The organism is Elizabethkingia sp. YR214 (assembly GCF_003058195.1).
Taxonomy (GTDB): Bacteria; Bacteroidota; Bacteroidia; order Flavobacteriales; family Weeksellaceae; genus Elizabethkingia.
This window is the reverse complement of record NZ_QBUH01000002.1, coordinates 57,672-519,044: the sequence shown is the minus strand read 5'-3', so window position 1 is coordinate 519,044 and position 461,373 is coordinate 57,672. Positions and strand designations below refer to the sequence as shown.

Annotated in this window: 421 protein-coding genes, 3 tRNA genes and 1 riboswitch (2 of these 425 running past the window's edge); of the genes, 177 read left to right on the top strand and 247 right to left on the bottom strand. The window is 35.4% G+C overall.

What is annotated here, in order from left to right; translation table 11 throughout:
- The 6 genes from C8J95_RS05565 to C8J95_RS05540 form a co-directional block, all read right to left on the bottom strand.
- Positions 1–640 carry the 5' portion of a class I SAM-dependent methyltransferase gene (locus tag C8J95_RS05565; protein WP_107809360.1) on the bottom strand. The gene continues 515 nt to the left of window position 1, outside the view, so the window shows 640 of its 1,155 coding nt (coding positions 1–640); the start codon lies at positions 638–640; its stop codon lies beyond the left edge, outside the window.
- Positions 630–1,805, bottom strand: coding sequence for a methylmalonyl-CoA mutase family protein (locus C8J95_RS05560; protein WP_107809359.1), 1,176 nt, complete (start codon positions 1,803–1,805; stop codon positions 630–632). Before C8J95_RS05560 ends, C8J95_RS05565 begins: the two co-directional genes overlap by 11 nt.
- Positions 1,806–1,808: 3 nt before the next feature.
- Positions 1,809–2,159, bottom strand: coding sequence for a septum formation initiator family protein (locus C8J95_RS05555; protein ID WP_107809358.1), 351 nt, complete (start codon positions 2,157–2,159; stop codon positions 1,809–1,811).
- A 2-nt stretch (positions 2,160–2,161) separates the two neighbouring features.
- The gene (gene udk, locus C8J95_RS05550; RefSeq protein WP_009088536.1) at positions 2,162–2,782 is read right to left on the bottom strand and encodes a uridine kinase; all 621 of its coding nucleotides are present in this window, start codon (positions 2,780–2,782) and stop codon (positions 2,162–2,164) included.
- 105 nt (positions 2,783–2,887) lie between these two features.
- Positions 2,888–3,469, bottom strand: coding sequence for a vancomycin high temperature exclusion protein (locus C8J95_RS05545; RefSeq protein WP_034867009.1), 582 nt, complete (start codon positions 3,467–3,469; stop codon positions 2,888–2,890).
- Between the two features lie 62 nt (positions 3,470–3,531).
- The gene (locus C8J95_RS05540) at positions 3,532–4,575 is read right to left on the bottom strand and encodes a 2Fe-2S iron-sulfur cluster-binding protein (protein WP_158267953.1); all 1,044 of its coding nucleotides are present in this window, start codon (positions 4,573–4,575) and stop codon (positions 3,532–3,534) included.
- A gap of 93 nt (positions 4,576–4,668) precedes the next feature.
- Here C8J95_RS05540 and C8J95_RS05535 point away from each other — a divergent pair, with 93 nt between their 5' ends.
- From C8J95_RS05535 to C8J95_RS05475, 13 genes are all read left to right on the top strand, one after another.
- Positions 4,669–5,235, top strand: a complete 567-nt coding sequence (locus C8J95_RS05535; protein WP_107809357.1) for a thioredoxin domain-containing protein — start codon at positions 4,669–4,671, stop codon at positions 5,233–5,235.
- Positions 5,236–5,243: 8 nt separating this feature from the next.
- On the top strand, positions 5,244–6,224 hold the full coding sequence (locus tag C8J95_RS05530) for an iron ABC transporter permease (protein WP_107809356.1): 981 nt from the start codon (positions 5,244–5,246) through the stop codon (positions 6,222–6,224).
- Positions 6,214–7,146, top strand: a complete 933-nt coding sequence (locus C8J95_RS05525; protein WP_107809355.1) for an ABC transporter ATP-binding protein — start codon at positions 6,214–6,216, stop codon at positions 7,144–7,146. The genes C8J95_RS05530 and C8J95_RS05525 overlap by 11 nt, the downstream gene beginning before the upstream one ends.
- A 169-nt stretch (positions 7,147–7,315) precedes the next feature.
- Entirely contained in the window at positions 7,316–7,765 is a 450-nt protein-coding gene (locus tag C8J95_RS05520; protein WP_009093306.1) for a MarR family winged helix-turn-helix transcriptional regulator, read from the top strand.
- Between the two features lie 14 nt (positions 7,766–7,779).
- The gene (locus tag C8J95_RS05515) at positions 7,780–10,182 is read left to right on the top strand and encodes a 3-hydroxyacyl-CoA dehydrogenase/enoyl-CoA hydratase family protein (RefSeq protein ID WP_107809354.1); all 2,403 of its coding nucleotides are present in this window, start codon (positions 7,780–7,782) and stop codon (positions 10,180–10,182) included.
- Between the two features lie 36 nt (positions 10,183–10,218).
- Positions 10,219–11,397 carry an acetyl-CoA C-acyltransferase gene (locus C8J95_RS05510; protein WP_107809353.1) on the top strand — a complete coding sequence of 393 codons (1,179 nt, stop codon included), beginning with the start codon at positions 10,219–10,221 and terminating at the stop codon, positions 11,395–11,397.
- A gap of 34 nt (positions 11,398–11,431) precedes the next feature.
- The gene (locus tag C8J95_RS05505; RefSeq protein WP_107809352.1) at positions 11,432–11,788 is read left to right on the top strand and encodes a four helix bundle protein; all 357 of its coding nucleotides are present in this window, start codon (positions 11,432–11,434) and stop codon (positions 11,786–11,788) included.
- Between the two features lie 51 nt (positions 11,789–11,839).
- Complete coding sequence (locus C8J95_RS05500; RefSeq protein ID WP_107809351.1) at positions 11,840–13,615, top strand: acyl-CoA dehydrogenase family protein; 1,776 nt, start codon at positions 11,840–11,842, stop codon at positions 13,613–13,615.
- A 198-nt stretch (positions 13,616–13,813) separates the two neighbouring features.
- Positions 13,814–15,049, top strand: a complete 1,236-nt coding sequence (locus C8J95_RS05495) for a YdcF family protein (RefSeq protein WP_107809350.1) — start codon at positions 13,814–13,816, stop codon at positions 15,047–15,049.
- Between the two features lie 76 nt (positions 15,050–15,125).
- Positions 15,126–15,419 (top strand): hypothetical protein, encoded by a 294-nt coding sequence (locus tag C8J95_RS05490; protein WP_107809349.1) that lies wholly within the window; start codon positions 15,126–15,128, stop codon positions 15,417–15,419.
- 61 nt (positions 15,420–15,480) lie between these two features.
- Positions 15,481–15,921 carry an HD domain-containing protein gene (locus C8J95_RS05485; protein ID WP_107809348.1) on the top strand — a complete coding sequence of 147 codons (441 nt, stop codon included), beginning with the start codon at positions 15,481–15,483 and terminating at the stop codon, positions 15,919–15,921.
- Between the two features lie 230 nt (positions 15,922–16,151).
- The gene (locus C8J95_RS05480) at positions 16,152–17,111 is read left to right on the top strand and encodes a bifunctional helix-turn-helix transcriptional regulator/GNAT family N-acetyltransferase (RefSeq protein WP_107809347.1); all 960 of its coding nucleotides are present in this window, start codon (positions 16,152–16,154) and stop codon (positions 17,109–17,111) included.
- Positions 17,112–17,346: 235 nt separating this feature from the next.
- Entirely contained in the window at positions 17,347–19,389 is a 2,043-nt protein-coding gene (locus C8J95_RS05475; protein ID WP_107809346.1) for a M48 family metallopeptidase, read from the top strand.
- A gap of 89 nt (positions 19,390–19,478) precedes the next feature.
- Here C8J95_RS05475 and truB read toward each other — a convergent pair whose 3' ends face one another.
- The 4 genes from truB to C8J95_RS05455 form a co-directional block, all read right to left on the bottom strand.
- On the bottom strand, positions 19,479–20,186 hold the full coding sequence (gene truB, locus C8J95_RS05470; RefSeq protein ID WP_107809440.1) for a tRNA pseudouridine(55) synthase TruB: 708 nt from the start codon (positions 20,184–20,186) through the stop codon (positions 19,479–19,481).
- A 73-nt stretch (positions 20,187–20,259) separates the two neighbouring features.
- A complete protein-coding gene (locus C8J95_RS05465; protein ID WP_107809345.1) occupies positions 20,260–21,078 on the bottom strand; it encodes an undecaprenyl-diphosphate phosphatase in 819 nt (272 codons plus the stop codon).
- Positions 21,078–21,365 carry a DUF3098 domain-containing protein gene (locus tag C8J95_RS05460; RefSeq protein ID WP_059154016.1) on the bottom strand — a complete coding sequence of 96 codons (288 nt, stop codon included), beginning with the start codon at positions 21,363–21,365 and terminating at the stop codon, positions 21,078–21,080. Before C8J95_RS05460 ends, C8J95_RS05465 begins: the two co-directional genes overlap by 1 nt.
- A 2-nt stretch (positions 21,366–21,367) precedes the next feature.
- Entirely contained in the window at positions 21,368–22,267 is a 900-nt protein-coding gene (locus C8J95_RS05455; RefSeq protein ID WP_078401926.1) for an ABC transporter permease, read from the bottom strand.
- A 92-nt stretch (positions 22,268–22,359) separates the two neighbouring features.
- On the opposite strand from C8J95_RS05455, the gene rsmA reads away from it, so the two are divergent.
- From rsmA to C8J95_RS05440, 3 genes are all read left to right on the top strand, one after another.
- Complete coding sequence (gene rsmA / locus C8J95_RS05450) at positions 22,360–23,127, top strand: 16S rRNA (adenine(1518)-N(6)/adenine(1519)-N(6))-dimethyltransferase RsmA (protein ID WP_107809344.1); 768 nt, start codon at positions 22,360–22,362, stop codon at positions 23,125–23,127.
- Between the two features lie 143 nt (positions 23,128–23,270).
- Positions 23,271–24,563 (top strand): MFS transporter, encoded by a 1,293-nt coding sequence (locus tag C8J95_RS05445; RefSeq protein ID WP_107809343.1) that lies wholly within the window; start codon positions 23,271–23,273, stop codon positions 24,561–24,563.
- A gap of 15 nt (positions 24,564–24,578) precedes the next feature.
- On the top strand, positions 24,579–25,547 hold the full coding sequence (locus C8J95_RS05440) for a glycoside hydrolase family 130 protein (RefSeq protein WP_107809342.1): 969 nt from the start codon (positions 24,579–24,581) through the stop codon (positions 25,545–25,547).
- 84 nt (positions 25,548–25,631) lie between these two features.
- Here C8J95_RS05440 and C8J95_RS05435 read toward each other — a convergent pair whose 3' ends face one another.
- The gene (locus C8J95_RS05435) at positions 25,632–27,569 is read right to left on the bottom strand and encodes a transglutaminase-like domain-containing protein (RefSeq protein ID WP_107809341.1); all 1,938 of its coding nucleotides are present in this window, start codon (positions 27,567–27,569) and stop codon (positions 25,632–25,634) included.
- 5 nt (positions 27,570–27,574) lie between these two features.
- Positions 27,575–29,467: a DUF3857 domain-containing protein gene (locus C8J95_RS05430; protein ID WP_107809340.1), complete on the bottom strand. Its 1,893-nt coding sequence runs from the start codon at positions 29,465–29,467 to the stop codon at positions 27,575–27,577.
- Between the two features lie 234 nt (positions 29,468–29,701).
- Between C8J95_RS05430 and C8J95_RS05425 the strand changes: the two genes are divergently transcribed.
- A complete protein-coding gene (locus tag C8J95_RS05425; protein ID WP_107809439.1) occupies positions 29,702–30,427 on the top strand; it encodes a Bax inhibitor-1/YccA family protein in 726 nt (241 codons plus the stop codon).
- A gap of 136 nt (positions 30,428–30,563) precedes the next feature.
- Here C8J95_RS05425 and C8J95_RS05420 read toward each other — a convergent pair whose 3' ends face one another.
- From C8J95_RS05420 to C8J95_RS05405, 4 genes are read right to left on the bottom strand one after another with little or no spacing between them, the layout of a single operon-like run.
- Positions 30,564–31,331 (bottom strand): TIGR02757 family protein, encoded by a 768-nt coding sequence (locus C8J95_RS05420; protein ID WP_107809339.1) that lies wholly within the window; start codon positions 31,329–31,331, stop codon positions 30,564–30,566.
- A gap of 1 nt (position 31,332) precedes the next feature.
- Positions 31,333–32,247, bottom strand: a complete 915-nt coding sequence (locus C8J95_RS05415; RefSeq protein WP_107809338.1) for a ribonuclease Z — start codon at positions 32,245–32,247, stop codon at positions 31,333–31,335.
- Between the two features lie 33 nt (positions 32,248–32,280).
- Positions 32,281–32,847, bottom strand: coding sequence for an RdgB/HAM1 family non-canonical purine NTP pyrophosphatase (rdgB, locus tag C8J95_RS05410; protein ID WP_107809337.1), 567 nt, complete (start codon positions 32,845–32,847; stop codon positions 32,281–32,283).
- Between the two features lie 5 nt (positions 32,848–32,852).
- Entirely contained in the window at positions 32,853–33,683 is an 831-nt protein-coding gene (locus tag C8J95_RS05405) for a CPBP family intramembrane glutamic endopeptidase (protein WP_107809336.1), read from the bottom strand.
- Between the two features lie 223 nt (positions 33,684–33,906).
- On the opposite strand from C8J95_RS05405, the gene C8J95_RS05400 reads away from it, so the two are divergent.
- Positions 33,907–35,505 (top strand): peptide chain release factor 3, encoded by a 1,599-nt coding sequence (locus C8J95_RS05400; protein WP_107809335.1) that lies wholly within the window; start codon positions 33,907–33,909, stop codon positions 35,503–35,505.
- A gap of 84 nt (positions 35,506–35,589) precedes the next feature.
- Here the strand turns inward: C8J95_RS05400 and C8J95_RS05395 are convergent, their stop codons facing one another.
- The 6 genes from C8J95_RS05395 to dnaA all read right to left on the bottom strand — a co-directional run bounded on the left by C8J95_RS05395 (position 35,590) and on the right by dnaA (position 40,734).
- Positions 35,590–35,970 carry a GreA/GreB family elongation factor gene (locus C8J95_RS05395; protein ID WP_059325461.1) on the bottom strand — a complete coding sequence of 127 codons (381 nt, stop codon included), beginning with the start codon at positions 35,968–35,970 and terminating at the stop codon, positions 35,590–35,592.
- Positions 35,971–36,296: 326 nt separating this feature from the next.
- Positions 36,297–36,869 (bottom strand): hypothetical protein, encoded by a 573-nt coding sequence (locus tag C8J95_RS05390; RefSeq protein ID WP_107809334.1) that lies wholly within the window; start codon positions 36,867–36,869, stop codon positions 36,297–36,299.
- An 11-nt stretch (positions 36,870–36,880) separates the two neighbouring features.
- Complete coding sequence (locus tag C8J95_RS05385; protein ID WP_107809333.1) at positions 36,881–38,005, bottom strand: AI-2E family transporter; 1,125 nt, start codon at positions 38,003–38,005, stop codon at positions 36,881–36,883.
- A gap of 50 nt (positions 38,006–38,055) precedes the next feature.
- Entirely contained in the window at positions 38,056–38,754 is a 699-nt protein-coding gene (locus C8J95_RS05380) for an SAM-dependent methyltransferase (protein WP_107809332.1), read from the bottom strand.
- An 11-nt stretch (positions 38,755–38,765) separates the two neighbouring features.
- Entirely contained in the window at positions 38,766–39,215 is a 450-nt protein-coding gene (locus tag C8J95_RS05375) for a low molecular weight protein-tyrosine-phosphatase (RefSeq protein WP_107809331.1), read from the bottom strand.
- Positions 39,216–39,279: 64 nt separating this feature from the next.
- Complete coding sequence (dnaA, locus tag C8J95_RS05370; protein WP_034866921.1) at positions 39,280–40,734, bottom strand: chromosomal replication initiator protein DnaA; 1,455 nt, start codon at positions 40,732–40,734, stop codon at positions 39,280–39,282.
- A gap of 128 nt (positions 40,735–40,862) precedes the next feature.
- On the opposite strand from dnaA, the gene C8J95_RS05365 reads away from it, so the two are divergent.
- A complete protein-coding gene (locus tag C8J95_RS05365) occupies positions 40,863–41,267 on the top strand; it encodes a thioesterase family protein (RefSeq protein ID WP_107809330.1) in 405 nt (134 codons plus the stop codon).
- A 48-nt stretch (positions 41,268–41,315) separates the two neighbouring features.
- Here the strand turns inward: C8J95_RS05365 and pepE are convergent, their stop codons facing one another.
- Positions 41,316–42,014 carry a dipeptidase PepE gene (gene pepE, locus C8J95_RS05360; protein ID WP_107809329.1) on the bottom strand — a complete coding sequence of 233 codons (699 nt, stop codon included), beginning with the start codon at positions 42,012–42,014 and terminating at the stop codon, positions 41,316–41,318.
- Positions 42,015–42,142: 128 nt separating this feature from the next.
- Between pepE and fsa the strand changes: the two genes are divergently transcribed.
- Positions 42,143–42,796: a fructose-6-phosphate aldolase gene (gene fsa / locus C8J95_RS05355; RefSeq protein WP_059154038.1), complete on the top strand. Its 654-nt coding sequence runs from the start codon at positions 42,143–42,145 to the stop codon at positions 42,794–42,796.
- A gap of 55 nt (positions 42,797–42,851) precedes the next feature.
- Here fsa and C8J95_RS05350 read toward each other — a convergent pair whose 3' ends face one another.
- Together C8J95_RS05350 and C8J95_RS05345 are read right to left on the bottom strand one after the other, a co-directional pair.
- A complete protein-coding gene (locus tag C8J95_RS05350; RefSeq protein ID WP_107809328.1) occupies positions 42,852–45,023 on the bottom strand; it encodes a DPP IV N-terminal domain-containing protein in 2,172 nt (723 codons plus the stop codon).
- Positions 45,024–45,036: 13 nt separating this feature from the next.
- The gene (locus C8J95_RS05345) at positions 45,037–46,431 is read right to left on the bottom strand and encodes an aminopeptidase P family protein (RefSeq protein ID WP_107809327.1); all 1,395 of its coding nucleotides are present in this window, start codon (positions 46,429–46,431) and stop codon (positions 45,037–45,039) included.
- 175 nt (positions 46,432–46,606) lie between these two features.
- Between C8J95_RS05345 and C8J95_RS05340 the strand changes: the two genes are divergently transcribed.
- The 5 genes from C8J95_RS05340 to C8J95_RS05320 all read left to right on the top strand — a co-directional run bounded on the left by C8J95_RS05340 (position 46,607) and on the right by C8J95_RS05320 (position 52,265).
- The gene (locus C8J95_RS05340) at positions 46,607–47,485 is read left to right on the top strand and encodes an AraC family transcriptional regulator (RefSeq protein ID WP_107809326.1); all 879 of its coding nucleotides are present in this window, start codon (positions 46,607–46,609) and stop codon (positions 47,483–47,485) included.
- Between the two features lie 96 nt (positions 47,486–47,581).
- Positions 47,582–48,487, top strand: a complete 906-nt coding sequence (locus tag C8J95_RS05335) for a dihydrodipicolinate synthase family protein (protein ID WP_107809325.1) — start codon at positions 47,582–47,584, stop codon at positions 48,485–48,487.
- A 16-nt stretch (positions 48,488–48,503) separates the two neighbouring features.
- Positions 48,504–49,985 (top strand): aldehyde dehydrogenase (NADP(+)), encoded by a 1,482-nt coding sequence (locus C8J95_RS05330; protein ID WP_107809324.1) that lies wholly within the window; start codon positions 48,504–48,506, stop codon positions 49,983–49,985.
- 4 nt (positions 49,986–49,989) lie between these two features.
- Positions 49,990–50,988 carry a 4-hydroxyproline epimerase gene (locus tag C8J95_RS05325; protein WP_107809323.1) on the top strand — a complete coding sequence of 333 codons (999 nt, stop codon included), beginning with the start codon at positions 49,990–49,992 and terminating at the stop codon, positions 50,986–50,988.
- An 11-nt stretch (positions 50,989–50,999) separates the two neighbouring features.
- Positions 51,000–52,265: an FAD-binding oxidoreductase gene (locus tag C8J95_RS05320; protein ID WP_107809322.1), complete on the top strand. Its 1,266-nt coding sequence runs from the start codon at positions 51,000–51,002 to the stop codon at positions 52,263–52,265.
- Between the two features lie 49 nt (positions 52,266–52,314).
- On the opposite strand, the gene C8J95_RS05315 is transcribed toward C8J95_RS05320, so the two are convergent.
- Genes C8J95_RS05315 through C8J95_RS05290 form a run of 6 tightly spaced genes read right to left on the bottom strand, consistent with a single transcriptional unit; the run spans position 52,315 to position 58,424 of the window.
- Entirely contained in the window at positions 52,315–53,196 is an 882-nt protein-coding gene (locus tag C8J95_RS05315; RefSeq protein ID WP_107809321.1) for a GLPGLI family protein, read from the bottom strand.
- A 9-nt stretch (positions 53,197–53,205) separates the two neighbouring features.
- Entirely contained in the window at positions 53,206–54,093 is an 888-nt protein-coding gene (locus C8J95_RS05310; RefSeq protein ID WP_107809320.1) for a GLPGLI family protein, read from the bottom strand.
- A 2-nt stretch (positions 54,094–54,095) separates the two neighbouring features.
- Positions 54,096–54,944: a GLPGLI family protein gene (locus C8J95_RS05305; RefSeq protein WP_107809319.1), complete on the bottom strand. Its 849-nt coding sequence runs from the start codon at positions 54,942–54,944 to the stop codon at positions 54,096–54,098.
- 1 nt (position 54,945) lies between these two features.
- On the bottom strand, positions 54,946–55,767 hold the full coding sequence (locus C8J95_RS05300) for a GLPGLI family protein (protein WP_107809318.1): 822 nt from the start codon (positions 55,765–55,767) through the stop codon (positions 54,946–54,948).
- Positions 55,768–55,809: 42 nt separating this feature from the next.
- Positions 55,810–58,059 (bottom strand): M56 family metallopeptidase, encoded by a 2,250-nt coding sequence (locus C8J95_RS05295; RefSeq protein WP_107809317.1) that lies wholly within the window; start codon positions 58,057–58,059, stop codon positions 55,810–55,812.
- Positions 58,059–58,424, bottom strand: coding sequence for a BlaI/MecI/CopY family transcriptional regulator (locus C8J95_RS05290; RefSeq protein ID WP_107809316.1), 366 nt, complete (start codon positions 58,422–58,424; stop codon positions 58,059–58,061). Before C8J95_RS05290 ends, C8J95_RS05295 begins: the two co-directional genes overlap by 1 nt.
- Before the next feature lie 174 nt (positions 58,425–58,598).
- Between C8J95_RS05290 and C8J95_RS18655 the strand changes: the two genes are divergently transcribed.
- Entirely contained in the window at positions 58,599–58,781 is a 183-nt protein-coding gene (locus C8J95_RS18655) for a hypothetical protein (protein WP_158267952.1), read from the top strand.
- Positions 58,782–59,032: 251 nt separating this feature from the next.
- Here C8J95_RS18655 and C8J95_RS05280 read toward each other — a convergent pair whose 3' ends face one another.
- Both C8J95_RS05280 and C8J95_RS05275 read right to left on the bottom strand, forming a co-directional pair.
- Positions 59,033–60,514 (bottom strand): SusD/RagB family nutrient-binding outer membrane lipoprotein, encoded by a 1,482-nt coding sequence (locus tag C8J95_RS05280; protein WP_107809315.1) that lies wholly within the window; start codon positions 60,512–60,514, stop codon positions 59,033–59,035.
- Positions 60,515–60,520: 6 nt separating this feature from the next.
- On the bottom strand, positions 60,521–63,496 hold the full coding sequence (locus tag C8J95_RS05275) for a TonB-dependent receptor plug domain-containing protein (protein ID WP_107809314.1): 2,976 nt from the start codon (positions 63,494–63,496) through the stop codon (positions 60,521–60,523).
- 335 nt (positions 63,497–63,831) lie between these two features.
- Here C8J95_RS05275 and cdd point away from each other — a divergent pair, with 335 nt between their 5' ends.
- On the top strand, positions 63,832–64,317 hold the full coding sequence (gene cdd, locus C8J95_RS05270) for a cytidine deaminase (RefSeq protein ID WP_059325438.1): 486 nt from the start codon (positions 63,832–63,834) through the stop codon (positions 64,315–64,317).
- A gap of 7 nt (positions 64,318–64,324) precedes the next feature.
- Positions 64,325–64,499: riboswitch (cobalamin riboswitch) on the top strand.
- A gap of 101 nt (positions 64,500–64,600) precedes the next feature.
- A complete protein-coding gene (locus tag C8J95_RS05265) occupies positions 64,601–66,511 on the top strand; it encodes a TonB-dependent siderophore receptor (RefSeq protein ID WP_107809313.1) in 1,911 nt (636 codons plus the stop codon).
- A 59-nt stretch (positions 66,512–66,570) separates the two neighbouring features.
- Here the strand turns inward: C8J95_RS05265 and C8J95_RS05260 are convergent, their stop codons facing one another.
- Positions 66,571–67,566: a YihY/virulence factor BrkB family protein gene (locus C8J95_RS05260; protein WP_185124620.1), complete on the bottom strand. Its 996-nt coding sequence runs from the start codon at positions 67,564–67,566 to the stop codon at positions 66,571–66,573.
- Positions 67,567–67,598: 32 nt separating this feature from the next.
- Between C8J95_RS05260 and rlmH the strand changes: the two genes are divergently transcribed.
- A complete protein-coding gene (gene rlmH, locus C8J95_RS05255) occupies positions 67,599–68,072 on the top strand; it encodes a 23S rRNA (pseudouridine(1915)-N(3))-methyltransferase RlmH (RefSeq protein ID WP_107809312.1) in 474 nt (157 codons plus the stop codon).
- A 58-nt stretch (positions 68,073–68,130) separates the two neighbouring features.
- Here the strand turns inward: rlmH and C8J95_RS05250 are convergent, their stop codons facing one another.
- From C8J95_RS05250 to secD, 4 genes are all read right to left on the bottom strand, one after another.
- Positions 68,131–68,685 (bottom strand): phosphatase PAP2 family protein, encoded by a 555-nt coding sequence (locus C8J95_RS05250; protein ID WP_107809311.1) that lies wholly within the window; start codon positions 68,683–68,685, stop codon positions 68,131–68,133.
- Positions 68,686–68,688: 3 nt separating this feature from the next.
- The gene (locus tag C8J95_RS05245; protein ID WP_107809310.1) at positions 68,689–69,117 is read right to left on the bottom strand and encodes a twin-arginine translocase TatA/TatE family subunit; all 429 of its coding nucleotides are present in this window, start codon (positions 69,115–69,117) and stop codon (positions 68,689–68,691) included.
- A gap of 60 nt (positions 69,118–69,177) precedes the next feature.
- Complete coding sequence (locus C8J95_RS05240; protein WP_107809309.1) at positions 69,178–70,389, bottom strand: TCR/Tet family MFS transporter; 1,212 nt, start codon at positions 70,387–70,389, stop codon at positions 69,178–69,180.
- Positions 70,390–70,486: 97 nt separating this feature from the next.
- Positions 70,487–73,381 carry a protein translocase subunit SecD gene (secD, locus tag C8J95_RS05235; protein ID WP_107809308.1) on the bottom strand — a complete coding sequence of 965 codons (2,895 nt, stop codon included), beginning with the start codon at positions 73,379–73,381 and terminating at the stop codon, positions 70,487–70,489.
- A 232-nt stretch (positions 73,382–73,613) separates the two neighbouring features.
- Here secD and C8J95_RS05230 point away from each other — a divergent pair, with 232 nt between their 5' ends.
- A complete protein-coding gene (locus C8J95_RS05230) occupies positions 73,614–74,246 on the top strand; it encodes a murein L,D-transpeptidase catalytic domain-containing protein (RefSeq protein WP_255412726.1) in 633 nt (210 codons plus the stop codon).
- 70 nt (positions 74,247–74,316) lie between these two features.
- Here C8J95_RS05230 and hemN read toward each other — a convergent pair whose 3' ends face one another.
- The 8 genes from hemN to C8J95_RS05190 form a co-directional block, all read right to left on the bottom strand.
- Entirely contained in the window at positions 74,317–75,675 is a 1,359-nt protein-coding gene (hemN, locus tag C8J95_RS05225) for an oxygen-independent coproporphyrinogen III oxidase (RefSeq protein WP_078405258.1), read from the bottom strand.
- Between the two features lie 56 nt (positions 75,676–75,731).
- A complete protein-coding gene (locus C8J95_RS05220) occupies positions 75,732–75,953 on the bottom strand; it encodes a putative signal transducing protein (protein ID WP_107809306.1) in 222 nt (73 codons plus the stop codon).
- Between the two features lie 44 nt (positions 75,954–75,997).
- Positions 75,998–76,330 (bottom strand): hypothetical protein, encoded by a 333-nt coding sequence (locus tag C8J95_RS05215; RefSeq protein WP_255412725.1) that lies wholly within the window; start codon positions 76,328–76,330, stop codon positions 75,998–76,000.
- 55 nt (positions 76,331–76,385) lie between these two features.
- Positions 76,386–77,762 (bottom strand): APC family permease, encoded by a 1,377-nt coding sequence (locus tag C8J95_RS05210; protein WP_107809304.1) that lies wholly within the window; start codon positions 77,760–77,762, stop codon positions 76,386–76,388.
- A 116-nt stretch (positions 77,763–77,878) separates the two neighbouring features.
- Positions 77,879–78,319, bottom strand: coding sequence for a PepSY-like domain-containing protein (locus C8J95_RS05205; protein WP_107809303.1), 441 nt, complete (start codon positions 78,317–78,319; stop codon positions 77,879–77,881).
- A 227-nt stretch (positions 78,320–78,546) separates the two neighbouring features.
- On the bottom strand, positions 78,547–80,352 hold the full coding sequence (gene typA, locus C8J95_RS05200) for a translational GTPase TypA (RefSeq protein WP_107809302.1): 1,806 nt from the start codon (positions 80,350–80,352) through the stop codon (positions 78,547–78,549).
- A gap of 259 nt (positions 80,353–80,611) precedes the next feature.
- The gene (locus C8J95_RS05195; protein ID WP_107809301.1) at positions 80,612–80,863 is read right to left on the bottom strand and encodes a redox-active disulfide protein 2; all 252 of its coding nucleotides are present in this window, start codon (positions 80,861–80,863) and stop codon (positions 80,612–80,614) included.
- 129 nt (positions 80,864–80,992) lie between these two features.
- The gene (locus tag C8J95_RS05190; protein ID WP_107809300.1) at positions 80,993–82,834 is read right to left on the bottom strand and encodes an alpha-L-fucosidase; all 1,842 of its coding nucleotides are present in this window, start codon (positions 82,832–82,834) and stop codon (positions 80,993–80,995) included.
- Positions 82,835–82,988: 154 nt separating this feature from the next.
- Here C8J95_RS05190 and C8J95_RS05185 point away from each other — a divergent pair, with 154 nt between their 5' ends.
- A complete protein-coding gene (locus tag C8J95_RS05185; RefSeq protein ID WP_107809437.1) occupies positions 82,989–84,083 on the top strand; it encodes a hypothetical protein in 1,095 nt (364 codons plus the stop codon).
- Positions 84,084–84,085: 2 nt separating this feature from the next.
- On the opposite strand, the gene C8J95_RS05180 is transcribed toward C8J95_RS05185, so the two are convergent.
- Positions 84,086–84,568 (bottom strand): N-acetyltransferase, encoded by a 483-nt coding sequence (locus C8J95_RS05180; RefSeq protein ID WP_107809299.1) that lies wholly within the window; start codon positions 84,566–84,568, stop codon positions 84,086–84,088.
- A gap of 243 nt (positions 84,569–84,811) precedes the next feature.
- Between C8J95_RS05180 and C8J95_RS05175 the strand changes: the two genes are divergently transcribed.
- The 7 genes from C8J95_RS05175 to C8J95_RS05145 all read left to right on the top strand — a co-directional run bounded on the left by C8J95_RS05175 (position 84,812) and on the right by C8J95_RS05145 (position 91,221).
- Positions 84,812–85,129: a hypothetical protein gene (locus C8J95_RS05175; protein WP_107809298.1), complete on the top strand. Its 318-nt coding sequence runs from the start codon at positions 84,812–84,814 to the stop codon at positions 85,127–85,129.
- Positions 85,130–85,320: 191 nt separating this feature from the next.
- Positions 85,321–85,677 carry a hypothetical protein gene (locus C8J95_RS05170; RefSeq protein WP_107809297.1) on the top strand — a complete coding sequence of 119 codons (357 nt, stop codon included), beginning with the start codon at positions 85,321–85,323 and terminating at the stop codon, positions 85,675–85,677.
- Positions 85,678–85,818: 141 nt separating this feature from the next.
- Complete coding sequence (locus C8J95_RS05165) at positions 85,819–86,505, top strand: type 1 glutamine amidotransferase domain-containing protein (protein ID WP_107809296.1); 687 nt, start codon at positions 85,819–85,821, stop codon at positions 86,503–86,505.
- Positions 86,506–86,593: 88 nt separating this feature from the next.
- Positions 86,594–87,628 (top strand): AraC family transcriptional regulator, encoded by a 1,035-nt coding sequence (locus C8J95_RS05160; protein WP_107809295.1) that lies wholly within the window; start codon positions 86,594–86,596, stop codon positions 87,626–87,628.
- 117 nt (positions 87,629–87,745) lie between these two features.
- Entirely contained in the window at positions 87,746–89,398 is a 1,653-nt protein-coding gene (locus tag C8J95_RS05155; protein WP_107809294.1) for a serine hydrolase, read from the top strand.
- A 90-nt stretch (positions 89,399–89,488) separates the two neighbouring features.
- Entirely contained in the window at positions 89,489–89,977 is a 489-nt protein-coding gene (locus C8J95_RS05150) for a GNAT family N-acetyltransferase (protein ID WP_255412723.1), read from the top strand.
- A 374-nt stretch (positions 89,978–90,351) separates the two neighbouring features.
- A complete protein-coding gene (locus tag C8J95_RS05145; RefSeq protein ID WP_107809293.1) occupies positions 90,352–91,221 on the top strand; it encodes a helix-turn-helix domain-containing protein in 870 nt (289 codons plus the stop codon).
- 40 nt (positions 91,222–91,261) lie between these two features.
- Here the strand turns inward: C8J95_RS05145 and C8J95_RS05140 are convergent, their stop codons facing one another.
- Together C8J95_RS05140 and C8J95_RS05135 are read right to left on the bottom strand one after the other, a co-directional pair.
- Positions 91,262–91,429: a hypothetical protein gene (locus tag C8J95_RS05140; protein ID WP_255412722.1), complete on the bottom strand. Its 168-nt coding sequence runs from the start codon at positions 91,427–91,429 to the stop codon at positions 91,262–91,264.
- Between the two features lie 92 nt (positions 91,430–91,521).
- A complete protein-coding gene (locus C8J95_RS05135; protein ID WP_107809292.1) occupies positions 91,522–92,406 on the bottom strand; it encodes an AraC family transcriptional regulator in 885 nt (294 codons plus the stop codon).
- A 209-nt stretch (positions 92,407–92,615) separates the two neighbouring features.
- Between C8J95_RS05135 and moaA the strand changes: the two genes are divergently transcribed.
- The 5 genes from moaA to C8J95_RS05110 are packed head-to-tail and all read left to right on the top strand — an operon-like array spanning position 92,616 to position 96,959.
- On the top strand, positions 92,616–93,632 hold the full coding sequence (gene moaA / locus C8J95_RS05130) for a GTP 3',8-cyclase MoaA (protein WP_255412721.1): 1,017 nt from the start codon (positions 92,616–92,618) through the stop codon (positions 93,630–93,632).
- A gap of 2 nt (positions 93,633–93,634) precedes the next feature.
- Positions 93,635–94,837 (top strand): molybdopterin molybdotransferase MoeA, encoded by a 1,203-nt coding sequence (locus C8J95_RS05125; protein ID WP_107809290.1) that lies wholly within the window; start codon positions 93,635–93,637, stop codon positions 94,835–94,837.
- 5 nt (positions 94,838–94,842) lie between these two features.
- Complete coding sequence (gene moaC, locus C8J95_RS05120; protein ID WP_107809289.1) at positions 94,843–95,322, top strand: cyclic pyranopterin monophosphate synthase MoaC; 480 nt, start codon at positions 94,843–94,845, stop codon at positions 95,320–95,322.
- Positions 95,300–95,914, top strand: a complete 615-nt coding sequence (locus C8J95_RS05115; RefSeq protein ID WP_107809288.1) for an NTP transferase domain-containing protein — start codon at positions 95,300–95,302, stop codon at positions 95,912–95,914. Before moaC ends, C8J95_RS05115 begins: the two co-directional genes overlap by 23 nt.
- Position 95,915: 1 nt before the next feature.
- The gene (locus C8J95_RS05110) at positions 95,916–96,959 is read left to right on the top strand and encodes a HesA/MoeB/ThiF family protein (protein ID WP_107809287.1); all 1,044 of its coding nucleotides are present in this window, start codon (positions 95,916–95,918) and stop codon (positions 96,957–96,959) included.
- Between the two features lie 28 nt (positions 96,960–96,987).
- On the opposite strand, the gene C8J95_RS05105 is transcribed toward C8J95_RS05110, so the two are convergent.
- The 20 genes from C8J95_RS05105 to C8J95_RS05010 all read right to left on the bottom strand — a co-directional run bounded on the left by C8J95_RS05105 (position 96,988) and on the right by C8J95_RS05010 (position 115,886).
- On the bottom strand, positions 96,988–97,377 hold the full coding sequence (locus C8J95_RS05105; RefSeq protein ID WP_107809286.1) for a VOC family protein: 390 nt from the start codon (positions 97,375–97,377) through the stop codon (positions 96,988–96,990).
- 130 nt (positions 97,378–97,507) lie between these two features.
- Entirely contained in the window at positions 97,508–98,419 is a 912-nt protein-coding gene (locus tag C8J95_RS05100; RefSeq protein ID WP_107809285.1) for a bestrophin family protein, read from the bottom strand.
- 29 nt (positions 98,420–98,448) lie between these two features.
- Positions 98,449–98,934 (bottom strand): molybdopterin-dependent oxidoreductase, encoded by a 486-nt coding sequence (locus C8J95_RS05095; protein ID WP_107809284.1) that lies wholly within the window; start codon positions 98,932–98,934, stop codon positions 98,449–98,451.
- Positions 98,935–98,957: 23 nt separating this feature from the next.
- Positions 98,958–101,351, bottom strand: a complete 2,394-nt coding sequence (locus C8J95_RS05090; protein ID WP_107809283.1) for an FdhF/YdeP family oxidoreductase — start codon at positions 101,349–101,351, stop codon at positions 98,958–98,960.
- 21 nt (positions 101,352–101,372) lie between these two features.
- Positions 101,373–101,723, bottom strand: a complete 351-nt coding sequence (locus C8J95_RS05085; protein WP_107809282.1) for a hypothetical protein — start codon at positions 101,721–101,723, stop codon at positions 101,373–101,375.
- Positions 101,720–102,595, bottom strand: a complete 876-nt coding sequence (fdhD, locus tag C8J95_RS05080) for a formate dehydrogenase accessory sulfurtransferase FdhD (protein WP_107809281.1) — start codon at positions 102,593–102,595, stop codon at positions 101,720–101,722. The genes C8J95_RS05085 and fdhD overlap by 4 nt, the downstream gene beginning before the upstream one ends.
- Before the next feature lie 49 nt (positions 102,596–102,644).
- The gene (locus C8J95_RS05075) at positions 102,645–103,061 is read right to left on the bottom strand and encodes a molybdenum cofactor biosynthesis protein MoaE (RefSeq protein ID WP_107809280.1); all 417 of its coding nucleotides are present in this window, start codon (positions 103,059–103,061) and stop codon (positions 102,645–102,647) included.
- 5 nt (positions 103,062–103,066) lie between these two features.
- A complete protein-coding gene (locus tag C8J95_RS05070) occupies positions 103,067–103,309 on the bottom strand; it encodes a MoaD/ThiS family protein (RefSeq protein WP_107809279.1) in 243 nt (80 codons plus the stop codon).
- Position 103,310: 1 nt separating this feature from the next.
- On the bottom strand, positions 103,311–104,060 hold the full coding sequence (locus C8J95_RS05065) for a sulfite exporter TauE/SafE family protein (protein ID WP_107809278.1): 750 nt from the start codon (positions 104,058–104,060) through the stop codon (positions 103,311–103,313).
- 262 nt (positions 104,061–104,322) lie between these two features.
- Positions 104,323–105,219 carry a hypothetical protein gene (locus C8J95_RS05060; protein WP_107809277.1) on the bottom strand — a complete coding sequence of 299 codons (897 nt, stop codon included), beginning with the start codon at positions 105,217–105,219 and terminating at the stop codon, positions 104,323–104,325.
- A gap of 204 nt (positions 105,220–105,423) precedes the next feature.
- A complete protein-coding gene (locus C8J95_RS05055; protein ID WP_107809276.1) occupies positions 105,424–105,753 on the bottom strand; it encodes a DUF4280 domain-containing protein in 330 nt (109 codons plus the stop codon).
- A 2-nt stretch (positions 105,754–105,755) separates the two neighbouring features.
- Positions 105,756–106,205 carry a hypothetical protein gene (locus C8J95_RS05050; protein ID WP_107809275.1) on the bottom strand — a complete coding sequence of 150 codons (450 nt, stop codon included), beginning with the start codon at positions 106,203–106,205 and terminating at the stop codon, positions 105,756–105,758.
- Positions 106,192–107,604, bottom strand: a complete 1,413-nt coding sequence (locus C8J95_RS05045; protein ID WP_107809274.1) for a hypothetical protein — start codon at positions 107,602–107,604, stop codon at positions 106,192–106,194. The genes C8J95_RS05050 and C8J95_RS05045 overlap by 14 nt, the downstream gene beginning before the upstream one ends.
- 58 nt (positions 107,605–107,662) lie before the next feature.
- Positions 107,663–108,175 (bottom strand): hypothetical protein, encoded by a 513-nt coding sequence (locus C8J95_RS05040; protein WP_107809273.1) that lies wholly within the window; start codon positions 108,173–108,175, stop codon positions 107,663–107,665.
- An 8-nt stretch (positions 108,176–108,183) separates the two neighbouring features.
- The gene (locus C8J95_RS05035; protein ID WP_107809272.1) at positions 108,184–108,927 is read right to left on the bottom strand and encodes a hypothetical protein; all 744 of its coding nucleotides are present in this window, start codon (positions 108,925–108,927) and stop codon (positions 108,184–108,186) included.
- 17 nt (positions 108,928–108,944) lie between these two features.
- Entirely contained in the window at positions 108,945–111,185 is a 2,241-nt protein-coding gene (locus C8J95_RS05030; protein WP_107809271.1) for a type VI secretion system Vgr family protein, read from the bottom strand.
- A gap of 546 nt (positions 111,186–111,731) precedes the next feature.
- Positions 111,732–113,153 carry a S41 family peptidase gene (locus C8J95_RS05025; protein ID WP_107809270.1) on the bottom strand — a complete coding sequence of 474 codons (1,422 nt, stop codon included), beginning with the start codon at positions 113,151–113,153 and terminating at the stop codon, positions 111,732–111,734.
- Positions 113,150–114,238: an alpha/beta fold hydrolase gene (locus C8J95_RS05020; RefSeq protein ID WP_107809269.1), complete on the bottom strand. Its 1,089-nt coding sequence runs from the start codon at positions 114,236–114,238 to the stop codon at positions 113,150–113,152. The genes C8J95_RS05025 and C8J95_RS05020 overlap by 4 nt, the downstream gene beginning before the upstream one ends.
- A 532-nt stretch (positions 114,239–114,770) precedes the next feature.
- Positions 114,771–115,367, bottom strand: a complete 597-nt coding sequence (locus tag C8J95_RS05015; protein WP_107809268.1) for a hypothetical protein — start codon at positions 115,365–115,367, stop codon at positions 114,771–114,773.
- Positions 115,368–115,373: 6 nt separating this feature from the next.
- Positions 115,374–115,886 carry a hypothetical protein gene (locus C8J95_RS05010; protein ID WP_107809267.1) on the bottom strand — a complete coding sequence of 171 codons (513 nt, stop codon included), beginning with the start codon at positions 115,884–115,886 and terminating at the stop codon, positions 115,374–115,376.
- 102 nt (positions 115,887–115,988) lie between these two features.
- On the opposite strand from C8J95_RS05010, the gene C8J95_RS19145 reads away from it, so the two are divergent.
- The 3 genes from C8J95_RS19145 to C8J95_RS04995 all read left to right on the top strand — a co-directional run bounded on the left by C8J95_RS19145 (position 115,989) and on the right by C8J95_RS04995 (position 118,261).
- Positions 115,989–116,228 (top strand): glucosaminidase domain-containing protein, encoded by a 240-nt coding sequence (locus C8J95_RS19145; RefSeq protein WP_107809436.1) that lies wholly within the window; start codon positions 115,989–115,991, stop codon positions 116,226–116,228.
- A gap of 171 nt (positions 116,229–116,399) precedes the next feature.
- Positions 116,400–117,851, top strand: a complete 1,452-nt coding sequence (locus C8J95_RS05000) for a hypothetical protein (RefSeq protein WP_107809266.1) — start codon at positions 116,400–116,402, stop codon at positions 117,849–117,851.
- Entirely contained in the window at positions 117,839–118,261 is a 423-nt protein-coding gene (locus tag C8J95_RS04995) for a hypothetical protein (RefSeq protein ID WP_107809265.1), read from the top strand. The genes C8J95_RS05000 and C8J95_RS04995 overlap by 13 nt, the downstream gene beginning before the upstream one ends.
- Positions 118,262–118,717: 456 nt before the next feature.
- Here the strand turns inward: C8J95_RS04995 and C8J95_RS04990 are convergent, their stop codons facing one another.
- The 10 genes from C8J95_RS04990 to C8J95_RS04945 form a co-directional block, all read right to left on the bottom strand.
- Positions 118,718–119,191, bottom strand: coding sequence for a hypothetical protein (locus tag C8J95_RS04990; RefSeq protein WP_107809264.1), 474 nt, complete (start codon positions 119,189–119,191; stop codon positions 118,718–118,720).
- A 17-nt stretch (positions 119,192–119,208) separates the two neighbouring features.
- Positions 119,209–120,681, bottom strand: a complete 1,473-nt coding sequence (locus tag C8J95_RS18915; protein WP_255412720.1) for a hypothetical protein — start codon at positions 120,679–120,681, stop codon at positions 119,209–119,211.
- 608 nt (positions 120,682–121,289) lie between these two features.
- Entirely contained in the window at positions 121,290–121,997 is a 708-nt protein-coding gene (locus tag C8J95_RS04980; RefSeq protein WP_107809263.1) for an HTH domain-containing protein, read from the bottom strand.
- Positions 121,998–122,959: 962 nt separating this feature from the next.
- Positions 122,960–123,868, bottom strand: coding sequence for a hypothetical protein (locus tag C8J95_RS04975; RefSeq protein WP_146173447.1), 909 nt, complete (start codon positions 123,866–123,868; stop codon positions 122,960–122,962).
- A gap of 253 nt (positions 123,869–124,121) precedes the next feature.
- The gene (locus C8J95_RS04970; protein ID WP_107809008.1) at positions 124,122–124,406 is read right to left on the bottom strand and encodes a helix-turn-helix domain-containing protein; all 285 of its coding nucleotides are present in this window, start codon (positions 124,404–124,406) and stop codon (positions 124,122–124,124) included.
- A 139-nt stretch (positions 124,407–124,545) separates the two neighbouring features.
- Positions 124,546–125,265, bottom strand: a complete 720-nt coding sequence (locus tag C8J95_RS04965) for a hypothetical protein (RefSeq protein WP_146165462.1) — start codon at positions 125,263–125,265, stop codon at positions 124,546–124,548.
- Between the two features lie 114 nt (positions 125,266–125,379).
- Positions 125,380–126,726, bottom strand: a complete 1,347-nt coding sequence (locus tag C8J95_RS04960; protein WP_107809006.1) for an integrase — start codon at positions 126,724–126,726, stop codon at positions 125,380–125,382.
- Positions 126,727–126,946: 220 nt separating this feature from the next.
- Positions 126,947–127,018, bottom strand: a tRNA-Arg gene (locus tag C8J95_RS04955).
- 56 nt (positions 127,019–127,074) lie between these two features.
- Positions 127,075–128,850 (bottom strand): TonB-dependent receptor, encoded by a 1,776-nt coding sequence (locus tag C8J95_RS04950; RefSeq protein ID WP_107809005.1) that lies wholly within the window; start codon positions 128,848–128,850, stop codon positions 127,075–127,077.
- 55 nt (positions 128,851–128,905) lie between these two features.
- Complete coding sequence (locus C8J95_RS04945) at positions 128,906–131,875, bottom strand: lipopolysaccharide assembly protein LapB (protein ID WP_107809004.1); 2,970 nt, start codon at positions 131,873–131,875, stop codon at positions 128,906–128,908.
- Positions 131,876–132,090: 215 nt separating this feature from the next.
- Between C8J95_RS04945 and C8J95_RS04940 the strand changes: the two genes are divergently transcribed.
- From C8J95_RS04940 to C8J95_RS04880, 12 genes are all read left to right on the top strand, one after another.
- A complete protein-coding gene (locus tag C8J95_RS04940; protein ID WP_107809003.1) occupies positions 132,091–132,561 on the top strand; it encodes a DinB family protein in 471 nt (156 codons plus the stop codon).
- A 161-nt stretch (positions 132,562–132,722) separates the two neighbouring features.
- Positions 132,723–134,402, top strand: coding sequence for an amino acid permease (locus C8J95_RS04935; RefSeq protein ID WP_107809002.1), 1,680 nt, complete (start codon positions 132,723–132,725; stop codon positions 134,400–134,402).
- Positions 134,386–134,796, top strand: coding sequence for a DUF695 domain-containing protein (locus tag C8J95_RS04930; protein WP_107809001.1), 411 nt, complete (start codon positions 134,386–134,388; stop codon positions 134,794–134,796). The genes C8J95_RS04935 and C8J95_RS04930 overlap by 17 nt, the downstream gene beginning before the upstream one ends.
- A gap of 253 nt (positions 134,797–135,049) precedes the next feature.
- On the top strand, positions 135,050–136,477 hold the full coding sequence (locus tag C8J95_RS04920) for an anthranilate synthase component I family protein (RefSeq protein ID WP_107808999.1): 1,428 nt from the start codon (positions 135,050–135,052) through the stop codon (positions 136,475–136,477).
- 6 nt (positions 136,478–136,483) lie between these two features.
- The gene (locus tag C8J95_RS04915; RefSeq protein WP_107808998.1) at positions 136,484–136,813 is read left to right on the top strand and encodes a four helix bundle protein; all 330 of its coding nucleotides are present in this window, start codon (positions 136,484–136,486) and stop codon (positions 136,811–136,813) included.
- A 19-nt stretch (positions 136,814–136,832) separates the two neighbouring features.
- Positions 136,833–137,402: an aminodeoxychorismate/anthranilate synthase component II gene (locus C8J95_RS04910; RefSeq protein WP_107808997.1), complete on the top strand. Its 570-nt coding sequence runs from the start codon at positions 136,833–136,835 to the stop codon at positions 137,400–137,402.
- Positions 137,403–137,408: 6 nt separating this feature from the next.
- Positions 137,409–138,398, top strand: a complete 990-nt coding sequence (gene trpD, locus C8J95_RS04905) for an anthranilate phosphoribosyltransferase (RefSeq protein ID WP_107808996.1) — start codon at positions 137,409–137,411, stop codon at positions 138,396–138,398.
- Between the two features lie 56 nt (positions 138,399–138,454).
- Positions 138,455–139,234 carry an indole-3-glycerol phosphate synthase TrpC gene (trpC, locus tag C8J95_RS04900; protein ID WP_107808995.1) on the top strand — a complete coding sequence of 260 codons (780 nt, stop codon included), beginning with the start codon at positions 138,455–138,457 and terminating at the stop codon, positions 139,232–139,234.
- 2 nt (positions 139,235–139,236) lie between these two features.
- A complete protein-coding gene (locus C8J95_RS04895) occupies positions 139,237–139,896 on the top strand; it encodes a phosphoribosylanthranilate isomerase (RefSeq protein ID WP_107808994.1) in 660 nt (219 codons plus the stop codon).
- Positions 139,897–139,905: 9 nt separating this feature from the next.
- The gene (gene trpB, locus C8J95_RS04890; RefSeq protein WP_107808993.1) at positions 139,906–141,087 is read left to right on the top strand and encodes a tryptophan synthase subunit beta; all 1,182 of its coding nucleotides are present in this window, start codon (positions 139,906–139,908) and stop codon (positions 141,085–141,087) included.
- A 17-nt stretch (positions 141,088–141,104) separates the two neighbouring features.
- Positions 141,105–141,833 (top strand): tryptophan synthase subunit alpha, encoded by a 729-nt coding sequence (trpA, locus tag C8J95_RS04885; RefSeq protein ID WP_107808992.1) that lies wholly within the window; start codon positions 141,105–141,107, stop codon positions 141,831–141,833.
- 136 nt (positions 141,834–141,969) lie between these two features.
- Positions 141,970–142,287, top strand: a complete 318-nt coding sequence (locus C8J95_RS04880) for a DUF962 domain-containing protein (RefSeq protein WP_107808991.1) — start codon at positions 141,970–141,972, stop codon at positions 142,285–142,287.
- A 13-nt stretch (positions 142,288–142,300) separates the two neighbouring features.
- Here the strand turns inward: C8J95_RS04880 and C8J95_RS04875 are convergent, their stop codons facing one another.
- From C8J95_RS04875 to C8J95_RS04845, 7 genes are read right to left on the bottom strand one after another with little or no spacing between them, the layout of a single operon-like run.
- On the bottom strand, positions 142,301–143,242 hold the full coding sequence (locus C8J95_RS04875; RefSeq protein WP_107808990.1) for a proline dehydrogenase family protein: 942 nt from the start codon (positions 143,240–143,242) through the stop codon (positions 142,301–142,303).
- A gap of 26 nt (positions 143,243–143,268) precedes the next feature.
- Positions 143,269–144,372: a glycosyltransferase family 1 protein gene (locus tag C8J95_RS04870; protein WP_107808989.1), complete on the bottom strand. Its 1,104-nt coding sequence runs from the start codon at positions 144,370–144,372 to the stop codon at positions 143,269–143,271.
- A complete protein-coding gene (locus tag C8J95_RS04865; RefSeq protein ID WP_107808988.1) occupies positions 144,369–145,142 on the bottom strand; it encodes a polysaccharide deacetylase family protein in 774 nt (257 codons plus the stop codon). The genes C8J95_RS04870 and C8J95_RS04865 overlap by 4 nt, the downstream gene beginning before the upstream one ends.
- A complete protein-coding gene (locus tag C8J95_RS04860; RefSeq protein WP_107808987.1) occupies positions 145,143–146,069 on the bottom strand; it encodes a glycosyltransferase family 2 protein in 927 nt (308 codons plus the stop codon).
- 1 nt (position 146,070) lies between these two features.
- Positions 146,071–147,264 (bottom strand): glycosyltransferase family 87 protein, encoded by a 1,194-nt coding sequence (locus C8J95_RS04855; RefSeq protein ID WP_107808986.1) that lies wholly within the window; start codon positions 147,262–147,264, stop codon positions 146,071–146,073.
- Positions 147,265–147,274: 10 nt separating this feature from the next.
- Positions 147,275–148,087, bottom strand: a complete 813-nt coding sequence (locus C8J95_RS04850) for a 2,3,4,5-tetrahydropyridine-2,6-dicarboxylate N-succinyltransferase (RefSeq protein WP_059325083.1) — start codon at positions 148,085–148,087, stop codon at positions 147,275–147,277.
- A 48-nt stretch (positions 148,088–148,135) separates the two neighbouring features.
- Positions 148,136–148,672 carry a C40 family peptidase gene (locus tag C8J95_RS04845; protein ID WP_078721696.1) on the bottom strand — a complete coding sequence of 179 codons (537 nt, stop codon included), beginning with the start codon at positions 148,670–148,672 and terminating at the stop codon, positions 148,136–148,138.
- A 104-nt stretch (positions 148,673–148,776) separates the two neighbouring features.
- Here C8J95_RS04845 and C8J95_RS04840 point away from each other — a divergent pair.
- Positions 148,777–148,850, top strand: a tRNA-Ala gene (locus tag C8J95_RS04840).
- Between the two features lie 97 nt (positions 148,851–148,947).
- Positions 148,948–150,093 (top strand): site-specific integrase, encoded by a 1,146-nt coding sequence (locus C8J95_RS04835; RefSeq protein ID WP_107808985.1) that lies wholly within the window; start codon positions 148,948–148,950, stop codon positions 150,091–150,093.
- 98 nt (positions 150,094–150,191) lie between these two features.
- Here C8J95_RS04835 and C8J95_RS04830 read toward each other — a convergent pair whose 3' ends face one another.
- The 9 genes from C8J95_RS04830 to C8J95_RS04780 form a co-directional block, all read right to left on the bottom strand.
- On the bottom strand, positions 150,192–150,602 hold the full coding sequence (locus tag C8J95_RS04830; protein WP_107808984.1) for a hypothetical protein: 411 nt from the start codon (positions 150,600–150,602) through the stop codon (positions 150,192–150,194).
- A gap of 10 nt (positions 150,603–150,612) precedes the next feature.
- Positions 150,613–152,079 (bottom strand): hypothetical protein, encoded by a 1,467-nt coding sequence (locus C8J95_RS04825; RefSeq protein ID WP_107808983.1) that lies wholly within the window; start codon positions 152,077–152,079, stop codon positions 150,613–150,615.
- 548 nt (positions 152,080–152,627) lie between these two features.
- Positions 152,628–153,221, bottom strand: coding sequence for a hypothetical protein (locus tag C8J95_RS04815; protein ID WP_107808981.1), 594 nt, complete (start codon positions 153,219–153,221; stop codon positions 152,628–152,630).
- A gap of 91 nt (positions 153,222–153,312) precedes the next feature.
- Positions 153,313–153,993 (bottom strand): hypothetical protein, encoded by a 681-nt coding sequence (locus C8J95_RS04810; protein ID WP_107808980.1) that lies wholly within the window; start codon positions 153,991–153,993, stop codon positions 153,313–153,315.
- Complete coding sequence (locus C8J95_RS04805; protein WP_107808979.1) at positions 153,974–154,267, bottom strand: hypothetical protein; 294 nt, start codon at positions 154,265–154,267, stop codon at positions 153,974–153,976. The genes C8J95_RS04810 and C8J95_RS04805 overlap by 20 nt, the downstream gene beginning before the upstream one ends.
- 50 nt (positions 154,268–154,317) lie before the next feature.
- Positions 154,318–154,932, bottom strand: coding sequence for a glycoside hydrolase family 19 protein (locus C8J95_RS04800; protein WP_107808978.1), 615 nt, complete (start codon positions 154,930–154,932; stop codon positions 154,318–154,320).
- 6 nt (positions 154,933–154,938) lie between these two features.
- Positions 154,939–155,769: a hypothetical protein gene (locus C8J95_RS04795; protein WP_107808977.1), complete on the bottom strand. Its 831-nt coding sequence runs from the start codon at positions 155,767–155,769 to the stop codon at positions 154,939–154,941.
- Positions 155,770–155,773: 4 nt separating this feature from the next.
- A complete protein-coding gene (locus tag C8J95_RS04790) occupies positions 155,774–156,130 on the bottom strand; it encodes a hypothetical protein (protein WP_146165461.1) in 357 nt (118 codons plus the stop codon).
- Between the two features lie 167 nt (positions 156,131–156,297).
- Positions 156,298–156,750, bottom strand: coding sequence for a hypothetical protein (locus tag C8J95_RS04780; RefSeq protein WP_107808974.1), 453 nt, complete (start codon positions 156,748–156,750; stop codon positions 156,298–156,300).
- Between the two features lie 360 nt (positions 156,751–157,110).
- Between C8J95_RS04780 and C8J95_RS04775 the strand changes: the two genes are divergently transcribed.
- Positions 157,111–157,818, top strand: a complete 708-nt coding sequence (locus C8J95_RS04775) for a hypothetical protein (protein ID WP_107808973.1) — start codon at positions 157,111–157,113, stop codon at positions 157,816–157,818.
- A gap of 225 nt (positions 157,819–158,043) precedes the next feature.
- A complete protein-coding gene (locus tag C8J95_RS04770; protein WP_107808972.1) occupies positions 158,044–158,286 on the top strand; it encodes a hypothetical protein in 243 nt (80 codons plus the stop codon).
- Positions 158,287–158,694: 408 nt separating this feature from the next.
- Here the strand turns inward: C8J95_RS04770 and C8J95_RS04765 are convergent, their stop codons facing one another.
- Both C8J95_RS04765 and C8J95_RS04760 read right to left on the bottom strand, forming a co-directional pair.
- Positions 158,695–160,179 carry a carboxylesterase/lipase family protein gene (locus C8J95_RS04765; protein ID WP_255412719.1) on the bottom strand — a complete coding sequence of 495 codons (1,485 nt, stop codon included), beginning with the start codon at positions 160,177–160,179 and terminating at the stop codon, positions 158,695–158,697.
- 247 nt (positions 160,180–160,426) lie between these two features.
- On the bottom strand, positions 160,427–161,032 hold the full coding sequence (locus C8J95_RS04760; protein WP_107808971.1) for a DUF4375 domain-containing protein: 606 nt from the start codon (positions 161,030–161,032) through the stop codon (positions 160,427–160,429).
- 874 nt (positions 161,033–161,906) lie between these two features.
- On the opposite strand from C8J95_RS04760, the gene C8J95_RS04755 reads away from it, so the two are divergent.
- The 3 genes from C8J95_RS04755 to C8J95_RS18650 all read left to right on the top strand — a co-directional run bounded on the left by C8J95_RS04755 (position 161,907) and on the right by C8J95_RS18650 (position 163,413).
- Positions 161,907–162,095 (top strand): hypothetical protein, encoded by a 189-nt coding sequence (locus tag C8J95_RS04755; RefSeq protein ID WP_107808970.1) that lies wholly within the window; start codon positions 161,907–161,909, stop codon positions 162,093–162,095.
- Between the two features lie 280 nt (positions 162,096–162,375).
- A complete protein-coding gene (locus C8J95_RS04750) occupies positions 162,376–163,188 on the top strand; it encodes a helix-turn-helix domain-containing protein (RefSeq protein ID WP_107808969.1) in 813 nt (270 codons plus the stop codon).
- Between the two features lie 78 nt (positions 163,189–163,266).
- On the top strand, positions 163,267–163,413 hold the full coding sequence (locus tag C8J95_RS18650; protein WP_158267943.1) for a hypothetical protein: 147 nt from the start codon (positions 163,267–163,269) through the stop codon (positions 163,411–163,413).
- Between the two features lie 364 nt (positions 163,414–163,777).
- On the opposite strand, the gene C8J95_RS04745 is transcribed toward C8J95_RS18650, so the two are convergent.
- The 4 genes from C8J95_RS04745 to C8J95_RS04730 form a co-directional block, all read right to left on the bottom strand.
- Positions 163,778–164,008, bottom strand: coding sequence for a hypothetical protein (locus C8J95_RS04745; RefSeq protein ID WP_107808968.1), 231 nt, complete (start codon positions 164,006–164,008; stop codon positions 163,778–163,780).
- A gap of 170 nt (positions 164,009–164,178) precedes the next feature.
- Positions 164,179–165,492 carry an outer membrane beta-barrel protein gene (locus C8J95_RS04740; RefSeq protein WP_107808967.1) on the bottom strand — a complete coding sequence of 438 codons (1,314 nt, stop codon included), beginning with the start codon at positions 165,490–165,492 and terminating at the stop codon, positions 164,179–164,181.
- Positions 165,489–166,025, bottom strand: a complete 537-nt coding sequence (locus tag C8J95_RS04735; RefSeq protein WP_255412718.1) for an RNA polymerase sigma factor — start codon at positions 166,023–166,025, stop codon at positions 165,489–165,491. Before C8J95_RS04735 ends, C8J95_RS04740 begins: the two co-directional genes overlap by 4 nt.
- 113 nt (positions 166,026–166,138) lie before the next feature.
- Positions 166,139–166,732: a DUF4840 domain-containing protein gene (locus tag C8J95_RS04730; protein ID WP_107808965.1), complete on the bottom strand. Its 594-nt coding sequence runs from the start codon at positions 166,730–166,732 to the stop codon at positions 166,139–166,141.
- Positions 166,733–166,962: 230 nt separating this feature from the next.
- Between C8J95_RS04730 and C8J95_RS18645 the strand changes: the two genes are divergently transcribed.
- Positions 166,963–167,124: a hypothetical protein gene (locus C8J95_RS18645; protein ID WP_158267942.1), complete on the top strand. Its 162-nt coding sequence runs from the start codon at positions 166,963–166,965 to the stop codon at positions 167,122–167,124.
- Between the two features lie 896 nt (positions 167,125–168,020).
- Here C8J95_RS18645 and C8J95_RS18640 read toward each other — a convergent pair.
- The 5 genes from C8J95_RS18640 to C8J95_RS04710 all read right to left on the bottom strand — a co-directional run bounded on the left by C8J95_RS18640 (position 168,021) and on the right by C8J95_RS04710 (position 172,031).
- Positions 168,021–168,194: a hypothetical protein gene (locus C8J95_RS18640; protein WP_158267941.1), complete on the bottom strand. Its 174-nt coding sequence runs from the start codon at positions 168,192–168,194 to the stop codon at positions 168,021–168,023.
- A gap of 204 nt (positions 168,195–168,398) precedes the next feature.
- Complete coding sequence (locus C8J95_RS04725; RefSeq protein WP_146165460.1) at positions 168,399–168,605, bottom strand: hypothetical protein; 207 nt, start codon at positions 168,603–168,605, stop codon at positions 168,399–168,401.
- Positions 168,606–168,772: 167 nt separating this feature from the next.
- Complete coding sequence (locus tag C8J95_RS04720; RefSeq protein WP_107809034.1) at positions 168,773–169,003, bottom strand: DUF2007 domain-containing protein; 231 nt, start codon at positions 169,001–169,003, stop codon at positions 168,773–168,775.
- A gap of 77 nt (positions 169,004–169,080) precedes the next feature.
- A complete protein-coding gene (gene lat, locus C8J95_RS04715; RefSeq protein ID WP_107808963.1) occupies positions 169,081–170,403 on the bottom strand; it encodes an L-lysine 6-transaminase in 1,323 nt (440 codons plus the stop codon).
- Between the two features lie 77 nt (positions 170,404–170,480).
- Complete coding sequence (locus C8J95_RS04710; RefSeq protein WP_107808962.1) at positions 170,481–172,031, bottom strand: aldehyde dehydrogenase family protein; 1,551 nt, start codon at positions 172,029–172,031, stop codon at positions 170,481–170,483.
- Positions 172,032–172,362: 331 nt separating this feature from the next.
- Here C8J95_RS04710 and C8J95_RS04705 point away from each other — a divergent pair, with 331 nt between their 5' ends.
- Together C8J95_RS04705 and C8J95_RS04700 are read left to right on the top strand one after the other, a co-directional pair.
- Positions 172,363–173,424 carry a resolvase gene (locus tag C8J95_RS04705; RefSeq protein ID WP_107808961.1) on the top strand — a complete coding sequence of 354 codons (1,062 nt, stop codon included), beginning with the start codon at positions 172,363–172,365 and terminating at the stop codon, positions 173,422–173,424.
- Between the two features lie 204 nt (positions 173,425–173,628).
- Complete coding sequence (locus tag C8J95_RS04700) at positions 173,629–174,195, top strand: hypothetical protein (protein ID WP_107808960.1); 567 nt, start codon at positions 173,629–173,631, stop codon at positions 174,193–174,195.
- 70 nt (positions 174,196–174,265) lie between these two features.
- On the opposite strand, the gene C8J95_RS04695 is transcribed toward C8J95_RS04700, so the two are convergent.
- The 10 genes from C8J95_RS04695 to C8J95_RS04645 form a co-directional block, all read right to left on the bottom strand.
- Entirely contained in the window at positions 174,266–174,895 is a 630-nt protein-coding gene (locus tag C8J95_RS04695) for a response regulator transcription factor (protein WP_059155790.1), read from the bottom strand.
- A 3-nt stretch (positions 174,896–174,898) separates the two neighbouring features.
- Positions 174,899–177,106, bottom strand: coding sequence for an ATP-binding protein (locus C8J95_RS04690; protein WP_107808959.1), 2,208 nt, complete (start codon positions 177,104–177,106; stop codon positions 174,899–174,901).
- A 62-nt stretch (positions 177,107–177,168) separates the two neighbouring features.
- Positions 177,169–179,634 carry a tetratricopeptide repeat protein gene (locus tag C8J95_RS04685; RefSeq protein ID WP_107808958.1) on the bottom strand — a complete coding sequence of 822 codons (2,466 nt, stop codon included), beginning with the start codon at positions 179,632–179,634 and terminating at the stop codon, positions 177,169–177,171.
- A gap of 224 nt (positions 179,635–179,858) precedes the next feature.
- Positions 179,859–181,076, bottom strand: coding sequence for a hypothetical protein (locus C8J95_RS04680; protein ID WP_107808957.1), 1,218 nt, complete (start codon positions 181,074–181,076; stop codon positions 179,859–179,861).
- Between the two features lie 60 nt (positions 181,077–181,136).
- Positions 181,137–181,595 (bottom strand): hypothetical protein, encoded by a 459-nt coding sequence (locus C8J95_RS04675; protein ID WP_255412717.1) that lies wholly within the window; start codon positions 181,593–181,595, stop codon positions 181,137–181,139.
- 35 nt (positions 181,596–181,630) lie between these two features.
- Complete coding sequence (locus C8J95_RS04670) at positions 181,631–182,335, bottom strand: SMI1/KNR4 family protein (protein ID WP_107809033.1); 705 nt, start codon at positions 182,333–182,335, stop codon at positions 181,631–181,633.
- 107 nt (positions 182,336–182,442) lie between these two features.
- Complete coding sequence (locus C8J95_RS04665; RefSeq protein ID WP_107808955.1) at positions 182,443–182,700, bottom strand: hypothetical protein; 258 nt, start codon at positions 182,698–182,700, stop codon at positions 182,443–182,445.
- 241 nt (positions 182,701–182,941) lie between these two features.
- The gene (locus C8J95_RS04660; RefSeq protein ID WP_255412716.1) at positions 182,942–183,469 is read right to left on the bottom strand and encodes a hypothetical protein; all 528 of its coding nucleotides are present in this window, start codon (positions 183,467–183,469) and stop codon (positions 182,942–182,944) included.
- 107 nt (positions 183,470–183,576) lie between these two features.
- Positions 183,577–184,209, bottom strand: coding sequence for a hypothetical protein (locus C8J95_RS04655; protein WP_107808954.1), 633 nt, complete (start codon positions 184,207–184,209; stop codon positions 183,577–183,579).
- Between the two features lie 459 nt (positions 184,210–184,668).
- Positions 184,669–186,150 (bottom strand): hypothetical protein, encoded by a 1,482-nt coding sequence (locus tag C8J95_RS04645; RefSeq protein ID WP_107808952.1) that lies wholly within the window; start codon positions 186,148–186,150, stop codon positions 184,669–184,671.
- A gap of 318 nt (positions 186,151–186,468) precedes the next feature.
- Between C8J95_RS04645 and C8J95_RS18775 the strand changes: the two genes are divergently transcribed.
- The gene (locus tag C8J95_RS18775) at positions 186,469–186,621 is read left to right on the top strand and encodes a hypothetical protein (protein ID WP_009084707.1); all 153 of its coding nucleotides are present in this window, start codon (positions 186,469–186,471) and stop codon (positions 186,619–186,621) included.
- Positions 186,622–186,635: 14 nt separating this feature from the next.
- On the opposite strand, the gene C8J95_RS04640 is transcribed toward C8J95_RS18775, so the two are convergent.
- The 4 genes from C8J95_RS04640 to C8J95_RS04625 form a co-directional block, all read right to left on the bottom strand.
- On the bottom strand, positions 186,636–187,568 hold the full coding sequence (locus tag C8J95_RS04640; RefSeq protein WP_107809031.1) for a YeiH family protein: 933 nt from the start codon (positions 187,566–187,568) through the stop codon (positions 186,636–186,638).
- A gap of 68 nt (positions 187,569–187,636) precedes the next feature.
- A complete protein-coding gene (locus C8J95_RS04635; protein WP_107808951.1) occupies positions 187,637–188,530 on the bottom strand; it encodes a LysR family transcriptional regulator in 894 nt (297 codons plus the stop codon).
- A 35-nt stretch (positions 188,531–188,565) separates the two neighbouring features.
- Positions 188,566–189,111 (bottom strand): GNAT family N-acetyltransferase, encoded by a 546-nt coding sequence (locus C8J95_RS04630; protein ID WP_185124609.1) that lies wholly within the window; start codon positions 189,109–189,111, stop codon positions 188,566–188,568.
- Positions 189,112–189,153: 42 nt separating this feature from the next.
- Entirely contained in the window at positions 189,154–189,762 is a 609-nt protein-coding gene (locus C8J95_RS04625; protein ID WP_107808950.1) for a DUF2911 domain-containing protein, read from the bottom strand.
- Between the two features lie 174 nt (positions 189,763–189,936).
- On the opposite strand from C8J95_RS04625, the gene C8J95_RS04620 reads away from it, so the two are divergent.
- Positions 189,937–190,473 carry a GNAT family N-acetyltransferase gene (locus C8J95_RS04620; RefSeq protein WP_107808949.1) on the top strand — a complete coding sequence of 179 codons (537 nt, stop codon included), beginning with the start codon at positions 189,937–189,939 and terminating at the stop codon, positions 190,471–190,473.
- A 109-nt stretch (positions 190,474–190,582) separates the two neighbouring features.
- Here C8J95_RS04620 and carB read toward each other — a convergent pair whose 3' ends face one another.
- The 3 genes from carB to C8J95_RS04605 form a co-directional block, all read right to left on the bottom strand.
- Positions 190,583–193,768, bottom strand: a complete 3,186-nt coding sequence (carB, locus tag C8J95_RS04615) for a carbamoyl-phosphate synthase large subunit (RefSeq protein WP_107809029.1) — start codon at positions 193,766–193,768, stop codon at positions 190,583–190,585.
- A 1-nt stretch (position 193,769) separates the two neighbouring features.
- Entirely contained in the window at positions 193,770–194,858 is a 1,089-nt protein-coding gene (locus C8J95_RS04610) for a carbamoyl phosphate synthase small subunit (RefSeq protein ID WP_107809028.1), read from the bottom strand.
- A gap of 83 nt (positions 194,859–194,941) precedes the next feature.
- On the bottom strand, positions 194,942–195,838 hold the full coding sequence (locus C8J95_RS04605) for an aspartate carbamoyltransferase catalytic subunit (RefSeq protein WP_107808948.1): 897 nt from the start codon (positions 195,836–195,838) through the stop codon (positions 194,942–194,944).
- 337 nt (positions 195,839–196,175) lie between these two features.
- Here C8J95_RS04605 and C8J95_RS04600 point away from each other — a divergent pair, with 337 nt between their 5' ends.
- The 12 genes from C8J95_RS04600 to pheA all read left to right on the top strand — a co-directional run bounded on the left by C8J95_RS04600 (position 196,176) and on the right by pheA (position 209,787).
- Positions 196,176–196,592, top strand: coding sequence for a helix-turn-helix domain-containing protein (locus tag C8J95_RS04600; RefSeq protein WP_107808947.1), 417 nt, complete (start codon positions 196,176–196,178; stop codon positions 196,590–196,592).
- Positions 196,593–196,713: 121 nt separating this feature from the next.
- Positions 196,714–198,093, top strand: a complete 1,380-nt coding sequence (locus C8J95_RS04595) for a porin (RefSeq protein ID WP_107808946.1) — start codon at positions 196,714–196,716, stop codon at positions 198,091–198,093.
- A gap of 83 nt (positions 198,094–198,176) precedes the next feature.
- The gene (locus C8J95_RS04590) at positions 198,177–199,757 is read left to right on the top strand and encodes an MFS transporter (RefSeq protein ID WP_107808945.1); all 1,581 of its coding nucleotides are present in this window, start codon (positions 198,177–198,179) and stop codon (positions 199,755–199,757) included.
- A gap of 42 nt (positions 199,758–199,799) precedes the next feature.
- On the top strand, positions 199,800–200,027 hold the full coding sequence (locus tag C8J95_RS04585) for a DUF6814 family protein (protein ID WP_107808944.1): 228 nt from the start codon (positions 199,800–199,802) through the stop codon (positions 200,025–200,027).
- Between the two features lie 68 nt (positions 200,028–200,095).
- Positions 200,096–200,290, top strand: a complete 195-nt coding sequence (locus C8J95_RS04580) for a hypothetical protein (RefSeq protein ID WP_107809027.1) — start codon at positions 200,096–200,098, stop codon at positions 200,288–200,290.
- Positions 200,283–202,970: an ATP-binding protein gene (locus C8J95_RS04575; RefSeq protein ID WP_107808943.1), complete on the top strand. Its 2,688-nt coding sequence runs from the start codon at positions 200,283–200,285 to the stop codon at positions 202,968–202,970. The genes C8J95_RS04580 and C8J95_RS04575 overlap by 8 nt, the downstream gene beginning before the upstream one ends.
- Before the next feature lie 23 nt (positions 202,971–202,993).
- Positions 202,994–203,356 (top strand): response regulator transcription factor, encoded by a 363-nt coding sequence (locus C8J95_RS04570; protein WP_107808942.1) that lies wholly within the window; start codon positions 202,994–202,996, stop codon positions 203,354–203,356.
- Between the two features lie 206 nt (positions 203,357–203,562).
- Positions 203,563–205,476: an acetate--CoA ligase gene (gene acs / locus C8J95_RS04565; RefSeq protein WP_107808941.1), complete on the top strand. Its 1,914-nt coding sequence runs from the start codon at positions 203,563–203,565 to the stop codon at positions 205,474–205,476.
- A 63-nt stretch (positions 205,477–205,539) separates the two neighbouring features.
- A complete protein-coding gene (locus tag C8J95_RS04560) occupies positions 205,540–205,905 on the top strand; it encodes a hypothetical protein (RefSeq protein WP_107808940.1) in 366 nt (121 codons plus the stop codon).
- Between the two features lie 109 nt (positions 205,906–206,014).
- Complete coding sequence (locus tag C8J95_RS04555) at positions 206,015–207,772, top strand: discoidin domain-containing protein (RefSeq protein ID WP_107808939.1); 1,758 nt, start codon at positions 206,015–206,017, stop codon at positions 207,770–207,772.
- 3 nt (positions 207,773–207,775) lie between these two features.
- Complete coding sequence (locus C8J95_RS04550; RefSeq protein WP_107808938.1) at positions 207,776–208,846, top strand: endonuclease/exonuclease/phosphatase family protein; 1,071 nt, start codon at positions 207,776–207,778, stop codon at positions 208,844–208,846.
- A gap of 92 nt (positions 208,847–208,938) precedes the next feature.
- Entirely contained in the window at positions 208,939–209,787 is an 849-nt protein-coding gene (pheA, locus tag C8J95_RS04545; protein WP_107808937.1) for a prephenate dehydratase, read from the top strand.
- 55 nt (positions 209,788–209,842) lie between these two features.
- Here pheA and C8J95_RS04540 read toward each other — a convergent pair whose 3' ends face one another.
- Positions 209,843–211,123, bottom strand: a complete 1,281-nt coding sequence (locus C8J95_RS04540) for a replication-associated recombination protein A (protein WP_107808936.1) — start codon at positions 211,121–211,123, stop codon at positions 209,843–209,845.
- Positions 211,124–211,212: 89 nt separating this feature from the next.
- Here C8J95_RS04540 and yidD point away from each other — a divergent pair, with 89 nt between their 5' ends.
- From yidD to mscL, 3 genes are all read left to right on the top strand, one after another.
- Positions 211,213–211,452 carry a membrane protein insertion efficiency factor YidD gene (gene yidD, locus C8J95_RS04535; RefSeq protein WP_034868211.1) on the top strand — a complete coding sequence of 80 codons (240 nt, stop codon included), beginning with the start codon at positions 211,213–211,215 and terminating at the stop codon, positions 211,450–211,452.
- Between the two features lie 407 nt (positions 211,453–211,859).
- Positions 211,860–212,705: a prolipoprotein diacylglyceryl transferase gene (lgt, locus tag C8J95_RS04530; RefSeq protein ID WP_370446823.1), complete on the top strand. Its 846-nt coding sequence runs from the start codon at positions 211,860–211,862 to the stop codon at positions 212,703–212,705.
- 41 nt (positions 212,706–212,746) lie between these two features.
- Positions 212,747–213,184 carry a large conductance mechanosensitive channel protein MscL gene (gene mscL, locus C8J95_RS04525; RefSeq protein WP_107808934.1) on the top strand — a complete coding sequence of 146 codons (438 nt, stop codon included), beginning with the start codon at positions 212,747–212,749 and terminating at the stop codon, positions 213,182–213,184.
- 136 nt (positions 213,185–213,320) lie between these two features.
- Here the strand turns inward: mscL and C8J95_RS04520 are convergent, their stop codons facing one another.
- The 6 genes from C8J95_RS04520 to C8J95_RS04495 form a co-directional block, all read right to left on the bottom strand.
- Entirely contained in the window at positions 213,321–214,544 is a 1,224-nt protein-coding gene (locus tag C8J95_RS04520; RefSeq protein ID WP_158267940.1) for an alpha/beta hydrolase-fold protein, read from the bottom strand.
- Between the two features lie 220 nt (positions 214,545–214,764).
- Entirely contained in the window at positions 214,765–215,718 is a 954-nt protein-coding gene (locus C8J95_RS04515) for a D-2-hydroxyacid dehydrogenase (protein ID WP_059324308.1), read from the bottom strand.
- 1 nt (position 215,719) lies between these two features.
- Positions 215,720–216,121 (bottom strand): phosphoheptose isomerase, encoded by a 402-nt coding sequence (locus tag C8J95_RS04510; protein ID WP_009084664.1) that lies wholly within the window; start codon positions 216,119–216,121, stop codon positions 215,720–215,722.
- A gap of 27 nt (positions 216,122–216,148) precedes the next feature.
- Positions 216,149–217,558 carry a TolC family protein gene (locus tag C8J95_RS04505; RefSeq protein ID WP_107808932.1) on the bottom strand — a complete coding sequence of 470 codons (1,410 nt, stop codon included), beginning with the start codon at positions 217,556–217,558 and terminating at the stop codon, positions 216,149–216,151.
- A 3-nt stretch (positions 217,559–217,561) separates the two neighbouring features.
- Positions 217,562–220,714: an efflux RND transporter permease subunit gene (locus C8J95_RS04500; RefSeq protein ID WP_107808931.1), complete on the bottom strand. Its 3,153-nt coding sequence runs from the start codon at positions 220,712–220,714 to the stop codon at positions 217,562–217,564.
- A 42-nt stretch (positions 220,715–220,756) separates the two neighbouring features.
- The gene (locus tag C8J95_RS04495) at positions 220,757–221,929 is read right to left on the bottom strand and encodes an efflux RND transporter periplasmic adaptor subunit (RefSeq protein ID WP_107808930.1); all 1,173 of its coding nucleotides are present in this window, start codon (positions 221,927–221,929) and stop codon (positions 220,757–220,759) included.
- Positions 221,930–222,043: 114 nt separating this feature from the next.
- Here C8J95_RS04495 and idi point away from each other — a divergent pair, with 114 nt between their 5' ends.
- Both idi and gcvT read left to right on the top strand, forming a co-directional pair.
- A complete protein-coding gene (gene idi, locus C8J95_RS04490) occupies positions 222,044–222,553 on the top strand; it encodes an isopentenyl-diphosphate Delta-isomerase (protein WP_107808929.1) in 510 nt (169 codons plus the stop codon).
- 42 nt (positions 222,554–222,595) lie between these two features.
- Complete coding sequence (gcvT, locus tag C8J95_RS04485; RefSeq protein ID WP_107808928.1) at positions 222,596–223,672, top strand: glycine cleavage system aminomethyltransferase GcvT; 1,077 nt, start codon at positions 222,596–222,598, stop codon at positions 223,670–223,672.
- Between the two features lie 330 nt (positions 223,673–224,002).
- Here gcvT and C8J95_RS04480 read toward each other — a convergent pair whose 3' ends face one another.
- Both C8J95_RS04480 and C8J95_RS04475 read right to left on the bottom strand, forming a co-directional pair.
- Positions 224,003–224,353, bottom strand: a complete 351-nt coding sequence (locus C8J95_RS04480; protein ID WP_107808927.1) for an arsenate reductase family protein — start codon at positions 224,351–224,353, stop codon at positions 224,003–224,005.
- A 71-nt stretch (positions 224,354–224,424) separates the two neighbouring features.
- Complete coding sequence (locus C8J95_RS04475) at positions 224,425–225,432, bottom strand: S41 family peptidase (protein WP_107808926.1); 1,008 nt, start codon at positions 225,430–225,432, stop codon at positions 224,425–224,427.
- A 136-nt stretch (positions 225,433–225,568) separates the two neighbouring features.
- On the opposite strand from C8J95_RS04475, the gene C8J95_RS04470 reads away from it, so the two are divergent.
- Both C8J95_RS04470 and C8J95_RS04465 read left to right on the top strand, forming a co-directional pair.
- A complete protein-coding gene (locus tag C8J95_RS04470; protein WP_021346919.1) occupies positions 225,569–226,036 on the top strand; it encodes an acyl-CoA thioesterase in 468 nt (155 codons plus the stop codon).
- Between the two features lie 57 nt (positions 226,037–226,093).
- Positions 226,094–226,166 (top strand) — tRNA-Met (locus C8J95_RS04465).
- A gap of 137 nt (positions 226,167–226,303) precedes the next feature.
- On the opposite strand, the gene C8J95_RS04460 is transcribed toward C8J95_RS04465, so the two are convergent.
- The 3 genes from C8J95_RS04460 to C8J95_RS04450 all read right to left on the bottom strand — a co-directional run bounded on the left by C8J95_RS04460 (position 226,304) and on the right by C8J95_RS04450 (position 230,461).
- Positions 226,304–227,125 carry a GLPGLI family protein gene (locus tag C8J95_RS04460; protein ID WP_107808925.1) on the bottom strand — a complete coding sequence of 274 codons (822 nt, stop codon included), beginning with the start codon at positions 227,123–227,125 and terminating at the stop codon, positions 226,304–226,306.
- Positions 227,126–227,218: 93 nt separating this feature from the next.
- Complete coding sequence (locus tag C8J95_RS04455; RefSeq protein ID WP_107808924.1) at positions 227,219–227,440, bottom strand: hypothetical protein; 222 nt, start codon at positions 227,438–227,440, stop codon at positions 227,219–227,221.
- A 147-nt stretch (positions 227,441–227,587) separates the two neighbouring features.
- Positions 227,588–230,461, bottom strand: coding sequence for a S9 family peptidase (locus C8J95_RS04450; protein WP_107808923.1), 2,874 nt, complete (start codon positions 230,459–230,461; stop codon positions 227,588–227,590).
- A gap of 149 nt (positions 230,462–230,610) precedes the next feature.
- Between C8J95_RS04450 and C8J95_RS04445 the strand changes: the two genes are divergently transcribed.
- The 3 genes from C8J95_RS04445 to prmC are packed head-to-tail and all read left to right on the top strand — an operon-like array spanning position 230,611 to position 232,838.
- Entirely contained in the window at positions 230,611–231,228 is a 618-nt protein-coding gene (locus C8J95_RS04445; protein ID WP_059324320.1) for an L-threonylcarbamoyladenylate synthase, read from the top strand.
- 8 nt (positions 231,229–231,236) lie between these two features.
- The gene (gene yaaA / locus C8J95_RS04440) at positions 231,237–231,995 is read left to right on the top strand and encodes a peroxide stress protein YaaA (protein WP_107808922.1); all 759 of its coding nucleotides are present in this window, start codon (positions 231,237–231,239) and stop codon (positions 231,993–231,995) included.
- A 3-nt stretch (positions 231,996–231,998) separates the two neighbouring features.
- A complete protein-coding gene (gene prmC / locus C8J95_RS04435) occupies positions 231,999–232,838 on the top strand; it encodes a peptide chain release factor N(5)-glutamine methyltransferase (protein ID WP_107808921.1) in 840 nt (279 codons plus the stop codon).
- Between the two features lie 59 nt (positions 232,839–232,897).
- Here prmC and C8J95_RS04430 read toward each other — a convergent pair whose 3' ends face one another.
- Complete coding sequence (locus C8J95_RS04430; protein ID WP_107808920.1) at positions 232,898–233,512, bottom strand: hypothetical protein; 615 nt, start codon at positions 233,510–233,512, stop codon at positions 232,898–232,900.
- Between the two features lie 190 nt (positions 233,513–233,702).
- Here C8J95_RS04430 and C8J95_RS04425 point away from each other — a divergent pair, with 190 nt between their 5' ends.
- The gene (locus tag C8J95_RS04425) at positions 233,703–234,125 is read left to right on the top strand and encodes a DoxX family membrane protein (protein ID WP_107808919.1); all 423 of its coding nucleotides are present in this window, start codon (positions 233,703–233,705) and stop codon (positions 234,123–234,125) included.
- A 69-nt stretch (positions 234,126–234,194) separates the two neighbouring features.
- On the opposite strand, the gene C8J95_RS04420 is transcribed toward C8J95_RS04425, so the two are convergent.
- Positions 234,195–235,268: a branched-chain amino acid aminotransferase gene (locus C8J95_RS04420; RefSeq protein WP_059324325.1), complete on the bottom strand. Its 1,074-nt coding sequence runs from the start codon at positions 235,266–235,268 to the stop codon at positions 234,195–234,197.
- A gap of 84 nt (positions 235,269–235,352) precedes the next feature.
- On the opposite strand from C8J95_RS04420, the gene mnmD reads away from it, so the two are divergent.
- Together mnmD and C8J95_RS04410 are read left to right on the top strand one after the other, a co-directional pair.
- On the top strand, positions 235,353–236,027 hold the full coding sequence (gene mnmD / locus C8J95_RS04415; RefSeq protein WP_107808918.1) for a tRNA (5-methylaminomethyl-2-thiouridine)(34)-methyltransferase MnmD: 675 nt from the start codon (positions 235,353–235,355) through the stop codon (positions 236,025–236,027).
- Positions 236,015–236,437: an NUDIX domain-containing protein gene (locus C8J95_RS04410; protein ID WP_107808917.1), complete on the top strand. Its 423-nt coding sequence runs from the start codon at positions 236,015–236,017 to the stop codon at positions 236,435–236,437. The genes mnmD and C8J95_RS04410 overlap by 13 nt, the downstream gene beginning before the upstream one ends.
- Here C8J95_RS04410 and C8J95_RS04405 read toward each other — a convergent pair.
- Together C8J95_RS04405 and C8J95_RS04400 are read right to left on the bottom strand one after the other, a co-directional pair.
- Entirely contained in the window at positions 236,429–237,220 is a 792-nt protein-coding gene (locus tag C8J95_RS04405; protein ID WP_107808916.1) for a S1/P1 nuclease, read from the bottom strand. The genes C8J95_RS04410 and C8J95_RS04405 overlap by 9 nt on opposite strands.
- Before the next feature lie 75 nt (positions 237,221–237,295).
- A complete protein-coding gene (locus tag C8J95_RS04400; protein WP_034867279.1) occupies positions 237,296–238,018 on the bottom strand; it encodes a DUF4294 domain-containing protein in 723 nt (240 codons plus the stop codon).
- 44 nt (positions 238,019–238,062) lie between these two features.
- Between C8J95_RS04400 and C8J95_RS04395 the strand changes: the two genes are divergently transcribed.
- The 3 genes from C8J95_RS04395 to C8J95_RS04385 are packed head-to-tail and all read left to right on the top strand — an operon-like array spanning position 238,063 to position 240,527.
- On the top strand, positions 238,063–239,136 hold the full coding sequence (locus tag C8J95_RS04395) for a M28 family peptidase (protein WP_107808915.1): 1,074 nt from the start codon (positions 238,063–238,065) through the stop codon (positions 239,134–239,136).
- Positions 239,137–239,161: 25 nt separating this feature from the next.
- The gene (locus C8J95_RS04390) at positions 239,162–239,863 is read left to right on the top strand and encodes a CoA transferase subunit A (RefSeq protein WP_107808914.1); all 702 of its coding nucleotides are present in this window, start codon (positions 239,162–239,164) and stop codon (positions 239,861–239,863) included.
- A gap of 4 nt (positions 239,864–239,867) precedes the next feature.
- Positions 239,868–240,527 carry a 3-oxoacid CoA-transferase subunit B gene (locus tag C8J95_RS04385; RefSeq protein ID WP_107808913.1) on the top strand — a complete coding sequence of 220 codons (660 nt, stop codon included), beginning with the start codon at positions 239,868–239,870 and terminating at the stop codon, positions 240,525–240,527.
- A 13-nt stretch (positions 240,528–240,540) separates the two neighbouring features.
- On the opposite strand, the gene C8J95_RS04380 is transcribed toward C8J95_RS04385, so the two are convergent.
- From C8J95_RS04380 to C8J95_RS04355, 6 genes are read right to left on the bottom strand one after another with little or no spacing between them, the layout of a single operon-like run.
- On the bottom strand, positions 240,541–241,404 hold the full coding sequence (locus C8J95_RS04380; RefSeq protein ID WP_107808912.1) for a hypothetical protein: 864 nt from the start codon (positions 241,402–241,404) through the stop codon (positions 240,541–240,543).
- Between the two features lie 5 nt (positions 241,405–241,409).
- Positions 241,410–241,691: a GNAT family N-acetyltransferase gene (locus C8J95_RS04375; RefSeq protein WP_034867291.1), complete on the bottom strand. Its 282-nt coding sequence runs from the start codon at positions 241,689–241,691 to the stop codon at positions 241,410–241,412.
- A 32-nt stretch (positions 241,692–241,723) separates the two neighbouring features.
- Positions 241,724–242,326, bottom strand: coding sequence for a peptide deformylase (locus C8J95_RS04370; protein WP_255412715.1), 603 nt, complete (start codon positions 242,324–242,326; stop codon positions 241,724–241,726).
- Positions 242,327–242,361: 35 nt separating this feature from the next.
- The gene (locus C8J95_RS04365) at positions 242,362–242,958 is read right to left on the bottom strand and encodes a Crp/Fnr family transcriptional regulator (protein ID WP_078770909.1); all 597 of its coding nucleotides are present in this window, start codon (positions 242,956–242,958) and stop codon (positions 242,362–242,364) included.
- A 4-nt stretch (positions 242,959–242,962) separates the two neighbouring features.
- A complete protein-coding gene (gene ytxJ / locus C8J95_RS04360; RefSeq protein WP_107808911.1) occupies positions 242,963–243,334 on the bottom strand; it encodes a bacillithiol system redox-active protein YtxJ in 372 nt (123 codons plus the stop codon).
- A gap of 1 nt (position 243,335) precedes the next feature.
- Positions 243,336–243,860 carry a YfiT family bacillithiol transferase gene (locus C8J95_RS04355; protein WP_107808910.1) on the bottom strand — a complete coding sequence of 175 codons (525 nt, stop codon included), beginning with the start codon at positions 243,858–243,860 and terminating at the stop codon, positions 243,336–243,338.
- Between the two features lie 53 nt (positions 243,861–243,913).
- On the opposite strand from C8J95_RS04355, the gene pncA reads away from it, so the two are divergent.
- Both pncA and C8J95_RS04345 read left to right on the top strand, forming a co-directional pair.
- Entirely contained in the window at positions 243,914–244,519 is a 606-nt protein-coding gene (pncA, locus tag C8J95_RS04350) for a bifunctional nicotinamidase/pyrazinamidase (protein ID WP_107808909.1), read from the top strand.
- Between the two features lie 107 nt (positions 244,520–244,626).
- The gene (locus tag C8J95_RS04345; RefSeq protein WP_107808908.1) at positions 244,627–245,184 is read left to right on the top strand and encodes a hypothetical protein; all 558 of its coding nucleotides are present in this window, start codon (positions 244,627–244,629) and stop codon (positions 245,182–245,184) included.
- Positions 245,185–245,280: 96 nt separating this feature from the next.
- Here the strand turns inward: C8J95_RS04345 and C8J95_RS04340 are convergent, their stop codons facing one another.
- The 4 genes from C8J95_RS04340 to C8J95_RS04325 all read right to left on the bottom strand — a co-directional run bounded on the left by C8J95_RS04340 (position 245,281) and on the right by C8J95_RS04325 (position 249,526).
- Positions 245,281–246,522, bottom strand: a complete 1,242-nt coding sequence (locus C8J95_RS04340; RefSeq protein WP_107808907.1) for a DUF3472 domain-containing protein — start codon at positions 246,520–246,522, stop codon at positions 245,281–245,283.
- Positions 246,523–246,640: 118 nt separating this feature from the next.
- Positions 246,641–247,627 (bottom strand): pseudouridine synthase, encoded by a 987-nt coding sequence (locus tag C8J95_RS04335; protein ID WP_034867303.1) that lies wholly within the window; start codon positions 247,625–247,627, stop codon positions 246,641–246,643.
- Positions 247,628–247,669: 42 nt separating this feature from the next.
- On the bottom strand, positions 247,670–248,566 hold the full coding sequence (locus C8J95_RS04330; protein WP_107808906.1) for a UbiA family prenyltransferase: 897 nt from the start codon (positions 248,564–248,566) through the stop codon (positions 247,670–247,672).
- A gap of 27 nt (positions 248,567–248,593) precedes the next feature.
- The gene (locus tag C8J95_RS04325) at positions 248,594–249,526 is read right to left on the bottom strand and encodes a mevalonate kinase (RefSeq protein WP_107808905.1); all 933 of its coding nucleotides are present in this window, start codon (positions 249,524–249,526) and stop codon (positions 248,594–248,596) included.
- Positions 249,527–250,016: 490 nt separating this feature from the next.
- On the opposite strand from C8J95_RS04325, the gene C8J95_RS04320 reads away from it, so the two are divergent.
- Positions 250,017–250,763, top strand: a complete 747-nt coding sequence (locus tag C8J95_RS04320; RefSeq protein WP_255412714.1) for a hypothetical protein — start codon at positions 250,017–250,019, stop codon at positions 250,761–250,763.
- On the top strand, positions 250,750–251,385 hold the full coding sequence (locus C8J95_RS04315) for an ATP-binding cassette domain-containing protein (RefSeq protein WP_107808903.1): 636 nt from the start codon (positions 250,750–250,752) through the stop codon (positions 251,383–251,385). The genes C8J95_RS04320 and C8J95_RS04315 overlap by 14 nt, the downstream gene beginning before the upstream one ends.
- Positions 251,386–251,393: 8 nt before the next feature.
- Here C8J95_RS04315 and rsgA read toward each other — a convergent pair whose 3' ends face one another.
- From rsgA to C8J95_RS04235, 15 genes are all read right to left on the bottom strand, one after another.
- Positions 251,394–252,317 carry a ribosome small subunit-dependent GTPase A gene (gene rsgA / locus C8J95_RS04310; RefSeq protein ID WP_107808902.1) on the bottom strand — a complete coding sequence of 308 codons (924 nt, stop codon included), beginning with the start codon at positions 252,315–252,317 and terminating at the stop codon, positions 251,394–251,396.
- A gap of 9 nt (positions 252,318–252,326) precedes the next feature.
- Positions 252,327–253,406 carry a chorismate mutase gene (locus C8J95_RS04305; protein ID WP_034867312.1) on the bottom strand — a complete coding sequence of 360 codons (1,080 nt, stop codon included), beginning with the start codon at positions 253,404–253,406 and terminating at the stop codon, positions 252,327–252,329.
- A gap of 15 nt (positions 253,407–253,421) precedes the next feature.
- Positions 253,422–253,877 (bottom strand): hypothetical protein, encoded by a 456-nt coding sequence (locus tag C8J95_RS04300; RefSeq protein ID WP_255412713.1) that lies wholly within the window; start codon positions 253,875–253,877, stop codon positions 253,422–253,424.
- A gap of 137 nt (positions 253,878–254,014) precedes the next feature.
- Entirely contained in the window at positions 254,015–255,103 is a 1,089-nt protein-coding gene (gene dnaX, locus C8J95_RS04295) for a DNA polymerase III subunit gamma/tau (protein ID WP_009094735.1), read from the bottom strand.
- A gap of 153 nt (positions 255,104–255,256) precedes the next feature.
- On the bottom strand, positions 255,257–255,868 hold the full coding sequence (locus C8J95_RS04290) for an inorganic pyrophosphatase (RefSeq protein ID WP_107808901.1): 612 nt from the start codon (positions 255,866–255,868) through the stop codon (positions 255,257–255,259).
- A 156-nt stretch (positions 255,869–256,024) separates the two neighbouring features.
- Complete coding sequence (locus tag C8J95_RS04285; RefSeq protein WP_107808900.1) at positions 256,025–257,767, bottom strand: amidohydrolase family protein; 1,743 nt, start codon at positions 257,765–257,767, stop codon at positions 256,025–256,027.
- 90 nt (positions 257,768–257,857) lie between these two features.
- Entirely contained in the window at positions 257,858–258,535 is a 678-nt protein-coding gene (radC, locus tag C8J95_RS04280; RefSeq protein WP_107808899.1) for a DNA repair protein RadC, read from the bottom strand.
- A 128-nt stretch (positions 258,536–258,663) separates the two neighbouring features.
- Complete coding sequence (locus tag C8J95_RS04275) at positions 258,664–259,191, bottom strand: hypothetical protein (protein WP_107808898.1); 528 nt, start codon at positions 259,189–259,191, stop codon at positions 258,664–258,666.
- A gap of 4 nt (positions 259,192–259,195) precedes the next feature.
- Positions 259,196–259,786 (bottom strand): murein L,D-transpeptidase catalytic domain-containing protein, encoded by a 591-nt coding sequence (locus C8J95_RS04270; RefSeq protein ID WP_107808897.1) that lies wholly within the window; start codon positions 259,784–259,786, stop codon positions 259,196–259,198.
- Positions 259,787–259,788: 2 nt separating this feature from the next.
- Complete coding sequence (locus C8J95_RS04265) at positions 259,789–260,463, bottom strand: ABC transporter ATP-binding protein (RefSeq protein ID WP_107809026.1); 675 nt, start codon at positions 260,461–260,463, stop codon at positions 259,789–259,791.
- 235 nt (positions 260,464–260,698) lie between these two features.
- Entirely contained in the window at positions 260,699–264,562 is a 3,864-nt protein-coding gene (locus C8J95_RS04255) for a TIM-barrel domain-containing protein (RefSeq protein WP_107808895.1), read from the bottom strand.
- A 153-nt stretch (positions 264,563–264,715) separates the two neighbouring features.
- Complete coding sequence (locus C8J95_RS04250; protein ID WP_107808894.1) at positions 264,716–266,299, bottom strand: 2-oxo acid dehydrogenase subunit E2; 1,584 nt, start codon at positions 266,297–266,299, stop codon at positions 264,716–264,718.
- Positions 266,300–266,379: 80 nt separating this feature from the next.
- A complete protein-coding gene (gene pdhA / locus C8J95_RS04245) occupies positions 266,380–267,381 on the bottom strand; it encodes a pyruvate dehydrogenase (acetyl-transferring) E1 component subunit alpha (protein ID WP_059324350.1) in 1,002 nt (333 codons plus the stop codon).
- A gap of 160 nt (positions 267,382–267,541) precedes the next feature.
- Positions 267,542–268,558, bottom strand: a complete 1,017-nt coding sequence (gene galE, locus C8J95_RS04240; protein WP_107808893.1) for a UDP-glucose 4-epimerase GalE — start codon at positions 268,556–268,558, stop codon at positions 267,542–267,544.
- A 17-nt stretch (positions 268,559–268,575) separates the two neighbouring features.
- Entirely contained in the window at positions 268,576–269,700 is a 1,125-nt protein-coding gene (locus C8J95_RS04235) for a DegT/DnrJ/EryC1/StrS aminotransferase family protein (RefSeq protein ID WP_107808892.1), read from the bottom strand.
- 374 nt (positions 269,701–270,074) lie between these two features.
- On the opposite strand from C8J95_RS04235, the gene C8J95_RS04230 reads away from it, so the two are divergent.
- Positions 270,075–272,159: an outer membrane beta-barrel protein gene (locus C8J95_RS04230; RefSeq protein WP_107808891.1), complete on the top strand. Its 2,085-nt coding sequence runs from the start codon at positions 270,075–270,077 to the stop codon at positions 272,157–272,159.
- 23 nt (positions 272,160–272,182) lie between these two features.
- On the top strand, positions 272,183–272,875 hold the full coding sequence (locus C8J95_RS04225) for a hypothetical protein (RefSeq protein ID WP_107808890.1): 693 nt from the start codon (positions 272,183–272,185) through the stop codon (positions 272,873–272,875).
- A 137-nt stretch (positions 272,876–273,012) separates the two neighbouring features.
- On the opposite strand, the gene C8J95_RS04220 is transcribed toward C8J95_RS04225, so the two are convergent.
- Entirely contained in the window at positions 273,013–275,550 is a 2,538-nt protein-coding gene (locus C8J95_RS04220) for a phosphoenolpyruvate carboxylase (protein WP_107808889.1), read from the bottom strand.
- Between the two features lie 366 nt (positions 275,551–275,916).
- Here C8J95_RS04220 and C8J95_RS04215 point away from each other — a divergent pair, with 366 nt between their 5' ends.
- From C8J95_RS04215 to C8J95_RS04175, 9 genes are all read left to right on the top strand, one after another.
- Positions 275,917–276,450, top strand: a complete 534-nt coding sequence (locus C8J95_RS04215; RefSeq protein WP_107808888.1) for a GNAT family N-acetyltransferase — start codon at positions 275,917–275,919, stop codon at positions 276,448–276,450.
- Between the two features lie 103 nt (positions 276,451–276,553).
- Positions 276,554–276,991 (top strand): DUF6326 family protein, encoded by a 438-nt coding sequence (locus C8J95_RS04210; RefSeq protein WP_107808887.1) that lies wholly within the window; start codon positions 276,554–276,556, stop codon positions 276,989–276,991.
- Positions 276,992–277,052: 61 nt separating this feature from the next.
- Positions 277,053–277,769, top strand: a complete 717-nt coding sequence (locus tag C8J95_RS04205) for a phytanoyl-CoA dioxygenase family protein (RefSeq protein WP_107808886.1) — start codon at positions 277,053–277,055, stop codon at positions 277,767–277,769.
- Between the two features lie 38 nt (positions 277,770–277,807).
- On the top strand, positions 277,808–278,299 hold the full coding sequence (locus C8J95_RS04200) for a hypothetical protein (RefSeq protein WP_107808885.1): 492 nt from the start codon (positions 277,808–277,810) through the stop codon (positions 278,297–278,299).
- Positions 278,300–278,431: 132 nt separating this feature from the next.
- Complete coding sequence (locus C8J95_RS04195) at positions 278,432–279,595, top strand: iron-containing alcohol dehydrogenase (RefSeq protein WP_107808884.1); 1,164 nt, start codon at positions 278,432–278,434, stop codon at positions 279,593–279,595.
- Positions 279,596–279,600: 5 nt separating this feature from the next.
- Positions 279,601–280,260 (top strand): GDSL-type esterase/lipase family protein, encoded by a 660-nt coding sequence (locus C8J95_RS04190; RefSeq protein ID WP_107808883.1) that lies wholly within the window; start codon positions 279,601–279,603, stop codon positions 280,258–280,260.
- A 55-nt stretch (positions 280,261–280,315) separates the two neighbouring features.
- Positions 280,316–281,158: a hypothetical protein gene (locus tag C8J95_RS04185; protein WP_107808882.1), complete on the top strand. Its 843-nt coding sequence runs from the start codon at positions 280,316–280,318 to the stop codon at positions 281,156–281,158.
- A gap of 57 nt (positions 281,159–281,215) precedes the next feature.
- Positions 281,216–282,064, top strand: coding sequence for a hypothetical protein (locus C8J95_RS04180; protein WP_107808881.1), 849 nt, complete (start codon positions 281,216–281,218; stop codon positions 282,062–282,064).
- A 41-nt stretch (positions 282,065–282,105) separates the two neighbouring features.
- Positions 282,106–282,912, top strand: coding sequence for a patatin-like phospholipase family protein (locus C8J95_RS04175; RefSeq protein ID WP_107808880.1), 807 nt, complete (start codon positions 282,106–282,108; stop codon positions 282,910–282,912).
- A 92-nt stretch (positions 282,913–283,004) separates the two neighbouring features.
- Here the strand turns inward: C8J95_RS04175 and C8J95_RS04170 are convergent, their stop codons facing one another.
- The 10 genes from C8J95_RS04170 to C8J95_RS04125 form a co-directional block, all read right to left on the bottom strand.
- The gene (locus C8J95_RS04170) at positions 283,005–284,351 is read right to left on the bottom strand and encodes a DEAD/DEAH box helicase (RefSeq protein ID WP_107808879.1); all 1,347 of its coding nucleotides are present in this window, start codon (positions 284,349–284,351) and stop codon (positions 283,005–283,007) included.
- Positions 284,352–284,462: 111 nt separating this feature from the next.
- Positions 284,463–286,604, bottom strand: a complete 2,142-nt coding sequence (locus C8J95_RS04165) for a TonB-dependent receptor (protein ID WP_107808878.1) — start codon at positions 286,602–286,604, stop codon at positions 284,463–284,465.
- 159 nt (positions 286,605–286,763) lie between these two features.
- Positions 286,764–288,410 carry an AarF/ABC1/UbiB kinase family protein gene (locus C8J95_RS04160; RefSeq protein ID WP_107808877.1) on the bottom strand — a complete coding sequence of 549 codons (1,647 nt, stop codon included), beginning with the start codon at positions 288,408–288,410 and terminating at the stop codon, positions 286,764–286,766.
- A 123-nt stretch (positions 288,411–288,533) separates the two neighbouring features.
- A complete protein-coding gene (gene guaA, locus C8J95_RS04155; protein WP_107808876.1) occupies positions 288,534–290,063 on the bottom strand; it encodes a glutamine-hydrolyzing GMP synthase in 1,530 nt (509 codons plus the stop codon).
- Between the two features lie 135 nt (positions 290,064–290,198).
- Positions 290,199–291,446 (bottom strand): phosphoribosylamine--glycine ligase, encoded by a 1,248-nt coding sequence (gene purD, locus C8J95_RS04150; protein WP_107808875.1) that lies wholly within the window; start codon positions 291,444–291,446, stop codon positions 290,199–290,201.
- A 124-nt stretch (positions 291,447–291,570) separates the two neighbouring features.
- On the bottom strand, positions 291,571–293,085 hold the full coding sequence (gene purH / locus C8J95_RS04145) for a bifunctional phosphoribosylaminoimidazolecarboxamide formyltransferase/IMP cyclohydrolase (protein WP_078405120.1): 1,515 nt from the start codon (positions 293,083–293,085) through the stop codon (positions 291,571–291,573).
- A gap of 174 nt (positions 293,086–293,259) precedes the next feature.
- Positions 293,260–293,823 (bottom strand): phosphoribosylglycinamide formyltransferase, encoded by a 564-nt coding sequence (gene purN, locus C8J95_RS04140; RefSeq protein WP_107808874.1) that lies wholly within the window; start codon positions 293,821–293,823, stop codon positions 293,260–293,262.
- Positions 293,824–293,910: 87 nt separating this feature from the next.
- A complete protein-coding gene (gene purM / locus C8J95_RS04135) occupies positions 293,911–294,897 on the bottom strand; it encodes a phosphoribosylformylglycinamidine cyclo-ligase (RefSeq protein WP_078405118.1) in 987 nt (328 codons plus the stop codon).
- A gap of 275 nt (positions 294,898–295,172) precedes the next feature.
- Positions 295,173–295,724, bottom strand: coding sequence for an NADPH-dependent FMN reductase (locus C8J95_RS04130; protein ID WP_107808873.1), 552 nt, complete (start codon positions 295,722–295,724; stop codon positions 295,173–295,175).
- A 108-nt stretch (positions 295,725–295,832) separates the two neighbouring features.
- The gene (locus C8J95_RS04125) at positions 295,833–296,561 is read right to left on the bottom strand and encodes a pirin family protein (RefSeq protein WP_107809025.1); all 729 of its coding nucleotides are present in this window, start codon (positions 296,559–296,561) and stop codon (positions 295,833–295,835) included.
- 251 nt (positions 296,562–296,812) lie between these two features.
- Between C8J95_RS04125 and C8J95_RS04120 the strand changes: the two genes are divergently transcribed.
- Positions 296,813–297,616, top strand: coding sequence for a DUF3667 domain-containing protein (locus C8J95_RS04120; protein ID WP_107808872.1), 804 nt, complete (start codon positions 296,813–296,815; stop codon positions 297,614–297,616).
- Between the two features lie 117 nt (positions 297,617–297,733).
- On the opposite strand, the gene C8J95_RS04115 is transcribed toward C8J95_RS04120, so the two are convergent.
- From C8J95_RS04115 to C8J95_RS04055, 13 genes are all read right to left on the bottom strand, one after another.
- The gene (locus C8J95_RS04115) at positions 297,734–299,896 is read right to left on the bottom strand and encodes a glycoside hydrolase family 97 protein (RefSeq protein ID WP_185124608.1); all 2,163 of its coding nucleotides are present in this window, start codon (positions 299,894–299,896) and stop codon (positions 297,734–297,736) included.
- Positions 299,897–299,955: 59 nt separating this feature from the next.
- Positions 299,956–301,899 carry a trehalase family glycosidase gene (locus C8J95_RS04110; RefSeq protein WP_107808871.1) on the bottom strand — a complete coding sequence of 648 codons (1,944 nt, stop codon included), beginning with the start codon at positions 301,897–301,899 and terminating at the stop codon, positions 299,956–299,958.
- Between the two features lie 89 nt (positions 301,900–301,988).
- Complete coding sequence (locus C8J95_RS04105) at positions 301,989–303,086, bottom strand: SusE domain-containing protein (RefSeq protein WP_107808870.1); 1,098 nt, start codon at positions 303,084–303,086, stop codon at positions 301,989–301,991.
- A gap of 16 nt (positions 303,087–303,102) precedes the next feature.
- Positions 303,103–304,704 (bottom strand): RagB/SusD family nutrient uptake outer membrane protein, encoded by a 1,602-nt coding sequence (locus C8J95_RS04100; RefSeq protein ID WP_107808869.1) that lies wholly within the window; start codon positions 304,702–304,704, stop codon positions 303,103–303,105.
- 10 nt (positions 304,705–304,714) lie between these two features.
- Complete coding sequence (locus C8J95_RS04095) at positions 304,715–307,459, bottom strand: SusC/RagA family TonB-linked outer membrane protein (protein ID WP_185124610.1); 2,745 nt, start codon at positions 307,457–307,459, stop codon at positions 304,715–304,717.
- Positions 307,460–307,779: 320 nt separating this feature from the next.
- The gene (gene purF / locus C8J95_RS04090; RefSeq protein WP_059325385.1) at positions 307,780–309,276 is read right to left on the bottom strand and encodes an amidophosphoribosyltransferase; all 1,497 of its coding nucleotides are present in this window, start codon (positions 309,274–309,276) and stop codon (positions 307,780–307,782) included.
- Positions 309,277–309,316: 40 nt separating this feature from the next.
- Complete coding sequence (purC, locus tag C8J95_RS04085; protein WP_021346863.1) at positions 309,317–310,039, bottom strand: phosphoribosylaminoimidazolesuccinocarboxamide synthase; 723 nt, start codon at positions 310,037–310,039, stop codon at positions 309,317–309,319.
- A 70-nt stretch (positions 310,040–310,109) separates the two neighbouring features.
- Positions 310,110–311,084, bottom strand: a complete 975-nt coding sequence (locus C8J95_RS04080; protein ID WP_255412712.1) for a phosphatase PAP2 family protein — start codon at positions 311,082–311,084, stop codon at positions 310,110–310,112.
- Positions 311,085–311,169: 85 nt separating this feature from the next.
- The gene (locus tag C8J95_RS04075) at positions 311,170–314,862 is read right to left on the bottom strand and encodes a phosphoribosylformylglycinamidine synthase (RefSeq protein WP_107808866.1); all 3,693 of its coding nucleotides are present in this window, start codon (positions 314,860–314,862) and stop codon (positions 311,170–311,172) included.
- A 116-nt stretch (positions 314,863–314,978) separates the two neighbouring features.
- Positions 314,979–316,406, bottom strand: coding sequence for an adenylosuccinate lyase (gene purB, locus C8J95_RS04070; protein WP_059155689.1), 1,428 nt, complete (start codon positions 316,404–316,406; stop codon positions 314,979–314,981).
- Between the two features lie 67 nt (positions 316,407–316,473).
- Positions 316,474–317,679, bottom strand: coding sequence for a PQQ-dependent sugar dehydrogenase (locus C8J95_RS04065; RefSeq protein ID WP_107808865.1), 1,206 nt, complete (start codon positions 317,677–317,679; stop codon positions 316,474–316,476).
- Between the two features lie 188 nt (positions 317,680–317,867).
- Entirely contained in the window at positions 317,868–318,272 is a 405-nt protein-coding gene (locus C8J95_RS04060; protein WP_107808864.1) for a hypothetical protein, read from the bottom strand.
- A 94-nt stretch (positions 318,273–318,366) separates the two neighbouring features.
- The gene (locus tag C8J95_RS04055; protein ID WP_107808863.1) at positions 318,367–318,951 is read right to left on the bottom strand and encodes a thioredoxin family protein; all 585 of its coding nucleotides are present in this window, start codon (positions 318,949–318,951) and stop codon (positions 318,367–318,369) included.
- A 90-nt stretch (positions 318,952–319,041) separates the two neighbouring features.
- Between C8J95_RS04055 and C8J95_RS04050 the strand changes: the two genes are divergently transcribed.
- From C8J95_RS04050 to C8J95_RS04030, 5 genes are all read left to right on the top strand, one after another.
- On the top strand, positions 319,042–319,926 hold the full coding sequence (locus C8J95_RS04050; protein WP_107809023.1) for a lysophospholipid acyltransferase family protein: 885 nt from the start codon (positions 319,042–319,044) through the stop codon (positions 319,924–319,926).
- The gene (locus C8J95_RS04045; RefSeq protein ID WP_107809022.1) at positions 319,923–320,891 is read left to right on the top strand and encodes a glycosyltransferase family 2 protein; all 969 of its coding nucleotides are present in this window, start codon (positions 319,923–319,925) and stop codon (positions 320,889–320,891) included. The genes C8J95_RS04050 and C8J95_RS04045 overlap by 4 nt, the downstream gene beginning before the upstream one ends.
- A gap of 108 nt (positions 320,892–320,999) precedes the next feature.
- A complete protein-coding gene (locus tag C8J95_RS04040) occupies positions 321,000–321,554 on the top strand; it encodes a 3'-5' exonuclease (protein ID WP_107808862.1) in 555 nt (184 codons plus the stop codon).
- Between the two features lie 124 nt (positions 321,555–321,678).
- Positions 321,679–322,140 carry an Lrp/AsnC family transcriptional regulator gene (locus C8J95_RS04035; RefSeq protein ID WP_016198798.1) on the top strand — a complete coding sequence of 154 codons (462 nt, stop codon included), beginning with the start codon at positions 321,679–321,681 and terminating at the stop codon, positions 322,138–322,140.
- Positions 322,141–322,155: 15 nt separating this feature from the next.
- The gene (locus tag C8J95_RS04030) at positions 322,156–323,157 is read left to right on the top strand and encodes an EamA family transporter (protein WP_107808861.1); all 1,002 of its coding nucleotides are present in this window, start codon (positions 322,156–322,158) and stop codon (positions 323,155–323,157) included.
- Between the two features lie 59 nt (positions 323,158–323,216).
- Here the strand turns inward: C8J95_RS04030 and apaG are convergent, their stop codons facing one another.
- The 7 genes from apaG to glgB form a co-directional block, all read right to left on the bottom strand.
- Entirely contained in the window at positions 323,217–323,603 is a 387-nt protein-coding gene (gene apaG, locus C8J95_RS04025; protein ID WP_107808860.1) for a Co2+/Mg2+ efflux protein ApaG, read from the bottom strand.
- An 86-nt stretch (positions 323,604–323,689) separates the two neighbouring features.
- Positions 323,690–324,928 carry a 2-oxoglutarate dehydrogenase complex dihydrolipoyllysine-residue succinyltransferase gene (gene odhB / locus C8J95_RS04020; protein WP_107808859.1) on the bottom strand — a complete coding sequence of 413 codons (1,239 nt, stop codon included), beginning with the start codon at positions 324,926–324,928 and terminating at the stop codon, positions 323,690–323,692.
- Positions 324,929–324,986: 58 nt separating this feature from the next.
- Entirely contained in the window at positions 324,987–327,794 is a 2,808-nt protein-coding gene (locus tag C8J95_RS04015) for a 2-oxoglutarate dehydrogenase E1 component (protein ID WP_107808858.1), read from the bottom strand.
- A 112-nt stretch (positions 327,795–327,906) separates the two neighbouring features.
- A complete protein-coding gene (locus C8J95_RS04010) occupies positions 327,907–328,947 on the bottom strand; it encodes a polyketide cyclase (protein WP_107808857.1) in 1,041 nt (346 codons plus the stop codon).
- 45 nt (positions 328,948–328,992) lie between these two features.
- Entirely contained in the window at positions 328,993–330,246 is a 1,254-nt protein-coding gene (locus tag C8J95_RS04005; RefSeq protein ID WP_107808856.1) for a glucose-1-phosphate adenylyltransferase, read from the bottom strand.
- Between the two features lie 48 nt (positions 330,247–330,294).
- Entirely contained in the window at positions 330,295–331,755 is a 1,461-nt protein-coding gene (locus C8J95_RS04000; RefSeq protein WP_107808855.1) for a glycogen synthase, read from the bottom strand.
- Positions 331,722–333,629 carry a 1,4-alpha-glucan branching protein GlgB gene (glgB, locus tag C8J95_RS03995; protein WP_107808854.1) on the bottom strand — a complete coding sequence of 636 codons (1,908 nt, stop codon included), beginning with the start codon at positions 333,627–333,629 and terminating at the stop codon, positions 331,722–331,724. Before glgB ends, C8J95_RS04000 begins: the two co-directional genes overlap by 34 nt.
- A gap of 263 nt (positions 333,630–333,892) precedes the next feature.
- On the opposite strand from glgB, the gene C8J95_RS03990 reads away from it, so the two are divergent.
- From C8J95_RS03990 to C8J95_RS03970, 5 genes are all read left to right on the top strand, one after another.
- Positions 333,893–335,314 carry a glycoside hydrolase family 125 protein gene (locus C8J95_RS03990; RefSeq protein ID WP_107808853.1) on the top strand — a complete coding sequence of 474 codons (1,422 nt, stop codon included), beginning with the start codon at positions 333,893–333,895 and terminating at the stop codon, positions 335,312–335,314.
- A gap of 124 nt (positions 335,315–335,438) precedes the next feature.
- Entirely contained in the window at positions 335,439–336,245 is an 807-nt protein-coding gene (locus C8J95_RS03985) for a helix-turn-helix transcriptional regulator (protein WP_107808852.1), read from the top strand.
- A 67-nt stretch (positions 336,246–336,312) separates the two neighbouring features.
- Positions 336,313–337,269 (top strand): nitrilase family protein, encoded by a 957-nt coding sequence (locus tag C8J95_RS03980; RefSeq protein ID WP_107808851.1) that lies wholly within the window; start codon positions 336,313–336,315, stop codon positions 337,267–337,269.
- A gap of 48 nt (positions 337,270–337,317) precedes the next feature.
- Complete coding sequence (locus tag C8J95_RS03975; protein WP_065081603.1) at positions 337,318–337,863, top strand: hypothetical protein; 546 nt, start codon at positions 337,318–337,320, stop codon at positions 337,861–337,863.
- Complete coding sequence (locus tag C8J95_RS03970; RefSeq protein ID WP_107808849.1) at positions 337,863–338,330, top strand: hypothetical protein; 468 nt, start codon at positions 337,863–337,865, stop codon at positions 338,328–338,330. Before C8J95_RS03975 ends, C8J95_RS03970 begins: the two co-directional genes overlap by 1 nt.
- Positions 338,331–338,413: 83 nt before the next feature.
- On the opposite strand, the gene C8J95_RS03965 is transcribed toward C8J95_RS03970, so the two are convergent.
- On the bottom strand, positions 338,414–339,589 hold the full coding sequence (locus C8J95_RS03965) for an MFS transporter (RefSeq protein WP_107808848.1): 1,176 nt from the start codon (positions 339,587–339,589) through the stop codon (positions 338,414–338,416).
- Between the two features lie 97 nt (positions 339,590–339,686).
- On the opposite strand from C8J95_RS03965, the gene C8J95_RS03960 reads away from it, so the two are divergent.
- Complete coding sequence (locus C8J95_RS03960; protein WP_107808847.1) at positions 339,687–340,604, top strand: LysR family transcriptional regulator; 918 nt, start codon at positions 339,687–339,689, stop codon at positions 340,602–340,604.
- Between the two features lie 76 nt (positions 340,605–340,680).
- On the opposite strand, the gene C8J95_RS03955 is transcribed toward C8J95_RS03960, so the two are convergent.
- Together C8J95_RS03955 and C8J95_RS03950 are read right to left on the bottom strand one after the other, a co-directional pair.
- The gene (locus C8J95_RS03955; protein WP_107809021.1) at positions 340,681–342,918 is read right to left on the bottom strand and encodes a GH92 family glycosyl hydrolase; all 2,238 of its coding nucleotides are present in this window, start codon (positions 342,916–342,918) and stop codon (positions 340,681–340,683) included.
- 101 nt (positions 342,919–343,019) lie between these two features.
- The gene (locus C8J95_RS03950; RefSeq protein WP_107808846.1) at positions 343,020–344,042 is read right to left on the bottom strand and encodes a 3-oxoacyl-ACP synthase III family protein; all 1,023 of its coding nucleotides are present in this window, start codon (positions 344,040–344,042) and stop codon (positions 343,020–343,022) included.
- 220 nt (positions 344,043–344,262) lie between these two features.
- Between C8J95_RS03950 and C8J95_RS03945 the strand changes: the two genes are divergently transcribed.
- Positions 344,263–345,168 (top strand): CorA family divalent cation transporter, encoded by a 906-nt coding sequence (locus C8J95_RS03945; protein ID WP_107808845.1) that lies wholly within the window; start codon positions 344,263–344,265, stop codon positions 345,166–345,168.
- Between the two features lie 105 nt (positions 345,169–345,273).
- On the opposite strand, the gene C8J95_RS03940 is transcribed toward C8J95_RS03945, so the two are convergent.
- The gene (locus C8J95_RS03940; protein WP_107808844.1) at positions 345,274–346,395 is read right to left on the bottom strand and encodes a DNA polymerase III subunit delta'; all 1,122 of its coding nucleotides are present in this window, start codon (positions 346,393–346,395) and stop codon (positions 345,274–345,276) included.
- A gap of 217 nt (positions 346,396–346,612) precedes the next feature.
- Between C8J95_RS03940 and C8J95_RS03935 the strand changes: the two genes are divergently transcribed.
- From C8J95_RS03935 to C8J95_RS03925, 3 genes are read left to right on the top strand one after another with little or no spacing between them, the layout of a single operon-like run.
- A complete protein-coding gene (locus C8J95_RS03935) occupies positions 346,613–347,884 on the top strand; it encodes a hypothetical protein (protein WP_107808843.1) in 1,272 nt (423 codons plus the stop codon).
- Position 347,885: 1 nt separating this feature from the next.
- Positions 347,886–348,476 (top strand): LPS export ABC transporter periplasmic protein LptC, encoded by a 591-nt coding sequence (gene lptC, locus C8J95_RS03930; protein WP_107809020.1) that lies wholly within the window; start codon positions 347,886–347,888, stop codon positions 348,474–348,476.
- Positions 348,477–349,523, top strand: coding sequence for an anhydro-N-acetylmuramic acid kinase (locus C8J95_RS03925; protein WP_107808842.1), 1,047 nt, complete (start codon positions 348,477–348,479; stop codon positions 349,521–349,523).
- Between the two features lie 150 nt (positions 349,524–349,673).
- Here C8J95_RS03925 and C8J95_RS03920 read toward each other — a convergent pair whose 3' ends face one another.
- Complete coding sequence (locus tag C8J95_RS03920; RefSeq protein WP_059155829.1) at positions 349,674–350,060, bottom strand: hypothetical protein; 387 nt, start codon at positions 350,058–350,060, stop codon at positions 349,674–349,676.
- Positions 350,061–350,099: 39 nt separating this feature from the next.
- On the opposite strand from C8J95_RS03920, the gene C8J95_RS03915 reads away from it, so the two are divergent.
- Together C8J95_RS03915 and C8J95_RS03910 are read left to right on the top strand one after the other, a co-directional pair.
- Positions 350,100–350,705: an NUDIX hydrolase gene (locus C8J95_RS03915; RefSeq protein ID WP_107808841.1), complete on the top strand. Its 606-nt coding sequence runs from the start codon at positions 350,100–350,102 to the stop codon at positions 350,703–350,705.
- Positions 350,706–350,728: 23 nt separating this feature from the next.
- Positions 350,729–351,094 carry a hypothetical protein gene (locus tag C8J95_RS03910; RefSeq protein ID WP_107808840.1) on the top strand — a complete coding sequence of 122 codons (366 nt, stop codon included), beginning with the start codon at positions 350,729–350,731 and terminating at the stop codon, positions 351,092–351,094.
- Positions 351,095–351,101: 7 nt separating this feature from the next.
- Here C8J95_RS03910 and murF read toward each other — a convergent pair whose 3' ends face one another.
- Together murF and C8J95_RS03900 are read right to left on the bottom strand one after the other, a co-directional pair.
- A complete protein-coding gene (murF, locus tag C8J95_RS03905; RefSeq protein ID WP_107808839.1) occupies positions 351,102–352,373 on the bottom strand; it encodes a UDP-N-acetylmuramoyl-tripeptide--D-alanyl-D-alanine ligase in 1,272 nt (423 codons plus the stop codon).
- Positions 352,374–352,440: 67 nt separating this feature from the next.
- Positions 352,441–352,983: an NAD(P)H-dependent oxidoreductase gene (locus tag C8J95_RS03900; protein WP_107808838.1), complete on the bottom strand. Its 543-nt coding sequence runs from the start codon at positions 352,981–352,983 to the stop codon at positions 352,441–352,443.
- A gap of 96 nt (positions 352,984–353,079) precedes the next feature.
- On the opposite strand from C8J95_RS03900, the gene C8J95_RS03895 reads away from it, so the two are divergent.
- Together C8J95_RS03895 and C8J95_RS03890 are read left to right on the top strand one after the other, a co-directional pair.
- Positions 353,080–353,445, top strand: a complete 366-nt coding sequence (locus C8J95_RS03895) for a helix-turn-helix domain-containing protein (RefSeq protein WP_107808837.1) — start codon at positions 353,080–353,082, stop codon at positions 353,443–353,445.
- An 87-nt stretch (positions 353,446–353,532) separates the two neighbouring features.
- On the top strand, positions 353,533–355,842 hold the full coding sequence (locus C8J95_RS03890) for an FUSC family membrane protein (protein WP_185124606.1): 2,310 nt from the start codon (positions 353,533–353,535) through the stop codon (positions 355,840–355,842).
- Here the strand turns inward: C8J95_RS03890 and C8J95_RS03885 are convergent.
- Positions 355,779–356,396, bottom strand: coding sequence for a 4'-phosphopantetheinyl transferase superfamily protein (locus tag C8J95_RS03885; RefSeq protein WP_107808835.1), 618 nt, complete (start codon positions 356,394–356,396; stop codon positions 355,779–355,781). The two genes, C8J95_RS03890 and C8J95_RS03885, sit on opposite strands and share 64 nt — an antisense overlap.
- Before the next feature lie 56 nt (positions 356,397–356,452).
- Between C8J95_RS03885 and ahcY the strand changes: the two genes are divergently transcribed.
- The 4 genes from ahcY (at position 356,453) to C8J95_RS03865 (ending at position 360,395) form a co-directional block, all read left to right on the top strand.
- The gene (gene ahcY, locus C8J95_RS03880) at positions 356,453–357,766 is read left to right on the top strand and encodes an adenosylhomocysteinase (protein WP_078405081.1); all 1,314 of its coding nucleotides are present in this window, start codon (positions 356,453–356,455) and stop codon (positions 357,764–357,766) included.
- Positions 357,767–357,878: 112 nt separating this feature from the next.
- Positions 357,879–358,463 (top strand): TMEM175 family protein, encoded by a 585-nt coding sequence (locus C8J95_RS03875; protein ID WP_107808834.1) that lies wholly within the window; start codon positions 357,879–357,881, stop codon positions 358,461–358,463.
- Between the two features lie 56 nt (positions 358,464–358,519).
- Positions 358,520–359,854: a retropepsin-like aspartic protease gene (locus C8J95_RS03870; protein ID WP_107808833.1), complete on the top strand. Its 1,335-nt coding sequence runs from the start codon at positions 358,520–358,522 to the stop codon at positions 359,852–359,854.
- Positions 359,855–359,858: 4 nt separating this feature from the next.
- Positions 359,859–360,395, top strand: coding sequence for a hypothetical protein (locus C8J95_RS03865; protein WP_107808832.1), 537 nt, complete (start codon positions 359,859–359,861; stop codon positions 360,393–360,395).
- Between the two features lie 173 nt (positions 360,396–360,568).
- On the opposite strand, the gene C8J95_RS03860 is transcribed toward C8J95_RS03865, so the two are convergent.
- Positions 360,569–361,600 carry a L,D-transpeptidase gene (locus tag C8J95_RS03860; protein ID WP_107808831.1) on the bottom strand — a complete coding sequence of 344 codons (1,032 nt, stop codon included), beginning with the start codon at positions 361,598–361,600 and terminating at the stop codon, positions 360,569–360,571.
- 214 nt (positions 361,601–361,814) lie between these two features.
- Here C8J95_RS03860 and C8J95_RS03855 point away from each other — a divergent pair, with 214 nt between their 5' ends.
- Both C8J95_RS03855 and C8J95_RS03850 read left to right on the top strand, forming a co-directional pair.
- On the top strand, positions 361,815–362,390 hold the full coding sequence (locus C8J95_RS03855; protein ID WP_107808830.1) for a Crp/Fnr family transcriptional regulator: 576 nt from the start codon (positions 361,815–361,817) through the stop codon (positions 362,388–362,390).
- A 69-nt stretch (positions 362,391–362,459) separates the two neighbouring features.
- Positions 362,460–362,903, top strand: coding sequence for a carboxymuconolactone decarboxylase family protein (locus tag C8J95_RS03850; RefSeq protein WP_078773301.1), 444 nt, complete (start codon positions 362,460–362,462; stop codon positions 362,901–362,903).
- 92 nt (positions 362,904–362,995) lie between these two features.
- On the opposite strand, the gene C8J95_RS03845 is transcribed toward C8J95_RS03850, so the two are convergent.
- The 5 genes from C8J95_RS03845 to C8J95_RS03825 all read right to left on the bottom strand — a co-directional run bounded on the left by C8J95_RS03845 (position 362,996) and on the right by C8J95_RS03825 (position 368,478).
- On the bottom strand, positions 362,996–364,042 hold the full coding sequence (locus tag C8J95_RS03845; RefSeq protein WP_107808829.1) for an MBL fold metallo-hydrolase: 1,047 nt from the start codon (positions 364,040–364,042) through the stop codon (positions 362,996–362,998).
- Positions 364,043–364,153: 111 nt separating this feature from the next.
- Positions 364,154–365,737, bottom strand: coding sequence for a Na+/H+ antiporter (locus C8J95_RS03840; protein ID WP_107808828.1), 1,584 nt, complete (start codon positions 365,735–365,737; stop codon positions 364,154–364,156).
- 30 nt (positions 365,738–365,767) lie between these two features.
- Positions 365,768–366,775 (bottom strand): bestrophin family protein, encoded by a 1,008-nt coding sequence (locus C8J95_RS03835; protein ID WP_107808827.1) that lies wholly within the window; start codon positions 366,773–366,775, stop codon positions 365,768–365,770.
- 62 nt (positions 366,776–366,837) lie between these two features.
- On the bottom strand, positions 366,838–367,788 hold the full coding sequence (locus tag C8J95_RS03830; protein WP_107808826.1) for a hypothetical protein: 951 nt from the start codon (positions 367,786–367,788) through the stop codon (positions 366,838–366,840).
- A 27-nt stretch (positions 367,789–367,815) separates the two neighbouring features.
- Complete coding sequence (locus C8J95_RS03825; protein WP_107808825.1) at positions 367,816–368,478, bottom strand: NAD-dependent epimerase/dehydratase family protein; 663 nt, start codon at positions 368,476–368,478, stop codon at positions 367,816–367,818.
- A 287-nt stretch (positions 368,479–368,765) separates the two neighbouring features.
- Here C8J95_RS03825 and C8J95_RS03820 point away from each other — a divergent pair, with 287 nt between their 5' ends.
- The 3 genes from C8J95_RS03820 to C8J95_RS03810 are packed head-to-tail and all read left to right on the top strand — an operon-like array spanning position 368,766 to position 370,006.
- Entirely contained in the window at positions 368,766–369,200 is a 435-nt protein-coding gene (locus C8J95_RS03820) for a MarR family winged helix-turn-helix transcriptional regulator (protein WP_107808824.1), read from the top strand.
- A gap of 4 nt (positions 369,201–369,204) precedes the next feature.
- Positions 369,205–369,627 (top strand): organic hydroperoxide resistance protein, encoded by a 423-nt coding sequence (locus C8J95_RS03815; RefSeq protein WP_107808823.1) that lies wholly within the window; start codon positions 369,205–369,207, stop codon positions 369,625–369,627.
- A 10-nt stretch (positions 369,628–369,637) separates the two neighbouring features.
- Positions 369,638–370,006: a DUF1304 domain-containing protein gene (locus C8J95_RS03810; protein ID WP_107808822.1), complete on the top strand. Its 369-nt coding sequence runs from the start codon at positions 369,638–369,640 to the stop codon at positions 370,004–370,006.
- Between the two features lie 143 nt (positions 370,007–370,149).
- Here the strand turns inward: C8J95_RS03810 and C8J95_RS03805 are convergent, their stop codons facing one another.
- The 3 genes from C8J95_RS03805 to C8J95_RS03795 form a co-directional block, all read right to left on the bottom strand.
- Positions 370,150–370,674, bottom strand: a complete 525-nt coding sequence (locus C8J95_RS03805) for a GNAT family N-acetyltransferase (protein WP_107809019.1) — start codon at positions 370,672–370,674, stop codon at positions 370,150–370,152.
- On the bottom strand, positions 370,659–370,772 hold the full coding sequence (locus C8J95_RS03800) for a ClbS/DfsB family four-helix bundle protein (protein ID WP_255412711.1): 114 nt from the start codon (positions 370,770–370,772) through the stop codon (positions 370,659–370,661). Before C8J95_RS03800 ends, C8J95_RS03805 begins: the two co-directional genes overlap by 16 nt.
- 113 nt (positions 370,773–370,885) lie before the next feature.
- A complete protein-coding gene (locus tag C8J95_RS03795) occupies positions 370,886–372,568 on the bottom strand; it encodes an ATP-dependent endonuclease (RefSeq protein WP_107808821.1) in 1,683 nt (560 codons plus the stop codon).
- 180 nt (positions 372,569–372,748) lie between these two features.
- On the opposite strand from C8J95_RS03795, the gene C8J95_RS03790 reads away from it, so the two are divergent.
- On the top strand, positions 372,749–373,723 hold the full coding sequence (locus C8J95_RS03790; RefSeq protein ID WP_107808820.1) for a DUF6624 domain-containing protein: 975 nt from the start codon (positions 372,749–372,751) through the stop codon (positions 373,721–373,723).
- 1 nt (position 373,724) lies between these two features.
- Here the strand turns inward: C8J95_RS03790 and C8J95_RS03785 are convergent, their stop codons facing one another.
- Positions 373,725–374,300, bottom strand: coding sequence for a Crp/Fnr family transcriptional regulator (locus C8J95_RS03785; protein WP_107808819.1), 576 nt, complete (start codon positions 374,298–374,300; stop codon positions 373,725–373,727).
- Positions 374,301–374,375: 75 nt separating this feature from the next.
- On the opposite strand from C8J95_RS03785, the gene C8J95_RS03780 reads away from it, so the two are divergent.
- The gene (locus C8J95_RS03780; RefSeq protein ID WP_107808818.1) at positions 374,376–375,068 is read left to right on the top strand and encodes an HAD family hydrolase; all 693 of its coding nucleotides are present in this window, start codon (positions 374,376–374,378) and stop codon (positions 375,066–375,068) included.
- A gap of 165 nt (positions 375,069–375,233) precedes the next feature.
- Here C8J95_RS03780 and C8J95_RS03775 read toward each other — a convergent pair whose 3' ends face one another.
- A complete protein-coding gene (locus C8J95_RS03775) occupies positions 375,234–376,796 on the bottom strand; it encodes a hypothetical protein (RefSeq protein ID WP_255412710.1) in 1,563 nt (520 codons plus the stop codon).
- Between the two features lie 169 nt (positions 376,797–376,965).
- On the opposite strand from C8J95_RS03775, the gene C8J95_RS03770 reads away from it, so the two are divergent.
- Positions 376,966–377,541, top strand: a complete 576-nt coding sequence (locus C8J95_RS03770; protein WP_107808817.1) for a Crp/Fnr family transcriptional regulator — start codon at positions 376,966–376,968, stop codon at positions 377,539–377,541.
- Positions 377,542–377,606: 65 nt separating this feature from the next.
- Positions 377,607–378,617: an NAD-dependent epimerase/dehydratase family protein gene (locus tag C8J95_RS03765; protein WP_107808816.1), complete on the top strand. Its 1,011-nt coding sequence runs from the start codon at positions 377,607–377,609 to the stop codon at positions 378,615–378,617.
- A gap of 55 nt (positions 378,618–378,672) precedes the next feature.
- Here C8J95_RS03765 and C8J95_RS03760 read toward each other — a convergent pair whose 3' ends face one another.
- The 11 genes from C8J95_RS03760 to C8J95_RS03710 all read right to left on the bottom strand — a co-directional run bounded on the left by C8J95_RS03760 (position 378,673) and on the right by C8J95_RS03710 (position 389,391).
- Complete coding sequence (locus C8J95_RS03760; protein WP_107808815.1) at positions 378,673–379,458, bottom strand: alpha/beta fold hydrolase; 786 nt, start codon at positions 379,456–379,458, stop codon at positions 378,673–378,675.
- 142 nt (positions 379,459–379,600) lie between these two features.
- The gene (locus C8J95_RS03755) at positions 379,601–380,335 is read right to left on the bottom strand and encodes a YggS family pyridoxal phosphate-dependent enzyme (protein WP_107808814.1); all 735 of its coding nucleotides are present in this window, start codon (positions 380,333–380,335) and stop codon (positions 379,601–379,603) included.
- A gap of 63 nt (positions 380,336–380,398) precedes the next feature.
- Positions 380,399–380,845 carry a GNAT family N-acetyltransferase gene (locus tag C8J95_RS03750; RefSeq protein WP_107808813.1) on the bottom strand — a complete coding sequence of 149 codons (447 nt, stop codon included), beginning with the start codon at positions 380,843–380,845 and terminating at the stop codon, positions 380,399–380,401.
- Between the two features lie 113 nt (positions 380,846–380,958).
- Positions 380,959–381,525 (bottom strand): DUF4256 domain-containing protein, encoded by a 567-nt coding sequence (locus C8J95_RS03745; protein ID WP_107808812.1) that lies wholly within the window; start codon positions 381,523–381,525, stop codon positions 380,959–380,961.
- A 366-nt stretch (positions 381,526–381,891) separates the two neighbouring features.
- A complete protein-coding gene (locus C8J95_RS03740; protein WP_107808811.1) occupies positions 381,892–382,371 on the bottom strand; it encodes a MarR family winged helix-turn-helix transcriptional regulator in 480 nt (159 codons plus the stop codon).
- Positions 382,372–382,374: 3 nt separating this feature from the next.
- On the bottom strand, positions 382,375–382,863 hold the full coding sequence (locus C8J95_RS03735) for a GNAT family N-acetyltransferase (protein WP_107808810.1): 489 nt from the start codon (positions 382,861–382,863) through the stop codon (positions 382,375–382,377).
- Positions 382,864–383,015: 152 nt separating this feature from the next.
- Positions 383,016–383,600: a TIGR00730 family Rossman fold protein gene (locus C8J95_RS03730; protein ID WP_107808809.1), complete on the bottom strand. Its 585-nt coding sequence runs from the start codon at positions 383,598–383,600 to the stop codon at positions 383,016–383,018.
- Positions 383,601–383,789: 189 nt separating this feature from the next.
- Positions 383,790–384,980 carry a PepSY domain-containing protein gene (locus C8J95_RS03725; protein ID WP_107808808.1) on the bottom strand — a complete coding sequence of 397 codons (1,191 nt, stop codon included), beginning with the start codon at positions 384,978–384,980 and terminating at the stop codon, positions 383,790–383,792.
- A 54-nt stretch (positions 384,981–385,034) separates the two neighbouring features.
- Positions 385,035–387,155, bottom strand: coding sequence for a TonB-dependent siderophore receptor (locus C8J95_RS03720; RefSeq protein WP_107808807.1), 2,121 nt, complete (start codon positions 387,153–387,155; stop codon positions 385,035–385,037).
- 55 nt (positions 387,156–387,210) lie between these two features.
- The gene (locus tag C8J95_RS03715; protein ID WP_107808806.1) at positions 387,211–388,563 is read right to left on the bottom strand and encodes an MATE family efflux transporter; all 1,353 of its coding nucleotides are present in this window, start codon (positions 388,561–388,563) and stop codon (positions 387,211–387,213) included.
- 6 nt (positions 388,564–388,569) lie between these two features.
- On the bottom strand, positions 388,570–389,391 hold the full coding sequence (locus C8J95_RS03710) for a siderophore-interacting protein (RefSeq protein ID WP_107808805.1): 822 nt from the start codon (positions 389,389–389,391) through the stop codon (positions 388,570–388,572).
- 248 nt (positions 389,392–389,639) lie between these two features.
- Between C8J95_RS03710 and C8J95_RS03705 the strand changes: the two genes are divergently transcribed.
- Positions 389,640–390,617, top strand: coding sequence for a helix-turn-helix transcriptional regulator (locus C8J95_RS03705; RefSeq protein WP_107808804.1), 978 nt, complete (start codon positions 389,640–389,642; stop codon positions 390,615–390,617).
- Positions 390,618–390,635: 18 nt separating this feature from the next.
- Here C8J95_RS03705 and C8J95_RS03700 read toward each other — a convergent pair whose 3' ends face one another.
- The gene (locus C8J95_RS03700; RefSeq protein ID WP_107808803.1) at positions 390,636–391,622 is read right to left on the bottom strand and encodes an AraC family transcriptional regulator; all 987 of its coding nucleotides are present in this window, start codon (positions 391,620–391,622) and stop codon (positions 390,636–390,638) included.
- A gap of 97 nt (positions 391,623–391,719) precedes the next feature.
- Between C8J95_RS03700 and C8J95_RS03695 the strand changes: the two genes are divergently transcribed.
- Positions 391,720–394,104, top strand: coding sequence for a TonB-dependent receptor (locus C8J95_RS03695; RefSeq protein ID WP_107808802.1), 2,385 nt, complete (start codon positions 391,720–391,722; stop codon positions 394,102–394,104).
- Positions 394,105–394,109: 5 nt separating this feature from the next.
- On the top strand, positions 394,110–395,279 hold the full coding sequence (locus tag C8J95_RS03690; RefSeq protein WP_107808801.1) for a PepSY domain-containing protein: 1,170 nt from the start codon (positions 394,110–394,112) through the stop codon (positions 395,277–395,279).
- A 554-nt stretch (positions 395,280–395,833) separates the two neighbouring features.
- On the opposite strand, the gene katG is transcribed toward C8J95_RS03690, so the two are convergent.
- Positions 395,834–398,044, bottom strand: coding sequence for a catalase/peroxidase HPI (gene katG, locus C8J95_RS03685; protein WP_107808800.1), 2,211 nt, complete (start codon positions 398,042–398,044; stop codon positions 395,834–395,836).
- A 388-nt stretch (positions 398,045–398,432) separates the two neighbouring features.
- Between katG and C8J95_RS03680 the strand changes: the two genes are divergently transcribed.
- Together C8J95_RS03680 and C8J95_RS03675 are read left to right on the top strand one after the other, a co-directional pair.
- Positions 398,433–398,861 carry a hypothetical protein gene (locus C8J95_RS03680; RefSeq protein ID WP_107808799.1) on the top strand — a complete coding sequence of 143 codons (429 nt, stop codon included), beginning with the start codon at positions 398,433–398,435 and terminating at the stop codon, positions 398,859–398,861.
- 170 nt (positions 398,862–399,031) lie between these two features.
- A complete protein-coding gene (locus tag C8J95_RS03675; RefSeq protein WP_107808798.1) occupies positions 399,032–400,240 on the top strand; it encodes a GTP-binding protein in 1,209 nt (402 codons plus the stop codon).
- 4 nt (positions 400,241–400,244) lie between these two features.
- Here C8J95_RS03675 and C8J95_RS03670 read toward each other — a convergent pair whose 3' ends face one another.
- Positions 400,245–400,985, bottom strand: a complete 741-nt coding sequence (locus C8J95_RS03670) for an SDR family NAD(P)-dependent oxidoreductase (RefSeq protein ID WP_107808797.1) — start codon at positions 400,983–400,985, stop codon at positions 400,245–400,247.
- Positions 400,986–401,108: 123 nt separating this feature from the next.
- On the opposite strand from C8J95_RS03670, the gene C8J95_RS03665 reads away from it, so the two are divergent.
- Positions 401,109–402,023, top strand: a complete 915-nt coding sequence (locus tag C8J95_RS03665) for an AraC family transcriptional regulator (protein ID WP_107808796.1) — start codon at positions 401,109–401,111, stop codon at positions 402,021–402,023.
- Positions 402,024–402,098: 75 nt separating this feature from the next.
- On the top strand, positions 402,099–402,656 hold the full coding sequence (locus C8J95_RS03660) for a hypothetical protein (RefSeq protein WP_107808795.1): 558 nt from the start codon (positions 402,099–402,101) through the stop codon (positions 402,654–402,656).
- A gap of 101 nt (positions 402,657–402,757) precedes the next feature.
- On the opposite strand, the gene C8J95_RS03655 is transcribed toward C8J95_RS03660, so the two are convergent.
- On the bottom strand, positions 402,758–404,089 hold the full coding sequence (locus tag C8J95_RS03655; protein WP_107808794.1) for a M12 family metallopeptidase: 1,332 nt from the start codon (positions 404,087–404,089) through the stop codon (positions 402,758–402,760).
- A 748-nt stretch (positions 404,090–404,837) separates the two neighbouring features.
- Between C8J95_RS03655 and C8J95_RS03650 the strand changes: the two genes are divergently transcribed.
- Complete coding sequence (locus C8J95_RS03650) at positions 404,838–405,125, top strand: hypothetical protein (RefSeq protein ID WP_107809017.1); 288 nt, start codon at positions 404,838–404,840, stop codon at positions 405,123–405,125.
- Between the two features lie 90 nt (positions 405,126–405,215).
- Here the strand turns inward: C8J95_RS03650 and C8J95_RS03645 are convergent, their stop codons facing one another.
- Positions 405,216–405,638, bottom strand: coding sequence for a hypothetical protein (locus C8J95_RS03645; protein ID WP_107808793.1), 423 nt, complete (start codon positions 405,636–405,638; stop codon positions 405,216–405,218).
- Positions 405,639–405,823: 185 nt separating this feature from the next.
- Between C8J95_RS03645 and C8J95_RS03640 the strand changes: the two genes are divergently transcribed.
- Both C8J95_RS03640 and C8J95_RS03635 read left to right on the top strand, forming a co-directional pair.
- Positions 405,824–406,249 carry a GNAT family N-acetyltransferase gene (locus C8J95_RS03640; RefSeq protein ID WP_107808792.1) on the top strand — a complete coding sequence of 142 codons (426 nt, stop codon included), beginning with the start codon at positions 405,824–405,826 and terminating at the stop codon, positions 406,247–406,249.
- 51 nt (positions 406,250–406,300) lie between these two features.
- Positions 406,301–406,567, top strand: a complete 267-nt coding sequence (locus C8J95_RS03635; RefSeq protein ID WP_255412709.1) for a hypothetical protein — start codon at positions 406,301–406,303, stop codon at positions 406,565–406,567.
- Positions 406,568–406,661: 94 nt separating this feature from the next.
- Here C8J95_RS03635 and C8J95_RS03630 read toward each other — a convergent pair whose 3' ends face one another.
- Complete coding sequence (locus C8J95_RS03630) at positions 406,662–407,783, bottom strand: agmatine/peptidylarginine deiminase (RefSeq protein WP_107808790.1); 1,122 nt, start codon at positions 407,781–407,783, stop codon at positions 406,662–406,664.
- Between the two features lie 137 nt (positions 407,784–407,920).
- On the bottom strand, positions 407,921–408,718 hold the full coding sequence (locus C8J95_RS03625) for a GyrI-like domain-containing protein (RefSeq protein ID WP_107808789.1): 798 nt from the start codon (positions 408,716–408,718) through the stop codon (positions 407,921–407,923).
- Positions 408,719–409,314: 596 nt separating this feature from the next.
- On the opposite strand from C8J95_RS03625, the gene C8J95_RS03620 reads away from it, so the two are divergent.
- The 6 genes from C8J95_RS03620 to C8J95_RS03595 all read left to right on the top strand — a co-directional run bounded on the left by C8J95_RS03620 (position 409,315) and on the right by C8J95_RS03595 (position 416,025).
- Positions 409,315–409,509 (top strand): hypothetical protein, encoded by a 195-nt coding sequence (locus tag C8J95_RS03620; RefSeq protein ID WP_107808788.1) that lies wholly within the window; start codon positions 409,315–409,317, stop codon positions 409,507–409,509.
- 32 nt (positions 409,510–409,541) lie between these two features.
- Entirely contained in the window at positions 409,542–411,047 is a 1,506-nt protein-coding gene (locus C8J95_RS03615) for a hypothetical protein (protein WP_107808787.1), read from the top strand.
- Positions 411,048–411,487: 440 nt separating this feature from the next.
- Positions 411,488–412,966: a hypothetical protein gene (locus C8J95_RS03610; RefSeq protein ID WP_107808786.1), complete on the top strand. Its 1,479-nt coding sequence runs from the start codon at positions 411,488–411,490 to the stop codon at positions 412,964–412,966.
- 405 nt (positions 412,967–413,371) lie between these two features.
- Positions 413,372–413,854: a hypothetical protein gene (locus tag C8J95_RS03605; protein ID WP_107808785.1), complete on the top strand. Its 483-nt coding sequence runs from the start codon at positions 413,372–413,374 to the stop codon at positions 413,852–413,854.
- 230 nt (positions 413,855–414,084) lie between these two features.
- Entirely contained in the window at positions 414,085–414,279 is a 195-nt protein-coding gene (locus C8J95_RS03600; protein WP_107808784.1) for a hypothetical protein, read from the top strand.
- Positions 414,280–414,303: 24 nt separating this feature from the next.
- Positions 414,304–416,025, top strand: coding sequence for a hypothetical protein (locus tag C8J95_RS03595; protein WP_108454149.1), 1,722 nt, complete (start codon positions 414,304–414,306; stop codon positions 416,023–416,025).
- 123 nt (positions 416,026–416,148) lie between these two features.
- Here the strand turns inward: C8J95_RS03595 and C8J95_RS03590 are convergent, their stop codons facing one another.
- Positions 416,149–417,609 carry an AraC family transcriptional regulator gene (locus C8J95_RS03590; RefSeq protein ID WP_107809016.1) on the bottom strand — a complete coding sequence of 487 codons (1,461 nt, stop codon included), beginning with the start codon at positions 417,607–417,609 and terminating at the stop codon, positions 416,149–416,151.
- A 608-nt stretch (positions 417,610–418,217) separates the two neighbouring features.
- Positions 418,218–418,388: a hypothetical protein gene (locus C8J95_RS18635; protein ID WP_158267939.1), complete on the bottom strand. Its 171-nt coding sequence runs from the start codon at positions 418,386–418,388 to the stop codon at positions 418,218–418,220.
- A 739-nt stretch (positions 418,389–419,127) separates the two neighbouring features.
- Between C8J95_RS18635 and C8J95_RS03585 the strand changes: the two genes are divergently transcribed.
- A complete protein-coding gene (locus tag C8J95_RS03585) occupies positions 419,128–419,493 on the top strand; it encodes a glycoside hydrolase (protein WP_107808782.1) in 366 nt (121 codons plus the stop codon).
- Between the two features lie 140 nt (positions 419,494–419,633).
- Here C8J95_RS03585 and C8J95_RS03580 read toward each other — a convergent pair whose 3' ends face one another.
- The 9 genes from C8J95_RS03580 to C8J95_RS03540 all read right to left on the bottom strand — a co-directional run bounded on the left by C8J95_RS03580 (position 419,634) and on the right by C8J95_RS03540 (position 435,209).
- On the bottom strand, positions 419,634–420,773 hold the full coding sequence (locus C8J95_RS03580; RefSeq protein WP_107808781.1) for a cytochrome-c peroxidase: 1,140 nt from the start codon (positions 420,771–420,773) through the stop codon (positions 419,634–419,636).
- Between the two features lie 10 nt (positions 420,774–420,783).
- Positions 420,784–422,298 carry a DUF6850 family outer membrane beta-barrel protein gene (locus C8J95_RS03575; RefSeq protein ID WP_107808780.1) on the bottom strand — a complete coding sequence of 505 codons (1,515 nt, stop codon included), beginning with the start codon at positions 422,296–422,298 and terminating at the stop codon, positions 420,784–420,786.
- Between the two features lies 1 nt (position 422,299).
- The gene (locus C8J95_RS03570; RefSeq protein ID WP_107808779.1) at positions 422,300–423,541 is read right to left on the bottom strand and encodes a DUF4876 domain-containing protein; all 1,242 of its coding nucleotides are present in this window, start codon (positions 423,539–423,541) and stop codon (positions 422,300–422,302) included.
- A 24-nt stretch (positions 423,542–423,565) separates the two neighbouring features.
- Positions 423,566–426,361 carry a TonB-dependent siderophore receptor gene (locus tag C8J95_RS03565; RefSeq protein ID WP_107808778.1) on the bottom strand — a complete coding sequence of 932 codons (2,796 nt, stop codon included), beginning with the start codon at positions 426,359–426,361 and terminating at the stop codon, positions 423,566–423,568.
- Positions 426,362–426,578: 217 nt separating this feature from the next.
- Complete coding sequence (locus C8J95_RS03560; protein ID WP_107808777.1) at positions 426,579–427,733, bottom strand: PepSY domain-containing protein; 1,155 nt, start codon at positions 427,731–427,733, stop codon at positions 426,579–426,581.
- 8 nt (positions 427,734–427,741) lie between these two features.
- Positions 427,742–428,785: an alpha/beta hydrolase gene (locus C8J95_RS03555; protein ID WP_107809015.1), complete on the bottom strand. Its 1,044-nt coding sequence runs from the start codon at positions 428,783–428,785 to the stop codon at positions 427,742–427,744.
- A gap of 59 nt (positions 428,786–428,844) precedes the next feature.
- Positions 428,845–431,004 carry a TonB-dependent siderophore receptor gene (locus C8J95_RS03550; RefSeq protein WP_107808776.1) on the bottom strand — a complete coding sequence of 720 codons (2,160 nt, stop codon included), beginning with the start codon at positions 431,002–431,004 and terminating at the stop codon, positions 428,845–428,847.
- Between the two features lie 461 nt (positions 431,005–431,465).
- A complete protein-coding gene (locus C8J95_RS03545; RefSeq protein WP_107808775.1) occupies positions 431,466–432,290 on the bottom strand; it encodes a tyrosine-protein phosphatase in 825 nt (274 codons plus the stop codon).
- A gap of 9 nt (positions 432,291–432,299) precedes the next feature.
- Positions 432,300–435,209: a TonB-dependent receptor gene (locus tag C8J95_RS03540; protein ID WP_107809014.1), complete on the bottom strand. Its 2,910-nt coding sequence runs from the start codon at positions 435,207–435,209 to the stop codon at positions 432,300–432,302.
- Positions 435,210–435,463: 254 nt separating this feature from the next.
- Between C8J95_RS03540 and C8J95_RS03535 the strand changes: the two genes are divergently transcribed.
- A complete protein-coding gene (locus C8J95_RS03535) occupies positions 435,464–436,612 on the top strand; it encodes an AraC family transcriptional regulator (protein ID WP_107808774.1) in 1,149 nt (382 codons plus the stop codon).
- Positions 436,613–436,615: 3 nt separating this feature from the next.
- On the opposite strand, the gene C8J95_RS03530 is transcribed toward C8J95_RS03535, so the two are convergent.
- Positions 436,616–437,590 carry a dipeptidase gene (locus C8J95_RS03530; RefSeq protein ID WP_107808773.1) on the bottom strand — a complete coding sequence of 325 codons (975 nt, stop codon included), beginning with the start codon at positions 437,588–437,590 and terminating at the stop codon, positions 436,616–436,618.
- 361 nt (positions 437,591–437,951) lie between these two features.
- Here C8J95_RS03530 and C8J95_RS03525 point away from each other — a divergent pair, with 361 nt between their 5' ends.
- The 7 genes from C8J95_RS03525 (at position 437,952) to C8J95_RS03495 (ending at position 448,683) form a co-directional block, all read left to right on the top strand.
- The gene (locus C8J95_RS03525; protein WP_107808772.1) at positions 437,952–439,328 is read left to right on the top strand and encodes a serine hydrolase domain-containing protein; all 1,377 of its coding nucleotides are present in this window, start codon (positions 437,952–437,954) and stop codon (positions 439,326–439,328) included.
- 72 nt (positions 439,329–439,400) lie between these two features.
- A complete protein-coding gene (locus C8J95_RS03520; protein WP_107808771.1) occupies positions 439,401–439,715 on the top strand; it encodes a DUF6660 family protein in 315 nt (104 codons plus the stop codon).
- Positions 439,716–439,887: 172 nt separating this feature from the next.
- Complete coding sequence (locus tag C8J95_RS03515; RefSeq protein ID WP_107808770.1) at positions 439,888–444,261, top strand: CusA/CzcA family heavy metal efflux RND transporter; 4,374 nt, start codon at positions 439,888–439,890, stop codon at positions 444,259–444,261.
- Position 444,262: 1 nt separating this feature from the next.
- On the top strand, positions 444,263–445,519 hold the full coding sequence (locus C8J95_RS03510) for an efflux RND transporter periplasmic adaptor subunit (protein WP_107808769.1): 1,257 nt from the start codon (positions 444,263–444,265) through the stop codon (positions 445,517–445,519).
- 252 nt (positions 445,520–445,771) lie between these two features.
- The gene (locus tag C8J95_RS03505; protein ID WP_107808768.1) at positions 445,772–446,662 is read left to right on the top strand and encodes a bestrophin family protein; all 891 of its coding nucleotides are present in this window, start codon (positions 445,772–445,774) and stop codon (positions 446,660–446,662) included.
- 11 nt (positions 446,663–446,673) lie between these two features.
- The gene (locus tag C8J95_RS03500) at positions 446,674–447,570 is read left to right on the top strand and encodes a cation diffusion facilitator family transporter (protein ID WP_107808767.1); all 897 of its coding nucleotides are present in this window, start codon (positions 446,674–446,676) and stop codon (positions 447,568–447,570) included.
- A gap of 162 nt (positions 447,571–447,732) precedes the next feature.
- On the top strand, positions 447,733–448,683 hold the full coding sequence (locus C8J95_RS03495; protein ID WP_107808766.1) for an HNH endonuclease: 951 nt from the start codon (positions 447,733–447,735) through the stop codon (positions 448,681–448,683).
- A 127-nt stretch (positions 448,684–448,810) separates the two neighbouring features.
- Here C8J95_RS03495 and C8J95_RS03490 read toward each other — a convergent pair whose 3' ends face one another.
- The 3 genes from C8J95_RS03490 to C8J95_RS03480 all read right to left on the bottom strand — a co-directional run bounded on the left by C8J95_RS03490 (position 448,811) and on the right by C8J95_RS03480 (position 450,963).
- Positions 448,811–449,356, bottom strand: a complete 546-nt coding sequence (locus C8J95_RS03490; RefSeq protein ID WP_107808765.1) for a YcxB family protein — start codon at positions 449,354–449,356, stop codon at positions 448,811–448,813.
- A 229-nt stretch (positions 449,357–449,585) separates the two neighbouring features.
- Positions 449,586–450,287 carry a DAPG hydrolase family protein gene (locus tag C8J95_RS03485; protein WP_221407233.1) on the bottom strand — a complete coding sequence of 234 codons (702 nt, stop codon included), beginning with the start codon at positions 450,285–450,287 and terminating at the stop codon, positions 449,586–449,588.
- A gap of 70 nt (positions 450,288–450,357) precedes the next feature.
- Complete coding sequence (locus C8J95_RS03480) at positions 450,358–450,963, bottom strand: Crp/Fnr family transcriptional regulator (protein ID WP_158267938.1); 606 nt, start codon at positions 450,961–450,963, stop codon at positions 450,358–450,360.
- A gap of 486 nt (positions 450,964–451,449) precedes the next feature.
- Here C8J95_RS03480 and C8J95_RS03475 point away from each other — a divergent pair, with 486 nt between their 5' ends.
- The 6 genes from C8J95_RS03475 to C8J95_RS03450 form a co-directional block, all read left to right on the top strand.
- Positions 451,450–452,550 (top strand): metallophosphoesterase, encoded by a 1,101-nt coding sequence (locus C8J95_RS03475; RefSeq protein ID WP_107808763.1) that lies wholly within the window; start codon positions 451,450–451,452, stop codon positions 452,548–452,550.
- A gap of 70 nt (positions 452,551–452,620) precedes the next feature.
- Positions 452,621–455,956, top strand: a complete 3,336-nt coding sequence (locus C8J95_RS03470; RefSeq protein ID WP_107808762.1) for a DEAD/DEAH box helicase — start codon at positions 452,621–452,623, stop codon at positions 455,954–455,956.
- A gap of 263 nt (positions 455,957–456,219) precedes the next feature.
- Complete coding sequence (bla, locus tag C8J95_RS03465; protein WP_107808761.1) at positions 456,220–457,113, top strand: class A beta-lactamase; 894 nt, start codon at positions 456,220–456,222, stop codon at positions 457,111–457,113.
- Between the two features lie 128 nt (positions 457,114–457,241).
- Entirely contained in the window at positions 457,242–457,748 is a 507-nt protein-coding gene (locus C8J95_RS03460; protein WP_107808760.1) for a hypothetical protein, read from the top strand.
- Positions 457,749–458,051: 303 nt separating this feature from the next.
- Entirely contained in the window at positions 458,052–460,826 is a 2,775-nt protein-coding gene (gene acnA / locus C8J95_RS03455) for an aconitate hydratase AcnA (RefSeq protein ID WP_107808759.1), read from the top strand.
- A 27-nt stretch (positions 460,827–460,853) separates the two neighbouring features.
- Positions 460,854–461,373, top strand: partial view of an aldo/keto reductase gene (locus tag C8J95_RS03450; RefSeq protein ID WP_107808758.1) — the 5' portion only. The gene runs 320 nt beyond the window's last position; only the first 520 of its 840 coding nucleotides appear in the window; it begins with the start codon at positions 460,854–460,856; its stop codon lies beyond the right edge, outside the window.

Genomic DNA, 461,373 nt, shown 5'->3' with positions numbered 1-461,373 from the left:
CCTGAGATACAAGCATAGAAATATCCATAAGTGGCGATAGTTTTACCACTACTTTATTTGTAAACTCAAATAATTTATTTCTGATTTCAGTAATATCGGGAGACAAATCTTCCAATAGAAATTTCTTTCGATTGTGTGTATCTCTTCTCGCAGGATCTAAATAGATCAGAGAAAATTTTTGACCATTTTTTTCTAAAAAATCATCTAAATCGGAGTTTACATAATCAGTGTTAATTTTATTTAAAACCAGCCAGTTATGATGTACTATTTCAAGTAAATTTTTATTTTGTTCTACAAGAGTTGTTTTACTGAAATTTGCTGAAAGATAATAGGCATCTATTCCATAACCACTGGTAAGGTCCAGTAAGCTTTCACCAGAAAATAAATTTGCTTTAAAGGCTGCGGTTGTCTCGGAAGAGGCTTGCTCCAGATTTAATTGAGGTGGGAAAACAATTCCGTCCTGTAATAAGAACGGAAATTTCTTTTCTGCAGTTTGTCTGCCCTTTATCTGTTGGGCTATTTCCTGAATACTGACATCACTGAAAGGTGAACCGGACAGTAATAATTTTGTAATATCCTGTCGGCTATTGTCTTTTATGAACTTCTGTACTTCAGGACGAAGGATATGGCTAAACTCCATAACGTTCGGCTAACCGGACAGGTTTTATCGCAGATTCATTATATAGCTCTTCCGATGCTATTTTAGCTTCTAATGCCGGATAAAGATTTACGCCTAAAAGCTTTATCTTGCCCTCATCTAGCCAGCTTTGCTCTTTAATTGCCTGATTGTATACTAATTTCTGAATATTTCCGGATTCCAGATTGCTAATATAGCCTCCTGATTTTTCAAGTTCAAGGAAAAGCTCCCATGCTCTTTCAGCTATATCTTTTGTTGCGTCTTCTACAAAGAAACTGCCGGAGGTTGCATCTTCAAAAACATTGATAATACTTTCATAAGCCAATACAATCTGTTGTTTGAAAGATATTTCCTCAGAGACTGAGTTAGTTTCCGAAAGTTTGTAATCGTTTGCATAAACTGCATCTGCTCCGCCAATCATTGCCGAAGCTAATTCTAATGTACTTCGGATAAGATTATTCTCAGGATCATTAAGACTTTTATTTCTTAAAGATGTTTCTGCAAAAATATAAGGAATAGACTCTTTATTATATTCTTTGGATAGCTGACTGATTAAAATTTTCAGAGCACGAATCTTTGCGATTTCCAGAAAATACTGACTGCTAACTGCTACTCTGAATACAGACTGCTTAAATACATCTTCTCCATATAACTCTGCAAGTTCTTTAATCTTCAGAAGTGCAACAGCAAGCTGCTGAACTATAGAGGCACCTGCATTCTGATAGATTGAAATGTCTACTCCTATTTTTCTTTTTGCCTCAGTATTTAAAAGTACTTTCCCTGTTTCCGGGCTAAAAGTCTCTCCTTGCTCTATTCCTTTGAAAATATCCTGAAGACAAAAATAATTATTGTTTTTATCTTTTGCAGCGGCTGCATTTAAAGCAGAATCTTCATAAAAAAATACCTTATCCTGTAATCGTAAAGGTTCTTCTTTGATAAGAAAGGCATAAGCATCTTCCAATAAATAATCATTGTAAGGTGCTACCAAATGCATATTTTCTTCCAGACGGGGAAGTTTTACAGGTGCGATATTCTCTAAAGTATAAAAAGGCTTGATTTCCAAGCCTTCAATATTTTCTTTTTCCAGTACTTTATAGATATCTTCTGTTTTCAACTGTTTAGCAACCAGTTTTTCCCAATCCTGAAGATTCGTTTTTGCAAAAGACATATTTTATTTTTTTACACTGTTAGCGCTGTCAACTACCAAAATAAAGATTTCTTCATTCTTTTTCTTCATAAAGTAGTTTTCGCGGGCAAATTTTTCACGTTCAGATTTATTGAACATTAACTTCTTATAAAAATTATCATTTTTCTGATATTCTTTTTTATAATAGTCCAATTGTTCTTCATACTTCTTGATCTCTCCATTTAGTTCGTTAATAACTAAAAAAGATGTACTGTCGAAAAATGTCATCCATACCAGAAATACGGTTATAGTAATGACATATTTGTTCAGAATATATTTCCGGAGAAATCTGAATCCTGAAGATGGTTTCTTGATATCTTTAATAAGATTATCCATTTTTATACACTTTGTTTCTTTAACGAGTTATTGATAACAGTTGTTAAAAAATCAATTGCAACAGTATTGTGTCGCATATTAGGTACGATAAGGTCGGCTTCGTTTTTAGACGGCTCTATAAACTCATTGTGCATAGGTTTCAGAGTTGTCTGATAACGATGTAGAACCTCTTCCAGATCACGGCCTCTCTCTTGGGTATCACGCTTAATTCTTCTGATTAATCTCTCATCTGAATCTGCATGAACAAATACCTTAAGGTCGAATTCTTTTAATAATTCCTTGTTCGTAAGAACCAAAATGCCTTCTACAATAAGAACATTTTTAGGCTCTATAAGAATATGATCTCCTGTTCTGGAATGGGTTACAAAAGAATAAACCGGCTGATCGATCTCTTCATGATTTTTTAACTTCTTTACATGATCTAAAAGTAAGTCAAAATCTATAGACTTTGGATGATCATAGTTAAGTTTTTCTCTTTCCGCTAAATTAAGATGTTGATTATCTAAATAATAATTGTCCTGAGAAAGGACGTTTACACCTTCAATATTAAGTTGCTGAAGGATTTTGTTGACTACAGTTGTTTTTCCTGAGCCTGTACCACCTGCGATACCTATTACGAGCATTTACTTTTGATTTTGGCAAAGATAGAAAAAATGTCAATTACGATGAAAGTAATATGTGTGAAATCATTTTAGTAAATCCGGCTCGATAATGTTGTTGTCCTTTTTTTAGTCTATTTTCACCTTTTCCCCCGAAATTTCCGGAGAGATATTAAATACATAAAGGACCACAGCTTTTACCCGTGCTAAAAACTCACGAGCATGGTTTCTATAGAAGCTCTCATTGCTATTTACGTCCTGAGCATCAAAAGCATAAGCATTCATTCCCTCATTTCGTGCCATAAATAAGGCTCTCAAATTATGGAATCCCTGAGATACAATGATAACATTGTTTTCCTGATAGATATATTTACATCTGAAAATACTGGCCTGGGTATTAAAGCCTTTAGGATCTTCAATAATTGCTGACTGTGGTATCCCGCCATTGAAGATAAGATAGTTTCTCATGGCTTTAGGTTCATCATAATTCTTACTTTTTTCTCCACTTACAATAATGCGTTTTACTTTCCCGATATTGTATAAAGCCGTTACAGCATCCATACGGGTTATGAAATATGGATTTGCCCTTCCGCCTACCGTTTTTGGAGAAGTGCCGAGTACTAAAGCGCATTTCTGTGCCGGAATTTTACTCAGTTTTGTAAAGGTACGCCCATCAGTAAGGGCAACAACCCATATATTGGCTAAAAACATTAGCAAAATAAGGATTTCTGAACTGCGGATAAACGCCTTTATTAATATGTAAATCTTTCTTCTCAGATATTATCGAAGTTTAAATTAATTTTCCTGGATAAAGCTACACCAACGCAGGGTAAAATCAAACCAGATTGTGTTTCTTTTTCTGTTAAATATTCATTCTCTACCATGTACACCTCTCCTTCTTCCAAATGACATCTGCATGATCCACATAATCCGGACTTACATGAATAAGGGATATTGAATCCTGCTTCTAGCAGAGAACTTAATACCCTGGTTTCATTAGAAGGAATATGATGTTCATATTCTTTACCAAAAAGAGTGAATTTCACCTCAATATCTTTTACCAAAGGTAATTCCTCTTCTATTTCATATATATCTTCATTAAACTCATCAAAAAGTTCAAAATGAATATTTTGTTTTCTTATACCATGCTGGTAGCAAGCATTAGCAATAGATTTAATCATTTCGCCAGGACCACAGATAAGAACTTCATCGGTAGCATCCCATATAGTAGATTCTTCATCTTCCTCATCCTGATCAAGAATCTGGTTGATAATAAGGCTTACCTTTTTTGCATCCAATCTTCCTTGAAACATAAGGTTTTTAGCTTTCTCTCTGGAGAAAAAGAAGAATGAATGAAATCTGTCTGCATATTGTGCTTGCAAGTCGGACAGTTCGTCTATAAATGCAATATTTTCTTTATCTCTGTTTCCGTAAAACAGGAATAATCTTGTATTGACTTCATTATGAAGAATATTCTTCATATGACTAAGAATAGGTGTAATTCCTATTCCTGAAGCAAAACAAAGAATAGTTCTTTTCTCATTTGGTCTGGATCTGATTGTAAAACGTCCTTGTGGTTCCGAAATTTCTACAATATCTCCAGGTTCCAGGCCCCGATAAAGGTGATATGCAAAGCTCTCTTCACTACTATATTTAATTCCAAAGCTTAACTCTTTTTCATAAGGTGCCGAGGTATAAGAATAATCATTTTGCCTGTTTCCTAGTTTTATAGCAGAATATTGTCCGGATTCATATTGAAATTTCTCCTTTAAATGTTCCGGGATTTCGAAGGTCAGGGAAAAGCTTGTTTTTGTCAATCGCTTTTTTTTGACTATTTTTAGCCAATGAAATTGAACTGTGTTTCTTATGGTAACGTTTTCTAACATTAACACAAAAATATATAAAAAAAGATGAAAAAGCTATTCTTTGGGATTACAATACTGTCAGCAATTGTTGCTTGTAAAAAAACAGATTCCCCTGTAACAGGAAATAAGAACAACGACAGAACTGAAATGGTTCCGAATCCGGAAGGAGAAGTTAAAGATTTCGAAAAAGCATTGCAGATCCTTGGAGAGGATAAGGTAGCTGAGCTTTTAAAGACTAAAGATAATGATACACTGTATGTTACTAATTTCTTTGCAACATGGTGTGGACCTTGTATGATCGAAATTCCGTATTTTAAAACTGAAATGGAAAAACTAAAAGGTGAAAAAGTTAAATTCACTTTTGTAAGTGTAGATCAGCCGGAAGATTGGAATACTAAGGTTAAAGAATTTGGAAATATTCAGGGACTAAGTAGTAATATAGTATTATTTGATATGATGAAGGCTGCTCCTGAATTTGCCAAAAGCAATACAAATACTTGGGATGGTGGTGCTATACCATTTACCAGAATGTCTAAAGGAAATAAAGTATTCGAGAAAGTTGGTACTCTTTCCGAAGAAGAAATGCAGAGTAAACTTAACGAGTTTAAATAACCGACTGAATGTCTGTGAAATTTAGAAATATGAGTATAGGGCTTCTCGCCCTATTCTTTATCTTAGCCTTTATCAATCTGAATATAGGTTTTACCCATCTGAATTTCACTGATTTTTTTTCTTCTGATGAAAGCACCTCATTAATAGCTCAGTTACGCATTAACAGAGTTGTTATAATATTTCTGGCAGGAATATCCATTCCTACAAGTGGCTTTCTTATGCAGGAGTATTTTCAGAATCCATTGGCGGGGCCTGAAGTTTTAGGAATAACCTCTGTGGCTTCTCTGGCCGTTGCTAGCTATATTTTTCTTACCAAAGATTTTACATTACCCGAATTTTTGCAAAGTGGTCTTATCAGTATGGCTGCATTTGCCGGCAGTCTTTTGTTGATGTTGATATTATTGGCATATTCCAAAGCCTTTACAGATAAGACCTATCTTATTATTTTTGGTTTTCTTATATCTGCTTTAGCCAGTGCTATTGTAAGTCTTATGCAGGTATATGCACAAAGTGAATCTTTAAAGAGCTATGTTTTATGGTCATTTGGTGCCAATAATCAGGTAACACTTTCCCAGATCGCTATTGTAGGTGCTTTGGTCGTAATCGGAATGTTTTTGTGTTTCAGATCGATAAAACCATTAATGGGAAATGCATTGGGCGAGAGTTATGCCAAGTCTTTTGGGGTAAATCTGGAAAGACTAAAATACCTTGTTATTATTTGTTCTTCTCTGTTATCAGCGAGTATTACTGCATTTTTAGGACCTGTTTTATTCATCGGGATTGTAGTTCCTCATTTTTGCAGAATGTTATGGAATCCTGCCCAGCTATGGCAGCAATGGATTCTCAATATATTATTTGGAGCCTGTTTGTTAGAGCTGTTTTCCATTATTTCGGAACTGGCTCATTGGCCTATTAATATTATATCTTCTTTGTTTGGAGTTCCTGTCATTCTGACTATGCTTGTTAAAATGAACCGCCGTGCAGTCTGAAATTATTTTAAAATTAGAGCATCTTGATATTGGCTACCAGAAAGTTTTGGTAAAAGATATCTGTGCGGAGCTAAAGCTGGGAGAAGTTTGTCTATTGATGGGAAACAATGGACAGGGCAAAACAACTCTTATTAAAAGTATCCTTGGTGAAAACAAATTGCTAAACGGCGATATCCTACTGGCTGAAAATTCAATAAACATATTGTCTGCACTCCAAATTGCTAAAAAGATTTCAGTAGTATTTTCTAAAGCAACTATTCCAAACGGATTTACAGTGAAAGACCTGGTAAGTTTAGGAAAGTACATACATTACCCATATTATTTTTCTCTTAATAAAAAGGACGAAGAAGAAGTTGTCGATATTATTAATAAGATTGGATTGCAGGAATATACAGATATGCCTCTTCAGCAGCTATCGGACGGAAATCTTCAAAAAGCTTTTATTGGCCGCGCATTAGTACAAAATACCTCAGTTATTATTCTTGATGAGCCTACAACGCACTTAGATGAGAAGAATAAAACTATTGTACTTACAACACTTCGTATGCTGGCAAAAGAATATCATAAAACAATTCTGTTCTCCTCTCACGATTGGAGACTGGCAAAAGAATTTTCAGATAAGATCTGGTATATTAAAGAAGGAGGACTATATTCTGGTGTTGCGGAGGATATACTGTCCACCCATCCGGAGCTGACAGCTCCTGCCCTTTTTCATTTCAATGAAGCATTTATAACTCCTCATATTGAAGCACCTCAGTTACAGAAAGAAATGCTCTTCTCTGTGCTTCAAAAAAACTTCAAAAAAGACCTTTCTCAGTTCAATTTTATCTTTCAGAATGGTATTTGGGATATTTCTTCAGATACATTTCAAAAAAAAGCTGAAAGTTTTGAAGAAATTATTCAATTAATCAGAAACCTTTAATAATCTGATAGTTCGAAAGCTCTAAATTAATATTATGCATGCATAGTATTATGCTTTTCATAGTTTTTAAAGTGTTGGTTTCGAATATTTTAACAAAAATTAACTTACCTATGATGTTATGCATGCATAATAATTATTAAATTTGAGAAGACCAGAATTTAATATTGATATGGATAATAACAAAGGAAGAGTTGATAACATTGATCTTATTCTGAAGCAGACCTGGCTGGCCGTTTCCAAAATGTATTCGGAGCGTGCTCAGGAATATGATTCAACAGCTGTTCAGGCTTTAACACTTTTAAAGATCGATCCTAAAGAAGGAACAAGGAGCACTAACCTTGGACCAAAGATGGCCATCGAGCCAACATCACTTACAAGAATCATAAAGCTTCTTGAAGACAACGGTTATATCTACAAAGAAAAAACAACTACAGATAAGCGGGAGGTTATAATAAAGCTTACTGATAAAGGACTTAATTCCAGAAACCTTTCCAAAGAAGTTGTGGTTAATTTCAACAAAAGAGTAATCGAAACCATTAATCCTGAAAAATTGGAAACTTTCAAGGAAGTAATGCGTGATATTTTGAATATAGCAAACGATTTAAATAATAAGAAATAAAATTCCAAATCTTTATGAAAAGAAGAATAAAACATGTTACCGTTCTTGGTTCTGGGATTATGGGATCCGGTATTGCTGCACATTTCGCCAACATTGGTGTAGAAGTGTTGCTTCTGGATATTGTACCTAACCAGCTTACTGATGCGGAAACAGCTAAAGGTCTTACATTAGAAGACAAAGCGGTTCGTAACAGAATTGCTTCCGAAAGTTTACAAAAACTTCCTAAAGCAAGTCCTGCACTACTCTATTCTCCAAAGTTTGTAAGCAGAATTACTGCAGGAAATTTTGATGATGATTTAGAGAAAATAAAAAATACTGACTGGATTATAGAGGTTGTTGTAGAGCGCCTTGACATCAAGAAGTCTGTATACGAAAAGATTGAAAAATACAGAAAACCAGGAAGCTTAGTATCTTCTAATACTTCTGGTATTCCTATTCATTTCCTTATTGAAGGAAGAAGCGATGATTTTAAAAAATACTTCGCAGGAACACACTTCTTTAACCCGGTAAGATATTTACCACTTTTAGAGATTATTCCTACTCCGGAAACCGATCCTGAGATTGTGAATTTCTATATGGAATATGGTGCTAAATTCTTGGGTAAAACTACAGTTTTAGCAAAAGATACTCCAGCATTTATTGCTAACAGAATTGGTACTTTTGGTATTATGAATTTGTTCCATTCTGTGAAAAAGCTTGGCTTAACAGTTGGTGAAATTGATAAATTAACAGGGCCGGTTATCGGGCGTCCAAAATCTGCAACATTCCGTACTGCGGATGTAGTAGGTCTGGATACATTAGTACACGTAGCTAATGGAATCTATGGTAGCGGTGCAGAATCAGATACTTTCAAAGATCAATTTGTTCTACCTGATTTTGTACAATACATGATTGACAACAAGCTATTGGGATCTAAAACTGATGCTGGTTTCTTTAAAAAAGTAAAAAATGCTGATGGTAAGTCAGAAATCTTAGGACTAAATCTTGAGACTCTGCAATACGAACCACAAGGAAAAGCGAGCTTCCCTACTCTGGAATTAACAAAAACTATTGACCGTCCTATCGATCGTTTCAAAGTACTAATTGGCGGAAAAGATAAGGCTGGAGAATTCTACAGACAAATGCTGGGAGCTCTATTTGCTTATGCTTCTAATAAGGTTCCTGAAATTTCTGATGAAATCTATAAAATTGATGATGCTCTACGCGCAGGATTTGGATGGGAAAATGGTCCTTTCGAAATCTGGGATGCAGTAGGCGTTCAGAAAGGTATAGAGCTGGCTAAAGAAGCTGGATATGAAGTATCTGACTGGGTGAAAAATATGGCTGAAGGTACAAGCTTCTATAAAATCAATGAAGAAGGACAAAAGACTTTCTTCAATGAGAAAGCCAACCAATATGCTAATATTCCTGGACAAGATGCCTTCATTATCTTAGATAATATCAGAAAGAACAAGACTCTTTGGAGTAATTCCGGTTCTGCAATCGAGGACCTGGGAGATGGTATTATCAACTTCGAGATTCGTTCTAAAATGAACTCTCTTGGAGGTGAAGTATTAGACGGATTAAACAGAGCAATTGATTTAGCTGAAAAAGATTACAATGGATTAGTAATCGGTAATCAGGCTGCTAACTTCTCGGTTGGAGCTAACCTTGCTATGATCCTTATGATGGCTGTAGACCAGGATTGGGATGATCTGAATATGGCTATTAACTATTTCCAACAATCTATGATGAGAGTACGTTACTCCTCTATTCCTGTTGTTGTGGCACCTCATGGTATGACTTTGGGTGGTGGTTGCGAAATGACCATGCATGCAGACAGAGTTGTGGCAGCAGCAGAAACTTATATCGGACTTGTTGAGTTTGGTGTTGGTGTAATCCCTGGAGGTGGCGGTTCTAAAGAATTTACTGTAAGAACAATGAAAGAAGTAATTGCGGACGATGTTAAAACAAACAGATTACGTGATGCCTTTATGAATATTGCCATGGCTAAAGTTGCGACTTCTGCATACGAAGCTTATGATATGGGTATTTTACAGAAACATAAAGATATCGTTGTTGTAAATAAAAACCGTCAGATTGCTGAAGCTAAACAAGTTGCTTTACAATTAGCTGAACAAGGATACACACAACCTATCAAAGAGAAAGTAAAAGTACTGGGACAGGATGCTTTGGGTATGTTCTATGTAGGAACTGACCAGATGTTGGCTGGAAGATATATTTCTGAGCACGATAAAAAAATAGCTGATAAGCTAGGTTTTGTAATGGCAGGAGGTAATCTTTCCGAAGCTACAGATGTATCTGAACAATACTTACTGAACCTTGAAAGAGAAGCTTTCTTATCGCTTTGTGGTGAAAGAAAAACTCTGGAAAGAATCCAGTATATGTTACAAAACGGAAAACCTCTTCGTAATTAGAAGTTAGAAATTAATTTGTACACAATACCAAAAAATATGAAACAAGCATATATAGTTGCAGGATACAGATCAGCGGTTGGTAAAGCTCCGAAAGGTTCACTTCGCTTTACAAGACCAGATGTAATGGCTGCGACAGTTATTGAAAAATTAGTGGGTGATTTCCCACAACTAGATAAAGACAGAATAGATGACCTTATCGTTGGTAATGCAATGCCAGAAGCAGAGCAAGGACTTAACGTAGCACGTCTTATTTCCCTTATGGGACTTAATACCGATAAAGTACCAGGTGTTACTGTAAACAGATATTGTGCATCAGGATCAGAAGCTATTGCACTAGCATCTGCAAAAATCCAGACTGGTATGGCAGATTGTATTATTGCAGGAGGTACTGAATCTATGAGCTATATTCCTATGGGGGGATATAAGCCGGTTCCGGAGTCTCATATGGCAAAAGACCATCCTGATTACTATTGGGGAATGGGTTATACTGCCGAAGCTGTTGCAAAAGAATACAATGTTTCCAGAGAAGAGCAAGATCAGTTTGCATTCGAATCTCACCAGAAAGCTTTAAAAGCAATTGCTGAAGGCAGATTTGCAAACCAAATAGCTTCTATTCCTGTAGAGTATACTTTCCTGGATGAAAACCAAAAAACTCAGACTAAAAAATTTGATTTCTCTGTGGATGAGGGGCCAAGAAAAGATACCTCACTCGAAGGTCTCGCAAAACTAAGACCTGTTTTTGCTAATGGAGGATCTGTTACTGCAGGTAACTCCTCACAGATGTCAGATGGTGCCGCTTTTGTTTTGGTAGTATCAGAAGAATTCCTGAAAGAATTCAACCTTACTCCAATCGCGAGATTAGCATCTTATGCAGCTGCAGGTGTGCCACCTAGAATTATGGGAATAGGACCTATTTATGCTATTCCTAAAGCTTTAAAACAGGCTGGACTTTCTCTTAATGATATCGATTTAATTGAGCTTAATGAAGCTTTTGCTTCTCAATCTGTTGCTATTAAGAAAGAATTAGGGTTGAATCCTGATATTCTTAATGTAAACGGAGGTGCTATTGCACTAGGACATCCACTAGGTTGTACAGGAACAAAACTGACGGTACAGCTTTTGGATGAAATGAGAAAAAGAGGTAATAAATATGGTCTAGTTTCTATGTGTGTAGGTACAGGACAAGGAGCTGCCTCAGTTTTTGAATTATTGTAAAATTTTAGATTTTAAATTCTAAATTTTAGTTGAAATGAGTTTCAAAGAAGATAATTTGATTCAGAATAAGACATTTGAATTTGCATTAGAGATTATTAAGTTTTATCAAGTTTGTAAATCTCAAAATGAATTTATTCTGGCAAAACAAATCCTTCGCTGTGGAACTTCAATTGGTGCTAATGTAGAAGAAGCAATAGCGGCTCAGAGCAAAAAAGATTTTATTGCCAAACTTTCTATTGCAAATAAAGAAGCTAGAGAAACAAGATATTGGTTAAGGCTTTATGAGTCTTCAGATCTGGTTCAGTTTAACTTAGATTTTTACTTAAAGGAAATTGAAAGCATAATTAATATTTTAACTAAGATTATTAAAACGTCATCTGAAAATTTATAAACAAAATCTCACTTAAAATATAAAATCTATAATTTAAAATTAATAATACAAATGGCAAATACTAAAGGAGGAGAATTCCTAATAAAAGATATTGAAGCAAAAGACATTTTCAGTATCGAAGAATTAAATGAGGATCAAAAGATGATGCGTGATTCCGCTAAGGAATTTATCGATCGTGAAGTAGTTCCGAACAGAGAACGTTTCGAGAAAAAAGATTATGCATATACTGAAGAAGTAATGCGTAAGATTGGTGAGATGGGCTTTTTAGGAATTGCTGTTCCTGAAGCTTATGGAGGTATCGGAATGGGCTTTGTAACAACTGTAATGGCTTGTGACTACCTTTCAGGAGCTACAGGTTCGTTGGCTACAGCTTATGGTGCACACACGGGTATTGGTACATTGCCGGTAGTTCTTTACGGAACTGAAGCGCAAAAACAAAAATACCTTCCGGATTTGGCAACTGGTAATCACTTTGGTGCTTACTGCCTTACCGAACCAGATGCTGGTTCAGATGCTAATTCAGGGAAAACTAAAGCAAAACTTTCTGAAGATGGCAAGCATTACATCATCAACGGACAGAAAATGTGGATCTCTAATGCAGGATTTGCTGAAACTTTCACACTATTTGCAAAAATAGACGATGACAAAAATATTACAGGTTTCGTTATTAACAAATCTGAATTAGAAAATCCAGATAGCTTAACTTTTGGTGAAGAAGAGCATAAATTAGGTATTCGCGCCTCTTCTACTCGTCAGGTATTCTTCAATGATATGAAAGTTCCTGTAGAGAATCTTTTAGGAGAAAGAAATAACGGATTCAAAATTGCCTTAAATGCATTGAACGTTGGACGTATTAAGCTTGCTGCTGCATGTCTGGATGCTCAAAGACGTATAATGAATCATTCTGTAAACTATGCTAACGAAAGAAAACAGTTCGGTGTTTCGATCTCTACTTTTGGAGCAATCAGAAAGAAAATTGCTGAAATGGCTACTGGTACTTTCGTGAGTGAAGCTGGTACTTACCGTGCAGCTAAAGATATCGAAGATAAAGTTGAAGAATTAGTAGCAGGCGGATTGGATCATCAACAAGCAGAATTAAAAGGTGTAGAAGAATTTGCTGTAGAATGCTCAATCCTTAAAACTTATGTATCCGATCTTGCTCAACATACTGCAGATGAAGGTATTCAGGTTTATGGTGGTATGGGCTTCTCTGAAGATACACCAATGGAAGCAGCATGGAGAGATTCCAGAATTTCCAGAATCTATGAAGGAACTAACGAAATCAACCGTCTTCTTTCTGTAGGAATGCTTATTAAGCGTGCAATGAAAGGTGAACTAGATTTGCTTTCTCCAGCAATGGCTGTAGGAAAAGAGTTAATGGGCATTCCTTCATTCGAAACGCCAGACTATTCAGCTTATATGTCTGAAGAAAAAGCAATTATCCATAACCTTAAAAAGGTATTCTTAATGGTTTCAGGATCTGCGCTTCAGAAATATATGACTGAGATCGAGAAGCAACAACATTTATTACTAAATGCTTCTGAAATCCTGAACCAGATTTATATGGCAGAATCAGCAATCTTAAGAGCTGAAAAACATTTTGCTGAAGGTAGCGTAGAAGCTGCAATGGCGAGACTAAACCTATATAAAGCTGTAGAAAAGATCAACGTTGCTGCTAAAGAAGGTATTATTTCTTTCGCAGAAGGTGATGAACAGCGTATGATGCTTTCAGGTCTGAGAAGATTTACAAAGTATACAAACCAGCCAAATGTAGTGAAGTTAACTGAAGAAGTTGCAGCACACTTCGTTAATAAAGGATCATACTAGGATTTAATAATCATAAATAGTTTTTTTAGCGCCTCACATTAGTGAGGCGTTTTTTGTCTGTTAAAATATATATTAATGTGTCCCTATCGAGATGAGTTATTTCCAATATTAATTTAACAATACATCTTTTCAAAACCTATATTTTGATTTATAAAATCCTGATCAAATAACTATCTTTGGATACAAATTCTAGTTTTTATGATTTCAAAAATCCGGACTGTTGCAGCTTTGAGTATAGCCATTACCTTGCAGACATTTTCTGCTCAGGAAAAACAACCTCAATCCCCGCAAGAATGGGAAATTTTTAGAAAATATTATTTGATTTATTCCTTACGGAATAATACACCTTTACTTCAGGAACTACATAAAGATCCTGTTGTACAAACAATGCTAAATGATAGAAATAAGAGGTTTGAAGCTGGGAAAGACTGCCCTACTACGGATTGTCTTATTGATGCTTTAAAATGGAAAGAATCCGAAATTACTATTCTGAATAATAAATTTCAGGATCTTTTTGTCAAAAACAAAAGCTTTCAGAATTTTATAGAAAATACGCTATACCCATCCCAAAAATATTCAAAGCCTGAATCTATAAACCCTAAAGAATATCTCCAAAAGGCTTTACTACAAGACTTAACAGCAATGAATAATGTTATTGATATTTACGGTGCCGGTAAGAAACCTAATTACCCTGATATAGATTCTATTTCTTTTAATGTAAAAGATAAAAACTATATTGAACTATTAAGAAATGTGCGGTTTGATGTAGCTGCTGATACGGAAAAGAATGCTTTCGATCAGACATTATTATCTGCTATCCGTTTGCTGGAAGTGAATGAACGTTGGGATGCCTCTCAGTTAGAGCCCTTGACTAAGACCGAAAATAAGGAAGCTTACGACAAAGTAAAGAAAACTGATTTTTCTAAATACCCTTATGCATCTCTACTTATTTTGGGAGCAGGCCCGCAAGTCTATGGACAGAAAATAAGTCCGATGGGAATGCTGAGATCCAGACAGGCATTAAGGGCATATCAGAAAGGATTAGCACCATTTATTATAGTTTCAGGAGGACGTGTTCATCCTTTTAAAACCCAATATACAGAAGCTGTGGAAATGAAACGCTATATGGTCGATGTTCTGGGAATTCCTGCATCTGCAATTATTATCGACCCTTTTGCCAGACATACAACAACCAATGTAAGGAATGCTGGACGTATGATCATGGATTATGGTTTTCCAAAAGATAAATGGTCTTTAGTATCCAGTAGTAAAACCCACATTGATTACGTTGAAAAAACAATGGACAAACGCAGCATAAAAGAGCTGGGTACTGTTCCTTATATTATTGGCAAACGCATTAATGATCTGCTGTTGGAATATAAGCCTACTGCGGACGCGTTTATAATTAATCCGGCAGAACCTCTGGATCCGTAATGATGGAAAAGGTTAATCTTAGTTAAAGTGCAGATATCCAGTGTTGTTTTTTATAATTTTGATCAAAACAAAAATTATGAAAAGGGTACTTATTACAACTGCCATCTTATTAACAGGTTTAGTTTTTTCACAAACAAAGAAGAATGATTCTCTTCTATCAAAAAATAAAACATCTTCCACAAAAGAATCGAAAGGTTTTTATAAGAATGTAGATTCTGCATCTGCCAGTAAATATAAAATTCTGAACTCAAAACCTAAAGAAAAGAATAAATATTATATTCTGAAAAAAGATGATAAGCCTGCTTACAAGGTAATACCTACACCACAAAAGAGATTATTGCCTCAGCCTGAAAAAAAAGAAAATAAATAAAAATTCATTTTCAAAAAAAAGGCCGATTTATTAAATTTGCCCTCTACTTTCTAAATAATTTATGACAAAAGAGGAACAGTTGCATCGTGCCATTAAAATTGCTGTAAAAGCGCATAAAGGGCAAAAAGATAAGTATGATGCTCCATATATAGATCATGTTTTAAGAGTTTCTAATCTTGGTAAAACATTAGATGAAAAAATTGTTGGAGCTCTACATGATGTAGTAGAAGATTCGGAGATTACATTGGCGGATTTGGCATACGAAGGTTTTCCTCCTCATATTGTGGAGGCTGTGAGATGTATTACCAAAGCATATGATGAAGAAGATTATGATATTTTGATTCAGCGTATAGAAACAAGTCCCCTTGCAATAGCAGTAAAGATTAATGATCTAACAGATAATATGGATCTAAAAAGAATGCCGAGACTACTTACAGAGAGGGACCTGAAAAGATTCAATAAATACATTAAATATTACCGCTATTTAACTGATAAGTATTGATCACTATTAAAAAATAAAATTTTCAAACAAATAATGAAGAGGTCATTAACAGGCCTCTCTTGTTGTTTATAAATCTGGGATGATTAAAATGTTGTACGTTTTTCTTTTATAGTACTCTCCTATTATTAGATAATTAACACAATTTTTAATAAGACATACTTTTTGGTATTTAAATATTTTTTATATTTGCATAACTGGTTATATAATTAGTTATTTTTAATACATTGATAATGAAAATATTTGAAAAAACGGGAAAAATGGCATTAGGTAGCAGATTACGTCTGTTAACAGCAAGAATGGCAGATGATGCTGATAAAATCTATGAAATTTATAAAAATGACTTTTCAGCAAAGTGGCTGCCTGCATTTTATACACTGGTTGAAGAAGGTCCTTTGACTATTACAGAAATTGCAGAATATATAGGACACTCCCAGCCTTCCGCAACAAAAACAATAAAGGAAATGATAAAAGCGGGATTGTGCGAAAACTTGAAAACCGAAGACAAGCGCAGAAACTTAGTTGGACTTACAAGCAAGGGCAAAGCTATATCTACACAGCTTCAGGATCAGTATGCAGATATAGATGGTGCAGTAGAAAATATGATTAATGAAGCCAATTACAATCTTTGGGAAGCTGTAAAAGAATGGGAATACCTGTTGGAAAAAAGAACTTTGTTACAAAGAGTACTGGATCAAAAGAAAGCCAGGGAAGCTAAAGATGTACAAGTTGTCCCCTATGAAAAGAAATATAAAACGGTTTTTAAGGCTTTGAATGAAGAATGGATTTCCAATTATTTTGTGATGGAAGAAGCAGATTATAAAGCTTTGGATAATCCTGAAGAATATATTCTGGATAAAGGCGGACAAATATTTGTTGCATTATACAAAGGTGAGCCTGTTGGTGTTTGTGCACTTATCAAAATGCTTGATGATGAATATGATTACGAGATGGCAAAAATGGCTGTGTCACCTAAAGCCCAGGGAAAACACATTGGTTTATTATTGGGCAAAGCTATTATAAATGCAGCAATAGATGCTGGGGCAAAAAGCCTATACCTTGAAAGTAATACAATTCTGAAACCAGCAATTACTCTATATGAAAAGTTAGGTTTTAAAAGAATTGTCGGACGTCCAAGTCCTTATGAACGTGCAAATATTCAGATGGCACTTGATCTGGTAAATAATGGTTAAAATGTAATACCCTACCCTTTTGTAGTTTAATTTAACTAAATAAAAAGCTGACTCAAAATTTTTTTGAGTCAGCTTTTTTATAAGTCATAATTCTATTCTTTCCTCTTATTCTTTTGTGATTTAAAATATTAGTGAATCTGAAATCTGTATATAATATCCCTATAATCGGCTATTTTTGAGCTTGTTACTTTCTGTTTTTTGAAATTATTATTATCTTAACAGCAAAGTTAAATGTATGATGCAGTCTTTACCACAGATTTCGGACACCTACAAAAAGGAAGTCCGGAAATCAGTATTTTCTATTATTCTATTTTTTACGGTTTACTTTATTCTGATTTTAGTATCTCTTGCAATCTTACTGGGTGTTATTTCTCTTGCAATTTCGTTTCTGAAGAATTTTAAAATTGGCTTTTGGACTATTCTTATTGCTGGGGCAATGATTGGTATGGGCGGGATTGTTTTTGTATTCCTGATCAAGTTTTTATTCTCTGTCTCCAAAGATAACTATGAAAAGATTAGAGTTACAAAGGAAAAAGAGCCTGCTTTATTCCAACTGATAGAAGAAACTTACCAGCAAGTTGGCGCACCAGCACCTAAGCATGTCTTTCTTACCACAGATGTGAATGCTTTTGTAAGTTACGATTCCAGTTTCTGGAGTATGTTTTTGCCTGTAAAGAAGAATCTTACAATAGGTCTGGGTCTTATAAATTCAACAACGGTAAGTGAACTTAAGTCTATTCTTGCACATGAATTCGGTCATTTCTCTCAAAGAAGTATGAAGGTTGGAAGTTATACCAATCAGGCACAGAAAATGTTATACGATATGCTTTATAACAACGAGAAGTTTTTCAAAAATATAAGCGGGTTTGCTGGAGTCCACGCTATTTTCTACTTATTTGTTATGATAGCTGTTTACTTTATCCGTGGTATACAATGGTTACTGGCCAGACTATTTGATTTATTGTTCTCCAAACATTTATCACTTAGCCGCCAAATGGAATTCAATGCAGATGCCATTGCTGCCCATGTTGTTGGATCCAGAGTTTCGGCTGAATCATTGCTCAGACTTAGCTTATCGGAAATGGCATTCTCAAAACCTCTCAACTTTTTTTATGCTCATAATAAGACTTATTACACCGATAATTTGTATGCGGATCAAACATTATTGATGAACTTTTATGCTGAGGAATACAGTCACAGAGTTGTGAATCAGCTCCCGTTGGTTACATTAGAAGAATCCGAAAAATACAACCTGTCTAAACTGGAAATAGAAGATAAATGGTCGTCGCATCCCTCTATAAAAGATCGTGTACAGGCTATAGAAAAAGAGAACATTCCTTCAGTAAATATCAACAATAATCTTGCTAAAACATTGCTCAATAACTTTGATAGTTATGCTGAAGCTCTTACGAATAAGCTTTACAGTATTAACGGAATGGATAAAAAAGCTAAAAAAATAAATGCTGAAGGCTTTCTGGAATTATTCCGCAAAGAACATCAGAATTACAGTTTTCCTAAAATATTCAACGGTTATTACACCAACCATAATCCAATAGATGTTAATATCAATGATACTGTTGAAAATATTACTTCGGTTGAAGAATTATATAGTGATAAAAATGTAGCGTTAGTGTATGAGAAAATAGCTTTAGAGAAGGATACTAATACTCTGAAATCTATAGTTGATAAAAGTATTAAAGTTAAACTCTTTGATTACGATGGAAAAAAATATGAAAGAAGGGAGGCCAAAAACTTTATTCCGCGTCTAGAAAACAGACTAAAAGAAATTGATGACGCTATTAAAGAAAATGATCAAGCCATATATCAGTATTTTTACAATAAAGCTATCAGAAAAAATAAGCAGGAAGAATATCTTCTTTCTTATAAAAACCTCCTGATTGCAGAACAAGAGTTTGGGCAATATGTAAAAAGTATCAACGAGTTCCTTCCATTTATACATTTCATGTCTCAGACATTGGAAGTAGATATTATTAAAGTACATTGTTCAAAATTATTGGAAGTTCAGAAAACCTTTAAAGAAGAAATACGCAAACTAAAAGATGAATCCGTATTTAGTAAGCATTTGGAAGATAAAGATTTGGAAGCATTAACTAAATTTAATGATAATAACCAGACTTATTTTGAGTTTAATACTTATCAATCGGATCATATTACCCAACTGAATACAGCAATAGATGCTTATTACAACAGTATATACGACGGTTATTTCAAAATCAAAAAAATATTACTGGATTTACAGGGAGAAATTGAAGCTTAGCTTTCGTTATCATCTCCAATCAAAAACACCTCACAGATTTTAAAGTCTGTGAGGTGTTTTATTTATAAAGAGATATATAAGGAGAATAGTTATTCCTCAGTATCTCCAAACCTGTATTCATTTTCTAAGTAATCAGCGGTAGAATTTTCTATCGTATACTCGCCTATTTTAGTTCTGCGGAGTTGCGTTAAATATGCACCAACACCAAGCTTCTGTCCTATATCATGAGCAAGGGATCGAATATAAGTACCTTTTGAACATCCTACATAAAACGAAATATGTGGCAGATTAATTTCTATTCGGTCAATATAATGAATCGTTGTTTTTCTGACCTTTATATCCACTTCCTGACCTGCACGGGCAAGATCATAGGCTCTTTTGCCATCAACTTTCAAAGCTGAAAAAATAGGTGGTTTTTGATCGATTTCGCCAAGGAACTTTTTTAAGGCATCCTGAATATTTGCTTCTGTGATTCCTGAGATATCCTGAGGCAGAATTTCCGGTTTCTCAGTGTCATAAGATTCCGTTTGTACACCAATCTTTATTTCAGCCCAGTATTCTTTGGGGGCATCCTGAATTTGCGGAATTTGTTTTGTTGCTTTCCCGGTGCAAACGACCAATAGTCCGGTCGCTCTTGGATCCAAAGTTCCGGCATGTCCTACCTTTACCTTTTTCAGCTTAAACTCACGCTTTAGCTTCCATTTTATTTTATTTACAGCATTAAAGGACGTCCAGTCCAATGGTTTGTCTACTAATAATATTTGTCCTGCCTGTATGTCTTCTGCTGTAAATTTCATTTGTCGGAATAATATAAAAAATAAAAGGAAAATTGACATTTTCCTTTTAATATGATGTTTGCAAAAATAGTAATTATTTTACGGAGTAAAAATAGATTAATAAAGCTATACCGATTACAATACGGTAAATACCCCAGAATCTGAATCCATATTTATTCAATAATGCTATAAAAGATTTGATAGCAATAAGTGCTGTAACAAAAGCGATAACATTTCCGATAAGGAAAAGGATAAGATTATCATGTGAGCTAAGCAGCATTTCGTATCCTTTAGTTGCCTGTGCAGTTCCTTCTCCCCATGTTTTTACAAAAATAGAGTAAACTGTTACAGCAAGCATTGTAGGTACAGCTAAGAAAAACGAAAACTCAGCGGCTGCTTTTCTGGAAAGCCCCTGTGTCATCCCTCCGATAATAGAAGCAGCACTACGGCTGGTTCCCGGCATCATTGCCAGACACTGCCAGAAGCCAATAGTTAAAGCTTTTTTTATAGTCACTTCTTTCTCATCCAATACTGTAGGATTTTTGAACCAGTTATCTACAAAAAGCAATACTACCCCGCCCAATACCAACACAGTTGATATAGCGATTTGATTGCCTAAAACAGCTTCAATTTTATCATCGAATAATTTGCCAAGGATTAAAGCCGGAATAACGGCAATGGCCAATTTGATATAGAAATTAAGATTTTTGAAATCAAAAAATTTTTTCCAGTAAGCTACAACAACTGCTAAAATAGCACCGAACTGAATTGAAACCTGAAACATTTTAAGGAATTCAGTTTCCTCCATTCCCATAAGGTTTGCAGCAAACCCCATATGTGCTGTGGATGAAATCGGTAAAAATTCGGTAAGTCCTTCTACAATAGCTAAAATAATCGCCTGAATAATATCCATTAGTCTTTTTTACGAATTAAGATGGCATAAATTTCAATAACAAAACCAGCAATAACAAGGAATGGTGCAATTCTGATTCTGCGAATTGAATTGATCCCCTCGTTCCAATAGTTAGGGTCATATTTACCATCAGGTGTTGTATTAGCATCCGGTCCCATCATCAAAAAGAAACCTACAATAATACAAGCCAACCCGATAAGCATAAATTTGAAATTTTTCTTACCAAAGTAAAAAGTGTTCTCCTGTGTTGAGTCAGTTGATACGATATTTTGATTTTTTTTGCTCATTATTAAGAATAATATAAAGTGTCGATTCTACTTCTTAGGAATCTCCAGGTTGCAAAAATAGTGCTTAAAACAGTAATTAATACTCCCACTCCCAAAACTAAGATGATAAGATAAACGAATTTGGTCTGATCAGTAATAAATACAGATCCAATCTCAGTAGTGAAATAATACCATCCTGCGAAAAGAACAGTTAAACCAATTACAGCTCCTATAAGCCCGAGAATAATAGCTTCCTTAATAAAAGGCATTAGGATAAAGCGGCGCTGTGCACCTACCAGCTGCATGGTTTTAATGGTAAATCTCTTAGAAAATATTTTCAGACGGATAGAGTTATTAATAAGTACAATTGCAACAACTAGGAAGATAATAGAGAATGCAAGAATCCATGTTAAGATCCTGTTCAGATTATTGTAAACATCAATTGTAAGACTGCTGTCATTTTTTACTTCTTTAATGCCTTGTACCTGAGATAGCTGCTTGACAACACCGTTAATCTTAGCAGGATCTACAAATTCAGGCTTTAAAGCAACTTCTATAGAGGCAGGGAAAATGTTCTCTTCAAAAAGAGCATCACTGTCGATTCCTAAACTTTTCTTAGCTTCTTTTGCAGCCTGATCCTGAGTAATAAATGTAGCTTTCTTTACAAATGGCAACTTCTGAACAGCTTCAAAAGTTTCCTGATTTAATTTTGCAATTTTAGTACTGTCTTTAACATCCAGATGCTCATCGAAATAAGCATTTACTACCAATTGCTCTTTAATATAGTCAGAGTATTTCTGGGCATTAATTAAGATTAAACCAAAAAGACCAATTAAAAATAAAACCAGCGCAATACTAATTACAACAGTTATGTTGCTGGATCTGAGTCTTTTCTTATTAAAATCGTCTACACTTTTTGCCATTCAAGATTAATTTTCTGCTAAAATAGAAAAAAACTTCCGAAATTTGCACCTGACAGAGGAAAAATGAATGTTAATTAAATCCTAAAACTCAATTGAAAGTAACCGCTAAAAAACACCTTGGACAGCATTTCTTAACCGATGAAAACATCGCATCCAAAATTGCAAATGGTTTATCCGGAGACGGATACGATGCAGTTCTGGAAGTTGGCCCAGGTATGGGAGTACTGACCAAATATTTACTAGATAAAGAACAGGAAACTTTTGTTGCCGAAATTGATCAGGAATCGGTCGCCTATCTGAAGCTCCATTATCCAAAACTTGAAAATCATATCCTGAATGACTTTCTGAAACTTGATATACCACAGAATTTTGAAGGTCAGGTAGCTGTAATCGGAAATTTCCCGTACAATATCTCATCACAGATTCTGTTCAAGATTATTGACAACTACGAGCGTATTCCGGAAATGACCGGAATGTTTCAGAAAGAAGTTGCAGAACGTACTGCTGCTGTACCCAGAACAAAGGATTACGGAATATTATCAGTAATGGTTCAGGCATACTATGATGTGAAATATCTTTTCACAGTTCATGAAAATGTCTTTAACCCTCCACCAAAGGTGAAATCCGGAGTTATAAGTCTTATCAGAAATCCTAAAGAAGGACTGGAAGGAAACGAAGTATTGTTTAAGCAGATCGTAAAAGCAGGATTCAATCAGCGCCGAAAAACACTTCGTAATTCCTGGAAAGTCTTGGGAATTCCTGAAGCTTTAGCAGATCATGAATTCATGAGTAAACGTGCTGAAGAGCTTAGCGTACAGGATTTTATCTATATTACAAAGCTTTGGAAAGAGAATAAGTAATTTTGAAGCAGGTATTTTATCTGTATTTATCATTTAATAAAATAGAACTCTGGTAAAATTTTAAATTTACCAGAGTTTTTTATTACAGGCATAGGTTAATAATTGAAATAAAACTTTTATCTTTAATCTTTGTTAATTCTTTAATGGATGTAATGATAAATAAGGAGAAACGTAGTAATCCAGCTTTTTGGATAACAAGTTTATATTTCGCTATGGGGTTGCCCTTTGTTGCTATTTCAGTAGCATCATCTATAATGTACAAGAGTATGGGGATCCCTGATAAAAGCATAGCTTTCTGGACTTCTCTTATTATGCTTCCCTGGACTATAAAACCACTCTGGAGCCCTGTACTGGAAATGTTTAAAACCAAAAAGTATTTTGTAGTCTTTACAGAAATATTTACAGCTGTTTGTTTTGGTTTGGTCTGCATTTCTTTATCACTACCCCATTATTTTGCTTATTCTATAGCTATATTTTCATTAATGGCTTTTAGCGGTGCTACACACGATATCGCAGGTGATGGACTTTATATGGATACACTGGATTCAGCAAAACAATCACGCTATATTGGCTGGCAGGGAGCAGCCTATAATGTGGCAAAGGTTTTTACCAGCGGACTTATTATTTATTTAGCCGGAATCCTGGAAAAAACAATGGGTGTAACTCCGGGATGGACCGTTATTATGCTTATCTATGGCGGAATTATGCTGCTTATTGGTCTGTTCAATATAAGACAGCTACCTTCCGGAAAGGTTCGCGAGTTTACAGATGTTACGCTGAAAGATCGTTTTAAGGAGCTCTTATTTATCTTTAAAAACTTCTTTACAAAGAAGCATATATTCTACTATATCTGTTTTATTATTTTGTACCGCTTTGCAGAAGGCTTTGCTGTGAAAATTGTACCGCTTTTTCTAAAAGCAAATCGTAGTGAAGGCGGACTAGGACTTTCTACAGAAGAAATAGGTCTTGTATATGGGACTGCAGGAGCTATAGCATTTATTGCCGGATCTCTTATTTCCGGTTTGTATGTGTCTAAAAGAGGACTAAAAAAGTCTTTATTTACCTTATGTTGTGTATTCAATTTTCCCTATATTGTTTATGTATTCCTAGCCTGCTGGCAGCCTGAAAATGTTTACCTGATTACATTGGGTATTGTAGTTGAATATTTTGGTTATGGATTCGGATTTGTAGGAATTATGCTATTTATGATGCAGCAAATTGCCCCGGAAAAATATAAAATGGCCAATTATGCTTTTGGCACAGGAATTATGAATCTTGGAGTAATGCTGCCAGGAATGCTGAGTGGCTATATCAGTGACATGGTTGGATACAAACATTTCTTTATTTTTGTACTGATTGCTACAATACCGGCACTGCTGATTACTTATTTCGTGCCTTTTACTTATGATGAAACTTCTAAAAATATAACAAATTAAAATATAGATAATTATATGTCGACAAAAATAGAAATTCCGTGGCAGGAAAGACCTGAAAACTGTACAGATGTAATGTGGAGATATAGTAATAATCCCATTATAGGACGCTATCATATTCCCAGCTCAAACAGTATTTTCAACAGTGCAGTTGTACCTTTTGAAGATGGTTTTGCCGGAGTATTTAGATGTGATAATAAAGCTGTGCAGATGAATATATTTGCAGGCTTTAGCAAGGATGGTATTAATTGGGATATTAATCACGACCCAATTGTAATGCAGGCTGGCAATACGCAAATGATAGAGTCTGACTACAAATATGATCCAAGAGTTACTTTTATTGAAGACCGCTATTGGATTACCTGGTGTAATGGCTATCATGGACCAACAATTGGAATTGCATATACTTTTGACTTTAAAGAATTTTTCCAGTGTGAAAATGCCTTTCTTCCATTCAACAGAAATGGTGTACTTTTTCCGGAAAAAATTAACGGCAGATATGCTATGCTCAGCAGACCTAGTGATAATGGGCATACGCCATTCGGAGATATTTATATAAGTTTCAGCCCGGATATGAAGTACTGGGGAGAACACCGTAGTGTAATGAAAGTAGCTCCTTTTCAGGATAGTGCATGGCAGTGTACAAAAATTGGGGCTGGTACAGTACCTTTCCTTACCAAAGAAGGATGGTTAATGTTTTATCACGGTGTAATTAATACCTGTAATGGTTTCCGTTATTCCATGGGAGCGGCTATTTTAGACAAGGACAATCCGGATAAAGTTCTGTATCGCAGTAAAGATTACCTCCTAGCTCCTGCTGCTGGTTATGAACTGGCAGGCGACGTCCCGAATGTAGTTTTTCCATGTGCTGCATTACAGGATGGCGAAAAAGTATGTGTTTATTATGGTGCAGCAGATACTGTAGTATCTGTAGCTTTTGGATATATTGATGAGATTATTGAATCTCTTAAGAAAAATAGCTTATAGTATTTGTAAGATATAAGTTTATAATACTATTAATAAAAAAGAGAGGCTTCTAGCCTCTCTTTCATTTTTCGAAAGGTTGTTTCTTTATTTTTTCACGACGGTAATCAGCTCACCTTCTTTTTTTAGCATGGTATCCCAAACTTGCTTGAAAGCAACATAATACTCTTTAGGATAATTGCTGCTTACTACAATCGTTGAAGTTTTTATATTAATCTTATTTTTATCCTGAGAAACCTCATAGGTATAAGAGATTTCTTTATCTTCTGTAACTATTCTTTTAGATTTTGGAAGGTTTTCTACAACATAGCCATCTGGAATAGTAAGAGAAACATTTTTTATCTTTTCGTAACCTGTTAAAAGCTCAATAGGCATTGTTCTTTCTCCTTTCTGATCAAACGGATTCTTTTCAGTATTTAAGAATAATAAAGGGTTGATGATAAACTTATTCCCTACTGCATCCACCATGTTATCGGCTGTGAAATTGAATGTTGTTTCTAAATCATTATTGGGTAAAAGTTCTGTTTTAATATCGGTAAACGGAAACTTGTAACGATCTTTATAATATGATTTTTGGTAATCCTCTTTGTCATCTTCATAGCGTTCATTATTGACCATAGAATACAAAGAGGTGTCTTTGTCAGAAAAATTACCTTTAATTGTACCATCAGGATTAAGTGTGGCATTTACCGTTAAAAATGTTTTACTACTGTTTTCATTTTCCAGATTTACTTCTTTTACCTCTTTATCTTTCATAATAAATCCTCTGTAATTATATATTTTAGGAGGCAATATATTGATAAGAGATTGTTTATTAGAAGCATCCAAAATGTAAAGTTTTCCATCGATTTCGGAACATGCAATAACATAATTAAGGCTGTTGATAGAAGGATTATAGCTGATAAAACCATTGTTGATTGTAGACAATACTAATGGATTAGTTGGGATGCCTGCTTCGCGAAGCATCTTTACAAGAGTCAGATTAATATCTCCTACATTTCCGATTTTTGTTTTAATAAGATTATTGCTACCATTGTCTGATGTAAAGTCATGTGTGCGGTCCCACTTAAAGCTTTTTTGAGCAAGAGTAAGTATTTTTTTTGCTTTCTCCATTTGGTCTTTTTCAGCCAGGATGTCAGCCGGAATAAAGCCAGAAGGAAGCTTCTTTTTCAGTTCCCTGCCGAAGTCATCACGCTCATATAGTTGCTTTCGTATATCTTCCCAGCTCATTGCATAGTTTTTGACCTCCCCACTTCTATATGCTACAGAGTTTAGCTCAGCAGAAACTTTGGTTTTGTAGTTTTCACTATTCAGTACATATTCTTCTTCCTCAAATGGTTTAAGATTTTCAAATCCGAAACGATAAGTTCTGCCTTCTACCCCAAATAAAAATTCCTCAGCAATATGCCTATTTTTTGGAGCTAAGCTACCCGTATAATTGATATTATAACCAAAGTACTTTGGCATATCGAATACATATTCTGTATAGACTACAGGAATATCCTTTTCAATCGTTGTTGTTGGAACATACCAGAAAAATGGTGATATTCTTTTGTATTTAAATTCCAATACAGAACCATCTTTCACATTAGGAAATGTAAACTTGGAAACCTCGTAGTTTTTACTCTCTTTAGATTTAAACTTATCTTCTTTTTCTACTTTGTCGACCTCTACTTTTCCGTTGACAAAATTATAAGTTGTTCCTTTTAAAGCAGTAAGAATTTCTGCGTCGGAAGATTTTGTAGATTTATATAGATTCAGTTCTACTGTAAGATAATCTTTTGCTTTATTTTTATCATAGATTTTTACCTGGCTGTAGACTTCCTGATTCAGCATATTGCTACTCGGGTCTATGAAGTAATGCACTGAGCGATACAAAATTTCAGCACCGGCACTTGGATCGATGGCCGATTTTTCTTTTTTCATATCATTCTCAGATACTTTAGGATAGTTCAGAAACTTATCTTTTTGAGCATAACTCATTGTGAAAATTCCTGAACAAGCAAGTAAAATTAGTTTATTCATTAATATTAGTTTTTAATAATTAGCATTTTAGAGTTGTCGGCACTGACAATTTTTTTACGAAATGCGAGATAATCTGCAAACTGTTCTTTTGGATAACTTCCTCTGTTAATTGTAATTTGTCGTTTAATGATAATCTGGTTTTTATCATTAGTAATTGCCTTCAAGGAATAGTTGCCATAAGCAGAGCTTATGGATTGTGGTTGTGGAATTTCCGATATTTTATATCCAGTAGGAATATTATATATAATTTCATAATCATCGGTATAGGCAAAAGCATTTTCAAAGGGTAATTTTCGCTCTTCAGTATTATTGATGGATGTTAATTCATTGAACGGAATTGCCCGGAAAAGTAAATCCTGACCAATTTTTTTTGAATAATTTTTTACCTGATAATCAAAATCGAATGACATAACGGCATCATTACGGTTGTTCTTGAAATTGTTAATACTTGCTGTTTCATAATTCAACTCACTAAATCTGCTCTTTAAAGCATCAGAAGCTTCTTTATTACTCTGACCGTCTAATGACAAGTACATATCATATTGCCACCCTGTAAGACTAAAATTAGATTTACCACTAACGCCCCCTTCATTGTTTATTGTTATTTCAGCTTTCATGATGCTCCTGTTTTTTCCGGCATCATATACAGGCGTTTTTATAATTTTTATTCCACTCTCATCTACCGCTAAAACATTTCTTGCAGTAGTTGAATAGCTTAAATGGTTAAAAGCCATTTTCTGTGAAGTATTTTCCAACCAGATATTGTCTTTTTCTGTAGGTATCATTAGAATAGCATGATTGCCTCCCATTTTTGGAAAATCTTCATCAAAATTTATAACACTGTCATCGCTGTTTATAATTGCATAATAAGATTTTATTCCGGCGGCATCCAGAAGCGTTTTCATATAATTAGATAATGCCTTACAGTCGCCATAGCTTTTTTTACGGACATCATCTGCCGGCATAGGCTGCCAACCACCAATTCCAATAGCAACAGCTATATAACGGGTCTTATTCTGCATATACTGATAGAGACTTCTTACTTTTTCTTCAGTACTCCCCTGAAGATTGAGTGCTGCAATTTCTTTTTTCAATTCATCTGTAAGAACAGACGATGGTTGGAGAAGATTGGTGTAGTACCATTTTCCAAAGCTGTTCCAGTCTTTAAAATCTCCTTTTTTACCTTCGAGACTAAACTGATCGAGTGAAAATTGTACTTTGGGAAGCATCTGATCTATATCCGGAGACTTTACTTCATTTTCGACAGCCGGAACATTTGTAAAGGTATAGCTAATGATGTCATTAGTTTTTTGTTCCGAAGGGGTTGCTATAAAGCTAGGATTAACCTTGGTTCTTAAATTAATGCCAGAGATGTTTTTGATATTAATACTGGCTTTCTCTAAAGATGTTTTATAGGTATGAAATGGTATGAAGCTCGGAAAAAAAATTGTATTACTGGTATTCACAGTATATTCTGCAACTACAGTATACGGAAACGTAGAAGCTTCAGGGGTTAGAAATAACACCCTGTCATCAGTATATAAAACAAAATTTTGACCGTGGCTATAATCTTTAAAATCAGACTTTGAATAAGTTTTAATCTGTTTGCCATTTTCATCCAGTATGCTGACCTTTATTTGGCTGGGTCTGGATAATTTGTCATAAGGAATACTTATATAAGCAAGTTCTGCTCCGCTTTGGTTAAGAACAGTTGTGGCTTTTGAATATTTTATTTCCATCTGATCGATGGATTTTATTGTAATATCTTGCTGATTCTTTCTTATAACAGCATTTGCTTTCTTTTTCAATTCGTCTTTTATATTGCCTACGGCATACTCTTGTCCATATAAGGCAGAAATACAGAGAATTGTGAAAGGTAGAAAATAATTTTTCGGCATAAAAAAATTTTGGTAAAAATAAACAAATAAGAGACTGGAATAATTAAAATTTATCAATATTATGTGAGATAAATTCACTCCGGATGTAATGTATTTATTTACAGAACTATTTTATAAAATTTCTCTATTTTATAATTTAAATTTTAGTGTCATATTGTCTTAGCCTAATCCGTGGTATAGAAGTTGATTTAATCAATGGAAATAATTATATTTGTATTTAATCAAAATAACGAAATGGAACAAAACACTTACGAACCAAGGACAATTCAGGTAGTTCCTGAAGAGCTGAAAGCAAGTCAGGCGAAGTACATGTCGAAAGTTTATGGATGGATGTCACTGGCTTTAGTGGTAACTGGTTTAATTGCTTATTTGGTTGCAGGGAGCGAAACTCTTATTACTGCAATTATGGCCAATAAACTTCTTTTTTATGGATTAATCATTGCTGAGTTTGGATTGGTAATCTGGTTATCCGCCAGAATTGCTAAAATGTCTACGACTACTGCAATTGCTGCATTTATGGGTTATGCAGTATTAAATGGTTTAACATTATCATTAATATTCTTAATCTATACTTTCTCTTCTATTGCATTAACATTCTTTGTTACAGCTGGTACATTTGCTGTAATGAGTGTTTACGGATATGTTACCAAAACAGATTTGACAAAGATTGGTAAAATCATGATGATGTTGTTGGTAGGTATAATCATTGCTTCTTTAGTAAACTTATTCTTAAAGAGTCCAATGATCTACTGGATTACAACTTACGTAGGTGTTGCAGTGTTTGTAGGACTTATCGCTTATGATACTCAGAAAATTAAAAATTATTTCCTTGAACTAAACGGAGATGAATCTTTAATGGGAAGAATGGCTATTATGGGAGCTTTAACTCTTTACTTAGACTTTATCAACTTGTTCTTATTCCTTCTAAGATTATTCGGAGGCGGAAGAAGCAACGATTAAGACATTGTCAAAATATAAAAACTATAGGCCGGAAGAGAATCTTCCGGCTCTTTTATGTCTCTATCAATATACAAGCGCCATAGATTCAAAATCTATGGCGCTTGTATATTCAGAAGAGAAGTCTTAGTATACTACTCTATCCCAATTCTTTTGTTACTCCTAATCCGAAAAGTGCAAAATCATAAAGTGCAGGATCTTCGGAATTATAAGCTCTAAGTTTTATATCTAATTCTTCAACAGCTTTCCAGTCGTTCTGTTTTCTGTTCAGTATTCCCAATTGTCTGGCAATATTTCCGGAATGGACATCTAAAGGACATGATAACTTGCTCTGATCTAGTTCAGACCATATTCCCAGGTCTACTCCTCTTTTATCCTTTCTTACCATCCATCTCAGATACATAATCAGGCGCTTTGCTGCAGAGTTTTTATATGTACTGCTTACGTGCTTGTAACAACGGTGATTATTTTCATTCAAAAATGCTGTTCGGAAACGTTCCAAGGCATGATAGAAATTTTGTTCACCATCTTTTGGCTGGAAAAAATAAGCAAGGGATTTCTGCTCCTGATAGAGTCTTTGCAGATTGAAAACAAACTGCTTCAGGTCTTCCCCATTGAATGTTCTGTGTACAGCTTTATCTTTTATACTTTCAAAATCAGACTCTTTGGCATTCATTACAAAATCATGGGGAGAATTTCCCATGAAGTCCATAATCTTTGTAGCATTAGTAATAATGCTTTTTCTGTTTCCCCAAGCTAATGTAGCTGCAAAGAATCCGGAAATTTCGATATCCTGTTTCACAGAATAACGATGTGGAATCTGGAGTGGGTCGCTGTTTATATATTCCGGCTGATTGAAAGCATCTGCTTTCTCATCCAGAAATGCAAAAATTTCTTTTTCGGTCATTTTATACTTTTACAGGCTCTAAAGCTATTGGCAAAAATGTATTTGGAAAATATTCACGGGCTTCATCTGTAAAGACAGTCAGGTCTGCATACCGGTTAGAAAAATGTCCTAAAATAAGTTTCTTAACACCAGACCTTTGTGCAATTATTGCAGCTTCTTTCGCTGTAGTATGTCCTGTATAGTCAGCCATTTCTTTTAGATCGTGCAGAAAAGTAGATTCATGATATAACAAATCTACATTTTCAATTATCGGAATGATATCCTCTTTGAATCTGGTATCAGAACAAAAAGCATAAGATACAGGCGGTTCCGGATCTGTAGTTAATACTTCATTTTTCAGTACATATCCATCAGACAAAACAAAGTCTTTACCACGTTTCAGATTATGATAATCACATATTTCAATTTCAGAATATTTAGAAATCTCTACCATATTCAGCCGTCTGTCTTTTGGTTTCTCTCTGAAAAGATACCCGTTACAGTAAATTCGGTGATCTAAAGGTATAGTCCATACTTCCAATTTATCGTCTTCATAAACTTTCTGAGACAGATATCCTTCCAGTTCATGATAAATAATTGGAAAACCACGATGGGTTTCAGTAATTTCAAATATCGTTTCCAACATCTTCTTGATTCCTTTCGGTCCATAAACGTGTAATTCCTGGTCTCTTCCTAAAAGCCGGAACGACGCAATAAGTCCAGGCAACCCGAAACAATGATCTCCATGAAGATGAGAGATGAAAATATGATTGATCTTAGAAAACTTTGCTTTAGCTTTTCTCAGTTGTACCTGTGTTCCTTCACCACAGTCGATAAGAAAGCAGCGTTCATCCATTTCCAGGAATTGTGCTGTAGGTGAAGATTTAACGGTTGGTATTGCTGAATTATAACCTAAAATAGTGAGATATGCCCCCAAAATTTATACTTAATTTTATAACAAATATACGCTTTATGCTTTTAAATAGTCTAAAAACTTCTTTAAAGCATTGGCTCTGTGGCTGATTTTATTTTTTTCTTCTGCAGGCATTTCAGCAAATGTAATGCTGTGATCCTTAGGAATAAAAATAGGATCATATCCAAAGCCTTTTTCCCCGCTTGGTTTGTATGTTAAAGTGCCATATACTCTGCCTTCAAAGTATTCTTCTTTTCCCTCAGAAATAAGACAAAGAACAGTGATAAAGTAGGCTTCACGATCAGTTCTGTCCTCCATTTCGCCTAGGACTTTTACAATATTTGCCTTGAAATCATGATCTCCTGCATATCTTGCAGAGTAGATTCCTGGTCTTCCGTCTAGTGCAGGGACTACCAATCCGCTATCGTCTCCAAGACTCGGTTTTCCTGTCTTCTCAAAACAATATTTAGCTTTTAGTTTAGCATTTGCTTCAAAACTATCGCCATCTTCAATGATCTCTTCAAACAGATCATAATCAGTAAGACTTGTGATATTGTAATCCGGTAAAATTTGCTGAATTTCTTCTTTCTTGTGTTGGTTGTGTGTTGCAACTAGAATTTCCATCTTCGTTAATCGTTATAATGAATTTTATTTTTATAAATAAATAAGTAGCCAAAAATAGCTGTCAGAACTATACCAATTAATAATAAATAGGATTCAGAAACTCCGAAAAATTCGGAATAGGATTCCTGTTTGGTATAAATGACAAGCAGTGACGATATCAGATTGTTAAAGGCATGTAAAAGAATTGGGAGTAATAATGTTTTGGTTTTATAATAAACCAGTCCCATTACACTACCCAAAATTGCTGCTCCCATAAACTGCCAAGGGTTTCCGTGAACAACTCCAAAAACTATAGCTGAGATAATAATGGCTTTAGTCGGGGAAACACCTTTATTAATTAGTCCTTTCTGTATAATACCTCTGAAAAGTATTTCTTCGAGTATCGGAGCGAAAAAACTGGTCATTAAAATCATTGTAAACGGATCCAGAGACATTCTTGCAAAAAGACTGGTTACTTGTTCATACCAAGGTCCAAAAAAATCTCCTGTTGTAGGAAGTAATCCGGAAGTATATTCGGCAATAAATATTCCGCCTATCATTAATGGAAATACAAGCAGATAGGTGGAAAAAGGCGAAGTACGCATATTAAAACTAAGCCTGCTGCCTGTAGGTTTTACAATAAACTGATCGAATGCAAATATACATCCTGTAAAAGTTAGGACATAAGAAATGATAATAAAGTAATCTTTATAAGCCAGATCATTATGAAGTATAAACATTTCGAAGGCCGACCAGCCTGCCAGTAAAAACTGTATAAAGAGAAATGTAACTGCTAAAAGTATAGCTTCTTTCCAGCCAAATAGATAATTTCTTCCGGGATGTAAATCTTTATCCATTAAAATGATTTGAACAACAAAGATAATGTTTGCACTTCTTTTTTGCTAATGTACCTGCCTTTATTTATCAGAGAAGTGCAGAGTTATTGTGATTATCTTATATCTGATTTTATTATAAATAGGATTATAGCACTACTATTTATAATAGTAAGTTTTATAATATAACAAGATCATTTGATTTGCTCGTAAAAATTCCCGATTTTTGCACTCATTAAAATTCAATATGTCGAACTTACTACAAGAAATACAAAAACGTAAAACCTTCGGGATTATCTCCCACCCCGATGCGGGGAAAACAACATTGACTGAAAAACTCTTACTTTTTGGTGGTGCTATCCAGGAAGCAGGAGCTGTAAAAAGCAATAAAATTAAAAAAGGGGCTACTTCTGACTTTATGGAAATTGAACGTCAGAGAGGTATTTCCGTTGCGACTTCTGTTCTGGCATTTGAATATAAAGATCACAAGATTAATATTCTTGATACACCCGGGCACAAGGATTTTGCTGAAGATACGTATCGTACACTTACTGCAGTAGATAGTGTAATTGTAGTAATAGACGTTGCTAAAGGGGTTGAGGAACAAACTGAGAAACTAGTTAAGGTTTGTCGTATGCGTAATATCCCGATGCTGGTTTTTATTAATAAATTGGACCGTGAAGGTAAAGATGCTTTCGATTTGCTGGATGAAGTGGAACAAAAATTAGGACTTCACGTAACACCACTTTCATGGCCAATTGGTATGGGTGCTGAATTCCAGGGAATTTACAATATCTGGGAGAATAATATCCAGTTATTCTTAGAGGATAAAAAACAAAAAGTAGGTGAAGCCATTAAGATTGAAGATGTTAATGATCCGACAGTAGATGAATTAGTTGGTGAGAAAGCTGCTAGTGCACTTCGTGAAGAAATTGAATTAACTACTTCTGTATATCCTGAATTCGATCGTGAAGCATATATGAAAGGAGATCTTCAGCCAGTATTCTTTGGTTCTGCATTGAATAACTTTGGAGTAAGAGAACTTTTGGATGCGTTTATCGAAATTGCTCCAATGCCGCAACCTAAAGAAAGTGATAAAAGACTTGTAGAACCTGAAGAAGCAAAATTCAGTGGTTTCGTATTCAAAATTCACGCTAATATGGATCCTAAGCACCGTGACAGGCTTGCTTTCGTAAAGATTGTATCGGGAACTTTCAAAAGAAACGAAAATTACCTGCTGGTAAGAGAAAATAAAAAAATGAAATTTGCATCTCCGAATGCATTTTTTGCAGATAAAAAAGAGATTGTAGACGAGAGTTTCCCTGGAGATATTGTTGGTCTGCACGATACCGGAAACTTCCGTATCGGAGATACACTGACAGCCGGAGAAGTAATGAGCTTCCGTGGTATTCCTTCTTTCTCGCCGGAACATTTCCGTTTCATTAACAATGATGATCCGTTGAAAGCAAAGCAGCTAGCAAAAGGTATAGACCAGCTAATGGATGAAGGTGTTGCACAGTTATTTACAATGGAAATGAACGGGCGTAAGATTATTGGTACCGTAGGTGCATTACAGTATGAAGTTATTCAGTACCGTTTGGAGCATGAATATGGAGCAAAATGTTCTTATGAGCCCATTAACATTCACAAAGCTTGTTGGGTAGAAGCTGATGAGAAGTCTGAAGAGTTTAAAGAATTCGCAAGACTAAGACAACGTTTCTTAGCCAGAGACAAATATGATCAGTTGGTATTCTTAGCCGATTCTTCATTTACTATTACAATGAATCAGGAAAAATTCCCAAATATCAAACTTCACTTTATCAGTGAATTTAGAAATGAGGATTAATTATAAAGGCTGGCAATTTGCCAGCCTTATTTATTTAAAATTGACTTGGATTAAGCAATTTATTTATCTTAAAATCAGACTATTTTAGTTCTCGAAAGGTTCTACTTTCAATATTTCTATTTTTCGTTCACCATCTACAAATGGCCATTCTATAACATCTCCTACCTTGTAGCCTACTGTTGCCAATGCTATATCCGAAAGTATGGAATATTTATTCTTCTGTGGCTTTGCTTTTGTAGAGGGCACAAAAATGTATTCTTTTTCTGTATCAGCAGTATGATCCTTTATAACAACTCTTCTGTTAACGGTTACAACTTCTTTTGGAAGATCTCTTCTAAGCACCTGTTTAGCAGTTTTAAGCTCATTTGCTAATCTTATCTCCTGTTCTGGTGTTACTCTTTTTCTTCTTAGCTGATCTTTGATTACATCATAAATTCCGGTTGTTACAATAATATGTTCTGACATTTTTCTTAAAATTAATAGGTTTGATTGGTGGTGCATACTTTTTATAGCCCGGAATCCGGATAAATTATATGCTGTAATTTATCCGATGTAGAAATACACCAAAATAGAATTGAATTATAAAAATAAAGAGATAGCCCTGCTCCGAACTTCGGCAGGGATTAATGAATAAACTCCTTAGAGTTTTGTAAGAATTTATCGTCGTGAAGGTATGTAAGAATTACAATACCAAAACAACTCTGAAGTTGATTAGAAAAGTTCATTTCAATATTCTTCAATATCAGAGACTAAGTTATAGCTTTTAAATATGATATCCAAATATGAGGATACTAATAAAAGTATTTGCTTCTGTAAGGCTCAAAATTTCTAAGATTAGGGAGAGGTCTTATTTTAACAATTTTATCCTCTTTACTTTCTGTTTCTCCGGTTTCGTAATTAGATAATTTACTAATATATCTGCCGGTAGAAAGATTGAACTCTACATCTGTAAGATGTCCTTGTCCGTCGGATATACCATAACTAAAACCAATTAATTCGAATCCGTTATTCTGATACCTGAAAATATGCTTGGATTGACCTCTAAGGAAGCTATAATTAATATGAACAGTTCCCTTTACAATCTCAACATTTTCAAGATTATCTCCGGTTCCGTGCTGCGAAGCTTCAATGGCTTTTTCTGCATTTACGATCAGCTTTTTGTTACCTTCTTTATCCAGAAAGTAAATCTCGAGAATGTAATTGGTTATATCTCCATTCTTTCCAGCCTTTACAATAGCCAAATCAGTAATTCCATCCTTATTAAGATCACCTTTTGCAATTTGATGAATTACTGTTTTCTGCTGGCTATGGACAAACCCGCCCAAAAGCATAAAGAATAGGTATATAACAGATTTGTTATACATAGAGGTTTTATTTATTTTTCTATTTCCATTTCAGTTTCGTCATCTTCAATTGGCAAGAGTTCTCCTTTTCCGTATCCTTTTTCATCGTCGTCATCCCCCATCAGATAACCCCATGGTTTAAGGTCTTCCACCCTGTCGAAAATAATTTTTGCAATGGCCATAATTGGAATTGTAAGGAACATTCCCATAACGCCCCATATACTTTCCCCTACTATAAGTCCAATAATTACAATCAGTGAATTTAGTTTAACCTGTGATCCTACAATTTTAGGCATGATAATATTGCCATCCACAGCATGTACAGCAACCATACCTATTAAAACCCATAATACATTGGCTGCTGAGGAAGTTGCGAAGGTTACAAAAACACCTAATACAGTAGCTATTAAAATTCCCAGATATGGTAATACATTGAATATTCCCGTGATAATAGCCAAAAGGAAATTATACTTTATTCCAATAATAGTATAAGCTATAAAAGACAATATGGTTACCAGAACCATTTGTATAATAAGGCCTATCAGGTATTTTTTTACCATATACTGAATACTGTTTACAACATCCATCACTACAGCTTTGTGCTTATCTGCAAAACACATAATGATAAAGCGAACCAGTTGTCTCCGATATATCAGAATAAATAATGTAAACAGAAATGTAAGACCAATCAGCATCAGAATATAAGTGATTGACTTCAGCATTTTTTCGACAATAACTGTTCCCGTACTTAATGATTTTTGTGCAAGGTCATTGATATAAGTAAGTTGTTTATGCTTTTGCACTCCGAATTTGTGGGCAACCCAATCCTGAATACTATCAAAAGCTGCAGTAATCTGTTTTTGAAAAGCTGGCCAGTCTTCTGAAAAACTAGTAGTTTGTATCCCTATAAGATATAGTATAAGTCCTATTAGGGCCAATCCTAATACACTTACTACAATTGCAGATATAGAACGGTTAAATCGTAATTTTTTTTCCAGAAAGTTGCATACAGGTACAAGTAATATTGCAAATAATAATCCCATAATCATCGGAATGATTAAATCTTGTCCCTGAATAGCCAGGTAGCCCAAGATCATTATGCTAATAAGTACTGAAGCCAGTTTTAGATAAAACGGCCATGATAAAAATGCCTTCATACACAGAAAATTCAATGCATTAAAGGTAAAAAAAGTTTAGCTGAAACGGCCTATTTTCCTAAAACAAAAATAGCAGGAATCTTGTGCAGATCGGTTTTATAGTTTTTCCAATCATTAATAGACTGGGTTTTAATAAATTCTCCTTCCGGGTCATTGATATTAGCAGCTACGGAAAGTAGTGTTTTACCATTTAGTGTTTTGGTAAGTTCCTCCAGCAACTGATTGTTACGATACGGAGTTTCCATGAAAATCTGAGTATAACCCGTCTTCTGAACAAGTGACTCCAAATGAAGAATCTGTTTTCTTTTCTCTCCTCTATCTATAGGCAAATAACCATGGAAAGTAAATTGCTGTCCGTTGAATCCACTGGAAATTAGGGCCAATATAATAGAACTTGGTCCGTTAACCGGAACTACTTTTATGTTATTACGGTGCGCCCATGCTACCATTATATTTCCGGGATCTGCAATGCAAGGCAATCCAGCTTCAGACAGCAGACAAAAGTCCTGTCCTTTTTTCATAAGTTCCTGGGCTTCCTTTAGGTCTGCAGTTTCAGAATATTTATCGAGTAAAAACAATTTTAAGTCAGACTGTTTTTTTTCAGGAGTAAAGAATTTAATGACCTTACGGGCTGTCTTTTCATTTTCTACAAAGAAATAATCTGTCTGCAAGATATATTCTTTGATTGCTGAGCCAAAATGTTCTACGGGTGTATTTTCTGAAAGATATGCAGGTAATAAGAAAAGCATTGGTTCTGTTTTTATTCTGAGAGTTGAGATTTTATAATATCACAGGCTTTGTTCAGTAATTGGAATATATCTTCAAAATCCTGTTGATTTCCCCAATATGGATCGGGAACTTCTGTGGTGTTCTTATCATTAAGAACACCGAGTATCAAAGATATTTTTTGCTTTTGCTCTCCATTTTTAGCTATGGAAGATACGTCTTTCAGGTTATTACGATCCATACAGTATATTCTGTCAAAAGACTCTAAATCTTTGGGCTGAATGGGACGGGAGCGTTGTTTGGAAATATCTATATTGTGTAGTGCTGCAGCTTTAATAGAGCGTTTATCAGGATGACTGCCTTCATGCATAGATATTGTCCCGGCGCTGTCTACTATATAATGATCCGGAAGTTTAGATTTCAGAATTCCTTCAGCTAAAGGAGACCGGCAAATATTTCCCAAGCAGACCATTAAAATTTTCATGCTAGTATAATTTACAGAAGAAATATACAGTTTACCATAAAAGCAAACTGTCAGTTAATAGCTATTATTCAAATATCTTGTCCTTAATTTCTTTAATGAATTTCTTCATTTCCTTGTCCACTTTTGCAACGTCACGGATTGTATCACATGCATACATTACTGTTGAATGGTCTTTACCACCCATCTCTTCACCGATTTTTGTAAAAGTAGCATTGGTGTATTCTTTAGCAAAATACATAGCCAGCTGACGAGGTAATGCTACCTCACGTTTTCTGGTTTTGGATAGTAGTCTGTCTTTTTGAAGACCAAAGTATTTACAAACTACATCCTGAATATAAGCGATATTTATTGTCTTTTTCTGATTAGCAGCAATCTTACTAATTGTATCTTTCAACAATCCGATTGTAAGTTCAGACTTAACAATCATAGAGTGTGCTATAACTGAATTGATAATACCAATAAGTTCTCTCACATTAGAGTTAACTTCTGTTGCAAGGTAATCTATAAGCTCATTGTCCAGTACAATACCATCACGGTGTAATTTGTTTACAACGATTTTCTTTCTGGTATCATAATCCGGTGATTTTATTTCTGCAGATAATCCCCACTTGAATCGGGAAACAATTCTTTCCTGAATATCCTGAATGTCAGCAGGTGCCTTATCCGAAGTCAGGATAATCTGCTTACCATTTTGGTGAAGATGATCGAAAATATGGAAGAACATATCCTGTGTTGCAACTTTGCTAGATAAGAACTGAACATCGTCGATAATCCATACATCTATCATCTGATAGAAGTTGGCAAAGTCTGTTTTGTTCTGAGCTTTCGCTGCAGATACGAACTGCTGAATAAACTTTTCGGAAGATACATATAGTACCACTTTTTCCGGATAAAGATTTTTAACCTCCAATCCGATTGCATGTGCAATGTGGGTTTTTCCTACCCCAACACCTCCGTGAAGGAATAATGGGTTAAAGGACGTTGCTCCTGGTCTCTTAGCAATAGTTCTTGCTACTGTAGAAGCGAATTTATTGCTTTCTCCTTCTATAAAGTTATCAAAAGATAATGAAGGATTCAGCTGGCTGTCTATATTAACTTTTTTAATTCCCGGAACCACAAATGGATTTACTACATTCTGAGCGTAAGCAGGATTTCTTACTTCCTGAGGTCTTGGTGTCTGTATAGACTGACCTTTCATCTGTATAGTTACTGGTGGAACTTTCCCTACCGGTTTGTTCTCCATTACAGAATACCAAAGCTTTACACCTTTACCGATGTTTTTCTTTAAAGCTGCTGAAAGAAGAGATAGGTAATTATCTTCAATATATTCACGATAGAAATCACTTGGAACCTGTAAAGTAAGGTTCTTTTCTAATAAAGAAACAGGCTTTACTTTTGAAAAGAGTAAATCGAAGGAGTCGTCTAATTTATTAACACCTTCTTTTTCCTCAATAGAATTGAGATTATCCCTCATAAAGCTGAGGCAATTGTCCCAAATCAAAGTAATGTTCTGCTCCATAGAAAGATAGTAGTTTTTGCGTCTTGAAAATAACAGGATGACAAATATGAAAATTAAAATTAGTAAAAAAAAATATTTGACTCTTGCTTATTAAAAAATATATTTGTAAGTATAGATAAAGACTTAAAATGATTAGTACAACTTGCACATTAAGAGTTAGATACGCTGAAACTGACCCCATGAAATATGTATACTATGGTAACTACGCAACCTATTTTGAGGTGGCTCGTGTAGAACTTTTTCGGGGTATTGGAATGTCATATGATGAGATTGAAAAACGTGGAATTTGGCTTCCGGTTTCGGAGTATAATATTAAATATCTGAAGCCAGCTCTTTATGATCAGGAACTTAGGATTGAAGTGAAGGTAAAAGAGCGTCCGAGAGTTCGGATCATTTTCGATTATGAAATATATAATGAAGAGGGTGAAAAACTAACAGAAGCATCCACTACCCTTTTCTTTTTGGATGCCGAAAAAAATAAAGTTGTCAAGTGTCCAGACTGGTTAATGGAACTTATGGATAAACATTTTTAGTTATAGAATAAAAAAGAGACTGATTAATTCAGTCTCTTTTTTTTTATTTTAAAATCTCAGTTCGCTCCCTGCTTCTATTTCATAAGGTTCTTTACCTTTTTCAAAAATTCTGGTTAATTCGGAACCTTCGGTTGTTATTTTATCACCAATTCTTCGGATCCAGTTTCCTTCACGCAATCCCACAACCGGAGTATCATTCTGTGTTAAGAATTCAAGAATACGGGTTTCTCTGGTTTCTCCATTATGATGTAATTCCGGATTAGGATCAAGATAATGCGGATTCAGGTTAAAAGGCACCAATCCCATACATTCAAAACTTGGTGGATATACAATAGGCATATCATTGGTCGTTCTCATATTAAGACCTCCGATATTAGATCCGGCACTGGCGCCCATATAAGGTTTGCCACTTTCTACGTTTTGTTTCAGTACAGAAAGTAATCCCTGTTCGTGCAAGGTCTTTACCAAAAGGAATGTGTTACCTCCGCCCGTAAAGTAGCCTTTAGCTTGGTTTAATGCTTCTACAGGATTATCGAATTCATGCAATCCTTTTACCTTTATATTAATTGTAGAAAAAAAACTTCTTGCTTTATCTGTATATTCATCATGAGAAATACCTCCCGGACGTGCGAATGGTACAAAGATAATTTCGTCTGCTCCGTTGAATAGTGTTATAATTTCTTCTCGAATGTATTCTAAATATTGTCCGCCAAATAATGTAGATGTGGACGCTAAGAGTATGTTCATATATATGTGTTGTATAGACAAACAAAAATAAAGCTTTTATAGGATAGTAAAAGGAAGAACTAAGATTATTTTTTCGGAATGCCAAAGCAAATCGTATCTTTGTGAAAGTTTATAAATCTAAAAGAGAAATGAAATTTTTTATCGACACAGCCAATTTAGAGCAGATTAAAGAAGCACAAGATTTAGGAATTCTTGATGGTGTAACGACTAACCCGTCTTTGATGGCGAAGGAAGGTATTAGCGGAGCTGAGGCTATTAAGCAGCATTATAAAACAATCTGCGAGATTGTAGATGGTGATATTTCTGCCGAAGTTCTTTCTACTACTTACGAGGAAATGATTAAAGAAGGAGAAGAATTAGCTGCTATCCACCCAAATATCGTAGTAAAAATCCCTATGATTAAAGATGGTGTAAAGGCGTTGAAATATTTTTCTGATAAAGGAATTAAAACGAACTGTACATTGATTTTCTCAGCAGGTCAGGCGCTTTTAGCTGCTAAAGCCGGAGCTACTTATGTTTCTCCTTTCTTAGGACGTCTTGATGATATTTCTACTGACGGTCTTAACCTAATCGAGGAAATCAGAACAATCTATAACAACTATATGTACGATACTGAGATTTTAGCAGCATCTATCCGTAGTCCTATGCACATTATTAACTGTGCTAAGATTGGTGCAGATGTTATTACATCTCCGTTACCTTCAATCCTTGGCTTATTAAAGCACCCATTAACAGATCTTGGTCTTGCTCAGTTTGTAGCTGATGCTAAGAAACTTGGATAGTTAATCAAATAGCATAAAATAAAAAATCCCACAGAAATGTGGGATTTTTTATTTATTACCTTCCTCCCGGAGGACAGTGTTCTTTTAAATATTTCGTAAACATCGTAGCCAGGTGAAGTGATGTTCCTTCCCCTTCGCTAATAGAATGCGTTCTGTTAGGATAAGACATCAACTGGAATTGTTTGTTGTATTTCACCAACTCATTAATATACACTTCAGTATTTTGATAGTGTACATTGTCGTCTCCAGTCCCATGTACCAATAAAAGATTTCCTTTCAGGTTTTTAGCATAAGCCAATGGAGAACCTTTTACAAAATCTTCTCTGTTTTCTTGTGGAAGGCCCATATATCTTTCCTGATAAATGTTATCGTAGAATAGCTGATTGGCTACAGGTGCAATGGCGATTCCTGTTTGGTAAATTTCCGGATATTGACCTAAAAGATTTAATGTGGAAGATCCACCACCACTCCAGCCCCATACAGCAACTCTGGAAGTATCTATATATGGCCATTTTGCAAATAAAACCTTAGCTCCCATTGCCTGATCACGAATATTAAGCTGTCCAATTTTGCGGTAAACAGATTTTCTCCATTCACGTCCTTTTGGAGCTGGTGTACCACGATTTTCAAGAGAAACATATAAATAGCCATCCTGAGCCATATCGCCGATGTATAAACTGTTCCAGCCCGTATAGAAGTTATCAGTTACTGTTTGGGATCCAGGCTCACCATATACTGTGAAGACAATTGGATATTTTTTTGTCGGATCAAAGTTCTTAGGCTTTACTACCCATCCATCTAAAGTAACACCATCCTGAGTTGTTATTTGGAAGAATTCTGCTTTGGATTTTGCAGGATCTGCTTTAGCAGATCTTTTTGCAGCTACCAATTCTTTATGATCAGGAAGAGAAATCACAGTACCAGCAGAGACTCCATCTACGCTACTGTTATTGAATATAGCAAGCTTTCCGTTTGGTGATATTGTATATTTGTTAGATCCGGGATAGGCTTCCGGTGTAATTCTTTCTGCTTTCCCACCATCCAGACTTACTTTATATAAATACTCCTGAGCAGCATTTTTAGGTGAGGCTGAGAAATAAATTAATTTATTCGGAACATCAAAAAACTCTGGCTTTATAACATCAAAAGCATCCTTTGTAATTAATGTTTCTTTTCCGTTCAAGTCTATTTTATAGATATGTCTCCAGCCATCCTTTTCGGATAACCAAAGGAATTCCTTCCCGTTATTGATCCAATCCCATCCGCTTGGATCACCATCATTCCACATTGTTTTTACATCAATCCATGCCGGATCAGATTCCGACTGGATTGCTTTACTAACTCCTGTAGAAGCGTTTGTCAGAATAATTTTACTTTGGTTTTGTTTTCTGTTCAGCTGTTGTAGAATTATTGATTTAGAGTCCAGTACCCATTCCATTCTCGGAATATAATGTTGTACTTCATCGCCTTCTATATTGGCTTTTTTTGTGGTGTTTGTAGAAAGATCATAAAACCAAATGCTGCAACCTGAAGGGTTCTCTCCTACTTTTGGATATTCTACCGGAATCGTAAATGAATACAGGCTATCGGTATTATTAATCATCAAAAAGTTCTTAGTACCATTGGCATCCAACTTCCAATAAGCAATTTTGTTACCATCCGGAGACCATCTGAAACCGTCTTTGGCCCCAAATTCTTCTTCATATGCCCAGTCGAATGTTCCGTTAATCATTCTGTCGGTACCATCGTTGGTTATTTTATTTAGTTTATTATTTGCAAGATCCTCGATATAAATATTGTGCTTAGAAACATAGGCCACTTTCTTGCCGTTTGGTGAAAACTTAGCAAACATAAGAGAGGCTTCAGGTAAACCTTTGCCCAGCTGCGTAAGTTTTTTTGTGTTTTTATTAAAAACCCAATAATCCCCTTTTGTATTCACCCGCCATACACGTTTCGTATTAGCAAATAATAACAGGTTATTTCCATCCGGAGATACCTGAAAACTTTGCACATTCAGCGGTGTTGAGCTTCCCGCAGGAATAAGTGCTTCTTTTGGTAGAAAAGGTTGATTTTTTCCGGAATTAACAAGATCTACAACCTCGATTCCGTTTTTGGTAAACGAATAATACGCATTACCATCTGGCGTCCATTGTTTGTTCTGTGCTATCAAAGGAGACATGCACAAATAACAAAACGCCAGATTAACTAGTTTTTTTATGTTCTTCATATCTGCTATTTAATTAAGCTAAATGTTGGGTTCTGTAGTCTTCAATTTCGTCAACCGTTTTAATTAGTCCGTTTCCTAAAAGTCTGTATCCTTCATTTGTAATCAGGAAATCGTCTTCAACACGTACACCTCCGAAATTCCGGTACTCATTTACTTTATCGTAATTAATAAATTCAGCATTTTTATTTTCTGCCTGCCATATATTGATTAGTTCCGGGATCATATAGATGCCTGGTTCAACGGTTAATACAAATCCGGTTTCCAGTGTTTTACCTAAACGTAGAGATTTAAGTCCAAAAGTTTTGGTGTCTTTCGGTTCTTCTTCGGTATAGCCGATATATTGTTCACCCAAATCCTCCATGTCGTGTACATCCAATCCCATCATATGTCCTAATCCGCATTGGAAGAATAAAGTATGGGCATGATTTTTTACAGCTTCTTCAGGATTTCCTTTCATTAATCCTAAATCAATAAGGCCTTCTACCAGATATTGAGAAGCTTTCAGGTGAATATCTTTAAACTTAACTCCGGGCTTTAATAGTTGTTGTGCATTGTTAAAAGCATTCAAAACTATTTCATACATCTCTTTTTGCTTAGCTGTAAAGTTGTTGTCTACCGGAAATGTTCTGGTAAGGTCGCCAGCGTACCCCATTGAAGTTTCTGCACCGGAATCATTGAGGAAAAGATCACCACTCTTTAGAGTATTCAGACGATAATGGTTATGAAGTATACCTCCGTTTATTGTCACAATTGGCGGGTAGGACATTTGGCATTCCTTATTTGCAGCAAGATGCTGAATTGCATTGGCAATTTCATATTCTTTGACACCTGGTCTGGCAATACGCATTGCCAACAAATGCATTTCATTGGATACATTTATGGCCTCTTCTATTTGTGCAATTTCTTGCTGTTCTTTTATAGAACGTTGTTTTACAATTGCCTTAATCAGATCAACAGATGGTTGTAATTCTACAATTTTAATTCCAAGAAGATCACCTAGCAAAATTTTATTAGAAGACTGATATGGCGGAAGGTAATGTACTTTTCTTCCTAAAGCCTGAGCCTTTTGTACATATTTATAAAGCTCTGCATATGGAAGAGTTTCTTGTACATCAGATTTCAAACTCTTTTCTTTCAGCGTTTCTTGCCTGCCCATCCATACGATATCGTCTATGCTAAGTTCATCTCCGAAGATAATAGTTTTATTTTCGTCTATATCAATAATAGCTGCAATCCTGGGTTCCTGAATGCCAAAGTAATATAAGAATGTACTATCCTGGCGGAAGTAATAAGGATTGTGTTCAAAATTTACAGGGTTTTCTATGTTCCCTAAAAATAGTAAGATTCCGTTAGCAACATTGTCTTTCAATACGGTTCTTCTATTCTGGTAAGTTTGTGGTGAAAACATATTATGAATATTGGTTGTTTAAAGGTTTAAAGTTACGATTTTATAATGTTTACAAGGTATTGTTTATGAAAAATAAACCGCTTGTAAAGATTGGATTTTAATATGACATTCAATGTTTATATTTTGCTTAAATTCGGCAGTATTTTAACACCTTATCTAAAGTTTAGTTTTTTGTATGAAAAGTCTTCAGTTCTCTGTACCTGCCAATACCAATAAAAGTATTAGTATTCAGGAAGATATAATGACTCATTTTTATCCTTATTTTCATCGTCACGATGAAACACAGATTATGTGGATTGTAAAAGGACACGGGACATTAGCCATTGAACAAAATCTACTCAGCTTTAAAGAAGGAGATATCTTTTATCTGGGAGCTAATCAGGCTCATGTTTTTAAAGCCGATTTTAAGAAAAATGAAAAACACAAAGTACATGCGGTATCTATTTTTTTTGATCCCTATAAAAAGATTTCCGGAATTTTTAATTTACCCGAATTTGAAGAATTAAAGGATTTTATATCCGGTTCCGAAGTGGGCTTCCAGGTAGCACAAGAACTAAAAGCCAATATAAGTGACAAAATAAAAGAATTGCAAAAGATGCAGGGTGTTGAACAGATTATGTGCTTTATAAAAATTCTGAATGATCTTATGCTGAACAAAGCGCTTCATATTCCGTTGTCTGCTGGTAAGAATTTTTCAGGTCATATTTCCGATAACGATAAGAGAATCATAGATGCTCAGAGTTATATCAGGAAAAACTTTGCCCAGCAAAAGCTTACTTTGGATGATATTGCAGAACAGGCCTGCCTTACACCACAGGCATTTTGCAGATCTTTTAAAAAACGGACAGGTATTACTTATATCCAATATCTTAATGAGCTGCGTGTACAACGTGCCTGTAAATTACTTACATCTTCAGGAATGAATAGTATTTATTCTATTGCATTCAATAGTGGATTTAATAGTTTAACCAATTTTAATCGTGTATTCCGTACAATTATGAAATATTCACCTAAAGAATATTTAAAGAGGTATAAAGAGACTATAACTGATTGAAAATTATACAGGTGTTAAAATATGGTTAGAATCTATTAAAATATTAACATTTAGGGATTTTAAATTCTATTAGTTTTGGAAAAATAAATATTTGATATGAGTACAAAACTTAACTGGGAAGGAATTTACCCAGCTGTGTTAACTCCTTTTACAAAGGAAGGTGAAATAGATTTTGAGATGTTTGCTAAAAATACTGAGGCTCAGATTAAAGCCGGTGTACACGGTATTATCCTTGCCGGTACATTAGGAGAAGCCAGTGTACTGGAAACGGAAGAAAAATTTGAGCTTCTGAAATATGCTAAAAAAATCACGGCCGGAAGAATTCCGGTTATTCTTAACCTTGCAGAAAATACAACAAAAAGCGCGATTAGCTATGCAAAAAAAGCTAAAGAATTAGGTGCTGACGGATTGATGCTGCTTCCGCCTATGCGTTATAAAGCAGATAATTATGAAGTAACAGAGTATTTTAAATCCGTAGCATCTGCCACAGATCTTCCAATCCTTATTTATAATAATCCTGTAGATTACGGTATTTATGTTACCCTGGAAATGTTTGAAGAGCTAGTAGCCTGCCCTACTATTCAGGCTGTTAAAGAATCGACAAGAGATTTGGCAAATGTTACCAGAATGATTAACCGATTTGATAATAGAATTAAAATACTGGGAGGTGTGGATACAATCTGTCTGGAAACTTTAATGCTGGGCGCAGATGGTTTGGTAGCAGGACTTGTAGATGCTTTTCCAAATGAAACTATGGCAATGTATAATCATGTTAAATCCGGAAATTATGATAAAGCTGTCGCTATTTATCGTTGGTTTATGCCTTTACTGGAACTGGATATACACCCTAAACTTATTCAGTATATCAAACTTGCAGCCGCTGCCGAAGGAATTAGTAATCCTTATGTAAGAGCTCCGAGACTTGAACTACAAGGAGAAGAAGCTGGCAGAATTAATAAAATAATTACTGATGGTATAATAAATCGCCCTGTATTAGATTAATCTCAAACATAAATCTATGATTAAAGAAACGTCCTCCCAGAGTATTGATGAGAGAATTTTACTGGCCACAGAAGCTTATCAGTTTCTGAAGGATACAACTATAAAAGATCGGGAAATCTTTATGAATGCTGTAGCCGATAAAATAGAAGCTTTAAATGAAGTTTTGCTAGCGACAGCGCATGCCGAAACATCTTTACCATTTGCCAGACTAACCGGAGAGAAAGCCAGAACTATTGGACAATGGAGAAGTTATGCTAAAGCTGTAGCAAAAGGTATTTATACGGAGGCCAGAATAGATTTACCACAACCGAACCAGGTAAAAGCCGATTTACGTAAATATAATATAGGTCTTGGTCCTGTTGTAGTTTTTGGAGCCAGTAATTTCCCTTTTGCTTTTTCAACAGCCGGAGGTGATACAGCCAGTGCTATTGGAGCTGGTTGTCCAGTGATTGTTAAAGCACATCCTGCACACTCTGAAACCTCACAAATAATGGCAGATGCAATAACTGAAGTTGTAAAAGAATTCGGCTGGCCGGAAGGAGTATTCAGTCACGTCACCGGAAAATCTAATGATACAGGTATTTATTTAGTTCAGCATAAAGAAGTAAAAGCTGTGGCATTTACAGGCTCATTTGTTGGTGGAAAAGCATTACTTGATCTTGCCAATCAGCGCGAAGAACCTATTCCTGTATTTGCTGAAATGGGCAGTATCAATCCTGTTTTTGCATTTCAGAATCAATTAGACTCTAAAGCAGAAGAATTGGCAAAGGAATATGCTATTTCTTTAACTTTAGGTGTTGGACAATTTTGTACCAATCCGGGAGTTTTTATTGTACAAAATGGATCAGGGTTAGAACGCTTTAAAGCAACATTACAAAATGAAATTCCAAATATAGTTCCTGTCAATATGCTGCATAAAGGGATTTTTGAAAGTTTTGAAAGCAATAAAAAAAGAGTTTGTTCCCAGTCCGATATTGCTATTGTTTCGGAAGTTAATAATGATATTAATCAATGGGAAGGACGTTCTATAGTTATTGAAACAACTGCAGCAAGCTTTATTAAAAATAAAATTCTGAGCGAAGAAGTATTTGGGCCGTTTGGGATTATTGTCAAGTGTGAAAACAGAGAAGAAATACTTCAGATTGCAAAACAGTTAAAAGGCCAGCTAACGGCTACTATTGCTGCAACAAATGAAGATATACGTGAGAATATTGATATAATAAATGTTGTAAAAGACAAATGTGGAAGGCTTTTGTTCAATGGGATGCCAACCGGTGTAGAAGTCGTTTATGCAATGCAGCATGGCGGCCCATACCCCTCTACTACTGATGCCCGTTTTACATCTGTAGGACCCGATGCTGTAAAACGATTTCTTAGACCAATAGCCTTCCAAAACTGGCCGGATGAATTTTTACCGGAGGAGCTGAAAAATGAAAATCCTTTGCAGATTAATAGAATTGTGGATGGTGAGACAAATTTAGGATCATTAAAAATTTAAAACGATGAACAGAACATTTTTTTGTATAGATTCCCATACCTGTGGCTGTCCTGTGCGGCTTGTTGCAGGCGGTGGTCCTGTTTTAAAAGGAAATTCCATGATGGAACGCAGGCTTCATTTTATGAAAGAATATGATTGGATCCGAAAGGGACTTATGTTTGAACCTCGCGGGCATGATATGATGAGTGGCAGTATACTCTACCCGCCTATAGATGATGCTAATGATACCGGGGTATTGTATATCGAGACCAGTGGCTGTCTGCCTATGTGTGGACATGGAACCATTGGTACTGTAACTATTGCTATAGAAGAAGGTTTGGTAATTCCGAAAATGCCGGGTAAACTGCGGTTAGAAACACCAGCAGGCTTGGTTCTTATCGACTATATACAGGAAGGAAAGAAAGTGAAGTCTGTAAAGCTGACAAATGTAAAATCTTTTCTATACGCAGAAGATCTGGTAGTTGAATGTCCGGATTTGGGATCGATAAAAGTTGATGTCGCCTATGGTGGTAATTTTTACGGAATTATTGATCCACAGGAAAATTTTAAAGACATCTCGGATTTCACTGCGAGCCAGTTAATCCATTATGGAAAGCTGATTAGAAAATTGTTAAATGAGAAATACAGTTTTATACATCCTGAGGATGAAAATATAAATGGCTTGAGTCATATTCAGTGGACAGGAAATCCTACAGATCCTAAAGCCAGTGGCAGAAATGCTGTTTTGGTCGGTGAAAATGCATTAGACCGCTCCCCTTGTGGTACCGGGACGTCTGCAAGAATGGCTCAGTGGTATGCTAAAGGCAAATTGAAAGAAGGTGAAGAGTTTATCCATGAAAGCTATATTGGTTCTCAATTTGTTGGAAGAATTGAAGGAACAACAACTATAAATGGGAAACCTGCTATTATCCCTTCAGTTGAAGGATGGGCAAGAATTACAGGTTATAATCATATCATTATCGACGATGAAGATCCTTACTGGCTAGGATTCCAGGTTATGTAATTATAACGTATATGACAGAAAATAAAGGAAAGGCACTTGTTATAGGTGCAGGAATCGCAGGACTAAGTTCCGCTTATTATTTGTTACAGAAAGGCTGGCAGGTAGAGATATTGGAACAAAATGATTTGTCTAATAATTGTTCATATGGGAATGCAGGGATGCTTGTTCCTAGTCATTTTACACCATTGGCTGCTCCTGGCGTTATTGCACAGGGAATCCGCTGGATGTTCAATAGCAAGAGTCCATTTTATGTAAAACCTACAATAAGCAGCAAGCTTATTTCCTGGGGGTTACAATTCTTAAAACATTCTAATCAGAAACATGTAGATGCTTCTGCAGCTGCAATCAGAGATCTTAATCTGGCCAGTAGTGCATTGTATAATGAATTGGCAAAGACAGATGGTTTTAATTTTGAACTGAATCAGAATGGTATTCTGATGCTCTATAAAACTGAAAAAGTTGCTGAGGAAGAAGCCGAGTTGGCTCATGCTGCCAGAGAGTTGGGTTTAGAAATAGAAATTCTGGATCAAAAAGAAATTCAGGAATTGGAGCCCAACATTAATTTGGATGTTATAGGTGGGGTAAATTACAAATGCGACGGACATTTAAATCCAATGAAGCTAATGTCACAGTTGATTTCTTATCTTAAGAATAAAGATGTTGTTTTTCATACCCAACATCGTGTTTCAGGGTTTGAAATATCCGGAAATAAGATAAATGCTGTCATTGCTAATGGAATAAAGTTTACAGGAGATCAGATTATCATGACAGGTGGCTCATTTCTTCCTGAGTTAGCTCAAAAAGCCGGGATCAAAATTCAGTTAATGCCTGGAAAAGGCTATTCTTTCATTCATACTCCAGATGATCCGAAAAGCAAACTAGAGCATGCTGCATTATTACTGGAAGCAAGAGTTGCCGTAACACCTATGGGTGGAAAGATACGTTTCGGTGGTACAATGGAACTTGCACAACATCAGCATAAAATTAATATGAACCGGGTTGAGGGTATTGTGGCATCTATTCCAAAGTATATGCCCGATTTCAATGTGGCTCTTCCAAAAGAATCAGATATCTGGTATGGCTACAGACCATGTGCTCCGGATGGACTACCCTATTTGGGAGCTTCTTCTAAATTGAAAAATCTTATAATTGCAGGCGGTGGCGGAATGATGGGATTAAGTTTGGGACCTGTATTCGGAAGAACCATTTCTGAAATTGCTAATGGAGATAAGCTATCTGTTGATATTGATATTTTTAGGCCTGAAAGATTCAGTTGAATGTAAGAATATTATAAATAAAAATCCGGCCTGTAAGCCGGATTATTTTCTAATTGAGTTTTAGTTCAATCGGATTATTTTCTCTCTTTAGTTTTTCTTTTGCTGTTTTTTCAATCTGTCGGATCATATCATTTGGATCTGTAACGTCTTTACCATTTACATTAAATTTCATCTTTACACCAGGTCTGTTAAGGATTTCCCGCATGCTCTGTCCTGGATCTTTTTTATACTGATCCATAAGCTTAACATACTGTGATTGGGAAATATCCAGAGGCTTATTTCTCAATATAGATAATTCGGGTGAACTACTGGCAGTGAGCTGTTCGTCCGTCATTTTTTTTACTCCCTTCAATTCCATATTGTGGGTTTTATCCGCGCTTTCAATTTTCACAATCAAACCAGGAAGTCCACGGAATTTGTATGGCCCATCCTGAAAAGGGATATCGGTGGTAAACCATACAATCCATTTCCTCCCGGCAAAGTTTGTTTCCGCTTTTTGAGCATTGAATTCACCTATTTTCTGCTGGTCTTTTAATATTTTCCACTCTATTTTACGGTCGTCCAGAACTTTATATCTTGACATTCCTCCAACTGCTCCGACATTGGTTAGAAGATAAGTCTTGTAATCCGGATAGCTCTTTTCTACAGAGAAATTAACACTTCCCTTGTAACCTGATTTCATCTGAATATTGGAAGCGCCTGTTTTCATTTGTTTTTCGACTTCGGCTTTTATAATGCTGTCATTTTCATACTTGGCCTTACTATAAAATTTAGAACCTGATTTACTTATATCAAGAATCATATGTTCAGTTGTTAATGAATCTTTTCGGGTAGAATCAATTGCATATTTATATTCATAGGTAAACCTTTGGGCTACTATATTTGTATAGAATGCTATAGAAAAGATGAAAAGAAATAATAATTTTTTCATACAGAATATTTATAATTGTTGTTCTATAAGGTTGTTTTCATTTTTTATTTGTTCTTTGGCTGTTTTTTCCATCTGCTTTAGAATTTCGGCATTGTCACTAATAATACGTCCATCTATATTAATGCTTACTTTCATGTTCGGTTTGTTCATCATTTCGCGATAGCCTTGCACAGGGTCGTTTTTGTACTGTTCTATGAGTCTTTTATACTGACTTTGATTCACAGGTAATCTCTTGCCCATTTTTTCTTTATAAGCAATTGCGTCTGTTTCTTCTTTTGTCAACTCTCGTTCAGGAATTTTCTTTACCGCCTTTAGCTCCATTATATGGGTGTGCTTTGAATCCTCAATTTTTACAATAAGTCCAGGAAGTCCATGAAATTTATAAGGGCCGTCCTGAAACGGAATTTCAGTAGTGAACCATGCTGTCCATTTTCTTCCGGCAAAAGTTGTCTCAGCTTTCTGAGTATCGAACTCTCCTATTTTTTGCTTATCCGATAATATTTTCCAGCTAAGTTTACGATCGTCTAAAACTTTATAATCTGTATTTCCAATACCCATTCCTACAGAGGTGTTGAATCCAATTTTAAAATCCGGGTAGCTTTTTTCTATAATATAATCTATACCACCTTCACCAAAGCTTTTGCTCACAGAAATACTACCAGGGTTCATTTTCATTTGCTTAATGATTGCAATAGTCTGAATAGAATCAGAATCAAATTGTTTCTTGCTATAATACTTTGAGCCAGTTTTCAAAACATCCAGAAACATATATTCAGATTTCAAAGAATCTTTTTTCAAAGAGTCATTGGTAAATTTATATTCATAAATAAACCGCTGAACCTGCCCTTGTACAGTTAATACAATAAGCAAGCAAAAAATTGATATTGCATTTTTCATAATTACTTTAATAAATCCAATTCTAGAATATTATTGTCCTTTTTCAGCCTTTCCAAATCTTGTTGCTCACGCTCTTTCATTATTTTATTCATGTCTATAGGATTACCACTGGAATCTCTTATAACTTGATTCGAAATAGTAGCCATTCTTTGCTTAAACTCTGCTGTAGGATCTTTTCGATACATTTTGTAGATTTTCACATACTGGGGATAAGGTACATCTACAGCTTTCTGGAATAAAGTCAATTCTTCATTGAAAGGAGTTACCAATTTACTTACCTCTTTCAGTTCAAATACATGAGACTTGCTTGTATCTTCAATTTTCACAATAAAACCAGGAAGCCCATGGAATTTATATGGACCATCCTGAAACGGAATTTCAGTGGTAAACCATGCTGTCCACTTTCTTCCGGCAAAGGTAGTCTCAGTCTTTTGTGTCTCATAGTTTCCTATTTTTTGTTTGTCCGGCAATATTTTCCAATCGAGTTTACGATCATCGATAATCTTTAAAGCTTTTCCTGTTGTAGAACTTTCCTGTGTGATCTTAAAATCAGGATAGGTTTTAAATATTCTATCTCTGAATTTCCCTTTTCGCATATTAGTTTTAACATTGATGCTACCTGTTGCTTTAAGCTGTCTTTCCAGATCTGCTTTCGCCAAAGAATCGCTTTTGTAAACTTCATAACTATAAAACAGTGAACCTTTTGGAGTAACTTCCAGATGGGTGATTTCGGATTTAATATCTCTTACATTAGTAGAATCTGATATAAACTTGTATTCATATACAAATTTCTGATTCTGCGCATATAGTATACCATATCCGGCAAGGAATAAGTAGAGAATTTTCTTCATATTATTTTAATATTACTGCGTTATTCTTTTCAATTGGATTGTAGCTGTCACGCATTGTTTTTTGTGAATTTTCGGTTGCTTCTTTTAGATCGGCTTTTGTCTTATACTCTTTATCTCCTATTTTTATACTCCATCTGCCCTCAGGTGCCGACCTGGCCCATGCAAAAGGATCATTGTAATAGTCTAGAAATAATTTTTTATACATGACCATAGATATTTTTGTGGGTGTTTGGCCATAATAGGTTTCTAAAAAATTCTCGGTAGACTGAGTTTTGCTGAAATTTTTATTTTTCACTAATTTATAATGAAAATGCTCTTCATTGTCTGATATTTCGAAAATTAATCCGGGTAAACCTCTGAACTTGTAAGGACCTTCATTAATCTGAATATCCGGAGCAAACCAAGCTGTCCATTTCCTTCCACCAAAATCAGTTGTTGCTTTTTGGACTTTATATTGATCTATTTGTTTAGTCTCATTTTTTAAAGTCCATTGTATAGGATCTTCTGAAGGAAAAACAAAATAGTCACTGACTCTATAAAAATTAGTGTTATTAAAAGAATTTGTATCTCTCTTTAATAATTGTTTGGTTTCGCTGCCTCTATAATGTCTTATTGCATCCGGAAGCTGATTTAAAGAATCCGTTTCCAGAAACCCATATTCATAGAATTTAACATCCTTAGGATTAATATCCAGTACCATATTGATATTTCGCTTACTATTCTTAGTAACATTATCTGTATAGGTAAGCTGGTAGATATATCGTCGGGTCTGAGAGTGCATAAAAATGCTAATGCACAATAAAAAAGTAATTGTGAATTTCATGGCTTTGGTGTTTGAAAAAAGGCTGCTTATGCAGCCTTTCTACTATGATTTTTTCTGAATTTTTATAATGCTTTTTTTGCCGGTACTTTTTGTAATGCTTACGCTTTGTATATCTTTTGGATTGATATCTTTCATAGCATCATAATCCACTTTTACTCCATCTACATAAACTTCGGTATCTTTTCCAAAGGAAGATATTTTCAAAGATGGCTTACCAACATCGTCTCCTGTTGTGGAATATGTTGAAGTAAAGCTATAACTTTTAGGTTCATTACCAGCTACTGCCATAACAAAAGGTGAGTCTGTTTTTGCAGAGATATTTATGGCAGTACCAAACTTCGAAGAATTGCTAAAGTTTTTCTTTACATTTTCAAGAATCTTCTGAATATCTTCATCCTTCATGTTTTTATCTTTCAAACTATTCTTTAACTCTTCTAAAACTTTATTTTGTTTTTCTTTCGTCATAAATGTTCCGGAAAAGTCTACATTTTTAAAGCTGTCCTTAAACTTACTACTCCAGTTTTGGGCAGCCAATCTGCTTTCTTCCATCATTTTTTTATATTCCGGAGAGTTAAGGTATTCACGAGCTTTTTCTGCCTGCTTTCTTCCGTCTTCAGCTGCCTTTCTAGCGTTCTCCATTATCTGCTTATATTCGGCAGAGTTCATGTAATTCCTAGCTTTTTCTGATTCTCTCCTGGCATTTTCCATTATTTGCTTATATTCGGCAGAGTTAAGATAGGCTCTTGCTTTTTCAGCTTCTTGTCTTCCTATATCAGCAGCTTTACGGGAATCTTCAATTATCTTTTTGTACTCATCAGAATTAAGATAAGCTCTTGCTTTCTCTGCGGCTTTTCTGCCTTCTTCACCGGCTTTTTTAGCATCAGCTATTATTTTCTTATAATCGGCAGAATTAATATAATCTTTTGCTTTCTGAGCTTCTTTCATAGCTTTATTAAAATCCCTTTTCTGTTCAGCTGTCATATCTTCATAACGAACATAGTTACCATTATAAATAATACTTCGTTGATTATTTTGGAATCTTTTATTATTTTTCTCAAAACGTTTTGAAGACTCTGCAAAACGTCTGTCGCTTTCAGCAATTTTTCTCTTATCATCTGCAGACAGATCTTTTGAATTTAGATCATAAGCATCAAAAATTGTAGTACTTGAACCAGAATTTCCAGAATGATTGTAAGCATAGCGGGCATTTTTGTTTTGGTGATAGAATTCGGTAAACTCGGATTTGGTAACTGCTTTACCATTGATTTTGAAAATTGAATTATCAGAAGCCTGCTCTATTTTTGTTAAAAGAGAACCTCTGTTATTATTTTCTTTAATCTGGATGTGAACATTCTTATTATTCCCTGATCCGATAGTGTCTTGTTGAAGTGCATTAATAGCTACAGCGATCTCACGGTTGGTTTTGGCAATTTCTTTATTTTTAGCCGTAACTAAATAGGTGAATGAAATTCCGAATAAAACCGGAAGTGCCATTACCCTGCGCGCATAACTAAATTTGGTGTAATGAGGTTTAGTGATCATTTGTAATCTTTTTTTGAGGTTAGAGGATAAGAATGGACTTGTTGCAGGTAAAGGTGTTCCGGAAAATTTACTTGCTAAAAGCATCTGCGCAAATGCCTTTGTGTCATTCTGTTTTACTGCCTTTTTATCGGCAAGATATTCGTGGATTAAGAATAGCTCTTTCTTAAGCCAGTAAAAAATTGGATTGAACCAGAATACGGCCTGTACAAATTCTATAAATAACTTGTCCCAGCTGTGTTTCTGTTCTATATGTACCATTTCATGTTTCAGTATTTGTTTTCCAAGGTCCGAATCTATTTCAATAGATTTTTTCCAAAAAAGGTTTTTGAAAAATGAAAACGGAGCATCATGCAGGTCTGTAATATAGAAGCGAACGCCTTTTAGTTCTTTTCCGTGATACTGATTTTTCATTCGATTGATCTTATAAATGCCAATCAGTAATCTTATAAAGAGAACTATAGATACTACTAATAAGATGAAAAGTGCGATGCTTTTCCAATCAAAACCAGCAGTTGCCTGGTTTCCTGTTTGTAAACTGAAACTTTGGAGAAGAAGAAATATCCTGTTGTCAGTTTCTATAGTGAAGTATTCTACCTTTAATAATGGTAAAAATAAACTTATCACTATTGTTGCTAAAAGGTAAAACCTGTTATAGTGATGGAAGGTTTTATCTTTTAAGAAAAGCAGATAATAACTCCACATAATAGCAGAGCATAACAGCATTTTTCCAAGGTATAGTAGTATTTCCATTATTCTTTATCTTTAAGTTCCTGTAAAAGCATTTCCAGATCTTCTACGCTCATTTCATTTTTTTCTACCAAAAATGAAACTACATTACGGTAAGATCCGTCAAAATAATTTTTCATCAATCCCTTTAATGACTTTCCGCTATAGGCTTCTTTAGAAACTAATGGAAAGTATTCGTGCTGACGACCATGTAAGGTATAGTCTACAAATCCTTTTTCTATAAGAATTTTGATAAGTGTGGAAACAGTATTGGTGTGCGGCTTAGGCTCAGGAAACAAATCCAGAATATCCTTCAGGAATGCTTTTTTTTGTTGCCACATATACTGCATAATCTGTTCTTCTGCTTTTGTAAGACTTTTATTTTTCATAGGGATTACTTTATAACTAAAAACTTAGTATAACAAATGTAAATAAATTTTTGATTCGATCAACTAAAATTTTAGTAGTATTTAAAATTTATGATTTTTTAACATAAAATAGTTAATATATCTATAAAGAATATCTAATATTTTGTTAATTTCGTTAACTCAAATCCAAATCAATTGAAGAATACTTTATTTATCTCTGGACTGCTAATGATTTTACTTACATCAGGTTTAGCTTTGGGATTTTCTACAACCATCAGAATGAATATGATCGTAGGCGGGATTATTCCTGTTGTGCTTATGCTTAATGTTTTATATTCTGTAATAAAAGCTATTAAAGTAAAAGCTAAAGCGAAATAGTAATACTTTAATTTTAGCATTAAAATAGTACAGGCTTCTTAATTCACTATGGAGCTCTGTAATTCTTTCTATTTTTAACTTTCAATTTAATCTGCTTTAATTCACTTATTCTATACAGATAACAGTTAATAGTTTCATCTATACTGATTTATAGCTTTTCCATAGTATCACTTTTGTCGATATATAATTAAAAAGTCAGGATCTAAAACCCTGACTTTTGTTAAAAATAAAGTGTAATTATGAAGAAAAAATTATTGTAACCACCATGGTGTCTGGAAAATATCATCTTTCCCGCCATACTGAGAGCTGATCGCTGCATTCAGATTTTGTGAATTAGTATTGTATTCATCCTGAGGATATCTGAATCTTTTGGGGAATACACCACCGCTAACGATTGGTAATTTTGGATATCCTGTACGAAGTGCATCATAATAACCAGTCCACTGACTCTGATGGAACATCGTCATATATTTCTGGGTAAGAATTCTTTCCATTTGTTTATCAGTACTTTCACCTGTATTATAGGCAACAGGTGTACTGTTTAAATAATTGGTAATATCAAAACCTGCAAATAGCTTATCCGAATCTTTTACATTGGCTTTATAAAAGTCGAAGCTGGCCTTAACTGCGTTTTCATAGTATTGCTTTGCTCCACTTTGATTAATCCATCCTCTTACTGCAGCTTCTGCCAAAATAAAGTTTAGCTCCGAATAGCTCAGAATGTTACTTGGCTCATTTATCGGATCCAGATAGAAACGTGTTTTTACTTTCGAGATAATCTTCTGGTCTATTAGTTTTGCATTATCTGAATAAGGTGAAATAGGATTTCCGCCCTGATATGCATTATAATCCGTCAGCGCGAGATTTTTTTCTTTTGCAGAAGTAGTTTGCTCTGCAAATGTGAAGATTCTTGGATCCTTTCTGTCCTTGAAATACTGAATAAATGTATCGGACATATATAAGCTGGAACCATAAGAACTGCTGTTGAAAGTTGGATAACGGCTGTTTGCTAAATCAAAGAAAGTCAATTGTCCATTATCACTATTTGATTCCATTAATCTTTCAGAATTTACAATACTTGCAAATTCACTTTTAATATCAATATTTCCTGCTTTAGCTTTTTTAGAAAGTGTAATAAGGATTTTTAAACGAAATGAGTTGATTAACTTTTTCCACCTTTCGATGTTTCCGTTATAAACAATGTCTCCACCAATTTTATCATTGGTATTGATTAATGAATTAGCTTCCTTCAACTCAGCAAGGATTCCAGCGAAGACATCTTCCTGTTTGTCGTACTTCGGTAATCTTATATTGTCAGTCTCTCCTTTTAAAGCCTCAGAATATGGAATATCTCCTACCCTCATACTAAGGTTATAGAAATGAAGGGCGCGGAAAAATTTACCAATAGCCTGATAGTTTTTATTATTGCTTTTTGCAGCTTCCTCCATCATTTTTACATCATTCAGCAAAATGTTTTTGTAGGCATCAAAAGAAGCATTATTCCATTTTAGATATTGATAGTCATTCTCTTCTCCAGTATTCACAAGCATTCTCAAAGCTGAGTTAGAGCTATTGTCAACCGGGAAAGATTGCCTCGTTACATTCGTAAGCAATACACTAGGATCTACATTCGCAGGATCCTTAGGGTTCTCATTAATTTTTGTTAAGTCAGATTCACAAGAACTCAGCATTAAAAAAGGTACTGCAAGAACTGATATAATATATTTTTTCATTGTTTTTTAGAATTTTAAGTTAAAACCAACACCAAACCATCTGCTTGCAGGATCCTGAATATCATTAGATGAATTAGAATTTCTGCCTGAACCAATACCAGTTCCTCCAATCTTATAATCAGGATCGGAATAAAGGTTTTTAGATTTCTTCCACATCGCCAGATTGTATCCGGATAAGTTTACAGTAAGTCCTTTCACAAAGCCTTTAGGATTTAGTATTGATGTAAAATCATATTCTAACACTACAGAACGAAGTTTGATGAATGATCTGTCGAAAACATTTGCATATTCTTTGCTCTCGCTTTCTGTTACCATTGCACGGTATGGGTAGTTCTGCGCCCAATCCTGGAAGCTTATTGCTTTTGTATGTGGTGTATAAGTATTAGTTGTCGGATTGTAATTAACTCCGTTTGGTACAAATGTATATTTACCCTGATCGTATTCTGCATCCCTATATTGTACAGAATTTGGATGCTTACCTCCCCACCACATTTTCTCTACAACTACAGATTCCATCACACCACCAAAGCTACCATCAATACCTACAGTTAAGCTAAGGTTTTTGTATTTGAAAGTGTTGGTAAAACCAAATGTCCAGTCCGGATTAAAATGTCCAAGATAAGAAGGAGCATCGGCTCTTGTTGGAAGGCCTGTATTAGCATCTAAAATAAGCGCTCCGTTAGCATTCTTTTTCCAGGTATAACCGTAGAAACTGTCAGTACGTTCGTTAAGCTTAATGTTATTATAGTTATCTCTTCCCTGATAGATTTCGGTAATTTTCTGAACCGATTTGCTCCAGTTAAGCAAAGATTTCCATTGGAAATTACTATTCTTAATAGGTATAAGGCTTAAAGAGATATCTACCCCATTTGTAGTATACTTATTTCCGTTTACCACTTCTGTAGCAAAACCAGATGTCTGTGAACCCGGGAATCTTAGAATATTGTTATAGTCCAGTGTATTGTAATATGCTACATCCAGGCTAATTCTGTTATTCAGCATACCAATATTCAAACCGGCTTCATAAGATCTTGTTTTTTCAGGGCCTATATTTCCTTCTTTGTTTAGTACCGATGAATAAGTATAGTAAGGGTTTCCATTAAAGGTATTTCCGCCATTGTTCAGATAATAATTTCTGATCGCATAAGGGTCGAAGTCATATGCAATCTGTGCCCAGGAACCATAAAGTTTTACAATATCAAAAGCCTTTGGCATTGGGATTATATTATTAAGTAATAAGCTGAAGGAAGCAGACGGATAGAAATAAGATCTGTTACTTTTTGGTAATGTGGATGACCAGTCATTTCTTCCTGAAACATTCACAAATAAAGTCTTATAGAACTCTAAATCGACAGTACCGTAAGCACTATAAATTAATTTTTCGTTGATATTATAGTCACGCGTTAAAGGCTTTATCGAGTTATCAAAAGAATATACTCCAGGAACTTTTAGCCCGTCAACTGATGTTATATCATCTTTATATTTATAATAGAATCCTGATCCTCCGGCATTAACTGTTAAGTTGATATTGTCAGTGATAGCCTTATTATATGTAGCAAGGACATCGTAGTTCAGGTTTATAGTTTTAGAGTTTGTTACTCTGTAACGGCCATTTCTTGGAGCATCGTAATTGAAATAAGAATATGGACTCTTTAATTCATTTTTAGTATCGTTCTCTACATAGGATATTTTACCTTTCACTGTAAAATCATCGGATGCTTCATAAGTTAATCCTGTCTGGGCACTATAGACATCTGTAGCAACACTGTTTTTAAAATTTTTAGCACCAAACCATGGATTGTTGTACCATGCGTAGTTCCAGTTTGCCTGTTGATAGCCTTCTCTACCCTTTACCCAAAGATTATTTTTAAGGTCTCTTCCGTCTACATCACCACCCATCCAGATAAGTATGGTATACATATGTCCGCTTGGATCATAATTGTAGTTAGGCATACTTGGTGTAGTCGTCCTGTTGTAAGCTAATTTTGTATTAAAACTTAACTTGTCCGTGATGTATGTATTACTGGAAAAGTTGGCTCCATATTTTCTAAGATAAGACTCAGGAATTCTGTCATCAAAATTCATGAAGTTTCCGGAAAGTCTGTAGGTATCTTTATTATGCTTATAATTGACTGCGAAGTTCGTATTATTGATAAACGAAGGTGTCATAAACGTATTCAGATTATCATGGTAGGTCCAGTCTGTAGGTACTCTTTCGTATCTTGATTTATCATTATACGGAGTGTTGGCAACATTACCATACCACGGAATTACCTGGCCAGTTTGCTTGTCTAGTATTGGGCTGTTCCACTGTGCAAGCTTTCTTCCGGGAACAAATTTTGGACCCCAGATCATATCTCCGTCATTGATACCACCATCGGCACCATCCCAGAATTCATACTTACCGTGAGAACCGTTTCCGTACTCTGTTTGTGTTTTAGGAAGGTTGGTAAAGCCAGCTGTAAACATCGTATTCTGACCAAATTCAACTGTAAAACCACTTTTCTTAGCACTTTTGGTGGTTACCAAAATAGCTCCATATCTTCCTCTGGAACCATATAATGCAGAAGCTGTGGCTCCTTTTAGTACGTTAATATTCTCGATGTTAGAAGGATCCAGTGCCTGGAACGTTTTATCGTCTACAATAACGCCATCTATTACAATAATAACGTTAGAGTTTCCACGCAATGTAAAAGTTGGTTTTTGCTGCATTCCCGGAGGGTTGGAAACATTAAGCCCGGCAACCTGCCCTGCAAAAAGATTTCCTACACTGGGTGTAGTTACAGTTTCGAACTGTTTGGTATTGATCTCCTGAGTGGAATAACCAATTTTCTTAGCTTTCTTACCAATTCCCAAGGCGGTAATTACAACTCCTTCGATGTTCTTCTCTTTCTGTTTCAGTGTATCTTTTTTACTAACTTCCTGTGCGTAAGGTAAAAATGGTAGTAATACAACTGAAGCAGATAATAATACTCGTTTCATTCAGTTTTTTTGCAAAAGTATCCCTCGTATTTTAAGTTAACATTAACACCTGTTTAGCATTTCATTAACTTTATGTTTGATAAATAATGTAAAAACGAAGCTTTAGAAAATATAAAATTTCCTACGCTCTCTATATTAAATTTCATTAAAACAGTATCGGTTGATAAAGTTTTTGGGAGAAGTTGAATCATAATATAATGTAGGATTATCAGCTTTCTTCAGGTATTACAAATGACTGATTTTCTTTCTGTATACGGATTAAGAATACAGACTTTATTATAATAGTTTGTATTTCGATATTTATGATTAATTTTACCTCCCTTTATTTGTAACGAATGAAACAAGATTTAAACATTCAATTTGAAGTTTATAAAAACATATCGGAATTAGACGATACTGAAAAGAAGCTATTCGAAACAGCTTCTGAAATCCGTAAAACAGCTTATGCTCCATACTCGGAGTTTTTTGTAGGATGTGCAATCCTTCTTGAAAATGGCGAAATTATTGTCGGTAACAATCAGGAAAATGCAGCATATCCTTCAGGATTATGTGCTGAAAGAACTGCCATATACTGGCTGGCAGCAAACCATCCCGGACAGGAAATTAAAAAGATATTTGTAGTTGGTGGCCCCAAAAATGAAGTAGCCGATAATAATATTCCGATTCCACCATGTGGTTCATGCAGACAATCTATATTAGAGTATGAGAGCAAGCAAAGCTCCCCTATTGAAATTTATTTTGCGTCTACACAAGGAAAAACAGTTAAATGCTACAGTGTAAAAGATTTGCTGCCTTTTTCTTTCGACAAAAATTATTTATAACTTTCTTATATTTGCAAAAATTTCAGGTTCGGCATTGTCCGATGAAAAGGGAATCTGGTGCAACACCAGAGCTGTCCCCGCAACTGTAGATCACTAAAGTATTTCTGTACAAAGCCACTGTAATTACGGGAAGGCACAGAAATGTGAAAGCCAGGAGACCTGCCTGAAACAATAATTATTAATTAACAACTTTCGGAGGAAAAGCTTGAATTATAATCTGCCCTAGATACTCAGGGTTGTTTATTCTTATTTCTCCGAATACAGTATTAGCTAAATTTTATTAATGAATAAAAAACTATTTGTAATCGGAGCACTCCTTCTTGTTGGTTCCGGATTATACGCTCAGGAAGAAAAAAGTGGTCAGATTGAAGAGGTAACTATTGCTTCTAAAACACCACAAAAACTTTATAAAACGGGCAAAAATGTAACCCTTATTTCAGCTAAAGATCTGGAAAAGTATAAAGGACAAAACCTTAGTGATGTATTGGATCAGGTTGCGGGATTCCAGATTACAGGTAATTTCAACAATGCAACCGAACCTAAACTAATGAAGATTAGAGGCGGAAAAAGTGCTAATGTAGTTATATTATTGGACGGTGTTCCGTTAAGAGATGTAACAGGTAATGACTATACTGCAGCAGACCTTCGTTTACTGGCTTTGGAAAGTATTGAAAGTATTGAAGTATTGAATGGTGCTTCTTCTGTATTATATGGATCCAACGCTACTGTTTCGGTAATCAATGTAAAAACAAAAAAAGCATCACAAAAAGCTATTGAAGGAGCTCTTACTGCAAGAGCAGGTTCTTATGATACATACGCACAGGATGCAGCATTAAGAGGAAAGATTAATAAATTTAATTATCAGGTCAATGCCTTCAATGAAAAATCTCAAGGATTATCTTCAGCTAAAGGGGACAAAAATTTTGATAAAGATGGCTGGGAAAGACAAAATCTTTCTGCTGGTGTAGGTTACTCAGGGAACAATTTTGATGTTAACATCAATAGTGGCTGGAATCATAATCTTTATTTATATGATACAGGAGCTTTCACTGATGGCCAGAACCGTGGAAATGACAAACAATTCTATGTAGGAGGTAATGCTAACTATAGATATAATAATGGTAAAATTGTATTCAATACCCGTTATACAGATATAGACAGACTTGGGCAAAGTATGAAAGGTGCTTCTTATCAGGATCAGTTCTCTTACAATGGTAAAAACTTTATTGCAGAACTTTATAATAATTATAAAGTGAATGATTATTTCAACTTTACAGTTGGAGTACAGTATGAAGACCAGAAGATGAGTTCAAAATCTCTTCCATTTGGTAAAGATAACATGGAGGAAGTGCTTAAAAGTGGTGATACAAAGCTTCATAGTTTTGATGCCTACGCTAATTTTAATGCAAACTATAAAGGTTTTAACTTGGATGCAGGTGCCAGAATGACTGATAACTCTAAATTTGGAAATCACTGGGTTTATAGTGTAAATCCTTATTACATAAAAGAATTCAGCGATACTTATTTTAAGATTGGCTATTCCTTTGCTACAGCATTTATTGCACCTACTCTATACCAAAACTACGGATCACTTCCTTGGACTTTACCAAACCCTGATCTAAAGCCAGAAAGAAATCAGTCCCATGAAATCGATTTAAGTTTCGGAAAAAAAGACAGAAGCCTAAACTTTAATGTAAGCTTATTCCAGAGAAAAGAAAAAGATGCATTCGCTTATATATCTAATCCTGATTACACAGGGAGCTTCCAGAATATAGACGAGAATAAAGTAAAAGGATTTGAAGTTGGGTTCGACTATCAGATCATTGATATGGTTAAATTTGGAGGGAACTATAGCTTTGTAGAAAAGGACAAAGAGGCAACAATGCTGCGCCAGCCTAAACAAAGAGTTAATTCTTATGTAGAAGTGAAGCCTTTTGCATCAACAAGAATTACAGTTTCTCACCAGTTTGTAGGCAAGAGAAATGATGCATATTATGACTCTGCTTCATTTAGTACCAAAAATGTTAAAGTAGCAGATTTCAATTTGTTCAACCTGAATATCAACCAGAAGATCGTACATAATATTGATGCTTATCTTAATATCGGTAATCTTTTCAATAAAGATTATATAGATGTAATCGGTTATACAACCAAGAACAGAAATTATACATTAGGAGTCTCTTACAGATTCTAATAAAAGATACCAAATCATCTATCCTCGGCCGTGTATAAGTTCGCTTATCACGGCCCTTTTTATAACTGGATATTGTGATCGTTATTATTGGGGCCTGTTGAAGTTTGCAGAAACTGTTGCTGTTCTATTTGTGCTGCCAGCTCATCTCCTATCTTTTTGTCCATTTTCACCTTTTTTATTGCCAGATTAAGCTCGTTACCAAACAAAATAAGAATAATATTAAGATTTACCCAGATCATAACCAGGATTATGGATCCAATAGAACCATATAAGAAGTTATAACGGGCGATATCCCGTACATAAAAGGCAAAAACATAAGTAATAAAGCCAAATAGCAAAGTGCTGAAAATAGCCCCGGGAATAGCCTCTCTGAATCTTTTGATTTTTAGACAGCCTACCCAATAAAATAAAGCCAGCAAAATAAAATAGAATAAAGGGAATGAAATGAAACTGATTATTTTAGTTAGGTTGTTGACCAACCAGGAAATGCTGTTTACCGGATTAAACAACTTCATTACAACTTCTGCATAATAAATTCCCAAAAGAGACAAAACCGTAATACTTACAAAAGCAATAGTGATAAGCAGTGCAATACCATAATTTCGGAAGAAAGTACGTTTTACATCTGTATTCAGATTAAACCCCATAATCAGGGCGTGTGTTCCATTTGTGCCAAATATTAATGCCAGTATGATGGTTACAAAGTTACTGATGCCTTTAAGATTCGGAATCAGGGTATCCTGCAAATATTCGGTAACATATACTTTAATATCTGCTGGTAGTATATTGGCCAGCATAACATCGAATATGTAAAACTGGAGCTTGTCATAATGCGGTAGATACGGAAGAATTGAAAGCAGAAATAATAAAAATGGAAACAAGCTTAGGAAAAAAGCCCACGAAATTGCTGCTGCCTGTCTGATAACAGGGTTTTTAAAAATACCTTCTCCGTAGATTTCAAACATCTTCAGCAATGAAATTCCCAGCATAGGAAGGTGTATGCTGTCCAGAAAATCACGAAATCTAATGATAAGTTGAGGCATTTTTAAAGGCATTCATCTATATTTGCAAAAGCAAAGATACTAAAATGCGTATAAGTCTGATATGTATTGGCAAAACCGATGATGCTGAAATTAAGAAACTCATTGCTTATTACATTCCGCGTCTTCCGAAACATTTCAATTTTGAATTTATTGAGATACCGGACGTTAAAAATGCCAAAAACCTTACTGATATTCAGTTAAAAAAAGAAGAAGCTAAGCTATTTCTTAATTATCTAGATAATACAGATACTGTTGTGTTATTAGATGAGAAGGGAAAACAGTTTACATCCCGTGAATTTGCATCCAAAATAGATAATTGGATGAATATGTCTACCCGACATCTTGCATTTCTTGTAGGAGGAGCTTATGGGTTTTCTGAAGACATCTATAGCAGAGCTCAGGAAAAAATTTCATTGTCAAAAATGACATTCACCCATCAGATGATTCGGTTGTTTTTTGTAGAACAAATTTATCGTGCTTCTACCATTCTTCAGGGGAAACCCTATCATAACGATTAATAATCTTTAAGAGATAAAACTAAAAAAGGTTCTTCGTTTTGAAGAACCTTTTTATATATTATTTTTTACTAACGTATCTCAGTGCCAGTGTGGAAAATAACCCACCTAATAAAAATCCCATTACAGCTCCGGTAATAACATCTCCCGGAAAATGAACACCTAAATAGATTCTGCTGTAAGAAACTATCACTGCCCATAAAAAGAGCAAGTAAGGCAGGAACTTATAATTTCGTCCGATAAGAAAACTTAGAAATGTAGCCAGAAAAAATGTAGTACTCGCATGCGCAGAGTAGAATCCATATTTTCCACCACAGGTAACTAACCGCATATGATTAATAAGTTCCGGATCGTGACAAGGTCTTAGTCTCAGGAAGCCATATTTAAAAATATTTGCGATCTGATCGCTTGCTGTAATTCCGACAGCTATAAAAAGCAGTATAAATAAAAAATTCTTTACAGAGTATTTCTTATAAACCAGAAACATTAATAAAAGATACAGAGGTATCCAAACCAATGGTTTAGTCATATACATCCAAAAAGAATCGAAACCTGGTGATCCAAGACCGTTTAGGTATAATAACAGTTCTTTATCCGAATGAACGATTTCTTCCATATTCTATCGGCTTACCGGACCAACATGTTCATCGCTTAAAGGATCAACTTTTTTCTCGGTCGTTGCTACTATTTGTTCAGTTTCTGTATGAGCTATTGTATTTGTAGTTTTTTCCGGAGCAGGAGAAGAAGTATCAGCTACGTTCTGATCCATTGGGTTTACAGAGTTTTTCATATCCTCTATCTGCTTTTGTACATCATTAAGTGGATTAATATCAGTAACAGTCTGCTTTACTTTATCAATCTCTTTTTTAATGTCTGAAATCGGATTATCAGCCTCCTTCATAATCTCCGTTTTAATATCCTCCATTGCACCTTTCATTTTACGGACACCTTGTCCTAATTCGCGTGCGATGCTCGGTATTTTATCCGGTCCAAATAATACTACGATGACTAATGCCACCACTAACATTTCTCCTATGCTAAGTTCCATGAATCAAAATTACAAAAGATATTCTTAACCTTGCTGCTTTTAAGTTTAATTTCAGCAATTTTATTTCTTTTTAAAGTTAAAGTAAGCAATCAGTGCCCCCATTCCCAACATTATAAACGCTAAGAAAAACGGAGCTCCCGGAAACTGAAAAGGCGCCTGATCATGTGTAAAGTAGAAAAACAGGTTTGTCATTAATGGAGGTCCTACAATAGCAGTAGCACTCATAAGACTGGTTAATGCTCCCTGTAACTCACCTTGTTCCTGTTTGGATACATTTCCGGTAATTACAGATTGTAATGCAGGTCCACATATACCACCTAAACAGTAAGGTACCAAAAAGGCAAACATCATCCAGCTTTCAGTAGCAAAAGCAAATAGTAACATTCCTACTGCATATAATCCAAGTCCGTAATAGATACTTCTTTCATTTCCTATTTTAGGATTTATCCAGCGTATAAGCAGTCCTTGTACAAGCCCTACTAATAACCCTATAAGTCCAAGGGATAATCCTACTTCTTTTTCTTTCCATCCAAACATGTACATGGTGAAATAAGACCAGTTGCTTTGTACCGCATGTGCTCCAATATAGATTAGAATAAGTACTAATATTAGCCCCGACATTTTAGGGTGCTTTTTCAACATAAACAATGATCCTATAGGGTTAGCTCTCTTCCACTCAAATTCTCTTCTGTGGTCTTTATCCAAAGATTCCGGAAGAATAAAGTAACCGTAGATGAAATTGATTAAACAAAGGACAGCTGCAGCGTAAAAAGGAACTCTGGAACCGAACTGTCCCAAAAGTCCTCCTAGTACAGGACCTATAATAAATCCCATTCCAAAAGCAGCACCTATAAGTCCAAAATTTTTCGCACGGTTTTCTTCCGTACTAATATCGGCGATATAAGCACTCGCGGTTGTTATACTCGCTCCTGTCATACCTGCTATTACACGTCCTATAAACAACCAGATAATATTAGGTGATAATGCCAGAAATACATAGTCTATAGCAAAGCCTAATAAAGATATCAGGATAATGGGGCGTCTTCCATATTTATCACTAAGGTTTCCGACAAGAGGTGCAAAGATAAACTGAGTAAATGCATAAGCAAAGCTTAGCCAGCCTCCATACTTTGCAGCTTCACTAATATCACCATGAATAAGTTCTTCTATTAGCTTGGGTATAACCGGGATAATAATACCCCATCCTGTTATATCGATAAGCATAGTGATGAATATAAAGCCTATCGCGGTGTTCGTCTTTTTATTTTCCATAATTTAAAAAAGCGCAACAAAAATAATGAATTGTTACTATAATATTGTTTATTTTAAAATTAATAATAAAAAAAGCCCCGAATCTCGGGGCTTTTTGTTATTTATTTATCTCATGTACTGGCGGGGCGTCTTTTCTTCGTCCTTTCAAACAGTCATAAGCAATTGCTGATGCGATGAAGATGGATGAATAAGTACCGAAACCAATACCGATTAATAATGCAAACATGAAGCCCTTCATATTATCACCTCCGAAAAGGAAGATCGCAAGGATAACCAATATCGTAGTGAATGAAGTGTTGAATGTTCTACCTAACGTGCTGCTGATGGAATCATCAAACAGACCTGCAAGGCTGATAGATTTTCTTTCTCTAAGGTATTCACGGATACGGTCAAATACAATTACCGTATCGTTAATGGAATATCCTAATACCGTTAGTACGGCTGCAATGAAATCCTGGTTGATCTCCATATTGAATGGCGCTACTGTGTAGAATAAGGAGAATACTCCTAAAATTACTACCGCATCGTGGAACAATGCCACAACAGCACCAAGAGAGAATTGCCATTTTCTAAATCTTAATAAGATGTAGATGAAGATTCCCGCTAAAGCAGCAAGAACTGCTAATGTACCGTGAACCTGAATGTCATCTGCTACTGTAGGTCCTACTTTCGTAGAAGAAACGATTCCTGCATGTCCAACATCAGAACTTTTGAAAGCTTCGAATGTTTCGTTAGCCGGAAGGTGTTTCTTTAATCCATCATATAATTTATGTTCAATCTCAGAATCAACAGTTGTGTTAACGTCATCAATTTTGTAGTCAGTTGTTATTCTAAGCTGATTAGAGTTACCAAATGTTTTAACATCCACAGCTTCATTTTTACCGTCATTAGTTTTAAATATCGGAGCCAACTCTTCCTGAATATCGGAAGCGACAACCGGCTTATCAAATCTTACAACATAACTTCTTCCTCCTTTGAAGTCAACCCCAAATTTGAAGCCTTTTGTAACAATAGATGCAATACAGATAACCATCAATACAGTAGAGAAGATGTAAGACCATTTTCTTTTTCCAATAAAGTCTATCCAGATATTTCTGAAAAGATTTTTTGAGAAAGATGTCCAAACTGAAATCTCTTTACCTTTTCCAAGTCTACTGAAGATCATTACTCTCGATAATAATACCGAAGTAAAGAACGTCATCAGAATACCGATAATTAAAGTTACAGCAAATCCTTGGATAGGTCCTGTACCGAAAATATATAATACAACAGCTGTTAGTAATGTTGTTGCGTGTCCGTCAATAATCGCAGATAAAGCGTGCTTGAAACCATCGTTGTATGCTTCACGGATTCCTTTTCCTGCAAATAATTCTTCTTTCGTTCTCTCGTAGATGATTACGTTCGTATCTACTGCCATGGCCATGGATAATACGATACCTGCGATACCTGGTAAGGTAAGTGTAGCATCGATAGAGTCCATAATACCGAACACATAGAATAAGTTAATGATCATCGCAATTACTGCATAAACACCAGCCATACCATAGTAGAAAATGATATATACCATGATAAGGGCAAACGCAATAATGAATGACATTACACCAGCATTGATAGATTCAGCACCTAATGAAGGTCCAACAACATCTGCCTGAACAATTTTTGCAGTAGCAGGAAGTTTACCTGAGTTTAGTACATCTACTAAGTCTTTAGCTTCATCCTGACTGAAGTTACCTGTAATTACAGATTGTCCGTTAGGAATTGCTGTATTTACATTAGGAGCAGTATATACATTGTCATCCAAAGTTACAGCGATTGGTCTTCCAATGTTTTTCTCAGTAAGTGTTTTCCATACTTTAGTACCATCAGAATCCATCTGCATTCCGATCTCAATTCTTCCGATTTGGTCATAGTTAACACGTGCATCTTTTACAGCGCCATCAAGCGGAGCTTTGTTGTTTGCTGTTCCACGGATTGCATATAATGTCAAATTATCCGGAGTATTAGATTCAGGTTTTGCAGCCCACATAAACTTAGTGAATCTAAGGTTAGCAGGACGAGCTTTAATAGCCTGAGCACTATTTAATAATTTATTTACAGTAGCTGTATCCGAAAGCTTAACGTTACCTACTCCATTCTGTCTTGCACCATTCTGCATATCCAGAGTATTGATAAGATTCATGTTCTTATTAATACCAATAGAATCTCCTTTTGTCATTACAACAGAAGTAAGTTGTTGGAAGTACGGAGCAATTTCACCAGCAGTCTGTACCTCCCAGAACTGTAGTCTTGCAGAAGTCTGTAGCAATTTCTTTACTCTGTCAATATCTTTGATACCAGGCATTTCAACCAAAATACGACCTGTTCCAGGTACTCTTTGTACGTTCGGTTGTGTTACACCTAGTTTATCGATACGTGTACGGATTACTTCGAAAGCTGAACCTACAGAGGCATCAATTTTTTTAGAAATAATCTTTTTTACTTCGTCATCAGGTGTATTGAATTTAATCTGATCACTTAATTTCTGAGTACCAAAAACTTCTGGATTAGAAAGTTTTACATTTGTTCCTTTCTCCTTGTTTACAGCATCAAACTGAACAAAAAAGTTATCGATGTATGTCTTAGTAGAGAATTTTTGAGCAGCATCTGTTCTGTTCAGAGCTTCTACTAAAACAGGGTTTGTGGAATAATTCGTTAAATCATTAACCAGGTCTCTTTGATTAATTTCCAACAAAACGTTGATCCCTCCTTTCAAATCCAGACCAAGTTTCATTTCTTTTTCCTTGGCCGAACGATAATCTAGTTTTGTGAACCCCAGATTAAGCGTGTCTTTGGACAACTTTTCTAATTCCTTTTTGTATTTAACTTCATTGCCTCCGGAAAGAGCTTGTGCCTCTTTCTCAATTCTATTCGCATAGAAACTCGGCAGGAGTTCATTAATGCATATCAATCCGAGGATGATTGCAATAGTGGTAATGAGTCCTTTTCCTTGCATTTTTTTATGATTTAACGACTATTTTTCATTGATTATAAGGCGCAAATATAATGATTTTTAGTAAATTTTAACAATTTTCTTTTTAACTGCTCCTAAGTGCGGTAAGAATATAAATTTGACAGTAATGTATACCTGAAATTATAAGAGTAATAATAATTCTGTCTTAATTATCTTTATTTTTGCCATTAATACAAAACCAATGATGTCTAAAAAAATATTTTTATTTTTTTTTATGGCTTTTTTAGCCACCAATTGCCAAGAAAAAGAAGAGAAAAAGACTCCACATACACCAATTGTTATAAAGAATGATGAAAAGCCAATTGTAAAGCAGGAAATAGATATTAAAAAGCTAAAACAAAAAGCGGAAGAAGCATTATTATATAATAAACAAAATAAATTTAATACCGATTTCTGTGTCCTGATAGACATGAGTATACATTCCGGTGTTAATCGTTTTTTTATCTGGGATTTCAGGGAAAATAAAATTGCTGAAGAATATCTTGTAGGACATGGTTGTGGTACCAATAGCTGGTCTTCTGATAAATCTGCAGGAAAAGCTGAGTTCAGTAATGAAGATGGAAGTCATCTATCCTCCCTGGGTAAATATAAAATTGGGGCCCGTGGATATAGCAATTGGGGAATTAATGTAAAATATATAATGCATGGATTGGAGGAAACAAATAGTAACGCTGTAAAACGCGTTATTGTATTTCACTCGTGGGATAAAATGAGTGATGAAGAAGTTTTCCCTAAAGGCAGTCCGGAAGGTTGGGGATGCCCTACAGTATCTAATAATGCAATGAAAATTATTGATTTTAAATTAAAAAATTCTGCAAAACCAGTATTAATGTGGATTTATAACTAGTTCTGCAGAATTAACATATTAGTTTCTTGTATTCGCGATACCATTATCGCCAAGAAGCTTTTTGAATATTTTAGATGGTCATGGAGAATATCCTTGTTCCCGGTTGTTTCCGTAACATTCTCAAATCAAATGTCATGGTGACATTTCGGGTAAAGGCTCTTCCCTCTTCAGTTATTTTTATACCATTTTCAGACAGTTCAACTAAACCATCTTTCTGCATTTCCTGTAATTTTTCCATTGCATTTTCAAACTCAGGAAAAGCTGTTTCTGCATCCCAAGATGTCTCCAGTCTGCACATCAGGTTCAGAATATGTTTACGAATAATAAGATCTTCTTCATTCAGAATATGGCCTTTTACTACCGGAAACTCACCGTTGTTGACCATTTGTTCGTATCCCTCTACTGTTTTTTCATTTTGCGCAAATGCATACCAGCTGTCAGATATTCCGGACATTCCTAAACCTACCATTAGCTGAGTTTTAGAAGAGGTATACCCCATAAAGTTACGATGAAGCTTTCCTTTCTTCATAGACTGATAAAGATCATCATGTGGTAATGCGAAATGGTCCATTCCTATTTCGAAATAGCCTAATTCTTCCAGTAAACTTTTACCATCTTCATACAATCTACGTTTCTCATCACCGGAAGGTAGATCGTTTTCATCAAAACCTCTTTGCCCTACTCCTTTTATCCATGGAACGTGTGCGTATGAATAGAATGCCAATCTGTCTGGCTTTAGTTCCAACGTTTTACGAATAGTATTTTCCATACACTCCCAATTTTGGAAAGGCAAACCAAATACAAGATCGTGACTGATTCCTGTATAGCCAATTTCACGAGCCCATTCCGTTACGTTTTTCACATTTTCGAAAGGCTGTATTCTGTTGATGGCTTTTTGTACCTTTTCATTATAATCCTGTACACCAAAGCTTACTCTTCTGAAGCCCAAATCGTAAAGTGTTTTAAGGTGATCATATGTTGTATTATTCGGATGTCCTTCAAAACTAAATTCCGGATGCTCCGCAATTTCTACAGTTTCAAAAATTCCGCTAAGAAGTTTCTTAAGATTTTCCGGAGAAAAGAATGTAGGAGTTCCGCCTCCTAAGTGAAGTTCTTTTAACTTCGGTTTTTCGTCGAAAAGATTCAGGTAAAGTTGCCATTCTTTCAGAACAGTTTCCAAATATGGTTCTTCTACAGAGTGTTGTTTTGTGATTCTTTTATGGCATGCACAAAAAGTACATAAGGCTTCACAAAAAGGAAGATGAATATAAATACTGATCCCTTCTCCTGCATTCGATTCTTTAAAAGAACGTATCACCGACTTCTTCCAACCCTCTACAGAAAAGCTTTCAAGATCCCAGTAAGGAACGGTTGGATAAGATGTATAGCGAGGGCCAGGTATATTGTATTTATCTACTAATGAATTCATACTGCAAAATTACAAAATATAACAGGCTTTTGCATGGAATTTTAACCAAATTAAAATCAGCTTTCTGCATCATCGGTTTCACTAATAATTCTTTCGGCTTCGGCAGCATTCTCTTCAGCAACATAAAGTATGTAATCCTGATTAACCGGCATTACAGAAAGATTATTTACAAATTCGTTTTTCACATAGCTTTCAATACCATTAGCCGCAAGCTTTCCTTTCATAATTTCTACCTGAAATAATATGTTTGACTGATATATTCTAATAAACTCTTCCATAAATAATTATATAAAGTTATCTAAACTAAATTTAAGAATAAAAATCAGAACTTGATTATCCAAAATAAAACAGTAATTGATATTATTAATGTCAGAATAATTGCCAAGTATGTAGTCTTTTTCCTTTTATCAGAATTTCTTACTGTTGTCAGATAATGTGTAAGATTTTCTTCTTTAAGCAAAAATCCTCTCCAATATAGTTCTGCTGCAGAGTAAGCCCATTTCTGATTACAACTTCTGCATTTATAAATCTCATAACTATTGAAAATCTCTTTTTCAGATTTTACTTCTCTCTCAAAATTTATCGTTTTAGTAGAGAGAAGTAACGAAATTCTTAAATCGATATCATTGCTTAGTTCCTCATTTTTAAAACTCATCAATTCATTTTCAAAGCAATATTTACACATATTTTTAAACTTTAATCTACATAAACTACACCTTCTTTCTGATCAGGAAATATACCGGTAATCCCAAAAGAAGGAGGATAAATCCCGGCCATGTATAGTTAGGTTTGTAAATAATAAGAAGTACACAGAACATAATTCCTATAACGAGATAAAGCAAAGGCGTTATAGGATATAAAAAAGTTTTGTAAGATCTAGGAATAAAAGGTTTTTTGAATCTCAGCCATATTACCGCAAAAACAGTAAGCATATAAAACAATACAATAACAAAGGAAATCATATCCAGAATGTCTCCGTACTGGCCGCTAAGGCATAGTAATGAAGCCCATATTCCCTGCAGCCATAGAGACTTCTCCGGAACATTGTTTTTATTATTTTTAATAGCTGAACTAAAAAATAGCCCATCCTTCGCCATTGTCTGAAAAACACGGGCTCCGGATAAAACAAGTCCGTTGATACAACCAAATGTAGAGATCATGACAAGAACGGCCATGATAATGGTCCCTGCATTTCCCATAATTTTTTCTGCGGCAGCTACCGCAACGCGATCATTAGCAGCAAAAGCGATTTCATCACGGGATAACGCGCTTAGATAAACTACATTACATAAAAAATAAAGTATAATAACAGACGCAGTACCAATAACCATGGCACGAACTACATTTCGTTTAGGATTTTCGATTTCGCCAGAAACAAAAGTTACACTCTCCCATGCAACACTACTAAAGACAGAACCTACCATCGCTGCGGCAATTCCACCCAAAATAGCTTTGCCACTAATAGGCATCCACCCTTCTCCTTTCAGATTCTGGAAAGCTTTAGAGCCAATATTTAAATTTTCGCTCAGGTGCGAATCTTTAATAAATATAAGTCCCAAAACTATCAGTCCTAAAAGTGCTATAATTTTAGAAGCCGTAAAGACGGATTGTATCAGTTTGCCACTTTTGATACCCCTGGTATTAATATAGGTAAGCAACAAAATAATACCAATACCTAAAATCTGGAGCCAGGTAATTTTAAAACTGCCTTGCTGAAACAAAGGTGCAGCATCGTTGAGCTGTGGAATAAGATAGGCTGTAAACTTACTGAATGCGACAGCTACCGCAGCAATAGTCCCGGTTTGTATAACTGTAAATAGCCCCCATCCGTATAAAAAGCCCGTAAGCTTTCCAAAAACTTCCGTCAGATAAGTATATTGCCCTCCTGCTTTTGGAAAAATAGCGGATAATTCGCCATAGCATAATGCTGCTGATACTGTGATAACTCCTGTGATAAGCCAGACAACTAATAGCCACCATCCGGATCCGAGTTGCCTCATAATATCAGATGAAACAATAAAAATTCCGCTACCGATCATAGATCCCATAACGATCATAGTGGCATCCCATAGTTTGAGTCTTTGCATAGTTTATAATTTGATCCCAAATATATAAATAATGCAAATTGAAAAATGAAAAAGCTGCAAAATCTTGCAGCTTTGTATAATAAATTTAAAAATATCGATTAATAAATGCAGTAGCCTTAATTAATTTTGGAAAACGTTCCATTCAATTCAAATTCTAAATTAAGTCCGCTTTTTAGTTTTACTTCATACTTTCCTTTTTCACGGCTTACCCATACAATAGGGTCTCCTTTGTAATTAGAGTTCGTATAATTGGTTAAAGATCCCGGAAGAAAACCTGTAGAAATTGTATTTCCTTTACCATCTACTTCTTCCCATTCACCATCATTGTGAAACTCTACTTCTACTCCGTTACTATATTTTACAGTGAAATCTACATCATTAGGATTTTCTGCATTTTTAATATAAATAAATGGCTTACCACTGATGTATTTATTCAGGAAATCCTGAGCATTGGACGGTAATTGTGCTTTGGTAATGGTTTGTTTTTGCGCAGCTACCATACCCACAACAACTATACCTGCTACTACCATTAACCTTTTCAGATAAATCATTTTCATAATACTATTATGTTTTAATCTTAAAAATAAAGATAGCCTTTTTTTTCTAAATACTAAGGCTGTCTAAACTCAAATTATATAATAGGTAACAAATTTTAAACCATAAAGGAAATAATAGAAAAAATGAATGACTTATCAGTTGTATTGATAGATGTGACATCACAGTTTATACTAAATAAAAAAGCCCCTCGAAAGGGGGCTTTATATATGAAGCTTTAAGATTAAAATTAATCTTTAGCCATTCTTTCTGCACGTTTTCTTTCTTCTTCGCTAAGAATTTTCTTTCTCATACGAATGAAGTTAGGCGTTACCTCGATACACTCATCGTGTTGGATATATTCCATACATTCTTCCAGTGAGAACAATATTTTTGGAGCAATACCACCATCTTTATCTTTTCCGGAAGCACGCATATTGTTTAGCTGCTTAGCTTCAACAATATTTACAACAAGATCTCCTGGCTTATTTTGTTCTCCTACGATCATACCTGCATAGATTTCCTCACCCGGATCTACGAAGAACTTACCTCTATCTTGTAGTTTTTCAATAGAATATGCTGTTGCAGGCCCTTGTGTCTTACTTACTAATACACCATTGTTTCTTCCCGGAATAGCACCTTTGAAAGGCTTGTACTCAGTGAAACGGTGTGCCATAATAGCTTCACCTGCAGTTGCTGTAAGCATCTGAGAACGTAATCCGATAAGACCTCTTGAAGGAATTTCGAACTCCATATGCTGCATTTCACCTTTAGTTTCCATAATGTGAAGGTCACCTTTTCTTTGTGTAGCAAGGTCGATAACTCTTGAAGCAAATTCTTCAGGTACATCTACTACTAAAGATTCATAAGGTTCGCATTGTACACCATCAATTTCTCTAAGGATAACCTGAGGCTGACCAATTGTCATTTCGTAACCTTCTCTTCTCATCGTTTCAATTAGAACAGATAAGTGAAGAATACCTCTACCGAATACAAGGAATGTATTAGCATCGCCAGTCTGCTGAACTCTTAGTGCTAAGTTTTTCTCTAATTCTTTTTCTAATCTTTCTCTAAGGTGGTTAGAGGTAACATATTTACCGTCTTTACCAAAGAAAGGAGAATTGTTAATAGAGAATGTCATGTTTAACGTAGGCTCATCGATAGATGTTCTTGGTAATGGTTCAGGGTTTTCAAGATCTACGAAAGAATCACCAATCTGGAAAGCATCGAAACCAACTACAGCACAGATATCACCTGCTTGTACTTCAGTAACCTTTTTCTTACCTAATCCTTCGAATACGTATAATTCTTTAACTTTTCCTTTTACAATTTTGTCGCCTTCTTGTGCAAGACCAATCCATTGACCTTCTTTAAGACTTCCTCTTATAACTTTACCAATTGCAATTCTACCTAAGAATGAAGAGTAATCTAAAGATACAATCTGCATTTGCAGGTTACCTTCTTCTACTTTAGGTTCCGGAACATATTCCAGAATACCATCTAATAATGGTAAAATGCTGTCAGTTTGCTCTAAAGAGCTATTGAACCAACCTTGTTTAGATGATCCGTAGAATGTAGGGAAATCTAATTGCTCTTCAGTAGCATCAAGGTTGAAGAATAAATCGAATACCTGGTCATGAACTTCTTCAGGACGACAGTTTGGTTTGTCTACTTTATTGATAACCACCATTGGCTTCAATCCAAGCTCAAGAGCTTTTTGAAGTACGAAACGTGTTTGTGGCATCGCTCCTTCGAAAGCATCAACCAATAGTACAACACCATCCGCCATTTTCAATACACGCTCTACTTCACCACCAAAATCGGCGTGACCAGGAGTATCGATAACGTTTATCTTTACATCTTTGTAAGTAACAGAGATGTTTTTTGATAAGATGGTAATACCACGTTCTCTTTCCAGATCATTGTTGTCCATGATAAGCTCTCCGCTTTCCTGGTTTTCTCTGAAAATGTGGGTTGCGTGGATAATTTTATCAACCAGGGTTGTTTTACCGTGGTCAACGTGCGCAATAATTGCAATATTTCTAATTTGCTGCATAAAGGATTTTTACGGACGCAAAGTTACGATTTTTCTATTTTTTATTTTTAGTATGAATGAAATTTATTTTTCAGAGATGAAATAAAATATTAAATATTTTATTATCAACTGGTTGAATAGTCGTTCAAATGCTTTTTTCCTGTACGCTATAAGCTATTTTAAGAAGAAATTCTTCTCCTGTTTATCAATCATTCTACGAGATATCCTTTGGTAAAATCTATTAAGTCATACTATTTAGATCCACAATTATGTTTAATGGCTAGTTTTGGTTCTTTCTCGAATTAATTTCTTTCTGGATGTTTTTAAGATTATTCAGATTCAGAATGACAATAGGTGACAATGCGATAGGCACTACCAATAAAGCCGTAAACCCCTTTTTAAAGGTAATGAATAAGGATAACACAAATAATAATATTAATGTTCCGATAAGCGTTATTGTTAAAGGCTTTATTGTTTTTTGTTTTTTCAGTAACTCTTCTGTGCTCAGATCACTAAAGTTTTCATTTTTCATGGTTTTATTTTTTAATCTTTTATCTATGCATAAACTTAACTATAATAAATAATAAGTGCTATTATTTTTTTTACATAAAAAAGCACTCTGCGTAATTCAGAGTGCTTAGTAAATTTTATATCAGTAATATTATAAATTGCTTTCTACAGCACCTATCTTCTCACGGTACAAGTCAACAGGTTTATCCAGAAGAACAGCAATTACTGTAAGGTTTTTATCCAGTCTTTCTTTCGGTACATCTACATAAACAATACCCGGAACAGCACTCCAGTATAATTTATTATAAATACGATGCGGGATTATGGATCCTTCTCCGGCGATTCTTATTCTGGAAATGTTATTTTTCAGCCCCTTCAATGCTATTGGCCCTGTAGGAGTTCCTTCTACAAATAAATAAAGTGTTTGTTTATCTTTCGACAATGCACTCATTCCGGAATAATGTCCATCCGGAAGTCCTGCTCCGGTTTCGTATAAAGCTTCAGCATTTTTACTAATCCAGTTCAATACTTCAGGGTTTGTTTTGGAAGTTTTCTTTATTTTCATATCCATGCCATCCTGGGTAATTCCGACATTATCCAGCAGATTGGTACCTTTATGTAATTGGTTGGCTATTTCGTAAGCCGCTTTCTTTTCATCAGAATATTCCAGTACACTCTGAAGAGCTGGTGCAGGATCAGTTATTTTACCGGTTACTTTCACTGGCTCGTTAAAGTTAAGCTGTACAACAGTTACATCTTTATCAAACTGTGTGTTTGCAAATAAAAGTGTAAGATTACCGTTCTGATCCAGGTTATAATTTACTTTAGCATTGGTATCTCCGATAACCTGTGCAGAAACAGGAGTTGAAGTAAGTCCATAAATTTTCGCAAAATCTTTTGCTTCTTCCAGATACAGGAATAGTTTTTTTCCATCAACAGACAAAGAAGATTTTCCTCTGTAATTAGTGAATGCCAATCCCTGACGGGTTGTGTAAATAGCATCTGAATTTTTCTTCGTCCATCTTCCAAGATTTTCAAGGATTTTAACCTGTTCTGCAGGAATGCTACCATCGGCCTTAGGTCCTATATCGATAAGAAGATTTCCGCCCATACTGATTACATCAGCAAGAGTTCTTACAATCATATTTGGTGATTTGTAATTTCTGTCGAATGGCTGATATCCCCAGGAATCATTCATTGTATAACACAATTCCCAATATTTACTCTGGGGAGCTACTACAGGTATCCCCTGCTCCGGAGTTTCATAATCTCCATGATTGTTCAGTCGAGAATTAATAATAATATTAGGATTGTATTTTCTGAGATTAGCCAATGTTTGTGGTGCCTGCCATTCTGCCGATGTATGCTCCCAGTCCCCATCAAACCATATTAAATCAGGTTTGAATTGTGTTGACAATTCGCTTAGTTGTCCCTGATAATATTTGATAAAGTTCTGCCAGCGTACTGGATCTTTTGCAATGTCATAACGCTTTTTTGTACGTGTATTCACGTCATAATATGGATGGCTCCAATCCGGGAGCGAATAATAAAGTCCGGTTTTCAATCCAGCTTTTTTTAAATCGGCAACGAAAGGACCTATTAAATCTTCTTTAGCAGCAGCGTCTTTAAAGCTCGTGATCGCTTTATCTGATTTCGAATCCCATAGAGAAATTCCGTCATGGTGTCTTGTAGTAATTACTGAATATCTTGCCCCAGATTCTTTAATCAGTCTTGTCCATTCATCAGGATTATAGCGGGAAGCATTGAATCCTCCCAATTGCTTCATGTAATTATCATGATTAATGTAATTATTAAAAAAGGACCAGGATTCCGATATTCCGTTTACAGAATAGATTCCCCAATGGATGAATACCCCTAGTTTGGCATCCCGGAACCATTGCATTTTTGCTTCATCGTTATTTTTCTTTTCCTGTGCTGTTATACTCCCTATACTAAGGCCTAATAACAGTAAACTGGTAATTCTGTTCTTCATGGTTTTACTTTTTCTGCCTAAAATTACGCAAAATAAGGGGTTTATAAAACATTTTTACCTGATGGACTTTTATAAACTACTTTGCAGATAGAATTTCCAATTTCTCTTTAACGTGATATAGAGTATATTTGTCATAATCCAAATGAATAAACAGATGAAATATCAGATCACATTAATACTTTCTTTATTATTTGCTCTAAATATTTTTGCACAGGAGAATAAAAAAGATCCGAGATATATTCAATATGCAGGTGGATATGGCAGTAATGATGGTGTATACCTTTTTGATGATGGTACTTTTATTTTATACGGATATTCCACAGCTGTATTTGGTGAATATCGTTTTGATAAAGATGTATTGCTTTTCTTTCCGGAAAAACGAGAGTTGTTTGAGGTATATGCTACACAGAATAAATCCTTAGGTTCTGATATCAGAATTGACTACGCAGGGTTTGAAAGAGGAAGTAAAACACTAATCCGTTTTAACAATGCTAATACTGTACAAAATATTTTTAATGACAATCCTAACTGCTTCTCCGGACCTTTTGTATCCGAAATACAGAAAAATATAAAAAAATTTACACTTTACAGTCTTGCTGATAAGGAATTTAGCAATATGATAAGACCATATAACGCCTGGAAGTATAAGAATGATAAAGGCTATAATGACTTCATATTTGTTTATAACCAGCCAAGACCCGAATATGAAAACTTCAGTGGCATAATGGAAACTAATGAAAAAGGAACAGTATTAAAGTTATCTAACTTCGGTGGAGAAAATGGCTATCAAAAATATGAGGAAAAGCAAAGCCAATGGAAAGAACTTCTGGATATGAAAAACAGCTATTCCAAATACAAGGAGAAAAAAGAAGACTTTATAATTGCCAACAAACATTATAGTGTAATTCCAAATCCGGATATGTCAGTTTATAATTATGATTCAGGTTCTAACCAATACATTGGTAAGAATATAGAAGAAAACGCGGAATATTATAATGACAACCCGTTTCGTGATGCCCGTTATGTCCGAAAATTCTCAAAAATACAACCGGAATCGAGATCCTACAGCAGAATATTGGATAAAGAAATTTCACTCTCTACAGTATTTTTCAGCAAATGTAATGATGCTTCTGGTAAAAGCTATCGTTACAATGGTCTGCCAAAATCCGGATTGGAGGCCCAGTATGAAAAAATACCTACTACAACAATTCTTTCTCCTCCAATGCCGCCTGCTCCAGCAAAAAAATGATATTAAATTATATTTCCAGAATATCTCATGATAATAATATCTGATGTCTCATTATTAGTAATCTCTTGGAATCCTGCTTTTTTATAAAGATTAAAAGCTTTGGCATTGTCGGACCTTACTTCCAGTTCTATTGCTATATTAATAAATCTGCTCTTTGCTTCCTGGATAGCAGTCTGTACAAGCCCCATTCCTATATTACTACCCTGAAATTCTTTTTTAACGTACATCTGTAGAATGTTTCCTGTGTTATTTCCAATATTTACAAAAGCACATATTCCCGATAGCTCATTATCAATAAAAGCTCCTGTTACGAATCTTTTCGGTATCTGATTTTCTATATCTTCTTCCAGACGGAGTTTTTCCATTTTTACAGATTCCTCATAGCTGGCACTAAATGCATCCGGAAATTCTCTAAGGCTTTCCAGGCGGATCATTCTGTAAATTTTACTTTCATGTGGCAAAAGATTTCGATATTCAGTTTTCATATAAGCCGATTCATTGCTTGTTTATATACATTAGGGAATGCTAAATATACTGATTTCCTGTTTTAAAACGGTTCTTTTTGCTATCCGAAACTGATTGTACAGATATATTATTCCTAAAGCAGAACAAAATCTATAAATTGTTAACAATAGATTTAAATAAAAATTTTTAATTTTACACAAGCATTAATAAATGCATTATATGAAAAAAAACTATCGTTTCTGTGAACTGTCAAACTTTATAATATGCCGGAATTGAAAATGCAGGATGCCCAAATGCTTTTAAAGAAGATCTATGCCAGTCCTAAAAATTATGATCTGAAAAGTATTGATGGTGTGGTTTCTGGCGGAGATGATCAGGTAAGCTTTCGACTATACAAAACAAAGGAAAAAGTTGTTTTTGAAGTTATTGTAGACGAACTGGTTTTTAAGAACAGTACCGGAGACTGGACAAATTCTTTAATTATGTTGGAAAATGCAATCCGAAAAATAGAGAGAGAAGAAGAGAACTCCAAAATAGAACAAGCTATAGACAAACTCAGGAAATACCTGGCCGAAGAATAAATCAACTTTTAAAGCAGACACACAAGTCTGCTTTTTTTATAATTAATAATTGAATACTAAAAAATAACTGTGTATTAGACAGCTCCGAAACTTATTGATATTATCTCCTTATCTTTACAGCACCAAAAGGTGTTACAGAAAAATATTACACTAACCTTCTGTAACAAATACTATATAATTTAGAATTAAATATGAGCAGTTTTAAAGATCAATACTACAAAATAGAAGATTTTCTCACATTGGTAAGAAACAAACAAGAACGTTCTGAGGATTATGATCCTGATTTCGTTTATGCTATCTATTCAGAGCAAGATATCTTCGAACCCGGAATAACTGTTTATATTGGTGCGCCAGCAGATATAGATGGTGATTACGACGATATATTTCCGGATGTTGTATACGAAAATGGTTTGCTGTATATGTGCTCGGATGAAGATGTTCAGGATGTCGTAGATCTCGCTTTACGCCAACAGCCAGCAGTAACAGACGAACAGTTAATTACCGCACTGAACCACTATCTGGAGAATGATGATTTTTTTGATTTCTGATAAACATATGAAAGCATTTTTAATCAAAAATGCTTTTTTTATTTTTTAGCGGAGATATTGTTACAACAATCCTTTATTGGGCTACTCAAAAATTAAATTCTACAACGAATTTTGTCATAGTAAAACAAAGCATAATAAAATATGAAAGAGCTTTTATTAATAGTAACCAATATTGACATGTACGAAAGTGGCAGGCTTAAAACCGGATTGTGGTTAAGCGAGCTTACGCACCTCTATCATAGTGCAAAAGAACAAAACTGGAATATTACTATTGCAAGTCCAAAAGGAGGCCGTACACCAATTGATCCGGAAAGTCTAAAACCTCTGGTAATGGATAAAATAACAAAACAGTATTATGAAAGTTCATCCTTTATGGCTGAGCTAGAAAGCACAAAAAGTCTGTCGGAAGTATCTGAACAATCATTTGATTGTGTATACCTGGCCGGAGGACATGCAACAATGTATGATTTTCCTGATGATGTTACCTTGCAAGCTATTATCCGAAAACAATATGAACAAAACAGAATAGTTGCAGCGATATGTCATGGCGTTGGCGGTTTGCTCAATGTAAAACTTTCCAATGGTGAATATCTGATTAAAGGAAAGGCTCTTACGGGATTTGGCTGGTTTGAAGAAACTCTTGCCAGAAGAAAAAGAGAAGTCCCTTTTAATCTGGAAGCAGCACTGAAAGAAAGAGGTGCCGATATGAGAAAAGCCTGTATCCCGATGACTTCTAATGTTATAGTCACAGGAAATCTTATTACGGGTCAAAATCCTTTTAGCTCTAAAGAAATGGCTAAGGTTGTCATAAAGCAATTGAATAAATAACAGGAATACCTATGTAGAATTTGGGCATTTTAATTTTTAATGCAGAAAACGTTTTAATTTGTATTTTTATATGGTATAAAACGATAATATGGCATTAATAGCTGATCTGGGCAAAATCATTGTTTTTCTTTATTTGCTGTTGATTGTTTTTCTGGTTACATCCAAGAACAAAAGAAAACTACCGAATTATTTATTTGCCTCTTTTCTGTTAGTTTCTATTGTTGATTTATCTGGTTTTTTTCTCGCCCCACCTAATAGGTTTTATCAGGCTTTTAAATTGGCTACTGTTCTATTGCAGATGCCTCTTTATTACCTGTATGTTAAATCTGCCTGTTATTACAATTTTCGTTTAAACTCAAAAGATCTTTTACATACACTACCCTTTCTATGCTTTTTTATATTGTTTGCTATTAGCGGAATCTCAAAACAGAATCATAAGATTTTCGATACTGTTTCTATAGTACAGTATTACAGCTATATTATTGCAGTACTCCTTGCACTCATCAGGTTTAGAAAACTCTATCGGGACAACTATTCGGGGAATCATCATATTACCTACAAATGGCTGCTGCAGATTACAATAATCTTCCTTATTGGTAATTTCTTTGTATTACTAAGGGATTTTGTAAAAAAAGATGCTATCCTGATGTATTTATACACCTTTACAAGTTTCTTTGTACTCTTTGCTATTAGCTGGTTTGTCCTAAACTGCTTGTACAGACCTAATTTATTTGCCGGAATAGATCAGGATCTGATTGCTATAGATGTGACAGATAAACCAAAGGAAGAACCAGAACAGCTAAAATCTCTTATGCATCTGATGGAAACCGAAAAACCATATTTAAATGATGCACTTACGCTTCAAAAACTGGCAGAAAAAATAAACATACCGGAAAAGCAACTATCCGTTCTTATTAATCAGTCTGCCGGAAAACACTTTTTTGATTTCATTAACGAATTCAGAATCAATTATGCAAAAACTCTTTTGAAAGAACAACCCCAATTAACAGTTTTGGAAGTATTATATGAGGCCGGCTTCAATTCTAAATCTTCGTTTTATACAGCCTTCAAAAAAGAAACAGGTATTACTCCCACAGATTACAGAAAATCAGCTGTTAAATAGTTGTCCGACTTTTAATCAGACTCTTTTTTATCAAGAAAATAGTCCGACTTCCGGTATCCGGACATATTCACGCATATAAAGTTTCAGATTTGCTTCATTATTTAAAAATTGAAACAAATGAAACTACATCTCAAACCAGTATTGCCTATTTTTTTAATAGCAACTTTCGGATTATTTTTCGGTCAGTCTGATTTGAAAAATAAAATCATGAAAACAGATTCTTTAGTAGATGCTTACTATAAACCAGATGCCCCGGGTATGGCTCTTGGTATTATAAAAGATGGAAAGATTATTTACCATAAAATGGCAGGACTTTCCAATATTGAATATAAAACTCCGGTAACAGATTCAACAGTATTCAACATTGCCTCCGGCTCTAAGCAGTTTACTGCATTTATGGCACTAAGAGCTGAACAAGAAGGCAAGTTATCATTGGATAATGATATTCGAATTTATCTTCCGGAGCTAGGGCACTTGCCTTATAAAATTACAGTACGACAGCTGGCTAATCATACCCATGGTCTGCCTAATTTTACAGACATTCTGAAATTACAGGGTATCGGAGATGAAGTCTGGGTTACCAATAATGAGGCAATTCGTACAGTATTGGGTATTAAAAACATTGTTTTCCCGCCGGGACAACAATACCAATATAACAATACTGGCTTTATGCTATTAGCAGAAATCTTACATCGGATTTACAAAAAAGACTTTGCCCAATTGGTGAAAGAATATATTTTTACTCCACTGAAGATGGATAATAGCATTGTATTTGGTGATCCCGAAAAAAACATTCCAAACAGATCTGAATCTTATACACCGAAAGATGGTTATTTTCTAAAGTATCCTGTTGGGCAGGCAGAATATGGCTCTTCCAATATATACACAAGTCTAAATGATTATTGTAAATGGGTTGTTAATTTTCAGAATCCTAAAGTCGGCAGCAGAGAAATCTACGATCAGATGCAGAAAAACACACTTCAGAATATTAGCGAGGAAGTACAGTATGGACTGGGCCTGCAAAGTGAGAAATATAAAGGTTTGGATGTTGTATTTCATGGTGGTGGTACATCTGGGTACAGATCTTATATCTTACATGTTCCATCACAAAAATTCTCAGTCGTATTTCTAAGTAACAGAAGTGGATTTGAAGGATTATTAATGGCTTATCAACTTGTTGATTTGTATTTAGGTGACAAAGAAACAGCATCTACTTCGCCTCGGAAAATAACATATACATCTGCAGAACTCAAGAAATTTGAAGGTACATACGAACTTAGTCCCGGATATTATATCGAAGTATCGGAGAAAGGCAAACAGCTATATTGGGGAGTCTATAATGAAAAAGGAAGAGAAGAACTTAAAATAGCAGGTGATGATAAATTCAGAGTTACAAGTATTCCTACGGCATATTTTACATTTAAGCCAGAACAGATTAATTTTAGAATCGCCGATTTCACTTATATATGCAAAAGAGTGAAAGTTAATCCGCCAAAAGCAGGGAGCGTAAACCTTAATAAGTTTACAGGTTTTTACAGAAACGAAGAGTTCAATACTATTTATCAGCTAGTTATAGAAAACAATCACCTGGTAGCAAAGCATGCTATGAATGAAGATATTATTCTATCCCCTATCAGTCAGACAAGTTTCTCTTCTGGAAAACAGTATTTCGGAAAGATTGATTTTAAAGCTGATGAAAAAGGAAATATTGAAGAATTCAGACTATCTGGTGCTGGTTTAGGAAATATAGAATTCAAGAAGATAAAATAATAACATTATGTATTCTCACTAAATCTAAAAAATAAGAACGGAATCGGGAGTACTAAAAATAATATCTTTGTAATAAACAATATTAAGACAATGGCTTTAATTACGATGAGCAAATATAATCCGGAAGATTTTTTGATATTTCGGTCTCTGGTTGATGATGATGATGTGATGAAATATGTTTCCGGCGAAGCATTATCTGAAGAAAAGGCTAAAGCTAAATTTACTTCAATTCTTCATGTAAACAGCACACAAGATTCTCTGGGATATTTTAAAATTTATAATGATCAGAATGTATTTATCGGTGATTGCAAATTGGAAAAATACAGACACGATAATACCCTTCTGGAGATTGGTTATATTCTGAAGAAAGAATTCTGGGGAAAAGGTTATGGTTCCTCAATCTGTAAAGAATTGCTTGTATTGGCAGAAAAAATAAATCCCGGTATGAATATAATCGGGAATATTGATCCTGAGAATATAGCTTCAAAAAGATTATTAGAAAAATTCGGTTTCAGTAGTTATAAGACAGCTACAATAGACGGAATGATCACAGAAAGTCTTATGCTGACAAAAAAATAAGATAATAATGCTGATACAGAAGAAATTTGTTTGAACATGCTGTTTCGCATTTTTACCATTCTTTTACGCATTTTTATCAAAACGAATACTCAATTGGAATGTACCTTTGTACCGATCAATTAAATTGCAATAGCATATCAGGCTTTTCTAAAAGCAAATAATGCTATAAATTTTTTTTCATCATTTGTGTTTTTGGGACCGCTTCAGCAGACGCGGTTCTTTCTTTTATAAATACTTCTCCATTATCTTTTTATTTATTCTTCAAATAATATTTGTATTCTGTATAATAAATATTGCAAAAAACTGTTTAGTATATTCAGCATATTTTTATATTTATCCAATTATTGGTTAATATAAATAATCATAAATAGATTATGGAGAATTTTTTGATAGAGTCTTTTTTACATGCCAATAACAGCAATCAGTATATCAATACCAAGAATATTGATGACCTTTTGCAGCTAAGACCTACAGAACTCTTTCAGCCACATAAGACTATGTTCAATATTGTCCACCTTTTTACAGAAGGAAAAGGCAAAGTAACTGTTGACTTTAATACATTCGATATTGAGGAAAAACACATTTTGTTTATTTCTCAGAATCAGATTAGCCAGCTTCATAATCCTGTTAATTATAAAAGTAAGATCCTGATCTTTACTGAAGATTTTTTTGGAAAGAACGTATTCCAAACACAGTTCTTTGGTCAGACACATTTATTCAATGATCCTTTACTGCTACCCTATTTTGATCTGGGTGAAAGATATGAAGAAGTTATGTCCTTGTTCAATTTTATCAGTGCTGAATTAGATAGGCCATATAACGAAGTCCAGACAACAATTCTCAATAACTATTTATTCAATATACTTTTAATTGTAGAAAGTCTTTGTGAAAGAAAAGATATCAAGCTGGTGGTAAATGATGAAAAACTCTTGGTATCGAAGTTTAAATCTATTGTCAATGCTAATCTGAACTGGCAGTATAATCTGGATTATTATACCGAAAAATTGAGTGTGAGTCTCAGAACGCTTCAAAATGCTTTTCAGCTGACTGAGAAGCAAACTCCAAAGCAATGGCTTATTGACAGAATGATTTTAGAAATTAAGCGAAATCTGATCTATAAAGAAGTTGGAATAAGTTCTATAGCTTATAATTTAGGATTTAATGAAGTGACCAATTTTACTAAATTTTTCAAATCCAAAACCGGGCTTACACCAACACAATTCAGAGAACTTTCTTTCTGGTAGAAAGGATATAAAAAAGGAATGCCTTAGCATCCCTTTTATCTTATTCACATATTGCACAATCCATTTGTCCATCTACAGTCCCTATTGTATAGCCTCTGCAGCTCTTCCCTCCTAGGCAAAAATTCTCTTCTTTACTACAATCATTTGGACAGTATCCAATTCCAAAGTCTGGCTTTTTTGGACCTCCACTTCCTATTGTACCTTTCATTTATTTTCTGGTTAGCTTTTTCATAATGTAATATTTGTTTAAATACAATAAATATTCACCATAAAGTAATTTAACATAATAAAAATACTTTCCTATGAAATTACATTTGTCTTACTCATTGTCTGGCGATAGCTTTTTGGCGTTGTTCTTGTCTCTGTTCTGAAGAAATAGGAAAAGTGAGAAAAATTCCGGAAGCCCAACTCAAAAGCAATCTCTTTAATTGATTTATCCGAGCTGTGTAATAATTGTTTTGCTTCCAGAAGAATTCTTTCTTTAATAAAAGCTGAAGGTGATTTTTTGTACTGCTTCCTGCACAATACCCCAAGATAATTGGAGGTAATACATAATTCGTCAGCATAAAAAGAAACATTTTTCTGGCTTTTATAATATTTATCTACCAGCATATGAAACCTAAAAGCAAGGTTATTGGTATTCACCAAAGCTGCAGTTCCATAGATATGCTCCATCCAGAGATTAACCATGAGTGTCAGAAGTCTCACTCTGGCATCTATAAGCTCCGGAAAAGCAGGTTCAGAATCTATTTCCTTACGTATGGCATTAAATTCAGCACTAAGTTTTTGATAGATTTCATCATCCGGATGAATCATTTCATACCTGTTTAGTGGAGAAAAGGTATGTTTCAGTGTTGGCGAAAATGTTTCAAGAATAATATCACTTACAATTAACCTCCTACCCATTGTATTGGGAGATAATTTCCAATTGTAGACCTTCCCGGGAAGATGGATAAACAATTGTTTAGACTTCAGAGCATAATTATTAAGCTCCGTAATGCATTCGCCTTCCTCACATTCATCAATAATAATGATGGTAAAAGAATGATCCGGAAAATTATTGAGCTCAGCAGACGTAACGCTATTTTGGTATATTACGTTTATTCCACTTGTATTCTGTTGCTTTGCCTCATCTGAATTAACTGTTGATTTATTTTTCCCATAAGATGTCTTGTCTCCTTTCATTCTGAATTATTACTAATACTAAATTACAATCAAATAGGATTACCGGAAAATAATATTTCTATTTAACAAAATATTACACTGTAATCACTGATCTATTTAATCCGGCAATAATAACCATTATTACCTTTACATCTAATAATTATAAATATCATGCATTGTGATAATAGTATCATAATTTAAGCACAGATGTACACCTCAGGCAAAACAATATGTATATTTGTTTATATGCTTTTTATCTGATGCTGAGAGATAAGTTTGGAAGAGAAATCAATTATTTAAGACTGGCTGTTGTGGATCGGTGTAATCTTCGTTGTACCTATTGTATGCCGGAAAATGGTCTTACATGGATCAAGCAGCAGGAACTGATGACGGATGAAGAAATGATTAGGATATGTTCTGTTTTTACAGTATTGGGTATTGATAAGATCCGAATTACAGGTGGTGAACCTTTTGTAAGAAAAAACTGTATAGAATTTATTGAAAAAATAGCACAGCTCGATGGTCTTAACGATCTTAGTATAACAACAAACGGTCTCCTTACAGATCAGTATATACCACGACTTAAAGCTTCCGGAATAAAATCAGTTAACCTGAGTCTTGACACCCTCAATCCAGAACGTTTCTATACAATAACAAGACGCAAGAGTTTTGATAAAGTAATGAAGACTCTGGACAGTTTATTAGAACATCAGATCAGAGTAAAAATTAATGCTGTGGTAATGGAAGATCAGAATATTGAAGATATTATTTCTCTGGTAACACTTACTAAGGAACTTCCTGTTGATGTACGGTTTATAGAGGAAATGCCTTTTAATGGAACCAATACCTCAGTATCTCTGAAATGGGACTATAAGCAGATTTACGAACACATTAAAACTTACTTTCCTGACATAATAAAAACTGAGGATCCTAAAAGCTCTACATCATATAATTACAAAATTCCCGGATTTGTCGGAAGCATCGGAATTATTGCAGCATATACCCGTTCCTTCTGTGGTGATTGCAACAGAATACGGATCACCCCCACAGGTGAACTCCGCACCTGTCTGTATGAAGAGAAAGGAATTAATCTTAAAGAAGCTTTACGGGCAGGCAAAACCGATCAGGAACTAAAAGATATTATTATCAACAGCATACAACACAAGCCAAAAGACGGATGGGAAGCTGAAAAGCTGAATCATTCCTCTTCACAAGTACATCAGTCTATGGCTACAATAGGTGGATAAATATGGAAATGATTAGTGTACAGCAGGCAGAAGATATTATTCTTTCTCAATATCAGGATTATGGGAAAGAAAATATTTCTTATGATTTGGCTATAGGCAGGGTTTTAGCTGAAGATATTTTGGCTGACCGCGACTTACCTCCGTTTGACAGACCTACAGTTGATGGTATTGCTATCAACTTTATTTCTTATGAAAAAGGAATACGTTCTTTTAGAATTAAAACTGTTCAGTCGGCAGGTGAAGATTCTGTTGCTATTGATTCAGAAGATCAATGTATTGAAATAATGACCGGAGCGGCTCTAAACAATACGTTGGATACTGTTATCCGGTATGAAGATATATCTATTGATAACGGCATAGCAACAATCAATATTGAAATTAATAAAAGACAAAATCTACACCTGCAGGGAAAAGATAAAAAAGCAGGAGAGATACTGGTTAAGGCTAATCAGGTTATAACTCCTGCAATAATTGGCATAGCAGCATCAGTTGGAAAAACAAATTTGTTGGTAAAAAAGTTGCCAAAGGTTGTCATTATTTCGACAGGAGATGAAATGATAAATCCAGAACTTGTTCCGAGAGCATTCCAACTAAGACAATCTAACGGAATCACCATACACTCTGTTTTGGAGAAATACAAAATCCAGGCAGACCTTCTTCACCTGAATGATGATTATGAAGTGATAAAAAAAAAACTTATCCGTTGTGTAACTCAATACGATGTTCTTCTTATTAGTGGTGGTGTTTCCATGGGTAAATTCGATTATCTTCCACAGGTATGTGAGGAACTGGGAATAAAAAAACTATTCCATAAAATAAAACAAAGACCCGGAAAGCCGTTTTGGTTTGGTCAATATGAAAATAAAAAGCTTGTTTTTGCCTTCCCTGGTAATCCGGTTTCAGTCTTTATGTGTCTGCACAGGTATTTTATTCCGTGGTTGGAAAAATCTCTGGGAATCTTACCAACTTCTCCCCTATATGCTGCGTTACAGAATGACATTGATTTCACCGTTGCCTTGCAATATTTTGTACAGGTAAAACTTCTGATTAATCAGACAGGTCAGTTAACTGCAACCTTTATAGATACTAATGGCTCTGGTGATTTCTCTCATCTTGCAGAAACCAATGCCTTTCTGGAATTACCTCTGGAACAGAACTCATTCAGAAAAGGTGAAGTATATAAAGTATGGAAATATAATTTTTGAAGACAATGACAGATTTTTCACATCTCAATAAAAAACTGGAACCAACAATTGTTAATGTAATCAGCAAGCCTGTTACCCAACGAAAAGCCATTGCAAGAGCAACTGTAGAGCTTCCTGAAAATGTATTGGACAAGTTAAAAGAAGGTGACTTTAAAACACCTAAAGGTTCAGTATTTCAGACTGCAATAATAGCCGGAATTATGGCCGCAAAAAAAACGGGTGAACTTATTCCGCTTTGTCATCCGATAGGACTGGAAAATTGTGAAGTAAGCATTGAACTTTCCAATAACAACGAGATTGAAATTTATTGCACTACAGAAGTTGAGGCTAAAACAGGAATCGAAATGGAAGCCCTTACTGGTGCTTCTGTAGCGGCCTTAACGATATATGATATGTGCAAGGCTCTAAGCCATGATATCAGTATCAAAGAGATTAAATTAATGGAAAAATCCGGTGGAAAAAATGACTTCAAACGATCAGAATAATATCCCATTACTCAACGGACTGGTTTTGGCCGGCGGAAAAAGTGTGAGAATGGGAACAGCTAAAGACCAGCTCACCTGGCATGGAAAAGAACAGCGTTACTTCGCTGCTGATTTACTGGCACCGTTTTGCGAAGAAGTTTTTATTTCTTGCCGTCAGGATCAATTAGATCATTTTGATACAGGTTATAATGCCCTTACCGATACCTTTCTGAACATGGGACCTTTTGGAGGCATTCTCTCTGCTCTTCGTTCTCAAAGAGATAAAGCCTGGTTGGTTGTTGCCTGCGATTTGCCTTTGCTGGATAAGGAGTCATTAAAATTTCTGATAGAATCCAGAGATCCGGAGAAAGTTGCAACAACCTATGAAAGCCCATTCGACGGATTACCGGAACCTTTAATTAGCATTTGGGAACCCAAAAGCTATCCACTTTTACTTCATTTTCTAGGAATCGGAAATACATGTCCCAGAAAAGTTTTAATAAACAGTGACACACTCATTTTAAAACCTCAGAATCCGGATGCTTTGATGAATGTAAATACTCCTGAAGACGCAGCAAAAGCGCAACAGATTTTAAACGGACCAAAAGATTAATATGAAAGATCATTTTGAACGTTATCAATGTCAGATTGCTTTACCAGGATTTGGGATTAGTTCTCAGGAATCATTGAAAAATGCCAAAATTCTGATTGTAGGAATGGGCGGCCTTGGATGCCCTTCTTCACAATACCTTGTCTCTTCTGGTGTAGGTACAATTGGTATTGTGGATAATGATACTGTTTCGTTAAGTAATCTGCACCGCCAGATCTTATACACACCCGATGATATAGGACTTCCTAAAGTAGAAGTCGCTGCCAGAAGATTGCAGCAACAGAATCTTTTTGTAAATATTATCCCGCTAAATTTCAGAGTAACTTCTGAAAATGTAATAGACCTTATACGGGAATATGATTTGGTAATTGAAGGCACAGATAATTTTGAAACCAAATATTTACTGAATGATGCTTGCGTATTAACCGGAAAACCCTTGATATACGGAGCTATTTATCAACATGAGGGCCAGGTTAGCCTATGGAATGTCTTACAAAATGATGGTACTTATAGCCCTAATTACCGCGATGTTTTTCCTGATGTGGAAGAGTCACAAGTTCCTAACTGCAGAGAAGGTGGTGTAATTCCTACTCTGGCTGGTATTATTGGCTGCATACAGGCCAATGAAGCTATAAAATATTTAACAGGATCAGAAGATCTTCTAGCCGGAAAATTATGGATGATAAGTGTAATGACCGGAAAAACTCAGGTAATTAAACTGAAGAAATCAACTGCTGTTCAGATTACAAATTTGGTACAGACAATTCCACTAATCCCTTTTGAGCAATTTGAACAGGGAAAAGCTCATTTTGAAATTATAGATGTACGAACTGAGAAAGAGCATCAGGCATTTAATATTGGGGGCAAGAATATTCCAATAGAAAAACTACAGGACCAGTTGAATGATATTTCTTCTGTCCTGCAGCCTGTTCTGGTATATTGTCAGTCGGGAAAACGCAGTTTAGAAGCCGCGAGAAAGATTAAAAAAGCTTTCCCCAACAAAGAAGTCTTCTCCTTAAAAGATGGTCTTAATAATATGCCACGATAATATCCCTATATTATACAGAACCCAACTTCTAAACGGATTCTCTGATAACTGATGTAAAAAAGTTGATCAGGTTGCCATCGGGATCTCTGAATAATAATGATTTATTTCCCCATGGCATTATTGTAGGTTCCTGTACAACGCAGGAAGCCAGAAATTCCTTTAAACGTATATATTCCATGTCAACATCCTCCGTGAAGAATTCTATGATTACTGTTTGATTCTTTGCTGGCTGAGCAATAGTTTCGCCGCCAAAAAACTGTAAGGTTTTGGTACTTCCAATAGCCAATGTTGCTGTTGCTGTCCGTATTTCAGCAAAATCAGGAGTGTATCTTACAGCCTCAATTCCTGTTACATTTTCATAGAAGTGAATTAAATTTTCAATATTTGCAGTAATAATACGTACTGATACTAAGTTCATTTTTTAGAGTTTTTAAATTACTCTACAAAAATAAACCGGTGCTATGACAGCAGTTTGTCAGTAGTTTCTGATGAAATTATTTAATCAGATAAAATGTACTTAATGGTTTTAATCTGATATTTATAAAATATTAGTCAATGATTGTTTGCTTTGATTTTTGTGATGTCGGAATATGATCTCCCGCAAGTTCATGAATTGTTTCATCAATCATTTTACACATACTATTCAGTGCTAAATCGTTGGCTTCGGTGCCAAAAGGTTCTTCAATCTCATCTGCAATAGCTTCAAAAGCAACAAAGGTATAAGCTATAAATACAACAATAAAAGGCATAAACCATCCTAAAGAATCGACTAAAGCAAAAGGCAGTAAAAAACAATAGATATAAACGGTACGGTGTAATAAAACCTGATAACTATACGGAATTGGCGTTGATACAATTCTTTCGCAGCCACCGACAACATCCGAAAGTCTGTCAAAATTCTCATCAAAACGGGACTGTTGTATAGAGTCTATTCTGTTTTCCAATCTGGCCCGATTCACCCAATCGGCCATTAATTTCATGAGTATAACAGGTTTATACCTTGATTCTTCGGCAATACTAAATTGCTCGACAGTAAGTCGTATCTGTAAATCTTCTCTTGGATCTGTACTTCTTAGCTGATGCTTTAGTGCATAGACAAAGGCACTGACTAACTGAACAAATTCCGATACGGAATCTTTATTGGCATCGCCTAAAGTAAGAGCCTGTCGGATTAATGAACGTGAAATATTGAGCAAAGAACCCCATAGCTTTCTTCCTTCCCAAAAACGGTCATAACTAACGTTGTTTCGAAATCCTAAAAAGAGAGCCAGTACAAAACCAAATAATGTGAGCGGCGCTGTGTTGAGTGGTATTTTGAATGAAAATATAGTTCCGTGAAAATAAACTATTAATAATGATAAAGTAAACAAGATTAATAACCGTGGCAATAATGCCGGCAGTACAGAACCTCGCCAGATGAAGAGCATTCTGAACCAATTTTCTTTCTTTCGTATAATCATACTGCTTCAATAATGCTTTTAAATATATTCTATTTACTAATTTTCCCGATGACCAGGGCAGCTACCTGATAAGAACTTCTAGCCGGCTTCTTCTCCCCTTCAGCAATAATCCGGAGCGGACCTTTTGCGACCGGCAGAGGTTTTCCATCCACAGTATCGGCTATAATTATGTTTTTATCAGCTATCGAAGAATCTAATTCAGCAAGAGAAAATAATACCTGATATCCGTCTGTACATTTTACCAGAAGGTATTTGGAAAGATTTTCACCATGCAGCTCTTTACCGGAAGTCACGCCTGCTTTTGCAAGGATATCCTGTAAAGCAACTCCGGAATAGATATGATTATTACCGTCTTTATCCTTTAAAGAAGCATTTTTATGTGGCATTTTTGATAAATCTGACATTGTAAGCTCCAGTGGTTGTAAAACATCCCCATTTACTTTAAGCTTAAAATCGGACTGGCTAAATGCAAAGCCAAAAACAAATAGAAATGCTAAAAGCTGTATTTTTTTCATAAATGATAGATTGTAAAAAGAATTTATGGTCTCTGAATAGCTCCCTGGTATAGCATTTCATCTACTTTTTTGTAAACTTCTGGATCGTGTTTTTTTATTTTTATTTTCACGTATTTGGATGCCGGCATATTGCTTTCCTTTACCACATTGTTAACAGACACCAATACATTGGTTTCCGGGAAGTAGGTTACTGTATTCTTTTCCGGAATTTTATAAGAAACAATAATAAATAAAGGTGCAACCCTCTCGATACCATCGTCGTAGTTGTACAAATCTACCCGATCTCCGGCTTTAAATCCGGCTTTATCAATATCTTTCTGATTCATAAAAATTACGCGGCGTTCATTCTTTATACCTCGGTATCTGTCATCCAGTCCATAGATTGTTGTATTAAACTGATCATGGGTTCTGGTTGTTGCCATCATGTATTCGTCGGAAGCAAGTGTGTTATCAGGAATCTCTGTCAAAGTAAACGGTGCACGCCCGCCTAATTCTTTTGAGAAGTATTGTTCATCTCGTGCTGCATTGGGTAGGTAAAAGCCTCCTTTTTGGCGAACACGAATATTATAATCATCAAAACCAGGAATACACTGTTCTATATCATCACGGACAGCATCATAACTGTCGTGATATCGTTGCCAATTGACAACAGCCCGATCTCTTAAAGTAGCCATTGCCATACGGCAAACAATCTGAGTTTCGTTTACCAGATTATCAGAAACAGCGTCCAGCATACCTTTGGAATCCTGAACTACTCCCATGGAATTCTCGGTGGATACAATCTGTATTTCACCATTTACAATATCTTTGTCACTCCGCCCGTATGTTGGCAGAATTATAGCTTCCTTACCATGTACCAAATGTCCTCTGTTCAGTTTTGTTGAAACACATACCAGCAAATTAAGTTTTCTTAACGCGTTTGCTGTATAAGTGGTATCTGGTGTTGCGGAAAGAAAATTACCGCCCATACAAAACATTACTTTTACTTTTTCCTCATGAATTGCCTTTATAGCGCGAACAACATCATAACCATGTTTCCTTGGAACCTTGAATCCAAAGAAATTTTCAAGACGGTCAAGCTGCTCATCAGTTGGTTTTTCATCAATCATCATGGTTCTGTTTCCCTGTACATTGCTGTGACCACGAACAGGGCAAAGTCCACCACCTTGTATACCTATACTACCTTTAAGCAGTATAATATTCAGAATTTCGCGTAACATATCTACACCATTAGGCTGTTGGGTAAGCCCCATTCCCCAGCTGATGATAATTCGTTTTTTGAAAGCAATTATTTCTGCAGCCTGGCGTAATGCTTCCGTAGAAACTCCTGAAAGTTCTGCCAGCACTTCAAGTTTATAATAGTCAAATTGTTTCAGGAATTCTTCATAACCAGTAGTTTTATCCTCTATAAATTGATTATCGAAAACCTTACCCGGGTTATTTTTCTCAAATTCTATTAATAAAAGTTCAAGAGCCTTCAGAAGTGCCATATCTCCATTTATCTTTACAGGTAAATAAAGATCTGCCAGCTGAACGCCTCCGGTAATAATATCTTTAACACTTTGCGGATTTATAAATCCCATTAGCCCAGCCTCAGGCAATGGATTAACCGCTATAATTTTAGCACCATTCTTCTTTGCTTTTGCCAGTGCACTCATCATTCTAGGTGCATTGGTTCCGGGATTTTGTCCTATAATTATAATAACTTCGGAATCATGAAAATCCTCTAAAGTTACCGTTCCTTTACCAATACCTATAGTAGGGCGCAATGCCGATCCTGATGTTTCATGGCACATATTGGAACAATCGGGCATATTGTTGGTTCCAAACTCTTTAGCAAATAACTGATAGACGAAAGAAGCCTCGTTGCTTGTTCTTCCCGAAGTGTAAAAAGCAGCTTCGTTCGGAGATTCTAATGCATTGAGATGCTCAGCTATTTTTTTGAAAGCATTGTCCCAGCTGATCGGTTCGTAATGCGTACCACCTTTTGGTAAATACATAGGATCTGTAAGTCTTCCCATTTTACCGATCTGATAGTCATCTAATTTGGCAAGATCATATAAAGAATTTTGTTTAAAAAATTCAGGTGTTACAGTTTTAGTCGTAGCCTCTTCTGCTAACGCTTTAGCACCATTTTCACAATATTCACCAAGAGCAGAACGCTCGTCATCCGGATCTGGCCATGCACAGCTTGGGCAGTCAAAACCTCCCATCTGGTTCATTTTGAATAATGCCCTCATTCCGCGGACTGGTGTTTTTTCTTCAAATAAATCACTAAATGCAGCCAGTACAGCAGGAATTCCTGCAGCTTTACTCTCAACATGAGTAAGTTTAAGGTCTAATAAAGTAAAGGGATTCTCGGCATTGGGTTCTCTGCCGATCTCTTTTTCGATTTTATTTTTATCAATTCCTTCCATAACCTTTTTATTTAAGGATGATTAACATTTAATATTAGGATTGGGATAGTTGTCGCTCTGATCTTCCACGGTATTATCTATACAAACAAAGTCCTTTTCTATCAGAAGCTTTACAATCCCCGATTCGCCATCAAAGCCAACTCTGTCCGTCATTACAAGCTCCTCCACCATAGTTTCCGGCATTTTCATTACGATTCTGTTTTCAACAAAATCTGCAGAAAGTTCTGTATCATTCGTTCTTTTAACCATATAAATAAAAGGACGGTCTGCAAACTGAGTTAAACTGGATACAATTCCATTCTCTCCTAGTTCATGAACTTCTGACTGAGTAAGACGAAATCTTACTGAATTATCTTTAATTCTTATTTTCATAATAAGTTGTCAATTTTAAAATTGCTGCCTGAATGGTAAATATTGAATCGGTTATCCCTAAGGAAACCTAATAAGGTGATGTCGAATTCTTTTGCAAGATCAACAGCAAGACTTGAAGGTGCTCCTATCGCAACAACAACAGAAATCCCAGCCATTGCTGCTTTCTGAATAAGCTCGAAACTTGCCCGCCCACTTAATACCAATATTTTGTCTTTAAGGGGTAACTGTTGTGTAAACAAAGCATGGCCAATAAGTTTATCCAAAGCATTATGCCGGCCTACATCTTCCCGTAAAGCCAGTAAGTTTCCACTTAGATCAAACATTCCTGAAGCATGTATACCACCAGTGGTACTGAAATTACTCTGGAACGAGCGAAGTTTATCGGATAGCTGATACAGGGTTTCCAAAGAAAGTATGCAATTTTCCTTATAAGTACTATTAAAAGGGCTTACTGTTCGGATAGATTCTATAGAGCCTTTTCCGCAGACCCCGCAACTGGAAGTTGTATAAAAATTACGGTCTGTTTTCATCAGCTGCGGAATAAAATCGTCAATCAATTCTGCGATTATAATATTCTCCTGATTTCGGGAACATTCGGCCTGATGATGTGCTACTTTACTAATTTGCTGCTCTCCGGAAATAATTCCTTCAGTAAACAGAAAACCGGCAGCAAGCTCTTCATCATGTCCGGGAGTCCGCATCGTTACGGATATATTTTTGCTCTGTTTTTGCTCCTTAGTACCGTAAGTAATTCTTATTTCCAAAGGTTCCTCTACAGCAATATCATCTGAATAAGAAAAACTCTGGTTATCCTTAACTTTGATAATCTCTGCCTTTTTTACGGAATTGCTTTCCAGGACATTAGCTTTCATATCTAAAGAGACTTATATAGTAAATATACAAATTTTTATTCCTCAAAAATTACGGATGTGCAGAAACCCACTCTTCACCATCTTCAAAAATTTCTTTCTTCCAGATAGGTACCGTTTGTTTTATAGTGTCTATAATATAGCGACAGGCATCGAAAACAGCATCTCTGTGGCCATCACTCACAACTATAATTACAGCTTCTTCTCCGGGAAGTAAAACTCCTGTCCGGTGATGAACTACTACATTCCGTACTGAAAATTGCAATATTGCTTTATCTATTATTTTCCGGATTTCTTTAATAGCCATGGACTGATAACATTCATATTCCAGCCGAACAACTGGTTTGTCTTTAGTTTTGTTGCGTACAGTTCCTATAAAAGTTGCAATACCACCACTGCCTAAATCTTTGGCTAAATTGAGGCATTCTGTAATATCCAGTTTGCTGTCTGTTATTTTTATATCAATCATATGATTTATCCTCCACTTACAGGAGGTATTATTGCTACTTCGTTTGTACTTTTTATAATCTGATTATCTTCTGCATATTCATCGTCAATAGCAATAAAATAAGATCTTAGACGCTTTAATTCAGCAAATTCACTCTCAAGCTTAGTCTTTAAATCCTTTACTGTTATTTCATCTGTCAATTCTATTTCTTTTTCTGCACTGCCAAGAATATCTTTTGCAATTCCGAATGCTAATATTTTAAGTTTCATTTTACCAGTATTTAATTAATACATTGATACCTGCTATTAATACAAGAATAGCCGTCATTCTCTTTATAATCAAAGGATTCCATTTCAGTGACATTCTGGAACCTATTTGCCCACCTATAAATACAGCCAGGCATAGGCTAAGAATCCTTATAAAATCTATTTCGGCTGATAGTTTAGTTAATTGTCCTACAATACCGGAGATCGAATTGACCAGTATAAAAACACTGGATGTAGCTGCAATTTTCCGCGGTGTATCCCACTTCATCAGGTTTAGTAGTGGAGAAAGGAAAATTCCACCACCAATGCCTACCAGCCCGGATAAAAAGCCTATACCACCTCCTAAAAAGCTATTTCTGGCTACTGAGGACTTTGATTCTTCCAAAATAGTTTCTTCATTCTTTGTCTCAGTTTTTATCCATAATAATACCGCAGCGATAATTAAAGTAACTCCCAGAATCAGAAAAAATGTTTCCTGACTAATCTTTAATACAGCACCTATATAGGCCATGGGCACGCTGACAAGAGTAATGGGTAGGATCTTGCGCCAATTGATCTGATTGTTTTTGATATAAATATACACTCCGCCAGTAACGACAATTATATTACAAATTAAAGCTGTTAAACGCATTTCCTGATATGGCAGACTATACATTGCCAGGACCGCAAGATAACTGGATCCGCCACCAAAGCCAACAGATGAATAAACAAATGCAATTACCAAGAAAAATAACAGAAGTTCCCAATGTCCCATAGGCTTTCCACCGGTATTAATTTTACTATTACAATAATACTGATTTTTGGTACTAAACTGATTAACTGAATATAAAAGAATGTATTATAGATTGTGAAAAGAATATCATGCATTGTTTATCATACCAAAATCTATAAATTGAAGTGTTCCTAAGCCGAGGATAGGCTCTATAGGTATTTAAATAAAACAGATGAGTTATATATGGCTTTGCAAAAAAACACTCTCTTATGAAAGAGCTCTATGTTTCTTCAAAAATGTATTTTCAAATTATTTTTTCTTCTGAGATATGTCCGGTTATCAGGTCTATCGTTTTGAAGGTATGAAGTAAAACCTTATTTTCGAAATAGTCCGTTGCAAATCTTCCACGGTACTGATATCCTTCAATTTGATTTACAATTTCTCCACTATTACATTCAATTACAAAATCAGTTCCCCAATCATTTGTTTTTACATCCGCTGCTTCCACTGCAATATAATTATTATCATCAGTTATAAATATATCTGAGGAATCAATTCTACCTATATCATTAAAATCTTTACTCCATTTAATTTTATAATATTCGTCAAAACAATACAAAATATTAGCTTCTGAAATAGCGTAAATTTGAGATGAATCAATAGAATACTTAATCCTGCGAATTTTCTCTCTTATCCCAAATCTTTGAATTCCTATTTCATTTGTTGTAAAGTCGAACGTATGACAAGTATCTTTTGCCTTTTCATATGGCATTATGAAACTATTATGTTCCAAATCCAAATCTCCATTGTAGAGTCTGAGTTCTTTAGGAAGTTCAGCAATTATTTCATTTTTTAATATGTCAAGACAGAAAGTTTTTATTTTATGTGCAGTAACTAATAGTTTGCTTCCTGTCGCATCAAATGCTGTATCAAGAACAAAATATTTATGAGTGTCAAATAATACGTTTTGACTACTGCAGTCCATTACTATCAAGTCTGTTTTAGAATACTTTGTTTTTGTTGACGGATAATTTGTGATTACAATTTTATTTCCATCAGGTGAAATACTTTCAGGCTTCCACTCCGCATATGCTTTTAGATATTTTCTTTCTTGGGTATTAAAATCAAAAAGAAAGAGACCTTCTTCATTATGGTTATTTTTTTCAAAAAGTCCAATTCCGGCATTTCTATTTAATATCATTTTTTTATTTATGTAGAAGAAAGTTATAAGAATTATTCAAATATAAGTATATCCATAGATTCTTAAAACATTATAAATAATATTGATACCAAATCTATTTTAAGTCGTACTAGTCAATTATATATGTGATATATTATTAAAAGCAAATAGTCTTAATAATTTTATACAGTGTCTTTAAATTTTACTGTAAAAAAGTAATTATAATTATTCTTTAACAAAATTCTGATTTGACCTTACAACTATAATTTTACCACCTATTGAACACTTACAAGTTGAGCAATCCAAAAGTTCTTTTTTATCATCAATTTCAAACACAGAGGTATTATCCCATTTAATTGGAGCTGGATTACATAATGATTTTGTAATGCTGCACACTCCAAAAGGTTTTATATTGACATTAGGTTGTTTATCCTCTTCTGTAGCTTGTAATTTTCCTTCGATACAAATGAAAGATTGACTTGTTACTATGATAGGGGTTGGAATGCTTCCTTTATCACACCTAAGCTGGGTTGTATCTGTTACGTACTGAGACATTACTAATTATGTTCTATTATTTTATACTTCTTTTTGAAAATAAGCCAGTTAATTAATATTGTTATCAATAAAGAGGGAACAATAATGTAAATAAGATTAATATCCATTGTAGAAAATAAGATTCTATTGTTTTTTCCTTCTAAAAGCAGCCATAAATAATCTAATAAATAAGCAATAATAACTGTTGCTATATATGCTGTATACCATTTCTTCACAAAAATTGTATTTACCAGAATAGCCATAATTATAATTGGAATTATTATAAAAAAAGGTATCTGTTCAAACCAACCCATTATCCCTCCTATAAAACCTCCTAAAACCGTATAAAATTCTTGATAATTGTTTTCAATAATTCTTAGAAGAATTACATAGATTGTATAATAAACAAAAATATGTAACACCCAAATTAATGAGAAAAATTTGATTTTATTAATTGACCTATTTGATTTCATAAACTCTGATAATTTTTTTATATTTTTCTTTTAGATAGCCATTTTCATCTACTTTTCCTTTAAAAGGAGCTGAAGTTGGTTTATGTCTGTCCAGCCAAAGCATTAGTAAAGGCAAATCTATACGAAACCCGGCATCTTTTACCGATGCATTCCATGGATCGTCGAACTCTGGGATTACTTTATCTCTAACAATCTTATCCATAAACCAGCTTCCGGTTCCATGCTGTCCCTTGGCATCTTGATCTGCCATATCTTGATATCTTTGGATGGTTTTTTCTGATGTTTTATTATAGATAGGTACTGCTACCGTACCTTGTTCATAATTTATAAATTTTTTATCAAATTCATAAGCTTTCTCCAGCGTATCTAGTGGTTTTGTCGCATATTTCCCATTAAATAATTCGTAAAATTGCGTTATAGCATAGTCACAAATACCCAAATTAAGTTCTGAAAGAATTGTTTCAACATCATTATAAATAAAGGAGCTTCCTCCTTCCAACATTGTTAAAGCCTTTACAAGCTTCTTAGCGCCTTTTGTCCATCTGCATTTATGTTTAAATTTAGGTAAAGCTTGGTCTACAAATTCATAAAAAGAATAAATTTGTTCGAAAGGTGCTATAACTCCTTGAAGTTTTTTTTCTATTATATAATTACAGGCAAACTGATAAGTAAGATTTCCATATTTACCATCTTTTCTGTCTTTTGTTAGCCAACAACCATTTTGCAATCTTTTCTTATCAGTTGCCAGTTCGTACAATTCCATATTTGGAAATTCACCATGTGTGGCAGCGATCATTGTTTGGTCACCGTTAGTAAGAAAGTCATATAACAAACCTGTATAATCAATTCCCATTTCAGTAATCTTAGGCAACATTATAGAAATTTTATCATTATCAATACTAATATATCTGTTGTCAAATTCATTATAACGTGCACTTCCTGATATGAATTTTCCAACTGATGTATTGAGACTTATCTTCTTTATAGATATTTTTCCAGCATCTGCAGATTTACGAACCACTCCAACAAACTCAGTGCTATAGATTAGCATCATTACAGGAAATACTTTCCCTCCAATAAAGACTCTTTCAATAATACCAAGTTGTCCTGGAGGTCGGTTCGAAAAAAGATTAGGATGAATCCATTTTTCTTCTTTATTATTTTTTTTACTTTCCCTGTTTGCCTTTCTAATTCTATGAAAAAATTCTACATAATTAGGTTCAACACCATTAAAACCACTACTCTCATTATCTATCCTTACAAAGTAATACTCGGCTGACATAAAAGGGAATAGTGCTACTCCATCGTTCATGTAGATTTTTTCCGCAAGAACATCCAGAACAACATGTTGAAAGTTGCCTTTTCCATTTACTTTTTTTACTGTTAAAGTTCCAGCCATTGTATTACTATATTTAATAGCTATTTCATTGATAATTTTATATTGATTATTTAAAGATTTATTCTATGCAGCTTTTAATCTGTTTTTGCACTTTAAATCGTTGCTTTTCAATATAATTAAGTAGATTAACAGGATATTTACAATTTTTATTTATTACATCAAATTGTAATTTCAAACATGAAAATAAATAAATCTTTTGATTTTCAAGCAAATATAAAAAAGCGACATCTCCTTTTTTTAAATTAGCCTCTTCCTTACTACAAACTTTTACTTTCAGGTCTTCATTGTTAGAGATACTGTTTGAAATAATTTCTATTTTCTTCTTATTTTTTAATATTTCATAATATGAGGTATCCTTAACAAGCATATTATGAGCAGCATCCCATTTTAAAGTTATTTTATTATCAAAATTGACAATAATAATATTTGAGGAATTATATTTTTCTTTTTTTGTTTCTCTTATCTGTCGCTTTTCTATTTGGGATATTTTACTTTCATTCTTCTGAGAGCAACCAAAAAATATTAAGGGTGCAAAGAATAGACAAATAGTGAAGAGTTTAATTATATTCATAATCGTTATTATTTTTGAAAATGCGTAGGAATTTGATTTGCGGATATCTTATTTAACAAGACCTGGGTTCCGTGCCATGATCCATTTCTATAAAAATTATGATACCCTCTGGCCCTCCAGTATAGATTACTCATTCTTACAGCATCTTCATGCCCATAAGTTGCAGAATTTTCAACTCTTCCATAACCATGCCCTAACAGTTCATGGGCCAATAGTTCAGCTGGTGTCGAATGTCTTGGATATTGAGTTCCATTGGGTGCATAAGTGAAATCTCCAATATCTGCTTTGGAATCCATAACTACTACTGTTAATGTTCCTGTTGAATAACCTGTATTAACACCACCACCATAATTTTTATCTGCTTGTAAACCCTTTGTTCTTGCAGGTAAGCTTAATGCACTAATTGAACGGCTATTTAATGTTTCATATGAAAATGTCATATCAACATAATGAGATTTATTTGAATTTATTGCAAGATAATATGCGTAAGCTAATGATCTAATATCTGTATTTTGGCCTATAATAGCTGCCTCTAAATCATTTCTGGCTATTGTATGCATTTTCAACCCATTATCTTCTAATTTAAAAATCTTTTTAATGCTTTCATGGTTATAGAATGAATTTTGAATTTCATCCAGTATTCTAAGACCCGATACTTTACTAACCCCAATTATCCCTCCGGTTATAACTTGAATATTTGGCTGAAATTTCGTATTTCCATTTACATTTTTTACAGTGAGAGTACTTGTCATAATAATGTATTTAAATATTAAACATTATTTTTTTGTGTTTTTATCTCTACTTTTTCCTTTAATTCAGCAAACCCCTCCTTATTTACTGTTCCGGAATATGTTACATCTTTTATTTCATCACCAATTTTATGTTCTACTTCAACATCTATCACCTCTCCTTCCTCATAATTTCTTGTATATACCAAAAGACTGACTTTATCCCCGAAAAAGGCAGTGTCTATATTTTCCTCCATTACATTATCCATCCATTGTACACTTACAATTTGCTTTTCTCTGGTATAATCAAATTCTCCATTTTCCGGAAGTTTATTCATTTGTGGAGCTTTATACTCAATCTTATTTTTAGCTGTAAGTAGTGAATTAGCTCCGTAAACATGCATCCTATCTTTAGCTCCGAGTTCAGCATGCCCATCCGTATAACCAATAAATTTCTCTTTTCCATATAAATCTAAGTAAGCTTTAGCTGATATTTCAGTATTTGCTCCTGATGAAATAATAGTTTTCTTGCCACTATCTTGGCTTATCTCATCTCGGGCAATAATCTTAATATTCTGCCCAATATTGGTTTCCATATTTTTTCCAGCTTTGGTTTCGATATTTTCCTCAATATCAAATTTTAGATTCTTGGACTTTATAGTAATAGTTTCCGGAGCTATAATATTAATATTACTACCTTTGGTATCGAAACGGAGCTCATTTCCACTTTTATCAGTTAATAAAATACTTTCATCCTCTGTAAAAATTAAGCGATGACCACTTCTTGTCTGAATAGATTTTACCTTGTTATCAATACTTCCTCCTAATCCTATTCCACCATGAAACATTCCTCCCATTACAAAAGGAAAATCAGGATGATGATATTCAAACCCTACCATAATCTGGTCTCCAATTTCTGGAATAGCCACAAAACCTCTATTTTGAGTAATTGTTCCTGTACCACCGGCATCAGGACTCATCACTCTAATAAAATGCGTTGTATTATTTTGTTGCCAGTCGAATTGGACCTTAACCCGCCCTTGATTTAATGGATCTACATTAGAGATTACGTTGGCAATTTGAGGCTCAGCTTTTGGTATAATAAAAATAGGCTTAGGCAGGAAACCTGTTCCTTCAGCAATAGCTTGAAAACTACCTTTATAATAACCTCTTGCATCTACTTCGTGCAGTGCTTCAACTATCATCAAGCGTGTAAAATAAGATGTTTCGCTGGTATTGGATTTTCTCATCTCCAAATCTATAACACAGCTAGGGAAAAGAAATGGTATTGTTGTATCTCCTGTAACCTTTAAAACCTCCACCACTTTGCTACCTATTGCGCTTTTCTGAGTGTCAGTAACATCCATAAACATACCAGCATTAATAGGTGCAGGTATCAGTGATTTAGTTTTAAAAATATTCTGATTAAGTTGATAGCTTTTTTGTGCTAAATCCCCCATATGACGGATATTAATATCCGAAGCTGCCAACTTTTCGTTACTACTGCTATTGTAACCAAAAAAAATAGGTTTAGTATGTATAGCATTCATCTCTATAGAGATATTACTAATGCTACTTCCATATGCAAGCTTTATGGGTGGATTAGATGGAGGTAAACTCCCAAAATGCAATATTTCACCATCATAAAAGAATTGTTCTCCATAAGCTTCAGCCAAACGGCACAGGTAATTATAATGTGTCTCGTTATATTGTGTGGAATAGCTGATTGAACCTCTGTAGTTGTTTTCAATACGTGTCTTATATTTTATATCCAGTCCTTGTTTAATTATTTGATCTGCTATAATCCCAGTATTCACAGAGAGTTCTCCACCAAAACTTTGAGTATGTGGTGCTGCATCTAATAAAATAGTTGGACTGTATCCTTTCAATATGACATCACCCAGGTTACCTTGCTCTTGGTTAAATACTACTTTAGTAATCACTCCTACAAATACTCTTTCAGGACTATCACCTAAAGTATCTTTATAGCGTATAAATATTGTTACTTTTCTTCCTAAAAATTTTTGAACATCTTCAAGGTAATGATTCTGGACATTTTTTAAAATATCATGAGCAAGTATTAACTCAAACTCGTGATGTTTTATGGTGCTTTGATTGAGTTTAAAATATTTAAAATGAGTAATAGTCTCTTCTCCTTCTATAATAATTTTTAACTGAACTATTCTTTGTAGTCCAGCAATATAATTTTTTGCTATTTTTTCAGCATTATCTGGGTGACGGAACTTAGATGGTTGAACATGTCCATCATTTACTCTTTCCATATTATTCGTGTTTTTTGATACCCAAAATATTATTGGACAATGGGTTTTAGTAAAAGTACACGATTATTATATACTGTATGATATTAATCATATGTATTTTACAAATTGTAGTATTTCTACGACTGTTGAATTATTATATCTGTTAAAATATTGGTATTATAAAACCTTCTCAATATCTTTTTCAAATAGCTCTGCTTGGACATTTATAATTTGTGTTACTTGTTGCTAATAGCATTTTAAGAGAGAAATAATAAATGTAAAATAAAAGACTGTTTTTGTAATAAGATGGTTTGTAACTCAATGAAAACTTTGCTTATACACCAATATAGTTCAATAAACACTATTAAAAAGATCCATGATCCGGTCCATAATTTTATGTCTGGGGACTAAAATATAATTGTAAAACCTCTTGTTACTTATTTAGCAGGATATGACCAAAACACGCCTCCATTGCCCAGGAATAAATCTTGCACAGTGCAAAGTTGGAAGAAATGTTTTTATTAAGGTTCAATAAGCATTATTTATCTTAGGTTTGTACCTACCTACTCAATTGCTCTCTATCTGCTTTACTACAAAATCCATTTGTCTGTCAAACCCTGTCTTCAAATCGCTTGGTTCAATTTGTATTTCTAGATCCGGTTTTATTCCTTTTGGGTCGTATTGGAAATTCGGAGTTCTCATTTTATACTGAAAAGTAGGTATCCAAACCAATATTTTAGAATAAGGTAACACAAATGCTTGTCCGCCAGCATTGCTGTAGTTACTCCCTTGGGAGTATTCTCCATAAAATTTTCCAACCTTATACTCCCGCATCAATGCCAACAAATGTCCCGTAGTTGAAAAACTGCCACCATTAATCAGAACTTTGATTTTCCCTTTATAGTAATTGGGTTTATTATGCTGCTTTTCAAACCACCAATAATCTGTAGCGTCAGTTTCTGTATAGCAATTCAATCCATTTTTGCGCTTGGTTTCGGTTATAATTATATCTTCAATATTATTAGGATATTGGGCATAATGTTTCCATTGCTTTGTCGTATTATACTTTGCTCCAAAATAATCAAGGTAGTAATAAGATTTATTGGTTAAATATGAAAATAAATAGTTTGCAATATCAGCAGAACCACCTGCGTTATCTCGTAAATCGATGATGAGGTTTTTGGTTTTCAGACTATCAAGCCGGCTAAAGAAAACGTCCAATTTCTTTTCTGCAATTTTTCTGTCGGCTTCGTTATAGCCATTCTCAAAGGAATGAAATTTCAGAATAGCCAAATTATCTGTCTTGAATTCGGTGGTTAATGGCTCTGTATTGTATTTGATTTCTTTTGAATAAGTCTCATATACTACTCCTTTTAAAACGAGCTTTTGCTTCTGCTCTTTTTGATCCAAATATTCGATTTCAAACTTGCCTGTCGGATTATAAATGAAATAATAAAAAGGGAAATTTCTGAATCGCACATTCAATCCAGTTTCATTCTTGCCTTCGAGATGAATGTATTTCTGAATATCATTAACGATTGAGCTGAGTTCTTTTCCATTTATCTTTAAAATTCTCAGCCCCACATAGTCTTTATTTTCCGGGATAGATTTATCTAAATAATACTTGTCTTTAATTTTATAAATGCTGAAAGGAAAAACTGCCCGGTCTTTCAGTAAATTGCTGATTTTTGTTCTGTCAACTGTTGTGTGTCCATCTTTTATTTTCGCCATTAGAGTAGCTGTTAATCTGTAATAATCAACAATTGACAAATCTGTTTTGATTGAGTTTTTTAGATCTAAATATGTTTTATCAAAATTAGCTTTCGAGCAAAACATAAACTGTCCGGGATGGATGGTATTGGTCAAATTATAGAGCTTTGCAAACTCAGCTTCTATGCTATCTTTCTTTAAAGTTTTATCTAATAATAAATCTTTTTTTTGTGCAGTGCAGAAATTACAAACCAAAAAAGTAATTAGTAGCAATCTCATTTGATAAGTTTATTTTGAATTAAAAATGTCTTGATATCCTTTATTACTTCCGTTGGCCTTTCATCTTTCACACCGTGCCATGTATCTTTATAGATCTTATGAGTAATGTACTGTTGGTGAGCATTTGTGAGCGCAGTATTTTCATCCTTAAAATCGAACCAGTCATTTTTACTGACAGGGTCAAAAATAAGCATTGGCTTGTTGAGATTACGGTAAATAATTTTGGGATTGAGCTGATGCGTAGAAGCTCCAAAAGCTTTTTTTGCTGTAAATGGTGTATAGATAATAGCAATATTTTCTTCTGCAGAATTTTCTCCAGTCAGCTCTTCCGCGCCGGGATTTATTTCATATTTTCCGGCTTCATTTTTCTTAATCCTTGCATATGATGTAAATATTTCTTTCTTAAGTTTTTCATCCTGCTTTCCTTTTATTCCCCAATTATTGTACATATACCAGTAGGCTTCAAATTCGGTATCAAATACCAATGTTTTTTTATTTTTATAATATTGTTTTGTTTCTACAATATCTTTCTCAATATCTGAAGCTTTCACGCCAGAATCCCAGGCTACTGAACCGCCATCTTCCAGAATAAGCGCCTGGACCATATCTGGATAGGCATCATAAAAAGCGGTACTTATGCTTCCTCCTCTTGACCAACCACCAACAATTGCTTTTTTTATATTCAATTTATCTAGCAAAAACTTGATATCATCCGCTACATCGTATATGGAAACATCCTTTTTAGGAATTGAAGTAAAGCCGTGTCCATAATAATCTACAGCTATAACATGTAAATTAAGCTGAACAAGCTGTTCTATGATTTCGTAAAGCTCATAGCCATTACTATATGTTCCAGGAATCCAAATAAGAGTAGGATTTTTAGTACTTCCCCATTCCAAATAATGCATTTTTGTATTGTTGGTTTGGATATACTTTCCATACTGCTTTTCATATTGCTCAAACTCCGATTTGTATTGTTTATAAAGACTAGACTGGCTTATAGAATCCTTTTTGACAGGAGTTTGAGCTTGTATCAATCCAATAAATGAGTTGATGAGAAAAAAAAGAGTAAGTACTTTTTTCATTTATATTAATATTTAAAATGGCTGGACGCAAATATATTTATAATTCCCAATAAAGAGATATAGAAATATTGAATATTTAAAACAAAAAAGATAAAGTTGTCATATAATATGGCGTAATCAATTTTGGCCATTAAAATTTATTTTAATTTTAAGATTTACTTTTTTGAATATAAAACAACCAAGTCATAGTAAAAAAATATAATTTTATTTTTTGAATTAATAGTGTATTACATTTTGGAAAAGCCTGGCAAAAAATAATTTTAGCCGGAATTTTAATTTATTTAACCGAAGGGATGTTACTTCCTGTTTTCCATTTTACACCTTATCTCAAACTCAATTTTATTGCGGCTATAGCTAATGAAATACAATTTACTTTAGAATTTTTGGCAGTAGGAATATTGACTTCTTTTTTTTGGGCATGGTCCAGAAAAAAATAGATGATGTCTTACATTATCTGCAGGAATTATGCGAGATATTCAAATTCCGGATCGGTTCTATGGAATATATCTAAAACAGAAGATTTCATATTAATTTAACCCGGTATTCTCCAGAAACCTTCTTCATCAAGGATCTTCAAATAGCTTTTATATGGTTCGTTGAGGTAATGTAGCTGATACAAATGATCGGCTAGCACTGTGATAAAATTGAAGAAAATAGAAAAGTCTTCTTTCGAATTATAAAGCCCACCCCATTCATTCAATATAAAAGTTAACATTTTCCCATCTTTGGTGACAATCGAAAATTTCAGGTTAGGTGGATCAGCATCTGTTTTTTTGTAATAAGCCCACTGTAGCCCACCAAGTAAACTTATTTCTCTTACTGGTACTTGAATGGATTGTATTTCCGAAAACAGAACTTCACCGAAGCAGGAGCTAATAAAGCCTTCTTGACTAAGCGAAATAATGTCACTCGCCCCTCTTTTGGTGGCTACTTTAAATAACCTGTAAATAGCCATTAACATCAATGGAAAAGATATTAGCAATATCCAGGCAGGAAAAAACGGACGCGGATTTGGTAATACAACAATCATAGCACCTGTTAGTGAAACAGTAAGCAAAGTAGCAAAAAACCAAAACAAAATAGTCGCAGTTTTCTTGCCATTGTTAAAACGGAAGTGATAGGTATTCATAAACAGCTATTTTGTAAATATTGGATTTATTTTCAGCGCTTCTTTGCTAAACTTTAAATATATAACGGATAACCTGTCACCTATCGCATAGCGGGAATAATCTTCCTGTGCTACTTTTATTCTTATCTTTTCATTTTTATTTGCTCCGGCAAAAGTAAAATACTCTCCGTACTCTGTTTTATCACGATTGATAATGATGCCCACCAATTCATTTTTCCCTGCAGCCTTGTCTTTTTTCCAGTTCGCAGTATCGTACCACAAAACTAACTGTCCCATCAGATAACCAAGCCCAAATAAAGCAAACCCCGCCATTGCAAACAACATATAATCGTAGTATTTGAAAGTTTTAAAATTATCTTTTATGAGAAAAGAAACAAATACCATAACCAAAACCGTAGCAAAGCTCAAAATGATTGTTATCTTGGCTTTGAAACTATTCAATCTTGATTCCATGTCTCCTATTTCTTCGTTAGTTAGCGGAATGTTTTCGAGCAGCTTAGTTTTAAAATCTTCAATCATAACAAGTATCCTAAATTATTGACGCCAGACTAATTGTGTTTACAAATATACATGTATTGGTTTGTAAATAAAGATGGGGCTATTCTAGTTTCCAAAAAATAAATAGGAAATAAAAAATGGTGCAAAATTTTTAAACATATCAGAAAAGACTATTTCCGAAAATATAAGACACCTGAAAAAAGCTTCACAGATCATGCTAATTCCTTTTTCCGGAACAAAAGGTATGCAGCTGCATTAACTGTTAAATCAGATCCTAATAAATTTATTGATGTAATTGCTACTGCTCCAGATTATGCAAAAGTCTTAAAAGATGTAGTTAGAAGTATTGTAAAATTCGTATAACTAAAAAAATGAGATGTTCAATTGCCCAGCACAAGTTGCTGGGATTTTTCTTTATACTATAAACTTTTTAACAGCATTACGGTTTCCTGTAAAAGAAAATAAATTATGTTAAACAAATATATGAAAAATTATTTTTAAGTTTAACACACCGAAAACAAAACTTTAACATATATGACAAAAAATTTATTAAAAGCTTTGTTATGGGGCATTCTAATATTATCCGTCTTGCAGTCTTGCCGTACTGAAGATGGTGTGATCACTCAAAAACAAGTAGAAGATAAACGGTTTGCTGTTTTTATTCCAAAGTCTAAAGGCGAAAAAATTAATTATGTTCAAGGCTTTGCTTATCTCTATCAGAACTACTTTAAGGAAAACAGTATTAAAGAAAAAGATCAAAAATTAGTAGCCAAAGATTTTGGAGTTATAGATTTCAGAATTCACTCTCAACTATTTACACTAGAGGATGGTACTAAAGCAATGGTTTTTCCGTTAAGAAAAGATAATAGTATTAATGGATTGATTATGGCAATTTTAGAAAACAATGATACTTCTTTAAGGTATACTGTTTTAGAGGAGAACCAGAAAGGCTATTCTGAAACTATGCAACGCTTTCTCGCTGTAGACAGAGAAAATGATAGACCGATTCATATTCCTGCGTCCGGTAAATTCCCTCCCGGAAGTTCTCCGGTAGCATTAGCCCCACCAATTAAAACTCATGGAATAAGTATTAATGGAAACGGAGAGAATGACACCAATAAAGAGGGAGACGGTGGAAGCAGTGGACCTGAAAAAGAAATTCCGGGTGTTACTATTACAGTACCTAAAGTACCGCCACCACCAGTAATACCTCCTCCATTACCACAGGATATAAAACTCCCCCCTGTTGGTCCGGGTGGAGGTTGTGAAATGTATGAAAACTGTCCTCCCTATAAAGGTGGCGGTGGAGGTAGTGGAGCTTTAGGTCAATCTGGTGATGAATGGGCAAAAGATCATATAGATGATAGAAATTTGAGAGATAATAAATGTGCAAATGATGTTTATCAGAATCTAAAAAGTAAGGTAGGACTGTTTAATAATTTATTAGGCAATTTTAAAGGAAGTAGTTCTATACTTAATTTAAGTTTTATAATAAAACCTATTTCGTCCCCACCCGGAACTATTACAACTGGACAAACTAATCCTGAAAATATAAAGAATGGCTATATCACTATTACCATGAATCCAGATGCATTGGGTTCAACAGATTTAGGTATTGCTACAACTTATATTCATGAAATGATTCATGCTAAAATGTTTCATGATTTAGTAAACGTAGGATGGAATGGCGACAATATAAAAGAAATAAATTCTGAAAGTCTCCCTGCTTTATTGGAAGCTTATAGCAAGGAGTTATACAAAGATGAAAACTCTCAGCATAGATTTATGACTGAATACTATATACCTAAAATGGTAGCTGCCTTAGGGCAATTTGATGGGTATAATCATAGTAAGGCTGATTATGAAAATTTGGCTTGGACAGGACTTCAAAGAACCAAAGCTTATGATGCTCTTTCTCAGGCAAAAAAAGATAAAATTACTGAAGCGAATAATACATTTAATAGAAAAGCACCATGTGGAAAATAAAATTAATAGGATTTTGCCTATTTCTGGGGGTAAATACTTTTTATTATAGCCAGAGCCGCCTTAAATATATAAAGATTGGGACAGTAGAAGGCGTTTCAGAAACAACTGAATTTAAAAGAGTCGGAGGTAAAGCTAAATACGTACAGTTGCTAAAAGAATTTGAAGAATCCTTTAGTAAAATTAACAATGGTTATCCAGAGTATTATAGAGATTACAGTATTATTGATTTTACCTCCCCTAAATTACTAGAAGTAAAGCTTTACCCTAAACGATTTGTTTCAAATGAAGATAAAAAAAATCTTTACTTCTGGAGTGTTCCTATGAAAACTAAAATATATAAAGTTTATTATGATATAAATGCAAAGAAGCTGCATAAACCTATAGAAACCTCTCAAGGAATTGTCGAATAAATATAACCCCGACTAACTTCGGGGTTTTTCTTTTCCTTACGGTAATCCATAAAACTTCAAAAATGTTTCTATTTACATTTGAAGAGTATTACAAACCCCCAAAGGTTATTGTATGGGAATGTGATTTGGTTGGTCCTGAGAAATCGGGACCTTTTTTATTTAAAAATTGATTGTAAATAATATTTTCGGGGGTAAAAGTGGGGGTAAAAATAAAAAGCCGCCCTGTTTATCGAGCGGCTTGTAGCCCCATGAGGAATATATGAATCACAGGTTTTAAGGCATTTTTAAGCTATCTTATTTAATTTGTTACCACTATTGTTCCGCTAAAGTTGTTTTTGCTATTATTTTTATAATTACTTTTTAGGTAATGTATCGCCAAGCATATGATTGAAAATATTTTGATTCAGGGTTCGGTTCAATTAGTCAGGGGGTATATAGATAACATTGTCCATAAATTTATTTAGGCTTACTACCTAATGCATTAATACCCGATACATTTTCAAAAGCAATTTCTTTTATGATCATATCTTTAAAAAAGTTCACCATATTTTCATTCCATTTCGCTCTGTTTTCTTTGACAATACTACTTGCTTTATCCTTCTCAAAAGGTTTGTCAAATGTGATTAAAATTGATGAAGCAATTTCTCCATCTTTCAAAGTATTCCTGGAATCCCAATCTATAAAATATAATCTTAATTTATCATTATCCCATTCATCGGCATTATAACCTTCCCGTATAGTTATATTTTTATCATTTAAATCTTGTAAAAACGTATAAAGAGGCTTCCCATAAAAACTTACCTTATTTGGAATTACCTTTTTTAATTTAGTTACATTTTCACTATAACTCTTCGAATAGTTATTATTTTGTTGTGCTTTACAAGAAAATATTGTAAGCATCGCTGTTATTATTAGAATATTTGCTTTCATATTTATTATATTAATTGTTAATTACATAGATTTGAAGAATAACCATCTTTATATTCCTTATTAACAGGATCGTATACTTTTTCGGCCTTAGCCGTTATTCCTTTAAAGTTACCATTTTTATCTGCTTTCAGAATGCTAACTCCCATATTATATTTTTGTATAACATAAGATAATGCCGCTTCCATTCCTGCTGTTTGTTCTGCTAGACCATTACTAGGGCTTCTACCTGAACTAAAACTATCTCTTATTGCGTTATAGTCCTTACCTATATCATTTGAAGTATTAAACTCTTTTGACCCTAAATTACCTTCTTTTGGATATTTTTTTAAAAACTCTATGACAGCGTTCCTATCATTTACAAAAATTCCATAAGTTGTCCCTGAGCTATTAATAACGAGAGTTCCTTCGAATGATGACGATTTAGCAATATTTTCTAATGCATTATATAAATCCGGTCCAGAATGTGGAGTATCAGTTCCAGAAGGATGTGTATGAGCATTAAATACATAATCGCCATCAGGTGCCTGAACCGTAGTTTGATCAGCCACTCCTGTGGAAATTGGAGATACAGTTATATTTCTATTAGAATTTCTACCAACTCCTATACCATGCTCAACTTTATCGGTTCTTATTTTGTTAAGTGGATCAAGCGCTTTTTCTTTAACTTGTAAGTCTTGCGTGATATTATTAGCTGTTACGCTTGCTATTTTCGCCTTACTACAAGCATCTTGTTGTGGAGTACCAGTACCGGTGCCTCCACCCCCTCCACCTCCAAAGCAGTCTCCAAATGTTCCGCAATCACTTCCCGGAATACTATTATCAGTTTGGTCTCCTGTTGGTAAAGTTATGTCTTTATTAGGTGTTTTAATTGGTCTGGGATTAGTAATAATTACTTCTTCAATTTCACTACATCTTTCATCCGGTCTATTATCACAATCATTATTTGCCATGAATTGTATACTTGCACTAGCACTCAATGCTAAGCGCACATTTCTTTTCTTATACCTATTATAGGCTTCTTGAAATAACGGAACATTAGTTTTATAAAACTCATCATTCTTATCTATAGTATAATAGGATAGCTTGGTTTCTTTTTCAGATAATAATGAAACAATTAAACTGGTTACAGTTCCATTTTCAACTTTAGGAAAAACAACCCATATATTGCCATCTGTATTCTTTATAACCTGAGAACGTACATTGAACTCTATATAAGAGCCTGTAGTAGATGTATTTTGATCAGATGAGGCTTTTAATATTGGTTTATTAGCAATTCCTGATAAATTGGATTTGTTTAGTTCATCATACTTTATCATCAGGGATGCAAAGCCATTGGCATAGTTAATTGTTTTCCCCGATTGAGAAGTGAATGTTGCAAAACGTTTGTCTTCCTGATTTTGTTTGGAAATATTATCTTCTGTTCGACAAGAAGATAACAAGGATAAAGTCAGAACTCCCCATAAACAGGGATAGAATAGAAATTTCTTCATAAAATGTGCTTTTTTATAATTTATTGTGTTAAATATAGGATAATATTTTAAAAACAAAATACGGTTTCCCGTAAATGAATGAAAATTTAACATTACAAGTACCAAATAAGAAAGCACCCCATCTTCCCAAGGGTGCTTCGAATCACATAAAACACAAAATTTTATATGAAAAAAAATTTATTCTGGTGCTAATATATAAATTATTCTTGTTCCTTGTACAGGTTATTTATATTTCTGATAATTAAAACCTAAATAATTAGAGAATGCATCGTTTACCACTATTTTTTACGAGTAAAAAAACCGTTGTATTTGGTAGCCATTGACCGTGGAAAAACCTTTTTTATATTCTGCTTTTATTCCCCGTAAAATGACCGTGAAATAATCTTTATTTCTAATATGTTATGTGCGTGCATAATGACTTCGGAAAAACCTTTTCTTGTTTGCGGGTAATAAAGCATAAAAACTCAATAGAGGGTTGTTTTTAAAGTTTTTCTCCACTTTATTATATCTTAATTGCTTTTTCAAATTAAATCGATTTTTAACGCCTTAAAATAAGTAATGCAGAATTATTAGTCTCTACGAAATGTATAAATATGTTGTCATACGTTTTATTCCTCGATTGTATTTTGGTCTTTTAAAGTAACTGTTTTCAAGATTCCTTCAATACTGCTTAATTGATCCGGGGAGAGTTTATTTAGTATCTGTTCATTGAATACCATTCCGTTAATCTGGATAAAATTATTCTGGTTTTTTATTTGATGAGGTTTTCTGCTTTCATTCTTTCCGGTTTTACCTGCTATATCCAAAAATAACCTTGCAGCTTTTACATCACCTCTGTCAGCAAGCGAGTACATTTGCCAAATAATCTTATCTGCCATGAGTTCTATACTTTGCTGTTGCTCTTTGTATAGAGCAGATTCTTTGAAGGTTTTTAGATGTTTATATATTGTTGTTCTGCTTAAATTAAGCTTTTCTGCAATAAAATTCACAGGTGGGAAGTTTGCGTATTCCTTGGTAAGGGTCGATATTGCCCACATGATATTATAATGGTTAACCTCCCAACGCTGATTTTTAATATCCGGATGCAAAACATCTTCTAGCTTTGTATATAGCTTTTCTTGCTCTTCTCCCTGAAGCTTATTAATACGCCTGTTAACCTCATCAGAGAAGTAATCTTGTTCCTCTTTATTGAAGTTTGTAATATCATTAATGGTAACTTTCTTTAGCTCAAAAACAGTATTTATTTTTTTCTCTATTTCTGTAAACTTTTGTACACCCTTATTTTTGGAGGGGCTTTTTGCTTTCTTATTATTCATATCATTTTTACTTTTTGTTTTACTTTACTTGTTCTATGTTTTAAAACCCAGAAAAACCCACCGCTTTATTTGGGTTTATATTTTATGGTGGCACTGCTTAAGCGAGCCTTATCTTAATTTTCCTTTTTTTTGAGTGTTATTTTACTTCTGCTGGGCTATTCATATCGTACGGAAATATTTCTATTTTCTTAGATACACTTCTACACCCATCTACACCTTTTCTCTAAAATAGAATGTCTTTGTTTACTGACTTTTGCAAAAATATTTTTGTTTTTCTTGCGACATATCCGACACGTGCGACACCGTCGTAATTATGACCGAAATATAAAACACTATATCACAGTTATTTGGAAAACATCCGTGTCGGAAGTGTCGAATGTGTCGCTGAAATAAAACCTTTTTTATTCATCATAAAAATATTATAGGGTGTATCTGGTGTAGCCAATAAAAGAACTTTATTTTTATTTGAAAACTTTATAATTTAAAATACCAGTCTTTTTTACAGGTAAGAAAAACCGTACACTTTTTGTTTTAATCTTCTCTGCACGTGAACAGATAGTAATGAAGTTTTTGTTTTCACGTGTACAGATACGGATATATTCTAATATACTGTTTTAAATATCTCTTCTTTTTTATGGGTAAATAAACTCGGATCATCTTAAATTTTATTATTCCGCTACAGTAAATTATTTGTAATAAAACCTCATCACTTTTCAAGTAAAAATCAGGTTCAATTCTTCAATTCTTTTTTCTCTCATTTTCCTTTACTTTTCTCTTGCTTATTTTAAGAAAAAATGTGCAAATTCCACGTTTATCTTATTTTGGGGTATTTTTTAAAAATGTACTTTTCCCCTGTTCATGGTACTTCTCTGTGTGGAATTTGCACATTTTTTTGAAAAGTATTTTCATGTCATTTTTTGTGCATTTCTTTCCTGCTTTTTTAGTGTATTTTTTGAGCATTTTCAAGTACTGTTTTGCAGTGAAATTACTTTGTCTATAATCTTACATTTTAGATGAGTATGAAGGTTATTTTCAACTCCTAAAGTCTTATAGTATTTTCTCTTGTTTAAGTTAAAAGTATTGCGGTGTTTCTCTTTTATAAGTTCCTGCCAGAATTCGCCATTTTTTGCTTTTGTAATGAATTGCATATTTTTAGAATTAATGTTATCAGTAACAGGATTAATGTTTACAATAAGCATACTTCCCCATTCATTTACCAGCTCCCCGCATAAGGTATTATATACATCAGAATTAAGTAAATCATTTACGGTATAAATGCCATACCTGTGTATATTCTTTGTCTGTTTGGCTCTTACTTCATACCGGAACATATCTTTATCAATATTATATTCAGGGTTATCTATAAACTGTATACCCTTAGCATATGCTTTGATTTGCTTGAATTCTGTAGCATCTGATTTTTTAAAGTAAGGAAAGCCTTTAATTCTAAAGGGCGTTTTCCGGTGGTATAGAATACCCTCAATAATGTTTTCAATACCCATATCAGGAATAATATTAACGCCAAATTCGATATTGACAACTTTAAAATCAGGGTATTCTGATTTGGTTATTCCAATGCTGTTAAGAATTGTGATAATAGAGTTCATACAGTCTTCAGGTGTTAAGTCGTTTCCGTTGTGTTGATAATTATTAAAGTGATAGTGAGGACTGATATTGACAGCTACGGAACCAAATCCGATGAGGTTTCCGTACTGCATGACTTTTCTAAAGTCTAACCTTAACTTATTCCCGTATACTCCGAAACTTAAGTAGTTATTATTCGGAGGTCTTACTCGTGGAAACTTATTTTCCAAAGATAGCCGACGAATAATATCAGGATTGGTAGTTATTAATTTGAGATTGTCCAACATAATAATCTTTAACACTATTATTTTTCACTACCTTTGGAAGGTTGTAATGGTTGCCACTATTACACAAATATTTTGAACACAGGGAGTAATTATTTTACTCCCTTTTCTTTTTCGTAGTGATGTGTAATTGTACTATAGAGAAGTTTTGAATATTGTATGGTAATGGAATACTGAATGCTGAATATGAAATACCAGTAACATAAGTAAACAGGCGAAGAGTAAGAACCATCTGTAAAGAAAGCTATACGAAAACTTAGGAAAGCTTGTTTTGGTTTATGATCTGTTCTACCTCATCACGTTTAAAATATACACGGTTACCGAAGCCATAAGAGGGAATCTGCCCTTCTTTTCGCCAGCGGTGTAAAGTGGATAGATCTATTTTCAAAAGCTCACAAACTTCGCTACGGGTTAGGTACTGGGTTGGTTCTTTTGGTTGAAAATCTTTTGAGAGTTGTTCTTTAAGTTCCGGAATTAAAGCATCTTTTAATTCTTTGATAAGGTCGGTTGGAGTTGTACCGATGAATTGTATTGTTGACATATGCAATGGTTTTTTATTTACATTGCAAAGATTGGGTATTGTATAGCGCAGGTGTTATCCTGAAACCTATCCGGTATATCCTAAAAACAAAATAACCGCCTATATTTTAGACGGTTATGACAATATTTTTTTCCTTTTACTATTGCTTTTGATTGAGTTGCTTCAGTGTAGGAAGTTTAAAATGTTTTGTTTTATCTCCTGAAAGACTGTTATCTGCAAATAGTGTCTTTTTTAAATATTCAACACTTGGTTGTTCTTCTAAGTCTTCAAAATGAAAATGATCTAATATCATTCTGGCTGTATTGGTCGGACTTAAATTTCCTCCTTTATTAATGGGTTCTATTAGCCCCTTATTTATTAACTCCGTAAATAAATATCCGATTGCCTGAATGTTTGTAATTTTGGAATTGATTTTATTGGTTTTATCAGATACTCGTCTATATTGGTTATCCTTACTGGAAAACTTTAATTTAACCATTTCACTTATTATGTAGGTGTGTATACTATTAATCTCAAGTACTGCACCAATACCAATATTAGAAATATTTAAGTCTATAAATTCAGGTAGTAAATCTACATCATCAGGAGGATTTCTTTCTTCCAGAAAGTCTTTATAGCCTTCATAATTAGTCAAGACAAAGTCAATAAATCCTTCATGATCAGAATATTTACTAAGGTATTTCCTTAAAGAATCTTCATCTAAAAGAATTTGATTTGTTTCGGAAAATACATTTAGATACTTTTCCGAAAGTATGTCGTAGTAAGACATTAAACTTAAATTCCTATCCCTCACATGCATAAAATCAAACATGTAGTTTTGTTCAAATTTCTTGAGAGAAAAATATAAAGGGATTTCCATAGCTTGTAATTTTGAGGGCTAAAATAAATGAGTAAAGCGACAAAATATGTCGCTCTGAAATTTTATTTGAGAATAATGTAGTTCTGAATTTCAAATTTAATCAGTATTCTTTTTTTAAGATATTTTTAGTTCTACTTCTTTGTGTGCCTGTGCTACTACTCTGGCACGCTGTAATAAGACTTCATTTAGATCCGTTTTATTGTAATGTTCTACCATTTCCTTGCTATGGTGGTTTGTCTGCATTTGGATTATTTCACTTGGTAAATACTGACTAAATAAAGTAACGTACGTTGCACGACCTGAATGTGATGTTACCAACTTCCAAAACTCATCTTTAACTTTTACCTTTCTTTTGATATTGTTTCTAACTTCAGTAATTCCGCCCTCTGTTATCTCGGTCAAACCTGCAATCTGGCAAACTTTTTTAATATATCCATTATACCGCTGTTCTGATATTTTCCTTGGAAATTTACCATTTCTTTTCTCCATTATGTCCAATACTTCAGGTAATAGATAAATATATTTCTGTCCACCTTCTTTGGAGTTACGGTTTTTCTTTTCAATAACTTTTAAAAATTTATTGTTATTGTCTTCAACAATATTGTCCTCATCAAATGTAAATAGTTCAGATACTCTAACAGAGGTATAGCAAGAAATTAGTAACCAATCCCTCGCATTATCCAGATAGTCATTTGGTAGAATGGTATTCTTTATCTTTTTTAGTTGCTCAAAACTAAAAGTAACATATTCTGCTACATTTTCGATATTAGAATTTATTTTCCAGTTTAGAACCTCTTTGCTTATTGGATAATCTGTATCAGCAAATTTGCAAAGCATTTTAATGTCCTTAATATATTTTACCTGTGTATTGGTAGAGTAATTAAGTTTATTTAGATGATTAACAAAGTTATTTCTAAACAGATCATTTATTTCAGTAACCTTTAAATTGCGATCAAAATCGGATACTACTTTTTGAAGTGTTTTATATTTTTTAATGGTATTTTCTGCCAGTGGTGCAGTGCCTTTGGTTTTGTCTTCTACACTTCGAAAGTTAATATAGAAATCCAACAGTTCTGAAAACCGTTCAGGTTTTGAATTTCTCACCTGTGTATTTATCCGATGTCCGAAATAATTACGTTTGACATAATCCCGAATATGTTCTTTTAATTCAGGAGCTGTTAAACTTAAATTATCATCTATTGAATTGGATATTTCAATTCGAAATGAATTGAGATTATTATTTAATCTCTCAATTTCGGCATTAAGCATCTTTTTCTCTGTGGTTTTTGCTCCTTTAGTATACTGGCTTAAATTCCATTGTTGGTTCTCATTGTCCCAGTTGTCTATATTTATGTCATAGGGAGTAGCGAGAACTAAGTCAAATTGCTTGTTTGGACGGTAGCGGAAATAGATTTTTTGAATTTGTTCCTTTCCTCTTAAAAAGAATCTAATGGTTGCCATTGGTTTGGATTTTATATTTTGAACAATTCAAATATAATACTTTGATGGTAACAATACAAAATTTGTTACCACTGTTGTTCCGCCAATTTACAATATGTTACAATCTGATGAATTTTAATACAATCTTTGAATATCAATATTAAATGCTATGAATACTGCATTAATAAAGAATGAGAGCATAAAAAAAGGACTTTCGAAAAAGTCCTAATTGTACTGATTGTAGCCCCATGAGGAATCGAACCTCAACCTAAAGAACCGGAATCTTTAATTCTATCCATTAAACTATGGGGCCTCCCTTATTCGGATTGCAAAATAAGTACTTATTACGGGAATTTGCAATTATTTTCCTTAAAATTCCAGCTTGATTCCGCCAAGTACCTGAGCTCCCATTACTTTGTAGCCTAAATAGTTCTGATAAGATGTTCCGGTTAGGTTATTCCCCATTACAAAAACACTGATATTCTTGTGTAATTTGTATTCTGCGGAAAGGTTAAGATCTACATATCCGGAAACCTTTCTATCGTTTGCTTCAGTAGTTGTATATTGGCTATTAGTGCCTAATGGCTGCACATCGAAAGCATTCGCTTTTCTGTCAGTTACAAAAATACCTTTAAAACCAAGATTTAACTTTTTATTCAGCATAGAATACTTCGCTCCCAATGTTGTTTGTACAACAGGCTTGTAGAATGCATTACTGAAGTTTTTCAGTGAGTAACTCATATATTTTAACTCCCCTGTAAAGTTTAAGTTTTCCAATGGGAAATACTGAGCATTGATAGTGACTTCACTTAGATTTCCGTTATCATATACAGTGTTAAAAGTATTCAGATAATCGTATGCATTTCTTTGAGCCACAGGATCTGCAGAGAACAGGTTATTCGACTTATAGAATAACATATCATTCAGCTTGCTGTAACCTGCGTTAATGTCATATTTAAAGTTCTGCTCGATATCACCCTTAATACCGAAATAAATATGGTATTTGGTCTCTGTCGGGCGAAGCTGAAGATCTGATACTAAGAACGGATTGTCATGTAACAAATCTGTATAAGTGTTTAATTTAATACCACCATCTACCCCAGCGTAAAATTTAACTTCATCTTTTGGTGCAATTAAGATCTCAGCAGTCGGGAACCAGTAGAACTTATTATTTTTGGTTCTGTCTGTTGTTGCTGTTTGGTATTTGGATGTAAGCGATGTAAAACGCGATCCGATTTTCAGATAATGGTTTCCTTTAAAGAAAGTAACTTCAGGCGTGAAGTTAGCCACAAAATGAGTTGACTCATTTTTATTCAGAATATCAAATTGTGTATTTACACCTTGTATTCCTACACCTAGATCGGCATTCATTGTAATACCATCAGAAGAACTGATTGTAAGATCGTGTTTTGCAAAGTTTACCAATGCGTCATAGAAGTTTTCTTTCGCATTGAAATGGTCTTTGGTAAATGCTGTTTTTACACGGATATCATTCAGATAATTATTAGCATAAAAATCATAATAAGCATTTACACCAAATTTGGTATAACTTTGCTTTAGATCTGCATTGTTAGCAGGCTGTATTACATTCTGATAATTCCCGTAGTAATTATAGTTGTTTAGTTCGATACCTGCATCTACATTCAGCTTCCCTACTTCACCATATGAGTTTAAGAATACATTTGCTTCAGTATTCTGTTGTTTAGAATCCCAGTTATAGTACTTCTTTAATCCACTGGTAGAGATGTGGTGTACATCTGCACCAACCTCCAGATTAGGCTGTATTTCTCCCGAAACATTTCCATCTACCAGAAATTTACCATAGTTACCATATCCCAGCTGGAAATAGTTACGGTTATAACCTGTATTGAATTTCGGAGAAATATCTTCCCCTTTGATAGTAGAAGTTTTGAAATCCGAAATCAAAGGAATATTAGTTACCTGATATTTCAGAGAGTCCTTCCCTTTTGGCGGGAAGTTTTTTTCTGTAGGAACAGAAGTTTTCTTTTTCTCAATTTTCTTTACTTCAGGCTCACGCTTACGATTAAGAACCAATTTTTCTTCTTTAATCTGTGCATGGGCAGTTTGTACTCCTGCCACTCCTAAAACACCGATAACTGCTATATATTGAATATGTTTTTTCATTCGTATATTTTTATTTTCCGCATTTAGCGGATCATCGCTGCATTAATTTAAAAACTTACTTTTTGATTTGAGATTTCACCTGTTTAGCTTCTGTTAGCACATCCGGGAAATCTTTATAATTAGCAATAATCTGATCTACTGTATAGGATGCCTGATACTTATCTCCTAACGCAAGATAATTTTTAGCCATTAATACCAGGGATTTAGCTCCCCAATATTCTTCAGAAGCATAGTTGTTGGAAAGCTTAAAGATGGTCTCGTTAGAAGACTTAAATGCTTTTCCTTTGTTCTGATAATAAGCTTTTGCATATAGTGCTTCAGCGGCAACCTCCGGGTTAGCAGATTTTTCTAGAGCTGTATAAGCTTTTTTAGCTTCAGAATCATTACCGCGCTTCATAGAACTTCTGGCTTTGATAATCTGAGCCTGCTCTTTTACTGAAGGAGAATTTTTAGTATTGGCTAAAACCTGATCTGCATATTTTTCTGCCTGGCTAAAGTCTTCTGCATCTACAGCAATCTTCATCATTTCTGTAACAGCATAGTTCTTGATACCAGCATTGGATGAATTAACAAGATTTTGAAGGTATTTCTTCGCTTCCACAGGATTGTTTTGTGCAATGTACAATTGAGCCAATCTTACCTGTGCATCTTCCTGATATTCGTTTTGAGTATTTGCTACTTCATTAAGAACAACAACTGCTTTTGTGTTATTCTTAGTCTGGTAATAGCTTTCTCCTAATTCGTACTGAGCCTGATATAGCTTTTCACCTGTCGGACGCTGTGTCAGATATTTTTCATAATAAGTAATAGCTCCTTTGTAGTCTTTATTGGCATAAAGCTTCTGTGCTGTAGAAAGGTTAATCTCATCCAGTTCGCCACTGCTTATTTTAACACCAAGAGATGAAGCAAAACTTTGGTAGCCTGCTGTATCTCCATTTTTAAGATATACAGTCTTAGCTGCAGCTACTATCTTGTCCGCGTAGGCTGTCCCTTTGTAAGTATTTCCTAAGCTCTTAAATTCTGCAATAGCTTTGTCTGCCTGTCCCAGATCTGCATAGTTCTGTGCTCTGTAGATAGAAGCATTTGCAACTAGGTCCTTATCCGGAGAAGTTTTAATAACCTGATTGAAGTAATCGTTGGCTTCAGCATATCTTTCGTCGGATGCATAAGCTACACCGATTTCATACTGAGCATCGTCTGTATACTCACTATTCTTATAAGTGGAGATAAGTTTCTTCAGAGCAGCAATTTTAGCTTCAGAATCCCCTTTAAATCCTAAAGACATTGCTTTCTGGAACTGAGTATAATCTGTACCATCTGAATTTTGATCATAGATAGCAATAGCATCATTCAGCTCATTATTTGCATAATGCGTATCGGCTAAACGAAGTTCTGCATCGTTTTTAAACTCAGTTTTAGGATTTTGCAGGTATAACTTAAAGTATTTCTGAGCATCCTCGAACTTTTTGTTCTTAAAGTATGCATAAGCCAAATCGTATGACAACTGTTGTTTTTCTTCAAAGTTTACACCAGAGTTATATAGTTTCTGCAAGGTTTCTGTTGCCGAACCATAATCCCCCATTTGATATTGACTCTGTCCCATCCAGTATTGTGCACGGGCGTTGAAGTCTTTGTTGTAATTGTACTTTAGTGAATATTCAAAAAGCGTTTCAGCTTCTGTGAAGTTTCCTTTATTAAATTCTTCAGTACCTAACAGGAAAGCAGCTTCCTGCTCAATTTTACCAGTTTCTGCAGATTGGCTTCCCAATTTTTTAATTGCAGAAAGTGTCTCTTTATAGTTACCGGAATACAGATAAGATTTTACCAAAAGACTTTTCATCTCCTGAGAATTTCCTGCATTCGGATATTTAGCTAAATAATTCTGAATAACCTGAGAATTGGACTCAAAAGGGTTACCAATATCATAACCTAATTTAGCATATTGCTCATAGGCCAATTGTTGAACTCTGGAATCATAATTCATTTGTGATGCCGAACGGAATGCCGATAATGCCTCACGTTTCTTTCCTACTTCCAGATATGCATTTCCTAATTGGTAGTATGCATTTTGTGCTAAAGCAGACTGAGAACTGATTAGCTGATTGTAATAGCTAACCGCTTCATCATAACGCTTCATCTGTGCCGCTACGAATCCCATTTCGTAAAGATCACTTTCTGAAGGAACACTTTTACTGTTCAGGTAAGTTTTCAGATAAGGATATGCAGCAGCATAGTCCTTTTTCATAAAGTAAGACTCTCCTATGATTTTGTTTACTTCTGCAGTATAATCTTTGGAAATATTCTCATTCAGTAATGATTTTCCCTCCTCTATTGCCTTGTCATAATTCTTCTGATTGAAATATAACTGTACATAGTAAGGTCGGATAGTTTGTGCATATTTAGGATTATCCTTTATAGTATCGAAATACTGGAATGCTTTTTCAGTATTGCCTTCTGCATATTGTAAATGCCCAAGCATATAAGCTACATCCTTTTTCCCATCTTCATTAGCATTGGCATAAGCTTCATCCAATGCTTCAATAGCTCCTTTGGTATCACCTGTCATAAATTTGGCATAACCCAGCTTCAGGATATACTGTGTATTTTCCTCTTTGCTCAGGTTATACTGATTTACTTTCTTCAGGCTTTCCAAAGCTTTTGGAAAATCCTTTTTTGCCAGATAATAATCTGCTAAAGGACCATTCGCCAATGCAAAATAAGCACTCTTCGGATACTTTTTTGTAAAAGCTTCCAACCCTTCTTCAGAATGATTCTGATTCAGGATTACTCCTATAATATTATCATAGAAAAGGGATGCCTCTTTCTTGGCTCCCTCTGGGTTCTGATAAAAATATTGGCGTGCAAATTCATATTGTGCTGCTTTATAAATTTTATTCTGGTAAAGCTTCTCTGCTAAGGATGTTCTGTACTCTTCTCTATTCTTAAAGAAGGCCGATTGTTGGGCAAATGCAGGAGTTACTGCACCAAAAAGCCCGGCGTAAATGAGAATGTTTTTAGGACTCATTAATAAAAAGTAGGTGTTAAACGTCTTTTTCTACAACGATAAACCAATAAGATTTATTGTAGTAATGGTATATTTCGGGTAAAAGTACTAAAAACTTAGTGATTGCCATAAACCGTAGTTGTTAAAAAAAGCATAAATTAACTTTACAGAATTGAGCCTGAATAATTTGTAATTTTAGCTACATATAGAAATTAAGTGTAATAAAATACAGCATCATGAAACAAAGTACCGCCATTGCCAATCGATTACGTGAAGTACTACTCAACGGACATTGGATAGCCAATACCAATTATAAAGAACAACTACAACTGGTTACCTGGCAGCAGGCTATCTATAAGATTGGCAATCTAAATACCATTGCAGCACTTACCTTTCATCTTAACTACTATATTTCAGGAGTTTTGCACACTTTTAATACAGGAAAACTTGAAATAAAAGATCAGTATAGTTTTGATCTGTCACCTATAGAAAATGAAACAGACTGGCAGACGCTTACAGATGATTTTCTGAGAAATGCAGAAATGTTTACGGCTAAAGTAGAAGAAATTTCTGATGAACAATTACAGGAAACTTTTATAGATGAAAAGTATGGTACTAACCTTAGAAATATTGAAGGAATGATTGAACATTGTTATTACCATTTAGGCCAAATTTCTCTTATCAGAAAGCTTATTGCAAGCATCTAATTCGGCTTTTCCGGACTTAATTTATATTTAAAATAATGCGTTCTCTTCTACCCCTGATTTCCAGATATTTTCTTTCCGGGAATTAACATTATGTTAATTTTTATTAAAGCTTTATTATATTTTATTTTACTTTTGTGCTTCTCAACTATAAAGTCCAACATATGAAGCAACTTTTCAGAAGGAAAAATATAATCGACTTAGCATCGAAAAAAGATAATGAAGATTCATCTGGTTTAAAAAGAATCCTTAGTGTAAGGGACTTAACGTTTTTCGGGATTGCAGCCATTATTGGTGCCGGAATATTCAGTACCATAGGTAGGGCTTCTTATGACGGTGGTCCCGCAGTAAGCTTACTATTTCTAATGGTTGCTGTAGCTTGTATTTTTACAGCGCTGTGTTATGCACAATTCTCATCTATGATTCCTGTAAGTGGAAGTGCTTACACTTATGCTTATGCTTCTCTGGGCGAAATTTTTGCCTGGATTATTGGTTGGGCACTTATTCTGGAATATGCTGTATCGAACATGGTAGTAGCTATTTCCTGGTCCGAATATTTCACCTCCATGCTTCAGGGCTTTGGTATAAAGTGGCCCGATTGGCTGGCAATAGATGCAGGTTCCGCATCACGTGCATACGAACAGGTTTTGCATGCTAAAGTCGGAGAACACCTGCCAAGTAATATTATTGCAGCAGCTAAAACATACGAAACAGCTCCTGTTATAGGAAATCTTCATATTCTTTTCGATCTACCTGCAGGTTTAATTACTGTACTGATTACTGCATTGGTATTTGTAGGGATCAAAGAATCTAAAAATGTAAGTAATGGCCTTGTAATCCTTAAATTAGGTATTATTGCCCTAGTTATAGTTGCGGGGGCCTTCTTTGTAAAGCCTGAAAACTGGTCGCCTTTTGCTCCAAATGGTGTAGGCGGAATTCTAAAAGGTGTAGCCGCTGTTTTCTTTGCCTTTATTGGTTTTGACTCCATATCCACCACTGCCGAAGAATGTAAAAATCCGCAACGGGATATGCCAAGAGCGATGATCTATTCATTGGTAGTTTGTACTGTTTTATATATTATTATCTCTCTTGTGCTTACAGGAATGGTAAACTATAAAGAATTACGTGTAGATGATCCATTAGCCTTTGTCTTCGGAAAAGTAGGGATGAATTTTATTGCAGGTGTAATCTCTGTAAGTGCCGTTATCGCAATTACCAGTGCTTTGCTTGTATATCAAATCGGACAGCCGAGAATCTGGATGACAATGAGCCGTGATGGCCTTTTAGGAAAGAAATTCGGGAAAATTCACCCTAAATACAAAACACCAAGCTACTCTACTATTATTACCGGTATTCTGGTTGGACTTCCGGCTATGTTCCTGGATATGCAGTTTGTGGTAGACTTAACCAGTGTAGGTACGTTCTTTGCTTTTATTATGGTATGTTCCGGAATCCTATATCTGGATTACAAAGGTTACAGCAAAACAGCTAAATTCAAGATCCCATACATTAATGGTAAATATCTGATAGGAATTTTATTGATCGCAACAGGTATTATCGTGTATAATAAATTTGGTATTGCCCAAATTAAAGAATCTATTACAGAGAAGCCATTGCTTGTTGTTTTCATAGCTGTATGGACAGGTCTTGCTATAGCTGCTCTTAAATACAAATTTTCATTAATCCCTATACTTGGTATTTTATTCAATCTGTATCTAATGACAGAACTAGGTTTGTCCAACTGGACGATGTTCCTTATCTGGTTAGCAATAGGATTGGTAATCTACTTTACTTACGGATACAAAAACAGTAAACTGAATAAAAAATATGAGCAGTTGGTTTAACTACAGGTTTCACGATGAAGAAGGAAATGTTGTATTCCTTCGAGGTAAAGAAAACATCGATGAACATATTGCTTCGGGAAAATATTCTCAACGTTTAGAAATTGCTTATCGCTTCAAAGGAAATGAAACAACACATTTACCGGACGAAACTATGCTGGGCAAACTTGATAATCTTGAGCATAAATTTGAAAAAGAATTTGCAAAAGATGGTAAAGCTATTTTAGCCCTATCTTTTACTGGTAAAAACAGAAGAGTGTGGTACGTATACACTTCTGATGTACATAGTGCAATTGTTGCTATCAATATGGCCGCTAATGTAGAAACAGAGCTGGATATCATACATGATACAGATGAGAATTGGGAGTTTTATAAAAATTTTTATTCAAAAAAATAACAGAAAGTATTTTTTATATCAAAAAAATATTTACATTTGCTCCGATAAAATATTAACTGCTTCAAAGCAGATAGATAATACATATGAAATTTAATACTAATAATACTAACTGGTGGTGGCTTTCCAAATCTATGTCGGATCTGGGCGCTTCCTCTATGTATTATAATTAGGATAAATAATATTAGAAAAGAGTTTAAGACTTCGGCATATTGTGTCGAAGTCTTTTTTTTAACCATACTTACAATATTAAACCATGAATTTTAACCAGAACATTAACATTACAACCAAACATAAAAATTACCTGAGTGACCTGTATACGCCTATAGGAATCTATCTTCGTCTTCGCGACCGTTACCGCGACACTATTCTATTAGAGAGTGCCGGAAACCAAAATACAAACAACAACTACTCTTTTATCTGTGTAAATGCAATTTCCGGTATTGAGATTAAAAGCCTTACAGAAATAGAAGTTAAATTTCCTAATCAGGCACCCGAAAAACACCAGCTGGGAAGTGAAAAACTCACACAGGTTTTACAGGAATTCTCGAATTGTTTTGTTCCGGAAAAATCTGAACATCCTTTGGCAAATCTGGCACAGGGATTATACGGATACACCAGCTACGATGCTGTTCAGTTTTTCGATACGGTAAAATTCAAACCAGCTTCTCCGGAAACCGATATTCCGTTAATGCGTTACAGATTATATCAATACGTAGTTGCCATCAATCATTTCAATGACGAAATGACAATTTTCGAGAATAAAATCAAAGGTCTGGAATCTGATTTTTCCACTCTGGAAACTTTTATCAATCAGAAAAATGCACCTGTATTCCCTTTTGAAACAAAAGATGAGGAAAAGTCCAACCTTACTGATGAAGAAATGGCTGAATTAGTAGAAATGGCCAAAAAGCATGCGATGAGAGGCGATACTTTTCAGATGGTACTTAGCCGCAGATTCGAGCAACAATTTTCAGGAGATGAATTCAATGTCTACAGAGCATTGCGAAATATCAACCCTTCCCCTTATCTTTTTTATTTTGATTACGGAAGTTATAAAATCTTTGGTTCCAGTCCGGAAAGCCAGTTGATTATCAAGGATCAGAAGGCAATTATCCATCCTATCGCCGGAACATTTAAACGTACAGGAAACGTAGAAACTGATCTTGCTTCTGCAGAAGCGCTAAGAAAAGATCCAAAAGAAAATGCTGAACACACTATGCTTGTAGACCTCGCAAGAAATGACCTTAGCATAATGGGTAAAAATACAACAGTATCCAAGCTCAAAGAAATCCACTTCTTCTCTCATGTTATTCATATGGTAAGTGAAGTTACTGCAGATGTTGCTGTAGGAACAAATCCTTTTGAAATGATTGCTACAACTTTCCCGCAGGGAACACTAAGCGGTGCTCCAAAATATATGGCTATGGAACTTATTGATAAATATGAAAAAACTTCCAGAGGCTACTATGGTGGCTGTATAGGATTTGTAGGATTCGACGGGAGTTGTAATCAGGCTATTATGATCCGTACATTCCTTAGTAAGAATAATACACTTTATTATCAGGCCGGAGCCGGGGTTGTTGCCAAATCCGATACTCAAAGTGAAGTGCAGGAAGTAAAAAACAAATTAAATGCATTAAAATCTGCATTAAAGAAAGCCAATAAAATGGTTAATTATTAATCGTTAATGGTTATGAAAGAAGACAATATTGTTAAACAGAAAAGTTTTGATTTTGCGGTTCGGATCATAAAGCTTTACCAGTATTTATCTAGTGATAAGAAGGAGTTTGTTTTAAGCAAACAAATATTACGAAGCGGAACCAGCGTAGGTGCAATGATAAGAGAAAGTGAACATGCACAAAAAGAAATTAACGAAACTATTTATTGGTTGGAGTTATTTCAGGCTACTGATTACCTTTCAGTGCAAGAATTTGAAAGTATGAATGAGGATGCTGTTGAGATTATAAAGTTGATAACAAGCATTATTAAAACCACTAAAAATAACATTAACAATTAACCATTGAGAATTAACAATTATGAAGATATTAGTTTTTGACAATTACGATAGTTTTACATATAACCTTGTACAGATCATTGAAAAAATAGTCGGACATTCTGTAGACGTGATCAGAAATAATCAAATCACACTTGCTGAAGTAGATCAGTATGACAAAATCATTCTTTCACCGGGACCTGGAATTCCTTCGGAAGCAGGAATTCTTCTGGATTTGATCAGAGAATATGCTCCAAAAAAAGAGATTTTTGGTGTATGTCTTGGCCAGCAAGCTATTGCAGAAGCATTTGGTGGAAGCCTTATTAACCTTTCCGAAATATACCATGGGGTGGCTACTGATGTACAGATTATAAAAGACAATACATTACTCTTTAAAGATTTACCTGAAAACTTTGAAGCAGGAAGATACCACAGCTGGGCTGTGGCTAATGAGAATTTCCCTGAAGAGTTGGAAATAACGGCTGTGGACGACAAAGGAATGATCATGGCTCTGCAGCACAAAAATTACAATGTCCATGCTGTACAGTTTCATCCCGAAAGTATCCTTACACCACAAGGTGAAACTATTCTTAAAAACTTTTTAAATGCTTAATAATCCATGAAACAGATATTACAATACCTTTTCGATCATCATACACTTTCACGGGCTGAAGCCAAAGCTATACTTAGTGAAATCGCACAAAACAGATACAATGAAAACGAAGTCACAGCTTTTGTATCAGTATTTCTCATGCGTAACATTACACTTGCTGAATTAGAAGGTTTTCAGGAAGCATTATTACAATTAGCTGTTCCTGCAGATTTAGGCACTAATGATCTCGTTGATATCGTAGGTACAGGCGGAGACGGAAAAAACACTTTCAACATATCAACATTGGCCAGCTTCATTGTAGCCGGAACAGGACAACAAGTAGCCAAACATGGTAACTATGGAGTTTCTTCTACAAGTGGAGCCTCGAATGTATTGGAAGAATTAGGTTATCAGTTTAAAGATAATGCAGAAGATCTGAAAAAAGATCTGGAAAAGGCAAACATCTGCTTTATCCATGCTCCACTCTTCCATCCGGCACTGAAAGCTGTAGGACCACTTCGTAAAAATCTTGGACTTCGTACATTCTTTAATATTCTTGGTCCATTGGTAAATCCTGCGAAACCGAAATACTCCATGATTGGTGTTTATAATCCGGAAATTGCACGCATATACCAATATTTACTGCAAAAACAAAAAGAGAAGTTTATGCTGGTACATGCTTTAGACGGGTACGATGAGATTAGCCTTACACAGGATACCAAAATTTATTCTGAAAAAGGAGAAGAAATTTATTCTGCAGAAGACTTACATTTTAAAACTATCACAGCAGATAGTATATTTGGTGGTACAAGTAAGCAGGAAGCTGCAGAAATTTTCCTGAATATATTAAAAGGTAATGCTACCTACGAGCAAAACGCAGTTGTACTAGCTAATGCTGCTATGGCTTTAAAGAATACAGGTAAATATGGAGATTACGATTCTTGTCTGGCATTAAGCAGAGAAAGCTTGGAAAGCGGAAAAGCCTTTAGAAGTTTACAATTGTTGGTTCACAATTAGATGTTTTTATCTAAATAAATCCATCAATTAATAACCAATAACTAAGAACTAAAAAAATGAATATACTAGATAAAATTGTTGCACAAAAACAGCTGGAGCTAACGGCTGCTAAGAAGCTTATCTCAACAGAAGAATTAAAAGACCATGCTTTCTTTTCACGTAAGACTTTTTCATTAAAAGAAAGTGTAAAAAACAAAAGTGGTATTATTGCTGAATTCAAAAGAAAATCTCCTTCTAAAGGTATTATTAACGATATCCAAAATCCCCTCTCTGTTGTTTCTTCTTATGAAAAATATGGAGCAAGCGGTATTTCTATACTTACAGATACGGAATTCTTCGGAGGATCAAAAGAAGATATTCTAAATGTAAGAGAACATATCAACATCCCTATTCTCCGTAAAGACTTCATGATCGATGCTTATCAGTTCTATGAAGCCAAAGCTATGGGAGCAGATGTGGTTCTCCTTATTGCAGCTTGTTTGTCACCGGAGCAGGTTTCCGAGTTTACAGTATTGGCACATTCTCTGGATCTGGAAGTTCTTTTGGAAATTCATACAGAAGAAGAATTAAAACATTTCAATACCAATATTGATTTGGTTGGTATTAACAATCGTAATCTGAAAGACTTTAAAGTAGATTTACAACACTCTGTTAATCTTAAAAACCTCCTTCCGACTGGAACCTTATCCGTGGCAGAAAGTGGGATTTACAATACCGAAGACTTTTTATTCCTAAAAGAGAAGGGATTTGATGCTTTCCTGATGGGTGAATACTTTATGAAAGGAGAAAATCCGGGACACACATTCTCTGAATTCGTGTCCAATATAACAGTCTAACAATGGAAAATCAAAATCATCACCCGAAACTTAAAGTATGTGGATTAGCACACCTCGATCAGATTCAGGAACTACAGAAGTCTGAAGTTGATTTTCTTGGATTTATATTCTATCCTAAATCGCCACGTTATGTTCTGAACCATTTGAATTTAGAACAAATATCAGAAATAAATCATTTGGGAAAAGTTGGCATTTTTGTAAATGAAGATGTTGCTATAGTTTCTGATATTGCCAAAAAAGCACATTTGAATTACATACAGCTTCATGGCGACGAAACTATAGAATATATACTCAATCTGAAAAAACTTCTTCCGGATATACAGATTATTAAAGTATTCCGAATTGGTCAGGAGGTAAATACCGAAGCTCTTAAATCCAAAATTTCAGAATTTGAGGTTTATTCAGATTTACTTCTGTTTGACACGGACTCTAAAGCTTATGGCGGAACCGGGGAAACATTTAACTGGTCGGTTTTGGATCAATTAGATTTACAAAAACCATACTTGCTAAGCGGAGGAATTTCTTCTGAAAATATAGCTACAATGGAAGGCTTAAAAACAAAACCTTTTGCTTTGGACATCAACTCCAAATTTGAAAATAGTCCGGGAGACAAGAACTTAGAAAAGATAAAAGAATTTATACAACATATCCAACAATTATAAAAACTAAAAATGAAATACAAAAATCCTGATCAATACGGATATTATGGAGATTTCGGAGGTGCATTCGTCCCTGAAATGCTTTATCCTAATGTAAAAGAGTTAGAAGACAATTATCTGGATATTATCAATAGTGATGATTTTAGAAAGGAATACAATGCTCTACTTAAAGACTATGTAGGCAGAGCTACTCCACTTTATTTTGCTAAAAATCTCAGTGACAAATACCAGACAAATATATATCTGAAAAGAGAAGATCTGAACCATACAGGTGCCCATAAGATTAATAATGCACTAGGACAGGCTCTGCTAGCAAAACGACTGGGCAAAAACAGAATTATTGCAGAAACCGGAGCTGGCCAACATGGTGTAGCTACAGCAACAGCTTGTGCCCTATTGGGACTGGAATGTATTGTTTATATGGGTGAAATTGATATTGCGCGCCAGGCTCCAAATGTTGCCCGGATGAAAATGCTTGGAGCAACTGTAGTCCCTGCAACTTCCGGAAGCAAAACACTTAAAGATGCCGTAAACGAGGCTTTAAGAGATTGGATTAACAATGCCTCTACTACTCATTACATCATTGGCAGCGTTGTAGGTCCTCACCCTTTTCCAGATATGGTGGCAAGATTCCAGAGTATAATAAGTGAAGAAATAAAATTCCAACTGAAGGAACATATCGGACGTGAGAATCCTGACTATGTTATTGCTTGTGTAGGCGGCGGAAGCAATGCTGCAGGAACCTTTTATCATTTTGTAGATGAACCTGGTGTTGGTATTATTGCTGCAGAAGCCGGCGGTCTGGGTAAAGATTCCGGTGAGAGCGCTGCAACTACTTTTTTAGGAACATTAGGGATTTTACATGGTAGCCAGAGCCTTGTAATGCAAACAGAAGACGGGCAAGTTATAGAACCTTACAGTATCTCTGCAGGGCTTGATTATCCGGGTATCGGTCCATTCCATGCGCATTTATTCCAGGAAAAAAGAGCAGAGTTTTTCAGTATAAATGATAATGAAGCATTGAAATCCGCTTTTGAACTTACCAAACTTGAAGGAATTATTCCTGCATTGGAATCTGCACATGCTTTAGCAGTATTGGATCATAAAAAATTCGGTAAAGAGGATGTTGTTGTAATATGCCTTAGCGGACGTGGTGATAAGGATATGGAAACTTATTTGAAGCATTTAGCTTAACTTTTAATCTCTAAACAATGAAAAAACTCAATATATATTTTACTGCCGGAGTTCCTCAGCTGAATGATACAGCACAAATAATGAGAACCATTCAGTCTGCCGGTGCCGATATGATAGAAGTGGGAATCCCATATAGTGATCCTGTTGCAGATGGTCCTGTTATTCAGAAATCTGATGAATTGGCTTTACAAAACGGGATGACCATTGCTAAGCTTTTTGGACAATTGAAAACAGTAAAAGATGAAATCAATATTCCGGTAATTCTTATGGGATACCTGAATCCTGTTTTGAAATTCGGTTTCGAAAAATTCTGCCAGGAATGTCAGGCCTCCGGTGTTTCCGGATTAATACTTCCCGATTTACCTCCTATAGAATTTGAAAAGAAATATCAAAAGATTCTAGAGCAATATGGTATCAATTTTACTTTTCTTGTGACTCCGGAAACTTCGGATGAGAGAATCCTGTATTTGGATAGTCTAAGTTCTGGCTTCCTGTATGCAGTGAGTAGTTCTTCTACAACCGGTACCAATCAGGAAATTGATAACGATGCTTATTTTAAACGTCTAAGTTCACTGAATCTGAAAAACCCAATACTAATTGGATTTAGTATCAAAAATAAAACTGATTTTGACAAAGTAGCACAACATGCAGATGGTGCAATTATAGGTTCAGCTTTTGTGAAAATTCTTTTAGAAAATCAGGAATGGGAAACCAAAGCTGCAGAATTTATAAAATCAATTAAATAAGATTATCCTCCATTAAATGGGTATAATATCTTGAGCTGTACTTCTCCTGATTTAATAAAACCTGGTTGAATACAGCTCAATTTTCATTAATAACAATATACTGATTTTAATTAACTTAGTAGTAAATTCTATTATTATGGAACAGAAAATAGATAACTACAAAGATTTTTATAGCTTCTATCTTACAGAGCATAAGGATTATACCTGCAGAGTATTGCACTTTACAGGTACAGCATTAGTATTTATCCTGCTATTCTATGCACTCTTTTCAGAGAGATATTATCTTCTTTGGTTTGTTCCGGTTGTTGGATATGGCTTTGCATGGGTTGGTCATGCATTTTTTGAAAAGAATAAACCCGCTACATTTACCTATCCTCTATGGAGTCTTATCTCAGACTTTAAACTTTTCTTTGAATTATTAACAGGTAAACAAAAGTTCAGACAACAGAAATGACAGTGATTTATTATTAAGCGTTTTCTTCCATAACATCCTGTAATGCCCGAAACAAATTAAGTGGATATTCGGCTAAACGATTACAAACATAAAGATACCATTCCTTTCCATATACAAAATACAATTTGGTAGGATAACCTTCTTCTTTTAATTTGGTTAACTGTTCAGTCTGTATACCATATAAGCTTTCAAATTCATAGGTCTCTTTTTCAGGCTGGTATTTATTGATAAGAGCTTTGGCCTCTTGCTGAATTTCATGGTGATGTGTAGCGATAGAACACAGATGTTGCTGAGATAGCAATTGTTCAACATAATACAGATATTGATCATCCAAAGCATTACCACGTGGAAGAGATAAGCCTTTTTCTGTTTCAAATGCTCCTTTTACCATGCGTATTCTGCCTTTCTCTTTAATTATATCAACAAAATCATCTTTTGTTCTATAGAGATATGCCTGTAATGTTATTGATAAGTTAGAGAAGTCTTTGGAAGCTTTTTTATACAATTGTAATATTGCATCTGTTCTTTCAGTGCCTTCTGCACTTATAATTACTTCCTTATCTCCAGCCGCTGTACAAATAGCTGAAATATTTTCAAAACATAAATCTTCTGAAATGGCCAATCCTATATGAGACAAATCCAGAGACACTGTAGAATTCAAATTTTGGTTATGAATTGCCTGACAAATATTTACAAATTTATCTTTAGCTTCCAATGCTTCTTTTACAGTACGTGTACTCTCTCCCATAAACTCTATAGAACATTTAAACTCTCTAGAATTTTCTTTGATAACTTTATTAACTGTTTCAGACAGATTTTCACCACCAATATATCGGTTTGCAGCTTTTTTCAATACTTTGAATAATGCTTCGTTTTGTATTATATAAGCTTTTGCATCTTCATTTAATGCTGCTTTTCGAAGTGCCTGAGATCCTATTGCCAGTAACTGTTCCATATAATTTAACTATAATACTACTATTTTTAAAATGTAATAACTTCCGTATAAACATTCATAACCTCTTCAGCAATTTGTTTCTCATTGAACTTCTGAACAAATTGAAAAGAATTCTCTGCTCTCCTTTTTCCTTCATCCGGATTTTCCCATAAGTGTAATACTTTGGATTTAATATCCTCTGTATTCGTTGGGTTTACATAGAGACTATCCGGCCCTCCTGCTTCCGGAAGGCAGCTTATATTACTCGTTATAACAGGTGTCTTAGAGAAAAGAGCTTCTATAACAGGAATACCAAATCCTTCATACAAACTAGGATAAATAAAGATATCGGCCAGCTGATAGATCTGTGCAAGTTCAGTCATACTGACATTGGTAAGAAAATGGACCTGCCCTTCCATATTATTCTGAGCTATGAATTTTCTTATTCTCTGGCTATATTTAGTTTCTTTGCCAACAATAACCAAAGGGATATCAGTTCCTTTTATGGCTTTTACAACAGAAAACAAATTTTTGCGCTCTTCTACTGTTCCCACATTTAGGATAAAGCATTCGGGAAGATTAAATTTAGCCTTTACAACAGTAAATTCATCTTCCGAAAAGTTCTGTTTAAAAGCTTCGTGACAAGTCTGATAGATCACCCTTATCTTGGATTCAGGAGTTTTGAAATACTCTATGATATCCTTTTTAGTCTGTTCACTAATTGCGATGACAAGATCCGAGTCTTTTATTGCCCTTTTAAACTTCCATGTATGAATTTTACGATCGAAAAATGAATAAAACTGAGGATACTTCAGAAATATAAGATCATGAATCGTTACAACTTTTTTTATCTTTTTATCATTCCATTTTAATGGTAGTTCACCAGACAAACCATGAAAAATATTACACCCTTCATTCTGGGCATCCTTCCCCATTTTCATTTGACGGGCAAGATTTCCTTTGCTTATTTTTCTGAAGATAATGTTGCTACGTTCCAAAAGGTTTTTCGTCCTTTCGGATGTATTTTTAGCAAACATTAAATATTGATTTTCCGGAAAGTATTCTGATAAAGTACGCACCAGGTCACGTGAATAATTTCCGAGTCCCGATGTATTATGAAAAAAACGTTTCGCGTCGTAACCTATCTTCATTTTTTTATAGTTTCTAAGAAGTCCTTAAAGGTACCAAATGTATATTGGTTATGCTTCAGCCAGTGTACAAATTCATCGAATCTTTGCACCATTTTATCACCTGTATTTACAGATGTATAAGAAGGCAGCGAATACGCTTTTTTAGTAATATCCATAAATTCCCAAGGGTGGAAATAAATATTAAGATATCCGTCTTTTTGTATAGCACGCTTCGCTAAGTATCTGTAAATATTTACAGGAAAATTATGAAATGACAACCAAAATAAAGGCACTCTCCATGGCGAAACCGAAGCTGGAATCTGAAGTACATTACCCTGCGGAAAGTATCTTCTGCTAACTTTCAGGTTATTATATCTTCCCGGAAGCCATGTAGGATTAATTGACGAATTATAAGTATAACCAGCTTTTTCTACTTCTACAGCATCTACTTCCATCATCCTTGGCATTCGGAGTCCGATAATATCAGTACCAAAAACTTCCTGAAGTCTCTCTCTGGATTTCTTCAGATCTTCAATTGAAAATTCTGAATGATACCAGGTATGCGATGCCAGCTCATGACCATCTGCAAGCAATTGCTCTATCAGGTCTTTATTATTTTCTGCAAAAACAACAGTCGAAAAAAAAGTTGCTTTTGCATTATATTTTTTTAGAATGGCTAATATATTTTGCAATCCATTTCTGGAGACTTGTAATTGCTCTTCAAACGGAATTGTTCCTTCATATTCCAGAGGCATGTCAAATTCTTCTATATCAAAACTTAATAGAATCATTTAGAAATTTTTTGATCTTATAATAAATAGAGGTCTGTCTTTAACCTGTTTGAATACCTTACCAAGATAAATACCTATAATCCCAAGCATTACCAATTGTAGTCCCCCGAAGAAAACTACTGTCATGATCAGAGATGCCCATCCGGATATTTCACTTCCATTCATAAATGAATAGATAACATAAGGCACATATAGTAGTGATAAAGCAGAAAAGAAAAAACCTAGATAAGCTGCAAAATACAATGGCTTTACACTAAAAGATGTTACACCCGTTAATGCCAGCTTAAACATCTTGTTTATTGTATACTGACTAATTCCGTTTTCACGATCCGCAGCGACAAACTTTATTCCTTTTTGCTTATATCCTACCCATCTGACTAGTCCACGTATGAAAAGGTCCGATTCATGGTTTTGCTTTATTTCTTCAACAACTTTGGCATCTAATAATCTAAAATCTGCACCAGCTCCTTTTTCAATTGTAAAATCGGACATTGAAGAGATTATTCTATAATAGATATCTGAAGTCAATTTTTTGCTTAAAGAAATATTCTCGTTATATCTTCTGATAGTATATACGATATCGTTCCCGTTTTCCCATTCTTTAATAAGTTGTGGAATCAACTCCGGTGGATGTTGCAAATCTCCATCCATAGAAATCACAGCATTTCCATCAGCATTATCCAAACCAGCCTTTAATGCAGCCTGATGTCCAAAATTACGGGAAAGCTCTATATACCTAACCTCTGGGTGTTTATCAGCAAGATCTTCAAGAACCTGCTGCGTAGTATCGCGACTGCCATCATTTACAAAAATAATTTCATAGGTATAATCACTTAATGAAGAAAATACAGCAGCGATACGCTCCCTCATTATAGGAACATTTTTTTCCTCATTATGAGCTGGTATTACAATATTAATTTTCTTCATTTTATTGTAATTGATAGTTTTTATTAAAATCTTTTGTTAGCAGTTCATATGTAATTCTAAACCATACAATACAACAAGGGAGTGCCTTTAATGAGTATTTTATGATGTAGTTTTGTTTCACATATTTAGGGAATAAATCCGACATACCGAAACAAGTCAGAATTAGTACAAACAACATAAGGCCATTAACAAGCTTGTTTTTATCTTTCTGAATAAGATACCAGATCATAACTCCGGCAACTGCAATAATATAAGTCGGAGATTCGGATCCTGAGCTAAATAAAACTGTAAAAAGCAAAGTAGAAGCTAATATCATCAGCTGAAAAGCCAAATTTTTATACTGCTTGATTCTAAGATATGGTAGTCCAAACAATGGTAATCCGATTGCCAGAAACCATAAATTGGAAATACCTGCATCTCCCAAAACTCTTCTTACAATTCCCATTAAAGATATATCCTGCATATTCCCCAGAACCTGATTGTCGTTGTTTTTCTTTACCAACTCTACATACCAGTCTGTATAGGACTGCAGTCCGAAATGTACGGATGAATAAAGCATAGGGATAGCTAAGAATGCGACTGCACCGATAATTAACGTTGCAATAAATTTCTTTTTATTCTGAACAAAGAAGAATGAGCTAAGCCCTACTATACCATAGATTTTGACAAAAGTTCCTAAAAGAATGGCAATAGCTGACTGGCTTTCTTTCCTTTGGTAAATAAAACAGGCAGACAATATAATAAGTCCTGTTAGTGCAACATTGAACTGGAAACTTACCATAGCTGTAATAAGCTCCTGAAAACATAGCCATGCAAAAAAAGATTTCATTTTTTCGGAAAATGGTAATTGCTTTACTGCGTAGATAAATAAACCTACATTGGCAATATTCCATAAAATCATTCCTAACCAGTCCGGTAAAATAGTAAACGGAGCAATAAGTGCACTGAATATTATTCCGTAATGATTTTTATCAAAATGCAGAAGTGGATATTCTACATAAAGATTTTGTTGAAGGAGAGTATTTCTGAAAACATTTTTAAAGATCAGATAGTTGTTGTATTTAGACGGACCTCCCCTGTATTTGGCAATAGCAGAAAATACAGCAACCAAAATATAAATACTAAAAATATATTTCGGTTGCTCTATGAATTTTCCGTATTTAGACCAAAGTCTAAAAACAGTATTTCGTATCATGTAAAGAAATCTATACCGCTACATTATGCTCTCTTAAAGCGTCGTTCAATGACGTTTTAAGATCTGTAGATTCTTTTCTTTTACCTATGATAAGGGCACAAGGAACCTGGAATTCCCCAGCCGGAAATTTCTTTGTATAACTTCCCGGAATAACCACACTTCTTGCAGGAACTCTGCCTTTTATTTCTACAGGCTCGTCACCAGTTACATCAATAATCTTTGTAGACGCTGTTAGTACAACATTAGCACCTAATACAGCTTCTTTTTCTACATGAACACCTTCTACAACAATACAACGGGAACCAACGAAACAATCATCTTCAATAATAACAGGAGCAGCTTGTAATGGTTCTAGTACACCACCGATACCAACACCACCACTAAGGTGAACATTCTTACCAATTTGTGCGCAGCTTCCTACTGTCGCCCATGTATCTACCATTGTACCACTATCTACGTAAGCACCGATATTTACATAAGAAGGCATCATAATAACACCCGGAGCTACAAAACTTCCGTGTCTTGCAATTGCATGAGGTACAACTCTTACTCCTTTTTCTGCGTAGTTTTTCTTTAACGGGATTTTATCATGAAATTCAAAAGGACCAACCTCAATAGTCGACATCTTCTGAATAGGGAAATACATTACTACCGCTTTCTTTACCCATTCGTTCACTTGCCATCCGTTTTCAGTAGGTTCAGCTACACGTAGCTCACCTAAATCCAACTTCATAATTACATCACGAATGATTTCCTGATTATCTTTATCTTGTAGCAAATCTCTATTATCCCAGATTTTCTCAATTGTCTCTTGCAAACTCATAATGCTTAGTATAGTTTTAGTGAATTTAAAGTGACAAATTTAATAAAATTATAAGACTCTTCTGGCACTTAAATAGGCTTTATTCCAATATTTTTCATTAAGTGAAGAGATCATCACTCCTTTACTGGTAGAAGCATGAATGAAATTAACTTCTCCGTCACGAATGGTATGAACAATTCCGACGTGAGAAACCCTTGAACCTCCTGATGTTGCAAAGAATAATAGGTCGCCCGGTATCACATTTTTTATGGAAATTTCTCTGCCTTCACGAGACTGGTCTTCGGATCTGCGAGGAAGCGCTACATCCTGACTATCGTATACTGTAGTGATAAATCCGGAACAATCCATACCAGATCTGGTTACACCACCAAATTTATATGGTGTTCCCATATAATCTTCTGCAGTACGCAAAAGCTTATCTACTTTGCGGGAGTTGCTTCCGCTGAAATTTGAATTAAGACTTCTTAGGGTATAGTTCTTACCGTAATTCTTTCCTCCAGTAGGTCTTTTGGTAACTACTTTGGAAGAAGAACACGAAATAATGAATAATGAAAAAATACTGAGTAAGAATATCTTTTTAAACATAGACCTAAAATTAAGAAAAATATAGATTACATAGGATTATAACGTATTTTTTAATAAAAAATTTTGTCCACGTCCAAAAAAATATTTACTATTGCATCTGCATCGGGGGATTGGCGCAGTTGGCTAGCGCGTTTGACTGGCAGTCAAAAGGTCACGGGTTCGAATCCCGTATTCTCCACTAATTGTAAACCTACTTCCACAAATGGTTTGCAGTGATTTAATTTAAATTTTCTCTTGTGCGATTTTTATAAACGTGTAAAAAAACGTGTAAAACTATGTCGCACTATTCAGAATTAAAAGTTTACCCAGTTACTTGGGAAAAGAAAATCAAATCCAATTTGAAGAAAGATTGGGAAATTCGTTATACCTATTTTCATAAGTCTTGTCCTGCAGGTAAAATTATTAGGTTCAAAGGAATGAATCATGCTTCTACCCTTGAAGAAAAGCAATTTATAACCAATAGCTTAATAAAACAAGAAATTGAAAATCTATCACGCGGGTATAATCCTATTACTAAAGAATTTGAAATATCAAGTAACGTAGTAATTGAGACTACAATGTTTATTAATGCCTTAGAAATTGCACTAAAAAAGATACAGGTCTCTAAACCGATGAAATCATTAATTGGAGATACGATTAGATTAGTGAAAGCAGCATCATTAAAATTTGATATAAACCTAAAACAGATATCTCATATCAGAAAAAGAGATATAAAAATAATTCTCGACGAGGTTTCAGAAACAAAAACCAATGATAGAGTAAATAAGGTAAGAGCTTGTTTAATCATTCTTTTCAACTATTTTGTAGATATGGATATCTTTGAATTTAATTTCATTAAGTCAATAAAAAAGCTTGTCCATACTCCGGAAAAAAGAAAAATTTTACGAAAAGAGGACAAAGAAAAGTTTGCAGAACTCCGATTTACTAATTATAAATTATGGAGATTCTGCACGTTGTTTTATTATTCGGGATCAAGGTTAGAAGAGTTCATTAAGATTGAAATAGAGCATATTAACATTGCTTCGCAAAAATTCAGGATATACGAAATGAAAGGCAAGCGCTATCACTGGGTGTGGAAACCTATAAATATAAACGCTTACAATTTATGGATTGAAATAATGCAAGAAAATAAAGGCACATTCGTTTTTGGCAATGACCTATCCCCTTCTGACAAACCTACTGAAAGAGATTACGTTACAAGAAAATGGAAAAGATGGGCTAAAGATCGCCTTGGTATTGATGCAGATTTATATGCTCTAAAACACACTTATCTTAATGATGTAACCTCAAAATACGGAATTGCAGAGGCTAAAAATCTTGCAGGACATACAAATGAAGCAACTACAAGAATATACGCAGTAGATTATGAGGATTTATTACTTGAAAAGCAGAAGACAATTGATGTTTCTCTTGCAATTTGATAAAAATTAAGGAGTACCTAAGTACTCCTTTTTTGGTTTAATACTGTAAGGAAAAGAAAAACCCCGAGGTTAGTCGGGGTTTATTAAAAGAGTTTTCTTTAACGATAAACTTTTATATCTTTTATAATTTTATTTCCGTAAAAAGACCTTTCGTCCGGAGTGAACAAACTCTTGTTTCTATCTCTATACTGATTTGCCTCTCCTGTTTGAATCGGGGCTTGCCAATATACCAACAGTGATATAGAATTAATACTATAAGCATTTTTTGTGTCAAATTTAAAATCTGAAAAAATTCTATAATGCTTATTGGTAAAAGCACTGTGACTAAAAACCAGCTTTGGTTGTATAGCAGTCATATCACCCAGTAATATTGAAAGTGGTTTGCCAACATATTTTGCTTTATTTACTTCAAATTGTTTTAAATAGCTGAGAGTATCCATTTGAGCTTTAACATAAGTAGATAGAAAGGATATTAAGATTATTATCAGTGAATTTTTTAAATATTTCATATTATTAATTTTAAAGATTACAGTCAGGAGTTATTGCATAAGTTGTTTTTGATGGATCATTAGGGTCCTTTATTTCCTTTGCATAAATGCCATTAAAATTACCATTACTATCAGCTTTACTAAGAGCTATTCCCATATTGTATTTCCGAATCATCGCTGCCATTACCAAATCCATGATGTCATCATCAGGCATATTTGAATTTTGAAAGCTATTAATAATATTTCGATAATCCTTACCTATTTTAGAGCTTTGATTCCAAGTTTGTGTTGTCATATCAAAATTTGTACCTTCTGGATAATTTTTAATAAAGTTATCAAATGCAGTTTGGTTAACTATTGTATAAACGTAATTATTATTGCCTTGAGAAAAAGTATAATAATAATTAAAATTATTATTTGCTGAATGCGCTTTATAAAATTGGTAAATATCACCAGAAGAAGCTACATTATAGACATCTGCTGTGTGTGTATGAGCTCCCCCTTCTATAGTCAGATTTGGGTCAGTAACTGACATTTGAGCTGAACCTCCATTTCCCTCTTTAATGCTTGTTGTTTTATAGTTTCCATCCTTATCTTTACCAAATGAGAAAGTTTTTTCATTTTTGTCAGATGTTATAGTTGCTGTAACGGCGGTTTTACTTCTTGAAATTTCACCTTTAGTTAATAAATTTTTAGCTATAGAATTATTAGTTAAAGCTTGACTACAAGCATCTTGTTGTTGAGTACCAGTACCGGTTCCTCCACCACCGCCTCCTCCAAAGCAGTCTCCAAATGTACCGCAATCACTTCCTGGAATGCTATTATCAGTTTGGTCTCCTGTTGGTAAAGTTATATCTTTATTAGGTGTTTTAATAGGTCTGGGGTTAGTAATAATCACCTCTTCAATTTCACTACATCTTTCATCCGGTCTATTTTCACAGTCATTATTTGCCATGAATTGTATACTTGTACTTGCACTCAAAGCCAAACGCATATTTTTTTTCTTATATCTATTGTAGGCTTCTTGAAATAACGGAGTATTTGTTTTATAAAACTCATCACTCTTATCTACTGAATAATAAGATAAATAGGTTTCTTTTTCAGACAATAATGAAACAATTAAACTGATTACAGTACCATTTTCAACTTTAGGAAAAACAACCCATATATTACCATCAGAATTCTTGATAACCTGAGAACGTACATTAAACTCTATATAAGAGCCTGTAGCAGTAGAGCCGTTTTTGTCAGACGAAGCACTTAGTAATGGTTTATTTGCAATTCCTGATAAATTAGATTTGTTTAATTCATCATACTTTATCATCAGGGATGCAAAGCCATTGGCATAGTTAATTGTTTTCCCCGATTGAGAAGTAAATGTTGCAAAACGTTTGTCTTCCTGATTTTGTTTGGAAATATTATCTTCTGTTCGACAAGAAGATAATACAGAAAATGAAAGAATTCCCCATAAAAAGGGTCGTAATAAATTTTTTGTCATATATGTTAAAGTTTTGTTTTCGGTGTGTTAAACTTAAAAATAATTTTTCACATATTTATTTAACATAATTTATTTTCTTTTACGGGAAACCGTAATGCTATTAAAAAGTTTTGTTTTGGGAAGTTTGGGCAAAGAAAAAGCCCAGAGAATATCCCTCTTCCCCGGGCAATCTATGAATAATAAACATTCTAATAAACTAGCAAAACCTATTGAAACTACATGGAAAATAATGATATATAAATTACTGCAGACTAGTTACATAGAGTCATATTATCATATGGAATTAATTAAATTAGCCTTAATTCTATATCAAACATAGCGATAAATAACTAGAATGAAAGCTGACAAAATTATAATATTCAGTAATTTATAAAAACAAGATAGAGATTGCAGACCTTCTAGGAAGATTATTCATTTATTCTAAATTAAAAAGCCCCGGTTTCCCGAGGCTCTAAAAAACTTTTAATTTATGGAATGATGTTTCCGGTGCAAATTTACAAATTCTGGAAAAAAAAAGCCTCTGTGGGGAGGCGTTTATTAATATGTAGTTATGTTGCAGATATTGACGACTGCAGCCATTGCATATTTTCTAAGTCTAGCTTTTGAATGATTTGTGTAGTGTATATATCATTAGAATCAATTGGAGAATATTCAATATTAAAACGATGTAAAACATCTAAATTCTGATTTCTACCTCTTGAAGCATAATTATTAAGAAGATCTAAATGGAAAGCTAATCTATTTAGTACCTTATCATCAGGGAAGTAAATTAATAAACCAGTCATAGGAATCTCACCTAAATCTGACATTGAGTTATCTACAATGTTTCTTAATACCAATTCAAATTTCAAAGAAACAATTTTGGCGGGTGCATTTTTAACTCTTACAATAAAAACATTAGGAATTGGGACTATCTCTCCATTTTTTATTTCAGAACCGTTTTCTAAAGTAAAAAAAGGTCTAATGTTTCTTTTGTTTGAATTTCTTAATTCATCTAATGATTTATTAGATGTTCTAGCTGTAATAACATTAAAAACAAGAGAAGATACTAGGGCTATAATACTAATTATAAGCGGATAATCGTATACATCTTGTTTATTTTGAATAATGGTACTACATAGAATAGTGTAGATGTGTTGCATATTTTTTTTAAAACAAATCTATAATATTTTACATTAAAAACCCTGGCAACTCGTGCTAGGGTTTTTAAACATCTCATTTTTTGATTAGAAATTATTTTCTTCGAACTGTATCATGTTTCAATATTTCTTTTACCAGTGGTCTAGCTTTATTATAAAATGATTCATTCTCCTCTATATATTTTGTTAGTTTTTTAGATTTTGCAGAATATATTATACTATTACCCTCGTTCCTTTTGCTCAATATTATTCCGTAATTTTCATATAATACTTTCTTGAATATTTTAAAGTCACCAACAGAATCTTGAAGTTTAACGATTTCTTTTTCTTTATCATATAGAATGTTTATAACACTATCTCTTTTTCGAACCATTGCACCATAAGTTATAGGCCTTCCTTTATCGTCAACATAATATGAAAACTCAGATAATGAATCATTCTTACTAATATTTAATAACTTATCTTTTAAGGAGTCTTGAGTATATTTTACTCTTTTAAAAAGAGTATCATTTCTTTCTTTTAACAAGTTAGTATATTGGGCACTTATTATAACGGAAAAAATAACAGCTATAACAGCTATAGATGTTACAAAGGCTAAGAATGTATTTAATCCTCTTACTGCCTTTCTCCCTTCTTTTAAATCCACAGATAGGTTCTCAGCAGATTTCTTAACTGAATCATCGGGATAATCTTTCAGTATATCAATATTAGATTCTATTTCCTTTAGAATTTGCGACAAAGATTTATCTTTATTTTTATTTTTTTCTTTTCTCATTATAATATGAAATTGAATCAATTTTTAATTTATACCTCAATTCTTTATTCTCTATCTTTAATTCTGAAATTTCCCTACTTTTATCAATTACCTGAAGAGAGTTGTTAGTATTAATTTCCAAAATTTCACGATCCTTAATTAATTTGGTTAAAAAAGTACCTGCTCCAACACACATTGACATTAATGTAGCAATAGTAATAATAGCTCCTGTACTTGAACCTATTATTTTGAAAAATTCAAAAGTATTATTATTCTTATTACTCTTTCTTGCCATTATTATCGAATGGCGTCAAAAATACGTTAATTTTTGTTAAACAAAAAAAATTATACTTTCAGCTTATTATACCACCTGAGCACCTCACTAAACCCGAAGGGATTATTAGTGTAATTTCCAGCAATAACTTGTCGTGTAGTCAACAATGAAGGCTTTGCTGATAAGTTGTGTTTTTTCCAGTAGTACAATGCAGAAATAAAATTGTACGGCGGTTTTTCCAGCCATTCCGGATGCGAAACGAAGTCAATTCCGGTATCTTTTGATAGCTGAGTATAATTATTGCGCCCAGTTGTCTGGATTGCTCCACGGCCGATGAATTTAGATCCGTCTCCGTCGTAGATATTACCTAATCCTTTCGGGAATTTCCGGTCGTCATATACCAGGTTAGCAAGTTTTACAGAATTCCGTAGATATTCATTTGGATTATACTTTGAACGGAAGGCTGACGGAAATATCGCAACCAATCTTGAAGGTGTAGTATAAAATAGATTCTCTTTGAATACTTTAAAGCCTCCTGTTTCATTTAAACAGTTTGCCAGGAACCGGAATTTATCTTCGTCTGTTTTAAGACCGTATTTCTCCATTTGCTCAAATAGATCCTCAGGCACATTAGACATATTAGCTCCTATCTTCTGCAGCTTATTTCTTAATTCTAGTTTAGTCATGGTTTCTTACTTTTTAATTCTCATGATGTTTATGTCAGCTCCTACCTTGAAATATTTCATCATTTGACCGTTATTGAATTGCCAAATAAAACCAGTCCCTACATTTGGACTAACAAAGCCATCTGGATTAAGTCTAAGCGATACCCCAGAAGAAAAACTATTCATATTCGGATTTTTTATACCGAATTGAATTTGGTTTTCCAGTACTAATTGAAGTCTATCCCGCTGCGGTTCTACAAACTTTTTAAAATGTTCAATATCAGTAGGAGTAAAGTTGGGATCTGGGCTACTGAAATCTAGTACTGTTTCAGGCTTTTGCCAGAAGAATATTTTGTTTTTCTTCTCAACTTTAGTATAATTGAACTCTGCCTTATACTGATAATCCGCCTCAGATTTCCCGTCAGGGTTTTGTCTTGAGACTATTTTTAAATATTTATTCTGATATGTAATAGTGACTATCTTATTGTCAATCTTTACATCTGCAGAAGGAAGAGTACCGGAGATTACAGCTTTAACTTTGGTAAATTCTTGTAAATCTTCGGATTTTGCATTTAACGCTTTCAAAGTTTTTTCCTGAATTTCCTGCTTTGTAGAAGATTTAACGGTGTTTTCATAGTTCAAAGACGGCTTCTCTGGCATCTGTATATGATTTACACTATCCTTATCTTTAAATTTAGTTTTAGGCAGTGTTTCCGATAAAGGCATATCTTTATGTTTAAGATACTCTGAATACTCTTTCTCTTTACTTGTTGGATTGAACCATCCGTAAAAGGTATTTGCTATTAGTATAATACATGCAAGTACCAATATTCCGATAATTGTATTTTTAGTTTTCATTGCATTAATGTTTTAGAATTTTATTGATAAGCGGTTGTGCTTTCTTTATGTAATCACTGTCAAGGCTATCATTGATTTTGGCAGAATCCTTTTGTTCCCTCAAGGCCTGATCTTTTTTCTCAATGATATTATTCTTTTCAAGAAGACTGTAGACGAGATATTTATTCTCATCTACACAGTCTTTTTTTTCAGTGGTAACTTCCTTTATCCTTGCCTCATAGGTTCCCTTGATTACATAATAGCAAACGATATCAATTGATAATAATCTATGTTCTACCTGATTTAATATATCTTTTTCAAATTCATTCATAAAGGCATGGGTGTTCTGATATATAAAACCATTCAAGCATGTTGTTTTCATTGAAAAACTTTCGCTCAATGGCTATTTGGTTAGGCGTTTTATCTTCTGGCACATATGCCACTTCTAAACCTCGTTTATCATCGAAAATATGATAGATGAACATTCTGCCGTCTTCCTTGAATTCCTTCAATATTTGGCAGTCTGAAACAGATACGGTCTTACTGCAATTACACGCCATTTATTTTCTTTAATAGTTTCTCTTTAATTATTGGGATGTTCTTCATTTGAACCTCTTTCAATTGCCATTCCGGCACCCCTAAAGGCTTCAATCCCATAGCTGTTGTCTTAGATTCAATCCAAAGCGTTTTTTCATTCTTGATGGATTGTTCAAAATGTACAGTCCCAGATTTAATGGTTACGCGAATACCTCTGTAGTAATCCCCCATTACTTTTAAATCCCAAAACCCACGATTTCGGGGGTTTATTGATACTTTAAAGTTGGCATAATCCGGATCTTTGTAAGGAGGCATATTAGCCCCCTCACTATCAAGACCCTGTTGTAAATTTTCAGTATTAAGCTTTACTAATTGGCTTTCTGCCAGAGCTTCCGTTATCAGCTTTGGTGCGTCCAGTATCGCCTGGTCTATCCTCCTTAGAAATGTCTCCGGATTGATTAGCATCTGACTTAATAAATGGTTTCACTTTACTTTTCACCAAATCGACTTCTAAATTAGGATGCCGATAACTACATTAGTTCTGTATGTAATATCTCGTAACGTTGAGGTGCCGACTCCAGTAGAAACACTTGCTTCAGCTCTATCCACTCTATCAGTGAAGTCAATTAGCAATTGTGATACTTCGCTGTCAATTAATTCACCTATTCTTATACTCATATCATTTCGGTTTTAATCACTTTACGGAATTCCGTAACTAACAATTACCATCTTTTTCATACATTTGTATCGTAATTGTTTTACAAATATACAACTTATTTACAACTATCCAAATATTATTACAACTTTATTACAATAAAAACACACATGACTGATTTTAAGCAAGATAGAAACACTGAAATATTTCAAAAAGCAGTGCAGTATTTGAGTTTAAGGTTTCCAAACAAGGAAATATCTGAAAAAACGAACTATGACAAAAGCAATGTTTCGAATTTTTTAAAAGGAAAAAAACCTGTTCCAGATGATTTTTTAGACAACTTTTTTACAACTTTTGGATTAAATAAGAGTGATTTTATTATAGATTCTATTAAAGAATCACACAACAGCGTTATTTCAAGTGAGTTATTTCCTCCATCAGAAAGTAAAGTCAAAGTACCTTATTATGATGTTGATTTTTCCGGAGGATGGCGTTCCGATGAGGTATTTTCGATGTCTCCTCCTTCTTTTTATATAACAAGTCCAAACTTTGAAAGAGCTGAATTTGCGTGCAATTTATCTGGAAATTCTATTTCGCAAATCATACCTAGTGGCTCTGTTGTCGGATTTAAGGAGATATTTAATTGGCAAACTTACTTTCTAACTAATGAGTTGTATGGAATAGTAACTAAAAACGATTTACGAACCGTAAAATTAGTTAAGAGAAGTAAAGAAAATAAAAATAACCTAGTATTAATACCATGTCCTTTAATTGAATACGACAAGGCTGGATATGAAAGTGAAGAAATACCTATGGATTTTGTGGCTAGATTCTACCAGGTTATAGCTTGGGCAAAGTTTGAAAGATTAGTAATGTAAAATAAATTAAATCAAGTAAATATGGAAACTGTATATATTAGTTTGATACTTTTTGGAATCATATCTCAGTACTTTATTATAAAATTTGCAATAAGAAGTGCTTTACAAAAGAACTTAGAACAGCAAGAAGAATATCTAAAGTTAATTGCTGGATTACAAAGTATATTAAACAAACACCTTTTAAATAAGTAAATAGTATAATATTTCTATCTAATAATTAAACTCATGTCAATAACAGATAAAAGAATGTTAGATTTCCGTGACATATTAAAACAAACAAGGCGAATCAGGTTCTATACCGAATTTGATGAAAAGCTTGGAATATTAAAATCTAATTTATCTAAAATAAGAAGCGGAAAAGAAAGCTTTCACTTCACAGTACATCATATTAAAATCGCAGTTAATGATTTTGGAGCAAATGCAAACTATTTGTTTGGCGTATCTGATGAGGTTTTCCGTAAAAAATAATCGGTAACAAAATCGGTAACATCCGGCAACATAAATATTGTTTCATATAACAATCAACATACTTAAACACTTAATAATAAACGGTTTACATTCTTGTTAAAGTAAGACATATTGACTGGCAGTCAAAAGGTCACGGGTTCGAATCCCGTATTCTCCACCAGGAATATAAACAGCTATAACTAAATCAGTTATAGCTGTTTTTTTATTATAATTTCTTATTCTACAATAAAACTATTATTTTTCACATAAGTACCTAATTACCAATATACAAAACTCTTTAATGAATAGACTCAAAGAATCTTTAGTGCAACTTTTATAAAATTCAAAATATTGAACTATCTCATAGTAAAGTTATAAACTCTTTCATTTCTTAAAAGCTCAAAAAAAAATTCGTTCAGCATTTAAGCATTACCTGATCCCATCCCATGCAGAACGTTCATCAGCCCTATCGTCAATAGTAATCTGTGAAACAAAATCAAAACGCATAGATATGCGGTTGTCGATATCATAAGTATCCCAGCCAGGATTACCATGAGTGGCAAAATCTACCCATGCTTTATGAACAGTTGTTGCCAATTGTTGTGGAGGTTGGTTGCCTATCATTTCTGCAAAACCGACATTGGTAAGATTGTCAAATACAAAGGCCAGCTCGACCCCATGACAGGCACCAAGTAAATTATTATAGGCGGGAGAACCCCATGAAAATTCATACACATGTGTATTGCCGTGTTTTTCTGCAACCCTTAATGCTGGAATGCGGTAAAACCAATCTGTAATAATATCGCATAATACATCACCGGGAGAATTATCTAGACGGTTTTTCCGGTAGGTTTGAATAGCCTCAGTGGACAGTCCATAACCAGAAGCTAAAGTATCCAAAGCGGAATCTGTAATTTTTGAAAGAATACCCTCAGGAACAAGGAATAACCTAAATTCCTGACTATTGGTGCCAATAAGTATCTCTACATCTCTCCCAGAACCGTTGGCAATACACTCCAAAGGGGTTGCTGTTAATAAATCACCATCAATTACTGGCTCAAAGGGCATTAAATTGAACGCAGCTTCACCCCACAATTCCTTTAAAGGTTTTGCCATTATTTCGGATCCCAATTGATCCTGCGCAGCAAAAAGCTTTTCAATACTAACCTTTCCGATTGCCTCGCGTGTTGGCTCAACACCAAGTATTTCGGCAAGCCTGGTACCAATGAGCTTTGCAGATGAAGCGCTAATTACCGATTGCCCTGCTCCCGATTCGGCAATTGCACGCCGAAACAAACCCTGTGCTTCTTTCATAGCAAGTAATGTGCAGACGCTCATTCCACCAGCAGATTCACCAAAAATGGTAACATTATCCGGGTCACCACCAAAATTGGCAATATTATCCCGAACCCATTTTAGTGCAGCAATCTGATCAAGTATACCAAGATTAGGTACTCCATCACCAAACCATAAAAAACCATCAATACCAAGCCTATAGTTTATGGTAACCAAAACAACCCCATCCCGTGCAAAATTACTGCCATCATAACCTGAAACAGCACCTGATCCAAGAAGAAAGGCTCCCCCATAAATAAAAACCATAACAGGCTTTTTTTCCGTGGTATTTGAAGTCCAAATATTAAGGTTCAGATAGTCGTCTCCTGGAATCACAACATTGGGTAATAACCCTGCAAAAGGCCCGGATTTTGGAGTTATTTGCGGCGGAGTTGGCCCATATTCTGTTGCATTCTTTACACCGGTCCAGGGTGTAGGGGGAAGAGGTGGCTGAAATCGATTTGCACCAATTGGTGGAGCGGCATAAGGAATCCCTTTGAATGTTAGAATGCCATTCTTTGTTTTAATACCACTAACATCACCATATTGGGTACTAACTGTGTGTAATTTTTCCATCATAATATAAAAACTTGAACTGTAAGTTAGTAATTGTTGTGTAATGCACAAAATTAATGGCAAGTCCTGTGTTAAATTAATGCAGACTAAAAAAATAAGGTCAGCTTTTTCTATTTCTTTAATTTAAAGCGTTTTTTGACCAAAGGATTCTATACTGATTATCTCTTGAGTAAAAGAATATGCATCAGCGGATATAGCTTTTAATAAAAAAACTGATTTAGTATTATTCACAGAAGTTTGGGGATAAGAATTAGTCTATAAACTCCTTCTTGTTTTTTCTGATGTAGTTAACCTGAATCTGCTGCAGGTTTTTATTCTTGTTAAGTTTGTAGAATTCTTTGTCAAATTTATATAACGGGAGGTTCTCTAAGTATTTATTAAAACCTTCTGTTATACCATCCGGATCTTCATCTATTTTTGATTTTTCTTTTTCAAAAGTATCGTTAGCACGCTCAGTTAAATCAGCATATTTGGTTGCACCAATTAATCTCAAAGCCCCTGGTAGGTCTTTATAAAATAGTCCGCTATTATTGAAATAAAATTGATCATAACCACCATTATTTACTTCTGCTTCTAATTGGCATGTCATATAAATAGCTTGTCTTGATTTGTTCCAAGATGTGACCGTTTCATATAGCTTATTGTAAGCTCCTGATTGTAGCTTATCAGATAGATTTGCAAAAATGATTTCTAATAAAATGTCATCTGAAGTCGTGTCAATAATTTGTTCGGTTAATGGCGTGTAGATTGACTGATTGCTATTATTTTGTTTTGTCCCTTCAGAACAACCAAACAAACTTAAAATTATTGTTAAAATTCCATTGGTAATAATTCCTCGTCTCATTGATTTTATCATCTGTAAAACTTTTTAGTAAGCAAATATATACAATAATCCTATCCGTATAGAGGTCAGCTAACGAAACATGCTTTAAAGTCCGTTACGTTAGTTGACCTCTAATAAAACTTATAATTATCTTTTTATTCCGAAATAATTTTTTTGAGTGAGATCTTATTTCTGTTTCGCCTCAGGCTTTGTTGAAACTTTATTATAACTACTTTCTTTTGAAGAAAAGGTAGATGTACTTATGTTTGCTGCTGGAAAGGAAGCCGGGGTACACAATGTGTCAATTTTTGTAAAAAATGAAAAGGGGCAATCACTTACTGAAACTTTTCGTTTAGAATATCTGCCATCTGACTTTTCAATGTTGGGTAGTGTTCAAGGAAACTCAATATAAAATCTTTAGCAAATATTTAATAAACACAAACGAAAATCAATTTATGATATCAAAACAAAAAAATCTAATGTTAGTTTTACTTACTAAATAAATAGATATTATTATGAAAAACTAGCTAGAAAAGAACTAAAAAACATGATTGGAGGACTAATTAAACTCACTGATGCAGGAACTGGCGAAGGCGGAGGTCAAGGCTACATGTGTTGTAACAGTCATGGCTGCAGCGCCTGTGTTACACCAGCTCAACCTCGATGTGTTGCTGGTGCATGGGCTGTTCCATGTTAATTTAAAATTTAGGAGATAGGGTTTCTATCTCCTTTTTATTTCCAATCGCTATATATTTAACTATTTTATTTTGGCTGCATAAATAGCTTATATGAAAGCTTTTTGTATTTATACAGTAGATATATTATCTAATTTTAATTATTTTTTTATGTTAAATCACAGCATTGTGAAATTACCTATATTTACAACTTAACCAACAAATTTCAAATAATGAAAAAGTTCAAGAAATTAAATGCTAATAGCGCACTAAACAGAAGTCAGTTGAAAGCCATTAATGGAGGGTATCAAATTCCAAGAGATACTTATGTTGCTTGTAATTGTGGAACTGGACCTTTCGGATTCGTAAAATTTGTTACAGCAGATGAAGCTGGGGCTAGAGAGTGTTTAGCTTCTTGTTAGTCATTTATTTAATTAATTAAGGAGATAGGATTTCTATCTCCTTTTTTATTTCCCTCTCATTGTAAATTTCAACAGCCTTTTAATTGCTGCTTCGGTGGCTTCTAGAATCCTGCAAAATTGACCATCTTGAACCTATGAAAATTATCCTATTCCAAAATAACTTTGCATTAAGCTATTTCAAGACAGGACAAGTAAAAATCAATGTCCATGATATTGCATTTTTTGTATTTTTAACTATTGATAGAATATAACCTATTTTAGAAAATATTGCCAATAAAAGATGAAGGAAATATTTGAAACATTCAAGCCGGTAAATCCCATTGTCAAAAAGTATGTTGACTATTATTACCTGGATGTCAAACCTAACAATGAAGTCAATGAATTTCAATGTTTTCCTCATTTTAACAATACTATATCGCTTTATAAATCCCATATCCGATTAAGGGATGGAGAAATGGTTTTTGATCAAGCAGCGGTACCATTTCAGATTTTCACACCAATTCGAACGACAGTTCTGAATGTAAAACAACTAGGAAAAATTGAGAGAATCGTCATTATCTTTCACCCTCTTGGAGTCCAGCAATTTTATAAGAATTTAGATTTTTCAGGGTTTATCACAGATTATGAATTTTTCACCCAAACTGAACTTAGAAAAATTTTCTCACTATGTGCAACGGATACACTTACCAATTCATTGGACAGCTTTTTAGAGAACAGATTTGAGAAATTTGAAAACATAATTATTGAAAAATCCATAGAATATATATTCCGCTATTATGAAGAATTTTCAGTTGCAGAATTATCAAATGAGCTCCAAATCAGCAGACAACATTTAAATAGGCTTTTTCAGCAACATTTAGGTATTTCCGTAAAAAAGCTTCACGAAATAGTACTTTTCAGGCAAACCATAAATAAAAAACTTTTTGAAAAGTCTAAAGAAAGTTTCACCCAATTGGCCTATGAATTTAATTTCAATGATCAATCTCATTTCAACAAAACATATAAAAATCTAACTGCAAATTCTCCAAAATCTTTTTTTGCAAGAGGAACTATTTTGGGGGAAGAAGATACATTCTGGCATTTGAAGCCTTAATTTCTGATGTTCCATTTTTACAATTTTTTAATTATTGCCATGTTTATTTTTGAACCTGTATAATCAAATATTAAAAACATGAAAAAGTTAAAAAAACTAAAAAGAGAAGATTTAAAAAAAGTTAATGGTGGTGAAACTGAAATAGTGTGCCCACCTAGATATGTTTATGTTTCTTGTTTAGGTGTTTGCATGAACGGAAGGAAATGGGTTAATTGCCCCGGTTAAATCCCCCCCTCTTTATTGAGGGGTTTTTTATTTTCTATCATTATATGTTTCCACAGATCTTTTAATTTTTAATCATTTTTTATCATAAATGGTATATCTAAATTATATACACAAACTTAAATCACTTTATGGAGATTTTCATATATTTACAATCTAACCAAATAAATATTATCATGAAAAAAATTCTGAAATCTGATTTAAGAAAAATCACTGGCGGTCAAGCTTGTTATATGGCATTTTGCCCACAATGTAATAATAACGATGGACCCTATTATGCATGCATTCCAATAGGAGCTAATTCCTACGACGTATGTTGCCCATTTGGATAATAAAAAGTAAGCCCTAGGAATAGGGCTTATATTTTTTATTTCGGTCTGTCAGATTTTGTTGGGTCTATTGTTTCAGCAGGCTCTGCTAGAGTTATTTTTTTCTCCGCTGTTTTATTAGATTGTGTCTTTTTTATCTTAATCTTATTAGAAAGATTTTTAATTGAAGCAGAAGCATCAGCATTTAGTGAATCCTGATCTCTATCTGTTGTACAAGCAACATTAGCGCTTAATACAAAAATTGAAAAAATTAGTAGTTTAATATTCATATTTATAAATTTTGATCGGACATAAAAATACTAATTCATATTATATGATTTATATTTAATAACAATTATTATTGTTGCTATTCAAAATAATCCTTTCAAAATTTTTTTTTACTCCATTAAACACAATTTATGATAGATATTCCATATATCATTTACTTGTTTAAATTTAGTTATCGAATAAAATATCTCACGCCAAATTCCAGATTCATATTTAGCGGTCTATCTTTATACAGAGTCTTAGCATCACTACCATCATTAAAATAATAACGCAAACCAGGTTCTAAGTAAAGACCGAAGTTTTTATAAACTTTGTACTGCATGCCTACCCCAATATTCAATGAGGTTTGCAGCGAATTTATTCTAATTTTTGATGATGTACTTTCTTTTGTCTGATGATGAACAATATAATTGGTATTCATGAGCCCGGAAATTGATTTCTCTATTTGTACACCAGCACCCGCATAAGCAGCTAAGTTTCCTTTCTGCCAAATATTATAATTAACCTGTACGGGAACTCCGATGTATTTTATAATCTGCTCACTTTTAATCAGATTAGCATCAGTTCCGGATAGAAGATCTGAAGTAAGTTTTGTATATGTAAGCCCGGTTGTAACAGACCATTTGTCATTTAGCTGATAAGAAACTGACAATCCAATTCTTATTGGAAGCCTGTGCTTTATATTAGTATTAACATCCTGATTCATGTTCTCAGATAGTATCTCGGATACCGGACTTCCGGAAGCCTCTACTCCATCATTTGGTAAAGTCTCAAGCGGCCCATTCATCAGAGTATATCCTTTTTGAGTTGAAGAATTAGATGCAGTTTGCCGGGAAGTAAAATTTAATGTCCATTTACTATCGAGAATAGGTCTGCTTTTTAGATCATCATTCTCAATCCGAACAAAATCTCCTCCCGAAAGCTGCCCGGATACTGATGAAGTAATCTCGTTCTTATTTTTCATGATAGAAGTCAGAACTAATTCTTCTGATTTATTTATACCATCTTTCTTAACTTCATTAAACTGATGATCGTTATTGTAAGTTGATTTTATACCTTCACTTTGTTTTTTTAAACTTATTATAACCTGATTATTTATTACTTTATTGTCAATAATGTGTGGAGTATCTTTATTATCTACTTTATAATTAATATCCTGCATATTTTTCTTTATTCCTTCATTTACAGGTTGTACTAATAAATCGGGCTCTACAGATTTATTACTTATATGCTTTTCAAAAGTTTTATTATCCGTGGTCTCTTTTTCCTCATAAAAAAATATTAGCGAAATCACTAGTGCAATGGTTGCTGCAATACCTATTGTATTTATTATATAGCTTAACTTTAATCTTACCTTATGCTTATGATAATCATTTGTATTATCCGGAAAGAGCTCTTTTTCAATACTCTCCCATAATCCTTCTGGCGGATTGCCTTCATGACCTTCAATTTTATTCTTCAGGTCTATTAACCATTTGTCTTTCATAGCCCTTTATCTTTTAATTGTTTGCATGCATTAATTTGATGTACAAGCTTTCTTTTTGCTTTATGTAACTGAGAAGCCGATGATCCTTCACTTATTGAAAGTAATTCTGCAATTTCCTTGTGTGATTTACTTTCAAATACATACAGATTAAAAACAATTCTGTAGCCATCAGGTAATGACCTTATCATTGTGAGCAAATCTTCCATAGAAAAATCAGTTAGCTCTGGTTCTTCATCATTCTCTAAGATTGTAAGCTCTTCGTCAGCTGTTGAAAATTCCATCTTTGAAAATTTTCTTATGTATTGTAAAACCTCATTAATAATTATGCGCATTATCCAGGCTTTCAGAGAGCCTGGTCCCATATACTTAAAAGAATCTATATTGTGAAACATTTTTATAAAGCCATTTTGCAATACATCGTGTATATCATCCTGCCCTTTCAGGTATCTCCTGCATACAGATGTAAGCTCCCTTGAATAAGAATTATACAATTCCTTCCATGCTATTTGCTCTTTTATAACTAATCGTTTCACCAGCCTTATTTCTGGGTTATCTTCTTGGGGCATCTATAGTATTCTCAAATTTAAATGAGTAAAAAGGGTGTACATACACTAGTATAAGTACACCCGAACAAGTCTTTTTTATTTTATTTCTTCAACATTGCAAAATTATATACGATCTGATTAAAAGGAATAACTGCAGTTCCTTCAACAGTTATTTTAGTGGCACCTAATTCCAGATTAAGATTTTGTGTTTTAGTCTTAATAAATATTCCTTGTTTGATCTGGGCAAATGTAACTGTTACTTTTTTATTTACCCCATCAATTGGAACCTGGAAAGTAAGATCTTTAGGTGAGAAGGTAAGCTCTACTTCCTTTTTTGATTTACTCAAAACTGCCGTATAACTAACTTCATATTTAACTTTACCAATTGAAGCTAAGGCCTGATTGGCTTTAGTAGGATCAGAAATTATTGAGCTAATAATCTCTTTCATCGGAAATTCGGTAAAAGAAACAATATTTTTTTGAGCTGTAAAGGACACATTAATTTCACTCTTAGTAGTACCTTGTGATATTCCTAGTTTTCCGGCATAATTACCATTAACATCTTCAACCTTTGGATCTCCGGGAATAGGGATTGCCCTTTTATCATTATCGCTTCTGCAATTTGAAAGAATAAAAGGAATACTTAATAAAATGACAAGCTGTAAAAAAGCTTTCAGATTTATGAACTTTTTCATTTGAATTAATTGTTGGTTAAAAAATTTCTACTTTGAGTACTCATTTATATAAATACAACAATTTTAAATCCTTGCCTGACATTTAATAAAAATATTTCCAAACCATTAATAAATGTTTACGCAATAAAGATAAGTACCTGAAAACGTTAGAATTTAATTTTTATTAAAAATATATCACAATTAATAGAATTATGATTATCTTTATATCTAACCAAATAAATATTAGTATTATGAGAAAAATTACAAAGACTGAACTGAAACAAATCAACGGTGGTAGTGGCACCGGATGTATCAGAATGTTCTGCCCAGTATGCAATGATGGTAATGGCCCTACCAGCATATGCCTACCAAGAGGAACGGATCCATATCCAATATGTTGTCCAAACGGATAAAATAATTGAGCCCTCTTGATTGAGGGCTTTTATTTTTGAAACACTATTTAATGGAGACACTCTTCTACTACTTAAATCATTAATAATATCGTTTTTGGGAAAACTAATTTCACATTTATGTGATTTATTTATATATTTGCAAAATAATCTGAATCAATATTCAGGCAAATACAGCTTCCGGCAGAAGTATTTAAAATTAATATTTCCTATTTATATCTTATTCCGGATTTGCTTTATTAACATACACAGAATTAAAACACCAACCTTTGAAGTGCTTTGTATTTATTATAAAGCACTTTTCTATTCAATAGGTTACTATTTTATTTTTTTGAAAACTATTCCCTGCTGGATATTCATTTCTAATTCAGAAATCTCTCCTTTGTTATTTAATCTAAAGCTAAAATTAAGATCAGGATTTATTTGCTCTGGGAATTCTTCTGTAAACTTTAATCTGAAATAATCATATTATGCATGCTCTAAAGCAAATAGGAATGCTGGAAAAATAGTGTATAGCTTATCACCTTCTTTAACTATCTTAATTATTCCGTAGCCTTATTATATACACCACAATATGAATCCATAGTATGAGTTGGCTAATTACTTTCATTAACAGAAACTTAAATTTAATCTGTAATTATAGATATTTACAGTGAAAATAATTTAATAAAATATTATTATGTGTAAATAAATATCGTAACTTTAGTACAGAGTTATATTTTTCATAATATAATAAATGTGATTTGGTGGGTCCCGAGCAATCGGGACTTTTCGTTAAAATCACTTAATATTTAAATCCTTATACACCACGGTAGTAATAAAAAAAGCAACTTACTTGCTTGAAGTAGTTGCTGCTTTCTATAACAAATTATAACTAAAATAAACTTTTATGTACCCAACTAATACATTGGAGCATAACATAAATATGTTTTAGGTCCTGCTCCGGCTATACTTCTACAGCCCCCTGGTGCACAGCAAAAGCCATCTCCGCAGTTACCATCTTCAGGGCACATTCTATACCCGCCATTAATTGTTCTTAAATTCTCTCTTGAAACTTTTTTTAAATTTTTCATATTCTTAATATTTATTTGGTTAGGATAAAGTTAAATAATAGAAATTGAATAAAAAATAAATATTTCACTTTTTTGTGATTCTATATAATGGCTTTTAAATGCTTATATGAAAATATTTATAACATAAATGAAACAGCAACTCACTTTCCTGTAGTAGTTGCTGTTTCTTTATAACAAATTATAACTGTATTTCACTCTAGAGTACTACCATTCAATTGGAAAAGGCTCTATTTTTGGGCCACTTGTTGGAGGGCTACATAAATAGGTGTCAGGTCCCGCTCCGGCGATACTTCTGCAGCCTCCTGGTCCACAACAAAATCCATCACCACAATTTCCATCTTCGGGACACATTCTATATCCACCACTAATTTCTTTTAGGCTTTCTCTTGAAAGCTTTTTTAAATTTTTCATATACATATATATTTATTTGGTTAGGATAAATTTAAGTAATTCAATTCTAATAAAAAACAATTATTTCACTTTTACGTGATAAAATTAAATATATACAATAAAAAAACCTCTGGAAAAAATTCCAGAGGCCTCAAAAAAGTAAAATTTAAAATTATGAATAAGGGGTTTTAATTGTTATTATATTCTTTTAAATAGCCATCTATAACATCGAAGGCCTTTTTCTCGTCTTTCAGATACACTTTTACTTTTAGGTTTGTTGCAGTTGGTGTAGAGAGAAATGACATATATGAATTATCAATTTCTGCTTCTATACCTGCTTCTTCCAGTTTAGATTTTATTAACTGTACTTCTTGTGGTTTGTCTCCTTCAAAAACCGACACCTTTGTATTCATATCCATATCAATTTCATTATTAAATCGGTTTAAAATTAGTGAAATCATTTCAAAAATGCAAATGATTTACAAAAAAAATAATATTAAATTTTTGAAATAATAGAATTTATAGCAGATAATACTTTATTCAAATCTGCTTGTTGAACATTAAGATGTGGACGGAAACGTATTGACTTTTCTCCACATGGCAAAATCAGAATATCTTCTTCTGCAAATAACTGTTGTTGAACTTTATTTCTTAGTTCTTTTGAAGGAAAATCTATTGCACACATAATCCCTACTCCTCTTGCATTCGAAAGGTAATCCGGATAACGGTTTTGCAACTGAATAAGACCCTCTATAAGAAAAAGTCCCTGCTGTTGTACATTCTCTAATAAATTTTCATTTTCAATGATTTCCAGCATTAGCTTCAGGCGAAGCATATCGACAAAGTTCCCACCAAATGTGGAATTGATTCTTGAAGATTCTTTGAATACATGATGCTCTACTTCATCCAACTTTTCTTTACTAGCCAGAATACCACAAACCTGAGTCTTCTTACCAAAACTAACAATATCCGGAACAACACCTATATGCTGGAACATAAACATCTTTCCTGTAATTCCGATTCCGGTTTGCACCTCGTCAAAAATTAACAAAATTTCATTTTCATCACAGATACGTCTTAATTCCTGGAAAAATTCCGGACGGAAATGATTATCCCCCCCTTCAGCCTGAATAGGTTCTATAATAATGCAGGCAACCTTATAAGGATTGGCCAGAATAGCTTCCTGTATATGTAATAAAGCTTTTCCTTCCTGTTCAATCGTATAAGCCAAATTTTCTTCTGTGACCGGAAAAGTTAATTTCGGATTGATGATTCTTGGCCAGTCAAATTTCGGAAAATATTGATGCTTTCTAGGGTCAGCTGTATTGGTTAAAGACAATGTATATCCGGAACGTCCATGAAATGCCTGTTGAAAATGAATGACCATTGAAGCTTCGGTTTTACTTCCCTGCAGCCAGTTCTTTCTTGTCTTCCAGTCAAAAGCTGTTTTAAGTGCATTTTCTACTGCTAATGCACCACCTTCTACAAAGAAACAATATTGTAATTCTTCTGGTATAACGACTCTTTCAAATACTTCCAAAAAATCAGCATATTCCTGAAGGTATACGTCACTAAGTGTAGGCTTATAAGTAGCATGCTTCCCCAGCCAGTCCTGATGCTTTAAAATATATGGATGGTTGTAGCCTACAGCTGCCGAAGCAAACATAGAAAACATATCCAGATATTCTTTACCTGAAAGATTATCTACAATTACAGAACCGTGTGACTTTTCGAAATCCATTACCATATCCAGTCCGTCTGCAAGAATGTGTCTGCCTAAAGTTTCTTTTACCTGATTATTATCTACAATATTGTTCATTTGATTTGGGTTATTTTTTCGTTAATTAATTACATATTTAGTTTTATCTGTAATGTTGTGATTGTAATACTTTAGGGTTAAATATTAAATTTAATTCCCTGGGCTAATGGTAAATCTTTACCATAATTAATCGTATTGGTTTGTCTTCTCATGTAATACTTCCATGCGTCCGATCCGGATTCTCTTCCGCCACCGGTTTCTTTTTCTCCACCGAATGCTCCACCAATCTCAGCTCCGGATGTCCCGATATTCACATTTGCAATTCCGCAATCAGATCCTGCGTGAGAAAGGAATAGCTCTGCTTCTCTCAGGTTTTGAGTCATAATTGCTGAAGAAAGTCCCTGCGGAACATCATTTTGCATAGCAATAGCTTCTTCAAGCGTCTTATATTTCATAATATAAAGAATAGGTGCAAAAGTTTCATGCTGTACAATTTCGTATGCGTTCTTTACTTCTGCAATACATGGCTTTACATAACAACCTGAAGCATATTCTTTCCCTTTTAGAAGACCGCCTTCAACAATAAATTTCCCACCTTCTTTTTTGCACTTAGCAATGGAATTTTCGTATTGTTTTACTGCATGATCATCGATTAACGGACCTACATGATTTTCTACATCTAATGGATTTCCTATTTTCAGTTGGCCATAAGCTTTTACCAGCTTGGTCTTAACTTTATCATATACGCTTTCGTGGATAATCAATCGTCTTGTAGAAGTACATCTTTGTCCGGCTGTTCCTACAGCTCCAAATACAGCACCGATAATGGACATTTCCAAATCTGCATTTTCAGTGATGATAATGGCGTTGTTACCGCCTAATTCCAATATAGATTTACCAAAACGTCCGGCAACTTTAGAAGCAACCTCTCTTCCTACTGCAGTAGAACCAGTAAATGATATCAGCTGAACATCTTTACTTTCCACCATCTTCTGCCCTATTACATGATCGCTGATTACAAGATTAGAAATGCCTTCCGGCAGCTTATTCTCTTTCAGAACCTCGGCCATAATATTCTGACAAGCGACAGCGCAAAGTGGTGTTTTTTCTGAAGGCTTCCATATAATAGCATTACCACATATAAGAGCCAATGCTGCATTCCAGCTCCATACTGCTACCGGAAAATTAAAAGCTGATATAATCCCTACTATTCCAAGCGGATGGTATTGTTCGTACATTCTGTGTTGTGAACGTTCAGAATGCATGGTGAATCCATGTAATTGGCGGGATAATCCGACTGCAAAATCGCAGATGTCAATCATTTCCTGTACCTCGCCCCAGCCTTCCTGAAGAGATTTTCCCATTTCATAAGAAACAAGCTTCCCAAGATCTTCTTTATATTCTCTCAGTTTTAATCCGAATTGTCTGATGATTTCTCCTCTTTTGGGTGCAGGCATTAACCTGAACTCAGAAGAAGCCTGCTGTGCAAGTTTGATAATCTTCTCATAGTCTTTTCCAGAAGCTGTTTTTACGCTAGCGATTAGTTTACCATCTACTGGCGAATAAGAGTCAATAGATTTTCCGGTTGCAAAAAATTTGGTCCCGGAAGAAGCACCTTTATTGTCTTTAGAGATTCCAAGATGCTGAAGAGATTTTTCGATTTTAAAGCTTTGATTGGTTTTTGCCATTTTAATTATAATTCAGTGTTCGTTCACTAATATAACTATTTTTGGCGATTCCTAACAGTCGTTTACCGATTATTATACTAAATTTAACATCTTTGCCAGAAGAATTACAACATAAAATGGTTGATATTATAATTTTGTTCTTTGTCCCTAATATATTACAACAAAGGTTTTACAGTTTAATTTCAGAAATTAAATTTTTTTAGACTTTGATTCATTTATTCTCTAAAATCTCTTTCCTAAAACATCCCTGATTTCAGCCATTTATCCCCCATATAAAGCCATTTTGTTGGTTGCCAATACGAAGACTGATACATTTGTTCAAAAATATAAAATGAAAATCTTCAATCAACTTTTCATATCCTCTACGCTGGTTGTTCTTGTCGGATGCAATTCTAAAAATGAAACTTCTGAAACTCAAATCACACAAAAAGCCATAACATTTGCCGATTTTAAAAAGATAAAAGGAGTAGATAATATACAGGATGTACCATTTCAGCTATTTACCAAACTAGATTCTGTACAGTTTTTTGTATATCCTGATAAAAATGCTGCTTATCTTAAAAAAGCTAATAATAAACTCGATAATTATTATGGGTTTGAAGAATTTGATGACTTCTACTCTATTCACTTCAGTATTGATAATAATATTTCGAACAGCATTGAAGCTTTTGTCTTAAAATCGGAATTTAAAGCAGCATTTGAACTAACTTTAAAAGGTGTAAATCTTTATGAAATAAGAAGCAGTACGTTTAAAGAATCTGACGACTTTAAGAATAAATCTTTTAATAAATATGGTACAATTGATGAAGTGTCAGAACAGGAATTTAAAACAGCATCAAAAAAGCGAATTGATGAAGTATTGGTGAAAAATCCACACATAACGCTGAAAGACAACAACTGGATATATACTGAAAATGGCAAACAAGAAATCATTACACAGCATAAAGATATATCTACAGAGACAGGACCTCTTGCTAATGAATATATAGGACGATCTTCAGCCTTAAACATGGAAGTTTTTAAAGGAAATTCTAACGAAGTTACAGATCCTTACTATTCTTTTTTCAATGTAAAAGATGCAGTGATGTTTGATTTAGCTACAAGTGGCTATCCACAAATTCTCCCTGTTAAGAACCGGATTTCCTTTGTCTCATCCAATAATGATGTAGGAAGCAATTTTGTGATTGGTGAATACTTTCCACAAACAAAAAAACAAGACAATCTTTTATATGTGAATTTTACCAACTTCAAAATAGCAGATGAAAAAAAAGCATTTTGGGCAGAAAATGATACTTTCTATGCTGAAGTCTATCCACTAAATTCAGCATCAGCTAAAGGTAAAAAGCAGAAAGCAGCATTTATAAAAATCCAGTTAAAACCTAATTTGCTTTAGTAAAGAGAATGTTTTAAGTTTTATAGTTAATACTCTTCAATAGTTCGACAGACTAACATCATTTTAAATTAAAATTTTAACAGTATCAAAAAATGCTTTTCATTATTAAATAACTGATAAGAACAAGCTAAAAACCCCTGAAACCAGCCAGTGTATATGGAAACAAAGTCCAATATCTTTGCTACAGTTATTTAAAGATATACAATGAAAAAAATAAGTTTAACAATTCTTTTTTCTTTACTAAGCCTTATCACTTTTGCACAGTCTTTAAAAGTAGTTATTAAACAAGACGGAAAAGTAGTTCAGCCTGTAAATGATGTTTATGAACTTAAAAAATCTCCTTTCTTGTTTGAAATCAATTCTACAAATCTGGAAGGTTTTCTAATTGGAGCAACTACAGACGAGAATATTTACACAGTGGCTGCAGACACTTACAATCCGGAGGTTGCATGGTTTCAGAATACAGGTATGGCAGAAGAGCTGTGCAACAAAGACAAAGAATTGTTTTTAATGGATACTGCACCATCATATTGGTACTATACAGATGCTAAAGATCACCGATTCGACAAAAATCCTAAAGGAAATTTAAAGCAGTGGACTGCTACACGTACCATTACAAGGTTTTATGATATCATGGTAGACCAGCCCATCAGTTTAAAGGATTTTAACGGAAATGCTTACGTATTAATGTATGAGCCGGTATATAATAACGAATATGATTTAATAGGTAAGAAAAATCTATTTCGTGCTACGTTAAAATTCAAAGACTAAATTATCACGCACCGAATTAACTTGATTATATAAAAGGCCTGCTTACAATATGTGAGCAGGCTTTTTTATTTTATTCAATAATCAAACCGTATTCTATCGCAAGTTTAATCGCTGAACTAAGATTGGAAGTTTGAAATTTTTCGATAAGATTCTTTCGGTGACTTTCTACTGTATGCGGACTGATGAAAAGCTTTTCTGCCATTTGGTTGGTAGTAAGTCCTTTCGCCGCTTCGGCTAAAATTTCCTTTTCTCTTCGTGTTAGTTTTGGAACCTGATTTAGCCCATCCAGCGATTTCTTTTCAAGGACAGAATTGGTTTGTGAACACAAAAATTGTTTACCCGCATATACCGTATTAATTCCTTCCAGGATTTCGGAAACCGAAGCGTTTTTCTGGATGTATCCTAATGCCCCTTCAGCCAAAGTACTGTTAATTACAGGCAGCTCATTGTGAACACTGAGTATTATAATCTGGAGATTTCCATACTTCTTCTTTAGAGGTTTTATGAGTTCGATACTGTTGGTATCTACCAGATTGATGTCCAGTAATAATATATCGATAGCTTGTTTTGCAAGACCTGCATTCATTTCCGAAACGTTTCGGAAACAGTCTACAACATCTATTGTGTCGCTATTTCCCAAAATATTCTTCAGTCCTTCTAGTAGAAGTGGATGATCGTCTGTTATAGCTACTTTTATCATGTTTTAATGAATAGGTATTTGAAGTTCTATACTGGTGCCAATATTCAATTCGGATATGATATTCATCGTTCCTTTTAAAAATTGGACTCTTGATTCTATATTGTGAAAACCAGCTGTTTTTTTTACGTTTAGTCCTTTGTGGTCAAAACCTTTACCATTGTCCTCTACTGTAAGATTGAGCATGTTTTCTTCCTGACTTATCTGAATAATAATTTCGGAGGCATCAGCATGTTTTATGGCGTTATTCACCAATTCCTGAATGATTCTGTAGATTATCAATTGCTTTTCCTCGGACAAGGAATTACCATAGTTGATAAATTCGGTATGGATATCTAAAGCATTATTGGATATACGGGAAGCAAACTCCTGGATTGCTACTTCCAAACCATATTTCACCAATAAATCCGGCATTAAATTGTGTGCTACACGTCTTAGTTCTTCTACAGCACCATCAATTTGCTTAATCGATTTTGAAATGCCTTCTTCTATATTTTCGGATTGATGAGGATCTAGATAAGAAAGCTGATGTTTAGTACCCGATAACAGGCCTCCTAAACCATCATGAAGATCACGAGCCAAACGACCACGCTCCTGCTCCTGGCCTTCCAGCAATGCTGTAAGTGTTGATATTTTTGAATTTTGCTTCTCTTTTTCCATAGCCAGAGCATGCAGTTCGTCTCTTTGTTTCATAGACTTGGCACGTTGCTTATAGGCGTAAAGTAATAAGAGAATTAAAACAATAAAAATGACAATAAAAATAGTATAATAGGTATTGATTTTCTCTTTGAAAGCCAATAGTTTCTTATAGTTATTGATGTCATTATTCTTCTGTCTGGTTTCTAACTTTGCCAGACGAAGTTGTTGTTCTTTTTTCTCTGATTCTAGTTCTGAAAACTTTAATCGTTCCCGCTGATTTTCCTCTACCAGTTTTAGGTTGTTATAGACCTGTTCACGTTGTGTCCTAAGTATATTTATCAACTTGATTTCCTGTGCTTTTTTATCGCTTTCCAGTTGTAGCTTTATATATTTCTGCTCTTGCCTTTCTTTTTCAAACTGAGATTCCAATCTTTTGGTAATATCCAGTTTTTCCTGATCATAGACACTTTTGTATTTATCAACATAACTTTTATAATAAACAAGTGCTTCTTTATAATTACCCTGCTCTTCGCTAATTCGGGATAGAGACTCCAGAATAGATAGTTCTATATTATGGTTTCTGACAGGGCTTTTTCCGATTTCCATAGAGGCTTTCAGAAAATAAGACTTAGCTAAATCGTAGTGCTTATTCTGTATGGCCAACTCTGCCAAAATTCCAAACGAAGAAGCGATATGAATAGCATCACCCGTTTCAAGGCTTACTTTATTGGCTAATTGAGCATATTCCATGGCTTTTTCCGGATTAAACTCAGTATATAAATTGGCTAGATTAATGGCTGCATAAGAAAGATTGCTCTTATTAAGCATAGACCCTTTATTTTTGTTAAAGGTCGTAATTGCCTGCACATAATATTGTTCTGCTTTATTCCTAAACTGCTTATCAGAAGGGTTTTGAACATGTTTTTGTTCAAACATATAACCCATTCTCATATAGGCATCGAAGATCAGGTTGGGATCATTTTGTTTGGATGCTAATAATAAAAACTGTTTGCTGTATTTTTCTTCCAGCTGATATTCGTTCAGGTCAGCATAAATTGCGGATAGTTCTTTGGCTGTATTTCCGTATCTTCCATAAAGTGTAGAAGTTGTTAGTGAATTTTCGTAATAATTAATGGCTTTCAGGTAAGCAGCCACGGCATCAGTAATTTTGTTATTACGGGTGAGAATCCAACCTCTTGCATATTCCAGATATCCTTTTGCCTCGTTACTATTTGTTTTTAAACTATAAACCTTTCCCATTTCCAGACTTTTTGAAGATTCTGCTTCTTTATTATCAAGTCTGTAATTCATTGCCTGAACGGCATATAAAATAGTAGCATACTTCCCATCAGTCAGCTTTGTTGCTATGGAAATATTATTTGCTAAAATCTGGTAAGATTTCGGTTTGAGGTTATGGAAAAATAAGGCAGTAGCATATTTAGGAGCTATGTTTAACTGCTCCGTTGTCTTGTCTGAAGCATTATTATATTCCTTTTCTAATTTGCTCAAAGCATCTTGTGCCTGAACAAAAAACGGACAAATAAATAAAGTGAATATAAGTAATAACCTGTACATCAAACCCTTCTCTCTATTAAGATTTATTATATTGAGGAACGTAAATATAGATAAAATACTTTCTAATAAATTTCGAAATCATTTTGTTCAGCGAAAGACTTCCATTTCTGGTATTTCTTTTCATTTTTAAATTCCAAACTTTCGCCATAGTAGTATACCAAACGTTGTGTAGCATATTCGTAAGCACTGTAAGCATTAGCTTGTTCGTAGTACTTAATAGCCTTCTTCAAATCTGTTTTTACGCCCAAACCTTGTTCATAGAGAATACCATAATAAATACCGGAATAAGTCTGCTCATAATCTTTCTTAAGGTAATCCAGAAGGTTTTTATAATCACTTAACTGATAATATATTTCTGATATTTTATCGTAGTTATAATAGTACTTTTTCTCTGCCTTTTGGTAAAAGTCCAAAGCTTTATTATAATCCTGCTTTACATGTTCATCAAAATAATATAGATCACCTAAATTGGTAAGCGCCATTCCGTCGCCAAGTTCTGCCCCTTTTTCGTAAGCCTTAATTGCTTTCTTGATATTAAATGAATACCCGGTGCCGTTGTGGTACAAAGCGCCAATATTATTCCAGGCTACAGGATGATTTTGTTGTGCTGCTTTTTCATAATAGGCTATTCCATTCTTGGGATCAAATAATTCTTCAATTTCAGGATCAGTGAGCAACAGACCAATTTCTACCCAACTATCCAGATCATTCTTTTGAGCAGACAATCCAAACAGGCGAAGTGCTTCTTTATAATCTTCATTTTCTTTTGCATCAAAAGCCATCTTTTTGATGGTTTCTACATCCATGAATTGTTCGGAATTATGACCTGCTATGTCTTTCCATCGATTATAAAATAAAATAAAGTACTCCAGATCTTTTCCCCGGAATGAATAGCGATCCAGGTAAACAGAACCATACTCGGATATATCTACCGGCTGAATGCTTTTATCTTCATTCATCCTGAACATCTTATCACCCAAATACAGAAACAGCAGCCCTTCTTCTGTTCTATAATTTAAAGGATTAGAAATATAGTCGTACGACTTTTCGGACAAACCATTCTCGAAATCAAATACTTGATATCCATCCTTTTTTTGAATCACTAGAAATCCATTTTCCAAATAATGAATTTGTTTAATTTCAGAATGGGGAGCAATTAACCAGATATCATTGTCGGCATCAAAAAGACCTAATCCGTTTTGGGTTTCCAGTGTAAAAACATTGTGTTTATATTCGATATTCGGTTTCCCGTTTACTTTTGTAATCTGCTCATTTCCTAATAGAAACTGATGTTTCAGGGTGTTATAAATCTTCCAGTTTTTATCTTTATAAACCGCCAAACAATCAAAACGTTCCAATAGCATCAACTGATCCGCCTCCTCTATTACAGGATTACCTTTTTCATCTATCAGCCTGCCTTTTTTATCAAACTTATTTGGTTTAACCCAGAAACAGGCACCCGCTTTTACAATGCTTTCTTCTACAAAATCACCCAGATAATTTCCTTCTTTTGTATAATATCTGCGTTTGCTGGTTCCTTTTTGTTTGGTAAAAAACAGTTCCGGAAAATAATCATATTCGTATGGGTTCTCACTTTCAAGAGGAATAATCATTTCAGCAAAATTAGAAACTCCATATTTCCCATCTATTTCCACACATAAATAGCCATAAGTGATTACTTCGGTTGAGTCATAATCAGGAGGAAGTACCCAAGTATTCGAATAAACTTTTAGAATTCCTGTTTTCCCATTCTTTTTTATTTCGCCCAAAGGTTCCGATTCAAAATCGAATACATCAAAGGCATCTTCATAAACCGGAGGGACTAATTCTTTACCGTTACTTTGAAGGTAACCGAACAAACCATCTTTTTGAACTACTGATATACCGTAATAATAATCTGCTTCAAAAATATCATCATAAATAGCCGGCGCTAAAATATTACCCTTTGAATTCTTCAAACCAAATTTTCCATTCTCTTCAAATATTGAAGATGCTATTTTCTTGTAAGCAAGCTCTTCAAAATATCCCAATCCGTAATTGATCCAGTCGGTTTGTAAAATATCGAGAAATGAGGAATAACCGTATTGTGAAAACAAAGAATCTAATGAGGAAAGATTCTGGGTTTCTACCGCTTTTTTATACTGCTTGCTTTTTTGCTGAATCTCCACAAGCCATTCCTTTGCCTGTACTTTGTGCTTTTCTTCACTCATATTGAAGACATCTGTCGCATTCAGTACGAAGCAATCATAAGGCAATGCTTCCAAAAACTCAAACATTTTGTTGACAGGTTCGTAGTAAGCTTTTTTGTAATGCAGCTGATAGGTATCAGCCAGTAGATTGAAGAAGTAACGCAGCTGTACAATTCCCTGCTCTTTGTCAGAGAAAAACTCAACACCTTCTACTCTTATATCTTCTGCAATGAGAGGGTATAATAATAAAGGAATTTCATAGTTCCATTCGCCCAAATAGGTATCGAATGATTGATTTGTTTTCTGATCGTAGTTGTATAAATAAATACGGTGTGCCATTCGCTAAAATTACCAAATCCGGTAATCTTAAAACATCCCTGTTTACAGTGATTTTGCAGGTTTGTATTATTGGCTTAGAGTGACATTCTTCATACTTAACACCTCAATTTTAACGTTGTCATGCTGAGCATGTCGAAGGACTTTAAATAATTATATAATTCTCCGATTTATATTACAACAAAATGACCTGGCCATTCCTTCACTATACTTCAATATACATAATTTTAACAGTTATAATATGCTTCAGGAATTTCAACCACTTTTTTAGTCATTTGCTCCAATTGCTGTGCAAATTGATCGAAGAAATAAGTATCTTCTATAAAAACGTATAGATAATTTCCGGTACTAAGATGAACAATAAGATCAGCATACCCTGCTCCTTTTGCCGGAAGAACATTTTGAAAAGTAAAATATTTAATTTTTTCAAGGTCTAGAATCAATGCAGTGTCTATTCCCGCAAATCCGATTTTATGATTTGTATTGTCTATCCATATACCACTTTTCTCTCCCAATACCTCTTTTACCTTTAGCGGAATGTGCTTAACACTATCATTATCTATATAATTGACTTTAAGTTCCAATCTGTTATGGAATGGTATTAATCCGGATATTTCCATCACTTCTTCGTATTCTTTATTTTCTAAAAAATATTTGTATTCCCTTTTGTTATAGAAATGAAGTGATGTGCTGCCATCGTCATAAGAATAACCTTTATCATAAGTATAGCAAATAGAGGCATTTATACCGTTTGTCAAAACAAATTGCAAATAACATTGGTCTTCCCTTTCATAACCGTATTGATTAATATCAATATCGTCATCAATCCAAAGTCCCTGCAATTGTTTATAGCTTTTATCAGTATTGGTTTCCTCGTACAGGCTTACGAAGAAATCTTGTACAGGACGACTGGTACTAACATTGTCTGCATATATTTCTAATTGATCTATAAGAATACCCTCTATTCGAACCGGATACTTAAATCTTAAATATTTAGCTCCGAAATCGGTAAAATAAGCTTCTACACAACCCGATGCTTCCAGTTGTTCGTAAGTAGTATCCCAAGACATCATCTGTCGGGGCTGTGCATATACTTCGTAGCCAAAATCGACATCATCCGGATATTCGTCAAGAACCTGATAATTCCGAGGCATTTTTTTTGCCCAAATTTTTACTTTATCATCTTCATTTCCGGCTTTACATACTGCAAAAAAGGTTTCATTATCAAAATGAAACCGATCTGACAATTCCTGATAGACATTTACAAAACCATTGAGTTCAGTAGATATATAGTGTTGGTGATCTGCAAAAACAAACAGAAAGGGTACGTCTCCTAAAATCTGTACATATGCATATTTTAGTGAGTGAATATTTGCATTTTCAATATTGCCATGATCTTTATAAAAAAGCGTATCTCCTTCTATCCAGGTTTCTTTATTCTCCATTTACTGTTGTCTTTGCTTTATAATCCATTTTTAGAAGTTCAACATTAATTTAACAATCTTCTACTTATCTTTTCTTATTAGTTTTAACTGCTTTCCTTCTTTTACAAGGTCGAAAACCATTTCTTTCGATGGTTTGAAAATTTGTGTTGCCGCGTCACAGAAATCGGACTTGCTAATACTGTCAACTTCCATTTTTATCTGGTTAGCTTCTGTAAAATAATACCTTCCGTGTATTTTTGTGAAACAATCATTTCCACATTCCCAACTATCATAACTGCTGAACTTTTCTTCATCTAAAAAGTTAACAGCATGAAAGTTGAAAATAACTGCAGTGTCAATTCTTGGAGACATATAATAAGTTTTCCCGCCATCCGGAGCTATAAGTCCTCCTTCATTAACAATCCAGTTGGTATTTTTCAGATAATTCGGAAAAATTGTTTTTTTTCTTTCCGATTCTTTGCAATTGTAGAACACAACCAGCAGCGCACTCAAAATCAGGAAAGCAATATTCTTTTTCATCATTGTGTTTTTTTATAATTATTGAGTCAATTACTCTATTTCCAATAATCAAATTTTATATTCAATTTTTCAAATGCCATTTCCTGATTAATAAGCTTTTCAAGCTCGTCAAAAGTCAGCAGACCTTTTGCCTCAAATTCACCGCCATTGGGTGTTTTGTAAGTATATTCAAAAATATCACGCTGGTAAAAATCCTCCAGAATTTCAACTTGTTCAGCTTTTAAATACTTACGGTGTGTCTTCAGCTGATTATGCAGGTTCTGTTTGATTTTCTCTTCAGAATCCTCATAGAACATCGAGTATTCATCTATTTCGGTTAGAGATTCCAAAAGCTGTCTGAAGATAAAATCCTGCAGATTTTTGGCTAAAATTTCAGCATCTGAATCATGACCGAAAAAAGTAATGGGAACTTCACCATTATTCTCCATATCCAATTGGAAGACATACAAATCTCCGGCACCATTTTTTGCAAAGGGAACCATCCTGTATTTTGGATTTATATCGTAGATTTCGTGGTTAATCATTTCCCCGATTCCATCGCGATAAACAATCGGATCCCAAATTTCGATATCACTTCCAAACAGAAGCAAAGGCGGATTTTCTTTTAACGTTGGAAAAACATTAGTGTACCAGCCGTTTCCATCAGAACCCCAATCGAGCATTTTATCGGCATATAATTGCTTATAAAGCTCCGGATAAGTAAAGTTAAATTCTTTTTCTAAGTCTTCTAAAGTATTCATAGGCATGTTTAAACAGTTTCTCTAAATATTTCTGGTATTTCCCAGACTATAACGGTGGATTTTTGATCAAAAATATTAGAACACAGCTTATTAGCATGGTGACATCTTTACTCGTAAACCTTCGCACCTTTAAAAATATCTGCAAAGGTTGACCAGTCTGGCTTGTCAGCATTTATATCGAGTTTCATATTGTTGTAATACCCCTGAACGTCCTCGGTGAATACACTTAACGCTTCCAGAAAGTCAGGCAATGTCTTGTTTTCCCAATTTTCAGGATTGTCTAAAAGGTCCTTACATAATAAGTCAAGAAACCTAATGAAGCTTTGCCTGTCTGTAACTTTAAAGTTGTTAAGTGTGTCATTCATATAATTGGCTATAATGTTTTCGGGTTTTACGGTCGGTCAGCATTTTTACCCCTAAATTGTCCGCGAAGTGCGAAACCCTGCTCATTGCAAATGTCTGTTAACATCAAAATGACGTTATTTCGTTCTAAGTATAGAAAGTATCCAATAGTTCTTTTACTTTCGTATTGCCTTCGTTGTTGATGGCTAATGCGCTATTATTTTCTACAATTGGCTCTCCCGGTATGTTTATGTACTTAGCTATTTATATTCTTACAAAGAAATTAAAAGTTTTTTCTGTAATAAACTTTGTAGATCTACCTGATGTATCCTTGATTCGCTCTTCGTACAATTCAATTTTTATTATTTTAACGTCGCTCGGAATTTTATAAGTTTCATCTTTTGTATAATTATAACCCACTACATCAGAGCCTTCTTTACCGGGAATCTTTTTGATTTCTACATAGTATCTCAGCGTCATACTATTACCATTCTGCTCTCCCTTTTCAAAACGAATTTTCCTAACCTGATTAATGTTGAGTCCGCCGGAACTTATATTTCCCTGTATCTGAAATTTCAGTATTTCAGCATTTTTGGAAATCATAACAATCATGGGGTTAAAACGCTCAGTAACTTCTTTACGCGTTGTATAGTTATGTACAGTTCCCGTTTCCGGAACTTCTCTTGTACTCCGTTTTGGTTCAGAGTAAATCGTCGTAGTATTCAGTTTCTGAGCATTTGTTTCACAGCCAAACAAAGTCAAAAATGAAGTTAAAATTATGAGTTGCTTCACTACTACATTATTTTTGATAAATCTTTGATTTAAAGATAAAAAAAGGCATTGGATGAAAATATCCCTGATAATAGTGGTTTTTATAAAATTTCACCAATGATCATATTCTATTGTATCCCCTTCTTGGCATCTTTCAATATTTTTTCAGCTTTCAGTCTTATTGCTTTTGGTAATAACTTGAAACTTGCATCACTTTCTTCGCGATACTTATCTTCTTCCTGATATGGAATCCATCCTGTAATTTTTGATTTTGAAAGTGTCTTTTGACCTCTCTTTGTATAAACAATAACTTTCAATGGCTTGGCATCTAATCCATCCGATTCTCCAAAATAAGTAAGGTAAAACTCCGGAAAACCATCTTTGTCTGCATCGCCAACTTCGCAATAGTTAATTAGGTACATAGGTTGTCCCAGATCTTTTGCAAAATCTTTAAAGGTTATTTGCGGAATTAATCCACCGTGGTCTTCCAGAAAAATCCCTGAATATAAATCTTTGGGAATACCTTCGAAATAAGTCCCTTTTTCAATTTTTTTTTCATTAAGATACCAAACATAACTTCCATGGTTAGGAACAAAGGATTTTACGATCATCACCGGATTTCCTTCTAATGGATTTCCGAGTTCCTCAATAATCTCTTTGTATTTTTTATCTGAAGAAAAATATACTCCTGTTCTTATCTGTGCAAAAGATGACATGCTTATCATAAAGGTAACAACAGGTAATAGTTTTCTGAAAATCATAGTGTATATTGTTTTGAGTGTATTGTTTAATTATGTTTTTATCCTTGTTCTGAATTGGTTTTATATATTCTGGTTTATCTCACTTTTAGTAACCGCTTCAGGATCCAGGATGTTCAATTAAAATGTTGTAGAAATATAATGCTGCTAAAACTACTACAATAATTCCGAAAATGAGAAACGAAAGGACATAGTAAAGCACCTTTTTATGTTTTTTTCGTATAGAATTAATGATAAAAATAATAAGTGTAAAAGAAGTTCCTGCTCCCAAAAACAAAACCAAAGCAGTAAGAATCAAAGCTTTTTCCAGGTGTAAATCTGCGGATGATAACATGTTTAAATTAAATATTGAGGTTAGAATGAATTTCTGAAAGTTTATATAAAGCGAATAACCTATTTAGAAACCTATAAGGCCTAAATGATCTTTTATCCAATAATGCCATTATAATAACATTTACGATATTATTCTTTATATTCTTTTCCGGAATAAATATCGATGTAGTAATAAATGGTCTCTTCTGAATTGAGCTTAACACTCACCGATCCATCCGAACTAATGGATTTATATGCCTTCGATCCAATACTTTTTTTATTCTTATTATCATAAAGTGTATACAAACCATTCTTCTCTTTTTGAAGAGCGTAGATTTCTTTTTCTGTGTCCAAAACCGAGATGTATATGTATTCAGGACTTATCTCCCAGGTTTTTGTCTTGCTGTTCCACAAGCCTATGCTTTTTTGTTCTTTTCCGTCTTCAATACGGATAAGGTATAAATCATTCATACCCTGATAGTAACTTATTTTTCCAAACTTCCAGTTTTTGTCATTGAACTTATTGGGTAATATCATTTTCCTATCTGGCCAAACCAAATATCCGACCTGATCCAAAACCTTAAAGTTGTAAGTATCGATGCTATCTGTAACATTTCCTTTGGTATCGATATAAAGCCAGTCGTATGCCCAAACATCGTGATCGTAATTAAAAACACCTAACAAAAAGTAAGGTGAATTGGTAATAGAATACACCAAAGATGTTTTTTTAATAAAATCAATCTGCGAAGCTGTCGCCTTTGTTATTTCTTTCGGAAACATCTTATCATATTGCGGAAAGGCATAGATATCGCTGGTTTTGCTATCTGATAAAAGTTTGGGAACATCCGGCTTATATCGTTCCTTATTAATTTCATTTAGTATTATATCTTCCTTACCAAACCGGATTGACAGTGTTTCGGTACCTTTCAGGCTATTATGAATTGCTTTTTTCTGATTCAATCCATATACCGAAAAAGTTGAATTTGAAGCTTTGATAAAGCGTTTATCTTCTAATAAACCAGCGATATTGTCCTCAACTATATGTAAGCGGTTTTTTTTGATTTCATAAAGACTCCCATTCCAAAAAACATGATTTTCATCTACAGAAACAAAATTCAGAGAATAGCTATCTTCCAGATACGGGATGTCCACACTAAGTAAAACTTGCCTGGTCTCCAAAACGCCAATTTCAAATTTATGGTAGGTCTGTTCTTTATTGATGCCGCTCCCCATGATATTCCAATCCCATTTCCATACAGGCATTTTCTTTTTGTATTCAATATCTTTTTTATAAAATGTAAGCCCGTTTACAACATCCAGCTCAATACTTTCAGGGGAGTAACCCAAAACAATTTTCCCTAGTTCATCTATTGTAGCATATTCATCTTTTTCATTTCTGACAACTCCAAAACCTGTGGGTGTAAATGTAGATGCCCCGCTAAATTTTTGATTAATAACAGGTTTCAAACTCGTTCTATCTACATAGATAAAATTATTCTGCTTCGTTAAGAACGGAACACTATTTATGGTTTTCATTTTTGAAGAAATTACCGAAACGTTATCTTTTTTCTCCTGTGCACAGGCTATGAAAGAAGTCAACATAAAAAAGCTTCTCAATACTACTGTCCTCATACTTCGAGATTTTATTCATCATATGGTGTCAATATTAAAGAGAAATAGAAAATGATACAATCCCAATTATCGGCTATATTTTGCAGTCATAAAAAAGCAATCTTATTTTCTTTATAAATTTCAATTTTCTAAAAAGATTTTCAGTTTAAAACTTTAATTATCCTTTCATATTTAGTTACTAAAACAACTATTATATGCGATTTCCAATAGTCTTTTTCATTTATTAGACTAAACCTATTATCTTAATTAGAATTAATACAAATAAGATAAGCAAATATTATAATATTTGCTTATTTTTGTTCTCAATGTATTATTAACATGGAGAATTTACCACAAGAGAATCAATCGAAGTTTAAAAAATGGTTTAAGAGAGTTGGCTGGGCAGGTTTAATCTTCTTTACAGTGAAGGGGCTGGTATGGCTGGTGGTTTTCTATTTTGGAGCTGATGCCTTGAAAGGATGCTTTAAATAGGTATACAAAATAACTTATGCCACTTCCATTATTACCAACAAAGAACCTACTGAGATAAATATCCAGAGAAGTACACCCTGTACCAAAGGTTTTACACCTACTTTTTTTATTGAGCTAATGCTTAGTCCGGATGCGATTAGGAATAATGTTATATTCAATGCTTTTTTAGCCGTAAAAACCATTACTTCACCAAAAGGTTTGATCTGTGGAAAATAATATGCCAGTAATATTGCTCCGATAAATCCAAGAATAAAATAAGGTATTTTAATTTTTTTCACGGAACCATTATTCAATACTGATAGCAAAATAGAAACCGGGATAATCCATAAAGCACGTTCCAGTTTTACAGTAGTAGCTATTTTCAAAGCCTCCTCTCCATATTTCTGAGCAGATCCAATAACAGAGCTTGTATCATGTATCGCAATAGCAGACCATAATCCAAACTGATCCTGGCTCATATTAAGCTGATGGCCAATAACCGGAAAAATAAGTAATGCCAGTGCATTTAGAATAAAAATACAAGCCATAGCAACCGAAATATCCTCATCTTTGGCATTGATAACGGGCGCCAATGCTGCAATAGCACTACCACCACAAATGGCTGTACCTCCGGAGATCAATGTACTTGTAGATTTATTAATTTCCAGATATCTTCCTATGATAAGGCCTACTATAAGGGTGAAAAATATTGAAGCTACGGTGAATATCAATCCCTCCTTCCCTACTTTTATGGCTTCTGTAAGGTTCATTCCGAAACCAAGACCCACAACCGAAAATTGCAACAGATATTTAGCAGCAACGGAATTGTGCTTTATATAAGGATGACCGATAAAAAAACTTACCACGAATCCTAATATTAAAGCCAATGGTGGTTCCACAAATGGTGTAACACAAAAGATAAGCAATACAAAGAATAATATTTTCTGAAGTAGAGTTGCTTGTTTCATAATTTTAAATTTCATGAAGCAAAGCTCGGAATTAAACATTCCAAAAACTAATCAAAAAATATTATATACTATAACTTTTGCTTATAGTTATGAAAGAAATTTAAAAACAATTTTGGAATACCATCGAAGTTCCCATGCGAATAGACAGCATTAAATTGACGTTTAATACTGAAATTCTCTATATCCAATACTTTAAATTTACCCGATAACAATTCATTTCGGAGAGCATGAATTGATAAAAAGCCTATACAATTGCTATATTCTAGAAAGGTTTTAATACTCTCTGTACTTCCCAACTGAGCCTCAACTTTCAGATCTTTTAGCCGTATATGATTCTTAATAAAAATATCAGCTATTACATCGAGGCTTCCGGAGCCATTCTCACGAAGAACAAAATTTTGTTCTTTCAGTTCACTGATATTAATTTCTTCCTGAACAAATAAAGGATGATTCTGATGTACAACAGCGACAATCTCATCATCCATTACGGGCTCATATTTTAAGCTGGACTTTCCGGAATGCCCTTCAATAAAACCTAAATCTATTGTATTTTCCTGCAATTCTTTTTCAATTTCTTCTGTATTTGCATTCAGCATCTGTATAGTAATATAAGGATGCTCTTGCTTGAAAACAGCCAGAACCTTGGGAAGTATATATTGTCCTATTGTGGTACTCGCTCCGATATTCAGTCTTCCGTTGAAGCTGCCTCTCAGTTCATCTACTTTAAACTGAGCTTCTTCATATACTTTCAGCAGCTGCTGTGCATATTCATAGTATACCTTTCCGGCTTCGGTAAGTTCTACTCTTGCATTTTTACGCTCGAAAAGGCTTACACCCAGTTCGCTCTCCAGTTCTTTTATGTTTTTGGTAACGGCAGGCTGTGTGATAAAATTGAGTTGTGCTGCTTTAGTAAAGCTGTTGTACTGTGCAGCTGAACAAAATATCTTTAAACGAAAATCCACTTTTAGAATTATAAATTACAGGGAATAAAATGTGTTTAGTTATTGTCTGCAGGTTTGTCTATTACATACCATGCATTAATACGGTCCGGTTCTCCAAAATAGGCAACTCTGACAATTTCTTTCAGCTTGGCTCCTAATCTTTCCATAGCAATACGCGAACGCTTATTGTCTTCGCCTACATGGAAGTTGATCTTGTCGACATACTGGAAGATATAATCCATCATCAGATGTTTTACTTTTGGGTTAATACCTGTTCCCCAGAATTTGGTAGCATAAAAAGTATAACCTATAAAAATACTGTTATCGCCTTCATTATAATCATAAAAGCGAGTACTTCCCGCCAGTTCTCCTGATTTTTTATCATAGATAAGATAGGCTGCATGGCTTTCTAAAGCTCCCTGAAAAAAGGTTCTGAATATCTCTTTTTGGTAACGTGTAGGATTTGGATGCTGTTCCCATACTTTAGGATCAGAACCAACTTCATAAATTTTCTCAAAGTCTGATTCTTTAACCAGAACCAGCTTTACATCATCATTTTCCAAAACTTCAGGAATAGGTACAGTTGTCATTTGGTTTGTCATTATTTTTAAAGTTAAAAGCGGGCTTTCGCCCGCTTGCATGTTTTATTTTTTCTCTGCAGTTTTTCTTGCATCACTGTCAATTTTCTTAATGCTCTTCAACTGTTCAGCAATCAGATTAACAGCCGATTCATTAGCTACTTTTACAGGCAGCTTTACCTGTACATCGTCCCATAAAATTTCAATATCAGTCTGTGTAGCATTAACTGGTGTAAGGTTAATTGTAAAAACTTCAGTTTTAGTTGTCTGTGTTTTTACAGGAACCGTTACTCTTGCAACATCATCACCTTCTTTATAGTCATAAGCCCCCCAGTTACCTACTCCTTTATTCAGAATAAGAACCCATTCTTTAGCTTTGGGAATTGCATAAAAAGCATAAGTACCTGCTTTTATGTATTTATCACCAAATAAGATATCCTGCCCAAATGAAATTAAGGTTGCAGAATTAGCTCCCAAACGCCATACTTTGTCAAAAGGTTCTAAGCCACCGAAAATTTTTCTTCCATTAAGAAAAGGTCTTCCATAATCAACTTTGATTTTAGAAACCGAGAATTGTTGCTCTGTAGCCGCTCTGGGGCTGGCAACAGGTAAAGTGTACTGTGAATAAGCAAGAACACTTGCAAATAAGGCTAAACTAAAGGCGAATTTTTTCATTAGGAAAATTTTATTTAAAAGTAAAAAACATTTTGCAAATGCCCGAATAAAAACAGGTTTTCTTTTGTTTAAATATGATAAGTTTAGACAGAATACTACCATAATGAAGCCTGCTATTTTTCTTAAAATGAAATTAGTAGATTTGGGCGGGCTTATAAAGCTTATTGATAATTTATGAAAGCAGGAAAATTACAAATTGAAAATCTGACAACGGAAAGGTTAATTCTGATACCTTTTACTATAAAAATCTGTGAAAATATTCTGGACAATAATTATAGTGATCTGGAACAACTGAATATAGAAAGAGGAATAAACTGGCCTGATGAGGATTTTGCAGAAACATTACCAAGAATCATCAATAACCTGTCCCTAGCTGATGGGCCTACTGGTTTTGAATCCTGGATGATTATAAGAAAAGATACCAGAGAAGTGATTGGTGATGCAGGTTTCAAGGGCTATAATGCTTCCGAACAAAATGCAGATATTGGCTATGGAATAAAAAAAGAAGAAAGAAGACAAGGTTACGCAGAAGAAGCTATTAATAAGCTTATACAGTGGGCCTTTTCAACAGAGATTATAAAAGAAATAACAGCACGGAGTTATACGGACAATCATGCTTCTGCCAAGCTATTAATAAAGGTAGGATTTACACAGGTAAAACAGGATGAAGAGATGTATTACTGGTCTTTAGATAATATAAATTCGATGTAAGAAAAAATATATTTCGACACGGTACTTTTTAAAGTTAACCCCGAAATATCATAAACAAAAAGGCCACTAATTTCTTAGCGGCCTTTTTTATTTATCAATTATTTGTTGATTACATTTCCTGCATTTGGAAAGTCATAGATTCTATTACTTTTACCAAAGCTTCTACAGTATCCATAGATGTTAGACATGGTACACCATTTTCAACACTTGCTCTACGGATTCGGAAACCATCTCTTTCGATCTCTTTTCCTTTAGTCATCGTATTTACTACAAACTGAATTCCGCCTTTCTGGATCAAGTCGATTAAATCTTCTTCAGCAGAATCATCTACTTTATTTACTACTTCAGCACGTACACCATTTTCTTCGAAGTATTTAGCTGTTCCGTTCGTTGCATAAATCTTATAACCAATGTTTGAAAATCTGGAAGCTAAGTCTAATGCTTCAGGCTTATGTTTGTCAGCTACAGTGAACAATACAGCTCCGTGTAATGGCACTTTTCTTCCTGCTGCGATCAAACCTTTGTATAATGCTTTTTCCAGTGTAATATCTTTCCCCATTACCTCTCCTGTAGACTTCATCTCAGGTCCTAAAGTAATATCTACTTTGTGTAGTTTGCTGAAAGAGAACACTGGTACTTTTACGAAGATTCCTTCTTTATTTGGTACCAAACCATTTTCATAGCCTTGTTCTTTAAGACTCTTACCCAAGATTGCTTTTGTAGCAATGTTTGCCATCGGCACTTCGGTAATTTTACTTAAGAAAGGCACTGTACGACTGGATCTTGGGTTAACCTCGATTACATATACATTTCCTTCGCTTAGTACGTACTGGATGTTCATTAATCCAATTACTTTAAGTCCTTTTGCAAGGCGGATGGTATAATCTACAAGATCATTAAGATTCTCCTGACAGATATTTTGTGGCGGGTAAACTGCGATAGAGTCTCCAGAGTGTACTCCGGCTCTTTCGATATGTTCCATAATCCCTGGAATCACTACTGTTTCACCATCACAGATAGCATCTACTTCAACCTCTTTACCTGTCAAGTAACGGTCGATTAGCACTGGCTGCTCCGGGCTTGCTTCTACAGCAAATTCCATGTAATGTTCCAGTTCGCTTTGCTTGTATACGATTTCCATTGCCCGTCCTCCTAATACGTAGCTTGGACGTACTAAAACCGGATATCCGATTTCGTTAGCAATCTTAACTGCATCTTCTTTAGAGAAGCATGTTTTCCCTAGTGGCTGTGGAATTCCAAGTTCCTGAAGTGCCTGCTCGAATTTATCTCTGTTTTCAGCTCTGTCAAGATCTTCTAATGAAGTCCCCAGAATCTGAACACCATGTTTAGCTAATTTATCAGCAAGGTTAATCGCTGTCTGACCTCCAAACTGTACTACAACTCCTTTAGGCTTCTCAAGGTCGATAATGCTCATTACATCTTCCTCCGTTAATGGTTCGAAGTATAATTTATCCGAGATAGAGAAGTCTGTAGAAACTGTTTCCGGGTTGTTATTGATGATAATGGCTTCGTACCCCATCTCTTTAATTGCCCATACAGAGTGTACTGTTGCATAGTCAAATTCAACCCCTTGTCCGATACGGATAGGTCCTGAACCTAGTACGATGATCTTTTCCTTGTCTGTTACAACACTTTCATTTTCCTCTTCATAAGTTCCGTAGAAGTATGGTGTTTCGGATTCAAACTCTGCTGCACAAGTATCAACCATTTTGTATACCGGGATAATTCCGTTTTCCTTACGGAATTTGTAAACTTCATCCTGAGTTACATTCCAAAGGTGAGCGATGTTCACATCAGAGAATCCAAGCTTCTTAGCCTCTTTTAGAACTTCAGCATTTTTAACATTCTCAGCGATAGTTTTTTCAAAGTCTACAAGCTTTTTGAATTTCCATACAAAGAACTTGTCAATCTTACTCCACTCTACGATTTGCTCCCAAGAGTAACCTCTTCTTAAAGCATCTCCTATAATGAACATTCTCTCGTCATCAGCTACACGGATTCTTCTTTCGATATCAGCCGGAGTTAAAGCATCTGCTGCCTTAGTTTTCAGACCCAAGTGCTGTATTCCTGTTTCCAGTGAGCGGATAGCCTTCATAATAGACTCTTCGAAGTTTCTTCCGATAGCCATTACCTCTCCTGTTGCCTTCATCTGTGTCGAAAGCTTTCTGTCTGCTGTTTCGAATTTATCGAACGGGAAGCGAGGAATCTTTGTTACCACGTAGTCTAATGCTGGCTCGAAGCAAGCATAAGTTTTACCTGTAACAGGGTTCATCATTTCATCTAGTGTAAGACCAACTGCGATTTTTGCAGCAAGTTTAGCGATAGGATATCCTGTTGCTTTTGAAGCTAAGGCAGATGAACGACTAACTCTTGGGTTAACCTCGATAATATAGTAGTCGAATGAATGCGGGTCTAAGGCTAACTGTACATTACATCCACCCTCAATTCCCAGGGCGCGGATAATTTTCAGAGAAGCATTTCTAAGAAGCTGATATTCTCTGTCAGATAATGTCTGAGATGGTGCAACTACGATAGAGTCTCCGGTATGGATACCTACCGGGTCTACATTCTCCATGTTACAAACTACGATGGCATTGTCATTTGCATCACGCATTACCTCATATTCTATTTCCTTGAATCCGGCAATAGATTTTTCGATAAGACACTGTGTAACCGGGCTGTATTTAAGACCATTAGCTGTAATTTCTTTTAGCTCTGTAGCGTTAGATGCAATACCACCACCTGTTCCACCAAGTGTAAAGGCAGGTCTTACAATTACCGGGTAGCCAATATTCTGAGCAAATTCTAATGCACCTTGTATTGTTGTTACAATTTCAGATTCAGGAACTGGTTCTTTCAGTTCTCTCATTAGTTCGCGAAACAAGTCACGGTCTTCAGCCTGATTAATTGCTGAAAGTTTAGTTCCTAAAACTTCTACTTTGCATTCTTCTAATATTCCTGAATTTTCAAGTTCTACCGCCATGTTAAGACCTGTCTGACCTCCTAAAGTAGGAAGTAAAGCGTCTGGTCTTTCTTTACGGATAATTCTGCTTACAAATTCCAGAGAGATAGGCTCAATATATACTTTATCTGCAATCTCTACATCTGTCATAATTGTTGCAGGGTTAGAGTTCACCAATATTACTCGGTATCCCTCTTCTTTTAGTGCCAAACAAGCCTGCGTTCCTGCATAGTCAAATTCTGCTGCCTGTCCGATGATAATAGGTCCGGAACCAATTACCAAAATAGTTTTTATATCTGTACGTTTTGCCATCTTAGTGAACTTCTTTTTTAGATTTAAACTCATTCATCATATCAATAAACTCATCAAATAGATAGTTTGCATCTTCAGGACCAGGACTAGCTTCCGGGTGATACTGAACTGAGAAGCAAGGGTGTATTTTGTGTTTTACACCTTCATTGGTTCTGTCATTTAGTGCTATGTGAGTTTCTTCAAGATCAGTATTCTTTAAAGATTCCTGATCTACAGCATAACCATGGTTTTGAGAGGTAATGCTTACTTTATTTGTTTTAAGGTCTAATACAGGGTGGTTTCCTCCTCTGTGACCAAATTTTAATTTGAATGTCTTCGCTCCACAAGCTAAGCTTATCAGCTGATGTCCCATACAAATTCCGAAGATTGGAACTTTTCCTAAAAGACCTCTGATCATTTCAAGAGCATGTGGTACATCTTCCGGGTCACCAGGACCGTTGGATAACATAATCCCGTCCGGGTTAATCATTATGATTTCTTCAGCTGTGATATCCTGAGATACTACTGTTACATCACAATCTCTCTGAGTTAGTTCTCTAAGAATTCCCAGTTTTGCTCCAAAGTCTACTAAAACTACTTTTAATCCGCGTCCCGGGCTTGCATAATTGGTTTTGGTAGATACAGCTTCAATCTGGTTAGTTGGGAATGTTGTTGCTTTTAGCTTTTCAACAACAACTTGTTCATCCGCATTCTCGTCTACGATTTTTCCTTTCACAACTCCTTTGCTACGGATAAGTCTCGTTAGCTTTCTGGTATCGATTCCGGAGATCCCACTTAGGTTTTTGTGCTTGAAGAATTCATCCAGATCCATTTGGCTACGGAAATTAGAAGGAAAATCACAAACTTCTTTCACAATTAATCCTTTCATAGCAGGTTCGATAGACTCATAATCGTCTCTGTTGATACCGTAATTCCCAATTAACGGATATGTCATACACACGATCTGTCCACAATATGAAGGATCTGAAATAAGTTCCTGATAGCCGGACATACCAGTATTAAAAACCACTTCTCCTTCTGTGTCTACATTGGCACCGAATCCCACCCCGTGGAAAACTTCGCCGCTTTCTAATATTAGCTTTTTCTTCATTTTATTTTCCTGTACAATGTACAATCAATGCTGCACATTATATTTTTATATTAAATTATTTGCTTTCTTCTTTTGTTTGTTACTTATATAGTTTTGAATGTATAGCCTTTTGCTTCAAGCTCATCTTTTAGAATAGCCATTCTTGCAAAAACGCCGTTCTTCATCTGAGTGAAGATTCTTGAGCGCTTACATTCTACCAGAGTATCATCTATTTCAACACCTCTGTTTATTGGAGCCGGATGCATAATAATAGCATTAGATTTCATTGTTTTCTCGCGCTCTAATGTCAATCCGTATCTCTTGTGATATTCTGCATCTGTGTAGCTCATCTTATCATCATGCCTTTCATGCTGGATCCTCAGAAGCATTAGTACATCTACATCTTTTATAAGCTCGTCCAGGGGTTGATAAGTACCATTGATAATAGCGCCTTCATCAAACCATTTGGATGGACCTGAAAAACTAACCTTTGCACCTAGTTTTCTTAAAGCCTGAGCATTTGAGTTGGCAACACGGCTATGCTTCACATCGCCTACGATACCAACCTTTAGTCCTTCAAAGCTTCCAAACTCTTGTTTGATTGTCAGCAAATCCAACATTGACTGGCTTGGATGGTTTCCTTTACCGTCACCTCCATTGATAATCGGAATATTAATGTTTTCCAGCTGATCAAAGTAGTGGTCTTCTTTATGACGAATAACAACAATGTTCACACCTATAGATTCTATTGTTTTTACAGTATCATATAAGCTTTCTCCTTTGTTAACCGAACTGGTCATTGCTTCAAAAGGCACTACTTGTAGTCCGAGTTTTCTTTCAGCCATATCAAAACTTGTTTTGGTACGGGTACTGTCTTCGAAGAACATGTTTGCGCAAAAGCAATCACCTACAATTTTAGCTTGTTTACCATTAGCAAATTCAGCAGCTTCTTCGAGAATTTTTTCAATCTTTTCTGTACTTAGTTCGGTTATTGTTAGCATATTATCTATAGTTTAAGCATAAAAAAAACGAAGACCAAAAAGCCTTCGTTTTAAAAAATAAATATCTTTATGGCTGGTAAGCCATCAAATTTCACGTCTTGTACTTGTATAGTAGGGTGCAATGTTTCCATTGGGTGCAAATATACAACATTTAATGATACAACAAAATAAGAATTTCAAATTAAATTAAAAATAGCAAAGAATTCTGTGGTAATATAATATTAGTGTTTAATGTTTACGAATACTCCATATAAATCTGTTAATAATTTATTTTAAACAATATAGATATAAATATAAAATTGCTAATTTATTATATATTTGCTAAAATGATATAGCCATGGAAAACACATGTCCTAAATGCAAGAGCAACAAGGTGGTAAAAAGTGGTATCGTGAACGAAAAACAACGCTTTCATTGCAAGAACTGCAACTATTATTTCACAGTCAAGAAACTTGGGAAGCAGATTGATGATTATTATGTAACGAAGGCACTCCAGTTATATTTGGAAGGCTTAAGCTATCGTGAAATAGAGAGAATCATAGGGGTTTCCCACGTTACGATAAGCTCATGGATCAAAAAATACAATATCACGAGACCACCTCATTCAGAATTCCATCCTGTATATAAGATACTAAAACAAAATGAGTTGATTGAGTATATCACTCAGGAAGAAAACATCAAGAACTCAGGAATCATCATCACCCAATTTGCAGACAAGTATATGCTGATTAAATGGGAGCGTTTTAAACAGTAATAATTTTAAACAAGTAGATAAATAACTATACTATTACCACTAATATATATTAAATTTTCATAAACAAATTATTAATTACAATTTGGCTTTCACAAAAAACAATGCCAAAAATTAATAATTTATGAAGAAATTACTTACATTTATTGGATTAACCTTAATCGTCAGCTCTATGTATTCGCAAGGCTCTCCTGATTACGGCAGTGGATTAAAAATCAACCTCAATCCGGACGGAGATAAATTCGTAAGATTTATTTTGTGGGACCAACTTTGGTTGAGAAACACCTCAATGAACCCTGGAAGCATGGTGGGAAATGAACCTACCAACAATTCCTGGAGCATAGGAAACAGAAGGTTACGCGCCTTAGCATACGCACAAATATCCAAAAGATATATGATTCTCCTGCATTTTGGAATCAACAACCAGACCTTCATCAATGGTGGAGCATCAGGTACTTCAGGAACAGGAGGATATGGAAACGGAAAGAAAACACAGCTATTCTTTCATGATGCCTGGAATGAATTTGCAGTTATTATGCCGGGAGAAGCAGGAAAATTTAGTTTGTCATTGGGAGCGGGATTACATTATTACATGGGGCTATCCCGTATGACCATGGCATCTACACTAAATTTTCTCACTATTGATTCTCCAGTTTTTACATGGCCATTAATTGATAATTCGGATCAGTTTGCAAGACAGCTTGGAATATTCGCCAAAGGTAAATATGGAAAACTGGAATATCGTTTTAGCCTGAACAAACCCTTTGCTACCGACCTTACCCCCATCAACGCAACAGATCCATCAAAAGCCGTAGCAATAGACAACAACGGAAACCCAAGCTTCTCAAAAGCCGGATACATAGAATACCAATTCCTTGATGAGGAATCCAATACGTTACCTTTCAAGGTAGGTTCTTATCTGGGAACCAAGAAAGTATTCAATCTAGGAGCAGGATTCTACCATCAGGCAGACGGAACAAAAACTTCTGTCAATTCGGATATTAAAAAGCATGACATTACCCTTTTTGCAGTGGATGCTTTTGCAGATATTCCTTTGGGAGGAGCAAAGAATAAAATGGCTATTTCCGCTTACGCCGGATATTATAATTATAACTTTGGACCCAACTATGTAAGAAATTTGGGAATCATGAATATCGCAACCACGGATCCTAATTTTATCGGAAACAAAGCGATTGCAGGCCCTGGAAATCTACAACCCACCATCGGAACAGGCAATATCATCTATGCACAGGCAGGCTTACTGTTGCCAAGCCAAGCAGAAAAGCCAAAAATCAGAATACAACCCTTCGCAGCCTACACTCACAAAAGCTTTGAAGCATTCGATAAATCTTCCTCACAATTCGATATTGGTGCCAACTGGTTCATAGATGGACATCATGCGAAGATCACCACCCAATATTCAACAAGACCTGTATACACAACCCCATCAGACAGCCCTTCCTCAAAAGGAGAATTCATTGTACAGTTTCAGATCTACTTATAAGCGTAATAACTTACATATCCAACCCAATAAAAACTTTGGATGAATTAACATCATTTCCCCCATTAACATCAAAACCAATCGATATGAGTGAAAATCACCATGAAAGCTACGAGAATATGACTGATAAGCAAAAGAACCGCACTATCTGGAGCGTCATCACCGCCTCATCCCTCGGAACATTAATTGAATGGTATGACTTCTACATCTTTGGAAGTTTGGCCATCGTTTTAGCCACAAAATTCTTCCCTGCAGACAATCCAACCGCAGCATTTTTATCTACCTTAGCCACTTTTGCAGCTGGATTTGTAGTAAGGCCATTTGGAGCCTTATTCTTTGGAAGACTGGGAGACCTTATTGGAAGAAAATATACATTCCTCGTCACTTTACTGATCATGGGGTTCTCTACCTTCCTCATCGGATGTATCCCGAGTTATAAAACCATCGGATTCATCGCTCCTGTCTTAGTTCTGATTCTAAGATTACTACAAGGTTTGGCTCTTGGAGGTGAATACGGAGGTGCTGCCACCTATGTTGCGGAATATGCCCAACCTCATCGAAGAGGCTACTGGACTTCATGGATCCAAACCACAGCAACAGCAGGACTTTTCATTTCACTGATTGTCATCCTGATTACCAAAAGCACTCTTTCAGCAGAAGAATTCGACAACTGGGGATGGAGGATTCCTTTCTGGATTTCCATTCTAATGGTAGCAGTATCTTATATCATTAGAAAGAACATGAAGGAATCTCCTCTTTTTGCCAAGGCTAAAAGTGAAGGGAAAACATCAAAAAACCCACTGAAGGAAAGCTTTGGAAACAAATACAATTTCAAATTCGTGCTATTGGCTCTTTTTGGAGCTGCCATGGGACAAGGGGTAATCTGGTATACGGGACAGTTCTATGCCATGAGCTTCATGCAAAAGGTAATGAATATAGAATCCACACAAGTAGACTACCTAATGGCAACCGCTTTATTTCTAGGAACTCCATTCTTTGTGCTCTTCGGATGGCTTTCTGACAAAATTGGACGAAAGGCAGTGATGATGACCGGAATGCTGATAGCCATCCTAGCCTATAGACCCATTTATGACAGCATGTTCAAAAGCGTGAGCATTGAAAATAAAACCATAGCCGTCAATGGGATCACAGAGAAAAGAATTGCAAAAATCCACAATGACATCACTACAGACAGCCTTGTTACCTTTCACAAGGAAACTCTTTTTACCGACGGAACATTAATCAAAAAAGACAGCATTGTTCACTGGTCTCCAAGTGGCCCCGTCATGAAGGACGGAAAGATTGAGGAACCAAAGGTTTCCCAATCCGTAAATGTAAGTGACAACACAAAATTATATCTGGTATTCTTGGTATTCATTCAGGTTATATTCGTAACCATGGTATATGGACCTATTGCAGCCTTTCTTGTAGAAATGTTCCCAGTGAGGATTCGCTACACATCAATGTCCCTGCCTTATCATATTGGGAACGGGGTCTTTGGAGGACTTCTTCCGGCAGTGGCTACCTATCTGGTTACAACAGGAAAAGAAGCTAATCACACTGCGTGGTATCTTGAAGGACTTTGGTATCCGATTGGAGTGGCTGCAGTCTGCTTGGTCATTGGATTGATTTATCTTAAAAATAAAAACAATAATCTTCACGATTAACCACCGAATCACTCAAATTTCATTAATTTTAAAACTATTAAAATGAACGGACTAAAAAAAATATTAGGCATTCTTTGGATTGCAATAGCATTAATCGTAGGGTATTTCGGAATCACCGTCATGGGGATACCAAAAATTACCTCAGGGAAGCAGGAAGATTTGGTTTTCGGAATCATCATCTTATTCGTGCTGACGCCGATTGTATCAGGCGGAATGGCCATCTTCGGTTACTATGCATTAACAGGAGAATATTCTGACGATAAGATATAATTATAAAAGACACATGATACTTGATGGGTGTTCAATCTACCCATCAAGTACCTTTTCAGAAAGCATTTATGAAAAGAAGACACGAGCAAAAACTGGTTATCCTGAGCATTGGATTGATGATTGCCTTCAGCATACCCATCTCACTACTCTTCAATAGTGAGCGGGAAGTTTTGGGTTATCCCCTGATTTTGATCTACCTGTTCGTCGTTTGGTTGATTTCCATCATTATTTCTTTTGTAATCGTTAAAAAATACAATGAATAGCTTTGCATTGTTCTTCGTAGTTCTGTTTTACCTGGCTCTTCTGTTCTTGGTCGCCCATCTGGCAGAGAAGAAAAGAAGCAAACTATGGATCAACAATCCTTATATCTATGCGTTGTCTTTGGCTGTGTATTGTTCGGCGTGGACCTACTATGGAAGTATTGGTGTGGCAGCTACAAGTGGGCTGGACTACCTACCTATCTACATTGGTCCCGCCATGATTATTCCGGCATGGATTTATATCAACACAAGAATCGTAAGGATTTCAAGGGTAAACAAAATAAGCAGCCTTGCCGATTTCATTGCCCTGAGGTACGGAAACAGCAGAAGCTTAGGCGCCATCATCACCATTGTCTGTCTTTTGGCCATCGTCCCTTACATTGGATTGCAAATCAAAGCAATCTCCGAGACCTTTCATTTGGTGACGGAAACCTCTATATCAAAAAATCTCTTGAGTGATAACGCCACATTCGTCGTTATATTGATTGCTTTATTTTCCTCTTATTACGGAACGAGATATGTGGATGCTTCGGAAAAACGTTTGGGAATCATTTCCGCCATAGCATTGGAAAGTTTCCTGAAGCTTTTCTTCATCATCATCCTTGGTCTTTTCGTGATATACTATGTCTTTGACGGATTCGCGGATATTTATCAGAAAGCCAGTCATTTTGAGGACTTCAAGGAGAAAAATACCTTCAATGGAATTGAAGGCGCCATGAACTGGATGGTTCTGTGTATGATTTCAGCAACGGCTATCTGCATATTACCAAGACAGTTCCATGTTGCTGTTGTGGAAAACAGACAGGAAAAACATATCAGAACCGCTATTTGGTTCTTTCCCCTTTATCTGCTGATCTTCACAATATTCATTTTTCCGATTGCCTGGGGAGGAAGACTGATTTTTGATGGACAAAAAGTAAACCCAGAGTTCTACTCCATCCTGATTCCACAGTATTTTGATAATACCTTGATTACCGTTTTGGTCTTTCTTGGAGGATTGAGCTCGTGCATCTCCATGATCATTATTTCCGCCATTACTTTATCCATTATGCTTTCCAATAACCTCATCATTCCTTATGGATTACTTGGAAAGTTCAAATCCGAAAGCGAGGAGCAGAATACACGAAACATTACCAACATCAGAAAATTCAGCATCTTCGCCCTCATCATCATGGCATTTGTTTTCTATAAATATTTCATCTTGCAGACATCATTGGATTCCGTAGGGTTGATTTCATTTGTGGTAATTGCACAATTAGCACCTGCATTCTTTGGAGCTATATTCTGGAGAAGAGGAAGCTATAAAGGCACCATAATTGGTCTTACTGCCGGATTGGCAATATGTTATTTCGGATTGATCATTCCACAGTATTATTTTTCATACAATCAAGAATTCAAAGGAGTTTTAAGAGATATGTACAATTCCTTCGACTTCTTTACAATTCCCTATTTATCCAAAATTTCTGAGATTTTCTTTTGGTCTCTTTTAGTAAACACAGGCTTATTCACCATCATTTCAGCCAGTACCAAAGGGAATTACCGCGAAAGGAACTTTGCAGAGCTTTATATTGATATAGATAAATATATCCTGAATCACGAAAATGCATTTATTTGGCGGGGAACTGCTTATGTTTCAGATATTAAAAATATATTAGAACGTTTTTTAGGTAAAAAGAAAACCGAACAGGCGATAAGAATTTTCAATTTAAAATATAATATAGACTCGCAGACAGAAACCACTGATTCCAGGTTTATAAAATTTTCGGAAAACCTTTTAGCAGGCAGAATAGGTACTGCATCTGCAAAAATTTTAATTGAAGGTGTAACCAAAGAAGATAAAATTTCTTTGAAAGAAGTTTTAAAAATATTAGAAGAATCCAAAGAGAACATCAGCCTCAATAAAAAACTTACAGAACAATCGGAAGAACTTAAACAACTCTCCCACAACCTTACAACAGCCAATGAAAATCTGATAATGAAAGACCAGCAAAAAAATGATTTTCTGGATACCGTAGCCCATGAGCTGAGAACACCTATTACAGCGATTCGTTCAGCAGGGGAAATACTAGCAGATGATCATGATATTCCATTAGAAATTAAAAAAGAATTTCTGAATAATATTATTACGGAATCCGACAGATTGAGTGAAATAATTAATGATATTCTTTACCTGGATAAACTGGAACATAATGAAGTGCCTTTGAATATACAGAAGTATAATATTGTTGAAACTTATAGAAAGGCACTCAAACCGCTGCTTCATATGATACAACAAAAAAATGTTTATTCAACTGAAATTGATCTTCTGAAACGGCATTTATATGAATATGATGAAGCAAAATTTATTCAGCTATTCCAAAATATTATTGGCAATGCTTTAAAATTCACTAATGAGCAAGGTAATATACAAGGTAAATTATATGAAAAAGAACATCTGCTAATTGTTGAAATATCTAATACAGGTAAAAATATTCCGGAAGAGGATCTGGAAAATATTTTTGATAGATTCTACCAATCCAAAAATCAGAACAGGATAAAGCCTGTGGGCAGCGGATTAGGACTGGCAATATCAAAAAAAATTATTGAGGCACATCGCGGATTAATAAAAGCTGAAAATAACAAATTTGGAGTTACCTTTACCATTATACTTCCGGAAAATAATAGAAAGCAACAAACTATATAACGAACAATAAATGAAAATAAAATATGAAAAAGATTATCATTGCAGATGATGAACACAAAATACTGATGTCTCTGGAATATAGCTTTAGAAAAAGCGGTTACGAGGTGTTTATTGCAAGAGATGGAACCGAGGTCCTAAATTTTCTGAAAACCATTACTCCTGATGTTATTATACTGGATATTATGATGCCAAATCTGGATGGGTATAGTACCCTGGAAATTATAAAACAACAAAAAGCTCTGAGTGATATTAAAATTATTTTATTAAGTGCCAAAAATACACCGAAAGATATTGAAAAAGGAATGATTCTGGGTGCAGATGCTTATGTAGGGAAACCTTATTCTATTAAAAAATTAATCCAGCAAATGGAAGACTTGTTTCAATAGAAGATTATCAAATCTCTGGGGTACTAATAATATGTTGGCATATCATTATAAATCAGTCAATATTTATCACCTCAATTTTTTATTTCAGAATGACAAAACATAGCCATTAGACGTAAAAGTAATACCTGTGACAAGTAGAAAGTAGGGACTAACAAATAAAAAACATTAACTTTATAAAAACTTAAACTTTCAAAAATGAAATTGATATGAGAAATTACCAGATTGAAAACTTAATGGATTATTTTAAGCAATACAAAAAATCCATTAAAAACCCTAAAAAATTCTGGGACAAAATTGCAGACGAAAACTTCGTATGGTACCAAAGATGGAGCAAGGTTCTGGAATACGATATGGAAGAGGCCGACATCAAATGGTTTAAAAATGCAAAACTAAATATTACCAAAAACTGTCTGGACAGGCACCTTAATGAAAGAGGAGACAAAACAGCTATAATCTGGGAACCCAACGATCCTAAAGAAGAAGCTCAACATATCACTTATAAAGATCTGCATGAGAGAGTATGCAAAATGGCCAATATACTAACTGAACTGGGAGTAAAAAAAGGCGATCGTGTATGTATATATTTACCTATGATTCCGGAACTGGCAGTAACAATGCTTGCTTGCGCAAAGATGGGCGCTGTACACTCCGTTATTTTTGCTGGTTTCTCTTCTTCTGCAATTGCTTCCAGAGCACAGGATTGTGGTGCTAAAGTAATTGTATGTTCAGACGGTAGCTATAGAGGAAACAAAGCTCTTGATCTTAAAGGTATTGTGGATGAGGCTTTGGATAATCATGACACAGGTATTGATAAAGTATTGGTGGTAAAACGTACCAATACTGAAGTTAAAATGAAAGAAGGAAGAGACTTCTGGCTGGATGATTATTATGAAAAAGCATCTTCTGACTTTGTTACCAAAGTAATGGATGCAGAGGATCCGTTATTTATACTTTATACATCCGGTTCTACTGGTAAGCCAAAAGGCATGTTACATACATGTGCCGGTTACATGGTATATACGGCTTATACTTTTAAAAATGTATTCGATTATCAGGAGAATGATATTTACTGGTGTACAGCAGATATAGGCTGGATTACAGGACATTCTTATATATTATATGGTCCTTTGTGTAATGGTGCCACCACTATTATTTTCGAAGGGGTACCAAGTTATCCGGAAGCAGACCGTTTTTGGCAGGTAGTAGAGAAACATAAAGTGACTCAGTTTTATACTGCACCTACAGCTATCCGTTCTTTGGCTAAAGAAAATTCTGAATGGGTGGACAAGCATGACCTTAGCAGCTTAAGAGTTATCGGTTCCGTTGGTGAACCAATCAACGATGAAGCATGGCACTGGTATAATGACCACGTAGGAAATAAAAAATGTCCTATAGTAGATACCTGGTGGCAAACTGAGACAGGTGGTATTCTTATATCCCCTATCCCATTTGTTACACCTACTAAGCCTACCTACGCAACTTTACCACTTCCGGGAGTTCAGCCAGTACTAATGGATGATAAGCGTAACGAGATTACCGGGAATCAGGTTACCGGAAACCTTTGTATCCGTTTCCCTTGGCCCGGAATCGCACGTACAATCTGGGGAGACCACCAACGTTATAAAGAAACTTATTTCTCAGCTTTCCCCGGTAAGTATTTCACAGGTGATGGCGCATTAAGAGATGAGGTTGGCTATTATCGTATTACAGGACGTGTAGACGATGTTATTATCGTATCAGGCCACAATCTGGGTACCGCTCCAATTGAAGACAGTATCAACCTTCATCCTGCGGTTGCAGAATCTGCAATTGTGGGTTACCCTCATGATATTAAAGGCAATGCTCTGTACGGCTATGTAATCCTTAAGGAAACGGGTGAGAATCGTGATAAGGATAACCTGAAAAAAGAAATCAACCTATTGATTTCCGATAGCATAGGCCCAATTGCCAAACTGGACAAAATTCAATTTGTATCTGCACTTCCAAAAACCCGTTCGGGAAAAATTATGAGAAGGATCTTAAGAAAGATTGCTGAAGGAGATTTCAGTAATTTCGGAGATATCTCAACACTATTAAATCCTGAAATTGTAGAAGAAATAAAGAATGAACGTATTGAATAATATTTTATTACTATTATATAATATTTTTTAATAACTTTATAGAGGATTAAAAAAATCTTTGCCATGTCTAATATCATAACCGGATTATTTAATAATCAACGCGACTACAAAAAACTGGAAACCGACTTGGAAAATTCCGGATTTAGTAATTCAGATTATATTGTATATCTGAACGAAGATGTGAATGCTAATTATATGGCCAGCGTTGTGATCAAAACCGATAGTGAGGCTGAAAAAGCTAAGCTGGTCTTTGATCAGAATAATGTGCTAAAAGTTTATTGGTTTGAAAATATGACCATTGACGAGGCTAAAAGTTATGAAAATCTGAAAAAAGAAATCGATGTAAGGAATAAATATCAGATTCATAGCTTTCCAGATCTTAAGTTTAAGTCTTCAAGCGAAGGAATGGGATCTGAAGTTAAATCTTAATTTTTTTACTACTCTTAATGAACTACTCCGCAGGATTTTTCCTGCGGTTTTTATTTTAACTCCTTTTATTTAGTTGATTTCCTTTATCTTTGATTGTATATACCAGTTTATGAAGAAGATTCTTTTCGGAGCAGCAATACTTTCAGTATTTATAGCCAGGGCACAGCAAAAAACCTATGCCAATCCCGTAAATGTAGATTATGGCTATACGCCTATTCCAAATTTTGCAACACAGGGAAAACACAGGGCTACTGCCGATCCGGTAATTGTAACTTTCAAAGGAAAATATTTCATGTTTTCTACAAACCAATGGGGTTACTGGTGGAGCGATGATATGCTGAACTGGAAATTTGTCTCCCGTAAATTTCTTCTTCCACAACATAAAGTATTTGACGAATTGTGTGCACCAGCCGTCTTTGTAATGAAAGATGCTATGTATGTTATTGGCTCGACTCACAATCCTGATTTCCCCATTTGGAAAAGTACAGATCCCACCAAAGATAATTGGGAAATTGCTGTAAAAGAATTTAAAGTAGGTGCATGGGATCCTGCTTTCCATTACGATGAAGATACAGATAAACTTTATCTATACTGGGGCTCCAGTAATGCCTATCCTATTCTGGGAACGGAGATTAACACCAAAACCTTACAATCTGAAGGTTATGTAAAACCTCTTTTAGGATTAGAGCCTTCGGAGCATGGCTGGGAAAGATTTGGAGAATATAATGACAATACCTTTTTACCGCCTTTTATTGAAGGTGCATGGATGACCAAGCATAATGGAAAGTATTACCTGCAATATGGCGCTCCGGGGACAGAATTCAGTGGTTACGGAGATGGCGTTTATGTAAGTGACAAACCATTAGAAGGCTTTACCTACCAGAGCCATAACCCTTTTTCTTACAAACCTGGCGGATTTGCCAGAGGGGCCGGGCACGGAGCTACATTTGAAGATAATTACAAAAACTGGTGGCATATTTCTACCATAGTTATATCAACCAAAAATAACTTTGAAAGGAGAATGGGGATCTGGCCTGCCGGATTCGACAAAGATGATGTAATGTACACCAATACAGCTTATGGCGACTACCCTACTTACCTTCCACAATATGCACAGGGAAAAGACTTCAGCAAAGGACTTTTTGCCGGATGGATGCTGCTAAATTATCAGAAACCCGTTCAGGTTTCCTCAACTTTAGGTGGATTTCAGCCAAATCTCGCAGTAGATGAAGATATTAAAACCTATTGGAGTGCAAAAACCGGAAATGCAGGAGAATGGTACCAGACAGATTTAGGTGATATTTCTACAGTCAACGCCATACAAATCAATTATGCCGATCAGAATGCAGAGTTTTTAGGTAAAACGCTGAATAAGATGCACCAGTATAAGATCTACGCTTCTAATGACGGAAAATCATGGAAAACAATTATAGACAAAAGCAAAAACCAAAAAGATGTACCGCACGATTATGTTGAGTTGGAAACTCCGGTGAAAGCACGTTTTCTGAAAATGGAAAATCTGAAAATGCCTACCGGAAAGTTTGCATTAAGCGGATTCAGAGTATTTGGTAAAGGTTCCGGAGAAAGACCACCAGCAGTAGAAAACTTTGTTGCACTGCGTGCTGAACCAAGAAAAAATGCCGACAGAAGAAGTGTATGGTTCAAATGGAAGCAAAATGATCTGGCGGATGGTTATGTTATCTATTTTGGTAAATCTCCCGACAAATTATACGGAAGCATTATGGTATATGGTAAGAATGAATATTACTTTACCGGAGCAGATAAGAGTGATGCTTATTACTTCCAGATTGAAGCTTTTAATGCTAATGGCATTTCGGAACGAACACCGGTAATGAAATCGGAATAGACAATGGCTATATTACAGATAATTTTGGAAATTTTATCGGTATTGGCTGTTGTAAGCGTGCTGATTCCGTTTATTAAAAATGATTACTGGACATTTCGAATTTTTGATTACCCAAGGTTTCAAAAATTCGTTATTCTTATTATCCTTACAATAGCCTGGTTTTTCATATTTCCGGAACCTAATAATTTTCAGAAAATCCTTTTATGGCTTCAGATTTTATGTATTCTCTATCTTGCTTATCTCATTCTTCCCTATACCTTTTTAGGCAAGAAAATGATAAACAGAACAATTCCGAAGCCTGAAGAGAAACCATTAAATTTATTAGTTTGTAATGTCTATCAGGACAATACGAATCACACAAAACTTTGTCAACTAATAGAGTCCAAAGATCCGGATATTGTATTTCTTCTGGAAACAGATAATCACTGGAAGACTGGCCTAAAAAAAGCTACAGATAAATATACCTATAAAATTGAAGTACCGCTAGATAATACTTATGGTCTATTGTTTTACTCGAAGTTAAAATTATTACATTCAGAAGTCAAATATCTGGTCAGTAAAGAGATTCCTTCGATCATTGCAGATGTAGAATATAGTGGCGATGTTGTACGACTTTATGGCATACATCCCACGCCCCCGGTTCCGCAGGAAAATGAAGAAAGTACTGAAAGAGATGCCGAGATTCTTCTGGTAGGTAAACAGGCAAAAGAGTATGCAAAACCAGCCATTGTTTTTGGTGATCTGAATGACGTTGCCTGGTCGCATACTACAAAACTATTCCTCAAAATAAGCGGATTATTAGATGCCCGCAGAGGACGTGGAATGTACAATACTTTTCATGCAAAATACTGGTTTTTGAGATGGCCTCTTGACCATTTTTTTATAAGTTCGCATTTCCGTTTGGTCAATATGAAAGTCGAAAAATCTGTTGACTCCGATCACTTTCCTATTAGTCTTTCTTTGGTCATAAGATCACAGGATAAGAGTGAAAAATTTGATGCTAATGCTGAAGATCATGCAGAAGCACAGGAAAAAATTGAAGAAGGACTGGAAAAAGGAGATGCAAATAATTAAAAAACAAACATTTTGATTTACATAAAAGTAAATAGATAAATAAATTATCCTAAAACTTTCCGAAAAAACAGATAAATCCATACATTTGTCTTATGAAAATAGCATTCCTCGGGCCCCAAGCCTCATTTACTCAGTTAACCGCTACCCAAATTTTTCCAAATGAAGAACTAATTCCACAATCCAGTATTCTGGACTGTTTTCTGGCGGTTAAAAATGATTTGGTAGACAAGGCTGTAGTTCCTTTAGAAAACTCTATTGAAGGGACTGTTTCTATGACTCTGGACTATCTGTATGATACCAGTAATATTGTTATAGAAGCTGAAGCTGTAATGCCTATTTCGCACCAGCTTATGATTCATCCTTCCCATGATAACAGTGAAGAAATTGAGAAGATTTACTCGCACCCACAGGCACTTGCGCAGTCTTATCACTTTCTGAACAAGAATTATCCTGAAGTGGTAAAACAGGAATTTGCATCAACAGCTGCTGCAGCTAAAAAAGTTTCTGAAACTCCTGAACGCAAAATTGCGGCGGTAGCAAATTCGTTTGCAGCAAAATTATATGGTTTAAAAATCATCAATAGTAATATTCAGGATTTTGAACAAAATCATACCCGTTTTATCGTTATCTCTAAGAAAAAAGCTGATTGGACAACCGAACTGCCAAAGGTAACAGAGAAGACAAGTCTTTTAATAACACTTCCTGAAGATCATGCCGGAGGTTTGCATCAGGTATTGTCTGTTTTTGCATGGAGAAAACTAAACCTTAGCAAGATAGAATCCAGAACCCTTAAAACTGGTTTAGGAAATTACTTCTTCTTCATCAATATCGATGGTCCCTGGAAAGAAGTATTGATTAAAAATTCATATGAAGAACTGGAAAGTATTGGTGCTAATATAAAACCGTTAGGCCATTATTCAGAATATATGCTGGAAAGCTAGTTTAAGTACGAAGTTAGAAATAGTGGTATTTAGTTTCGTAATTCTAACTTCGTACTTATTTATATTTTCCTTTCCATTTTTTTTCCTGCTCTGCATCTATTTTCTTCTCGGTTGAGTTATTCCCCGGATTATAGAATTTCGTTCCGGAAATCTCTTCAGGTAAAAACTCCTGATCTACAAAACTCCCCTCATAGCTATGAGCATATTTGTATTCTTTTCCGTAATCCATTTCTTTCATCAATTTGGTAGGTGCATTTCTCAGATGTAGTGGCACCGGAAGATTTCCAGTTTGCCTTACCAAACTCATGGCATCATTAATAGCCATATAAGCCGAATTACTCTTTGGTGACACCGCTAAATATACCGCACATTCGCTTAGGAGAATCCTTGCTTCGGGATTACCAATTACATTGATGGCCTGAAAACAATTGTTGGCCATAATAAGAGCATTGGGATTTGCCAATCCAATGTCTTCTGAAGCAGAAATAAGCATCCTGCGGGCAATGAATTTGATATCTTCTCCTCCTACCAACATTCTGGCCAGCCAATAGACAGCCCCGTTAGGATCAGAGCCTCTTATAGATTTTATAAAGGCAGAAATAATATCATAATGCTGCTCTCCATTTTTATCATAGAGCGCCATATTTTCCTGAAGGACACTTAGTACATCTTCATTCTCAATTTCTGTTTTCTTACTATGAAGAAACTGATTCAGTACAATCTCAACAGAATTAATAAGCTTTCTGGCATCACCACCGGAATACTGGATGAATGCAGCTTTATCTTTTAAACTGAATTTTGTTCCGGAATCTTTATTATATCTTTCAACAGCAACATCTGCAAGGCCTTCAAGCTTTTCATAGTCTAAAGCTTTTAAAACATAAACCTGGCTTCTTGACAGCAATGCTGATACTACTTCAAAACTAGGATTTTCAGTTGTAGCTCCGATCAGAACAATCCAACCCTTTTCTACGGCATGTAGCAAACTATCCTGCTGACTCTTATTGAACCTATGGATCTCATCAATAAACAGAATCGGGCTTTTGCCTGAGAAAAGATTCTGCTGCTTGGCCTGTTCTATAACTTCACGTACGTCTTTAACACCGGAGGACACAGCACTAAGTTTGAAAAATTTCCTTCCGGAATTTTCTGAAATAATCTCCGAAAGCGTTGTTTTCCCTGTTCCCGGAGGTCCCCAGAATATAATAGAGTTCAGTGTATCATGCTCTACCATCTTACGTATAGGACCGTTTGGACCGGTTAAATGTTCCTGCCCGATAACTTCATCTAAATTCTTTGGTCGCAGTTTCTCTGCTAAAGGGATATTTGTACTCATGAAATCAGAATAGAAAGCATAATATTTAATGCTTTAAGTTTCCAAATTTACAGAAATTTCGCCTATTTTTGTGAGTATTAAAGTCGAGAATGTTAAATAAAATACTGATTTTCCCTTTCGTTATGCTGATAAGATTTTATCAGTATGCTATATCACCATGGCTGGGAAAAAACTGCAGATATACCCCTACATGCTCGCAATATACACTTGAAGCGTTAAAGATACACGGTCTGTTTAAAGGAGGTTATCTGGGTGCCAAAAGAATACTAAGTTGCCATCCATGGGGCGGCAGTGGCTACGACCCTGTTCCCAGAAAACATAAATGTTAATAATAAACTATCTATAAATGAACAATATTCTTCTAAGAATCTACTTATTCGTTTTTGCGTTGTTCGCTCAGGGTCTATTCTCTCAGAATCATACTGACGGATTATCCGATGGAACACTGATTGTAAATAAAGAGAAAAAAATCCCTGTGAAAATCTTTGCCACTACATCGGGCAGAGATTTTGGAAGCTTCGTCCAGAAACCCCAGAACAGTAACATTCTGATTATTCTGAACAGCTCTGTAAACGAGTATGCTTCTACTCCGGTTTTCGAGGAATACAAAATTCATGGCTACAAACTTCTGAATAAAAAATTCCAACCGGCAGATATCAGTAATCCAAAAGATTACAAATATTTCTACAAACCTCTAAATCCACAAAATGATATAGAAGAAGGTGCGAAAGCTGAATTGGAAACTCCATATAAAATATGGGATCCTTCTGTAGGATTTAAATTAGGACCCATTACATTACACTTCTATAGCTTAATGTTCGTTTTTGCATTTGGATTTGGTTATATCCTGATGAAGAGAATATTCAAGATAGATGGTGTAGATCAGAAATACCTGGATCCCCTTTTCACCTGGACTTTAATTGGTACTATACTAGGTGCTCGTTTAGGACACGTTATTTTCTATCAGCCAGAATTATTTAAACAAGACTTCTGGTCAGTATTTTTACCTATCCAGACAAAACCAGAATTCAAATTTACCGGATTCTCAGGTCTTGCAAGTCACGGTGCTACAATAGCCCTAATCCTTACAACACTATATTATTCGTATAAAATTATCAAAAAGAATCCTTTCTGGGTTTATGACAGACTTGGTATTGTAGTCGCTTTAGGTGGTGCTTTTGTAAGAATGGGTAACTTCTTCAACTCAGAAATCATCGGAAAACAGGTAGATCCAAATTCTCCTTTCGCTATATTATTCCCACAGCAGAGCAGTGAGTATGGTATTACAGTACCACGCTACCCTAGCCAGTTATTTGAAGCAATAGGTTATGTTCTTTTATTTATCCTTCTTTGGTATCTTTACCGTAAGACAGACAAGAAATATCAACAAGGATGGTTATTTGGCTTATTCTTTATTATCCTTTGGGCAATCAGATTTTTTGTAGAGTTCCTTAAAGAGCCTCAGGGAGATGAATTTATCCAGTTTGCAGGTCTTAATACCGGACAGATTTTAAGTATTCCGTTTATGCTTGCAGGTTTTGCTATTATGCTTTATTCTAAAAAAAATAAACTGGAAAAATAATTTTTCATTACTTTTGTTGTTCAAATAATAAACAAAGCACTATGGGATTTATAAAAGAATTTAAAGAATTTGCAGTTAAAGGCAATGCCTTTGATCTGGCAGTAGGGGTAATCATTGGTGGAGCATTTGGTAAAATTGTTACAAGTGTAATCGATGACCTTGTAATGCCAATTGTTGCTGCTATCGCAGGAAAACCTGATTTCAGCAGTATTTATTTTGCAATGGGAAAAGGCTCCGAGCTTATCCCGGCAGGCGCTACTTTGGCTAAAGCTAAAGAACTGGCTCCGGATGCAGCAATTTTTGCTTATGGTAATTTTATTACTGTTGCTATCAACTTCATACTATTAGCTTTTGTAGTATTCTTAATGGTTAAGAGTATCAACAAAATGAAAAAGAAACAAGCAGACGAACCTGCAGCAGAACCATCTTCTACTGACAAGTTATTGATGGAAATTCGCGATCAATTGAAGAAGAACTAATTATTCTTCCTATCAGATAAAGTAAAGAAAGGCCGGAATATATTCCGGCCCTTTTTATGTAGTTTTTATTGTACATTCGTGTATTAAAACTTTATATTTTAACTCAGCTGATTGTGAGTCCCTATAAGTATAAGTTTTAATATTTATTTAGTTTTTCCAGTTTACTTTTAGCATTATTATTATCTGGGGAAAGAGCCAAAATTTTCCTGTAACACGTTTTTGCTTTTTCAATGTACCCCTTGGCAATATAAGCATCGGCAAGGCTATCCCACACATTTAATGATTGAGGATAATTCTTAGCATTGATTTCGAAAACAGAAACTGCAATATCAGGTATTTGCCTGTCATGGAGAGCTATATATCCAATGGTATTTACAAAATTCTCATCTGGTTTCATGTCCAAAAACAGTTCTTTATGGATTTTTTTATTATAATTAGCCAATACTTTTGGATCCTTAGTTACTTCATTAATATCTATTTCATAAGGCTGAAAGAGATAGCGAAGACCATAATAAGTAGCAGGTATAGTCACTGTAAGATGTTTTTCATCTTCAAAGTATTTTACTTCTGCACGGAGATCAGGAGATTTATTTTTTTTCAGAAGTTCATAAAATTCCATACCCCACTGATAATGCCTTTTATCCTCATGAAAGTTATTAGCTAATGCAATATACACTCGTGCCTTCAAATCAATTTGTTTCTCCAGTATTTCTTTTCCTCTTTTTCCTATATAATTATGGTCCCAAAACCAGGAAGGGTCAATAAGCAAATAATAACTAAACATTTTCGGATTTTCAAGCAGGCAATGCAAAGCAAACAATCCGCCCATTGAATGTCCTATAATCATATTTTGTGGAACAGTTCTGAAAGAATTATTAATCTCAGGCATTAATTCTTTTTCTATAAAGTTCATAAAATCATTTGCCTTTCCACTACTCTTAAATGCTACAATATCTTCCTTATCCAAATAATTCAAAGAATTTGTAGGGGTAAAATCCCTGGTCCGGTCGGTATTTTCGATAGATACAATTATTAATTCAGGAATTTGAAGTTTTAAATTGAATGAAGAGTGCATAGATTGTGATATACCTGATACTTCAAGAAATTTACTTCTTTCACCATCTAGAACATAAGCGACAATATATCTTTTATTTGGATTGCTTTTATAAGAGGCTGGCAAATAAACAGAATAAGTTCTATTCTCTTTAAGAACTTTAGAATGTATTGTATACTTCTGCCCTAAAACAATCATATCATTTGTTGATTGTGCAAAGGAAAAACCTGTATTTAAAATGAAGGAGGAAAGTACAATGAAGGCATTTATAGAATTCTTAAGTATATTTTTAAAACCGTTTATCATTAAAATCATTTTTTAAAGTCTTGAAAAGTTATACAAATGTCCAAATTTACATATTGCACTAATATTTAAATAGAAATAAGTGCACTAATATAGTCTCATTATCATCTATTTACACATTAAAAGTCTACATATTACACGGAATGCACTATAAACGCCTTATAATAAAAAAACAAGGCCGAAATATATTCCGGCCTTGTTTTATATTTTATATTTAATGTATTTACGATAGAATTTCGTTGATCTGATCTGCTAATTCTTCTCCAATACGATCCTGAGCTTCTAATGTTGCTGCCCCAATATGCGGAGACAAAGAAATCTTAGAATGTGCTAATATTTTATCTGAAGGAGCTGGCTCATTTTCGAATACATCCAGACCAGCAAAACGTACTTTTCCTGAATCCAGAGCTTCTATTAAAGCTCCCTCGTCTATAACACCCCCTCTGGCGCAATTAATAAGCATTACACCATCTTTCATCATATCAAGCTGCTCTTTCCCGATTACAAAACCTTTTTGTGCAGGAACGTGCAATGTGATAATATCTGCTTCTTTTAAAATCTCTTCAATCGGTTCGGTAATAATATCTACATTAATGGATTGGCCATTATAGAAATCTACTTCAATATTTGCTTTTCCTACGAATGTATCAGCAGCAATTACCTTCATACGAAGCCCAAGTGCTATTCTTGCTACTTCGATACCAATTCTGCCCATACCAATAATACCTATTGTCTTACCACGCAGCTCTATGCCACCAGCATAAGCTTTTTTAAGCTTTTCAAACTCAGTATTTCCTGATGAAGGCATTTGTCTGTTGGAATCATAAAGAAAGCGGATACCAGAATATAAATGTGCAAATACAAGCTCGGCAACAGATTCTGAAGATGCAGCCGGTGTATTAATTACTTTTATTCCTTTTTCTCTGGCATATTCCACATCTATGTTATCCATCCCAACTCCTCCTCTTCCGATAATCTTTAAAGAAGGACAATTGTCAATAATATCCTTGCGTACTTTTGTTGCACTACGCACTAATAAAACATCGATTTGGTTGGTATTAATGTAGGAGATTAGTTCTTCCTGCGGAACTTTATCTGTGATGACCTGAAAGCCATAATTAATTAGTTTTTTTATTCCACTCCCTGAAAGCCCGTCGTTGGCTAAAATCTTTTTCATATTAATCTTTAAAAACTTTTATTTTTACTTTCTTTTCTATCATATCTGTAAACTTTCCTTTGTAGCGCGTAGCCTTTACCAGGTGATTATCTATCCAATGGTAATTTCCACCTCTTGGCTTTCCTAAAAGAACACTATGAAACTTAAATCCATTATCTCTCAGCCATGTCTCGGTAATTTCCCGTAAGTCCTCGGTTCTGGATGTAAAAAAGCAAATCTGGTGCCCTTCGTCGTACCATCTGTTGATGGTTGCAAGTGCATCCGGAAATGGTTTACATGTTTTCATCCTCTCCGGTTCCTCATTAGGGACATCATCCGTAATTGTTCCGTCAATATCAATAAGATAATTGATTACTCCATCTTTTAGCATCGGGCTAAGATGGTCTTTGAATTCTAGTTCCATAGTTTTAGTTTAACGTTCATATCTCGCTTAAAATTGTCCTCCACCTACAGCTCTGTAAAAATTAGCAGAAGCTACCAACTGTTGCAGTTTATCATTTACTCCGGCAAGTTGTGCCGCCAGTAGATTCTGCTCAGACGTTAATACATCGGTATAATTAGTTTTAGAAGTATATTTTAGCAACTCCATATTGAAATCTACTGCCTTGGCAAGTGTTTCAATCTGTTGCTTTCTGGTGTTTTCTTTAGCTACAGCCATCTGGTACGAATACAGTGCATTCGATACTTCAGTTCCGGCTGTAATCACACTTTTCTCATAAGTAAGATACGCCTGTTCCTTCTGAGTTTCAGAAACCTTAACCTGAGTTCTCTTGGTTCCTTTACCCAAAATAACCTGACTAAGAGCTCCACTGGCTGAATACATAAATGAATCTCTGAATAAATCCTTTATTTTCAAAGAAGACAATCCAAATGCTGCAGTAATATTAAGCGCAGGGAAAACATCTGCTTTAGCTACATTTAAAGCTTCAAATGCCTGTTGATAGTTATACTCTGCCATTTGCACATCCGGTCTGTTTCTTACCATCTGTAAAGGAACTCCAGTTTTCAGATCTGAGTAAACAGCTTGTCCGTCTATACTGCTTCTTTCAATTTCTAAAGGAGGCTCTCCCATCAATAGAGAAAGAGCATTTTCGGTAGTTTTAATATTCAGTTCAATATCCGGAACCGAAACCTGTGCTGCATATAAATTGGCCTCACTTTGAGCAACATCTGCCCCAGTTAGGATGGCACCTTCTTTTAATGCTTTAATGGTTTCAAGTTGCTTCTTTCTGATATCAATAGTCTGATTGGTTATTTCAAGCTGCTTGTCAAAAGCTAACAACTGATAATAAAGTGTCGCTGCCTGTGCTACCAATTGGGTCTGAACAGCTCTTTTGGAAGCATCACTGGATAAAAGCGTTGCGTAGGCAGCTCTTTTAGCAGAAGCCAGTTTACCCCAAACATCGATTTCCCAGCCGGTATTGATACCTAATTGGAAGTTTTCAATATGATGTGTTGGGAAAAGTGGATTAACCTGTGCTGCCGGACTATTTTTAGAAATCGTAGCTGTTGGACCTCCATTTATAGTTGGCAAAAAGGCCATCTGACTTTGTTTGAAATAAGCATCTGATTGCTGAATTCTGGAAATGGCAATTTTCAGATCCAGATTATTCTGCACTGTTTTTCTGATAATATTTTGCAGATTGGTATCTGTGAAAATCTTATCCCAGGATACGTTTGCAGTAGACAAACTATCCTGAGTATTGATTTCTTTACCATATAATCGGTTTAGCTTTTCATTTGAAATTTCAGGTTTATGGTACGGATCGGTTACTTTACATGAAACAACCAGCATCGACGCAGCACCTGCAAAAAGCCATATATTATTTATTCTTTTCATGTTTTAATCTGTTAGTTTTGGTACGTCCGCACTTTCCTCATTCTTAATAGAAATTTTCTCGTGTAAGAACTGGAATACGACAAATAATACTGGTATAAAGAATACCCCGAAGATTGTTCCGAAAAGCATCCCTCCGATCGCCGCAATACCAATAGCATTGTTACCAACTGCTCCAGCTCCAGCCGCAATAGCCAATGGTATAAGACCAAATACAAAGGCGAAAGATGTCATAAGGATTGGACGTAACCTTTGTTGTGCTCCTCTCAATGCAGCTTTACCAATTGATAATCCTTTTAATCTGGCTGCATGGGCAAATTCTACAATAAGAATCGCATTCTTTGCCAGTAACCCAATAAGCATGATAAGGGAGATCTGAGTATAAATGTTATTTGATGTTCCGGTAATCCAGGTAAAGAATAATGCTCCAGCCAGACCAAATGGTAATGACAGCATTACAGCAAACGGAAGCATATAACTTTCGTACTGTGCACAAAGAAGGAAGTATACAAAGATACAACATAGTGCAAAGATGATAACCGTTTGGCTACCCGCACTCATCTCCTCTCTTGTTAAACCAGAGAACTCATATCCGTAACCAGAAGGCATTACCTGTGCAGCAACTTCCTGAACAGCCTGGATCGCATCACCAGAACTATACCCTGGGTTTGGTGTACCATTTACAGTAACAGCCGTAAACAAGTTGAAACGGCTTATACTCTGTGGACCATATACTCTTTTCAGTGTAACGAATCTGCTAACAGGAGCCATAGCGCCAGTACTGCTTCTCACTTTAATAACGTCAAAGCTTTCTACGTTTGCTCTTTGATTAGGTGGTGCCTGGTAAATTACACGGTATTGTTTTCCGAATAGGTTAATATTAGAAGCATATACCCCACCAAAGTATCCCTGAATAACACTTAGTACATCTGATACCGAATAACCTGCATTCTTAATAGATGCTACATCCACATCGATAAGGTATTGCGGGAAGTTCGGGTTAAATGAGGTATAAGCATTTTGTATTTCTGGTCTTTTCTTTAGAGCATCGATAAAATCATTGGTTACTTTATTCAGATCATCAATTGTACCTCCTTTCTGGTCCTGAAGCTGCATTTCGAAACCTGCAGCATTACCAAACCCTTGAAGCGTAGGTCTTCCGAAGAAAATAATACGTGCATCTTTTATTCCTGCAGTCTGTTGGTATAATTTACCAAGAACAGCATCCTGAGATTCACCTTTACCAGTTCTTTGTGCCCATGGTTTCAGCTTTACAATTACCATCCCGTAGTTACTACCTGTACCACTGATCATTCCCCTTCCGGAAATTTTCATAATGTGATCTACTTCAGGCATTTTAGATACCACTTTCTCAATCTGTGATAACACTTCTTCAGTTCTCTCCTGTGAGGCACCTAGTGGCAATGCTATATCCGAGAATATACCACCCATATCTTCACTCGGTACAAAGGCTTTGGGTGTAGAGACCATAAGCCAGCCAAATAATCCTGCAAAGCCCAATAAAGCTATCAGTGTAAGCCATTTCCTTCTCAAAAGGAAGCTAACACCATGGGTATACTTCATTGTCGTTGCTGTAAATGCAGTATTGAAATTGGCGAAGAAACGCTGCATAATATTCTTTTTATGCCCTTCACCATGTTCTGCATGAGGCTTTAGGAATATTGCACAAAGTGCCGGACTCAGCGTTAATGCATTTACTGCTGATAATACAATAGAAATTGCCAGTGTTAAACCAAACTGCTTATAGAATACCCCGGCAGAACCACTAATAAAACTTACCGGTACGAATACGGCTGACATTACAAGTGTAATACTGATAATAGCTCCGGAGATATCATTCATGGCAGAAATAGCTGCACGCCTAGGCGATTTTTCACCTTGTTCTAATTTGGAATGGACAGCCTCAACGACGACAATTGCATCATCCACAACAATACCTACTGCAAGGATTAATGCAAATAGGGTAAGTAGGTTAATTGTAAATCCGAAAAGATTCAGGAAGAAGAATGTACCGATAATAGCTACTGGTACAGCAATCGCTGGAATCAACGTAGATCTCCAGTCCTGAAGGAATATAAATACAACGATGAATACAAGGATGAAAGCTTCAAATAAAGTATGAAGTACTTTATCAATTGAAGCATCCAGGAATTCATTGGCATTTACCATTGTTGTATAGGTAATCCCTTTAGGGAAAGAAGTTGAGGCATTGTCTAATACGGCCACACAACCATTGATAACTTCCTGAGCATTGGAACCTGCCGTCTGTGCAACAGCAACCCCAATCGCCGCCTGTCCGTCTGTAAAAGTATTTCCTGAATAATCCTGAGCTCCTAATTCTATTTTGGCAACATCTTTAAGTCTTAAGACTTGTCCGCCAATATTTCCTTTTAATACTATATCTTCAAACTCAGCTGTACTGGTAAGACGACCTTTATATTTTAGTGTGTATTCAAAACTTTGTTTCCCCTGTTCTCCCATCTTACCTGGGGCAGCTTCAATGTTTTGTTCATTAAGGACTGCACCAATGTCACTTGGAACCAAACCATAAGCAGCCATTTTATCAGGATCCAACCAGATTCTGATTGAGTAATCTTTTGTTCCGAATACGGTTACATCCCCAACCCCATTTACCCTTTTCATTCTTGGGATAATGTTGATGTTGATGTAGTTCTGTAAGAATACCTGATCGTATTGAGGATTATCACTCTTCAGTGTATAAATTAATACGTTGGAACTCTGTCTTTTTACAACCGTCACCCCGGCTTGTGTTACTTCACGCGGAAGTAAGCTGTTAGCACGAGAAACCCTGTTTTGTACATTTACTGCAGCAATATCAGGATTTACCCCCTGCTTGAAGAATACAGAAACAGAAGCTGATCCTTCGTTGGTTGCTGAGGAAGACATGTAGGTCATACCTTCCACACCATTAATCTGCTCTTCCAGCGGAATGATAACACTCTTTAGTACCACATCCGCATTGGCCCCCATATAGTTGGCATTTACCACTACAGTAGGCGGAGCAATGTCAGGATATTGAGATACCGGCAGACTCACAATACCTAAAATACCTAATATCACAATGATAATAGATATTACGGTAGAGAGTACCGGTCTTTCTATATATTTTCTAAACATAATTTTAAATGAGATTATAAGGATTTCTCCTTATGATTAATATTAGTTAGCTTTTGGAGTAACAGCAGTAAGACTGGTTTGTTTAGGAACAATTTCAGTTCCGTCTTTCAATATACCAACTCCTTCCACAACAACTTTATCACCAGCTTTCAGTCCGGATTCTACGGCATAGCTTACACCATCCGGAAGACGAACTACTTTAACTTCTGTTGATTTTACTTTGTTGTCTGCTCCTACTATATAAGCAAAGGTTTTACCCTGCATTTCGTAAGTAGCTTTCTGTGGAATAATAATTACTTTTTCCAGATAGGTAGGAAGCTTTAGCGTAGCACTGTATCCGCTTCGGATAAGCCCGTTTTCATTAGGGAAAGTCGCACGCATCATAAATGATCCTGTCTGAGGGTCTACCTGACCGCTCATAGATTCGATTCTTCCTTTTTCTTTGTATTCACTACCATCTGATAAAACTAAACTAACATTAGGTGCATTCTTCAGCTTTTCTGTAATACTTCCGCCTGTTGAATGTTTTAGGAATTCTAATACTTCTTTTTCATTAGCTGAAAAGTAAGCATAGATACTTCCGATATTAGATACCGTAGTTAATGGCTCCTGTGTAGCACTGTTTACATAACTACCATGACGATATGGCAACGTCCCGACATAACCTGTTACCGGACTGGAAATCATTGTATAACCTTCATTAACTCTTGCATTTGTCAAGTTAGCCTGTGCCTGTGCAAGGTTGGCCTGTTTTGCCTGTAATGCCAGCTGGGCTGCCTGAAGCTCGTATTTGGAAATGATATCCTTATCTACCAATGGTTTGGTCTTCGTTACCTGCATCTGAGCTGTAGCAACATCTGCCTGCGCACTTCTTATAGCGGCTTCTGCAACCCTTACCTGTTGCTCATACTGTGGATTTCGGATTCTGAAGAGGGCCTGTCCCTGCTTCACATATGCACCCTCATCTATGTAAATATCTTCTATAAATCCATCAATTTTCGGACGTATCTCGATATTTTGTTTCCCCTGCAAACGTGCAGGAAACTCTTCATAGACTGTAGCTGGCCCTTGTTCTACTGTTATGAACTGGTATGGTTGAGGTTTTTGTTGCTGCTGTGCCGCAGCCGCTTTTGGGTCTCCTTTACCGCAAGAAACATTCAGGGTTAACAAAAACAAACCTGATGCTGCGATAAGTGTATTTTTCTTTATCGTCATAATAAATATTAGTTTTCAAGCAAACAAATTTATTAAAAAAACATCCAAAAATTATAAGTTTAACGAATATTTTGATTAGGAAAATCAATTGATTATAGCTATTTTTGCTCCTAAATGGAAGAGAAAGTTGTACTTGTAAACCCAAACGATGATGTACTGGGTGTAATAGAAAAGATGCAAGCCCATCATAACGGGCTATTACACAGAGCCTTTTCAGTATTTTTGTTTAACCAGGAAGGCAAAATGCTTTTACAGCAAAGAAGTGCAACCAAGTATCACTCTCCAGACAAATGGACCAATGCGTGTTGTTCGCATCCGCGTGAAAATGAGACTTATTTAGACGGTGCTAAAAGAAGGATTCATGAAGAATTGGGTATCAACTGCGAACTGGAAGAAAAATTCCATTTTATTTATAAAGCAGATGTAGGCCAAGGTTTGTGGGAACACGAACTGGATCACGTTTTTATCGGAACCTATAATGGTGAATACCAGTTAAACCCCGATGAAGTATCTGCTATACGTTTCGTTACCATGGAAGAGCTGGATGGAGAGATTGCTAATAAACCGGAACTTTTTACAGAATGGTTTAAAATTATCTGGGACGAATACAGACACCACCTATAACAGACAATCAACAAAATTATAAATCGAAATAATATTTTAAAAATGAAAAGAACAGCACTTTTTGACAAGCATGTTTCTCTTGGTGCCAAGATTGTTCCTTTTGCTGGCTTCGAAATGCCTGTACAGTATTCCGGAGTTACTGAAGAACATTTTGCGGTACGTGAAAAAGCCGGAATGTTTGATGTAAGCCACATGGGACAATTTTTTATTGAAGGACCGGGAAGTAAGGAACTTCTTCAAAAAGTTACCACCAATAATGTAGATACATTAGAGGATGGTAAAGCACAATATTCTTGTCTTCCGAATGAAAATGGCGGAATTGTAGATGATCTTATTGTATACAAGATTGCTGATGAGAAATACTTTGTTGTAGTAAATGCTTCCAATATTGATAAAGACTGGAATCATATTTCTAAATACAACACTTTTGGTGCTAAAATGACGAATGCATCGGATGACATGTCTCTTATTGCTATTCAGGGACCTAAAGCGACTGAAATTTTACAGAAATTAACGGATACTCAGTTAGCTGATATTCCTTACTACAACTTCACTATCGGTACTGTAGCAGGTGTTCAGGATGTAATTATTTCCAATACAGGTTATACAGGATCTGGAGGTTTTGAAATTTATTTCAAAAACGAAAATGCTGTGAAATTATGGGATGCATTAACTGAATCCGGAGAAGAATTCGGAATGATTTCTTGCGGACTAGCTTCCAGAGACACACTAAGATTAGAAAAAGGATTCTGTCTGTATGGTAATGATATCGATGATACAACCTCTCCTATCGAAGCTGGCCTTGGCTGGATTACTAAATTTGATAAAGATTTTGTTTCTAAAGAAGTTTTTGCAAAACAAAAAGAAGAAGGTATTACCAGAAAACTTGTAGGCTTTGAAATGCAGGAAAAGGCTATTCCAAGACATGATTATGAAGTAGTAGATGCTGAAGGTAATGTTATTGGTAAAGTAACTTCCGGAACAATGTCCCCAATGAAAAAAGTTGGCGTTGGATTAGCTTATGTTGCAAAACCTCACTTCAAATTAGGATCTGACATTTTTATCAGAATCCGTAATAAAGACATTCCTGCAAAAGTTGTAAAACTTCCTTTTATATAATGGAATACAAATAACCTGAAAAGGTCATAAATAAGAATACCCGGAAATATCCGGGTATTTTTTTTATCAGAAAATCAAAGATTAAACTTATGCCCTTGGAGGCAATTTATGATGTAATACAAAGGGATTCTGATCCTTCATAATATCGTTTAGCAAAGCATCCTTAGCCACGGCAAAAAGGTTTGAATTTTATTCTTGGCATTTATAATAGCTTCTTTCAATACTAACGTCCTAACATTAATAAATTTAAAATTTATAATAACTAAAAACCTCACAGACAATAAAATCTGTGAGGTCCAATATTTTCTGAGGACTAATTGTAGCTATACTCTAAGAACCAAAGAACTGGTGTAACTTCTCCAAATTAGACTTATCACTACCTGCAAAAATTTCTTTACCGGTAATAAATACTGGTCTTTTCAGAAAGCTGTAATGATCCAGAATTAATGCTTTAAAGTCTTCTTCTTTCAGCGTTTTAACATCTATTTCTCTAGCCTTAATTTGGGTAGATTTCTTACTGAATAATGCTTCGTATGAATTAGTCAGTTTGTACATTTCAGCCAATTCTGATTCCGTAACAGGAGCCGATTTTATCTCTATAAGTTCCCAACCATCCAGATTGAATTCAGCCATAATTTTCTTACACGTACCACATGTTTTCAGGTAGAAGACTTTTTTCATTTGTATATTTCTTATATAATATCCAAAAATACCATCTTTAAAAGAGAAATGAAAGCCAAGTCTACAAATAATTATTTATAAAATCCCAGAACCCATTTACTGGCAGCTTCTATGTCTGCATCTTTATTTGTTGATTGCTCTACTAATACATCTGGATTAATAGCACCAATATGATCTTTTTTATTACGATCAGCAGCATTACTAGTGGATAGCATCAAAGATGAGCCATTTGACAATACATAAGTTCTGTTTCCTGTAGTATATCCTGCTGTAGGCTGACCAAATAATCTGGCATTGTCCTGACCTATAAAAGATACAACGGTAAACTCTCCACTACTTGCAGTTCTTCCTCCTACAAGTAAAGCAATTCTCTCAGGTCTTTTCTTTAGTTTGTATGCATTAGGAACATAAGCATTACTACTCCACATCTTCTCTCCTTTTTCCATAAGCTTCCATGGATTCTTTTTATTATTGCTAACAAAATAACCAAGTGTTCCTTTATCTAAAAGCGGCCCCAATCCTGTAATCATAGGATACATATTACCTCCCGTATTTTTTCTTAAGTCAATAATCCAGCCTTTTATATCATTTTTAGTATCCAGATCTTTGATCAGATTCTGAATATTCTTTGCATAAACAGTCATTGCAGAATCATTTACAGAACCAAATTGCGGAACATTAATATATCCAATATCACCTGGCAATAATTTGCTGGTTGCTCCTTCTAATTTTTTTGTCGGGCTGGAATAATTCGTTGTGGAAGCTACGGACATAAAAAAAGAATGTTTATCTCCTACTTTTCTAAGCTCAGATATTATATAATCTATTACTGGTTTTGTATCGTTTGCTGCTTTCATTCCAACCGAAAGTCTTTTGATATTTTCATCAATCGCTTTCCAGTTTAGCTTATCTCTAAAAAGAGAATTTTGTTTAACAATATCTCTTATCTCTTTTATAAAAGGTTCTGCAGGTTTGTCAGCAACTATTTCAGTTTTATTAACCGGTTCATTATTTTTACTCTGAGAGAAAACTATGCCAGCATAAAGGATTACAATCAATGTAAAGAATATACGTTTCATATGTTATTTAGTTTTTATTTGGTGTATTTGGATTTGTTTTAATATTAATTAAGCGCATTTGAACTTTCTATCATTCATTATGTCCAAATGAGTGTAAATATACCTATTTTTATTACTTTATAAATCTTATTAAATCATGCATAATACACCAACAACGTTTCAGTTTATCTCAGAACCCACAGATGTCAATTTCGGCGGCAAAGTACATGGCGGTAGTGTAATGAAATGGATAGACCAGGTTGGCTATGCTTGTGCCAGTAATTGGTGCGGAAGTTATGCCGTAACAGTATATGTTGGGGGAATACGCTTTCTGAAACCTATAAAGATTGGTGAGCTTATCAAGATTAATGCTAAGGTTATTTATACTGGTTCTTCTAGTATGCATATCATGATCGATGTTTTTTCCAAAGCTGTTACCTCCAAAAAGTATGAAAAGAAGACACATTGTATCATTGTTTTTGTTGCTGTAGACGAAAATGGCAACAAAATAAAGGTGCCACAATGGAAACCAGAAACAGAACATGAGCTTCAATTGGAAGATTATGCAAAAAAATTGATGGCGTTACGTACTGGTATTGAGGATGAAATGAAAGCTTTTCTATAAAACATCGATTAATACTTGCCAGTTCGAAAAAAACGTTATATATTTGCAGTACAATATCGCGGGGTGGAGCAGTAGGTAGCTCGTCGGGCTCATAACCCGAAGGTCGCACGTTCGAGTCGTGTCCCCGCTACTAAATGAAAAGAGAACTCAATTGAGTTCTCTTTTTTACTTTCAACCAAACTCAAAGATGAACTAGTTAGATCTTAATAAAAAAGCCTCAATACTTTGGAGCTTTATATAATTATTAATTTTTCTGATCTGTATTCTTTACAGTTCATCCAACTCTATAGGATTATTATTATTTTCTTTCCAAATTTTTAAATTTCTTTCACTTCTTTTTATGTATTCATCCCTTTCTTTCATGCTTCCAAAAAGTATTCTTCCTTGAAATATCTCAGTTCGAATCTTTTTCATAGGGTCTTTTCTATTCTCAACAACCATTTTTTTATAATCACTTAAAAGAAATTGTTTTGAATTTGCATACGAAGCATCAGTTAATATTTTATAAGAATCAGGTTCTATTTTTTTAATACTTATTAGTTCATAATCATGATTATTAGATGAATCTTTTATTTTAAGAATTAGCCCAGGTAGTCCATAGAATTTATATGGACCATCAGAGAATGGAAGAGAAGTTGAAAACCAAGCTGTCCATTCTCTGCCACCAAATTCAGTTGTTGCCTTTTGTACAGGATATGATAGTATCTTATTCTTTTCATTTGTAATATGCCAAATAAAAGGTCTATCATCTTTTATTTTTAAAACAGGGTCTCCTGCATAATTTGGAGTATAAAAAAATACTTCTTTATTAACTAAATTTTTATTGACAACATATCTTGTCCTTAAAGATGGATCTGGAAAATTCTGAATTCCACTTGCCATACTAGAATCAGATTTTATCTTAGTGTAGTTTGAAAAAAGTGACTGTTTTTGTATTGGATCGATTTCCAAAACCATTGTTTCATCTACAATACTATCTTTTTTTAAACTATTAGGTATTGATTTATAGTTATAAATGAATCGAATACTTTGCGCAGAAACATTATAATTAAATACTATACATGTTAGAAATATGAAAATTTTGTTCATAGTTATTCATCTAATTTATAATTCTTAGAGGTTATTTTACTTCATAAAAAATAACCTCTAAAAATTAAATTTAAAGAAAAGAATAATTTAGAATTACCCTACTTTTGTCACAGAAGTTCCCGAATCTACACATTCCAATTCATCATAAAAGCGAATATAGACAACCGTACTACACTCTCTCACACCTGTTTTAGAATCTGGTGCTGAACAACAAGCGTAGGAACCCGTAAGAACGGGAACTGCTTCTGCTACAATTCCTCCAAATACATTTTTCAATTCACTTCTGTTTAATTGTTTTAGATAGTTTTTTTTCATTTTTAAAATTTTAATGATTAGTCTCTTAAAATTAAATATTACACATAAACAAATTGTTTAACATAATATTTTTTTCATCATAAAGTTTGTTAAAAATAAAAAAACTCCGATTATACCGGAGCTTTTCTTATATTATTTAATCCTTGATTAAGGCTTTTCATCTGTCAGATCAAATCCCCAGTCTTTACCTTTCATTGTTGCAGGAATACCTTTCGTCATCCATGCCGGAGCTTTTGCCCCTTTCAGGTAATAATCGAAGAACTGCTGTTCTCTAATCTGAATATCTTTTCTGTTCTGACGCTTGATCAGGTTATGATCGTCACCATTATAATTAAGCATCCATACCGGCTTACCTAATCTTCTTAACGCTGTAAACATTTCGATTCCCTGATACCATGGCACTGCACCATCTTTATCATTAGCCATTACCACTACAGGGGTATTTACTTTATCGAAATGGAATAAAGGAGAGTTTTCAATATATAAATCTCTTGCTTCCCATAGAGACTTCCCTATTCTACTTTGAGATTTTTCATACTGGAACTGTCTGTTCATTCCCGATCCCCAACGAATTCCCCCATAAGCCGAAGTCATATTTGCCACAGGAGCACCAGCCCACGCAGCAGCATACATATCAGTTTGCGTAATAAGGTGAGTTACCTGATAACCACCCCAGCTTTGCCCTTGTATACCGATGTGTTGTCCGTCTACCCAAGGATTCTTCTTCAGGTACTCTACTCCGGAATTGATATATTCCACAGCAAATCTTCCCGGATGTCCATCCTCATTATAGGAAATATCCGGTGTAAAGACCAAATACCCGTTGCTTACAAAATAAGAAATATTCAGGCGCGACGGTGTTGGAGCCGGAGCTACATATCTGTTTAAATTCTCAGATAATTTCTCGTAGAAGTAAACAATCATAGGATACTTCTTGTTTGGATCAAAGTTTTCCGGCTTGAATAAAACACCTGTAGACTGATATCCTTTTGGTGTTGTCCAGTTTACAAGCTCATCTGTCCCCCAGTTATACTGAGCCTGTTGAGGGTTTGTATTGGAAAGCTGAGTTTGTTCTTTAAAATCTGAAGAAGCAAAAAGATTTGGAGACTTTGCATAAGATTCTTTAGTAAAGATATACTCTTCTGCATTTTTAGCCTTCATTAATGTTTTAAAGCCCCAGATATCACCCATATATACTTCTTTAGGATCTTTACCGGATAATATTGAAGTTTCGTAAATACCATCTGCTTTCGTAACATTGTTAAAAGCTGAAATATACATTTGCTTCTTTCTGTTCAGGCTTTTTATATCCTTATCAAGATTATAAGTATCGAAAGTAATCTTATGTGTTCTTCCATAAGAATTAGTAATGTTTCTTGGTGCTTTCTTACCGTTTAAGAAGAATTCCCAAAGGTCATAACGATCTTTGATGATAACAGATTCATCATTATCCGTCCATGAAGCGATCCCGTAAGCGTATGGCTTATCCGGCATATCAAATTCTTCATCTGTAAAAGAAACACTCAGGTTCTTATTCAGCTGAGTTGTAGTTTTTGTTGCCACACTATAGCTGTACCAGTTCCCTTTCTCTCTGTCAAAATAAACAATATATTTACCCAGAGGAGATGCTACAGCATTACCATTCAGTTCTTTTACAACCTCTGTAGTATTTCCGTTGATGTTATCAATAAGGTAATATGTTTTTCTATCCGCTCCCTCCCATTGTGACTGGATTCTGGATCCTTTATTCGTAGAACCTAAAACATAAGAAGCATTACCTTCATTAACCAATCTTATCGTATCTGTGCTATCATCACCCAGACTGCGGAATACCTCTGGCTTGTCCGTTTGGAATACTGCTCCGAAAGATTTTTTCAGATCTTTACCCATATTTTTCAATTGAGTTGTCTGTATGTAATCATCTTTATAATTCCATACATCGACTATTGCATGATCATTCGCTATTAATGTAGTATCCTTTGCAATTGGCTTTGGCGCTATCCCGAAATAAAGCTGTTTCCCGTTTTTACTAAATATCGGTGCTCTGTTTTCAGAAACAACCCAGCCTTTTGGCAAATTAGTATGCTGATTATTTACAACTGCTTTCTTTGCATTCTGAGAAAAATAATACAGCTGATAATCTTTTACCAGATCATTTTTGGCAGATAAAGTTCCGATGAAAGCCAGCTTATTCCCTAATTCATCAAATGTAAGTTGAGAGAAATTACCTTCGCCTTCTGTCAGCTTGTTTACTGTTCCTTTCTCAACATCTACCCAGTTTACTGTTTGCAAAGCATATTTAACCGGAGCAGACTTATCTTTCTTCTCAGGCTTCTTATTGTCTTTTTTATCCTTGTCCTTATCTTCGGGTTTCTGAGTTACAAACATCAACTGCTTCCCGTTTTCACTAAACTGATAGCGGACTACATTTTCATAAGTTACTTTCTTTCCCGTCAAAAGATTTACAAGGATAAGATCCGATGGCTTTGCATTCGCATCATCATCTTTCTTATCATCTGCATCATCGTCTTTAGTATCAGGTGTAGCCGTCTTATCTTTTATGTTCTCCATCAGGTAAGCCATCCACGCTCCTCCCTTTTCCGGAGATTTAAAGGATTGCACATTCGGTATTTTCTCAATTTTCTGAGTGAATAGATTTACAATACCCAATGTATCTTTTGCCAGTTTATCTTTCTTCAGTTTTTTGTCCTTTACTGCCTTAATATCTTTAAAGAAAGGTTTGATGGAGAATAAAGCAAATTTAGAATCATTGGTGAAAGCTAGTTTACTTCCTCTTGGAAATTCAAGTGAGCTTTTAGATTTTGGGGAAGATAGATACAATTTCGAGTTTCCTTCCTGTGGATCAATATTGTATCCGACCCATTTTCCGTCATTAGAAATTTTCCGGCTTCCCACCGACTGCCAGCCATCGTATACCGAATGGTCTAATGGTTTCTTCTGTGCAAATGCACAAACCGACCCCGCCACCAATACAGATGAGAGAATGAATTTTAATTTCATATTATAACACTATTAGTTTTAACAAAGTGCTAAAATTAGGAAATTCCCCATAAAAACAGGTACTATGATTGATGAAAACACAAGAAATAATACATATTCTTAATAAAAGAGCTATCTTTTTCAGAAATAAAAATGCTTAACTTTGTTACATGGCAAAAATTTTAAGAATTTATCCGGAAAATCCACAGGAAAATCTTATTCAGGAAGTTGTAAAAACACTGGATAATGGTGGCCTTATTATTTATCCTTCGGACACTGTTTATGCTTTGGGCTGTAATATCTTTGACATAAAAGCTATGGAAAAGCTGGCACAGATAAAAGGAGTTAAATTAGAGAAGGCTCATTTTTCCATTATCTGTAATGACCTTAGCCATTTGTCTGAATTTACCAGACCTATAGATACGGCTACATTCAGATTATTAAAGCATTATTTACCTGGTCCTTTCACATTTATTATGGAAGCCAACAAAACTTTACCCCTAGCATATAAAGGGCAAAAAACCATAGGAATCCGGGTTCCGGATCATTCCATTCCACAACTTATTGTTTCCAAATTGGGACACCCTATCGCCTCTACTTCTATTAAAGATGACGATGATGTTATAGAATACACCACCGATCCGGAGCTGATAGCTGAAAAATATGATCATCTTGTAGATATTGTTATAGACTCAGGATATGGTGACAACAAAGCATCTACAATAGTAGACCTTACACAAGGTATCCCTGAAGTCGTAAGAGAAGGAAAAGGAAATTTTGAAGATTAAAGACAAACATGAAGATACTTATTTCTCCGGCTAAGCTTATGAATATCGAGAATAAAACCGATATGCTCAAGGCTAGCACACCAAAATTTATAGAAGAAGCAGCACATATCCAGAAATATTTAAAAGAGAAAGATCCTAAATTTATTAAGGATCTTATGCATATTTCAGATAAGCTGGCTAACGAAAACTGGGAAAGAAACCAAAACTGGACAACAAAGCCAACAACTAAAAACTCTACATCTGCTCTTTTTGCTTTTGCAGGTGAAGTATACCGCGGATTAAATGTGAAGACTCTGGATAAAAATGCTGTAGACTTCCTACAAAAGAATTTAAGAATGCTATCCGGGCTTTACGGTTTATTGAAGCCTTCTGATAAAATAATGCTGTACAGACTGGAGATGGGTTGTGGCTTCAGCTTTGAGAACTACAAAAACCTTTATGGCTTTTGGGCAGATAAAGTGACAGATGAAATAAACCATCAGCTAAAAGCCAAAGATTTTGTTCTTAATCTGGCCAGTAATGAGTATTCTAAAGTTGTAAACAAAAAGAAACTAAAAGCTCCGGTTATCGAATTCGATTTCTATGAAGAAAGAGAGGGCAAGAATAAAAACATAGTTGTTTATACAAAACATGCCCGTGGACTTGTTTCCAGATTTTGCGCCCAAAATAATATTGAGAAACTCGATGACGTGAAAGCTTTCAATCTGGAAGGTTATCTCTTCAATGACAAGCTTTCTACTGAACATCATTTTATTTTTACCCGATAAGCATTGAAAATTCAGGAACTACAACAGCTATATTCAAAAGAGCTGACATTACTATATTCGGAAAGTGAAATCCAGAAACTGTTCACTTATTTAGCTGAAGAATACCTTCAGTACAATAGTATTCAGTTAAAAATGTATACTGATCAGAATATAGATAATCCACAGGAATTACAATTTACACAGGCATTAGAGCAACTAAAATCTGGTAAACCTTATCAGCAGATATTAGGAAAAGCATATTTCTATGGAGAAGAATTTCTTGTTAATGAAAACGTTCTGATTCCGCGTCCGGAAACAGAAGAGCTTATCAAAGTTATTTTAGATAAACTTCCTACTGATAAAAAACTAAAAATTCTGGATATTGGCACCGGATCAGGCTGCATTGCTATTACCGTAGCCAAACATCTTAAACAAGCAAATGTTTATGCACTGGATTATTCCGAAAAAGCACTGGAAATAGCAAAGAAAAATGCAACACTCCACAACATCAATATTCATTTTATCCAACAAGATTATCTGAATACAGATATATCAGAAGTTTTTGATGTTATCATCAGCAATCCGCCTTATATTGGCGCCGAAGAGGAAGTTGATATAGAAAATAGTGTAAAAGATTTTGAGCCTATGATGGCGTTGTTTGCGCCACAAAATGATGTATTAGCTTTTTATCGTAAGATTGCTAACGACACAGAGAACAAGCTTACAGACAACGGTTATGTTTTTCTGGAAATCAATCAGAAACTAGGCCCCGAAACATTGGAGCTATACAAAAATAAATTGTCTGAAGTTTATCTTCTAAAAGATATTTCGGATAATGACCGAATGATCTGGGGGAGAAAATAAATAATAATACCTTATAGATTTCAAAAATCTATAAGGTATGTATTAGGTATAAGTACCACCTATTTATTTCTTTTTTGTATTTTCTTTTTGATACTCTCAGCAATTAATAATGCTTTACCAGCAATTAGCATAAAGACATGTATTACTATCGATATAAATAAATACCCTGAGAATTCAACCTGTCTCAGAAACTTATATTTAATATTTTGTTTTATTTCAAGATGCCCGGATTTTATATCAGTAAAATCTATAGCATCGATTTCAGCCTCAGATACTGACTCTGCCATATAATAAAGGTTTCTACTTCTACATCCTCTATAAAAGGCACTAGTAACTTTAGCTGGACTCAAAATAAAGCCCGTTGATAGTGCGAAAAGATTCATTACAGAAACAATAGGCTTCCGGCAGCTTCTCGATCCCAATTCCCATGCACTAACTTCGCTTTCTCCGATTCTATCTATACCATATTCTGTTATAATATGATGTATATCGTGGAATTTTAAATACTTCCGTCTTGCATTTATATTTGGAACAGGCGCCAAAATACAACCTATATAAACTCTCACACAATGGGATGAAAAGTCTTTAGACAGATTTAGCCGGTTGAACTTATAAAACCCGATAAGGGCTTCCTTAACGGATAAAGGAAAAATATCATCTGGTGGATTATTCATTATTGTATTTATGTTTATATCTGATGATGATTAAGTTTAGGTATTATTTTTTCAATAAACCTAAAATTAATAAAAATAAACATCCAAAGTAATTTGAAAATCTAATTAAATTTATTCTTAAACCAGTTTAAGAATTTTATAGTACACAAAACTGAACTTTGCTATATCGTAAAAACAAGAAAAGAAAACTATGAAAAATCAGTTTCAGCAATTATTTCTAAGAATAGCTATATCCATAACAATGCTTTCTGCAGTAGCAGATAGATTCGGTTTTTGGGGAGAAAACTCTTCATGGGGAAACTGGAAAAATTTTGAAATTTACACCAGAAAACTCACGTTCTTCCTTCCGGAGATATTAAGTATTTTCTCAGCCTATGTAGCCACATCTTTTGAAATATTACTTCCCATTATGCTTATTCTAGGATACAAAACAAAGATCGCCGCTTTCGGATCCGGAATATTGTTATTTATTTTTGCTGCATCTATGACAGTCGCATTAGGAGCAAAAGCACCGCTAGATTATTCGGTATGGGCAGGAAGTGCCGGAGCATTTCTATTGGCAGTACAACAAGAATATCAGTATAGCATAGACTATATGATTAGAAAAAAATAATCCTAATTAGATTAACAAAAAAAGTCTTCCGAAATCGGAAGACTTTTTATTATTTATAAGAAAGTATTATTATGCTTTTTCAGCTACACCTTCTCCAACTAATACTCTCCATCCGAAAGGATCTTCAAGTAAGTTAGACTGAATTCCTACTAATTCATTTTTAAGGCTTGCAGCATAGCTTTCCTCTTCAGAAAGCACAGGCAACATTAACTTTTCACCATGGTAACCAATAGCTTCAAACTGGCTGGTTACTACAGCAGTACCTACACCCCATATTTCTTTTAAAGTACCCTCTTTGTGAGCATTGATTACAAAGTCTACAGGTACTTTATCTACAACTACTTCAATTCCTCTTTTCTTGGCCAATTGAATAAAACTGTCACGTGTTACACCATCCAGAATTCTTTCTGATGTAGGTGGTGTATAGATTGTATCTCCTACACGTACAAAAACATTCATAGTACCACTTTCTTCAAAATAACTGTGTGTAGCATCATCTGTCCAGATAATCTGTTCATATCCTTGCTCATTAGCCAGATCTGTAGGATAAAAAGCACCTGCATAGTTACCTGCAGCCTTAGCAGATCCTACTCCACCATTAGCAGCTCTTGAATAGAAATCTGAAATCAATACAGAAACCGGAGCTGTATAATAAGCTTTAGCTGGTGTTGCTATAATTGCGAACATATATTTTTCAGACTTACGTGCCTTTAACGCCTCTTCTGTAGCGAAAATAAGCGGTCTGATGTATAATGAAAATCCATCTCCCTGAGGAATCCACTCTCTGTCAATATCCATAAGAGCTTCAAGCCCTTTAAGGAACATCTCCTCAGTTACTTCTGGCATTGCTAAACGCTTAGCAGATTTGTTAATTCTTTCAAAGTTCTTCTCCGGGCGGAAAAGGAAAACATCTCCGTCTTTGTCCTTGTAGGCTTTCATTCCTTCAAAGCAAGCCTGTCCATAGTTTACCCCCATCATAGCTGGAGTAAAAGGAAACGGACCATAAGGCATAACTCTTACATCTCCCCATTTTCCATCCTCGTATTCACATACAACCATATGGTCTGTGAAAGTTGTTCCGAATGAAAAATTGTCTTTATCGAAAGTATCGATTCTTGATGCTGAAGTTTTCTGAATTATCATTTTTAATTTTTTAAAGATTATTATTACAAATATAACAATTTTTTCAAATAGCCAAAATTTAATTATCTTTGGTAAAAAATATTCATGCTCAGAAGTCTAAAAACCACGCAGGACGGAAGTAAAACACTACATGTAAGCAGCTTAGACGAAACTTACCACTCTCATCACGGCGCATTACAGGAAGCCAAACATGTGTTTATTAAAAACGGAATAAACAGATTAAAAAAATATGAAATTAATATTCTAGAGCTTGGTTTTGGAACAGGACTTAACGTTTTGGTAACATTAGATGAATATTTAAAAACTGACATTTGTCATAAAATTAATTACTATTCTTTAGAAAAATATCCCCTGAAATTAGAAGAAGCTACCAGTCTGGAGTATGATAAATTCTTTGAAAATGAATTTGTAAAGAATGCTTTTACTAAAATTCACAGCACAGATTGGGGGAAATCAGAAAATATTGAAAAAGATTTCTTTCTTCAGAAAATCGAAGAAGACTTCTATAATATCAAGGATATTGAAATGCCATCAATAGACTTAGTATACTTCGATTGCTTCGGTGCACGTGTACAACCTGATCTTTGGGAAGAACCTTTGGTAAAAATGGTTGCTGAAAAAATGGCACCGGGGAGCTTATTCACTACCTATTCTTCCAAAGGAAGTCTACAACGTATCCTAAAAGGGCTTAACTTTGAAGTTGAAAAATTAGAAGGACCAAAGGGTAAACGAGAAATGATTAACGCATGGAAAAAATAGATAAATTCAACATTCGGGTATATGCTTTATGTATAGAAGATCAGAAAATATTAACGCTTTTCGAAAGTTATGCCGGTGAGAAACTGGTAAAGCTACCCGGAGGAGGATTGGAATTCGGGGAAGGAGTTACCGATTGTCTTCACCGTGAATTTATGGAGGAGCTCAATGTAAAAATAGAGATTCTGGAGCATTTTTATACCCAGGAAGGCTTTATGCAATCCAGATTCAGAAGCAATGAGCAACTTCTCACTGTGTACTACCTTGTAAAAATTACGGATCCGCAAAATTTCAGAATTATAGATACCGAAATAGAAAAAGCCGAATGGTTACCCATTTCGGCTTCTAATCCTTTTCCGCTTCCCATAGACCATTTGGTTTTTGAAAAGCTTCAGACAAAATTTTTAAAATAAGTCATTCAGTAATTTCGCAAGTCTAAGACCTCCGTTTACCAGCTGCTGTTCTAAAAGTCCATTATATTTATAACCATATCCGTAGCTAAGATTAGATCCGGATGGTGTATTTGCGTAGATATTATTGGCCAATTTATGTGTTTCATAAATCCAATCTGCTACAGTTCCGCTTTGTACTTTCTTTACTTCATCTTTAGTTTTAATATCTATAAGTTTAGCAAATTCAGTATAGCTGTATTTCTGTGAATCGATCAAATCACTATCCCATACACTGTGAAGATTGGTCTTTTTACCAAAGTATGTAACATCAATCTTGTTACCTCCAAGATCTCCCGCTCTACCAGTGTGCATTGGTTGTGCCATATCACCAACAATATGGATAAGGAACATTAAGGCAATCTTTCTGTCTTTATCAGATGTATTTTTATTTTTAATCTGCTCAGAAAGTGTTTTAATCTGAGTATACATTGTAGGTCCCGCCTGTGCTTCAAGGTTCTCCTTAAAGGCTTTAAAGTCTGGCTGAGGATCGATATTTACATAATGCCATGTAGATGTAGATTTCCACACTCCTGTTGTATCAGATTTGATAAAATCCGGCCAGTTTGCCCAATAAGCTAATCTTTCTTTTCCAAAGATATGCTTAAGGTGTCTTCTAGCTTTACCATTAAGATGATTCTCCGCAATCTCTGCAATAATACGGTGCCCTGTAAGCCCCCATGCAAATGCCTGCATTGAGCTTAGTGCAAATGCACAAAAAAGCAACCTTGTTAAAATTCGTTTCATACAATTATCTATAATTATTTATGCTGGCAAAGATATAAAAGAAAAGCCTTTCAAAAATGAAAGGCTTTTATAAGTTTAGTCAACCGACTTCTTTACTTTAAAATCTTTATAACCGGGATAAGGAGTCAGATATCCGTAATTCCAGTTGGATTGTAACAGAGATTCAATAAATTCATCATCCCTGTTCAAATAAGGATTGTATTCTTTTTTTAACTCAATATCTGCAGCTTTACCTTTTAGATTCCACCAGAAAGCACTCCATCCACCTCTTAAATCCCTGATAATTGTAAATACCGTTTTACCTGTTGCTCTGTTCATCAACTTGGCAAAAACCTGACCTTCAGTTGTGGTAAGGTCTCTTAACTTTGCTTCATAACGGTCTGCTAATTCATTTTGTCTTTTTCTGGCATAAGACCTTCTGTCATCTTCATTTACTTTTTCTAGATCTGTTTGGAGACTTCTATATTGCTCCAAAGCATTTACAAATAAAGGGTAAACTCTGAAAAGCTTTTTATTTAGAAAATCGAAATAATTTCTATCTAACTGATTATTGAAATGAGGCTTGTTAAGTAGCTTTATCTCATCCATTTCGATGAGCTTATCTCCATTATCTTCTGTATATATTTTTGCTTGTAATTTATCGTCCCAATAGTATTTGCGGCCGTCTTTATCAACCTGCATCTTGACGTTTTTCTCATCTTTCAATTCACCTATAGTTGCTATAGTGTCAACTTTCTGACTATATGCCAAAATTGCCATAAAGAAACAAATCAGACTAAAAATTCTATATTTTTTCATAATTTTACGAGTAATGACGTATAACAAAAATCATACCTTAATACATGAAATTCAATAAGACCTCTATTAAATTTTTAGAAAATTACCTAAACACTTCATCTCCAACAGGTTTTGAACACAATGGACAAAAAGCCTGGACCGAATATATTAAACCCTATGTAGACAAAATTGAAGTTGATAACTACGGAACTGCATACGGAATTATAAATCCTGAAGCAGAATTCAAAGTAGTTATAGAAGCCCATGCCGATGAAATTTCCTGGTATGTTAACTACATTACCGATGATGGCTTTATCTATGTTATCCGTAACGGAGGCTCTGATCAGGTAATTGCGCCGTCCAAGGTAGTAGATATTCACGGAGAGAAAGGTGTGGTAAAAGGTGTATTCGGATGGCCGGCTATTCATACCCGTGCGAATCAGAATGAACCAACACCAAAACTGGACAATATCTTTATCGACTGTGGAGCTACTTCTAAGCAGGAAGTAGAAGACCTTGGAATCTTTGTAGGCTGTATGATTACCTATCCGGATACTTTCTTTGAGCTTAATGACAGATATTTTGTCTGCAGAGCACTGGACAACCGTATCGGTGGATTTATGATTGCAGAAGTAGCAAGACTTCTGCAGGAAAACAAAAAGAAATTGCCATTCGGATTGTACATTACCAACTCTGTACAGGAAGAAGTGGGCCTATATGGTGCAGAAATGATTGCGGATACCATAAAACCGAACATTGCTATTGTTACAGACGTAACCCATGACACGACTACTCCGATGATTGAAAAGAAAAAAGAAGGTGACCAAAAGTGTGGTAACGGACCTGTCGTTTTCTTTGCTCCAAGTGTACATCACACTATCCGGGAATTAATTATCGATACGGCTAAAAAGAAAAAAATACCTTTCCAGAGAGCTGCGGCCAGCCGTGCAACAGGTACAGATACAGATGCTTTTGCTCATTCTAATGGTGGTGTTCCTTCTGCATTAATTTCATTACCTTTACGATACATGCATACCACTGTAGAAATGGTAAGTAAAGAAGATGTTGGGAATGTGATTCAGATTATTTATGAAACATTACTGAAGATAAAACCTGACATGAACCTTAAGTATTACTAAATCAACCCTAAAAATAAATCTAATAATGATTAATAAAACTGTTAAAAATGTACAGGAGGCCTGCGACGGGATCCAGGATGGCATGACGATTATGCTTGGAGGTTTCGGTCTTTGCGGAATTCCTGAAAATTGTATTGCAGAATTGGTAAAAAAGGAAGTGAAAGACCTTACCTGTATTTCTAACAATGCTGGTGTCGATGATTTTGGACTTGGCTTACTTCTTCATAAAAGACAAATCAAGAAGATGATATCTTCTTATGTAGGTGAAAATGCAGAATTTGAACGTCAGCTTCTTAGTGGTGAACTTGAAGTAGAACTGATCCCACAGGGTACATTAGCTACACGTTGTATGGCTGCAGGCTACGGAATGCCAGCCGTCTATACCCCTGCAGGTGTAGGTACTGAGGTTGCTGAAGGTAAAGAAGTGCGTAACTTTGATGGTAAAGATTATTTACTGGAATATGCTTTCGATGCGGATTTTGCAATTGTAAAAGCTTGGAAAGGCGATACTGCCGGAAATCTTATTTTCCGTTCTACTTCCAGAAACTTTAATCCGGTAATGGCTATGGCAGGTAAGATAACTATTGCTGAAGTTGAAGAATTGGTTGAAGTGGGAGAACTTAACCCCGATGAAATTCATACTCCCGGAATTTATGTTCACAGAATATTCCAGGGGGATCATTATGAAAAAAGAATTGAACAGAGAACGGTAAGATCTAAAAACTAAAGCAATGGCACTGAATAAAGAACAAATTGCACAACGTATTGCAAAAGAAATAAAAAATAACAGTTATGTTAATCTGGGTATTGGTATTCCTACATTGGTTGCCAATTATATTCCAGAAGGTGTAAATGTTGTATTACAATCTGAGAATGGTTTATTAGGTATGGGGCCTTTCCCTTTTGAAGGAGAAGAAGATCCGGATCTTATTAACGCTGGTAAGCAAACCATCACTACCCTTCCCGGGTCTGCTGTTTTTGACTCGGCATTGAGTTTCGGAATGATCAGAGCACAAAAAGTAGATCTGACAATTCTTGGTGCTATGGAGGTATCAGAGAACGGAGATATCGCCAACTGGAAAATTCCAGGTAAGATGGTAAAAGGTATGGGTGGCGCTATGGACCTTGTAGCCTCTGCAAAAAATATTATTGTAGCAATGCAACAGGTAAACAAAAATGGTGAAAGCAAATTATTACCAGAATGTACTTTACCATTAACCGGAGTAAAATGTATTAAGAAGATTGTTACTGAGCTTGGTGTTTACGAAGTACTGCCTGAGGGTGGATTCAAAATTTTGGAAAGAGCTCCGGGAGTAAGTATGGAAGAAATAAAGGCAGCCACTGCCGGAAAACTTTATGCGGATGAGAATGTCCCGGAAATGGTTTTCTAAATAAAAATTAAAGTCAGCTTTTAGCTGGCTTTTTTCTTTTGCTTTGCTTTCCTTTTCCTAACAAATCAGCCGGAGTTGATTTAAAAATAAATATAAAGTAACCATAAATACTAAATACCAGTATAATAACAAAAAACAGGCAAATAAAGAAACCGCCCCAGCTAAGGTCTGATTCACCTGTCAGTTTCCCCAGCATGGCTTTTGTCATCAGTAATGCCATAAAAATCATCATCCCAGGAATAACAAGGTATCCAAAGATTACTGTTGCAAATAATACTGCTTTATCTTTCAGGTACTGATTTCGCAGACCATATCCAAGAATAAAGAGCAAACCGGAATAAAAGACTGCCATGAATACTAATTCTCCAAAATAGATGATATATCGCTTTGGATTGAAGGCATAAGCATAATTCATTCCTTCTTTATAACCAACTTTCACAGAGACTCCTTCAGAAAACCGTTCTTCAGAAGCCATATTTAGCGGAATATTGATAATATGGTTATCCTTATTTGCAAAACCTACTAAAGGTCTGTATTCGGAAACACCCATATCTTTCTTACGGACTCCTACTCTGTATGAAGGATTGACAACCGTTGCGGTGTATTTTGGAAGACTAAACTCATAACTTATCTGCTTTACAACTGCTCCTGTCAGAATAACAGTAAATAAAATTACAATGTAGCTGACTGCAGATGCATAAGACAACGAAAAAAAATAATTAAGTCTGGTTACCTCTTTCTGAGATTGCCTTAAAAAATTATGGGCCAGTCCAATAGAAACCAACCCTGTAATAAGGTAGAACCACCAGGAAAGTTCAATAGTTTCCAGCTGCATGCTAAAACCCTTAACGGCCTTTTCCTGATAGTAAAAATCCATTTAGTCTATGCTAAAATATCTTTGTATTCATCGGAACTATGCAGAACTCTGTTTGCATATGGACACAATGGTATTATTTTAATATTATTCTCACGTGCATAATCTACACCCGCATTCACCAACTGCTTTCCTATTCCCCTTCCTCCGAAGGCTTCGTCAACTTCAGTATGATCAATAATAATTTTATCTTCTCCAGCTACCGAGTATGTCATTAACCCAACAACTCTATCGTATTCAATAGCTTCGAATACTCCTTTTGAACCTTCTCTTTTGTGTTTTATTTCCATTTTATAATCAATTTAAATGTTATTGCTTTATTTTAATGAAAGCATCTACTCTCTCGTAAATATCGTTCTTTTTCTTTTTTATCAGATATCAAAATACCTGAAAGATGGTCTATTTCATGCTGAAAAATAACTGCAGTAAAGCCTTCCACTATTTCGGTATGCTTTTTACCTTTCAGATCTAAGTATTCTAACTGTATAACTTTACTTCTGTAGAATTGATTTCTAAAATCGGTAATTGACAAATCCCCTTCAGGTCCAAGGTTTTGCAATTGTGATTTCCACAGAATTACTGGGTTCAGAAAATATTCCAGCGGCTTCCCTTCTTTATCGAAACGCTGAACCCAAATTATTCTTCGGTTAATTCCTACCTGAGGAGCAGCAATACCAACTCCGCTGCCGGTTGAAAGCAGAGACAGCTTCATTCGTTCAACCAGAATAGCTGTATTGGGATCTTTTGGATCAATATCTACGGACATACCAAGCAGTGTTTTACTCTGTTCAGGTTCACTTACATTATAAACAGGTAATGCAGAATGAATATCTCCCTGTTTTATGATAGAGATTTCATTTGAAGTTAGTTTCTGAGCACTAAGCAAACCTGCACATACAACTAACAGAAGTGTTATTTTTTTCATTTTTGTGATACTAAATATTAATTGTAAGCTCCTAATTATCCGGGAAGAAAGTTCTTTTTGGCCAGTTCTCTGCGGACACGACTAAGGCTTTCCGGGGTTATTCCCAGATATGAAGCGATCATCCACTGAGGGACCCTCATCATAAGATTCGGATACGTAGTAATAAAGTCCAGATATCGCTCTTCTGCAGTAGCACCTAATAACTGTGATACTCTTTTCTGAAGCTGACGGATATGACGGTGCAGTAAAAATTCAGATTTTTCAATAGCATCTTTGTACTCCTTGCTCAGATTAATAAAAAATTCCGGCTCCAGGATTACAACAACAGTATCTTCCACAGCCTCTATTGTAAAGTCTGTAGCAAGACCGAAATAAGAGCTATTTCTGTCCCCTAACAGCCAGTTTTCCGGTGCAAAGTACAATACATGCTCTTTTCCGTTTTTATCTGTGAAAAACTGACGGAGAAGTCCCTGCTCTACAAAATAAAGTTCTTTATTAATTTCACCTGCTCTTACAAGTACTCTTCCTTTTGGAACTGTTTTTAGCTTTATGAGATTCTCGCAAACCGAAACCTGCTGATCCTGAATACCAAAAAGCTGTTGAATATATTTTGAGAAATTTTCTGTTATCATTCTTCTAAGGTAGTAATTCCAGGTTTATATTTTCGTGTGAAGCCTTGTAAATGGCAACTCCATTTTCTAACACAATAATCTGTGGACTTTCATGTCTTATCATAAATTGTTCGGCAATCTGATTGGAAATAGGTCTGAAACGCAACAAATCCAGATAATAGAATTTGTATCCTTCCGGAGCATGTTTATTAAGATCTGTTTCAAAATTTCTCAGAACCATTTTACTGATAAAGCAGCTCGTAGAGTGTTTAAAAATAGCCACTTTAGTATGCTTAGATTCCTCAATAACCTTATCAAAATCCTCAGCTGACTCTATAGTAAGCCACGGACTGTTCTTCAACTCCTCTTTGCTCTTAAATAAATCAAATATTCCCATTTTACTTTTGTAGTGTTAATTGTATATGTCCTAAATGATGGTTACAGTGCCAATCATAAGTAGCCAGTGCTGTATAGAGCGAAATTTCATTATTATGCTCAGGGTGCACAAATATTCTGTGATAATCCTCGGAAGTCATACTTTCCAACAAAACCGTCCAACGATGATGCAAACCTTCCAGTATAGATAATGATGAATCTATAGCCAGGTGCTTTGTATCATCTAATTCTGCCCACAAATTTTCCATATAGGGTTTTATAACCGGTTTATCTTCGGTAAGCGCCAGCTTGAACCTTGTAAAGGAATTTATATGAGAATCTGCACAATGGTGTACTACTTGTCGTACAGTCCAGCCATTTTCTCTATATGGAGTATCCAATTCTTCATCGGACATATTTTGTGTTAGTTCTTTTACTTTCTTAGGAAATTCCTTTATAACTGTAATCCAGTCCTTTATTTTACCTTCATCAAATTCCACAGGTTTCTGAAATCTTCCGATGGGATATTTTTTCTGCTCTAAATCCATGCAATTCGTTTATCTATCAAATTTACCATAAATTTGTTAATTAAATCATCAAAATGAAAAAAGCATTAATTATAGTAGATGTACAAAATGATTTCTGTGAAGGGGGCTCTTTAGCTGTACCTGGAGCGAGCGAAATTATTCCGTACATCAACGGCCTTATGGACAGCGATCAGTACGACCAAATTGTATTAACACAAGACTTTCATCCAGCCAATCATAAAAGCTTTGCTTCTAACAACAGCAGAAATGTAGGCGAAACAATTATATTGAACGGTATTCCTCAGTTTATGTGGCCTGACCATTGTGTACAGGGAACTCCTGGTGTGGAATTTCACCCTGCATTAAATCGTGACAAAGCAACACATATTATCCAGAAGGGTAAGAACCCTGAAATTGATAGTTATAGCGCATTTCAGGACAACAATCACTTTATGAAAACAGGGCTTTCTGATTTTCTAAAATACCATGATATTGAATTGGTTGAGATAGCAGGGCTTGCATTAGATTATTGTGTAAGAGCTACTTGTCTGGATGCTGTAAAAGAAGGTTTCATTACCTGTCTTCATTTCAATGGTACCCGTGCAGTAAATGTAAAACCAGACAGCGGAAAAGATACTATTTACGAACTAATCGAAAATAAAGTAAGTGTTTTGGCATAACTAAAACCATTTAAAGATTAGAAAAATCTAATGATAAAGGCAGTTTCTTTTAAAATAGAAGCTGCCTTTTTTATATACCTTTGCCAAGTTTAATCAATATAAAAACTATGAAGAAACTTTTACTATTTATTCCTCTGATTTCTGTATCCTTATTACAAGCACAAAAAATTGAAATTTCAGCAGCATACGGGACGCCTTCTATCTTTGGAGTTAGCAGCTCGCTTTACGATTTTGTAGGAAATGCCATTACGGGGAATTTAGAAGAAACATCTAATAGCAATGGTGTTCTAAGCCTTAATGTTATGATGTACAATCGTGATATGAAATGGCGCTATGGCCTGGAATTCAACCTGGAATCTTTCGACGAAAAAGGAACTGGCTTTACAAGTCAATCACTTGTTTCGGTTCAGCCAAGAGTTGATTATTTTTGGTCAGGGGCAGATAGAAAATTAAGGCTCTATTCCGGAGTGTCTGCAGGAGTTTTATTTAAAAATGCAAAATATATTGACAAAACTTCTAAAGCTGAAGAGAAAGATAATCTTACAACTTTTGGTTTCAACATCATGCCTATAGGCCTTAGGTACGGAAAAGATTTTGGTGTTTTCATAGAACCTAATATTGGAACAAGAGGTTTTGTGAATGCAGGTGTCTCCTATATTTTCTAAAAAGTATTGGTATCTTATCTTTTTTAAAATACAAACATCACAGGTTTCTGAAACCTGTGATGTTTTTTATTGGGTTTTACACATCATTTTGATAATCTAATTTACCGTTATAGGAATTTCCACAGGTGTAACATTATTATTAAAAATATCTGTCAGCGTAAGCTTTACAGTATAATTACCTTTTGCTAAAGTTGTAGTGATAGACTCTGTACGTTGTTCAGGTTTTATTTTCTGAATAGTTTGTACAACCCCTCCGCTACTGTTTATCACTTGTATATTATAAGATAATTGCGGTGCTTTGGTATCATTAATAGCCCATGAAACTGTAACTTTATTGCTTCCATACTGTGCCGTTGCAGAAGTTCTTTCCAGATTCTGAATTACCGGAGCTGCTCCCTGATTAGTCTGAGTCGGCAATTGTAAGGTTCTGCCCGTTCCAAATGCAGCATCAGGGACTGTAGTACCACCGTGAACCATAAAGTAAGCATCTTCACCTGCATCATATCCCGAATTGAATGCGCGATCAAAATATCCATTTCTACCCTGATCTCCACTATTAGCACTAAAATTTCTGCTTGTTGATTTTTGCCATGCGTTGCCAGCATCTAAACTCCAGGCATCTTTAAGGTAAGCCTTACGCACAAATCTACCATCATATTTTGGATTATCTCCTACCCAGTTTTCAAGAAATGTATCGATATAAGTTCCAAGATTTCCTGTTGATTCATCTCTGTAGATGGTTGAAGTCAGGAACCATTTTCCAGTTGCCAGATCCTGTATAAAATTGGCAATATAGATTTTCCCGTTTTCTTTCCAGGAGCGCAATACTATATTATACCAGTTGTTTAGCTTCCATTGATATGGATTAATTGTTTTCTGCCCATCTCCTTCTCCTCCAAATCTGCTGGCTACGGTTTTTGACCCAAGATAACTATAACCGGCAAAACTACCACCGGCAGTATTTTTATCCCATAAAGAAGCGATCAGGATATTAGGTGTTCCAAAGCTTTTATCGGGAGTCTGCTGCAATCCTGCATAACCACCACTATAATTAATCACAGAGAAATATTCTGTCAATGCAGATCTCGTAATCTTAACCTTATTCATTTGCAAAACAGCATCCGCGGGAAAGTAATAAGTTAAATGTTGGGAAGGAGCTGCATTGCTCCCTGTAAGTTTAATGTTCGGCAAATCTTGCTCCGTGAGATTTGTAATAATACCTTTTACCGAATTTTCTGCGGTGGTGTTTTGAGCTGAATTTTCTGATAGTGAATCTCTGTTACACGAAGACAGAAGCATAATCACCGCTAAGGATGATAATGAAATTGATTTTTTCATAATAAATTAGTTTTTAAAATTATACGATTTGGTAATCAGATAAAGTTAAAAATAAAATATCAGAAAATTGATAATGCAAAAAAAAAAGAGTTTCATAAAGAAACTCTTATATTATTGATTAAAGCATTTTTAGATTATTAACCTCCTGTTCTGTCAGGATTCTCCAATGCCCTCTTTTTACATTCTTCTTAGTAAGACCTGCAAACATTACTCTGTCTAAGCTTTCAACTTCGTAGCCCAATCTTTGGAAGATACGACGTACAACTCTGTTCCATCCGATGTGGATTTCGATACCAACTTCAGTTTTAGGTTTTCCTTCGATAAAAGAAATATTATCTACCTCTGCAACACCTTCCTCAAGACGAATACCTTCACGAATTGCCTGAAGATCCTCGATAGAGAGTTTTCTGTCCAATACAACATGATATATCTTTTTCATCCCGAATGATGGGTGTGTAAGTTTTTTAGTCATGTGTCCATCATTGGTTAACAAGATAACACCAGTCGTTTGTCTGTCTAAACGCCCCACAGGGAAAAGCCTGTATGGAGATGCATTTGCAACCAGATCCATTACTGTTTTACGCGCTTTCTCATCTTTCGTTGTAGAAAGATAACCTTTTGGCTTATTTAGTAATACGTATACTGGTTTTTCCGGAGTAATACCTTGTCCATCGAAAACAACTCTGTCTGTTTTCTGAACCTGGTAACCCATTTCAGTAACTACTTTACCATTTACTTCTACCAAACCTTGTGTAATAAGATCATCTGCTTCACGACGGCTGCAAATTCCTGAATTTGCAATATATTTATTAAGACGTATGGTTTCTTTTTCAGGCTTATTGGCTAGCTTATCAAACTTTCTCTTCAGGATATAACCTTTGATTTTCTCATCATGTTCAGCTTTTCTGTCAAAAGGTCTTTTGAATGATTTAGGCCCGCCAAATTTGCGATCACCTTTTTCGTATTTATCTCTGGAATCGAAAGTTTTACCACCACCTCTCTTTGAGTCGGATGCAGAGCGGGAAGTTTTGTCAAAAGAAGTTTTTCTCTCTCCTGGTTTTCCGTTTTTCTGTCTGTCTGAAAAATTTTTACGTTCTCTGCTCATTTCTATATTCTATATTTTCGGCAAAGTTACGAAAAATAAAAGCTAGTAATGAAGATAGGTAAGAATTCCGTCAGATAACATGCATAAAATCCCAATAAACACCCACAGACGTAACAGATTTAGGGCCGAAAAACTATGAAATTTGGTTCTGTTGAGTAACAAATACACCACAATTACCTGAATAAACATACCTACACAGAAATAATAGGACATCAGATAGTGTACGGCATTTCCTCTGATAATAAGTGCTGACACAATAATATTGAGTATAAGCAATACAATTGCAACAATTTTGGCTGTCTTTATACCAAACTTGTTGGCAATTGTGTCGTATCCAAAAATACGATCGGCATTACTGGTTAGAAGGTCTTTAACAATATCTATAGTAAGCAGTATCAGGAACAGGAATACCGACATCATCATCAGGTGGGGTGAATAAGTCTGATAATAAATAAGCATTCCAAAGAAAGGGTAAAGACTGAGTCCAACAAACGTAAGATTATTTACAATAAGAATTTTACTTAGTTTATGGCTATAAAACCACATCAGAAACTGATAAATAAGAAAGAAAATAAATACTCTTTCGGAAATAAGTGCTGCAACCCCTAAGGAGAGTACATTTAGTGTAAGATAAACATACAAATAATACTTCTGCCCAAGGAAGCTTTGTAGTTTGCTACGGAAAGGTTTGGTTATTTTATCTTTTTCGCGGTCATAAAACTGGTTAATAATACCTCCAGCCATTATACTGAGGAAACTACAAAATATAATTCCGTGTACTTTATAATCAAAAACAAAACTCTTCAGGCTTTCTTCCTGATTAAATAAAAAGAATGTTGAAACGTATAATGCGAAAATCAGCAGAAATGTGACAAAAGCTCTTGCCCCCAGCAAAAATCCTATAAATACAGATAATCTGGAGAGCAAACGATTCTTCACACTTGTTGAAATTTTAAAATTTAATTATTAGAAACGATAGATAACTTCCTTCTGGAAACCTTCTAACATTTTGTCGGCTTTTTCATAATCCTTGGTAAAACCAAGAATATAACCTCCTCCTCCGCTACCGCAAAGTTTCAGGTAGTATGCATTGGTATCCAGACCTCTTTTCCATGCATTGAAAATATTTTCCGGAATCATTGGTCTGAAATGCTCATATGCCCAGTGTGATAGTTTTTTTAGGTTTCTGAAGAAAGGATTCATATCTTTTTTCAAAAACGCATCAATACAGGCATTATTGTATCGGATAAATTCGTCTTTTAATGTTTTGCGGAAACCTTCATTCTTCAGTTTCTCGAAAAAAATCTGAATCATTGGTCCGGTTTCTCCTATCTGTCCGGAATCTATTAAGAAAACAGCTCCTTTGCCATGCTCACCCTCAGGTAACGCAACTCTGTCCAGGTTCTCTTTGTTTTCAATAAGGATAGGCAGATTCATATAGCAAATTAACGGATCCATACCAGAACTTTTACCATGGAAATAACTTTCCATTTCTCCGAAAACAGCTTTAAGGTGTTTTAGATTATCTTTTGATATATTTTCCGGATTATGTTTGTTAACTGAATAACGTTCAAAAATAGCAGCTACTAAAGCTCCTGAACTTCCTACTCCATAGCCTTGCGGAATATTAGAGTCGAAGAAAAGACCATTAGAAATATCCTTTTTAAAGCTTTCAATATCTAGTCTGAAATCATCAGAAAGGTTTAGATCTGAAAGAAAGTCTGAATATTTTTGCAAATGTTCGTTAGAATTGATCTCGAATTCAGAATCTGAGTCAGTTTCTGAAAACTTTAAAGTTCCTTTATAGAAACTATAAGGCACAACGAGTCCCTGAGAATCTTCAATCATTCCGTATTCTCCGAACAAAATTATTTTTGCATAAAATAAAGGATTCGCCATGTGTATTTTATATGCTACAAAATTACAAAATTTCTATTTTCCGAATGTTATTTTTATTAAAAATATATTCAATAACATTATTAAGGATCTATAAATTCGGGTAGCATTAAGCAAATTTCCGGCCAGAAAATCTTATTTAGCTTCCCAATATAGGATTCTTTTCTAATTTCAATTCAGATTAAAGCCTTTATATTCTTATTATAAAGGGAACAATGGGCTATAAATTATAAAGTTTATTAAAATTATTCAATAGAAAGTGATTTTTCATAAATTTGGGATGTAGTAATATTATTAATACAGCCTATCCATCCAATAACCATAGAATTTGAAAGCAATTTTCCATCATTTTATTTTCAGAATTAGTCAGTGCTTTCGAATTTTCAGCTTTCAGGGTAAGATTGCTTTACCATTTTTAATTATTGCAGGAGTTTTAATCATGCTTAAACTTCCTGACAATCGAATATATCCCCTACTCATTTTTTTAATAACTTTGTCATTTCATTACAGAAGAAAAGATATTCCTTTTCTAAAAAATGCTTTTATACAAAACTGGCGTTTTATCATCTTCATAGAATCGGCATTCATTTATCTGTTTTTACTTCTTGGGAATATACACTATAAATCCGATATATTGGGCTTAGCTGGATTATTTCTGATTACAAGCTTTTCATTTTTTTATCAAAAGACAAAAATTAATGTTACTTCTAATTGGGATTTTATTCCCAATGAGCTTTTTGAATGGAAATGTTTACTGAGAAAAAATACAGTTACAGCTATTCTCGCCTATCTTGTTATTATAGCATCCTCTTATCATATTTCAACATTAATTTTCTGTGGATTGTTTGCGTTGGATTTATTCCCGAGGTTATATTCTGATAATGAAAATAAAGAAATGCTGGAAATGTATTTCAGAAAATATACTCTGAAAGATAAGATCCGTAAGAATATGAAATTATTCAATCTCTTATTTCTGCCTGTTTATATAGGCTTTTTAATTCTGAATAGAGAAAACAGTTTATTGTTACTGTGTTATATTCTTTTTATGAATTTATTTCTTGTATTGGCATTAACCAGAAAGTATAAAGTTTATCATTATAAGGAGAAAACTAATTATTTTGATATGGGAATACATTTATCCTACTTTATATATACTATAACTATTATCCCTGCCATTGTAATTATTATCGATAACATTAAATCTGCAAAAGAAAATATCAGCAAATATGTTGGAAATTAAAAATCTGAATGTAAGTTTTAAAGCTCAGAATGTTCTTAACAACCTTAGCCTGAATATAGAGGAAGGCATTGTTATCGGTATTCTCGGAAAGAACGGAGCCGGAAAAACGACCTTGTTCGAATCCCTGTATCAAAATGTGAAATACAGTGGAACTATCAACTGGCACAACGAATCTTTAAAAAGGGAAAATATATCTTATCTGGAAACCGAGAACTATTTCTATCCGTACATTACCGGAAAAGAATACCTTGGCTATTTTTCTAAAGACAAAGAATCAAAATACAATATGTTGACCGACAAATTTGGACTTCCATTAGAAAAATTTGCACAGGACTATTCCAGCGGAATGAAAAAGAAATTAGCCCTTATAGGGATGCTATTATTGGACAAGCCTGTTAATATACTGGATGAACCATTTAATGGTGTTGACTTTGAAGGTGTACATGTTTTGTACGACATTATCCAGGATCTAAAATCTGAAAACAAAGCTGTTCTTGTAAGTTCTCATATCATAGAAACCTTATTTCATACCTGTGACAAAATCGCCATACTACAAAATGGGAGTATTAACAGAGTTATTGACAAAGCTGATTATCATCAGCTACACAATTTCAAGTTTTAAGAAAAGGATTATTGGTTTTGCTCTTCTGCTTCTTCCATTAATTTAATGTAAGTAGCATAACGGGATTCCAGGATTTCTTCATGCTCTAATGCATCTAAAACGGCACATTTTGGTTCGTTTATATGTAAACAGTTATTAAATTTGCAATTTTCGGAAATGCTAAATATTTCCGGGAAATAATGTTGGATTTCTTCTTTCTCAACATCAATCATTGCAAATTCGCGAACTCCGGGAGTATCAATTACCTGACCGCCAAAAGGCCAGAAATGCATCTGGGCAAATGTAGTCGTGTGTTTTCCTTTTAGGTGAATATCAGATATATCTCCCGTCTTTAGATTTACTTCAGGGTTTAAAGCATTTACTAAAGTAGATTTACCACTTCCTGAGTGTCCGAAGAATACTGACGTTTTATCTTTTAGAATATCTCTGAGACCTACCATATTCAGTTCGGATACAGAAGAAACAAAAAGAGAATCATAGCCTATAGACTGGTATACAGTAGCTATATCTTCAGCATATTCCAGTTCTTCCTGGTCTAGCAAATCAGCTTTATTGAAAAGAATTAAAGGCTTTATATCATAAGCCTCACAACATACCAGAAAACGGTCTAAAAAACCTAAAGAAGTTTCCGGCATTTTCAGCGTGAAAAGGATGCAGCCAATATCAATATTGGAAGCTATAATGTGAGCTTCTTTAGACAGGTTTACAGCTTTACGGATCAGATAGTTCTTTCGTGGTTCTATCTTTGTAATCCATGCAATGTCATCCTGTTCCAGCGAGAACTCAACAAAATCCCCGACTGCCAAAGGATTGGTCAGTCGGGTTTTTATTAATTTAAATTTGCCTCTGATACGGGCTTCATAAATTTTTCCGGATTCTTGATCTAAAACCTGATACCAGCTTCCGGTAGATTTTATGATAATACCCCTCATAAGCAATAATTATTTATTAATCATAATGTTATTCTGAACATCAATAGATTCTTCGTGAATAGCGTTGAATACTTTCTCGATAAATTCTCTTGACATTCCCGTTTCATCAGCTTTTTGCGCTGCATATTCAGCAATAACTTTCCATCTGTCCGGTTGGAAGATCGCAATGTTATTTTCTTTTTTCAATGTACCGATTTTCTCAGATACCTTCATTCTTTGATTAAGAAGGCTGATTAACTGGAAGTCGATATCGCTGATTAATGTTCTGTGTTTCCCCATTTCATCTTCGTATCCGGAGATATCCTGATTTCTTGTTTTCAGGTTAGACAGTAATTCAGCTAAAACTTCCGGAGTAATTTGCTGTGCAGCATCACTCCATGCTTCATCCGGATTCGGGTGAGTTTCGATCATAAGACCTTCATAGCCACAGTTTAGAGCTTCCTGAGAGATAGCAGCTAAACCTGTTCTGTTTCCACAGATGTGAGAAGGGTCTACAATCATTGGAATATTTGGGAATTGCTTTTTGAAGTCAAGTGCAATTGTCCAGTTTGGAACGTTACGGTATTTAGTTTTCTGGTAATTAGAGAAACCTCTGTGGATTACACCAAGGTTTTTAACATCTTGTCCTAATAATCTCTCCATTGCCCCGATCCATAAAGCAAGATCCGGGTTAACTGGGTTTTTAACAAGTACAGGTTTGTTTGTACCTCTTAGTGCCTGAGCAATTTCCTGAACTGTAAAAGGGTTTACAGTAGAACGTGCTCCGATCCATAAGATATCTACATCAGCTTCTAATGCTGCAAATACGTGATTTGCATTAGCTACCTCAGTTGCTGTTTTAAAACCGTACTCTTCTTTAACTTTTTTCAGCCAGTTAAGACCAATAACCCCTACTCCTTCAAAACCATTTGGCTTTGTACGAGGTTTCCAGATTCCTGCACGAAATACAGAAACATTGGCGTTGCTCTCTTTAATTCTTCTGGCTGCTTCCAGCATTTGTGACTCGCTTTCCGCGCTACATGGTCCCGCAACTACTAGCGGTGATCCTAGTTCTGATATCCAATCAGACTTTACTTCGTTTAGATTCATATTTAATTTGAGAATTTAGGAAAAATCAAACTTCATTAAATCGTCCAGCTCCTTAAGAAATGGATTCTTTTCTGCAAATTTATCAAATAATTTTCGTTTGGTAATGATTTCTTTTTGCAAAGTTTCATCCTCCACGTATTTACTTTTAATATGAAAATTATTGACTTTCCGCTGAAATACAGATAAAAAATCTTTTCTTACGGTCTCAAACTCGGATTTAGCAGCTTCAGAAGGTACTTTTATAAGAATTTTATTTTCATCCTTCTTCTGTAATTTACAGACTTTTATGGCTGAAAACTTCACCGGATCATCATCTTGTAGATTATCTAGGAACTGCTTCCATTCATGCAATAAATCTACTTCAGAAAAATGATTTGCAGGTAAATTATCTTTTACTTCTACCTTTTCCGTCTTTACTTCCTCTTTTTTATTCAACCATCCGGTAATGCTAAAAGAAGAAATATCTTCCAATGGTTTTACTTCTTTGGGTTTGTTTGGATTATCTAATAAAGATGGAATAGCCGTTGTTTCCGTAGAAACCGGTTTCTGATTCTGAGTAACCTGAGTTTGTTCCTGATTCGCTTTAGCTACAGCTTTTAAAAGCGGTGCTAAGATTCTAAACTTTTTTTTTTAGTGGCATCACTTACGGAAAGTGAAGCTAATTGCATAAGAGCGATTTCAACAGTGAGACGTTGATTTTTAGAATTCTTATAGTTAATATCTGCCTGATTGCAGATTTCCAAAGCATCGATAAGTTCCTGTGCTGTCCATTTCTGACTTTGCTCTACATATTTAGCTTTTGTTTTCTCTCCTACTTCTATAAGATTAATTGTATTAGGGTTCTGAGCCATCATCAGATCACGGAAGTGGCTTCCCAGTCCTCCGATAAAAATATGTGGATCAAATCCTTTATTTACAATCTCATTCAGTTTGGATAGAATTCCTGGAATATCATTAGATTTTGCAAAATCTGCAATTTGCAGATAGTAATCGTAATCTAATATATTCAGTGTTTCTGCCGCCTTGGCAAGCGTTATATTTCTTTGCGTAAAGGTTGTAAGGCGGTCGAAAATGGAAAGAGCATCACGTAAAGCACCATCTGCCTTTTGGGCTACCAGAAACAGAGCATCGTCTTCATACTGAATACCTTCTTTGTCTGCTATCTTGCGTAGATGATTCTGGATATCTTCTATCTGAATTCTTTTAAAATCATAAATCTGACATCTTGATAAAATCGTCGGTATTATCTTATGCTTTTCGGTAGTTGCCAAGATAAAAATAGCATGTGCAGGCGGTTCTTCCAATGTTTTAAGAAAAGCATTAAATGCTGCAGTAGACAGCATGTGCACCTCGTCGATAATATATACTTTATATTTTCCAACCTGAGGGGCAAAACGAACCTGATCAATCAGTTCCCGGATATCGTCTACAGAATTATTTGATGCTGCATCTAATTCATAAATATTAAATGCAAATCCTGTATCATCCGAAGCTCCTGATTTTTCATTAATTTTTCTGGCAAGGATACGTGCACATGTAGTTTTACCTACACCACGCGGCCCGCAGAAAAGAAGTGCCTGTGCTAACTGATTGTTATCTATAGCATGCTCCAGAGTATCTGTAATGTGGGATTGCCCAACAACGGTATCAAATTCTAATGGGCGATATTTACGTGCAGATACTATAAAGTTTTCCATACCTCAAAAATAAAAAAAAGCTAGACGAAATCAAAAGTTTTTCAGAATTCTTTGATTCTAATTTTTCCTTTGTTAATATTATTTTATACTGTTAAACAAAAAAAGCGCCTCTAAGTAAATAGAAGCGCTTTTATCTTTTTTATTATCTTAAGATTATTCTCCGTAATGTTGGTTATAATCTTTTATAGATGCTTCTATAACTTTTTTTGCGTGCTCAGCCCCATATACGTCATCAATTCTTACTACGGCTGGTTCAGTCGGTAAGTTTTTATACGAAAGGAAATAATGCTTCAAACGGTTAACTTCAGCTATCGGAAGGTCGGAGATATCTCTCATATGACCATAAACCTGGTCATCTACTAATACAGCGATGATTTTATCATCAGCTTCTCCTTTATCAATCATTTTAAAGCCACCGATTGGAATAGCTTCTAAAATCATACCTCCACCATTGATGTTGTGGCTACTTAGAACACAAATATCCAATGGATCGTGATCTCCTTCTTTAACGTCTACAGAACCATTAGCAACAGCCAAATCCTTTACAGCATCCTCACAGTAAGTCTGTGGAACGAAACCATATAAAGCAGGGATGATATTAGAAAACTTCTGTGGTCTGTCTACTTTCAGGTAACCAGTTTCTTTATCTACTTCATATTTAATAGTATCAGAAGGTACGATCTCTACGAAAACATTTACAATTTCCGGAGCTTTCTCTCCAACACTGATACCATGCCAAGGATGGGCTTTGAATTTAGGGTTCATATAATTGTTTATATTTTAAGTTTTACAATTGCTCCGTAATATGAAATTAACAATTTCGAATACGAAAACAGGGTGCAAAATTACAAATTATTTGAAATAAATGGTTTTAAATTTTCAATTTTTAAATTAATTTTATCTGCAGCCACCTTTAGAAGCCTACCTGATGAAGTATACCTTTATAATTTTGTGATTTTTTATTTCATAAACTGCAGTAGCCTCAACATTCGTATTACTCCTTATTCCGGATACACTTTCTCTGTCTATTACTATATGTCCCTGGACAATTCTTCCCTTAAGTTCGCAATGCAAGTTTGGCAATTTTGTAAACATCTCGGTATAAGATTTTCTCATCACATCTTTTCCCTTACTTATCAAAGTATTTGGAAAAGTATAAATCTCAACATCATCAGAATATGGTTCAAGAAAAGCTTCAATATTTCTGGCATTATACGCATTGAGCTGTTGCTGTACCAACAATTCAGGGGTTATAGAAACCAAGTTTTCAGGATCTAGTACATTACCATTTTTGAAAACCTTATTTATAGCAGTAAGATTTTCAATAGATTTTGTCGGATCTTCATTCAACAGAATCATATCTGCAATTTTACCTTTTGTAATGCTTCCGGACACCATTTCTTTATCCAATATTCTAGTAGGACTAATGGTTGCAGATTGCAATACCTGCCATATTGATAGTCCACTCTCCTGCATTGATTTTAACTCATTTTGAAAAGATGAAGCATGTTGTGTTCCGATATTTCCAGCATCAGTTCCAGCAGCAATGACAACGCCTCCATCAATTAATTTTTTCAGATTGACCTTACGGATCGAATCTGTACGAGATATACGGGTCTTCATCTGCGGCTGATCAAATCTTTGTTTAAGCGTAGGAATTACTGCATTAGATAAATGCTTTATGTCATATATTGAGCCGATTGCCTCTGGATCTGAATTCTTTAAGTCATATGTATTATAATTAATCTTCTGTCCAAACGTATTATAATAATTATCCATAACTGTGAGAGTAGGTGATAAAATAACTTTTCCTGACTTCAGTAACTGAACAAAACTATCGGAAACAATTTCATCCTCTATATTGTGTACCAGAAAATCACAACCATTTTGTACAGCTATTTGCGCCGCAATCCTTTCCGTAGCATGTACAGCAACCTTTAATTTGTTCTTATGAGCTTCCTGAATAATTTCTTTAATCAACGGTTCATATTTTCTGGCTTCTGCTTCAACTCCTTCTTTTCCTAAAGAAACAATGTACCATATTTTTATAAAATCTGGACGATATGGTAACTGCTCGTTGATTGCTTTTTTAGCATCTTCAATTGTTGATACCAACCTGAAAGGTTCATCATTCTTAAGCCCTATAAATACCTGAGGCTCGTATGTAGTAAGCAAAGGCCCTGTCATATAAACTGATGGCAATAGTTTATTTCCAGAAAGTGAATCTCTTAATTTTAAAAAATTATAAGTTGATCCCACATCTATAACATTTGTTATACCAGCCATTAAATACCTCTTCAATAGAGCTTCCATATTTTGATGCCCCATCTCTATCTCCCTATTGTAAGGAACATATTTTCTAAGATCTAAGGCATCTGGTCTTGTATAAAGCCCTCCACTTTGAAAAAAATGTACGTGAGCATCCGTCATACCGGGCATTAGGTATTTCCCTGTGCCATCTATAATTATAGCATTAGAAGGAAATGTTTTTTTTCTGGCTGATTGTACATCAGCAATAACGTCTTTGTTAATAACAACTGTTTGTGCCGGCACTAATTTTTTATTGACAACATCAACAATTGTCACATTCTTGATAAATGTCTGAGAATATATGCTGACAGAACATAATCCTACAGCAAAAAATATAGACTGAAGTTTTTTCATAATTCCTGATTTGGTGTAAAACAAAGTTAATTGAAGTAATTCAATTTTTCAGGAAACTTTTTCCATGAAAAAAAAATTATTAATTAATGTTTAAAGAATACCCTCATCGCTGAAACTAAAAAAAGAATCCTGAGAAATAATAAGATGATCTAAAAGTTTTATATTCAAAAGTTCTCCGCCATTTTTAAGACTTTCTGTAATCTGTATATCCTGTCGGCTTGGTTTTAAATTTCCGGACGGATGATTGTGTGCAACGACAATGGCTGTTGCAAGATGATCTAAGGCAATACTAAATAATATTCTGGCGTCTACAATAGATTGGTCGATACCACCATGGGTAAGTTTCTCTTTATGAATAATCGTATTACTCTGATTAAGAAACAGACACCAGAATTCTTCATGATGCAGATCTCCTAAATACGGATGTAATATATTGAAAGCATCTTTACTATTGCTTATTACAGGATTTTTAGAAACTTCCTGCAAGGCTTTTCTTCTCCCTATTTCCAGAGCAGCTACAATGGTTATTGCTTTCACCTCTCCTATTCCTTTATACTTCATCAGATCTTTAACCGTAAGCAAACTCAACTGATGCCAATTGTTGTTTACCGATCGTAATATTCTTCTTCCTAGTTCTATTACGCTTTCCCCTATATTACCAGATCCTATAATAATAGCTAGCAAATCTGCATCCGAAAGAGCCTCTTTGCCTTTCAGTAAAAATTTTTCACGGGGCCGATCATCTTCAGCAAGGGATTTCACTTTCATATTTAATATCCTGTTGCTGTTAAATATAAGAAATAAAATTAATATATTAAACTATAATATTAAAATAATACACTAAAATACGCAAGTTAATTTAAATAGTAAACACCCAAGAAACAATCGACTTACTTTTATATATGAAGTAAGCTTTTCATCAGAACAAGCATAGCAACCATAATAGCAATGGCGATTAACATAAGTATTTTATCTTTATTGGAATATGTCACTCCAGTTTGTATTCCGGAGAACATGTTTTTAATCAGAGCAAATACGCGCTGTTTATTTATATAAAGAATAATAAAAATACTGAGCTGAAAAAATATAGCGCTACCCAATGCTAATATCTCGTAGAAGTAATCCTGAAGGATGATATTGAAAAGAAGAATTGATAAAAGAATTCCCCCAAAGATTCTTGTTCTGTAAAACAGTAAACAAACTGCCCCTAATATTTCGAAAAAACCAATGATTAAAGGATAGGCCACAGTATAACCATAGAATGCCCACATAATTTGATGTCCGGACATTTCGGAAACTTTTCCATTATAATTTTTTACAGTATCAAACTGAATATATTTCGCAGCACCATATGTTGCCATATAAAACGAAACAAATATTACAAGACCCCATTCTGTAGCTTTAATCAGTATTTTTTTATCCATAGGCCTAATCGTATATATACAAAACGATATTCTTTTCTGAAGAATCTATATACCTTTCTAAGATACTAAAAAAAGAAGGTGAAACCATCGGACAACCTAAACTAAGTACAATAGGATTTGTAGTTTCATTATCTGGAACTTTTGAATACTTATGCAGCACAATAGCACGGCTAAAAGCATTACTATTTGTATTATCCAGGCCAATGAGCCTGTATGCTTTGCCAAAGTCTCCGCTATAGCTATTCTTTATCATATATTTACCAACTGAGGAACAATAGGAACCATCGGTATTGCTAAACTTAAGCTTTCCATTCGCTTTACCACTCTCAGACCCTGAACCATGGGCAACCAAACCTTTCTCAAGAATTTTTCCTGATTTTAAATCAATGACAAAAAATCTGTATTTATTGGAAGTAATGGAGAAATCTACAAAAAAGGCAATTTTTTCATTGTAGCCATTTTCTGAAGCAAATTTTCTTACCTCTTCTACTCTATTGTTCGGCGAACTGCTGAATGCGGATTTATTAAAGCCAATATTTGATGCCAGTGCGATGGCTATAACTCCAAAAAGACAAAGAAATAAATATTTCTTCATTTCTAGAATCCATCCACAATCTGGCCATCCTTCATCACCAATTTACGGTCAGTACTTTCAGCAAGTCCCTGGTTATGGGTTACAATAACGAATGTCTGGTTGTATTTATCTCTAAGATCAAAGAATAGCTGATGAAGGCTGTCTGCATTTTTAGAATCCAGGTTTCCTGTAGGCTCATCTGCAAAGATGATTTTCGGATCATTAATTAGTGCTCTTGCCACGGCAACACGCTGCGCTTCTCCTCCGGAAAGTTCTTTTGGCTTATGATGGATTCTGTGTGCGATTTTAAGTTCATCAAAAAGTTCGTGTGCTTTTTCCAAGGCATTTGGATTTGGCTTGTCCGAAATTCTTACCGGCAATAGTACATTTTCCAATGCTGTAAATTCAGGCAGAAGTTGATGAAACTGGAATACGAAACCTATATTTCTGTTACGGAATCTTGATAGTTCTTTATCTGACATTTCCAGAAAAGATTTACCATTCAGTAATATTTCAGTATCATTAGCAGAGGTATTAGATGGTGAATCTAATGTACCCAAAATTTGTAATAAAGTAGATTTACCTGCACCAGATTCTCCCACAATAGAGACAATTTCTGCATCCGGAATTTCGATATTCACTCCTTTTAATACATCTAATGAACCGTAAGATTTATATATATTTTTCGCTTTAATCATCATTCGTCAAAAATACTAATTAGTTGTGAGTTATAAAGTATGAATTTGTATAGTTATATATAAATTTTCAAATGAAGTTAAAGGGAGTAAAAAGTTTTTCATCCACCCTTTTTCCAGGTTTCTGATTTGCTCGGTGACAGCAATGTTTACAGTTACTATATTTATTATAAACTGAATAATATAAAAATGGCCGGAAGAAATTTCGGCCATTTATTTAGATATTTATCTGTTATCTTTAAAAGTTTACTGAATTCAGATCCTTATCTACAAGGATTCCTTGTTGTGATTTTAGATTAAATTTCAGGTTCTTTTTCGCTTTGAATTTAATGATAAACAGATTATTGCTGCCATTAAGGGCTTCCTGCTTTCCTAGATTAACAAAGGTAGGATACAATACTTTCTCTCTGTTGGAATGCAACCTGTCATTTGTAAGGTTCTCCATTTTCTTGGTATCTAGCGTCTGGATTCCTACGAATTCATAATCCTGAGCATTATAAGGCAATGCAAAACTTAGTGCATTTACAGATTTCAGATTAGTTCCTTTTACAGTCACTTCAATGATTTCGTCTTTGTTATAATTCTGCTTAGGTGTTGTTATTTCCAATTTCCCGGCTACCTTTTCAATCTTTGCTTCATCTACACCACCATCTAATTGTGTTGCAACAACAGATATATCGTAGGCATCAATAAGGCTATTCTTATTAACATCACCATTACTTACATAACCTTCGAAATCTGCATCTCCTTTTCTTAATCCGGTATAGTTGGTATAAGAAGTAAGGTCATTTCGGTCAATTAGCTTATCATTGTTAATATCCCCCGGTAAATAGCTTTCTGTTCCCGGTACTTTGAATACATATAACTCACGGCCTGTTCCATAATCCCCTACAGCCTGCTCCACAGAAATCTTCACATATCTTGCAGTCGGATGAGATGCAAAGCTAAATTCTTTAGGATCGAAATCATCTTTCCATTCAAAAGTTCCTGCATCAGTCCAGGTTTGTTTATCCATACTGTAAGAAACTTTGCCTTTCTTAATCAGTCCGTTTCGACCATCATTACGTGGCAATAACTGGAATTTATCTAACTGATTAATCGATTTAAGATCTACAACAAGATCGAAAGGAACGGCTTTTACTCTATATTTTGTATGCCACATATTTCCTTCTTCCTCATCGAATAATTTATAAACTTCAAAGCCTTCCTGTGCATCTACAGATGTTGTTCCGGATATTCCTTTAATAGCAAATTCTAAAGGATTAGATTTTGTTTTGGCAGCAAGCGAAGTCCAGTCAGAAGCTCCATCTTTATTTACTGCTCTTACTTTGAATGTATAATCAGTTTCGGCAGTCAGACCTTCAAACAGAAGTTCGGTATCTTTTATTGTAGAATATTTCAGTCCGTTGAAGTCTATTTCGTAGTAATCTGCATTCGGAACTTTATCCCAAGTAGGTTTTACAGTATAAGCCTCCAGATTTTTGTCTGTAATCTGTACATTCTTTGGAGCTGTAAGTGCACCTGATGTTATTTTCAGATGATTTTTAGGCTCAAATTTATAACCTTCAAGTTCTAAAGATACTTTTTGAGTTGTGATATTTGCTTTAGCTGTTTTTACCCAAACCTGTGGATTTTTTATAATCTGAACTTTCTCAAATTCAGTTCCTTTGGTTGAGAATCTGTTGAAGTTAGGTTTTTCGTTGTAATAGTATACATTTTCCTGCGCCTCAAACTCTGTTAATGAAGCAACCTCCTTAAGTTTAACCTTTTTATTCCCAACTTTAGCTATAATGTTTCCTGGCTTTGCAGTAACACTGATTCTAAATTCAGTAGCTTTATCTTTTGTCTGTCCATCAAAATTTCCTTTTGCAGGAAGTACAGTTACAACAGCTTTATCTTTAATCAGATTAGATTCAATAATTGTTGATGCTCCTTTGCCAGCTTTGTACTGCTCGGATATTCCATCGTCATCATATTCTGTAAATGAAATTTTACCGAAAGGATATACTTCATAAATACGAAGATTTTTATTGATTTCTGATACATTATTATTCGGATTAGCCAACGGAATGATTGCTCCACGTTTTACAAACACAGGAAGCTTCCAGATTGGGCTATCAATGTTATTAATAATCTGCCCGCCATCATATTGCTCTCCGGTAAGGTAATCTACCCATTGTCCTTTTGGCAGGTAAATTCCGTTACGTATATCATTTCCTTTATCGTCGGTTTTGGTTTCCTGATAAATAGGAGCAACGAGGAATGCTGGTCCATACATAAACTGGTACTGAGTCAGTTTCCCCTGAGTATATGCATTTTGCTCTTCCAGGAACATTGCTCTGATCATTGGTAAGCCGTTTACTGCTTCTTTCGCAATACTATAAGAATATGGAAGAAGCTCTGACTTTAATTTCAGATAATTACGGTTAATGGAAGTTGCTGTTTCTCCTAAAGCATGCGGATACTTCTCATTAGAACCCCAGCCATCCATATTCAGCTGCATTGGTGTGAATGCTTTCCATTGGAAATCTCTGGTATTAATAATAGGCTTCTTGCCTCCGAAAATACCATCCATATCAGATGTAATATTTGGTTGTCCGGATAATCCAGATCCTATATAAGTCGGAATATGGAAACGGATATATTCCCAAACACCACCAGTCTGATCTCCTGACCAGATTCCTGCATAGCGCTGGGTTCCTGCCCAACCATCTAATGATATAATAAATGGTCTGGCATCATTACCATATTTAGGCATAATATTACCCACGTCTGAAACACCATTTAGTCCAAACGAGTAACCATCTCCTACCCAAGCTACATCGGTCTTCAGAACACGTACTCCGGCATCTCTTACTTCTTTAATAATATCCCTTTGTAACAATGCACTTATTCCTTCTTTCGGATGAAGATCGGATTGCGTCCACAGACCTATTTCAACACCATTTTTACGGGCATAATCTCCAAAATCTTTCAGGTTCTTAATGTTACCATCCAGAGTTTCTGTTTGCCCGTAGCCTGCACCATAACCATCATTAGGCAATACCCATCCTAATGGCATATCGTTATTTTTGTAGCGGTCTACAACAGCGCGTGCAGAGAACTGATAATTGTTTTTTTCACCGTTCAAAGATTCTTTGGTACCACCATTTTCTTTCTGGCTTTCTTTATAACGTTTTCCGTCTTCGAAAAGAATTCCTTTCTCATCCTCCTTCCAGTAATCTCTGTTATAAGCATTAAGGTGTCCTTCATAGAAACCAAACTTTGGTAATAAAACCGGATTACCTGTAAGCTGATAGAAATCGTTAAGCAAAGCAACCGGACCATCGTTTACCATAAGGAATAAGTCCAGATAATTATCTTCATGAGACAGAGAAACTTTACCTTTCTCTTTTGCTCCGAAATCGTATTTTCCTTTCTTGAAGGTATACCACATCATTCCATAGCCTTTAGATGACCAATAGAAAGGCGTTGGAGAAGCTACTCCACCATCTGTCCAGCTGTTCTGATTTTCAATAGCAATAGCTTTTCCTTTATGAGAAAAACGTCCGTTCTGAACACCACCACCATAGAAATATTCCTGTGGATTTTCCTTTAGTGTAAAACTTGTTTTGTTTTTCTCAAAGCTTAATGGTTCTGCCTCTTCAACAACAACAGCTTTTGTCTGCAGATTGATAAGCTTAAAAAGAGAAGTGTTCTTATCGAAAACGACCTGTACTTTGTCTGTTGTAATACTCAGCTGATTATTATCCTGAGCAATATTAAGCTTGGTTACAGCTTTTCTTGGATTGTTGACTAATATTTTAGCCTCAGGCTTTGCCTCTGGATCATGCATTCCTTTTCCACTGTTGTCCTGGAATAATCGGAAGATATTGTCCCCATAGAAATCCAGTAAAGCTTTTTGTTGGTTCGAGAATGTAATCTCGATGGTTGTAGCATTAATTTTTTTAGCATCTACTATTTTCAGTTGTTGCTGAGCAACATTCTCTACTTTAGCAGCAACAGTTTGTTGTGCCTGTACATAGTTTGTTAGAAATGTTGAGGAAGCAAATGCGAATAATACTCCGGCAGTAGGTTTAATACCCCAGAATTTTCTCTTCATAATATTTAAATTTTCCTGGTTAATAAGAATCTTACAAATTTAACAAGCATAATTGTATTTAAGGCATTATATGTATAAAAATATTACCAATGTATACGAAAAAAGCCCTCCTCAATGAAGAAGAAGGCTTTTTTCTATTATTTTGTTGAACTTTTATACCAATAAGCTTAATGGATTCTCAAGGTAAGTTCTTAAAGTTTGTAAGAACTGAGCCCCTGTAGCACCATCAACCACCCTGTGGTCACAAGCTAATGAAAGCTTCATCGTATTACCAACTACAATCTGACCATCTTTAACAACAGGCTTCTCGACGATAGCACCTACTGAAAGAATAGCAGCATTTGGTTGGTTGATAATACTTGTGAATGTTTCGATACCGAACATTCCAAGGTTAGAAATAGAGAAAGTACTTCCCTCCATTTCGTTTGCTTTAAGACCTTTGTTTTTAGCTCTTGCAGCCATATCTTTTACTGAAGCAGAAATCTCAGAGTAAGTCATATGGTCTGTATTTTTCAATACGGGAACAACTAATCCGTCTGGAATCGCTACAGCAACACCGATATTGATGTTTCCACGGTGGATGATCTTGTCACCTGCCCATGAGCTGTTTACTTGTGGATGTTTTCTTAAAGCAAAAGCAGTAGCTTTAATGATCATATCGTTGAAAGATACCTTAGTATCTGGCAAGCTGTTGATCTCTTTTCTTGCTGCAATAGCTTTATCCATAGTAATTTCCACCATCAGGTAGTAGTGAGGTGCCGTGAATTTACTTTCAGAAAGTCTTTTCGCGATTACGTTACGAACCTGAGAGTTTGGAGTTTCAGTATCTTCACCAGCTACAAAGTTAACTACGGCTTTAGCCGGAGCTGCTGTTGCAGTTGTAGCAGCCTGTGCAGAAGGTTGATAGTTCTCAACGTCTTTCTTTACGATTCTACCACCATCACCTGAACCTTTTACAGCTGAAATGTCGATTCCTTTATCTGAAGCAATTTTACGTGCTAATGGAGAAATTGCTACTCTGTCACCTGTAGATGAAGCTACAACAGCTTCTTCTTTTGGCTGAGTTGCAACTGGCTTTTCAGATACTGCCGGAGCTGCATCAGATTTAGCTGCCGGTTTTCCTGAAGTTAATCCGGAAACATCTGTTCCTGCAGGGCCAATAATTGCTAAAACAGTGTCAACTAATGCTGCACCAGATTCAGCTACTCCTTGATATAGTAATGTTCCGTTGAATTCAGATTCGAAATCCTGTACCGCTTTATCAGTTTCAATTTCTGCTAGAATATCTCCTTCTTTTACTGCATCACCTACATTCTTGTGCCATTTAGCAACTTTCCCTTCTGTCATTGTATCAGAAAGACGAGGCATTGTGATAACTTCCACACCAGCAGGTACTTCTGCTGAAGCAGTAGGCTCAGCTGCTGCAGGTTCTGCCACAGCCTGTGCAGGTGCTTCTTCTTTTGCAGGTGTACCACCGATTAATGCTGAAATATCTTCACCTTCTTTACCAATAATACATAAAACAGTATCTACAGGAGCTTGACCACCTTCAGCAACACCCTGATAAAGTAATGTTCCGTTGATTTCAGATTCAAAGTCCTGTACCGCTTTATCAGTTTCGATTTCAGCAAGAAGATCTCCTTCTTTAACCGTATCACCTACATTTTTATGCCATTTTGAAACCTTACCTTCCGTCATAGTATCCGAAAGACGCGGCATTGTGATTACTTCTGCCATAATTTTCTTTATTTAAAATTTGAAATTTGAGAATTGAGATTAAAAATACTTTATACTCAAATTCTAAATTAATATCGTTATTAGTTTTCTAGTTTATCAATGAATGGATAGTCTGGCTCTGAGTATACAAAGTCATAAACCTGAGATAAATCTGGATATGCAGAGTTTTCCATAAATTCTACACACTCTTCAACAAATTCTTTAGACTTTTCGTCGATAGCTTCTAATTCAGTCTCAGTGGCCCAGTTGTTTTCAAGAATTCTGCTCTTCACTAACTCGATAGGGTCTTCATTCTTCATCATCCCTACTTCTTCTTTAGTTCTGTATGGCTCAGCATCAGACATAGAGTGACCTCTGTAACGGTAAGTTCTAGCTTCTAAGAATGTTGGTCCTTCTCCTCTTCTTGCTCTTTCAATAGCTTCGAAAGCAGCTTCTGCAACTTTTTCAGGATCCATTGCATCTACAGGCATACAAGGCATTTCGTATCCTAAACCTAATTTGTAGATATCCTCGTGGTTTGAAGTTCTTTTTACAGAAGTACCCATTGCATATTGGTTGTTCTCCACAACAAATACTACCGGAAGTTTCCAGTTCATTGCCATGTTGAAAGTCTCATGAAGAGATCCCTGACGTGCAGCACCATCTCCGAAGAAACAGATGTTTACCCCTCCAGTTTTGAAATATTTATCTCCAAAAGCGATACCTGCTCCTAATGGAATCTGGCCACCTACAATACCGTGACCTCCGTAAAAACGGTGCTCTTTGCTGAAAATGTGCATAGAACCACCCATACCATGTGAAGTACCGGTAACTTTACCACATAATTCCGCCATAATTCTTTTAGGATCAACCCCCATTGCCATTGGATGGATATGACATCTGTAAGCAGTAATCATACTGTCTTTGGTTAAATCCATTGCATGTGTAAAACCTGCAGGGATTGCCTCCTGACCATTGTAAAGGTGTAAGAAACCTCTGATTTTCTGTTTCAAATAAAGAGAACGACACTTATCTTCGAAGCGTCTCCACATCGTCATATCCTCGTACCATTTCAGGTAGACTTCTTTAGAAAATTCTTTCATGTGTAACTATTGTTATTTATTTAATAATCACAAATAACCATTAAGGTTTTATGATTATTGAATCGAGAGCACAAAAATACTAAAAAACTTCTTTATTTTCTGCATAAGATTATGAAGTCTGATTATATTTCTGTGAACAGATTCTAAAATTGTTTTATTATTAATCTCTGCTTTCTAAATGTTTTTGCCACTGCCATGTTGTTCTCAGTGCTTCTGTAAGACTGGTATCAGCCTTCCAGCCTAGCTCTTCCTCTGCTTTTGAAGCATTTGCATAAGCTATTGTAATATCACCGTCACGACGTGGTTTAAACTCATATTTTACTTCTACATCATTAGCTGTTTCAAAACTTTTGACAACTTCTAATACGGATGATCCTTTACCTGTTCCAAGATTATAAACATCTACAACGGTATCGGTATCTGCAGCGATTAGCTTTTTAAGAGAAGCAACGTGTGCTTTTGCCAAGTCCACTACATAGATATAATCACGAACAGCTGTTCCGTCTGGTGTCGGATAATCGTTTCCGAAAATACTTAAATACTCACGTACACCTGCTGCTGTCTGGCTAACATAAGGGATAAGATTGTTTGGAATACCAAGAGGCAACTCCCCAATCAAGGCACTTGGATGAGCTCCAATAGGATTGAAATATCTTAGTAAACTTACCTTCTTATGATGGGCAATAGCGAAATCTTTGATAATCTCCTCTCCCATCTGCTTGGTTTTCCCATAAGAAGATTCAGGTAATTTCAGTTCTGTTTCTTCATTAATTGGCATTTCATCTGCTTGCCCATATACGGTACATGATGAGCTGAAAATAAAGTTAGAAATATTTTTTTCTTTAAATTCCTGAAGAATATTAATCAGAGAAAAAAGATTATTTTCGTAGTAATCAACTGGTTTTTCCTGACTTTCTCCTACCGCTTTATAGGCTGCAAAATGAATGCATCCTTCAATTTTATGAGCTTCTAAAACCTGAGTTAATAGCTCTCTTCTTTTTAAATCGAAAGGATAGAATGTTGGTCTTACTCCTGTAATCTTCTCAATACCATCCAGAACTCTTTTCTCGGTATTGGAAAGATCATCGATAATCACAACATCAAAGTTGTTCTGAATAAGTTCTACTACTGTATGTGAACCTATATACCCCAGTCCTCCTGTTACTAATATTGCCATAGTTATAGTTTTGGTTTTTATTTCATGAATTCTAAAACAGCATCGGTAATATACTTCAACTGTTCTTCATCTAATTCGGTATGCATTGGTAAAGAAATGACCTGATCTAATAACTTATCAGTATTTACAAAATCTGCATCATCACTTTCCTGGAAGTAAGCTTTTTGCTTTCTTAAAGCTACCGGATAATAGATCATAGCAGGGATTTCTTTAGAAGTTAAAAACTCCTGAAGTTCATTTCTCTTACCATTTAGGATTCTTAATGTATACTGGTGGAAAACGTGTGTAGAATCTGTTGCTCTCTCCGGAACTAAGATGTCCGGGTGATTTGCGAATGCATTATCATAATAAGCCGCAGCTTCATTTCTTGCCTTTGCATATTCATCAAGAAGTCTTAGCTTTATTCTAAGAACTGCAGCTTGTACACTGTCTAAACGGGAATTAACTCCTACCTCATCATGATAATATCTGCGGTACATTCCATGGTTTACAATACCGCGGATTTTATACTCCAATTCATCATCATTAGTAAATATAGCACCACCGTCTCCGTAACATCCTAGATTTTTTGACGGGAAGAAAGATGTAGTTCCTAAGGTACCCATCGTTCCTGATTTCCTTTTAGTTCCGTCCGAGAATGTATAATCCGCACCAATAGCTTGTGCATTGTCTTCTATTACATAAAGATTGTGCTCTTTAGCTATTTTTAGTATTTCTTCCATATTGGAACATTGTCCAAATATGTGAACAGGAATAATAGCTTTAGTTTTTGGTGTGATCGCAGCTTTTAGCTTCTCAATATCTATTGTAAACGTATTATAATCTACATCTACTAAAACTGACTTTAGCTTTAATAAATGAATCACCTCTACCGTAGCGGCAAAGGTGAAATCTGCTGTTATTACTTCGTCTCCTTCCTGAAGGTCTAATGCCATTAAAGCGATTTGCAAAGCATCGGTACCGTTGGCACAAGGAATAACGTGTTTTACGTCAAGGTAGTTTTGTAGTTCTGTCGTGAATTCTTTTACTTCTGGTCCGTTGATAAAGGCTGCTGATTCCATTACCTTTAACACTGCTGCATCTGCTTCGTTTTTTATTTTTTGATATTGACCTTGCAGGTCAACCATCTGTATTTTTTTCATGTAAGACTATTATCGTACAAATTTATTATTTTATTTTCAGAACCTGTTATAAAAATGAGTTATATCATTCATTCACCACAACTATTACCAGAAAAGCTTTACAGACTTTTATCTCTTTAGTAAATCTGTTCAGAAATGGACAATCAGTGTACGAAAATGAACACTCTTATATTCAAATAAAAACCGCAATAAACTGATTATCAGCAAATAATAAAATCATTTATTTTTTGGTATTCTTTTAACATTAGTATTGGTAAGAAAAACTAATCACTAAACATTGAATTTTATATTTATAGGAATTTAATTAAAAAACTTTTATAACTAATATTTTAGTTATAATATTGTATACCTAAAACATTAGGTAAATAACTGATATGAAAAAACTAATTACACTAGCTGCAGCATTAACCGGATTACTGATTACAGCACAGGAAACGAAAACTGCAAAAGATACTTTACAACAAAGTAAAGAGATACAGGAGGTAATCCTTAAATCACAACGCAAAAAACAATTTGTAGACAAAGCTGTATATACATTTAGTGAAGAAGCTTTAAAAAGAGCCCGTTACGCAAATGATCTTTTAAAAACATTGCCCGAACTTCAATTCGATCCTATTTCCAATTCTGTTGCAAGCATAAAAGGGGGCAAAATATTATTATTAATTAATGGCGTCGAGGCCACCGATATGCAGGTACGTACGGTAAAGCCTGAAGATGTAATAAAAGTAGAATATTATGACAATCCACCAACCCGATGGGCTTTGCGTGCTGATACAGTTGTCAATATCCTTACAAGAAATCCGGAAACAGGTTATGTGTTTGGATTAGAAGCAAGCTCAGCTCTTAACACGGGATTTGTGAACGGATCGGCTTATGCCAACTATACCAAAGGACGAAATAATCTGGGAATGGATTATACCTTTAACCTAAGAGATTATGACAACCGACAATTTAGAAACACATATGATTATATGCTAAACGGCAGCCATTATAGCTCAGAAGAAAACAGAAAGGACCACTTTGGATACACAACCCAAGGAATTACCCTACGTTATAACAATATTCTAACCGGGAATTACGCTTTCCAGGCAAAACTAAATCTTGACATTTTAACAAGCTTCTCAAAAGCTAACGGATTTAATACCTTTACAAAAGACTCGTCAACCGAAGAACACGGAACTTTAAGAAATACCTCTTCGGATTATAACAAACCTACTATAGATTTATATTTCTCTAAGAACCTGGGCAAAAAAGATGAGTTAAGCATTAATTTCGTTGGATCTAAATACACCACTAATTCTGCTGAATTATCAAAAGAATGGATTCTGACTAACAATCAGAGTGTATTTGACAATGATATGAACCTTAAAGCAAAGCAAACCAGCCTTGTTGGAGAAGTAGCGCATTCACATGATTTCAGCTTCGGAAAGTTAAGTTCTGGTTATAGAATTTCCAACAATGCAATATCCAATGATTTGCAAAACCTACAAGGCTCCTCTTATTATGAAGTAAATTATCTGGAACAATATTTTTATACAGAATTTTCAGGGAAGAAAAATAAACTGATGTACCGGATTGGCTTAGGCTTAACGAATATCCACAATCAGAGTGCAGAAATAACAAATGATGAATGGACTATTACTCCGAAATTAATTCTGGGTTATCAGTTAACCAAAAATCAGAGTTTAAGATTTACAAGTAGCTACGTTCCTAAGAGCCCATCAAGTTCTGCTTTAAGTAGCAATGTAGTACAGGTGGTTCCAAATATTATAAGAAGCGGAAATCCTTATCTGAAAACTCAACGTTCATGGGGTAACAATCTTGTTTATTCTGTAAATAATAAGTATTTCGATATCAATGCAAATTTATTTTTCTGGCACAGAGATCGTGCCATTAACCAGATGTATGTTGCAGATCCAACCTCTGGAGGCTATAATCTGACCTATGAAAACGCGCAATACTCTCAGCAATACGGAATGCAATTAACCGGTTCGGTAAAGCCTTTTGGAAATAATCTACTCGTAGTGAAAGTTGTTTTCTCACCGGCATCAGAACGATTCAAGACCAGTTCCGGAGCTGTAATTAAAAATGATTATATAGGAAACTATTTTGTAATTTCTTCAGAATATAAGTCTTTCAATATCCAGTACCAATATACAATTCCATATTATACACTGAGCGGTGCGTTTTTGAATACCAATGAGAATGCCAACCATATTTTTGTTAATTATAAACATAAAAACTGGAGCTTCAGTACCGGAATGTACTGGTGGGGAATGCCTTCGGAATACAAATCTAAAACTTTACCAGAGAGCCTTGTAAGTTATACTGGGCACACACAAATTTTCAATAACAAATCCATGTTTATTCTAGGTATTGGTTATGACTTTGCAAAAGGAAGAAAAAATGAAATCCAGAAAAAACTAAATAACGATACAGCACCGCCTGCAACATTCTAAAACTAACATAAATATATTCTGCTATGAACAAATTAATCTATATTCTCATCAGTATTTTGGCAACATTATTTGCTTTTAAAATTTATGCTGCCGAAAGAACTGCTCAGTACAGAGATGTGGAGCTTGCCGGAATTGTTGTTGATTCTCAAAGTCTATCGCCGCTGGAAAAAGTCACAATTCTGGATAACAACAATAACAAAATTGGAGAAACCGATACCAATGGATACTTCAAAGTAAAATTTGCAGTAAATAAAACCGGAGAAGTTGTTTTTAAAATAAAACTTGAAAAAAGCGGATACCAAAGCTTTACACAAAATGACCATTGGGGAAATTTAGCCAATCCTTCAGGGAACTTCTGCTTTGGAATGAAAAAAAACAATACAAAAGGTGAAGCTTTCTCTAAAATACTAGGCAGAAATTTGACATATGCCTACGCAAAAGACAGCGTAGAGAAGATAAAAGAAAACAGAAAAGCAGATGATATTGTTAACTCTGCTAAAAAAGGGAATGATAATCTTATTTTAACTATTGGTGGTGAGAAATACCTGGTAACCAATTTCAATTATTTTAAACTGGAATCTAAGGACAAGTACATTATGGTTAATGATGTTATCCAACCTATCGAAGGTCTGAATAATACGCTTAAACGAAGTAATATTAAAAACCTTAGCCGTCTTGGTGGCAAGGAAGCACAATTCGACCTTACTACATTTTAAACTTACATTCAATTCATACTAATTCTTTAGTAGGATACCCCTCGTAATGAGGGGTATCTCCATTTAATAACCTAAAATATAATTTATAAAAAAATAAGCTCACCGAAGTAAGCTTATTTTTTGCTATTTATCAAGATCTATGCTGAATTACGACTTGCATTAATGTTTCCGAATAATGCCCTTGTTACAATCTTTTCATAGGTTTCTTTATGCGGATTCTCTTCTTTAATCTTTTGTAAAGCATATTGCTGAATGGTTAACAATGGCAGTACAATATTTTCTCTCATTTTGATTGAGCTCTTAGACAAGGGTTCTTCTTCCATCAGAGCTTTGTAATCTGCAATTTCCAACAGCATTTCATGAGTCAGCAAATATTCATTGTGCAGAATCTGCCAAAATTCACCAAACACTTTGTCATTACGTAAGTAATAGGTCAGCGGAAAATAGGTCTTGCTCATAGACATCATACTATTCTGAATAAGCGTCTTGAAGAACATAGATTCTCGATATAGCTTTTTCAGATCTTCCAGTCTGCCCTCTTCTTTTAATCTTTGTAAAGCCGTGCCCACTCCGAAGTATCCGGGTACATTTTGCTTCAATAAGCTCCATGATCCTACAAACGGGATTGCTCTTAGATCTTCGAATACCAGCTGTCCATCATTTCGCTTACTCGGACGACTTCCGATATTAGTACGTCCATAATATTTCAGTGTACTAACCTCTTCCAGATAAGGCACAAAAAGAGGATGATCCTTCAGTGCTTTATATTTCTGATAGCTAATTCCGGCAAGCTCATTTAGTAATGCTCTTTCCCAATCTTTCAGATTTATTTTGTCCTGAGGGAAAATTTCGTTTTCTAATCCTGCTGTAAGCAACTGCTCAAAGTTAAAAGTTGCCTGATCTTTCGTTCCAAAAACACTGGTGATTGTTTGACCCTGAATCGTTAATTCTATCTGGTGATTGGCAATACTTTTGCCCTGCGCCGCATAAAACTGGTGTGTTTTCCCACCACCACGTGCAGGAGGCCCACCTCTACCATCAAAGAATATTACTTTGATATCATTTTCATCTGAAACCCTTGACAATACTTCTTTAGTTGTATAAATATCCCAGTTGGCTTTTATATATCCGGCGTCTTTTGTTCCGTCTGAAAATCCAAGCATAATAAATTGTCTGCCACTACGGCGATTCAGATGTTCTTTATACTGAGTAAGGTTATAAAGCTTGTTCATTGTTGCCTCTGCATTTTCAAAGCCTTCGATCGTTTCAAACAACGGAACAATATCTATTTTTAGATCCTTATCGGCATAGCCACAATATTTAAATAGGGCATAAACATTCAGAACATCATAAATAGAGGAACTATCCGAAATAATATAACGGTGAATACTTTGCTCTCCATTTAGTTTCTGAATATCTTTTACCTGGTAGATGTTTTTCAACGTATCCTTTACTATATCATCACTATAATTTTCAGGATCAACCTGTAAAGAAGTGTTGAGAAGCAGATTCAATTTTTCGTCCTCATTCAATGTGTGATAATCTTTCCCAAATTCTTTTTCAAAAATCTGTTCCAGCGCTTTGTAATGGATTTTACTGTTCTGGCGAATGTCCAGCGATGCGAAATAGATTCCGAACAAATCTATACGGCCTATCAGATCGTCGATTTTATCAATAAACAATCCGTTATTTTTCTCTTTAACTTCGTAGCGGATATCCTCTAAAGCTTTTTTAAACTCCCCGGCAGTAAGATCGTATTTATTCTCAAAAATATTCTGATATACTCTTTCACTAATTTGTCTCAGCATTTCGGTGACTTTAGGGAAAGTAATTCTTTTGCGAAGCTTTTTAAGATGCTCATAATAACATTTAAGGATAGCCAGTCTCAACTCGGAAGATACTCTCTGAGTAATTTCTGCAGTTACAAAAGGATTTCCGTCTCTGTCTCCTCCTGGCCAAAAGCCTAATTGGAATAAATGCGGATTTATATTAGCATCATCAAAAATACGTTTGGTATCCCGGTACAGCTCACCTAAAGTATCATAATAAACATAGCGCAGGTAATAGATAATACTCTGAGCCTCGTCATAAGGTGTTGGCTTTTCCTGATTGATAAATGACGTCATCCCCAGCTGCTGCAGGAGCATATCTATATTGGTAACTGAATCGGACTTTATAGCCTGATTCAGGTCATGGAGAATAGATTGTACGGAATTGGAATAAAACTGTGTCGGGTGTGCTGTAAACACAACTTTAACACCAAATTGTTCCATTTTCTCTTTAATAATTTGCAGCTTTCCCTGTTGGGATGCAACTTCATACAAATTACGGACAGTTCCGGGATCTGTATTGGCATTTAGTGTAGAAAATGCTGAATCTTCAATACTGTCGAATAGCACTACCTGTCTTTCTACATATTGAATAATACGGAACAAAAGATCTATTCGCTCCTCTTCTGTTTTCAGGTCTGTATGACTGTCGAAGAAATGTTTCATCACCTCCATCGGAGATTTTCCATTTTCATAGCCTTCTTTACTCTCTTCATGGAGAAAAGGCAAGAGCATTCCGATATTGGTCATTTTATCGTATGGAAGGCTCATGAAAAGGCTATTATAGATCTGAAATTTGTTTTTTACAATTTGTCTGAATTTTTCTACTTGTTCATTGGTCTTCATTAACACTATTAATTTTGGTGAAAAGTTAAGGCTTTTATTGGATTTTATAGTTTAAATATTTACTAAATCTTCTTATTATAAATTTATTTATTCGAAAAATACACTTATATAAATTCTGACAAAATATTTAAACCTATCAAATTTAGGCAACATTTAATTCTTCACAAAGAAAATAATTACCTTTGTAGCATGTCTAGCGCTAAGAAGATATCCGCATAATACATAACTTCTGACATTTCTGCCGGGGTTATGGCAATTTCTGTTTATTCAGGCTTTCCAGCCTGAAGATTTCTAGTTATTATATACTAACAAGCATTTAGCCGTTAATTTTAATTGAACGGCAAATGAAAATTTAAAAAAATCAAAATGAATATCCTTTTTAGACAAGAAAATAAAGACGATTATACAGCTGTATTTAACCTAATTCAAAGAGCATTTGAAAAAGAAGAAATGAGTGATCACAGCGAGCAATACTTAGTTGAAAGACTCAGAAACTCCGAAGCCTTTATTCCGGAACTTTCTATTGTTGCGGAGATAAATCAAAATATTGCAGGACATATTTTACTCACCAGAATTAAAGTTGTAAATAACGAAAACGAAGAATTTGAGTCTCTGGCATTAGCTCCGGTCTCGGTACTTCCAGAATATCAGGGTAAAGGTATTGGCGGAAAACTAATAGAAACCGCTCATAAAAAAGCTAAGGAATTAGGTTTTGGCTCTGTTATTTTATTAGGCCATGAAAATTACTATCCCCGATTCGGTTATGAAATAGCCAAAAAATATGGAATTAAATTACCGTTTGAGGTTCCCGATGAAAACTGTATGGCTATAGAACTTATTAAAGGCGCTTTAGAAGGAGTTGAAGGAACAGTTTCTTATCCTAAAGCCTTTTCCGAATAATATAACATCTTATTTATGATACTGCCAGTGCTTTTGTACTGGCTTTTTTATGGTATAACTGTAACTAAATGTATCAGTAGCTGTCTTATTAAAAAAACTTAGTATGAATATTCAAACACCTCACAAAACCAATTTAGAAGATTCAAAAATTGATGTAAAGATTAAACTGGCTGCATTATGGGTTTCTGTTACATTATGTTATTTATATGGAGATTACTTTGAACTCTACGTTCCCGGAAAAGTTAAAGGGCTTATTGATGGGCACAACCTTCTCAATGATCCTCAAAAATTATTCGGAGCCAGTCTATTATTAGCTATTCCGGCTGTTATGGTTGGGTTATCTGTTATTCTGAAGCCAAAACTCAACAGATTGCTCAATCTTATTTTCGGAATATTTTTTACTTTGGTTATGCTGCTCATTGCTGTTACTTCTTTAGATGCGTGGAGAGCATTTTATGTATTCCTGGCATTAACGGAAAGCGCTATTACAATTCTGATTGTTTTATATGCATGGAAATGGCCTAAGCAGAAATTAAGTTAAGCAAGGAGAGGCATTTTTCCTTATTTTAGCTCATAATAGTATTTATAAGTCTATAAAGAAAATGGAACAATACGATACTCATAAAAATAAAGTTCAGGAATCAGGTTTTACGACCATTGATCAAGTTTATACAGACGAAGAAGTACAGGCTATTCTTGAAAAAATTGAACAGGCTGACAATTCTAAAGATACTTTTAGAAAATCAAAAGATTTATTTGCAATCAGGCAATTCCTGAAGGAAGTTCCAGAGACCCATGATTTAATTTTCAATGAAAGATTAAATTATATAATCCATACAATATTTGGTTCAGACTATTTTGTTGTAAAAAGTATCTATTTTGACAAACCTGAATCTTCAAACTGGTATGTAGCCTATCATCAGGATCTGACTATTTCTGTTGATAAGAAAGCAGAAATGGAAAATTTCGGTCCATGGACGACAAAACAAAATCAGTATGCTGTACAGCCTCCACTCGAAATTTTACAGAATCTTTTTACAATACGAATTCATCTTGACAATACAAATTCTGAAAACGGTGCATTAAAAGTTATTGAAAAATCTCACTCAAAAGGCATATACAGACCGGAAACCATTGACTGGAAAACGGAAAAGGAATCTACCTGCAGTGTGAGCAAAGGTGGAATTATGATTATGAAACCTCTTTTATTACACAGCTCAGGCAGAACGATCAATAATAGAAAAAGAAGAGTTATTCATATCGAATTCTCGAATGTAGGTCTTCCTGCTCCTTTAAGATGGTCTGAAAAATTAAACTAATTGCTCACATATTTTACACTTATAAAAAACGAATAATAATGCATGCAGAGAAGAATCTAAAAAAAATTTTCCAATATGAATATTTAGTAAATGCAAAATACTTAAAAGATATTCTACAGGAAAATAAGATATCTGCTATAATTGATTACGAAAATAAATCTCTTTTTGTAGAAGATAATGACTTCAATAAAGCAATACTAATCGTTAATGAGGAGAATATTAATGAGAGCAAAACAATAGATCAAGAAAATTTTATGGAAGAATATGATGAATGGAATAGAAACAGCTTAAATCCGGGACATTATTTAGGTGGTCATATTCCGTTCTTTTACAAAACAAGATCAAACCATCTAAAATTTGCTATTATAACACTAATCAGTTTGATTATACAAATAGTACTATTCTTTATAGCAACAAATATAGACCTGTGGAATATTCTATTTTTAATAATTACTATAATTATTGGAATCAATTTTACAGTTTCATGGATTAATTATAAGTCTGAAAAAAGAAAAGCACAAGAATTTTAGCTACCCCCTTTTCGTATTATTTATATAGTTTCATAATATAGATTTTATAAGTCTGAATATTCGCAAAATTCAACATAATCTGATTTAAAGCCTTAAAATAAAGCCCTACATTTGTTTGGTAAAATCAATCCTATGCTAAATTTTAAATATAAAAATCCAACCAAAATTATTTTTGGAAAGGGTGAAATCGCTTCACTTGGAAAAGAGATTCCTTCAGATGCTAAAATTCTTCTGTTATATGGAGGTGGCAGCATTAAAAAGAACGGTGTATATCAACAGGTAAAAGACACCTTAGCGAATCATCAGGTAGAAGAATTCGGTGGCATTCCTGCTAATCCGGAATATGAAGTACTAATGGAAGCTTTACAGTTTATCAAAGAAAAGGATATTACTTATCTTCTTGCCGTTGGTGGAGGTTCGGTTATTGACGGAACCAAATATCTTGCTGCTGCTGCAAAATACAATGGAGAGCCTTGGGATATCCTTAGAAATTCGGTAAGAACCATGGAAGGGCAAGCTTTACCTTTCGCTACAGTACTTACTTTACCAGCTACAGGTTCGGAAATGAATTCCGGATATGTTATTTCAAGAAGAGCTACTCAGGAGAAATTATCTTCTGGCGGACCAGGATTATTTCCACAAGTTTCTGTTCTTGATCCTGAGGTTATTCGCTCTATTCCGAAAAATCAGATTGCCAATGGTATCACCGATGCATACACTCACGTAATGGAACAATACATGACCTATCCTATTGGTGCTACATTACAGGACAGATTTGCAGAAAGTATTTTGCAATCGTTACAGGAAATTGCACCTAAGGTTATGCAGGAAGAATTTGATTATACAGCCGCTGGTGACTTTATGTGGAGCTGTACTATGGCTCTTAACGGATTAATCCAACAAGGCGTTCCTTCAGACTGGGCCGTACATGCTATGGGACACGAACTTACGGCATACTACGGTATAGACCATGCACGTACATTAGCGATTATTGCACCTAGCCATTACCGTTATAACCTGGAGTCTAAAAAAGAAAAATTGGCTCAATATGGAGAAAGAGTATGGAATATCACGGAGGGAACAACGGAAGAGAAAGCATTAAAAGCCATTGAAAAAATGGAGGAATTCTTCCACTCTTTGGGAATACTAACTAAACTTTCAGAATATACAGAGGCATATAACGGAACTGCAGAAAAAGTTGAAAGTGCCTTTATCAGTAGAAATATGGCAGGTATTGGGGAGCATAAAAAACTAACGCCTTCCGATGCTAAAAAAATTGTTGAAATGAGCTATTAGGAAATATGAAGAGATTAAAAATGATATTTGCGTTTGTAATATTACTCTCAGTAACATTGCAAGCGCAAGAAAAGAGAATGTTTTGGCACGACATTCAGGAATTTAAAAAGAGGGACAGCTTAAACGGAATTCCTCAAAATGCAATATTATTTATCGGCAGTTCTACTTTTACCAAATGGTTGGACATTGCTAAATATTTTCCTCAGAAAAAAATTATTAACAGAGGTTTCGGGGGGTCAAGGTTATCTGACCTGAATTACTTTGCAGATGATCTTCTGAAGCCTTATAACCCTAAACAAATTGTCGTTTATTGTGGTGACAATGATTTTGTATCAGAGGACAAGCCATCTGCAGATACTGTGGTTGCACGGTTTAAAACATTCTACGGTAAAATAAGACAGTATTATCCTAAAATTAACGTGTCTTACATTTCCATTAAGCACTCTCCTTCCAGAGAAGACTACTGGCCGCAAATGCAGCAGGCTAATAAGGAAATAAAAACTTTTTTGAAAAGTCAGAAAAATACGTCATACATTGATATTACTAAAGCAATGAATGATAAAAATGGTGTTATAAGAAAGGATATATTTCTGGATGATATGCTCCATATGAAGCCATCGGGTTATGCTGTATGGGAAAAAGCTATAGCGCCTTACTTAAAATAATTACGAAATGCTCCTGATAGGAGCATTTTTCTTTATATTTTTGCGAAAAAATCATATGACTAAAAATCTATTTTATCTTCTTCCTATTTTTATCTTATTATTTTCCTGTCGTAGCGATGATAATAAATCTGATATTAAGACTGAGCCGGAAATTCTTGTCAAAAAAATCAGTCCATTATTCTCTCCTGAGGGACATATGATGTTACCTCCTAATTCTGAAACAAAAAAGAACTTTGAACTTGAATATGATTCAAAAAATAGATTAACAAAAAGAATTGGGCTTATTATTTCTTCAGCAGGACCTTTTTATGGTTTTACAGACAAAATAGCTACAATTATCGAATATAACAATTCATCCGCATCTATAAAAAACATTGCTATAATTCCTGATTATCCTATAATCGATATTAAGGAGGATTTTAAATTCAATAATGAAAACCAAATTATTGAAAAATATATTCCAGCAAAATACAGTAACAGAATGGATAAAAAAATTAAATACTTATATGATGGAAAAGTATTAATAAAAAGGGAAACTACATACCCTAATAGGTCATACGATCCTTCTTTATCTTGGGATTATATTGAAACTATTGTTGAAGATTATATATATAATTCTAATAATAACCTTCAGAAAATAGTAACAACCAGTCATAAAACCGGGAACGTAAACTCCAGTACCAAGACTAAAGAAATAACTTTCGGTGATTATGATACCAGTAAAAATCCGTTTGTAAAACTGGGCATTCTCAATGATTATTTTGAAAGAAGTTTGTCTAAAAATAATTTTAGATCCAGATCAGAAATCAGTTATAATATAGATGGTACTCCTAGAGATAAATCGGAAAATACCTGGGTTTTCATGTATAACACTAAAGGTAATTTAATTATAGAATAACACTTTAATATATTACAAGATTAATCATCAGACATATATACAATAATAAAAAATCATATGAATAAAAATCTATTTTATCTTCTTTCAATTTTCATCTTATTATTTTCCTGTCGTAACAGTGATAATGAATCTGATATTAAGACTGAACAGGAATTCCTTGTTAAGAGACTTAATCCGGTATTTTCTCCTGAGGGATATAATATATCAGCCTCCGGTCCGGAAGTAAACAGTTATTTTGAATTTGAATATGACTCAAAGAACAGAATAACAAAAAGAATTGGGTCAGTTTTACAGCCATCTACATACAGTTATATATTTACCGATAGGGTAGCTATAATCATAAAATACAATAACTCATCTGCCTCTACAAAAAAAATTGATATAAAAGATCCTAATTCTACTATAATTGATATTGAAGAAAATATTCTATTTAACAATAATAACCAGATTATAGAAAAAAATATTCCCAGTCTGAATCATAATCCCAAATATGATAAAAGAATAAAGTATTTTTATAATAATAAAACTTTAGTAAAAAGAGAAACAACATACCCTAACAAATTATTTAATACTTTGGAGCCTTGGGAATACATTGAAACTATTGTTGAAGATTATATATATGATTCAAACAGTAATCTTCAGAAAATAGTAACAACCAGTCACAAAACCGGAAGCATAAATTCAGTAGATAAGATTAAAGAAGTAACTTTTGGTGATTATGATACCAGTAAAAACCCATTTACAAAGCTGGGTATTCTCAATGATTATTTTGAAAGAAGCTTATCTAAAAACAATTTCAGATCCAGAATAGAAATGAGTTATGGTATGAACGGAATTCCATATAAGGAATCAGAAGACAAATGGCCTTTCCCTTATGATTCTAGTGGTAATTTAATTCTGGAATAATATTTTAATGCAATAAACAAAAGCATTATAAAATCAAAGTTATGGAAGTCAACAAAAATATATCCTTAGTCCTTTCCGGTGGTGGTGCAAGAGGCTTAGCCCATATAGGTGTTATCGAAGAACTGGAGAGGCAAAACTTTAAAATAAACAGTATTGTTGGTACTTCCATGGGTGCATTAGTTGGAGGAATATATGCCATGGGCAAACTTCAGGAGTTTAAAGAATGGATAGTAAAGCTTAACCGTTACAGCTTTTTAAGGCTTATAGATTTTTCATTCAAAAACGGTGGTTTCATTAAAGGTGAAAAAATCCTGAATATCCTAAGTCTGGCTGTTCCCGGAAAAAATATTGAGGACCTTAAAATTCCATTTGCATGTCTAGCGACAGACATACAGGCACATCAGCCTGTCTATATTAATTCAGGTAATATCTATGATGCTATAAGAGCATCTATAGCTATTCCCTCTGTTTTTACGCCGGTTATAAAAGACAATATGGTTTTGGTAGACGGTGGTGTTCTGAATAACATTCCGATTGATTATGCAATAAAAACTAATCCGGAAGATAAAATACTCGCAGTAAACGTTAATGCCAGAATTCCTTTTGAAGGAAAAGCTCTTCCTACGCCTTCATCTAAGCTGGGAATGCTTAGACTGACTAACCGGACTATATCTTTGATGATTGAAACTATTGGTAATTTTAATCTTAGAGAACATGCTCCTGATTTTATGATTAATATTTCCCGTTATTCCTGTGAATTGTATGAGTTCTATAAAGCTCAGAGTCAAATTGAATATGGTAGAAAATGTGCCCGGGAGCAGCTAAAAAATTATTTTACACAACACTAAAGAAACATCAGAGATTTTTCAGTTAAAATATTCTATAATCTCCAATATAAAAAACCGTGTAAATTCTTACACGGTTTTTATTTGAGCTGTTATTATCTCTTATTTCTTTTGGCTTTTTGTTTCTGCTGATTTCTGTTAGCAGGCTTTGTTTTAGGTGGTTTTCTTTTAGTAGGTCCACCAAGATTAATCTTTTTATTCTTATCCTTCTTTTCATGAAATGCTCCACCACCCTGCGTAATATCCGGAGCTTTGGTAGGATTCTTCATTTTAACCTCTTCTTTCTCAGATTCGATTTTTTTAGGATTAATAGTTACTTCCTCAGGGAAATCGAGAAACTGAAGCTCTTTATTCATTAAAACTTCAATCTCCAATAGCAAAGCTTCTTCTTTTTTAGTAATGAAAGAAATTGCTGTACCATCTTTATCAGCACGACCCGTACGACCGATACGGTGAATATATTGTTCTGGAACCTCTGGAACTTCAAAATTGAATACATGGGTAATATCTGAAATATCTAGACCACGTGCCATTACATCTGTTGTAATAAGGCCACGCACTTCGGCATCTTCAAATTTACGCATGGCTCTTAGCCTGTAGTTCTGAGATTTATTGGAGTGGATTACATCAAACTGATCCGGATACAACTCGTCTAACGTATTGAAAAGATAATCTGCATGTTTCTTATTATTAGCAAAAACCAATACTTTAGACATGCTTTCATCACTTTCCAAAAGATGTTTTAACAAGTTGATTTTAGTATTGAAGTTCTCGACCTTATATCCCTGCTGAGTAATTTTTTCTAGTGGAGTTCCCGATTTTGCTAAGCTTATTTCTTCAGGACCGTTAAAATATTCATCCAGCATCGTATCAACAGCTTCCGTCATCGTTGCAGAGAATAATATATTCTGTCTCTTCTGACGCATTACTTCAAAGATGTGAGTTAACTGTGGGCGGAATCCTAAGTTTAGCATTTCATCAAACTCATCAATAACAAGATGACGTACATCTTTTAGGCTTATTGCATTATCTATTGCTAAATCTAGTACTCGACCAGGTGTTCCTACCAAAATATCACAACCATTGTCAAACAACAATTTCTGTGTATTAATATTTTTACCACCATAAATACCTATAACACGAGCTGTCATGTTTTCAGTTAGATTTTCAAGTATTTCCGTAACCTGTACAACAAGTTCACGAGTAGGTACTAAAACCAGTACTGTAGGGTTGTCGGCTTTGGAATATTTCCACATTTTGAGAACTGGCAATAAATAAGCCAGGGTTTTACCTGTACCCGTTTGTGCAATACCCATAACATCGCGTCCGGACAAAATAGGTTTAAAGCTCTTCAGCTGAATAGGGGTTGGTACAGTTATTCCGTTTTGCTCTAATGCCGAAAAAAGATTTTTCGGTAATTCGAAATCCTCAAATGTTATCATTTTGCAAAGATATGAATCAGTATATGAAAACCGAAATTTTAGCACTAAGTTTCTCTTTTCACTATTTCTATATCCATATACTGATTGTAATACCTGCTTTTGTTAATCAAATTAATATCTGAAACTCAGTGTCAATGTATAATATCTCCCATTACCTCTCACATATTCAGCATCCCTTGCAGTGTACATGGATGTAGGGGTAAAATAGGTCTTATTAAACAGGTTTTCTACTCCCAGCCCTAACATTATAAATTGATTAAATTTGTAACTTCCCTGAAAATTGAACAGATTGAAAGATTCTACAGGTCCTTCACCTTCTTCATACTTTCCTGATTTATCCGGAGAAAAACGATCTCTTTTGAATGAGTACATATGGTATACACCGATATTCAGTTTTTTGTCATCAGACATCCATTTGACATAAGAATTTAATCTTGGCGGTGCAATCCTCAGCCCACTCAGATACTTTTGATAGGTATTGTCATTATTTACATCTACTTTCCCTTCCTGATAAGTATAATTTACTCCTATATTCAATCCTCTTGTCGGATAAATATTCATTACAAGATCCACTCCACTAATATATTGTGGCGCTCGCAATGGTGTCCAAAAACCATTCACAGAAACTAAATCTGCTCCAAGCTTAGAGTAATTATAAAAATAACTCGCAGAAAAGTCTATAATCTTTCCTATTTTACTATTGAAACCTATTTCATAGCTGTCTACTTCAACGGGTTCTGTATTAATTTCGTTTAGCACATTACTTTTAGCATCTCTCAGTACACGTCCAAGATCATAAATATTGAATCCTCTGGAATAGGATGTAAATGGCTGGAAATAGCTAAAAGCAGTATAACTAAGTCCAGCATTGTATGAAAAATTCTTATACTTCAGACTTCCTCCTTGTACATTAAAAGCACTGTCTTTTCCGGAAGGAAGCGTTGTGTAATCCGGAACTTTTATATTCATTAAATCCCAGCGGCTCCCCATTTTTACTGTTAAATCTTCTGTAAGATATAGTTTGCTTTGTATAAAAGGCGCAAATGCCAGCATATTCAACTCAGGAACCCATACTCTGCCATCTACTAATGGCTGCGTAGTATGTTCATTCAGTAGATCAATACCATAAGTAAGAGAAGCTTTTAATATACCGTCTTTTCTGAATTCTGTATTAAAGTCGGTCCGGAAACCATATTTCTTTTCCAGAATTGCAGATTGTCCGCCTGTTTTCCAACGGGGAGCTTCTCTGTAGTCGTAAATCGTATAAAAGTCCTGAAAATAAACAGACGCATTGAATGATGTATTTCTGAATATGGAAGCATTAGTGTATTTCAGATATGCGTTATGATTGTATTTAGTTCCTTCTTTTACACCAAGACCTTCTCCTATTTTACCTGTTGATGGTGTTACACCATATTTTCCTTTATCCAGAATATATTTAGAATCTTGTAAACTAGAATAATAGTTGTACATCAATTCTATTCTACTTTTATCATTAAATGAATAACCCAATTTTGCAAAGGCGTTATTCACTTTTGTTTCCCCAAGTCCATATCTGGGATTTTGAACCAAACCCTCTCCATCAATCTTAACACCATTTTCTGTGAAAGTTCCGTTTACCAGATAATCAAATTTGCCCAATTTTCCATAAAAGCTCTGTGATACTCTATATCCGGCCCCTCCTTCGGATTTAAACATCTTGTTATTGAATAATTCGTGTCCTGTGAATCCTAAGACAGTTTTTCCGGATATTGTTTTTTTCGAATTATCTTTTTGAGTTATATAATTAATAATTCCTCCTTCTGCACCGTTTCCATAAATAGATGTTGCACCTTTAACGACTTCAATTCTTTCAAGTACAGAAGGATCTATACTTCTAATCTCTCTGTCGTTATTCCGGAGTGGGCTGGATTGTGGAATCCCGTCTATCATTATCAATACATTTCTCCCCCGTAATGTTTGTCCTCTGTTTCCAACGAGGTTATTTCCAAATGCTAATCCAGGAACCTGATAAGCAAGGATATTACTAAGATCCGGAGAAATTGCAGCTTGCTCTTCAATTTCTTTTCGGTTGATAATATGTACTGTTGAGGCTGTTTTTTTTATTATCTCTGGTGTCCTCGTTGCTGTTATAATGACTTCATCAAGTCTACCTTGTTTAACAGAATCATTTACTTTAATAACATTTTTCTGAGCATTTGCAATTCCCGATACAAGGAATACACTCCCTAAGCATAGTAGTGTTTTTTTCATTTAGTAGTAGTGTGTAATTGTTCTTATTTAGAATAAACAAATTTAACACTTTTTAAATAAAACCTTGCTTTATAAGCTTCAGTAGGAGGTTTGTTATAATAAAGAGTATTGAAAAAATTCGGAATAAAATAAAATATAAAAGAAATTAACCGTCTGTAATTATCTTTTTCTTAATATTCTTAGTACCAGAATAAAAATAATAATGACATTAATCACAATACCAATAATACCCAGTACAGATATATTACCAACCAATGGCTCAGCCTTCCCAACCCATAAAATTGCCGTACCAATCATATTAGCACAAAGGATAAGAGCCAGAATAAGGTCATGAAACCCTCTTTGTATAATATTATTAGTTTTGGAGAGATTTTTAACTTCTGTATTCAGGGTAAGTGTTCCTTCATTCGCTTTCAATAAAACACTACTAATTTCACGTGGTAAAACATCAATATGTTCTGCAATTTCTTCTGCTCTCTTCACCCCTTTATTAAATAGATATCTCGGACTTATACGCTTCATCATAATCTTCTTCACATATGGCTCTGCACTTTTCACAAGATCCATGTTAGGATTTATTTTTCGGCCTACACTTTCAATAAGACTTATTCCACGTACCAGAAGATAAAAATATTCCGGCATGTTGACTTTATTTTCCATCAGAATAGCACGCAGCTTATTCAGAATAAAGCCGGCATCTATGTTTTCCAGAGATGCACTATGTACAAAATCTAAAACTTCCTGAAGATCATTTTCCAGTTTACGTTCATCTTTAATATCTATTTCAACAGCCATTTTTTTAATGACTTCAATAAGCTTTCTGGGTCTTTTCGAAATGAAATTAATGATAAAGTTTTCTAATAATTCCTTGTCCTGAGGGAAAATAGTTCCCGTAGCTCCAAGGTCAATAAATACAACTCTACCGTCTGGTTTTACTAGAATATTTCCTGCATGTGGATCTGCATGAAAGAAGCCATAATCCAGGATTTGCGCCAGAAATAGCTGAAGCCCTCTATCCGCAATTATTTCAGGATCCAATCCGTATCTTTTTAATCCTTCGATATCTGTTGCTTTTACACCATCTATAAACTCCATACACAATACTTCGTTATTGCTCAGTTCTTCATATACTTTAGGAACATAAGTACTTTTGTTATTCCTGAAGTTAAAAGCAAATTTTTGTATGTTTTCTTTTTCCTGTACCAAAGAGAGTTCCGTAAGCAATGATTTTTCAAACGTAGCAATCGCTTTATTCAGGTCCAGATGCTGTGCAAATTCAAAATAAGTATTGAGAATCTTTGCCAGATCTTTCATGAGTAATAAATCATCTTCAATAACCTCCTGAATTCCCTGTCTTTTTATTTTTAGTACTACAGGGCTGCCATCTTTTAGTATACCTTTATATACCTGTGCAATAGAAGCAGAAGCAATAGGTTTTCTATCCAAAGACTGGAATACATCTGAAATACTAATACTCAGTTGCTCTTCCAATATAGAATCAAGATCAAGATCCTGTACTTCTACTCTATCTTGTAGATTTTGTAGTTCGGCAATCATTTCTTTAGGAAGCATATCTTCCCGGTTACTAAAAGCCTGACCTATTTTAACAAAGGAGGGTCCCAATTCTTCTAATGCCATACGGATACGTTCGTATACTGTATTCTGGGTATCCGGCTCATCAGAGAAATTTGTTTTTTGATCATTCTGCCCTCCAATTCTGGACACAATATCTTTAAAACCATATTTAGCAAGAACCGAAATAAGACGGCTTGTGCGCTTTAGCTTTCTCTGTTGTTTATTTAGCATTACAATAATTTTGTTCTAGTTAATCAAAAACTGTTCCTCCAAATATATTCAATATAATTTAGGAAGCCTACTACAAAAAAAGCAGCCAAAAGGCTGCTTTAATATATTAATCGATATAGGAAATTATTCCCACTCGATTGTTGCAGGTGGTTTACTTGAAATATCGTAAGCAACACGGTTAATACCTCTTACCTCATTGATAATTCTGTTGGAAACAGTTTCCAGAAATTCATAAGGAAGTTTGCTCCATGTAGCCGTCATAAAGTCTATAGTATTAGCAGAACGTACAACAGCTGTATATTCATAAGTTCTCTCATCTCCCATTACTCCAACAGATTTCACCGGAAGTAATACTACGAAAGCCTGAGATACTTTTTCATACAGATCATTTTTGTACAATTCTTCGATGAAGATATCATCTGCTTCCTGTAAGATTCTTACTTTTTCTACATCTACTGCTCCAAGAACACGAATACCTAATCCGGGACCTGGGAACGGGTGTCTGTATACCAAGTGGTGAGGAATACCTAGTTCTTCTCCAACTTTTCTTACTTCGTCTTTGAAAAGCTCTCTTAGTGGTTCTAAAAGTTCGAAATCCATTTCCTCAGGAAGACCACCAACATTGTGGTGAGACTTGATTACTGCAGAAGGTCCTTTTACAGACTGGGATTCGATAACATCCGGATAGATTGTTCCTTGGGCTAAGAATTTAGCGCCTTCAATTTTATGAGATTCCTCATCAAAAACAGCGATAAACTCGTTTCCGATAATTTTTCTTTTCTGTTCAGGATCATCAACACCAGCCAGCTTAGACAAGAATCTGTCAGCAGCATCTACCAGTTTAATGTTCATATGGAAATGCTGTCCGTAGTTCTCCATTACTTTTTTCGCTTCATCTTTTCTCAGAAGTCCTGTATCTACAAAAATACAAGTCAGCTGATCTCCGATAGCTTTATGGATTAACACGGCTGCTACAGAAGAATCTACACCTCCGGAAAGTCCAAGAATAACTTTCTGGCCGCCTACTCTTTCTTTAATATCAGCAACTGTTCTTTCAATATAGTTAGTCAGCTTCCAACTTTTTTCGGACTGACAGATGTTCAGAACAAAGTTCTCCAACATCCTACTTCCTTCCTCTGTATGAGAAACTTCAGGGTGAAACTGAACAGTAAAGATTTTTTTATCTTCATTTGCCATTCCGGCAATAACACCAGATTTAGCAACGATATCAAATCCCTGAGGAGCTGTTTCAACTTCGTCAAAATGGCTCATCCATGCAATAGATCTTTCTTTTACTCCGTCGAATAAAGAACAAGCCTTTACAATTTCCAGTTCAGCTTTACCATATTCTCCTTTTACACCTTTAGCAACTTTACCTCCTAGAAGGTGTGCTGTTAGCTGCATTCCATAGCAAATTCCTAAAACAGGAATTCCTAATTCGAAAATTTCTTTTGAAACCAAATGTGCATCTTCTGCATTTACCGAAGAAGGACCACCAGAAAGAATAATACCGAAAGGATTTCTTTCTTTAATTTCTTCCAATGGTGTGTAGTAAGGGATAATTTCGGAGTACACTCCCATCTCTCTTACTCTTCTTCCGATTAACTGGTTATATTGTGAACCGAAATCTAAAATAATAATTCCTCTTTCCATAAAAATTAAGGTAACAATTTAGCAATACAATAATGTAACAATCAGTTATTAGTAAACCGGTACATTGATATATTGGTAAATTCGTTGATATTTATTAAAATCCCCTAAACTTTCGCTCAGGGGTTATGTTTATTTTTATTTCTTTTGCTCGAACAAGCCTATATCGTGTCTGTAGAAGCCGTAGTCGAAAGAAATCTTTTTGATGTTGTCATAAGCCTGCTTTCTGGCATCATCATAAGTCTCTCCAAATCCTACAACGTTTACGACTCTGCCGCCTGTTGTATAATAGCTGTTTCCACCTTTTCTGGCGCCTGCAAGAAGACAAAGTGTATCTACTTTATCTGTTCCTTTTATTTCAAGACCAGTTTCGATGTTTCTTGGATATCCTCCGGAAACCATTACAACACATACCGCTTTTTTATCTGCGAATTTCAGTTCTACCGGTTTACCTTCCATACAGTCATTGATAACATCTACAAGGCTGTTTTCTAATAATGGTAATATAACCTGAGTTTCAGGATCTCCTAAACGCATATTGTATTCCAATAGGTAGCTACCTTCTGCAGTAACCATTAGTCCGAAGAAAATAAATCCTTTGAAGCTAAGGTTTTCTTGCTTAAGACCTTTTAGAGTTGGCAACATTATGTTTCTTTCGAAATCAGCATAGTGCATTCCATTGAACTCTGGGCTTGGAGCAACAGTACCCATACCTCCGGTATTCATACCTTCGTCACCTTCACCTACTTTCTTGTAGTCTTTTACCGGGATACAGGGAAACAGTTCTTCGCCGTTAGAGAAACAGATAATAGAAGCTTCAAATCCTTGTAAAAATTCTTCAATAACCAGTTTAATACCTGCATCACCATGGATTCTTCTGATCATGAAATCATGAATAACAGCATCTGCTTCTTCAAGAGTTTCACAGATAACTACTCCTTTGCCACCTGCAAGACCGCTGGCTTTGATAACTAACGGGAATTTGTGATCCTTAACATAGTCCAAAGCTTCCTGGTATACTTCGAAAACCTGAGCTTTAGCCGTTTTAATGCCATGATCCTGCATAAATCTCTTAGAGAATGCTTTAGAACCTTCTAATGAAGCTGCCTTAGCATTTGGTCCAAAAATTTTAAGACCTGCTGCTTTAAACTCATCTACGATGCCATCTACTAAAGGCGCTTCAGGACCAACTATTGTTAAATCAACTTTTTCTCTTGTTGCAAATTCTACCAATTCAGGAATAGAATCTTCATATATATTCTCACCATATTCTTCGGTTGAAGCATTTCCTCTTGCAAAGAATATTTTTTTAACTTTAGGATCTTGTTTAAGTTTCCATCCAATTGCAGCCTCACGACCTCCGGTACCAACGACTAATACTCGCATATTTTAGCTATATGTTTTTTTATTTAAATCTTAAAAATTTGTGCTTTACTTTGTAGCAAGTGTCAAAGATAGCATAAAAACTATTTTTTTCAAAAAAATAGAAAGTTAATTCCTGTTAATGAAATTAATGGAAAAAGTGACGCATACCTGTAAACATCATTGGAATTTCATGCTCATTTGCGGCCTGAATACTTTCTTCATCGCGCATAGAACCTCCTGGCTGAATGATAGCTTTAATTCCTTCTGCAGCACAAAAATCTACAACATCTCTGAACGGGAAGAAAGCATCTGATGCCAGTACCAATTCTCCTCCGAATTTAGCTTTTGCTCTTTCTACTGCATGTTGTGTAGCCCAAATACGGTTAACCTGACCTCCACCAATTCCTAAAGCCTGCTGACCATTGGAAACAACGATTGCATTAGACTTTACATATTTCACAACTCTTTGTGAGAAAATCAATGCTTTTCTCTGCTCATCTGTTGGCTGCTTTTCTGTTACAACACTGATATCTGTAGAGAATTCATCATCAGCATTCTGTACAAGCATACCGCCATCAATTTTAACCCAAACCTGTTTATCAGAAACCGGATGTTTAATTTTAATCACACGAAGGTTTTTCTTCTTGTTAAGGATCTCTAAAGCATCAGCATCAAAATCAGGTGCCATAACAATCTCTAAGAAAGTTTCGTTAAGAGCAGTTGCTGTAGCAGCATCTACTTTAAAGTTCATTCCTACGATTCCTCCAAAAATTGAAACAGGATCGCACTCAAATGTTTTTCTGTATGTTTCTTCCGGTGTTGTACCAACAGCTACTCCACAAGGTGTAGAATGCTTCACAGCGCAACAAGCCATTTCTTCTTTGAATTCATTTACCACTTTCCAGCAAAGATCCATATCTCTCAGGTTATTGAAAGAAAGTTCTTTTCCGCCTAACTGTTCGAAATCCTTCATCGCTCCTTTTTCTACTGTAGAGACATAGTAAGCAGCAGACTGATGTGGATTTTCACCATAACGAAGATTAGCTACTTTCTTAAATGAAGCATTAAGATAGTTAGGATATTCTTCTTCTAAAAGCATTTTGGAAATAGCAGCATCATAAGCTGCTGTAAGGTTGAATACTTTCCCTGCCAACATCTTACGTGTTTCCAGCTGAGTATTTCCGGAAGTTTCAATTTCTTCCTGAATTTTTGTATAATCACCTGCATCGGTAATTACAGTAACATCAAAGAAACCTTTAGCTGCAGAACGCAACATAGAAGGTCCACCTATATCGATAAATTCTACTTTTTCTTCTAAAGAAATTTCTTTATCAGCATTTTCAAAGAACGGGTAAAGGTTAACGATTACCATATCGATCAACCCAATTCCGTGCTCCTGAACAGTTTTCATGTGCTCTTCGTTTGAACGAACTGCTAGAATACCTCCGTGGACTTTTGGGTGTAATGTTTTTACTCTTCCATCCAGCATCTCCGGAAAGTTAGTTACTTCATCAATCTGAATAGGGCTAAGTCCTGCATCTTTAAGATGCTTAAAAGTTCCCCCTGTTGAGATTAGTTCATAATTGTTTTTTTCCAAAAACCTGGCAAAATCGATTAGACCGCTTTTGTCAGAAACACTAATTAATGCTCTTTTTTTCATTTCTTTCTTTACTTTTTGTACTAATCTTACTTAAGGATTAGTCTTTGGAAAATCTGCAACAATTATTTCCTTTCCCAAATAATTGTTGCAAACATTCCCGTTTTCACTTTTTACTTTTTACTTTTGGCTGCTTTCTCAGCCCGATTTTATTTCAAACTTTATTAGTCTAATGGATTAGCTATTCAACACTTTTTCAATAGCTAAAGGAAAAATATCATATTCTATCTGGTGAACTTTACCAGCGATATCTTCCGGAGTGTCATTTTCTTCAACAGTAATTTTTCCTTGCAGGATAATCTCTCCTTCATCTACTCCTGTCGTTACAAAATGTACTGTAGCACCAGATTCTGTTTCTCCAGACTCTTTAACAGCGTTGTGTACATGCATTCCCCACATTCCTTTTCCTCCGAATTTTGGAAGTAAAGAAGGGTGAATATTGATCATCTTGCCTTCCCACTTTTCGCAGAACTCCTGAGTAAGAACGGATAAAAATCCAGCCAGCACAATAAGTGATGTGTCTTCAGGAATTACCATATCCAGTTTCTGGCAAAAATCTTTTCCTCTTTTAACTAACTGAAAAGGGATTCCGGCATCTTCGGCTCTTTTTAGTCCATAACAGTCACGGTCAGCTACCACAAGGCTTATTTCAGCATTCTGAATTTCCTTTTCAGCAATAGCGTTTATAATCCGCTGCAGATTGGTCCCTGAACCTGATACCAGTATTACTATTTTCTTCATTTTTCAAATGCAACAACCTAGCAATGTAGTAATATAACAATATCTTTTATTGGTGAATTGTTACATTATTATATTGATAAATTATTTTTAGATTAATTGGATTTTCTCAGCGTTCTCTGTAATCTCCCCTACCAGGTAGGCATCTGGTAAAAGCTCTAAAGCTTTCTGAGCATCTGCTTCGTTCAGGACAACTACCATACCTACTCCCATATTGAAAGTTCCATACATTTCTTCACGTGCAATATTTCCTCTTTTTTCAAGCTCTAGCATGATAGAAGGAATCCTGATTTCTTTTGTTTCAACACTTGCGCAAAGACCTTCAGGAATAATTCTAGGAATATTCTCATATAATCCGCCACCTGTAATGTGTGCAATACCGTGAATTTCCATTTCATTCATCAATTTCTGAATGCTTTGGTAGTATAATCTTGTAGGTACTAATAATGTTTCGTGGATTGGTTTTCCTTCGAAATCTTCATTGAAATCAGGAAAAACTTTTCTTACCAAAGAGAAGCCATTAGAATGGAATCCAGAACTTGGTAAAGCAATAATTTTGTCTCCGGTTTTGATTTTTGAACCATCAATAACCTGATCCTTTTCTACAATACCTACACAGAAACCTGCTACATCATAATCCCCGGGATTATACATTCCCGGCATTTCAGCAGTTTCACCACCAATAAGGGCGCATTGATTGTCTTTACAAGCTTCCACCATTCCTAAAACGATTTCAGCAGCTACATCGGCATCTAATTTTCCACATGCTAAGTAGTCTAAGAAGAATAAAGGTTTTGCACCATGACATACTATATCATTAGCACACATCGCAAAACAGTCAATTCCTATAGAACCGTATTGTTTTGTATCCAATGCTATTTTTAGTTTGGTACCAACACCATCTGTACCACTTACCAATACTGGGTTTTTGTAACCACCAATCTCATAAAAAGCACCAAAGCTTCCAAGATTGTTCAGTACGTTCGGGTTGTGTGTTTCGCTAACGGCCTTCTTTATCTTGTCCACCGTCTTGTACCCTTCTTCTTTGTCAACTCCTGCGGATTTGTAGGTATTCATTTTTAGTTTTTATTATTTAGTGAATAAAATTACAATTTAAAATTGATCTGAAGTTTTGATTCTCAATTTGTTTTATCAAAAAACGTAAATAAAAAAGCCGACAAACTTTTGGAGTCTGTCGGCCATTATTTTATCTCAAATTTAAAGGGCACACCGATTTGTCTTTTCCTATTGTCCGGGATGACTGATGCTTTTCTTTAAATTGCTTTATGATCTTCACTTCTGAATTTTGATGTGCAAATTTAATAAAATTTACTTTAAAATCCTATAAGAATTTACGCATTTACTTTTGCAGCGAATTCTTCTTTTATTTTGGCAATTTTATGCTCCAATTCTTTAGCTTTTTCAGCATCTACAATTCCTTTTTCAGCATCAAAGTTATCTTTGAATTTAGGCAATGAAAAAGTTTCTACAATATTTCCACCACTGTGAGGGAAACGAGCAGTTGCAGCAGCTAATACATTTGCTCCACCTTTTGGTCCTGGTGCTGTAGCCATCAGGAAGATATCTTTATCTCCCCAGTGTGGTCTTCCCGGAATACGGGATACCCAGTCGAAAACATTTTTAAATGCTACAGAATAACTGCTATTATGCTCAGCAAGAGACATCAATACTAAATCTGCACTGTCAATTTTTTCTGCGAAATTCTTCGCCTCCTGAGGAACTCCGGATTGTTGTTCTCTGTGAACTCCATAAATAGGCATTTCATAATCATTAAGATCCAAAAGCTCTACTTCATTGCTGTCAAATTGCTTTGCAACATATTCTACCAATAACTTATTAATTGATGCCGGAGAGTTAGTTCCTGCAAAAGCTACTATTTTCATCTGTATATATAATATTTCTAATTGTTAGTATAAAATGAGCCGCTATCATTACTTATTACGAAGTATTGATTTCGGCTCATTTATTATTTTAAATTTTCTGAATTCAAATTAATTTGCAAAATTAGGCAAATTCATAGGAACATCAATAATCAAAACTTCAGAATTTTCTGTTGCTTCAATGTTGAACTTATCAATATCCCAAATTCCTAGTGCATCACGGGTATTTAGTACCTGATCTCCGATCTTCACCTGACCATTTAATACAAAAACGTAAGCGCCATTTCCTTCTTTATGAATAGGATAATCTTTGTTGAATCCTTTATCAAAATTAGCCACGTTGAACCATGCATCCTGATGGATCCATACTCCTGCATCATCTGCATTAGGTGACAATATCTGTTGGAAATCGTTTTTCTTATAATCTCCGGAAACATCTACCTGATCATATCTAGGCGTAACATTTTCTTTATTAGGGAAAATCCATATCTGTAGGAATTTTACCGCTTTATCTGCATTAGCATTCATCTCACTATGCATTACTCCTGTACCGGCAGACATTACCTGAACATCTCCTTTTTTTATGATTCCTGCACTTCCCATATTATCACCATGCTTCAGATCTCCTTCTAATGGGATAGAAATAATTTCCATATTGTTATGAGGGTGTTTGCCAAAGCCCATACCACCTTCTACATAGTCATCATTTAAAACTCTTAATGTTCCAAAGTTTACTCTTTCAGGGTTAAAGTAGCCTGCAAAGCTAAAACTGTGTGCACTTTTTAACCAGCCATGATCTGCAAATCCTCTGCTGTCTGCACTGTGAAATACTGTTTTCATATGTTTATGTTTATTTTTTATTTTCTTATGCAAATTTAAGCCAGCACAGTAGTGAATGAATTGATGTAAGATAAGTAAGATAAGTAAGATAAATATGAAAATATATTTCATATATTCGTAAAAAAACCAGGAATAAACATCAAACATCAGATTAATATGGCAAAACCTTTACCAATTGTATCTTTTACTGCGAAATTAAAAATACGCAACAATTATAGTCTGCAAATTCATTTAATAAATTGCAATAAGAGATGGAACATGTATTAGAAAATTGCAATAGTTGCGGTACAGCTATTAACGGGAATTTTTGCAGTGAGTGCGGACAGAAAAAATTCAAAAGAATTGACCACACTTATATAATCGATGAAGCTAAAAGCTTTGCTTACTATACAGAAAAAGGGTTTTTCTATTCTGTTAAAAACATCATTCTAAATCCCGGAAAGACGGCCAGAAAATTTTTGGAGGGTGACAGAATACACCACTACAAGCCTTTTGCCCTTACTATGGTTCTCAGTGGAATTTCGATATTATTATCCAGTTTCCTAAATATAAAGGACATCATGGAGAAGGCAATAAAGGCATCTAATCAAAATGTATCCGACAAATTTGTTGATGCCTATACTACAGGCTTCCTCTCCTATTTCACTTTTATTATGCTGGCTTTGATACCGTTTTTTTCACTTCTTACCAAGATAGCGTTTAGAAAATGGGGACAAAATTATTACGAGCATCTGGTAATGAATGCCTATTTCCAGTGTTTTTATACCATTGCGCTTATTATTATTTTTTATCCTTTTTATTACTTTCTTCAGAATGATCCGATAACAATTGGAAAAATATCTTCTTTATCATATTTTATTGTTCCAATATTACTTTTTTGGTTCTACAAAGGTTTTTATTCAGAGAAAAGTACAAAAAGCATTATTGGACGTCTGATAATCTTTTACTTATTGCAGATTGCTGCCGCGATTATAATTTTTATCGGCCTTTTTATAGTAGGCGTATTAATCGCTAAACTTAATCCTGAATTACTAAAAGGTATGATCAATAAATAGGATATTATTATTTTCTAAGTACTCAATAAAAATAAAAGGCTGTAAAGTTTAAAACTTTACAGCCTTTTTATAATTTATAGCCATGCTATAGAACAGTTAATTTCTAAATCAAGAAATTTATTTTACAGCTTTAATAGAAATAGCATACCCACCACTTCTCGCCATTTTCACAGGGATTTTTGTAGTACTTGTTACTACTTTTTTATAGATGTGATAGCTCTGTGGATTGGTGTCGTAATCTGCATCTTTACCATCTTCATAGATTACAGCTTCATACTTCTTCCCCTTATCCAGGAAAGATAAATCTATTGTAAAGTCACGCTTATTCTCATCAGTAATACCACCTACATACCATTCATCTTTACCTTTTGCTTTTCTGGCAATATGCAGATAGTCTCCAGGCTCAGCATCAAGTATTTTAGTATCATCCCAATCTACAGCTACATCTTTTATAAACTGGAATGCATCCATGTGTTTCGCATAGTTCTCCGGCAAGTCCGCAGCCATTTGTAATGGTGAATACATGGTTACATATAAAGCCAATTGTTTTGCCAGTGTTGTTTTTACCATACGCTTGTCTCCAGGGAAGTAGTAATCTAACTTCGTCTGGAAAATACCTGGTGTATAATCCATTGGCCCACCCATTTGTCTGGTAAACGGAAGGATCGTTGTATGATCTGCGTTGTTTCCGCCAAAAGCATCGTACTCGGTACCACGTGCAGCTTCTGCAGCTATCCAGTTTGGATAAGTACGATTAAGTCCTGTAGGACGTACAGATTCGTGAGAGTTAACCATAATCTTATAGTCCGCTGCTTTTTTAGCAACATGCAGGTAATGGTTATTAGTCCATTGGCTATAATGGTGTTCACCACGAGGAATAATATTTCCTACATAACCAGTTTTTACAGCATCATAACCATATTTGTTCATCAGCTTGAAAGCCGGATCCAGCCATCTTTCATAATTAACTGTTGAACCAGATGTTTCGTGGTGCATAATCAATTTAATGCCTTTACCATGAGCATACTCATTAAGCGCGGCAATATCGAAATCCGGATATGGCGTTACAAAATCGAAAACATCTTCTTTAGAATGTCCAAACCAGTCTTCCCAACCAATATTCCAGCCTTCAATAAGAAGTCCGTCGAAACCATTTTTCGCAGCAAAATCTATATACTCTCTTACTTTGGTATTATTAGCTGCATGCTTTCCGTTCGGGGTAAGTTTGGTAAAGTCTGTTTTTCCTAAATGTACATTATCTTCTGTAGAATATGCCCACTGGGATTTTCCGATAATCATTTCCCACCATACTCCCATATATTTGGTTGGCTTTATCCAGGAAGTATCTTTGTATTCTGTAGGTTCATTTAGATTAAAAATCATTTTAGAATCCAAAATTCCGGTAGCTGTAGGCGATACAATAATTGTTCTCCAAGGTGTATTAAAAGGTGTTTGTATATAACCTTTAGCTCCCTGTGCATCTGGGGTAAGATGTGTTTTGAATTTATAATTCTGGCTGTCTACTTCCAAATGTGATGCCGGATAATTAATCAATGCTGCCTCTCCTAAATCAACATACAATGGCTCTTTACCTTCTTTTTTAAGAATTAAAGGTGTTTGTACCGTATTTTTTACCGGGAACTGCGATGCATTTTGTTCTACAGCGCCAGCCCATTTTGCAGCAATCTCGGAAACTTTGGAAGTTTGATACTGATATTCCTGAGTATCATAATCTCCAACAATCCACCATGCTTTCATATCGGAAGGAAGATCTATTTCTGAATCTTCTTCTTTTATCACGAAATAATTAAGGTTCTTCTGTTGCGGAAATTCATAACGGAAGCCTAGACCATCATTGAACAATCTGAATTTAATTGCGATTGTACGATCCTGTTTGTCCTGATGAAGGTTTACGGTAAGCTCATTATAGTTATTGGTATAGCTTTTCTTTTCCCCCATTACTGGCTGCCAGGTTTCATTTTTAGTATCTCTTTTTTCAGATACTTTGGAGAATCCCTGATTCAGATCATTTTCATTTCCTTCTGTCTTATTAATCTCAGAAGCAAACTGTATATTGTTATCTTTAAATAAACGAAGTCCCAGTTTAGATTCCTCCACCACAACTTTTCCATTGTATTTCAGCTGATAATATGGTGTTCCGTTTTTCAGACTGAAATCCATCTGAAACTTTCCATCAGGAGATTTCAAAGTTTGTCCATACAAACCTCCTAATGTCAAACCAAAAAATGCAACTGCCAAACTTACTTTCTTCAAGTTCATAATTGTTATTTTATATTGTAATATCTAAAGTTATAAAAGTGAGACGATCTCACAATCATTTATTTTGCTAAAAGCATTAAAATATGTGCAGAAGACCAGCTAAAATTAATCGCATTCAGACCTTTTCCTGTTATAGGATGATAGGTTTCGTGAATGGGTTTATCTTCTAAAAGACCTTCGGCATTATTCATAAATTTATTAATCAATTCGTCAGCCTGCTGCTGATAGCCATATTTTCTCAATCCTGTAATTCCGAAATAAAACTGATCTATCCATACAGGGCCACGCCAGTAGCCTTTTAGTGGATCAAATTTCGGATGATCGGCTGTAAGAGTTGGTAATGGCACTTTTGTATTGAATTTGTGCTGATTCATCATAACCTTTGAAACAGCATTTGCCTGCTCTTTTGTAGCAATACCAGCCCATAAAGGAATCCATCCTTCAGGTCCTTCTACTGAGATAGGTTCTTGTTTTCCCAAAAGTTTATCATAATAGTAACCTTTGGTAGTATCATAAAATCTCTGATTGATTTTATCTGCCAGTCCGATGACGGAATTATTCCAATCTTGAGTCTCTTTCTTATTGCCTATAACTGCAGCCAGCTGAGACAAGTATTTTTTTTCGGCGAACAGATAAGCATTCAGATCTATACTCTCCTGGTTTAGAGACCAGGCTTTATCATTATTTTTCATCAATACAGCCTCATCAAAGCGCACTGCATTATCCATTCCACTTTCCCAGGCTGCAGCAATTCGCGTTCCGTCTGTAGAACCATATTCACACAACATGTTCTTATCATGGTCTCTGTTTTCATACCACCACTTATGGTATTTTATCAGTTTAGGATATATTTCTTTTACAAATGCTGCATCTTTAGTTTGTTCATAGACTTTCCATACAGCCCATGCGGCTAAAGGAGGTTTGGTATCCCGCCAGTTATTCTCTTTTTTATCTGTGTATACACAGTCTGCCACCATTCCGTATTCGTCCATATAGTCGAACATACTACGAATATTGTCTTTGGCCAGAGAGGTATTAAAATAACTCAACCCTACAGCCTGTTTCCAACTATCCCAACTCCAAAAACCATAAAATCCCTGGTAAGAAGCTGAAGGAAATACACCATCATGTAGCAGGTCTTTAGCAGCTGTTCTCCAGTTAGTCATTAACGTAACAATTGCTTTTACAGCAAGTCTCTGTTTCTTTTCATCTAATTGAGAGGTGTGCAAGAAATATTGCTGAAGATAACCATTCCAGCGCTTATCATTTTGCTTTAACTGAATACCAAAATCTACTTCTTTATTTTTAGTATTTGCCTCTTTAGTCTGAAGAAAATAATATTGAGACTGAATAAAATCGGTCTTACCACCTGCTGGTATATTTACTTTTCCTGCAGATGCCGTATACGAATCTGTAGTAATATCAATATTTACGGGCTGATCGAAAACTAACTTAAATGTATTTTCTTTAGCCTTTAGCTGAGCGGTAATCCCGTTACTATCTTTTACAAGAAGGGTTTCGGGTAGAAGTTTTCCTTCAAAGGACACAGTGAGTTCACGCTGAATTTTTGATCGGTTGTAAATACTTGTTTTTATTTTTGCTTCACGTCCTGATACAAAAATTAACTGCTGCTCTATATCCAGATTATCAATTATGAAATTCTGCTTTAATAATCCCGGATAATAATGCTGGGTAGTTTTTGATTTTTGCAAATCTATGTCTGTTCCGTTTTCTTTAATTCTGATCTTAGAAATAGTATTCGCCAGCCATTGTCCATCGAGATCCATAATAACAGGGCCTATAAAAGATCCGTAATCTTCTGCCTTTTCTGGCAAAGCATAGGCGTGCCACGCTCCCATATCGCTAAAAAGATTAGTTGTAATGTTTTTAGGATTCGAAACAACTGTTTTCAGGTTAAGAACATCAGCATACTTCTCACGTTGCTGTTGTGCATTTGATACAGAAAATAGAATTAAGAATAATACAGAAACTGTTTTTTTCATGGTTATAGTTCAATTTATCTTTTATTCTTAAATAAAAAAGTGTTGCTGTAAAACAACACTTTCTTATTATACTTGATTATATAACTATATTATTTTTCAATAGTATAAATACCTTTTTTAATATCTACAGTGATTTTGTAAACAGCACCTCCACCATCGAATTTAATATTTCCATTACTTCCTTTTGGAGCTAAATATCCTGAGTTACCATCTTTTGGAAGATTTCCCCAGTCTAAATCTCCCCAAGATTTCTGACCTATGAATTTAAACTGAGCATCGTTAGGTAAAGCAATGGTATATTCAAATACTCCTTCAGATACATTTTTCATTACAATCGGATCTTTTTCATTCCAGTTATTCACAGACCCTACAATATAAACATTTGCAGGATTCCATATTGCAACCGGAGATGCAGAAACATTCAAAGATTTTTCTTTGCTGTCTATTTCTACTTTATATACCCCTGTAGCTCCTGTAAACTTCATATTTTCATTATCACCCAAAGTTACATTAGACGACACTGTTTTAAAATATCTATTTTCAGTTTTTGTTCCAGGAAGATCAATACTATAATTAATAGGATTCCAAGATTTTTGTCCTAAGAATCTGAAGTTTTCACCACTCTTAAGGTAAGTATAAATAACTGAAGTATTATCCTGATTGCTTAGCAAAAGAGACTGACTGTCGCTCCATCCGGCCGCTGTAGCAGCACCTACCAAATAAAAATCTAATGAGGTAAGGTATGGTGTAACTGTAAATTTTATTGTCTTAGAGTAAATAGTTGACTGTGTAGGAACATTAGAAGCTAATCTAACTTCAACATCCGAGGCAATAGCTGCTGGTAAGCCAAGTTCTAAAGCTGCTGCATTCAACTGCTGAACAGTATAATCCATCGCTTTTGCTCCGGACGTTAACGCAACTTCTTTAATTTTAGCAAAATTAGTCCCGGCTTTTGCAAGCTGTAAACTGCTTTTAACCTCTACATTTAATCCATAAGAAGGATTGATCCATGAAAAAGTTGTTGCTTTCTGAGAAGCATTATCTGCATTTAGTACAAAACTAGTTCCTGTCATGCTAAGATCAGATGTCCCCGGAGTACCAATTACGGCTCTGTCTTCATCCTTCTCACAGGAAATCAATAAGAAACCAATAATAGCTGTAAATGCTATTTTAAATATATTTTTCATAATACAAATTCAAAAATTAGTAACCCGTATTTTGTTTAAGGTTTGGATTAGCAATTAAATCGCTGGAAGGAATTGGATAAAGTGTTCTGAAATCCTCTACTCCTCTTCCATCCTTAACGCCACCTTTCCATGGCCACAAATAACTACTTCCAGTAAATTTACCAAAGCGGATAAGATCTGTTCTTCTTGTTGCTTCCCAGGATAACTCTCGTGCTCTTTCATCAAGAATAAAGTCTAAATTCAGAGAATTTACATTTCCGGAGTTATCACCATAAGCTCTTGTCCTCAGCTGATTCACATAGGTAAGAGCCTGAGCATTGCTGCCACCTCCGCCTCTTAGTACTGCTTCCGCATACATCAGATAAGCATCTGCCAGACGGAACATCGGGAAATCGGTATCTACAAAATCTCCGGAAGCATCCGATCCTTGTTTACCTGTCGATGTAATATTCTTGAATTTAACCAATGGATAACCATCTGTAAATGTAGTTACATTATCAATCTCCAGCTTTTGGCCATTGGTATAGAACACTCCTCTTTTATCTCGGGAACCGTTTGCATCCGGGAATAACTGAACCAAACTTTTGGTTGTTCTAAGGCCACCCCAGCCACTGTTGATTCCAAAATCAGAAGGTTTCATACTTCCACCTACTGCTGCGTGGATCAAATAAGTAGTACCACCGTAAGTTTTGGTATTAAGTCCATCGTAATTGATAGAGAAAATAACTTCGTTATTGGCAACATTATTATCAGCAAGGAAAAGGTCACCATATTTAGGTTTAAGGCTATAACCTCCATTAATTACTTTCTCTGCATATGTTCTGGCCTCAGTATATTTTTTAGCTCCGGTATACACTTCTGCATTCAGGTATAACTTTGCCATTACCATCCATACAGCTGCTTTATCTGCGCGTCCGTATTCATTGGTACGTGGATCTTTTAGTAATCCTTCGAGATCTTTCAGCTCACTTTCTACATAAGCAAAAAGCTCTTCACGTGTGATTCTCTTTGGAGGTTTTACACCTACTTCATCTTTTTCGGTAACAAATGGAACATTACCAAACATATCAATAGCATGATAGTAGCTTAGTGCTCTAAGGAAACGTGCTTCGTTTCTGTATAATCTTGCTTCTTCTGCCTGTGCTCCTGTTATATTTCTGGATGCTAGTTTCTCATCCGTTGTTTCACGAATAAACTCATTACATAGTGCTACCTGATAGAAAATACGATAGTATAATGCAGTAATAAAACTATTTGTAGATCCCCAGTTCATGTTATGAAGATCCGGAAGAAAAGCATCATTCCATGCTACTACAGCTTCATCTGTCGGAAGCTCTTGTAACTGGAAATATTGCCTAAGGTAGCTTGAAGTTCCGGTATCTATACCACCGATATCGGCACCTCCGGTATCATCTCCACTTTTTTGACCAGTAAGGGCAAGCCCAGCATAACATTTTGCCAACACTCCTTTATAATTGGAAAAATTTGCATAAACCGATGCTGAACTAATATCTGTTATAGGTAATCTGTCAAGATCTTTTTCACAAGAAGTTACACCGAGTAACATTACTACTCCGGCAACTAATAATTTACGATTTATAGAATTAAAAAATTTCATTGCTGTGTTTTTAGAATTGGAAGTTAAAACCTAAAGAATAAATTCTTGGTCGTTGGTACGCATTGTTATCAATTCCTGATTTTGTTGTTCCGTTTAGTTCCGTCGTCAATAATTCAGGATCCAGTCCGCTGTATTTTGTAATTAAAAATACATTCTGAGCCGATAAAGAAACTCTTAACTTATACTTGTCATTGATAAAATGTGGGAAGTTATACCCAATATTAAGATTATCCATTCTAAGGAATGAACCATTCTCTACATAATAGTCGGAAAGATATTGTGCTCTCTTAAAACCTGTATCCAAATAGCTTGTAGAGATATTGGATAAATAGTCATTATTAGAAATATTCTGCAATGATCCGGCCTTAGAAGCCATATTGTTATACACATAGTTTCCGATACTTGCTCTTAAAGAGAAGCCCAGATCCCAATTTTTATAAGTAAATCTCGAAGAGAAACCTAATAAAACATCAGGAATTGGTGATTTGTATTGGTATAAATCCTGTTCGTTAATCACACCATCACCATTACGGTCTACATAAACTCCTTCAAGAGGTTTTCCGTCTTGTCCATATACCTGTTGGTATACATAGAATGAGAATGGTGTATAACCAACCTGATGAACCTGAACTGTTGTTCCAGTCCCTCCTTCTATACCACCTATTAATACTTTCTGATCGGGATTATTCTGAGCGGAAAGGTTGGTAACTTTAGAAGTATAGTGTGTTGCATTAACACTAAATTCCCAACTGAAATTTTCTTTCTGAATTGCTTTTACATTAACATTAGCTTCTATACCCTTATTCTTCATGTCTCCTACATTGATCAGTAAGAGGTTGGTAAGATTAGCACCCGCAGGTACTGGCACAATGCTTAATAAATCTTTAGATTTCTTCTCGTATACTTCTACAGATCCGGTAATTCTTTCATTCAGGAATCCGAAATCTAAACCTATATTTTTGGTAATAGTGGTTTCCCATTTCAGATTTTTATCATACCCTTGTGCCCGAAGTGTATTATAGAATTGGTCACCTATCTGATATTTTGTTCCGTTATCACTAACCACATATCTCGCAAGGAATGGATAGTCATTATTAATAACTCCCTGTTGACCAGTTTCTCCCCAACCAGCTCTTAGCTTTAAAGAAGATACTACATTTTGGTTTTTCATGAAGTTTTCTTTATCTATTCTCCATGCCAGACCTATCGCTGGAAAAACACCACTTCTGTTCTCTTTGCTGAAACGTGATGAGCGGTCGTTACGCACTGTAGCCGTTAAGAAATATTTCTCACCAAAATTATAGTTGAAACGTCCGAAGTAAGAAAGAATAGTAGACTGTGTTTCAAAGGCATTAACTATATCAGGTTGTAATGCAGGATCTCCTTTAATAGTCATAGCTAAAGGTTCGCTTCTGTAAAAATCCTGATAAGAATAACCCGCTGTAACATCGAATGTAGAGTTTAGTGATTCTACTTTTTTGTTATAGTTTAAATAAGCATCAAACAACTTATTTTTTCTGCTCTGGGTATACCTTTTATAAGTTCCACTATTATAAAATGCAGATGCTGAAGTAGGCAATACTCTGGTATTCCCTTTGGAATCTGTATAATCTATACCAGCATTAACATTTACGCGTAGTTCCGGAAGGAAATGGAATTTATAATCTAACTGAATATTTCCCAGACTTCTGGTTACATATGATACATCTATTTTCTGGTTTAGCATAGAAAGCGGATTCTTCGTACCATTGGTATTAGGCAATCCTGTTGAAGCATTCAACCATTCCCAGTAGCCGCCTAAAGCTGTATTTGCAGGATCATAAACAGATTGTGTAGGATCAAAAGCTGCAGCAGCTCCTATAGCTCCTACATCTGCAAATCTGTTTTCGGTATAAATACCTTTGTAGTTAATATCTACCGATAAATGCTTATCAAAAAATTTAGGACTTAGATTAATCCCCACATTGGAACGTTCGAAATTACTGGTTTTGATAATACCATCCTGCTTAAGATATCCTAGTGATAAACGGTAAGGCAGCCCTTTAATTCCTCCAGAGATAGCCACGCTATTATCAAACCCTAAAGCGGTTTGATAAATTTGCTTCTGCCAATCCGTATTACTATTTCCTAATAATTTTTTATACTCATCTGTTGCATACTGATTTACTACAGAACGGAACTGATCGCCATTCAATACTCCGATAGTTCCCATTTTGGTGTATATAGAAGTATTACTGTTGTAGCTTACTTTTAGTTTACCGGAAGTTCCTTTTTTAGTAGTAATAATTATTACACCATTGGAAGCTCTGGAACCGTAAATAGCCGTAGCAGATGCGTCTTTCAGAATACTGAAACTTTCAATATCATTAGGGTCAATCAGCGCTAGCCCGTTAGATGCTCCATTGATGGTACTATTATCCACAGGAACCCCATCTATAACCAATAACGGGTCATTACTTGCGTTAAGGGAAGCTCCCCCACGAATTCTGATCGTAGATCCTGATCCTGGTGCTCCACCAGCGGTTACAATTTGTACACCAGCGGCTTTTCCCTGAATCAATTGTTCGGGTGAGCCTATTGCTCCCTGATTGAAATCCTTAGCAGTAAGCGCTGTTACAGATCCTGTAAGATCTGATTTTTTTTGCTTTCCGTAACCGATCAATACGACCTGTTCTATTTCCTTTGTCTTTGTTGAATCTTTCTGTTGTGCATTCAACATTACACCTGCTAATAAGAATGCCGGTGCAACCTTCATAAATACAAGATTACTTTTCACAAATTATATTTTTATATTTCAACTTTACTCTTGCTTCAAAATAAGCCTTTTAAAGTATCATTATTTTTTAATATAAATTTAACATTTACTTAACATAAATTAATGAAATAATATAACAACATGGTTATCAATGTTATAATTTACGAAAATTGTGTAGTTTTTCACATTAATTCACTACACTGTTCCATATTTTATTAATTATTATGCTCCCGAAAACGTTTGCGAAAAACAGATTTCATAATTTTCCATAAAAAAAGCACCTCTTTTGGAGGTGCTTTAAATTATCTTGATTAAGATTTTTATTGGTCTACATAATCCTGAAGACCATCTGTATTTTCCACCGGATATGTCTCAGTAAAACATCCGAAACAATGGTCTGAACTTCCCAGAATATCTTTCAGGTTATCCATACTAAGGAATTCCAGGGAATCAACTCCCAAATAATCTCTTAATTCGTCTCTGGACATATTAGCAGAAATAAGATCGTCTTTTACAGGTGTATCAATACCAAGGAAGCACGGTGCTACAATTGGTGGAGAAACACTTCTGAAGTGGATCTCTTTCACTCCTGCATCCTTAAGGATTTTTACCAGACGTTTAGAGGTTGTTCCTCTTACAATAGAGTCATCTATAATCACAACTCTCTTCCCTTTAATCTCAGAAATAATAGGATTAAGCTTCAGGTTTACAATCCTTTCACGCATTTCCTGCGTTGGGATAATAAAAGATCTTCCGATGTAGCGGTTTTTAATAAGAACCGGTCTGAACGGAATACCTGATGCTTTAGAAAATCCAATTGCTGCAGGAACTCCAGAATCCGGAACTCCGATTACAAGATCGGCTTCCACAGGTGCCTGTTCCCAAATTTTCTCTCCAGATTTTTCACGGATTTCGTGAACATTAATATTTTCAAGAGTCGTATCAGGACGTGCAAAGTAAATATATTCGAATGCACAGATTTTGTTTACACAGTCATCTTTCACCATGTAAGACTGCAATCCGTCATTTTCAGTAGTGAAAACTACTTCACCCGGCAGGATATCTCTTACATACTGAGCTCCCATAGCATCCAATGCACAGGTTTCTGATGCAGCAACATAAGTTTGCTCGTCTATAGCACCCAATACCAAAGGTCTGATTCCGTTGAAATCTCTGAAAGCAAAGAATTTATTACGGGTCATCCCTACTACAGAATATGCTCCTTCAATGCGCTCCATAGTTGCTTTTATTGCGCCACGAAGTCCCAGATCTAAATTCTTCTGAATAAGACGAAGAATAACTTCGGAATCGGAAGTTGCTTTGAAAACAACACCTTCTTCCTCCAGTTCTTTTTTCAGAATTCTGGCATTGGTAAGGTTTCCGTTATGTGCAATCGACAGAATAATCTGATCGTATTCATTCTTTGCAAAGAATGGCTGATAATTATACTTTTTCTTATCTCCGGCAGTTGTATAACGGGTGTGGCCTATAACGGAATTCCCCATATAAGTTTCCGGATTCTCAATACTCTTAAAAACGTCCAGCACCAGGCCTTCGTCTTTATAAGAATGTATTTTACCATCCTTTAGCACTGAAATACCGCAAGCCTCCTGGCCCCTGTGCTGCAGTGCAAATAAGCCAAATTGAGAAAGGGAGAAAGTATCGATATCATGGTAAGAATACATTCCCATAATACCACATTCTTCTGTAGGCTCATCTAGCATAGAATCTCCGGTTTTTTTCCAGATATTTCTCTGATAAGCTCTCTCTTTAAACTGGCTTAAATAATTTTGTTTTTGAATTGCTAAATCTTTCATTTTTAACAGATCATCGCTGATCAATCTGAGATATATTTAATTATTTATTCAAAGCTGTTTTCAGACGGTTGTAAATTTCTTCGTAAGCTTCTGTAACTTCACCAAGATCTCTTCTGAAACGGTCTTTATCAAGCTTTTTCATAGTGTCTTTATCCCATAATCTGCAAGTATCCGGGCTAATCTCGTCTGCTAAAACAATTTTACCATCCATTGTTTTACCTAATTCAATTTTAAAGTCAACAAGGATAATATTCATTTTATCAAACAACTCACCTAAAAGCTCATTAATTTGTCCTGTAAGGGCATACATTTCTTTCAACTCATCATAAGTAGCAGCACCTAAACAAACTGCATGGTGATCATTGATTAATGGATCACCTAATTCGTCTTTCTTATAGCAGATATCAAAGATTGTTACCGGAGATTTCATTCCTTCTTCTAATCCTAAACGCTGTGCCATACTACCAGCTACATAGTTTCTTACGATTACTTCTAACGGAATAATATCTACTTTCTTAACTAACTGCTCACGATCGTTAAGTTTGCTTATAAAATGGGTTGGAATGCCTTTATCGTTCAGGTATTCGAAAATAAGAGTTGAAATCTCATTATTCAGCTCTCCTTTCTTATCTACCTGACCTTTTTTCTGGTTATTAAAGGCTGTTGCATCGTCTTTGTAACGTACTACAACTTCTGCAGGATTTTCAGTTGCAAAAACCTGCTTTGCTTTTCCTTCATAGAGCATTTCTTTCTTCTGACTCATAGTTTTTTTCTTTTTTAAGGAATCCCGATAATGCGGCTCCCATTTTTAACTTCTTATTAAACTTTATTTTTTAAAAACTCATTTTAACACCAATAGTGTTAATTCCATATGCATTCCCTCCGACAACATCAAGAGAATACTGAGGCTTGCCGTCTTCACCATTTTTTACTTTCTTAAAATGGCTTCGGGCAATTGATCTTCCGGAGAAGTATCCGATTAAAAGTGCCAGTGGGTAATCTGAAGCCCAATGTACTTCGCTCTGCATCATCTGAAAACAAAGACCTCCTATTAAAGTATACCCTACTGGTTTTAACCATTTAACATCCGGATAGTTGGTTGTAATAACTGTAAAACCTGCCATAATCGTAGCCAAATGCCCTGAAGGCATTGCATCATAATGAGGGGTATTCTTTCCGTAAGCACTAAAACTAGGGAAAGGATTCCACGCACCACCGGAATTTCCATTTTCTCTTGCGATAAACGGACTTTCTCTACCTGTAGATCTCTTAAGCACCTGAACATAAAATCCACTTAATGCTAAACTTTCCAATAAACCACTGGCAGTAGCATAAGCACGATAATCATTCTTCATCAATCCATAAGTAAGGAAACCAGCTCCCAGTAACAATACTGTTGTTCCGTTTCCGATCATGTAAAGTCCTGCTCCAACGCTTTTCGGAATAGGCCCGAACTTAGCGTATTTATTCTCGGCACTCATCCCCAGATTATCTGCCAGCTTACGGCTGCCATCTACAATCTGCTGATCAAATGGAACCAGTAATGCTGTGGCTGCAACTGCTCCGCCTAGATACCATGCATTCCCGTTCTGAACAAAACTACGATTGGTCGTCATAAAATCTTTTGGAAGATTCGTAATCGGTTCATGCCACTTTGGTCTTGGATATTCTCTTACCTCTCCATTTTTAAGGATTACCTGTTGTACTTTAACAGCCGGTTCCTCTCTCCTTATACTATCCTGTTCTTGTCCATAACAATAAACCCCAAAAGACATCAACGTACAAACTCCCAATAATTTTACTCTCATATAGTTTCTACAGCAACAATAACTTTTATAGTTATACAAAGCTCCCTGAAATAAAGTTACCACTATTTCAGGGGACTTTTAATATTTAATTTTTAAAATAGTCAACTCCGTTTTTAAATACATTGTGGTAATTCGCATCCGGGATGTTCTTCATAAGACCGTTTGCAAAACGTTCTGTATGTCCCATTCTACCATATATTTTTCCGGATTTACTCGTAATACCTTCTATACCGAAAAGCGATGCATTCGGGTTATGTGGCATTCCATGCGCCACATTTCCATCCAAATCTACATACTGCGTTGCAATCTGACCGTTTTTATAAAGATTTTCTAATTCTGCCTCAGATGCATAGAATCTTCCTTCACCATGTGAAATTGGAACAGTAAAAGTTTGACCTTTCATTCCTTTTAACCAAGGACTATCATCATTTAGTACCTTTACATTAACCATCTGGGAGATATGTCTTCCGATAGCATTGAAAGTTAGTGTTGGTGATGTTTCATCCAAATCTCTGATCTCACCGTAAGGTAAAAGTCCTGATTTTACTAAAGCCTGGAATCCGTTACAGATCCCTAATACAAGACCATCTCTTTCCAGCAATCTATGTACTGCAGATTTTATTTTTTCATTCTTAAGAACGTTTACAATAAATTTAGCAGAACCATCCGGCTCATCACCTGCACTGAAACCACCTGCAAAAGTTAAGATTTGGGCAGAATCAATTTCTCTTACCCATGCATCAAGACTTTCGTTTAGTTTATCATTGTTCAGATTGATTAGCGGAATACTGTTTACATCTGCTCCTTCTTTTCTGAAAGCATTCAATGTTTCGTATTCACAATTCGTTCCAGGGAATAGAGGAATAAACACTTTTGGTGTTGCAATCTTATGAGAAATAATTTCTATTGAAGATTTATTAATTCCATTCATACTTTCATCGAAAGCAACAACTTCAGCTTTCCTTTCCTCAGTAGGGAAAAGCTTTTTGAATGTCCCAGTCCACACTTCAAGTAGATTACCGATAGAATACTCTAAATTATTTATTTTTAATAAATTAGAAGTATTTACCGATCCAATTTCTTTAATCAGTATATTTTCTATATTTCCTGTAGATTCTATTACAAAGCTTGCCAGATTTTTCTCTAAAAGTACTTTATCATCTGCAGAAATTTCAGCTCCAAGATGGTTACCAAAACTCATTTTTGCTAAAGCAACTGCAAGACCTCCGTCTTTAATTGTCTTAACAGAAACGATGTTTCCTTTCTTAATTTCCGCATAAATGAAGTCGTAAATATTCTTTAATTCTTCATAGTTTGGAAGACCATTTTCTAATGGCTTATGCTCGTAGAAATAAAGTTTATTTCCGGCTTTCTTAAATTCAGGAGAAATAATGTCTTTCTTATTTCCGTTTGCACAAGCAAAAGAAATAAGGGTTGGTGGAACATTTAGATCCAGATAAGTTCCGGACATACTGTCCTTACCTCCAATCGCAGCTAAACCTAAATTGATCTGAGCATTGTAAGCTCCTAAAAGGGAAGCAAATGGTTTCCCCCATTTATCTGCTTTGTCTCCTAGTTTTTCAAAGTACTCCTGGAAGCTTAGTCTGATATTTTTATAATCACCTCCCATTGCTACTATCTTCCCAACAGATTCCACAACTGCATAAGCTGCACCTATCAGAGAGTTTTGTACAGAAGTCTCGGCATCAAATCCCCATGAAGCTAAAGAAACTGTTTCCACATCTTTTGCTTCTTCAATTGGCAATGTCTGCACACTTCCTTCCATTGGAGTTAACTGGTGCTTCCCTCCTAATGGCATTGCTACAGTAGTACCTCCTACTGAAGAGTCAAACATCTCCAATAAGCCCTTCTGTGATGCTACATTTTTATCTTTTAATGCTGCTAAGAAGTTTTCTTCATTAAATGCCTGTGTTTTATTTTCAACTTTTCTCAGGTGATTAACAACAATAGTCTGAGATTTAGCACAGCCATTGGTATCTAAAAAGTCTCTGCTAAGATCTACAATCTTATCTCCTTTCCAGAAAATCTGCATTCTACCACTATCTGTTACAGTAGCAACATGTACTGCTTTTATGTTTTCGGCTTCACAAAGCCCGATAAATTTATCTTTATCTTCAGGCGAAATAACAACGGCCATTCTTTCCTGAGATTCGGAAATTGCAAGCTCTGTTCCGTTTAGGCCATCATATTTCAATGGTAAAACATCCAGATTAACCTCTAAAGAATCTGCAATCTCTCCAATTGCTACAGAAACACCACCTGCTCCAAAGTCATTTGACTTCTTAATCAGTTTTGTAACCTCTGGTTTTCTGAATAATCTCTGGATTTTACGTTCTTCAACAGCATTACCTTTCTGTACTTCTGTACTCAGGGTATGGATACTGGTTTCGTCCTGCTCTTTGGAAGAACCTGTTGCTCCACCTACACCATCTCGACCAGTTGCTCCTCCCAGAATAATAACAAAATCTCCGTTCTCTGGTTTCTCACGACGTACCCAGTCTGTAGGTACAGCACCTACCACAAAGCCAACTTCCATTCTTTTGGCCTTGTAGCCTTCATCATATATTTCGTTAACCATAGTAGTTGCAAGTCCGATCTGGTTACCATAAGAAGAATAACCATTTGCCGCTTGCTTAGAAATAGTCTTCTGAGGAAGTTTGCCCGGAAGTGTCTTTTCTACCAGCTCTAAAACATCTGCGGCACCGGATAAACGCATTGCCTGATAAACAAATGAACGTCCGGATAATGGGTCACGTATAGCACCACCTAAACAAGTAGATGCACCACCAAATGGTTCAATCTCTGTAGGGTGATTATGTGTTTCGTTTTTGAAGAGAAGATACCATGGTTCTTTTTTACCATCGAACTCAGCTTCAATTTCTATTGTACAGGCATTGATCTCGTCTGAGATCACCAGATTTTCAAGCTTTCCTGTTTTCTTGAAGTACTTAGCACAAACTGTTCCTAAATCCATTAGAGAGATAGGCTTATGCTCACGGTTTAGTTCTTTTCTTTTCTCTAAATAGTCATTAAAGATGTTCTCTAATGTTTCTTTAAACTCGTCTTCGAATTTAATATCTGTAAGTGCTGTTTCGAAAGTTGTGTGACGACAGTGGTCGCTCCAGTAAGTATCCAGAACTTTAAGTTCCGTTTCTGTCGGATCTCTTTGCTCTGTTTTGAAGTAGTTCTTAATAAATTCCAGATCATCTAAACCAAAAGCAAATCCATGTTCTTTATAGAAAACAGCCAGCTGCTCAGCATCAAAATTGATAAACCCGTTATAAACAGGAACTGCTTTTGGCGCTGCCTGTGCAGGGATCTCCAGCTTAGACAAGTCTTTCTCTCTGGATTCTACTTTATTAATTAAAAGGTCTTTAATTTTAGGCAAATCTGCTTCAGTCACACCTTCCATTTCAATAATCTTACCACTTCTTACAGTTGCATTTTCAGCATCTGTAAGGATAGAGATACACTGCTCTGCTGAGTCAGCTCTCTGATCATACTGGCCAGGTAAAAATTCGGTTGCCAGAAAAATATTCTGTACCGGGTTTTCTAAATGCAGAATATCGGTTACCGGATCTACAAATGTACTGTTGGCAACTTTATTCAGGTCTTTTTCTTCCAGTCCGAAGATGTCATAAACATTGTAGACTTTTACAGATGTTATCTGTGGAAGTATCTCTTTTATTTCGTCAAAGATTTTAGGACTTTCAACATCAAAGATTCCTTTTTTCTCAACAAAAATTCTGTAATTCATAGTTGTTCATTTTTCACGGGTCTTACTCCGTGTTATAATTAAATTGCTCTTTTAGGAGCTTGTCACTTTTTAATATTATATAAACAAAAAATTGCAGCACAGTGCCGCAATTTTATTTAAACTTTAAGTTCAGCTTCTAAACCGATAAGGTCGGAGTATTTATCCAGGATAGGCTGTGCTTCGTTCTGGATGAATTCAGAAGTCTGGATCGGAGCAAATCCGATGAAATTCTTCGGATCTAACACTTCCGCCAGTTTTGACTTATCAAGCCTTAACCTGTCGTCGTTCATTATCCTTTCTATCAGGTCATTTTCCTTACCTTCCATCTTAACTTTCTTGGAGGCTTCCATAGAATGCTGACGGATAATCTCGTGGATCTCCTGTCTGTCACCGCCGGCTTTTACTTCTTCCATAATAATGTATTCTGTAGCCATGAAAGGAAGTTCTTCCATAATATGTTTGTTGATACGGTTTTCATATACCACCATACCATTCAGGATATTATTCCAAATAAGCAGGATTGCATCAACTGCTAAAAACGCCTGTGGAATTGTTAATCTTTTGTTTGCTGAGTCATCCAGTGTTCTTTCGAACCACTGAGTTGCTGCAACCATTGCAGAACTACTGCTTAGTGACATTACATATTTAGCTAATGCACCGATTCTTTCAGAACGCATTGGATTTCTTTTGTAAGCCATAGCGGAAGAACCGATCTGATCTTTTTCAAATGGCTCCTCTACCTCTTTAAGATTCTGTAATAATCTAAGGTCGTTTGTAAATTTATGTGCTGACTGAGCAATGTTAGATAATAAAGAAACTACTTTAGCATCTATTTTTCTGTCGTATGTTTGTCCGGAAACTCCGAAAACTTTATCAAAACCAAAACGCTTGGATAGTTCTTTATCCAGTGTTTTTACTTTTTCATAATCTCCGTTGAAAAGTTCCAGGAAGCTTGCCGCTGTACCTGTTGTTCCTTTTACACCACGGAAACGAAGTGTCTCTAAAAAGAATTCTAATTCTTCAAAATCAAGGATTAAACTCTGAAGCCAAAGTGTAGCTCTTTTCCCTACAGTAGTTAACTGTGCTGGTTGGAAATGTGTAAATCCTAGAGTTGGTACGTCTTTGTATTTGATAGCAAAGTCCGAAAGTCCTTTTACTACATTTACCAATTTCTGGCGAAGGATAATTAAACCATCGCGCATCTGGATAAGATCAGTATTATCTCCTACAAATGCTGAAGTAGCTCCTAAATGAATAATACCTTTTGCAGAAGGTGCCACATCTCCATATGCATGGACGTGAGCCATTACATCATGACGAAATTTCTTTTCGTACTCTGCTGCTTTGGTGTAATCAATATTAGTTTCATTAGCTTTTAGCTCTGCGATTTGCTCATCTGTAATTTCCAGACCAAGATTTTTTTCAATTTCGGCAAGAGCTATCCAAAGCTTTCTCCAGTTCTGAAATTTGTTATCGTGGGAAAAATTAAAAAGCATTTCCGCACTAGAATAACGTTCTTCCAGCGGGTTTTTGTAGGTATTCATTTTTTACTTTTAAATTAGAGCAACAAAAATACGAATATCTTTCGCAATGTAAAAGAGCTGCATGCGTTTATTTTTTTGAAACCCGGAAAACCTTGCCAGAGTCCGTTACAGCATAAATTTCACCGTTTAATCCTTGTGCTAAATCCCTGAAACGTTCATTTTTATCTACCAAAAGTCGCTCCTCCCCAACTACTTTATTATTTTTTATGTCTAATCTTACAATATGCTGCCCACTAAGACAACCAATTAATAGGTTATTTTTCCATTCAGATATAACATTTCCGGAATAAAAAATCATTCCACTTGGTGACACCACAGGATCCCAATAATACACCGGCTGTTCCATACCTGCTTTCTGAGTAATTCCTTCTCCTATTGTTTTCCCATCATACTCTATTCCATAAGTAATAATCGGCCAACCATAGTTTTTAGCGGGTTTTATCAAATTAATCTCATCTCCTCCACGTGGACCAAACTCGCCTTCCCACAGATCTCCGGTCTCCGGATGCAAGGCCAATCCTTGTACGTTTCTGTGCCCGTACGAATAAATTTCAGGATGTGTATCCTGCTGACCAATGTATGGATTCCCCGGAGCGGGCTTTCCTTCTTTGGTGATCTTTAGTACTTTTCCCAGCGCTGAATTCAGTTGCTGGGCCTGCGGACGTGTTACCAAATCTGAACGCTCACCTGTGCTTACAAACAAGTTTCCATCTTTATCAAATATAATTCGGCCTCCATAATGCAATATACCATCATAAGCCGGTTCGGCCCGATAAATTACCTGAGCATTTTCAACTACTTTTTCATCATTAGCCAGTCTTCCTTTAGCTACAACCGTTGCATTCTTACCATCTTTTCTCTCAGAAAACACCCAGTAAAGCATTCTGTTCTGATCAAACTCAGGATCAGCAACAATATCAAGTAAACCTCCCTGACCATTAGAGTTAACTTCCGGGAGTCCGGTAATGGGTTGGCTCAGTTTATTATTACGGTCAATAATCCGCAATGTTCCCGTTTTTTCAGTAATTAGTAATCTGCCATCTTTTAGCACAATTATTCCCCAAGGCTTGGATAAGCCTTTTGCAATTTCTTCAACATTAAGAGGTGTAGAGGTGGTTATTCCCTGAATTCTTGTTTGTCCTTCAAAGGCGGGTTTATAATTCGTGTTTGGCGATTCTGTTTCTACACCTTTACCAGGAGCTGCTGTATCGTGCAGCTTCTCCTGACATCCTGCTGTAACAGATAATACTGATGCTAGAATTATTGCTCTCATAATAATATTTTAGGTTTGGGTTTATAAAGATACAAAATAAAAGCCGCTGTAATTTATAGTAAAACCACATAGACCTTTATATCAATACTATAAAAGCTACTTAACTGAAATATTTGAGATGTCGAAGCATAAAAAATGGTCGGAAAAATTTCCGACCATTTTTATTTTTTTAGTATTTCAGTTTCTGATTATTGTTTGTAAGCTACAACATTTCCTTTTTTCAAACTGTATACTTTTTGGTTTTGAGTCAATTCATAATCTCCTCTTTTCCATACAGATTTTTTTCCTACTTTGTTCAGAATAATACCTGATGGGCTTTCCGCAACAAAAACTTCCGCTTTCTTCATATCCTTACTGAAGATTACAGCTGCATTCGTCGTATAAGAAGCTTTAGGATTCTGCTCTTTTAACTGTATTTTCTGTTCGAATGTTCTTACACAGTCATTCATTATGTAAGAAAAGGTATAACCTGCAGATGGTTTACAACCATGAGCATCTTTATCACCTCCCAAAACAGGAGCTCCATCAGTTTTTTGACCAAACGCCAAACCTCCCATTAACAGGGCGCTACAGAATAAAATTGTTTTTTTCATTTTTTAAAAGTTTTAGTATTTCTTGTATAATAATTATTGTGCCAAAATTATATTCAATAAAATATTATTCTTAAACTTTTTCAAAATATCTAAATTACATTGCTTTAGGCTTCCAGTCTTCAAAAAATTTCTTCACCTTGTCCAGACTGTAGCCCTTCCCTTCTTCCAAAACCGAACTGTCCTGAGTATGAATTTGTTTTCCGTCTTTATCTAAAACAATAAATACTGGATATCCATATTTATCACCAGGATTACCATATTTAGCAAAGATCTTTTCATTTTTATTATCTGGAGAATAGTTCAGGTGATAATAGATATAGTTATCATCTACTAGTTTTTTCAATTCAGGTGTTGTCTGCACATAATTATTAAAACGCAGACACCATATACACCAATTACCACCGGCTTGGATCATTATATTTTTATTCTCTTTCTTGGCCTTTGCAGTCAGCTCTGCAATTTTAGCTTCTGCATTTTCTTCCGGATGATATGGTTTTGGCAAAGCATTCTTTTCAGCTATTGCTGCTTTTTTAGCTTCTTCCTTTATCTTCACACTATCTGCCACTGCTGTTTGTGTATTTTTTACTTCAGTAATCTTCGTTTCTTTGCTCTTTTGGCCACAAGCTATAATCGAAACCAGTACCAAAGAAACCCCGAATGTTCTTATCATTTTATTCATATTCCTAATTTGTTACTATACAAAATTATACTTTTCCGAAGATTCCTAAAAGGAAAAATCGTTCCATAACGGAGGTAATGCTTAAATTTGCTGTTTAATTTTATTTTTTTGAACAAATTTCTATTTCAGATCATCTTATTATTCTCGCGATTACCATTGTGGTTTTTGTATGGTCTGTCAGATATATTATATTATGCCAACCGTTATGTTGTAGGCTACAGAAGAAATGTCGTTACTGAAAACCTGAAAAACTCTTTTCCTGAGAAAAGCGATGAAGAAATTGCAAAAATCCGGAGACAGTTTTTCCGTAATTTCTTCGATTATATATTCGAAATGTTGAAAGCTTTTACCATTAGTGAGACAGAATTGAGGGTAAGAATGCAGCATCTCAATCTGGATGTATTTCAGGAAGCTTACGACGAAAAGAAAGATATTATATTTCTTGCCGGACATGTATTCAACTGGGAATGGATCAATGCACTCGCTAAGGCTATTCCTCAGAAATCATGTCACCCTGTATATAGAAAGGTACAGAGTTCATTTTGGGAAGAAAAGATAAAATTTGTAAGAAACCGTTTTGGAAACAAAGCACTGGAAACCAAAGAAGTTATACGCAGCATTTTACAAGATAAGGATAACGGCAGTTCAGCTTACATGTTTGTTGCCGACCAAACTCCACATGTTAAGGAAATACATTACGGGCTTGAATTTCTGAACCAGAAAACACCTGCTTTCATAGGATATGACAAGTTATCTACCAAAAAAGATCTTGCCTTTATTTACTGTGACATGAAAAAGGTGAAAAGAGGGTTCTATCAGGTTAACTACTACAGAATATATCCGGATGGTGAAAAATTTGTACAATATGAGGTTGTAAACAAGTTTCATAAACTGCTGGAAAATACAATAAGAAAAAGACCTGATAACTGGCTTTGGTCACATAGAAGATGGAAATACAAAGATGTGCTGAAATGAAGATTGCTATAGCTATACTAAACTGGAACGGAAAATCTTGGTTAGAAAAATTCTTACCCAATGTTCTTGTAAACTCACAATCTGCAGAGGTATATGTAATAGACAATGCTTCAACAGATGATTCTGTTGCTTATATTTCTAATCATTTTCCGTCTGTGAAAATTGTTATCAATCAACAGAATCATGGATTTGCAGGAGGTTATAATGAAGGTCTAAAACAGATACATGCCGATATATACTGTTTACTAAATTCTGATGTAGAAGTTACCTCAGGATGGTTAGATCCTGTCTCGGCCCTTTTTGAAAAGATTCCGGATATAGCAGCTATTCAGCCTAAAGTATTGGACTATAATAGAAAGAATTTCTTTGAATTTGCTGGTGCCGGCGGCGGAGTGATTGATAACCTAGGTTATCCTTATTGTCGTGGTCGTATCTTCGAGAATATTGAAGAAGACAAAGGGCAATATAATGACGAAACTGAAATTTTCTGGGCTTCCGGATGTTGTCTGTTTATTCGTTCTGAAGATTTTTGGGCACATAATGGCTTCGACTCTCGTTTTTTTGCTCATCAGGAAGAAATAGATCTTTGCTGGAGGTTAAAAAACTCCGGAAGAAAAATTTATTATACCGGAAAATCTACTGTATACCACGTAGGTGGTGGAACTTTACAAAAACAAAATCCCCGTAAAACCTATCTGAATATAAGAAACAACCTGAGCATGATGCTAAAAAACCTGCCTTCAGGTAAGCTATACCTTATATTTATAAGATTATGTCTGGATGGTGTGGCCGGAATTTATTTTATGTTCAAGCATGGTTTTTCTCATACATGGGCTGTTATAAGAGCACACTTTGGTTTTTACGCCCAACTTCCGGGAACTTTAAAACTAAGACAACAAAATCAAATAAAAGACTATTATCAGTCTAAATGGCTAATTTTTAAACATTTTCTGAAAAGAGAATAACTAATTAATTGTTAGTTGTTAATTGTTAATGGCTAGTGGTTAATGTTAACTGATAACCAGCTAACAATACTCTATTTATTTCTAACTTCGTATTTCATATTTTAAAAGATGGACTTTATAGCACTGGACTTTGAAACGGCTACTCATGAACGAAATTCAGCCTGTGAGTTGGGTATATGTATTGTAGAAAACAGTAAAATTCAGTCTACTAAAACATGGCTTATCAAACCGCCAAGCTTTCCGTATTTTAATCAACATAACATTGCTGTCCATGGTATACATCCCGGAGATGTTGCAGATGCACCAACTTTTGAAGAAATTTGGCACGAAGTAGAAGAATTATTATACCATAATCTGATTATTGCACACAATGCTTCTTTTGATGCTGGTGTGCTTCGCGGCTGTCTCGATTATTATGGAATATTCAAACCTAAAGCCAATTATCTGTGCAGTATACAACTCTCTAAAAAAGCATGGCCGGGTCTAAAAAGCTATGGATTAAAAAATCTCGGAAACCAGCATCAACTTGAATTCAATCACCACCGTGCCGGTGATGACGCCGCTGTTTGCGCACAATTATCCCTTCTTGCATTCGAAAGATTGTTCCTCACAGAGAACAAAGAACTGGAACAACTCTTTGCAAAAAATATAAAAATTCTGTAAAATAAAAATTTCACCGACTAAAATTCTGATCATTTTAAAAATTCAGAATTAACAACATTTAATATTAGACTTACTTGAATTATATTCTGACTATTCGTATATTTGCACGCCGAAAAAATAGTTCATGGAATATAAACTAGATGAAATAGATTTAAAAATTGTTAGACTCATGCAGGAAAATGCAAGAATCAACAATGCCGAGTTAGCGCGTATACTGGGTATGGCACCTTCTGCCGTATTGGAGAGAGTGAAAAAATTAGAACAAAAAGAGGTTCTAATTTCTTACCACGCTAAAGTAAACCCAAGTGCTGTTAATCAGAATCTTTTATCATTTGTCTTCATCAAAGCCAATGAGATTATAGGTGATGAGGAAACAGGTAAATTACTGGCTCAGATTCCTGAAGTATTGGAAGTACATGATATTGCCGGAGACGATGGCTATATTATAAAAGTAAGAACTTCTGATACTATAGCTTTGATGAATCTTATGAAAAGATCTTTATCATCTATTCCCGGGATCATTTCCACACGAACTATCATTGTATTACAAACGGTTAAAGAAGACAATCAACTTATTATAACATAAAAAGAGGGAAAAATTATGAAGCAGTCAAAAGCAACGGTTATTGCAGCCTATATTATTGTATACTTTGTATGGGGCTCTACATTCTTTTTTATACATAAAGCATTAAGTGATTTCAGTCCATTTGTACTTGGATCGCTCAGGTTCCTTACGGCCAGCCTTTTACTACTTACCTATTGTAAGATCAAGGGCTATAAATTGTTCAATTTTCAGGTTGTAAAGCAGGCAGCTGTTGTAGGTTTCCTGTTATTATTTCTGGACATGGGAGCTCTGATATGGGCCGAACAGCATGTATCCAGTGGAATTGCAGCGATTATGGCAGCGGCAGCAGCCCTATGGTTTATTATTCTGGATAAAAAACAATGGAAGAGTAATTTCTCCAACAAAAATATTATCTTGGGACTAATCGCTGGTTTCATTGGTGTTGTCATGCTGTTTGCTGAACAAATTAATATTGCAGGAGACGCATCTCAGCGACTTTTAAACCTTGTTTGTATGATTCTTTTGATCCTGGGAGCTATTGCATGGACAGCAGGTTCATTATATTCTAAATACGCTAACAGCAAAAATATAGAGAAAGAAGGCGGCGAAGATCTTCATGTAATGGTAAAAACCTCATGGCAGATGATTACTGCAGGCGTAATGTTTACGCTGGTTGCGATATTCAATGGAGAATACAACGCTTTCCGTCCTCAGGAAATCTCTACATCGGGTTGGATCTCTATTGGCTACCTGATTTTCTTCGGATCAATCATGGCATTTGGAGCTTATATATGGCTTATCCAGTCACGTCCAACAACGGAGGTAAGTACTTATGCTTATGTGAATCCGGTTGTAGCTGTAGCTCTAAGCTACTTCTTTACAGATGATATTATTACAAGCTTACAAATAGGAGGTTTAGTTGTTATTCTGGTAAGCGTCCTGTTAATGAACTGGGATCTTTATAAGAATGCTAAATTCTTCAGAGTAGCACAGATTAGGTGGTATTATATGTGGCGCAGAAGACAAATTGCGGCTTAACCAAAATAACAAATGATGAGAAAAAGAAAACGGAGGCTAAATTTAGTCTCCGTTTTTATTTAGTTATATACGACTTCTGTAATGAGAGAAAACTTGGGTATTTCTACTTCAAAAGTGTCTTTCGAATCGAGGTTCATCAGCAAGTAGTTCCCCTGCATCGCACCGACCCCGGCACGAAGAGACACATTGGAAAAGTAGTTAAACTCTTCTCCCGGATAGATTTCCGGTGTCATACCGATTACACCATCTCCGGAAACTTCTCTAACCCCAAAGCCAACATCATAAATCTGCCACTTCCTTTTCAGGAGTTTTATTGGGACGCTTCCGTTGTTCTTAATAGTGATATGGTACGTGAAGATATAACGTTCCTGTATTGGTGAACTGTTTTTAACATCATAAAATGGTTCAACAATAATCTGAATACTGTGGGTAATTGCTGAGTACATCACTTTTGGTTTTTCTTGTAGTTAATATAACAAAAATCCCGCCTAAAATGATTAAGCGGGAATATTTTTAATAATAATTTAATATTTTAAAGCTCTAAAGCTCTTCTTTCGTCTCCACCCATTAGGAATTCTACAGGGTTGTCAATTGCTTCTTTTACCGCTACCAGGAAGCCTACAGACTCTTTACCATCAATAATTCTGTGGTCATAAGACATTGCCACATACATCATTGGTCTGATCTCTACTTGTTTGTTAACTGCCACAGGGCGCTCGATGATATTATGCATACCTAAGATTGCACTTTGTGGTGGGTTAATAATTGGTGTAGAAAGCATAGAACCAAAAGTACCACCATTAGTAATAGTAAATGTACCTCCAGTCATTTCATCAACAGTAATTTTACCATCTCTTACTTTAATAGCTAAATCCTTAATTCCAGCTTCAACATTTCTGAAAGACATGTTTTCTGCGTTACGAAGAACTGGTACCATTAGACCTTTTGGTCCTGATACAGCGATAGAAATATCACAGAAATCGTAGCTAATCTTCTGATCACCATCGATAGATGCGTTAACATCCGGATACATCTGAAGTGCTCTTACAACTGCTTTAGTGAAGAAAGACATAAATCCTAAACCTATTCCGTGTTTAGCTGCAAATTCTTCTTTGTATTGCTTACGGATTCTGAAGATCTCTGACATATCTACCTCATTGAAAGTAGTAAGCATTGCTGTTTCGTTCTTTACAGAAACTAATCTTGCAGCAATCTTTCTACGAAGCATACTCAATTTAGTAATCTTCATAGCTCTAGATCCGCTTTCGTTAGAACCACCTAATGCAGGTGCTCCTTTAGCCTGAACAGCATCTTCTTTTGTAATTCTTCCTCCAACTCCTGTACCGCTTACCTGAGCAGGCTCAATACCTTTCTCATCAAGGATTTTTTTAGCAGCAGGTGAAGGTGTATTTGTAGCATAAGTAACAGGTGCAGCTTTTGGAGCTTCAGCAACTACTTCTTTTTTAGGTTCTTCTTTTGGAGCCTCAGCTTTAACTTCTTCTTTAGCAGGTGCAGCACCTTCCGGTTTTGCAGCAGCAGTATCGATTAATACAACTACCTGTCCTACTTGTACAGTATCTCCTTCTTCAGCTTTTAATGTGATGATACCACTTGCTTCTGCCGGTAATTCAAGAGTTGCTTTATCTGAATCAACTTCGGCAATAGCCTGATCTTTTTCTACGTAGTCACCATCCTTTACCAACCACGTTGCGATTTCTACTTCGGTTATAGATTCCCCTGGCGAAGGGACTTTCATTTCTAATATTGACATAGGAATAATTTTTTTTGTTGTGCAGTTCTTCTATACTGCTTTTGTAGTTAGTTTATTATTAAGCTGTTACTGGTCTTTTTGCAGGAGTTCCTTCACACTGGAATACCTGATTGATAATTGCATTCTGGTTGATCTCGAATTTCTTATGAGATCCTGGCGCAGGTGCTCCACTTGCTACCGGAGAAATTACCTGAGGATTTCTGTCTCTTAGGTTTCTTAGTATATAGCTCCATGCTCCCATGTTTTCAGGCTCTTCCTGTGCCCAGATGAATTCTTTAGCATTAGAATACTTTTCGAATATAGTATCCAGCTGATCCATTTGAAGAGGATATAACTGCTCTAGTCTTACCAAAGCTACTTTCTCATCATTTAGTTCTTCTTTTTTAGCTAATAGTTCATAATACAATTTACCTGAACATAATACTAATCTTTCTACTTTATCAGCCTTAGCAGTAGCATCATCTATTATCGGCTGGAATGCTCCGTTTGCCAATTCTTCAACTTTAGAAACAGCTCTTGGATGACGCAATAATGATTTTGGAGTCATTACTACTAATGGCTTTCTGAAATCAGCTTTCATTTGTCTTCTCAACAAGTGGAAGTAGTTAGCTGGTGTTGTAGCGTTAGCTACAATAATATTTTGGTTTGCACAAAGTGTAAGGAAACGCTCTAATCTTGCAGAAGAGTGTTCAGCACCCTGTCCTTCAGAACCATGAGGCAATAACATTACCAATCCGTTTTGCAGTTTCCATTTTTCCTCAGCAGCTACAAGATACTGGTCGATAATAATCTGTGCTCCGTTAGCAAAATCACCAAACTGAGCTTCCCAGATTGTAAGGGTATCCGGAGACACCATTGCATATCCATAATCGAATCCTAAAACTGCATACTCAGAAAGCAATGAGTTATAGATTTGGAACTGGTTATCTTTAGTAGTAACAGATTTTAATGGTACATATTCTTCTTCTGTATCTTCAGTTTTTACAACTGCATGACGGTGAGAAAAAGTACCTCTTTCTACATCTTCGCCTGATATTCTGATACCAAATTCTTCACTTAGTAATGTAGCATAAGCTAAAAGCTCTCCCATTGCCCAGTCAAGGTTATCGTTCTCAACCATATTAAGTCTTTGATCGAATAATCTTGTGATTTTTTTGATAAATTTCTTATCTGTAGGCAGTGTAGAAATCTGTCTTGCTAAATCTTTAAGTTTATCTAAAGGGAATTTAGTATCTACAGGATTAAGAACTGATCCTCTGGATCCAAACGGGAATTTCTGCCAATCGTCTGCCATGAAGATATCCATGGTATTCTTCTTAATTTCTTTAGATTCGTCGAAGTTTTCATCCAATAGTTTTTTGAATTCAACTTCCATTTGCTTCATCACTTCGTCAGAAACAATACCTTCCTTAATCAGTTTATCTTTATAAATCTCTCTAGGGTTAGGATGCTTCGCAATAATGTTGTATAATTTAGGCTGTGTAAACTTAGGTTCATCACCTTCGTTGTGGCCATATTTTCTGTATCCTAAAAGGTCAATATAAACATCTTTACCAAATCTGTTACGGAAGTCCGCAGCAAAATGCATTGCGTGAACAACTGCTTCTACATCGTCTGCATTAATATGCATTACCGGAGAATCAGTTACTTTCGCTACATCTGTACAGTAAGTAGATGAACGTGCATCTAAATAGTTGGTTGTAAATCCTACCTGGTTATTTGTAACGATGTGGATTGTACCACCTGTTTTATATCCGTCCAACGTCATCATCTGTGCGATTTCATATACAATTCCCTGTCCGGCAATTGCAGCGTCACCATGGATAACGATTGGTAAAATCTTATTATAATCTCCGTTGTAGCTGTTGTCTACTTTAGCACGGCTGATACCTTCTACTAATGAAGCAACTGTTTCCAGGTGAGACGGGTTCGGTGTAAGATTAATTTTTACAGTTTCTCCGGCAGTTGTCTGAATAACTTTAGATGCTCCTAAGTGATATTTAACATCACCAGAGAATACATCTTCTTCAAATTCTTTACCTTCGAATTCACTGAAAATTTGCTTGTAAGGCTTTTGGAAAATGTTTGTCAGTACATTTAGTCTTCCTCTGTGCGCCATACCCAATACTACTTCATCAACACCTAATTGTGAAGACTTAGTAATAACCTGATCCAACGCAGGGATTAAAGATTCCAAACCTTCTAATGAAAAACGCTTCTGTCCTACGAATTTTGTATGCAGGTAGTTTTCAAAAGCTACTGCCTGATTAAGTCTCTGTAAAACATGTTTTTTCTCTTCAGGAGAAAGTTTTGCGTGGTTTTCGTTTGCCTGAAGCCACTGACGAATGAAATCTCTTTCTTCAACATTTTTAATATACATATATTCTACTCCGATAGAATCGCAGTAGATATTCTGAAGATGTCTTATGATTTCACTAAGCGTTGCAGGTCCCGGCATTCCAGTTTCTGTAGCGCTGTTGAATTTTCTATTTAAATCAGCAGAAATAAGTCCAAAATTTTCAATATCCAAGGTTGGCTCGAAGTGTCTTCTCTCTCTAACCGGATTGGTTTTAGTGAAAAGGTGACCACGAACACGGTATGCCTCGATAAGATTAATTACTTTGAATTCTCTGCGAATGTCTTCGGAAATTTCTGAAATATTGACATTGCTGTTCTCTGCCTGTGATGCAAAAGATTTAATTTCTTGTACTGCTTCTTCATCACTGTAGTTTTCCAAAGCGAAATCAAACCCCTGAAAAAAAGCTTTCCATGATGGTTCGAGACTGTCAGGATATTTCAAATACTGCTGGTACATATCCTCTATGAACTGAGAATGTACCGCATTTAAGAATGAAAATCTGTCCATTATTACCTTCTATCTATTAAAATTTTATATAATTCAACAAAACTACAAATAATAGCCAATCTGCCCAAGGATTTGATAAAATATAACCGATTGATTTTGTATATCCGTCAATTTAATAAATCTGAAGAGCTATTTTCAGGATTACGTCCTGATTTTCTATAGGGGGCTCCACAAATACCTCAGTGAGCTCACCTACAGACATTTCTCTTCTCTTGGCTTCTGCAACTAAATTGGCTATTGTCTTCTTCCTACCCTCATAACTCCCCTTATAATAGGCAACGAGGGTCTTCGAAGCTTTAACGTCACGGAAGTTAAAATTATTATCGGTGACATCAAATTTCTTACTAACCGTAGCTCCATAGAAATACGAAATCTCTTTATCATTGACATTATTGGAGCGCATTACCAGCTGTGGTTCTCCAAACTCATCGTTTTTCTTCCCAAGATCTTTCGTCATAAAACTATAGAGTTTATTATAATTCATCACTACAGAATTAAAGAAATCTCCCTTTTTACGGTTAGATGCACTTACATTTAACCCTAAAAGAATGGCCTCTTCATGATTTTCCTCTACAATAGTATCATACTTTATTGTATTAAGCTTGGCTTCACGATCTACTTTATTACCTAAATGATTAGCCAATGCTACAATACTCTTATCTATACCTGAAACGAAATTCTCTTCGTAAATTAAATTAAGGGAACGCTTTAAAAATGGTCTGGCCGGTGTCCGCACATACCAGGTAACCTCGGTTTTTTCTGCACCAAGCTTTCTGAAACTAACATCTATAAGATAAGGATTGCTATCGCTATTTTTGAACAACTGATATTTAATTCCTCTATTCGGTATTACATAACGGATAAACACATCACCATTCTCAGCAGAATCTTTTTTATTTACAAAATGCATGGAGCTTCCAACTCCATCATATGGTGTATAATAAGAAAATCCTAAATGATCATTTTCCTGTACAAATTCATTCCATTGCGAGAAATTATACAGATTATTAAACTGAGTGAAAACTTTTTCCAATGGAAAATTGATTTCCTTTTTTACAGAAAAACTTTTTGTTTTCTCCACGAATATCATGGAAACCACATATATACCAAATATTAGCACCAGAAAAGTAATAATTAACTTAACCCACTTCATTCACTAAAATTAAGCAACAAAGATAATACTCTTCCTCATATTGGCCTATTGTATTATGGTTCCGTTAGGAATTATAGCTTCTTTTTTTATCACAATAATACCATCACGTACAGAATAAGATTCATAATCGGCATCCGGCATATGTTTTCCGCCAATAATCCGGACATTATTCCCGATCATACAGTTTTTATCTATAATGGCATTTTCAATATAACAATTCTCTCCGACACCAAAAAGAGGAACCAAATCATTGATCTCATCGTTTTGATAGAAGTCGGCTCCCATCATATAAGTATTTTTAATAACACTTCCTCTGCCTATTCTTGCACGGTTACCAATAACACATTTTTCCAGACGATCTCCCATAATAATTGCTCCGTCTCCTACTACTACTTTTTCCATATAGCTTCCATTGATCTTGGTCGGCGGCAGCATTCTGGATCTCGTAAAGATTGGTGAAGAACTGAACATGTTGAACTGAGGCAAATCCTGTGTAAGATCCATATTGGCTTCGAAGAAAGATTCTATAGTACCAATGTCCGTCCAGTATCCGTTATACTGATAACTTAGCGTATTATAATTGCCAATTGATGCAGGTATAACTTCTTTACCAAAGTCATCCCCTTTATTTTCATCAAATATTTTGGTTAAAATGCTTTTTGTAAAAATATATATCCCCATAGAAGCAAGATAATTCTTCCCCTGTGCTTTACTAACCTCATCAACATCCGAACTCCATTGTGGCAGTATATCTTTACCCGGTTTTTCGATAAAAGCGGTAATATTATTTTGTTCATCGGATTTCAGAATCCCAAATCCGGGAGCATCTTTCTCATTAACAGGGATTGTTGCTATCGTTATATCACCATTATTTTCAATATGGAAATTCAGCATTTCTCTGAAATCCATTTGGTATAGCTGATCTCCGGAAAGGATAAGTATATAATCGTAATCATACTTGCGTAAATGCGGCATAGACTGCCTTACTGCATCCGCAGTTCCCTGAAACCATTTATCATTATCCACACTCTGCTCTGCAGCAATAATATCCACAAAACCACGGCTAAAAACATCAAAGTTATATGTGTTTTTAATATGCTGATTGAGAGATGCTGAGTTAAACTGGGTTAAAACCATGATCTGATTGAATCCGGAGTTAACACAGTTGGAGATCGGAATATCAACCAGTCTGTATTTTCCTGCAATCGGCACAGCCGGTTTAGACCTTTGATCTGTTAAAGGAAATAATCTGGAGCCCCTTCCTCCGCCTAAAACAATTGAGATTACTTTTTTTCCCATGGTTAATATTTTATTTATTTAGTGTGTTTAAAATAGGTATATTTTTTATTATGTTGTATATAAATTTAAATATTTTTCTGCTGATTTTTCCCACGAAAAATCAATCTTCATCATTTTCTTCTGATAGTCTTTCATATCTGAAGGAAGGTTATAGTATAAATATAGCGATCTGTTAATTGCATGAAGCATATCTTCCATATTGAAATTGCGGAAAGTTATACCATATCCATTATCACCAATATCCTTTACCGTATCTTTTAATCCACCCGTCAGCCTTACAATAGGCATTGTTCCATAGCGCATGGAATACATCTGATTAAGCCCGCAAGGCTCTACTCTGGAAGGCATTAGCAAGAAATCTGCAGAAGAATAAATCTGATGGGATAATTGTTCTTTATATCCTAAATCTACAGCCAAATTCACATAAAATACATTTTTCAGGTACCTGAATTTCTCTTCCAGTCCTTTATCTCCGGAACCTAAAACAATAAAATTAAGCTTCCCTTCATTCTCCCATATACATCTGCTGATTAAATCCGGAAGTACATCTGCACCTTTCTCTTTTGCAAATCTCCCGATGAATGCATAGAGTGGAAGTTCTGGATTCAGCTCATAGGTTTCGCAAAGCTTTCTTTTATTCTGCTCTCTTTTCTTTGCAAAAGTTTTTAATGTATAATTATTATCCATCATAGGATCAGATTTCGGATCCCATACTTCTGTATCAATACCATTTATAATTCCATATGCTTTGGCTCTTTCCTGTCGGATCAGCTCCTCCAACCCAGCAGCCTCTTCAAGCAGTTCTTCCAGATAACCTTCGGAAACAGCATTAAAAGCATCCGCATTTTTAATCATTACAGCAAGGGGATTGATGCATTTATTCCAGTCCAACAGCCCCCATTTCCATTGATCAAACTCCGGAAAGAAACGAGCCATTTCCCAAGACATTTGCCCCTGATATTGTCCGTTATGTATTGTACCGATAGTTTTCACTCCTTTAAGAAAAGAATATTCGTGACAATATTCCGTAAAAAATGGGATCAGCCCGGCATGGTAATCATGACAATGTAAGATATCCGGTCTGCGTTGCTGCCAACATAACCATTGTAATACAGCCCTTTGAAAAGCAATAAACTGCATACTTTCATCTTTGTAGCCATATACCTCATCCCGATCTGTTAACCCGTGTATTTTTACCAGATAAAGTTCAAATCCTAAAGTATCACTTTCTTCTTGTAGTATTTCAAAGTAAAAAGGATGTCCGTCCAGATATACTGTATTTTCAAAAATAATTTCAAATTTATTCTGGTGTACAAATGGTTTGTTATACCACGGCATCACAACTTTAGCCTTTGCACCCATTATATTCTGATATTTGGGTAAAGCGCCGACAACATCTGCCAGTCCACCAACTTTGGCTACCGGATAACACTCCATACTAATGTGATAAATATCTAACTGATCGTACATAATGGTTATTGTATTTTTCTTCTGAATATTAATCCGCATAATGGTGGCAAATCTATATCTGCCGAATAGTCTTTACCATAATGCGGTATATTTTTAGTTTTAAAATTCTTTATGGTATTCCCACTACCCCAGTATTCTCTATCATCAGAATTAACGAGAGACTCCCAATATGACATTTCCGGCAAAGCTATCCTGAAATTTTTATAAGGAACTGAGGACAGATTTAGAATAACCAATATCTGATTTTCTTTGCTTTTGCCTTTTCTAAGATATACATATACGGAGTTTTTACTATCATCTGCATGCAGCCACTCCATGCCTGCGCTTTCATAACTCTGTTCGTATAACGCTTTTTCTTCTCTGTATACTTTATTGAGCTTGGTCACAAAATCTTTCATCTTGCGGTGAGCTTCGTACTCCAGCAGATGCCAGTCCAGAGATGCATTGAAATCCCATTCTGAGGTCTGAGCAAATTCATCACCCATAAAAAGTAATTTTGCTCCGGGATGGGTATACATCCATAGATATAAAGCTCTCAGATTGGCATACTTCTGCCATTCATCACCAAACATCTTATACAGCATCGGAGATTTACCATGTACAACTTCATCATGTGAAAGCGGAAGTACATATTTTTCGTCGAATGCATAAGATATACTAAAGGTTATATCATGATGTGATTTATGCCTTACCAGAAAATCCTGTTTAAAGTACCTTAAGGTATCGTGCATCCATCCCATCATCCATTTCATTCCAAAACCTACTCCACCATCTTTTACAGCATGTGTGAGCTTTGGAAAAGAAGTAGATTCCTCCGCAATGGTTTTAGTATTTGGATAATGCTTATTTACAGCGGTATTAAATTCTCTAAGAAACTCCAAAGCTTCCAGATTGATATTGCCTCCATCTTTATTGGCTACCCATTCACCATCTTTTCTGGCATAGTCCAGATACAGCATGGATGTTACTGCATCTACACGCAAAGCATCAATATGGAACCGTTCCAGCCAGAAAAATGCGTTACTTATCAGGAAGGATTTTACTTCGTTTCTGCCGTAATTAAAAATTCGGGTGTTCCATTCCGGATGGTATCCTTGTCTTTCATCTTCATGTTCATATAAAAAGCTACCATCAAAGCGGTATAAGCCATGTGCATCTGAAGGGAAATGAGCCGGAACCCAATCCATAATAACACCTATATTATTGCTATGAAGCTCCTCAATAAGGAACATTAGATCCTGTGGGCTTCCTAACCGACTATCTACAGCATAGTATCCGGTAACCTGGTATCCCCATGATGGTTCATAAGGATATGATGTAACCGGCATAAACTCTACATGGGTAAAACCTGTTTCTTTTATATACGCTACCAAGTCTAGTGCTATGCTTCTGAAATTTACGTTTCCGTTCCGGTCTTTTCTCCAGGAAGGAAGATGCACTTCATAAATTGACATTGGAGCCTGAAAGGAGTTTTTGTGATGCTGTTCACCCATCCAAATTTTATCTTTCCATTCGTACCAGGTTGTAGCAATTACAGAAGCTGTTTGTGGTGGTATTTCGGCAATATTGCCAAATGGGTCTGCTTTCAGAAAAACATCGCCATTATGGGTTTCTATTTCATATTTATAAATATTGCCTAAGCCTACATTAGGAATGAAACCTTCCCATATTCCGGAATTATCCCATCTGTATTTCAGTTCATGAATTACTCCCTTCCAGCTATTGAAATCACCAACAACCGAAACCTTTTTTGCATTTGGCGCCCATACAGCAAAATAAACACCTTTATAACCATTAGTTTCCACCAAATGTGCCCCCATCTTTTCGTAAAGACGGTAGTGTTTCCCTTTTCTAAACAGATCAATATCATAATCTGTAAATAAAGAAAACGACAATGTAGGCGGAGTAGACATCATACGGTGTATTATCCTTCCAATTTACAATCTTTCTTTGATATGAAGTACAATTTTAATAAATAATAACGAAGGATTTTCTTTACTTAACATAGTCAACAAAATGTAGACCTAATAAATCTATAATCTTTATACACCACCTTTTTTAAGGGAGTTTTCCTTTTGTCCCACTATTAGTACAACTGCATTATATTAAAAGAGAATTATTCTTAATAAAATCAGTATATTTGGAGTTATTCAGAATAAAAAAAACTAAATACTAAATGGATAGAAGAGATTTTATTAAAAATGCATCATTGGCTGGTATCGGTTTATTAACACCTAGAACAGTGCTTGCAGCTGACTTTTTTTATGATTTTCCTGTAGTGAGAACTCCACAAGCTAGCAGAAAGTTTACAAGCCCTACAATAGAAAAAGCTATTGATACTTTTGGTAAAAAGGTGAAAAATAAAGAGCTCGCATGGATGTTCAACAATTGTTTCCCTAATACATTAGATACAACAGTATTCCCTTATCAGGAAAACGGACAAAACCTTACTTACGTTATTACCGGAGATATCGATGCAATGTGGCTTCGTGATAGCAGTGCGCAGGTATGGCCATATCTGAAGCTGATGAAAGGTGATAAAAAACTTCAGGAACTTATACAGGGACTTATCCGTAAACAAAGTAAGTGCATTAATATAGATCCATATGCTAATGCCTTTTATAATGATCCAACTAAAAAAGGAGAATGGTTTAGCGATCATACCGATATGAAGCCCGGTATCCACGAGCGTAAGTGGGAAATAGATTCTCTTTGTTATCCGATAAGGCTATCTTACCATTACTGGAAAATATCCGGCGATACTACTCCATTTAATGATGAATGGGTACAGGCACAAAAAAATATTTATAAAACATTTACAGAGCAACAACGTAAAAACGATCTTGGTCCATATAAATTCATGAGAACTACACCAAGAGGATCCGATACTTTGCAGGTTGACGGCTATGGATATCCTGTAAAGCCGGTAGGACTTATCTGCTCCAGCTTCCGTCCGTCTGATGACTCTACGATTTTCTCATTCCTTATTCCTGCAAACCTTTTTGCTGTAGTAAGTCTTAGACATTCTGCTGAAATTCTGAGAGAAGTAAAGAAAGAGAATGATCTGGCTCAGAAATTTTTAGCTTTAGCGGATGAAGTGGAACAGGCTGTTAAAGAGCACGGAATCGTAAGTCACCCTAAATTCGGCAAAGTCTACGCTTATGAAGTAGATGGCTTCGGAAGTTATTTGATGATGGATGATGCCAATGTACCAAGTTTACTGGCTCTTCCATATCTTGAAGCTGTAGATGTAAACGATGAAGTCTACCAAAGAACCAGAAAGTATATTCTTTCCGCTGACAACCCATTCTTCTTTAAAGGTAAAGCCGGAGAAGGCATTGGCGGACCACACATTGGACGTGATTATATATGGCCAATTGCTATTACAATGAGAGGATTGACTTCCAATAATGATGCAGAGATCAGAGAATGTGTTCAGATGCTTGTAAAAACGCATGGCGGAACAGGATTTATGCATGAATCTTTCCATAAAGATGATCCGACAAACTTCACCCGTAAATGGTTTGCCTGGGCAAATACATTGTTTGGCGAATTCATCTGGAAAACCTATAATGAAAAGCCTCATTTATTAGGTTAATTGTATCTCTATAAACTATTCAATATACAAACATCATAGGTTTCTGAAGTCTATGATGTTTTTTTATAATTATAGCTCTATCAATATTTCTCTAATTAAAAGTTTCCTTTTTTAAATTTGCATTATGCAATTCCTTCCGGATCAATATCTACGACCTTTTATCCGACACTATCTCTTTCTGGAGAGTAAAGAACAATTAACAGGAATACTGCGTTTGTTTACCGACGGCAGTACAGGAATTGTATTTTCACTTCAGGGAAGTTTAGCTACTGATCTCAATAGTAAATCTCAGCTTCCATCTTCTTTTTTATACGGTCAGATTAGTGACTTCCGGGATTTGTATACCAACTCCGGATTTTCTTTTATTATTGTTGTATTTAGTCCTTTAGGCATGAAACAGCTTACAGGTATTCCGGCGTATGAAATGAAAAACCAAATTACAGATGCAAGTCATATTTTTCCAGACATAGACTTTCTTACAGAAACACTATCCGAATGTAAAAGTCATGAAAAACAAATACAACTTCTGAATTTATTTTTCCTGAAAACTTATACAACCGGCATAACAAAGGATATTAGTATACCCATAAGTCTTATGGATATTCTGTATAAAGAAAAAGGTTCTGGAACGATTAGTAATCTTGTAAAACGCTCCGGTTATTCGGAACGGCATATTGAAAGAATATTCAAAGAGTATATAGGTATATCTCCCAAAGCTTTTTCTAATATTATACGATTACACCGCTTTCTGAAACTCCTAAGCCATCCCGACGCTTCTTCATCTCTGACTTCATTAGGTTATAGTGCTCATTATTCCGATCAATCGCATTTGATTCGAGAATTTAAAAAGCATACCGGGATAACTCCCAAACAATATGCAGATAAAACTCAAAAGCTCGCCACCAATTTTCTGAACATCATGAAGCCATAATGTCGGTTTTGTACAATTTCTGAACTTTAGAGGCTCATAATTTTGTTATCGTTAAATCAAAGACAAAATGGACAAAATAAAAGTATCTACAGCTCAGTTTGAGCATAAAAGTGGTGATAAAGAGTACAACCTCTCAGTTATTGAAAAACTCGCTCAGAAGGCTGCTAAAGAAGGATCGGATATTATTGCGTTTCACGAATGCTCTATTACGGGTTATACCTTTGCCCGAAAGCTCACGAAAGAACAAATGCTGGAACTTGCAGAAAGAATTCCTCAGGGCGAAAGCATATATAGATTACAACAGATAGCTACGGAAAATAATATCGTTGTTCTTGCAGGACTTTTTGAAAAAGATGAGCATAACAATCTTTACAAAGCCTATGTATGCGTAGATAAAAATGGTCTCGTTGCCAAATATAGAAAGTTGCACCCTTTTATTAATCCACACCTGAATCCGGGAACTGCATACTGTATATTCGAAATAAAAGGATGGAAATGTGGTATACTTATCTGTTATGACAACAATATTATTGAAAATGTTAGAGCAACCACCCTATTGGGTGCTGAAATAATCTTTATGCCACATGTAACCATGTGTACTCCATCTTCACGCCCCGGAGCAGGCTTCGTAGATCCTGAGCTTTGGAAAAACAGAGAGAATGACCCGACATCACTCCGATTAGAGTTTAACGGAATGAAAGGAAGAGACTGGTTAATGAAATGGCTTCCAGCTCGTGCTTATGATAACGGAATTTATGTTATTTTCTCTAATCCTATCGGTATGGACGATGACCAGCTTAAAAATGGCTGCTCCATGATTATTGATCCTTTTGGTGATATTTTGAATGAATGTCAAGCCTTTGAAGACAGCTTTGTATCTTCCATACTCACAAAAGAAAAGTTGGAAATGGCAGGTGGCTACCGTTACCGGAAGGCAAGAAGACCGGATCTGTACCGTGATATTATTGGACAGGAACACCAATCTGAACAGAAAGTTATCTGGCTTCATAAAGATTCTGAGTAACAAATTTTTATTTTTGTTTTTTGAGTGGTATTTTTGCAAAAAAAAGATTTGTACAAACTTATACCCCGTATTTTATTATTCCTTTTCATCCTGGCACAGCTATATTTTGTTATTGCAATTGTAAAAGAAAAGAATATTAATACTTGGTTTGTAGTGGTATTTATTCTGATGGCTGTTATTCTGTTTTTTGCATACCGAAAGCCACAGAGATTACATATAGAACATGAGAAAGAGCTCCATTATGAGCTTTTTCTTTTCTTTTTAGCCGGTAGTTTTACCACTTACTTTCTGCAACACAATATCGGATTCAACACCGTCTTTTCTGCCGGACTTGTAGGTTTTACCGGAAGTCTGCTGCCAAAAATAAAGAAATTCAGATCCTCCAAAAACTGGCCTATCGCAATTTATTGTGGTGCCTTTGTAGGAATGAGCAAACTGGAATTTGGTTATTACTATTTGTTTACAGCTACGTTCTTCACGGCTGTCTTTTATGCATTCACACAGCACCTCTTCCACGGAATTGGCGGAAAACTGGGCACACTGGCTTTTATGGGTGTTATGTACTCTTATATTATTTTTAAATTTTTCATGTAATGCTGCTTATTCTTCATATCCTTATTGTTATAACAGGTAGCTGGCTCACTTTTTATCTGAACCGCTATCTAAAGCTGGGGGCTGTAAAATCATCCAGCCTTTTAGCTCTTATTATCGGTGGAATATACCAGATTAATGAAAGCTTTTTGCACTACGATTTACCACGGGACATTCCCTTTTTGGTGATAGGTTCTACCTTCATCGGAATGATTACTTCCAGAAAGCATTATAAAAATTTCAACCTGTTCATTGCACCAATTGTCTTCACTATTATCTATTACAACATCAGTAAGGAGTTCAACGGCTTTGGCGGAGCACTGGGTACAGCAGCATGTATTTCATTATTAATAAGCATATACCTGCGTTCATTAAAAGCAACAAAGAAAGTAATCAAACCTTTCCGGCATGTAAAGGTAGAAACGATGAAAAGAAACAGACATAGAAAATTAAAAGAGGCTTTCAAATAACAACTGTTACTTATAAGCCTCTATAGTATAAAAATCTCACTTTTCAGTGGATAATCATGCTTTATGAATTAATAATCTTCTAATTAACACGCTTCAACAGCATATTTTTGTTTTTTATTTCTTCTTAGATATAGTAGAGATATTACAATCCCGGCCGCTGCCATTGTTGCTCCTACTAATACCGGAGAAGTGTAACCATAACCTTTTTCAATAGGAACGCCGCCAAGAAAAGCACCTAAAGCATTTGCTATATTGAAACAGGCGGGGCCTAAAGACGCTACCAACATTTCTGCATCGCTTTTTACCGAGTTCAGCAATAGTAATGTAAGTGATGGTACAAGTGCAAAGGTGGTAACTCCGGTAAGGAAAGTCATTACAAGTGATGCCCAGGCATTAGCTGCTGTATAATAAATAGTCATCATACATACAATCTGAAACACAAGCACTGCAATAACAATAACTGAAGGAGAAAAAGCATCTGTCAACTTTCCGCCTATAAGATTACCTACAAACATTCCGAGTCCGGCCAAAACCATAATATAAGGCAGATGTTGTTCTGCAATTCCGGATACATCACTCATTAACGGAGCAATATAACTGATCCAGGCAAAAAGTGCCCCAGGAGCTACGGAAAAGATAAGTACCATAAACCATACATTGCTGCTGCGGAAAATAGAGAAGTCTTTCCAGGGGTTTTGTTTGCTTTTTATCGCCTCCGTTTTTGGCATCCATAATTTTAGAGCCAATATTGTGAGCAATCCTATAATAGCAATAAGCAGGAAAGTATAGCGCCATGAAAAATGATGTCCTATATAAGTTCCCAGCGGAACTCCCAAAAGATTGGCTACTGTTAGTCCGGAAAACATTGTCGCTACAGCCTGAGCTTCTTTTCCTTTGTCCGCCAAGCGACTGGCTACAACAGAACCTACTCCGAAAAAGGCGCCGTGTGGTAATCCGGAAATAAATCTGGAAAGCATTAAAAGCTCGTAACCCGGTGCTATGATAGACAATCCATTAAACACTGTAAATAAAACCATTAACAGTATTAAAGTTTTGGTAGGTGAAAATTTATTCATTCCCACAACCAAAAGCGGAGCCCCCACTACTACTCCAAGTGCATAGGCAGTTATAAGATAACCCGCCTGTGGTATAGAAATACTAAGGTCTCTTGCCACGTCTGGCAACATTCCCATAATGGTAAATTCGGTAATTCCGATTCCTAGTCCTCCTAATGCAAGAGACAGCAGACTCTTTTTCATTTATATAATTTTAATAATTGATAGTGCAAATTTCTATCAGAAACTTTCATAATACAAATAATTTAAATTGTACATTTGTATTATAAAAATTATAGTTATGCGCTGGAATTTAGAATGGCTTCGTACTTTCAAAGCTATATACGAAACAGGAACCCTGTCTGCAGCCGCTCAGGAGCTATTTATATCACAACCTGGAGTTAGTCTGCATCTGAACTCTCTGGAAGCATTTACCGGAAATAAGTTATTTGATCGTCTTGCACGAAAGATGGTTCCTACCGAAAAAGGGAAAATTCTCTATAATTATATTTTGGATTCCATGAAAAAACTGGAAGAAGGAGAACAACATTTCCATAAGCGCACGCAAAATGAGCGGGTTACTATTAGTGTAGGAATGTGTTTTGAAACCTTTCAGTATACATTAGAGGAGCATATTTCCGAGCTTCCTTTTAATCTGATTATTAAATTTGGAGAATACCCTCAAATGCAGCATGATCTGGACAACGGTATGCTGGATCTGATTATTACTCCGCAGAAAGGCTCTCAGCAAAACCTCCATTATCAACCATTTTCTAAGGAAAGAATTGTTCTGATTGCCGGAAACGAAACAGACACAAATGATCTGGAAGAATTATTGCACGAGAGAAAAATAAAAGATGCTGCAAATTTGCTGAAACAACAATTATGGTACAGTACTGCAGCAGATATGGAACACCTGAAAAACTTCTGGTTAAAGCATTTTGGAGAGCATCCAGACTTTAGCCCCAATTATATCGTCCCGAATATAAGCTCAATTATCCGATGTCTTAGCGATAGTAAAGGATTTTCTGTAGTACCGGATTTTCTATGTGCTGATGTTCTTAATTCCGGAAAAATTAAAATGGTATGGGAAGGAACACATCCTGTAGAGAATACTTTATATTTTGGTACCAGAAAAAAAACAATGTATCAGGAGGAAATTAATCAGCTTGAAAAGTTATTGAAAGAAAAATGGGAAATGATAGAGGAAATCCTGTAAAATGGATTTCCAGCTATTACAAATAAAGAATGCAGCCTTCAAGAGGCTGCATTCTTTATTATTGAGTTATCATCTTTTAGTTTTCCATAGACTTTGGCCAGCTCTTAGGATCTTTCCCAAAATTTTTATTAGGTGTAGCTCCCATGTTAAAGGTTAAAGTACCCCCCTTCAGCATTTCGTCATGCGTAATGTATACTTTATCGTACGGTTTACCATTTAAAGTTACCGATTGAATATAAATATTAGTCTGGGAATTATTTTTAGCTTCAATTGTAAAGTTTTTACCATTAGGCATTTTAATTTCTGCTTTGTCTAATGAAGGACTTCCGAAAACATATTCTCCTGTTACCGGATTTGCAGGGTATAATCCCATAATGGACCATACTGCCCAGGCACTCATTTGTCCGGCGTCCTCATTACCAGCATATCCATCCGGTTTATCACTGTACATTGTATCTATAATCTGTCTGATACGCTCCTGCGTTTTCCAGGCTTCACCAATATAACTGTACATATAAGCAATATGGTGGCTTGGTTCATTACCATGAGCATACTGCCCGATAAATCCGCTGGCATCCGGAGAAGTAAAATCTCCATGCATTACAGAAGGTGCTACAAAAAGAGCATCCAGCATTTTGCTCAGTCCATTTTTAGCCGGGAATAATTTTGCAAGCCCTCTTACATCATGAGGTACAAAGAAGGAATGCTGCCATGCAGTACCTTCAATATATTGACTCTTATCGAATTCATGCTCAGAATAAAAAGGATCAAAAGGCTCTACAAACTTACCATCTTTGTATCTGGCTCTCATAAATCCGGTCTTAGGATCGAAAAGCTTCTGGTAATTTTTAGCTCTTTTACTAAAAGTTTCAAAGTCTTTTGTTTTACCTAGTTTCTTAGCTACTAAAGAAATTGAATAATCATCAAAAGTATATTCCAATGTTTTGGTCACACTACCACCACCTATATCTTGAGGAACATAACCATATTCGTTGTACGCAGGCACTTCTCTTATTTTCTGGAACGCACTGGCCAACATTGCTTTGTAAGCTTTTTCTTTATCAATTCCCGGAATGTCTTTCAGTATTGCATCTGCCAGCACCGGAATAGCATGATACCCCGTCATAGTGTTGGTTTCGTTTGTACTTAGATCCCATACTGGTAGTAGGCCATATTCATCATAGAAAGCCAGCATACTGTTGATAAGAGAAGTATATTTTTCCGGTTGTGTAATCGTTAACAAAGGATGTTCAGCACGGAAAGTATCCCATAAAGAATATAGTGTATAACGCTGTTCACCGTTTGGCATTTTCTTAATTTCATTCTTATAATTGCCATATTCTCCGTCTTTATCTGAGTATAAAGTCGGCGTAAGAGCTGTATGGTATAAAGCTGAATAGAAAATACGCTTCAAAGATTTACTTTTAGCTTCAATTTTAATTTTGGAAACTTCATTTTCCCAAACTTTATCTGCATTAGCAGCTACCTGATCAAAATTCCATCCCGGAATTTCATTTAGTGCTACCAAAGCTTTATCAGCGCTCGTAGTAGAAAGAGCTACTTTTATTTCTACAGCATCTGAAGGATTAAAAACCAATTGTGCATTTACACCAGTTTCCTTAGAAGAAATTTCTTTGTCCTTGGTCTTTTTACCGTTTAGCAAAATTTCTTTGATTGGCTTAGAAGTTTTCAGCGCGAAAAACACTCTTTGATTTTGTGCCCAACCTTTAGAGAATCGTTGTCCAATAATGGTATTATTGTCTACTATAGTTAACTTTGTATCTGTTGGTTTGTCCCAATTAAAAGCATGATGAAGATCCAAACGAATAGTTGGTTCTGCAGTTCCTGCCGGAAAGGTATACTGATGATAGCCTACTCTTTCTGTGGACGTTAGTTTCGCCCCTATTCCGTTATCCAACTTTACCTGATATAATCCGGCTGCAGCTTTTTCATTTTTATGAGAATAAAACGTACGTGTGTCTACTACCGATTGTTCCACTGGTTTTAGTAAAGGCATTACTGCGATATCCAACCAGTCACCAATTCCGGTTCCGGAAAGATGCATATGGCTGAATCCTGCAATATAATCGGATGTATAGTGATATCCACTTACCCAGTCCCAGTCACCACGGCCGTTATCAGGACTTAGCTGTATCATAGAAAAAGGAAGCGATGCTCCCGGATACGTATGACCATGCCCACCGGTACCTATAAGAGGATCAATATACTGGGTCAATTTTTCCTGTGCGGAAAAATTAGCAATAGCCAGAGAAGTTAATAAAATGAGTATTGGTTTTTTAGTTTTACTTTTCATTCTCATATTTTAAACGACTAAAATACTGGATTTTTAGATGAAAAAAAACTCTGACATTAAAAATGACAGAGCTTTTTATATATTTTATATTTTTCGTAGGTCTAGTATTCAAATAAAACACTACCCCATGTAAATCCACTACCAAAAGCAGAAAGACATACAAGATCACCTCTTTTCATTCTTCCTTCCTCAATGGCTTCACTTAGTGCAATAGGAATAGAAGCTGCAGTTGTGTTTCCATATTTCTCAATATTCACCATTACTTTTTCATCCGGAAGGCCAAGCTGCTGTTGTACATATTGTGCAATACGCTTATTCGCCTGATGCGGGATAAGAAGATCAAGGTCTTCTACTTTTTTACCAGCCTTCTCTAGTGCTTCATGAATAGTTTCCGGGAAACGTGTAACAGCATGCTTAAATACAAAGTTACCATTCATATGTGGGTAAATTTCTTCATCCGGAATAGCTTCTGGTTCATTTTTCAGACGTACACTCCAACCGTATTTTGTTCCCGGGAATTTTGTGCAAAGTTCATCTGCATATTTTCCTTCGGAGTGCATATTCGTTGCAAGGATTCCTTGTACATTATCATCTTCAGATGCAGATAGTACAATAGCACCTGCCCCATCACCAAAGATTACAGATACACCTCTTCCGCGATCGGTGAAATCCAATCCAAATGAATGAATCTCTGCACCCACCACTAAAATATTTTTATACTGTCCCACTTTAATAAAAGCGTCAGCAACACTCATTGCATAAACAAAACCGGAACATTGATTTCTTACATCTAATGCACCAATAGTATCACATCCCAGCATTTCCTGTAACAATACTCCGCATCCTGGGAAATAATAATCCGGAGAAAGCGTTGCAAATACAATGTAATCAATATCTTTGGCAGTAAGCCCTGCGCTTTCGATGGCTTTTTTTGAAGCCTGCAAACCTAAATAAGCAGTCGTCTCTTCAGCGTCGTTTATATTTTTACGGTAATGACGTTGTTTGATACCTGTTCTTTCGGTAATCCACTCGTCGTTTGTGCTCATTAATTTAGCCAGATCGTCGTTTGTCACAACTTTTTCCGGCACATAATAACCAAAGCCTTTTATGACACTTTTCTTCATGTTTCTTTTTTTATTTATAGGGTCTTATGCAATTTTGGAACAAACATTATTGCCCTAAAAATTGCGTTCATTTAAAAAGTTCGGCAAAAATAGCACTTTATTCTTTACATAGTAATATTTAGTTTTAAATATCTGTAGACATGTTTGTTATGAAGGTAAATTTCATCACAAAATAGCTGATAGTAATACATCGAAAGAAATTTTATATTACATTTGCCTTATGCCTATCAAAACTTTATTTCACAATCATAACTGCGAATGGATAGATGTTGAAGCTCCTACTGAGGAAGACCTGAACTTCCTGCAAAACAGGTATGAAATTAATAAGCTTTTACTTCAGGATACTGTAGATCCTAATCACCTTCCAAAATATGAGGAAGCTGACCATGTTAAATTCTTTCTGACAAGAGAGAATACTGAACTGGAACGGATAAATCTAAACTCCATTAGTGATGTGAGTACCAAGTTGGGAATATTTATTATAGGCCAGACAATAATCACGGTCCACAGACTTAGTACCAGCAGTGTAACGAAAACTAAAAATGAGCTGGATAACAGCAAAACTCCGGACATGATTACAGTAGAAAGAATTGCACTGAGACTGGCACATAAGGTTATTAAAACGTTTGATGCAGAAAGTGAAAATCTTTTGGAGCTTCTTGACAAAATTGAATCTGAAATATTTTTAAAGAAAACATCTCATACCAATCAGATAAAACGTTTGTATAAACTAAAGCGTAAAACAGGGCTGAATCTTCGTATTCTGAATATCTCGTCCGACTGGGTTCAGAATTTCAATAAACTTCCGCTGGAACATGTTGAGGTAATGGACCTCGTAGATAAACAGAAAGATGCTATTGCTGACTTTGAGCACTTGAATCAACAGGTTACCAACCTTATCGGTATGTTTCTGGCGATTAGTGATCAGAAAAACAATGAAGCCATGAAGATCTTGTCCATGTACTCTATTTACTTCTTACCCATTACTTTTATTGCAGGTGTATATGGAATGAATTTCGATGTTATGCCAGAACTTCACCATAAAAGTGGTTATTATGTAACTTTAGGCGTTATGGCACTGGTCGTTATTATTACCTTTATTTATATGAGAAGAAAGAGGATGTAATTATCCTGATTTCTTTACAGATAAAATTACAAATAATACAAAGAGACGATTAATTGTAAGATCTTAACATCTGTGGCTTTGTGATAATCTAGCTTAATATATCAATTAATTTACCGACCTGTGGATATAACGGGTCAATTTGATCCCCATATCGGTCCATATAATCTTAGCATTTCCGTTTCGGTACAAATGAAGATTTGCCTCGGATAATTCTTCTAAAATAGATTCGATATTAGCACCATGGATAAAGCGGGAAAAGCCTTCCCATTTAAATCCATTTTTATTTAATGATTTATATACCAAATCATCGGCAGCATAATTGTGTAATAATGCTAAACGGAAAATCTCCGCACAATAATCTAAGAACTTCTTCTGTTTTTCTCTGCTCCATGAAGAAATTTCACGAGCCCATAAAATAAGGTCTTTTATAACACCTGGTTTTGTCTTAGCCTGAAAGGCATTTCGAACCCATTGGATAAAAAGTGCCTCAAACTCATCATTTGCAGCATTGTCAGACATTAATTTCATAGCCAGATTCCAGTCTCCCTGCGCCTGAAAAGCCAAAGCTCTGGCATTATCTTCAGAAATATTAAACTGCTCTGTCAAAGCATTTTCTAAATCACCAGGTGACAGTTTAGAAACATTTACCAGCTGACAACGCGATAAGATTGTAGGAAGAACGAAATCTATACTTTCTGCCAGAAGCAGAATAATTGTCTTCTCGGGTGGTTCTTCTAAAAACTTCAGAAACTTATTGGCAGCCTGATCATTCATCTTTTCAATCTTGGTCATGACTAAGACTTTATAGCCGCCTTCAAAACTTTTAAGCTTAAACTTGTCTATAATTTCTTCCACTTCATGAACAGAGATGATCATTTGCTTTTTTTCAGAATCCAAACGCATGATCCAGTCATCGTCACTGGAATAGGGATTTTCCAAAATCATGCTTCTCCATTCCTGCAGAAAATTCTTACTTAGAGCTTTTCCTCCTTCTGTATAACTTGGAAAACTAAAATGAAGATCAATATGGTTAAGGTTTTCTACCTTGTGTCCGGCAGATGAATTTTCTTTGGCAAGAATCTCTTTAACATAAGCTAAAACCAGTGGTAATCCTCCGTATCCTTCTTTCCCTACAAATAATTGGGCGTGACTGATACGGCCTTCTGTTACCGAATCCTGAAGCATTTTCTTTATGGCATTCTGCCCGACAATTTCATTCCAGTGCATAGTACAAAGATAAGCACCGTAATAACAAAACACAAACCTAAATGAAAAGCAAAAGCAACAAATGAAGTATCAAATTATACTGCGAAAGCAATAACTTGGAGTGGAAACTGGCATAAGTCTTTAGCTTTTTCACATTATTTAACTTATTTTAAGGGGTAAATAATTTTTAGCTTTCATTATTTATTATGATATTTGCGCTTTGTTAAGCAAATCGTACATGAACAAAATCTTTGTTTTCGCTTTAGTCGCATTAGGAACAACTCTTAGTGCTCAGTCTATCGGAAATTCTCCGTATGCAGTATTTGGGCTTGGAGATGTTAAATATAATAATGACCTCAATATATCTGCTATGGGTGGTATTTCTGCAGCATATATCTCAGATTTCACCAACTCATTTAACTTCGGCAACCCGGCAGCCAACTTCAATTTAGAACTTACTTCTTTAAGAGGTCAGGTTACTAATGAGAACAGCTTCTATAAATCCGATTATAATAATTATAGTAAGACTAAACACTCTAACTATCTTTCTAATATATCGATAGCAGTTCCATTATCTTCTAAAGTTAAATTTGGTCTGGGCTACCAGCCATACAGCTCCAAAACCTACAATATCTTAACAACTAAAAATATAGGAGATGAAGGTAATCAGCAGGCTAATTTCTTTAAAGGCGAAGGAACAATCAGTACAGTAGAGGCAGCTTTATCTTATCAGGTAATACCTGGTTTAGGTTTAGGTTTAAGAACTAATTTCTATTTCGGTAAAGTCTCCGACATCGAAGAGGTTACTTTTAAAAATGCCGAACTTATTAATGGTTACCAGACCAGCAATAAAGTAAAAAGTTTCAACTTTACTGTAGGTGCCGCTTATCAGCACAAAACAAGTACAGACCATAAAATTACTGCCGGAGCAACTTACCAGTTTGGTAATGGAGGTACAATGGAATCTACATATACCAATAGTACATATTTCTATACTGGCGAAAGCAGGCAGAATGTAAATATTATAGAACGGGCAACAAGTAGGTCCAAAAATTTAATCCCTCAGATATTTACAGCTGGTATCGGTTATGGTAGAGATGCAAGATGGTTTGCTTCTGCTCAGGTAGATTATACAAAAGGAAGAACTATTAACTTTCTTGGAAACCCTTTCGAATATAAGGATGGCTATAAAGTGTCTGCCGGTGGATGGTTTATCCCGAATGCAAATGACTTCAGAAGCTACTTCTCTCGTGTAATATACAGATACGGAGCTTTCTATGAAAAAGGAGGGCTTAACATCAATGGTAAAGATATCAATGGTTACGGACTAAGTCTTGGTGCTAACTTCCCTATAAAACCTTCTATTAATTCATTCAGTAGTATAGATTTTGCTGTAGAATTTGGTAAGAGAGGAACTACTCAAAACAATCTTGTACAGCAAGGATTTATCAACTTCAAAATTGGATTTAATTTTGCAGACCGTTGGTTCATTAAAAACTTATACAACTAAGATGAACATCTTACATAAGATATTTTTAAAAAATTTAGCCGGAGTATTTCCTTTGGCTATTTTTTTTCTGCTTGTATCTTGTGAGGAAGATCAAAGTAAAGCCGGTGGGAAAAAGAAAACAAATTTCCCGGCACAGGTCTTTTATAATGCCAAAATCATTCAGCGTGATTCTGGTCGTATTTCTATGAGGTTCAATGCTCCGCTTATCGAAAAGTATGAATATCTTGATACACCCTATGTGGAAACCCGAAAAGGGCTTTACATAGAGTTTATAGATCATAAGAAACCAAAAAATCCTGGAAAACTATGGGCAAACTATGCCAAAATGATAGAAAAAAAGGATTTTTATCTTGCAAAAGGTGATGTAAAAATCATTAATCCGGAAGGTCAGACTTTCAAAATGCAGAGTATCTACTGGGATAAGAAAAATAAAAAAATGTATACTAAAGATACAGTATTCATTACCGATAAAGAAGGAAATATATTGATTGGCTCTCACGGTATGAAAGCTAAAGACGACTTTAGTCAATACAGCTTATACAGCAGCTTCGGAGAAGCAAACTCCGAAACTATGCCGGATATGAAAAAATAAATGAGGGATTACCACTGCATAGGTCTTATGTCCGGGACCAGTCTGGACGGACTGGACATCTGCTATGTTCAGTTTACTAAAAATCCGCAGTGGAACTTCAAAATACTCAAAAGCTCTACATTACCCTACTCTTCTGTATGGAAAAAAAAGTTAAGATCTGCCGTAGATTTATCATCAGAGAATCTTCTGGCGCTACATTCTGAATATGGCTTTTATTTAGCCGAATGTACCCAAAACTTTATCCAGAAACATGAGATAGAGAAGCTGGATGTAATTGCTTCCCACGGGCACACTGTTTTTCATCAGCCCCAACGACATTTCACCCTTCAGATTGGTGATGCAAGACTCATAAAATATCACATCAATAAAACTACAGTATACGATTTTCGTTCTCAGGATGTTCTGATGGGTGGAAATGGTGCTCCATTAGTACCAATTGGAGATCATTTATTATTTTCAAAGTATTCTGCCTGTCTTAATTTAGGTGGATTCACCAATATTTCTTACAATGAAGCGGGTAAGAGAATAGCATTTGATATTTCCCCGCTTAATATTGTTTTGAACACTTTGTGCAGCAAACTGGGACAGGAATATGATCAGAACGGAGATATTGCCAGAAACGCAGCTATTGATGATGTTCTTCTCCAAAAGCTAAATTCTTTATCATTTTATAAAAAGTCAGCGCCAAAATCATTGGGTATAGAATGGGTGAATACTGAAGTTATGCCACTATTGCAAAATGTATCCATTGAAACTGCTTTGGCAACACTAACCCGTCATTCTGCAGAACAGGTTGCAAGTGTATTAAATCAGAAACAACTCAAAAATGTTCTTGTTACCGGCGGCGGTGTTTATAATCGTTTTTTTATAGAGTCTTTACAGGCTTTAACTTCAACTCAACTAATCGTTCCGGACCAACAGACCATAGAATTCAAAGAAGCTCTTATATTTGCTTTTATGGGGCTTTTAAGGGTACTGGGGGAAAACAATGTTCTGGCATCTGCAACAGGAGCTGCAAAAGACCATAGCAGCGGAATTATTGCTTAGTCCCTTTTTTTAAATCCAAACTTTAACTTTGGACTTGTAATCCAAACTAGCCTTGCCAAGGTTTGAAACCTTGGCAAGGCTAGTTATTAAATAATAAAAAAACCGAAAGAAGTTTCTTTCGGTTTGTATTTTCTGACAGAAAATTTATATTTATAAGCTTTCGATCTTATCGGTCAATGAGTTGATGAAGTTTTGAAGTGGCTTTTCAACCATCATTTTAAGAAACGGATTGAATTTTCCTTCGAATAATAATTGTACCTCAGTCTGGGTATCATTTACCGGATTCATCACTCCTCTTAATGCAAAATCCAAAGAAGAACTTGCTGAAGCTAATACTACACCTTGGTCTGTAACCTCCTGAATCTTAAGACCAATCTTAGGAAGACCACTTAACTCAAAGTTAAAGCCACCTTCTTTTACTTCAAAAGTTTTAAGACTATCCGGCATTAGCGCTTTATAGTCTTCCGGCTTTTGCAGCATTTCTTTTAATTCAGCAACCGATTTATTTACGACAACTTTTCTACCTTCTAAATTCATTATTTTTATATTTTTGTACTTAATTATAAACCCTAACAAATGTATAAAGTTTTTATCAATGAACGAAAATTATCCTTCACAAATGCTATTCAGCAAATTGATAAAAATTTAGAATTTGTGGATGTCAATACATTTAGTATTGCTATAGACCTGTTAGAGAATACTTCAACTCCTTCCGTTAATATTTATGCTGAAAATGTAGAAGAGGTTTGGAATACTTTTTCTGCCTCATTCAGAAATATCGAAGCTGCCGGTGGTGTTGTACTGAACACAAAGGATGAAGTTCTTTTTATCTACCGCATGTCCAGATGGGATCTTCCGAAAGGAAAAATGGAAAAGGGAGAATCTAAAGATTTAACCGCTCTGAGAGAGGTTGAAGAGGAATGTTCTATCACAGATCTTTCTCTGGAAGAATTCCTGAGTTCTACCTATCATATGTACACAGAAAGAGATGGCAGCAAGGTTTTAAAAATTACACATTGGTACAAAATGCGCCACCATAGCAATCAGCAACCATTGCCACAGGAAATTGAAGGTATTACCAAAGCGGAATGGAAACCTCAAAGTGATATTAAAACAGAAGTTTTTCCCAATACTTTCCAGAATATACGTCTGATATTGGATGAGGCTCTGGATTTGAAATAACAATAAGTAATAAATAAAGGGCAATGAATATTAGTTATAATCCTTCCATACTAAAATCATTATTGAAAGTATGGGTGATATCAAATATTCTGCCTGCTCTTCTTATCCAAATATATAACTACAGTCCTGAAAATTTCTGGTTCAATTTACTGTTTGTTTCTGCATGTGGACTTCTTATTTCAGTTCCAGCAATGCTTATTTTAGCAATCCTCATAAAAAGATGGACAAATAAAAAAACTATGATTATTCCAGTCTCAGTTCTTTTAGTTTTCATTACATTTTATATGGCAGGCTTTCGGTGTACAGATTTTCCGTTAGCTATTCTTTACTCTATAACTATTTCAGGTTCAATATTAATCATAAACCTTAAAAGTAAAAGTGATTATTAAATTTAGCTTACAATAAATCAATCAGTTTTTCCAAAGCAATACCTCGGGAACCCTTTAGCAGAATATTCTCGGTAGTTACAGGATTTTGTTTCAGATAATCACCGGTAAGAGCTGTGCTTTCAAAAGCCAATTCAGAAGCGTTGACTTCCTTGAACTTAGGACCAACGGTGATAATATTGTCAAACTCTAAGCTTTCTGCTAATGAAAGAATTCTCTCGTGTTCTACTCTACTTTCATCACCAAGCTCCAGCATATCTCCTATAATAATAGTTTTGGAACCTTTATACTGGCTAAAGTTTTTAAGGGAAACTTCCATACTGCTTGGATTAGCATTGTAAGTATCCAGTACCAGAGTCTTCCCATCTCTTTCTACAATCTGAGAGCGCATATTGGTTGGTGTATAGCTCTCTATTGCTCTTTTAATATCAGTTTCTTCTACTCCGAAATATTTACCCAAAGAAATTGCTGCACAAATATTATTGAAATTATACTCTCCTGTTAATTGAGAAAGTGCCTTCTGATCAGTAAACAGAATACCAATCCTGTTGTTTTCTGTGAACATTTGAAACTGGTAATCTGAAACCTCTGTACCAAAAGTTATTTTTTTGCTGTAAGCAGCTGTTTTTTCTTCCTGTATAACATCTGCCTGATTAACAAGAATAGTTTTATCGTTGTTTTTTAGGTAATCATATAATTCCGATTTTCCTTTAATTACGCCTTCAAAACCTCCAAAGCCTTCTAAATGTGCTTTACCAAAGTTGGTGATATAACCATAATCTGGCTGAGCAATGCTGCAAAGTAATTCAATTTCTTTCTGATGGTTCGCACCCATTTCTACTACAGCTATTTCATGTCCTGGCTGAATGGATAAAATTGTTAGTGGAACTCCTATATGATTGTTCAGGTTTCCTTGTGTATACTGAACACTGTATTTTTGTACCAAGACAGCGTGAATAAGTTCTTTTGTTGTTGTTTTACCATTACTCCCCGTTAGTCCTACAATTGGAATTTGTAAGTGCTTACGGTGTTCTTTTGCTAAGTCCTGTAATGTCTGAAGTGTAGACGGAAAACAGAAAATATTGTTTTCCGGGTTATCAAAATCAGGATTTTCAATTATTACAGCTATAGCACCTTTATTTATTGCCTCCTCGGCCTGTGTTGCAGCATCAAAACTTTCACCTGAGAAAGCGAAAAATAAATCTCCTTTTTCAATCTTTCTGGAATCTATTACAACCTTATTACAAGTTTTATAAATAGCGTATAACTGTTCAATATTCATGACTCCAAAATTATAAAAAAGAAATAAAATATATGGCAATCAAAATGAAAGTATTCCTATTACAGGTCTACATTTTTTCCAAAAATTCAATATATGCCGGAATACTTTTCTCAATCCATTCCGAAGATGTGTTCTGTTCAATACCATAATAAGCAAATAAAGGCTTGTAATCTGCTTTAATGTATTTAAAAGTAAGTTCAAAAGGTGTTGTCAATTCTTTAAGTGTGTAATTATAAACACCTGTTGCGGTATATTCGTTTTCCTCGATGCCAACACTCATAGCTAAAGCTACTTTTTTCTCTGCAAATTTATACCCACTCTTACTGCCATAGGCCCAACCATATAACAATACTTCATCCAACCATTTCTTTAGTAAGGGCGGGGAACTGAACCAGTAAAATGGAAACTGAAAAATAATTATATCATAAGCTTCTACTAGAAGTTGTTCCTTTTCAACATTTAGCTTCTCATCCGGGTAAGCCGCATATAAATCATGTATATAATATTGATCCGGATATTTTCGTAGTTCTTCTATCCAGCGTTTATTAATCATTGATTTTTTAAGATCAGGATGAACCAGAATAATTAATATTTTTCCTTCTTTTTTCATATTAAAAACTAAAATTATATTGGACAAAAGTATTTACAAAAATCCTTAATTTCCTATATTGCACCCCATTGTAAGGTCCTATAAAAAATGTAACTAATGACAAAAATTAAAGACACTTCAACAAACTTTGCCAATAAAAAAAACTTAATGGAAGAGTGCCATGAGGTATATGCTGTTAATATAATTGGTGGTCAGTGGACTCTTGCTATTTGCTGTTACCTTATCAACGGAAAACTGCGTTTTAGCGAACTAAAACAATGTCTCCCGAATATTACAGAAAGAATGCTGGCACTAGAACTAAAAAAGCTGATCGAACATAAAATAATCCAAAAGTTTGTGTATGCAGAAGTGCCTGTCCGAGTAGAATACGAACTGACTTCAGTAGGTTATAAACTTCATAACATAATAACTGAATTAGGTAAATGGGGTAATGAGCATAAAGAGTTAGTTAAAAAACAGTAAGCTCAATTAATATTGATTTAACAAAAAAATCATATTTCCCTGCTATAAAGGCTTTCATTCTTATATTAGCTTTGCTAAATTTGCAAAATGAACCGAATCGCCGAATTGAAGAAATTCATGACCAGCCAGTATATTTATTACGGGCTTAGAATGACCTTTGCAGTTGTAGTTCCCTGTATTATCATGGCCTATTATGGTGTTCTGGCTGAATACTTCGCTTTTCCTCTTGGTACCATGCTTATGACAAATATGGACCAACCCGGTCCTTTTGTAAGACGTCGGAATACTTTTATCATTGGAATTATCTGCTTTTTCATTGTATCTCTGGCCATTTTACTTACCTACCAATACCCCATTATTGTGGCAGCAGAGATTATTCTGTTCGGTATGTTCTTTTCTCTTATCGGTATTTATGGTACCCGGCTTTCTGCAATGGGATCATTGACCCTTGTGGTATTTGCAATTCTTATCGATGGGCACTTTGGTGGTGGAAAGGTAATCCAAACCTCTATTACACTTACTTTAGGAGGTTTATGGGCTTTTCTTCTGTTTTTTATATTATCTAAGATTCAGCCCTATATACTGGTAAAACAGATTTTGGGAGAAAATTTTATAGAACTCGGAAATTTTATCCGGATAAAATCCAAATTTTACCAAACCAAACCCGATTTTGATGCTCTTTTCCATGAAATGATGTCCTCACAGATTAAACTGAAAGAACATCATGAGGATTTACGTGAAATACTTTTTACTACCCGGACCTACGTTAACGAATCTACGACTACCAGTCGTATTATTATGCTAATGTTTTTGGAAAGTATCGATCTTTTCGAACAAATTCTTACCTCTCAGCAGGATTATAAAACCATGCATGAGAAATTTGATGATAAAAATATTCTACCTTCTATTCATCGTTATATTGAGATTATTTCATCCGAACTTATCAATATTGGCATTGCTGTACAGGCAAATCAGAAAGCGTTTCCTATTGCCAATCTCGACAAGGAGCTGATGAAGTGCTACCAGCTGTATTATGACCTTCGCAATACAGAGATGAATCATGAAAACTTTCAGGACTTTATGATGCTTCGTCAGATCCTGATGAATCTTAGTGAAATTACCAAAAAGGTTAAAACTATTTATCGTGCATCAGGCTACGATGAGAAGCTTGCTAAAAGTTTATCATTCGGTCTGGATTTTGAAAAATTCGCTCCTAAAAATGAAAAAATCAATCTGAAGCTACTGAAATTTAATCTATCCTTAAAATCAGCTCACTTCAGGCATGCACTACGTATCACTATAGCATTGCTCATCGGTTATATTGTTTCCTTGGTCACATTCGTACAAATTGGGCATTCTTACTGGATTTTGATCACGATACTGGCAATACAGAAACCTGCATTTAGTATTACCAAATCCAGAAACCTCCTAAGGCTTGGCGGAACATTGGCTGGTGCTACACTCAGTTTTGCTATTTTATACTATATTAGTAATACAACAGTACTCTTTATTATCCTTTTGGTTAGTATGATATTGTGCTATACTTTCCTTAAAAAGAAATACATGACTGCTATTTTCTTTATGACAATCTATGTATTTATGTCTTTTAATTTCCTTTCACCAGGGAACTTTCAAGTAATCTTTGTAGACCGTATTATCGATACACTTATTGGTGGTGCAATTAGCTTCTTGGTTTCTTATTTTGTATTTCCAGTATGGGAAAGGACGCAGAATAAATCCTATGTTATTGACGCTATTAATGGCAACAAAGCCTACTTTAAGATTGTCTGTGAAATGATTACAGAAAAAGATGTGAATATCACTCAGGACTTCAAAGAGATAAGAAAAGATGCTATTATTGCGCTGGCCAATCTCTCGGATAACTTCCAGAGAATGTTATCTGACCCTAAATTCCAGCAGCATTTAAGAATCAAACGTATCCACCAGTTTGTCAATACCAGCCATCTTCTTACGGCATATATTGCCTCGCTTTCTATGTATGCTCAGAAAAACGATACTTTCTCCGAGGTAGATTTAAAAAACTGGAGAAAGAAGATTATGCTGGAGTTTACCAAAATGCAGCTATTACTAAATGTAGAAGGTATTAATGAGGAAAGCCTGAAAGAATTCGAGGATTATAAAGAACCTTCCGATAAAATAGAAACTTTACTGGAAAAGCGCCGTCGCGAGATTATGGAGAAAGAAATACCTTTTATTTCTAATCCGGAAAAAATCAGCAGACTAACGGAACTAAAAAGTATAAACGAACTTTTTGCTCTTATCAATAACGTAACCGAAGAACAGGTAAAAGTTATTGAAAGATTCCTAAGAAATCAGGATTCTACAACGATGGAGAAAAAGAAATCATCAAATCTCTTTAACTGGGCCCAGAAATAATCGGAAAAAGTATCATCATATACCTTGCATCTTACATTATCCAGATGATGTAGTTGAAAAGCTTCAACTTCATAATTCTTTTTCAGGGACCAGAATTTGGAATGATGTAGTTTGTAAAGAGATTCTTTTACACACCATATCGCTGTAAGGTATTCTTTTTCTTCTTCAGGTACTATAAATGAGGACTCGTTAAGGGTAAATTTATGTTTTATTTTCACAATTTTATCCTTTACCATTTCCAGATCTATTCCCACTTTTTTATCAGAAATAGCAATGGCTGCAAGAGGAAAAGAATGGCTTATTGATATTTCTTTATTTGCAGGCATCAGATAAGGCTCTCCATTTTCTTTGTACAGTATTTTATGCTCTGGCAAAAGCTGTTTCAGCATTTTTCGCACCATCAATACCTCTGATAATTTTTTGGGATGATAATGGGTAACCTTTTCATAATTTTCGGGTTCCAGAAGTTCCTGTGGGTTCAGTTCTTCACTCTCATCATACTTCCATACCCATACAACGGCTTTATTATCGGAGAAATTCTGGTATAACGGCATATTTTGCTAATAGGATTATAGATTGTAAATTTGCAAAAATATATTAATTCAAATTAATGGAAACTAAAACACAATACGTTCCTTACAAAGTTAAGGATATTTCTCTGGCTGAATGGGGAAGAAAAGAGATAGAACTGGCTGAGGCTGAGATGCCTGGTCTTATGGCTATCCGTGAGGAATACGGTCCACAACAACCGTTGAAAGGAGCACGTATCGCAGGATGTCTTCACATGACGATCCAGACAGCTGTTCTTATCGAAACTCTAGTTGCTCTTGGAGCTGACGTTACATGGTCTTCTTGTAACATCTTCTCTACTCAGGATCACGCTGCTGCTGCTATTGCTGCTGCCGGAATTCCTGTATACGCATGGAAAGGTATGAACGAGGAGGAATTTGACTGGTGTATCGAGCAAACTCTTTTCTTCGGAGAAGAAAGACAACCACTAAACATGATTCTTGATGATGGTGGTGACCTTACCAATATGGTTTTCGACAAATACCCAGAATTAACAAAAGACATCAAAGGACTTTCTGAGGAAACAACTACAGGGGTTCACAGATTATACGAAAGAATGCAGAATGGTACATTAGTAATGCCTGCAATCAACGTAAACGATTCAGTTACCAAGTCTAAATTCGACAACAAATACGGATGTCGTGAATCTGCAGTAGATGCTATCAGAAGAGCTACAGACGTTATGCTTGCTGGTAAGCGTGTTGTAGTTTGCGGATACGGAGATGTAGGTAAAGGTACTGCAGCTTCTTTCAGAGGTGCTGGTTCTATCGTTACAGTAACCGAAATCGATCCAATCTGTGCATTACAGGCTGCTATGGAAGGTTATGAGGTAAAACAGCTGGATACAGTTGTAGACAATGCAGATATCATCATTACAACTACAGGTAACTTCGGTATTGTAAGAGGTGAGCATTTCGAAAAAATGAAAGATAAAACTATCGTATGTAACATCGGTCACTTCGATAATGAAATCGATATGGCATGGTTAAACAATAACCACGGTGCTTCTAAAATAGAGATCAAGCCACAGGTTGACAAATACAACGTTAATGGTAAAGATATCATTATCCTTGCAGAAGGACGTTTGGTAAATCTTGGTTGTGCTACTGGTCACCCTTCATTTGTAATGTCTAACTCTTTCTCTAACCAGACATTAGCTCAGATTGAACTTTGGGTACATTCTGATAAATATGAAAACAAAGTATATACTTTGCCTAAGCATTTAGATGAAAAAGTAGCTGCCCTTCACCTTAAAAAGTTAGGTGTAGAGCTTGAAACTCTTTCTCAGGAGCAGGCTAAATATATTGGTGTAACTGTAGATGGTCCATTCAAACCAGACTATTACAGATACTAAGATATAGTATTCTAAAACTTATAAAAAAACTCCCGGAATATTCCGGGAGTTTTTTACTTTTATTATTCTTTTTGGAAACAGAATAATAAAAGTAAAAACTATAATCAGGATTATGAAAACATCGCGTTTAGAGGCATTTAGTGACGGCGTTATTGCCATTATCATCACGATTATGGTACTGGAGTTAAAAGTGCCGGATACTACAAGCTGGTCTGCTTTATACAGTTTATTGCCTAAATTTATTTGCTATATCCTCAGCTTTATCTATGTCGGCATCTACTGGAACAATCACCACCATATGCTACATTACTGTACCAGTGTGAATGGGAGAATTATGTGGAGTAATCTGTTTTTCTTATTCTGGCTTTCTCTGATGCCTTTTGTTACAGCTTGGATGGGAGAGCATCATTTTGATAAAAATACAACCATTACCTATGGTATTCTTCTTATCCTTGTTGCTATAGGTTATACCGTACTTTCTTATCAGATACTGAATCAGGAAGGAAAAGATTCTCCGTATGCCAAAGCCATTGGTAGTAGCTATAAAGAAAAAGCATCCATAATACTATATATTTTAGGAATTGCCAGCTCATTCTATGAGTCATATCTGGCGCTTTTCTTTTATTATGTTGTCGCCATTATATGGATAATACCAGACCGAAGATTAGAGAAAAATGCAAATCACAAAGATTTGTAAAGTAACAGAAAAATGTTTTGCATAAGCAAAGCATTTTTTTATTAACTTCACATAACATGAAACGCTTTGTTATTATTTTGTTAATATTTATAACTGCTTTTTCTAAAGGCCAGAACAAAATGGAATTTGGAAAAGCTACAAAAGCTGTTATACCGTTTCAGTTAATTAATAGTCTCATCTTTATACCGGTACAGCTAAATGGTGTAAACCTTATTTTCCTTCTGGACTCAGGCGTTACCAATACTATTATATTCAGCACACAGGATAAGGATCTTAGTCTGAATGATGTTTCAAAAATGAAATTTACCGGGCTTGGAGGCTCTCAAGAAATAGAGGGCGTTCTGTCTCAAAAAAACATTCTTAGCTTCGGAAAAGATCTTGTAGATAAAGATCATACAATATATCTGATCCTGAATGAAGAATTTAATTTTTCTTCTCACATTGGTATTCCGGTTAATGGTATTATCGGGTCCGAATTCTTTAAAGACTATCCTGTTAAAATTGACTACATTAAAAAGAAAATTACGGTTTATTCCAATCAAAAGAACTTCGAAAGAGACACCAGAAAAGCGGCTACTTTCAATATTACTTTAGAGGGCGAAAAACCCTATATTATGGCTGATATTCAGATGACAACAATACCTAAACCTTCCAAACTTCTTATAGATCTGGGGAATGGTGATCCTATCTGGATATTTCCAAGCCTGATTAAAAACTTTGTTTACAACAGACCCAATATTGATGATTATCTGGGCAGAGGCTTTAATGGTGATATTTTTGGAAAAAGAAGCCGGATTAGAAAATTTTCTATAGGCGAATTTAGTTTTGAAAAGCCCTTGACGGCAATGCCTGATGAGTTTTCTATTCAGCATCTGAAATTGGTTGCGGACAGAAAAGGTTCTATAGGTGGCGAAATACTAAGAAGATTCACCGTATTTTTTGACTATCCCAATTCTAAAATATATCTAAAGAAAAACAGAAACTTCAATGATCCGTTTCATTTTAATATGAGTGGTCTGGATCTTCGCCATGATGGTATGGTATGGGATAAAGATTTAGTTTCTATACCAACGATAAAGAGTAAAGACTCTCCCAGAGAGGGAACGGAAATTAATCTGGGTGATAGTTTTCAGTATAAATTTGTTCTTAAACCATCTTATTCTATTGCGGGATGCAGAGAAGATTCTCCTGCCTATAAGGCCGGGTTAAGAAAAAATGATAAATTAGTAACGGTAAATGGTAAACCAGCCGGCAGTTATACACTGGAACAGCTGAACGAGTTATTTAAATCTGAAGAATTTAAAGTTATTAAAATCACTGTTATCCGAAACAGTGAAACCCTTAATTTCAGTTTTACGTTGGAGGATCCAATACCTTATCAGGAAAATTAAAACAATGGAAGAAGCAACACTCAATAGTATACGAAACAGACCTCGGTTCAAATTCAGTACAAAGCTCTCCCCTGTTGAATACGAGCAACATTTACTGGAAATGATACGGGCAAATCCTCTTATTCATGGAAAAATAAACAGAGAAGTTGCCAGTATATGGGTAAATAACAATATCGATAATTACTGGAAGCCATACCTTTCTATAAGAATGGAAAAAAGCAGTGAACAGGAAGACCATACAGAGATCAGAGGTATATTTGGTCCTAGTTCTGCTGTATGGACATTCTTTATGTTTTTGTACTTTCTTTTCGGAATATTCTTCATGGTATTTGTTTCATTATATTATGTTGAAATACAGATCAAGACTGAAAATTACCCATGGGCTATTCATGCTAGTATAGCCTGCATTGTCCTAATCCTGTTAACCTGGATGGCTTCTCAGTTCGGCCAAAAACTGGCAAAAAAAGAAATGGAAATTTTGAGAAAATTTGCAGAAGAAACTTCTGACAGTATAGAAGTCAAAAAAGAAGAATCATTATAAAGCAGGAAGTTAGAAGTACGAGATATAAAAATGAGTTGTGAATAACTATTTGTCAGCTTAACCACAAAAGAAACAAAATATCTTTGTAAGTGGTAACATTACATCTCAATAATTTGTCAGCTTAACTATTTTTTTAAACATAAAAAAGCCGGAGTAAAGTCCGGCTTTTATGATTATATTGTTATTTTGGGCTTTGCAGTGTCCTGCTGTTGTTTTGCCTGTTCTTTTTCTTTTTTAACTTCATCAAGAACTTTTACCCTATTATCCTGCTGTTTTTTAATTTCAGCAAGAAATGGGGTTACAATTTCTGTTAGTTGTTCTTCGGAAATATCATTGGCTTTAGGATCGTCCATTAGCTTCTTCCATGGTCTTCTCTGTCCCCACGGATAGTCACCATATACAATAACAGGATTTCCTTTTGCACGCACTGTTGCTCCGCCTTTGTTCAGTACCCATTGCTCCCCCCAATCATACATCCATTTTGCATCTTCTTCTAAAAGTCTCAGACACGAGTGCGATGCCGGATAACCAGGCATCGAATACTGATGCCAGCCTATACCTTCATGATTAGCAATATTAAAATTCCATTTTAGCTTCCATTCGTCACTTACGGTACTAATGATCTCTTTTCCTTTCCAGTTTGTAAAATGCAGTCCTCTGGTTGTCTGGTGTGCTTTAGATCCCATACTTGTAGGCCCCCACTTTACCAGCTTTCCGTTTTCATATAAGGCATAAGCCTGAATAGGATAAGAGAAAAAAGCAATTTTAGGTATTGAAGACATTGCTTCAACATACTCAGGGAATGGTGAATAAGCCAGGAAATTAGATTCCAGTTTATTTGGTACAATAAGTGTGTCAGCTTGTCCCATATTTTTTCTATCCAGACGGTTCAATGCAAGGATATTATGAAGTTCTTCTCCTTTATAAGTATTCAAAAAGACTTTTCTTAGTGAGTCATTTCCTTTTATAGGCCAAGCACTATAATCAGAATTGCTTTTAATACTAACTTTAGGTCTTTCGGGCTTTACAATTGAGTCTTTTTTCGGAACCTCCACAGAATCTTTTTCCTGTTTAGGATCTTCTACTACAGTAGATGTAGTGTCGGTGTGATCGGGTGTAGATGAAACTGTTTCGTTTTGCTTTTTACACTGCAATACGATGGCACTTATCATCACTAAACCAGCAAGTTTAAAACTTTTTTTCATGAACTGATAGTTGTTAAAGTTTTGTTAAAACAATAATGATACCAAGATGTAAAAATTACGAAAAAATAAAATATTAATTCCCTAAAAAGTGATAAAAAAATAGAATTATATATTTTGAACCGATAAAAATCATTTACCTACCAACTTCAGATATCTTTGCTTTTTAGTATCTTAGCTCTACTAATATGAATTTTCATTTATAATCTATCCGGAAATGTTTCAGATCTTCAGAGCCCACGTGGACAAATTTATTGAAATAGACGATGAGGAGTTTGAGAAAGTAACTTCTTTTTTCCGGATCAAAAAATTCCGAAAAAAGGAAAGTTTGATTACTGCCGGTGAAATCTGCAAATTTCATTTTTTTGTTCTCAAAGGTTGCCTCAGAAAATTTTACATTACTTCCAAGGGGACTGAGCAAACTACAGAATTTGCTATTGAAGCCTGGTGGCTTACCGACAATATGGCTTATGAGCATCAGCTAAGGACAGACTTCAGTATTCAGGCGGTTGAAAATTCAGAGGTTTTGGTGATTGAATATCAGGATCAGGAACGCTTGCTGAAAGAACATCCTATAATGGAACGTTACTTCAGATTTGTCTATCAACGTTCATATGCAGCAGCGCAAATGCGGGTAAGGTATATCTATACATTTTCTAAAGAGGAAATGTACCTTCATTTTTTGGAACAGCAACCTCAGTTTGTACAGCGGATACCACAGTATCTGATCGCTTCTTTTCTGGGGCTTACACCTGAATACTTAAGCGAAATAAGAGCTAAAAAGATTTCTTAAACCAGCTTAAGTTTTTTCAGATGCAGATTTTTCAACTTTGTAACATCAATAACTAAATACTTGGAAACAATGGAAAAACGCATCAACATTGCTCAGACAGAGCCACAATTGTACAAAGCGATGTACGGTTTGGAAGCAGCTACTGCACAAACGGAATTATCTAAAACTTTAAAAGAGTTAATAAAAATCCGCGCTTCACAAATCAATAATTGCGCTTATTGCCTGGATATGCATACTAAAGATGCTATCAAAAATGGTGAAACCCAACAACGTATATTTGTACTAAGTGCATGGAGAGAGGCTACCTATCTGTATACTGAAGAAGAACAGGCGGTATTGGCTATGACTGAAGAAGTAACGCTAATAAGCAACAACGGAGTATCCGAAGAGACTTATCAAAAAGCATTAAAGCATTTTACTAAAAATCAGGTTGCACAGATTATTATGGCAATTATTACCATCAATGCATGGAACAGAATAGCTGTTAGTACTCATTTACATATTGGTGAATAACCTTCTGTAAAATAAGCTTAATAACATCTAAAAAATCACGAAGGCACAAGTCCAATACTTGTGCCTTCGTGATTATATTCAAAAAATATTGGCTACATAATTTCCCGCCACCATTTGTCCCATTTTTTGTCAAGCTCATTCAGATTTAGCTTCTCTCCTATTTTAGGTGTTGCAACCGGAATACCTTCTGCTTCCGCATATTCAGTAACCTTTTCCAAAGGTTCATACCAAGGGTGCTGTGCCAGTTTGAATTTGGAATTGTGTACGGGAATAAAACTCTTTGCTTTGAGTTCTTTCACCTCTGTCATCATCTGATCCATTAGTGTATGAATATACGGCCACTTGTCTCCGTATTGTCCGCATTCCAGTATTGCAAGATCAAAAGGTCCGAATTTATTTCCTATATCTTTAAAATGCGGTCCATAACCGCTGTCTCCTCCTAAAAACAATTTCATTGTAGGCGTCTGTAATACAAAAGAAGTCCACAGAGAGATATTACGCTTTGTTAGCCTTCCGGAAAAATGTCTGGCCGGGGTCAAGGTAACGTTAAAACCATTGCCAAGATCTATGCTGTCGTACCAGTTTTTTTCAATAATTCTGTCTCTATCCCAACCCCAATATTCAAAATGTTGTGCTACACCAAGACCACAAATTACCTTTTTTACCTTTGGCTTTAGCGCCTGTACCGTTTTGTAATCCAAATGATCCCAATGATCATGTGAGATAAATAATACATCTATCTCGGGCATATCTTCAGGCTGATAATGATTGGATCCTTCAAATGCAGTTACAGAACCTGGTATTGGAGATGCATTTCCGCTAAATACAGGATCTGTAAGAAATGTCATCCCATCCAGTTGGATTAAATAAGAACTGTGCCCGAACCACAACATCACATTTTCTTCCGGACTAAGATTCTTCAGGTCAGTATTCACATACGGAATAGCCATCTTTGGTTTTGTATCCGGAAATTTTGTTTTTAGGAAATTCCATAAAACTTTACCCATTTTCTCGCCTTCAGCCAATGCCGGAGTCGGAACCAGATTATGAAACTGCCCGTTTTTATAATTGGATAATGTTTCGAAAAATATTTTTCTCTCGTTATCGGGGAACTGCCCCAGTTGCTTTATTAAACTCATTTTACAATTTACAGCCACTTTTAATACGGCCTTTGAAATTTATATTTTATATCTTAATACAGACTGTAAGCAGCCTTTATAATAGTAAGACGATTAAGCTGACAAAATACTTTAACCAATCCTTAATCTTTCTTCTTCCAGATCCAGTTTTACCAGATAATGTCTTATATATTCCTCATCCATACGCGGATTTTTCCTATTTTCTTCTCTTAGCCAAACTCTTTGCTCTTCCAGAGCATTCAGATACATTTCTTTGGTTTCGTCAGAGAGTTTGCGTATAGATTCCTCTTTATCTTCTTTTTCCCACTGATCCATCATCTTTCGGAAATATTCATTATCGCTTTTCCGATGGCTGTAATTTTCATTCAGATAAGTAAAAGCTGCATGTCGCATTCCCTTTCTCAGAACATCTTCTGCCTCCACTTTCGACAAATAGTCTCCTGAATCTGGTGAGAGCTTTAGCTTGCATATCAACGCAGGTAAAGTAAGCCCCTGTACAATCAATGTAATCAGTATTACAATAAAAGTAATAAAGAGTATCAGATTCCGGTGTGGAAAGAGTTCTCCGTTATCCATATGTACCGGAATAGATAAAGCTGCTGCCAGCGAAACCACTCCACGCATTCCTGTCCAACCAAATAATAAAGGTGCTTTCATTCCCGGATTACGGTCAGCTACATTAATGAAATTACGGGCAATAAGAGTTACAATAACTGCACCAAAGGCCGCAATAAAACGTACAACAATAAGAGTAACAGTAACTACCACTCCATAGCCAACCGCTTCACTAAGCCCTACTCCTTCATTTTGCAATCCTTCCTGAATTTCTGGCAAATCCAAACCAATAATGAGAAAAACGATACCGTTAATCAGAAATGCAAAGCTCTCCCAGACATTTGATCCCCTTAGGCGCGATTCGGAGGTTCGGAAAAACTCGTGTCTTCTTACGGAAAGGAATAGTCCACCGCTCACTACTGCCAATACCCCCGAAGCATGAATCTCTTCAGCTGCAATATACATGATGTATGGTGTTACCAGACTTAGTATAGTATCCATATTAACATCAGAAGGAAATAATTTATGAACCTTTAGAAAAATAAAAGCAAGCAATACTCCTACTCCTACTCCGCCAACAACCATCCATCCAAAGCTGGTTGCAGCATCCTGCCAGATAAATTGTCCTGTAGCAACAGCTACCATCGCGAAACGGAAAATAATAAGTGAAGAAGCATCATTGAATAAACTTTCACCTTCCAGCACTGTAGACAGATTTTTAGGAACTTTTACAAACTTCAGAATAGCTCCGGCACTCACAGCATCGGGAGGAGAAACAATTCCGCCCAGGACAAAACCTAAAGCCAATGAGAATCCGGGAATATAGGCATTTGCAATAAAAGCAACAGACAATGCCGTCAGAAATACAACGATAAAAGCGAAGCTGGTGATAATACGCCGCAGTTTCCATATTTCTTTCCAAGAAGTAGCAAAAGCTGCTTCATACAAAAGTGGAGGCAGAAAAATAATAAAGATAAGTTCCGGATCTGTTTTTATTTTTGGAATTCCGGGAATAAAACTGATGAGTAGCCCGGCAACTACCAGCAGTATGGGATAGGCAATTCTTAATTTATTTGCCAGCATAATAGCCAACAGGATTACTAATACCAGTCCCAGGTAAAAGACAAAATTTTCAATCATCGGATTTATAAAGTATTAAGTGATTTGTTTTTAAAGTACAATATTGTTTTTAGGTGTAATTGGCTGTGGAAGATCATTTTCATCCAGCATGTCACGCATATCAATTTCTATGGTACGGCTAATCTGGGTAATCGGAACATCATTGGCACTTCCTTCAAAAGGATTTACCGAACTTTCTCCCACCGTATCCAATGTGTGAAATGCCCAGGCTATAATCGCTGAAAAAGGAATATTGAACCATACCGTATAACCTTGCATGAAGGTACCATCACCCAGTTTATCCATTTCTTTTACCAATCCGAAGGGCGCCAATATTACAAAAATAAAAAGCAGATAGGTTGCAATGGAAGCAAAGTTTCGGGGATATGGAAAGTTTTTTATTCGCTCTGCCTTTCCCTGATCGTCTGTAAATTTTATAATAGACTGTTGTAATAGTGTCCATTCGAAATCATTAATCTCTCCTGCTTTTTTCAAACGGATCAATTCTTCGGATTGTAGAGCTGTAAGCTGAGTTGCTTTATTTTTCTTGGAAAGAATATATTGCAATTCTTCTCCGGACAGATAGTGCTTTAATTCCTCTTCCAAATTAGAGTTGAGTTCCGGAATTTCGTATCTGCTTTCCCGATAAACAAAATTACTTCTCTGGTTCATATTTTCCCAGGAACGTGGCTCTCTTAGCTGGAATCTCAATGTTGTAAGCCATGCAAAATGCCGGTAGAAAATCCTTTTTACAACCATAGATTCTTTCCCACCCAGCGTATCCCGGACAGAGTATGCAAAGCTTCGGCTATCATTAATAATAGCACCATAAATCTGTCGGGCTTCCCAAATTCTGTTGTAACTGGCATTATTTTTAAATCCTACAATAAAGGCTACTGCTGTTCCCAAAATAGCGACGGGCTGCCAGGGTAATCCTATAAATTTCCATCCTATAACATATAAAATAGTCGGAACTGTAGCAATAAGAAGCATTAAAAAGGTATCCCTTTTCGTCCATTTCGCAAATTCAAAAGGGGTAAAACGTTTTCCGGTGTGCATTGTGTGTTTTTGTTTTTTGTTAGTGTTTTTATTCTGTTTCTATTAATTGTTTCTCATCATGTTTACTCTGAAAATACAGGTGACAGCTCTTCCTGATACTTTTGAGGAAGAATTATTTTTTTGTTCTCCATATCTACCCGAAATTTATATAGCTTTGTTCTGTCTTCATTTCGAAGATCGATCCACTGATTATTGTACTTTATATCCCAAATGCCATAATCACCATTTATTACAAAGCTTTTACTAAGGTTTTCTCGGTTCCAAATCTTTGTTTTTCCACCTGTGAATTTTCCTTTCCACCAAAACTCTCCGGCAAAAACATTGTTGACACTTGGGGGTCGCAATACCTGTTTGTAATCCTTTTCCATTATATCGTTAAGATCTCCCAGTCCGGTAGCATTTCCTTTGTAGCTTTTAATCAGTTTCAGATGATCATTATATACATTTACCATTCCCTCACCGTAGAATATATGCAGTTGCATTACCTCTGCAGTTCCGGTCTTTGTATAAAAATCTGTAAAATATTCGGATGCATTCACATCTTTTATTAAAGGTTTTGTTGTATCTGAGTTCTTATAAATATCCAGTTTATGATCGTGAACGCCGACAAAATATTTTCGCCCTTCTTTAAAAAACTGATTGCCCACAACCGAATATTTCCGGGGTAAAACTATTTTCTCTTTAAATCGGTCAGCAATAAGGTAACTATTATTGGCATCTTGAAAATGTTCATATTTCTTATCATTCAAATAAACATTCTGCCATTTTAATTTTTCCAATACTGTTTTTTCTCCGGTTTCTCTGGAATAAAAACTTACCTGATTTCCATTTTGGAGTGCCAGATAATCTGTAACCAATAAGTTGATGTCGCTGTAATCAGGCGCCACATATTCTTTTTGGTTCTGTATATCTACGATACCATATTTATTATTAACGCCAAAAGCTTCATAACGTTCCTGTGCTCCGGCTAAAACGGTAAACAAGCTTATACTCCATAAATATATTTTCCTCATATTTATTTGGTAAACTATATTATAAAATTATCCAATTGAGAGTTTCTTAATATCACCTACTTCCAATACATGTTTTGGATAGCCACGCAATGCAGCATTAATCATCGCTTTTCCAACTTCTTCCAGAGTAAGGAAATAAGTTGAGTTTATAGCCCTTAGAGCTGGATAAATTGCATTGATGAATTTGAAAAACCCTTTTATATTCTTAGCTCCTTTGGCGGGTTTCATAAAACCTGGACGAAAATTGTAAACACCTTTGAATGGAAGTTTCATCAGATCATTTTCAGTTTTACCCTTCACACGTGCCCACATTTGCTTTCCTTTCTCGGTGCTGTCTGTGCTGGCACCGGAAACATAGCAAAAGGTCATCTGAGGATTAACTTCTGCCATAGTTTTAGCAAATCCCAATGTCAGATTATAAGTAACTTTGGTATATTGTTCTTCATTCATTCCTATAGAAGAAACTCCAAGGCAGAAAAAACAGGCATCATATCCTTCAACCTGACTAGTCAATGCTGAGATATTACTAAAATCACTGTGCAATATTTCTTCAACCTTTGGATGGGTATAACCGCTAGGCTTACGGTTAATTAAAAGAATTTTTTCGACATTAGGGTTACTGATACTTTCCTGTAATACTCCCTCGCCTACCATTCCTGTTGCTCCGGTTATAATGACCTTTAGTTTCATATTGTATTTTTGTTATTAATCAAATTTAATTATTCTCATTTAATTTTTCACATCTATGTTTTGTATTACTTTATGCTTTATCGATGTAAAGCAAAAGTAAAATAACCACAACATTAATTATTTAAACAAATTGCGGCAATTATGAAACTTATTACCGATCGATAAACTTCCTGTTAATAATATTTTACAAAGTATATACAAAATATCAATCGGGGAAATAATATTAAATAATCAAAATTAAATTGTGTGCAATTTAATTTTGATAAATTTGTATAAGAAATTAAGAAATGAAAAACCTGCAACAACTAAAGCTAGACAATCAGATATGTTTTCCGGTATATGCACTTTCCAAGGAAATCATAAACCGATACCGTCCGCTTTTGGACAAACTGGATGTAACTTATCCGCAGTATCTGGTACTATTGGTGCTATGGGAACATCGGGAACAATCCGTTTCTCAGTTAGGAGAAAAGCTATACCTGGACAGCGGTACGCTTACACCATTACTAAAGCGTCTGGAACAAAAAAAATTAGTTATCCGGGAAAGAAGCAAAGAGGATGAACGAATTGTAAAAATAAAACTGACCTCTGAAGGTGAAAACCTCCAAAAAATAGCGGCCAGCGTTCCGAAGCAACTTTTTGAAGATATGAAAGTTCCTCAGGAAGAACTTATGCAATTAAAAAAAACAATCGAAAAAATATTAACAACTTTAAATCAGTAAAAAAATGAAAACATTGTATACCATAGGTGCTGCGGCCACCGGCGGAAGAAACGGACATGTAAAAAGTGACAACGGAGTTTTAGATCTGGAAGTACGTTATCCAAAAGCCTTAGGCGGAGCCAATGATGAATATGCCAACCCGGAAATGTTATTTGCAGCTGGCTATGCAGCATGTTTTGACAGTGCTCTTAATCTGGTGATAAAGACAGCAAAGATTAAAACTGGTGAAACAACAGTAACGGCAAAAGTAGGTATCGGCCAGATTGAAAATGGTGGATTTGGTTTGGAAGCTGAGCTTCATGCAAACATACCGGGAGTTACATTGGAAGAAGCACAGAATCTGATTGAAAAAGCACATCAGGTATGTCCATATTCTAATGCAACAAGAGGAAATATAGAGGTAAAACTTACAGTATCTAACAATTAATACCAAAGAAATGCAGATCATCGCTATTATCCTTACTGCTATTGTAGCAATAGAACATTTGTATATTTTGTGGATGGAAATGTTTGCATGGGAAACGGCTGGTAAAAAAGCCTTTGGGCGCGCTTTACCTCATGATTTGTTCAAACCTACCAAAGGTTTGGCTGCTAATCAGGGCTTATACAATGGCTTTCTGGTGGCTGGTCTAATCTGGTCATTTCTTATAGAAAATCCGGAATGGAGTAATAATGTACGTTTATTCTTTCTGGGTTGTGTAGCTGTGGCCGGAATCTTCGGTGCTGTTACGGCCAGTAAAAAGATCTTTTTTGTACAGGCTGTTCCGGCATTGCTAGCTCTTGTATTTGTACTGCTTTCGAGATAAATTGTTCATTATACTATATATTTAGCCTTGTCAAAGTTTGAAACTTTGACAAGGCTTTTCTTATGACATTTTCAATTATGAAGTAACTCTTTGTATTGTTTGCTAAATTTCCTAAATAACAAAATGATAAAAATAATCCTGCATCAATAATTTATAGTACCGAGGAGCCTACTTTCTATTTTATAGATTACACCTCTATGACCATCAAAATCAAATTCTTCTAAATACTGCAGACCAAGTTTCTCTAGTACATTTACTGAGGCTTTGTTCTCCAACATTGCTCTCCCAACTATCCTAGTAAGCTTAAGTTTTTCAAAGCCATAATCAATACATGCTCGGGCACTTTCAGTGGCAAAACCTTTATTCCAGTATTGTTCAAAAAAGCGGAATCCAATATCTGTTTCGTTGGTGCTACTGCTATATTTTAATCCACACCACCCCAAAAATTCATTATTATCTTTGTTAATTACTGCCCAACGTCCATATCCGTTGAGTCGATAATCCTGGTAATTTTCCAAAAATTCTTTGGCTTCATCGATACTCCGAAAAGCCTTATCTCCCGTGTATTTTATAACATTCGGATTTAAATTCAAATTATAGAAATCTTTTGCATCATCAGGAGTAAGTTCTCTAAGCAAAAGTCTTTCTGTTTCTAATATGGGGTCCATAAGTTCTTTTCTTTCTTCCATTTCCTGATTCTTCCTCTGGCATTGGTATAAGGTGATGCCGTATTAAATTGAATAGCACACCAGGCTGGGCTATTCAATTTAATACAATGTCATTTCCTCTGCACATATAGACTTCTCTAAAATGTCACAAATTAAAATTTTAAAATAGCAACTATTATAAAGTACTTTAAAGATATAATTTACACATGTATTATATTAGATTTACAAAATCTCTCGCATCAGATAATTCAGGATCATTTTTTAAATCTTTAGCTAATACATTATTAATCCATTTCGGCCCGTGATTTCCTACACTTTTTACAAAACTTTCTAGTTCCCCAACTTCAGGAATTAGAAGACCTTTTTTAATAAACTTAGTTTGAATTCTATTAAATGCTTGCATTGCATTTCCATTTGGAATGAAAGCTTTTCCAATCTCTTTGGCTTCTGTCCAAGGCGAAGATTTTTTTAAAACCTTATTTATTTCAACAATTTTTTTCTTTGGAAAGATTCTCTCATCTATTGATGACAGAATGTCATTAATTTGATTTTTAGCATCTTCTGTTAAAAATTCAGGCCTTTTATTTTCAATTTCATATTTAACTAACTCCCAATCTTTATTTACATCACTCCAATCACCACCTAATTCTTCATATATAATCTTAAGAGGTTCAATATTGTTCAAAATATCAAAATCAGAAATAACTTTTATAGAAACATTTAATTTGTTCAAAGCTTTTATTGCTACTGGTATCCTGTGCTTTCCTCCTACATTAATAAATAAAATATCTGTTGTAGGATTAGCTCCTCCATCAAATTGTGAATTTAAAACTGCAGAATAAAAACGAGAATCAGAATCACTCTCACAAATAACAACTTTTGAATGGAACAATCCAGCTAAAATATTTGAATGTCTAAGTAGTGAATCATTCCATATTGCATCAATATCAATACTGTCTAATACTTTTATTGAATTTACAGTTCCCTCTCTATTTATACGTATTATCTTTAAGTTAGATGAATTGGCTTCTAGAAGTCCTTTTAAAAAATCCTCATTGTGAGTAGCCAAAAACAATTGTTTTTCAGATGGCAAATCCTTTCCTAACATTTTACCTAATAATCTTGCTTGAGGAGGATGTAAAAAAGCTTCAGGTTCATCTATAAACAAAATATCATGAATTGCAATAAAAGAATTCAAAAGAATACCTACAAAACTCCTCATTCCATCTCCTTGTTTATGTAGTAAATCTAATTTTTCTAAAGCTTCAATATAATTTTTTGAAACTCTGTCTTCTCCATTTTGAAGAATGGGTTTCTCTCCAACATATAAAGGTACTTCCATCCCGGCATTCCGATGAACAATAAGATCTGTACCAAATGCTTGCTTAAAATAACCACTGAATTTATTCTCAATTTCATCATCTTTTTGTAAAAAATGAATTGGATGATTAATAGGATCTGTTATTAACCTTATATTTGGAGGAGGATTTGCTGATGAGAGTCTTTGTTCTGTATTTAATATATTTACAAAAATTGGAAATAAATTCCCAATCCCTACCTTTTCATAATCATTTAATTGATTCTCAATGCTTGGAGAATATATATCATATCCAAGCCCTTGAAAATATATTTCAGGATTAGTAGTTTTCTTTTTTATCGATATTTTTTCAATATAAGATTTAAAATCATATTTTTCACCTTCTTTCCCTATCTTTATTTTTTTAACAACTTTTGTATAGTTATTAGTAGCTTTAATCTGTTCTGCAGACTCCTTTAAAGCAGCACTTTTACCTGCGTTATTAGGACCAACAAATACAACTATATCATTTTTTTCAAAACAAATTTTTGAATTATCATTAAACAAAATTTCTTTAATATAAAATCTTGGCTTCATAATTAATATTAAGTTACATTCCAAATATGCACAAAATTTATTATACCCACAATTTATTTACATATATAAAATTATTAATTCTAATAAATTGCATATTTTAATGTATATACAAAATAAAAACAAGTCCCACAACGGAGAATTACCACTCATTCTCTATATTTGTACACATAACCATATCCCATGAAAATTCGATTTTTAATTATCTTATTATTTTTTATCAGTTTTACATACAGCCAAAACTCAAAACAACTAGTAGATCAGTCAATTATTTTTTTAAAGAATAATGATAATTTAAAGTTCGATCAGACCAGAGATAAGGTATGGGGAGCTTTCCTTAAAGAAAATATCCCCTATTACAACAACGCCATTGAAAATATCAAGAAAAAACAGTATCCGGATGCATTCAAAAACCTTGACAGTTTAATCTCAGAAGATTATTTTATTGATACGATTCTGGCTGATAAAAACTTCTCGGCATTACATCATCTGGGAAATTGGAAAAAATTCACCCATCAGATTAAAGCTAAAAAATCAAAATACAATAACGATGTCCGATTAAAATTACTTGAGGTACAAAGCAAAGATCAAAGTATCAGATTGGTCTATCAGGAACTGAAAAAAACTTACACAGACGATAATGATCTGGTAAAATCAGCACGCGAAAAAATGAAAAAAATTGATCTTGAGAGTGCGGATATTGTTGCAAAAACAGTTAATAAATACGGCTGGCTTGGAAAAGATAAGATCGGAAAAGAAGCCAATGAAACACTCTTTCTGGGGATACAACATATAGATGATCTGGCTGTACAATCCAAATATTTGCCCACACTTAAAGACGCAGTTATAAAAGGAGACGCCGAGCCATGGCATTTGGCATTTTTAACGGACAGAATTTTAATGAATCAAGGAAAAAAACAGGTTTACGGAACACAAAAAATTATGACAAAAAATCCTGAAACATCCTATATAATTCCTTTAGAAAATCCTGAAAAAGTGGATGAACTAAGAAAAGAAATTGGTTTGGATCCATTAAACGACGATCTGCAGGAAGATGGGCTTTCCTGGAATCTTGAAGATTATAAAAAAGATTTACCCCGAATAGAAAAGCTGTATAAGGAAAGAGTCGAAATGCTTTCAAAAAATAAAAGCATGTAGTCTATTTTTTGTGGCCTTCCAGCTGTTTTAATGTACGGTTCAGACTGCGTATACTAACCCCAAGATAAGCTGCCATATCTTCTTTGGTAATTGGAGTTTCCAATTGAGACTGCAATTCGAGTAAACGCAGCAGGCTATGTTCTGTTGTGTATAATTGCTGATAAGATGCTCGGGTTGAAGTATTGACAATACGTTCGGAAAAAACATCTAATAAATGATTATTAAGCCCCAGATCTTTTGCGAGGAGTGCCCGGAAATAAGGAATAGAAAAGGCAAAAACACTAACATCTGTTACAGCTTCAACACTACACAGACACGGAATATTCCGCAATAGTTCTATTTCTCCAATAATTTCTCCTTTCCCAAGAAATTCAAGAATATAATCTTTGTCATTTTCTTCTTTTACAAAACATTTGGTTATACCTTCCTTTATCAACATTACTCTGGTAGGTACTTCACCCTGTTCCAGCAGTTTGCTGCCCTTAGGAAAGTTTTTTATAACGATATCTTCTTTACGTTGTTGTTCTTCGTAAAGCTGTGCTGTATAAGCTAAAAATGACTGATTGGTACGCAACATATTATTATCAGGACAAATGTCCTTTATCAAATGGATTCTGTTTCCTATTTTTGAGCCTGAAAATTACGAATTAAAATGAAAAGCAAGATAAAAACAATCGCTTTTGATGCTGATGATACACTTTGGATAAACGAACCTTACTTTCAGGAAACTGAAAAACAGTTTTGTGATATGCTTCAGGATTATTTGCCGCATCATTCTGTCTCTCAGGAATTATTCAAAACGGAAATGAAAAATCTCCATTTATATGGGTATGGTGTGAAAGGCTTCATGTTGTGCATGATTGAAACCATTGGCAGAATATCCGGAAATACAGCACCAATTAGCCTTGTCAATAAAACAATTGAACTCGGTCAGGAACTTTTACAAAAGCCTATTGAATTATTAGATGGTGTTCAGCATACTTTGGAAAGCCTTAGTGGTAAGTACAAACTAGTTGTTGCCACAAAAGGAGACCTTCTGGATCAGGAACGCAAACTTAAAAACTCTGGCTTACAAGATTATTTCCACCATATAGAAATTATGAGTGACAAGCAGATTAGTGATTATACAAAACTACTGAAGCATCTGGACTGCGAACCGGATAGCTTTCTGATGCTGGGAAATTCTATGAAATCAGATATATTACCCGTATTAGATTTGGGTGGGTATGCAGCGCATATTCCGTATCATATTACATGGGCGCACGAACAACACGAGTCTACCCTTCAGCATGAGAACTTTATGGAACTGAAAAGAATAGATCAGGTATTGGAATATTTGGATTAGCTTTTAAAGAGTACTTGCCTTTTTCCCAACCGTACTGCAATATAAACCATTAAGAAATTAAGATTATTAAGGTCTCTATTGTATAATTATCTTAATACCTAAATGGTAAAATTTTGTGCCTTAATACTAAAAAGCCCTGTCAAGGATTCTGACAGGGCTATATTTTTAAGATTCTTCTGATTCTTCATCGTTTACAAGGCTTAGTTCTCCGCGAAGATAAGCTTCATTCAGACTGTCAATATTTCTTTCCAGTCTGTTCCAGTATCGGATAGCGTTCTTATATTTATTAACAGCCGTAGCAGATACTTCGTAAAGTTTAGACTCATAATCGTTGTCATCCTGGCTAAACAATACCGGAGCTATCCTGCCATCTACAGTTTCTACAAGATCGAAATGCCAGAAATTAAAAATATCTTCATCTCCATTTTCCTGACGGATAACGCTTATACGGCTGCCATAATCTTCCTGAGAATTTTCTTGTCGGAATTGTAAATGCAATGAACCTAAATCAAGGGATGCATCGTCTGTATAGTATTGCTTACTTTTTTCCTGTACCAATGGCAGATTGAGTATTCGTTCTAACTTTTCACGGGTAACTGTTTTTCTGAACAAATTCTTGAGGTGAACCATTTCTGAATATTGCCACAAAAATACATTCCATTGGGTATTCATAAAATCCTGAAACTCCTGCGATGCATTCTTATCCAGAACCAACCACTTGTCTTCCGGAAAAATCTTATAGGCCTGTTCTACTCGGTATTCTTTTTTTCCGGTTAGTTTACCCAGCATATTCTGGTGTTCTGTAAAGTAAGCCATACAGGCAAATTTTTCTTCGTACTGGAAATATACAGCTGTTGTTTCGGGACTCCCAATAATAGTAAAAATTCTGCGGAATACAGGACCATCCCAATATTCCAGAGCAAAACTCTCGCCTTCCACAGGAGCCTTTCCAACAAGAATATCACTATCCAGGAAACGTTTCAAATTGTTTTCACTAACGATATTATCTTCAAAGAAAAATGAAAAGTCCTCTTCCGGTCTTTTGTAAGGTTTCACATTGTCCTGTAATACAGAAAGGTCTTGCTCCATAGCTTTCATTAAACCTGAAACGAAAATCCAATCTTTCCAGGAATAGATTTCCTCTTCTGCCAGATCTTCTGCGGACAGCAAATATTCAGGGCGCAGTAACTGGCGAATATGCTCGTCGTCTTCATAATCATCTTCGAAGTCGTCCCATAGTAAATGTTCTATGAAAATATTTGTATGCTCTTCAAAGCGCTTATAGTCTACTCCATAATCTGTATTGATGAAAACCTTTGCCTGGATAGAGCCTCTTACCTGTAATTCACCGTGATTGTAATCACCCCAGAAAAGCTGATTTACAATAAGGTCCCCCGCTACAAATATTTCCTGGCCACCCACAACTATATTATTTGCTGTAAGATTTCCCATAACAACAAGTCCGGTGGAACCATCGGTTTCATTATTGTAAATATTACCCGCCTTAACATTTCCTTCTACGAAGATAAAATAACATAAATCTTCGGGCTCTTCTCCATCAAAGAAATAGGAATAAGAATTGTCCAGATCCAGCGGTTTTTCTAATACCAAATCTCCTTCATGGCGTAATACCCATGCTTCTTCGGCATCAAAATACCTTTCGTTTATATAATTGGTATCTTCGGGCAGTAGATGTCTTATATCCTGATATTTTACTCGCTTCATCATTATTTGAATTATAAACTATAATTGATATGTATAGAATCCCGAAACTACGAAATTATTTTAGCATATAAATAGTCTGGACGCTTCTATTATTCAGGAATAAGGATATAGTTTATCTTTTAAATTGTACTTTTGTCCAAGTCAACTCTTAATTCTCCTATACCTTTGTATCATGTACGAAAAGCTTATTCAGCTTATTACAGAACGGGTAATACTTTCTGATAAAGAAAGAGAATGGTGTGCATCTTATTTCGAACCTGTTGTCTATAACAAAAACATGTGCATAGAAGCGGAAGGAAAGATTCCTCAGTATCTCTATTTTATTGTTTCGGGCTATGTAAGGCTTTTTCATCAGAATGAAAAAGGTGAAGAAATGACAACGCATATCAATTGTCCGCCAGGCTTTATTACGTCTTATTTCAATTATATCAACCAAACGCCGTCAGATGAAAATCTAGAATGTATAACAGATTGTCAGCTGCTAAGAATTACCAAAACCGATCTCGACAAACTGATTGATAAAAGTTCCGCTTTTAAAGATTTCAGTATTTCAGTATTCCAACAATCAATCTCCTACAACGAGAACCGTTCCAAAGAACTCGCTACACTTACTGCACAGCAGCGTTATCTGAAACTAATTAAAGAATATCCAAATATCCTCCAGAATGTCCCCCTGCAATATATCGCCTCATTTCTGGGCATGAATCCTAAAAGTTTAAGCCGAATCCGCAAACAAGTGATTAGGTAACATTTGTGAAGTGATTTCGAATCTGCAACGCTGAACTTTGCAGCATCAATTAAAATCAGCTACACATGAGTAATCATAATCTGGCACTGGTTTCCGGAGCCAACGGACATCTGGGAAACAATCTGGTGCGTTTATTATTAAAAAAAGGTATTCCGGTACGGGCCACAGTTAGAAACACTAAAAATAAAGAACCTTTTAGGGGACTGAACTGCGAAGTTGTTCAGGCCAACATTACGGATAAAGCTTCTTTTGTGAAAGCCTTGCAGGGCGTTGAAACATTCTATGCTGTTGGTGCCTCATTCAAATTATGGGCGAAAAACCCTGAAAAGGAAATCTACGATGTGAATATAGAAGGAACCCGTAATACCATAGAAGCAGCTGCAGAGGCTGGTGTAAAGCGGATTGTATATGTAAGCTCTATTGCAGCGCTGGATTATACAAAGCTACCGACCAAAGAAAGCAATGGTTATAATCCCGACAGACGGGATATGTATTACAATTCTAAAAATGACGGTGAGAGACTGGCCTTGAAGCTGGCAGATGAATTGGGAATAGAATTAATATCCGTAATGCCCGGAGCAATGATTGGAAGTGAAGCTTTTTTCCCGTTAAATGTTTCTTATGGCATCCTAAAACTTATACTGAACAAGGAAATTCCTATGGATACAAGGATTACATTAAACTGGGTTGATGTAAAAGATGTGGCAGAAGGTTGTTTTCAGGCTGCAGAAAAAGGCCGTCCCGGGGAACGCTACATTCTGGCTAATGAACAATGTATGACCATTACTGACACAACGGTTCTGGCAGGTAAACTATATCCGGAACTTCAGCTAAAAAAGCCTGCTGCTGTTCCGAAATTTATATTATATACTCTTGCAGGAATTATGCAATTCTCGGCAAAACTTAAAGGAAAACCACCTGTTCTTACCATAAAAGACATTGCAATGTTCTCTGGCTTGCAGCAAAATTTTGATATTTCTAAAGCCCGAAATGAGCTTGGTTTTAATCCTAAAAAACCAAAACAGATTCTGAAAGAATCCTTTGCTTACCTGATGGAGCATAAAGAGCTTTTGTAAACACAATCAACATATATACGGATCAGCCTGCTAGGCTGATCTGTTCCTATCCAAACTAATCTGCTAGTACACTATCAATAAATGATTTCGCAACTTTTAATGTAAGCTCTGGTGATTCTTTATGGGGTGTATGTCCTGTCCCTGGTACTATATATTTTTCAGATTGCCCGCTTACCTGATTAATTGTTTTGTCAACCTGATCCATTGTTCCATATTCATCATTTTCTCCCTGAATAAATAGCAAAGGACAAGTAATATTTGATAAGAAATGTTCAATATTCCAGTCTCTGTAATCAGCTCTTGTCCAGGTTTCTGTCCATGCCCGAAATAGTGTTTCGGTCTTGTCACCATGATATTTTTCCAGACGCTGTGACAAATTGGTATTTGTATAAGCATCCATCGCTTCATAAATTCCTTTCAGAGTCACATCTTCCACAAATATGTGACCTGCTTCACAGATTACGGCTTTAATATTTTCAGGATATTTAGCTGCTGTAAGTAATGCTATGGTACCTCCGTCACTATGCCCAAACAAAATAGCATCAGTAATACCAGATTTTGCCAATACCTTATGTAAAACATCTGCTTCCGTCTCCATATAATATGTTGCTCTTTCATGTGTTGGCATTGGATCCGATTTCCCATATCCCAAACGGTCATATATCAGTACATTACATTGTGCGGCTGCCGCCAATTGATGTGGAAAATCCCGCCATAACTGTGTACTTCCTAAACTATCATGTAAAAAAACTAGAACCGGACGATCTTTATATTCATTGACAAATTCAGTATATAGTTTTTTACCATTAATAGCTGTAAAAGCTTCTGAATCGTGTATCATAAATTCCTTTATCTGTGACAGCAAAGATAGCCATAATACAGCTTACTTCTAATTACAGAGCTTCAATCAATCCATATATTTAGAACAAGAAAAAGCCTACGAACATAAATTCTTTGCTTCACTTTATCTGAATTTTGATATACTATACTTTATCTTCATTCCAGTAATAACCATCAGGATAAATACGCTGTCCAAATATTGCTGTTCCCACCCTTACTATTGTTGCCCCCTCTTCTATCGCTGTTTCCAGATCTCCACTCATTCCCATAGACAGTTCTTTCATTTCTACCCCCGGGATATTGTGAGATATAATCTGTTGCTGTAAATTCTTTAACAACCGGAAACATGTTCTCACTTTTTCTGTTTCTGCGCTAAAAAGACCTATAGTCATCAATCCTTTTATTTTCAGAGCGCTTAATTCTGAAACCTGTTTAACCAGCTCTAATGCCTTGTCGGGATGTACACCAAATTTGCTTTCTTCATCGGATGTATTCACCTGAACCAATACATCCATTGTCAGGTTTTCAGATACTAAACGCTGATGTAATTTTTCTGCCAGGTCTATGCGGTCAAGTGACTGGATACAGCTTACATTATATTTCAGAATATCTTTTACTTTATTGGTCTGCAGGTGCCCAATAAAATGGTTGGTATGAGGTATTTCTTTTAAAGCTTCATATTTTTCTTTTAGCTCCTGAACTTTATTTTCAGCAATAAGTGTGCAGCCTGCTTCCAATGCAAGCTTAATACGGTCAGCGGAAACTGTTTTTGTAGCCAGTAACAGCCGAACTTCATTCGGATTTCGGTTACTACGGCTGCAAGCAGCTTCTATCCGCTGGAGAATATTTTGTAGGTTATGATTAATCTGATCCAGCATTTTAATTAACTTATTAAGGTTTAAACAAAATATGGCGGACTATAAGGATCCGCCATTTATATTTTACTTCCACCAGTGGTAGTAATTGTGTAATCCATCATACTCGAAGCCACAACGTGGATATAGTGTATTTCCTATATCATTTGTTTTCTCAGTTTCCAGCATCAGTCCGCAAGCTCCGGTTTCTTCACACCATTGTTTGCTTCGGTCTATCAATGCAACCGAAAGTCCTTTCCCTCTGTAATCCGGGTGAACAAACAAATCGCTTAGTAACCATTGCTTTTGCAGTTTTGTATAATGAAAAAGCTTATAAAGCTGAACAAATCCAACAGCCTTACCATCTGCTATTGCCAAAAAGATATCGGATTCACTATTCAGGAATCTTTCTTTCAGAAAAGCTTTTCCATTCTCTACATCAGATTCCTGTCTGTAAAAAACACGGTAAAGATTAAATAGTTCAGCTGCTTCATTTAAGTCCTCAAGACTTGCTTTTGTAATTTTGTAATCCATAGTTAAATATTTTATTCTGATGCAAAAGTATCAGTTAACAGGACTACCAAACTGGTCCAGAATTAATATAATATCTGATCCAGAAAATTCATCAACTATTTATCCACGGAACATTACACTCTTAGTACCCCTCGAAATCCTCGGGCAGCATAATAGGAATCAGCACCGTTATGGTAAAGAAATACTGTATTGTAGCGGCGATCACAAAAAACAGCTCCACCAAGTTCACGAATATTGGCAGGTGTTTTTATCCAGCTTGAAGTTTTCAAATCAAATTTCCCCAATTCCTGCAATAATCTGTACTCTTCTTCAGTTAATAACTCAATACCCATTTCATTAGCAATATCAATAGCAGTATTCTCTGGTTTGTGTTCTTTTCTGGCTTTCCAGGCTTCGCGATCATAGCAAAGGCTTCTGCGACCCTTAGGGCTCTCTGCTGAGCAATCATAAAATATATATTCACCTGTTTTAGTATTATAATCTACGACATCGGGTTCTCCTTCTGTTCTTTCCATCTCATTCAGCGACCATAATTTAGCGGGACTAGCTTCTAATTTTTCCTGAACTTTATTCCAATCCAGTCCTTTATGGCGTGAAATATTTTTTTCGAAGCGGGTTTTAAGGCTCTTTAATAATGCTTCTTTTTGATCTGCCGATAATACATTTTTACGGGTGCTCATATAAGTTTTTATTTTGTGATTAACTGATAATTATACAAATGTAATTATTTGGAAGGCTTATAACCACAAAAATTATGTTAGTATTCTACTGTTTTTCAGAGCGCAAAGATTTAATCTTATGACAAAATTATTTCTAGTATTTAGAGAATAAAGAGGTTAATCATTTTTGTTAATCCTTGTCAAGATTTGAAACCTTGACAAGGCTGTATTAAAGTACAATAAAAACCCCGCCATAGCTTTATACTGTGACAGGGCTCTAAAAAAAACTGATTTTTTCAATGTAAAATACTATTATAAATACTTCACATTATATATTTTAATCGAACTTAGCAATGGCTTTCAATTTAAAGTCAGATATAGTATTATTTATTTTGAATTTTTAAGTTGTAATGCTCTCTGATAGAAAGACTGACTGGCAATTTTTTCTTCAGCCTCATCTATAGCCTTCAGCAGATTATTCTCATTGTCTGCAATATCACCCAGTATTTTTGACATCAGTTCCCATACCGGCTGCATTTTCTCAATAAGTTCTTTTCCTGTAGAAGTAAGCATGAATAATCTTTTGCGTTCATCCTGCTTATCTTTTTCCCATTGTATCAGCTCTTTTTTTTCCAGTTCTTTTAAAAGGTTTATTGTAGAGGGATGAGTGTAACCAATCTCATTTGCAATCTCTACAACACCTGCCACTTCTTTCTTGTAGATTGTAAAAATAACAGGAAACCATTTGAGCTCGAAGTCAATTCCGAAAGTCTGATAAATCAGGGCACCATCCTTTCTCAATTGTTCACTGAGGCGATGGAGCCTGGTGGATATCGCCAGGATTCCTGCTTCATTAATTACATTCATATTTTAATTAATTTTTAAGTGGTAAAAAACATCATCAGCACTCATTAACGGAAACTTTACCGGAAGGCTCTCTTTGTCAGTTTTCGTAAAATGATTTCGCTCATAGAAACGTTGTGCTGCTTTTAGTACTGATACTGTCCCCAAATATATGTCATCAATATGATTGTCACTACAATATGATATTAAAGTCTCCAATAAAATCTGAGCGACATTATATTCTTTACCTCTGAATTCTTGTTTAACAAACATCTTGCGAATTGCCCCTGCTTTTTCGTCAAATTTCACGATAGCAATAGAACCAACCAATTCCCCATCGATAAAAGCACCCCAAAAATTTCCTCCGGAAGCCTGATAAAAACTTTCAATTTTAATCAAATCCGGCTGATCCTGTATGGTTACAGGAATATTAAATTCCTGCTGCTGAATTGTCAGAATAAGGTCTACAAGCTGTTCTGAATAGGAATCTCCTATGGATTGAATATCTAATTTCATTGTATTTATTTATTAAGTACAAAACTACGTAGTTGAATACATATTTACAAATAAAAATTAATTTTTAACATAATTATATACTATCATATGAGTTGGAAAACCTGGATTTAGTCTGGGATATACTGACTAAAGTCTATTGTAGTTTAGATTTCTTATTTCTGAATCCATTTGCTAACCTCAGGCGCTTTGTAATTTTTCATCATGTCCAATAATTCATCTATTGAATCACTTGTGAGTAGCATTTCCTGATTAATCTCTTTTAAAAAACCTTTACTTACCATTGTCTGAACAAATGCCAGCAATTCATTATAAAACCCATTGATATTGAGAATTCCTATTGGCTTCTGATGTAATCCCAGCTGTGCCCAGGTAAGCATTTCAAAAAACTCTTCCAGTGTTCCGAAGCCACCCGGTAGTGTAATTACTCCGTCGGATAATTCATTCATTTTAGTTTTACGCTCATGCATGGTATCAACTAAAATAAGCTCTGTAAGACTTTCATGAGCAATTTCCTTCCCTTTCAGAAAATGAGGCAATACTCCTATAGCTTCGCCATTATTTTCGATAACACCATTGGCAACAGTCCCCATCAGACCAACATTAGCACCACCATATACCAATCCTATATTTTGCTTTGCCAATGCTTCTCCCAATTCATAAGCCTGTTTTTCATATACAGCCTCTGTACCAAAACTCGATCCGCAAAAAACTGTTATTCTTTTTATTTTTCTATCCATTTGTTGTTTCCTGATTTATTATAAAGCTCTTCCCTATTTATACGGAACATGAACTTTACCTTTTTGTTTTACTTCAGATTAATACTATAATCTTTACTGCAATTTACAAAAAAGCCGGGAAAAGATTTCCCGGCCAGAGCTGTATTAAGCGATTTTAATATGGCATTTAATTCTGAAAAAATGGATCAATTATTTAACCACAGCAACAGGTTTTTTCTTATTTCGTCTTCCCCACCATATAAGAACACCTGTAATGGGTAAACTGGAACAGATAATTCCTACAACAAATGTTATAGTCTTTCCGATATAACCTCCCCAATAACCAACATGCAAATCGAAATTAGTGTGCTCTATTTTTTCATGATTCTCCAAAACCTCCGGCATTGCTATTTCATTTCCGGTATATCTGTCTAATGTTATATTGTAGCCGTCTATTACGCTTTTCAGTCCAATAAATTTCCCTGTCAGAATAGAATACGTAGTAGCATCATCACCACCAAAGAAACTTACCCTAATCTGTTTATTATCCGGATGTCTTACTCTGGTAATCTCTATGGCGTCCTGCATTGTAATAAATTCTTTTCCTTCAACAAAAGCCGGTTCATACTTTTTAGATAATTTACGTGCCTCGGTTGCAGGCACTCCGCCAAAGGATTTCTGGGCAAAGCTCTCCAGTACCTCATAAGCCATAATAAGACCTGTAATGGTAACAAATAGAGCCGGAATAACAACATAGAAGCCTAATACATTGTGCAGATCGTAATTTCGGCGCTTCCATTTTACTCCTCTTTTAAATTTAAAAGAAGATGTTCTGGTTGCTTTTGTCCATTTTTGTGGCCACCAGAGAATAAGCCCTCCCACAAGCTGAATAAAAAATATAATGGAAGCGATTCCCACTACTGTTTTTCCAAATCCACCTAATAACAGTTGGCTGTGTATATGGGCTATAACATAGAAAAAACGGTAAGCCATTGTACTTCCGATTTCTTTTCCGGTATAAGGATTGACATAAGTATAGGAGAATCCACCCCTTTTAACTCCGGAGGCAATCCTAAAGCTTCTTTCAGGATCTTTATACTCATCAATATAAAAGGCTTTTCTTCCTTCTTCTTTATGCCGCGCATTAAACTCTGCTATTAATACATCGGCATCCATTTTCTGTTGTCCTTCTCTGTACTCTGTATATTTATCGCTGCCAGCGACCAAATCAATAATCTCGTCGCAGAAAACAAATAAAGTCCCTGAGAGTACAACAACAAAAACAATTAAACCAGATATCAGCCCCAACCATAAATGCAGCCAGCTTGTAATTTTTTTTAATAATGTTTTTCCTCTTTTTTTGTGATGTTTCTTTTGTAGTATATGTAAGTCTTTGTCCATGCTGAAATAAAACCGAAACCTATTGGCTAACAACAGGCTTCGGAAAAGTAAAATTTAAAATTTAAAAGAAAAGTTAGCTAATATCTCCCTCGGCTTCTGGGGTTGTCCGTAGAAATTCCAATAGGTGGTATTGCTCGCATTATTCAGCTTCAAGCCGACTCTGTATCTGGATCTGTCATAGAATATCGTAGCTCCTAGATTAACATAAGAAGGAACTAAATATCCCGATACATAATCCAATTTGGTTTTATCTACAAAATTGGCTCCTATCCCAAGTCCTAAGCCCTCTACAACACCGCTTTGGAACTTATAACTAGCCCAAAGGTTACCGACATGTTTAGGTGTCCATATTAGTCTTTTACCATCATTTGCGCTTCTGTCCTGTAACTTATTATCGTTATAACCATATCCGGCAATAATATTAAGCCCGGATACAGGGTTTACAATCACCTCAGCATCTATACCACGGCTCATGGTTTTTCCGTCCTGGTAGCTTCCAATACCATCCGGAGTAGCAATAAGTCTATTAGTCACTCTAAGATCATAATAACTGATCGTTGCCAGAAGCTTTTTATTTAGTACATCGAATTTAGCCCCGAACTCAAACTGATTTCCTTTTTCGGGAGCCCATTTTTCCATTACACCATTCTGATTTAGTGAAGGTGCATTGTATGTAAATCCGTTTACATAGTTGGCAAATGCTGAAATTTTATCTTTAACTACTTCGTACACCACACCAAATTTTGGGGAAAATGCTGATTTTGAGAATTCGGTTTTGGTATTCTTCACCCCATTTTCCAGGCTTGGATCACTATTGTAATAATCCCATCTCAAACTTCCCATTACATGTAAGTTTGGCGTAACATCCAGTACATCGGATACATATCCACTAATCGTACTAAAAGTATCGGTTTGGTTATTGGTAGCTGTTCTCTCTAGTTTATTGACTCCACTTCTGGAAATCCCCTGCCAAGGCGTAGTATCATCTAATTTTACCTGGTCATAAACCGCGAATACATTATTCTTGAACATCGGATACTGATTCTTGGAATCCTGTAGAAAATAATCAATTCCAACAACCATTCTGTTTCTTAGCTTTCCGATTTTGAAATCACCAACAAAGTTCTGTTGGATATTATTGGTGGTAATTTTATACATATCAAAGGGTCTGATACCTCTTCTTACAGTATTATTATCCAGATAAGTAAGCACAAGGAAAATAGATTCATTTTCTACAGACTCCCCTCTCTGAAAAGAGGTTCTGGATGTCCACTGATCATTGATCTTGTATTCTACCTCTGCCATGGTATTGAAGACATTTCTTCGGGATCCGATATCGTTACTTGTAAACGAACGGTCGTGCACACTGGTAAGATCTTTAAGCGATTTTATAGTAAGAACACCAGAGTTTCGGACAAAAGCATTCATCGTTTTATAAGGTGCATAATAATCGGCATCAAAGCTTATCTTCAAACGGTCCGATACTTTATATACAACACTTCCGGCAAAGAATGTTCCTTTGCTAAATCCTGAATCCTGAAATGAATCCTGAGAGAAAGTAGCAAAATTAAATCTGGCCAAAGCTGTTTTTTCTTTGTTCAGAGGTGTATTTACATCAGCTGTCACTCTATTCATTCCCCAGCTACCTGTAGTATAGGTTATTAATCCTCCAAATCTTTCCTGTGGCTTTTTCGTAATGATATTCACTACTCCGCCATACTTGGCCATCGTCCCGCCGAACAGAGTTCCGGAGGGTCCTTTCACCACCTCTATCCTTTCGATATTACTAATTTCGGTCTGTGTTCTTGGGTTTATAGCCAGTCCATTTCTAAAGCTGGCATTACTTGTAAAACCTCTGAGGAAAATATCATTTCCACTATCATTAACCCCATTATTCACAACCACTCCCGGAACAGTTGCTACTGCGGTATTGAAGTCTATTGCTGTAGTCTCACTAATCAGTTCCTTCGGTACCACACTATAAACTGTTGGGTTCTCAAGGTTCTCCAAAGGAAGCCTCGCAACAGTTTCGGATTTTTTGGTTCTGAAACTTTTAGTTCCCTGAAGACTCACTTCCTGAATCGTTCCTACACTTGTCGTATCGGACTTCGTATGCTGGGCATAGAAGAATAAAGGCGCTACCAATACCGACAAATGGGTAATTCTCTTAATCATAATATATCTGTTTCTGTAAAAAATAATAGTTGTAGTGTTTTTAATGCTGTAGTCGTCAGGCTGCTTTTAAATTCATTCGTAGTCTTTTCGAACTTTTATAAACAGCCAATAGGATTATAAAAAATACCAGCCAGTCGATCCCTGCACAAGCAACATAGATGCTTCTGACCCCGAAGAAACGCGGAACAATAAGTAAAACCGGGATATAAAAGACAAGCTGACGCAATATGCTGATCTGCGTGGCTGGTTTTGCATTTTCTATTGAAGGAAACCATACAAGCGCCATAAAAGTAAATGGCAATGCCAGAAGAACGCTCATATAAATTCTAAAATCTGTTAGCTGTACTGCAGTAAGCTTCATTGAAGGAAGCATTACCGATAATACATCTGCCGGGAAAAACATAATAAAAAGCCAGAACGGAATCAGGATACATAATCCCGTGACTGAAAACAAACGGTAAGAGGAAATTGTCCGTTTATATTTTCCTGCTCCGTAATTCATCCCAGCAACGGGCTGCAGGGCACGCATAAGTCCCCATAACGGAGTATTAAGCAGTATATAGAATCTGTTGACAGCTGTAAAAAAGGTTATGTCTTTGTCTGTACCATACTTTGCAAATACATTGAAGATGACAATGTTTTGGACAACAATCATAACCATCATAATAAAACCAGGCATCCCGAGGGACATCGTTTCTTTAATGATTGCTTTGTCCGGTGTCCACGACCAGAATTTGGAACTGAAAGAGGCTTTCTTTCCGGCATAATACCAAACTCCGAGTACTGAATAAATAATCATGGATATATTAGTTGCCCATGCTGCACCAGCCACTCCCCATCCAAACGTATCTATAAAAACAGGTTTTAGTATAACATCTACCACCAAACCTACTGCGATCATCCACGCTGCGGTTTTCATACGGCCTTCTGCACGAATAATCATATTTAGAGCTAATCCGTAAATCCAGAAAAAAGTTCCCAGAATAGTAGCCCTAAAATATTCTGCAGCCAGGATTCCTATCTCGCCCCGTCCACCCATCATATACACCAGATCTTTGGCGAAAATATAACAGGGAATGGTGACCACGATAGAAAATAATATGGCCAGAAAATTAACAGTACCCAGGGATTTATTCAGCTTGTGCTGGTCTCCCGCACCTATCCATATACTAATGGCAGAGCCTATTCCCGTACCAATAAGAGTTCCGAATCCCTGCGCAAACTGAGCCAAGGGATAGGCTATTCCAACTGCCGCGAGTGCTGTACTATTAATGAGGTGCCCTACAAAAATTCCGTCCAGAAAATTATTGAGTCCGTATAATACCATAGCGATTACCGCAGGCCATGACATTTGCCACATAACAGAGGGCAATTTGGAATGCAATATGATAGACTTCTGCTGATTCATTGTAATCTATTGTATTGAATCTTTTTCCTGATGTCTCTCTGTGGCACTTTTGTCTTCAGCAACGCCAGACTTCCAATAGGAATAAGCATAAAGCTGCTGCTGTTTCCATTGCCTTTCTTTTCTAAGGTAGGTTCGTATTTCTTTTACAGAGCTAAATTCAGCAGCTACATATCCGAAATGTTGTCCTTCCTGAAAATCCTGTTGCTTTACAACCTCTGGCAGTAAACTTCCTTTCTGTGGATTTTTGTTATATATCCAGATAAATTCTATATCTGCCCGGGTATCTATTTTGTGTTCATCTTCCTTTCCGTGAACTTCTATAATACAAACTCCTTTTGCCGTTTTTGGCAGATCTTCCAGAATAGTACTAAGCACAGGAATTGCTGTTGCATCTCCTGCCAAAAGATACCAATCGGCCTGAGCATACAGCTCTGTTTTTCCGTCATGCATCAACACCCCTAATACATCTCCTTTTTCGGCCTTTGCTGCCCAGGCAGATGCAGGTCCCTCATCGCCATGCGCTACAAAATCTATCCAGATTTCCTGGTTTTGCGTATCAATTCCTCTGTGGGTATAAGTACGGATAAAAGGGCGAATTTCATCTGGCTGGGGCTTCCACTTCATGGCTTCATAATCATATTCCGGAAAGTGAATTTCCTGAAGTCCCTTTGGTGGAATAAGGATCTTATTATTGACACCAATAGTGGTATTTGTAAATGCGTTTATATTATCACCCGTAAGATAAATTCTTATGTAATGCGGTGTGATATACTCCTTTCTGCTTACCCTTAATTGTTCTCTAATCGTTTTGAACTCTTGTTTCTTCATTGTACATTTCTTAATTGTGTTAAAAAATCGGAGTTATATATTCTGTTTTTATAAAATCTCTTGGTTATTATTATCATAAGAATCTGGATTCTGTTTCTGTTTTTATGATAATAATCTTTTAAAACCTGTTTTTATTTAGATTAATTATAAATAACTTTGCAAAACTAAAGCTTTCCTTTTCGCAGGATGTTTCAATAACGGAGTAAAAACTCCGCAAAAAGGAGTTTTACACCAGAACTGCAGATAATATGAGAACACTACTTCACCATAGGGATCTACCAGACCTTTCCATCAGAAAGGAGTTTAATGCTACAGGAACAACACTGAGTGAGAATATCAGCTATATAAACCATGCTTTTATCCGTGGATCATATCGCGAAATATCCTTTGACGGGATACATATTGGCTACGGAGATCTTCAACTGGGTCAGCCTGCACTTATACGCTTTGAAGCAGAAACAGAAAGCGTAGAACTTCATTTTGCACTGCAGGGAAATAGTACAGCATCTATAAAAGGAGAAAGTGAAAGCATCAGCTTTGAATCTTACCATCACAATATTATGTATGCCAATCAAATGAAAGGACATTTTTTGTGGGACAAGGGTAATATCCAGATCTTTGAAATAAACTTTCTGCCTTCGTTTTTCAAAAAGTATCTTCCGGATGATTCAACGTTATTTGAACGCTTCAGAACAATGATGGATAAAGGAAACATGCAGCTTATGCTGCCACAACATTTTATAATAACCCCGGAAATGCATCATACCATAAGGGAAATATTAAATTGTAAACGCACCGGGATCTATAAAAAAATGTTTCTGGAAGCCAGAACTATTGAACTCTTACTCTTACAGCTGGAACAGATCAATACACCGGATGACCAGATTAGCCTTTCTAAATCTGAATGTGAAAAAATGTATGCTATACGAGATTTTATCGAGCAGCATATTGCAGAAACTCATTCACTAATAGATCTTGCCCATCGGTTCGGAACCAATGAATATGCGCTGAAAAAAGGATTCAAAGAAGTATTTAATACTACTGTTTTCAACTATTGGAGCAGTCTTAAAATGCAGAATGCAAAAAAACTGATTTTAGAAGAATCACTTCATATAAACGAAATAGCAATGACTGTAGGCTACAAAAACCCAAGGCACTTTTCAACGGCTTTCAAAAAGCATTTTGGCCAGACACCTACCGAACTGAAAAACTTTATGAAAAGATAAGTTTGTTTCTGAAATAAATTAGTTTCTGCGGTAATAACTAGGCCCTACTCCTACTTCATTTTTAAAAGCAACGCTAAAGGAAGATGGCGATCCGTATCCTAAATGATAGGCAATTTCTTTTATGGACAATTCTGAATTTTTAAGTAAATGCAGCGCTTCTTTCATTCTGAGCTTAGAGGCATAATGAAAAACACCATCCCCAAATAGCTCTTTAAAACCATTCTTTAACTTAAACTCATTAATACCAAATCTTAGGGAAAGTTGTTCGATGGTATAAAATGATTTCAGGTTATCTTCTATAAATGCTTTTATTTCTAACAACTTCTGGGTCTCGCCCTGGCTAATGCCTGGCTTACTATTCACTGTATTATCATCTTGTTGGTTTTTAGCAAATTCAAAAATAAGTAGCAGCAAACTCAATATTCTGCTTTTTATATAATAATCCCTATAAAAACCTTCCAGGTCACATCTTTTTATCTCCAGTAAGATACTCATCATTTGTGGCGTAATAGGAAGCCCTTCCGGAAAAAGACTTGCAGATTGTTCCATATCTACTTTATCTATAAACTTTTTGAGTGCTTCGTTACTTTCAGCCAGTTTATGGAAATAGTCCCGCGATACATAGATATCCAAATGTTTGTAACTGATATCTTTTTTAAAATAAATCTCGACATCGGCTTCTCCCGGCGTAAAGTAAATGTAATGATGTAGTAATTTATAAGTTCCGGGATTTCCGTTTACTTTATCTTTTATCATCTCCTCACCTTCCAGAAAAAAAGCCAGTTCAATGTATTTAGTTTTTTCTATATGAAATTTCATTGTATAGTCAGTGCTATAACAAGAAGCATACTCTTTTACCAAAAATTCATCTCCATTATATAAAGTAAGCGATTCAAAATTTCCAATATCATTTGTGAAAACCTCATGTCTATGCCCTGTATTATCTTCTACGAAGAAATCCAAAATCTGCCTTGCTATTATATCTTCTTGTCCAGTTTCTCCCAAAATAAAAAGTATTTATCCTATACTCAAAAGTTTTTCACGGTATCAACAACTAATTTTGCCGCTGTAAATTTAATTAAACTAATTCTAAATAACAACTATGCATAAGAAGAAGATCCTTTTATCCGCACTGTTTTTCCCGGCCGTTATATGGGCGCAAAGCACTGCACAGATTACAGGGAAAGTGGTTAATTCGGATAAAAAACCGGTGCCATCCCTGAAAGTGATTCTGAATAATGGTGAAGCTGAAACCGTTACTGATGAAAATGGTATTTACCGTTTCAATAATATACCTGCCGGCAATTATATACTGAAAGTAGATGATCCGGATATTGTAAAAACTTATTCATTTACCCTAAAACAGGATGAACAGGTAACATATAACTTTGTACAAACCAGTAGCGCATACCAAATCCAGACTGTAAATGTTGTAGCCAACCGCAAGACAATTCCGTCCTCTACACTAAGACTGGGTGAAAATCTTCTGGTAACACCACAGAATATACAGGTCATAGACCAAAGACTACTCAACGATCAGCAGATATTAACTACCGCCGAAGGATTAAGCCGTAATGTGAGTGGTGTGCGTACCATTACTCACCAGGAGGAAGGTAGTGTAGGTATTGCTGTGCGTGGTTTCTCTGCCTCTAACCTGCGTAATGGTATGGATGTAAGTGGGAGCTTTGGCCCGCTAAGAGAAGATATGTCTTTTGTAGACCGCGTAGAGTTTGTAAAAGGTCCTGCAGGATTCATGATGGGAAATACACAACCTGGTGGTTTTTACAATATTGTAACCAAAAAGCCTGTTGGCAGGGAGAAAGGAAATGTTCAGCTGACTTTAGGCAGTTTCAACCTTTACAGAGCAGCAGCAGATATAGAGAAAAAACTAAGCAAAGATGGAAGATTCTGGGGAAGGCTAAACCTGATGGGATCTAAGAACGGGTCGTTCCAGCAATATGTGGAACATGAGCAATATGTCATTAATCCGTCCTTTAAATATCTCATTTCAGACAACACCAACGTCACATTTGAATATATTCTTTCCCAGAATAACTTCCAGGGCGGTTTTGCAAAATATGCATACGGTATAGACGGATTTAAAGATGTGAAGAGATCTTTCACTTTCTCAGATCCTATTATTGATCCTACCCGTTCGTGGGAGCATAATATCTACGGAACCATTAATCACAACTTTAACGACAACTGGCTCATTACCGGGCAATTTGGTTATATCCGTTCCCAGATGCAGGGTGAATCACTGTATGCAAATTACAATGATATCACACTGGCTGATGATCCTAAAACCGGAAGAAAAAAAGGAGATACTAATCGTGGGATCAGTATCAACGATGCCTTAAATACTTCAACTATAGGACAGGTATTTACAAGAGGGAAATTCGATACCGGAAATATCAACCACAATATACTGGCAGGAATTGATATGGGTAAAAAGTTCTATGTAGCCGACTGGTCTGTATTACCACAAAATGTAGGTCCAGTATTCAATATCTACAACCCGGTATATGGAAATCTGAAAAAGTCTGACATTCCGGTTTACGACCGTTCCAAATCACTTCGTGAGCGTGGCGCTAATTACCTGACAAATTATTCTTATACATCATTCCATCTTCAGGATGAAGCCAGATTTTTAGAAAATAAGCTTAGAATTGCTGCCGGCTTCCGTTATACTTCTACAGTAAAAACAGGTGCTGCTGAAAAAGGTGCCGAGGTCAAAAACTCAGCAGTTACACCACGTTTCAGTGTAACAGGACTTTTAACCCCTACTTTTACAGTATATGCTTTGTATGATGAGAATTTCCAGGAACAAACCGGAAGACTTGTAAACGGAGGTTCTGCAGATCCTTCTTATGGAAAGAACAAGGAAATTGGCATGAAAAAGACCTGGTTCGGTGGACAGTTAATGACCAGTCTTACTTTCTATCATCTGACTAAAACCAATATATTAACTGCTGCGGGGATACAATTCCCGGGACTTTCTGAACAAACCGGAAAAGCAACTTCAAAAGGTATTGAGTTTGACTTAAACGGAAATATTGGAAAAAACTGGAGTATACTATTTAACTATGCATATACTGATGCTAAAGTAACCGAAGATAATGATGCTAAAAAAATTGGCAGCATGCTATACGGAACAGCAAAACATATTACCAATGCATGGATAAAATATACTATTGCTGAAGGCGACTTGCAGGGATTAGGTTTCTCGTTTGGTTATGAGTATCAGGCAAAAAGAGCAGCATGGCCTGTAGTATTAGGCAAACCATACCTTCCGGATGATTATTTTACACTAGATCTTGGTGTATCATATAAAAGAGATAATTACCAGCTTTCTTTCCTCGTGAATAACATTACAGACCGCTATAATTATGTAGGATTCTTTCCTGGCGCATGGGGTTACACACATTATGGGTGGAGAGCAACTAATCCTATAAATTTCAGACTGAATCTTTCTTATAATTTCTAATCTGAATGAATACAGGAAAGACTAAGCCCAAAAAGAAACATAACAGAAGCTTATTCTACAGAATTTCGGCCTGGCTACATTTGTGGCTGGGCCTGGCTTCTGGAATTGTTATTGTCATTATTTGTCTGACCGGACTTACCTGGTCTTTCAGGGATGAAATAACAGACTGGCTGCACCCCGAATTACAATCGGATTATATAGAAGGAAAAGCCATGCTGAATCCTTCGGCACTCTATCAAAAGGCTAAAAAGCTCTATCCGGATCAGCAGCCATCTTACATCTGGCGTCCTACGGGAAAAGCAGTGATGGTAGGTTACGGAAAAAGAAATCCGGGTTATGTACTTTATCTGGATCCTTATACCGGAGTGGTAGTAAAGAAGCCTAGCTTTAAAGAGGAATTTGATTTCTTCGAATGGACATTAAACGGACATCGCTATTTATGGCTGCCATCAGAAATTGGCCGCCCGATTATCAACTACTCTACTTTCATATTCTTTATTACACTGTTTACCGGATTGGTACTCTGGTGGCCAAGAAAATGGACTAAAGCCATGCGCAAGCAGAGCTTTTTGGTAAAATGGGATGCCAAAACCAAACGTCTGAACTACGATTTGCACAATGTATTTGGGTTTTATGCCATGATTATTTTACTGGTTGTTGCGATGACGGGGATGTATTATGGACTTCCGTGGTTCAATAAGTTCCTGTATTTTACAACCTCACTTGGAAAAACACAGAAAAAAGAGCGGCGAGAACTGAAAAATACAGCTTCTTTTCAGCCTGAAAAATTATCACAGTCGGTACATACAGCTTGGGAAGATGCGGCTAAGAAAACCAAAGCCAAGGGATACTATCTTTCTATCCCGCAAGACTCTACCGAAACCATAAGCTTGTTTCTCTATCCGTCCCATCGGCAGTTTTATAACCTTCAGAATTATAGCTATGATCGCAATTCGGGAGCTGCATTATCAGGAACTTCAACCCATGCACAGTCATTTGAAAAAGCTGACTTTGCAACCAAAGTAAGGAAGCTTAATTATGATCTGCATGTCGGATCTGCATTAGGCGGTATCTGGGGTCGGATATTGTATTTTTTTATTACCATTGTTGGAGCATCACTTCCTATAACTGGTTTTCTGGTCTGGTGGTTCAAGAAAAAGAAAAAAACAGCTTGATTTAACTATAAAAGGGACAAAAGCTTTGGAATTTAACTAATGCTTTAAGGCCACAAAAGTTTTATCCCACTATAAAATTTTAAATGCCAAAAGTTAATTTTACCATTTAGAGATTAAGAGATTTAAGCTGATTGCAGATACGGAGTTATCCTCATATCATCCCGGATACTTCCACTGATATAATAAAACCTCATAGGTTCATAGAACGATAAAATTTTAAATGTCAAAAGTTAATTTTACCATTTAGAGATTAAGAGATTTAAGCTGATTGACAGATACGGAATTATCATCGTTTCATTCCAGATAATTCTACTGATACAATAAAACCTCATAGGTTCATAGAACGATAAAATTTTAAATGTCAAAAGTTAATTTTACCATTTAGAAATTAAGAAATTTAAGCTGATTGCAAATACGGAATTATCATCAACTTATTTCGGATAGTTCCGGTGATACAATAAAACCCCATAGGGTTTAAAAGCCTATGGGGTTTATATAAATGCCTAATTCAGATTTAATCCGAAACAGTGCTTTATTAAAATATTTATCAAATATTATTTAAGATCGAAACGATCAAGATTCATTACTTTACTCCAAGCAGAGACAAAATCTTTCAGGAACTTCTCATGAGCATCCTGGCTGGCATAAACTTCAGCAATTGCTCTAAGTTCTGAATGAGAACCAAAAACAAGATCGGCACGTGTTGCACTCCATTTTACATTGCCGGTCTTGCGGTCTCTGCCCTCATATACTTCCTGAGCATCGCCTGTTGCATTCCATACTGTATCCATATCTAACAGATTGATAAAGAAATCATTGGTTAATGCTCCTTCTCTATCTGTAAACACACCATAATTCGAACCATTATAATTGGTATTCAGTACACGCAATCCTCCTACCAATACAGCAAGTTCAGGTGCGGTAAGGGTTAGCAATTGCGCTCTGTCTACTAAAAATTCCTCTGTTGAGGTTGTAGATTTACCTCTTCTGTAATTACGGAAACCATCCGCATAAGGCTCTAAATAAGAGAAAGATTCTACATCAGTCTGTTCTTGTGAAGCATCTGTACGTCCTGCAGTGAAAGGAACATTTACTGTTATACCTGCATTTTTCGCCGCTTTTTCCACACCAAGATTTCCAGCCAGAACGATAAGATCTGCTAAAGATACTTTTTTACCTCCTGTTTGTGCTGCATTATACTCTTTCTGAATACCTTCCAATACTTCTAATACTTTGGATAATTGTTCCGGGTTATTTACTGCCCAACTTCTCTGCGGCTCCAGACGAATACGTGCACCATTAGCACCGCCTCTTTTATCCGAGCCACGGAATGTGGAAGCCGATGCCCATGCTGTAGACACCAGTTCAGAAACAGATAATCCGGATTCTGATATTTTATTTTTTAATTGATTCTCGTCCTGAGCATCAATCAGTTGGTGATCTACTGCCGGAATAGGATCCTGCCAGATTTCATCTTCTGTCGGAACTTCTGGTCCTAAATATCTTGATTTTGGTCCCATATCACGGTGAACTAATTTAAACCATGCTTTAGCAAAAGCTTCTGCCAGCTCATCCGGATTTTCGTAAAAACGTCTTGATATTTTTTCATAGATAGGATCAAATCTTAAAGAAAGATCTGTTGTAAGCATATAAGCCGGACCTTTTTTCTCAGTATCAAAAGCATTCGGGATAATATCTCCTGCATCTTTTGCGATCCATTGGTGTGCACCCGCAGGACTTTTTGTTAGTTCCCACTCATAGCGGAATAAGTGATCGAAGAAGTCATTACTCCATTTCGTTGGTGTTTTGGTCCAGGTAACTTCCAGACCACTTGTAATAGCATCTGCTCCGGAACCTGTTCCAAATTTACTTGCCCATCCTAATCCCTGAGCTTCGATTCCCGATCCTTCAGGTTCTGAACCTACTAATGCTGCATCTCCGGCACCATGGGTTTTTCCAAATGTATGTCCACCGGCAATTAAGGCTACAGTTTCTTCATCATTCATTCCCATACGGCCAAATGTATCACGGATATCTTTGGCAGCTGCCAACGGATCTGGCTTTCCTTCGGGTCCTTCAGGATTTACATAGATTAATCCCATTGTAGTTGCGGCTAACGGATCTTCCAGATCACGATCGCCTGTATATCTTTTATCTGTCCCTAGCCAGGTTTTCTCATCTCCCCAGTATACATCTTTATCGGCTTCCCATACATCTGTACGGCCACCACCGAATCCTTTGGTCTGTAATCCCATAGATTCCAAAGCAACGTTACCAGTAAGGATTAGTAAATCTGCCCATGAGATTTTCTTTCCATATTTCTGTTTAATAGGCCACAGTAAACGACGCGCTTTATCCAGGCTTACGTTGTCCGGCCAGCTGTTGAGTGGTGCAAAACGTTGTTGTCCTCTTCCACCACCACCACGGCCATCCTGAACTCTGTATGTTCCGGCACTGTGCCAAGCCATACGGATAAACAAAGGTCCGTAATGACCAAAGTCTGCAGGCCACCAATCCTGTGAATCAGTCATCAGGTCAGTAAGATCTTTCTTTAATGCTGCAAGATCCAGCTTTTTAAATTCTTCTGCATAATTGAATCCCTCATCCATCGGATCTGTTAATGAAGAGTGCTGGCGCAGGATGTCCAGTGTTAATTGCTTCGGCCACCAGTCTTTATTCTGGGTACCATTACTACTTACATTTTGTTTCTCTAGTGTCCCATTGTGAAAAGGGCATTTGCTGATGTCGTTGGATTGGTTTTCCATAATTCTTTAAGTTATTCGTTACTGATTTCTATAAAGTTACCAAAATATTTTGAACTCCTGAATACACAAGAGCGAGAATTCTTGTTACAAATCTAATCAGATCATTTGCACCAAGAACATAAAAACGGATAATCAATTTTTATAGTTTTAATAGAATAAAACTATTAATACACAAATTAACAATTGTTAAAAACTATAAATTAAAAGACTATGATTTATTTTAATAATACTTACCTAAGGAAATTGAGACTTATTTCAATGTACATATCTTACTTAAATTAGTCATTTTAATCAAATTATGTACAAGAAAAGGAAAACTATAAACAATAGTATTCAGTTAGTGGCAGCAAAATTGCAGAAGACATTACACACCACTTAAAATATTGATATGAAATTATTTTCTAAGATTGCTTTATCGTTATTAGTTATGGTTTCTGTTACTGCCTGCATTCAATCGAAGCAGACACAACATGAAAATCTGGCAAGGATAAAGAACCAAGAGCAAAATTATAAGGCTAAAGATTTGTCTGAGCTATTGAAGCAGCTTCCTGATATGAAATCCGTAAGTACTTTTAAAGACTTTCCGCAAAAAGGAATCATAAGTCTCAGAATTGCTTTTTTAAAAGACAAAGACTTCCATCAGGAGGTTAACCTTAACAAAAACCCTCCTCATATTGTTGTTTACACAGAGCAGAACCCCAATAGACCGGTGGAAATATCTGATGATAAGGGAAGTGAAGATCTGAATATGAAAGAGGCTATTACCAAATACGGTAATCTAAAAATTACCGCTGTACATACGGCAATTTCTCAATAATACATATAATCCCAAACCCGGATTAGTAATAACAGCCCCAAAAGGAGCTGTTTTATTTTACAAATATTTTTAATGCAATTAAGTTGCATTAAAAGAAAAATACACTATATTCGCAACATAATTGCAATATCAAATTAAATCATCAGCATCAATATTTATAGCAAAACCATATGCAGACATTAGCGAACAAATTACCCGTCACAGTTCTAAGCGGCTTTCTGGGTGCAGGAAAAACTACATTACTCAACCATATTCTTCATAACAAAGAAGGTCTAAAAGTAGCGGTTATTGTAAATGATATGAGCGAGATCAATGTAGATGCCCGTTTGGTAGAAAATGAAAACACACTTTCCCGCACGGAAGAAAAACTTGTTGAGATGAGTAATGGTTGCATTTGTTGTACTCTTCGGGAAGATTTAATGATTGAAGTAGAGAAACTGGCAAAGGAAAAACGTTTTGACTATCTTATTATAGAAAGTACCGGTATCAGTGAACCTGTTCCTGTAGCTCAGACATTCTCTTTTACCAATGAAGAAACGGGAACCGATCTTTCCCGCTTTAGCTACATCGATACTATGGTTACTGTGGTAGACTGTTTTAATTTTTTCAGAGACTTTGGAACTCATGAACTGCTAACTGACAGAGAACTTACAGATATTGAAGGCGATCACAGAACTATTGTCAACCTTTTAACTGACCAGATAGAGTTTGCCAATGTTATTATCCTGAACAAAACCGATATGGTAGATTCAGATACTGTTGGTCTGCTAAAAGCTACAATCCATAGGCTGAATCCCGATGCCAGAATTATTACTTCTGAATTTGGTCGGGTAAAACCTGTGGAAATTCTGAATACAGGATTATTTGATTTTGAAGAAGCCCAAAACTCCGCAGGCTGGCAAAAGGAACTGGAATCCGACGGCCATACTCCTGAAACCGAAGAATATGGCATTGGGTCTTTCGTATTTCGAAGCCAGAAACCATTTCACCCTGAGCGTTTCTGGAATTACCTCAACATCGATTATCCCCAGAATATTATCCGGGCAAAGGGACTATTCTGGCTGGCCTCACGCTGGAACGATGCCCTGAATTTTTCTCAGGCCGGAGGCTCTTCCCGTTTGGAAAAAGCAGGTGTATGGTGGTGTAGTATGCCTTATGCAGACAGAGTACGATATGCCTCTTTTGTACATAATAAGGATTTAATTGAAGCCCGCTGGAGTAAACAATGGGGTGACCGACAGAATGAACTTGTCTTTATCGGTCAGGACATTGATACCGAAAAAATAGCAGCCGAACTTAATGCTTGCCTTCTGCAGGATAATGAGCTCGAATTTTATGAGCACCACAGATTTGCAGATCCATTCCCAAGAAATATTTAATTTTTCACATCAATAACAGGCCTCCGTCCACAGAATAAGAGCTTCCGGTTATATAACCTGCATCATCAGATAACAGGAAAGCTGCGACGGAGGCCGCCTCATCCGGGCGTCCAATACGCTTGAGCAGAACGGTCTTTGCCAGTTCTTCTTCAAATTGTTTGCGAAGTTCTGCAGGAAGCTTAGCCCTTAGATTTGTTTCAAAAGGTCCGGGTACCAATGTGTTCACTCTTATACCACGGGGCGCTAATTCACTTGCCCAACAGCGGGCTGCGGAAAGCATTGCCGCCTTACTGGCAGAATATAATGATACGCCAGGCTGCCCTTCATAAACAGAACTTGAAGAGGTAACCAAAACTGATCCTCCATTTTTTATATATGGTGCTAGTAAAGCCATTTGTAGCATCGGAGTAAAAACATTAATCTGAAAAATCTTTTTCAACATTTCTGTTTCCATATCTGCGATCTTTCCCCCTAAAGCAATGGCCGAATTAAGCCATAACCCATCTATATGACCTGTTTCATTTATTAGCTCTGCCAGCTTTTCGGCAGAATTCTCATCTTCCGCATCGTTGTAAATAATAACAGCTTCCTCTCCCAGTATATTTGCTGCATCGTTTAAATGACTTTCAGTTTTTCCCGTAACAATAACCTTTGCCCCTTCTTCTATCAACCTTTTCGCTCCCGCCAAACCAATACCGCTGCTTCCGCCAGTAATTAGTATTCTTTTGTTTTCAAATCTTTTCATTTGTATATTTTATGAATCAAAACTACTGAGCATTCACCGTTCAGGATATATAAAATCACTCAGACAATATCGAAAATCAATCGGATCTTAATCTTTATAAAGCAGATGTTGTAAATTTCCTGAATGAAACTACCGGATAACATAGAAGATTTTTACAGAGACAAAAACCTTAGCATTCCCTCAAGTATAGACTGGCAATCTGGATATTTTGATATTATAAAAATTACCTCGTCTCTGCAAAGAGAATCTTTAATCTCACAGTTTAGTTTTTACAGAAAGAATTTGTATAAAATAAAACTGATAAAAGGACAATGTAAATGCCACTATGCAAGTAGAAGTATTGATGTGAAAGGATTTGCTTTAATATTTGTAGCTCCTACCAATCCTTTTATACTGGAAGAAGTGAATGGTATGGTTGATGAATATTTTATTGTCTCCAACGGGTCCTTTTTCAATAACTATGGTACCATAGACTCCTATCCGATTTTTCAGAATCCCGAACATAGTATTTTTAACTTAACTGAAAGTGAATATTCAGAATTCGAACGTTTACTGGACAACATAAAAAAAGAAATTGCATCTGAATATGAATACCGGACAGATATGATACGAAACCTTGTGTACCAACTCATACACAAAGTTCTGAAGGAGAATAAAATTCAATCTTTAAAAAATAATGGTGGTACTGCAGAACACAGAATTGCTGCTTTGTTTGAAGAATTACTGTCCCAGCAGTTTCCATTACATTCTTCAGCAGATCTTATACGATTAAAAAAGCCTGTAGATTTTGCTGATAAACTGGCAATATCTATAAATCACCTGAATAAGGCTGTAAAAAAAAATTATAAGAAGACGACAACAGAAGTTATAACAGAAAGAATTATGCAGGAAGCGATGGTTTTATTAAAAGTTACCAACTGGTCGGTTTCAGAAATAGCATATGCACTGGGATATGAAACGTCTTCCAGGTTTATTTATACCTTTAGAAGATACTCGCAGCGCTCTCCTCTTCTTTACAGAAAAGAATTCTTAAAATAAATAAGCAATTTTACCGTTCACTATATAGTGATTTAATGTACTTTTGCGTCCATATTTACAATTAATAAACTCTTTATGAAAAAATTTATTCTGGGCACTGCCCTGTTAACTTCTGCTTTTACCAGTATGCTTATGGCTCAGTCGAAACTATTGGCCAAAACAACCTGGAAAATAGAAAGCATTGCTGCCGATGGCAACATCGTGTTGAAAAAAACAAAACATGTTAACCTTCTTTCAGAGGAACCAAAATTTCATTTTTTACAATTTACAGATAGCAAAAAATATAAAACCGGCAACTCTTGTTTCCAAACGGATGCAAGCTATGATTTGTATGAAGAAAGTAACCGGATTGAGCTTTATTCAGGTATCTCGGGTGCTTCATCAGATTGTAAAGAGCCTAAAAATATTGAAGGTACATATGCTTACAAAATAACAGGTGACCGTATGGATTTACAACGTGTACAGTCAGAAAACATAAACAATGAAGAAGCTCAGCCTGCTGAAGGTGCTGAAGCAGCGGGGCCAGGAGAAGCAATTGATGCAGCTTCGGAAGCAAGCGTTGCGGCCGCAGAAGCTGCTAAAGAGGCTAATAATACTAAGCGTAAAAAGACAACAAAAAAAGCACGGAAATAAAAATTTGTTTAGTATTTTCGAAAATTCCTTTTATGGAGCTATAATAACAAAAGGCTGGGAAATAAATTCCCAGCCTTCTGATTGATATGAAGAATGTTAAGTTAGTTTACTTTTGTAAGCGTAAAGCGTTGTTTTGTGTAAGGCTGGAGTGTCTGATCTGTACTGCCAATAACAATTGGTGTAAGATTAGTTGTCAGACCTTCTTTCACCTCTAGTCTTAGAGATGGTGCATTCTTTGGAGCAAAGCCAAAACCTTCATTTCCTAAATTAAATAGCAACCATTTCTGACTATCCGTATCCGCATTGATTCTAAGCTCTACAGCTGTTCCGTTTGCTGTTCCATTATTTCTTACCGTTAATACTTTTGTAGAGTCAAGTATCGACTTGATAGTGAAATAACCATGCTCCGATTTGCGGAAAATAAATTTCTGGTTGTTTCCTGTAGTTGCAGAATAAAGGATTACATCGGTACCATCAGCTGTTGAGCTTCCGGTAATATCAACATTTTTATCACCTGCTAAAGAAGTTGTAAGTGTATAAGTTCCGTTAGTAGCAGATGTGGAATTTACAGGTCCGTACAAATGGTTGATACCTGCATAGTCACCTGCAGACAATCCATCTCTTTGCTTACCGAATGTAGAGCCATCCAGCTTTGTCATTACAGGCAGGTTAGGATCTATTGCAAAGTCTGTAGATTTATACATCATCACCGAACCAAAGTCGAATTCGCCGTGCCCTGCATAATCATTATAAAGATTGAAATTATGACGGGTACCATCCTGTGCTCTGTTGGTATCTACTATAATATACTGATCCCTGTCCGGACGGCACTGCTCGTGCATAATCCCCATTGAGTGCATAATTTCGTGAGCAATAATGGCAGGATAAGTCGTATTGTATATTTTAATACCATTTACTCTGTTTTTCACCCAACCCAGTGGAGAACTGTTTCCTGTGGAATAAGTAAATGTTATATATTCTGTTTGATTGGTACGCTGAATGAACTTAACACTGGTTTTTGAAGAGATCATATCAAACGCTTTGTTAATATTCGTAAGGAAAGTATTATAAGCCTGAGTACTTAAACTTCCCTGACTAGGCAAAGTGTAATAAACTGTTGCATTCGGCCAGGTTTTGATAAAAGAACTTACAATTGTACTACGCTCAACAGTAGATATATCCGGATTAGCCATTCTCTTCAGTTGGTTAAACTGTTCCGCTGTGATTGTAATATCATCAGCGTAAAAATACTCCCCATTAACTTCATTTACATAAGTGTAAGCTCCGTTAATTAATAATTTGTGAATAGTTGTTCCGTTTAGCTGGGTTGTTGTATGATCAACCGAACCTGCTGGAGTAGTTTCCATATCCGACTTACAAGAATTCAGCGCCAGAACCAGGCAGCCTGATAAGATTAATAGTTTACGTGTCATAATAAAAAATTTAGTGTTTAGTGTTATTTAGTTTTTTTAAGTTGTTGTAAATACCCGGGCTATCGGAACGAATACAAAATACTACTCAGTAATAGTGATGCAGACACTCTGAAAGCCGGGTATTTCCTGTAACCGTTTTGTATACAAGTACTTTATTACATAACCAATCAATATAGTCGGAGTTTAAACTGAAAATAAAAACACCTCCCGAATAAAATTGATTATTATGTTCAGCTAAATATTAGCAGAGTTTCTGGTATACTAAAAAAAAGAATACAGTGGCCGCCGAAATACCGGAGCCATCTTAGTTATTAAGTAAAAGTGATAGAGAAATTTTATTGTCAATACAGGGGACCTGCAATTGTGCTGTCGGAAAGAATTCCAACAACTGTGATTTAATTGCTTTTTTCATAATCTTTATTGTAATTTGGTTTTACATTGCTAATATACAAATAATAACCACATTTTAATTTAACATAATAAAATAAATATTTTATTACAAAAAATAAATTGAAACACATATTTTACATACTATATAGCAATTAATAAAACACATTTACATTAGAAAAACACAACACTAAATATTTCAAAAAAAATTACAATATGAATAATTTAAATTATTATTAATATCTGGAACATTTTGGTTACAGCTTATACACAATGAGATTTATATTCTTATTTTTCTTATCTTGGCAAAACTGGAAGGATTTTGTCATCCAAATCACCATATCATGATAAAAACTACAAAATGGGGTTAAAAAAATTTTTGCTAAGAAGTATTCTTTCTATACTTATCTTTGTTACAGGCACTACACTCTCCTATCGCAATGACATGGCTAAGGATGGTTTCGAAACAATGGGTTTCCCGCTTAGCTTTTATCGTAATAATCCTGATCCTGCAGATATGACCGCTAAAACAGATAACTTATATCCCTGGTATCTGGTTTTTGATTTCCTTTTTGCTATTGGACTAGCCATTGGGCTGGAAAAATTATTCCGCCTTATTTTCAGGAAAAAAAAACACATTATAAAATAACCCTGCACAAATAGTTTGTACAAGGTTACATAATTTACCAATTTCACTTATTAATTTATTCCGGTAAATAATTTTATAACATTTAAACTTTTATTGCTTAGATCCATTAAACAGATATACTTTTTCCTGTGGAGAGGTCTGCTCAGTTTTCACGTTAATTGCTTTTGTATCGATAAGGTAAGCAACACTTCCCTGTTCATTACTACCTACAACACTTGCGCCTACCGGGTTGGATACTTTTATTGTTTTCGCTGTATAGGCAGAGTAAGCCTCTCCGGACTTAGGTGCTATTCTCACACTGGAATCATCTACTTTAGTAACACTAATAATGGCATTATAATATTTTAATTCACCATCTTCAAGAGTTCCCTTAAATGTTCCTATTATGGGATCTATACTTCCGCCAGGATTATTATCTGAATCATTACTGCTTTTACATCCTGTAAAGCCCACGCCAATAGCTAATATTACAACCGCACCAAGTATCCGTTGTTTCAAATTTTTGTTTCTCATTTATTTAAGTTTTAATTGTTATATCTTCATGTATACCAATAAATAGTTTATTTGTGTTTTCAAATTTGCTTAAACAGATTAAAATTATAGGCAGGATGTCTACCAATACATCATAGCAGTCTATAAGCAACTGTTTTCAGAGATTTAGTTATATTTATTACTTAAAAAAAAAGACTACGACTAAAATGAAAATCAGAACTATAAAGGAAAGCGACCATGAAGTAGTTTCAAAATTGCTTGCCCAGTTGGGGTATCCTGATACTGAAAAATTTATTCAAAAGAAAATAGATACTTTACTGCAAAACCCTAACGAATACTTAGTCGTTATAGAGGATGATGAGCAACAAGTATTCGGCTTTATTTCAATACACATTATTCCACAAATTGCACTGGAAGGAGATTTTGCCAGAATAAGTTATTTTGCCGTAGACGAAAATTACCGCAGCATGGGTGCCGGAAAAATATTGGAAGAATATTGTGTACAGATTGCAACAGAAAGAAACTGTGACCGCATAGAAGTCCATTGCCATACAAGAAGAGTGAAAGCCCATCTGTTTTATTACAGACAGGGCTATGAAGAATCTCCGAAATACCTGATGAAAAAACTTTAAATCGTTATTAATACTCTTATGACACTAAAAAAATTTCTGTTAAGGTGTATTTTGATTCTAATTGTATTTGTAATCTGTAATGCATTCTCCTACCACAACGGGATGGCATATGACGGAGATGATACAATAGGTTTTCCTTTTAGTTTTTATAAAAAATCCGTCGGGTTTAGCCTGATTACTAAAACCATGCAGGAATCTGAAAGCTTCTATCCCTGGCACCTGTTTTATAATTTTTTATTTGCAGTAGTATTAGCTATAGTATTGGAAAAACTATATTATTTTGTTATCAGAAAGCGATCTTCCAAAACAACTAAATAATTTGATCTATTAATATCCGAATTTAAACTTCTAACTTCTAAACTCTAACTTCGTACTTTATATCATTCTTCATACTCTTCATCTGTATTTTTAGTCATTGCTGTTTTGCTTTTTGTTTTACAGTATTTCCTGCCGGCTGCTGCTGAGTTACGCAATGCACCATACCGCCATTTTCATATAAGTTTCTTACATCTATACCGATAACTTTACGATCCGGATATTGTTTCTGAATAATTTTGTTGGCTACTTCATCATTAACATCTCCGTAATTGGGAACTAATACAACTCCGTTAGCAACGTAATAGTTGACATATGATCCTTTATAATCCAATTGTTTCCCATATGCTGTTTTCACATTATTTTTGGTAGCAGGTACATATACTTTTTTGTATTGCTCTCCTTTTGTGTTGGTAGCAGCATTAAGTGTGTTTATATCTTTTTCCGACAATCCCATATCTAACAGATCATCTTTTTCCATTGTAAGCATTGTTGAGGAATTGATAAATTTCATAAACCCGTCTATGTGCATATCGGTAATATCCAAGCCTGTTACCCCTTCCAGCCATATCACTTTGGAAACACCATAATATTTCTTAAAGTAATCTTCAGCTTCCTGCTGGGTAATATCTTTATTTCTGATCGATCCTTTTTTCTGACTGATTACCGAACTTTTGCAAGCCATAAGAACACCTCTTCCGTCTGTTTCAACAGAGCCGCCTTCATTTACCATTTCATCATTCAGGTTAATTACTTTTATTCCCAGATCTCTTCCAATCTGAGAAGGAACAACATCACAGTTTTCAAAATCAAACTTTTCACCCCATCCATTGAATCCCCAATCCTCTATCAGAATATTGTTATTTTTATCCTTTACGAAGAGCGGACCATTGTCCCGTACCCATACATCATCTGTAGGATAGATTTTGAAATCGATATTCCTTAGGCTTACGCCCGCTTTTTGTAATACTCCTATGATATGCTTTTTTTCCGATTCATCATAAGCTATAATATGTACTTTTTCGTTTGTCTGTAATGCTTTTGTCATATCTATCCAGGTTTTTTCTACCCTGTTACGGTAGGTTATACCATGCTGATGGTGATGAGGCCACTGCAGCCATGTTCCTTCATGCGGTGCAGATTCTTCCGGGAAATGATAAGTTTGTGTCATACAGAACTGAAAGCTTAATAAAATGAATATTGTCAATAATTTTCTCATAAGGATAATCTTGTGTTTTCTGATGCAAAATTAGATCTTCATCACCGATAAAAGTTGTCCTAAAAAGACAATCTTAATTGGCAGACTGAATATTTTCAGCCCGGATTACTCTAAAGACATAAAGGAAATGAGCTACTTTATATATGTAAAGGAAAATAAATATAAGTTGTATGCTCTCCAGATTCAGAAATCAGATATTCTTCAATTACAGGAGAATTATCTAGTAGAAATGGATTATCCGCAAGCCAGAAGCGGTAAAATGCGCCATAGGTATCCAGTAAATATTCAAAGTTTCCGTGATGGACAAACCTGGCATATTTTCTCCCGAAAATTGTTTTTTTCTGGTAATCGTCACCAGGAAAGGGTTCTTCAATAGCCGCTTCATAGCGGCAATATTCCTCGCTGGTGATAAGAGGCTGATCTGTTATAATACCATAAGCAGTTGAAAAATCTACTCCCTCTTCAATTCCTTCCCACAAAGCGTTAATATCTTTGTTATTATAGTTTCGGGTTTTAATACCTTTTGTATATACGGTAATACTTTGCTTATAGACAATCTCATAGACAAAAGCTTTGTCATCTGTTTTAGTAAGGGAACTAAAAATTTTGTTTCGCTCTTTCCGGGCGACTGCCGGGGAAATCCCATATTCTTTATGGAAAGCTTTTGAAAAAGACTGCAGGTTGTAATAACCTACTTCTAAAGCAATCGACGAAACCTTATCTGTAGTGTAAAGGAGTTTTTTGTAGGCATTTTCTAGTCTAAGACGTTTCTGAAATCCGGAAAGTGTTTCCCCAAATAATTTCATAAATACCCGCTGAAAGTTCCGATAAGAATAACAGGCAATATCTTCTATCTCCCTGGAACTAATTTCTCTATCGAAATTTTCCTCAATATAAGCAATAGTTTTCTGTATTCTGTTTAGTTCAGTTGGCACGACACAAAAATATAAACTAATATAATAAAGATATGACCTTTAAATAATATCTGTCACGTCAAAATTTCAACTATAACAGATCAGTCTGTTTTCTATATCATAGAGAAAATCGATTTCCATAATAGTTTATGTAAAAAATCATGGTAATAACCTATAGATTGGCATTAAAATTTCATATATAGAGTTAGTTATACATGCTATAACTACTATTAGTTTTCAAATTAGAGTCTTGTTTTTCAGGACTCTTTTTTGTTATCATAAAAGCTGTTTTTTATAACTAATTTCCTTATCATTCATTTATATTACGTTTTTAGCATTTTCAGCACTTCCACATACATACTACACTATGATCTGTTTAATATATTTTTATATTTCTGCTAGACAGATGACATCCGCAAAATAGCTTCTATAAAAGAAAATATAAAGATGTAGTACTCATGTAGAATATATTTTCTTGCATACTTCCATCTGATTTACTGACTTTTACGATATCTAAAAACACAAAAACAATTTTACTGTAAAATTTACTTTAGGATTTAGAAACAACATTCTGAAAAAATAATTCAGTAAAAAAATACTAACAAAAACACGTACAAATGATGAAAGAAAAAGAATCTGATAAAACAGATTGCAGGGAAAATTATGCCTCTCCCACTCTAAGCTTTAGTTTTATTGAAATGGAAAACGGAATCGCTGCTGGTTCTGCAAAAGTTATTCCTCCTGACGCAAGTGGAAAAGTACAGGAAGAATGGGAAAACGGAACTGATGATAATCGTACCATAGACTGGTAAACCTGCGTAAAACATATACAAACATAAATGATATGAAAATACGACAACAATCTGCCGGGATATTACTACTGGCAATATTTCTTGCTACAACAGCATGCCGCAGCACCGACAACACTCTGGACACTAGTGCAAACACCAATACTAAAGGACAGTACAATGTAAAGATTAATCTTTCAGGTGCAGATGATGATCCCGAAGAGCCTGTAAAGCAAGCTTCGATTTCCGGAAACACTATCTCCTCCAAAGCTGCACAGACACAAACAATCCCGTTTGATGATACCTACTCTATTACCGCTACCCTTGTTCCGGTTACCCCTTCTTTGTCCAATAAAGCCATAGCCTCTGTAAATCCTATGGCAGCAACAGAGATAGGTGCAGGAATCAGGTACAAAATTCTGGTATATGATAAAAATGAAAAATTGGTAGACCAGAAAGAGTTCGGTTACAAAAAAAATGAAACAGATGGTTTTTTATTGGATGGCGGACAGACTTATACCTTTGTTGCTTTTTCCGTAAACAGTACATTGGCGGCTGATACTCCTGTGGTTACAAGCCCCGAAAGCCTCTCTACAGCTAAGTTATCAAATATCAGTAAGGATTTTATGTACTTTAAGAGAACTATGACTGTAAGCGGAAATACTCCTAATACACTCGATGTTATCCTGAAGCATCAATTTTCAAGAATTACAACAAATATAGATGCCAGCCAGGTAGAAAGTACAGGGATTATTACAAAAGTAGATACACCTACCTATACAGGAGGAAATGCTGCGGGGGAACTCAGTTTCAAGAACGATCTGCAAATGTCTTACACAGGAACCGGAAATGTTCCTTTTACTTTTCCAACGATTAACCAATCGAAAATTACAAGTAATGCTGCTATAGTAATCGGAAATACATCCAACGGCGGAATATTTAATATTAAAAATATAATTATTGACGGTACTTCTAAAAACAATGTACAGTTCAGTAACCTTAAGATTACACCAAAATCTAATTATAATCTGAATCTAAAGCTTACTCCCTGTACCAAGTTCAACATGAATGCAACACCGTTTGATCAGGATGCTTCACTTCCAAACAATAGCAAGTATTTTGGCTTCAATGGCATACCAGATCGGTTTATTGTAGACTTTACTTATGTAGATAATTCATTTAGCTTTCTGGTAAACGGTATCAGAATAACAGCAGATGAGATTCAGTTTGATAGTGGAGGCGGAGCAATTAATATTCAGTTTCCAAACGGAAATAAGTGGGGACAATCTGGTGGTGTCCCAGCAATTTATAATATATCAGCGGATTCTCCTACCGCTCCCGTGATTAGAGTTGTAATTGATAAAAACGGAAATACAACATTCTATGGCAAAAGACAATCCGGAGATTTGGTACTGGAACCTCTAACCTATACCGGAACTGGTGGTGTAAAGAAAATAACATGGACTACCGGTTATAATGAAGTATATATTAGTCAGGCAGCTTCTGGTCCAACCCGAATTAAAGGTACAGGCTATGGAAAACAAATTACAACATGTCCATAATTTAAACAGTCCCAAAACGCATTATAATTCATTTGTTTGTAAAAAACTGTTGACAGTTTTCCGGGGGATTTATTAAAATCCTCTGTTTTTCTAATTTAAAATAGCATAAAAATTCATAAATTACGCCAGTTATACATGCTATAACTACTATTAGTTTTCAAACCGAAGCTCTGTAAATTACAGAGCTTCATTTTTTTCCCGACTATCAAAGGGTTTTTACCTTTTTTTAATATTATCACTACTTGTTTAAAACAAGTATCTGCATTTTTTTCGATGCTATTTACTCTGGTTAATGTATATTTGCCTCCCACAATTTCACTAAATATTAATCATAACAGACTATATTTCAAAAGAGTATAGTAGTTACAGAGAAAACACAAAAAATTAGACATTAAAAACTAAATATTAAAATTTAAATAAACTATCCGCCCAACAACAATATGATAAATAATAAAGTTATATATGCTGTATTAGGATTTTTTATTTCATTTTCCTGCAATTCTTCCTCCCAGAATGATCTATCGGATACTTTCGACATTCCTTTATTAGAAAAAAATGAGAAACTGCGCCGGACATCTGACCATGTTGAAATCACCCGGCTCAATAAAGAATATCTGAAATTAGCAACTGAAAAGAAGTATAAAGAAGGCGAAGCTTTATGTTACATCAACATGGCCGATGTAAACCTCGGCATAGGTAACTACAAAAGTGCCCAGCTCTTGCTAAAAAAATCGGGTTCTATTCTGGCTAACTCTAATAATAATGTCGTTAAAGCAAGGCTATTTCAGGAGTATGCAATGCTTAGTTATATGCTTAAGTTTTATGATAATGGGATTGGCTATAACTCAAAAGCTATGTATTATGTTAAAAGTATAAAGCACTCCAAAGTTCATAATTTTTTAATGGGATGGAATTATTACAACAGAGGAGATCTGCTGAATGAGAACAGGCAACATGACTCTGCATTAATATATCTGCACAAAGCATTGCTTATTAAACCTAAACCTTTATATGAGAGCGCAATCGCCAGGCATCATATGAGATATACCCATAATATGGATTCTGCTGAAATTTATATTAAACGTACACAGAATTCATTAATTGGCAAGTCCGACAACAATGCTCAATACACCTTTGTTTATTATACTATAGGCAATTATTATGAAGCTATACATGATTATCCCAAAGCGGAGGCTGCCTATAAAAAAGCTTTAGATATTGGTACTAAGACCAACGATACACATTATTTTTTTAATCAGTATGTATATAAAGCACTTTCCGGGGTTTATGGAAAAATGAACAAAACGGCTCAGGAAGACCACTATCTTCATCTTTATTTTACAGCAAAAGAAAATATTGATGACCAACAACATGAGGTGGCCAGCCTTACGGTAAATAATTTTATTTCGGGAATTACTCAGGAAGAAGAGAAAAAGACAAAAAAATCATACCTCTATATCTCAATACTATTATTATGTATTATCTGTCTTGGAGTTTACACATTAAAAAAAACGAAGTCTTTAAAATCAAGAAGAGAAGCATTAGCTAGTGAAGCTGAACTATTAAAACATAAGACACAAAGCCTTGAAAACAAAACCGAGGTTTTAAAAACGAAGATCCATGACAAGAGCTTCGATGAAGTGACGGAGCTTGCCAAAAAGAATGATTCTACGTTTCTGGCAAGATTCAGAGAGGTATATCCTGACTTTATCAATAAACTTTTGGAAATAAATCCTGACTTAGAAAATTCTGAACTGATTTTCTGTGCGATGCTTAGGCTTAATTTTTCGTCTAAGGAAATAGCCAACTATCTTTTTATCCAGCATAAATCTGCACAACAGAAGAAGAATAGGATAAGGAAAAGGCTAAATCTGCCAAGTGATACCAACCTTTACCTCTTTTTTGGGGGATTGAGCTAAACCTCTGTACCACCAAACTAATATTTTCTCTCTTACCCTGTCTAAAAGTTTGATTTCTCTTACTAAATGAATAATATTATGGCTCATATTTCAACGAATTATTTGCTAGATGCCCTTTCGTAAATCAAAATAAGTCTTCTTTTTCGCTACCATTTATTAAAGTTGTCTTCTTTAATAAAGATTCAATCAAAATTTCAAAATACTAACTATCAATACATTATACTCATGAAGTATATATGAAGGATGTCGTTTTTTTTCTTTTCAAAATTAATTTATAGAATTTTATCCCACATAAAAACAAACAAATGAAGGATCTGCTCTCTATTCATTAGATGATATTCTAAGTCAGATGATATTAGCAATTAACAGATAATATAGAGTTACTGATCTGTACCATGAAAGCAAATGTTGAATAAAAAAAGAAAAAGAAAAGAAATCCAAATTTACACAGGCATATTGGTATCCTGCATATTAATCCTTGGATTATATACCTACCGACAAACAAGAAGATTAAATAAGAAAAAGAAATTACTTAAAAATGAAGCGGAAACTTTAAGAAACGAAACAAATTTTCTAAGAAATCAAGTGCATGATACCAGATTTGAGCAGGTTGTTGATCTGGCGAAAAAAAATGATTCTTCATTTTTAGCCAAGTTCCGGGAACTATATCCCGAATATATTCAAAAGCTACTGGAGATTAACTCCTCATTGGAAAACTCTGAGCTTGTTTTATGCGCCATGCTTAAGCTCAATTTTTCTTCTAAAGAAATTTCCAACTATATGTTTATTCAGCACAAATCTGCACAACAGAAAAAAAGCAGACTAAGAAAAAGACTAAATATTTCGAGTAATATCGATCTGTATCAATTCTTAGGCTCATTGGAATAGATCTCTATCTCACATCATAATTTAAAATATTGAAAATCAAAATAATAACAGCCGTGAAGGATACATGAAGGAGCCTCTTTTTTGTAGCTTAAAAATAAATTTATAGAATTTTGCCTTCAATAAAAAAACACAATTCCAGGCTTTTATAATATACTCTCATTCTTAAACAGAAATATGTTTAAGCAATGGATTATTAATTACAAATAGCACATATGAATAACTAAAAAACAATGATAAAAAACAATGATTTAGCAGCTGACATGCATAAGCAGGAATACATTCCTCCTGTAATCCATGTAATGTTAGTAGAAATGGAAAATGGTATTGCCGCAGGATCAGCAACTACAGTACCCAATAATATCAATAAGGAAGTATTGGATGAATGGGAAGAAGATCCAAACGATAGCCGCAATATCATATTATAAACTCTTATTGAAACACAAATAACAATGATGAAAATACAACTACCTATCAAAAACACTTTTTATAAAACATCTGTTTTTCTTTTGATTTTCTCCAGTCTAACTGCCTGTAGAAGCTCTGATAATGTAACAGACGGAAATAACAACAGACAAACAGTTGTTAAAATCAATATGTTAGGAACAGCTGCTGAGTCAACAGGACCTGGAAAAACAGCTGCTACTACCAAAACAGGCTCTCTAAACGAAGCTATTCAAAGACAAGTCATCACAATTGATAAGAAACAGACAATTATTGCTACACTCACCCCTGAATCCTCTTTTGTAAATTCTGCACAGGCCTCCGTAAATTCTTTATCAAGTGTCATTAAACAAGAAAAATTAAAAGCCGGAAATCAGTACGCCGTTGTCGTTTATGATGATAAAGGCAATTATTTAGACGAAAAAACATTTACTTATGGTCAACAGGAATCAGGATTTCTTTTAACCGGAGACAAAACCTATACTTTTGTCGCTTACTCTGTAGATTATACCGCACCAGCCCGTACCGTTAAAGATCTGCCACTGTCTCAGGCAAAGCTTGAAAATATATCAAAAGACCTGATGTTTTTCAAAAGAACTATGATGGTAACAGGGAACCGAGAAAACAATCTGGATGTTGTCCTAAAGCACAGATATAGCCAGATTACAACCAAAATAGATGCTTCAGCAGCAGGTAACATAACGGATGTAAGTAATGCCGTAATTACCCCGGTAAGGACTTCAGCCAGCATTAGCTTTGATAAGCCGGAAGTACTTTTTTACGGTCCCGTGTCGGCCAACGGAACAACTGTTGAATTCCCTAATAAAAATCAATCGATTATCACAAGTACTCCCACACTACTCATATCTGATGCAACAACTTCCGGAGAACTTAATATAAAATCTATTACCGTTGGCGGAACAACCAGAAACGATATCAAAATTAATAACCTGAAAATTACTCCGGGAGTAAGATATGGGCTGGATTTAAAATTTGATGGTGCTTTAAAAACGATTAAAGTACTCGGAATTACCCCCGATCAATGGGCAGCAGGAATTGCAACTGGCAGCAGGACTTCTTTGGCAAGAGAAAAACTTAATGATAAACTAAATTTTGGTCCTAATGGAAAAGTAAGGATAGAAAATTTCCAGATTGATGATATTGATGTTAGAAACTTCACCGCTCAACAATTAGCAGATGAAATAGATAAATATGATATCATATGGGTGGGCTATGTTCTGAACAGTCAGCTAACAGCAGACAAACGTGCTGTACTGGAACAGAAAGTACAGGAAAAAAAGAAATTCTTTTTTATCGGAAATGATAACTATAGTACAGCTTATTTTCCGGGAAGAAATACTCCGTTTGCAGGTTTTACATTTGATACAAACGGTGCTGGTACAAGACAAATAAATGTAATTCCTACGGGGCCTACACAAGGTATATTTGGAAATCTGACACAAAACAATACCATAAGACAGATCAGAGCAATAGGTCAGGTTACAAACTACCCTGCTAATGCTACCCCTTTTCTCACAAATCCGGACGGCAGTATAAATGCTGTAGCATCCGATAATTTTGTAAGTATTGGAGATATCAACTGGTATCTGAGTTATGAATCTGGAGACGGGCTGACCGGCGGGACGAGCAGTTGTACAGAGAATAGTGAATCTATACTCCTGTGCAATATATTCGAAAAAGCTATCAATTATATTAAAAATCAGCCTTAATCTTTTTACATAGGTTTATTTCATACATTCTTTATTTACATAAACAACATCATCATTTGTTTGTAAAAAAAACTGCATCATGTTTTTCAGAGGGTTATTATTAACCCTCTGTTTTTCTATATTTCATTTCCTGCTTCCGTCTGTATTCTTCTCCTGTTTCAGGCTGTTGATAAATTGGGATGGAGACATCCCTGTTTCGGTCTTGAATACACTACCAAACTGGCTGTGGGTAGGAAATCCACACTCTTCTGCCAGATATCCTATTTTGTAATTCAGATACTCCGGATGATTTTTCAGCTTTCCTACAATATAGTTGATTCGGTTCCTGTTGATATACTGACTAAAATCTGAATCTCTGTGTGTTTTAATAATATAGCTAAGATAGGTTGTATTGGTTTTTAACAAAACCGCCATTTTGGGAAGCGTAATACCCTTGGTTATATATTGTTCTGTTTTTTCAAATTTATCCAGCCTTCTGAGTAAGACAGCCTCCGTATTGGGGTCTTTTATAACCGTCTGGCTTTCAGATACCCGCTGTTTCTTTTCCGTATGTGCAACTGTTACAGGCTCTTTGGCCTGTCTTAATCTGGAAAGTGTATTGAGTAACTTCGATCTTAATCTTACCTTTCGTTTATATACATATAAAAAACTCAGAACCAGAGCAGTTACAATAACAAGAAGAATATTAATTTTCTTATTCTGATTAACAACTTTAGTCTCTTTTTTATCAATTTCATTTTTTGCTGCCCGCCTTGCCTGCTTAACTTTGTCTTTATAAAATTTGGTATAATAGTCTATATTCTGATGCTGAAGCTCTTTATTAGTATCTATATTGCTCAGCAATCGTTCTCTCACAATAAGCTCTTCATCATTTGTGAGTTTTTTTTTAACTGCAGTCTCAAAAGCTTTGTCAAACCAATGCTTCCCTTCAGTTTTACTACCCTCTTTTACAGCTACAATTGCCTTACTCAGATAATATCTGGGTAATGATAACAGATGTTCGGTATCATAATGGTTTTCGTATATATATTTAGCTTCCGACAATGCCTGTTTCGCTTTTATAATATCTCCACATTTTAGGTAATCATAGGCCAGACCACTATAATTTGCAGCATTATATATTCTCTGAATGCTGATATCTATATCTGCTTTACCAATATGCTCTATTATTTTTAATCTTTGCTGTATCGCTTTACAATAATCTTCGTCTTCTTCCAGATTGGCTATACAACGCTGATCGATCATAAAACCAGCGGGCATATATTTCTTTAGCTTACCTGCTTCCTTTTGTGCTACCAACCAGCTCCGTTGTGCTTTTCCCGAAAAACCTACCTGAGCATAGGCATCTGATAAATAAAAGTTAATAAAAAAGCGTTCGTAGGTACTACCGCTTATCTGTGCATAATGATCCCCTTTTTCTAACAATTGGATGGCCTCTGCATAACTATTTTTATCATACATTGCCTTTCCCATTTTTGCATAAGCTTTTGCCCGCTCTTCATCGGTTATAGCCAGACGCAATATATTCTCACCTGCAGCGTAGGCTTCATCTTTATCCGTATCTTTTGTCATGTAAAGATCCATAATTTCTTTACGTATGGGTTCTTCACCGGTGTACTGGGTGTAGGAAAAAAATGATATGCAGAAACATGTACTGGTAAAAAGCCGTCTGAGTCTGCAGGGAATAAATAAAGGATTTAACTCGAATACCATTTTACGCAAAATGTAGAGTAAAAACCCGGTTTTAAATACAATCACAAAAAAGAAATCAATTGATATTAATTTACAAATACTAAATAAATAAAATATTCATCTCTTTATATCTTAGATCACCATATTGAATAATCGGATTAAATCAGATATTTTTACTTTAAGAATGAACGGGCAAATATATTGCCCGTTCTTTTACAAATACAAACAAATAACAAATTTCACAAATGAATAAATGATGAGAAATTGTTTTTTCCTTTACACGACAGAGATACACAAGATCTGTCTATTTATATTTCTGATTTGTTTAATCCTGATATACTGAAGGCAAAACAGCATGATAGCTGCCCTGATAAAATGAATAAAAATGTACTATACAGAATAGTCTTGTTAATTACTAAATACCATAGCTATTGCAGAGGTTACTGCCTATGGCCTGATCATAAAAATCTAAATAAGTATATTTTATTTAAGTCTACGGTTTATGATACATTCTTCATACTCTTTTGATACGATCCGTCTGTGTCGTTAACGGTACGTATTGGACCCGAAGTTATACCATGTCCCATTCTTATTATTACAACTTCTAATTTGGGTGGAATATATTCTTTCTTATTTTGAAAAGATTTTTTAATTTCATTTTCTTCTTTCATAGTAATTTAGTTTTAGTTAAAAAATAACTGAGTATCATCATCAAGTTTATGTGTGTGCTAAGTGTGCTCAATCAATACTTATTATCGCAGATTATAGCAGAACTTTGGGATCTTCTCAAATCAGATATTGAATCTGTGGTCTAAAATTAGCTCCCTGACGACTGAAAAAAAAGTGTTTGGGTATTGAGATTTTAAATCCGAATAAAAAAACACATCAACAAACATTTAAATATCAACAACATATATGGTTTTATTTTATAATTTAAATATAATGGAAGACAGGCCTGTTTAAACTCTATAATGCCGAAACCAACATTATAGTTATTCCCGTATTATACCCAATGAGGAAATATCCACATCATATAACGAAAGAAATATCTTAAAATTGTATATATCTGAATTTAAAATACAGATATCCAAATAATAAATCAGACGTATCCGAAGAGAAGAATAACAAGCAATTTTTTTGGCATTTATTTCACTATTCAATTTGCTTAACCGGATAGAAATACTTCCCATTTATTTCGTTTGCAACCTGCAATTTTTATATTTTAGAGAAGCCTATAACCGAATGTTAAATAAAAATTCATATTGCATTCATTAATATTTCTTCAAAAAAACTGAATTTTACAAAACTGCTTTTTAAACGAAAAGACAATTGATAAATACTTTCTGTTCTCTCTATATATATTGATCAGGAGTAGCGGATTCTCGGATAACATAATTTAATTAAATAGATATGAAAAAAAAGATCTTTACAACTGCCCTATTATTTTGCTGCATTATCGTGTGTATGGCAGCAGTAGTAATCGCTAACCTGAATGGTAAATGGAGCGGTGTAGTCCATACTCCGGATGGCAACTCCCTGGATGCCGTATACAACTTTAACGTAGATGGTGAAAAACTTACAGGTGTAGTCAGCTCTCCTATGGGCGAAATAACTTTGGAAAATGGTAAGGTTAAAGACAACAACTTTTCATTTAGTGTAAATGTATCTGGTACTGATTATCCCCATACCGGTAAAGCTTATACAGATTCATGTGCTGTAGATATAGACTTTGGTAGCGGTCAGAGCTCTCATGTGGTTCTGAAACGTGTAAAATAAAGAGCAATCCGAGTACAGGATTTTTTTTGGTTATTATACATAATAATCGGTTTGATTATTAAGCTAAACCTCCCTTATTGGGAGGTTTAGTCATAATACAGATATAGTTTAATTTAGTATTTCGATAGTTTTTTACGACATTATTTCCTCGGTATCTCCGGTCGCGGCATCTTGTAATAGCTACCGGAAATACTTTCCAGAAATGCCACAAGGGCTTCCGCTTCCTTTTCATTAAGATCTAAAGGTTTCATCAGGTGATCCGTTACCGGAAATTTAGGATCTGCTTTCTTTTCTTCCTCTGTCGGATTAACCATCTGCATTCCGCTGTTGTACAAACTGACTATCCCATAAAGATCATCCATTAAACCATTATGCATCCAAGGTGCGGTATAAGCAAGATCTCTTAATGAAGGTGTTTTAAATTTTCCGGTATCATTCGGATCTTTGGTTATATTATACCTGCCCAAGTCTTCATATTCTCGTTTATAATATGTTAATCCAATATTATGGAAGGATTCGTCTGTCATATATTTTCCATAGTGACAGTTCATACATCCTGCTTTGGTCCGAAACAAATGCATTCCATAAATTTCCTTATCAGATAATGCTTTATAATCTCCTTTAATAAACTTATCCAGTTTACTGGGCTGGCTCCTGATTGTTCTTTGGAAGGTAGTCAGTGCTTTGGCTATTTTATCAAATGTAATTTTATCACTCTGATAGACTTCCTTGAACAACTGCCTGTATTCTGTATATTTGGCCAGCTTCCCAGCCAGCTTTTCAGGTTTCATATTCATTTCATTATGAGCAGATATAGGCCCCAGCAATTGCTCCTCCAATGTTTTTGCACGTCCGTCCCAAAAGAAAGATTTTCGCTCTGCTATATTATATAGCGACTGTGTATTCCTCTTTCCTTGTAGATGATCATGTCCTAAAGCTACTTCCTGACGATCTGCCCACCCCATTTCAGGATTGTGGCAGCTGCTACAGGAAATCTGACTGGAAGCTGAGAGTTTAGGATCAAAAAACAGCTTCTTTCCAAGCATTACTTCCGGAAGCTCCTGTATTTCATAGTAATTGGAATCCTGCTCTATTGCTTCAAATTCCTTCCACTGTACACTGGGATCTACTACCGGTTTGGGCCAGTATTTCGAAGGTTGTTTATAGTTTTCTATAACCTCCCCATAATCTATTCTGTACCGATTTATCGTATGCTGCATGAAAAAGAAGGCCAACCCAGCCAACAGCAATACTAATTTGAGATCTGAAAATTTTCTCATTCATTTAAATTTAAAACACACTTCCTATAGTAACAGCAAACAGCATATTATTACCGTTTTTAAAACCACTGTATATCATTTTTCCGCCTATAAAGGCATTTTGGATAACAGGTAAGCTGAAATGAAAATTAATATCCAGTTTTGCCTGCCAAAAATTAGCTGACTGAAAGCTATAATTATCCTTTAGCATCTGATAGATCGCAGGTTTTGTTGCATTACTAAAGAGTGCATTTTTTTTATAAACCTCTGTAACAGAAAACCCAAGATTGGCAGAAAGTGCCAGTTGACTACTAAAAGCCTTCCACCACTGATAATCGGCACCATAAACCGTTTTATTCAGCTTAACTGCTGATAACGGATTGTTGTATTTTTCCTTTTCCTGGATTATTCCAAAAAACGGAATTAGTGAAGATTTTGTATCTCCATATTCTGTTTGCAAAAGACCTTTAAACAGTAAATTACTAATTCTGTGATTGTATCTTTCCGCAGATCCAATCTGTATATAGTTTCTGGAATTATCATTTAGAAACAGATTCTCGGTTCCTTTCCTTTCTGTTGTATTTCCTTCAGCTATAATTCCCCAGAAGAGTTTTCCGGACGTAAAGAATTTCCCAAGAGAAAAACCAAACTGTTGCTCGTCTACTTTCGAAGCATTAAGATCTGTATATTCAGTAAGATACTTGTCCAATTTCAATTTTCTGATGCTCAGATTCAGATACCAGTTTCGGCTGTTGGCATCATATATCTGTATTCCTCCACCATAAAACCAACCTTCATAATAAGCTTGCCGAAGCTTCCCGGAAAGCAACTCATTGTAATTCCCCAGCCCGCTCATATTATAGATCATTGGAAACCCCTGATTATTCACAAAGCTCAGGTAATGCTTCTGTGTATACTTTTCTCCTTCCAGATAAGCTCCTATCCGAAATTTGTCCATTATAAGCTTATTACCACCTACTGTCAAAGCAATGTTCGCCGTAGTATTTTTAGGTCTGGGATCCACATCCCTGTAACTCATACTGGCTTTGTAGCTCCCGAAAATACCGATAGTATATGTACCAAGCTTTTTCGCATATCCCCCTGAAAAAGCATAGTTTTCAAACTTCATATCACCACCTACACTATCTGCTGCTACATAAGGATAGATTATATCATAATCTGCGTTTTCATTCCACAGCATCTTTTTATGTTTCCCATTATTATAGGAAGCAGTACCCCATACCAGTGTTTTGTGATCTAGTAGTTGTGTTGTATGGGTTTCTGCTCCCCAAATACTCTTTCCTTTACCTTTTTGCTGAAGTTCATAAGGTGTATTGGCATTCTCAGTGGACAGGCTGAAAGTGGTAATACTGTATTTCCGCGCTCCTATATAGTTCGCAGGGTTTACATTTACTGTGTTTTTCAGCAGCCTTTCCGGGCTATATTCCTCATACACTTTTTGGACAATGGTATCGTTACTCTGAGCACTGAGCTTTGTTCCCATCAGAAAAACAGACAATAAAAGCAGAGAAAGAGAATATTTCATTTTAATTGAATAATGATGGTTTTACACCGTGGTCAAAGTCCACAGTAGAATTGTTGGTGTCTTTATAAATGTTCTTACCATTTACAGACTTGCCGAGAACCTTTCTGCGAACAGACTTTCCAAAACGGTTCTGGTCTCCGTCAAATGCTGCTACAGAAGTCCACCCCATATCCAAAGCCGGAGATGTTACGATCCATTGGAAAGAATCTTTTACACTAAGGTTTACCACATCTGTTATCCATTCATTCGGGATTTTTATGCCGGTACCATCCATTGGATAAGTATCCCCGCCAACTGTAAGATTATAAGTATATTTATAAGTATTTTGATTAATCAGTGCATCATCTGTCATCCCTTTAGGCATACGTGCTAAAGCATAAGCATAATCCCCCTGGGTATGGATAACCATTTTATTCCCGTTATCCATATCATCATCAGTATACTTATAGTTTACATTAATCATTTTTGGCACTTGCGGATTATCAATATCATCTCCGCCTTTAAATATTTGGAAGTTCGCCTTAGTAAGGTCTATAGATAATGGATTGAACTCTTTATGGTTAATTGCATCTTCTGTGATAATAATAGATTCTCCTGGTTGCACAGGATAGGTATTACCTGTTCCAGGGATTTTAATGATTGCTCCGGCAGTTAAAAAGCTTCCCATAAAATTAGGTTTATAATCCTGCTTTTCATTTGTCATAAAACTGGATTGCATCAAAAGCATCCCATCAGCATACAATACCTGATCAGTATTATTGGTAATCTTAAAATATTGATCCCCAAAATAGAATTGTCCCTCCGGCGTTTTACTTCCGGTAAAGAATATTTCCTCTAAAATAAGATCATTACTCGTGGATTTCGGAGCGATATTAATGGATTTACTCAGTTCATTTCCGTTTACCACAAGGCCCGATTGCACTCCGCCTATCTTTGTTTCAGCTACTCCGGAATCATCCGTATAGGAAACAGTTCCTTCCACCGTTACATTATAAGTTCCCGCAGGAAGCACAATCTGCAAAATATTGGTATTCTTTAATTCTTTACTGGTAGAGAATCCTGTATTCAGTTCCTTGAAACTAACCGTAAGCTGTTTATATTCTTTAACTTTAATATTTTCAGGTACTTTTAATTCAAGTTTCAGAGTGGTTTGTTGCTCGGAGAAATCACGATCGGAGGAACAGGCTGTAAAACCTGCCACAGCACACAATAGTAATAGTGTTTTTAGTAAATGTTTTAGCATAATTTTATGTTTAATTATATTGGTTTATAAATTGAAATTGACTTCCATACCGAAGTACGGGTCGTTTGCTCCTTTTCTGTTGATACGGATTCCGTTTTTCCAATAGGGTGCATAATAACTGAAAAGCCTGCTGGCAAACATGGACACAACAATGCTTTTGTTTCTGAAACTTTTAGTAACCTTCAGATTAAGATTCATCTCCATAGGTCTTCTGGAAGCATTATACAAATCATTATTCTGAGCAATGATTAATCTCTCCAGAGAAGTTTCTTTCGCTGCCTGCGGATCAAAAGGAAATATATTTCCTTCCCCGTCTACATAATGACTTGGCACGCCATTCATCGGCAGTACTCTTCCGGTTGAATACCATGAAAACTGGAATGATGATGAAAAAATAAGATCCAAACGCGGAATATAAGTATCCAGCATCAGATTCGTATTCAGGACTTCATTTACAGATCGGGGCTCCATTCCTTCATACAAACCTATGTAAGGATATGGCCTGTCTCCTGTTGCATAATCACTTCTTCGGTATAGCGGAAGACTGTTTTCATATTTTGTGCGAAACCAGGCGCCACTTAACGTAAATCGGGTATTAATTACCGGAATTCTGTTGGATGAATACTGAAATTCCACTCCTTCTTTATCCATTCTGCTACCATTTCGCTGAGTTGTATAGATCAGATTCTCATTAACCGTCTGATAAGGTAATGTATTGATATCCGGAGGTGCTGTAATAGTGTTATGAGCCAGTACAGATGTGTCATACTTTTTATACTGGTAAATGGCATACTGATTCATAGAACGGAAACCATTATTCATTTTTTCCTTGAATACCGTAACCGACAGTTGGTGCAGTCCGAAAGTTAAATCGACTCTTGCTTCAAATTTCTCATTCACGGCGGGTACTATTTCCGGATTCTGAGGATTATAAATCATTGTTTTATAATTGACTCTTCTGTAGGCCGGATTGTTATGAAAATAGTTGAGCTGCTGGACATCCCTGTAATACAACTCCGGATACAAGAGGTTTAGATCCGGAAACAGACTTTGCTTACCATACCCTAATGTAAAATCTATTTTTGTCTTTTTGTTTAGTAATTCGAATGCAGGTAGCTCCCACTGGAAATTTGCTCTGGGATCTGCATATATTTTTCCGTGCATTTTAAAATGAGAAGGAAGATTCATCATAGCATTTCCTCTGATTCCCAATGCCAATGTTAGTTTATGCCTTCCAACATCTACCGAGTTTACAGATTCCAGAAACAATGCTGAAGTCACATATGCAGGTACGTCACGATATGCTCGCGGTCTGAAAGTAGATTTAGGGTCTATGGGTCTGAAAATATCATATTCCTGTCCTCTTCCCCAGTTCTTACTCAGCTGCCAGTCAAAACCTGCATTCAGTTCATTTTTATAGGCTTTATAGTTAAACTGAAAATTGTTGACCATTTTTACAAAAACATCCAATGGCTTACCATCTACAGTATAGTTAGCAATATATTTAGCTTCAGGATAATAGCCGTCATATTCTCCTTCAACCCTAGACAAAGGAAAAGCCATCGCATTCTCCAGTTGGACGAATTTGGTCTGCTTTATTTTATCAAATCTCTGATTTGCGGTTATCTGAATATCTGTTTCTCTGTAAAATGACGGCTGTTTTCTGGTATAAGTAAACTGATTAGAAAAACTCACCAAGTGGTTATTGACCTCGTAAGAGTTAAGATTGGACAAATCTGTATCCGGATCTGTCTTCGATCCGTCCAGAGAGCCAGTATAGCTTATATTGGTTTGCCATCTTGTTGTTGCTCTTTCCGATGTATGCTCTTTTGCAACAGCCAGATTAGCGGTGATTCTTTTATAACTTTCCAGCCGGTCTCTGGGATCGGCTTTAGCATCGAGATAATTGATTCCTGTATTAATTTTCAACCCATTATCCTTATCCTCAAAACCTTTGCTCAAAGCAAAAAGTTTACTGTAACCATCTGCTTTAAATCTGGATTTCCAACGTGTATAACCAGATTTATTGGTAATCTTCACTATTCCCGATGTCAGGTTACCGTATATAACCGAAGGGATTCCGCGCAGCACTTCAACTTTCTCAATCTGGTCTGTAGCAATGCTACGCATGTCTACACCACTCGTTAGGTTAAGTCTGCTCTTTAATCCATTTCTTGTTTTATCTAAAAAGTCATAGGTATATTGCAGATTGGCATTAGAGTTCAATGGTGCCCCGTTTACCAAAAATGTAGTCCCCATAGAAGACGTGTTATAATCATTACCTGCGGACCCGGCTTCTCTTAGCCGTATTCGGTTCATCTGGCTCAAGGCAGGATCACTAGAACGTCCACCTGGAAGCAGCTCCAGTAAATCTGTAAAACTAGAGGGTTGCAAATGTTGCATTGCACGTTGATCGATAATCGTAGATGAAGTTAAACCCTTTCCTTCTTTAGCTGTGATAACTACTTCTTCAATATTGCTGATTTTCTCAGTCATCCGAATACTAAATCGGACATCATTTGTAAATGAAATTACATGAGAATAATCCTGATAAGAGAGCTTTTTAACATGAATCTTATACTTTCCCGGAATAACATCTAGTACCACGAGACCTTTAGCATCAGTATAAGCTTCATACCGATTAGTATCAGACGATAGTACAAGCTTTGCACCATCAATAGCTACAGATTTGGCATCAGCTATTTCAAATCTGATATCAACAAATCTGTCCTGAGACTTTACTGTTACAATACCAACAACAAAAAAAAGGAAATTAAAAAAAAGAGTTCTTAAAGTAAATTGCCTATCATTCCCTACCATCTAGCATTATTCTTTCGGCAAAAGTAAAAAGTTGAATAAAGCTATGCTAATTTTATTTAGACTAATTTAAAATAATTGATAAATATCATTTAAGTCAATTTATAAAAACAATTTATAAAAGACTCTACAAAAAAACATTAAGAAACTAAGTATATAAGCATCAATCTATTAACTAAGACAGGATGCAGACTTAATTTCTTAATGTATTTATAATTATTTATTTAACAGCCGGTTTAGACTTTTTTTTATTACGCCTGCCCCACCAGATCAGAAAACCTGTAATGGGTAAAGAGGTAGCAACAATACCTGCAAGAAAAGTAGACAGCTTACCCAATTGTCCCCACCATTGCCCAAGATGCAGCTGCCAAACAATATTTTCGGTTTTCTCGTGTTGCAGATATTTAGGATCTATTTTTATTGCTTTACCGGTATAGCTGTCATATACATCAATAGAAGCATGTTCTATACTTTTCAGACCAACTTTTCCGGATGTAAGAATATATGCTCCCAGTTTCTTTCTGTCATAATTCCAGACACTTACTTCTTGTTGTCCGGTTTTGTTCAATACTCCATAGGCAAAAGGTACTATGTCTTTGGCTACTTTTGTCGAGTCCTGCTTAGGAAGAATATCCGTGAGATGTTCTGTTGTACCATTAGTCATCTTTACCGTTGCTTCCATTAGTGGTTCAAAGAAAATAACAAGTCCTGTAGTTCCTAAAATAAAGCAAATAATAAGCGAATAAAATCCGTACACATTATGCAAATCATAATTAAACCTTTTAAAACGGGCTTTCCATTTTATAGTGAAACTGGCCTGCCTTGTTGTCTTATTCCACTTTTTGGGCCACCATAAAATAAGACCGGTAATTGTACTGATAACAAAGACTATTGTTGAAACAGCAACAATCCAGCCTCCGGTTTTTCCTGCCAGAAACGAAGCATGAAAATGTGCCATAACAAAGAAAAACTGAAGTGTATCATCTTTTTTCAGAATTTCCCCTGTGTAAGGATCTGCATATACCATGGCCAGACTAGGTCCTTTTGGACTAAACGCACGTATTCTAACACTTCTTTCCGGATCTTTGAAAAACACAAATTCAGATATGTCGTATCCCGGATTACCAGTTCTAAAATTAGCTTTTAGTACATCCGAAGAAACCCTTTGTGGATTTTGTGGTACTGTAACATACTTTGCATCCCCGGCTGTCCAATCCATTATTTCATCACAGTAAACAATAATAGTTCCCGATAAACAGACTACAACCAGAATAATTCCGGAAACAATACTTGGCCACAAGTGCACCCATGCCACAATCCTGCCGAACAGTGATTTTCCTTTTTTCTTTTTAGGAACTTTATCTTGCTTATTCATCTTTTATCTTATTTCGAATCAGGGTAATACTGCTTCTGAAGAGCTTCAAACTCTTTTACAACGGCAGGAGTACCTCTCTCCCTAGCGATATCAATAATTTTTCTGAAAAATGTTTCTGTAGGCTTAAAGGAATATCCCATTTCGTCAGAAACCTTTTTATAGTGCTCTCTGATAAGTGCCGGATTCTTTAACGCATCTCTGAAATTCCATTTGTAAGACTTGAATATAAAACGCAGTCCGTCGTTATTTCCTGGTAATGGTACTGTTCCGTGATCATCTTTTTCATAGAATCCGTATTTCCATTGAAGGTTCTTTAGCTTTCCCTGCTCCAGCAGTTTTTTAAATTTCCCAATGGCTATTTCATGTTCATCATCCTTCACATTTCTTGCTTCAGCATTATTCGCCTGAGCCAAAAAGAACTTGATACCTTTAAAATCTCTTATGGAGCTTTCTGCCTTTCTTACCATTAATTCATTATCCCACCAAAGACTCGGGTCATTTGCAATATAAGCATTGAACAAAGGCTCTGTCAGTAGATTGTTAACAGCTGTAAGCCCACCAAAAGAATGACCCACAAATACTTTGTAACCATTAGTCCGGTAGTTCTTTTCAATAAGCGGAAATAATTCCCCTTTAATGAAGTCCATAAAAGCTGCATTTCCACCACTTTCTGTAAACATGGATTGTTTCTTGCCGCCCAGATTCATTTCCTTAGAAGATTTTGTTGGTGTAAGGTCACGGGTTCTGTTTGTATTGGCAACAGCTACAAGAATTCCCTGCGGTAAAATACCAAAAGGTTCCTTACTCAGATAATGATAAACGCTCGATAGATAATTGAAGTTATTTTCCGCATCCAGTACATAGATTACAGGATAAGTCGTTTTAAGGTCTTTTTGATAGCCTTCCGGCAACGATATCCATACGGAACGTGTTTCTTTGAGCACTTCCGATTCCATTGGAATTTTAACGCCTATATTAATGTTTTCTGTTTGGGCATAGCTAACTACAGATGTAAAAGAGAAAGCTAAAGCAATTAATAATTTGGATTTCATTTGTTTGGAATAGTTTATTGAAGTAAACTGAAAGGAGCATTTCTGCTCCCTCAGCATATTTAGAATTTATAGTTTAACGAAAGTAACAGCTGGCGAGGGTTTTGTACAGATGTCCATGAATCGCCCAGATAATATTGCTGATTGGTAAAATTATTCAGTTTTAAAGCTATTCTGTATTTTGATTTTTCGTAGAATACCGAAGCATCTAACTTCGCATATCCATTAGATACCACATCCGAAGAATCTACAATATAAAATTTAGACTGCGCATTTCCGCCCAAGCCAAGTCCAAAACCAGAATACATGCCAGATGGTACCGTATAGCTTAGCCAGAAGTTACCGGCATGCCTTGCCTGTCCTGCAGGTCTTCTTCCTTGTACAGAAGGAGGAGCTTTCTCATAAACACTGTCATTATATCCATAACCAAGGATCACGTTGAATCCGTGGAACGGAGACGCAATCAGGTCCATTTCTATTCCCTGGCTTCTCTGTGAACCATCCTGCACTGTGAACGTAGGATCGGTGGATGTCGGAGCGCTACGCAGCTTATCTTTTACCAAAATATTATAATAACTTATAGTTCCGGATAACTTACCCCCAAGAAGTTCATACTTTACGCCACCTTCCCATTGATTCGCCTTCTCTGGTTTAAAAGTTCTTCTTTCACCATACAGAGGCCCGGCTGGTGTAATATTTTTGAAGCCATTCATATAGTTTCCGAACAAGGAAACCTTATCTTTTACAATCTGATAGACTATCCCCAACTTTGGAGACCACGAATCTTGCTTATAATCTTCTGAGGCGCTGTTAAAATGATCATACCTGATGGAAGCCATAGCAAATAATCTATCAGAAAAACTAATAACATCGGATGCATAGACACTAAAGTTTTTATAATCCCTTTTATAACCTCTGTAAGCAGTTTCTCCCAATAATTGCTGATATGCCGCCTGTGAAATATAAGGTGAATTCTCGTCATTAAAAGCAACAGGTTTAAAGCCTGTATCACTATTATTATGCGACTTTTTATAGATCAGCCTATCTATATCCATCAATACTCCGCGCTTATCTGTGGTCTTAATTGTCGTATAATCTACACCAACCAATAATTTGTTTTTAACTTTATCGGATATATTAAATTCTCCAATAAAGTTTTGCTGTACCTCCGTAAGATTAAAAGTACTCGGGATATGGTAATAGTCTCTGCGGATATTTCCTTTGTCTGTAAGATTCAGAAACAAATAATTGGCATCATTCTCGGTTTTAGCAGAAGAAAAGTTGGTTTGAGAAGTCCAATTATCCGAAATCTTATAACTGGCTGTAGCATAGGTATTGAGTATTTTGGCTTTACTCTGTATTTCATCACTCGCATAGGAAATCTTCTTATTCAGATTGAAATCATTAATGCTTTTCTTTTCAAATTTACTGCCGTTTAGCAACCCCATATAGGTTGTATTACGACTCATATCAAAATATTCAAAATCTATATTAATATCTAATCGGTCATTTACCTTAAAAGAAAATGAAGGTGCTACGGCTATAGATTTAGACTTTCCGAAATCCTGAAAACTTCCGTCGTTATTATAAGCGGCATTAATACGTGCCAGGAAAGTTTTTTCTTTATTCAGCGGAGTATTAATATCCATTGTTACCCTGTTACCACTCCAGCTGCTGGCAGTATAACCTACTTCTCCTTTAAAATGGTTAAATGGTTTTTTTGTCACACGGTTTACAAAACCTCCGTATCCAACTAATAATGCGGATCCGAACAAAGTACCGGAAGGACCTTTAATCACTTCTATAGCTTCAAGATTCACAGGGTCCGAAAGTGAAACAAAATTAGTAGCCATACCATTCCTCAAAGCACCAGCCGATGCGTTGGAACTAACCCCCCTCATTGTTAGTCCAAGCCCGACACCACCACTACCAACACTTACAGAAACATTGTTTACTCCCGGCAAAAGATTCAAGGAGCTTTGCAGGTCTGTTGCTACCTGTTGCTGCATTAGCTCTTTTGGAAGCACTGTATATACCTGTGGATTTTCCAGATTTTTCAATGGCATTTTAGCCACGTAATCCGATTTTTTCTCAGCGTATTTTTTTACACCAATAATACTTACCTCATCGATAGTTTTGCTTTTTGCACTATCCTGTTGTTGTCCAAATGCAAATGCTCCTACCCCCAAAAGAAAAGCAGCGCAAATATACTTACAGTTCATTAATAATATAGTTTTAGAATTTCTTGCAAATATATTGTTTTTATTTATTCTAAATAATTTACATAGTATTTAACACTGCCAAATTCTGAAAATTGCAATATAAAAATAGTCTTTAAACACAAAAATAAAAGGATAAAAACAATTTTAAACTTAATTATAAATAAAATAACATTAAATACTGATTAACAATACTTTATGACATTTTAAGTAAAGTTGTTTATATTATTGCAAAAAAATTGAAAGCTCTAAAAATACGCATTTTAAACGCAAATATAAGTCATAATAAAATCAGAAAAAATATAAGAAATTCACTAAAATAATTTCTCTGAAAAATAACAAATTCTTACAAAGCCAACCTCTACTCTCTAATAAAACACACAAGATTTACAACAAAAAAAAAGCATATCAGGGCAAAAAACCTTAACATGCTTAGCTATTAATCGGGCGTAAAATTAGTCAGATTAACGGGTATATTTCTTCTTTAGAATTGCAATTTCATTAGGACCTATTCCCATCTCAACCTGAAAGAAATTCTCAATATTTCCGTACTTCTTATTAATACTATCAAAGAAATTTCTGATAAGTTCAGGACGTAATTCCATCTGCTGTTTTATTTCCGCATCGCTTAATCCGGACATCTTCGAAAGACCAGCATACATATTCTTCATTGTAGGATTCTTTGCCAGATAAAAATTAGAAGCAACATAATCATTCTCAATAACATCCTGCGGGACACCCAGTATTTTTAGAAACAATGCAGAAGCCATTCCTGTTCTGTCTCGCCCGCCTGTACAATGGTACAAAAGAGCCTCATCAGGCTGCAAAGTCAAGAGTTTCACAAATAGCGGTCTGTATCTTTCTCCAAAGTAAGGTAATCCTCCTTCTCCATACATATCGAACAAAAAGTTCTTGTTTTTCAGCATGTTTACAATATTTTGTGCATTAGGAAGATCATTACTACCTGCAGGACAAAGCAGATAACTTGTATGATCCGGAAGCCTGTCCGGTGCCTTTTTAGCCTCTTCAACTCCTCTAAAATCTACAACAGTACTTATCTTCTTGTTTTTAAAGGTCTTCAGGTCACTATCCGACAATTTATCAATTGCATCACTGCGGTAAATCTTCCCCAGAACTACTTCTTTTCCATCTACGGTTTTATAGCCTCCCGCATCCCGGAAGTTAAATGCCCCTTCCATTTTTACAACACGACGAAGACTGTCATTAATCTGTGCATACATACTCATACTACATACTGATAATGAAGTTATTAAAATTAGTTTTTTCATATATAAATTTTAAAATATTTGCCAACGGATTCCTAATTGCCCTCTGCTGCCATACCACTCATGCGAGGTAATTCTCTTTTTGTTATCTCCCATATACTGTCTAAGGCTTTCATTACTTAAATTATTCAGCTCAACAAACAATTTGACGCTTTTGCTAATATCATAACTAGCAGAAAAATCGATTGTAAAGTTCTTATCAGACCAGATATAATACTGAGGTCCAAGGTTCTGGTTAATTGTTTCAACTGATTTTCCTCTGTAATTTCCAGCTAAACGAACCATCAATTTTTTGTTTTCGTAATACAGAATAGCATTAAATAGGTTTTTAGACTGATTAGGAAGTGATATTTTATCAAAATACTGCACACCATTTTTGTCTGTTCTCGGAACTTCAACATTCGAATTGATAAAAGTATAGTTAAATTCAATCCCGAAACCATTCCAGAACCCTGGCAGGAAGTCAAAACGTTTATTAATTCCAGCTTCAAAGCCTAATAGATTTGAATCCTGTAAGTTCTTAGATTGGGTTACCCTGTAATCTGTACCTCCGATATTCATTATAGAGGTATCCGAGAAAACAATATCCGAGATCTTTTTATAGAATACACCACCGGAAAGAATACCTATATTTTTGAAATAATACTCTCCCATCAAGTCCAGATTATGGCTAAAAGTAGGTCTTAGGTCCGGATTTCCTCTTGTAATGGTAAAAGGATTTGTCGTATTGTCTATACTGGATCCAGGTGACATATCTCCAAAATTAGGACGGATAAAAGATCTGGTATAAGCAAATCTCAGATTGGCCTGAGAAGACAGATTATACCGTAAATGAAGCATTGGAAGAAATGCATTATAATTGCTTTCTACAACCGAAGGAGTGATGACAGTTGAATTTCCTTCTTTTGTAGATTTTGCTCCGTTTAATGTCAGCCTTGTGGTTTCATTTCTGAATCCACCGATAATTTTAAGCTTATCACCTGCTTTAAGTTCTGCTATTGCATAGGTTGCAAAAACAGATTCTTCACCGGTATATACACTTGTTGCATTACTTGCGGCATTCGAAAAGTCTCTGAAACCATTCTTCTGCAAAAACTCAGGTGAATACATCTGAAATAACTGATCTTTTGTGGGCGGATTCATCACATATGAGCTGTAATCACCATTCATTCCATTCAAAAAGCGAGCACCTTTAGCAGGATCCGTCGTCGATAACTGAGAAAGCGCTAACAAAGCCGGTGCATTTGGAATACCTACCGAAGCACCAGGCAGGTATACAGCACTGTAACCATAGGTACTATTTCTGTCTTTTTCTCTGTATTTAGCCCCGATTCTCAATGTAACATTAGGACTGATATCATATTTTAAATTCAGCCTTGCAATTTTATCCCGCTCACTGTTATCCAGCTTTGCGATAACCAGTTGAGAAAGCAAAAGCTTATCAGGGCTCATTTTTTCATTCTGATCTTTCACATCAAAACTATAATCCATATACTCTCCACCAATTCCCTGTGGGGAATCAAATCCCCAATAACGTTTACCATTTGTAAGATTGTTAAAGCCACTGGTTATTTTCTGTCTGAATGTTGCTATTGGAAGTCCTTTTGTTTCGTTTGTCGGAGGTGTATTCAGGAAATAGTCTGCTTTATAATTACTTAGCATCCAGTCCAAGTTTATTTTCGAAGACAGGCTATGCTCCCCACCAAGTTCCATTCCGTATAATTCAGTCTGATAATGGGAATATCTAAAGTTGTACTGATACCTGCTATTGGTATAGTCTACATAGGATTCATAAACCGGACGGATATCATCAAACTTATTGAACATTCCCCGGAAGTAGATTTTATTATTTGCATTCAATTTATACTCCAGTCCGCCATTCAGACCAATAGTTCTTCTTGTCCCCATATACCTCTTCATCATCACTGTACTGATAGATTTCCTTTCTATTTCATTAGCTGCACCGGTATTGTAAGAAGCATCGAAAGAATCTGCACCCCATTGCCTGTCCCAGATAGCACCGGATAAGATTACACCTAATTTATTCTTGAAAAACCGATCACCGTACACTATTGATCCATTATAGGTTCCGTTACGTGAAAATGTATTGTAACCACCCGCCCCGCTTACACTCAATGTTTTTTTAGCAGGAGCTGTCCTTGTAATAAAATTAATACTGCCTCCTATAGCATCTCCGTCCATATCTGGTGTAACCGCTTTAGAGACCTGCACATACTGTATCAGCTCCGAAGGGACAACATCCAGAACAAAAGATCTGTTTCCTAAAACATTGGCGCTCGGAAGGCGATTTCCGTTGAAAAGTGTTGATGTCCATGCAAAAGGAGTTCCCCTTACCGTAGCCTGATCTGCTTCACCATGATATCTGGCAACAGCTACTCCCTGAACTCTTTGCACTGCTTCTGCAGCATTTCTGTCCGGAAGTTTACCAATAGCATCTGCCGCGATAACCTCCATAATGGCATTCGAATTTTTCTTTATTTCATAAGCTTTTGCTTGCGTAAGGGCATTGGCCCTTGTCGATATAACAACCCCTTCAATATTGCTTATTTTATCTTTGTTTTTCTTATCCTCAGGTTCTATGCTAACATAGCCTATATCGTTTGTTCCTTCCTTCAAGACAATAGATAAGGTTTGGGTCTGATAACCAATATATTCTACTTTAAGTTTAACCTCACCGAGTCTTGGCGAAAGCAAATTAAAATCACCATCCAAAGATGAAACAGCCTTAACATTAGCATCTACAATGGATATATTAGCACCCGGAAGCGCTCCGTTTACTTTACTAACCACAGTTCCTTTAATCGTCTGTGCATGAATACTTCCAAAAGATGCAAGTAAGAAGAATACCGATACTTTAATTGCTCCTCTTTCCCATTTGTGAAAACCAGTAGAATCTTTCATATTTTTTTGAGGCAAAATTGGAGCTCTTGTCTCTTTATTTCGTCCTTCAGAAAAAATCATAATTCCAGAAGTGTCACTCGTTGGAAAAGCACTATTACAATACTGAAAATCAATAAATTAAATAACCTTAATTATTTGTTATTTAATTATGAACTTAATATTAACATCACTGCAGCATTTTTAATAGATAAATAATAATCAAATAATGATAGTGTAACATTTATATACTTCCTTTGTAATAGAGCAAGGAGAATATGCAATATATCGTTATTATCGGCGCTTTTCAGGCATTAATATCACTTTGGTTTTTAAGAGTCAGAGAAAAGAAAGCTATCTCCAATAACCTTTTTATCATCCTTCTTTCGGCTATTGCTGTTCATCTGATCATTAAGTTTGTCATCTTCAAATTCATACCAGACGAGAGTATCAAACAACAAATGAATACCTTTATTTCTGCCTGTTATGGACCTTTGATATACCTGTACACACTGACTAAATCCGCAAAAGACTTTAATATTGCAACCAAATGGTATATTTTCATCCCTTTCTTTGTCCTGATGATTGCTTATTTTACCATTTCAGCTGTTTTCTTTATTATCGACCGGGTGGATCAAAGACTGCTTGATTTATACAATAATACCAGTATGATTGTAATATTCGCTACCAATTTATACTATCCTATTAAAAGTATACTCATTGCAAATGGGGGACACAATAAAATACTTCTTCACAGCGATTATTTAATTATTATAAGAATTTCTGGCTATATGCTTTTAACAGATTGTATCATTATTATTTCCAAAGTTTTAATCCATATCCAACCTCAATACACACAAATTATTAATGACATAGTGAGAAGCATTGCTTACACACTCCTCTTGGTTATATGCCTTCTTATTCTGAGAAAAAGTCTTACACAGGAAAGCTCCTCTCTCACCTCTACCAATACATTCGGAAATCCTATTTTATTAGCTAATAATCAAACAGAAACGATTACAGAAAACAAGACCATAGATTACGAATCCCGATTTCGGGAACTATGGGAAAAACTGGATAATTTGGTCGTTAAACAGCAATTGTTCAGAAATTACGATCTGACACTGGATCTGCTCTCTGCACAGACCAGTATCAATAAATATCAGATCAGTGAAATGCTCAACGGGTATAAGCACAAATCTTTCTATTCCTACATCAATGAATACAGAATAGAATACTTTAAACAGATCATTAACAAGGCCATAGAAAAGGATGAAGATATCAACTTCCTTTCTTTTGCCTATGAAGCCGGATTCAAATCCAAATCCTCATTTAATCGTTATTTTAAAGAGATTAACGGCAAAACACCTTCCGAATACTATAAAAATATAGTCCGGCAGAGAGATGAAGGCTCAGCTGTTTTTTAGAAACTACTCCCACAATTCACGTATAAAACGCAGTGCATTCTGATGACTGATTTTGTTTACAACCTCCAGTGTATATAATTCTATTAATCTCTCATTGATTGTATTATAAGCGGTGGAATCATCCATTCCTTCAAAGAAAAAAGGATACCTCGATTTATCCGGATGGTCTTTATCGTAAAAGAAATCACCTCCATAAGCCAGATTATCTTCAGCTCCCAACTCCATTCCATAGGCTATATGGTCATAGACGAATTCAGGATTGGTTTTATGGATATAATCTTTAATAAAATTGATCCCGATCAGTCCCTTTCTAGCAATCAATTCTTTAACCAGTTCATCAGGGAGATTTCTGTTATTAGGATAAACAGAACGGAAATTAGAATGGCTTGCCAAAATCGGAATCTTATAATTCCGCTGCGCAGTATAATTGAAAATATCATGCGCCAGCTGATCACTTGTATGTGCCAGATCTATAGCTATTTTCTTATCCGACAGATAATCTATAAGTACTTTACCATCGTCTTTCAGGCCCGCCTGAGAAAAGTTACCTCCACCAAAGCGGTTTTCATGGTGATGTGTGATTCCTATGTAGAAAATTCCCTTTGTATTCTCAATAATTTTTTCAAGGTTTTCGAAGCCTTTATCCAGATCCATATCTTCTTCACAGAAGTTAGAAGCGTTCTCTAGTGATGCTACAATACCCACTCCTTTTTGATTCTCCAGATTGCTTAAAGACTCTTTATCAAACAAATAAAAACCTTCTTTTCGGGTAAGCTCCGCAAAAATCTCACTCTGCCTTAATCCCTCTCCCCTACTCCCCTTAGCAGTTGCCGTATACAAAGCCATTACCTGAAGCATTACATTTCCTTCTTTCAGAAAAGGCAGCGAGCAGCCAATTTCTCCATCATCAATTCTTGTTCCCGGTCTTAGCAGATAATACAACAAATCGCAGTGAAGGTCTATATTATAGTTTTTCATAATTATATGTCTTAAGGAGGATAAAATTTATATATGTAATGGTCAAATATACGAGATACAGTATAAATACAGTCTATATATCTGATAAAGTCACAACTATATTGTTTGCGGCCAAATACTCTGATCAAAAAGAATTTTATTTAACTTTACGACATTAACAATATACTATCTAAAGCCTATTGACAAAGTTCGGATATGCCATTTTCTATGTTAAAAACATTATAAAATCTATTGAATCATATGAAAAACCATTTGGATTTGAAAAAAATTATAACAACGAAAATGATTAAGGAGAGCTTAATACAAGTGAAAAAAGTATTGCCTTTGCCTCTTTAGAACTTTTAACACCAACAACTATCTTATGAAAGCAGCGTTACTTATTTGTCTTACATTCTCCGGAGTTATTTTCTCCCAAACGCAGAAAGCTCAAAAAATACAAGCTGTATTTGAGAAAGCAGCAGCTAACGGACTTTTTAATGGTAATGTTTTGGTCGTAGACCACCATCAAGTGATTTACAAAAAAGCAATTGGCTATACCGATACTCATAAAAACACTCCGCTAACTACCGACTATAGATTTCACATAGGCTCTATTGCCAAAGAATTTAATGCTGTAGGTATAATGCTGCTACAAGACAGAGGCAAACTGAAACTTACCGATAATCTGTCCCAATACTTACCTGAATTACCAACCTGGAGCAAAAGCATCACCATAAGGGATTTACTAGGTTATACCAGTGGTATTCCCGATGTTCAGTGGAAGAATGTAAAATCCGATAAGGACAATATGGCCAATCTGATGAAAACAGAAAAATTAGACTTTGAACCAGGTACGCAGTACGCCTATAATAACAATAATGTGTTCCTGCAACGCAGGATTATCGAACGCATCACCGGACTTTCATTTAATGATTTCGTATATAAAGAATTACTTATTCCTAATAAAATTACCCATGCCGTAATCGACCCTACAGAAAAGGAATCTTTAGTAGCACATGCTTTTGACGAAAAAGGACAACAAGACCCTATGGACCTTCCTATTTCCGGATGGACAGCAGTTAATCTCGACGATTTCTATAAGTGGTCTCAAAGCATAGTCAATTTCAAAATAATATCCCCGGAGTCTACCCGTTTCCTTCTGATACCTTACTCGCCAAGCAAACAATCCGGATTGGGATCTAAAGGCCAAATGACTGATAATAAAATTATTCATTTCGAACACGATGGTACTGCACGAAACTATCAGGCTTTACTTGTTTGCAGTCCGGAAGAAGGCAGAGCTATTATTCTGATGACCAATAATAAGCAAAATAACCTGTTTGATTTCAACACTGCTATCCAGAATATACTCGATGGAAAGCCTTACAAACAAATCAAAAAACAGGTAATGCCACTATTACAGAACGATATAGACCAGTTACACAGTAAAGAAATACTAAACCGCTACCAGCTACTAAAAAAACAGTATGAGAATACTTATGCATTTGACAGCGAAGATAGCTTGAACAGCCTTGGCTATTATCTGCTCAATAAAAAACGTACAGACGATGCAATTGAAGTTTTCCTATACAACACCCAGCTATTTCCTAAATCGGGTAATGTATTCGACAGTCTGGGTGAAGCTTATCTTACTAAAGGAGACATGCCCAATGCCCTAAAAAACTACAAGCGTGCTGTAACATTAGATCCTGCAAATGAGAATGCTAAAAGTATTATCAATAAACTGGAGAACAAATAGGATTAACTGATTTATAACACTATTAACATATATACTTTACAAAATTTCAAAAAAAGTATGTAAGTTTGTATCGTGAAGCATTTAGGATTTATACTTGCTGTATTTTTTACATTCCTGCTCACTGTATCTTGCAGTGATGCTTCTCTCTATACAGGCAATACACAAACCACTGTCCAAAAAGACTCACATTCCCAGGACGATTATCATAGCGATTTATGTTCGCCATTCTGTACTTGTTCATGTTGCGGTATGCACATTACAGCAGCCAATTTTGCTGCTCTCAGCATCAATACTGTTTCACCGGTATATTATGACAAAATCGTTAGTACTCCTGTTATGTCAGCATTCGATATCACCTACGGAATCTGGCAACCCCCTAAAATTTAATTTTTAATTACCAAATGGCTGTATTACGGCCATGAAGTATTGTAACAGAAACTTTGCAATAGTGTTGCATGGTCATTCTGTTGAATCTTTGCAGTACCATTAGTCGGCTTTTAACATCATGTTATATGCTGATTATATGGACGTTAAATCATTAAAAATTAAATTATAATCCGTGTTAGATAAAATCATCAAATTTAGTATCAACAACAAAATTGTTATTGGTATTATGACACTTTTACTGGTGATCTGGGGCGTATGGAGCGCTACAAAGCTTCCCATAGATGCCGTACCGGATATCACCAATAATCAGGTACAGATTATTACCGTAAGCCCTACCCTTGCAGGCCAGGAAGTAGAACAACTTGTAACCTTTCCTATAGAACAAAGTATTGCCAATGTACCAGGGATACACGAAACCAGAAGTATTTCAAGATTTGGGCTCTCCGTTATTACTGTAGTATTTAACGAAAACGTAGACATTTATTTCGCCCGACAACTTATAGGTGAAAGACTAAAAACAGCTTCCGAAGAGATTCCAAAAGGTGTAGGAACTCCAGAATTAGCACCTGTAAGTACAGGACTTGGAGAAATATACCAGTATATCCTGCACCCTAAAAAAGGAAGTGAGAAAAAATACAGCGCCAAGGACCTTCGCACCATGCAGGACTGGATTGTCCGCAGACAGCTAAACGGAACACCCGGCGTAGCAGAAATCAACAGTTTTGGTGGTGAACTAAAGCAATATGAAGTAGCGATAGACCCTAACCGTTTGCGGGCGATGGGCATCAGTGTTACCGACATCTTCAACGCGCTGGAAAAGAACAACCAGAACACCGGAGGTGCCTATATTGACAAAAAGCCCAATGCTTATTTTATCCGTGGTATTGGTCTTGTTACCTCGCTAGATGATGTTAAAAATATAGCGGTAAAAGATGAAACCGGCAGTGTACCTATCTTTATAAAAGACGTTGCCGATGTACGCTTTGGTAGTGCCGTACGTTATGGCGCTCTAACCTACAACGGAAAAGTAGATGCTGTAGGGGGTATTGTTATGATGCTGAAAGGCGCTAACAGTAACGAAGTCGTAAACAATGTAAAAGCTAAAATCCCGACCATTCAGAAGTCACTTCCGGATGACGTTGTTATAGAACCATTTCTGGATCGTACAGATCTGGTAGAAAGAGCAATAGGCACAGTAGAGAAGAATCTTATTGAAGGTGCTCTTATCGTAATTTTTGTATTAGTCGTATTCCTTGGAAACCTTAGAGCAGGTCTTATTGTAGCTTCTGCTATTCCATTATCTCTGTTATTTGCTTTAGGAATGATGAATGTCTTTGGTGTAAGTGCCAACCTGATGAGTCTTGGCGCGATAGACTTTGGTCTTATTGTAGATGGTGCTGTTATTATTGTGGAAGCTACACTACACCATCTGGGACTCAGAAAGTCGGTGAACAGACTTACCCAGAAAGAAATGGACGAAGAGGTATTCCTTTCAGCTTCCAAAATCAGAAGCAGTGCTGCCTTTGGTGAGATTATTATCCTTATCGTATATATTCCGATCCTTACGCTTGCGGGTGTAGAAGGAAAAATGTTTACGCCAATGGCTAAAACTGTAGGTTTTGCTATTCTGGGAGCCTTAATCCTTTCTTTGACTTATATCCCGATGATGAGTGCTTTGTTCTTATCTAAAAAGATCTCCCACAAGGAAACTTTTTCAGATAAGATGATGAATAAACTGCAAAGTATTTATCAGCCTTTATTATTAAAAGCAATTAAAATAAAATATTGGTTAGTAGCAGGTACTGCATTTATATTCTTTGGTACGCTCATCATCTTTAAAAATATGGGTGGTGAATTCATACCTCAGCTGCAGGAAGGTGACTTCGCCTACCACTGTATCCTTCCGCAGGGAAGTTCACTCAGCCAGAGTATCGAAACCTCGATGCAGGCTTCACGGATTATAAAAAGCTTTGATGAAGTAAAAATGGTAGTCGGGAAAACTGGTGCTGCCGAAGTACCTACCGACCCTATGCCGCCTGAGGCTACAGATATGATTGTGGTCCTAAAACCACAAAGCGAATGGAAGATCAAAAAGTCTTACGATGAACTAGCGGATGAGATCAGTGAAAAACTGGAAAGTATTCCAGGCGTATTCTTCGAAAAGAATCAGCCTATCCAGATGCGTTTTAACGAGCTAATGACCGGTATCCGTCAGGATGTAGCCGTAAAGATATTTGGTGAGAACCTGGATTCTCTTGCGGTATATGCAGATAAAGTAGGAAAAGTGATTCAGACGGTTCCCGGAGCTACAGCTCCTCAGATCGAAAGAGTAAGTGGTCTGCCACAGATCAATGTACAATATGACCGTACACGTATGGCCAACTACGGACTCAGCATTCAGGATGTCAATGATGTTCTAAGCACAGCCTTTGCCGGTAAAGCGGCTGGCCAGGTTTATGAAAACGAGAGAAGATTCGATCTTGTGGTGCGTTTGGACAGCCTTCGCCGTACCAATATAGACGATGTCAACAACCTTATGATTTCTACCAAATCCGGTTTACAAATTCCGCTTTCACAGGTGGCTAATATCGATTACAAACTGGGAGCAGCACAGATAAGCCGTGAAGACGGAAAACGAAGAATTGTAATCGGATTTAATGTAAGTGGCCGTGACGTTGCCAGTGTGGTAAAAGATATTCAGCAAAAGCTGGATAAAGAGATAAAACTTCCAAATGGTTATTACTTTACCTATGGAGGTCAGTTTGAAAACCTTAAAGAGGCCAGCGATCGTCTGATGATTGCTGTACCTATATCATTACTTCTAATCTTCATGCTATTATACTTCACCTTCCATTCCTTCAAACAGGCTGCTCTAATCTTTACAGCTATCCCGATGAGTGCTATTGGTGGTGTATTTGCCCTTCTTGTTCGGGGAATGCCTTTCAGTATCAGTGCCGGAATCGGATTTATTGCCCTGTTTGGTGTTGCGGTGCTTAACGGTATAGTACTTATAGGTACCTTCAATCAGCTGAAAAAAGAAGGTGAAACCGATGTTCTGAAAAGAGTTATTGAGGGAACCAAAACCAGATTGCGTCCGGTTCTGATGACTGCAACTGTGGCTTCTATTGGGTTTTTGCCAATGGCTATATCTACAGGAGCAGGTGCCGAAGTACAAAAACCACTGGCAACTGTAGTTATCGGTGGACTGATTACAGCAACCTTCCTCACCCTATTTGTACTGCCTATGTTATATATTATTTTCAGTGAAAAAGTAAAAGGCCGTATTCTAAAGATGAAACCTAAAGCTACGGTAATCGTGCTATTCATTATGTTATCAGGATTGGCAGGACAAGGTCTGAAGGCACAGACCAGAACCATCGATATTCAACAGGCAACACAAATGGCTGTAGAAAATAACCTGCTAATGAAGTCCAAGGACTTGAACATTATGACCTCCAAAGCGCTAAGGCCAACAGCCAAAGAGCTCCCACAGCTAAGCGTATCTGCACAGCTGGGGCAATACAACAGTCCAAAGTTTGACAATTCATTTGCAATCTCTCAGACCGTTCCCTTCCCTACTATCTTCAAGGCAAGAAAGGAACTGATAGAGTCCAACATCAGAAGCAGACAGATTGAGAAAGAAGTCTCTATAAATGAATTGTTGAAACAGGTAAGATCTTATTATTACCAGATTGAATACCTGCAGTTTAACAAAACCAAGCTGGAGAGTCTGGACAATCTCTATCAGGATTTCATCCGTATTGCTACTGTAAGGTATAATGCCGGAGATATTAAAAAGATTGAAATCAGTACTGCAGAAACCCAAAAAGGAGAAATTGACCTACTACTTAAACAGAACCAGGTCTATCTGGACAATGCTTATAAGAATCTGAAAACCTTACTGAACACTTCAGAATCTATAGAAGTAACTCCTAAAGAAGCCTATTTTCCTTTAAAAATAGACTATGTTCTGGACAGTAGTGTAATTGCCAATAATCCGTCGGTAAGAGCTTTTTATCAGGAAATGGATATTGCTGAGAAAAACAAAAAAATAGAAAAAGCTCAGGGCCTACCGGAATTTACATTAGGTGTCACCAGCCAGTCTCTTACAGGTATGCATCCTACCAATAATGGCGGAGAAAAATACTACAATGGCTGGAACCGTTTTAACTCGGTAAACGTTGGTGTGAGCATTCCGCTTACCTTTGGTGCAACCAAAGCCAGAATACAATCACTGGAATACCAAAGGCAAGCTGCAGAAAATAATGCCAGGTTGCAGCAGCAACAGCTGACAACACAGTTTGATACTGCTATGCGCCAATACCGACAGGATGTGGACCAGTACAATTATTATGTGCAACAAGCCATTCCTAATGCCGAAAAAATTGCTAAAGCAGCACAACTCGGATACCGCACCGGGGATATTTCTTATGTAGAATATCTTTTCGCCCTGCAGACAACAACTAATATCCAGCTGAAATATCTGGAATCTATACAGCAAGTAAACCAATCTGTGGTTATTATTAATTCTATAATTAATCAATAAAATGAAACTGAAACAAACCATAATTTACCTGATAACTGCTTCTTTAATCTTCACCAGCTGTGGCAAAAAAGAAGCTGCTCCTGAGGCTAAAACCGAACAGCCGGCAAAAGCTAAGGACCATGAAGAGGCAGCACCGAGTATTGCAAGCCTTACCGAAGACCAGATACAGTCAGTCGGCGTTACTACAGGTCCCATAGAAATGAAGGAACTAACGGCTACTGTAAAAGCCAATGGTCTGCTTCGTGTTCCCAATAACAATAAAGCAACGGTAGCAGCTCTTTTCAGCGGGGTTGTAAAAACTCTTAATATTCTTGAAGGAGACTATGTTCGCAAAGGTCAGGTGATTGCCACAATTGCCAATCCGGAATACATCCGCGTGCAGGAACAGTATCTTACTACTATCAGCAGAATTGCTTTTGCCGAACAAGAATACAAAAGGCAAAATGAATTGTATGCTAACGATGCAGGGACCAAAAAGAACCTGCAGAGTTCTTCTTCCGAACTCAGAACCTTGTCTACCCAAAAGGCTTCTTTAGCCAGACAGCTACAAATGATGGGTATTAATCCGGCTTCTGTTACCAATGCAAGTATGAGAACAGGTTTGGCTATTACTGCTCCTATCAGTGGGACGATTAGTAATATCAGAGCACAGATTGGCAGTTATGTAGATGTATCTGCTCCTGTTGCCGAAATTATAGATAACACTTCGCTTCACCTGGATTTACAGGTATTTGAAAAGGATCTGCCAAGAATGCGTATTGGCCAGATCGTACATTTCAAACTCACCAACAATCCTGAAACGGAATACGATGCGAAGGTATACAGCATTGGATCTTCTTTCGAGAACGAAAGCAAAACAATTGCGGTACACTGTACTGTGATCGGGAACAAGACCGGACTTATTGACGGAATGAACATTACCGGAGTGGTAAGTTTGGATCACAGCACAACACCTGCTATTCCAAACGAAGCGATTGTAGAGGCTGATGGCAAATTCTATGTTTTTATACAAACGAATAAAAAGCCGGAAGCACATGAGGAAGCAGAATCAAAAGATAAAAAAGAAGCTGCTCCTGTTGAAAAATCACATGCCAAAACCATTAACTTCGAAAAAATTGAGATTATAAAAGGAACATCCGATATGGGCTATACGGCAATAACACCTGTAGGGCCGCTTGCTCCCGATGCCAGAGTTGTAGTAAAAGGGGCCTTCTTTGTCAATGCTAAGCTTACCAATGTCGGTGAGCACGAACATTAAATAAATTTACATTAACCCAAAAACACACATTTAATTAATGTAAACACGTCAGTCCGGGTAAATCGGTGTAATACTTTGATGCATTTTTATAATTGAATATGCTTTCAAAAGTTTAATTTTATATTGTTTAGTATTATTAATTATTACGCTATAATTATCATTTATCGTCATTTCCATTAAAAACCCGGACTGACTTTTTTAAATAAAAACGCCTTCATATTTTATATATCACAAGCAATAACACAACACACTATGCTGCTAAAAAAGAAAATATCCATCTGGTATTTTATTAATTTAATCAAATCCCAGTTATTACTGATCTCCATGTTTGCAGTGGCAATTGGTATTTTAGATCAGTTACCAGCCTTTCAGAAAATAACACTTCCCCTTGCTATTCCGGCATTGGTAGGTACAGCTGTATCTCTCCTGCTGGCTTTCAGGATTTCACAGTCTTATGAAAGATGGTGGGAAGCCCGTATGATATGGGGAGCCATTGTCAATGATTCCCGCACATTTATACGTCAAATTACCCAGGTACTTCCATTGGGAAGCGAGGCTATTATTCAGGAATTTGCCCAGCGCCAGATTATCTGGAACTATGCTCTTGGAGAGTCCCTCAGAAAGCTCCCTTTCTCAGATCGTGTTCAGGATTATCTTATCGACCACAGAATAGCTGCCACTAATATTCCCAATGCTTTACTGGACGAACATTCTTTACAGCTAAAGCAATTGGCCGATAAGGGTCTGATTAGTGAGTTCAGACTTATACAACTGAATGAAACATTAGCACGTTTATGTGACAGCATGGGGAAATGCGAAAGGATCAAGAATACAGTATTTCCACGTTCTTACAGCATTTTGGTACATAGCCTTATCTATGTATTTGCTGCCATTCTGCCATTTGGGTTCGACGACTCTCAGCTTTCCCTGTTAATTATAGAAATTGGAATTACCATTCTTATCCCTACCCTGTTTATCGCTATTGAAAAAACAGCTATTATTATGCAGGATCCGTTTGAAAATACTCCTGTAGATACACCAATGACTTCTTTGGCGCAGACCATAGAAATCAACCTAAGGGAAATGATTGGTGAGCAAGATGTGTCACAGAAAAAGAGAAATCCGTTATACTACGAAATGTAATACCAAACACCATGAGTGAAACGAATATACAAACAGCTTCAGCCTCCAGTAAGCATAAAAAAAACTTACTGATTGTACTTTCCTTCAGTGGTCTCTACCTTATCGCTGAAGTCATTGGTGGGATTATCACCAATAGTTTGGCCCTGTTAGCCGATGCAGCACACATGCTTACCGATGTTGTCGGTCTCTTACTGGCTTATATTGCCATTAGAATTGGTGAACGAAAAGCTACATCCTCCAAAACCTTTGGCTATTACCGTACCGAGATACTAGCCGCAGTAATCAACGCTGTTGTCCTTTTAGGGATTTCTATTTATGTGCTTTACGAAGCTTATCAGCGCTTCCTAAACCCACCAGAGGTACAGAGCAAAGCAATGCTTATCGTAGCTGGAATCGGACTTTTAGTGAACATTGCCGGGATGATGATTCTTAGAAAAAGTTCGGGTGACAGCCTGAATATGAAAGGTGCGTACTTTGAAGTATTATCAGACATGCTGACATCTGTCGGAGTAATGATTGCCGGTGTGGTAATGCTTACCACAGGCTGGTATTATGCCGATCCACTGATCTCTGCAGGTATTGGTTTACTGATCTTCCCGAGAACATGGCGACTTCTGATGGAAGCTATCCATGTATTATTGGAAGGTACTCCTAAAGATGTAGACATTAATGAACTGCGCACTACCATGGAAAAAGTACCGGGCGTTAAAAGTCTGCACGATCTCCATGTATGGTCACTAACCTCTGGTATCAATGCTATGAGTGCCCATGTTGTCTCCGATCAGAGCATTCCACATAATCAGATGCTGCGGATACTCACCGATCAGGCAACAAGCAATTTCAAAATTAGCCATACTACCTTCCAGATTGAAGACGAGGGCTATGTCGAAAGCGAAATGCATGATTAAAACACAAAAATTCAGATATACAAAAACCTTTCAGGAGTACTGAAAGGTTTTGTTTTTTTAAGCTTATAAAATATTAATCTTCCATTTAGTCATTAGATAAGACACAAATCTGCATTGTAATCATCAAATATTTTTAGATATTTGAGCAACAAACAAATAACAATGACCGAAAATCTATGGGTGCTTAAAACTGTCCATGAAAACCATATAACTTCACTAATTGATAGTTATCAGGATAGCCTTACCGAATACTATAATTATGACAGTAACGTTGCCAATTCTAAACAAATAAAAGCTGGCGATCAAGCAATTATAATTGACAAGAAACAAGTATTAGGCTTTGCCACTATTGCACAAGTCAAAGAAAGTACAGGTGAAAAAATCATTAGAAAATGTCCTATATGTGCAAATACAACTATCGATATACGCAAACAAAAGCTTCCCGAATATCGTTGCAGTAAAGGTCATGAGTTTGAAATTCCCATTGAGGAAACTAAAACGGTGACCAAATATAGTGCTATATTTAGTTCATTCAGCCACATAAGTAGTCAAAATCGAGATCTGGCACAACTTCGTCCTTATTATAGTAGCAACTACAACCCAAATATGTCAATGCAAAGACTTGATCTTGATGCTTTGTCATTGTTTAGTGTTTTTTCCAATGACTATTCTCTTATCTCTATCACACCAGAGGAAGGTTATATACAAAAAGAAACCGAACAATATACAATAAGCAATCAGGATGAACGCGAAATCATACAAAGAGCTATTAAACTAAGAAGAGGTCAACAAAGTTTTAGAAAAGAATTATTAAAAAAATACAACAATACTTGTGTAATTACAGGTTGTAAAATTACTGATATCTTAGAAGCAGCTCACATTAATCCTTACAGAGGTAATCAGGACAATCATCTCTCCAATGGGTTACTATTAAGAGCTGATATACATACTTTGTTTGATCTTAATTTATTAGGAATAAATCCTGAAAATTTCAGAGTAGTAATTGCTGATAAACTAAAAGGATCGGAATATGAACAGTATCATAATAAGGAGATCAATATTGATAAGGAAGATATTTCGTTGGAAGCTTTAATCAGAAGATACGCTCAATAAAAATATTTATAATCAATTAAATTACAAAAACTGGTATTAGTCGATATCTGTAATTGTAAATTTACTTATACCAGTTTTACGGTTGCACGATTACGCGGTTACACAATTTAGCAACCAACAACTAATATTATTTCCACTTCCAGTTAAGTTCTTGTTGCAACTGAATATTATAATCTTTAGACAACCTGCTGATTACCTGATTAAACTCCTGAGGATTCTGAACAGCACTTTTAGGTACAATGAATCTTTCACCGGTTTTCATTTTAAAGAAATAATGGGCATTAATTTCTTCTACAAGTTCTATATTGGGATACTTAAACTTTGCTTCAGCATGAGGCTCTGTCACAATAACATCGTGAGGGCCAAATACAGTCTTATAATTAACCCCTATCCTATTTTTCAGATTAGTTCTTATATTCTTTAAGTAAAACTTTTCATAACGCTTACGTTCATAGTAATATATATAAATAAGTGTAACAGTAATAGCTGCTGCTATAAAAACAAATAAAGAAACCATACTCATACTAAACATAAGCAACGAACAAATGATGTAGATTATAATCAAAAGCCATAACACCCTCTGTCGCTGCTGCTTTATAACCTGGTTTTTAGATGCAGCATACATATACAATTGTAAATAATCCTGTTCCTCTAGCTTATAATTTAATTCCATGAATGCTCGTATTAGTGAATGTTTGGGCAAAAATAAGATAAAATTATTTCAAATTGAAGAGGCTGCCGTTTGAATATCTGAAAATGAAATAATATAGAATTAGATAAATGTATATAATAATCTCATCAAAAACTCCCGACATAGCCGGGAGTTTTTTGATTGATCATATAAAATCACTTAAGGCATACGGCCAATTTCTTAATTCTAACTTCGTACTTCATATTTGTGTTCACCATGGTAACGGAGCCTTATCACCATCCTGATTCTCGGCATAATAGATAGAAGCCAGAAAATGTGACAGGTAGGTAAATTCTGAATAGCAATGCTGCATAAGTCCCAATCCAATCTCTTCTGGTAAAGGTTTGGGTGTATTGGCAACTGTTGCACCTAAATAAAACTGACTTTTGAGTACACAGCCAAATGGTGTATCACGGGCAACATGGAACATATAACCATCCACAGGGTCTCCATTATGGTCTACAGGAGCATGCTCACCAAAACCAATTCGTGCAAATACTACAGCGCCTACATCTTCATTTTCATATGCCTGATCTAATAATACAGGATTGAATATTTCTGCCGGATCATGGAATTTGATTATTGCCGGTAGCGGCGGAATATCTCCCAAAGATTCTGTAGCCTGTATTGTTGCTCCTATATAATTTTTGTTTTTCACCCAAAGACTGTCCCAGCCACCATGCGAGACATGGTCATGTGGATGCCACCATTTTAAATGTTCCGTTGTTTCGAAATATTTAAACCACCAATCCAGCATATGGCTTTTGCAGCCATGCAGATCCGTGCGTACTGAAATCTGAAGCATACCATTATCCAACCTTTTAACACCGGTTTCCAATAGCATAGGTTTTGGTGACAGTAATTGATTAACTGTTGAAAACATGGTTTCAGTTTCTTTATCTTCCGCTATCATAACTTTATTTTTTGGGGTTATTTATACCTCAAATGTAGGAGCGAAAGAGAATTGAAAAACTTAACCCTGGTTAAGACTTTGGCAGAATACGACTATGTCCTTTCTTTAGGATGCGACTGTAGGCTTCGGGAGTAATACCCAGAAATAAGGCAACGTATTTATACGGAACATCACGGACAATCTCAGGATAATGCTGTTGCATAAAAGCAATCATTTCCGGTTTCTGATACATTAGTTTTACATTGGTCATCCAGATATCTTCGGTAATAATCTTCAACACAATTTTGCGGAGTATCATTCCTACACTACTTCCATTGTAGTAATACTCCATAAACTGTGCAGCTGAAATATCAATCACCTTGCAATTTGTCATACTGACCACCTGATATTGAGAAACGGTTTGATTAAGAAGACTGTCGAAATTGGTGCAAAGATTTCCCTGAGTAAAAAATCTTCCGATTACCGTTTTATCCTTCATGGTAAATTCCGAAGCCAATATACCTTTCGCAACAAACAGAACATCGGTAAATCTCAGATGCTGCTTTAGAATAACCTCATTTTTTTTAAACGATCTTAAGCGTGCATTTTCCACTAGCTCCTGCCATTCTTTATCATGAGGAGCTTCTTTTAGTTTAAATATATCAATCAGGTATTCTTCTGTACTCTTTTCCGTCATAACCATCCATTCAATTTCAATATAAAATTAGGCTAATACAGCCATATAGCAATGGAATGATAAGTGAATGTGTTAATTTGCTAAACCGTGTAATCGTAAATTTGTTAATACGTTCACACGATTAATCAGTTACACGGTTAAACGATTTTACAATTATAATATGTTAGTCTGTGAATTCGTGTAATCGTAAATTTGTTAATACCGTTATACGATTAAACAGTTACACGGTTAAACGGTTTTACAATTATAATATGTTAATCTGTGAATTCGTATAATCATAAATTTGTTAATACCGTTATACGACTAAACAGTTACACCGTTAAACGATTTTACAATTATAATATGTTAATCTGTGAATTTGTGCAATCGTAAATTTGCTTATATGGTTATACGATTAAACAGTTACACGGTTACATGGTTTTACAATTAACTAACAACCAATTCCTCATTATCCCTTATATTTGTTCTGATTAATACTATATCATTATGTTTTCTCCTGTAAAATCTGCATTTATATTGTTACTTGTCTTCGGTTTATGCTCTGTCCAAGGACAAGAAAAAGGCCCTATCAATTCCTCAGATGGTCCTTATGTCATCTATAAAGGCGACAGTATTCTTGTACAGCAAATAGAACAGGGTGGACAAAAAAAGGAGCAATATCTTCAGAGTAATAAGAAAGCAATAAAACTGAGAATCAATTTTTCTGATGCACCGGAGAAAAATTTTGAAGTAAAACTAAGACAGAATATTTTAAATGAGTCTTCTACATGGACCCAGCCCAAGAAAATGCTTGTTCTGTCAGATATTGAAGGTGAATTCGATGCGCTGAGAGACCTGTTACTAGCCAACAAGGTCATTAATAAAAAATACGAATGGATCTTTGGAGACGGCCACCTGGTAATCTGTGGAGATTTATTTGACAGAGGAACCGAAGTCCCGGCTACGATGTGGCTTCTTTATAAACTGGAAGAAGAAGCCAAGCTGAAAGGAGGCTATGTACATACCATTTTAGGCAACCACGATATTATGAATCTGGCAGGAAATTTTAAGTACGTAGATCAGAAGTATTTCCTGAACGCTGAAAAACTAAATCTTTCATATGCTGATCTATACAGTGAGAAAACAGAACTAGGCCGGTGGCTGAGAAGTAAAAATCTGATTGAAAAAATTGGAGATAACCTATGCATGCATGGTGGCATTTCTCCGGATGTCAATGATCTGGGGCTAACTATAGAAAAGCTAAATGAAATAGCCAGACCTTATATTGGCTGGAAAAATCTTAAAAACACTGTCACTGACAGCACTATCCTGAAAATATTTAATAGTAAAGATGGTATTTTCTGGTTCCGCGGATACTTTAAAGAACCTGTAGTAGATGAGAAAATTGTAGACCAGACCCTGTCTTTATTTCAGGTAAAAAGAATTATTGTAGGTCATACCATTGTAAAAACTAATGTCGGTTTTTATTACAATAAAAAAGTATTGGGTGTAGATGTAAACCAGCATAAAGGAGACCATCAGGCTGCCTTATTTGAAAATAATAAATGGTACAAAGTAGGTCTTACCGGAAATAAAGTATTGTTATAAAATTATGATAAACTTACACAGAAGTAAGCTTTACTAAAATCCTTATTTTTGTTCTTTACTAATTCAGAGAATGGGATTGCCTAAGGAATATATCTTACCGGACTTTAATATAAGAACACTGCACATCTATGATCTGCTAAAGCATACAACAAATGCGGACTTTATAGCTGTAAAGGAGTTTCAGGATATCGCTCCTATTGCTCTGGAGCTAAATGCCGGTGTATTTACAAAGAACTCCCCTCTTGCAGATTTCCCCAGAGTAGCCGTTAGCCAGGTGGGTGCTAATCTGGTAACGTCGTGTTCATGTGATTTTGCCGACGATAAACTGTGTGTACATCAGGCCGAAATTATCCACTGCATCATCGAAGAGAAAGACTATCGTATTTTCTTTGATGCTTATCTGCGGCATAAAACCCTTCTCCCCCATGCAAAGAGCTATGGACTGGAAAAAGAGAACAATCTGGATCTATATTTTCAGCTGGATTATATTGACGGAAGACTACAGGTAAGTCCTAAAATAAAAGAATTGCTGCAGATAGATGAACATATTCTGAAAAGAGATTTGCTTCCCCGCCGTCCGTCTTTAATAAAAGAGCTGGCAACACAAAATACTGACAAGAGGCAGATTCTGGTTATTGGTAAACACCGGTACTATAATATGCTGAATTTCCAGTTGATGGAGGCAGATATTACCCAGACCGGAAAACTTAAAAATCCGGTAAGCAGTATTGATGTAATGAAGCTGCTCTGGAAAACAGAACAGGCATCGGAAATTAAATTCTACTCCGCTATAGCAAGCTTTAACAATCAGTATGGAGAAACTAATCCTTCTGAAGCTGAAGCACTAAAACATATTGTACAAAATCCGCTAAATTTGGAAGTCTACTACCACGACAGAGATGTAGCAGAAACCATATCGGCAAAATCATTGATTCCGGTAAGCCTAAATACACTGAAAGCTGAAATCAAGCTCCATGTTTTCCAAAAAGAACCTTTTTATGAAGTAACCGGGGAGTTATTATTTAGTGATACAGCACTCCCCTTCAGTCAGGTAATCATCAGAAACGAATATTTCGTATACTACCGGAATGTCTATTACCTGATTACAGATCCTGATATGCAGCGGGTGATACAGTTCTTTAAATCCAATAACGAAATACTCATAATCCACAATTCCAAATACGAAGCTTTTATGCAGAGTATATTGGCGCCACTGGAACAGCAAGTACAAGTTAATTACAGCTATATCCGTCAGGCAACACCAAGCCAGTTAGCCGATAAAGATTACCAGATAGAAAAGCTTGTTTACCTTCATCAGGAAGGAAATTATATTTCCATCACTCCGGTAATGAAGTATGGCAATGTAGAAATTCCAGTATACTCGCGAAAGCAATTATTGGATAGCGACCAGAACGGGAACGAGTTTAAAATAGAGCGTGATCAAAATGCTGAAATCAGACTTACCAGAATTGTGATGGAGCAACATTCCGATTTCAGAGAGCAAATGGAAGAGCATGAATACTTTTATCTCCATAAAGATAAGTTTCTGGATGATGAATGGTTTCTAAATGCATTTGAATCATGGCGAAACGAAGGTATACACATACTGGGATTCAATGATATAAAAAATAATAAGCTCAATCCGCACCGGGCTAAAATAAATATAGAAGTAACAAGCGGAATTGACTGGTTCAACGCACAGCTAAAAGTTGGTTTTGGAAATAAAAAAGCAAGCCTAAAACAGGTACACCGTGCAATCCGGAACAAAAGCAAATTTGTACAACTGGATGATGGCACTCTTGGAATACTGCCGGAAGAATGGATTCATAAAATTGCGCGTTACTTTCAGGCAGGTGATATTGATGAAGAACTGCTGAAAATCCCTAAAATAAGCTATACCGAAATACAGGATTTGTTTGAAAAGGAAGTCCTGAGTGAAGAAGTACAGGCAGAAATAGCAACGTATACGCAACATTTTTCTGTAACGGCCAGTATACCTGAAGTTGCAGTACCTGAAACTTTAGATGCCGAACTAAGAGCCTATCAACAAGAGGGACTAAATTGGCTGAACTTTTTGGATGATCATAATTTTGGGGGCTGTCTTGCCGACGATATGGGACTGGGTAAAACCATTCAGATTATCGCTTTTATCCTCTCGCAAAGAGAAAAACATGGACATACAACCAACCTTGTGGTACTACCTACTTCCCTGCTTTTCAATTGGCAGGAAGAACTCGCTAAGTTTGCACCTTCTGTAAAAGTACTAACTCATTATGGTGCAGACAGACAGAAAAGCACCACTAATTTCCAGCAATACGAAGTTGTACTAACCACTTATGGTATGTTACTTTCGGATATTACATTTCTAAGAAAATTCAAATTCAATTACATCTTTCTGGATGAATCACAAACGATTAAAAATCCGAACTCAGAAAGATATAAAGCTGCACGTCTATTGCAGTCCCGTAACAAAATTACACTTACGGGTACTCCTGTAGAGAATAATACTTTTGATTTGTACGGGCAGCTTTCCTTTGCCTGTCCCGGACTATTGGGAAGCAAGCAATATTTCAAAGACATATACGCCATTCCTATCGATAAATTCGAATACAGTAAACGGGCTATAGAACTTCAAAATAAAATAAAACCATTTATCCTCAGAAGAACCAAAAAGCAGGTTGCTACAGAACTACCGGAGAAAACCGAGATGCTGATTTATTGCGAAATGAATGAGGAACAGCGCCGAATTTATGATATCTATGAAAAGGAAGTTCGGGATTTTATATCGGCTACAGAGGAAGATGAAATCCACAATAAAAGCATGCATGTACTAACAGGACTAACCAGGCTCCGACAGATATGCAACTCCCCTGCTTTACTAAAGGATGGGCATTCAGGGGATAATGCTGTAAAAATTGAGATTCTGACTGAGCAGATAGAAAACAAATCTAAAGAGCATAAAATACTGGTATTTTCCCAGTTTGTAGAAATGCTGGATCTGATTAAAGCTAAGCTGGATGAGAAGAACATCCGTTATGAATACCTTACCGGGCAAACCCGTGATCGCGGTGCAAAAGTTCAGCACTTCCAGAATAACCATCAGGTTCGGGTTTTCCTTATCAGCCTGAAAGCCGGTGGTACAGGTCTTAACCTTACTGAGGCTGATTATGTATACCTGGTAGACCCATGGTGGAATCCTGCTGTAGAAAATCAGGCAATAGACCGCAGCTACCGTATCGGACAGACTAAAAATGTAGTGGCTGTACGAATGATTTGTTCTGATACTATTGAAGAAAAAATGATGAACCTGCAAAAGAAAAAGAAAAAACTGGCTCAGGATCTTATTACCACCGAAACCTCTTTCTTCAGTAGCCTTTCCAAAGATGACCTATTGAGTATTTTGTAAAGAACTAGTTGTTAGTCAATTGTGAAACCGCTCAATCGTGTAACTGTAAAACTGTATATACAAATTAACGATTATACGGTTTAGCAAATTAACACATTCACATATTCACCCATTGACATATTGATTAATCTTTGTAAAACTGTTTAACCGTATAAGCAAATTTACACCCAACACCTACATCCCTTTTCTGTGATTATTTTTTTGGTTTGAGTTTTTATAGTTATTTTAGACCCGAAAAATTAGTTAATACCTTATCATTATTTATGGCTAAAAGAGCTATTCTGTGCATTGTTGCATTATTCCTGTCAATGTCTGTTTTTTCTCAAACCCGAGAAAATTCCCAATTAAAGAAAACCTTAGAATCTATTATTTCCGGCAAAAAGGCAACTGTCGGGATCTCTGTAATGAGCCCTGATGAAAAAGAAGTGACCGGAATAAATGCAGACCAGATGTTGCCAATGCTAAGTACGGTTAAGTTTCCCTTAGCCCTCGCTGTTCTCCATGAAGTAGAAAAAGGAAAACTTTCCATGGCTCAGAAACTTTTTATCAAAAAAGAAGAACTTCTGGATGATACATGGAGTCCCTTCAAAGAAAAATATCCGGCAGGAAATATCTCAATAACTTTAGAAGAAGCTTTGAAATGGACAGTCTCCTATAGTGATAATAACCTTACAGATATTCTTATCAGATTAATTGGTGGTCCGGAAACTGTACAGGAATTTATAGACAGCAGCAGTTTTATCATAAAGAATGATGAGGAAGGAATGCATAAAGACTGGGATTCTCAGTTCATCAATAAAATTACACCTAATTCTGCGACTCTGTTACTGCAAGAATTTAGTAATGGTAAGATACTAAACAAAGCCCATACACAATGGTTATACAATGCCATGCTGAACAATGTAAGTGGCAAAAAACGACTGAAAGGCAACCTCCCGACCGGAGTAAAAATTGCCCACAGAACCGGAACTTCATTTACCAATAAAGAAGGGATGACCGGAGCTATTAACGACTACGGAATAATAGAATTGCCGGGCAAGAAGAAGATTTATATTGCTGTCTTCGTTCACAATACTTATGAGAGCTTTGATGATTCTGAAAAAATCATCTCTGATATCGGAAGAGCAGCATACGATTATTACATTAATAAGAAATAATTTAGTTGTGAAACTGTGCAATTGTTTAAATCGTGGAACCTTATAAGCAAATTTACGATTACGCGAATTGGCACATTTACCTATTGACACATTATTAGATTGTTACACTAATTTCATACTCTAACTATATGACCTATAAAGATTTTTTCAGGGTATTAATAAAAATTGTTGGTTTGTATTTCTTTATACAAACATTGTTTTCTTTTCTTCCCTCTCAGATATCAATAGCTTTCCTTAATTCCGATTCTTTAGAAATAATAGGAGCATTATTATATATAATTCTTATCATATTCATATGTTTTGGAATTCTATATTTTCTAATTAAAAATCCGGATAAAATAATTGATCTTTTTAAACTGGATAAAAACTTCGATAATGAGAGCTTTAATATTCAAAATATAAGTTCCAGAAATCTTATAACAGTTGGACTATTTATAATTGGAGGCTATCTGGTAATTAGTAATATTACCAGATTCATAGCGTCTGCCTATTATAAAGTAAAATTAGACCATTCTACTATTCCATTACCCGAGATTGGTAATAATTTTACTCTGCTCAGTAGTGCTCTTAATGTTTTTCTGGGATTTGTACTTATCATATACAGAAAAAACATTGCTGCCTATTTTGAAAAATAACCTATAGTTTGAGTAATTAGTTGCAAAACTGTTTAATCGTTTAATCGTATAAACAAATTTACGATACACGGTTTAGCATATTCACATACTCACCCATTGACATATTGATTAATCTTTGTAAAACTGTCTAACCATATAATCAAATTTACGATTTGACGGTTACACGATTTAACAAATTCACACATTCACATTGCTCTCCAAATAGTCATTCTTAATGTTAATATTCATGTTAATCTATCATAATATTAGCTTACTTTTTCTTTTTTAGCGGTAAATTAGGTGTTCACATAAAATCGCATCTTTATGAATACCCCAAAAGCTAAATCGGTACAGGAGTTATCTGTAAACGGTAAAAACTACCATTACAGTTCTTTAAAAAATCTTTCGGAAAAAGGAGTCGATCATCTTCCTTTCAGTATTCGTATTCTTCTGGAAAATGTCCTGAGGAACTACGATGGTTTCAGCATAACAGACGAACATGTTGATACACTTCTGCAATGGACTCCTGCCCCGGTAGATAAGGATATACCGTTTAAGCCTGCCAGAATCCTAATGCAGGATTTCACGGGTGTTCCCGCAGTAGTAGATATGGCTTCCCTGCGCGCAGAATTTGTACGTCAGGGAAAAGATGGGCAAAAGATAAACCCTGCAATTCCTGTAGATCTGGTTATAGACCACTCAGTACAGGTCGATTATTTTGGTACAGATTACTCTTATGATAAAAACGTTACTTTAGAATTTGACAGAAATAAGGAACGCTATGAACTCCTGAAATGGGCACAGAAAGGCCTGAATAACTTTACCGTTGTTCCACCGGGTATGGGAATCTGTCACCAGGTAAACCTCGAATATCTGGCCAAAGGAGTTATTGACAGAGAAGGCTGGTTAATCCCGGACACTTTGGTCGGAACCGATTCGCACACACCTATGGTAAACGGAATTGGTGTAATTGCTTGGGGTGTCGGTGGTATAGAAGCCGAAGCCGCTATGCTGGGACAGCCAATATTTTTCACCTGTCCGGAAGTTGTAGGTTTGAAGCTTACTGGTAAGATCCCGCCACACTGTACAGCTACCGATATGGTATTGTCTATTACGCGTATCCTGAGAGACAAGGGAGTGGTTGGGAAATTTGTAGAAGTCTTTGGAGACGGATTGGATAACCTGACGGTAACAGACCGTGCTACAATTTCTAATATGTCCCCGGAGTTTGGTTGTACTGTAACCTACTTCCCTATTGATGATCGTACATTGGAATATATGCACGCTACTAACCGATCCCCGGAGCAGATTAAAATAGTGGAAGAATATTGTAAAGAAAACCTGTTATGGAGAACCGGAAAAGAAAATATCCTGTATTCCTCCGTAGTAGAACTGGACCTAAATACTCTGGAGCCAACAGTCTCCGGTCCTAAGCGTCCACAGGATAAGATTCTGGTAAAAGACCTCAGCCATAAATTCTCTGAAGTACTAAAAGATGAACACCATCGTGACTACGAGCCTATTTCTAAAAGAACAGAATATGCCTGGTTATCCGACGGTGGCTCGGGAACAGAATTTACTTTTGGTAAAGTTCCTATAGAAGGACAAAGCCATTCCGAGGTTATTCAGGATACCCTGCATACAGTAAGAATAAAACAAAATAACTCTGAATTTGTATTAAGTGATGGTAGTATTGTTATTGCAGCTATTACCAGTTGTACCAATACATCCAACCCTGCTGTAATGGTAGGTGCGGGACTGCTTGCCAGAAATGCTATAGAGAAAGGACTAAGAACAAAGCCATGGGTAAAGACATCTCTGGCACCAGGTTCTAAAGTTGTAACCAAGTATTTGGAACGTTCAGGACTGAATACTGATTTGGAAGCACTTCGCTTTCATACTGTAGGTTATGGCTGTACATCCTGTATCGGGAACTCGGGACCATTACCTCCCGCTATTGCTACTGCCGTGGACAAAGGTGAACTTGTTGTTGCCTCAGTACTTTCCGGAAACCGGAACTTTGAAGCTAGGGTCCATCCACAGGTAAAAATGAACTTTCTGATGTCTCCTATGCTCGTTGTTGCTTATGCACTAACAGGGCATGTTGATATAGACCTTACCACAGAACCTCTGCAATACGATCCTAATGGTGAGCCTGTGTACCTGAAAGATATCTGGCCTACCCGCGAAGAAATTCAGGAAACAATAAATGAATGTTTGAAACAGGGCGATTTCAAAGAGGTATACGATGTTATCTTTGATGGTTCTGAAGACTGGCAGAATCTGGAAGTAAATTTAGATCAGAATTTCGAATGGGATCAAAATTCTACTTACATCAAAGAAGCTCCTTTCTTTGAGAACATTAGTGCAGATCCTGATCCGGTAACTGATATCAAAGATGCCAGGGTATTATTATACTTAGGTGATTCCGTAACTACCGACCACATCTCTCCTGCAGGTTCTTTTAAAGAAGACTCCGCAGCAGGTACGTATCTGAAAAACAGTAATGTAAACAAAGAAGACTTCAACTCTTACGGATCCAGAAGAGGAAATCATGAGGTTATGATGCGCGGAACCTTTGCCAACGTAAGAATTAAAAATAAAATTGCCGATAAAGAAGGTGGCTTTAGCCGTTACTTCCCTACTAATGAAGTAAAAACAGTATTCGATACTGCAATGGCTTATGAAAAGGATCATACCCCACTGATTATTCTTGCTGGAAAAGAATATGGATCAGGCTCTTCCCGCGACTGGGCAGCAAAAGGAACCTTCCTGTTGGGTGTTCGTGCGGTAATTGCGGAAAGCTTCGAACGTATCCACAGAAGTAACCTGGTAGGTATGGGTGTTGCCCCACTTGTATTCACAGAAGGACAAAATGCTGAATCTCTTGGTCTGGATGGTACAGAAACCTACAGTATATCCGGTCTTGCAGAAAACCTTACACCCCATAAAATACTGGATGTAAAAGCAGTGCATCCTTCCGGTAAGGAAACAGACTTTAAAGCAAAAGCCCGACTGGACTCTGCTATAGAAATTGAATACTACAGACATCAGGGTATTTTGCAGTATGTACTAAGGGAATATTTGAAAAATAACTAAATAAAAAATTAAACAAAATTTTATAAAATGAAAGATTTCATGCTTAACAATGGCTTACCAATACCTGCAATAGGATTCGGAACCTGGCAGATACCTGAAGGTGATGACGCTAAAAATGCTGTATTGTCTGCTCTTGAAAATGGCTACAGACACGTAGATACAGCTAAGATTTATGAAAATGAGAAAAGTGTTGGCGATGGCATAAAAGCAAGCGGTATAGCCCGCGAAGAGATATTCCTGACCACAAAAGTATGGAATAGCGACCGTGGCTATAACGAAACAATGGCTGCATTCGAAAAATCACTCGAGTTATTACAAACTGATTATGTCGATTTGTATCTTATTCACTGGCCGGCGGTTGCCTCTCAGTTCGACAACTGGAAAGTACTAAATGCCGAAACATGGCGAGCACTGGAAGATCTTTATACCTCCGGAAGAGCAAAATCTATTGGTGTATGTAACTTCTTAACACATCATCTTGAAGCCCTAAAAGAAACAGCAAAAATAAATCCGATGGTTAACCAAATTGAATATCATCCGGGATATC

Bases quoted from the DNA above. Each gene is read 5' to 3' on its own strand.
- C8J95_RS05560 (WP_107809359.1), bottom strand. From the start codon at position 1,805: ATGTCTTTTGCAAAAACGAATCTTCAGGATTGGGAAAAACTGGTTGCT.
- C8J95_RS05555 (WP_107809358.1), bottom strand. From the start codon at position 2,159: ATGGATAATCTTATTAAAGATATCAAGAAACCATCTTCAGGATTCAGA.
- udk (WP_009088536.1), bottom strand. From the start codon at position 2,782: ATGCTCGTAATAGGTATCGCAGGTGGTACAGGCTCAGGAAAAACAACT.
- C8J95_RS05545 (WP_034867009.1), bottom strand. From the start codon at position 3,469: ATGTTTTTAGCCAATATATGGGTTGTTGCCCTTACTGATGGGCGTACC.
- C8J95_RS05535 (WP_107809357.1), top strand. From the start codon at position 4,669: ATGAAAAAGCTATTCTTTGGGATTACAATACTGTCAGCAATTGTTGCT.
- C8J95_RS05530 (WP_107809356.1), top strand. From the start codon at position 5,244: ATGTCTGTGAAATTTAGAAATATGAGTATAGGGCTTCTCGCCCTATTC.
- C8J95_RS05520 (WP_009093306.1), top strand. From the start codon at position 7,316: ATGGATAATAACAAAGGAAGAGTTGATAACATTGATCTTATTCTGAAG.
- C8J95_RS05515 (WP_107809354.1), top strand. From the start codon at position 7,780: ATGAAAAGAAGAATAAAACATGTTACCGTTCTTGGTTCTGGGATTATG.
- C8J95_RS05510 (WP_107809353.1), top strand. From the start codon at position 10,219: ATGAAACAAGCATATATAGTTGCAGGATACAGATCAGCGGTTGGTAAA.
- C8J95_RS05505 (WP_107809352.1), top strand. From the start codon at position 11,432: ATGAGTTTCAAAGAAGATAATTTGATTCAGAATAAGACATTTGAATTT.
- C8J95_RS05500 (WP_107809351.1), top strand. From the start codon at position 11,840: ATGGCAAATACTAAAGGAGGAGAATTCCTAATAAAAGATATTGAAGCA.
- C8J95_RS05495 (WP_107809350.1), top strand. From the start codon at position 13,814: ATGATTTCAAAAATCCGGACTGTTGCAGCTTTGAGTATAGCCATTACC.
- C8J95_RS05490 (WP_107809349.1), top strand. From the start codon at position 15,126: ATGAAAAGGGTACTTATTACAACTGCCATCTTATTAACAGGTTTAGTT.
- C8J95_RS05485 (WP_107809348.1), top strand. From the start codon at position 15,481: ATGACAAAAGAGGAACAGTTGCATCGTGCCATTAAAATTGCTGTAAAA.
- C8J95_RS05480 (WP_107809347.1), top strand. From the start codon at position 16,152: ATGAAAATATTTGAAAAAACGGGAAAAATGGCATTAGGTAGCAGATTA.
- C8J95_RS05475 (WP_107809346.1), top strand. From the start codon at position 17,347: ATGATGCAGTCTTTACCACAGATTTCGGACACCTACAAAAAGGAAGTC.
- truB (WP_107809440.1), bottom strand. From the start codon at position 20,186: ATGAAATTTACAGCAGAAGACATACAGGCAGGACAAATATTATTAGTA.
- C8J95_RS05465 (WP_107809345.1), bottom strand. From the start codon at position 21,078: ATGGATATTATTCAGGCGATTATTTTAGCTATTGTAGAAGGACTTACC.
- C8J95_RS05460 (WP_059154016.1), bottom strand. From the start codon at position 21,365: ATGAGCAAAAAAAATCAAAATATCGTATCAACTGACTCAACACAGGAG.
- C8J95_RS05455 (WP_078401926.1), bottom strand. From the start codon at position 22,267: ATGGCAAAAAGTGTAGACGATTTTAATAAGAAAAGACTCAGATCCAGC.
- C8J95_RS05445 (WP_107809343.1), top strand. From the start codon at position 23,271: ATGGATGTAATGATAAATAAGGAGAAACGTAGTAATCCAGCTTTTTGG.
- C8J95_RS05440 (WP_107809342.1), top strand. From the start codon at position 24,579: ATGTCGACAAAAATAGAAATTCCGTGGCAGGAAAGACCTGAAAACTGT.
- C8J95_RS05435 (WP_107809341.1), bottom strand. From the start codon at position 27,569: ATGAATAAACTAATTTTACTTGCTTGTTCAGGAATTTTCACAATGAGT.
- C8J95_RS05430 (WP_107809340.1), bottom strand. From the start codon at position 29,467: ATGCCGAAAAATTATTTTCTACCTTTCACAATTCTCTGTATTTCTGCC.
- C8J95_RS05425 (WP_107809439.1), top strand. From the start codon at position 29,702: ATGGAACAAAACACTTACGAACCAAGGACAATTCAGGTAGTTCCTGAA.
- C8J95_RS05420 (WP_107809339.1), bottom strand. From the start codon at position 31,331: ATGACCGAAAAAGAAATTTTTGCATTTCTGGATGAGAAAGCAGATGCT.
- rdgB (WP_107809337.1), bottom strand. From the start codon at position 32,847: ATGGAAATTCTAGTTGCAACACACAACCAACACAAGAAAGAAGAAATT.
- C8J95_RS05405 (WP_107809336.1), bottom strand. From the start codon at position 33,683: ATGGATAAAGATTTACATCCCGGAAGAAATTATCTATTTGGCTGGAAA.
- C8J95_RS05400 (WP_107809335.1), top strand. From the start codon at position 33,907: ATGTCGAACTTACTACAAGAAATACAAAAACGTAAAACCTTCGGGATT.
- C8J95_RS05395 (WP_059325461.1), bottom strand. From the start codon at position 35,970: ATGTCAGAACATATTATTGTAACAACCGGAATTTATGATGTAATCAAA.
- C8J95_RS05390 (WP_107809334.1), bottom strand. From the start codon at position 36,869: ATGTATAACAAATCTGTTATATACCTATTCTTTATGCTTTTGGGCGGG.
- C8J95_RS05385 (WP_107809333.1), bottom strand. From the start codon at position 38,005: ATGAAGGCATTTTTATCATGGCCGTTTTATCTAAAACTGGCTTCAGTA.
- C8J95_RS05380 (WP_107809332.1), bottom strand. From the start codon at position 38,754: ATGCTTTTCTTATTACCTGCATATCTTTCAGAAAATACACCCGTAGAA.
- C8J95_RS05375 (WP_107809331.1), bottom strand. From the start codon at position 39,215: ATGAAAATTTTAATGGTCTGCTTGGGAAATATTTGCCGGTCTCCTTTA.
- dnaA (WP_034866921.1), bottom strand. From the start codon at position 40,734: ATGGAGCAGAACATTACTTTGATTTGGGACAATTGCCTCAGCTTTATG.
- C8J95_RS05365 (WP_107809330.1), top strand. From the start codon at position 40,863: ATGATTAGTACAACTTGCACATTAAGAGTTAGATACGCTGAAACTGAC.
- pepE (WP_107809329.1), bottom strand. From the start codon at position 42,014: ATGAACATACTCTTAGCGTCCACATCTACATTATTTGGCGGACAATAT.
- fsa (WP_059154038.1), top strand. From the start codon at position 42,143: ATGAAATTTTTTATCGACACAGCCAATTTAGAGCAGATTAAAGAAGCA.
- C8J95_RS05350 (WP_107809328.1), bottom strand. From the start codon at position 45,023: ATGAAGAACATAAAAAAACTAGTTAATCTGGCGTTTTGTTATTTGTGC.
- C8J95_RS05345 (WP_107809327.1), bottom strand. From the start codon at position 46,431: ATGTTTTCACCACAAACTTACCAGAATAGAAGAACCGTATTGAAAGAC.
- C8J95_RS05340 (WP_107809326.1), top strand. From the start codon at position 46,607: ATGAAAAGTCTTCAGTTCTCTGTACCTGCCAATACCAATAAAAGTATT.
- C8J95_RS05335 (WP_107809325.1), top strand. From the start codon at position 47,582: ATGAGTACAAAACTTAACTGGGAAGGAATTTACCCAGCTGTGTTAACT.
- C8J95_RS05330 (WP_107809324.1), top strand. From the start codon at position 48,504: ATGATTAAAGAAACGTCCTCCCAGAGTATTGATGAGAGAATTTTACTG.
- C8J95_RS05325 (WP_107809323.1), top strand. From the start codon at position 49,990: ATGAACAGAACATTTTTTTGTATAGATTCCCATACCTGTGGCTGTCCT.
- C8J95_RS05320 (WP_107809322.1), top strand. From the start codon at position 51,000: ATGACAGAAAATAAAGGAAAGGCACTTGTTATAGGTGCAGGAATCGCA.
- C8J95_RS05315 (WP_107809321.1), bottom strand. From the start codon at position 53,196: ATGAAAAAATTATTATTTCTTTTCATCTTTTCTATAGCATTCTATACA.
- C8J95_RS05310 (WP_107809320.1), bottom strand. From the start codon at position 54,093: ATGAAAAATGCAATATCAATTTTTTGCTTGCTTATTGTATTAACTGTA.
- C8J95_RS05305 (WP_107809319.1), bottom strand. From the start codon at position 54,944: ATGAAGAAAATTCTCTACTTATTCCTTGCCGGATATGGTATACTATAT.
- C8J95_RS05300 (WP_107809318.1), bottom strand. From the start codon at position 55,767: ATGAAATTCACAATTACTTTTTTATTGTGCATTAGCATTTTTATGCAC.
- C8J95_RS05295 (WP_107809317.1), bottom strand. From the start codon at position 58,059: ATGGAAATACTACTATACCTTGGAAAAATGCTGTTATGCTCTGCTATT.
- C8J95_RS05290 (WP_107809316.1), bottom strand. From the start codon at position 58,424: ATGAAAAATAAAAGTCTTACAAAAGCAGAAGAACAGATTATGCAGTAT.
- C8J95_RS05280 (WP_107809315.1), bottom strand. From the start codon at position 60,514: ATGAAAAAATATATTATATCAGTTCTTGCAGTACCTTTTTTAATGCTG.
- C8J95_RS05275 (WP_107809314.1), bottom strand. From the start codon at position 63,496: ATGAAACGAGTATTATTATCTGCTTCAGTTGTATTACTACCATTTTTA.
- cdd (WP_059325438.1), top strand. From the start codon at position 63,832: ATGAAACAAGATTTAAACATTCAATTTGAAGTTTATAAAAACATATCG.
- C8J95_RS05265 (WP_107809313.1), top strand. From the start codon at position 64,601: ATGAATAAAAAACTATTTGTAATCGGAGCACTCCTTCTTGTTGGTTCC.
- C8J95_RS05260 (WP_185124620.1), bottom strand. From the start codon at position 67,566: ATGCCTTTAAAAATGCCTCAACTTATCATTAGATTTCGTGATTTTCTG.
- rlmH (WP_107809312.1), top strand. From the start codon at position 67,599: ATGCGTATAAGTCTGATATGTATTGGCAAAACCGATGATGCTGAAATT.
- C8J95_RS05250 (WP_107809311.1), bottom strand. From the start codon at position 68,685: ATGGAAGAAATCGTTCATTCGGATAAAGAACTGTTATTATACCTAAAC.
- C8J95_RS05245 (WP_107809310.1), bottom strand. From the start codon at position 69,117: ATGGAACTTAGCATAGGAGAAATGTTAGTGGTGGCATTAGTCATCGTA.
- C8J95_RS05240 (WP_107809309.1), bottom strand. From the start codon at position 70,389: ATGGAAAATAAAAAGACGAACACCGCGATAGGCTTTATATTCATCACT.
- secD (WP_107809308.1), bottom strand. From the start codon at position 73,381: ATGCAAGGAAAAGGACTCATTACCACTATTGCAATCATCCTCGGATTG.
- C8J95_RS05230 (WP_255412726.1), top strand. From the start codon at position 73,614: ATGGCTTTTTTAGCCACCAATTGCCAAGAAAAAGAAGAGAAAAAGACT.
- hemN (WP_078405258.1), bottom strand. From the start codon at position 75,675: ATGAATTCATTAGTAGATAAATACAATATACCTGGCCCTCGCTATACA.
- C8J95_RS05220 (WP_107809306.1), bottom strand. From the start codon at position 75,953: ATGGAAGAGTTTATTAGAATATATCAGTCAAACATATTATTTCAGGTA.
- C8J95_RS05215 (WP_255412725.1), bottom strand. From the start codon at position 76,330: ATGAGTTTTAAAAATGAGGAACTAAGCAATGATATCGATTTAAGAATT.
- C8J95_RS05210 (WP_107809304.1), bottom strand. From the start codon at position 77,762: ATGCAAAGACTCAAACTATGGGATGCCACTATGATCGTTATGGGATCT.
- C8J95_RS05205 (WP_107809303.1), bottom strand. From the start codon at position 78,319: ATGAAAATGATTTATCTGAAAAGGTTAATGGTAGTAGCAGGTATAGTT.
- typA (WP_107809302.1), bottom strand. From the start codon at position 80,352: ATGCAGCAAATTAGAAATATTGCAATTATTGCGCACGTTGACCACGGT.
- C8J95_RS05195 (WP_107809301.1), bottom strand. From the start codon at position 80,863: ATGAAAAATGAAAACTTTAGTGATCTGAGCACAGAAGAGTTACTGAAA.
- C8J95_RS05190 (WP_107809300.1), bottom strand. From the start codon at position 82,834: ATGAAGAACAGAATTACCAGTTTACTGTTATTAGGCCTTAGTATAGGG.
- C8J95_RS05185 (WP_107809437.1), top strand. From the start codon at position 82,989: ATGAAATATCAGATCACATTAATACTTTCTTTATTATTTGCTCTAAAT.
- C8J95_RS05180 (WP_107809299.1), bottom strand. From the start codon at position 84,568: ATGAAAACTGAATATCGAAATCTTTTGCCACATGAAAGTAAAATTTAC.
- C8J95_RS05175 (WP_107809298.1), top strand. From the start codon at position 84,812: ATGCCGGAATTGAAAATGCAGGATGCCCAAATGCTTTTAAAGAAGATC.
- C8J95_RS05170 (WP_107809297.1), top strand. From the start codon at position 85,321: ATGAGCAGTTTTAAAGATCAATACTACAAAATAGAAGATTTTCTCACA.
- C8J95_RS05165 (WP_107809296.1), top strand. From the start codon at position 85,819: ATGAAAGAGCTTTTATTAATAGTAACCAATATTGACATGTACGAAAGT.
- C8J95_RS05160 (WP_107809295.1), top strand. From the start codon at position 86,594: ATGGCATTAATAGCTGATCTGGGCAAAATCATTGTTTTTCTTTATTTG.
- C8J95_RS05155 (WP_107809294.1), top strand. From the start codon at position 87,746: ATGAAACTACATCTCAAACCAGTATTGCCTATTTTTTTAATAGCAACT.
- C8J95_RS05150 (WP_255412723.1), top strand. From the start codon at position 89,489: ATGGCTTTAATTACGATGAGCAAATATAATCCGGAAGATTTTTTGATA.
- C8J95_RS05145 (WP_107809293.1), top strand. From the start codon at position 90,352: ATGGAGAATTTTTTGATAGAGTCTTTTTTACATGCCAATAACAGCAAT.
- C8J95_RS05140 (WP_255412722.1), bottom strand. From the start codon at position 91,429: ATGAAAGGTACAATAGGAAGTGGAGGTCCAAAAAAGCCAGACTTTGGA.
- C8J95_RS05135 (WP_107809292.1), bottom strand. From the start codon at position 92,406: ATGAAAGGAGACAAGACATCTTATGGGAAAAATAAATCAACAGTTAAT.
- moaA (WP_255412721.1), top strand. From the start codon at position 92,616: ATGTATATTTGTTTATATGCTTTTTATCTGATGCTGAGAGATAAGTTT.
- C8J95_RS05125 (WP_107809290.1), top strand. From the start codon at position 93,635: ATGGAAATGATTAGTGTACAGCAGGCAGAAGATATTATTCTTTCTCAA.
- moaC (WP_107809289.1), top strand. From the start codon at position 94,843: ATGACAGATTTTTCACATCTCAATAAAAAACTGGAACCAACAATTGTT.
- C8J95_RS05115 (WP_107809288.1), top strand. From the start codon at position 95,300: ATGACTTCAAACGATCAGAATAATATCCCATTACTCAACGGACTGGTT.
- C8J95_RS05110 (WP_107809287.1), top strand. From the start codon at position 95,916: ATGAAAGATCATTTTGAACGTTATCAATGTCAGATTGCTTTACCAGGA.
- C8J95_RS05105 (WP_107809286.1), bottom strand. From the start codon at position 97,377: ATGAACTTAGTATCAGTACGTATTATTACTGCAAATATTGAAAATTTA.
- C8J95_RS05100 (WP_107809285.1), bottom strand. From the start codon at position 98,419: ATGATTATACGAAAGAAAGAAAATTGGTTCAGAATGCTCTTCATCTGG.
- C8J95_RS05095 (WP_107809284.1), bottom strand. From the start codon at position 98,934: ATGAAAAAAATACAGCTTTTAGCATTTCTATTTGTTTTTGGCTTTGCA.
- C8J95_RS05090 (WP_107809283.1), bottom strand. From the start codon at position 101,351: ATGGAAGGAATTGATAAAAATAAAATCGAAAAAGAGATCGGCAGAGAA.
- C8J95_RS05085 (WP_107809282.1), bottom strand. From the start codon at position 101,723: ATGAAAATAAGAATTAAAGATAATTCAGTAAGATTTCGTCTTACTCAG.
- fdhD (WP_107809281.1), bottom strand. From the start codon at position 102,595: ATGAAAGCTAATGTCCTGGAAAGCAATTCCGTAAAAAAGGCAGAGATT.
- C8J95_RS05075 (WP_107809280.1), bottom strand. From the start codon at position 103,061: ATGATTGATATAAAAATAACAGACAGCAAACTGGATATTACAGAATGC.
- C8J95_RS05070 (WP_107809279.1), bottom strand. From the start codon at position 103,309: ATGAAACTTAAAATATTAGCATTCGGAATTGCAAAAGATATTCTTGGC.
- C8J95_RS05065 (WP_107809278.1), bottom strand. From the start codon at position 104,060: ATGGGACATTGGGAACTTCTGTTATTTTTCTTGGTAATTGCATTTGTT.
- C8J95_RS05060 (WP_107809277.1), bottom strand. From the start codon at position 105,219: ATGATATTAAATAGAAATGCCGGAATTGGACTTTTTGAAAAAAATAAC.
- C8J95_RS05055 (WP_107809276.1), bottom strand. From the start codon at position 105,753: ATGTCTCAGTACGTAACAGATACAACCCAGCTTAGGTGTGATAAAGGA.
- C8J95_RS05050 (WP_107809275.1), bottom strand. From the start codon at position 106,205: ATGAAATCAAATAGGTCAATTAATAAAATCAAATTTTTCTCATTAATT.
- C8J95_RS05045 (WP_107809274.1), bottom strand. From the start codon at position 107,604: ATGGCTGGAACTTTAACAGTAAAAAAAGTAAATGGAAAAGGCAACTTT.
- C8J95_RS05040 (WP_107809273.1), bottom strand. From the start codon at position 108,175: ATGAATATAATTAAACTCTTCACTATTTGTCTATTCTTTGCACCCTTA.
- C8J95_RS05035 (WP_107809272.1), bottom strand. From the start codon at position 108,927: ATGACAAGTACTCTCACTGTAAAAAATGTAAATGGAAATACGAAATTT.
- C8J95_RS05030 (WP_107809271.1), bottom strand. From the start codon at position 111,185: ATGGAAAGAGTAAATGATGGACATGTTCAACCATCTAAGTTCCGTCAC.
- C8J95_RS05025 (WP_107809270.1), bottom strand. From the start codon at position 113,153: ATGAGATTGCTACTAATTACTTTTTTGGTTTGTAATTTCTGCACTGCA.
- C8J95_RS05020 (WP_107809269.1), bottom strand. From the start codon at position 114,238: ATGAAAAAAGTACTTACTCTTTTTTTTCTCATCAACTCATTTATTGGA.
- C8J95_RS05015 (WP_107809268.1), bottom strand. From the start codon at position 115,367: ATGAATACCTATCACTTCCGTTTTAACAATGGCAAGAAAACTGCGACT.
- C8J95_RS05010 (WP_107809267.1), bottom strand. From the start codon at position 115,886: ATGATTGAAGATTTTAAAACTAAGCTGCTCGAAAACATTCCGCTAACT.
- C8J95_RS05000 (WP_107809266.1), top strand. From the start codon at position 116,400: ATGACAAAAAATTTATTAAAAGCTTTGTTATGGGGCATTCTAATATTA.
- C8J95_RS04995 (WP_107809265.1), top strand. From the start codon at position 117,839: ATGTGGAAAATAAAATTAATAGGATTTTGCCTATTTCTGGGGGTAAAT.
- C8J95_RS04990 (WP_107809264.1), bottom strand. From the start codon at position 119,191: ATGAAAGCAAATATTCTAATAATAACAGCGATGCTTACAATATTTTCT.
- C8J95_RS18915 (WP_255412720.1), bottom strand. From the start codon at position 120,681: ATGAAGAAATTTCTATTCTATCCCTGTTTATGGGGAGTTCTGACTTTA.
- C8J95_RS04980 (WP_107809263.1), bottom strand. From the start codon at position 121,997: ATGAATAATAAGAAAGCAAAAAGCCCCTCCAAAAATAAGGGTGTACAA.
- C8J95_RS04975 (WP_146173447.1), bottom strand. From the start codon at position 123,868: ATGTTGGACAATCTCAAATTAATAACTACCAATCCTGATATTATTCGT.
- C8J95_RS04970 (WP_107809008.1), bottom strand. From the start codon at position 124,406: ATGTCAACAATACAATTCATCGGTACAACTCCAACCGACCTTATCAAA.
- C8J95_RS04965 (WP_146165462.1), bottom strand. From the start codon at position 125,265: ATGGAAATCCCTTTATATTTTTCTCTCAAGAAATTTGAACAAAACTAC.
- C8J95_RS04960 (WP_107809006.1), bottom strand. From the start codon at position 126,726: ATGGCAACCATTAGATTCTTTTTAAGAGGAAAGGAACAAATTCAAAAA.
- C8J95_RS04950 (WP_107809005.1), bottom strand. From the start codon at position 128,850: ATGAAAAAACATATTCAATATATAGCAGTTATCGGTGTTTTAGGAGTG.
- C8J95_RS04945 (WP_107809004.1), bottom strand. From the start codon at position 131,875: ATGAGTCCTAAAAACATTCTCATTTACGCCGGGCTTTTTGGTGCAGTA.
- C8J95_RS04940 (WP_107809003.1), top strand. From the start codon at position 132,091: ATGAAACAAAGTACCGCCATTGCCAATCGATTACGTGAAGTACTACTC.
- C8J95_RS04935 (WP_107809002.1), top strand. From the start codon at position 132,723: ATGAAGCAACTTTTCAGAAGGAAAAATATAATCGACTTAGCATCGAAA.
- C8J95_RS04930 (WP_107809001.1), top strand. From the start codon at position 134,386: ATGAGCAGTTGGTTTAACTACAGGTTTCACGATGAAGAAGGAAATGTT.
- C8J95_RS04920 (WP_107808999.1), top strand. From the start codon at position 135,050: ATGAATTTTAACCAGAACATTAACATTACAACCAAACATAAAAATTAC.
- C8J95_RS04915 (WP_107808998.1), top strand. From the start codon at position 136,484: ATGGTTATGAAAGAAGACAATATTGTTAAACAGAAAAGTTTTGATTTT.
- C8J95_RS04910 (WP_107808997.1), top strand. From the start codon at position 136,833: ATGAAGATATTAGTTTTTGACAATTACGATAGTTTTACATATAACCTT.
- trpD (WP_107808996.1), top strand. From the start codon at position 137,409: ATGAAACAGATATTACAATACCTTTTCGATCATCATACACTTTCACGG.
- trpC (WP_107808995.1), top strand. From the start codon at position 138,455: ATGAATATACTAGATAAAATTGTTGCACAAAAACAGCTGGAGCTAACG.
- C8J95_RS04895 (WP_107808994.1), top strand. From the start codon at position 139,237: ATGGAAAATCAAAATCATCACCCGAAACTTAAAGTATGTGGATTAGCA.
- trpB (WP_107808993.1), top strand. From the start codon at position 139,906: ATGAAATACAAAAATCCTGATCAATACGGATATTATGGAGATTTCGGA.
- trpA (WP_107808992.1), top strand. From the start codon at position 141,105: ATGAAAAAACTCAATATATATTTTACTGCCGGAGTTCCTCAGCTGAAT.
- C8J95_RS04880 (WP_107808991.1), top strand. From the start codon at position 141,970: ATGGAACAGAAAATAGATAACTACAAAGATTTTTATAGCTTCTATCTT.
- C8J95_RS04875 (WP_107808990.1), bottom strand. From the start codon at position 143,242: ATGGAACAGTTACTGGCAATAGGATCTCAGGCACTTCGAAAAGCAGCA.
- C8J95_RS04870 (WP_107808989.1), bottom strand. From the start codon at position 144,372: ATGAAGATAGGTTACGACGCGAAACGTTTTTTTCATAATACATCGGGA.
- C8J95_RS04865 (WP_107808988.1), bottom strand. From the start codon at position 145,142: ATGATTCTATTAAGTTTTGATATAGAAGAATTTGACATGCCTCTGGAA.
- C8J95_RS04860 (WP_107808987.1), bottom strand. From the start codon at position 146,069: ATGAAGAAAATTAATATTGTAATACCAGCTCATAATGAGGAAAAAAAT.
- C8J95_RS04855 (WP_107808986.1), bottom strand. From the start codon at position 147,264: ATGATACGAAATACTGTTTTTAGACTTTGGTCTAAATACGGAAAATTC.
- C8J95_RS04850 (WP_059325083.1), bottom strand. From the start codon at position 148,087: ATGAGTTTGCAAGAGACAATTGAGAAAATCTGGGATAATAGAGATTTG.
- C8J95_RS04845 (WP_078721696.1), bottom strand. From the start codon at position 148,672: ATGTTTAAAAAGATATTCTTACTCAGTATTTTTTCATTATTCATTATT.
- C8J95_RS04835 (WP_107808985.1), top strand. From the start codon at position 148,948: ATGTCGCACTATTCAGAATTAAAAGTTTACCCAGTTACTTGGGAAAAG.
- C8J95_RS04830 (WP_107808984.1), bottom strand. From the start codon at position 150,602: ATGAAATATTTAAAAAATTCACTGATAATAATCTTAATATCCTTTCTA.
- C8J95_RS04825 (WP_107808983.1), bottom strand. From the start codon at position 152,079: ATGACAAAAAATTTATTACGACCCTTTTTATGGGGAATTCTTTCATTT.
- C8J95_RS04815 (WP_107808981.1), bottom strand. From the start codon at position 153,221: ATGCAACACATCTACACTATTCTATGTAGTACCATTATTCAAAATAAA.
- C8J95_RS04810 (WP_107808980.1), bottom strand. From the start codon at position 153,993: ATGAGAAAAGAAAAAAATAAAAATAAAGATAAATCTTTGTCGCAAATT.
- C8J95_RS04805 (WP_107808979.1), bottom strand. From the start codon at position 154,267: ATGGCAAGAAAGAGTAATAAGAATAATAATACTTTTGAATTTTTCAAA.
- C8J95_RS04800 (WP_107808978.1), bottom strand. From the start codon at position 154,932: ATGACTAAACTAGAATTAAGAAATAAGCTGCAGAAGATAGGAGCTAAT.
- C8J95_RS04795 (WP_107808977.1), bottom strand. From the start codon at position 155,769: ATGAAAACTAAAAATACAATTATCGGAATATTGGTACTTGCATGTATT.
- C8J95_RS04790 (WP_146165461.1), bottom strand. From the start codon at position 156,130: ATGAAAACAACATGCTTGAATGGTTTTATATATCAGAACACCCATGCC.
- C8J95_RS04780 (WP_107808974.1), bottom strand. From the start codon at position 156,750: ATGCTAATCAATCCGGAGACATTTCTAAGGAGGATAGACCAGGCGATA.
- C8J95_RS04775 (WP_107808973.1), top strand. From the start codon at position 157,111: ATGACTGATTTTAAGCAAGATAGAAACACTGAAATATTTCAAAAAGCA.
- C8J95_RS04770 (WP_107808972.1), top strand. From the start codon at position 158,044: ATGTCAATAACAGATAAAAGAATGTTAGATTTCCGTGACATATTAAAA.
- C8J95_RS04765 (WP_255412719.1), bottom strand. From the start codon at position 160,179: ATGATGGAAAAATTACACACAGTTAGTACCCAATATGGTGATGTTAGT.
- C8J95_RS04760 (WP_107808971.1), bottom strand. From the start codon at position 161,032: ATGATAAAATCAATGAGACGAGGAATTATTACCAATGGAATTTTAACA.
- C8J95_RS04755 (WP_107808970.1), top strand. From the start codon at position 161,907: ATGAAAAAGTTCAAGAAATTAAATGCTAATAGCGCACTAAACAGAAGT.
- C8J95_RS04750 (WP_107808969.1), top strand. From the start codon at position 162,376: ATGAAGGAAATATTTGAAACATTCAAGCCGGTAAATCCCATTGTCAAA.
- C8J95_RS18650 (WP_158267943.1), top strand. From the start codon at position 163,267: ATGAAAAAGTTAAAAAAACTAAAAAGAGAAGATTTAAAAAAAGTTAAT.
- C8J95_RS04745 (WP_107808968.1), bottom strand. From the start codon at position 164,008: ATGAATATTAAACTACTAATTTTTTCAATTTTTGTATTAAGCGCTAAT.
- C8J95_RS04740 (WP_107808967.1), bottom strand. From the start codon at position 165,492: ATGAAAGACAAATGGTTAATAGACCTGAAGAATAAAATTGAAGGTCAT.
- C8J95_RS04730 (WP_107808965.1), bottom strand. From the start codon at position 166,732: ATGAAAAAGTTCATAAATCTGAAAGCTTTTTTACAGCTTGTCATTTTA.
- C8J95_RS18645 (WP_158267942.1), top strand. From the start codon at position 166,963: ATGAGAAAAATTACAAAGACTGAACTGAAACAAATCAACGGTGGTAGT.
- C8J95_RS18640 (WP_158267941.1), bottom strand. From the start codon at position 168,194: ATGAAAAATTTAAAAAAAGTTTCAAGAGAGAATTTAAGAACAATTAAT.
- C8J95_RS04725 (WP_146165460.1), bottom strand. From the start codon at position 168,605: ATGAAAAATTTAAAAAAGCTTTCAAGAGAAAGCCTAAAAGAAATTAGT.
- C8J95_RS04720 (WP_107809034.1), bottom strand. From the start codon at position 169,003: ATGGATATGAATACAAAGGTGTCGGTTTTTGAAGGAGACAAACCACAA.
- lat (WP_107808963.1), bottom strand. From the start codon at position 170,403: ATGAACAATATTGTAGATAATAATCAGGTAAAAGAAACTTTAGGCAGA.
- C8J95_RS04710 (WP_107808962.1), bottom strand. From the start codon at position 172,031: ATGGCAAAAACCAATCAAAGCTTTAAAATCGAAAAATCTCTTCAGCAT.
- C8J95_RS04705 (WP_107808961.1), top strand. From the start codon at position 172,363: ATGAAAATCTTCAATCAACTTTTCATATCCTCTACGCTGGTTGTTCTT.
- C8J95_RS04700 (WP_107808960.1), top strand. From the start codon at position 173,629: ATGAAAAAAATAAGTTTAACAATTCTTTTTTCTTTACTAAGCCTTATC.
- C8J95_RS04695 (WP_059155790.1), bottom strand. From the start codon at position 174,895: ATGATAAAAGTAGCTATAACAGACGATCATCCACTTCTACTAGAAGGA.
- C8J95_RS04690 (WP_107808959.1), bottom strand. From the start codon at position 177,106: ATGTACAGGTTATTACTTATATTCACTTTATTTATTTGTCCGTTTTTT.
- C8J95_RS04685 (WP_107808958.1), bottom strand. From the start codon at position 179,634: ATGGCACACCGTATTTATTTATACAACTACGATCAGAAAACAAATCAA.
- C8J95_RS04680 (WP_107808957.1), bottom strand. From the start codon at position 181,076: ATGGAGAATAAAGAAACCTGGATAGAAGGAGATACGCTTTTTTATAAA.
- C8J95_RS04675 (WP_255412717.1), bottom strand. From the start codon at position 181,595: ATGAAAAAGAATATTGCTTTCCTGATTTTGAGTGCGCTGCTGGTTGTG.
- C8J95_RS04670 (WP_107809033.1), bottom strand. From the start codon at position 182,335: ATGAATACTTTAGAAGACTTAGAAAAAGAATTTAACTTTACTTATCCG.
- C8J95_RS04665 (WP_107808955.1), bottom strand. From the start codon at position 182,700: ATGAATGACACACTTAACAACTTTAAAGTTACAGACAGGCAAAGCTTC.
- C8J95_RS04655 (WP_107808954.1), bottom strand. From the start codon at position 184,209: ATGATTTTCAGAAAACTATTACCTGTTGTTACCTTTATGATAAGCATG.
- C8J95_RS04645 (WP_107808952.1), bottom strand. From the start codon at position 186,150: ATGAGGACAGTAGTATTGAGAAGCTTTTTTATGTTGACTTCTTTCATA.
- C8J95_RS18775 (WP_009084707.1), top strand. From the start codon at position 186,469: ATGGAGAATTTACCACAAGAGAATCAATCGAAGTTTAAAAAATGGTTT.
- C8J95_RS04640 (WP_107809031.1), bottom strand. From the start codon at position 187,568: ATGAAACAAGCAACTCTACTTCAGAAAATATTATTCTTTGTATTGCTT.
- C8J95_RS04630 (WP_185124609.1), bottom strand. From the start codon at position 189,111: ATGACAAACCAAATGACAACTGTACCTATTCCTGAAGTTTTGGAAAAT.
- C8J95_RS04625 (WP_107808950.1), bottom strand. From the start codon at position 189,762: ATGAAAAAATTCGCCTTTAGTTTAGCCTTATTTGCAAGTGTTCTTGCT.
- C8J95_RS04620 (WP_107808949.1), top strand. From the start codon at position 189,937: ATGAAAGCAGGAAAATTACAAATTGAAAATCTGACAACGGAAAGGTTA.
- carB (WP_107809029.1), bottom strand. From the start codon at position 193,768: ATGGCAAAACGTACAGATATAAAAACTATTTTGGTAATTGGTTCCGGA.
- C8J95_RS04610 (WP_107809028.1), bottom strand. From the start codon at position 194,858: ATGAAGAAAAAGCTAATATTAGAAAGCGGCGAAGTTTTCCACGGGGTG.
- C8J95_RS04605 (WP_107808948.1), bottom strand. From the start codon at position 195,838: ATGCTAACAATAACCGAACTAAGTACAGAAAAGATTGAAAAAATTCTC.
- C8J95_RS04600 (WP_107808947.1), top strand. From the start codon at position 196,176: ATGGAAAACACATGTCCTAAATGCAAGAGCAACAAGGTGGTAAAAAGT.
- C8J95_RS04595 (WP_107808946.1), top strand. From the start codon at position 196,714: ATGAAGAAATTACTTACATTTATTGGATTAACCTTAATCGTCAGCTCT.
- C8J95_RS04590 (WP_107808945.1), top strand. From the start codon at position 198,177: ATGAGTGAAAATCACCATGAAAGCTACGAGAATATGACTGATAAGCAA.
- C8J95_RS04585 (WP_107808944.1), top strand. From the start codon at position 199,800: ATGAACGGACTAAAAAAAATATTAGGCATTCTTTGGATTGCAATAGCA.
- C8J95_RS04580 (WP_107809027.1), top strand. From the start codon at position 200,096: ATGAAAAGAAGACACGAGCAAAAACTGGTTATCCTGAGCATTGGATTG.
- C8J95_RS04575 (WP_107808943.1), top strand. From the start codon at position 200,283: ATGAATAGCTTTGCATTGTTCTTCGTAGTTCTGTTTTACCTGGCTCTT.
- C8J95_RS04570 (WP_107808942.1), top strand. From the start codon at position 202,994: ATGAAAAAGATTATCATTGCAGATGATGAACACAAAATACTGATGTCT.
- acs (WP_107808941.1), top strand. From the start codon at position 203,563: ATGAGAAATTACCAGATTGAAAACTTAATGGATTATTTTAAGCAATAC.
- C8J95_RS04560 (WP_107808940.1), top strand. From the start codon at position 205,540: ATGTCTAATATCATAACCGGATTATTTAATAATCAACGCGACTACAAA.
- C8J95_RS04555 (WP_107808939.1), top strand. From the start codon at position 206,015: ATGAAGAAGATTCTTTTCGGAGCAGCAATACTTTCAGTATTTATAGCC.
- C8J95_RS04550 (WP_107808938.1), top strand. From the start codon at position 207,776: ATGGCTATATTACAGATAATTTTGGAAATTTTATCGGTATTGGCTGTT.
- pheA (WP_107808937.1), top strand. From the start codon at position 208,939: ATGAAAATAGCATTCCTCGGGCCCCAAGCCTCATTTACTCAGTTAACC.
- C8J95_RS04540 (WP_107808936.1), bottom strand. From the start codon at position 211,123: ATGAGTACAAATATCCCTTTAGCAGAGAAACTGCGACCAAAGAATTTA.
- yidD (WP_034868211.1), top strand. From the start codon at position 211,213: ATGTTAAATAAAATACTGATTTTCCCTTTCGTTATGCTGATAAGATTT.
- mscL (WP_107808934.1), top strand. From the start codon at position 212,747: ATGGGATTTATAAAAGAATTTAAAGAATTTGCAGTTAAAGGCAATGCC.
- C8J95_RS04520 (WP_158267940.1), bottom strand. From the start codon at position 214,544: ATGATAAACGGTTTTAAAAATATACTTAAGAATTCTATAAATGCCTTC.
- C8J95_RS04515 (WP_059324308.1), bottom strand. From the start codon at position 215,718: ATGAAAAAGATTTTAGCCAACGACGGGCTTTCAGGGAGTGGAATAAAA.
- C8J95_RS04510 (WP_009084664.1), bottom strand. From the start codon at position 216,121: ATGGAACTAGAATTCAAAGACCATCTTAGCCCGATGCTAAAAGATGGA.
- C8J95_RS04505 (WP_107808932.1), bottom strand. From the start codon at position 217,558: ATGAAAAGAATAAATAATATATGGCTTTTTGCAGGTGCTGCGTCGATG.
- C8J95_RS04500 (WP_107808931.1), bottom strand. From the start codon at position 220,714: ATGTTTAGAAAATATATAGAAAGACCGGTACTCTCTACCGTAATATCT.
- C8J95_RS04495 (WP_107808930.1), bottom strand. From the start codon at position 221,929: ATGACGATAAAGAAAAATACACTTATCGCAGCATCAGGTTTGTTTTTG.
- idi (WP_107808929.1), top strand. From the start codon at position 222,044: ATGGAAGAGAAAGTTGTACTTGTAAACCCAAACGATGATGTACTGGGT.
- gcvT (WP_107808928.1), top strand. From the start codon at position 222,596: ATGAAAAGAACAGCACTTTTTGACAAGCATGTTTCTCTTGGTGCCAAG.
- C8J95_RS04480 (WP_107808927.1), bottom strand. From the start codon at position 224,353: ATGAAAAAAGTCTTCTACCTGAAAACATGTGGTACGTGTAAGAAAATT.
- C8J95_RS04475 (WP_107808926.1), bottom strand. From the start codon at position 225,432: ATGAAACGTATATTCTTTACATTGATTGTAATCCTTTATGCTGGCATA.
- C8J95_RS04470 (WP_021346919.1), top strand. From the start codon at position 225,569: ATGCATAATACACCAACAACGTTTCAGTTTATCTCAGAACCCACAGAT.
- C8J95_RS04460 (WP_107808925.1), bottom strand. From the start codon at position 227,125: ATGAACAAAATTTTCATATTTCTAACATGTATAGTATTTAATTATAAT.
- C8J95_RS04455 (WP_107808924.1), bottom strand. From the start codon at position 227,440: ATGAAAAAAAACTATCTAAAACAATTAAACAGAAGTGAATTGAAAAAT.
- C8J95_RS04450 (WP_107808923.1), bottom strand. From the start codon at position 230,461: ATGAAATTAAAATTCATTCTCTCATCTGTATTGGTGGCGGGGTCGGTT.
- C8J95_RS04445 (WP_059324320.1), top strand. From the start codon at position 230,611: ATGGCAAAAATTTTAAGAATTTATCCGGAAAATCCACAGGAAAATCTT.
- yaaA (WP_107808922.1), top strand. From the start codon at position 231,237: ATGAAGATACTTATTTCTCCGGCTAAGCTTATGAATATCGAGAATAAA.
- C8J95_RS04430 (WP_107808920.1), bottom strand. From the start codon at position 233,512: ATGAATAATCCACCAGATGATATTTTTCCTTTATCCGTTAAGGAAGCC.
- C8J95_RS04425 (WP_107808919.1), top strand. From the start codon at position 233,703: ATGAAAAATCAGTTTCAGCAATTATTTCTAAGAATAGCTATATCCATA.
- C8J95_RS04420 (WP_059324325.1), bottom strand. From the start codon at position 235,268: ATGATAATTCAGAAAACTTCAGCATCAAGAATCGATACTTTCGATAAA.
- mnmD (WP_107808918.1), top strand. From the start codon at position 235,353: ATGCTCAGAAGTCTAAAAACCACGCAGGACGGAAGTAAAACACTACAT.
- C8J95_RS04410 (WP_107808917.1), top strand. From the start codon at position 236,015: ATGGAAAAAATAGATAAATTCAACATTCGGGTATATGCTTTATGTATA.
- C8J95_RS04405 (WP_107808916.1), bottom strand. From the start codon at position 237,220: ATGAAACGAATTTTAACAAGGTTGCTTTTTTGTGCATTTGCACTAAGC.
- C8J95_RS04400 (WP_034867279.1), bottom strand. From the start codon at position 238,018: ATGAAAAAATATAGAATTTTTAGTCTGATTTGTTTCTTTATGGCAATT.
- C8J95_RS04395 (WP_107808915.1), top strand. From the start codon at position 238,063: ATGAAATTCAATAAGACCTCTATTAAATTTTTAGAAAATTACCTAAAC.
- C8J95_RS04390 (WP_107808914.1), top strand. From the start codon at position 239,162: ATGATTAATAAAACTGTTAAAAATGTACAGGAGGCCTGCGACGGGATC.
- C8J95_RS04385 (WP_107808913.1), top strand. From the start codon at position 239,868: ATGGCACTGAATAAAGAACAAATTGCACAACGTATTGCAAAAGAAATA.
- C8J95_RS04380 (WP_107808912.1), bottom strand. From the start codon at position 241,404: ATGGATTTTTACTATCAGGAAAAGGCCGTTAAGGGTTTTAGCATGCAG.
- C8J95_RS04375 (WP_034867291.1), bottom strand. From the start codon at position 241,691: ATGGAAATAAAACACAAAAGAGAAGGTTCAAAAGGAGTATTCGAAGCT.
- C8J95_RS04370 (WP_255412715.1), bottom strand. From the start codon at position 242,326: ATGAAAAAAATAACACTTCTGTTAGTTGTATGTGCAGGTTTGCTTAGT.
- C8J95_RS04365 (WP_078770909.1), bottom strand. From the start codon at position 242,958: ATGATAACAGAAAATTTCTCAAAATATATTCAACAGCTTTTTGGTATT.
- ytxJ (WP_107808911.1), bottom strand. From the start codon at position 243,334: ATGGGAATATTTGATTTATTTAAGAGCAAAGAGGAGTTGAAGAACAGT.
- C8J95_RS04355 (WP_107808910.1), bottom strand. From the start codon at position 243,860: ATGGATTTAGAGCAGAAAAAATATCCCATCGGAAGATTTCAGAAACCT.
- pncA (WP_107808909.1), top strand. From the start codon at position 243,914: ATGAAAAAAGCATTAATTATAGTAGATGTACAAAATGATTTCTGTGAA.
- C8J95_RS04345 (WP_107808908.1), top strand. From the start codon at position 244,627: ATGAAGAAACTTTTACTATTTATTCCTCTGATTTCTGTATCCTTATTA.
- C8J95_RS04340 (WP_107808907.1), bottom strand. From the start codon at position 246,522: ATGAAAAAATCAATTTCATTATCATCCTTAGCGGTGATTATGCTTCTG.
- C8J95_RS04335 (WP_034867303.1), bottom strand. From the start codon at position 247,627: ATGAGCAGAGAACGTAAAAATTTTTCAGACAGACAGAAAAACGGAAAA.
- C8J95_RS04325 (WP_107808905.1), bottom strand. From the start codon at position 249,526: ATGGCGAATCCTTTATTTTATGCAAAAATAATTTTGTTCGGAGAATAC.
- C8J95_RS04315 (WP_107808903.1), top strand. From the start codon at position 250,750: ATGTTGGAAATTAAAAATCTGAATGTAAGTTTTAAAGCTCAGAATGTT.
- rsgA (WP_107808902.1), bottom strand. From the start codon at position 252,317: ATGAGGGGTATTATCATAAAATCTACCGGAAGCTGGTATCAGGTTTTA.
- C8J95_RS04305 (WP_034867312.1), bottom strand. From the start codon at position 253,406: ATGAATCTAAACGAAGTAAAGTCTGATTGGATATCAGAACTAGGATCA.
- dnaX (WP_009094735.1), bottom strand. From the start codon at position 255,103: ATGGAAAACTTTATAGTATCTGCACGTAAATATCGCCCATTAGAATTT.
- C8J95_RS04290 (WP_107808901.1), bottom strand. From the start codon at position 255,868: ATGAACCCTAAATTCAAAGCCCATCCTTGGCATGGTATCAGTGTTGGA.
- C8J95_RS04285 (WP_107808900.1), bottom strand. From the start codon at position 257,767: ATGAAAAAACTTCAGTCTATATTTTTTGCTGTAGGATTATGTTCTGTC.
- radC (WP_107808899.1), bottom strand. From the start codon at position 258,535: ATGAAAGTGAAATCCCTTGCTGAAGATGATCGGCCCCGTGAAAAATTT.
- C8J95_RS04275 (WP_107808898.1), bottom strand. From the start codon at position 259,191: ATGGATAAAAAAATACTGATTAAAGCTACAGAATGGGGTCTTGTAATA.
- C8J95_RS04270 (WP_107808897.1), bottom strand. From the start codon at position 259,786: ATGAAGAAATATTTATTTCTTTGTCTTTTTGGAGTTATAGCCATCGCA.
- C8J95_RS04265 (WP_107809026.1), bottom strand. From the start codon at position 260,463: ATGATTAAAGCGAAAAATATATATAAATCTTACGGTTCATTAGATGTA.
- C8J95_RS04255 (WP_107808895.1), bottom strand. From the start codon at position 264,562: ATGAAGAGAAAATTCTGGGGTATTAAACCTACTGCCGGAGTATTATTC.
- C8J95_RS04250 (WP_107808894.1), bottom strand. From the start codon at position 266,299: ATGGCAGAAGTAATCACAATGCCGCGTCTTTCGGATACTATGACGGAA.
- pdhA (WP_059324350.1), bottom strand. From the start codon at position 267,381: ATGAAAGAATTTTCTAAAGAAGTCTACCTGAAATGGTACGAGGATATG.
- galE (WP_107808893.1), bottom strand. From the start codon at position 268,558: ATGGCAATATTAGTAACAGGAGGACTGGGGTATATAGGTTCACATACA.
- C8J95_RS04235 (WP_107808892.1), bottom strand. From the start codon at position 269,700: ATGAAAAAAATACAGATGGTTGACCTGCAAGGTCAATATCAAAAAATA.
- C8J95_RS04230 (WP_107808891.1), top strand. From the start codon at position 270,075: ATGAAAAAACTAATTACACTAGCTGCAGCATTAACCGGATTACTGATT.
- C8J95_RS04225 (WP_107808890.1), top strand. From the start codon at position 272,183: ATGAACAAATTAATCTATATTCTCATCAGTATTTTGGCAACATTATTT.
- C8J95_RS04220 (WP_107808889.1), bottom strand. From the start codon at position 275,550: ATGAAGACCAATGAACAAGTAGAAAAATTCAGACAAATTGTAAAAAAC.
- C8J95_RS04215 (WP_107808888.1), top strand. From the start codon at position 275,917: ATGAATATCCTTTTTAGACAAGAAAATAAAGACGATTATACAGCTGTA.
- C8J95_RS04210 (WP_107808887.1), top strand. From the start codon at position 276,554: ATGAATATTCAAACACCTCACAAAACCAATTTAGAAGATTCAAAAATT.
- C8J95_RS04205 (WP_107808886.1), top strand. From the start codon at position 277,053: ATGGAACAATACGATACTCATAAAAATAAAGTTCAGGAATCAGGTTTT.
- C8J95_RS04200 (WP_107808885.1), top strand. From the start codon at position 277,808: ATGCATGCAGAGAAGAATCTAAAAAAAATTTTCCAATATGAATATTTA.
- C8J95_RS04195 (WP_107808884.1), top strand. From the start codon at position 278,432: ATGCTAAATTTTAAATATAAAAATCCAACCAAAATTATTTTTGGAAAG.
- C8J95_RS04190 (WP_107808883.1), top strand. From the start codon at position 279,601: ATGAAGAGATTAAAAATGATATTTGCGTTTGTAATATTACTCTCAGTA.
- C8J95_RS04185 (WP_107808882.1), top strand. From the start codon at position 280,316: ATGACTAAAAATCTATTTTATCTTCTTCCTATTTTTATCTTATTATTT.
- C8J95_RS04180 (WP_107808881.1), top strand. From the start codon at position 281,216: ATGAATAAAAATCTATTTTATCTTCTTTCAATTTTCATCTTATTATTT.
- C8J95_RS04175 (WP_107808880.1), top strand. From the start codon at position 282,106: ATGGAAGTCAACAAAAATATATCCTTAGTCCTTTCCGGTGGTGGTGCA.
- C8J95_RS04170 (WP_107808879.1), bottom strand. From the start codon at position 284,351: ATGATAACATTTGAGGATTTCGAATTACCGAAAAATCTTTTTTCGGCA.
- C8J95_RS04165 (WP_107808878.1), bottom strand. From the start codon at position 286,604: ATGAAAAAAACACTACTATGCTTAGGGAGTGTATTCCTTGTATCGGGA.
- C8J95_RS04160 (WP_107808877.1), bottom strand. From the start codon at position 288,410: ATGCTAAATAAACAACAGAGAAAGCTAAAGCGCACAAGCCGTCTTATT.
- guaA (WP_107808876.1), bottom strand. From the start codon at position 290,063: ATGGAAAGAGGAATTATTATTTTAGATTTCGGTTCACAATATAACCAG.
- purD (WP_107808875.1), bottom strand. From the start codon at position 291,446: ATGCGAGTATTAGTCGTTGGTACCGGAGGTCGTGAGGCTGCAATTGGA.
- purH (WP_078405120.1), bottom strand. From the start codon at position 293,085: ATGAAAAAAAGAGCATTAATTAGTGTTTCTGACAAAAGCGGTCTAATC.
- purN (WP_107808874.1), bottom strand. From the start codon at position 293,823: ATGAAGAAAATAGTAATACTGGTATCAGGTTCAGGGACCAATCTGCAG.
- purM (WP_078405118.1), bottom strand. From the start codon at position 294,897: ATGAATACCTACAAATCCGCAGGAGTTGACAAAGAAGAAGGGTACAAG.
- C8J95_RS04130 (WP_107808873.1), bottom strand. From the start codon at position 295,724: ATGAAAATAGTAGCTTTTGCAGGAACTAACTCTCCGGCATCAATTAAT.
- C8J95_RS04125 (WP_107809025.1), bottom strand. From the start codon at position 296,561: ATGAAAACAGTATTTCACAGTGCAGACAGCAGAGGATTTGCAGATCAT.
- C8J95_RS04120 (WP_107808872.1), top strand. From the start codon at position 296,813: ATGGAACATGTATTAGAAAATTGCAATAGTTGCGGTACAGCTATTAAC.
- C8J95_RS04115 (WP_185124608.1), bottom strand. From the start codon at position 299,896: ATGAACTTGAAGAAAGTAAGTTTGGCAGTTGCATTTTTTGGTTTGACA.
- C8J95_RS04110 (WP_107808871.1), bottom strand. From the start codon at position 301,899: ATGAAAAAAACAGTTTCTGTATTATTCTTAATTCTATTTTCTGTATCA.
- C8J95_RS04105 (WP_107808870.1), bottom strand. From the start codon at position 303,086: ATGAAAAATATATTTAAAATAGCATTTACAGCTATTATTGGTTTCTTA.
- C8J95_RS04100 (WP_107808869.1), bottom strand. From the start codon at position 304,704: ATGAAATTTTTTAATTCTATAAATCGTAAATTATTAGTTGCCGGAGTA.
- C8J95_RS04095 (WP_185124610.1), bottom strand. From the start codon at position 307,459: ATGAAGGTTGCACCGGCATTCTTATTAGCAGGTGTAATGTTGAATGCA.
- purF (WP_059325385.1), bottom strand. From the start codon at position 309,276: ATGAAAGATTTAGCAATTCAAAAACAAAATTATTTAAGCCAGTTTAAA.
- purC (WP_021346863.1), bottom strand. From the start codon at position 310,039: ATGAGTCAGAAGAAAGAAATGCTCTATGAAGGAAAAGCAAAGCAGGTT.
- C8J95_RS04080 (WP_255412712.1), bottom strand. From the start codon at position 311,084: ATGAGAGTAAAATTATTGGGAGTTTGTACGTTGATGTCTTTTGGGGTT.
- C8J95_RS04075 (WP_107808866.1), bottom strand. From the start codon at position 314,862: ATGAATTACAGAATTTTTGTTGAGAAAAAAGGAATCTTTGATGTTGAA.
- purB (WP_059155689.1), bottom strand. From the start codon at position 316,406: ATGAATACCTACAAAAACCCGCTGGAAGAACGTTATTCTAGTGCGGAA.
- C8J95_RS04065 (WP_107808865.1), bottom strand. From the start codon at position 317,679: ATGAGAGCAATAATTCTAGCATCAGTATTATCTGTTACAGCAGGATGT.
- C8J95_RS04060 (WP_107808864.1), bottom strand. From the start codon at position 318,272: ATGAAAAAAACAATTTTATTCTGTAGCGCCCTGTTAATGGGAGGTTTG.
- C8J95_RS04055 (WP_107808863.1), bottom strand. From the start codon at position 318,951: ATGAATAAAATGATAAGAACATTCGGGGTTTCTTTGGTACTGGTTTCG.
- C8J95_RS04045 (WP_107809022.1), top strand. From the start codon at position 319,923: ATGAAGATTGCTATAGCTATACTAAACTGGAACGGAAAATCTTGGTTA.
- C8J95_RS04040 (WP_107808862.1), top strand. From the start codon at position 321,000: ATGGACTTTATAGCACTGGACTTTGAAACGGCTACTCATGAACGAAAT.
- C8J95_RS04035 (WP_016198798.1), top strand. From the start codon at position 321,679: ATGGAATATAAACTAGATGAAATAGATTTAAAAATTGTTAGACTCATG.
- C8J95_RS04030 (WP_107808861.1), top strand. From the start codon at position 322,156: ATGAAGCAGTCAAAAGCAACGGTTATTGCAGCCTATATTATTGTATAC.
- apaG (WP_107808860.1), bottom strand. From the start codon at position 323,603: ATGTACTCAGCAATTACCCACAGTATTCAGATTATTGTTGAACCATTT.
- odhB (WP_107808859.1), bottom strand. From the start codon at position 324,928: ATGTCAATATTAGAAATGAAAGTCCCTTCGCCAGGGGAATCTATAACC.
- C8J95_RS04015 (WP_107808858.1), bottom strand. From the start codon at position 327,794: ATGGACAGATTTTCATTCTTAAATGCGGTACATTCTCAGTTCATAGAG.
- C8J95_RS04010 (WP_107808857.1), bottom strand. From the start codon at position 328,947: ATGAAGTGGGTTAAGTTAATTATTACTTTTCTGGTGCTAATATTTGGT.
- C8J95_RS04005 (WP_107808856.1), bottom strand. From the start codon at position 330,246: ATGGGAAAAAAAGTAATCTCAATTGTTTTAGGCGGAGGAAGGGGCTCC.
- C8J95_RS04000 (WP_107808855.1), bottom strand. From the start codon at position 331,755: ATGCGGATTAATATTCAGAAGAAAAATACAATAACCATTATGTACGAT.
- glgB (WP_107808854.1), bottom strand. From the start codon at position 333,629: ATGTCTACTCCGCCTACATTGTCGTTTTCTTTATTTACAGATTATGAT.
- C8J95_RS03990 (WP_107808853.1), top strand. From the start codon at position 333,893: ATGGATAGAAGAGATTTTATTAAAAATGCATCATTGGCTGGTATCGGT.
- C8J95_RS03985 (WP_107808852.1), top strand. From the start codon at position 335,439: ATGCAATTCCTTCCGGATCAATATCTACGACCTTTTATCCGACACTAT.
- C8J95_RS03980 (WP_107808851.1), top strand. From the start codon at position 336,313: ATGGACAAAATAAAAGTATCTACAGCTCAGTTTGAGCATAAAAGTGGT.
- C8J95_RS03970 (WP_107808849.1), top strand. From the start codon at position 337,863: ATGCTGCTTATTCTTCATATCCTTATTGTTATAACAGGTAGCTGGCTC.
- C8J95_RS03965 (WP_107808848.1), bottom strand. From the start codon at position 339,589: ATGAAAAAGAGTCTGCTGTCTCTTGCATTAGGAGGACTAGGAATCGGA.
- C8J95_RS03960 (WP_107808847.1), top strand. From the start codon at position 339,687: ATGCGCTGGAATTTAGAATGGCTTCGTACTTTCAAAGCTATATACGAA.
- C8J95_RS03955 (WP_107809021.1), bottom strand. From the start codon at position 342,918: ATGAAAAGTAAAACTAAAAAACCAATACTCATTTTATTAACTTCTCTG.
- C8J95_RS03950 (WP_107808846.1), bottom strand. From the start codon at position 344,042: ATGAAGAAAAGTGTCATAAAAGGCTTTGGTTATTATGTGCCGGAAAAA.
- C8J95_RS03945 (WP_107808845.1), top strand. From the start codon at position 344,263: ATGCCTATCAAAACTTTATTTCACAATCATAACTGCGAATGGATAGAT.
- C8J95_RS03940 (WP_107808844.1), bottom strand. From the start codon at position 346,395: ATGCACTGGAATGAAATTGTCGGGCAGAATGCCATAAAGAAAATGCTT.
- C8J95_RS03935 (WP_107808843.1), top strand. From the start codon at position 346,613: ATGAACAAAATCTTTGTTTTCGCTTTAGTCGCATTAGGAACAACTCTT.
- lptC (WP_107809020.1), top strand. From the start codon at position 347,886: ATGAACATCTTACATAAGATATTTTTAAAAAATTTAGCCGGAGTATTT.
- C8J95_RS03925 (WP_107808842.1), top strand. From the start codon at position 348,477: ATGAGGGATTACCACTGCATAGGTCTTATGTCCGGGACCAGTCTGGAC.
- C8J95_RS03920 (WP_059155829.1), bottom strand. From the start codon at position 350,060: ATGAATTTAGAAGGTAGAAAAGTTGTCGTAAATAAATCGGTTGCTGAA.
- C8J95_RS03915 (WP_107808841.1), top strand. From the start codon at position 350,100: ATGTATAAAGTTTTTATCAATGAACGAAAATTATCCTTCACAAATGCT.
- C8J95_RS03910 (WP_107808840.1), top strand. From the start codon at position 350,729: ATGAATATTAGTTATAATCCTTCCATACTAAAATCATTATTGAAAGTA.
- murF (WP_107808839.1), bottom strand. From the start codon at position 352,373: ATGAATATTGAACAGTTATACGCTATTTATAAAACTTGTAATAAGGTT.
- C8J95_RS03900 (WP_107808838.1), bottom strand. From the start codon at position 352,983: ATGAAAAAAGAAGGAAAAATATTAATTATTCTGGTTCATCCTGATCTT.
- C8J95_RS03895 (WP_107808837.1), top strand. From the start codon at position 353,080: ATGACAAAAATTAAAGACACTTCAACAAACTTTGCCAATAAAAAAAAC.
- C8J95_RS03890 (WP_185124606.1), top strand. From the start codon at position 353,533: ATGAACCGAATCGCCGAATTGAAGAAATTCATGACCAGCCAGTATATT.
- C8J95_RS03885 (WP_107808835.1), bottom strand. From the start codon at position 356,396: ATGCCGTTATACCAGAATTTCTCCGATAATAAAGCCGTTGTATGGGTA.
- ahcY (WP_078405081.1), top strand. From the start codon at position 356,453: ATGGAAACTAAAACACAATACGTTCCTTACAAAGTTAAGGATATTTCT.
- C8J95_RS03875 (WP_107808834.1), top strand. From the start codon at position 357,879: ATGAAAACATCGCGTTTAGAGGCATTTAGTGACGGCGTTATTGCCATT.
- C8J95_RS03870 (WP_107808833.1), top strand. From the start codon at position 358,520: ATGAAACGCTTTGTTATTATTTTGTTAATATTTATAACTGCTTTTTCT.
- C8J95_RS03865 (WP_107808832.1), top strand. From the start codon at position 359,859: ATGGAAGAAGCAACACTCAATAGTATACGAAACAGACCTCGGTTCAAA.
- C8J95_RS03860 (WP_107808831.1), bottom strand. From the start codon at position 361,600: ATGAAAAAAAGTTTTAAACTTGCTGGTTTAGTGATGATAAGTGCCATC.
- C8J95_RS03855 (WP_107808830.1), top strand. From the start codon at position 361,815: ATGTTTCAGATCTTCAGAGCCCACGTGGACAAATTTATTGAAATAGAC.
- C8J95_RS03850 (WP_078773301.1), top strand. From the start codon at position 362,460: ATGGAAAAACGCATCAACATTGCTCAGACAGAGCCACAATTGTACAAA.
- C8J95_RS03845 (WP_107808829.1), bottom strand. From the start codon at position 364,042: ATGAGTTTAATAAAGCAACTGGGGCAGTTCCCCGATAACGAGAGAAAA.
- C8J95_RS03840 (WP_107808828.1), bottom strand. From the start codon at position 365,737: ATGATTGAAAATTTTGTCTTTTACCTGGGACTGGTATTAGTAATCCTG.
- C8J95_RS03835 (WP_107808827.1), bottom strand. From the start codon at position 366,775: ATGCACACCGGAAAACGTTTTACCCCTTTTGAATTTGCGAAATGGACG.
- C8J95_RS03830 (WP_107808826.1), bottom strand. From the start codon at position 367,788: ATGAGGAAAATATATTTATGGAGTATAAGCTTGTTTACCGTTTTAGCC.
- C8J95_RS03825 (WP_107808825.1), bottom strand. From the start codon at position 368,478: ATGAAACTAAAGGTCATTATAACCGGAGCAACAGGAATGGTAGGCGAG.
- C8J95_RS03820 (WP_107808824.1), top strand. From the start codon at position 368,766: ATGAAAAACCTGCAACAACTAAAGCTAGACAATCAGATATGTTTTCCG.
- C8J95_RS03815 (WP_107808823.1), top strand. From the start codon at position 369,205: ATGAAAACATTGTATACCATAGGTGCTGCGGCCACCGGCGGAAGAAAC.
- C8J95_RS03810 (WP_107808822.1), top strand. From the start codon at position 369,638: ATGCAGATCATCGCTATTATCCTTACTGCTATTGTAGCAATAGAACAT.
- C8J95_RS03805 (WP_107809019.1), bottom strand. From the start codon at position 370,674: ATGGACCCCATATTAGAAACAGAAAGACTTTTGCTTAGAGAACTTACT.
- C8J95_RS03795 (WP_107808821.1), bottom strand. From the start codon at position 372,568: ATGAAGCCAAGATTTTATATTAAAGAAATTTTGTTTAATGATAATTCA.
- C8J95_RS03790 (WP_107808820.1), top strand. From the start codon at position 372,749: ATGAAAATTCGATTTTTAATTATCTTATTATTTTTTATCAGTTTTACA.
- C8J95_RS03785 (WP_107808819.1), bottom strand. From the start codon at position 374,300: ATGTTGCGTACCAATCAGTCATTTTTAGCTTATACAGCACAGCTTTAC.
- C8J95_RS03780 (WP_107808818.1), top strand. From the start codon at position 374,376: ATGAAAAGCAAGATAAAAACAATCGCTTTTGATGCTGATGATACACTT.
- C8J95_RS03775 (WP_255412710.1), bottom strand. From the start codon at position 376,796: ATGATGAAGCGAGTAAAATATCAGGATATAAGACATCTACTGCCCGAA.
- C8J95_RS03770 (WP_107808817.1), top strand. From the start codon at position 376,966: ATGTACGAAAAGCTTATTCAGCTTATTACAGAACGGGTAATACTTTCT.
- C8J95_RS03765 (WP_107808816.1), top strand. From the start codon at position 377,607: ATGAGTAATCATAATCTGGCACTGGTTTCCGGAGCCAACGGACATCTG.
- C8J95_RS03760 (WP_107808815.1), bottom strand. From the start codon at position 379,458: ATGATACACGATTCAGAAGCTTTTACAGCTATTAATGGTAAAAAACTA.
- C8J95_RS03755 (WP_107808814.1), bottom strand. From the start codon at position 380,335: ATGCTGGATCAGATTAATCATAACCTACAAAATATTCTCCAGCGGATA.
- C8J95_RS03750 (WP_107808813.1), bottom strand. From the start codon at position 380,845: ATGGATTACAAAATTACAAAAGCAAGTCTTGAGGACTTAAATGAAGCA.
- C8J95_RS03745 (WP_107808812.1), bottom strand. From the start codon at position 381,525: ATGAGCACCCGTAAAAATGTATTATCGGCAGATCAAAAAGAAGCATTA.
- C8J95_RS03740 (WP_107808811.1), bottom strand. From the start codon at position 382,371: ATGAATGTAATTAATGAAGCAGGAATCCTGGCGATATCCACCAGGCTC.
- C8J95_RS03735 (WP_107808810.1), bottom strand. From the start codon at position 382,863: ATGAAATTAGATATTCAATCCATAGGAGATTCCTATTCAGAACAGCTT.
- C8J95_RS03730 (WP_107808809.1), bottom strand. From the start codon at position 383,600: ATGGATAGAAAAATAAAAAGAATAACAGTTTTTTGCGGATCGAGTTTT.
- C8J95_RS03725 (WP_107808808.1), bottom strand. From the start codon at position 384,980: ATGGACAAAGACTTACATATACTACAAAAGAAACATCACAAAAAAAGA.
- C8J95_RS03720 (WP_107808807.1), bottom strand. From the start codon at position 387,155: ATGATTAAGAGAATTACCCATTTGTCGGTATTGGTAGCGCCTTTATTC.
- C8J95_RS03715 (WP_107808806.1), bottom strand. From the start codon at position 388,563: ATGAATCAGCAGAAGTCTATCATATTGCATTCCAAATTGCCCTCTGTT.
- C8J95_RS03710 (WP_107808805.1), bottom strand. From the start codon at position 389,391: ATGAAGAAACAAGAGTTCAAAACGATTAGAGAACAATTAAGGGTAAGC.
- C8J95_RS03705 (WP_107808804.1), top strand. From the start codon at position 389,640: ATGAGAACACTACTTCACCATAGGGATCTACCAGACCTTTCCATCAGA.
- C8J95_RS03695 (WP_107808802.1), top strand. From the start codon at position 391,720: ATGCATAAGAAGAAGATCCTTTTATCCGCACTGTTTTTCCCGGCCGTT.
- C8J95_RS03690 (WP_107808801.1), top strand. From the start codon at position 394,110: ATGAATACAGGAAAGACTAAGCCCAAAAAGAAACATAACAGAAGCTTA.
- katG (WP_107808800.1), bottom strand. From the start codon at position 398,044: ATGGAAAACCAATCCAACGACATCAGCAAATGCCCTTTTCACAATGGG.
- C8J95_RS03680 (WP_107808799.1), top strand. From the start codon at position 398,433: ATGAAATTATTTTCTAAGATTGCTTTATCGTTATTAGTTATGGTTTCT.
- C8J95_RS03675 (WP_107808798.1), top strand. From the start codon at position 399,032: ATGCAGACATTAGCGAACAAATTACCCGTCACAGTTCTAAGCGGCTTT.
- C8J95_RS03670 (WP_107808797.1), bottom strand. From the start codon at position 400,985: ATGAAAAGATTTGAAAACAAAAGAATACTAATTACTGGCGGAAGCAGC.
- C8J95_RS03665 (WP_107808796.1), top strand. From the start codon at position 401,109: ATGAAACTACCGGATAACATAGAAGATTTTTACAGAGACAAAAACCTT.
- C8J95_RS03660 (WP_107808795.1), top strand. From the start codon at position 402,099: ATGAAAAAATTTATTCTGGGCACTGCCCTGTTAACTTCTGCTTTTACC.
- C8J95_RS03655 (WP_107808794.1), bottom strand. From the start codon at position 404,089: ATGACACGTAAACTATTAATCTTATCAGGCTGCCTGGTTCTGGCGCTG.
- C8J95_RS03650 (WP_107809017.1), top strand. From the start codon at position 404,838: ATGGGGTTAAAAAAATTTTTGCTAAGAAGTATTCTTTCTATACTTATC.
- C8J95_RS03645 (WP_107808793.1), bottom strand. From the start codon at position 405,638: ATGAGAAACAAAAATTTGAAACAACGGATACTTGGTGCGGTTGTAATA.
- C8J95_RS03640 (WP_107808792.1), top strand. From the start codon at position 405,824: ATGAAAATCAGAACTATAAAGGAAAGCGACCATGAAGTAGTTTCAAAA.
- C8J95_RS03630 (WP_107808790.1), bottom strand. From the start codon at position 407,783: ATGAGAAAATTATTGACAATATTCATTTTATTAAGCTTTCAGTTCTGT.
- C8J95_RS03620 (WP_107808788.1), top strand. From the start codon at position 409,315: ATGATGAAAGAAAAAGAATCTGATAAAACAGATTGCAGGGAAAATTAT.
- C8J95_RS03615 (WP_107808787.1), top strand. From the start codon at position 409,542: ATGAAAATACGACAACAATCTGCCGGGATATTACTACTGGCAATATTT.
- C8J95_RS03610 (WP_107808786.1), top strand. From the start codon at position 411,488: ATGATAAATAATAAAGTTATATATGCTGTATTAGGATTTTTTATTTCA.
- C8J95_RS03605 (WP_107808785.1), top strand. From the start codon at position 413,372: ATGTTGAATAAAAAAAGAAAAAGAAAAGAAATCCAAATTTACACAGGC.
- C8J95_RS03600 (WP_107808784.1), top strand. From the start codon at position 414,085: ATGATAAAAAACAATGATTTAGCAGCTGACATGCATAAGCAGGAATAC.
- C8J95_RS03595 (WP_108454149.1), top strand. From the start codon at position 414,304: ATGATGAAAATACAACTACCTATCAAAAACACTTTTTATAAAACATCT.
- C8J95_RS03590 (WP_107809016.1), bottom strand. From the start codon at position 417,609: ATGGATCTTTACATGACAAAAGATACGGATAAAGATGAAGCCTACGCT.
- C8J95_RS18635 (WP_158267939.1), bottom strand. From the start codon at position 418,388: ATGAAAGAAGAAAATGAAATTAAAAAATCTTTTCAAAATAAGAAAGAA.
- C8J95_RS03585 (WP_107808782.1), top strand. From the start codon at position 419,128: ATGAAAAAAAAGATCTTTACAACTGCCCTATTATTTTGCTGCATTATC.
- C8J95_RS03580 (WP_107808781.1), bottom strand. From the start codon at position 420,773: ATGAGAAAATTTTCAGATCTCAAATTAGTATTGCTGTTGGCTGGGTTG.
- C8J95_RS03575 (WP_107808780.1), bottom strand. From the start codon at position 422,298: ATGAAATATTCTCTTTCTCTGCTTTTATTGTCTGTTTTTCTGATGGGA.
- C8J95_RS03570 (WP_107808779.1), bottom strand. From the start codon at position 423,541: ATGCTAAAACATTTACTAAAAACACTATTACTATTGTGTGCTGTGGCA.
- C8J95_RS03565 (WP_107808778.1), bottom strand. From the start codon at position 426,361: ATGGTAGGGAATGATAGGCAATTTACTTTAAGAACTCTTTTTTTTAAT.
- C8J95_RS03560 (WP_107808777.1), bottom strand. From the start codon at position 427,733: ATGAATAAGCAAGATAAAGTTCCTAAAAAGAAAAAAGGAAAATCACTG.
- C8J95_RS03555 (WP_107809015.1), bottom strand. From the start codon at position 428,785: ATGAAATCCAAATTATTAATTGCTTTAGCTTTCTCTTTTACATCTGTA.
- C8J95_RS03550 (WP_107808776.1), bottom strand. From the start codon at position 431,004: ATGAACTGTAAGTATATTTGCGCTGCTTTTCTTTTGGGGGTAGGAGCA.
- C8J95_RS03545 (WP_107808775.1), bottom strand. From the start codon at position 432,290: ATGAAAAAACTAATTTTAATAACTTCATTATCAGTATGTAGTATGAGT.
- C8J95_RS03540 (WP_107809014.1), bottom strand. From the start codon at position 435,209: ATGAAAGATTCTACTGGTTTTCACAAATGGGAAAGAGGAGCAATTAAA.
- C8J95_RS03535 (WP_107808774.1), top strand. From the start codon at position 435,464: ATGCAATATATCGTTATTATCGGCGCTTTTCAGGCATTAATATCACTT.
- C8J95_RS03530 (WP_107808773.1), bottom strand. From the start codon at position 437,590: ATGAAAAACTATAATATAGACCTTCACTGCGATTTGTTGTATTATCTG.
- C8J95_RS03525 (WP_107808772.1), top strand. From the start codon at position 437,952: ATGAAAGCAGCGTTACTTATTTGTCTTACATTCTCCGGAGTTATTTTC.
- C8J95_RS03510 (WP_107808769.1), top strand. From the start codon at position 444,263: ATGAAACTGAAACAAACCATAATTTACCTGATAACTGCTTCTTTAATC.
- C8J95_RS03505 (WP_107808768.1), top strand. From the start codon at position 445,772: ATGCTGCTAAAAAAGAAAATATCCATCTGGTATTTTATTAATTTAATC.
- C8J95_RS03500 (WP_107808767.1), top strand. From the start codon at position 446,674: ATGAGTGAAACGAATATACAAACAGCTTCAGCCTCCAGTAAGCATAAA.
- C8J95_RS03495 (WP_107808766.1), top strand. From the start codon at position 447,733: ATGACCGAAAATCTATGGGTGCTTAAAACTGTCCATGAAAACCATATA.
- C8J95_RS03490 (WP_107808765.1), bottom strand. From the start codon at position 449,356: ATGGAATTAAATTATAAGCTAGAGGAACAGGATTATTTACAATTGTAT.
- C8J95_RS03485 (WP_221407233.1), bottom strand. From the start codon at position 450,287: ATGATAGCGGAAGATAAAGAAACTGAAACCATGTTTTCAACAGTTAAT.
- C8J95_RS03480 (WP_158267938.1), bottom strand. From the start codon at position 450,963: ATGACGGAAAAGAGTACAGAAGAATACCTGATTGATATATTTAAACTA.
- C8J95_RS03475 (WP_107808763.1), top strand. From the start codon at position 451,450: ATGTTTTCTCCTGTAAAATCTGCATTTATATTGTTACTTGTCTTCGGT.
- C8J95_RS03470 (WP_107808762.1), top strand. From the start codon at position 452,621: ATGGGATTGCCTAAGGAATATATCTTACCGGACTTTAATATAAGAACA.
- bla (WP_107808761.1), top strand. From the start codon at position 456,220: ATGGCTAAAAGAGCTATTCTGTGCATTGTTGCATTATTCCTGTCAATG.
- C8J95_RS03460 (WP_107808760.1), top strand. From the start codon at position 457,242: ATGACCTATAAAGATTTTTTCAGGGTATTAATAAAAATTGTTGGTTTG.
- acnA (WP_107808759.1), top strand. From the start codon at position 458,052: ATGAATACCCCAAAAGCTAAATCGGTACAGGAGTTATCTGTAAACGGT.